This window comes from Lactobacillus panisapium (genome assembly GCF_019469265.1).
In the GTDB taxonomy this organism is placed as follows: Bacteria; Bacillota; Bacilli; order Lactobacillales; family Lactobacillaceae; genus Lactobacillus; species Lactobacillus panisapium.
In genome coordinates, this window is record NZ_CP048268.1 from 1,735,686 (window position 1) to 2,188,116 (window position 452,431).

At 38.3% G+C, this 452,431-nt stretch carries 418 protein-coding genes, 2 tRNA genes, 7 pseudogenes and 4 riboswitches (1 of these 431 running past the window's edge); of the genes and pseudogenes, 112 read left to right on the top strand and 315 right to left on the bottom strand.

The features are described from left to right. Window positions 1-93 carry the final stretch of a TrmO family methyltransferase domain-containing protein gene (locus tag GYM71_RS08235; RefSeq protein ID WP_220220098.1) on the top strand. It extends 180 nt beyond the left edge of the window, so the window shows 93 of its 273 coding nt (coding positions 181-273); its start codon lies beyond the left edge, outside the window; it ends in the stop codon at window positions 91-93. Window positions 94-799: 706 nt separating this feature from the next. On the opposite strand, the gene GYM71_RS08240 is transcribed toward GYM71_RS08235, so the two are convergent. The 10 genes and pseudogenes from GYM71_RS08240 to guaA all read right to left on the bottom strand — a co-directional run bounded on the left by GYM71_RS08240 (window position 800) and on the right by guaA (window position 9,643). Next, window positions 800-1,021, bottom strand: coding sequence for a MerR family DNA-binding transcriptional regulator (locus tag GYM71_RS08240; RefSeq protein WP_220220099.1), 222 nt, complete (start codon window positions 1,019-1,021; stop codon window positions 800-802). Window positions 1,022-1,088: 67 nt separating this feature from the next. After that, a pseudogene (locus GYM71_RS08245) lies at window positions 1,089-2,333 on the bottom strand (GIY-YIG nuclease family protein). Then, a pseudogene (locus GYM71_RS08250) lies at window positions 2,320-4,265 on the bottom strand (DEAD/DEAH box helicase). The pseudogenes GYM71_RS08245 and GYM71_RS08250 overlap by 14 nt, the downstream one beginning before the upstream one ends. Then, entirely contained in the window at window positions 4,255-5,571 is a 1,317-nt protein-coding gene (locus GYM71_RS08255) for an SMODS domain-containing nucleotidyltransferase (RefSeq protein WP_220220100.1), read from the bottom strand. The pseudogene GYM71_RS08250 and the gene GYM71_RS08255 overlap by 11 nt, the downstream one beginning before the upstream one ends. Next, window positions 5,572-6,156: a hypothetical protein gene (locus tag GYM71_RS08260; protein ID WP_220220101.1), complete on the bottom strand. Its 585-nt coding sequence runs from the start codon at window positions 6,154-6,156 to the stop codon at window positions 5,572-5,574. Window positions 6,157-6,327: 171 nt separating this feature from the next. Next, entirely contained in the window at window positions 6,328-6,504 is a 177-nt protein-coding gene (locus GYM71_RS10445; protein WP_336511390.1) for a type IIL restriction-modification enzyme MmeI, read from the bottom strand. A 155-nt stretch (window positions 6,505-6,659) separates the two neighbouring features. Then, the gene (locus tag GYM71_RS10365) at window positions 6,660-7,133 is read right to left on the bottom strand and encodes a type IIL restriction-modification enzyme MmeI (protein WP_244986811.1); all 474 of its coding nucleotides are present in this window, start codon (window positions 7,131-7,133) and stop codon (window positions 6,660-6,662) included. A gap of 34 nt (window positions 7,134-7,167) precedes the next feature. Continuing rightward, a pseudogene (locus GYM71_RS10450) lies at window positions 7,168-7,404 on the bottom strand (DNA methyltransferase). 330 nt (window positions 7,405-7,734) lie between these two features. Next, complete coding sequence (locus tag GYM71_RS10370; protein ID WP_244986812.1) at window positions 7,735-7,890, bottom strand: hypothetical protein; 156 nt, start codon at window positions 7,888-7,890, stop codon at window positions 7,735-7,737. 196 nt (window positions 7,891-8,086) lie between these two features. Then, complete coding sequence (guaA, locus tag GYM71_RS08270; protein ID WP_220220102.1) at window positions 8,087-9,643, bottom strand: glutamine-hydrolyzing GMP synthase; 1,557 nt, start codon at window positions 9,641-9,643, stop codon at window positions 8,087-8,089. 180 nt (window positions 9,644-9,823) lie between these two features. Beyond that, a riboswitch (purine riboswitch) is annotated at window positions 9,824-9,921 on the top strand. A 78-nt stretch (window positions 9,922-9,999) separates the two neighbouring features. Here guaA and GYM71_RS08275 point away from each other — a divergent pair. Then, window positions 10,000-10,578: a xanthine phosphoribosyltransferase gene (locus tag GYM71_RS08275; RefSeq protein ID WP_220220103.1), complete on the top strand. Its 579-nt coding sequence runs from the start codon at window positions 10,000-10,002 to the stop codon at window positions 10,576-10,578. Continuing rightward, on the top strand, window positions 10,578-11,897 hold the full coding sequence (locus tag GYM71_RS08280) for a nucleobase:cation symporter-2 family protein (protein WP_220220104.1): 1,320 nt from the start codon (window positions 10,578-10,580) through the stop codon (window positions 11,895-11,897). The genes GYM71_RS08275 and GYM71_RS08280 overlap by 1 nt, the downstream gene beginning before the upstream one ends. A gap of 83 nt (window positions 11,898-11,980) precedes the next feature. Here GYM71_RS08280 and GYM71_RS08285 read toward each other — a convergent pair whose 3' ends face one another. From GYM71_RS08285 to GYM71_RS08295, 3 genes are read right to left on the bottom strand one after another with little or no spacing between them, the layout of a single operon-like run. After that, window positions 11,981-12,922 carry an IS3 family transposase gene (locus GYM71_RS08285; protein ID WP_220221205.1) on the bottom strand — a complete coding sequence of 314 codons (942 nt, stop codon included), beginning with the start codon at window positions 12,920-12,922 and terminating at the stop codon, window positions 11,981-11,983. Further along, the gene (locus GYM71_RS08290; protein ID WP_336511434.1) at window positions 12,859-13,437 is read right to left on the bottom strand and encodes a helix-turn-helix domain-containing protein; all 579 of its coding nucleotides are present in this window, start codon (window positions 13,435-13,437) and stop codon (window positions 12,859-12,861) included. The genes GYM71_RS08285 and GYM71_RS08290 overlap by 64 nt, the downstream gene beginning before the upstream one ends. A 32-nt stretch (window positions 13,438-13,469) precedes the next feature. Beyond that, window positions 13,470-14,291 (bottom strand): phosphotransferase, encoded by an 822-nt coding sequence (locus GYM71_RS08295; RefSeq protein WP_244986814.1) that lies wholly within the window; start codon window positions 14,289-14,291, stop codon window positions 13,470-13,472. 288 nt (window positions 14,292-14,579) lie between these two features. Here GYM71_RS08295 and GYM71_RS08300 point away from each other — a divergent pair, with 288 nt between their 5' ends. Continuing rightward, on the top strand, window positions 14,580-15,566 hold the full coding sequence (locus tag GYM71_RS08300; protein ID WP_220220105.1) for a hypothetical protein: 987 nt from the start codon (window positions 14,580-14,582) through the stop codon (window positions 15,564-15,566). Window positions 15,567-15,648: 82 nt separating this feature from the next. On the opposite strand, the gene GYM71_RS08305 is transcribed toward GYM71_RS08300, so the two are convergent. Together GYM71_RS08305 and GYM71_RS08310 are read right to left on the bottom strand one after the other, a co-directional pair. Then, entirely contained in the window at window positions 15,649-16,122 is a 474-nt protein-coding gene (locus GYM71_RS08305) for a hypothetical protein (protein ID WP_220220106.1), read from the bottom strand. Further along, on the bottom strand, window positions 16,106-16,321 hold the full coding sequence (locus tag GYM71_RS08310) for a helix-turn-helix transcriptional regulator (RefSeq protein WP_220220107.1): 216 nt from the start codon (window positions 16,319-16,321) through the stop codon (window positions 16,106-16,108). The genes GYM71_RS08305 and GYM71_RS08310 overlap by 17 nt, the downstream gene beginning before the upstream one ends. A gap of 208 nt (window positions 16,322-16,529) precedes the next feature. On the opposite strand from GYM71_RS08310, the gene GYM71_RS08315 reads away from it, so the two are divergent. Beyond that, window positions 16,530-17,945, top strand: coding sequence for a C69 family dipeptidase (locus GYM71_RS08315; RefSeq protein WP_220220108.1), 1,416 nt, complete (start codon window positions 16,530-16,532; stop codon window positions 17,943-17,945). 319 nt (window positions 17,946-18,264) lie between these two features. Here the strand turns inward: GYM71_RS08315 and GYM71_RS08320 are convergent, their stop codons facing one another. Further along, a complete protein-coding gene (locus GYM71_RS08320) occupies window positions 18,265-18,441 on the bottom strand; it encodes a hypothetical protein (RefSeq protein ID WP_220220109.1) in 177 nt (58 codons plus the stop codon). Window positions 18,442-18,611: 170 nt separating this feature from the next. Between GYM71_RS08320 and GYM71_RS08325 the strand changes: the two genes are divergently transcribed. Then, the gene (locus GYM71_RS08325) at window positions 18,612-19,322 is read left to right on the top strand and encodes a GntR family transcriptional regulator (protein ID WP_220220110.1); all 711 of its coding nucleotides are present in this window, start codon (window positions 18,612-18,614) and stop codon (window positions 19,320-19,322) included. A gap of 154 nt (window positions 19,323-19,476) precedes the next feature. On the opposite strand, the gene tkt is transcribed toward GYM71_RS08325, so the two are convergent. From tkt to GYM71_RS08480, 31 genes and pseudogenes are all read right to left on the bottom strand, one after another. Next, on the bottom strand, window positions 19,477-21,471 hold the full coding sequence (gene tkt, locus GYM71_RS08330; protein WP_220220111.1) for a transketolase: 1,995 nt from the start codon (window positions 21,469-21,471) through the stop codon (window positions 19,477-19,479). 45 nt (window positions 21,472-21,516) lie between these two features. Then, a complete protein-coding gene (locus GYM71_RS08335; RefSeq protein ID WP_220220112.1) occupies window positions 21,517-22,884 on the bottom strand; it encodes a PTS ascorbate transporter subunit IIC in 1,368 nt (455 codons plus the stop codon). A gap of 6 nt (window positions 22,885-22,890) precedes the next feature. Continuing rightward, on the bottom strand, window positions 22,891-23,190 hold the full coding sequence (locus tag GYM71_RS08340) for a PTS sugar transporter subunit IIB (protein WP_220220113.1): 300 nt from the start codon (window positions 23,188-23,190) through the stop codon (window positions 22,891-22,893). Then, a complete protein-coding gene (locus tag GYM71_RS08345; protein WP_220220114.1) occupies window positions 23,187-25,226 on the bottom strand; it encodes a BglG family transcription antiterminator in 2,040 nt (679 codons plus the stop codon). The genes GYM71_RS08340 and GYM71_RS08345 overlap by 4 nt, the downstream gene beginning before the upstream one ends. Window positions 25,227-26,366: 1,140 nt before the next feature. Then, window positions 26,367-27,239: a fructokinase ScrK gene (scrK, locus tag GYM71_RS08350; RefSeq protein ID WP_220220115.1), complete on the bottom strand. Its 873-nt coding sequence runs from the start codon at window positions 27,237-27,239 to the stop codon at window positions 26,367-26,369. Window positions 27,240-27,370: 131 nt separating this feature from the next. Beyond that, complete coding sequence (locus tag GYM71_RS08355) at window positions 27,371-27,748, bottom strand: VOC family protein (protein ID WP_220220116.1); 378 nt, start codon at window positions 27,746-27,748, stop codon at window positions 27,371-27,373. Window positions 27,749-27,761: 13 nt separating this feature from the next. Beyond that, window positions 27,762-29,177, bottom strand: a complete 1,416-nt coding sequence (locus GYM71_RS08360) for a glycoside hydrolase family 32 protein (RefSeq protein ID WP_220220117.1) — start codon at window positions 29,175-29,177, stop codon at window positions 27,762-27,764. 14 nt (window positions 29,178-29,191) lie between these two features. Then, complete coding sequence (locus GYM71_RS08365) at window positions 29,192-29,602, bottom strand: PTS sugar transporter subunit IIA (RefSeq protein ID WP_220220118.1); 411 nt, start codon at window positions 29,600-29,602, stop codon at window positions 29,192-29,194. A 21-nt stretch (window positions 29,603-29,623) separates the two neighbouring features. Next, window positions 29,624-30,112: a PTS sugar transporter subunit IIB gene (locus tag GYM71_RS08370; protein WP_220220119.1), complete on the bottom strand. Its 489-nt coding sequence runs from the start codon at window positions 30,110-30,112 to the stop codon at window positions 29,624-29,626. 11 nt (window positions 30,113-30,123) lie between these two features. Next, window positions 30,124-30,912 (bottom strand): PTS system mannose/fructose/sorbose family transporter subunit IID, encoded by a 789-nt coding sequence (locus GYM71_RS08375; protein WP_220220120.1) that lies wholly within the window; start codon window positions 30,910-30,912, stop codon window positions 30,124-30,126. Then, a complete protein-coding gene (locus tag GYM71_RS08380; RefSeq protein ID WP_220220121.1) occupies window positions 30,905-31,678 on the bottom strand; it encodes a PTS mannose/fructose/sorbose/N-acetylgalactosamine transporter subunit IIC in 774 nt (257 codons plus the stop codon). Before GYM71_RS08380 ends, GYM71_RS08375 begins: the two co-directional genes overlap by 8 nt. Before the next feature lie 139 nt (window positions 31,679-31,817). Further along, a complete protein-coding gene (locus tag GYM71_RS08385; protein ID WP_220220122.1) occupies window positions 31,818-34,556 on the bottom strand; it encodes a sigma 54-interacting transcriptional regulator in 2,739 nt (912 codons plus the stop codon). A gap of 840 nt (window positions 34,557-35,396) precedes the next feature. Then, a pseudogene (locus GYM71_RS10455) lies at window positions 35,397-35,711 on the bottom strand (type II toxin-antitoxin system YafQ family toxin). Next, the gene (locus GYM71_RS08395) at window positions 35,701-35,979 is read right to left on the bottom strand and encodes a type II toxin-antitoxin system RelB/DinJ family antitoxin (RefSeq protein WP_220221206.1); all 279 of its coding nucleotides are present in this window, start codon (window positions 35,977-35,979) and stop codon (window positions 35,701-35,703) included. The pseudogene GYM71_RS10455 and the gene GYM71_RS08395 overlap by 11 nt, the downstream one beginning before the upstream one ends. A gap of 307 nt (window positions 35,980-36,286) precedes the next feature. Next, entirely contained in the window at window positions 36,287-36,919 is a 633-nt protein-coding gene (locus GYM71_RS08400; RefSeq protein WP_220220123.1) for a hypothetical protein, read from the bottom strand. Window positions 36,920-37,249: 330 nt separating this feature from the next. Then, a complete protein-coding gene (locus tag GYM71_RS08405) occupies window positions 37,250-38,524 on the bottom strand; it encodes a UDP-N-acetylglucosamine 1-carboxyvinyltransferase (protein ID WP_220220124.1) in 1,275 nt (424 codons plus the stop codon). Window positions 38,525-38,653: 129 nt separating this feature from the next. Then, entirely contained in the window at window positions 38,654-40,273 is a 1,620-nt protein-coding gene (locus tag GYM71_RS08410; protein ID WP_220220125.1) for a CTP synthase, read from the bottom strand. Between the two features lie 117 nt (window positions 40,274-40,390). After that, on the bottom strand, window positions 40,391-40,939 hold the full coding sequence (gene rpoE, locus GYM71_RS08415) for a DNA-directed RNA polymerase subunit delta (RefSeq protein ID WP_103752299.1): 549 nt from the start codon (window positions 40,937-40,939) through the stop codon (window positions 40,391-40,393). A 46-nt stretch (window positions 40,940-40,985) separates the two neighbouring features. Beyond that, complete coding sequence (locus GYM71_RS08420; RefSeq protein ID WP_220220126.1) at window positions 40,986-41,390, bottom strand: YwiB family protein; 405 nt, start codon at window positions 41,388-41,390, stop codon at window positions 40,986-40,988. Window positions 41,391-41,645: 255 nt separating this feature from the next. Next, on the bottom strand, window positions 41,646-42,416 hold the full coding sequence (gene accA / locus GYM71_RS08425; protein ID WP_220220127.1) for a carboxyltransferase subunit alpha: 771 nt from the start codon (window positions 42,414-42,416) through the stop codon (window positions 41,646-41,648). Continuing rightward, window positions 42,416-43,261: an acetyl-CoA carboxylase carboxyltransferase subunit beta gene (locus GYM71_RS08430; RefSeq protein ID WP_220220128.1), complete on the bottom strand. Its 846-nt coding sequence runs from the start codon at window positions 43,259-43,261 to the stop codon at window positions 42,416-42,418. Before GYM71_RS08430 ends, accA begins: the two co-directional genes overlap by 1 nt. Then, complete coding sequence (locus tag GYM71_RS08435) at window positions 43,251-44,654, bottom strand: acetyl-CoA carboxylase biotin carboxylase subunit (RefSeq protein WP_220220129.1); 1,404 nt, start codon at window positions 44,652-44,654, stop codon at window positions 43,251-43,253. The genes GYM71_RS08430 and GYM71_RS08435 overlap by 11 nt, the downstream gene beginning before the upstream one ends. Window positions 44,655-44,666: 12 nt before the next feature. Further along, on the bottom strand, window positions 44,667-45,113 hold the full coding sequence (gene fabZ, locus GYM71_RS08440) for a 3-hydroxyacyl-ACP dehydratase FabZ (protein ID WP_103752294.1): 447 nt from the start codon (window positions 45,111-45,113) through the stop codon (window positions 44,667-44,669). 13 nt (window positions 45,114-45,126) lie between these two features. Then, the gene (accB, locus tag GYM71_RS08445; protein WP_220220130.1) at window positions 45,127-45,615 is read right to left on the bottom strand and encodes an acetyl-CoA carboxylase biotin carboxyl carrier protein; all 489 of its coding nucleotides are present in this window, start codon (window positions 45,613-45,615) and stop codon (window positions 45,127-45,129) included. Next, on the bottom strand, window positions 45,616-46,848 hold the full coding sequence (gene fabF / locus GYM71_RS08450; protein WP_220220131.1) for a beta-ketoacyl-ACP synthase II: 1,233 nt from the start codon (window positions 46,846-46,848) through the stop codon (window positions 45,616-45,618). 10 nt (window positions 46,849-46,858) lie between these two features. Continuing rightward, a complete protein-coding gene (gene fabG, locus GYM71_RS08455; RefSeq protein WP_220220132.1) occupies window positions 46,859-47,593 on the bottom strand; it encodes a 3-oxoacyl-[acyl-carrier-protein] reductase in 735 nt (244 codons plus the stop codon). Further along, on the bottom strand, window positions 47,593-48,522 hold the full coding sequence (locus GYM71_RS08460; RefSeq protein ID WP_220220133.1) for an ACP S-malonyltransferase: 930 nt from the start codon (window positions 48,520-48,522) through the stop codon (window positions 47,593-47,595). Before GYM71_RS08460 ends, fabG begins: the two co-directional genes overlap by 1 nt. Window positions 48,523-48,525: 3 nt before the next feature. After that, window positions 48,526-49,479, bottom strand: coding sequence for an enoyl-[acyl-carrier-protein] reductase FabK (gene fabK, locus GYM71_RS08465; protein ID WP_220220134.1), 954 nt, complete (start codon window positions 49,477-49,479; stop codon window positions 48,526-48,528). A 3-nt stretch (window positions 49,480-49,482) separates the two neighbouring features. Further along, window positions 49,483-49,731, bottom strand: a complete 249-nt coding sequence (locus GYM71_RS08470) for an acyl carrier protein (RefSeq protein WP_103752288.1) — start codon at window positions 49,729-49,731, stop codon at window positions 49,483-49,485. Window positions 49,732-49,761: 30 nt separating this feature from the next. After that, a complete protein-coding gene (locus tag GYM71_RS08475) occupies window positions 49,762-50,733 on the bottom strand; it encodes a beta-ketoacyl-ACP synthase III (protein WP_419503948.1) in 972 nt (323 codons plus the stop codon). A 4-nt stretch (window positions 50,734-50,737) separates the two neighbouring features. Further along, window positions 50,738-51,208, bottom strand: a complete 471-nt coding sequence (locus GYM71_RS08480) for a MarR family winged helix-turn-helix transcriptional regulator (protein ID WP_174683348.1) — start codon at window positions 51,206-51,208, stop codon at window positions 50,738-50,740. Between the two features lie 364 nt (window positions 51,209-51,572). Between GYM71_RS08480 and GYM71_RS08485 the strand changes: the two genes are divergently transcribed. Beyond that, window positions 51,573-52,298 carry a biotin--[acetyl-CoA-carboxylase] ligase gene (locus tag GYM71_RS08485; protein WP_220220135.1) on the top strand — a complete coding sequence of 242 codons (726 nt, stop codon included), beginning with the start codon at window positions 51,573-51,575 and terminating at the stop codon, window positions 52,296-52,298. Between the two features lie 139 nt (window positions 52,299-52,437). Here the strand turns inward: GYM71_RS08485 and GYM71_RS08490 are convergent, their stop codons facing one another. From GYM71_RS08490 to GYM71_RS08525, 8 genes are all read right to left on the bottom strand, one after another. Next, complete coding sequence (locus GYM71_RS08490) at window positions 52,438-52,713, bottom strand: helix-turn-helix domain-containing protein (RefSeq protein ID WP_220220136.1); 276 nt, start codon at window positions 52,711-52,713, stop codon at window positions 52,438-52,440. Window position 52,714: 1 nt separating this feature from the next. Further along, window positions 52,715-52,822 carry a type II toxin-antitoxin system RelE/ParE family toxin gene (locus tag GYM71_RS10460; RefSeq protein ID WP_220220137.1) on the bottom strand — a complete coding sequence of 36 codons (108 nt, stop codon included), beginning with the start codon at window positions 52,820-52,822 and terminating at the stop codon, window positions 52,715-52,717. Between the two features lie 194 nt (window positions 52,823-53,016). After that, a complete protein-coding gene (locus GYM71_RS08500) occupies window positions 53,017-53,733 on the bottom strand; it encodes a helix-turn-helix domain-containing protein (RefSeq protein WP_220220138.1) in 717 nt (238 codons plus the stop codon). A gap of 141 nt (window positions 53,734-53,874) precedes the next feature. Continuing rightward, window positions 53,875-54,816, bottom strand: a complete 942-nt coding sequence (gene arcC, locus GYM71_RS08505; protein WP_220220139.1) for a carbamate kinase — start codon at window positions 54,814-54,816, stop codon at window positions 53,875-53,877. A gap of 14 nt (window positions 54,817-54,830) precedes the next feature. Then, window positions 54,831-56,264, bottom strand: coding sequence for an arginine-ornithine antiporter (gene arcD / locus GYM71_RS08510; RefSeq protein ID WP_220220140.1), 1,434 nt, complete (start codon window positions 56,262-56,264; stop codon window positions 54,831-54,833). Further along, on the bottom strand, window positions 56,257-57,312 hold the full coding sequence (gene argF, locus GYM71_RS08515) for an ornithine carbamoyltransferase (RefSeq protein WP_220220141.1): 1,056 nt from the start codon (window positions 57,310-57,312) through the stop codon (window positions 56,257-56,259). The genes arcD and argF overlap by 8 nt, the downstream gene beginning before the upstream one ends. Before the next feature lie 33 nt (window positions 57,313-57,345). Continuing rightward, entirely contained in the window at window positions 57,346-58,590 is a 1,245-nt protein-coding gene (gene arcA / locus GYM71_RS08520) for an arginine deiminase (RefSeq protein WP_220220142.1), read from the bottom strand. Between the two features lie 1,247 nt (window positions 58,591-59,837). Beyond that, entirely contained in the window at window positions 59,838-60,683 is an 846-nt protein-coding gene (locus GYM71_RS08525; RefSeq protein WP_220220143.1) for a helix-turn-helix domain-containing protein, read from the bottom strand. Window positions 60,684-60,881: 198 nt separating this feature from the next. Here GYM71_RS08525 and GYM71_RS08530 point away from each other — a divergent pair, with 198 nt between their 5' ends. Beyond that, a complete protein-coding gene (locus GYM71_RS08530; RefSeq protein ID WP_220220144.1) occupies window positions 60,882-62,249 on the top strand; it encodes an HD domain-containing protein in 1,368 nt (455 codons plus the stop codon). A gap of 46 nt (window positions 62,250-62,295) precedes the next feature. Here GYM71_RS08530 and GYM71_RS08535 read toward each other — a convergent pair whose 3' ends face one another. From GYM71_RS08535 to GYM71_RS08560, 6 genes are read right to left on the bottom strand one after another with little or no spacing between them, the layout of a single operon-like run. Next, complete coding sequence (locus GYM71_RS08535) at window positions 62,296-63,393, bottom strand: SIS domain-containing protein (RefSeq protein ID WP_220220145.1); 1,098 nt, start codon at window positions 63,391-63,393, stop codon at window positions 62,296-62,298. A gap of 2 nt (window positions 63,394-63,395) precedes the next feature. Further along, complete coding sequence (locus tag GYM71_RS08540; protein WP_220220146.1) at window positions 63,396-64,028, bottom strand: hypothetical protein; 633 nt, start codon at window positions 64,026-64,028, stop codon at window positions 63,396-63,398. Between the two features lie 14 nt (window positions 64,029-64,042). Continuing rightward, on the bottom strand, window positions 64,043-64,873 hold the full coding sequence (locus GYM71_RS08545; RefSeq protein WP_220220147.1) for a PTS system mannose/fructose/sorbose family transporter subunit IID: 831 nt from the start codon (window positions 64,871-64,873) through the stop codon (window positions 64,043-64,045). Further along, complete coding sequence (locus GYM71_RS08550) at window positions 64,873-65,619, bottom strand: PTS mannose/fructose/sorbose/N-acetylgalactosamine transporter subunit IIC (protein WP_220220148.1); 747 nt, start codon at window positions 65,617-65,619, stop codon at window positions 64,873-64,875. The genes GYM71_RS08545 and GYM71_RS08550 overlap by 1 nt, the downstream gene beginning before the upstream one ends. Window positions 65,620-65,639: 20 nt before the next feature. Beyond that, window positions 65,640-66,128 carry a PTS sugar transporter subunit IIB gene (locus GYM71_RS08555; protein WP_220220149.1) on the bottom strand — a complete coding sequence of 163 codons (489 nt, stop codon included), beginning with the start codon at window positions 66,126-66,128 and terminating at the stop codon, window positions 65,640-65,642. Next, a complete protein-coding gene (locus GYM71_RS08560; protein WP_220220150.1) occupies window positions 66,125-66,529 on the bottom strand; it encodes a PTS sugar transporter subunit IIA in 405 nt (134 codons plus the stop codon). The genes GYM71_RS08555 and GYM71_RS08560 overlap by 4 nt, the downstream gene beginning before the upstream one ends. Window positions 66,530-66,837: 308 nt before the next feature. Between GYM71_RS08560 and GYM71_RS08565 the strand changes: the two genes are divergently transcribed. The 3 genes from GYM71_RS08565 to GYM71_RS08575 all read left to right on the top strand — a co-directional run bounded on the left by GYM71_RS08565 (window position 66,838) and on the right by GYM71_RS08575 (window position 69,244). Then, window positions 66,838-67,551, top strand: coding sequence for a GntR family transcriptional regulator (locus GYM71_RS08565; RefSeq protein WP_220220151.1), 714 nt, complete (start codon window positions 66,838-66,840; stop codon window positions 67,549-67,551). A gap of 231 nt (window positions 67,552-67,782) precedes the next feature. Further along, on the top strand, window positions 67,783-68,517 hold the full coding sequence (locus GYM71_RS08570) for a GntR family transcriptional regulator (protein ID WP_220220152.1): 735 nt from the start codon (window positions 67,783-67,785) through the stop codon (window positions 68,515-68,517). After that, window positions 68,510-69,244 (top strand): GntR family transcriptional regulator, encoded by a 735-nt coding sequence (locus GYM71_RS08575; protein WP_220220153.1) that lies wholly within the window; start codon window positions 68,510-68,512, stop codon window positions 69,242-69,244. Before GYM71_RS08570 ends, GYM71_RS08575 begins: the two co-directional genes overlap by 8 nt. A 21-nt stretch (window positions 69,245-69,265) precedes the next feature. On the opposite strand, the gene GYM71_RS08580 is transcribed toward GYM71_RS08575, so the two are convergent. The 30 genes from GYM71_RS08580 to trpS all read right to left on the bottom strand — a co-directional run bounded on the left by GYM71_RS08580 (window position 69,266) and on the right by trpS (window position 103,848). Then, entirely contained in the window at window positions 69,266-70,432 is a 1,167-nt protein-coding gene (locus tag GYM71_RS08580) for an MDR family MFS transporter (RefSeq protein WP_220220154.1), read from the bottom strand. A gap of 90 nt (window positions 70,433-70,522) precedes the next feature. Then, complete coding sequence (locus GYM71_RS08585) at window positions 70,523-71,356, bottom strand: PTS system mannose/fructose/sorbose family transporter subunit IID (RefSeq protein ID WP_220220155.1); 834 nt, start codon at window positions 71,354-71,356, stop codon at window positions 70,523-70,525. After that, complete coding sequence (locus tag GYM71_RS08590; RefSeq protein ID WP_220220156.1) at window positions 71,346-72,149, bottom strand: PTS mannose/fructose/sorbose/N-acetylgalactosamine transporter subunit IIC; 804 nt, start codon at window positions 72,147-72,149, stop codon at window positions 71,346-71,348. The genes GYM71_RS08585 and GYM71_RS08590 overlap by 11 nt, the downstream gene beginning before the upstream one ends. 22 nt (window positions 72,150-72,171) lie before the next feature. Beyond that, complete coding sequence (locus GYM71_RS08595; protein WP_220220157.1) at window positions 72,172-72,639, bottom strand: PTS sugar transporter subunit IIB; 468 nt, start codon at window positions 72,637-72,639, stop codon at window positions 72,172-72,174. A gap of 25 nt (window positions 72,640-72,664) precedes the next feature. Then, window positions 72,665-73,084, bottom strand: coding sequence for a PTS sugar transporter subunit IIA (locus tag GYM71_RS08600; protein ID WP_220220158.1), 420 nt, complete (start codon window positions 73,082-73,084; stop codon window positions 72,665-72,667). 3 nt (window positions 73,085-73,087) lie between these two features. Further along, a complete protein-coding gene (locus tag GYM71_RS08605; protein WP_220220159.1) occupies window positions 73,088-74,152 on the bottom strand; it encodes an SIS domain-containing protein in 1,065 nt (354 codons plus the stop codon). Window positions 74,153-74,228: 76 nt separating this feature from the next. Beyond that, complete coding sequence (locus tag GYM71_RS08610) at window positions 74,229-75,257, bottom strand: SIS domain-containing protein (RefSeq protein ID WP_220220160.1); 1,029 nt, start codon at window positions 75,255-75,257, stop codon at window positions 74,229-74,231. Window positions 75,258-75,480: 223 nt separating this feature from the next. Then, entirely contained in the window at window positions 75,481-77,067 is a 1,587-nt protein-coding gene (locus GYM71_RS08615; RefSeq protein ID WP_220220161.1) for an ATP-binding cassette domain-containing protein, read from the bottom strand. Next, window positions 77,057-78,658, bottom strand: coding sequence for an ATP-binding cassette domain-containing protein (locus GYM71_RS08620; protein WP_220220162.1), 1,602 nt, complete (start codon window positions 78,656-78,658; stop codon window positions 77,057-77,059). The genes GYM71_RS08615 and GYM71_RS08620 overlap by 11 nt, the downstream gene beginning before the upstream one ends. 176 nt (window positions 78,659-78,834) lie before the next feature. Further along, complete coding sequence (locus tag GYM71_RS08625; protein ID WP_103752280.1) at window positions 78,835-79,812, bottom strand: ribose-phosphate diphosphokinase; 978 nt, start codon at window positions 79,810-79,812, stop codon at window positions 78,835-78,837. Window positions 79,813-80,117: 305 nt separating this feature from the next. Beyond that, on the bottom strand, window positions 80,118-81,017 hold the full coding sequence (gene murQ / locus GYM71_RS08630; protein WP_220220163.1) for an N-acetylmuramic acid 6-phosphate etherase: 900 nt from the start codon (window positions 81,015-81,017) through the stop codon (window positions 80,118-80,120). Window positions 81,018-81,032: 15 nt separating this feature from the next. Next, the gene (locus GYM71_RS08635) at window positions 81,033-83,003 is read right to left on the bottom strand and encodes a glucose PTS transporter subunit IIA (protein WP_220220164.1); all 1,971 of its coding nucleotides are present in this window, start codon (window positions 83,001-83,003) and stop codon (window positions 81,033-81,035) included. Between the two features lie 204 nt (window positions 83,004-83,207). Next, window positions 83,208-83,690, bottom strand: coding sequence for a cysteine hydrolase family protein (locus GYM71_RS08640; RefSeq protein ID WP_220220165.1), 483 nt, complete (start codon window positions 83,688-83,690; stop codon window positions 83,208-83,210). 243 nt (window positions 83,691-83,933) lie between these two features. Continuing rightward, window positions 83,934-84,983, bottom strand: a complete 1,050-nt coding sequence (locus GYM71_RS08645; RefSeq protein WP_220220166.1) for a DUF871 domain-containing protein — start codon at window positions 84,981-84,983, stop codon at window positions 83,934-83,936. Between the two features lie 142 nt (window positions 84,984-85,125). Further along, window positions 85,126-86,223, bottom strand: a complete 1,098-nt coding sequence (locus tag GYM71_RS08650) for a DUF871 domain-containing protein (protein WP_220220167.1) — start codon at window positions 86,221-86,223, stop codon at window positions 85,126-85,128. Between the two features lie 10 nt (window positions 86,224-86,233). Then, entirely contained in the window at window positions 86,234-87,598 is a 1,365-nt protein-coding gene (locus GYM71_RS08655) for a PTS sugar transporter subunit IIC (RefSeq protein ID WP_220220168.1), read from the bottom strand. A gap of 295 nt (window positions 87,599-87,893) precedes the next feature. Next, on the bottom strand, window positions 87,894-88,286 hold the full coding sequence (locus tag GYM71_RS08660; protein WP_220220169.1) for a nuclear transport factor 2 family protein: 393 nt from the start codon (window positions 88,284-88,286) through the stop codon (window positions 87,894-87,896). A gap of 86 nt (window positions 88,287-88,372) precedes the next feature. Then, on the bottom strand, window positions 88,373-89,923 hold the full coding sequence (locus tag GYM71_RS08665; protein WP_103752272.1) for an SLAP domain-containing protein: 1,551 nt from the start codon (window positions 89,921-89,923) through the stop codon (window positions 88,373-88,375). Window positions 89,924-90,105: 182 nt separating this feature from the next. Continuing rightward, entirely contained in the window at window positions 90,106-91,449 is a 1,344-nt protein-coding gene (locus tag GYM71_RS08670; protein ID WP_220220170.1) for an MFS transporter, read from the bottom strand. A 96-nt stretch (window positions 91,450-91,545) separates the two neighbouring features. Beyond that, on the bottom strand, window positions 91,546-92,931 hold the full coding sequence (glmU, locus tag GYM71_RS08675; protein WP_103752270.1) for a bifunctional UDP-N-acetylglucosamine diphosphorylase/glucosamine-1-phosphate N-acetyltransferase GlmU: 1,386 nt from the start codon (window positions 92,929-92,931) through the stop codon (window positions 91,546-91,548). 58 nt (window positions 92,932-92,989) lie between these two features. After that, window positions 92,990-93,820, bottom strand: coding sequence for a pur operon repressor (purR, locus tag GYM71_RS08680; protein WP_103752269.1), 831 nt, complete (start codon window positions 93,818-93,820; stop codon window positions 92,990-92,992). Between the two features lie 119 nt (window positions 93,821-93,939). Continuing rightward, window positions 93,940-94,185, bottom strand: coding sequence for a Veg family protein (locus GYM71_RS08685; protein ID WP_103752268.1), 246 nt, complete (start codon window positions 94,183-94,185; stop codon window positions 93,940-93,942). An 85-nt stretch (window positions 94,186-94,270) separates the two neighbouring features. Continuing rightward, a complete protein-coding gene (gene rsmA / locus GYM71_RS08690; RefSeq protein ID WP_220220171.1) occupies window positions 94,271-95,158 on the bottom strand; it encodes a 16S rRNA (adenine(1518)-N(6)/adenine(1519)-N(6))-dimethyltransferase RsmA in 888 nt (295 codons plus the stop codon). Beyond that, window positions 95,151-95,723, bottom strand: coding sequence for a ribonuclease M5 (gene rnmV, locus GYM71_RS08695; protein ID WP_220220172.1), 573 nt, complete (start codon window positions 95,721-95,723; stop codon window positions 95,151-95,153). The genes rsmA and rnmV overlap by 8 nt, the downstream gene beginning before the upstream one ends. Beyond that, window positions 95,710-96,477, bottom strand: coding sequence for a TatD family hydrolase (locus tag GYM71_RS08700; RefSeq protein ID WP_220220173.1), 768 nt, complete (start codon window positions 96,475-96,477; stop codon window positions 95,710-95,712). The genes rnmV and GYM71_RS08700 overlap by 14 nt, the downstream gene beginning before the upstream one ends. Continuing rightward, complete coding sequence (gene metG, locus GYM71_RS08705; protein WP_220220174.1) at window positions 96,477-98,453, bottom strand: methionine--tRNA ligase; 1,977 nt, start codon at window positions 98,451-98,453, stop codon at window positions 96,477-96,479. The genes GYM71_RS08700 and metG overlap by 1 nt, the downstream gene beginning before the upstream one ends. A gap of 297 nt (window positions 98,454-98,750) precedes the next feature. Further along, the gene (gene mgtA, locus GYM71_RS08710; protein ID WP_374106523.1) at window positions 98,751-101,444 is read right to left on the bottom strand and encodes a magnesium-translocating P-type ATPase; all 2,694 of its coding nucleotides are present in this window, start codon (window positions 101,442-101,444) and stop codon (window positions 98,751-98,753) included. An 87-nt stretch (window positions 101,445-101,531) separates the two neighbouring features. Then, window positions 101,532-101,696, bottom strand: a riboswitch (M-box (ykoK) riboswitch). Between the two features lie 63 nt (window positions 101,697-101,759). Further along, window positions 101,760-102,416, bottom strand: a complete 657-nt coding sequence (locus GYM71_RS08715; RefSeq protein WP_244986816.1) for a TPM domain-containing protein — start codon at window positions 102,414-102,416, stop codon at window positions 101,760-101,762. After that, window positions 102,346-102,825 (bottom strand): deoxycytidylate deaminase, encoded by a 480-nt coding sequence (locus GYM71_RS08720; protein ID WP_103752263.1) that lies wholly within the window; start codon window positions 102,823-102,825, stop codon window positions 102,346-102,348. The genes GYM71_RS08715 and GYM71_RS08720 overlap by 71 nt, the downstream gene beginning before the upstream one ends. A gap of 3 nt (window positions 102,826-102,828) precedes the next feature. Then, entirely contained in the window at window positions 102,829-103,848 is a 1,020-nt protein-coding gene (gene trpS / locus GYM71_RS08725) for a tryptophan--tRNA ligase (RefSeq protein WP_103752262.1), read from the bottom strand. 96 nt (window positions 103,849-103,944) lie between these two features. On the opposite strand from trpS, the gene GYM71_RS08730 reads away from it, so the two are divergent. Further along, on the top strand, window positions 103,945-104,550 hold the full coding sequence (locus GYM71_RS08730; protein WP_220220175.1) for an SOS response-associated peptidase family protein: 606 nt from the start codon (window positions 103,945-103,947) through the stop codon (window positions 104,548-104,550). A gap of 98 nt (window positions 104,551-104,648) precedes the next feature. Then, window positions 104,649-104,719 (top strand) — tRNA-Gly (locus GYM71_RS08735). A gap of 52 nt (window positions 104,720-104,771) precedes the next feature. On the opposite strand, the gene GYM71_RS08740 is transcribed toward GYM71_RS08735, so the two are convergent. The 3 genes from GYM71_RS08740 to greA all read right to left on the bottom strand — a co-directional run bounded on the left by GYM71_RS08740 (window position 104,772) and on the right by greA (window position 107,520). Beyond that, a complete protein-coding gene (locus tag GYM71_RS08740; protein WP_103752260.1) occupies window positions 104,772-105,434 on the bottom strand; it encodes a CPBP family intramembrane glutamic endopeptidase in 663 nt (220 codons plus the stop codon). Between the two features lie 230 nt (window positions 105,435-105,664). Further along, window positions 105,665-106,978 (bottom strand): Y-family DNA polymerase, encoded by a 1,314-nt coding sequence (locus GYM71_RS08745; RefSeq protein ID WP_220220176.1) that lies wholly within the window; start codon window positions 106,976-106,978, stop codon window positions 105,665-105,667. 80 nt (window positions 106,979-107,058) lie between these two features. After that, complete coding sequence (gene greA, locus GYM71_RS08750) at window positions 107,059-107,520, bottom strand: transcription elongation factor GreA (RefSeq protein WP_103752258.1); 462 nt, start codon at window positions 107,518-107,520, stop codon at window positions 107,059-107,061. A gap of 212 nt (window positions 107,521-107,732) precedes the next feature. Between greA and GYM71_RS08755 the strand changes: the two genes are divergently transcribed. Together GYM71_RS08755 and GYM71_RS08760 are read left to right on the top strand one after the other, a co-directional pair. Continuing rightward, the gene (locus tag GYM71_RS08755) at window positions 107,733-108,161 is read left to right on the top strand and encodes an Hsp20/alpha crystallin family protein (RefSeq protein WP_103752257.1); all 429 of its coding nucleotides are present in this window, start codon (window positions 107,733-107,735) and stop codon (window positions 108,159-108,161) included. 144 nt (window positions 108,162-108,305) lie between these two features. After that, window positions 108,306-109,622, top strand: a complete 1,317-nt coding sequence (locus GYM71_RS08760; RefSeq protein WP_220220177.1) for a C1 family peptidase — start codon at window positions 108,306-108,308, stop codon at window positions 109,620-109,622. A 70-nt stretch (window positions 109,623-109,692) separates the two neighbouring features. Here GYM71_RS08760 and GYM71_RS08765 read toward each other — a convergent pair whose 3' ends face one another. The 6 genes from GYM71_RS08765 to GYM71_RS08790 all read right to left on the bottom strand — a co-directional run bounded on the left by GYM71_RS08765 (window position 109,693) and on the right by GYM71_RS08790 (window position 116,636). Next, entirely contained in the window at window positions 109,693-110,631 is a 939-nt protein-coding gene (locus GYM71_RS08765) for a nucleoside hydrolase (RefSeq protein ID WP_220220178.1), read from the bottom strand. Window positions 110,632-110,640: 9 nt separating this feature from the next. After that, window positions 110,641-111,597 (bottom strand): ABC transporter permease, encoded by a 957-nt coding sequence (locus tag GYM71_RS08770; protein ID WP_103752254.1) that lies wholly within the window; start codon window positions 111,595-111,597, stop codon window positions 110,641-110,643. Next, the gene (locus GYM71_RS08775; protein WP_220220179.1) at window positions 111,597-112,742 is read right to left on the bottom strand and encodes an ABC transporter permease; all 1,146 of its coding nucleotides are present in this window, start codon (window positions 112,740-112,742) and stop codon (window positions 111,597-111,599) included. Before GYM71_RS08775 ends, GYM71_RS08770 begins: the two co-directional genes overlap by 1 nt. After that, a complete protein-coding gene (locus GYM71_RS08780; protein WP_220220180.1) occupies window positions 112,735-114,270 on the bottom strand; it encodes an ABC transporter ATP-binding protein in 1,536 nt (511 codons plus the stop codon). Before GYM71_RS08780 ends, GYM71_RS08775 begins: the two co-directional genes overlap by 8 nt. A 79-nt stretch (window positions 114,271-114,349) precedes the next feature. Continuing rightward, window positions 114,350-115,420, bottom strand: a complete 1,071-nt coding sequence (locus GYM71_RS08785; protein ID WP_103752251.1) for a BMP family lipoprotein — start codon at window positions 115,418-115,420, stop codon at window positions 114,350-114,352. Window positions 115,421-115,544: 124 nt separating this feature from the next. Next, window positions 115,545-116,636: a BMP family lipoprotein gene (locus GYM71_RS08790; protein ID WP_103752250.1), complete on the bottom strand. Its 1,092-nt coding sequence runs from the start codon at window positions 116,634-116,636 to the stop codon at window positions 115,545-115,547. 326 nt (window positions 116,637-116,962) lie between these two features. Between GYM71_RS08790 and GYM71_RS08795 the strand changes: the two genes are divergently transcribed. Continuing rightward, window positions 116,963-117,472 (top strand): methylated-DNA--[protein]-cysteine S-methyltransferase, encoded by a 510-nt coding sequence (locus GYM71_RS08795; RefSeq protein WP_336511399.1) that lies wholly within the window; start codon window positions 116,963-116,965, stop codon window positions 117,470-117,472. 5 nt (window positions 117,473-117,477) lie between these two features. Here GYM71_RS08795 and GYM71_RS08800 read toward each other — a convergent pair whose 3' ends face one another. The 15 genes from GYM71_RS08800 to GYM71_RS08870 all read right to left on the bottom strand — a co-directional run bounded on the left by GYM71_RS08800 (window position 117,478) and on the right by GYM71_RS08870 (window position 133,263). Then, window positions 117,478-118,131 carry an HD domain-containing protein gene (locus tag GYM71_RS08800; RefSeq protein ID WP_220220181.1) on the bottom strand — a complete coding sequence of 218 codons (654 nt, stop codon included), beginning with the start codon at window positions 118,129-118,131 and terminating at the stop codon, window positions 117,478-117,480. Between the two features lie 19 nt (window positions 118,132-118,150). Beyond that, a tRNA-Thr gene (locus tag GYM71_RS08805) sits at window positions 118,151-118,223 on the bottom strand. Between the two features lie 59 nt (window positions 118,224-118,282). Further along, complete coding sequence (locus tag GYM71_RS08810) at window positions 118,283-118,621, bottom strand: heavy metal-binding domain-containing protein (protein ID WP_103752923.1); 339 nt, start codon at window positions 118,619-118,621, stop codon at window positions 118,283-118,285. Between the two features lie 117 nt (window positions 118,622-118,738). Further along, the gene (locus tag GYM71_RS08815) at window positions 118,739-119,137 is read right to left on the bottom strand and encodes an NUDIX domain-containing protein (RefSeq protein WP_220220182.1); all 399 of its coding nucleotides are present in this window, start codon (window positions 119,135-119,137) and stop codon (window positions 118,739-118,741) included. 128 nt (window positions 119,138-119,265) lie between these two features. After that, window positions 119,266-120,531: a tyrosine--tRNA ligase gene (tyrS, locus tag GYM71_RS08820; RefSeq protein WP_103752925.1), complete on the bottom strand. Its 1,266-nt coding sequence runs from the start codon at window positions 120,529-120,531 to the stop codon at window positions 119,266-119,268. A gap of 270 nt (window positions 120,532-120,801) precedes the next feature. Beyond that, complete coding sequence (locus GYM71_RS08825; RefSeq protein ID WP_220220183.1) at window positions 120,802-123,777, bottom strand: LTA synthase family protein; 2,976 nt, start codon at window positions 123,775-123,777, stop codon at window positions 120,802-120,804. A gap of 40 nt (window positions 123,778-123,817) precedes the next feature. Continuing rightward, window positions 123,818-124,435 carry a glycerol-3-phosphate acyltransferase gene (locus tag GYM71_RS08830; protein ID WP_220220184.1) on the bottom strand — a complete coding sequence of 206 codons (618 nt, stop codon included), beginning with the start codon at window positions 124,433-124,435 and terminating at the stop codon, window positions 123,818-123,820. Beyond that, window positions 124,435-125,550: an LCP family protein gene (locus tag GYM71_RS08835; RefSeq protein WP_220220185.1), complete on the bottom strand. Its 1,116-nt coding sequence runs from the start codon at window positions 125,548-125,550 to the stop codon at window positions 124,435-124,437. The genes GYM71_RS08830 and GYM71_RS08835 overlap by 1 nt, the downstream gene beginning before the upstream one ends. Before the next feature lie 106 nt (window positions 125,551-125,656). After that, window positions 125,657-126,223: an aldose epimerase family protein gene (locus GYM71_RS08840; RefSeq protein WP_220220186.1), complete on the bottom strand. Its 567-nt coding sequence runs from the start codon at window positions 126,221-126,223 to the stop codon at window positions 125,657-125,659. Between the two features lie 345 nt (window positions 126,224-126,568). Then, on the bottom strand, window positions 126,569-126,856 hold the full coding sequence (locus GYM71_RS08845) for a type II toxin-antitoxin system HicB family antitoxin (RefSeq protein WP_220220187.1): 288 nt from the start codon (window positions 126,854-126,856) through the stop codon (window positions 126,569-126,571). 249 nt (window positions 126,857-127,105) lie between these two features. Continuing rightward, window positions 127,106-128,545, bottom strand: coding sequence for an MFS transporter (locus tag GYM71_RS08850; protein WP_220220188.1), 1,440 nt, complete (start codon window positions 128,543-128,545; stop codon window positions 127,106-127,108). A 361-nt stretch (window positions 128,546-128,906) separates the two neighbouring features. Next, window positions 128,907-130,961, bottom strand: a complete 2,055-nt coding sequence (locus GYM71_RS08855) for a BglG family transcription antiterminator (protein ID WP_220220189.1) — start codon at window positions 130,959-130,961, stop codon at window positions 128,907-128,909. 102 nt (window positions 130,962-131,063) lie between these two features. Beyond that, entirely contained in the window at window positions 131,064-131,354 is a 291-nt protein-coding gene (locus tag GYM71_RS08860) for a PTS sugar transporter subunit IIB (protein WP_103752936.1), read from the bottom strand. A gap of 34 nt (window positions 131,355-131,388) precedes the next feature. Continuing rightward, a complete protein-coding gene (locus GYM71_RS08865; protein WP_220220190.1) occupies window positions 131,389-132,786 on the bottom strand; it encodes a PTS galactitol transporter subunit IIC in 1,398 nt (465 codons plus the stop codon). 21 nt (window positions 132,787-132,807) lie between these two features. Further along, window positions 132,808-133,263 carry a PTS sugar transporter subunit IIA gene (locus GYM71_RS08870; protein WP_220220191.1) on the bottom strand — a complete coding sequence of 152 codons (456 nt, stop codon included), beginning with the start codon at window positions 133,261-133,263 and terminating at the stop codon, window positions 132,808-132,810. Window positions 133,264-133,644: 381 nt separating this feature from the next. Between GYM71_RS08870 and hflX the strand changes: the two genes are divergently transcribed. After that, complete coding sequence (gene hflX / locus GYM71_RS08875) at window positions 133,645-134,910, top strand: GTPase HflX (protein WP_220220192.1); 1,266 nt, start codon at window positions 133,645-133,647, stop codon at window positions 134,908-134,910. 120 nt (window positions 134,911-135,030) lie between these two features. Here the strand turns inward: hflX and GYM71_RS08880 are convergent, their stop codons facing one another. From GYM71_RS08880 to GYM71_RS08895, 4 genes are all read right to left on the bottom strand, one after another. Beyond that, the gene (locus tag GYM71_RS08880) at window positions 135,031-135,945 is read right to left on the bottom strand and encodes a C40 family peptidase (RefSeq protein ID WP_220220193.1); all 915 of its coding nucleotides are present in this window, start codon (window positions 135,943-135,945) and stop codon (window positions 135,031-135,033) included. A 167-nt stretch (window positions 135,946-136,112) separates the two neighbouring features. Beyond that, window positions 136,113-136,862, bottom strand: coding sequence for a C40 family peptidase (locus GYM71_RS08885; RefSeq protein WP_220220194.1), 750 nt, complete (start codon window positions 136,860-136,862; stop codon window positions 136,113-136,115). A gap of 226 nt (window positions 136,863-137,088) precedes the next feature. Beyond that, window positions 137,089-137,574 carry a C40 family peptidase gene (locus GYM71_RS08890; RefSeq protein WP_103752942.1) on the bottom strand — a complete coding sequence of 162 codons (486 nt, stop codon included), beginning with the start codon at window positions 137,572-137,574 and terminating at the stop codon, window positions 137,089-137,091. A gap of 180 nt (window positions 137,575-137,754) precedes the next feature. Beyond that, window positions 137,755-138,303, bottom strand: coding sequence for a guanylate kinase (locus GYM71_RS08895; protein ID WP_103752943.1), 549 nt, complete (start codon window positions 138,301-138,303; stop codon window positions 137,755-137,757). A gap of 96 nt (window positions 138,304-138,399) precedes the next feature. Between GYM71_RS08895 and GYM71_RS08900 the strand changes: the two genes are divergently transcribed. The 3 genes from GYM71_RS08900 (at window position 138,400) to GYM71_RS08910 (ending at window position 141,519) form a co-directional block, all read left to right on the top strand. Continuing rightward, window positions 138,400-138,714 (top strand): DUF2187 domain-containing protein, encoded by a 315-nt coding sequence (locus GYM71_RS08900; RefSeq protein ID WP_103752944.1) that lies wholly within the window; start codon window positions 138,400-138,402, stop codon window positions 138,712-138,714. Window positions 138,715-138,820: 106 nt separating this feature from the next. Further along, window positions 138,821-140,338, top strand: a complete 1,518-nt coding sequence (locus GYM71_RS08905) for an O-antigen ligase family protein (protein WP_220220195.1) — start codon at window positions 138,821-138,823, stop codon at window positions 140,336-140,338. Window positions 140,339-140,544: 206 nt separating this feature from the next. Next, entirely contained in the window at window positions 140,545-141,519 is a 975-nt protein-coding gene (locus GYM71_RS08910; protein ID WP_220220196.1) for a DUF3644 domain-containing protein, read from the top strand. 348 nt (window positions 141,520-141,867) lie between these two features. Here the strand turns inward: GYM71_RS08910 and GYM71_RS08915 are convergent, their stop codons facing one another. Together GYM71_RS08915 and GYM71_RS08920 are read right to left on the bottom strand one after the other, a co-directional pair. Beyond that, entirely contained in the window at window positions 141,868-142,488 is a 621-nt protein-coding gene (locus GYM71_RS08915; protein WP_220220197.1) for an LVIS_2131 family protein, read from the bottom strand. A gap of 90 nt (window positions 142,489-142,578) precedes the next feature. After that, complete coding sequence (locus tag GYM71_RS08920) at window positions 142,579-143,154, bottom strand: hypothetical protein (protein WP_220220198.1); 576 nt, start codon at window positions 143,152-143,154, stop codon at window positions 142,579-142,581. Between the two features lie 358 nt (window positions 143,155-143,512). Between GYM71_RS08920 and GYM71_RS08925 the strand changes: the two genes are divergently transcribed. Beyond that, window positions 143,513-145,090: a multicopper oxidase family protein gene (locus GYM71_RS08925; protein WP_103752949.1), complete on the top strand. Its 1,578-nt coding sequence runs from the start codon at window positions 143,513-143,515 to the stop codon at window positions 145,088-145,090. Window positions 145,091-145,250: 160 nt separating this feature from the next. Then, a complete protein-coding gene (locus GYM71_RS08930) occupies window positions 145,251-145,955 on the top strand; it encodes a C39 family peptidase (protein WP_220220199.1) in 705 nt (234 codons plus the stop codon). A gap of 209 nt (window positions 145,956-146,164) precedes the next feature. Here GYM71_RS08930 and GYM71_RS08935 read toward each other — a convergent pair whose 3' ends face one another. The 5 genes from GYM71_RS08935 to GYM71_RS08955 all read right to left on the bottom strand — a co-directional run bounded on the left by GYM71_RS08935 (window position 146,165) and on the right by GYM71_RS08955 (window position 150,665). Continuing rightward, window positions 146,165-146,641, bottom strand: coding sequence for a threonine/serine exporter family protein (locus GYM71_RS08935; RefSeq protein ID WP_103752951.1), 477 nt, complete (start codon window positions 146,639-146,641; stop codon window positions 146,165-146,167). 1 nt (window position 146,642) lies between these two features. After that, window positions 146,643-147,419 (bottom strand): threonine/serine exporter family protein, encoded by a 777-nt coding sequence (locus GYM71_RS08940; RefSeq protein ID WP_103752952.1) that lies wholly within the window; start codon window positions 147,417-147,419, stop codon window positions 146,643-146,645. Between the two features lie 7 nt (window positions 147,420-147,426). After that, entirely contained in the window at window positions 147,427-148,974 is a 1,548-nt protein-coding gene (locus GYM71_RS08945; RefSeq protein ID WP_103752953.1) for an ABC-F family ATP-binding cassette domain-containing protein, read from the bottom strand. A 118-nt stretch (window positions 148,975-149,092) separates the two neighbouring features. Then, window positions 149,093-149,452 carry a hypothetical protein gene (locus tag GYM71_RS08950; RefSeq protein ID WP_220220200.1) on the bottom strand — a complete coding sequence of 120 codons (360 nt, stop codon included), beginning with the start codon at window positions 149,450-149,452 and terminating at the stop codon, window positions 149,093-149,095. Between the two features lie 28 nt (window positions 149,453-149,480). Continuing rightward, window positions 149,481-150,665: an LCP family glycopolymer transferase gene (locus GYM71_RS08955; RefSeq protein ID WP_220220201.1), complete on the bottom strand. Its 1,185-nt coding sequence runs from the start codon at window positions 150,663-150,665 to the stop codon at window positions 149,481-149,483. 153 nt (window positions 150,666-150,818) lie between these two features. Here GYM71_RS08955 and pepF point away from each other — a divergent pair, with 153 nt between their 5' ends. Beyond that, window positions 150,819-152,624, top strand: coding sequence for an oligoendopeptidase F (gene pepF / locus GYM71_RS08960; protein ID WP_220220202.1), 1,806 nt, complete (start codon window positions 150,819-150,821; stop codon window positions 152,622-152,624). Window positions 152,625-152,729: 105 nt separating this feature from the next. On the opposite strand, the gene GYM71_RS08965 is transcribed toward pepF, so the two are convergent. The 17 genes from GYM71_RS08965 to GYM71_RS09045 all read right to left on the bottom strand — a co-directional run bounded on the left by GYM71_RS08965 (window position 152,730) and on the right by GYM71_RS09045 (window position 171,315). Continuing rightward, the gene (locus GYM71_RS08965; protein ID WP_220220203.1) at window positions 152,730-153,872 is read right to left on the bottom strand and encodes an ArgE/DapE family deacylase; all 1,143 of its coding nucleotides are present in this window, start codon (window positions 153,870-153,872) and stop codon (window positions 152,730-152,732) included. A gap of 15 nt (window positions 153,873-153,887) precedes the next feature. Further along, entirely contained in the window at window positions 153,888-154,637 is a 750-nt protein-coding gene (locus GYM71_RS08970; protein ID WP_220220204.1) for an amino acid ABC transporter ATP-binding protein, read from the bottom strand. Further along, the gene (locus GYM71_RS08975; RefSeq protein WP_220220205.1) at window positions 154,630-156,126 is read right to left on the bottom strand and encodes an ABC transporter substrate-binding protein/permease; all 1,497 of its coding nucleotides are present in this window, start codon (window positions 156,124-156,126) and stop codon (window positions 154,630-154,632) included. The genes GYM71_RS08970 and GYM71_RS08975 overlap by 8 nt, the downstream gene beginning before the upstream one ends. A gap of 177 nt (window positions 156,127-156,303) precedes the next feature. Then, the gene (locus tag GYM71_RS08980; protein ID WP_103752960.1) at window positions 156,304-157,539 is read right to left on the bottom strand and encodes a lactate oxidase; all 1,236 of its coding nucleotides are present in this window, start codon (window positions 157,537-157,539) and stop codon (window positions 156,304-156,306) included. A gap of 166 nt (window positions 157,540-157,705) precedes the next feature. After that, window positions 157,706-158,503, bottom strand: coding sequence for a metal ABC transporter permease (locus tag GYM71_RS08985; RefSeq protein WP_103752961.1), 798 nt, complete (start codon window positions 158,501-158,503; stop codon window positions 157,706-157,708). Next, the gene (locus GYM71_RS08990; protein WP_220221210.1) at window positions 158,503-159,123 is read right to left on the bottom strand and encodes a metal ABC transporter ATP-binding protein; all 621 of its coding nucleotides are present in this window, start codon (window positions 159,121-159,123) and stop codon (window positions 158,503-158,505) included. Before GYM71_RS08990 ends, GYM71_RS08985 begins: the two co-directional genes overlap by 1 nt. A gap of 53 nt (window positions 159,124-159,176) precedes the next feature. Continuing rightward, window positions 159,177-160,319 (bottom strand): SLAP domain-containing protein, encoded by a 1,143-nt coding sequence (locus GYM71_RS08995; protein ID WP_220220206.1) that lies wholly within the window; start codon window positions 160,317-160,319, stop codon window positions 159,177-159,179. 19 nt (window positions 160,320-160,338) lie between these two features. Then, window positions 160,339-161,226 carry a metal ABC transporter solute-binding protein, Zn/Mn family gene (locus tag GYM71_RS09000; protein WP_220220207.1) on the bottom strand — a complete coding sequence of 296 codons (888 nt, stop codon included), beginning with the start codon at window positions 161,224-161,226 and terminating at the stop codon, window positions 160,339-160,341. A gap of 288 nt (window positions 161,227-161,514) precedes the next feature. Further along, entirely contained in the window at window positions 161,515-162,240 is a 726-nt protein-coding gene (locus tag GYM71_RS09005) for an LrgB family protein (RefSeq protein WP_220220208.1), read from the bottom strand. Beyond that, complete coding sequence (locus GYM71_RS09010) at window positions 162,240-162,683, bottom strand: CidA/LrgA family protein (protein WP_220220209.1); 444 nt, start codon at window positions 162,681-162,683, stop codon at window positions 162,240-162,242. The genes GYM71_RS09005 and GYM71_RS09010 overlap by 1 nt, the downstream gene beginning before the upstream one ends. A gap of 156 nt (window positions 162,684-162,839) precedes the next feature. Continuing rightward, on the bottom strand, window positions 162,840-163,574 hold the full coding sequence (locus tag GYM71_RS09015; RefSeq protein WP_220220210.1) for a LytTR family transcriptional regulator DNA-binding domain-containing protein: 735 nt from the start codon (window positions 163,572-163,574) through the stop codon (window positions 162,840-162,842). A gap of 18 nt (window positions 163,575-163,592) precedes the next feature. Next, entirely contained in the window at window positions 163,593-165,284 is a 1,692-nt protein-coding gene (locus GYM71_RS09020) for a LytS/YhcK type 5TM receptor domain-containing protein (protein WP_419503953.1), read from the bottom strand. Between the two features lie 290 nt (window positions 165,285-165,574). Then, window positions 165,575-167,536 carry a PTS fructose transporter subunit IIABC gene (locus GYM71_RS09025; RefSeq protein ID WP_220220212.1) on the bottom strand — a complete coding sequence of 654 codons (1,962 nt, stop codon included), beginning with the start codon at window positions 167,534-167,536 and terminating at the stop codon, window positions 165,575-165,577. A 15-nt stretch (window positions 167,537-167,551) separates the two neighbouring features. After that, window positions 167,552-168,466 carry a 1-phosphofructokinase gene (pfkB, locus tag GYM71_RS09030; RefSeq protein WP_103752969.1) on the bottom strand — a complete coding sequence of 305 codons (915 nt, stop codon included), beginning with the start codon at window positions 168,464-168,466 and terminating at the stop codon, window positions 167,552-167,554. Next, window positions 168,467-169,222 (bottom strand): DeoR/GlpR family DNA-binding transcription regulator, encoded by a 756-nt coding sequence (locus tag GYM71_RS09035; RefSeq protein ID WP_220220213.1) that lies wholly within the window; start codon window positions 169,220-169,222, stop codon window positions 168,467-168,469. 188 nt (window positions 169,223-169,410) lie between these two features. Continuing rightward, window positions 169,411-170,814, bottom strand: coding sequence for an MDR family MFS transporter (locus GYM71_RS09040; RefSeq protein WP_220220214.1), 1,404 nt, complete (start codon window positions 170,812-170,814; stop codon window positions 169,411-169,413). 48 nt (window positions 170,815-170,862) lie between these two features. After that, window positions 170,863-171,315, bottom strand: a complete 453-nt coding sequence (locus GYM71_RS09045) for a MarR family winged helix-turn-helix transcriptional regulator (protein WP_220220215.1) — start codon at window positions 171,313-171,315, stop codon at window positions 170,863-170,865. 174 nt (window positions 171,316-171,489) lie between these two features. On the opposite strand from GYM71_RS09045, the gene GYM71_RS09050 reads away from it, so the two are divergent. Next, the gene (locus GYM71_RS09050) at window positions 171,490-172,836 is read left to right on the top strand and encodes a threonine/serine exporter family protein (protein WP_220220216.1); all 1,347 of its coding nucleotides are present in this window, start codon (window positions 171,490-171,492) and stop codon (window positions 172,834-172,836) included. Window positions 172,837-173,130: 294 nt separating this feature from the next. Here the strand turns inward: GYM71_RS09050 and GYM71_RS09055 are convergent, their stop codons facing one another. From GYM71_RS09055 to GYM71_RS09100, 10 genes are all read right to left on the bottom strand, one after another. After that, complete coding sequence (locus GYM71_RS09055) at window positions 173,131-174,576, bottom strand: vinyl phenol reductase (protein ID WP_220220217.1); 1,446 nt, start codon at window positions 174,574-174,576, stop codon at window positions 173,131-173,133. 66 nt (window positions 174,577-174,642) lie between these two features. After that, window positions 174,643-176,508, bottom strand: a complete 1,866-nt coding sequence (locus GYM71_RS09060; protein ID WP_220220218.1) for an FAD-dependent oxidoreductase — start codon at window positions 176,506-176,508, stop codon at window positions 174,643-174,645. 30 nt (window positions 176,509-176,538) lie between these two features. Beyond that, window positions 176,539-177,765, bottom strand: a complete 1,227-nt coding sequence (locus tag GYM71_RS09065) for an MFS transporter (RefSeq protein WP_220220219.1) — start codon at window positions 177,763-177,765, stop codon at window positions 176,539-176,541. A gap of 30 nt (window positions 177,766-177,795) precedes the next feature. Beyond that, a complete protein-coding gene (locus GYM71_RS09070; RefSeq protein WP_103752978.1) occupies window positions 177,796-179,280 on the bottom strand; it encodes an FAD-dependent oxidoreductase in 1,485 nt (494 codons plus the stop codon). 207 nt (window positions 179,281-179,487) lie between these two features. Next, the gene (locus GYM71_RS09075; RefSeq protein WP_220220220.1) at window positions 179,488-180,396 is read right to left on the bottom strand and encodes a LysR family transcriptional regulator; all 909 of its coding nucleotides are present in this window, start codon (window positions 180,394-180,396) and stop codon (window positions 179,488-179,490) included. Window positions 180,397-180,540: 144 nt separating this feature from the next. Further along, window positions 180,541-182,346: an FAD-binding protein gene (locus GYM71_RS09080; RefSeq protein ID WP_220220221.1), complete on the bottom strand. Its 1,806-nt coding sequence runs from the start codon at window positions 182,344-182,346 to the stop codon at window positions 180,541-180,543. 158 nt (window positions 182,347-182,504) lie between these two features. Further along, window positions 182,505-185,060 (bottom strand): MucBP domain-containing protein, encoded by a 2,556-nt coding sequence (locus GYM71_RS09085; protein ID WP_220220222.1) that lies wholly within the window; start codon window positions 185,058-185,060, stop codon window positions 182,505-182,507. A gap of 232 nt (window positions 185,061-185,292) precedes the next feature. Continuing rightward, window positions 185,293-185,610 carry a carboxymuconolactone decarboxylase family protein gene (locus tag GYM71_RS09090; protein WP_220220223.1) on the bottom strand — a complete coding sequence of 106 codons (318 nt, stop codon included), beginning with the start codon at window positions 185,608-185,610 and terminating at the stop codon, window positions 185,293-185,295. Window positions 185,611-185,613: 3 nt separating this feature from the next. Then, window positions 185,614-186,027: a cupin domain-containing protein gene (locus GYM71_RS09095; protein ID WP_103752983.1), complete on the bottom strand. Its 414-nt coding sequence runs from the start codon at window positions 186,025-186,027 to the stop codon at window positions 185,614-185,616. After that, window positions 186,020-186,457 (bottom strand): MerR family transcriptional regulator, encoded by a 438-nt coding sequence (locus tag GYM71_RS09100; protein WP_244986817.1) that lies wholly within the window; start codon window positions 186,455-186,457, stop codon window positions 186,020-186,022. The genes GYM71_RS09095 and GYM71_RS09100 overlap by 8 nt, the downstream gene beginning before the upstream one ends. A gap of 353 nt (window positions 186,458-186,810) precedes the next feature. Here GYM71_RS09100 and GYM71_RS09105 point away from each other — a divergent pair, with 353 nt between their 5' ends. The 3 genes and pseudogenes from GYM71_RS09105 to GYM71_RS09115 all read left to right on the top strand — a co-directional run. Beyond that, window positions 186,811-187,467: a TetR/AcrR family transcriptional regulator gene (locus tag GYM71_RS09105; RefSeq protein WP_228706360.1), complete on the top strand. Its 657-nt coding sequence runs from the start codon at window positions 186,811-186,813 to the stop codon at window positions 187,465-187,467. Between the two features lie 5 nt (window positions 187,468-187,472). Beyond that, window positions 187,473-189,287: a translation elongation factor 4 gene (lepA, locus tag GYM71_RS09110; protein WP_220220225.1), complete on the top strand. Its 1,815-nt coding sequence runs from the start codon at window positions 187,473-187,475 to the stop codon at window positions 189,285-189,287. Window positions 189,288-189,378: 91 nt separating this feature from the next. Further along, window positions 189,379-189,783 (top strand): annotated as a pseudogene (locus GYM71_RS09115) (transposase); the annotation flags it as partial. A 202-nt stretch (window positions 189,784-189,985) separates the two neighbouring features. Here GYM71_RS09115 and GYM71_RS09120 read toward each other — a convergent pair. Further along, on the bottom strand, window positions 189,986-192,820 hold the full coding sequence (locus tag GYM71_RS09120; RefSeq protein ID WP_220220226.1) for an SLAP domain-containing protein: 2,835 nt from the start codon (window positions 192,818-192,820) through the stop codon (window positions 189,986-189,988). Window positions 192,821-193,467: 647 nt separating this feature from the next. After that, the gene (locus GYM71_RS09125; protein WP_220220227.1) at window positions 193,468-193,635 is read right to left on the bottom strand and encodes a hypothetical protein; all 168 of its coding nucleotides are present in this window, start codon (window positions 193,633-193,635) and stop codon (window positions 193,468-193,470) included. 111 nt (window positions 193,636-193,746) lie between these two features. Between GYM71_RS09125 and GYM71_RS10510 the strand changes: the two genes are divergently transcribed. Then, window positions 193,747-193,929, top strand: a complete 183-nt coding sequence (locus GYM71_RS10510) for an AraC family transcriptional regulator (protein WP_220220228.1) — start codon at window positions 193,747-193,749, stop codon at window positions 193,927-193,929. Between the two features lie 146 nt (window positions 193,930-194,075). On the opposite strand, the gene GYM71_RS09135 is transcribed toward GYM71_RS10510, so the two are convergent. Further along, a complete protein-coding gene (locus GYM71_RS09135) occupies window positions 194,076-197,747 on the bottom strand; it encodes a DUF1542 domain-containing protein (RefSeq protein WP_220220229.1) in 3,672 nt (1,223 codons plus the stop codon). 426 nt (window positions 197,748-198,173) lie between these two features. Continuing rightward, window positions 198,174-198,866 (bottom strand): 2,3-diphosphoglycerate-dependent phosphoglycerate mutase, encoded by a 693-nt coding sequence (locus GYM71_RS09140; RefSeq protein WP_103752988.1) that lies wholly within the window; start codon window positions 198,864-198,866, stop codon window positions 198,174-198,176. 157 nt (window positions 198,867-199,023) lie between these two features. On the opposite strand from GYM71_RS09140, the gene GYM71_RS09145 reads away from it, so the two are divergent. The 4 genes from GYM71_RS09145 to GYM71_RS09160 all read left to right on the top strand — a co-directional run bounded on the left by GYM71_RS09145 (window position 199,024) and on the right by GYM71_RS09160 (window position 202,597). Continuing rightward, complete coding sequence (locus GYM71_RS09145) at window positions 199,024-199,827, top strand: hypothetical protein (protein WP_220220230.1); 804 nt, start codon at window positions 199,024-199,026, stop codon at window positions 199,825-199,827. Window positions 199,828-199,954: 127 nt separating this feature from the next. Next, a complete protein-coding gene (locus GYM71_RS09150; protein ID WP_220220231.1) occupies window positions 199,955-200,737 on the top strand; it encodes a DUF6612 family protein in 783 nt (260 codons plus the stop codon). 71 nt (window positions 200,738-200,808) lie between these two features. Next, on the top strand, window positions 200,809-201,600 hold the full coding sequence (locus tag GYM71_RS09155; protein ID WP_220220232.1) for a hypothetical protein: 792 nt from the start codon (window positions 200,809-200,811) through the stop codon (window positions 201,598-201,600). 28 nt (window positions 201,601-201,628) lie between these two features. After that, a complete protein-coding gene (locus GYM71_RS09160) occupies window positions 201,629-202,597 on the top strand; it encodes a Gfo/Idh/MocA family protein (RefSeq protein WP_220220233.1) in 969 nt (322 codons plus the stop codon). 80 nt (window positions 202,598-202,677) lie between these two features. Here the strand turns inward: GYM71_RS09160 and GYM71_RS09165 are convergent, their stop codons facing one another. From GYM71_RS09165 to GYM71_RS09200, 8 genes are all read right to left on the bottom strand, one after another. Next, complete coding sequence (locus tag GYM71_RS09165; RefSeq protein WP_220220234.1) at window positions 202,678-204,507, bottom strand: cation:proton antiporter family protein; 1,830 nt, start codon at window positions 204,505-204,507, stop codon at window positions 202,678-202,680. A 149-nt stretch (window positions 204,508-204,656) separates the two neighbouring features. Then, the gene (locus GYM71_RS09170; RefSeq protein WP_220220235.1) at window positions 204,657-205,784 is read right to left on the bottom strand and encodes an SLAP domain-containing protein; all 1,128 of its coding nucleotides are present in this window, start codon (window positions 205,782-205,784) and stop codon (window positions 204,657-204,659) included. Between the two features lie 40 nt (window positions 205,785-205,824). Beyond that, on the bottom strand, window positions 205,825-207,051 hold the full coding sequence (locus GYM71_RS09175) for an SLAP domain-containing protein (RefSeq protein WP_220220236.1): 1,227 nt from the start codon (window positions 207,049-207,051) through the stop codon (window positions 205,825-205,827). Between the two features lie 121 nt (window positions 207,052-207,172). Next, window positions 207,173-207,664 carry a sigma-70 RNA polymerase sigma factor region 4 domain-containing protein gene (locus GYM71_RS09180; RefSeq protein WP_220220237.1) on the bottom strand — a complete coding sequence of 164 codons (492 nt, stop codon included), beginning with the start codon at window positions 207,662-207,664 and terminating at the stop codon, window positions 207,173-207,175. A gap of 232 nt (window positions 207,665-207,896) precedes the next feature. Beyond that, window positions 207,897-208,733, bottom strand: a complete 837-nt coding sequence (locus GYM71_RS09185) for a hypothetical protein (protein WP_220220238.1) — start codon at window positions 208,731-208,733, stop codon at window positions 207,897-207,899. Window positions 208,734-208,862: 129 nt separating this feature from the next. Then, entirely contained in the window at window positions 208,863-210,635 is a 1,773-nt protein-coding gene (locus GYM71_RS10380; protein ID WP_244986818.1) for an SLAP domain-containing protein, read from the bottom strand. A gap of 468 nt (window positions 210,636-211,103) precedes the next feature. Next, window positions 211,104-211,388, bottom strand: coding sequence for a DUF2922 domain-containing protein (locus GYM71_RS09195; protein WP_220220239.1), 285 nt, complete (start codon window positions 211,386-211,388; stop codon window positions 211,104-211,106). A 51-nt stretch (window positions 211,389-211,439) separates the two neighbouring features. Continuing rightward, window positions 211,440-211,664, bottom strand: coding sequence for a DUF1659 domain-containing protein (locus GYM71_RS09200; protein ID WP_220220240.1), 225 nt, complete (start codon window positions 211,662-211,664; stop codon window positions 211,440-211,442). Window positions 211,665-211,877: 213 nt separating this feature from the next. Between GYM71_RS09200 and GYM71_RS09205 the strand changes: the two genes are divergently transcribed. The 3 genes from GYM71_RS09205 to GYM71_RS09215 all read left to right on the top strand — a co-directional run bounded on the left by GYM71_RS09205 (window position 211,878) and on the right by GYM71_RS09215 (window position 215,640). Further along, entirely contained in the window at window positions 211,878-212,762 is an 885-nt protein-coding gene (locus GYM71_RS09205) for a hypothetical protein (protein WP_220220241.1), read from the top strand. Between the two features lie 293 nt (window positions 212,763-213,055). Further along, on the top strand, window positions 213,056-213,490 hold the full coding sequence (locus GYM71_RS09210) for a hypothetical protein (RefSeq protein WP_220220242.1): 435 nt from the start codon (window positions 213,056-213,058) through the stop codon (window positions 213,488-213,490). Window positions 213,491-213,603: 113 nt separating this feature from the next. After that, window positions 213,604-215,640 carry a KUP/HAK/KT family potassium transporter gene (locus GYM71_RS09215; RefSeq protein WP_220220243.1) on the top strand — a complete coding sequence of 679 codons (2,037 nt, stop codon included), beginning with the start codon at window positions 213,604-213,606 and terminating at the stop codon, window positions 215,638-215,640. A gap of 118 nt (window positions 215,641-215,758) precedes the next feature. Here GYM71_RS09215 and GYM71_RS09220 read toward each other — a convergent pair whose 3' ends face one another. The 12 genes from GYM71_RS09220 to GYM71_RS09275 form a co-directional block, all read right to left on the bottom strand. Continuing rightward, on the bottom strand, window positions 215,759-217,690 hold the full coding sequence (locus GYM71_RS09220; protein ID WP_220220244.1) for a P-loop NTPase fold protein: 1,932 nt from the start codon (window positions 217,688-217,690) through the stop codon (window positions 215,759-215,761). Between the two features lie 143 nt (window positions 217,691-217,833). Continuing rightward, entirely contained in the window at window positions 217,834-219,783 is a 1,950-nt protein-coding gene (locus GYM71_RS09225; protein WP_220220245.1) for a M13 family metallopeptidase, read from the bottom strand. A 94-nt stretch (window positions 219,784-219,877) separates the two neighbouring features. Beyond that, complete coding sequence (locus GYM71_RS09230) at window positions 219,878-221,098, bottom strand: MDR family MFS transporter (protein ID WP_220220246.1); 1,221 nt, start codon at window positions 221,096-221,098, stop codon at window positions 219,878-219,880. Between the two features lie 234 nt (window positions 221,099-221,332). Then, a complete protein-coding gene (locus GYM71_RS09235) occupies window positions 221,333-222,097 on the bottom strand; it encodes an ABC transporter permease (protein WP_220220247.1) in 765 nt (254 codons plus the stop codon). A gap of 15 nt (window positions 222,098-222,112) precedes the next feature. Further along, a complete protein-coding gene (locus tag GYM71_RS09240) occupies window positions 222,113-222,871 on the bottom strand; it encodes an ABC transporter permease (protein WP_220220248.1) in 759 nt (252 codons plus the stop codon). 5 nt (window positions 222,872-222,876) lie between these two features. Then, window positions 222,877-223,749 (bottom strand): ABC transporter ATP-binding protein, encoded by an 873-nt coding sequence (locus GYM71_RS09245; RefSeq protein WP_220221212.1) that lies wholly within the window; start codon window positions 223,747-223,749, stop codon window positions 222,877-222,879. Between the two features lie 469 nt (window positions 223,750-224,218). Continuing rightward, window positions 224,219-225,046, bottom strand: coding sequence for a hypothetical protein (locus GYM71_RS09250; RefSeq protein WP_220220249.1), 828 nt, complete (start codon window positions 225,044-225,046; stop codon window positions 224,219-224,221). Between the two features lie 19 nt (window positions 225,047-225,065). Then, window positions 225,066-226,001 carry an SLAP domain-containing protein gene (locus tag GYM71_RS09255; RefSeq protein WP_220220250.1) on the bottom strand — a complete coding sequence of 312 codons (936 nt, stop codon included), beginning with the start codon at window positions 225,999-226,001 and terminating at the stop codon, window positions 225,066-225,068. A gap of 261 nt (window positions 226,002-226,262) precedes the next feature. Further along, entirely contained in the window at window positions 226,263-227,525 is a 1,263-nt protein-coding gene (locus tag GYM71_RS09260) for a carboxylate--amine ligase (RefSeq protein ID WP_103753010.1), read from the bottom strand. Between the two features lie 19 nt (window positions 227,526-227,544). Further along, the gene (gene asnB / locus GYM71_RS09265) at window positions 227,545-229,494 is read right to left on the bottom strand and encodes an asparagine synthase (glutamine-hydrolyzing) (RefSeq protein ID WP_220220251.1); all 1,950 of its coding nucleotides are present in this window, start codon (window positions 229,492-229,494) and stop codon (window positions 227,545-227,547) included. Between the two features lie 109 nt (window positions 229,495-229,603). Then, window positions 229,604-231,001, bottom strand: a complete 1,398-nt coding sequence (locus GYM71_RS09270; protein ID WP_220221213.1) for a metallophosphoesterase — start codon at window positions 230,999-231,001, stop codon at window positions 229,604-229,606. Window positions 231,002-231,054: 53 nt separating this feature from the next. Next, window positions 231,055-231,540, bottom strand: a complete 486-nt coding sequence (locus GYM71_RS09275) for a hypothetical protein (protein ID WP_220220252.1) — start codon at window positions 231,538-231,540, stop codon at window positions 231,055-231,057. A 219-nt stretch (window positions 231,541-231,759) separates the two neighbouring features. Here GYM71_RS09275 and GYM71_RS09280 point away from each other — a divergent pair, with 219 nt between their 5' ends. Then, window positions 231,760-232,326, top strand: a complete 567-nt coding sequence (locus tag GYM71_RS09280) for a DNA-3-methyladenine glycosylase I (RefSeq protein WP_220220253.1) — start codon at window positions 231,760-231,762, stop codon at window positions 232,324-232,326. Window positions 232,327-232,379: 53 nt separating this feature from the next. Here GYM71_RS09280 and GYM71_RS09285 read toward each other — a convergent pair whose 3' ends face one another. The 11 genes from GYM71_RS09285 to GYM71_RS09335 form a co-directional block, all read right to left on the bottom strand. Then, window positions 232,380-233,165 (bottom strand): hypothetical protein, encoded by a 786-nt coding sequence (locus GYM71_RS09285; RefSeq protein ID WP_220220254.1) that lies wholly within the window; start codon window positions 233,163-233,165, stop codon window positions 232,380-232,382. Window positions 233,166-233,174: 9 nt separating this feature from the next. After that, complete coding sequence (locus GYM71_RS09290) at window positions 233,175-233,705, bottom strand: hypothetical protein (protein WP_220220255.1); 531 nt, start codon at window positions 233,703-233,705, stop codon at window positions 233,175-233,177. After that, window positions 233,695-234,330 (bottom strand): ATP-binding cassette domain-containing protein, encoded by a 636-nt coding sequence (locus GYM71_RS09295; protein WP_220220256.1) that lies wholly within the window; start codon window positions 234,328-234,330, stop codon window positions 233,695-233,697. The genes GYM71_RS09290 and GYM71_RS09295 overlap by 11 nt, the downstream gene beginning before the upstream one ends. An 11-nt stretch (window positions 234,331-234,341) precedes the next feature. Next, a complete protein-coding gene (locus GYM71_RS09300; protein ID WP_220220257.1) occupies window positions 234,342-235,046 on the bottom strand; it encodes a hypothetical protein in 705 nt (234 codons plus the stop codon). Beyond that, a complete protein-coding gene (locus GYM71_RS09305) occupies window positions 235,043-235,726 on the bottom strand; it encodes a hypothetical protein (RefSeq protein ID WP_220220258.1) in 684 nt (227 codons plus the stop codon). Before GYM71_RS09305 ends, GYM71_RS09300 begins: the two co-directional genes overlap by 4 nt. 336 nt (window positions 235,727-236,062) lie before the next feature. Beyond that, window positions 236,063-236,875 (bottom strand): phosphonate ABC transporter, permease protein PhnE, encoded by an 813-nt coding sequence (phnE, locus tag GYM71_RS09310; protein WP_103753021.1) that lies wholly within the window; start codon window positions 236,873-236,875, stop codon window positions 236,063-236,065. Then, window positions 236,875-237,678, bottom strand: a complete 804-nt coding sequence (gene phnE / locus GYM71_RS09315; protein WP_103753022.1) for a phosphonate ABC transporter, permease protein PhnE — start codon at window positions 237,676-237,678, stop codon at window positions 236,875-236,877. Before phnE (GYM71_RS09315) ends, phnE (GYM71_RS09310) begins: the two co-directional genes overlap by 1 nt. Next, window positions 237,671-238,444: a phosphonate ABC transporter ATP-binding protein gene (gene phnC, locus GYM71_RS09320; protein WP_103753023.1), complete on the bottom strand. Its 774-nt coding sequence runs from the start codon at window positions 238,442-238,444 to the stop codon at window positions 237,671-237,673. The genes phnE (GYM71_RS09315) and phnC overlap by 8 nt, the downstream gene beginning before the upstream one ends. An 18-nt stretch (window positions 238,445-238,462) precedes the next feature. Then, complete coding sequence (locus GYM71_RS09325; RefSeq protein WP_103753024.1) at window positions 238,463-239,392, bottom strand: phosphate/phosphite/phosphonate ABC transporter substrate-binding protein; 930 nt, start codon at window positions 239,390-239,392, stop codon at window positions 238,463-238,465. A 315-nt stretch (window positions 239,393-239,707) separates the two neighbouring features. Continuing rightward, window positions 239,708-240,637, bottom strand: a complete 930-nt coding sequence (locus tag GYM71_RS09330) for a phosphate/phosphite/phosphonate ABC transporter substrate-binding protein (protein ID WP_220221214.1) — start codon at window positions 240,635-240,637, stop codon at window positions 239,708-239,710. Window positions 240,638-241,140: 503 nt separating this feature from the next. Next, window positions 241,141-241,608 carry a universal stress protein gene (locus tag GYM71_RS09335; RefSeq protein WP_220220259.1) on the bottom strand — a complete coding sequence of 156 codons (468 nt, stop codon included), beginning with the start codon at window positions 241,606-241,608 and terminating at the stop codon, window positions 241,141-241,143. 150 nt (window positions 241,609-241,758) lie between these two features. Between GYM71_RS09335 and GYM71_RS09340 the strand changes: the two genes are divergently transcribed. Together GYM71_RS09340 and GYM71_RS09345 are read left to right on the top strand one after the other, a co-directional pair. Beyond that, window positions 241,759-242,559, top strand: a complete 801-nt coding sequence (locus tag GYM71_RS09340; RefSeq protein ID WP_220220260.1) for a tyrosine-protein phosphatase — start codon at window positions 241,759-241,761, stop codon at window positions 242,557-242,559. A gap of 21 nt (window positions 242,560-242,580) precedes the next feature. Next, window positions 242,581-243,057, top strand: coding sequence for a nucleoside 2-deoxyribosyltransferase (locus GYM71_RS09345; RefSeq protein ID WP_103753028.1), 477 nt, complete (start codon window positions 242,581-242,583; stop codon window positions 243,055-243,057). Between the two features lie 72 nt (window positions 243,058-243,129). Here the strand turns inward: GYM71_RS09345 and GYM71_RS09350 are convergent, their stop codons facing one another. After that, on the bottom strand, window positions 243,130-244,506 hold the full coding sequence (locus GYM71_RS09350) for an MFS transporter (RefSeq protein ID WP_220220261.1): 1,377 nt from the start codon (window positions 244,504-244,506) through the stop codon (window positions 243,130-243,132). 213 nt (window positions 244,507-244,719) lie between these two features. Here GYM71_RS09350 and GYM71_RS09355 point away from each other — a divergent pair, with 213 nt between their 5' ends. The 3 genes from GYM71_RS09355 to GYM71_RS09365 are packed head-to-tail and all read left to right on the top strand — an operon-like array spanning window position 244,720 to window position 246,757. Then, the gene (locus tag GYM71_RS09355) at window positions 244,720-245,280 is read left to right on the top strand and encodes an SLAP domain-containing protein (RefSeq protein WP_220220262.1); all 561 of its coding nucleotides are present in this window, start codon (window positions 244,720-244,722) and stop codon (window positions 245,278-245,280) included. Window positions 245,281-245,327: 47 nt separating this feature from the next. After that, window positions 245,328-246,059, top strand: a complete 732-nt coding sequence (locus GYM71_RS09360) for an SLAP domain-containing protein (RefSeq protein WP_220220263.1) — start codon at window positions 245,328-245,330, stop codon at window positions 246,057-246,059. Next, window positions 246,056-246,757 (top strand): hypothetical protein, encoded by a 702-nt coding sequence (locus tag GYM71_RS09365; RefSeq protein WP_220220264.1) that lies wholly within the window; start codon window positions 246,056-246,058, stop codon window positions 246,755-246,757. Before GYM71_RS09360 ends, GYM71_RS09365 begins: the two co-directional genes overlap by 4 nt. A gap of 253 nt (window positions 246,758-247,010) precedes the next feature. On the opposite strand, the gene GYM71_RS09370 is transcribed toward GYM71_RS09365, so the two are convergent. The 12 genes from GYM71_RS09370 to GYM71_RS09425 all read right to left on the bottom strand — a co-directional run bounded on the left by GYM71_RS09370 (window position 247,011) and on the right by GYM71_RS09425 (window position 261,474). After that, complete coding sequence (locus GYM71_RS09370) at window positions 247,011-247,673, bottom strand: type 1 glutamine amidotransferase (protein WP_220220265.1); 663 nt, start codon at window positions 247,671-247,673, stop codon at window positions 247,011-247,013. A 191-nt stretch (window positions 247,674-247,864) separates the two neighbouring features. Continuing rightward, window positions 247,865-248,746, bottom strand: coding sequence for a DUF4097 family beta strand repeat-containing protein (locus GYM71_RS09375; protein WP_220220266.1), 882 nt, complete (start codon window positions 248,744-248,746; stop codon window positions 247,865-247,867). 51 nt (window positions 248,747-248,797) lie between these two features. Next, on the bottom strand, window positions 248,798-249,670 hold the full coding sequence (locus GYM71_RS09380; protein ID WP_220220267.1) for a DUF4097 family beta strand repeat-containing protein: 873 nt from the start codon (window positions 249,668-249,670) through the stop codon (window positions 248,798-248,800). Between the two features lie 131 nt (window positions 249,671-249,801). After that, the gene (locus GYM71_RS09385) at window positions 249,802-250,764 is read right to left on the bottom strand and encodes a serine hydrolase domain-containing protein (RefSeq protein WP_220220268.1); all 963 of its coding nucleotides are present in this window, start codon (window positions 250,762-250,764) and stop codon (window positions 249,802-249,804) included. Continuing rightward, window positions 250,764-252,056 (bottom strand): D-alanyl-lipoteichoic acid biosynthesis protein DltD, encoded by a 1,293-nt coding sequence (gene dltD, locus GYM71_RS09390; RefSeq protein WP_220220269.1) that lies wholly within the window; start codon window positions 252,054-252,056, stop codon window positions 250,764-250,766. The genes GYM71_RS09385 and dltD (GYM71_RS09390) overlap by 1 nt, the downstream gene beginning before the upstream one ends. Beyond that, window positions 252,049-252,288 (bottom strand): D-alanine--poly(phosphoribitol) ligase subunit DltC, encoded by a 240-nt coding sequence (gene dltC / locus GYM71_RS09395; RefSeq protein ID WP_103752597.1) that lies wholly within the window; start codon window positions 252,286-252,288, stop codon window positions 252,049-252,051. Before dltC (GYM71_RS09395) ends, dltD (GYM71_RS09390) begins: the two co-directional genes overlap by 8 nt. Window positions 252,289-252,325: 37 nt before the next feature. Further along, window positions 252,326-253,552: a D-alanyl-lipoteichoic acid biosynthesis protein DltB gene (gene dltB, locus GYM71_RS09400; RefSeq protein ID WP_336511435.1), complete on the bottom strand. Its 1,227-nt coding sequence runs from the start codon at window positions 253,550-253,552 to the stop codon at window positions 252,326-252,328. A gap of 11 nt (window positions 253,553-253,563) precedes the next feature. Then, window positions 253,564-255,078 (bottom strand): D-alanine--poly(phosphoribitol) ligase subunit DltA, encoded by a 1,515-nt coding sequence (gene dltA, locus GYM71_RS09405; protein ID WP_220220270.1) that lies wholly within the window; start codon window positions 255,076-255,078, stop codon window positions 253,564-253,566. Window positions 255,079-255,090: 12 nt separating this feature from the next. Beyond that, a complete protein-coding gene (locus GYM71_RS09410; protein WP_220220271.1) occupies window positions 255,091-255,243 on the bottom strand; it encodes a teichoic acid D-Ala incorporation-associated protein DltX in 153 nt (50 codons plus the stop codon). Between the two features lie 756 nt (window positions 255,244-255,999). Further along, a complete protein-coding gene (gene lanKC / locus GYM71_RS09415) occupies window positions 256,000-258,630 on the bottom strand; it encodes a class III lanthionine synthetase LanKC (protein WP_220220272.1) in 2,631 nt (876 codons plus the stop codon). Continuing rightward, a complete protein-coding gene (locus GYM71_RS09420; protein ID WP_220220273.1) occupies window positions 258,602-260,359 on the bottom strand; it encodes an ABC transporter ATP-binding protein in 1,758 nt (585 codons plus the stop codon). Before GYM71_RS09420 ends, lanKC begins: the two co-directional genes overlap by 29 nt. Window positions 260,360-260,622: 263 nt before the next feature. Then, the gene (locus GYM71_RS09425; RefSeq protein WP_220220274.1) at window positions 260,623-261,474 is read right to left on the bottom strand and encodes an Rgg/GadR/MutR family transcriptional regulator; all 852 of its coding nucleotides are present in this window, start codon (window positions 261,472-261,474) and stop codon (window positions 260,623-260,625) included. Between the two features lie 369 nt (window positions 261,475-261,843). On the opposite strand from GYM71_RS09425, the gene GYM71_RS09430 reads away from it, so the two are divergent. Next, on the top strand, window positions 261,844-262,368 hold the full coding sequence (locus GYM71_RS09430; protein ID WP_220220275.1) for a helix-turn-helix domain-containing protein: 525 nt from the start codon (window positions 261,844-261,846) through the stop codon (window positions 262,366-262,368). Further along, window positions 262,365-263,246, top strand: a complete 882-nt coding sequence (locus tag GYM71_RS09435) for an IS3 family transposase (protein ID WP_244986856.1) — start codon at window positions 262,365-262,367, stop codon at window positions 263,244-263,246. The genes GYM71_RS09430 and GYM71_RS09435 overlap by 4 nt, the downstream gene beginning before the upstream one ends. Window positions 263,247-264,528: 1,282 nt before the next feature. Here the strand turns inward: GYM71_RS09435 and GYM71_RS09440 are convergent. Both GYM71_RS09440 and GYM71_RS09445 read right to left on the bottom strand, forming a co-directional pair. Next, window positions 264,529-264,843 carry a phage holin, LLH family gene (locus GYM71_RS09440; RefSeq protein ID WP_220220276.1) on the bottom strand — a complete coding sequence of 105 codons (315 nt, stop codon included), beginning with the start codon at window positions 264,841-264,843 and terminating at the stop codon, window positions 264,529-264,531. Then, window positions 264,836-265,099, bottom strand: a complete 264-nt coding sequence (locus GYM71_RS09445; RefSeq protein WP_220220277.1) for a hypothetical protein — start codon at window positions 265,097-265,099, stop codon at window positions 264,836-264,838. The genes GYM71_RS09440 and GYM71_RS09445 overlap by 8 nt, the downstream gene beginning before the upstream one ends. Before the next feature lie 301 nt (window positions 265,100-265,400). Between GYM71_RS09445 and GYM71_RS09450 the strand changes: the two genes are divergently transcribed. The 3 genes from GYM71_RS09450 to GYM71_RS09460 all read left to right on the top strand — a co-directional run bounded on the left by GYM71_RS09450 (window position 265,401) and on the right by GYM71_RS09460 (window position 269,190). Beyond that, window positions 265,401-266,126 (top strand): helveticin J family class III bacteriocin, encoded by a 726-nt coding sequence (locus GYM71_RS09450; protein ID WP_220220278.1) that lies wholly within the window; start codon window positions 265,401-265,403, stop codon window positions 266,124-266,126. 361 nt (window positions 266,127-266,487) lie between these two features. Continuing rightward, on the top strand, window positions 266,488-267,969 hold the full coding sequence (locus tag GYM71_RS09455; RefSeq protein ID WP_220220279.1) for an SLAP domain-containing protein: 1,482 nt from the start codon (window positions 266,488-266,490) through the stop codon (window positions 267,967-267,969). Between the two features lie 258 nt (window positions 267,970-268,227). Further along, the gene (locus GYM71_RS09460; protein ID WP_272876718.1) at window positions 268,228-269,190 is read left to right on the top strand and encodes a helveticin J family class III bacteriocin; all 963 of its coding nucleotides are present in this window, start codon (window positions 268,228-268,230) and stop codon (window positions 269,188-269,190) included. Between the two features lie 516 nt (window positions 269,191-269,706). Here the strand turns inward: GYM71_RS09460 and GYM71_RS10385 are convergent. The 10 genes and pseudogenes from GYM71_RS10385 to GYM71_RS09505 all read right to left on the bottom strand — a co-directional run. Next, window positions 269,707-270,052: pseudogene (locus tag GYM71_RS10385) on the bottom strand (SLAP domain-containing protein); the annotation flags it as partial. A 108-nt stretch (window positions 270,053-270,160) separates the two neighbouring features. After that, the gene (locus GYM71_RS09465) at window positions 270,161-270,502 is read right to left on the bottom strand and encodes a hypothetical protein (protein ID WP_220220280.1); all 342 of its coding nucleotides are present in this window, start codon (window positions 270,500-270,502) and stop codon (window positions 270,161-270,163) included. Window positions 270,503-271,297: 795 nt separating this feature from the next. Next, window positions 271,298-271,555 (bottom strand): AbrB/MazE/SpoVT family DNA-binding domain-containing protein, encoded by a 258-nt coding sequence (locus GYM71_RS09470; RefSeq protein WP_220220281.1) that lies wholly within the window; start codon window positions 271,553-271,555, stop codon window positions 271,298-271,300. 266 nt (window positions 271,556-271,821) lie between these two features. Then, the gene (locus tag GYM71_RS09475; protein ID WP_220220282.1) at window positions 271,822-272,085 is read right to left on the bottom strand and encodes a Txe/YoeB family addiction module toxin; all 264 of its coding nucleotides are present in this window, start codon (window positions 272,083-272,085) and stop codon (window positions 271,822-271,824) included. Between the two features lie 2 nt (window positions 272,086-272,087). Then, window positions 272,088-272,363, bottom strand: a complete 276-nt coding sequence (locus GYM71_RS09480; protein WP_220220283.1) for a type II toxin-antitoxin system RelB/DinJ family antitoxin — start codon at window positions 272,361-272,363, stop codon at window positions 272,088-272,090. A 187-nt stretch (window positions 272,364-272,550) separates the two neighbouring features. Then, window positions 272,551-273,090 (bottom strand): 6-phospho-3-hexuloisomerase, encoded by a 540-nt coding sequence (hxlB, locus tag GYM71_RS09485; RefSeq protein ID WP_244986820.1) that lies wholly within the window; start codon window positions 273,088-273,090, stop codon window positions 272,551-272,553. Continuing rightward, window positions 273,087-273,557 carry a PTS sugar transporter subunit IIA gene (locus GYM71_RS09490; RefSeq protein ID WP_220220284.1) on the bottom strand — a complete coding sequence of 157 codons (471 nt, stop codon included), beginning with the start codon at window positions 273,555-273,557 and terminating at the stop codon, window positions 273,087-273,089. Before GYM71_RS09490 ends, hxlB begins: the two co-directional genes overlap by 4 nt. A 10-nt stretch (window positions 273,558-273,567) precedes the next feature. Then, window positions 273,568-273,852, bottom strand: coding sequence for a PTS sugar transporter subunit IIB (locus GYM71_RS09495; protein ID WP_220220285.1), 285 nt, complete (start codon window positions 273,850-273,852; stop codon window positions 273,568-273,570). 32 nt (window positions 273,853-273,884) lie between these two features. Then, window positions 273,885-275,255, bottom strand: a complete 1,371-nt coding sequence (locus GYM71_RS09500) for a PTS galactitol transporter subunit IIC (RefSeq protein ID WP_220220286.1) — start codon at window positions 275,253-275,255, stop codon at window positions 273,885-273,887. A gap of 5 nt (window positions 275,256-275,260) precedes the next feature. Beyond that, window positions 275,261-275,788: an RpiB/LacA/LacB family sugar-phosphate isomerase gene (locus GYM71_RS09505; RefSeq protein WP_220220287.1), complete on the bottom strand. Its 528-nt coding sequence runs from the start codon at window positions 275,786-275,788 to the stop codon at window positions 275,261-275,263. Window positions 275,789-276,016: 228 nt separating this feature from the next. Here GYM71_RS09505 and GYM71_RS09510 point away from each other — a divergent pair, with 228 nt between their 5' ends. Further along, window positions 276,017-276,772, top strand: coding sequence for a DeoR/GlpR family DNA-binding transcription regulator (locus GYM71_RS09510; RefSeq protein ID WP_220220288.1), 756 nt, complete (start codon window positions 276,017-276,019; stop codon window positions 276,770-276,772). Window positions 276,773-276,865: 93 nt separating this feature from the next. Here the strand turns inward: GYM71_RS09510 and nagA are convergent, their stop codons facing one another. Beyond that, entirely contained in the window at window positions 276,866-278,026 is a 1,161-nt protein-coding gene (gene nagA, locus GYM71_RS09515) for an N-acetylglucosamine-6-phosphate deacetylase (protein WP_103752507.1), read from the bottom strand. Between the two features lie 154 nt (window positions 278,027-278,180). Between nagA and GYM71_RS09520 the strand changes: the two genes are divergently transcribed. Beyond that, on the top strand, window positions 278,181-281,174 hold the full coding sequence (locus tag GYM71_RS09520) for a TIM-barrel domain-containing protein (protein WP_244986821.1): 2,994 nt from the start codon (window positions 278,181-278,183) through the stop codon (window positions 281,172-281,174). Between the two features lie 245 nt (window positions 281,175-281,419). Here the strand turns inward: GYM71_RS09520 and GYM71_RS09525 are convergent, their stop codons facing one another. From GYM71_RS09525 to GYM71_RS09560, 8 genes are all read right to left on the bottom strand, one after another. Next, window positions 281,420-281,686, bottom strand: coding sequence for a type II toxin-antitoxin system RelB/DinJ family antitoxin (locus GYM71_RS09525; RefSeq protein ID WP_220220289.1), 267 nt, complete (start codon window positions 281,684-281,686; stop codon window positions 281,420-281,422). A 310-nt stretch (window positions 281,687-281,996) separates the two neighbouring features. Next, on the bottom strand, window positions 281,997-282,245 hold the full coding sequence (locus GYM71_RS09530) for a hypothetical protein (RefSeq protein ID WP_220220290.1): 249 nt from the start codon (window positions 282,243-282,245) through the stop codon (window positions 281,997-281,999). Window positions 282,246-282,375: 130 nt separating this feature from the next. Then, window positions 282,376-282,858, bottom strand: coding sequence for a PTS sugar transporter subunit IIA (locus GYM71_RS09535; RefSeq protein ID WP_220220291.1), 483 nt, complete (start codon window positions 282,856-282,858; stop codon window positions 282,376-282,378). Between the two features lie 13 nt (window positions 282,859-282,871). Beyond that, complete coding sequence (locus GYM71_RS09540) at window positions 282,872-283,363, bottom strand: hypothetical protein (RefSeq protein ID WP_220220292.1); 492 nt, start codon at window positions 283,361-283,363, stop codon at window positions 282,872-282,874. After that, window positions 283,353-284,144: a MurR/RpiR family transcriptional regulator gene (locus GYM71_RS09545; RefSeq protein WP_220220293.1), complete on the bottom strand. Its 792-nt coding sequence runs from the start codon at window positions 284,142-284,144 to the stop codon at window positions 283,353-283,355. Before GYM71_RS09545 ends, GYM71_RS09540 begins: the two co-directional genes overlap by 11 nt. Before the next feature lie 85 nt (window positions 284,145-284,229). Then, a complete protein-coding gene (locus GYM71_RS09550; RefSeq protein ID WP_220220294.1) occupies window positions 284,230-285,849 on the bottom strand; it encodes an alpha-glucoside-specific PTS transporter subunit IIBC in 1,620 nt (539 codons plus the stop codon). Between the two features lie 22 nt (window positions 285,850-285,871). Continuing rightward, window positions 285,872-287,215 (bottom strand): family 4 glycosyl hydrolase, encoded by a 1,344-nt coding sequence (locus tag GYM71_RS09555; protein ID WP_220220295.1) that lies wholly within the window; start codon window positions 287,213-287,215, stop codon window positions 285,872-285,874. A gap of 335 nt (window positions 287,216-287,550) precedes the next feature. After that, entirely contained in the window at window positions 287,551-288,483 is a 933-nt protein-coding gene (locus GYM71_RS09560; RefSeq protein ID WP_220220296.1) for a cytochrome C5, read from the bottom strand. 145 nt (window positions 288,484-288,628) lie between these two features. Here GYM71_RS09560 and GYM71_RS09565 point away from each other — a divergent pair, with 145 nt between their 5' ends. Further along, the gene (locus GYM71_RS09565) at window positions 288,629-289,867 is read left to right on the top strand and encodes an MFS transporter (RefSeq protein ID WP_103752514.1); all 1,239 of its coding nucleotides are present in this window, start codon (window positions 288,629-288,631) and stop codon (window positions 289,865-289,867) included. Window positions 289,868-289,971: 104 nt separating this feature from the next. On the opposite strand, the gene GYM71_RS09570 is transcribed toward GYM71_RS09565, so the two are convergent. Next, complete coding sequence (locus GYM71_RS09570) at window positions 289,972-291,201, bottom strand: MFS transporter (RefSeq protein ID WP_220220297.1); 1,230 nt, start codon at window positions 291,199-291,201, stop codon at window positions 289,972-289,974. 109 nt (window positions 291,202-291,310) lie between these two features. Between GYM71_RS09570 and GYM71_RS09575 the strand changes: the two genes are divergently transcribed. Beyond that, window positions 291,311-292,162: a helix-turn-helix domain-containing protein gene (locus GYM71_RS09575; protein ID WP_220220298.1), complete on the top strand. Its 852-nt coding sequence runs from the start codon at window positions 291,311-291,313 to the stop codon at window positions 292,160-292,162. A 65-nt stretch (window positions 292,163-292,227) separates the two neighbouring features. Here GYM71_RS09575 and GYM71_RS09580 read toward each other — a convergent pair whose 3' ends face one another. The 4 genes from GYM71_RS09580 to GYM71_RS09595 all read right to left on the bottom strand — a co-directional run bounded on the left by GYM71_RS09580 (window position 292,228) and on the right by GYM71_RS09595 (window position 297,547). After that, window positions 292,228-293,049: a histidine phosphatase family protein gene (locus tag GYM71_RS09580; protein WP_244986822.1), complete on the bottom strand. Its 822-nt coding sequence runs from the start codon at window positions 293,047-293,049 to the stop codon at window positions 292,228-292,230. Window positions 293,050-293,068: 19 nt separating this feature from the next. Next, window positions 293,069-294,514, bottom strand: coding sequence for a glycoside hydrolase family 1 protein (locus tag GYM71_RS09585; protein ID WP_220220299.1), 1,446 nt, complete (start codon window positions 294,512-294,514; stop codon window positions 293,069-293,071). A 25-nt stretch (window positions 294,515-294,539) separates the two neighbouring features. Continuing rightward, complete coding sequence (locus tag GYM71_RS09590) at window positions 294,540-296,516, bottom strand: beta-glucoside-specific PTS transporter subunit IIABC (protein ID WP_220220300.1); 1,977 nt, start codon at window positions 296,514-296,516, stop codon at window positions 294,540-294,542. A 137-nt stretch (window positions 296,517-296,653) separates the two neighbouring features. Then, window positions 296,654-297,547, bottom strand: coding sequence for a PRD domain-containing protein (locus tag GYM71_RS09595; protein ID WP_220220301.1), 894 nt, complete (start codon window positions 297,545-297,547; stop codon window positions 296,654-296,656). Window positions 297,548-297,808: 261 nt separating this feature from the next. Here GYM71_RS09595 and GYM71_RS09600 point away from each other — a divergent pair, with 261 nt between their 5' ends. The 7 genes from GYM71_RS09600 to GYM71_RS09630 all read left to right on the top strand — a co-directional run bounded on the left by GYM71_RS09600 (window position 297,809) and on the right by GYM71_RS09630 (window position 309,471). Continuing rightward, complete coding sequence (locus tag GYM71_RS09600) at window positions 297,809-298,759, top strand: class A sortase (RefSeq protein WP_220220302.1); 951 nt, start codon at window positions 297,809-297,811, stop codon at window positions 298,757-298,759. A 529-nt stretch (window positions 298,760-299,288) separates the two neighbouring features. Continuing rightward, on the top strand, window positions 299,289-300,155 hold the full coding sequence (locus tag GYM71_RS09605) for a MucBP domain-containing protein (RefSeq protein ID WP_220220303.1): 867 nt from the start codon (window positions 299,289-299,291) through the stop codon (window positions 300,153-300,155). A 669-nt stretch (window positions 300,156-300,824) separates the two neighbouring features. Further along, window positions 300,825-301,688 (top strand): MucBP domain-containing protein, encoded by an 864-nt coding sequence (locus tag GYM71_RS09610; RefSeq protein ID WP_220220304.1) that lies wholly within the window; start codon window positions 300,825-300,827, stop codon window positions 301,686-301,688. A 510-nt stretch (window positions 301,689-302,198) separates the two neighbouring features. Beyond that, window positions 302,199-304,349, top strand: coding sequence for a MucBP domain-containing protein (locus GYM71_RS09615; protein ID WP_220220305.1), 2,151 nt, complete (start codon window positions 302,199-302,201; stop codon window positions 304,347-304,349). Window positions 304,350-304,433: 84 nt separating this feature from the next. After that, the gene (locus tag GYM71_RS09620) at window positions 304,434-306,551 is read left to right on the top strand and encodes a MucBP domain-containing protein (protein WP_220220306.1); all 2,118 of its coding nucleotides are present in this window, start codon (window positions 304,434-304,436) and stop codon (window positions 306,549-306,551) included. Window positions 306,552-306,690: 139 nt separating this feature from the next. Further along, window positions 306,691-307,764: a P1 family peptidase gene (locus GYM71_RS09625; protein ID WP_220220307.1), complete on the top strand. Its 1,074-nt coding sequence runs from the start codon at window positions 306,691-306,693 to the stop codon at window positions 307,762-307,764. Between the two features lie 90 nt (window positions 307,765-307,854). Further along, window positions 307,855-309,471, top strand: a complete 1,617-nt coding sequence (locus tag GYM71_RS09630) for a glycoside hydrolase family 13 protein (protein ID WP_220220308.1) — start codon at window positions 307,855-307,857, stop codon at window positions 309,469-309,471. A gap of 73 nt (window positions 309,472-309,544) precedes the next feature. Here the strand turns inward: GYM71_RS09630 and GYM71_RS09635 are convergent, their stop codons facing one another. From GYM71_RS09635 to GYM71_RS09675, 9 genes are all read right to left on the bottom strand, one after another. Further along, complete coding sequence (locus GYM71_RS09635; protein WP_220220309.1) at window positions 309,545-310,045, bottom strand: O-acetyl-ADP-ribose deacetylase; 501 nt, start codon at window positions 310,043-310,045, stop codon at window positions 309,545-309,547. 105 nt (window positions 310,046-310,150) lie between these two features. Then, window positions 310,151-311,008 (bottom strand): sugar ABC transporter permease, encoded by an 858-nt coding sequence (locus GYM71_RS09640; RefSeq protein WP_220220310.1) that lies wholly within the window; start codon window positions 311,006-311,008, stop codon window positions 310,151-310,153. 2 nt (window positions 311,009-311,010) lie between these two features. After that, window positions 311,011-312,369 carry a carbohydrate ABC transporter permease gene (locus tag GYM71_RS09645; protein ID WP_220220311.1) on the bottom strand — a complete coding sequence of 453 codons (1,359 nt, stop codon included), beginning with the start codon at window positions 312,367-312,369 and terminating at the stop codon, window positions 311,011-311,013. Window positions 312,370-312,435: 66 nt separating this feature from the next. Continuing rightward, window positions 312,436-313,656 carry an extracellular solute-binding protein gene (locus GYM71_RS09650; RefSeq protein ID WP_220220312.1) on the bottom strand — a complete coding sequence of 407 codons (1,221 nt, stop codon included), beginning with the start codon at window positions 313,654-313,656 and terminating at the stop codon, window positions 312,436-312,438. 72 nt (window positions 313,657-313,728) lie between these two features. After that, window positions 313,729-314,835, bottom strand: a complete 1,107-nt coding sequence (locus tag GYM71_RS09655; protein ID WP_220220313.1) for an ABC transporter ATP-binding protein — start codon at window positions 314,833-314,835, stop codon at window positions 313,729-313,731. 21 nt (window positions 314,836-314,856) lie between these two features. Beyond that, window positions 314,857-315,519, bottom strand: a complete 663-nt coding sequence (gene pgmB / locus GYM71_RS09660) for a beta-phosphoglucomutase (protein ID WP_220220314.1) — start codon at window positions 315,517-315,519, stop codon at window positions 314,857-314,859. Further along, window positions 315,504-317,777, bottom strand: a complete 2,274-nt coding sequence (locus GYM71_RS09665) for a glycoside hydrolase family 65 protein (RefSeq protein ID WP_220220315.1) — start codon at window positions 317,775-317,777, stop codon at window positions 315,504-315,506. Before GYM71_RS09665 ends, pgmB begins: the two co-directional genes overlap by 16 nt. Window positions 317,778-317,920: 143 nt before the next feature. Then, window positions 317,921-319,636: a glycoside hydrolase family 13 protein gene (locus tag GYM71_RS09670; RefSeq protein WP_220220316.1), complete on the bottom strand. Its 1,716-nt coding sequence runs from the start codon at window positions 319,634-319,636 to the stop codon at window positions 317,921-317,923. A 13-nt stretch (window positions 319,637-319,649) separates the two neighbouring features. Next, window positions 319,650-321,302: an alpha-glucosidase gene (locus tag GYM71_RS09675; RefSeq protein ID WP_220220317.1), complete on the bottom strand. Its 1,653-nt coding sequence runs from the start codon at window positions 321,300-321,302 to the stop codon at window positions 319,650-319,652. Window positions 321,303-321,503: 201 nt separating this feature from the next. Between GYM71_RS09675 and GYM71_RS09680 the strand changes: the two genes are divergently transcribed. After that, on the top strand, window positions 321,504-322,622 hold the full coding sequence (locus GYM71_RS09680) for an NAD(P)-dependent alcohol dehydrogenase (RefSeq protein WP_220220318.1): 1,119 nt from the start codon (window positions 321,504-321,506) through the stop codon (window positions 322,620-322,622). Window positions 322,623-322,763: 141 nt separating this feature from the next. On the opposite strand, the gene GYM71_RS09685 is transcribed toward GYM71_RS09680, so the two are convergent. The 9 genes from GYM71_RS09685 to glpK form a co-directional block, all read right to left on the bottom strand. Further along, complete coding sequence (locus tag GYM71_RS09685; protein ID WP_220220319.1) at window positions 322,764-323,264, bottom strand: hypothetical protein; 501 nt, start codon at window positions 323,262-323,264, stop codon at window positions 322,764-322,766. Continuing rightward, window positions 323,257-323,856 carry an ATP-binding cassette domain-containing protein gene (locus tag GYM71_RS09690; protein ID WP_220220320.1) on the bottom strand — a complete coding sequence of 200 codons (600 nt, stop codon included), beginning with the start codon at window positions 323,854-323,856 and terminating at the stop codon, window positions 323,257-323,259. The genes GYM71_RS09685 and GYM71_RS09690 overlap by 8 nt, the downstream gene beginning before the upstream one ends. 12 nt (window positions 323,857-323,868) lie before the next feature. After that, window positions 323,869-324,405 (bottom strand): hypothetical protein, encoded by a 537-nt coding sequence (locus tag GYM71_RS09695; protein ID WP_220220321.1) that lies wholly within the window; start codon window positions 324,403-324,405, stop codon window positions 323,869-323,871. Between the two features lie 50 nt (window positions 324,406-324,455). Beyond that, on the bottom strand, window positions 324,456-325,283 hold the full coding sequence (locus GYM71_RS09700; RefSeq protein ID WP_220220322.1) for a hypothetical protein: 828 nt from the start codon (window positions 325,281-325,283) through the stop codon (window positions 324,456-324,458). A gap of 223 nt (window positions 325,284-325,506) precedes the next feature. After that, the gene (locus GYM71_RS10435) at window positions 325,507-325,635 is read right to left on the bottom strand and encodes a hypothetical protein (RefSeq protein WP_272876719.1); all 129 of its coding nucleotides are present in this window, start codon (window positions 325,633-325,635) and stop codon (window positions 325,507-325,509) included. A gap of 40 nt (window positions 325,636-325,675) precedes the next feature. Beyond that, window positions 325,676-326,578: a helix-turn-helix domain-containing protein gene (locus GYM71_RS09705; protein WP_220220323.1), complete on the bottom strand. Its 903-nt coding sequence runs from the start codon at window positions 326,576-326,578 to the stop codon at window positions 325,676-325,678. Between the two features lie 176 nt (window positions 326,579-326,754). Continuing rightward, on the bottom strand, window positions 326,755-327,705 hold the full coding sequence (locus GYM71_RS09710; protein ID WP_220220324.1) for a LacI family DNA-binding transcriptional regulator: 951 nt from the start codon (window positions 327,703-327,705) through the stop codon (window positions 326,755-326,757). Between the two features lie 12 nt (window positions 327,706-327,717). Then, complete coding sequence (locus tag GYM71_RS09715) at window positions 327,718-328,491, bottom strand: tyrosine-protein phosphatase (RefSeq protein WP_103752538.1); 774 nt, start codon at window positions 328,489-328,491, stop codon at window positions 327,718-327,720. Between the two features lie 32 nt (window positions 328,492-328,523). Continuing rightward, a complete protein-coding gene (gene glpK / locus GYM71_RS09720) occupies window positions 328,524-330,026 on the bottom strand; it encodes a glycerol kinase GlpK (protein ID WP_220220325.1) in 1,503 nt (500 codons plus the stop codon). Between the two features lie 139 nt (window positions 330,027-330,165). Between glpK and thiD (GYM71_RS09725) the strand changes: the two genes are divergently transcribed. From thiD (GYM71_RS09725) to GYM71_RS09760, 8 genes are all read left to right on the top strand, one after another. Beyond that, on the top strand, window positions 330,166-330,978 hold the full coding sequence (thiD, locus tag GYM71_RS09725) for a bifunctional hydroxymethylpyrimidine kinase/phosphomethylpyrimidine kinase (RefSeq protein WP_410476861.1): 813 nt from the start codon (window positions 330,166-330,168) through the stop codon (window positions 330,976-330,978). A gap of 229 nt (window positions 330,979-331,207) precedes the next feature. Continuing rightward, a complete protein-coding gene (locus GYM71_RS09730) occupies window positions 331,208-331,897 on the top strand; it encodes a type 1 glutamine amidotransferase (protein ID WP_220220326.1) in 690 nt (229 codons plus the stop codon). Between the two features lie 48 nt (window positions 331,898-331,945). Then, the gene (locus tag GYM71_RS09735) at window positions 331,946-332,920 is read left to right on the top strand and encodes a LacI family DNA-binding transcriptional regulator (protein WP_220220327.1); all 975 of its coding nucleotides are present in this window, start codon (window positions 331,946-331,948) and stop codon (window positions 332,918-332,920) included. Window positions 332,921-333,082: 162 nt separating this feature from the next. Further along, window positions 333,083-333,391 (top strand): PTS sugar transporter subunit IIB, encoded by a 309-nt coding sequence (locus tag GYM71_RS09740; protein WP_220220328.1) that lies wholly within the window; start codon window positions 333,083-333,085, stop codon window positions 333,389-333,391. Beyond that, entirely contained in the window at window positions 333,391-334,686 is a 1,296-nt protein-coding gene (locus tag GYM71_RS09745; RefSeq protein ID WP_220220329.1) for a PTS sugar transporter subunit IIC, read from the top strand. Before GYM71_RS09740 ends, GYM71_RS09745 begins: the two co-directional genes overlap by 1 nt. Further along, window positions 334,652-335,746 carry a DUF871 domain-containing protein gene (locus tag GYM71_RS09750; RefSeq protein ID WP_220220330.1) on the top strand — a complete coding sequence of 365 codons (1,095 nt, stop codon included), beginning with the start codon at window positions 334,652-334,654 and terminating at the stop codon, window positions 335,744-335,746. The genes GYM71_RS09745 and GYM71_RS09750 overlap by 35 nt, the downstream gene beginning before the upstream one ends. 12 nt (window positions 335,747-335,758) lie before the next feature. Then, window positions 335,759-336,094: a PTS sugar transporter subunit IIA gene (locus tag GYM71_RS09755; protein ID WP_220220331.1), complete on the top strand. Its 336-nt coding sequence runs from the start codon at window positions 335,759-335,761 to the stop codon at window positions 336,092-336,094. A 64-nt stretch (window positions 336,095-336,158) separates the two neighbouring features. Then, complete coding sequence (locus tag GYM71_RS09760; RefSeq protein WP_220220332.1) at window positions 336,159-337,388, top strand: alpha-L-fucosidase; 1,230 nt, start codon at window positions 336,159-336,161, stop codon at window positions 337,386-337,388. A gap of 124 nt (window positions 337,389-337,512) precedes the next feature. On the opposite strand, the gene tenA is transcribed toward GYM71_RS09760, so the two are convergent. After that, window positions 337,513-338,175: a thiaminase II gene (gene tenA / locus GYM71_RS09765; RefSeq protein ID WP_220220333.1), complete on the bottom strand. Its 663-nt coding sequence runs from the start codon at window positions 338,173-338,175 to the stop codon at window positions 337,513-337,515. 127 nt (window positions 338,176-338,302) lie between these two features. Beyond that, window positions 338,303-338,404, top strand: a riboswitch (TPP riboswitch). 74 nt (window positions 338,405-338,478) lie between these two features. Between tenA and thiM the strand changes: the two genes are divergently transcribed. From thiM to thiE, 3 genes are read left to right on the top strand one after another with little or no spacing between them, the layout of a single operon-like run. After that, window positions 338,479-339,267 carry a hydroxyethylthiazole kinase gene (thiM, locus tag GYM71_RS09770; RefSeq protein ID WP_220220334.1) on the top strand — a complete coding sequence of 263 codons (789 nt, stop codon included), beginning with the start codon at window positions 338,479-338,481 and terminating at the stop codon, window positions 339,265-339,267. 14 nt (window positions 339,268-339,281) lie between these two features. Beyond that, complete coding sequence (gene thiD, locus GYM71_RS09775; protein ID WP_220220335.1) at window positions 339,282-340,091, top strand: bifunctional hydroxymethylpyrimidine kinase/phosphomethylpyrimidine kinase; 810 nt, start codon at window positions 339,282-339,284, stop codon at window positions 340,089-340,091. A 6-nt stretch (window positions 340,092-340,097) separates the two neighbouring features. Then, window positions 340,098-340,757: a thiamine phosphate synthase gene (gene thiE / locus GYM71_RS09780; RefSeq protein WP_419503954.1), complete on the top strand. Its 660-nt coding sequence runs from the start codon at window positions 340,098-340,100 to the stop codon at window positions 340,755-340,757. A 114-nt stretch (window positions 340,758-340,871) separates the two neighbouring features. On the opposite strand, the gene GYM71_RS09785 is transcribed toward thiE, so the two are convergent. The 6 genes from GYM71_RS09785 to GYM71_RS09810 form a co-directional block, all read right to left on the bottom strand. Beyond that, window positions 340,872-341,201 carry a hypothetical protein gene (locus GYM71_RS09785; RefSeq protein ID WP_220220337.1) on the bottom strand — a complete coding sequence of 110 codons (330 nt, stop codon included), beginning with the start codon at window positions 341,199-341,201 and terminating at the stop codon, window positions 340,872-340,874. A gap of 56 nt (window positions 341,202-341,257) precedes the next feature. Then, entirely contained in the window at window positions 341,258-341,716 is a 459-nt protein-coding gene (locus GYM71_RS09790; RefSeq protein ID WP_220220338.1) for a hypothetical protein, read from the bottom strand. A gap of 14 nt (window positions 341,717-341,730) precedes the next feature. After that, window positions 341,731-342,492 (bottom strand): LiaF transmembrane domain-containing protein, encoded by a 762-nt coding sequence (locus GYM71_RS09795; RefSeq protein WP_103752552.1) that lies wholly within the window; start codon window positions 342,490-342,492, stop codon window positions 341,731-341,733. Next, window positions 342,492-342,947, bottom strand: a complete 456-nt coding sequence (locus tag GYM71_RS09800) for a LytTR family DNA-binding domain-containing protein (protein ID WP_103752553.1) — start codon at window positions 342,945-342,947, stop codon at window positions 342,492-342,494. The genes GYM71_RS09795 and GYM71_RS09800 overlap by 1 nt, the downstream gene beginning before the upstream one ends. 188 nt (window positions 342,948-343,135) lie before the next feature. Further along, the gene (purB, locus tag GYM71_RS09805; RefSeq protein ID WP_220220339.1) at window positions 343,136-344,431 is read right to left on the bottom strand and encodes an adenylosuccinate lyase; all 1,296 of its coding nucleotides are present in this window, start codon (window positions 344,429-344,431) and stop codon (window positions 343,136-343,138) included. Window positions 344,432-344,434: 3 nt separating this feature from the next. Then, a complete protein-coding gene (locus tag GYM71_RS09810; protein WP_220220340.1) occupies window positions 344,435-345,724 on the bottom strand; it encodes an adenylosuccinate synthase in 1,290 nt (429 codons plus the stop codon). A gap of 197 nt (window positions 345,725-345,921) precedes the next feature. On the opposite strand from GYM71_RS09810, the gene GYM71_RS09815 reads away from it, so the two are divergent. The 3 genes from GYM71_RS09815 (at window position 345,922) to GYM71_RS09825 (ending at window position 347,873) form a co-directional block, all read left to right on the top strand. Continuing rightward, window positions 345,922-346,914, top strand: coding sequence for a GMP reductase (locus GYM71_RS09815; protein WP_103752556.1), 993 nt, complete (start codon window positions 345,922-345,924; stop codon window positions 346,912-346,914). Between the two features lie 293 nt (window positions 346,915-347,207). Then, window positions 347,208-347,660, top strand: a complete 453-nt coding sequence (locus GYM71_RS09820) for an AraC family transcriptional regulator (protein ID WP_220221221.1) — start codon at window positions 347,208-347,210, stop codon at window positions 347,658-347,660. Between the two features lie 24 nt (window positions 347,661-347,684). Then, window positions 347,685-347,873: a cysteine-rich KTR domain-containing protein gene (locus GYM71_RS09825; protein ID WP_220220341.1), complete on the top strand. Its 189-nt coding sequence runs from the start codon at window positions 347,685-347,687 to the stop codon at window positions 347,871-347,873. A 242-nt stretch (window positions 347,874-348,115) separates the two neighbouring features. Here GYM71_RS09825 and GYM71_RS09830 read toward each other — a convergent pair whose 3' ends face one another. The 8 genes from GYM71_RS09830 to GYM71_RS09865 form a co-directional block, all read right to left on the bottom strand. Continuing rightward, the gene (locus tag GYM71_RS09830; protein WP_220220342.1) at window positions 348,116-349,240 is read right to left on the bottom strand and encodes a glycoside hydrolase family 172 protein; all 1,125 of its coding nucleotides are present in this window, start codon (window positions 349,238-349,240) and stop codon (window positions 348,116-348,118) included. 9 nt (window positions 349,241-349,249) lie between these two features. Then, window positions 349,250-349,651 (bottom strand): PTS sugar transporter subunit IIA, encoded by a 402-nt coding sequence (locus tag GYM71_RS09835; protein ID WP_220220343.1) that lies wholly within the window; start codon window positions 349,649-349,651, stop codon window positions 349,250-349,252. A gap of 9 nt (window positions 349,652-349,660) precedes the next feature. Further along, window positions 349,661-350,479: a PTS system mannose/fructose/sorbose family transporter subunit IID gene (locus GYM71_RS09840; protein ID WP_220220344.1), complete on the bottom strand. Its 819-nt coding sequence runs from the start codon at window positions 350,477-350,479 to the stop codon at window positions 349,661-349,663. Between the two features lies 1 nt (window position 350,480). Next, complete coding sequence (locus GYM71_RS09845) at window positions 350,481-351,269, bottom strand: PTS mannose/fructose/sorbose/N-acetylgalactosamine transporter subunit IIC (protein WP_220220345.1); 789 nt, start codon at window positions 351,267-351,269, stop codon at window positions 350,481-350,483. A 5-nt stretch (window positions 351,270-351,274) separates the two neighbouring features. Further along, window positions 351,275-351,766 carry a PTS sugar transporter subunit IIB gene (locus tag GYM71_RS09850; RefSeq protein WP_220220346.1) on the bottom strand — a complete coding sequence of 164 codons (492 nt, stop codon included), beginning with the start codon at window positions 351,764-351,766 and terminating at the stop codon, window positions 351,275-351,277. A gap of 181 nt (window positions 351,767-351,947) precedes the next feature. Continuing rightward, the gene (locus GYM71_RS09855; RefSeq protein ID WP_220220347.1) at window positions 351,948-354,680 is read right to left on the bottom strand and encodes a sigma 54-interacting transcriptional regulator; all 2,733 of its coding nucleotides are present in this window, start codon (window positions 354,678-354,680) and stop codon (window positions 351,948-351,950) included. 201 nt (window positions 354,681-354,881) lie between these two features. Further along, window positions 354,882-356,363: an FAD-dependent oxidoreductase gene (locus GYM71_RS09860; RefSeq protein WP_220220348.1), complete on the bottom strand. Its 1,482-nt coding sequence runs from the start codon at window positions 356,361-356,363 to the stop codon at window positions 354,882-354,884. Window positions 356,364-356,372: 9 nt separating this feature from the next. Next, window positions 356,373-357,626, bottom strand: a complete 1,254-nt coding sequence (locus GYM71_RS09865) for an MFS transporter (RefSeq protein WP_220220349.1) — start codon at window positions 357,624-357,626, stop codon at window positions 356,373-356,375. Window positions 357,627-357,751: 125 nt separating this feature from the next. On the opposite strand from GYM71_RS09865, the gene GYM71_RS09870 reads away from it, so the two are divergent. Next, window positions 357,752-358,669 (top strand): LysR family transcriptional regulator, encoded by a 918-nt coding sequence (locus GYM71_RS09870; protein WP_220220350.1) that lies wholly within the window; start codon window positions 357,752-357,754, stop codon window positions 358,667-358,669. Between the two features lie 90 nt (window positions 358,670-358,759). Here GYM71_RS09870 and GYM71_RS09875 read toward each other — a convergent pair whose 3' ends face one another. From GYM71_RS09875 to lysA, 7 genes are read right to left on the bottom strand one after another with little or no spacing between them, the layout of a single operon-like run. Then, window positions 358,760-359,824 (bottom strand): aspartate-semialdehyde dehydrogenase, encoded by a 1,065-nt coding sequence (locus GYM71_RS09875; RefSeq protein ID WP_220220351.1) that lies wholly within the window; start codon window positions 359,822-359,824, stop codon window positions 358,760-358,762. Further along, window positions 359,821-361,011, bottom strand: a complete 1,191-nt coding sequence (locus tag GYM71_RS09880; protein ID WP_220220352.1) for an aminotransferase class I/II-fold pyridoxal phosphate-dependent enzyme — start codon at window positions 361,009-361,011, stop codon at window positions 359,821-359,823. The genes GYM71_RS09875 and GYM71_RS09880 overlap by 4 nt, the downstream gene beginning before the upstream one ends. 18 nt (window positions 361,012-361,029) lie before the next feature. Then, window positions 361,030-361,791, bottom strand: a complete 762-nt coding sequence (gene dapB / locus GYM71_RS09885; protein WP_220221222.1) for a 4-hydroxy-tetrahydrodipicolinate reductase — start codon at window positions 361,789-361,791, stop codon at window positions 361,030-361,032. Beyond that, complete coding sequence (gene dapA, locus GYM71_RS09890) at window positions 361,791-362,714, bottom strand: 4-hydroxy-tetrahydrodipicolinate synthase (protein ID WP_244986823.1); 924 nt, start codon at window positions 362,712-362,714, stop codon at window positions 361,791-361,793. Before dapA ends, dapB begins: the two co-directional genes overlap by 1 nt. A 22-nt stretch (window positions 362,715-362,736) precedes the next feature. Further along, entirely contained in the window at window positions 362,737-363,876 is a 1,140-nt protein-coding gene (locus GYM71_RS09895; RefSeq protein ID WP_220220353.1) for an N-acetyldiaminopimelate deacetylase, read from the bottom strand. Between the two features lie 4 nt (window positions 363,877-363,880). Continuing rightward, on the bottom strand, window positions 363,881-364,591 hold the full coding sequence (gene dapD / locus GYM71_RS09900; RefSeq protein ID WP_103752563.1) for a 2,3,4,5-tetrahydropyridine-2,6-dicarboxylate N-acetyltransferase: 711 nt from the start codon (window positions 364,589-364,591) through the stop codon (window positions 363,881-363,883). A gap of 12 nt (window positions 364,592-364,603) precedes the next feature. Further along, the gene (gene lysA, locus GYM71_RS09905) at window positions 364,604-365,911 is read right to left on the bottom strand and encodes a diaminopimelate decarboxylase (RefSeq protein WP_220220354.1); all 1,308 of its coding nucleotides are present in this window, start codon (window positions 365,909-365,911) and stop codon (window positions 364,604-364,606) included. Window positions 365,912-366,013: 102 nt separating this feature from the next. After that, window positions 366,014-366,191, bottom strand: a riboswitch (Lysine riboswitch). A gap of 167 nt (window positions 366,192-366,358) precedes the next feature. On the opposite strand from lysA, the gene GYM71_RS09910 reads away from it, so the two are divergent. The 6 genes from GYM71_RS09910 (at window position 366,359) to GYM71_RS09935 (ending at window position 372,990) form a co-directional block, all read left to right on the top strand. Then, window positions 366,359-367,711, top strand: a complete 1,353-nt coding sequence (locus GYM71_RS09910; RefSeq protein WP_220220355.1) for an aspartate kinase — start codon at window positions 366,359-366,361, stop codon at window positions 367,709-367,711. Window positions 367,712-367,732: 21 nt separating this feature from the next. Continuing rightward, complete coding sequence (gene dapF / locus GYM71_RS09915) at window positions 367,733-368,716, top strand: diaminopimelate epimerase (RefSeq protein ID WP_220220356.1); 984 nt, start codon at window positions 367,733-367,735, stop codon at window positions 368,714-368,716. A 154-nt stretch (window positions 368,717-368,870) separates the two neighbouring features. Then, complete coding sequence (locus GYM71_RS10390) at window positions 368,871-369,707, top strand: hypothetical protein (RefSeq protein WP_244986824.1); 837 nt, start codon at window positions 368,871-368,873, stop codon at window positions 369,705-369,707. A gap of 174 nt (window positions 369,708-369,881) precedes the next feature. Beyond that, window positions 369,882-370,778: an alpha/beta hydrolase gene (locus tag GYM71_RS09925; RefSeq protein ID WP_220220357.1), complete on the top strand. Its 897-nt coding sequence runs from the start codon at window positions 369,882-369,884 to the stop codon at window positions 370,776-370,778. Between the two features lie 78 nt (window positions 370,779-370,856). Further along, on the top strand, window positions 370,857-371,732 hold the full coding sequence (locus GYM71_RS09930) for an AraC family transcriptional regulator (RefSeq protein ID WP_220220358.1): 876 nt from the start codon (window positions 370,857-370,859) through the stop codon (window positions 371,730-371,732). A gap of 76 nt (window positions 371,733-371,808) precedes the next feature. Beyond that, on the top strand, window positions 371,809-372,990 hold the full coding sequence (locus tag GYM71_RS09935) for an MFS transporter (protein WP_103752568.1): 1,182 nt from the start codon (window positions 371,809-371,811) through the stop codon (window positions 372,988-372,990). A gap of 122 nt (window positions 372,991-373,112) precedes the next feature. Here GYM71_RS09935 and GYM71_RS09940 read toward each other — a convergent pair whose 3' ends face one another. The 6 genes from GYM71_RS09940 to GYM71_RS09965 all read right to left on the bottom strand — a co-directional run bounded on the left by GYM71_RS09940 (window position 373,113) and on the right by GYM71_RS09965 (window position 378,169). Next, a complete protein-coding gene (locus GYM71_RS09940; RefSeq protein WP_103752569.1) occupies window positions 373,113-374,513 on the bottom strand; it encodes an APC family permease in 1,401 nt (466 codons plus the stop codon). Between the two features lie 12 nt (window positions 374,514-374,525). Further along, entirely contained in the window at window positions 374,526-375,254 is a 729-nt protein-coding gene (locus GYM71_RS09945) for a gamma-glutamyl-gamma-aminobutyrate hydrolase family protein (RefSeq protein WP_220220359.1), read from the bottom strand. Between the two features lie 479 nt (window positions 375,255-375,733). After that, window positions 375,734-376,165, bottom strand: coding sequence for an ASCH domain-containing protein (locus GYM71_RS09950; RefSeq protein WP_220220360.1), 432 nt, complete (start codon window positions 376,163-376,165; stop codon window positions 375,734-375,736). Then, entirely contained in the window at window positions 376,165-376,557 is a 393-nt protein-coding gene (locus GYM71_RS09955) for a cytidine deaminase family protein (protein WP_220220361.1), read from the bottom strand. Before GYM71_RS09955 ends, GYM71_RS09950 begins: the two co-directional genes overlap by 1 nt. Before the next feature lie 24 nt (window positions 376,558-376,581). Next, window positions 376,582-377,067, bottom strand: coding sequence for a GNAT family N-acetyltransferase (locus tag GYM71_RS09960; RefSeq protein ID WP_220220362.1), 486 nt, complete (start codon window positions 377,065-377,067; stop codon window positions 376,582-376,584). Between the two features lie 211 nt (window positions 377,068-377,278). Further along, complete coding sequence (locus tag GYM71_RS09965) at window positions 377,279-378,169, bottom strand: SDR family oxidoreductase (protein WP_103752574.1); 891 nt, start codon at window positions 378,167-378,169, stop codon at window positions 377,279-377,281. A gap of 193 nt (window positions 378,170-378,362) precedes the next feature. Here GYM71_RS09965 and GYM71_RS09970 point away from each other — a divergent pair, with 193 nt between their 5' ends. Beyond that, the gene (locus GYM71_RS09970; protein WP_220221225.1) at window positions 378,363-378,692 is read left to right on the top strand and encodes a DUF805 domain-containing protein; all 330 of its coding nucleotides are present in this window, start codon (window positions 378,363-378,365) and stop codon (window positions 378,690-378,692) included. Between the two features lie 106 nt (window positions 378,693-378,798). Here the strand turns inward: GYM71_RS09970 and GYM71_RS09975 are convergent, their stop codons facing one another. Next, window positions 378,799-379,239 (bottom strand): MerR family transcriptional regulator, encoded by a 441-nt coding sequence (locus GYM71_RS09975; RefSeq protein WP_164715390.1) that lies wholly within the window; start codon window positions 379,237-379,239, stop codon window positions 378,799-378,801. 166 nt (window positions 379,240-379,405) lie between these two features. Here GYM71_RS09975 and GYM71_RS09980 point away from each other — a divergent pair, with 166 nt between their 5' ends. The 5 genes from GYM71_RS09980 to GYM71_RS10000 all read left to right on the top strand — a co-directional run bounded on the left by GYM71_RS09980 (window position 379,406) and on the right by GYM71_RS10000 (window position 383,034). After that, the gene (locus GYM71_RS09980; RefSeq protein ID WP_220220363.1) at window positions 379,406-380,050 is read left to right on the top strand and encodes an NAD(P)H-binding protein; all 645 of its coding nucleotides are present in this window, start codon (window positions 379,406-379,408) and stop codon (window positions 380,048-380,050) included. Between the two features lie 13 nt (window positions 380,051-380,063). Next, on the top strand, window positions 380,064-381,104 hold the full coding sequence (locus GYM71_RS09985) for a zinc-dependent alcohol dehydrogenase family protein (RefSeq protein ID WP_220220364.1): 1,041 nt from the start codon (window positions 380,064-380,066) through the stop codon (window positions 381,102-381,104). A 51-nt stretch (window positions 381,105-381,155) separates the two neighbouring features. Beyond that, a complete protein-coding gene (locus tag GYM71_RS09990; protein ID WP_272876725.1) occupies window positions 381,156-381,563 on the top strand; it encodes a flavodoxin family protein in 408 nt (135 codons plus the stop codon). Window positions 381,564-381,620: 57 nt separating this feature from the next. Continuing rightward, window positions 381,621-382,241: a flavodoxin family protein gene (locus GYM71_RS09995; RefSeq protein WP_220220365.1), complete on the top strand. Its 621-nt coding sequence runs from the start codon at window positions 381,621-381,623 to the stop codon at window positions 382,239-382,241. Between the two features lie 241 nt (window positions 382,242-382,482). Continuing rightward, window positions 382,483-383,034, top strand: a complete 552-nt coding sequence (locus GYM71_RS10000; RefSeq protein WP_220220366.1) for a hypothetical protein — start codon at window positions 382,483-382,485, stop codon at window positions 383,032-383,034. A gap of 245 nt (window positions 383,035-383,279) precedes the next feature. Here the strand turns inward: GYM71_RS10000 and GYM71_RS10005 are convergent, their stop codons facing one another. From GYM71_RS10005 to GYM71_RS10015, 3 genes are all read right to left on the bottom strand, one after another. Beyond that, window positions 383,280-384,467, bottom strand: a complete 1,188-nt coding sequence (locus tag GYM71_RS10005; protein ID WP_220221227.1) for a MalY/PatB family protein — start codon at window positions 384,465-384,467, stop codon at window positions 383,280-383,282. 2 nt (window positions 384,468-384,469) lie between these two features. After that, window positions 384,470-385,360, bottom strand: a complete 891-nt coding sequence (locus GYM71_RS10010) for a DUF3737 family protein (protein WP_220220367.1) — start codon at window positions 385,358-385,360, stop codon at window positions 384,470-384,472. Window positions 385,361-385,582: 222 nt separating this feature from the next. After that, the gene (locus GYM71_RS10015) at window positions 385,583-385,882 is read right to left on the bottom strand and encodes a nucleoside triphosphate pyrophosphohydrolase (RefSeq protein ID WP_220220368.1); all 300 of its coding nucleotides are present in this window, start codon (window positions 385,880-385,882) and stop codon (window positions 385,583-385,585) included. Between the two features lie 143 nt (window positions 385,883-386,025). Here GYM71_RS10015 and GYM71_RS10020 point away from each other — a divergent pair, with 143 nt between their 5' ends. From GYM71_RS10020 to GYM71_RS10035, 4 genes are all read left to right on the top strand, one after another. Further along, window positions 386,026-386,367 (top strand): PadR family transcriptional regulator, encoded by a 342-nt coding sequence (locus GYM71_RS10020; RefSeq protein WP_220220369.1) that lies wholly within the window; start codon window positions 386,026-386,028, stop codon window positions 386,365-386,367. Beyond that, entirely contained in the window at window positions 386,348-386,887 is a 540-nt protein-coding gene (locus GYM71_RS10025; protein ID WP_220220370.1) for a DUF2812 domain-containing protein, read from the top strand. The genes GYM71_RS10020 and GYM71_RS10025 overlap by 20 nt, the downstream gene beginning before the upstream one ends. Before the next feature lie 87 nt (window positions 386,888-386,974). Continuing rightward, on the top strand, window positions 386,975-387,157 hold the full coding sequence (locus tag GYM71_RS10030) for a hypothetical protein (RefSeq protein WP_220220371.1): 183 nt from the start codon (window positions 386,975-386,977) through the stop codon (window positions 387,155-387,157). A gap of 279 nt (window positions 387,158-387,436) precedes the next feature. Continuing rightward, window positions 387,437-388,039, top strand: a complete 603-nt coding sequence (locus GYM71_RS10035; RefSeq protein ID WP_220220372.1) for a hypothetical protein — start codon at window positions 387,437-387,439, stop codon at window positions 388,037-388,039. A gap of 44 nt (window positions 388,040-388,083) precedes the next feature. On the opposite strand, the gene GYM71_RS10040 is transcribed toward GYM71_RS10035, so the two are convergent. The 8 genes from GYM71_RS10040 to GYM71_RS10075 form a co-directional block, all read right to left on the bottom strand. Beyond that, the gene (locus GYM71_RS10040; RefSeq protein ID WP_220220373.1) at window positions 388,084-388,941 is read right to left on the bottom strand and encodes a PRD domain-containing protein; all 858 of its coding nucleotides are present in this window, start codon (window positions 388,939-388,941) and stop codon (window positions 388,084-388,086) included. Between the two features lie 11 nt (window positions 388,942-388,952). Continuing rightward, window positions 388,953-389,369, bottom strand: coding sequence for a PTS sugar transporter subunit IIA (locus GYM71_RS10045; RefSeq protein WP_220220374.1), 417 nt, complete (start codon window positions 389,367-389,369; stop codon window positions 388,953-388,955). 1 nt (window position 389,370) lies between these two features. Beyond that, on the bottom strand, window positions 389,371-390,189 hold the full coding sequence (locus GYM71_RS10050; protein WP_220220375.1) for a PTS system mannose/fructose/sorbose family transporter subunit IID: 819 nt from the start codon (window positions 390,187-390,189) through the stop codon (window positions 389,371-389,373). Then, the gene (locus tag GYM71_RS10055) at window positions 390,182-390,979 is read right to left on the bottom strand and encodes a PTS mannose/fructose/sorbose/N-acetylgalactosamine transporter subunit IIC (protein WP_220220376.1); all 798 of its coding nucleotides are present in this window, start codon (window positions 390,977-390,979) and stop codon (window positions 390,182-390,184) included. The genes GYM71_RS10050 and GYM71_RS10055 overlap by 8 nt, the downstream gene beginning before the upstream one ends. Window positions 390,980-390,981: 2 nt before the next feature. Beyond that, entirely contained in the window at window positions 390,982-391,476 is a 495-nt protein-coding gene (locus GYM71_RS10060) for a PTS sugar transporter subunit IIB (RefSeq protein WP_220220377.1), read from the bottom strand. 175 nt (window positions 391,477-391,651) lie between these two features. Then, window positions 391,652-392,734: an alpha/beta hydrolase gene (locus GYM71_RS10065; protein ID WP_220220378.1), complete on the bottom strand. Its 1,083-nt coding sequence runs from the start codon at window positions 392,732-392,734 to the stop codon at window positions 391,652-391,654. Window positions 392,735-392,897: 163 nt separating this feature from the next. Continuing rightward, window positions 392,898-393,851, bottom strand: a complete 954-nt coding sequence (locus GYM71_RS10070) for a 1-phosphofructokinase family hexose kinase (RefSeq protein ID WP_220220379.1) — start codon at window positions 393,849-393,851, stop codon at window positions 392,898-392,900. Window positions 393,852-393,873: 22 nt separating this feature from the next. Then, window positions 393,874-394,617: a DeoR/GlpR family DNA-binding transcription regulator gene (locus GYM71_RS10075; protein WP_336511409.1), complete on the bottom strand. Its 744-nt coding sequence runs from the start codon at window positions 394,615-394,617 to the stop codon at window positions 393,874-393,876. A 165-nt stretch (window positions 394,618-394,782) separates the two neighbouring features. Between GYM71_RS10075 and GYM71_RS10080 the strand changes: the two genes are divergently transcribed. The 4 genes from GYM71_RS10080 to GYM71_RS10095 all read left to right on the top strand — a co-directional run bounded on the left by GYM71_RS10080 (window position 394,783) and on the right by GYM71_RS10095 (window position 397,920). Continuing rightward, on the top strand, window positions 394,783-395,241 hold the full coding sequence (locus tag GYM71_RS10080; RefSeq protein WP_220220380.1) for a PTS sugar transporter subunit IIA: 459 nt from the start codon (window positions 394,783-394,785) through the stop codon (window positions 395,239-395,241). Beyond that, a complete protein-coding gene (locus tag GYM71_RS10085; protein WP_220220381.1) occupies window positions 395,238-395,558 on the top strand; it encodes a PTS sugar transporter subunit IIB in 321 nt (106 codons plus the stop codon). The genes GYM71_RS10080 and GYM71_RS10085 overlap by 4 nt, the downstream gene beginning before the upstream one ends. Before the next feature lie 25 nt (window positions 395,559-395,583). Continuing rightward, window positions 395,584-396,936 carry a PTS galactitol transporter subunit IIC gene (locus GYM71_RS10090; protein WP_220220382.1) on the top strand — a complete coding sequence of 451 codons (1,353 nt, stop codon included), beginning with the start codon at window positions 395,584-395,586 and terminating at the stop codon, window positions 396,934-396,936. Window positions 396,937-397,149: 213 nt separating this feature from the next. Further along, complete coding sequence (locus GYM71_RS10095; protein WP_220220383.1) at window positions 397,150-397,920, top strand: class II aldolase/adducin family protein; 771 nt, start codon at window positions 397,150-397,152, stop codon at window positions 397,918-397,920. Window positions 397,921-398,035: 115 nt separating this feature from the next. Here the strand turns inward: GYM71_RS10095 and GYM71_RS10100 are convergent. The 6 genes and pseudogenes from GYM71_RS10100 to GYM71_RS10125 all read right to left on the bottom strand — a co-directional run bounded on the left by GYM71_RS10100 (window position 398,036) and on the right by GYM71_RS10125 (window position 408,333). After that, window positions 398,036-399,716: pseudogene (locus GYM71_RS10100) on the bottom strand (IS1182 family transposase). Between the two features lie 207 nt (window positions 399,717-399,923). Further along, the gene (locus GYM71_RS10105) at window positions 399,924-400,946 is read right to left on the bottom strand and encodes a branched-chain amino acid aminotransferase (RefSeq protein WP_220220384.1); all 1,023 of its coding nucleotides are present in this window, start codon (window positions 400,944-400,946) and stop codon (window positions 399,924-399,926) included. A gap of 345 nt (window positions 400,947-401,291) precedes the next feature. Beyond that, a complete protein-coding gene (locus GYM71_RS10110; RefSeq protein ID WP_220220385.1) occupies window positions 401,292-403,394 on the bottom strand; it encodes an ATP-dependent Clp protease ATP-binding subunit in 2,103 nt (700 codons plus the stop codon). A 220-nt stretch (window positions 403,395-403,614) separates the two neighbouring features. Continuing rightward, window positions 403,615-406,146: an ATP-binding cassette domain-containing protein gene (locus tag GYM71_RS10115; protein WP_220220386.1), complete on the bottom strand. Its 2,532-nt coding sequence runs from the start codon at window positions 406,144-406,146 to the stop codon at window positions 403,615-403,617. Then, on the bottom strand, window positions 406,143-407,033 hold the full coding sequence (locus GYM71_RS10120; protein WP_220220387.1) for an alpha/beta hydrolase: 891 nt from the start codon (window positions 407,031-407,033) through the stop codon (window positions 406,143-406,145). Before GYM71_RS10120 ends, GYM71_RS10115 begins: the two co-directional genes overlap by 4 nt. Then, on the bottom strand, window positions 407,011-408,333 hold the full coding sequence (locus GYM71_RS10125) for a PTS sugar transporter subunit IIC (RefSeq protein ID WP_220220388.1): 1,323 nt from the start codon (window positions 408,331-408,333) through the stop codon (window positions 407,011-407,013). Before GYM71_RS10125 ends, GYM71_RS10120 begins: the two co-directional genes overlap by 23 nt. Before the next feature lie 156 nt (window positions 408,334-408,489). On the opposite strand from GYM71_RS10125, the gene GYM71_RS10130 reads away from it, so the two are divergent. Next, window positions 408,490-408,717, top strand: coding sequence for a hypothetical protein (locus GYM71_RS10130; RefSeq protein ID WP_103752593.1), 228 nt, complete (start codon window positions 408,490-408,492; stop codon window positions 408,715-408,717). 72 nt (window positions 408,718-408,789) lie between these two features. Here the strand turns inward: GYM71_RS10130 and GYM71_RS10135 are convergent, their stop codons facing one another. The 8 genes from GYM71_RS10135 to GYM71_RS10170 all read right to left on the bottom strand — a co-directional run bounded on the left by GYM71_RS10135 (window position 408,790) and on the right by GYM71_RS10170 (window position 415,618). Next, window positions 408,790-409,491, bottom strand: a complete 702-nt coding sequence (locus GYM71_RS10135) for a DUF975 family protein (RefSeq protein ID WP_336511410.1) — start codon at window positions 409,489-409,491, stop codon at window positions 408,790-408,792. A 255-nt stretch (window positions 409,492-409,746) separates the two neighbouring features. Next, window positions 409,747-410,703 (bottom strand): serine hydrolase domain-containing protein, encoded by a 957-nt coding sequence (locus tag GYM71_RS10140; RefSeq protein WP_220220389.1) that lies wholly within the window; start codon window positions 410,701-410,703, stop codon window positions 409,747-409,749. After that, on the bottom strand, window positions 410,703-411,995 hold the full coding sequence (gene dltD, locus GYM71_RS10145; protein ID WP_220220390.1) for a D-alanyl-lipoteichoic acid biosynthesis protein DltD: 1,293 nt from the start codon (window positions 411,993-411,995) through the stop codon (window positions 410,703-410,705). The genes GYM71_RS10140 and dltD (GYM71_RS10145) overlap by 1 nt, the downstream gene beginning before the upstream one ends. Further along, window positions 411,988-412,227: a D-alanine--poly(phosphoribitol) ligase subunit DltC gene (dltC, locus tag GYM71_RS10150; protein WP_103752597.1), complete on the bottom strand. Its 240-nt coding sequence runs from the start codon at window positions 412,225-412,227 to the stop codon at window positions 411,988-411,990. Before dltC (GYM71_RS10150) ends, dltD (GYM71_RS10145) begins: the two co-directional genes overlap by 8 nt. Before the next feature lie 37 nt (window positions 412,228-412,264). Next, a complete protein-coding gene (gene dltB / locus GYM71_RS10155; protein ID WP_336511435.1) occupies window positions 412,265-413,491 on the bottom strand; it encodes a D-alanyl-lipoteichoic acid biosynthesis protein DltB in 1,227 nt (408 codons plus the stop codon). 11 nt (window positions 413,492-413,502) lie between these two features. Next, window positions 413,503-415,017, bottom strand: coding sequence for a D-alanine--poly(phosphoribitol) ligase subunit DltA (gene dltA / locus GYM71_RS10160; RefSeq protein ID WP_220220391.1), 1,515 nt, complete (start codon window positions 415,015-415,017; stop codon window positions 413,503-413,505). 12 nt (window positions 415,018-415,029) lie between these two features. After that, window positions 415,030-415,182, bottom strand: a complete 153-nt coding sequence (locus GYM71_RS10165) for a teichoic acid D-Ala incorporation-associated protein DltX (RefSeq protein WP_220221230.1) — start codon at window positions 415,180-415,182, stop codon at window positions 415,030-415,032. Between the two features lie 118 nt (window positions 415,183-415,300). Beyond that, window positions 415,301-415,618: a hypothetical protein gene (locus GYM71_RS10170; protein WP_103752601.1), complete on the bottom strand. Its 318-nt coding sequence runs from the start codon at window positions 415,616-415,618 to the stop codon at window positions 415,301-415,303. A 565-nt stretch (window positions 415,619-416,183) separates the two neighbouring features. Between GYM71_RS10170 and cbpB the strand changes: the two genes are divergently transcribed. The 3 genes from cbpB (at window position 416,184) to GYM71_RS10185 (ending at window position 419,654) form a co-directional block, all read left to right on the top strand. Further along, complete coding sequence (cbpB, locus tag GYM71_RS10175) at window positions 416,184-416,672, top strand: cyclic-di-AMP-binding protein CbpB (protein ID WP_220220392.1); 489 nt, start codon at window positions 416,184-416,186, stop codon at window positions 416,670-416,672. Between the two features lie 297 nt (window positions 416,673-416,969). Continuing rightward, the gene (locus GYM71_RS10180) at window positions 416,970-417,551 is read left to right on the top strand and encodes a hypothetical protein (RefSeq protein WP_220220393.1); all 582 of its coding nucleotides are present in this window, start codon (window positions 416,970-416,972) and stop codon (window positions 417,549-417,551) included. A gap of 231 nt (window positions 417,552-417,782) precedes the next feature. Then, window positions 417,783-419,654 carry a heavy metal translocating P-type ATPase gene (locus tag GYM71_RS10185; RefSeq protein ID WP_220220394.1) on the top strand — a complete coding sequence of 624 codons (1,872 nt, stop codon included), beginning with the start codon at window positions 417,783-417,785 and terminating at the stop codon, window positions 419,652-419,654. 127 nt (window positions 419,655-419,781) lie between these two features. Here the strand turns inward: GYM71_RS10185 and GYM71_RS10190 are convergent, their stop codons facing one another. Then, entirely contained in the window at window positions 419,782-420,459 is a 678-nt protein-coding gene (locus tag GYM71_RS10190; protein ID WP_220220395.1) for a CPBP family intramembrane glutamic endopeptidase, read from the bottom strand. 250 nt (window positions 420,460-420,709) lie between these two features. Here GYM71_RS10190 and GYM71_RS10195 point away from each other — a divergent pair, with 250 nt between their 5' ends. From GYM71_RS10195 to GYM71_RS10245, 11 genes are all read left to right on the top strand, one after another. Beyond that, a complete protein-coding gene (locus GYM71_RS10195; RefSeq protein ID WP_374106542.1) occupies window positions 420,710-421,801 on the top strand; it encodes a YdcF family protein in 1,092 nt (363 codons plus the stop codon). A 207-nt stretch (window positions 421,802-422,008) separates the two neighbouring features. Continuing rightward, window positions 422,009-424,354, top strand: a complete 2,346-nt coding sequence (locus tag GYM71_RS10200) for an ABC transporter ATP-binding protein/permease (protein WP_220220397.1) — start codon at window positions 422,009-422,011, stop codon at window positions 424,352-424,354. Between the two features lie 167 nt (window positions 424,355-424,521). Beyond that, window positions 424,522-425,247 (top strand): glucosamine-6-phosphate deaminase, encoded by a 726-nt coding sequence (locus tag GYM71_RS10205; RefSeq protein WP_220220398.1) that lies wholly within the window; start codon window positions 424,522-424,524, stop codon window positions 425,245-425,247. 158 nt (window positions 425,248-425,405) lie between these two features. Next, entirely contained in the window at window positions 425,406-425,960 is a 555-nt protein-coding gene (amaP, locus tag GYM71_RS10210) for an alkaline shock response membrane anchor protein AmaP (RefSeq protein ID WP_103752609.1), read from the top strand. Window positions 425,961-425,971: 11 nt separating this feature from the next. Beyond that, window positions 425,972-426,154 (top strand): DUF2273 domain-containing protein, encoded by a 183-nt coding sequence (locus GYM71_RS10215; RefSeq protein WP_103752610.1) that lies wholly within the window; start codon window positions 425,972-425,974, stop codon window positions 426,152-426,154. A 16-nt stretch (window positions 426,155-426,170) separates the two neighbouring features. Next, window positions 426,171-426,695, top strand: coding sequence for an Asp23/Gls24 family envelope stress response protein (locus GYM71_RS10220; RefSeq protein ID WP_103752611.1), 525 nt, complete (start codon window positions 426,171-426,173; stop codon window positions 426,693-426,695). A gap of 488 nt (window positions 426,696-427,183) precedes the next feature. After that, window positions 427,184-427,834 (top strand): deoxynucleoside kinase, encoded by a 651-nt coding sequence (locus GYM71_RS10225; RefSeq protein ID WP_103752612.1) that lies wholly within the window; start codon window positions 427,184-427,186, stop codon window positions 427,832-427,834. A 12-nt stretch (window positions 427,835-427,846) separates the two neighbouring features. Further along, complete coding sequence (locus GYM71_RS10230) at window positions 427,847-428,533, top strand: deoxynucleoside kinase (protein WP_103752613.1); 687 nt, start codon at window positions 427,847-427,849, stop codon at window positions 428,531-428,533. A gap of 226 nt (window positions 428,534-428,759) precedes the next feature. Next, window positions 428,760-429,401 (top strand): amino acid ABC transporter permease, encoded by a 642-nt coding sequence (locus GYM71_RS10235; RefSeq protein WP_103752614.1) that lies wholly within the window; start codon window positions 428,760-428,762, stop codon window positions 429,399-429,401. A 15-nt stretch (window positions 429,402-429,416) separates the two neighbouring features. After that, window positions 429,417-430,082, top strand: a complete 666-nt coding sequence (locus tag GYM71_RS10240; RefSeq protein WP_220220399.1) for an amino acid ABC transporter ATP-binding protein — start codon at window positions 429,417-429,419, stop codon at window positions 430,080-430,082. Beyond that, a complete protein-coding gene (locus tag GYM71_RS10245) occupies window positions 430,072-430,920 on the top strand; it encodes an amino acid ABC transporter substrate-binding protein (RefSeq protein WP_220220400.1) in 849 nt (282 codons plus the stop codon). Before GYM71_RS10240 ends, GYM71_RS10245 begins: the two co-directional genes overlap by 11 nt. 5 nt (window positions 430,921-430,925) lie before the next feature. Here GYM71_RS10245 and GYM71_RS10250 read toward each other — a convergent pair whose 3' ends face one another. After that, complete coding sequence (locus GYM71_RS10250) at window positions 430,926-431,720, bottom strand: Cof-type HAD-IIB family hydrolase (RefSeq protein ID WP_220220401.1); 795 nt, start codon at window positions 431,718-431,720, stop codon at window positions 430,926-430,928. A 229-nt stretch (window positions 431,721-431,949) separates the two neighbouring features. Between GYM71_RS10250 and GYM71_RS10255 the strand changes: the two genes are divergently transcribed. From GYM71_RS10255 to GYM71_RS10270, 4 genes are all read left to right on the top strand, one after another. Next, the gene (locus tag GYM71_RS10255) at window positions 431,950-433,257 is read left to right on the top strand and encodes an NCS2 family permease (protein ID WP_220220402.1); all 1,308 of its coding nucleotides are present in this window, start codon (window positions 431,950-431,952) and stop codon (window positions 433,255-433,257) included. A gap of 65 nt (window positions 433,258-433,322) precedes the next feature. Next, window positions 433,323-434,777: a DASS family sodium-coupled anion symporter gene (locus tag GYM71_RS10260; protein ID WP_103752619.1), complete on the top strand. Its 1,455-nt coding sequence runs from the start codon at window positions 433,323-433,325 to the stop codon at window positions 434,775-434,777. Window positions 434,778-434,899: 122 nt separating this feature from the next. Next, window positions 434,900-436,210: an NCS2 family permease gene (locus tag GYM71_RS10265; RefSeq protein ID WP_220220403.1), complete on the top strand. Its 1,311-nt coding sequence runs from the start codon at window positions 434,900-434,902 to the stop codon at window positions 436,208-436,210. A 210-nt stretch (window positions 436,211-436,420) separates the two neighbouring features. After that, window positions 436,421-437,755: an MFS transporter gene (locus tag GYM71_RS10270; protein WP_220220404.1), complete on the top strand. Its 1,335-nt coding sequence runs from the start codon at window positions 436,421-436,423 to the stop codon at window positions 437,753-437,755. A gap of 73 nt (window positions 437,756-437,828) precedes the next feature. Here the strand turns inward: GYM71_RS10270 and GYM71_RS10275 are convergent, their stop codons facing one another. The 14 genes from GYM71_RS10275 to GYM71_RS10340 form a co-directional block, all read right to left on the bottom strand. Next, window positions 437,829-439,385, bottom strand: a complete 1,557-nt coding sequence (locus GYM71_RS10275; protein ID WP_220220405.1) for a ClC family H(+)/Cl(-) exchange transporter — start codon at window positions 439,383-439,385, stop codon at window positions 437,829-437,831. Window positions 439,386-439,477: 92 nt separating this feature from the next. Continuing rightward, window positions 439,478-440,863, bottom strand: coding sequence for an NADP-dependent phosphogluconate dehydrogenase (gene gndA, locus GYM71_RS10280; protein WP_220220406.1), 1,386 nt, complete (start codon window positions 440,861-440,863; stop codon window positions 439,478-439,480). Between the two features lie 106 nt (window positions 440,864-440,969). Further along, complete coding sequence (gene spxB, locus GYM71_RS10285) at window positions 440,970-442,784, bottom strand: pyruvate oxidase (RefSeq protein ID WP_220220407.1); 1,815 nt, start codon at window positions 442,782-442,784, stop codon at window positions 440,970-440,972. Window positions 442,785-443,049: 265 nt separating this feature from the next. Then, window positions 443,050-444,948: a tRNA uridine-5-carboxymethylaminomethyl(34) synthesis enzyme MnmG gene (gene mnmG, locus GYM71_RS10290; RefSeq protein WP_103752625.1), complete on the bottom strand. Its 1,899-nt coding sequence runs from the start codon at window positions 444,946-444,948 to the stop codon at window positions 443,050-443,052. A gap of 10 nt (window positions 444,949-444,958) precedes the next feature. Next, window positions 444,959-446,344 (bottom strand): tRNA uridine-5-carboxymethylaminomethyl(34) synthesis GTPase MnmE, encoded by a 1,386-nt coding sequence (gene mnmE, locus GYM71_RS10295; protein ID WP_220220408.1) that lies wholly within the window; start codon window positions 446,342-446,344, stop codon window positions 444,959-444,961. Between the two features lie 99 nt (window positions 446,345-446,443). Continuing rightward, the gene (locus GYM71_RS10300; protein ID WP_220220409.1) at window positions 446,444-447,310 is read right to left on the bottom strand and encodes a membrane protein insertase YidC; all 867 of its coding nucleotides are present in this window, start codon (window positions 447,308-447,310) and stop codon (window positions 446,444-446,446) included. A 1-nt stretch (window position 447,311) separates the two neighbouring features. Then, window positions 447,312-447,680, bottom strand: coding sequence for a ribonuclease P protein component (gene rnpA / locus GYM71_RS10305; protein ID WP_103752628.1), 369 nt, complete (start codon window positions 447,678-447,680; stop codon window positions 447,312-447,314). A 51-nt stretch (window positions 447,681-447,731) separates the two neighbouring features. Then, the gene (rpmH, locus tag GYM71_RS10310) at window positions 447,732-447,872 is read right to left on the bottom strand and encodes a 50S ribosomal protein L34 (RefSeq protein ID WP_003549412.1); all 141 of its coding nucleotides are present in this window, start codon (window positions 447,870-447,872) and stop codon (window positions 447,732-447,734) included. 285 nt (window positions 447,873-448,157) lie between these two features. Continuing rightward, window positions 448,158-448,442 carry a hypothetical protein gene (locus GYM71_RS10315; RefSeq protein ID WP_220220410.1) on the bottom strand — a complete coding sequence of 95 codons (285 nt, stop codon included), beginning with the start codon at window positions 448,440-448,442 and terminating at the stop codon, window positions 448,158-448,160. Between the two features lie 118 nt (window positions 448,443-448,560). After that, on the bottom strand, window positions 448,561-449,586 hold the full coding sequence (locus tag GYM71_RS10320; protein WP_220220411.1) for a tyrosine-protein phosphatase: 1,026 nt from the start codon (window positions 449,584-449,586) through the stop codon (window positions 448,561-448,563). A 13-nt stretch (window positions 449,587-449,599) separates the two neighbouring features. After that, window positions 449,600-450,886 carry a PTS sugar transporter subunit IIC gene (locus GYM71_RS10325; RefSeq protein ID WP_220220412.1) on the bottom strand — a complete coding sequence of 429 codons (1,287 nt, stop codon included), beginning with the start codon at window positions 450,884-450,886 and terminating at the stop codon, window positions 449,600-449,602. Next, a complete protein-coding gene (locus GYM71_RS10330; protein WP_220220413.1) occupies window positions 450,870-451,196 on the bottom strand; it encodes a PTS sugar transporter subunit IIB in 327 nt (108 codons plus the stop codon). Before GYM71_RS10330 ends, GYM71_RS10325 begins: the two co-directional genes overlap by 17 nt. 5 nt (window positions 451,197-451,201) lie before the next feature. Next, entirely contained in the window at window positions 451,202-451,507 is a 306-nt protein-coding gene (locus tag GYM71_RS10335) for a PTS lactose/cellobiose transporter subunit IIA (protein WP_220220414.1), read from the bottom strand. A 117-nt stretch (window positions 451,508-451,624) separates the two neighbouring features. Then, a complete protein-coding gene (locus GYM71_RS10340) occupies window positions 451,625-452,368 on the bottom strand; it encodes a MurR/RpiR family transcriptional regulator (protein WP_220220415.1) in 744 nt (247 codons plus the stop codon). Between the last annotated feature and the right edge of the window lie 63 nt (window positions 452,369-452,431).

Below are 452,431 nucleotides of genomic sequence, written 5' to 3' on the forward strand. Positions count from 1 at the left end.
AAACCATATTATCCGAATTCTGATAAAGTTAAGCATCCGACTGTTCCCGACTGGTGTAGTCACTGGTCAGATAATGCCGAAGATTCAGCTTAATTTGACTGGGATAGTGAAATGAATATGTAAATTAAAACCCTAAAGATTTAGTTATTACGTCAGACAAAAAAGTATTATAGGTGTCACCTATAATACTTTTTATTTGTTTTCAACTTTAGATAGCGGTAATTGAAGTTACGTTAAATATTTTTCGGAATTGTCGGTGTGACGATTATCTATAATCGTGATCTGTCTAGCTGTATTGCCTAAAGTGTATTCTGTTCGTTTAGAAAGCTAATTTACAAACAAAGCTTGCGCCTTTTCGATATTTTGATATGACCATACACCATCATAGAAGCCATTACTGGAGCTTCTTCTAAAAGTCAAAAATGCCTGTCTGAACTAATTTAGCAGAACTTTTTACAATATAGAAAACTTCGATATCTATTTTTCCTTCTTGATAATTATCACAATAATAGATAGCTAGCTGGTTATATCTAGTTTTATCTAAGGGCAAGTGTTTTCCTTGCACGTATGAATCCAATTCATCTCCAAGCTTGCCATCTTCAGAATACTTTGCAATCTTTTTTCCTAAGGGAAATAACAGGTAGCTGGGAAACTGGTTTAAAAATCACATTATAGTGGATTTCAATATCATCTTCTTCGGTAATTGCTATAGCTTCTTGTAGTTTCTGAGCACGCTTTTGCCCTTCCTCAATAACATTATAAGTGTCTGCTAGTCGAGCTTTCATATTATCAACAAGAGTTACTTTATCCCAGTGTTGAATAATTTCTTTGATTTCAGCAACACTAAATCCAAATTACGTAACATGACTTTTTTACGTAAAGCGGGCAACTGCTTTATCGAATAAAAGCGATGCCTCGTATAAGGATCAACCCGCTCGAGTTTTAAAAGTCCTACTTTATCGTAATACCTAAGCATTCTTACGGAAACCTGTGCTAGTTTAACAAAATCACCAATTTTCACCCAATCACCTCTTGAAAAGATTAATAGGTCAAATTGATCCATACTATTTTATAATTTCTTAAGATTTTTATTTTGCCATTTGTAACTTACTCATAATTTCATTGATAATATTATTAATGGTCTCAAAATCTACTACAAACCATTCTCTAGGATGAATAGTCCTTCCATTGCCAGCCTTAATATCTACGTCTAAGCAATACTGAGCTAATGCATGATGCAGAGCCGTTTCTAAAGTCTCTGGATTCAGGTTTATGACTTGATATTCCGCCACAACTTTAACAGGACCATACAGGTAAGTTGATTCATTTTCTGCATTGGCAATTCTTCTTTCAACAGTTCCAGAAGTGAATCCAACTTTATACAAAGGATGATCCTCTTGAATTCTCCTTATGTCTACATTATTACTAAGTGACTTTAATACATAAATATAGCCAGTTATCTGATCATCTTTACCAAATTCAAATTTATCATCTGGTTCAGTAACTATTTTTCCACCACCACCATGTTGTTTAGATCCATATAAGGATGCTATTAAGCCATTTCTTAAAGGAAAATTCTCTGTTCCATTATCATTCATAAATAACGTGTAAACGCGCATCAGTATCAGTATCAGTATCAGTATCAGTATCACTACGATTATTGCTCTTAAACTCTGCTCCGATAGATTCAATATACATTAGTTGACCCTTTAAAACATAGAATCCATGTAATTTAAGCTTATTATTGCCATATATTACTAAATGACGCTTGCCAGAAGTTAATTCAGCTTGCACCTGCTTAAATAGTGGACAATATTTATTGAAGTCATCCATTGCTTTTCTCTTGGATTTATTTTTGGCAGCATTTTCTTGAGATTTTTTATAGGCATTGAGTGAACCGGTATCAAATAATTTAGAATTTAAGGATTGGCCAGAATTATCAAATAAAGCTGAATCATCATTTAAAATATCATCAAGAGAATTAAAGGCCTTTTTTCTTGACTAACTTTTCCTTTCAAAGAAACATTTTGATTTTCTGTCTTTAACAGCTCTAATTCATCATAGGGTTTAAGCAATTCTATTCTTTCTGGATCCTCACGAATTCCCTTTAACCTGCTAGCTAATTTTCTTTCACCTAGTCTACTAAGATCAGTGGTCTTTTCAGGTTCGTTGCCATTATGCTCTTTTACCCAATTTTCAATTTCTTTAAATTTTTCAACTTCTGGGTCATAAGTTACCTGTTTTTTCTTGGGTCTGACTAATAACTCATTAGCGGCTGGGTCGTTAAAAATATCATCCAGTGAACGAATTGGACGCGAATTATCTATTCTCATTTCTTCTAGCCCTCATATAGCTTAATTTAGCTAATGCATAAGCCATCCTAACTTCCTCTTTATTGTCAGAATTTTTATCTGGTCTACGCCCTGTCTTTTCTACAAAGGCCTTAGCATTCATAAATAATTGTATCAATTCTTCATCAGAGAAGTCATATTTCTTCGCATCGATGGAACGTTCAATAATTCTAAGAGTGCTACTATCAATATTTTGCGACATTACATCATATGCCCTTTGGAATGGATTAATTGACTCAATCAAGTTAATATTCAATTTATTAACATCAATAAATTTGTCTCCCATCTTGAGAATTTCGTTTGTATTGCCTTCTTGATCAACTGAAGAATCAACCTTAGCTTGACGTAATACAGTGTCAGCTACAACATATTGACTAACTTGTTCTACTTCATCATTGGTCAAATCTGGGTAACGAGTCATAACCACTTTGGGAATTAATTCTTTATTCATTAGCAGCAGTACCATTTTTTACATCATTATCTTGTAAAATAGCTGCTTTGAGATCAGGTAAATCATTTTCAATAATACTTTGAGCTCTTCTAGTAGTTGGCTCTTTTAAGCCTTTTATTAAAATATCTGCATCCCCAGAAGGAGTATCAGACTTATGATTTCTTCTCTTTAAATGAATTTCAGGAGCTAGTACTTGTTCCATTAAGAGGGATGCAGTAATAGCTTTTAATATCTGGTTAACTGCGTACTGAACTGCATCATCTTTGGCATCAGGTTGTTCAATCATATTGGTAAACTGTGCATGTGTTTTATTAGAACTATCACGAGTTACACGACCAATAATTTGTACAATAATTTGTACAATTTCAGTCAATGAATGACGATAGCCAATAGTTAAAGCTTGCTCAGCCCACGGCCAGTCAAAGCCCTCTTTAGCCAAATTAAGAGCTACAATAATATCTAAGTCATCCGCACTACTGATATTTCTCAAGTATTCTTGAACCTTTTCTCGTCCATCTTCATTAACAAGATCAGCAACTTTTAATAATTTACCAGTCTGCCTACTTTTAATTCTATAAATACCAGTTTCATCATCTCTATCAACCAGAGTACCAATTGCATCAAAGATAGTATCGACCTCATTGTATTTATCCTTAGTTGATTCACTAGAATTGACACTTGGAATATGGATAATTGTCTTCTTAGTTGTATCAATTGCATCTGGTAAAGCATCTAAATATGAGCCTTGATAAAATTTATAGTCAATACCAAAAGACTTCAAATACTGGTAACCATCAAGTTGCTCATAGTAAGTATAGGTGACCTTATCAAATAATTGTTCATCTTCTGGGGAAAGAATCGGCTCTGAATCCCCTCTAAAGTAAGAACCAGTCATAGCCATAATATGGGCAGAAGAATTATGCATGATGTTCTTTAAGGCAGTACCTAAAACAGAACTATCATTAGATGAAACATGGTGAAATTCATCAATAGCAACCATTACATCATCAAAGACATGATCATCCATAATTTTTTCATAGGCAAATCTCAAAGTAGAATGAGTACATATTACGATTTTACCTTCTAAAGAGCTAAGAAAATCAACTAATTTTTGTATCTTACTTTCATCTCCACCAGGAAGAGTTAAATCGTATTTAGGATCTACCACCCAATCTTCATAAAAGCCATATTTAACTAATTCAGTATTCTTAAATGATCTACCAATTGTTCTCTCAGGAACTGCTACAATAACTTTTTTTAATACCTTGATTAGCTAACTTATCCAAAGCAACAAACATTAAAGCACGTAATTTACCTGAAGCCGGTAGAGCCTTTACTAAAAGATATTGCGCATTGCGGTGTTGATAAACACGCGCCTGCATTTCACGCATTCCCAATTCGTCGGTATTAGTACTTTTACCAGTTTGATGGTAATTTACTTCAACTACATTTTTATCTTGCATCTCCGTATTCACCTATTGGAACAATTATCTTATTACGAGCAATAACCACATCATTATCAACTATGTAACATTCAACGTAATGCTTCATACTCTTATACTTAGTATCCTCTCTATGTATACTTTTTCCTTTAAATATTTGCCCTCTTAATTGTCTCTTTTCCTCTGCTTCTAAGCCAAAGTTTCTTACTTTCCAATAATATTTCAAATTACTTTGATTAATATTAGTTGGTAAATCTAAGTTATCAACCTTAAATAGTAAATGTTTATTCTTAAAAATAGTACCTAATTTAGAATATAGATAATATTGTATAGGATGATCCCGAAAACCATCTTGCGAAACTATACATTCAATATCAAAACTTCCTTTAATATCAATGGCTGAAAAATATGTTGACGCAAATTTTTCAGTAGTATGTGATACAGAATCATTTGCATATTGTTTGAATTGATAACCAAATATTTCTGAAAAAAATTTCAAGACTTCTGAATCGTTATCAGAATTAATTTCGTTTAATTTATCTAATGCTTTTCTAGCCTCTTTTATAAATTTGTTACTACCATGATTACCAATTTGTTGATTACTTCCTAAGGCATGCCAGTATTTCTGATCTTGGTTTTGGTTACTTAAGAACTCAAATATTTTCTTTAATACGAATGGATAATTAGAATATAAATTATTTTCTAAAACATCATTATTATCTACATAAAATCTATCTATTAATGTATCTATTAATAAACCGTTAAACACAAAACCGTTATGATTTTTCCACACTCTAATCATCCGTGCACAATCTATAAAAGTGCCACAAGTAGCATCATTATCATCAGTACACTTCTGTTTTTCAGGTCTAGGATTTGTAGTTTTCCATTTTCCTCCGTCGTTAGTATCAGCATATTGAAATGAACCATCATTATTTTCAAAGCCAGGGATAACCTCAATTAATCCATTATTGAAAGTAACATCAATTACTTGGCCATCTGCATTTATTTGAGTTCTAGGATATCTTTCTTTAATACATTCCTTTACTTCCTGCAGAAGATCACTTTGCCCATTACCAGAATGATTATTAAATCTGTGATAAACATTCCAAGGAAGCATAAACAAAACATCAAAATCACTCACTTTATTAGTAGCAGTATGTCGTCCCACAGAGCCAACAAATAATCTATGATTATGAGAGTCATCAGAATCATAATACTTTTTATTAATTTTTTTAGTAATTTCTGCTATTCTTGATTGCCAATCTTTACTTTCAACCATTTTTATTGAATTACAAAAATTATCAAAGACTGTATTTATGCTCAACTAATTCTCCTTTGAAAACTGTCTAATATCTGGTGGTAAAAGTTGATTCTTATTCTCCCAATTATTACTAGCATGCGCATCTTTTATTTCTTTTTCCGCTTTATGAACAACTCTAAGAGGGACAGATGGTAAGCCAGATTGAACTTCTTTTATTCTATTTAGAATACTTTTATATTGCACTTGCCAACCTTTTAAATCACTTTCAGAGGCATTTTCACTAAATTTGATTTCTCGTGCTAAATTGGTTAATAAAATTGATTTTTCCCAAAAATCTTCTTTTGCTTCAAATAAATTCACTTGATCCTTGACAATATTAAATTGATTAGAAATAACTTCTAACGCAGTAAATATTAAAGCACCTATAATTGCAATATATTTTGCTTGACTACTATTCGAATCAAATAAAGTTGCCACAGTCCCTGATGTTAATACAGCGGATATTGCTTTAAACCACTTAATAAACATTGAATATTTAGCCAACCTATCATAATTTTTGGCTGTTATTTTTTGTGTCCATCTTACACTAAGAAGCAAATCAATAACATCATTAAATAAAATCTTTCTTTGTAAATTATAATTAATCATTACACTCTCTCACCTTCTCACTATACATATCTAATAGTATAGCTAAACATTCATTGTCATCTTTAAATCCAATGATCTATATGTTCGATCTACTACTTCATTAAGCTCTTGATGAACCTTTAGCAATCTTACTTAGAACATTTTTCAGCGAGCGGAGAACCGTATAATTCGCTAAAGTTCCCACTCTTCTTCACGAACACCAAGAATGTTTAAAGATATATGCTCAATCTCATTTTGCTTTCCCTTTGACATAGGAGGTATAAGAAATGTATTAAAGCATAAATAATTAGAGCATCTCAGATGGGTCTTTAATTTTCCTTCTACAGCTTTTATCTGCGTCATATGCATTCATATTCCGAATAAATAAATGGCGCATTATATATATCGAAATTAGGTACAGCAATGATAGCTTTGACACTCACATAACCCATAGGAATGTAATCTCTACTACCATAAGAGTCTTGCGGAATAAATAAAGCAGGCGAATCTTTACTTTAAATTACTTAAAACTTATATGAAATATTTGTCAAAGATTTATCTTTCCATTGCATCCCCGCAAACTTAACTTGCTCAACTTTCTTTGCAATAAATTGATTGTATTGATCGTAAATTTGTTTTTCAGGCACCCAAATACAATACTCTTTAATGCCATTTATAATTTTTTCATTAACATATAAACGAATAATCACTTTTAATCTTGGGTTCTTATTGAATTCATTCCTATATTCATTAGCTGATAGAATAGATCCACCTTTCCAATCAATTAGACTTGATTCTCTTAAAGCTAAGTATTTAAAAAATAATGGTTTATTTGACGAGCTAATAATTACATCATGACTATCAGTTAAATAAGCATCAATGTGTTTTATTTTTCTAAATGACTTACCTGTAAAAATTGTTTTATTGATTGCCTTATTAACTCCAGCTAATCCAATAATTATATCATATACATTTGCCCTAGTGTTATTCCTCCACAAAAAGGATATATATGCAAAATCAATATTTACTTTATCAATTCAATACTTTGGGCCATAATCTTTGTACTTGCTCACCCTGTACAATAAAATTTGTTGATATAAAAATAAATTTTGCATTTGTATATATAATATAATTAAATGCACAAACAAACTACCCTGCAACATAATCTAGTTTCTTTACCAGATTTTTATCATCGAAAGCTTTTACTAGATCTGCTTTTTTAACATCATTTTGATTTCTAGATCCTAAGTATAGCGGATTACCAAACACTCATCATCTATCTTATGAGGTAATATCTCCTCCCAATCAAGTCTCAAAGCATTGCCACAAACAAATAGAATAAAACTATAATTAAGAATAGGGTCAGGCCCTTTCTTGTGACATTAGGATTATCCTTAACAATCACAACATACAATTTAGTAATCTTTCAAAGGGGATGCTCAATGTATCATCCATTTTAGTATCATATGCTAGAACTTCTTTGAAGTTAGTCACAAAGATATAGCGTGGCTTAATGGCTTAGTGCCTAATTCATCTACCTCAACTTTAACATCTGTAAATAACTGCATTAAATCTTTATCAGTCTGCTTATAATAAAGTTTATTTCTTCAAGTAAACTTCACCATCAACATCAGACAGATTATTAATTCCTTTTCCTAATTTAGTAATTGTTGCTTTAGCGATGTCATACACTCCTAAGAAATCATAAATAAAGTTACTGTAATCTCTCTTATCATCAATTTCTGTAATTGCCATTTTAAGAACCTCAAATCTTTATTTCCTAATATTAATTATCATTTTTTATTTCTTAACTCAGTATATTTGGTACGAAAAAGCCCTTAGATCTATCTAAGAGCTTCTTGTTTTGGCATACTTTCATGTCACCTTTTTAAATAGTTTTTATTCTTACTAAATGCTGTAAATCAAGTTTTCCTCATCAACTAACATTGTCTTATTCCCATTCAATCGTTGATGGTGGCTTACTCGTGACATCGTAGACTACACGGTTGACGTTATCAACTTCGTTGATGATCCTGGTCGAAACTTTTTGTAAAACATCCCACGGCAGACGGGCAAAGTCCGCGGTCATGCCGTCAATTGAGGTGACTGCCCGGATACCGATGGTGAAATCGTAAGTTCGGCCGTCACCCATGACGCCAACTGACTTGATGCCGGGTAAAACGGTGAAGTATTGCCAAACTTTTTCTTGCAAACCGGCCTTTTTGATTTCATCACGTAAAATTGCGTCACTGTCGCGCACAAGTTTCAACTTATCTTCAGTAACTTCACCAAGAACGCGAATTCCAAGTCCTGGACCAGGAAACGGCTGACGCCAAACTAGATCATGTGGAATGCCCAGCTTTTCACCAAGCTCACGCACTTCGTCTTTGAACAGCTTACGCAACGGCTCAATCAGCTTAAAATGCATGTCTTTTGGTAAACCACCAACATTATGATGGGATTTAATTGTTTGTGCGGTATTGGTGCCACTTTCGATCACGTCAGTGTAAAGTGTGCCCTGAGCTAGGAAGTCAACATCGTGCATTTTTTGTGCTTCTTCATTGAAAACTTCAATGAATTCATTACCGATAATCTTCCGTTTTCGTTCGGGATCAGTAACGCCTTTTAGTTTGGCTAAAAAGCGGTCCTGTGCATTGACCCGAATAATATTAACCCCAAGGTCACGATTCAAGGCTGCCATGACTTCGTCGCCCTCGTTTTTGCGCAGCATTCCGTGATCAACAAAAATTGCGGTCAACTGGTTACCAATTGCTTTATGCAATAGTGTAGCAGTGACGCTGGAATCTACACCGCCGGATAAACCTAAAATAACTTTCTTGTTCCCCACTGTTTGCCGAATCTCAGCAATCTGCAGGTCAATAAAGTCCGTCATGGACCAGTCAGCTTTGGCACCACAAACCTTGAAGGCAAAATTACGCAGGATATCAAGACCATATTCAGTATTGCGCACTTCCGCGTGAAACTGAATGCCATAAAGTTTAGCTTGATCATTAGCAATCGAAGCAATCGGACAATTTTTACTTGAGGCTACCACCTTGAAACCCGCAGGAGCTTGTTTAACCAAGTCGCCGTGACTCATCCAGACATACTCATCTTTGGGTAAGCCACTGAACAAGACCGAATTGGCATCTTCAATAGCGATATCAGCACGGCCATATTCTGAGTTAGCGGCTTTTTCCACATCGCCATCTAAGTAATATGACATTAGTTGCATGCCATAACAAATTCCTAAAATCGGAATACCAAGTTCAAAAATCTGCGGATCAACTTTCAAAGCATTTTCATCATAAATGCTATTTGGGCCACCGGAAAAAATAATTCCTTTGGGATTAATTTCTTTAATCTTAGCTATGCTGATGTCGTGCGGCAAGAGCTCAGAATAAACCCCAAAATCACGTAAACGTCTGGTAATTAACTGGTTATATTGACTACCAAAATCCAAAACAATAATTTCATCAAAATCATGAAGATTCTTTTTTACTGCCATCCGAGCTCCTTTTCTACCAAAACAAGAATTTGATTAAACTGTACTAAGAATTTCCCTTGCGGTCAACCACTTTTTAAGAGAAAAAGTGGCAATAAAAAAGGCCAGTTATAGAAATAAAAAATATTATTTACCACCTAAAATCTCATCTTGCACAACTTAATTTACTTTGTTAGAATGCAGTCATCAAGTCAATATTAAATCTGTATATTGCCGTAATAAGGTCGGCAGTTTCTACTCAGAACCATAAATTCTGAACTATGGATTAAGAGCAATTATTGCAGTTTCTTACTGCTGTAAGGGCCTTTTTTACCATAGTTTGGTAGAAAAGGCCCATTTATTTTTTCAAGGAGGAAATTGTGAAGTTATTAGAAGACCGCATTCGTCGTGATAGTGAAGTTTTGCCTGGGAATGTCCTAAAAATCAACTCTTTTTTAAACCACCAGGTAGATCCAGAACTAATGATGGCTGTTGGACAAGAATTTGCCCGGCTTTTTCAAGATAGTGGCGTAACCAAGGTTCTAACTTGCGAAGCTTCTGGCATCGCACCAGGCGTAATGGCTGCTTATGAATTGCATGTGCCCATGGTTTTTGCCCGTAAGAAAAAGCCAGCTACGCTGAACGACGCGGTCTACTGGGCTGATGTTTATTCATACACCAAAAAAGTAACCAACCAAATCTGCGTTGAGCAAAAATTTCTCCATGAAGATGACAATCTGCTGATTATCGACGACTTTTTAGCCAATGGTGAAGCAGTCAAGGGTATGATAAATATCGCTAAGCAAGCACAAGCCAATATTGCTGGCATCGGTATTGTTGTTGCTAAAAATTTCCAAGGAGGCAGTGCTTGGATTAAAGAGCATGGCTACCGTCTGGAAGCTCTCGCCAATATTGCAAGTCTTAGAGACAACCAAGTACATTTTATGGGTGAAGAATAATGGCACAAAAAGAAGTTAGTCAACAAAAAGCGGCGGTTCTAGGGTTACAACATTTATTGGCGATGTATTCTGGAGCAGTTGCAGTTCCACTACTAATCGGCTCGGCACTAAAATTTAACGCTGAACAAATGACCTACTTGGTTTCCATTGATATCTTCATGTGCGGACTCGCCACCTTATTGCAGCTTGTGCGCAATAAATATTTTGGCATTGGTTTTCCCGTCATCTTAGGCTGTGCTATCCAAGCAGTTGCACCCTTGCAGATGATTGGGCAGAAGTTTTCAATTAACGACATGTACGGGGCAATTATCGTTGCCGGTATTTTCGTAATTCTTATTTCTGGTCTTTTTGCCAAAATCAAAAAGTTCTTTCCGCCAGTTGTCACTGGAACATTAATTACGACGATTGGCCTAACCTTGATCCCAGTAGCTATCCAAAATATGGGCGGTGGCGATGCTACTGCCAAGAATTTTGGTAGTGGGCAAAATTTGTTTTTAGCCTTTTGCACAATGTTTATCATTTTGGCATTAGAGATTTGGACAAAAGGGTTCTTACATTCAATCTCAGTTTTAATCGGGTTAATCGCCGGCACAATTATTGCTTCTTTGATGGGACTAGTTTCCTTCCAGCCAGTAATTGATGCCTCATGGTTTCATTTATCCCAGCTGTTTTACTTCGGCATTCCTAAATTTGAATGGTCTTCCAGCCTAACAATGATCATTATTGCGCTTGTTTCAATGATCGAATCGACCGGAGTTTTCTTTGCCACTGGTGATTTACTTGGCCACAATATAACAGAAGATGATCTCAAAAAAGGCTACAGAGCCGAAGGATTGGCCCAAATTTTCGGTGGTTTGTTTAACGCCTTTCCCTATACCACCTTTTCTCAAAATGTTGGACTGTTACAACTCTCAGGAATCAAGACCAAGCGGCCAATTTACTGGGCAGCCGGCTTACTAATGGCAATGGGGCTTTTACCCAAAATCGGTGCCCTGGTAACAATTATTCCAACTCCAGTACTTGGCGGCGCAATGCTAGTTATGTTTACGATGATTGCCGTTCAAGGAATTAAGACATTGACCAAAGTCGATTTAAGCGATAATAACAACATTTTAATTATTGCCATATCCGTTGGCCTAGGCTTAGGTGTAACCATTTACCCTCAGTTCTTTAAAAACTTGCCGGCTACGGTGCAACTCTTTTTGAGTAATGGGATTGTGATTACTAGTTTATCTGCCACAATCTTAAATTTACTACTTAAAGGAGGTGAAAAACGACAACACACAACAACGAAAACTCAAACTGCAAATATCTCGTAAACCAAACATTTTCCCTTAAATATGATTTGTTTACGCAAAAACATCTTCGACATGAAGCTAACCCCTAAAACTGGACGTTAGTTTTATATCATTTTACTTAAGGCTTGATTCCGATATTGAATCGGAGTTAAGCCTTTTAGTTTGTGCCGAATTCTATCTTCATTGTAATAACTTATCCATTCTTTCATCGCCTTAACCAATTGTTTCTTAGTATCAAAGTGATGTGTAAAATAATTCATTTCAACTTTCATAATGTGAAAGAAACTTTCCATAGCTGCATTATCATGACATGTAGCTCTTCGTGACATGCTTTGAAATACTTTATGTTTTCGTAAAGCATGTCGATATGGATTAGATTGATATTGAATTCCTTGATCACTATGGATTGTCATTCGATAATTTAATAGCTTTGGTCTTGCAGTAAACACTCCCTCTAATCCTTCTAGAACATATCTTGTTAATGGACGATCGGTGATCGTATAACTAAAAATTTCACCGCTGAATAAGTCCTTAAATGGCGATAAATATACTCGATCACGGATAGTCATGTTCCCATATCTAAATTCACTAATATCAGTTACGACCTTTTGATGTGGTCTATCAGTCTTAAACTTTTGATGGAACCGATTCTTAGCTTTCTTATTTTGTGGACCCTTTGAAGAATCATATTTACCGGCTCTCAGATTATATTTATTAGCTCCTAAATTGTTCTCACGCATTAAGCGTTGAACACGTTTATGATTAACCATTAGGTGATAAGTCATCCTCAGAGTATCAGTTACAGGCCAGTATCCATAACTGGCATGATGCTTCTTTATCATTTTGATAATTGAAACAAGTGCTTTATCACTGATCAGTTTCTTTTTTGGATGAGGATGGTACTCGAATGTACTTTTAGACAAACTTGTGTAGGGTAATATTTCTTTTAATTTAAAGCCAAATTCTTGCCTTAGTTCATTAACTATAGATCTTTCTTCGTCCGATGTCCGCGTTTCTGAACTAAGGCATCTAGTTTTTTTAGATATTCATTTTCTACATGTAATGCACGATTCTCTAAACGTAGACGTTCAAGTTCAGTTAACTCTTGAGAAGTATATTTATGCTTCTTTGCTTTAATTTTCTTTTTATGCATTAATGGTCGTCCTTGCTTAATAAATAAAGCATCAACACCGCCTTCATTTAATTTTCTTTGCCAATTCGCAATAGTGGAATGTTGTTTAATATTAAAATGATTGGCAGTAATTTGATAGCTGGCACTATGTTCTTTTCTCCAGTTTAAGACTTCTAATTTAAATTGACCACTATATCTTGTCTTAGAAAAGCTTTTTTCCAGGCCTCTGTTACCATACTGTTGATAATTATTGATCCAACCATCAATAGATCTACGTGATGTGATATGTAATTTCTCTTGAATTTCTTTTGTACTAAATCCTCTTTGATACAAATCTACTGCTTCTAATTTTGTTTTTAGTAAATATTTAGAATAAGAAAACCCCCGAATTGGAAACTTTGTCCAATTCCGGGGGTTAACTTCAACAATGCGAAGGTGTTTTTTTACTTAAAAAAATGGGGCTAATCCCTAGGAATCAATGCGATTAGCTCAGGAATTGAACTATTTGTTTCATTAATAGGTGAGCTGCTGCCCGATGAATTCATTCGTTTTAAAAAGAGTTCTACCGTATCAAGCATCTTTTCACCAACACGTTGAAAAGGAGGATCAGAAATTTTGGCGGTATAGCTCATAATGCCTATAGCAGTAAGCAAAAGTAAAAATACCTGCGTGCTAGGACTTGCCATTACCGTCTCACCCGAAGATTTATAACCATTAATAAAAGAAGTAATCAGCTCTTTGTTTAAGCCAAAATCTTGGTAAAGCAGTTTGATAAAGTCTTGGTAATTCACGCCCATTCGTGCACGTTCAAAATCAATCAGATTCGGTTTACCGTTAATTATTTTGTAATTACGAACACCTACATCACCATGAAGAACAGTAGTTGAATAGTGAAGTAAATCTGATTCAATAGTAGGTTGCAATGAAGAAAGGTCCCGTAAGAGCAACTGCAACCGCGTTTTAATGGTTGATTCCTGCAGCTGCGCAATATCGTGCTTAGCTTTTGCAAACAAATTATTATTAGGATAAATTCCCGCAAATGGTTTTTCCTTCTGGTGAAATTCAGCTAGCTTGACTCCCATTACATAAGCCAGTTTGACAGTTACCGGCAGCTTTAAGTCAATTGGAGCTAAATCTTTCATCACTAAAACATACAATTGCTGTGCAGCGGTAATCGTAAGACTAGTTAGAACTCGGTGTGGGTATAGCTGCCGATTGACCGCCTTTTCGGTAATAAACTTGTTTTTCTGTGGAAATACTTTAACAAATACTTGTTGCTGCAATTTTTTACTATAACCAACAAATGTACTATTAATGATTGATGCGTAATTTGACTTAGCTCAGCCTCTAATTTGGCTTGAATTATCTGTTTTGCTTTCATAATATCACCCTGAATCGTAAATTATTTTTTCATTTAGGCAAATTTTGGTACATACAAGACTTATTTTGCTAAGCTATTCTATAATGAGATTTAAATATACTTATAAGCATAATTTAGTAAAATTAATCTGATTAGTTTTATAATACAAGTGAAAAGGTATTGCTATTTAGCCAAATGAAAGGAAGTTAAGATGGATAAAAAAGAGGTTACAGGAATGCGCATTATCATGGCCATTATTTTTACCCTAACTACCACCCTATTAGTTTTTGCACTGAATAATACGACTATTATCATGGCCGCGCAAGTATCTGACGGCAATTTTAGTGAATTAGCACCGCATGAGCATGAACTTGAGCAAGCAAAAACGGACTTACAAACTAACCAAAAAAAGGACACTATTAATCATTTGTTAGCGCAACATACAAAGTACCAAAAGCAATTAAAAAAAGTGCGTCATAAAATAGCAGCCCTTAAGGCCAACCTGGCAAGGGTTAAAACCGAAACTAATGATACGGGTAAGAAACAAATCGCTACTTTACAAAAGAAACTGCGCACGACTAACAAGCAGTTCAAACGGATCCATCATCAACTTCATTTATTGCAAAAACAAATTAGAAATACTAATCAAATAAAGCAAGCTGCTGCTAATTCGTCCCAGGACTTACTTGACAGATATAGTGCCGCAAATACTGAGAAACAAGCTGAAGCAGATATGCCTCATCTAGCTCAAGAAAGCCAGCCTTATCAGCAAGGCTTTGCCGCTAATCAAAAAGCCACTAATGACAGCAGCCCTCTTCGCGCCGTTAACTTATCGCCTGCCACTTCTAAAACAGTTCAAGCACAAAATTCTCAATCTAATGCGCCAGAGAATACCAATGACCTAGCTAGTCCTAGCGAGCAAGTTCAAGCTGAAAAGCCTAACTCTGATTCTGACGGCAAAAATGCCAAGCTGCATAAAGCACCAATCCAGGCAATGGCTACAATTAGGGAGAAAGATCAGCATTTTGAACCGACCATTAATAAGCAATACACACTTACTTATGGCAGCAAATTACCGCAGACCGGCAGCAATCTAATTGAGAAAACTAAATTAACCACAATTGGATTAATTTTTCTTTTTATCAGTTTCATTTTATCTGGTAGTGCACAACTTAAAAAATTAAAGTTTAATCATTAAAAACAGACTTTTACCTAAATAGCTAAATTAGTAAACCTGAAAGACAAGTTTCAGGTTTTTTATTGGGTCAAAAAGCTAACTGTTAGCGGTCCATATAGCAATAAGCAAAGGCATAGGCCCACTCATTAACTAAGATCGTGATTGTAATTAGCAGAATACCTAAGACATTAGCCGAAACAGGCAGAACAATTTTTTGTGAAGGCAATTTATTAATCACCGTTAATAGGGCTAATAGCACAACCAGTAATACTGCAGTCATCCGATTCGCGATATAATGCGCGCGCAGCATCAAACTCCATTCACGCTCATCATTATGAGACATATCAATCGGATAACCATCGCTTTTCCAATCCAGAATTTTTACCTGTTTGCTTTTGTACTTTGCCTGTCTCACGCCTAGGATGACCAAGCATAAACTAAAGAGCACAATCATTATCAATTGGTCAGAAATAGAGATATTACTTAAGCAGGCCTCCAAAACAAATAAAGCCAAAACGAAAGTTTCGATTGCAGCACTCACAATAATGTTCTTTTTTGTGTTAATCATCTTTTTCATTTTCTTTTTCTCCCGGACAAAACAATTCATCGACCGTCACGCCTAAAATCTTAGCCAGTTTAAAGGCCAAACCTAGGGACGGATCATACTTATCATTTTCAATTGCATTAATCGTTTGCCGCGTTACATTTGCTGCCTGCGCAAGTAGGGCCTGTGAATAGCGCTGCTGTTTGCGCAGCTTGGCAATTTTATTTTTCACGTTTCTTCTCCTTGTCAAACTAATTTGACACTTTTAGTAAAACATGTTTGACATCAATTAGCAAGTAGGTAAAGCAGCCTTTTGGATAAGAAAACTTTAGCCTAGTCGGGTGAATGAATAATTTAGGCTTAAGATTACGTATTTCTTTGCCAACTCACTACTTTTTTTAATACAATATAGGTTAAGTAAATTTGAAAGGACAGATTAAATGAAAAAAGCTGAATGTACGACAATTCTTGTCGGTAAAAATGCTTCAATTGATGGCTCAGCAATGATTGCCAGAAGTGAAGATGGCGGACGCGAAATTATCCCTGAGGGCTTCGAACTAGTTACTCCTGAAAAACAACCTAAGCACTATGAAAGTGTCATCAGTCACCAAAAAATTGATGATGAGGATTTAGCTGAAACTCCTATGCGTTATACCAGCGCACCGGATGTTTCTGGTGAAAGTGGTATTTGGGCAGCAGCCGGAATCAACTCCGATAACATTGCAATGACCGCGACTGAAACAATTACAACAAATTCCCGCATTCAAGGAATTGATCCACTAGTTAGTGAAGGCGGACTGGGCGAAGAAGATTTTGTTACCCTAACCTTACCTTATATCCATAGCGCACTTGACGGTGTTAAGCGTGTCGGCTACTTGCTAGAAAAATATGGTACCTACGAAATGAACGGGATGGCTTTTGCTGATCACGATGAAATTTGGTACCTTGAAACAATTGGTGGCCATCACTGGATCGCACGCCGAATTCCTGATGATGCATATGTTGTTGCTCCTAACCGCTTAAACATTGATGAATTCCACTTTGGTCAAGACGGTTTTATGGCTGACGACAAACTTGAGAGTCTAATTGACGAGTACCATTTAAACCCTGACCGTGAAGGCTACAACATGCGTCACATCTTTGGTAGTTCTACCATCAAGGACGCACATTACAACAACCCACGTGCTTGGTTTGTTCACAATTATTTTGATCCTGAGTTTGGCGGCAAGCCTAGCGATCAAGATCAACCATTCATTTGCCATGCTAACCGCAAGATCAGTATCGAGGACATTTGCTTTGTTGAAAGTTCACACTACCAAGATACCCCATTTGATCCATATGGCGACCAAGGTACTCCTGAACAAAAGAAAACTTACCGGCCAATTGCCTTGAACCGTAACTTTGAAACACATATTTTACAAGTTAGAAACGATGTAGCAGAAGAAATTGCTGGTGTGCAATGGCTTTGCTTTGGTCCAAATACCTTTAACAGTTTTGTCCCATTCTACACCAACGTTAATGACACACCTGCTAGCTTCCAAACTGGTCCTAAGTTTGACTTGAACAAGATTTTCTGGTTAAACAAGCTGACTGCTCAACTTGGTGACACTAACTTTAAAGTTTACGGCGAATTAGAAAATGATTTTGAGCAAAAATCATTGGCTCAATGCCACTTCATTCAACATGAAACTGATAAAAAAGTTGCTGGTCTTTCAGGTAAAGCAGTCGAAGATGCCCTAACCGAAGCTAACCAAAAGATGGCCGACCAAGTATACAACAATACAATTGAACTGCTCGGCAACATGGTTAACGAAGGACACAACTTAGCTACGTTGAAGTTTGATTTATTGGATTAATCTTTTTAATTAAAACTGATACTCACTGAAAAACAAAACGCTCTCTAGCGGTTACCTAACCGTTAAAGAGCGTTTTTTACTTTTCCATTTCTTCAATTAACATAGTTACTAATACATATTTATCAAGGCTTTCATCAAAAAACTAACTATCAGTTTTTAGTGCAATCTATTATGGAGGAAAGATCAATTCGTTTTTCCACAGCTGCTAAATAAGTTCTCTTTTTTATCTAATAAACTAAAGCAAAAAATACACGATATCACCAAAAAAGTAATATCGTGTATCTAGTTTTACCCAACTTTGAAGAATAATTTTATGACATTAGTGGATTCTTTCACCACAGCCAAATGACCCTGGTTGCTTAATGGTTTTAGCTGCCGCAATAGCAGCCTTATTCAGGGCTCTTTGGCAAGTCTGTTCAGAAAGATTCCGAAGGCAACTATTCTCAGTAAGTAAATAAGTCACTAAATTAGCAAAGAAAGTGTCACCGGCTCCCATTGTGTCAACCGGATGTGAGTGCAGTTTAAACTTGATACAGAGGTCAATTAATCGTACACTTAATACTTAATTATCAGCAAATTTAAGATTTAAAACTGCATACTAGATTAATCTAAAATCTACTAGTACAAAATATTGACTATTTTCGCTCAAATTAGGTGGATTCATTAATGATATATAAAGAAGTTAAAGAAAAAATATTTGATCAATATATCAAAAAAGCAAGCCAATCTGAACTAATTCCAGCAGAACGTAGCTTATCGGAACAGTTTCAAGTCAGCCGACCAACTATTCGAAAAGCACTAACTTCGCTTGAACAGGATGGATTAATTACCAAAAACTATGGCCGTGGGTATGTTATTAATCAAAAGCCTGCTACCACAGATAAATATATTGATCACGAATTAAGCACATTCATTGGATTTTATGAGGATGCTGAGCACCAGCAAAAGCCCACTTCTTCCAAAGTTTTGCAACAGTCGGTTGAATATGCCGATGAAGATGTGGCTAAAAAACTTAATTTACAAAAAGGCGATCCTATTTTCGTTCTTTCACGAGTTAGGTACATTAAAGAAAAACCGATGTGCATTGCTACATCATATATTCCTCTAAAATTTGATAATGAGCTAGTTAAGGAAGACTTTAGTAAAAAATCACTTTTCACTGTCCTTAAAGAAAACGGGCTTCAATTATCTAAAGCTAAACGAACAATTGAGGTTGTTAAAGTAACATCTTTAGACCACCTTTACTTGGACATTTCGAAAAATGAACCTATTCTAAAATTCACAAGTATCGGCTATACGAGTAAAAATATTCCCTTTGAATACGAGGTATCTAGATATCCTGCTTACAAGGTAAAATTTGAAAGTACTGTTTGCTAGCAAGATAGTTGATGTAAAGTTTCCTTAATAAAAAGACAAAATTAATCTTTTTAATTTGAACTGAAACTCATTGAAAAACAAAATAAGCTGCAGAATTCATTTTTACATGAACTCTGCAGCTTATTTTTATATTGTCATCTATGCATTGTTAACATCAATCTGTTTTTTCGCAAATCTTTAAGTAAGTTTGAACCAGGTTAGCTACGGTGAAGCCAGACTTCTTAATTAGTTCATCACCGTCACCACTTTCACCAAAATGATCAATGCCAATGACCGCACCATCCAAACCAGTGAATTGAGCCCAATCATAAGTCGATGCCATTTCAACTGCTACCCGTTTTCTAATTGCATTTGGCAAGACTTTTTCTTGGTAGGACTGATCTTGCTTTAAAAATAGTTCAAAGCTCGGGAGCGAAACTACTCGTACATTGTGGTTTTTCTTAGCTAGTTCTTGTTGTGCTTGCAATGCCAATGTTATCTCTGAACCTGTTGCCAGTAAAATTCCTTCAGGATCACCGTTTGGTGCTTCTGCCAGGATATAGCCGCCCTTTGGCACGCCTTCTTTTACTTGTTCTTGATAAGCCGTTAAGGTTGGTAAGTTCTGTCTACCCAAAATAAAGGCAACGGGATTATTACTCTGATTAAGCGCATCTTGCCAAGCATAAATGGTTTCCAAATAGTCTGCGGGACGGTAAACAATTAAGTTAGGCATTGCCCGCAGGCCCTCGAGCTGTTCGATTGGCTGGTGTGTAGGACCGTCAGGACCTAGTGAAATTGAATCATGCCCAAATAAGAAAATCGACGGGACTTTCATTAGTGATGCGAGCCGCAATGCATTTTTCATATAATCAGAAAAAATAAAGAAGGTATTGCCAAACACACGGGAGCCACCATAAAGAGTGATGCCGTTAATAGCAGTTGCTTCCGCAAATTCCCTGATACCGAAATACAGGTTGTTATTGGCATATGAATCTGGCTGGAAACCTTGATCATTGTCAAAATAAGTTTTATCCGAACTGCCTAAATCAGCTGAACCACCCCAAAAGTTTAGGTCAGATTTGCCTGTTAGTTGGATCGCGGTGTGAATTGCATCCCTTGTCGATGAAGAAGCCGGAATTGGCGCCTCATCTGACTGAAAAGCAAGTTTAACATTATTATTAATGTTCTTAATCAACTTGCCACCTAATTTGGGATACTGTTCCGTATATTCCTGCAGCATCTTGGTCCACTCTGAATGCTTCTTCTTTCCAGCAGTCTTGCTCTTTTCAAAAACTTCGTAAGAACTTGCCGGCACTTCAAATGGTCCGAAATGGTAATCTAATTTTTCTTTGGTTTCCTTGACCTGCTCTTCATCTAAAACGGCACCGTGCACGACGTGATTATTAGCTAGTGGTGACCCGTAACCAATAACGGTGCTGACCTCAATTAAAGTTGGCCGCGTCTGCTCATCTTGTGCCACCTTAATAGCAGCATCAATTTGCGTCAGATCATTACCATCAGCCACTTTCAGGTAATTCCAACCATATGCGTTAAACCGCTCAGCTACATTATCATCACATTCCTGACTCATCTTGGCATCCATCGTGTTTTGATTTGAATCATATAACACAATTAGGTTATTTAACCGCAAATGGCCTGCCAAACTTGCCGTTTCGTGACTAACTCCTTCCATTAAGTCGCCGTCGCCGACAATCGCATACACACGATTATTGATTATCGGATAATTGGGCTGATTATAAATGGCACTTAAATGCTTTTCCGCCATTGCCATACCAACAGCCATTCCTAGTCCTTGTCCTAACGGACCAGTCGCAGCATCCACACCTGGAGTGGTAATTTCAGGATGCCCTGGCGTCTTACTGCCAAGAGTCCGAAACTGCTTTAGGTCTGAAATTGATAAATCAAAACCTGCTAAATGCAAAGTCGCATATAACATAGCTGATGCATGGCCACCTGATAAAACAAAACGATCGCGGTTAAACCAATGTGGATCAGCTACATCAAATTGCATGTTCTGGTAAATTGTATAAATCAATGGTGCCGCACTTAGTGCCATTCCGGTGTGACCAGAATTGGCATGGTGAATCTCATCGATACTTAGAGCCCGAATTGTCTTAACGGCTAAATTATCTTTTTCTGTATATTTCATTTTTTCTCCTTATGATATGTTTGCCATCATAATAGGCAAACTGAATTAATTAGCCTTTTTAGCAGACTTTTTTTGCTTGTGGTCAAAAATAATGGACACGATAAAGAAAACAACTAATGCAGCTACAAGTGCCACGATAATTAATGTTCTACCGCCAAGAAGGCCACTATAACCAACATAAGAGCCAACAATTCCGAAGTCTGCGTCCGCATAACTGGCGGTACCAAGACCTAAGTGACCTAAAACCGGAATTAAAATAATTGGTACAAAAGAAATCAGTAAACCATGAACAAAGGAACCGATGACACAACCTCGACGTCCACCCACTGAGTTGCCGATGACGCCAGCAGCGCCACCACACATGAAGTGGGCAACAACACCAGGGATAACAATTGTCATATGTAAAACGACCATTAATAATGTAGCAACGAGACCACCGACAAAGCTGGCAAAGAAACCAATGATGACGGCATTCGGTGCAAAAGTAAACAAGATTGGGATATCTAGCCCTGCTTTAGCATTAGGTACTAATTTACTGGAAATACCCTTAAAAGCCGGAATTAATTCATTCAAAATCATTCTTACGCCAGCAAGCATAATATATACACCAGCTGAAAAAGAACCAGATTCAATCAGTGCAAAAATTAGGTAGTTGATGCCGCCACTTAATTTTTCAACATAAACAGGGCCAGCAAAAATAGCAATAATCAGGTAAGCAACCGCCATGGTAACGGTGACGGCAATTGTGTTATCGCGCAGGAAAGATACCTTTTTAGAAACATGCATGTCCTCAGTTGACTTTGATGAATCACCGACAACTTTTGCTACCAAACCAGCAATTAAATAGCCGAAGTCACCCGTATGCGCAATCGCAATTTCATCACTTTTAGTGACATTTTTGACAAACGGCTGAATTAATGCCGGCATAATCGTGTCGAATAAGCCCAAGAATGTGCCGCCAACGATGATGGATGGAACTTCAGTAAAGCCGGCAACAGCTAGCAAAACGGCTAACATACATGACATGTTGATCATAACGTGGCCAGAAAGGTAAATGTATTTAAAATGGGATATTCTGGCTAAAAGGACGTTGACAATCATGGCAACTAACAGAATCATCGCCGTTGCGCTGCCATATTTCGTTAATGCTGTTGCTGTGAAAGCTTCATTATTCGGAACAACGCCTTGAACATGAAAGGCGTGCATAAACATTTTGCCGAATGGAGTTAAAGAATCGGTAATTACCCCAGATCCCCCGGTTAACACCAGAAAACCAACGAAGGTTTTCAAACCACCAGAAATTACTTCGGTTGAATCCTTTTTTTGCAGGATCAACCCCAGAACGGCTACTAGACCAACTAAAATTGATGGTGTTCTAGCAATACTTAAAAAGAAATTTAACACTTCATTCATTAGTCATCACTTTTCACTTTCTTTATCTACACTAGCCAAATATTGTTGAATCTTGGTTTTTAATTCATCTTTGTCAATAATGCTGTCAAGCTGAGTGACATGATCAGCTCCGACAACATTAGCCACAGCATCATACATGTCACGTCCGACAAAGAAATGATCCGCTACACTCGGATTGAGTCCCGATAAATCGATATGAGTAGTTTCAACATCCGGTCTGCCTAACTGTTTCAATACTTCCTGCATATTCATGTCCACCATGAAAGATGAACCAACCCCAGTACTACAACATGCTCCTAACTTCATTTTTCGCCTTTCTCAATTAATTCTTCAATTTCTCTAGCCGTTTTCGCATTCATTATCTGAGCCACTTCTTTCTTATTGCCTAGTATCTTGGCAAGTTCAGAAAGTGCCCTTAAATGCGAGGTTGCGTCACTTGCCGCCAGCACAATAATCAGCCTGATTTGATGATCAGCATCGACTAAATCAATATCGTGATCTAGCAGCAATAACGCCATCCCCAATTTATTCACTCCTTGATTAGGACGCGCGTGGGCAAGTGCTATTTCTGTCCCAATATTGATATACGGGCCATTTTCTTTCACGTTGTTAATCATTGCATCAATGTAACGACGTTCAATATTGCCTTTGGCAAGTAACGGCTGTGCGCATAACCGAATCGCATCTTCCCACGTGATTTTTTGGTTATGACTAAAACTAATCTGATCTTCTGTTAATACTTCACTTAACAATGGTCCTGTCCTTTTTGTCTTTTCCTCATGTTTTCTTTTACCGATTAAAACCTGTCTGATGCCTTTTTTAAGTTCTTCCTCGTTCAATATCTGCGTATTGTCGTAGATGGTTTCCATCAGCGCCTTATATTCTGTTTGCAAACTTTCTGCATTGGTAATTCCGTTAAGCTGAAAAAAATGATCAATATTTTCAAAGTCTTTACCAGTCAGTACGGTATTAACCTTTAGCCACGGGACCGCTACGCGGCTCAGAGCAATATTCGTAATTACAACCCTTTCGGGCAATGCATTATTTTTTAATTCTGAGGGAGCAAGTGGCATGCTAAAGTTTACGTACGGATATTGCTCCACCATTTGAGTCATTAAAAACCCGGCCGAGCCATTGCTCCCAGAACTGACTAAAAGGACTTCGGGGGCCTGTTCCTGCTTACGCGCAATTTGCGAAGCAAAGTAAACCGATACTAGCCCCACTTCATAATCATTTAAACTTGCCCCAATAAACCGCTCAAACGGGTGAATGCTCATTTTGGTGTAAATATAAATATCAGGATAATTTTCCTTAATTAGGTCAAAATCACTGTTTTGATACTGTTGCCGATATTTGACTCGGAAAAAAGTAGTGGCCAAATGAACAACAAGATCTTGATGCAGCTTGTTTTCATCTTTAAAGGAACAGTCCGCTAAGTTCTTAAAGGCCTTAATAATGGCCCAAACAATTTGGCCAATTTCATCATTAATTCCGTCTTTAGGCAGCTTTCTTTTTTGTCCACCCAATAAAACTGACGTCAGATAGTCTTGTTCAAATTCATCAAAATGATCGCCTAACAGTAGCGTTAAAAAAGATCTGGCAAATTGATACTCTGGCCCACTCTTAATCTTTTTTGCTAAGGGATAAATAGCATTGTCCTTGGCCCTTTTTTCATTAAAAATCCGCTGCAAAGTTAAGGCGTAAAAGTATTCAAAAGGATTGATAAATTCTTCAGAATAGATAATATTATTCGCACTTTCAAATGAATTCAGCCACTGACTAATCAAACTACGCAGTTCTGTAATTTCACTGGTGTCATATAGCTTAGCAAGGTCATGGTGAGCATATAGCCAAGCAAAAAGAAACTGGCGAATTTTTACCTCTGATCCACTTAAAAAATGGCCATCATAATTGGAAATAATCGTAATGTCATACGATCTCATTCTATGTTTGAGATTTTCGATATCTTTTAAAACTGTTTGCTTGCTTACTTCACACCTTTCACAAACTTTCTGCACGCTAAATTGGCCCTTAAGATAAAGTCCAATAAATTCTAAATACTGCCGCTCCTTTGCACTATATTGATTATGATTTAGGCCTGCTTGACATTGTTGAATTTGCCTTTTACTGTCTTCGCTTAAGTAATAACCTTGGCCATAAACATTACGCGTGCCCTCAATATTGACCGCTTTAAGCTTTTGGTTTATTTGACTTAAATTCTTGTAAACACTCCTTTCCGAAATAGCAACTTTTTCAGACATATCGCTGATTGTCATGAAATATTTAACTCTTACAAGGAGATCAATAATCTTTAGCTGACTCTGGTTAAATTTCATTTTCATCAATGTTGCCTCCTTGTTGTTTTTATTATGGATAAATCGCTTCCACGAAAAAAGTTAACTAAGTTCAGTACAAAAACTGAACTACAAAAAAGCATGAAGTACGAAACTTCATGCTTTTTAATTATCCTATTAATCTATTTGTATAATCAAATTGGCTTATTTTGATATTGATAAACAAAACTTTTTCATTATAATAATAGTATATTTAGAAAAAAGCTATTATTTATTAAATAGGGAGAATAAAAATGGAAAAGTGTACTTTGCAATGTTTAAAGAAATGTTTTTCAAGTATAATAGCGTTATTATCTGTATGTTTATTCTTGTTTTTGTCATGTCTTAATCCATCTGATGAAGTAATTAAAAATTTACTAGATTTTGTCAGAATCATTATTTTTATAAACCTTATGTTATGGATTCAAAAATTAGTTTTCATAGGTATCAAAAAAAATCGCTTTAAGTATACGATGATTTGGGACTTTGGCATAAGTATAATTCTAGTTTCGATAAATATTTATGTAATTTCATCTATGTTCTTAGATAAGCCCCAAGCTTCAATTTTCGATAATTTAATAATATATATGTCAGTTTTATTCCTTGTATGGATTTGGTTTTTCCATTCATGCTATAAAGAATGCAAGGTGGCCATTAGCAAAGATAATAAAGGACATATACTATTTTTTACAAAGCTGATTAGAACAATCCTGGTCGCAATCGCATCTTTTTTACTTATTCAAACAAATATTATTACTAACTTAAGTTTTAATAGCTACGAAGAAATGTCATTGATATCTTTGTTACACTGTCCAAGCTTTCAAAAAGATTTTTTTTATGCTATCGCCTATGTTTTTAATTGTATTGCGGCCTCATTTTATCCAATGATAGATATGTTGGTGTACACTATTCAAGTAACCCATAGTACGCAGAAGATTATGAGATATTAGATTGATAGGCCTTTGCTCGTCATAATTGCTAAACCAATTAAAAATTAATCAAAAATAACCACTTTAGCTAAAGCCAGCTAGTGGTTATTTTTTTAGCAATCTTAGATTTGTCACGGAAGTTCGGCTTCAGTAAGTCTTTACTTTTTCCAAGCAAAAAAGGCTCAAGTAAGAAACTCAAGCCTTTAAATGTTCCTCTAAATTATTCTCTCAATAGCCGCTTAGCTAAGGCAAAATCACCAACTGTTGCCGAACCATTATTATCAATTGCAGGTAAAACAATGTATTCTTCAAGTTTAGGAACATGAACGTAGTTATTCAACAACTTAGCAAAATCACGCCGAACCTTTTGCAAGAATGCTTCACTGGTTACCCCGCCGCCAAAAACAATTTTGTCAGGGCGCAAAATCAGTGTTACTTGAAGAGCAGCTTGCGCAACGTAATAGCTCATAATATCCCAAACAGGGTCAGATAACGGGACATCCTTTCCTGGCTTGTTCAGACGCGCTTCAAATGTGGGACCTGATACTAAACCTTCTAAGCAATCTTGGTGAAACGGGCAAACGCCAGCAAAAGCAAGATCATCTGGATGACGCTTTAATTTAACGTGACCCATTTCTGGATGGCCTAAAGAACCGACTAGTTTGCCATTAATAATGGCACCCCCACCAACACCCGTTCCGATAGTATAGTAGACCAGTGAATCAATGTCGTCGTTTGACAACAATGACATCACGTATTCACCGTAAGCAGAACCATTAACATCAGTTGTGAAATACATTGGTACTTTAAGGGATTTTTGCAAGAAACCGACAAAGTCAGTATTACTCCATCCAGCTTTTGGTGTATCAGTAATAAAGCCATAATTGGGCGCGGTCTTGCGGACTTCAATCGGACCAAATGATGCAATCCCGATCGCATCTACCGGAAATTTTTTAAAGTAATCAACCGTCTTCTGCAATGTTTCGGAAGGCGTTGTGGTCAAAAAGGTAGTTTCATCTTTAATCTGATAATTTTCATTGCCGATGGCACACACGAATTTAGTACCGCCAGCTTCAATTGATCCTAATAACATTTAGTTTTCCTTTCAATTTTAATTGAATATCTTTACTTAATTAAGTGTACAGCGAAAAGCATAATAACTCGATAGCTTTTACTAAATGTCCACTAAAAATTAATATTAATTGCTATTATTAAGCGCTATTATTACAATCGCTGACAGACTTCAAAGATTTCTTTATTTGGACCATAAAAATTAAAATATTTAATACCATTTTCCCAATACGGCAAGCTTTGGATGCCGTTCTCAACAAATTCAACATCTAACTTTTGCACTTGCGCAAATGCTGCAGCAATATCGTCCGTATCTAAAGCAATATGATTAATCGCCCCAACTTTTCCCGGAGCTTCTGCTGGCGATTCCCAGCTTTCAATCATTAATGAACCTAATTGATAAAAACCGACTTGGCTACCATTATTATCTTCGGTATTCACTAACTTAAATCCTAATGACTGATAAAAATTCTTGCTTTGTTCAAACTTTTTCGTTGGAACACCAATATGCTGTAAACCATTAAAAATCATTTTTTACCTCAATTTATTTTCTCGTATTTGCTTCTTGCCAATCTTGATAATATTTTATTTTTGAAACTAAAATCTGACCTTCTGTGACAAAAAAGCTTAACTCTCGACCAAGCTTATTATACATCCGAGCACTCAACGCCACATTATTAATATATAAAATAATAATACTGTCATCTACAATCAGCTTCAGGTCATATGTCTTACCTTTAATTAGGGGAAGTGGTCTCTCTAAGCCAGTAGCAAAATATGAGGGCCAAGGATAGTTAGGCGTACAAGTAAATTTAAGTATATTTTCTAGTCCATATGCCTGGTATTGGTAGCCTGCTCTAGTTTCTTCATTAACATATGCTTTGACGCCAAAAGACTTAGTATCTTGTAAAATCGTAATTTGGGCTTCAAGTAAAAATTGGTCAGGAAGATTTTTAATTATGGTTTCTTCCTTTTTCCCATCATTACAACTAAGCCTGATTTGAGGCAGTGGTCGACTTTCAGCAAAATTAGCAGTAATTGTTTCTGGAAGATCTACTCCTAAAGTCTTATCAGGCCGTTGAATAATCTGGTGAGGCACAAATGCACCACCCCAATCCCAATTACCTAAGTCCTGCTCATTTTCTTTAGTTGCTACCCAGCCGGTTAAAAAGCGCCCAACTTGATTGTTACCGACCGTTCTTGCGGCATAATAGGCTTTGCCATCAAAAAATTCATCACTAAGGGAATGCCATTGATTGAATAACCCATCACTAACGCGATATTTGGTCCGTTTATCTTCAGAATATTCAGAAAAAATTAGGTACCAGGTATGATTAAGTTCAAATAAGTCTGGCATTTCAATCATGTTAAACTCATTCGGTACCCAAAAGTCACCCTTAAAATGCCAATTATGTAAATCTTCTGATTCAAAATAAACCAGGCGCCCTGTTGGCTTCTTTTTATCTCCCGGCAGTCGTGCACCTAACACAAGAACATAACACTGGCGCTGCTTTGAATAAACAATAACTGGATCACGCCAATCATTATGATCATAGCCTTTTTGCGGAGCCAAGCTAGTTTGCTTGCCTTCTTTTTGCCAATGAAGTAAATCTTGACTAGTTGCTGACATCAGAATTTCAGAAGTCTTTTTAGCTAATTTTGCCTGCCGATTATGTCCGGTATAAAATGCAATTTGTTCATTTTTGCCTTGGGTTACACTTCCAGCATAGATAAACTGATCGGCAGCATCATGTTTACCTTTAGGTAAAACCTCACCATGATCCTGATAACTAACAAAATCTTTTGTCGTAACCAATGACCAGCCAAATGGATCAGTCAACGGCTTAGGATTGCGAGTATCACGCTGGTGAAAAAGGTAAAAGGTCTGGTCTTTTTCATTAAAAAATGGCATGCAATCGCCAAACCAATATCCTTCTGGTTGATAAAATATTTTTTGCATATTAAATTCTTTCTTTATTCATCTTCTGCATTTTTTCTGTCTTGTGCTTTAAACATGGTCAGAGGAGTTAATTGTTGCAGCTTTTCAACCACTTGATCTAGTGACTGGTTCTGCATCCGCAAGTTTAACGCTTCAATTAAAACCGGTAAGCTAACGCCACCGAACAAGAAAAAGTCACTGCTGTATTTATTGCTTCTTTTTGCAAACTCATTAAACGGGGTTCCGCCAGCCAAATCGCATAAAACAAGTACCGACTGGTTAGCTGTTGTCGCTAATAACTGATCTACCTTATTACCAAAACTAACGACTCCCTGATCTTTAAGACCAAGTGCTTCAATTTGGTTTAAGTGGCCAAAAAGCGATTGTAAGACATTTAAAAATTCTTCTGCTAATTGACCATGTGTTGCAATAATAATATTGAACATAAAATCATAATCCTTCTACTATTAAAGGTAATCTTTTAAATAAACTGTTGGACTCTGTGGTGTCGGAATAACCGTTACTTCCACACCACGGTCCAATAATTGCTTAAAGGCAGTTATTTCTTCTTGAGTAACATTAATTGATGGCCTAATGCGGGTTGTTCCGGGGCGAGCCGCCAAGTTGCCTACATTTACTTTTGTGATAGGCAAGCCGTTATCAAGCAAGTAATTCACATCAACTGGTGAAACACAAATCAGCAATACGCGTTGCCCTTCATAACGACCACTTTTAATATTCGACACCGCTTTTTCTCTACCCAAAATTGAGGTGCTAACGTTAGCCGGAGCAGCCAGACGAACAACACTTTTCCGCATATCGTCATTCATAATTGCATCATTAATTACCATTATTCTTGTTGCGTTAAGCCGACCACTCCACTGCGTAGCCACCTGCCCGTGAATCATTCGATCATCAATTCTTACGTGAATAATTCCTGCCATCTTCTCTGTCATTACTTTTTCTCCTATGCCAAAATATGTAGTGCATTTAATGCGATTGATACTACTAATACAATTAAAATCACATAAACTGGTTTAACCTTTTTTCCTAATAAATAGTAAATTACACCAACAACTGCTGCTGGCAACAATCCAGGCATTATTTGATCCAAAATACTGTTACCAGTCATCGTTAACTTACCCTGTTTAAACGTAAAGGCTAAATTGACCTTAACCATTGTTGCAGCCAATGCTCCAACTACCATTAAGCCAAGTACAGATGCGGCATTGGTTAATGCTTTTAACGTTGTATTAATTGAAGAAAGCATTTTGGTTCCTGAGCGATAACCAGCAGTGAATAGCGGATAGGCAGTTAGCCGAATTAAAATAGACGCAATTATCCACAAAATGCAGCCAAATGGATTACCGTGCAAGGCCATGTTAGCTGCAATTGCACCAAAGATTGTCCATGGAATCGTAACAAATAAGCTATCACCAATTCCGGCAAGCGGTCCCATTAACCCAGTTTTTAAGGCACTAACTGCCTCAAGTGAAGCCGTTTTACCATTTTCTTCCATTCCAACATCAACGCCCATAATAAATGGTGCCGTGTACGGAGTAGTATTAAAAAACTGTAGTTGTGTGGTAATGGCTGTCTTTTTACCAGCTGGGTCATCACGATAATTTTCTTCGATGAAAGGCAACATGGCATAGGTATAACCCAAACCTTCATATTTCTCATAATTTAGCGAAGTTGCACCAAACACAATCCACCGATTCATCACTTTGCGATATATCTTTTTCATTTTACTCATCTTCGTTTGCCCCTCCGTTCACAGCATTTGTTGTTCCTTCACTAGTTTTAGTCTGGTTTTGATATAACAGTAGGGCAATTGCAAAACCAATCAATGAAATTCCAATAATTGGCATCTTGAGGTAAATTGCCAGTACAAATCCAAAGATAATGTATGAAAAATAATCTCTAGTCGGCAGGTACTGTAATAACATGCCAATTCCGACTGCTGGTAAAATTCCGGCCGCGGTTTTAAGACCGCCTGATAACCAAGCAGGAATATAATTTATAAAACTGCCCACAATCTTTGGTCCCAAGATAACAGTTAATAAAACCGGAATTCCTGAAACAAAACTTGTAAATAACGTAGCCAAATATTGCATCCAATTAATCATTTGATAATTTTCTTGCTCCGCAAATTTTTCTGCCCGCTGTTGACAGAAAATATTGGCAGACCATTTTAAAACATCAACTTGAACAATTAATAGTGCAATAGGAATCGCTAGTGCAATCCCAATTGCAGCTTTTTGATGCGTTGCAATCGTTAGATATGTTCCAATTAATGCGGCTGTTTGGTAATCAGGTACCGAAGCTCCCCCAAAACTGGTAATTCCTAGCGTCATCAGTTGCAATGTACCACCTATATAGAGCCCGGTCTCAGCATCCCCCATAATTAGGCCAGTGATAAAACCAGCAACAACTGGTTGCGAAATGCCTAATTTTGGTCCTTCTTTATCGAAGTTAATAATAAAGCCGTAGATTACGACTAAAATGTTACGTAATAGCATCTTCTTCTCCTTCTTTTGTAATGGTCCAAATATCTTTTACTTGGACTAATTTGCCCTCTACCGTTTTATTAGCAAATACCATGCCAAGATTGGGAAGAAAAAAGCATGCTAATCAGCAAATACTAACTAACATGCTATTTTATTGGTGGTTAAAAATTATTTGGTCAATATAAATTAACTCAGACACCGGAATTTTCACATTATAATTGTCAATAATCACACTAAAAGCAGCTTTGATAATTTTAAGATCTGTTGCATATTTGTGTGCATACGTCTTGGCATATTCGGGATCAAGGTCATTTTTCTCCTTTCTGATTAGTCGTTCAATTAAGTAGCTAATGTGCACGTATAAGGTGAATTTTTTCTGATTAGATAAAGATATTGAAAAGCGCCGCTCAAGTTCCTGTAAAAAAATAGTAATGTTTTCAATCACTTTAGGTGCATCAAGGATAGTCACCATATTAATCGTACGTTCAAGAGAAAAATTCTTAACCAAATTATTCATAATGAGTTTAATCTCTGGCACCGTGAAAGACTTAGTCAGCCATTTTTGCAGCTTAGCAGTCCCCTTATCAGACAATATTTTTTCAAGGTGAATAAAATCTAGCCCCGGAATTTCTGGGTTTTCCGTACCGACAATGCCGATAACATCATACATTTTATTAACCACTTTTATCTTATGTGGATCCTTTAAAGCTTGGTAATCATACGGAATAATCTTGATTTTACTACTGCTTGGCATACAACGCTCTAATAGCCGCGCCACATGAGTCGCCGTACCAATTCCTGAATAGCAAGTAGTCAGAATTACTTGTTGACGCCGCTTAGCTGGATAGGTTAGCTTAATTTCTATCTTGCTTTTTTGTTGTGCTAACTGGCCAATTTCGCGAAAACTGCGTTTTTGTAAAATGCTTTCGCCAACTGTTAAAGCTAGTGATGTCGAAACGTTATTGATCAACAACAGCGGTGCATCAAGCTGGCGGGGAAATAGTTTTTCAATTTCTTGTAATGAACCCATGTCAACTAAGATAATTAGGCCATGACTGACATCATTATTTTCACTGTAATCAATTATTTTATTAGCAATCTGTTGTGTACTAACATTAATTGGCATATCAAAAGCATCAAGAGTATGGGCATTTAAAAGTCGGTTGACCACATTGGCGATACTGCCAGCCGTCGCGTAACCATGAGCCAATACGATTGCCTTTATTAGCCCAGTTTTAGTAATAATTTCGAGCTTATTGAGATAAATTGATAAGAAAATATAGTCAACTTCGTTTAATTCAATTTCTAAATTATTTTTGATTAATAGCAGCAGTTTGCCGACATAAGCATAAACTTCAGGATAGCGCTGGCGCACTTCCTGATATAAACTGTGCAACGCATTTTTTTGCCTAACCTCATCGATATTCCACTGAATTTTTTGGCGCTCAAAGAGATAATAACTAATTGCATAAATGGCATTGCCACTTACCTGCAATTGATAAGCATTTTGTAACTGCTCAAAAAGATGCTTAAGGCGTTCAATTACATAGGACAATAAGGGAAGCTGCTTACTGGCATTTTTTTCAAATAATAAAGTATCGAATAGTTGGTAGACAATTTGCTTCAGCTTGGATTCACAGTTTGGCAAATGATTATTACTTTGTTCATAGGTCGTTAACAAGCGCTCTAGACTATGAAGAAAAATTTTCTTTTCAGGAAAACTGCGGGCAATCAGATCGGCTGGTTCAGTTTCATCAGTAATCTGCAGTGGTTTTTTAGCAGACAGATATGATTCTGTTTTACTTCTCATTAAAACGTCAACCGGTAAATTATAAGCTGTCAGTGTCAGTTTATTCGCCTTTTTGGCATCGGCATTAGCACGGGCAATTGTTAATTTGACGGCATTTTTCAAGTCGCCAATATTTCCGACAGGAAGATAATTGGCCAGCATTTCAAGCACCTGATCACTAACAATAATTGGTTTTGCAATCTCACGCTGCTCATTACAAAGTAAGGTATAAATTAAATTCAGTCTTTCTTCCCGACTTCGCTGACTTAGTGGCGGCAAACTAATCTTAACCGGTATTCGACGCATAAAAGTAGTTAAAAAGTTATTTTCTACTTCCTCAGTAGTCGCAAAGCACAAACGGACACTTACCCTTTTACCGTGACTTGTTTCACCGACTGGATAAACTAGTCCTTGATCAAGATAAGTAAACAATTTCTCCTGCCCTTTTGGTCCCAGACGATGAACTTCATCTAAAAATAAAATGCCACCGTTTGCTTCAACAAACGCCCCGTCATGATCTTGATCTGCACCTGTGAATGCACCCTTCTTATACCCAAATAAGTTGCTAGTAAGCAATTCCGGATTATCAGCATATTGAGCACAATTAACCGTAACAAATGGTGCAGTTGTCTTAATTAATTTATTCGTCCGACAAAACCGATTGATTAACCCAACTAAATAACTTTTACCAGTGCCGCTTTCACCTGTAATAAGCAATGGTAGTCCGTTATTAGGATATAAAACAGCAGCCCGAACACGTTCGACACTTTCTTTTAGACTAGGATTTATTTGCGCAAAACTTTTTAAAATATCTTGGTTGTTATTTTCTTGTTCTAACTGAGCAACTGTTGCATAAGTATCTTTTTTTAACGCATAATTGCTTTTTTCAAACTGGGCTCTGTGAATAAAACGCACTGGGCGTGTTTGAACCTTTACTAATTTATGCTCATTTGTTAATTGGTTTAAATAAAGGCTGACAGTATTGCGCTTTGCATTAAGTGCTTGAGCAATACCGCCAGCCGTAAATCGCTTGTCAAGATGATCTAAATCAAGCGTCTTAGTTTGCTTTTTAAGATAAGCCAGTACATCATTTTTTAGCATAATCTCCTCAACTTCTCTGCCCTTTCATTTTCAAGATAAATCGCTTTCAAAGGACATTTTACCGCAATTCTTTCTACAAATAGTGCGTGTTCTACTGTGAAAGAAAGCGATAAACAAAACTTAGATGATAAAAGCCACAGATATTAAGTAAGAACACGTTTGCTCAATTTAAATAAAAATTTCAGCTTTTTTTACTGTGAAAAATGACATACTAGTGTGAACTAAAAAAAGCCTCGAAAATGGTTTTCAAGACTTAGATTAATTAACTATTTTTAGCTTTTCTATTAGTTCTTTCTCGGAATAGTTTAGTAAATAGATATAGCAGAACATCAGTAATAACTGCGGCCAATGGAAACAAACTAATGTTTCCAATTAAACGACTGTAGTACATGGATAAGCGTGGCGTCAACGGAAAGAGAATTGCTCTGGCAGGAAGAAACCACGGAATAGCCATTAAAATTATAAAAAGAACCTGAATCTTTTTTGATAAGGCCGCAAAATTTAGGGGAAAGTGATCGCTATTTTTATATTTGAGCACATAATACAATATTCCGATTATCCCATATGTCATTGTTAAGTTGCTGATAATGTCCATTAAGTCACGATTCACAATGATAATTCCTTTCTTTCATCTCTGACTTAAAAATAAGCTCAGCTAATAATTAATTTCATTCTAGAAGTTATGCCCTATTTTTGCAAGCGCTTTAAAAAATAATTATATTTATTACTAAGTAGCTTTTCGCCTTTTTACCTGATTATTGGGATCGCAAATAATAAAAAACGAATAAAAGAACGCATCTCTTATTCGTTGTTGATTTTATGATTACTAATTGCAAAGTATTACTCAAGTCGTGACTTAATTATCCAAATCGTCATTAGGTCAGCTACCAATACCAAAACTAATTCATCATGTTCTAAGTGATAAATAACAATCCAGTTATCATAAGCTTTACCATAATTTCCACATCTTGCTGGGTGGAATTCACGCTAGCCGCTCCATTTTCCTTTTAAAGCATGATCCTTAATCTGCATTAAAATTCTGTTATCTTGCTCAATCACCGCTTCTAAGCATAGCTTTAATAACGAGATCGGGTAATGCTTCTTAGCTAACTTTTTTAGTTGACGTTCAAATGACGTTGTTTGTTTAATTTTCATCTAACTGATCAACCAAGTCATCAAAATCAGCTAATGAACCAATCGTTTTTACTTGCCCAGTTTCGGCTTCTTTTTTGGCAGCTAATGCCTCTGGCGAATCCAAAAAACTAATCAAACGAACTTCGTTATTTGCCGCTTTAACCAAAGATAATCGCATATATTCAGAAATAGTTAAGCCTTGCTTGGCTAAATTACGTTTAGCTCGCTCACTAATATCAGATGTGACCCGTGTTGACACAGTTTTATTTTTGATAATGCTTGTGCTCATCATATTTTCCTCTTATTGTTTACCATGGTATTACACTATTATATAATGCTTTTTAGCTTTCTACAACTAAACAAATTTTAGCTCATAGATTAGAAGATGCATTGATGTGTATTATAAAAAAGATATGGAGACTAAAGATGTCAATACTACTCACATATTCAGTAACTGTGCCTACCTTTAAGGCTCTAGTAACAGTTGATGCAGACGAATTTTGCTGGAACCATCCTAAAACTGTTTGCAAAAAATGATACAGCTCCAAAGTATTTGGTAGGCCTAGAACAAAAGTACTACGCTTTAAATTAGGAGTTTAATTATCCAAATCGTCATTAGGCCAGCTACCAATCAAAAGATCCGGTGTTTCAGCCATTGTACCATATTTAATAAATTCCTTTAGCTGCTTGATTGAGGTTAACGCAATCTGCTTGTTTTTCCCTGTTAATCCAGTGGCAATTTGCTCAACCTGCTTAAGCAGTTCAGCTGTCGGCCGTTGGTCGCCTCTAGCATCCATTACCCGTAATTCTGCTTTAATTAGTGGCTGAAGTTCTTTTATTTTTGAGTTGTGATTTAAGATACCATTAATGTATATCGTATTGCCCTTGTACTTGCCATTCTTCGACACTAAGTCAACAGATACACTATTATGAATCTTATTAACACGTTTAACCTTAAAAAGTATCTGATTTTTAACAATCTTTTTAAGCGTTTTTTGCCGATAAGGTTTTCCTGATTGATGATAGAGCGCCCCTTTTACAGCATTCGGCAATTCAAAGACATAGCCAGCTTTTGCTAACTTTGCAGTCCATTTTTTCGCTGTTGAATATGGTGCCTTGACCGTAGTTGCTGCAGCTACATCGCTTGCTGGTAAAATTGTTGAATTAGCAATCCCACAAAGTGCTGTAAGCACAGCAAGTTTAGTTACTTTTTTTATTCCTATCTTCATTTTTTATTTCTCCAATTATTACCAAAAATACTTTTCCCTAAGCAAAATTTATTTTTTCTTAGTTCGATGAGCACCAAGACTGTTCAGAATACGTCAATAAAGTTAATATTGATTATGAATATAATACTACAAATATATTAAAAAGCCAGTTGCTTAATTTAAGCAAGCACTAAGAGACAGACTAAATAGTTTTCAATTAAAGGACTGGGTTGAAGATCTTTTTGATTAGCTCGGGCAAAGAAAAAGCACCAAGCTATCTTAATAGCTTGATGCCTAAATTATCTGTTCTATCTGCTTTCCCATTTGGAAGATTTGACAGAGCGCATTTTTTTATTTATCTGGTACATCTTGAATTGTCACATCAGCGCCGAGCAAACGCAGTTTTTCCTGAACCCGGTCATAACCACGCAAGATATTGCCAGCATTATTAATAATAGTTTCACCGTGGGCCATTAGGCCGGCAATCATTAAACAAGCACCGGCCCGAATCTCACCAGCGGAAACTGTTGCACCATGCAATTTAGAAGTTGGGTGCACTAGGATGATATCATCTTCAACTTTGATGTCAGCTCCCATTTTCCGCAACTGCTCAATATGGCCAACCCGCTTAGGGTAAATACGATCAATTATTACCCCTTCGCCAGTCTTAGCGGTAAGTAAAAGTGGCGTGACCGGTTGCTGCAGATCGGTTGCAAAACCAGGATAAGCACCTGTTTTGATCTGTGTCATTTTTAAATCACCGGCAGGATAAACATACAGGGAATCCTCATCAGCATCAATCACAACACCCATTTCCTCTACTTTTGCTAAATAAGAATCTAGGTGTTCCTCAATAATGTTGTGAATACAAATGCCATTACCAATGCAGCCAGCAAGTGAAATATAAGTTCCAGCCTCAATTCGATCCGGAATAATTGTATGTGGGGCTCTGGCCTCCAGCTTTTCTACGCCCTCAATTCTGATTGAGTCGGTCCCAGCACCACGAATCGTTGCTCCCATGTTGTTAAGAAAAGTCGCAAGATCAATTATTTCCGGCTCTTTAGCAGCATTTTCAATGACTGTTTGCCCTTGTGCCGTAACTGAAGCCATAATAATGTTCATCGTCGCACCAACGGACGGCATCTCTAAGTGGATAGTCGCTCCCTTTAGACCGGTCGCGGGAGCCGTAATTGTTATTTGATCATTTTCATTTGTGACACATGCGCCTAAGGCTTCAAAGCCTTTAATGTGTTGGTCAATGGGGCGGGGTCCAATATCATCCCCACCAGGGAAGCCCACAACAGCCTTACCAAACCGGCCAAGAAGAGCACCCATAAAATAATATGAAGCACGCAAGCTCTTGATTTTACCGCTTGGCAATGGGCTCATCTTAATGTTCTCGGGATCAATATGCAAAGTGGTTTTCTGAAAATCACTTTTAACATCCATTTCATTTAACAAGTCCATTAAGTTGTCGACATCAGCAATCCTCGGAACGCCTTCCAAAGTTACCGGTGTACGCGACAAAATTGATGCCGGAATCAGTGCTACAGTGGAATTCTTTGCACCACCAATCCAGACATCACCCTGTAGGGGCTTTCCACCATGAATTATCATTTGCTTCATTGGCGAAAAAATCCTTTTCTATTTCGATTAGTCATAATAATGTTAAAGGAATTTAACAGAAAAAACAAGAGAAGACTTCTGTCCTCCCTGCTTAAAAATTAAGATTTTTGTATTATTCAACTACACGCATTACAATTTCTGTTCTGGTAATCCACAAGCTGCACCAATAAATGCCTTATATAAGCCTTCTGGTCTTTGTGGTCTACTCAAAAATTCAGGGTGATATTGCGCAGCAACGAAGAATTTGTTCTTAGTTATTTCAATTACTTCAACTAAGTGATTATCTGGGGAAACACCAGAGAAAGTCATACCGGCTTTTTCAAATGCTTCACGGTATTCATTGTTGAATTCGTAACGGTGACGGTGACGCTCTTGGATAACTTCTTGGTTACCATAAGCAGCAGCAGTCTTAGTTCCAGGCTTTAAGGCAGTTGGGTATAAGCCAAGACGCAAAGTACCACCGATGTTTTCTTCATCCCGTTTATCTGCCATGATATCAATTACATTATGAGTTGTTTCAGGATCTGCTTCGATTGAGTTAGCATCACGATAGCCTAGGACATCACGAGCAAATTCAACCGTTGCCATTTGCATTCCTAAGCAAACACCTAAGAATGGAATGTCATTTTCCCGTGCATACTTGATCGCGGTGATCATGCCTTCTAAACCACGCGTACCAAAGCCACCAGGAACGATTAATCCATCTGAGCCCTTCATAAAGTCAGCAATATTATCTTCAGTAATATCCTCTGCTTGCACCTTATTAATTTCAACATTGGTGTTGTATGAATAACCAGCGTGCTTCAAGGCATCAGTAACTGAAATGTAGGCATCTTCAAGTTCTACGTATTTTCCAACCAAAGTAATCTTAGTCTTGTACTTCAGGTTCTTAACCCGCTCATCAAGCCGAATCCATTCTGCCATGTCAGCTTCCTTTTTCGGACTTTGCAGGTGTAAGAAGTCACAAACCTTTTGGTCCATGCCTTGCTCTTGGAATGCCAGTGGCAAGTCAAAGAGTGATGGTGCGTTGATGGATTCAATAATCCGGTCAACCGGAACATCAGTAAAGTTAGAAATCTTGTCCTTATGTTCTTGGTCAATTGGCATTTCTGCCCGTAAAACCAACATGTTAGGCTGAATACCAATACTACGGAGTTCGGCTACTGAGTGCTGTGTTGGTTTAGTCTTCATTTCTTGGGCAGCGTGCAGGTAAGGTACCAATGTACAGTGAATGTACATCACGTTTTCTTCCCCAACTTCGCGCCGCATTTGTCTAATTGCTTCCATAAATGGGGTCGACTCGATATCACCGACCGTACCACCAATTTCAGAAATAACCACATCAGAATCAGTCGTCAGCCCTGCCCGCATGATTTTTTGCTTAATCATGTCCGTGATGTGCGGAATAACCTGAACAGTAGCTCCGTGATAATCACCACGACGTTCTTTTTCTAATACTTCTTTGTAAATTTTCCCAGTTGTTACGTTCGAATATTTACTTGTCCGTACGTCAACAATCCGCTCATAGTGACCTAAATCAAGGTCCGCTTCAGTACCATCATCAGTGACAAAAACCTCGCCGTGTTGGTAAGGATTCATTGTACCTGGATCAATATTGATGTAGGGATCGAACTTTTGCATAGTTACCTTTAAGCCCCGATTCTTTAACAACCGGCCGAGACTTGAAGCAGTGATTCCTTTACCCAGAGAAGAAACAACACCGCCAGTAACGAAGATATATTTTGTCATTAGCCAAACTCCTTTTGCAAAAAATAAAAAATAAAAAAAGCTCCCTTGCGGGAGCATAAACGCACATAGGGTGCCCAAGTAAAATACTATCATTTTCAGACATGAAGTCAAGAAAAATTATTCATCTTCATCGTCATCATCATTTAATTCAGATAATTGACCTTCGATACCGTCAGGCAAGTCCTCATCATCTTCGTCATCCGTATCAACGAAATCGTCATCTTCGCCAAAGTCGTCAGCATCGTCATCAGCGGTAGCATCAAGATCTTCATCTTCTGGATCATCATTATCGTAATCGATAATATCATCGCTACCAGTAGCACTTGCTAAGAAAGCATTGACCTTCTTATGGTGAGCACGGGTATCTTCTTCATCCTCATCTTCAGGGTGGTTGACTTCTTCGTCAACTGACTCATAAGGAAACCATGAGCGCAAAGCCCAAACATTTTCACCCATTGAAATGAACTCACCATTAGTGTTCAAGTCAGTGTAAAATTGGGGTAAACGCTCCCGAATTTCCTCGTCGCTCTCACCCAAGTACTTTTGTACTTCATTAACAATATCGGCAAAAGCCATTCTCTTATTGTTATCTTCCAAAATTGCGCGAGCAACTTCAATCATTGATAATTCATTACGATTTTTGTCTTTAAAGTCGTTTAATCCCACAATTGCATTCCTCTCTTTTAACAATCCTTCTTATTTTACTAGGCGTTTAAGTAAAAATCAACGTGACGGTATAATTTCCTACTAAGTATAGACCACTAAAGAGGTCATATTCAATGTGAAGTTCCCTAGATCCATCAATTTTAGGGAAAAATTTAATTATTTTAGCCCTACTAGTTAAATCCATCTGATAACCTTGGGCTACGTAATGACATTCCTTTTTCTGGCCCACACTAAAATGGAGTTGGGAATAATCACTGGCAGAATCACCACGTCTAATGATCACATCATTTTCTTTAATTAAAAGCTTAACGGGCACTTCGCCGTCTTCCAGATAAGAGACACGGGTAATCCCATTATGCTCGGTTAATTCTCCAGTACCAGACTTGCGAAAAGTTTCGCTTTCCTTTTCTTGTTTAATTGTACTAGTAAACGCAATCTTTACTTTAGTCATGACTTAACTTAAATTCCTCATCTTAACTAAAAGCTGGCACCAGCAACTCGGTTTGTTAAATAAAAAAAGCTAACCATCTAGATTAGCTAAAATCTTACAGTCAAACTGGCCAACTTAAAAGTTTTTAATCGAGCAGAAGTCGACTGCTTATTATCATTATTATAAAGTAAAAAGCCGATTTTCGCCAGTAAAGCAAACCCTAGTTGCAATCAACTTAGTGCAATTATGGCCCTTGCTAGCATAATTGAAGCAAACTCAAAATTGCCGAAAGCGGGCCTTACGCTTAGTCAGCAACTCATTAACTGACACTTTAGCAAAAGCGGTAATTTTCTGCGCAAGCAATTGCCGCAATTTAACCGCATCTTGAGCTAACACATCTTCAGGTAAAACACGTTCAATTACACCGTGTTCTTTCAGCCACTGCGGCTCAATATGCATTAATTCGGCGGCTTGACTAGCTAGTTTACCATCTTTCCACATAATTGAGGCAAAGCCTTCTGGCGACAAGACGGTGTACATACTGTGATCAAGCATCCAAATTTCGTCACTGCAGGCCAAAGCAAGCGCGCCACCGGAGCCAGCCTCACCCACAATAACGGTTAATAGCGGCACCTTAAGCTGAAGCATCTCACTAATGCTTTGGGCAATGACTTGCCCCTGGCCACTTTTTTCAGCGTCAGCTCCTGGGTATGCTCCGGGTGTATTTAATAATGTAATCACTGGAATATTCAAACTAGCCGCAGTTTTCATTATTCGGTTAGCTTTACGGTAACCACACGGTAGCGGGCTACCAAAGTTCGTCGCTAACCGTTTGTCCAGTTCTTGCCCCTTATTTGTTGCAATAACGGCAACACTGCGGTCGTTAATTGTCGCAAAGCCAGCAATAATTGCGGCGTCGTCACCGGTTGCCCTGTCACCATGCATTTCGAAAAAATCAGGAAAGAGCTGTTTTACCAGTTTGTTCATGTCAGTTTTGCTATCACTGCGGGCACCATTCATGATGGCAGTAATTTCGTCATTTGCCATTAGCTCGCTCCCTCCCACTTTTTAGCGGCAAAAATTGCCAATAGTTGTTCTAGGCATTCTTTCTGTTCAGTTCGGGGCACGATGGCATCAATAAAGCCGTTAGCAAATGCATTTTCAGCACTTTGAAAATTTGGTGGCAATTTTTTATTAATTGTCTGTTCAATTACCCGCCGACCAGCAAAGCCAATTAAGGCATGGGGTTCGGCAAGAATAACATCACCTTGAGAGGCAAAACTGGCAGTTACCCCGCCAGTTGTCGGATCCATCATGACTACAATATAAACGAGTCCTGCTTCGCGGTGCTGGTTGACTGCCTGAGAAATCTTGGCCATTTGCATTAACGACGTAATTCCTTCCTGCATCCTAGCCCCACCAGAAGCCGTCAACATGATGACCGGTAGTTTTTCCGCGGTTGCCCGCTCAAACATTTTCGTAATCCGCTCACCCGTGGCACTTCCTAAACTTCCCATGATAAAATCAGGATCCATAATGCCAAGAGCCGTTTCATAGTCACCAATTTTTGCTTGTCCAGTTAAAACGGCATCCTTAAGCTTAGTTTTGGTCTGCATTTGCTTAATTTTGGCTTGATATTGGGGAAAAGCCAGCGGATTAGTTGTTGCAATTGTTTCATCCCATTCGCTAAACTCTTTGGTCAGCATTTTAAGCCTTGTTCTGGCAGTTACCCTGAAGCCGTAGCCGCAGTTAGGACACAACCGGTATTTGCCCAATTTGCGAAAATAAAATTTGGTCTTACACTGCGGACAAATCCGAAAAATTCCCTGTGGTACATTTTCCTGGTAGTTGGCTAATGCGTGGTGAGGATGCTTAGAGAACTTAATTGCCATCTGTCACAGCCTCCTTAGCGCCAATTTTTTCTTTTTCCTGCTTAATATAATAGGGTAAAAACTGTTGATCAATGTAGGTGGTCAAGTAGTTACCACTTTGAAAAGCCGAATCGGTTAATAACGCCACTAAAAAGTCGCGGTTAGTTTTCAGACCCGTGATTGAAAACTCACTCAGGGCGTCTAATAAGCGTCTGATAGCCAGCGAACGATTATCGGCATGAGCGATAATTTTAATAATCATGGAATCATAAAAAGGTGAGACTTGATCCCCACTGTTGACACCACTCTCAATTCTGATACCTAAGCCGCTGGGCAAAGACATCTGCTTGATTTTACCGGCTTGCGGACGAAAATGGTGAAGTGGATCTTCGGCATTAATTCGGGCTTCGATGGCGGCACCATGCAGGTGGACATCATCTTGGGTAATACTTAAATCATCCCCGGCAGCAATATGAAGCTGTTCTTTGACAAGATCAATTTGTGCAACTTCTTCAGTAATCGAGTGCTCGACTTGAATACGCGTATTCATTTCCATAAAGTAAAAATGATGTGCTGGATCCATTAAGAACTCAATTGTTCCCACATTTTCATAGTGAATAGCCTTAATTGCCTTGGACGTAATCTTTTGCAAGTATTGCCGTTCTTGGTCATTAATCTGTGAACAAGGCGTTTCTTCAAGCACTTTTTGCTGATTACGCTGCATCGAGCAGTCACGCTCAGGCAAAGCCACAACGTGGCCTGCTTGATCTGCAATAATCTGCACCTCAATATGCTTGGCTGGTGAAATGATTTTTTCAAGGTACATCGAATCATCACCAAAAGAAAGTTTTGCTTCTTCTTGGGCCTGACTGAATGCTTGTGGCAAATCCTCGGGACGCTTAACCTTCCTGATTCCTTTTCCGCCACCACCAGCAACGGCCTTAAGCATTACCGGAAAACCAACTTTATTAGCTACAGTTAGGGCTTGGGCCGCATCCTTAACGGGACCAGTGCTGCCAGGAATAACGGGAACTCCATGTTGCCGCATTGTTTCCCGCGCGTTGGCTTTATTTCCCATAAGCGAAATGGTCTTGGCCTGCGGTCCAATAAAAACCAGGTGACATTCAGCACACATCTGGGCAAATTCCGAACTTTCAGATAAAAAGCCATAGCCGGGATGAATAGCTTGTGCTCCGGTTAAAAGAGCCGCACTAATAATGTTTTGCATATTTAAATATGATTGTGCCGGCTGAGGCTGACCAATGCAGACTGCCTCGTCCGCTTCTTTGACGTGCTGGGAGTCTTTATCGGCAGTTGAGTACACTGCCACCGCAGTAATATCTAACTCATGTAAAGCATGAATGATGCGAACTGCGATTTCTCCCCTATTAGCGATTAATACTTTACTAAACATGTTTATCCTACTTTACTGTATGGCAAAAATTAATTCAGCTGTGCATGCCACTTTACCATTAACGGTCGCCTTAGCTAGTCCTATTCCGGCTGAGCCACGCAATTTATCCAGTTCAACTGTTAAATCTAGGGTGTCGCCCGGTTTAACCATAGCCCGAAAACGGGCATTTTTTATTCCGCCAAAATAAACGGTTTTACCAGTAAACTCCGGCATGGTTAGCAAGGCAACTGCTCCAGTCTGCGCTAAAGCCTCGGTAATTAATACACCGGGCATGACGGGGTTACCGGGGAAATGACCCTGAAAATAGCTTTCATTAATGGTTGTGTTCTTGCGCGCATGGGCATATTCTCCCGGACGATAATCAAGCACTTGATCAATCAAGAGCATTGGGTAGCGGTGAGGCAAAATTTGCTGAATTTCCTGGCTTGATAAGGTTTGCTTAGTTTCTTTTTCACTCATCATTTGCACTCCTTTAATCAGGAATAATCGTCATCAATGGTTGATCGTACTCAACCACTTCTTCATTAGCCACCAAGATTTCAGTAATTGTTCCACTGCTAGTGCTTTTGATCTCAGTCATCATTTTCATCGCTTCAATCAAGCAAACAACTTCGCCCTTTTGAACATGATCGCCAACTTTTTTATATTGCGGTTTATCGGGACTTGGCTGCAAATAGACGATGCCGACCAGTGGCGCCTTAACTTGCACTGTATTAGCTTTTACCTCAGTAGCTTGTTTAGCAGATTCAGGGACAGCCTTGGCTGAAGCTGTCGGCAGTGCGGGGCTGGCTTGCTCCTGCTGCTTAGCAGCTTCTTCACCTGTGCCGGTTACCTGAACCGGCTGGTCAGCAATGTCTCGTTTATCAATTAAAATATGGCCACCTTCAAAATCCAACTCAAGCTTTTGAATTTCACTTTGATCAATTTGTGCGATTAATTCTTGAATTTCCGCAAATTTCATCTAATCACCCCATCTTTTCATTGCAATTACCCCGTTATGACCACCAAAGCCAAACGAATTACTTAAGGCGTAATCAACCTGCTGGTGGCAATTATTTTTAGTAACCAAATTGATTGCACACTGCGGATCTTGCTGCTTGAGCCCCACATTAACTGGTAATTGACCAGAATTAAGGGCCAAAATGGTGGCAATAGCTTCAACAGCACCAGCAGCTCCTAGCAAGTGACCGGTCATGCTCTTGGTACTTGAAACGAGGACATTGCTATCCGCTCCAAAGACCTGGTTAATTGCCTTTGCTTCAGCTATATCATTAGCCTTTGTACTTGTACCATGAGCATTAATATAGCCGACCTGTTCTGGTGCAATTTTACCTTCCGTAAGCGCCAACTTCATTGCGCGGGCCGCTTGCGTACCAGCAGGATCAGGCGATGTAATATGGTAAGCATCAGAACTGACTCCGTAACCAACAATCTCGCCCCATATTTTAGCGCCCCTTTTTTGCGCATGTTCCAGTGACTCAAGGATGATTGAACCAGCACCCTCACCCATCACAAAGCCAGAGCGGTCCTGATCAAACGGGATACTGGCTCTTTGGGGATCTGTTGCTGTTGCCAAAGTTGTAATTGCCGCAAAACCGGCAATGCCGCTTTCATTAATTGCTGATTCCGATCCGCCGGTAATCATGACATCAGCATGTCCATCCTTTATTTGCCGAAAGGCTTCGCCAATTGCATTTGTAGCTGAGCTGCAGGCCGTAACAATTGTTGTACTGATTGCTTGTGCGTTGTATTTAATTGAAATGTTGCCAGCGGCCATATTTGCAATCGCCGTTGGGATAAACATCGGTGAAACCCGGTCAAGACCTTTATCATGCCACTTGATTACCTGTTCTTGAATCGTAGTCAAGCCGCCAATGCCACTACCCCAAATAACGCCCAGACGTTCACTATTGGTATTTGCTTCATTAATACCAGCTTGCTGAATGGCTTCGGCCGTTGCATACATCGCATATTGCGTAAACCGATCCATCCGCCTCGTATCTTTTTTAGCTAAATACTTCAGAGGATCGAAATCCTTCAATTGTCCAGCTAAGGTTACGCCAGTAGAACTGGCATCAAAATAGGAAATAGGCGCAAAACCGACTTGCTGCTTGTTTAAACCTGCTTGAAAGCTGGCTAAATCATTACCAATGGGAGTTAGAGCTCCCATTCCCGTAACTACTACTCTTGTCATAGCCTCTCCTTTACTGCATGGTTAAACCGCCATCGACGGTAATTGTTTGGCCGGTTATATAATCACTTTGAGCTAAGAAAATAGCCGCCTGCGCCACTTCTTCCACTTGGCCTAGACGCTTAAGTGGAATCTGGTCAATTATCTGCTGCTCTAATTTAGAACTAAGATTTTGGGTCATCTGAGTAGCAATCATTCCAGGTGCAATCGCGTTGCACCGCAAGTTACGCATGGCAACTTCTTTTGCAACAGACTTGGTTAAGCCGATTACTCCTGCCTTACTGGCGGCATAATTTGCTTGCCCAATATTACCGGTCAACCCAATTACACTTGCCAGATTGATAAAACAACCACTGCGCTGCTTATACATTGGTCTGACTGCTTGTCTGATAACATTAAACGTACCAATCAGATTAGTATCAATCACGCTTTGAAAATCTTCTTCTGACATTCGGTTCAACAAGCCATCCTTGACAATTCCGGCATTATTAACCACGACATCTAACTGATTAAATTGGGCATAAATCTGGGCAATCATTTCTTTGACAGCAGAGACATCCGTTATATCGGCGCTAAGATCAATTACATCATTACCATATTTTTTTAGTTCTGTAATGATTGCTGGTGCTACCGGTTTACGCGCATTTAAAACAATCTTGGCATGATTTTGCGCAAAAGCTTGTGCGATAGCCAGACCAATGCCGCGTGAGCTGCCTGTTATCAAAACAACTTTATCTTTTAAATCCATTATTTCATTGCCTCCAATGCACTAACTGCAGCTTGCATGTCAGCACAACTATCCGTGCGGTAAGTTGGCACACCAACAACCACTTTACGGGCAAAAGACAGTAAAGTTTGACCGGGACCAAGCTCGACTACCGCGGTTAATTTATCTTGGTGCTGCATTAATGTCTTAGCAAAATAAGTTGAACTCACTAGCTGATTAGTTAAATTTGTCGTCAAATTCGCGGGCGTAAATTCTGTTTGCGTCGTTGTACTGTATACCGGAAAGCGCCCTTTTTGCCAGTTAACTTGCCTTAATTCGGCATTAAGATCTGACTGAATCGACTGCATTAACGGAGTGTGAAAAGCTCCGCTAACCCGCAGCGGCACTACCCGCGCACCCTGAGCAGTTAACTCACTACATGCCTTGGTGACAGGCTTTTCCGCCCCGCCAATTACCACTTGCTTTGGGGTATTAACGTTAGCAATGCCGATTTCTCCTAAATCTTGGACAGTTGCTAAAACCGTCTTAATTTTAGGTAGCGAACTTTTCATCACGGCCACCATCACACCAGGATGTTGCTTGCTTGCTTTTCCCATTAGTTCGCCGCGTTTTTGGATAAGCCGCAAAGCTGAAACAAAATCAATGTTATGCGCACTCGCAAGTGCACTGTATTCGCCTAAACTAAGACCAATGCCAAAAGCAGGTATATCTACGCTATCCTGCAATACTTGGTTAAGTGCATAACTCACTGCTAAGATAGCTGGCTGTGCATATTCAGTTGCCGCCAATCGCTGTGCTTGTTCCTGATCATAAAGTAGATCAGGTAAGTCAAACTGCAAAATATTGCTGGCCTGATCAATCAACTGACGATAATGCGGTACTGATTGATATAAATCTAGCGTAAGCCCGGTTTTTTGTGCTCCTTGTCCACTAAATAGTAATCCAATCATTGCTTAACGACCGCCAGTCAATAGTTTTTCTGCTTGTTCAGCTACTTCAGCCAAAATCTCCGCAGCTGGTTGTTCTTCATGCACCATGCCGGAAATTTCACCGGCCATAAATGAACCGGTATCCGGATCCCCGTCGATGACTGCCCGGCGCAAACTGCCGCTTCCCATCTCTTCTAATTTGGCAAAATCGGGCTCAGGCTGCAATGCTTCTTCTTTTTCCAGCTTGATATAGTCCTTTGCCATCTTGTTTTTCAAAACGCGCGAAGGATGACCGGCATATTCGCCGGTTACCATCGTACTGGCATCTTTAGCACGCAAGACAGCTTTTTTATAATTCGGATGAATCTTTGATTCTTTCGCAACTAAAAAGCGGGTACCCATTTGAACACCTTGTGCACCTAACATAAATGCAGCTGCAAGACCGCGGCCATCACCAATACCACCAGCAGCAATTACCGGAATTTCCACGGCATCTACCACTTGTGGAACCAGCGCCATCGTTGTCAATTTACCAATATGACCGCCGGATTCCATCCCTTCCGCAATGACAGCATCAGCACCAATGCGCTCCATCATTCGCGCAAGTGCTACTGAACCGACAACAGGAATTACCTTAATCTGTGCTTTTTTAAATTCGGATAAATACTTGGAAGGATTGCCGGCACCAGTAGTGACAACGGCAACTTTGTCCTTATTGGCTAAGATTACGTCAACCACATCATCGGCATATGGTGATAGCAACATGACATTGACTCCAAAAGGACGGTCAGTTAACGACTTTGCCCGCTCGATTTCTGCCGCTACAACATCGCCTGGTGCATTGCCGGCACCAATAATTCCTAGGCCACCAGCACTGGAAACACTGGCAGCCAACTTACCATCAGCAACCCAAGCCATTCCGCCTTGAAAGATTGGATAGTTAAGTCCCAAACTTTTCATTAATGGACTTAATTCCATGAGTTAACCCTCTTTCGCAGCTAGCTGTTTTTGCACAAAATCAACCAAATCTTGAACGGTCTGAATACCATCTTCACTTTCAATCTTGATGTCAAACTCGTCTTCCAATTCATTAATTACTTCAAAAACATCCAGACTATCGGCATTTAAGTCATCCTTGATATTTGCTTGCGGCGTCACTGCAGCATCGCTTTCTCCGGTTTGGGCAACAATAATTTCTTTTACCTTTTCAAAAATTTCTTGTTCTGTCATCTTGTATACTTCCTTTGTTAATTTCTTTAGTTAAAAAATCAGTGCAATGCTGGCAACCGTCAGACCGCCACCAAAGCCGCTTAAAATTAATTTCTGGCCGGGTTGAATATCACCCGATGTTACAAATTCGTCTAGCAAAATTGCCACACTAGCCGCCGAAGTGTTGCCGTAACGGGCAACATTATTCAAAAACTTAGCCACTGGCTCATTAAGATGTTTGGCAATTACGGTTAAGATGCGGCCATTGGCCTGATGCAAAAGATACCAATCAACATCATCTTTTTGCCAATTAGCCTGCGTTAATACCCGGTTAATTGAGCTTGGCACTTCATGTGTAGCGAAGGTATAAACATCGCGGCCCTGCATTTCCAAATAGTGCTTATGCTGATCAGTATTATCTTGGCTAAAGGCGGAAACAGTCGGCTGATAGCCGGCCGTTAGAATCGCCGCCTGTTCACCAAATGCACGCAAATCTTCAGCAATAATTCCCGCGGTGGCGGCATCTTTTTCCACAAGTACGCCACCACTACCATCGCCAAACAGCACGGCAGTAGAGCGATCTTGCCAGTCAACTAACTTGGTTAAAACTTCTGCACCAATGACCAGCCCCCTGTGATAAGGACCAGCAAGCAACTTATCCGCAACGGCCAAGGCGTAAATAAACCCAGAGCAGGCGGAATTAAGGTCAAAAGCTAAAGCATGTTGGGCATGAATCTTTCCTTGCACTATTGCAGCTGTCGAGGGAGTTAAAAAATCCGGTGACATTGTAGCCACAATGATAAAATCAATTTGATCAGCAGCAACAGCCGCTTTTTTTAGTAAACTTTGCGCCACCTTAACAGCTAAAGCTGAAGTCTGCTCACCGTGAGAAACATGGCGCTGTTTAATACCAGTGCGGGATGAAATCCATTCATCAGAAGTGTCCATTATCTCTGCCAAGTCATCATTTGAGACAACTTGGGGTGGTACATAGCTGGCTGTTTGCGTAATTTTTAACCCCATCAGGTTAATGCCCCTTCTTGTTATCAATATGCGGTGGAAATTCGAGAAAAGCCCTTAGATTAAGCAGAGCCCGTTCAATAATGGCTATCTGCTCTTCATCAAAACCTTCGATAAATTTCTTAACCATGTGTCGGTGAAACGAGTCGTGTGCTCGGTAAATCAAACGACCGCGATTGGTTAATCCTAGGCGAATAATTCTGCGATCATCTTCACCGTGAATCCGAATAACATAGCCTTTGCGTACCAGCTTATTAACCATTGTTGATAATGAACCGGCAGTAACCATTAATTCACTAGCAACTTGCGAGCTTGTCTTATGCTCATACATAGAAATGACATCAATTGCATGCAGTTCCCTAATTGAAATGTCTTTAAATTCGCTCTTACGTAATTCACGTTCTTCTACACGCATGATATCGGAATAAACCGTTGTTAACAGGCTATTAATTCTTTTCAAATCTGTTTCCAATAGCATCACCCCTTAGTTAATAGTTATTACTAAATTGCGACTTTCGATTCTTTCATACTAATCAAAAAAGCAGCTAGTCTCCGCGTTTTGACTCGTAAAATTGAACAACTTAAAAATTAAAAGCGACAATTATCATCTTCCCTATTTACTTTGTACTTCAAAATAAATTATGAAAGTATGATATTGTATTAAGTGAAAAAAGTCAAATAAATATTGTATTTTGCGCTTTTTAGGTTAAAATCTTAATAATTTAAGTCAATTTTTAATCTTAAAATACTTTGATAATCAAACTATTATTTTTAAATGAGGTAATATCAGCAAAATGTGTAATGAACAAACTAGTACTGCCGTAAAAAAAGAGAGCCTTAAAATGTTGCTAGCAGATTTGCCATTGCAAATCAATTGGTGGCAAACATGCAAATCGACTAATTTAGCTGCTAAAGAAGATTTCTTAGCAAATGGTTATGACGGTCCCAAACTGTTTGGCAGTGACGTGCAGACTGGTGGTTATGGCAAAAATGCTCGCCCCTTCATCTCAAATCAAGGGGGAATCTACCTATCACTAGTAATTAAAGTGCCGCAACTTACCGGGCAAAATCAGGGCCTGTTAACCACTGGCATTGCTTGGCAGCTTTACGAAACCATTAAACAAGAATTACAGATAGAAACAGAGCTTAAATGGGTTAATGATCTTTTCTGGCAGGGCAAAAAAATAGCGGGCATTCTGGTTGAATGTCCCGCTCCACACGTTGCCATTATTGGTATTGGCTGCAACCTTTTTCAAACTCATCTAAGCGAAGAGTTACCCGGTGCGACTAATTTGCTTACTGCCCAGCCGACCACTGAAAAAACTTGTCATTTAATCAGTAATTTAATCCACCACCTATTTTCTTTTATCCCCAATTTTATCCACAGCGATTTCCTCCCCCAATATAAAAAACATATGATGCTTTTAAACAAAAAAGTTACCCTCCAATTGGGTCAAACCACCATTCAAGGACGCGCAGTTGACCTAACACCTATGGGTAACTTAATTTTGGAAACTGAAACAGGCAGTCGGTCATTTAATGCTGGCGAAATTACTAGAATCCGCTAAAAAATGACCTACTTTTTAAAAATTAATCTGCCGGTTTAACCATTAATAAATTGATGCCACCTAATAAAATTAAGATGACACAAACAGTAATCAGCTCTTGCTAAATATTGATTTTCTATTCTACCTTTCAGTTAATTTATCAAACTAATACCAGCTTGATTTTTCTGTGGGCAGCATTAGCAATCTCGCTTAATAATCCCACGCTAACATTCATTGAACCTGATTCGATACGGCTGATTGTTGCTTGCGACTTACCAACATAGCTAGCAAATTCTTTTTGCGTCATATTAAGATCATCCCGCATTTTGCGAACTATTACTCCAGCATTTAAATTAAAATCTTCTTGCGCAAATCCTTTGGCTAGCTTAGGATTCTGTTCAATTCTTTTTTCAATGTAATTATCAATAAAGCTCATACTATTTCACCCCATATTTTTGTTCATAAAGCTTTCTGCGCAGCAGTGCTTTGTCTAATTCTTTCTTAGGCATTTTTTGTGATTTCTTTTTGAAACCGTGTGTTATCACTTTTTATTATTGGAACTGAATTTGAAACTTTTTATGCAATATAGCATATCTGCTATATTACGGCAAACAAAAAAATTGTCTTTACTTATTTATTTTTAGCACTTAAAAAGCACATACCCGCTACTTTCAGGTATGTGCTTCTTATTTTCTTAAGGAGATTTTTACATAACAAATTGACTTATAGATAGTAATTACTAATCGAGACTAACTGAGATTGTCCGATCTCGTGGCAACATATCATCAGAAAAGCTTTGTAATTCTGTTTCCAAAATGCCGAGATTTTCGGTTTTTTCTTTTAGATAAGCAACTGTCAGAGGTAATAAATCGATTCCTACTTTAGGATTTAACTGAGTAGCCTGTCTGATTTTTTCAAGGCGATACTCAATTGTTTTGGGGTGAACCATCAAAATATGGGCAAGTGAAGACAATGTAGCCTGCTTTTTAGTATATAGCCATAAAGTTAGTTGCGTATCTTCATCTAACTGGCTTAATTTTTTCCTGACATCAGGATAGTCCAGTGAAGAATGAACGATACTATACATATTGGCTACTTCATCGTAGTGAACAATTGAATCAAATTTATTACTTAACAATAAGGCAAAAAGTGCCTCTTTAATACTCCCAGATAGGTCGAAATGTCGTTTACCTATACCAACACTGGTTTCTTTGGGTAAACTAGTTAAAAATTTACTTTCTTGCTTAGGCCGCATTACATAAACCCGATTGTTCTTGTCAAGATCAAACGCTAAACGCCATTCGGGCAAGTTGGTAACAGAAGAAACAACCATAGCAAGATATTTCACATCCAAATCAACTCCATTCATTTTTGCGCGGCCATCAAATCCATTGTTTGCGACAGGAACATCGTAGTCAGATACATATAGCCATTCATGCATAAACTTATCAAGCATATCTTATTCTCCTATTGTATATTTAGATTTGTATAAATAAAACTTATACTATAATAATTTAATCCATTAGACTTGCTAATTACAAATAGGCCACTATATAACTCTTATAACATCTTTAAATTTATACATGTTTATGAAACTTTAGTCTGGCAAAATAATTGTTCCGTCACCATTTTTGAGGTACGAAGAGATATTGTCTAGTGAGGTAATAACAGCCGGTTTATTCGACTTTTCAACAAATGAAATCGCAGCTTCTACTTTAGGTTTCATCGATCCAGGTGCAAATTGATTTTCACTAAGAAATTGTTTCATTTCTGCAACCTTAACCTGATGCAAATCTCTTTGTGATGGCTTGTGATAGTTTATTGCAACATATTTCACTGCGGTCAAAATAATCAATTGATCGGCATCTACTAGCTCAGCCAGTTTAGCCGCAGAAAAGTCCTTGTCAATAACCGCTTCAACACCGCGAATTTCCTCACCAGATTTAATAACGGGAACACCACCGCCACCAGCAGCAATTAGTGTCATGCCCTTTTCTACCAGCGACTTGATCGCATCAGCTTCCATAATACTTAATGGTTTTGGTGAAGGAACTACCCGTCTAAATCCGCGACCAGCATCTTCGACAAGCTGCCAATCCGGATGTTCCTTTTTTACTTCATTAACTTCATTTTCTTGGTAAAAAACTCCGATTGGTTTTGACGGATTCTGAAAAGCTTTATCGTGTTCATCAACCACTGTTCTAGTCAGCATCGTCATAATTTTTACCGGTAATTGACGTTCATCAGCTTTCATATCAAGTGCGTTGGCAAGCCACAGTCCAATTTCACCCTGCGTCATTGCGCCTACTGTATCAAGAGGCATCGCAGGATTACTTTCTGAACTACCCGCAAGTTCCTGCAATAACAAATTGCCAACTTGTGGACCATTTCCATGAGTAATTACTAACTGAATATCGCCCTGAGCGATAAAGTCAGTTAAATAATTAGCTGTTCTCAATAATGCGGCTTGCTGCGCTTGTGCTGATGGATCATCAGTCAGGATGGCATTTCCACCCAAAGCAACAACAATTCTTTTCATATTAACTCCAATTTTTATATCTTCAATTTACCCAGTGCCAAAGCAGCGATTGCCCCGATTGCTAATACGGCAATAATAACCATAAATAGCCATTCGAGTTTGCCGACACTGTTACCCGTTTCTTTACGTGCCTTGTAGTACAGGACAAAGCCTATTACATAAGCAATAGTGCATAGCCACAAGAATTGCAGTCCCGCAAAAATCATGCTAAGAACTTCAAAAACTAAGGCAATTAAGCCGGGAATAATGACCTTTAATTCCTTTTGTTGCAAACCGAGTTTCAATTGATAAGCACCAACCAAGGCATAGCAAACAGCGATAGCAGATGTACATAAAGAGTATGCAAAGTTATATGCTTGATCAGTAAATAAAAGGGTTATTAGAAAGAGTTGAATTAATATTTCGGTTAGCCATAAGGAATTGGCAGGGGCACGATGTTTATTCAGCTTGCCAAACCATTTGGGCAAAAGTCCTTGTTCCGCCATCAGTGACGTCGCTTCAACTGGTAGCATTGTCCAAGAAAGCCATGCACCTAAAATCGAAATAATTAAACCAATTGCAATGAAGGCCCCACCAATTGGTCCAGTCATTTCTTTAAATAAGTAAAGTAATACTGGGTGCCGCATTGTTTGCAATTTACTTAGTGGCAAATAACCATAAGGTAAGATTGAAACTACGACATAGATACTTAAGAGTGAAATCAATCCGATGATTGTTGCCTTACCAGCATCTGATTTTTTCTTTGCCCGGGCAGCCATTGTTGTTGCCCCTTCAATACCGACAAAGACCCACATCATAACCATCATACAGCCCTTGATTTGCTCGAAAATACCCGAACCGGTTGCCTTTGAATATGTCACGCTTCCCTGAAGATTGGTGGACATATTAGCCCAAAAGTGGCTAGTAAAAACGCCGGCCTTGAAGTTGATGATTGCGATCACAATGAAAGCAAAAATTGGAATCATTTTAGTAACGGTTACGATTGCGTTAATGATTGCAGCAGATTCAATTCCCCGGGTAACCAAGATTGTCAATGCCCACGAAATTAGTGAAGCAAAGATAATTGCACTAACACTATTACCCGATTTTAATGAAGGGAAAAAGTAACCAAACGATGACATGAGCATTGTGGCAAAAGCAACATTGCCTAGCCAAGCTGAAAGCCAGTAGCCCCAGCCTGAAATAAAGCCAACAAAGTCACCAAATCCGGCACGAGCATAGTCTGATACACCAGTTAATTCAGGTTTATTCAAAACTAAATGATTTAAACACAGTGCCAGCATCAAAATTCCAATTCCCGTAATCACCCAAGCAATTAATGCTGCTCCTGGAGTAGCTGCTTGAGCTAGTGTTGACGGTAAATCGAAAATTCCTGACCCAATTGCGGAACTAACAACTAAGGCAACTAGGGCCGGCAGGGCAATACCATTTTCTTTGGAATCAGCCATCATTTTCTCCTGCTTGTTCAAGTTCAGGTACAGCTGGAATGAATAAATTACCTAACGTAGCAGCCATAATCGCTTTAATTGAGTGCTTGCGGTTTTCTGCTTCTTCGAATTGACGGGCATACTCGCTTCTGAATACCTCATCAGTAACTTCCATTTCGGTAATACCGTATTGTTTCTTAACGTCCTCACCATATTCTGTATTAGTATCGTGGAAAGCAGGCAAACAATGCATAAAGATAAGTTGGTCCTTTGGCGTGCCTGTCTTCTTCATCATTTCCATGTTGACTTGATATGGCTTCAATAATTTAACCCGATTTTCCCAATCAGATTCGCCCATTGAAACCCACACATCGGTGTAGATAACATTGGCGCCTTTGACACCTTCATCAATATCAGCAGTAATCAATAATTGCGCACCAGATTCAGCCGCAAACTTATTAGCTAAATCAACCACTTCTTGAGCTGGGTGGAGTTCTTCCGGAGCAACAATATGAATGTTGACACCAAGCATGGCACCAGTAACTAATAACGAATTAGCCATATTGTTGCGACCATCACCAACAAATGAAAGAGTCAAACCACGTAAATGACCAAAGTTTTCTTTAACGGTCATAAAGTCGGCAATCATTTGTGTTGGGTGCCACTGATCAGTTAAGCCGTTCCAAACAGGTACACCTGAATATTTGGCTAAAGCTTCAACATCAGATTGCTTGAATCCTCTGAACTCAATTCCGTCAAACATTTTTCCTAAAACAATCGCTGTATCTTCAACGGATTCTTTTTTACCTAATTGAATGTCGTTTGCACCCAAATATTCTGGATGTGCGCCTAATTCAATGGCCGCAGTGGTGAAAGCTGAACGTGTTCTGGTGGATGTTTTTTCAAATAATAATGCAATGTTCTTGCCTTCCAAATAGCGGTGCGGAATATTATTGTGCTGCAATGTCTTTAAATGAAGACCAAAATCGACTAAATATTGAATTTCACCTGGGGTAAAATCTTTTTCCGCTAATAATGAACGACCTTGAAATACTGAGTTAATTGCCATTGATAAACCTCTTTACTCTCTTTTTTGAATTAGTTATAAATCTTCACGCCATAATGGTTGTGACATACAACGAGGGCCGCCACGACCGCGTGATAATTCGCTTGAAATAACTTCGTGAACCAGAATGTCATGCTTTCTCAGCATTTCGTTGCTGACATAATTACGGTTGTAGGTAACTACTTCACCCGGAGCAATTGTCAGCGTGTTTGAACCGTCATTCCATTGCTCACGCGGAGCCACAATGTCATCACCGTTACCAGTTAAAATCAGATCTAGTTCTGATAAATGCAAAACTTGTTTCAGAGTTTCGCCCAAGTCGGTGTGATGTTCCATTCTTACTTCACCGTTATCACCAGGTGTCAAAACAAAAATATTCATTTTGCCAGCTTCGTCCATGATGCCTGGGAAAACAGTAAATTGATCTGTGTTAACCATCGTGAAGACCGTATCTAGGTGCATCATTGCATGATTATGTGGAATCTCAATTGCCACTACGGTATCGAAGTGACTATCTTTATTGGTAAAGAGTTCTTTAGCTAAGCCTTCTACTGACTTAGATGAGGTCCGTTGGGAAACACCAATAGCCAAAACATGGTCGTTCAAGACTAGTTCGTCCCCACCTTCAATTCTAGTGGTGTGATTACGACTACGCCAAATATCTACTTTGCCAGCAAAGCGAGGATGATATTTCATCACAAATTCGGTAAACAATGATTCAGGGCGCCGAGCAGCAAATGTCATGCGGTTAATAGTAATGCCTGAACCAATTGATGCTTGTGGATCACGTGTGAAATATGCATTAGGCAGTGGATCAAGTAGGAACGGATCGCTAGCGTCGCTACCTGCTAAGTCATGAAGTGATTCGTGTTTAACATCCAAATCAACTTCATTGCGCCGAACACCGCTGTAAAGCTTTTCAACCATATCTTTAGTTTCTAAATCTGTCAGATATTCATGCAAAACATCATGCGTGGTTCCTGAGCCATAGCCGTGTTCGTCAAGATACTGTTCTAAGAACTTTTCTTTAATATCGTCATCTTCTGAGAGCGCCTCAACTGCAAGGTCATCAATATATAATGTTTCCACACCATTTTTTCTTAATGTTTCAGCAAAATAGTCATGCTCTTTCTGAGCGATTTTTAAAAAAGGAATATCGTCAAACAAAAGCCGTTCCATCGTATCTGGTGTAATATTTTCAACTTCTGCACCAGGTCTTTTTAGTAAAACCGTCTTCAATTTACCGATTTCCGAATTAACATTAATTGCCGGATTATCCATAATTGCTTCTCCTTTGTAAAGTAATGTAAAATCATAAAAAGCGCTTTCATTAATTTACGATTTAATTATCACAAAAAGCATTTATTGTTTAAACGGTGTTTTAGATAGACTTTTTTATCCAATTGGATAAATACATAAAAGCAGTGCACAAAAAAACATCCTCAATCTAAACGATTGAGGATGCTTTTTGGGGAAGAATGATTTAAATAACTATCTTTGCTAAGTTCTAGCTAAATATATGACGACTTAGCAACTAATTTCTTAGAAAGTTAGCCACTTGTTCGTCTTTAAGTTGAAATATTAATTTATGTTTTTATGGCTCAGTTACAATAACAACCAATGTTCTTAAAAAGTCCATTTTTTCTCTCCTTTACTTGTATTTGCATAGTACATCTTAATACTACTGAAATTTCTTTCCATTATTTTGTCATATTTGAAAAATAATTAAGACTAAAAAATACTCTTAATCGAATGATCAAGAGTATTTTGAGAAGAATGATTAAATAACTTTAATTTGCTTTAAGCAGGGAATACAACAACCATGTCTCTTAATAAATCCATAATTTTTCTCCTTTACTAATCATTTTATGCTTATAAATATATCTTAGTCTTACTGTAACTTTTTTCTATTATTATTTCATATTTGACAATTATATTTTGACATAAAACTAGTTATATATTTTTAACATTAAATAAAAAAACTCCTAGTCAATAACTAAGAGTTTTTTTGGGGAAGAATGATTGAATAACTATCTTTGCTAAGTTCTAGCTAAATATATTACATTTAATTAAAAATTAAATGTAACACATGAATTAATCAGTAATAATAATTGCTACAGTTCTTAAAAAACTCATATTTTCCTCCTTTGTTTAACTCTCATTGTTTATACATATATTAGTCTAATCATGTTTTTTCACTATCTATTTTTCATATTTGAAAATTATTTTTCTATAAAACAGATTATGCATATCAGATAGATTCAGATTAAATAAAAAACACCTAGTTAATAACTAAGTGTTTTTTGGGGAAGAATGATTGAATAACTTTTACTAAAGTTAAATTTGGCAAATCTTAAAAATTTGCTTCTAAGTTTTTAGATTAATTAGAACTTGTTTGATCTAAGGACAACAACAATTAAATCTCTTAATAAGTCCATGCTTTTGCCTCCTTTTTCTATACTTTTATCCAATTAATAATACCTCTTTTACTATTTAAAATAATTGTTTTGTCATATTTGAAAACGAATTTATGGTTTATTATATTTATCCACCATTTTGTTAACAAATGTTCCATATCCTGCTCTGGTAAATAAATTTCTAATTAACTTCACATCATCAAATTTTCCTTTAATTAGGCTTTCGTAATATTCAACTAATATCTTAGTGAACGCTAATTCGACGGTATTAGGTAACGCTTTTAGATATTTTATCGCTTTAACACATAGATTAGCTTTACCATTTTCGAAACACCAATTGATAAAATTCGTCATTGCAGCACTTATAGCTAATAGCAGCTTACCTTCAATTTTATCAACATCTTTATATCTTCTGATAATACTGCTAATTAAAAATGAGGCTTCATCAAAACTATATACTCTTATTGTATTAGCAATCATAGCTATCCTAATATATTCGTTTTCATCAGTATCTTCTTGAAAAATAATCTTTTTTATTTCCCTTTTTTCTTTTTCATTAAGCTTTCTTAAAGCATCCTCATCATGTGTGTTAGCAATTAACTTAGTAAGCAAAATTTCTGATTTGACAAACGGAGTCCTAGGTTTAATATTTTCTATTTCGCTAATTATATTATTTATCTCAGTATCATCATCTACATTGGCTGCCTTTACGAATTTTCTTAATAGAATGTTTACCCTTTTGTTGTTGGCATCTTCTTTAGATATGCCTGAAAAGAACTCTTGAAAGCTAATATTATGTTTCTGTAAAATTTCGATTAATTCTTCCGCACCGATATCGTGATACCCGCGCTCAACTTTTGAATAAAAAGAAACCGAAATTACTCCCGCGGCCATTTCTGTTTGAGTAAGACCCAAGTCATGCCGTAGCTGCTTCAATTTACTCCCAATATATCTCATTTTACCAATCCCTTTTTATAGTTTCATATAGATAATTATGAACATTTAGCTTAAAATATTCAAAATTATTATTTTTTTCTAATGGCTTTGTTTGTTTTAATTATCAAAAATTAACCGTAATCCCCTAAGTTTGCTATAATCAGGGTAAGTAGTAGATTTTTTCAATAGTAACTGAAATTAAATTTTTGAGGAATTTATATGCCTAAATTTCAAAGCAAAAAATTAGCTAAGGAAGTCGTCTTACGCGACCCCGTTCACGATTACATTCATATTGAGGATCAAGTAATCCTAGACATTTTAAAAACTAAAGAGTTTCAACGAATGAGACGGATTAAACAGTTGGGACCATTAGCCTACGTTTTTCCCGGCGCTACTCATACACGTTTCGAGCATAACCTAGGAGTCTATGAATTAACCCGCAAAATCTGCAACATCTTTGCTACCAAGTATCCTTCACGAGTTCCCGGCGACGGGCTATGGGATGATAATAACCGCTTATTAGTCGAGTGCGCGGGATTATTGCATGACATCGGTCATGGACCATATTCCCATACTTTTGAGCATCTTTTTGGCACGGACCACGAAAAGATTGGGCAAAAGATTATTACTGACTCTAGTACTGAAATCAATCAGGTATTGCGCAAAGTCGCACCTAATTTTCCCGATCTAGTTGCTAGTGTTATTGCCAAAACTTACCCTAACCCACAAGTCGTTAAAATGATCTCTAGCCAAGCCGATGCTGATCGGATGGATTATTTAAAGCGTGACGCCTATTTCACCGGTGTCACTTACGGCGAATTTGATCTTTCACGAATTTTGCAAGAAATCAGACCGTACAGTGGAGGAATTTGCTTCACAATGGCTGGAATGCACGCAGTTGAAGACTATATTGTCTCGCGTTATCAGATGTATCAGCAAGTCTACTTTCATCGCGTTGGCAGATCAATGGAAGTAATTCTGCAACATCTGCTGGAACGAGCCAAAATGGTTTACCAACAAGGGACATTGCGGGTGACGCCTAATCTAGCCAACTTTTTAGCCGGAAACTGGACCCTCGAAGATTATCTTAAACTAGACGATGGCGTTATGGAAAGTAACTTTTTAGAATGGACCCAGGCTAGCGACCCAATCTTAGCTGACTTAGCAAGTAGCTACTTATTCAGAAAGCCTCTGGAAAGTGTCTGCATTGATGAAGAAACCAAAAACTTGCTTCCTAAACTGAAGGATTTGATCAAGCAAGCAGGATTTGATCCACTTTATTATACCGACACTAATTCTGCCTTTGATGAGCCTTATGATGCATATAAGCCGAGCGGTAAAAATGCCAACAGCCAAATTGAAATTATGCAAAGCGACGGACAGCTGATCGAGTTGTCACAATTAAGTCCATTGGTTCGTGCACTTAATGGCACACTGCAAGGAGATGAGCGTTTCTTCTTCCCTAAAATTATGATGTCAAACAGTGCTGAACCACAGATTTTTGATCCACTTTACCAGCAATTTCAGCGCTACGTTAAAAACGGCAAATTGCGCTATTTGAGAAGACCCAAAAATAGTAAAAAATAAAAAAATGAGTTCCGAATAGAACTCATTTTTTGATAGATTATTTTATTTAGACATTCATGTGCCCAGAAATGGAAGTATCAGTTACCGGACTAACACTAGTATCAATTCCAACTTTCTCAGATAACTTAGCAGCCAGAATTTGAAAAGGCACGATGTAGAAAATTGGTGAAAGCAGTTCAGAAGTCTTTACACTCAATTTCAAATCTTTTTCGGTTGCCTTAAATTGCTCTCCAGAAATTATGAAAACATGCTTAGTATAGGCACGACGATAATAAGCACTTATCTCTTGCAACCGTTCAAACTCAGGCCCAAGATTGCCACCAATCAAGAAAATATAATTGTCTTGATTATAAGCACGCAGCGGTCCATGAAGCTGCTCTTCTTGTTCATAAGCCGTCGTTGGGCGTCCAAATGTTTCAAAAAATTTTAGCCTAGCTTCTAAAGCTGTCGGCAAATTAACGCCATAGCCAGCAATAGAGGCCTTTTGCATGTCAACTAACTCCGCTTGTTGCTTTTCATACCACTCAAGGCTTTCCTTAACTACGATTGGAAAATCATTGACTAGCTGCTGAGCTTGCGCAATTAAATTATCATACTTAGCTTTACCAATTTGCTCTGATTGATAAGCAATTTCAACAGCTAACAAATAGAACTGCAGCAAAGTTTCAGTATAACCACGTGTTTCCGGCCCAACCTGTTCTTCTTCACAAACCAAATGAACATAATGATCAGCAATTTTCGTAATGGCTGATCCCAGTTGCTCAGTAATACCTAACGTAGCATATCCGCACTGCTGTGCATGTCGCAGTGCATCACAAGTAGAAATACTATCCCCATGTTGTGATAAGCCAACCACTAGAATCTGATCATTTCTAAAATTACTGCTAGGATTAATGTTCTCCGAATAAGTAAAAACGGTTGGTTCTACTGCAACGCCTTCAACATGTAAAAGTTTAACAAACATATTGCGGATTACTCTCATGGCATTGTAAGAAGTACCTGATCCCGTAAAAATAACTTTCTTAAAATTCTTTTTTAGCCAAAAAGCAATCAGCTCCTGCCCATATTCATCCCTTTCGGCAATTGCTCGTTGCAAAACTCGTGCAGTGTCTTCAATATGTCCCATCATTGATAATTTTGTCATGTTTAAAACTCCTCCATTTTTATTGTTTGATGCGCGAGTTTACGCATCTGCATTACGTATGTCTGTTCTTGTTTTCTCAATCCGAGTATTTCAGTAGCTTTAGCCAACCTTTGATAAATAATTAGTTGTTGTTGTGGCCCACTTGCTATGGATAATTGTTGTTTTAGTTGATCTAACAGTTTTTTATCGGGTGCCAAATATACTTGATATAATTCATTTACCTCATCTTGAACTTCTTTTAGGTGACAATTTTTAAGCAAGTAATTTGCCAGTTTATCTGCCTCTTTACTACTTTTTTTATCCAAAAAGAAAATGTAACAACGCATTAAGCGAATTATTACGGCCTGCTGCGAATCCAACTTTTTATATTTGGCAATTAGCAGATTAACCATTTGCTTAATCTTATCTTCATTACCATATGCTAAATAATAATCTAGGCTTAATAGTCTGCGTGTCTTAGCCGGTAAGCAAATTAATGAAATTGGGCCATTTAAAAGCTGAAAATATTGTTTTTGTCTACCTGCCTTTTGCAGACGTAGCAATTCAGACAATAGTCTTTTTCTTAAACCTGATTCTGCCACCCAACTAAACGGTAAAGCCGCAACTAGTAAAAGCACAATCCATACTGTTTTCATTCAATTTACCTGTCTTAAAGCAACCCTAGTGCAACAGCTACAATTCCTAGGATAATTAGCCCAATCAAAATGACGGTTCCGTTGACTTTCTTTTGTAACAAGCCATAGCAGCCAAAAGTTAATAGCAATGGCAACAAATCGGGCATCAAGGAATCAAGGGTCTGTTGCAAGCCAACCTTGGTCCCACCTAATTTCATTACTAACGGTACTTTAATGATAACCATCGAGGCAATCATTGCTCCTACAACAACCAAGCCTAATATCTTAGCCGCCTCAGTTAATTTTTGTAGAGTGCCATTTTCACTTGCTTCAGCTAGAAACTTATTGCCGCCCTGATAAGCCAATTTAAAACCAAACCAACGCAAAAGTTCACTCGGAATTACATTAATTAGGAAATAAAGAATAGGCCCTAGAATGCTGCCTTTGACAGCCAAAGGGGCACCAACTCCTACTCCAATAACACGCAATGTTCCCCAAAACATGGAATCGCCAATTCCGGCGAGTGGACCCATCAAGGCAGTCTTTACCGAATTAATTGAATTGGCATCAAATTTTTCCGAATTAGCATTTTGCTCCTCCATCGCACAACTGATTCCTAGAATTAGGGGTGAAGTCGAAGTTGAGCAATTGAAAAATTCTAAATGTCGCTGAAACCCCTTCTGCATTTCCTGGTCGTTATCCCCATACAACCTTTTAATGACAGGAGTCATGGCCCATGCATACCCCAATGACATTTGACGTTCATAATTAAAGGATCCTAAGAGTTGATAATGACGCCACATAACACGGCGTAAATCCTTTTTAGTTAACTTTTTCTCTGTTTGTGTCGCTTTAGAATCAGTCATTACAATAAGTCCTCCTCATCATTTGCAGCAGGCTTAAATTCATAATAAACATAGGCAATAATTAGGCCAAAAACTGCTACTCCAATCATCGGAACTTTCAAGAAAGCAACAAGACCAAAACCTAAAAACAAAAATGGCGCATACTTTTTGTCATATGTTAACTGCATTAACATTGCTATTCCTAAAGCCGGCAATAAATTACCTGATTGGGTCAATCCATCTTGAATAACTTTAGGGATTGCTTTAACGATCAATTTAATTACTGGCGCGCCTACTAAATAGCCCACAATTATTGGAATAAATTTAGCCAAAAACAGCATTGCCGTGCCAGACCACTGACCAATTGCAATTCCTTTCCAGTTTTTTCTTGCCACCTGCCGATCAGCATAGTGAGTAAAAATAGCGTTAAAACTGCCAATTGCGATTGCAATCATCTGTGCAATCAGGGCAATTGGTATGGCTAAAGTTAATGTCGTTTGCCAATTAGTGCCGGTTTTAATTGCCAAAGCAGTTGCTAGGGCCGAACCAACGACAACATCGGGTGGCGTAGTGGTACCAATACCAACTAACCCCATCCAGACTAGCTCTAGTTGTCCACCTAATATTAGTCCAGTGGTAAAGTCTCCCATCACCAAGCCAACAAGTGGCCCAATAATAATCGGTCGATCAAGCATATGCTGGCCGCCAATACGGCTTTCCATGTAAACGCCGGCACCAATCAGTGCAACTAAAAATGCCTGTAACATTGTTTACCTCCTTTCAGACTTTATTTAGTAAAAGCCTTTTCGATTCCCGCAAAATTCAGCTTTTCTGCTGTTGGTGTTACCTGAGCAAACACTTCAACGCCTTGCTCCTGCAATTCCTTGGCACAAGCAAATTCTTCTTGGGTCATTTTTACCTGTGGTAAGACCGCTACTCCGTTTTTTTCGTGAATACCAGCAGTGCCAACATTTACTTTTGCAATCCCAGGGACTTCTTTTTTCAACTTCAGAGCATCTTCAACATTAATCGTGACTACGAAAATCTTTTTATTGGCATACTTAGGATTATTTAGAATTTGAGCGGCTGATTTTAGGTCTTTAATTCCTAACGTTACTCCAGCTGGCTTAGCTAATTTCATCGTCATTTTAGTCATTGTGTCACTAGCTGCATGATCATTAGCGACTACCAGAATATCTGGCTGCAATTGATTAGTCCAAGATACAGCAACTAAGCCATGAACTAATCGATCATCTGCACGTAATAGTGTAATCATTCCAAATCATCCTCCTTCAACAAATCATTTACGTATACGAGTTGCTTTTGAGCCTGACTAACAGCTAAACGAATCGTTTCATCTGACAATGTTTGGTCAGCATTTAACACAAGTTCTAGTACTAAGGCCAAATTAATTCCGCTAATTACTTGGCAGTGATATTTCTTAATTAAATTAACTGCTTCGCGATTTACGCTTCCTCCAGGCATATCAGTTAAAATTATTACTTGCTCATTTGGCATCTGATCTAACATTTGACTTAATTCATCAGTAAAATTAGTTTGCTCATCAACGTAAGCATTAATAAATTGCACATTATTAACTGAGCTATCAAAGAACTTGAGTGAACTCTGATACCCGTTTGCTAAATAACTATGGGTAGCTATGATAAATTGGCTCATTGATTACCTTCCTTTCAGTAAGTTCGATTTTTTAAGTAAAATGTTAGCGCCAACATTAAAACTAGCTTAAATATACTACTGTATATACATTTATGCAAGGGTATTTTTTGCATTTATTGGTACAAATTCCTTTTATCATGCATTTTAACCAGTATTAATTATTAATGTAATATTTTTATATTTATTGGTATATACATTTTATTAAATAGCAATAAAACTTTTTTGCTTAAATGTCATTCCATTATTTATAATTAAAGTAACGTTTATTGCAAAAATAAAATTCCAAACCATTAATTAAGGACAAACAAGTGAAAGCTAAATATCAAAAAGTAGAAGATTTTTTTATTGAAAAAATCAATAAGGGCATACTTAAAGCCGGAGATAAGTTGCCACCTGAAATTACAATCAGCGCAAAATATGGCTATAGTCGAATGACCGTCAACAAGGCAATGAAGGACTTAGAGAAACAAGGCTATGTTACACGTATTGCTGGTCGCGGCACTTTTGTCAAAGAAAAAAGTGTTTTACGCCTATTAACTGATAACATCAGTTTTAGCGACATCATTAAACAGCAACGAATGACTCCAGGATCCACGCTTATTTCATACAATTTATTACCCAGTAGCAAAGTTCCTTCGGCAACTGAATTTGAAACGCCAATTAATAAATTTCACCATACTGTAAGACTGCGCACTGGTGATGATAAGCCGATTGCAATTACGGAAGACTACTTGAATGCGGATTTAATCACTAATATTGACTTCAACCTTCTAACAACCTCACTTTATTCCTATTTAAAGAAGCTAAAGTTACCAGTTATTCAGAACTTTGTTGAAATTAAGGCAGTAAGAGCAACTAAAGAGCAACAGAAGGCCTTAAATTTAGACGTCGATTTTTTATTAATGACGCTTGCTAATGCAGATACAATCACTGCCAGTAATCAACGTGTCCCTCTTGGCGTGTTTGTTTCTTATTACAATCCCGATTTTTATACTTATCGTTTCAATGAAGCACAACAATAAAATTAATTACTAAAATACTCAGCCTTACCTTAAAAGGAAAACTGAGTATTTTTACTATAATTGAAAAAAATGGATAAAAATATTTTTACTATTTATATTGACAGTTACTTATTTATCAAGGTTTACGCTAGAGCTTCTAGAGGATATTTGGTAAACTTGTGTTTAGTAAAATTTGAACATTTCATGTTTTTCATCAAGATAAAATCAGATTTATCTTAAGGAGTTGCCATTTTGTCAGCTATCAGAAAAGAAGAATTAGTAGCAAAAGATATTCAATATAAAATCGACCAGGGATTAATCAGCAGTGGACAAAAGCTGTCAGAACGCTGTATTGCCAAAGAATATGCCATTTCTCGCGGAACAGCGAGAACAGCGTTGCAAAGATTAGAAAAAGAAGGGTTGATTAAATCTAAACAAGCTGTTGGCTACTTCATCAATCAACCCAAAAAAGAACCATTATTAAACTTTATTAATTATTTTTCTGATAAGTTTGCCGCTCTTTCGATGCCCAATGAGGCTCAAACCATTAATATTCTTTCCACCAAATTAATTGATACTGACAAAGAATTGTCCGAAAAGTTAAAGGTAGTTTTAGGAACCATCTTCTTATTAGTGTCGCTGCAAATATTAGAAACTGATGCCAACAATTACACACTTTGTCATGTTTTTATTCCGGCGAAAAAATCTTCTACTGTTAATGAAGAACAGATTATGGCTTTAATTAAAAGGCAGCTACAATTAGCAATTGATGCCGAAGTAACTATGAACCTTAGCTTTGCTGATGATAACACAGCAAGCTTCCTGCATGTGCCTAATCACAATCCGCTATTAACTACAAGCACAATTTTTAAGGACAAAAATAATCAAACATGTTTATTTTTAGAACAGTCCAGTGATGCCAATCACGCCGTTAGCATCATGCCGTCAGAAATTATTAGCAGAAAGCTTGGTACATTTAATGAATAAATTAGCTTATAAGACACCGCTATATGAGCAAATTGAACACATTCTTTACGAAAAAATTCAAACACAAGAATATCTTCCTGGGCAAAAAATTCCGAGCGAACGAGAACTGGCCGAGCATTATAAGATTAGTCGAACTACCACTAAACACGCCATCAATTCTCTCGTTGAGCAAGGTTTATTAACACGTAAATTGGGCAAAGGCACTTTTGTAGTTTCTGGTATCGACCAACGCTTTAACATTTCCTTTCAAAATTCACGTTCATTAACAAATTCACTTTCTTCAAGCGGAATCAGTATTGCAAATAAGCAAATCAAATTTTTTACTAATATCGACTCTGCTTTTTTACGGCAAAAGCTGTGCCTAGCAAATGACGAGCCTGTGTTCGGCATGCAGCGGCTCAAGTTGCACTGTGGCAAGCCCTTTGCCCTTGAAAACTCGTTTGTTCCTGGAGCTTTATTTACCGATTTTTATCAAATCGATTTTAATAATATCGGCTTATACGACTACATGGAAAGTAAAGGTCATAACTTGGAAAATTACCAAGTTTACCAGCAAATTGAAACTTTGATGCCTGAAGAAGCCAAACTATTAAATGTTGCAGAAGATTCATATGTTATCAAGTCTTGCTACTCTAGTGCCGATCAGAACCAGCAAATAATCGAGTATACCGAAAGTTATGTAAAAGCCAATAAGGGCATTATTCAATACCATTTAAATTTCAAATAAATTATGAAAAAGACTTCTTAATCAAGTCGTCTTTTTTAGTAACGGCAATGAAAATACTAGTTCTGCCCCAAGCACCATAAGTCCACAAACTAGAAAAAGTACTTCATAGTTAGAATTATCAATGATTAGTGCACCAAAAACGGGCCCGATTGCTTTTCCAAGTGCGCTAAAGACCTGTACTTTGCCCTGATAATACCCAGTTAGATTAGTCGGCGCAGCAAGGTCAACGAAGCTGGCTACACCAGGAAATAGAAGGATTTCTCCAAGTGTTAGCAAGCACATAGATAGTAAATAAAGCAAGTAATTATGTTTAAACGGTAATAATAAAATGACAAAGGAATTTACTAGCAGTAACGCCCCTAAATTAAGCCTGCCACGAAGATGTTTGAGCAACCAATCATCAAAAAAAGTGACTAGGGGCTGAAAAACAACAATCAAGACCGCATTGAGTGTCCATAATAAACTATATTTTTTCACTGGAAAGCCAAGTTCAACCATATAAGCTGATAAGTTGCTCTGCCATTGTTCATACACTAGCCAACAAACCAGTGTCAAAAACAAGACTCCCAAAATTTGCGATGTCATTTTCCCCTTGTGCCCTGTAAAATTACGCTTATTCTCAGTAACCGAGCGGGCAACATTATATTTTTTATAAGCTACAAGTAAAAATAATATTTGAATGCTAGTTGTAAGCGCAAAAACATAACCAATGCCTAACGGTAAAATGTAACCAACCGTTAAGGTACCAAATACAAGACCAAAATTAGCTGCAAAATACAGCAAGTTAAAAACATAGCTTGACCGCCTATTTTTTACCCGTGTTGCCAACGAATTCTCGCAGGTTACCGAAATGCCATTGGCAAAGCCAGAAAGGATTAGCAAGATGGCATAAAACGGCCAAGTATGCAGGAAAATCAGTCCACCAAGTGCAAAAATATTTAAGCTAATACCGAGTAAAATAGCATAATACGGTTGCCACTGATCAAATAATTTTCCTCCAATTAAACTTCCGAGCATTGTGGCAAATTGGTTAAAAAAGAGAACCAGCGAAGCAATAACTAAGCTTTTGTGTAAAGTTTCGTGAAGATAAATCGTATTTAACGGCCAAATAAAGCTCATTGCTGTGTTCGTAATCAAAACACCTACCAGAAGCCATTTAAGTGAAACAGTTTGTTTTTGATTAGTCATTTTTCACCTCTTTAATTAGCTAACCGAAAGAAAAAGAAATGAGTAGTTACGGCACTCATTTCTTTTCGCTAATTTAATAAATTGACTTAGCTATACGCCTAGAACATTAAAGTAGGCGCCAGCAATGCTGACAATGAGGACAATCAGCATAATTAACAACGGATTCATTTTCTTTTTTAACATCCAATACATGATGCCAAAAAGCGCAAGAGTTGCTAGTCCTGGGGCTATTCCGTCAAGTAAATTTTGAATTGTTTGTGCGCCCTTACCTGAACCAATTTTTGTCACAAAATTAACTTTAGACATGCTCATCGTCATGCCACCAACAACCATGATGCCCATGATTGAAGCATATTCCATTACCTTATCCATAATGCCCGATTGCTTTAGCTTATCGATCACGTTAGAACCTAAGCCGTAGCCCAAAAAGGTCATAATATAACGAATAATAAAATGCGGGACATCAAAGATTAACAGAAATAGAATTGGGCCTAAAATATTGCCTTGCAGCGCTAAGGAAGTACCTACACCTGTGGCAAGTATACGTAAAGTGCCCCAGAAAAAGGCATCCCCGACACCGGATAATGGTCCCATCATGGCCAGTTTGACCGCTGAAATTGATTCCGTGTCAAAATTTGGGTCACTTGCATTCAACTCTTCCATTGCCGTTGCAATTCCTTCGGGCAAAGTAATGATATAAGGAGTAACATTGTAAACTTCCAAATTACGAGTCAAAGCTGCGGATAAATCTTCTTTTTTCGGATAAAGCTTTTTTAAAATTGGGATCATCGCATAAGTGTAACCAACATTCATCATTCGTTCATAATTCCATAAATGTTCGGTAGGAATGCTGCGCCAAAAAACTTTTTGTAAATCCTTTTTAGTTATTTTGCCTTTATATTGAGGCTGAATTTTAAAACTCATCGAACCCATCTCCTTGTTCTTCACTCGAAGTTGTTGAACTAGTTGCTACCTTCGTAGAATTGCCATTTCTCTTTTCAATAAAGATATACATAACAATAATGATTAATGCTGCAAACAAAGCCACTCCCGTAGTTGAAAGATTGCCGTAGGCAACCATAAAGAAACCGATGAAAAAGAACACAGCGACTTTTTTATTCATAATCATCTGGGCGAGCATGGCAAATCCCAAAGCTGGTAATAGGCCAGAAGCAATTGTCATCCCAGTTGTAATAAATTTTGGCATGTTGCTTAATAGGGTAGTTACCGCACTTTGACCAAAATAAAAGGCTGTCGGAACAATAATTAAACCAGGCAACTTGCCAACATAACCACCGATGATCATGTTACGTGCAATTGCCCGTGTATTTGCATCTTGAGCATTTTTATCAATCCGGTGAACAAAGATTAGTTTTAACGGTTGGCCAATAGCCGTTTCTAAAGCCAAAACAATTGTGGCGATTGGAATTCCTAATGTTAAAGCGGCCGCAGAATTTGCGTGTGCTTGGATAGCTAATGCCGTGCCTAGGATTGTTCCGGAAACCATATCAGGTGGAATGTAAGCTCCAATTGAAACCGAACCAACCATTGCTAATTCCATGGCACCACCCATAATAATTCCATCTTTCAAATCTCCTAAGACTAGTCCGGTCAGCATCCCCATGACCAATGGGCGCTGAATCAAGCTAGTACCAGTAAAAGCATCACTGTAGCCAATTAAGGCTACAAGAAAAATCAAAAATGTTTTTAAAATCATCTAGAACATCTCCTTTGTCGCTCTAAATTACATTCTTTGCTTCAATCCTATTTTCAGTCGGTACCATCTGAATAAAGACATCAACTCCTGCATCAATTAGTTCCTCAATTGTTTGTCTTTCATCGTTATTGATGTAAATACTATTACTTATTTTTTCTTTTCCCTTTGCAAATGAAATATTGCCTAAGTTAACCTGCTTAATGTTAAAGGTGCGTGCTAATTTTGCCGCAATCTCAACCGTCTCACAGATAACAAACAAAGTGTAATTATCAGTCTTGCCACTTTTAATGACATCTATTGCTCCCTGCGTATCCTTGACTACCACATTAACGCCGCTCGGTTTTGCCAAAGCAAGCATCTGCAGCCGTAATTTATCGTGCTTCAAAGTATCGCTGACCAATAAAAGAGCGTCTGCACCAAGCGTACCGGTCCATGAAACTGCTACTTGTCCATGTAATAGCCGGTAATCAACCCGTATCATTTTAATCATTCAAAACATCTCCTTTAACTGCTAACTAAAAGTCATCGCTAATTGTTTCTGTCTCAGTCTTAATTGTTTGATTAATATCCTGAATACCGTTTTTTGCTTCCCGAATTGTCTTTGCAATCGTTGCTTCTAAGTCTTGTTCATTTGAAAGTAAAAGTTGGACTACCATTGGTAAATTGACACCAGCAATTAACTGTAAATTTTTATGGGTTGGGATCATCTTTGCCAAAGCCGTATTGACACTACCTCCGACAATATCAGTCAGTACTACGACTGGCTCAGTAGGATGTTTTTGTAAAAAGGTGGCAATTTCATGTTCATAATCAACTTGCTCTTTAGTATAAGCTGCAATCGCATGCAGGTTTTCTTGTGGTCCCATAATGAACTCGGCCGTCTTTTTGACGCCAATTGCCATTTGTTCATGTGTGCAAATTATTACCTGAACCATTCTCTACCTCCCCTGTTTGTCATAGTTTTTGGTTGGAATCATATTCATAAATTTAGTCGCCAGTGGATGCGCATCTTCTCTGTTTAAAGCAGGCATCATGCTGGCCACTATTATTTGGAAAAATGGAATTGTTGCCAATGAGCACAAACTATTAATTGCAGGTAGCTTGATGTTAATTACATTAGGCTGAACTTTGTCAGAATTATATGTAATAAGGTAATGCCGCGCAGTGACAGCAGCCAAACTGGTATTAATGGCAGCAATTCTAGGACTTGCCTGCGGATTATCAATTAGAAAAATGCTATATTGCGGACTTAATTGAATATCGGGTCCATGCATAAACTCTTCAATCTCGTAATGTAATGTCGGTATTTTTAGTGTTTCTTGAAACTTCAAAGCTGCTTCGCGAGCAACACCAAGATTCATATTATTACCACAAATAAAAGTTGGGCCCATTTGTGCTAATTCCATAAAATGATCGTTAACAAATTCAAGAGCAGTATTGATTGTTTTAGTCATAATTTTAGGCAGCTGTAACAGGTCATCATCGCTGTCAATCGGCCTTTGTTCTCTTTGCGCAACTTCGTTTGCAAATAAGACCAGATACATCACCAAGGTAGAAAGCCCCACTGTGACGTACCCCACAGTTTCCTTACCAACACCATAATCAATCACGATGTCGGCCTTTTGTGCCACCTCACTGTGTGTATTTCCTGTTAAAGCAATGGTTCGACCATTTCGCTCATTAACGAACTTCATTGCATGCAAAATATTAGTTGAAGCCCCACTTTGAGAAACAAAGAAGGTAAAATTTTTCATGTTTTTACTAGTTCTGGTTAATTCAAACAGTTCTGGCGTAACGACCTCAACTGAACGAGCTAACCGCATTTTTAAGTAAGGTTTAGACATCATTACCGCGTTAAAAGATGACCCCGATGCCACTATGGTAACGCTTCCATTTTTCTGTTTAAAAAAAAGATTGACTAATGGAGAAACTAAACTGTTCTTATCAGCTATATTCTCTTTTAATTTAGCTGGTGTCACTTTCACATAATCAAGCATTTCCATGATTAATACTCCTAATCTAGCTTAATAAAGTAAACGGGATACATTGTATCCCGCCCTCTGCCAATCACCAGTAAAATTAGTACTCGAATTGACGATAATATCTTCTGTAGTTTTTATTGTGCTTTGTGTAAACCTGATAATGATTGGTTAACCGATCAGTTAACAGTGAATTTACAATCCATGGAATTACTAGTGGACGAAATTCGTCATCAACACTCAGACTGTATTCCTTCGTGTCAATCACATAATGTTCTGCGCCAATCTTTTCACAAAAACGTTGCACCCGAACATCTTGCTTTCTAAATTCATCTTCACCTTCAACGATAAAGACCGGTACACCTTTTTCGACCAGTTCAAGTGTTCCGTGGAAAAACTTGGCACTAGTAATTGGACGAGTCCTAATCCATTGCATTTCTTCAAGAAGACATTCAGCAAATAATTCGGTTTCTCCCCAAAGTGCGCCAGAACCTGTAAAAATCGTGTATGGTGCCTGATAACATTTTTGAGCAATCTTATCGGCTTTAGGTTCAAACTTTTTACGAATTGCCAATAAATCCTTAAATACGCCTTTTAGTTGATCAGCAAATTTTGGGTATCCTGCGAAATCACCGTGCTTGTATAGTAAGCGATAAATTAACATTGCTTCTGCCATGTAATAATTTTGCCCTGACCCGGTAGAGCCATTAACTTCAATAACATTTGGTGCTAGCCCACCAAGCTCACCGCTTTTTTTCGTAAATGCAATTAAGCGAATATTAGCTTTAATCAACCATTTAGCAGCTTCAATAATTTCGGGCGTGTTTCCGCTATCGCTTGCCGTTATTACAATTGAGTCTTGGGTTAAGTCGCGTGGATGCACACTATTCAAGTCGGCAGCATTAATGCACTTAACCGGTAAAGCAGACATTCTGTTAGCTGCATAAGCAAACTGGTACAATTCGAACTCAGTTCCACCAATGCCCATTAAGTAAATATTTTTATAACCTTCAGTCGATAACTTGTCCGCCAGCGCCTCAATTTCAGGCCGCTTTGAATAGACAAAATCGCCATCGGCAAGGTATCCATCTTGATTAAAATCGATTAATTCTACTTTTTCAGTTTCCATTTTGACCTCCCAAAATTAAATTAAATTTCAAAATTGGATTCTTTTGAATCCCTATTTCAATTTTAAGTATACCAGTTGCTCTGATTAATTCAACAGCTTTTTTTAAATCGCTTACACTTTTTTAGATTCTGTGAGATTTACTTGGTGTAAATAGACTTTAACTAATAAAAAGACCACCTTTTGCATAAAGATAAAAGGTGGTCACTATTTTGATTTAGTTTACTTATTCATTCAACTTGGTAAGGTGGATTTCACGGTCGAATAACTGTTTCATCTGGGCATTGAAATTGTGGGCAATAAACAACACCGTTGCCGATGTATTGGTCACTTCACGCAAAATTGCCATTGTCGCTTTTTGGTCAATTGCACTTGTGCCCTCATCAATCAGGATAATTTTACTCTGATGGACTAAAGCACGAACCAGTACAATTTTCTGTCTTTGTCCACCGGAAATATTTAGCTTATTCAAATCAATTCGTTCATTCAATCCCTGATCAAATTTGGCAATGTCGCTGTCCAAGTGTACTTTTGCCACTAAACTTGGTAGCCGGACTTGTAACTTTTTATTAAACATTGTCATGTTATCAGCAATGCTGACGGGAAAAAGCACGGGATCTTGTGGAATGTAACCGATTTGACTCATATCAGGGTTAATTATTTTGCCATTTTGATCTTTAAACACTATTTCACCCGTATTTGGCTTAATTTGCTTTAAAATCAACTTGAATAATGTCGTCTTACCGGAACCGGAATCACCAGTAAATAAGATTTTCTCACCTGGCTGAATAGCAATATCTGGAAAGAACAGATTTTCACCGTTAGGAAACTGCAAGCTGAGATTGTGGGTACTAAATGCAGCTGGTGTAGCATTTCCTAGCTCCGGTTGTGGCAGAAGGCGACAAGTTGCCTCAATCTCCGTATTCAATTTCTGTGCGCCCTTTATTTGCCCATACGCATCAACCATCTTGCTAATCGCAAAGTTCATGTAGTACTCACAGTTAGACGCTGCCACAATTACGCCAAAAGCTACTTTCCCATTTAAAAATAAGAAACCGGCAAGAAGAAACAACATCAAAGAAAAGATCACTTCAATTAGACTATTAATACTTGATAGCAATTGCGTGAAACCAGTTTGCTTCACATTGGCATCTTCTAATTTTTTGGCCGCTTTAGCCGTCACCTTAAATAATTTTTCACCTGCTAAATAACGTCTAATTTCGTCTAATCCGTTAAGCCACTTATTCAAACAATCAAGATATTGCTGGTTGCTAGTCGAAATCTGCATTGTTGCTTTTTGTAACGGTTTAGCAATTAGTTTCGGTACCAACAGCGAAACAAGCGTCATTGCAATAATTGTTATTAGTAAGCTCCAATGAATTGTAATTAATAAGATAAAAACAAGCACTAGTGTGACTAGACCAGAAACAAAGCCAATAAAAGCTTCCAGATAATTTTCGTTATTTTGCACTAAATCATTAGTCAAGCGATTTTGTACTTGCGCTACCGGATGATCTTGACCATCTAAGTAATAATGGTCAGTAATTTGTTCACGTAAAGCAACATTGTACTGTTGCTCTTGCTTGATAATTAAATAGGAATTTAGGCCCTGAACTAGGTAGTTAAACAAAGCTAAACCAAATTCGATTGCAATAATGCTAAAGCAGGTTCGGGGATCATTATTTTTTAATGCTGTCGTTTCAATAATTAATAGTTGAGTATCAAAAATCATGGAGGCAAATATGAAGACAACGTTAATCATTATCCCAATAAATCTTACCGGATTTATTCTAAAAAATGCTCTAATCGTCATTGTTATTAGCCCCCTTACTGTTGGTAGTTAAATGAATTTGTCTGTCAAACTGCGCGATTAATTCGGGGCTAAAGTTATGTGCAATCATTAAAATCGTTGCGTTTGTCTTGAGTAATTCACTAATAATTTGTTTTGTACCCTGACGATCTATTGCACTAGTAGCCTCATCTAGCAGCAAGAATTTGGTCTCGTGAATTTCTGCGCGTGCTAACACCACTTTCTGTCTTTGCCCGCCAGACAAATTAGGTTGATCTAAGTCAATAACGGTGTTAGCTCGAGCCGGAAACTTAGCTAAATCTGGGGCCAGCTGCACTTTTTGCAAAACTTGTTTTAGTTTACCGTTAAGCTGCTGATTAAACATCGTAATATTATTCGCAATGGTTGTGGGGAAAAGACTAGCATCCTGCGCGATATACCCAACTTGGGCATTTTGCGGTTTAATTAACTGCTGATTAGTCGCTTTGAACATAACTGAGCCTGCACTTGGCTTAATTTGGTTCAGTAAAACTTTAAATAAAGTAGACTTGCCCGTTCCCGAGTCACCCGTTAACAAAACTTTTTCTCCAGGTTTAATTTCAAAATCTGGATAAGTTAGTTTTTCACCATTTGCATACGTAACAACCAAATTATGGCTTTGGACAGCATCAACAATAACTCGTTTATTAGTTATTTTGACTGGTTGAACTAGTGTGGCAACTTGTTTACGCAATTCTGCAGTCGATTTTATTTTAGTAATCGCAGTTATAACTTGCCAAAGTCCATTAAAAATTATTGAAACAAAGCCAAGACTTGTTAGCCAATCTCCGATTGTAATCTGCTGCGAAAAATATAAAATAGAACACCAGAAACAAATACCCACTTGACCAATTGAATTGCCAATACCATTAATAATTTGTGCTTCACCACTAATTTTTCCCTGGGTGATATTCGCATCGGCCAAAGCCTGACTTTTTTGCTTAACTGCTTGCTTCAAGGTCTTTTTGGACTGGTAGCGGCGAAGTTCACCCAAGCCGGAAAACCAATTACTAATTGTATTCAAAAATGTTGAATTCGTTTTGGCTACAATCGCGGAAGCTCGGGCCAATCTTTTCTCCAGAATCTTAGGTAACAGCAGAACAATGATCGTAATTAAAATCGTGGCAATTACAATTGACCAGTGCAATGTCAAGATGGCGGTAATAGCTAATATAACTCTTAGAATCGTGCTCCAAATGTCAATCCATGGTTTAGCATAGTTATCGGTTAAAATCTTTAAATTATTGCCTAGTTGGTTCGCCATTTCAGCTACATTGACCGATTTTTGGCCGTAATAATGCTTCATCATGTGTGTTCGAATTTGATGAAGATAATTTTGAATTTGCTGATTAAAAAGATATGTTCCTAGAGGCAATAGAAAAAAGGTAAATAGTCCCATAATAGCTATAATTACGAGCCACATGACCGCACTAGTCCAAGCTTTTTTGGTTAAATTATCGGTTGCAAATTTGATTAAATAATTATTGAGCGTTTCTGCAATGGCATACAAAACATAAGCAAGCAAGATAAGCATCCCACGCGGAATATTTGACTTAAACAATTCTTTTATTGACATGGCTTCCTCCTTTATTTCTTATGCTTTTAGTTAAACTTAAGCTTTTTATCATGTAAATAAAGAATGAGTAAGCGGTCAAATAGGCTTATTAAGTGGCCAAATTTTCCACACAAAAAAAGACTCACTTTGTAAGCAAGTCTTTTTCTGTGTGTTATATATTAAATATATATATTAAATTATATATTTTGCTTATTTTCTTGGTACCTAGTATTGAACAATGGACTAAGCGGTTCATTCTTTTGAATACACTTAATCGCATCTCCAATAAGTGGACCGACTGAAACAAGTAAAGTCTTATCCAACTTCTTCTCGGCAGGTTGGTTAATTGAGTCTGTTAATACTAAATTTTTAATCGGAGAATCATTCAGTCTCTTAATTGCTGGGCCAGACAATACAGCGTGAGTGGCACTAGCATAGACTTCAGTTGCACCCGCATCAATTAATGCTTGTGCTGCTAAAGTAATTGTTCCAGCAGTATCAATCATATCATCGATAATGATTGCTCTTTTGCCTTTAACATCACCAATAATATTCATAACTTCAGCGACATTGGCACGTGGGCGACGTTTATCCACAATCGCAATTGACGTACCCAAAAATTCTGCTAACTTTCTAGCACGGGTAACGCCACCATGATCAGGCGACACAACTACAGCATTTTTTTCTAAGTGATTACTTAAGAAATAATCTGCAAGTAGTGGTGCACCCATCAAATTATCCACAGGAATATCGAAGAAACCTTGAATTTGTGGTGCATGCAAGTCAAGTGACAATACTCTAGTTGCGCCAGCTTCTTGTAGCATATCTGCTACTAGCTTGGCGGTAATTGGTTCACGTGGACGTGTTTTACGGTCTTGGCGAGCATAGCCGTAATAGGGAATCACAATATTAATCGTCTGTGCACTTGCACGGCGGACGGCATCAATCATGATTAACAATTCCATCAAATTGTCATTGACTGGAACACTGGTTGACTGAATCAAATATACGTCTTTGCCTCGGACAGATTCGTCAATATTAATTTGAATCTCGCCATCGCTAAAGCGCTGCACACTGGATTCACTTAGTGGAATACCAACGCGATCAGCAATCTTTTGCGCTAACGGCACATTCGAATTAAGGGCAAACAACATCATATTGTCTTTATAAGACATAATTTCCTCCGTATAATATTTGTCTACAACTTATTATTTTACCAAAAGTTGCCGAAAAAAAGTTAATAACCATATTTATTATTCAACTTTAACCAGCGACATTCAAGCCCTTAGGGCTAATTATTCAGGAAAAATGGCATTTTTTTCTAGCTTAGCATAGCTTTTTAAACTAAAAACTTAACAACTTAGTCATTTTATCGCTTTATCACTTAACTTAAACACTTCAAGAAAGCATGTCATAAATTACGCTAATTAAACCAGAAAAACCTTGAATCACATTATTAATGCTACCAAGGTTTAATTCATTATTTATTCGCCTGCAAAACCGCGGCAACATTACCGTGTGCTTTTGCCAGTAAATCCCTAGCATCTGCCTTTGACCTACCAGTTTCAATCATAATAATTGCTACAGAAACATCATTTGCGCTATTGTGTAAAGCCGTCATTGCTTCACTAGTAGAAACACCGGTTGTTGTGCTAATAATGCGGCATGCACGGTCAATTAGCTTGGCATTAGTCGGCTGAACGCCAATCATGACGTTTTGGTAAACCTTCCCCTGCTTAATCATCACACCGGTGGAAATCATATTTAAAATCATTTTTTGTGCGGTACCAGCCTTCATTCGTGTCGAGCCCGTGATAACTTCTGGGCCAACAACAGCTTCAATACCAATTTCTGCATGTGAGCTGATTACGGCATTCGGAACACAAGCAATTGCAATCGTTAACGCACCAACCTCGTTAGCAAAATCAAGGCTGCCAACTACATAAGGCGTTCGGCCACTCGCTGCTAAACCTATCACCGTGTCTTTTGCAGATAAATGAAGTTGACGCAAATCTTGCTGACCGAGCTCAAGGTCATCTTCTGCTCCCTCAACCGCCTGTAGCATTGCCTGTTTACCGCCTGCAATTAAGCCAACTGCCCGCTCTGGCTTAATGCCATAGGTCGGGACTAGCTCAGCTGCATCAAGTACTCCCAGCCGGCCACTGGTGCCTGCACCAATATAAATTAGACGGCCGCCTTGCTGATACCGTTTAGCTGCAGCGTCAATTGCTCGCGCAATTTGTTGATCCTGCTGGCCAACAGCTGCAGCAACTTTTTGATCTTCATGATTGATTGTACGAACCATCTCAAACGTTGACATCGAATCGATGTTCATCGTGTTGGGATTGCGTTCTTCGGTAATTAAATCTTTAATGTTCATTAATTCTTCTCATTTTTATTTGGTTTTAACTGTTACAGCATCTTGGTTAATTTCTACTTGACCAGCAGCAAGCGGCGTAATTTGAGCAACATCTTCCATATTAGTAATGATTGTCATTACATCTGTTGGCTTACCTGCAGCTTTAAGAGCAGCAAGATCAACTTTTGCAATAATGTCTCCGCGTTTAACGTGTTGACCGCTGGCAACCTCAATTGAAAATGGTGCACCCTCTAATTCAACCGTGTCTATGCCAAAATGTAGCACTAATTCTAATGGGCCGGTTGCTGACTCCATCGTAATTGCATGCTTGGTATCCATAATTGTTAATATCCGACCATCAACAGGCGCAATAATGGTACCTTCATTAGGAATAACAGCGAAGCCGTCTCCAAGCATTTTTTTAGAAAAAACATCATCTGGAACTGCCGTTAGGCTTTCAATCTGACCACTTACGGGACTGGCCAATGTAATTTCTGTTGCAGCCGCAGACTCTGCTGGCTCTGCAGTACCAGCTACTAATGAGCCATCTTCATTTTTAGCTACCATTGCGCTCTTGGGAACACCCCAAAGGTAGGTAAGAACAAAACCACCAAGATAAGCTGCTAATAAGCCAAAACAGTAAATCAACGCCTTGTTATTAGCAATCAACGGAATTAACGCAATGCCTGAGGTGCCGATAGCAATTGATCCGACATTACCAAAGGCTCCCAGAACGGCACCACCAATTCCGCCGCCAAGGCAAGCAGTTATAAATGGCCGACCGAGTGGTAGCGAAACACCGTAAATAAGCGGTTCGCCAACACCCAAAATGCCGACTGGCAAGGCTCCCTTAATTAGTTTAGTGAGTTCTTTATTTTTCCGGCATTTAACCCACAATGCAATCGCCGTACCAACTTGGCCAGCTCCAGCCATTGCTAAAATTGGCAAAAGCGGTGTATAGCCCATTTTTTGAATCATTTGCAGGTGAATTGGCGTCAGAATCTGGTGTAACCCAAACAGAACCATTGGTAAAAAGGCGGTACCTAAGATAAAACCAGCAACTGGCCCACCAACATGCAGGATCCAATTTATGCCACCGACTAGTGAATTTGATACCCAACCGGCAAATGGCATAATTAGAAAAATGGTAACTAATCCCATAATTAATAAAGTTAAAAATGGTGTAAAAATTAAATCTAGTGATTCTCCCATGTGATCATGGAAAAATTTTTCAACATAAGACATGAGCCAGACGCTAAGTAAGACGCCGATGATCCCGCCTTGACCCGCTGCAAGAGGCAACTTGTCAAAAATATTGGGAATGGTCATTGGTGCAACTACTCCGGGCAAATAAACAATCCCGCCAATAATTCCACCTAGTCCAGGAGTGGCGCCAAATTCTTTGGCCGCATTAATACCGACGTAAATATTTAGGTAAATAAAAAGCCCGTTGGCAATAACGCCAAGAACAGTAACCCCTAGGTTCCAACTAAGCGGAAGCATCTTGGCTGTCATCATATTACGTAAGATTCCAGCTACACCAGAAATCAGTCCCGCACCAACAAATGCTGGAATTAGTGGAACAAAAATAGCTGAAATATGCTCCAATGCACTGCGCCACCAAGTATTTTTTAAACTAGCCTTTTGGGCAGTGTGAACGCTAGCAGCCTTTTGCATAACCGCTGTTTTATTTTCGTCATATGAACTAGTCGAATTTTGCTCAAGATTTTCCGGAAAAGGATCATTTTCTTGAACACCAGCAGCCTTAACCATCGACTGTGCTACCTTGGTATTAACACCTGGACCAACAACTATCTCTAGTGTCTCCCCAGCAACAACGCCGATAACTCCAGGAACTTGCTTTAGTTTTTCAAGATCGACTCGATCTGGATCTTTAAGTGCTATTCTGATTCTAGTCATACAATGGTAAAGCGATTTAACGTTAGCGATTCCGCCAATCTGCTCGTAAATTTGCCTACCCATTTCATCATATTTGTCTGAGCTCATTTTTCCCTCCTATTTAAAATACAAGCTAAGTATATTATTAAATAGACCAATTTTCAATTGTTACCGCTCAATCAATTGATGTTGACTTTTATTTCTTTTTATTTTATGGCTATACCAATATATCAAAATTACTTATATTATTGCCATAACGTAAAAAAACTGCAGCTAACGCACTTAAACGTTCCTGCAGTTTTATTAATTTTACTATTTAACTAATAAAAATTCGTCAGTCGTCAGCCGATGTGCACCAAGCTTAGTTAACAAGTGGTTATAATGCTCACGGATTGGCTTTACAACTGAATCGTGGTTATATGAAATTAGCGTGATCGAGTACTTTTCGTCCAATGCACTCTGAACAGTTGCCTTCAAACAAGTTTGACTCATTAATCCAACCACAAAGATATTCTTTGGTCTCATTTCATGAATTCGCTGAACAAGGTTTGATTGAGTAAAGGCACTCGCAAATTTTTTAGTATAAACAGGGGCTGAATCTGCTACTTCCAATTGAGGAGACAAGCTACCATGATTTTCCTGTTTAATGTAAAAAATAGGTTCATTACTTTTTTCAAAGGTTTTAATAATACGATTAATTTGATTAATCCTTCTTGTTTGTCCGGCTTTTCCTCCCCAGAATGGCTTTGATTGCTCTTGAACATCAACAACTAACAATAAATTATCGGCTGACATAGTTAACCTCTCGCTTGATGAAAAATAAATAAGATCTAAAACTTTTATGTATACTATATATGCATATACAAACTTAAAGTTCATCGATTCAGCAACTTTTCTCTGAATCTGCTTTCATTATAACGCGATAATGCCAACTTTCAATATAATCATTATTACAATTAAGAAAAATTGTAATAAATTGGTAATAATCGCTCTATGACGGTCTTTTGAACAAATTGTAATTTCTATTTTTTTAGAATTTTATTTTGCTGCCGTAAAAATTAGCTCTTGCCCCGCTTCAACTTGATCAAGTAAAGCCAAATCGGCCGAAACGACATTAGCAATCACATTAACGCGCTCATCAGCTGGCAGGTCACGCTTGGTTATTTGCAATTCACCTTGATAGCGTAAGTAACGTTCATTATCACATGTCAGACTTCCCTTGGGACGTGGCTTTGGACTCGCTTGCGCGTTCACATCAAATAACTGCCTTTTTCTACCTTCCACTAAGCGCACAACATCGCGGGCAGCATCAGGACGATTATGCCATTCATTCGTCAATAATTCAGGCACTTCCCGATCCAAGTGTAAAGTAAGGGCATTTTTCTTTGTATAATTAGTGAAACTAGCAATTGTGGTCGCCTTTAAAGCGGCATCCCCAATAAACACATGATCACAGCCTAACTTTTGCAATTCCAGCGTTGCTGCCAACGGATTTTCATTGCGGTGCTTTTCTAAAGTTGGCAAACCTGCATGAATAGGTCCGCGCCGACAACTATCCCCAGCAACAAAAGCAACTGTCTTCAGATTTGCCTGGTGCAACCATTCATTCTTTTCTTTAAGCCATGAGCTAGCAAGCCCAGTCTCAGGTCGTGGATAAAAATTGTGCCATGCCTGCAAATGATCAAAATTAGCACCGTGAACGCGCAAAGCAGCTAGTTCATCTTCGCTAATTGTACTTGCATTCAAGGCAATCGGCATTTCTTTTGATAGCCTTGCGATTGTATTAACATTCACACCAGCGTCGATGCGCAATCCCGATAAATTCAGCTGACTAAGCTGCGCCACGTCGTTAATTGCTACTCCTAATCGTTCTAAGCCTTCTCGCGAAACATCGGCAATAATTGCTGTTTCCAAGTTCTGACACCATTTAGTCAGTTCATGCAGACGTTTTAAAACTTGCGCGGGATCATCTTCCGGAATATTTAAGGATGTAAAAACTGTGGTTAAGCCAGCATTGCGCATTGCAAGTAGATAATTATAGTCTTCAGCCGTTAAATCATGATTAAGATATATTGAAAAGCCCAACATGTCTTTTTGCTCTCCCATTTCTATTATTAAAGTGAAAACACTTACAAATAATATTATACTATTTTAATTCACTAATTGATTATAAAACAAAAAGTCGTGATTTTTTTCACGACTCTTCATTTATCCATATTTAATTTGTATATTAGTTCTCTTGAAGGTTAAAAGTACTCCAAGGTTCTACCAAATCGAGCAGGTCTAAATCATCTGCTCTTAGGTGTCCGACTAAGTTTCGTCTACCATCATTTTCAAATGGGGTTAAGACAATTTGTAATTCACCTTTATAACGTGGGTATTGCTCGTTAACAACAACGATGTCCCCACATTCAAAAGTGGTCTTTTGATTGTTATGGGCAGGAATATCTTCCTTGGCATAAACAACACGTGGTTTAGTATCTCGCAACAAAAATTCCGATGCATCTCCGCGGTATAAGTGCGGTTCTTTCAAGCAAATTGTGCGTTCAATTGGCAAAACATCACTTTCAAATTCTATTCCTAAAACTGGAAATGGACTATTAAAAGCCTTGGAAGCTGCTGCCAATTCTTCTTCACTAGCAAAAGCATTACCGATAATAATATCGTCAATCATTTTACTTAAGCGTAAATGTGTGACTTGACTAGCAATATTGCGCAAACGGTCACTTTCCATTGTTGGCAAGCCTTCATGAACAGGCCATGGACCAAACTTAGCATTTTTAGAAGAAATGAACGCAGCGGTATGCAACCCGTATTCACGGTACTTGAACGAATAATCCATAAAGATATCTTCGCTCAGTCCCGTATATTCCTGAGGATAGAAGTTGTGACAACCAATTAGGTTATCAGGCTCTGGGTCATAGGACATAATACTGTCAAGGTAATTTGTACCACGACTCATATTTAGTTCAATTTTCAGACCATATGGATTATGCGTCATTGCCGCTTCTTCCATTCCGCTGAAGCCTTCATCTAACCGAAGACCCCAGACGCCTAAATCATGGAAGAAAACCAAGTTGTTGTAATCAATCTTTAATTCCTTAAATAATCCTGGGTTGATATCAACTACGGTCGTAAAGCCTAACTTATTAGCATAAGCAATATCTTGCTTTAATTTAGCAAGCAGGTCTTCGCCATCAGCACTCTTTAATTGCAGAAGTGAGGTGAAAATTCTGCGATAGCCATATTTGTAGGCTAAATCCATATATTTCTTATCCTGTTCAAATGTGCTCTGCTCAGGATAAAGTGATATACCTAACTGTTTCATATTTTTCTCCTTAGGCTTTATTAACTTTATTTGGATCGACATTGTTTGAAGCAATGACGAATGGGACGTAGATTAAGAAGCCAACTACCATATTAACAATTTGTAATACTAGTGAACGCCAATCAAAGGTTGCCAAAATAGCATTTAAAAATGGTGGCATTGACCAAACAGATTGTGCTCTAACTGGGTTAACCCATCCTAAGCTCAAGGCACCGTATGCAATGGAAACCATAACCATTGGTGCAAGTACAAATGGAATTAAGTAAATTGGGTTCAAAACAACTGGAATACCAAACATTGTTGGCTCGTTAATATTGAAGAAACCTGGAATAATTGAAAGCTTGGCCACAGCACGCTCATCTTCACGTTTAGAGAAGACTAAGATAGCAAGTAGCAAAAGTAATGTGGCACCTGCTCCTCCGATCCAAACATAAAGGTCAAAGTCTGTTCTAGTCCAAAGGTAAGGTAATGGCTTTCCTTTTGAACTAGCATTAACATTAGCAACTAAAGCGGTCATCCAAATACTTTCGGTAACTGGTGCCAAAACATTGGTGCCGTGAATACCGAAGAACCAGAATAATTGAACTAAGAACGTAATCAGTAAGACTGACCAGTACCCTTGTCCGATCTTCATCAATGGCTCTTGAATTGTTTGTGAGATAAAGTCAATAACTGTTGTACCATTAAGGCTAAACAGATAGTCGATAATACCAACAACATATAAACCGGCAATAGCTGGAATAATACCAGTAAAGGCATTTGCAACTGCAGGAGGTACACTATCAGGCATCTTAATTGTAATGTGTTTCTTCATTAAGAAGATGTAGATTGCAACAGCAATACCACCCATAATCATAACAGTGAAGAAGCCATAAGCGCCAAAGTATTTATTAAAGTTGAAGTAACCCCAAGCACTAACATTTTTACCAGCAACAGCTGCGCCAGCATCAGTTAAGCTCTTGATATCACCTTTAGTCAAAGCATTCTTTAAGTCTAAAGAAAAACTTTGTGGCAATCCCATGATAAAGGTACCTAAAGTAACCAAACCACCGGCAATAGGCTCAGCCTTGTATTGTACACACATGTGATAACCAAACGTAAAGGCAAACAGTAAACCTAAAATAGCTGTCGAACCTGTCCATACAGTAGCGTTAATGTTAATTAACCACTGCATTGAGTTAACAAAGCCCATCCAGCCAAATTTAGTAGGCATATCTCTAACTAAAGCATTAAGAACATTAGCAATAGATCCAGCCAATACTAACGGCATAATGGAAATAAACGCGTCACGCAAAGCTACAAGCCAGCGAATTGACCCAATCTTGGCTGCGACTGGGACGACATGCTTATTTAACCAATTTATTAAAGCATTCATAATAATTCTCCTTACTATATTTCTACTCCAACTGAATTATAACACATAATTTGGAAACGCTTTAGTATTTTTGGGCAGAAATCCGCGTGGCCGTAGCGCTGACGGCATTGGTATACACCAAAGTAAGCTCTTAATCACGGTGTATTTATTGATTATCATTAATAATGGTATATACCAAAAAACTTTTAAAAAAATACCATAAATAAAATTACAAAGAAAGCTTTTTCAGCGTTTGTATAGCAAAAAGCATCCCTCTTCCATAATCGAATTTATTTTAGGGATGCTCTTTTCTTTGTTATTTAATTTGATAAGGTCGATAAGTTTTGTGTTCAGTTGAATATTCCACTACCCTTTTGATCTTTAGTCCAGAAAAATCGATCAGGGACACACCATCAAAACAATATTCCTTTTCCTCTCTTGCTTGGAAAAACCACGTAACAACAAATTGACCCGAGGTGGTTTGTTCGATCTTAAAAATTGTCCACTTTAAGACCGTCTGTTTCTGGGCCGCCACTTTAATATATGCTTTAAGTTCAGCTAGATCTTGGTAAGTAGCCCCGTAACACTCACGGTAGAACATGTCTTGTTCAAACCATTGATCTAGCTTGGAAAAATCTTTCTTAACCCAGGAATCAAAATAATCTCTGATAATTTGCTCCTTTGCATTCACAATCTGCTCTTTAGTCATAACGCATATCCTTTTTTATTTACTACTGCAATTTACCTTAGAAAAAAGGCGGCACCTATTCGGCGTCGCCTTCTATTTTTACGTGACTACTTGTTAGTAGTTGCGTAATCAGAAATGTTCAAAACTTGTTGGAACCCATTTGCACTAGTAATTGTTAAAACTGTATTGTTGTTACTAAACTGAATAGCACTCTTGTCTACCCCATTAACAGTTGCAATTAATTGCACAATTTGGTCAGCTTCAGTACTAGTTAAGTTCTTTAAATCAGCAACTACAACTTTTTTACCGTTAAGAGCTGCTTTTGCAGTATTAATTTTACTTACCGCATCATTAACTTGCGCAATAGTTGAACCAGCAGAATTAATTTGGTTACCAGTGGTAATTGCAGCATCGTAAGCATCGCGAAGTGACTTAGCTGACAGCTTGTAAGCGTCACTTGCCTTAACCGTTGCATCTTGGTTTAAAAGATCTTGCAAAGCCTTCTTATCGGAGGCAGCAGCATTTACAGTGGCGTTTTTAGCTGATTCCGGTGTATTAACTGGAGTCAGTTTTTGACCACTGATTGTGCTGACATCGTCTTCTTTAATGAAGCCATTCTTATCGCTTTGCAGCTTGTAGAATAAGACAGCCTTATTTTCGGCTTCAACCCAAATATAACGCAGTTCGCTTACCCGAGCAGTGTGACCCTTAGCAAACGTCTTGGTAGTTTGAAGAACACCTTTATCGTTGTAAACATTAGCATCACGAGCAAGAGTTACAAGAGTAGAGTTAGGATCTTGTTCTGGCTTAGAATTTGCTGGTTTTAATTGCTTACCGGTAATTACACCTACATTATTCTTCTTAACCCATTGATCAGTACCAGGATAATTGCTATCGCTAATCCGGTAGTATAATTTACTTCCGATGTATTGCAATTTATCAACTTGAATTTGTTGACCAGTTCTAAGCAATTTCTTAGTTGAATGGCCTTCACCATCATAGATGTAGGCATTGTGGCTCAAAGTAATAACAGTTGGGTCATTTTGATTGTCACTTGGTGTGTTATCAGTATCAGCAGGCTTTAACTTACCAGAAAGCTTGCCAACATTAGCTGCCTTGATAAATTGATTATCTTGACCACTAATTCTGTAGTACAGCTTTTTGCCAATATGAATTGATTGGTCAAAGCTTACGGTTTGACCCTTCTTGATCTTCTTTTTATTGGTCTTACCCTTAGCATCATAGATATAAGCATTGTGCTTAATCTTGCCTGTTACAGCTGTATTTGCTGCTGGAGTTGTTTTACCAACTTTCTTGCCGTCAACATAGCCAACGTTAGCAGCTTTTACAAAAGCACCATTACCAATGTCATAGTAGTCCTTGCCAGAAATTGTAACCTTTGAACGGTAATTCAAGGTAATGCCCTTAACAATCTTAGTATTCTTGGCACTGCCCATGTAAGTCTTCAGGCGCTTTCCATCCTTGTCATAAACATATGCATTACGACTTAACTTAATTGTGCCTTTTTTCGAAGTTTTCTTCTTAGCAGTTGCCTTTTTGGCAGCTTGTACAGTTACAGCTTGACTAGTACTTATTACTGGACTAACACCAATCAGTGCAGCAGTCGATACCATCATTAACTTATGACTTAGTTTCATCTATTTATCTACCTCGTTTTAAAAAACAATCTCAATACAGTAATTGTATACTAAAAAAGAGATTTTATAAATCAAGTTGGTAATAACTTAACTTTTCTTAATACTCTTAATTAAATACTAAAAACAAAAGTTATTGCGCCAATTTTTGTAATAATTATACTTTACTTTGCTAAAAGAACAAACTATTCAGCAGCTTTTTTACGCATTTGCCGCTCACTAATTGCAGTATAAAGCAAAAACAGCACTGCTACTATTGATGCACCGTAAAGCACGGTATTGCTGGCAATCCAGCCAAAATGATCAACTAAAATACCAATTAATGCTGTCGCCAATGTCTCGCCAAAAATGTACTGGAAAAAGCCCATAAATCCCGTCGAAGCACCAACGGCAAACTTTGGCACAACTTCATTGATCATTAAGCCAACAAGCGTCAGCGGGGCATAAATCAAGTTACCCATAATAATTAGGGCAATGATAATTACAGTATGATTGCTACTGAAAAAGTAGCAGGTTAAACAAAGCAGCATTCCAATTACACAGACAATTGAAACTGTGGCCCGCCGACCCTTTAAAGCGTCAGAAATTGCACCAATGATAATCACGCCTGGCACAGAAGCCAATTCAAAAATACCAATTACCCATTTGGCTGCTGCTGGATCAAAACCCTTATTTTGAACCAAATAAGAAGGAATCCAGCTTTGAATACCATAGCGTACAAGGTATAAAGACATTGATGTTAAGGTTACCGCCCAAACAAGCTTATTTTTCAGAATGTATTTAATAAAAATTTGCGTGATGCTTAAATCTGTTTGATCTGAGGTAGAAACTTGACCATTATCAAGGATGACTTTGTCACCGGTATAAGTTGAAATATCTGGCAAGCCCACTACCTTTGGCCGATCAGCTCCTAATAGCAAGATCAAGATGCAAATTATGAATGAAATAACCGAGGCGGTGTAGAAAACTGCGGGAATCGAGCCAGAAAAAAGAAAGACCGCCAGTTGTACGATGGCAACGCAGATAAATGAACCGGCATTGTGGGCAGAAGACCAGATAGAATACATTGTGCCCCGCATTCTTGGCCCCCACCAAAGCTGAATCATTTTTTGACAAGCCGCTGCACCCATTCCTTGGGTTACGGCCATTAAAAACATTAAGAGCATCATTAAATATAAGTTTTTGGTTGAGCCCAAGAAAATATTTAATACTGCCGACAAAAACAGGCCTGCCATCAGGTAGCGGTTGGAATCGCATTTATCAGCAAAAACGCCCATGAATAACTTAGCCACACCGTAGCCGATGCCAAAGCAGGATAAAATCAAGCCAATGTTAGCCGTGGAAAAATGATAGGCCTTCATAATATCATTTTGCTCGGTTGTAAATACTAGACGAATAATGTAATAACCAATGTAGCCAATACAAGTTGCGAGCAGCACGCCAAATTGCCGCCACTTATACGTACTTGCAACCTTTTCAGGTGGCACAATTTTCTGTGAGTCAGGTTGTTTTAAGATCCATTTAAACATTTTTTCACTCCCTTTTTATTCATGATAGCACTTTCTTAGAAATTTTAAAAAACTAAAAAAGCTTTAGCAATTTTGCTAAAGCTTTAACTATTATAGTTATTTCCAATTTGGATCATCGGCCAACGGTAATTTGTGCCAATAATCTGCTTTGTTAACTTGACGACCGCGAGCAATCGCCATGTCGTACTTGTTAACATCCTTAGTAATCGTTGAATCCGCAGCTACAAAAGCGTGATCAGCAATATTTACTGGCGCAATCAAAGTTGAACCTGAGCCGATAAATGCTCGGTCACCAACATTAATATGGTCTTTTTTAACACCATCGTAATTGGCAAAAATCGTACCGCAGCCAACATTAATGTCTTTACCTAAAGTTGCGTCGCCAACATATGTTAAATGACCAACCTTCGAGTTTTCACCAATTTCAGCATTTTTAATTTCCACAAAGTTGCCAATGTGTGCTCCCTTGCAAATAAGTGAATTTGGTCGTAAATGAGAATTTGGTCCGATATCAGTATGAGCAGCCATTTCCGAATTCTCAATCGTTGATGAAGTTACAGTAACATGATCGCCAATCTTAGAATCAATGATTCTTGAACCAGAAGTAATTAGACAGTCACTGCCAATTTCTGAATTGCCCTTGATAACCACATTACCTTCAATGACAGTATCACAAGCGATTTTAACATCTGCATCAATATAAGCAGTATCCGGATCAATAAACGTTACACCGTTTTCCATGTGCATTTGATTAATCCGCTTTTGCATAATTTTAGTAGCTTGAGCCAGCGCAATCCGATCGTTGACACCAATACTTTCACTAAAGTCACGCATCCTGTAGGCACCAATTCTTTGGCCGGCATTACGCAAGATTTCCAAGACATCAGTCAGGTAGTATTCACCCTGAGCATTCTGATTATTGACATGCTTTAATGCATCAAAAAGTAGTTTATTGTCAAAACAAAAAACGCCAGTGTTAATCTCCTTGATCTTTAAATCTTCGGGGCTACCATCTTTTTGCTCAACAATTCGCAGCACGTTATCTTGATCATCACGGATAATTCGTCCATAGCCATAAGGATCAGGAGCCTGAGCTGTTAAAACTGTAGCTGCATTACCCTTGTTCTGATGGTAATCAAATAATTTTTGGAAGGTTTCACTGGTAAAAAGCGGAGTATCTCCCGTAATTACCAGAGTAGCGCCATCTTTATCAGCCAGTTCTTTTTCGGCAGTTAAAACGGCGTCACCAGTACCCAACTGCTTTTTCTGTAAAGCGAATTCGGATTTGCCAGCAAGCACTTTTTCAACTTCCTGAGCACCATTACCAACGACCGTCACAATTTTGTCAGGCTTAATCGCTTGGGCTGCTTGAACAACGTGTTCAACCATTGATTTACCACATACTTGGTGCAAGACTTTGTAAAGGCGGGACTTCATCCTTGTACCTTTACCAGCTGCAAGAACAACTACAAACTTTTTCATTACTTTTAGCCTCTTTTATTCTCAGATTAATTCTTTATTTTTTAGTATAACATTTATCCTAAAAGCGGTTAAAGTCCGTATGTGCTATAAGCGTGCCCGGTTCGGCCAGGATTACTTTCTTTTTACCGTCAACACGCTTTATTTTAACTAAAGAAAGATGCCCTTCTATTAGTTTTTCATCTTCAAAATCGGCTTCACATAGTACACAAACACCAGCAATATTACTGTTAAATTCTCTAACTAGTTGCTGCATTCCAGTTAGCGTACCACCAGCCATCATAAAGTCATCGACTAATAAAACATTTGAGTTTTCTTTCAAAACCCTTGTTGGCAACTCCATTTTAGACACGCGATCAAGAGAAGAAGAAATATAATTAACCGAAACGGTGGCCCCTTCTGTCACCTTCGAGCGTTTACGCGCAATAATAAACGGAACGTTCAAATAACGAGCGACAGCCTGAGCAAGTGAAATCCCTTTAGTTTCAATTGTCATCACCACATCTATATCGGCATAAGCGTAACGCGTTGCAATCAGCTTGCCAATTTTTTCAAGGTCTTGGGGATTGCCCAGAATATCAGAAAGATAAACAAAGCCTCCAGCTAAAATACGTTCTGGATCCTCAATTCGCGTTGCCAAATCCTGCAGGTAATGTTGCGCATGCTTTTTACCCCAAAATGGAACATAGCGGACACCACCAGCAGCACCTGCTACAGTTTCTAAGATTCCATCCTGGTTATCAGCTAAAGTATGCTTTAAAATTGCCAAGTCTTCAGAAATGGATGATTTAGCGGCACCATAGCGTTTGGCAAAAAACGGTAATGGAATTAAGTCGTGTGGTCGCTCCATTAAATATTTAGTCATGTCAACTAATCGCTCTGAACGTTTCATAAAATCTCCTCCCCAATGTTTGTTTTTTACATGTTTCTACTATACACTGAACCACAAAAAAAGACACTAACATTTTTCAATGTTAATGCCAAAAAATTATTTTTTCACCCTAACTTGATTTATTCAGCTGAATCATCAAATTTTAATGTAATATTTTTGGTTAACAAATCCGTGTAACTGTAAGAAACATGTTCAAAGTTATTTTGATCTTGGTCTAAATCGACTACAAAAACTGCTGGAAATGTTTCCTTTAATACACCGCGTCTCTTGGTAACCTTCTTACGTCCTGCTCTTGCAACAACAGTTAAAGAATCTCCTAAATGTGAATCTAATTTCTGCTTTATGGTAGTAATAGATGTTGGCACTGATAACAACTCCTTTAGGAGCCTATTTTACCACAATATTATTATTTTTTCAATTCTTTTTAAGAGCAGCCCAAGATCGCTTTCATCAATCAGCAGCCGGGATTTCCTTTGCCAATTGAATAAATTGGGCAATTTGTAATTGTTCGGGCCTGATGCGCGGTTCTACTCCAATAGCGGCAATAATTCGGGCACGTTCGTCACTATCAGATACCAAATTTTTCAAGTTATTGTTTAAAGTCTTTCGTCTTTGAGCAAAACACATTTTTACTACCCAGTTAAAGTGTTTAACATCGCCAACATCTGGCTTATCTGCTAAAGGCTTAAGCACTACAACGCAGGAATCAACCTTCGGACGTGGAATAAACGAACTGCTTTTAACAGTTAAAGCATTCCGAACACTCATCTGCGTTTGAACAGCAATTGTTAGTGGTCCGTACTCCTTGCTATTGGGCTGAGCGCCAAGACGCTCGGCTACTTCCTGCTGCATCATTAAGGTTAAACTAGTGAAGTTTAAGTCTGATTGATTTAAAAAGAAAATAATTGGAGTTGTTATATAGTACGGTAAATTTGCGACTACTTTGACTGGTTTATTCATATCAAAAAAGCCACTTAGATCCTTAGCAAAATCTGCTTTCAAAATATCTTTTAATAACAGTTTGAAACGGTCCTGCAACAATGCACCATTAACTTTGGCTGGTAACTCATTATGCAAAATTTCAGGCAAGCTCTCGTCAACTTCATAAGCAAAAACTTTCGCGCCTGCTAACAATAATTGCTCCGTCAACGAACCAATGCCTGGTCCAATTTCAATTACTTGGTCATCAGGTTTTATTTCAGCCGCTTGAACAATGCCCTGAATAGCATCTAAATCAACCAGAAAGTTTTGACCAAGATTTTTCTTTGCATGGACGAAATAACGGTTAATAATTGCTTGAGTCCTGACAAACGAGCCAATTGGAATTTCATTATTCATTTTTTGCCTCCTCAACTGCCTGCTCAAGTTCAGCAAGTGTCACACCAAAGGTATGCAGCCTTTTATAAAACTGCTTGGCATTGCCATAGCCAACCCGCAATTTTATGCCGACTTGCTCTCGTAATTTGCGAGAATCTACACCACTGGACAGTCCCAGCCTTTGGTAATCGCTTTTAGTTAAGTCACTTGGTAAAGCTTGGCTTTCATGTAAGTCCTGCAAGGCTTTCACGAGTGCTTGTTTTGAAGCATGCTCTACCCCCAATGAACTACCGCGACCATGCTTAGTCGGTTCTCCTTCTTTGCGCGTGATAAACGCCTGCTTGGCATTAGGGACAGCTTCTGTCACTAACCGCCGAATTCGTTCACCGTTGAGATCCGGGTCAGTTAACACAATAATTTCACGATTTTTAGCTAATTCCTTCAGTTCTGTTAAAACCGCCTCCGGAACATCTGAACCGTTGGTTTCAATTGTTTCGATCCCAGGAAAAAATTGGTTTAAGCGAATCGTATCATCTTTGCCCTCAACGACCACAACAGCATTAAATTGTTTTTTATTTAAGACCATAAACCCTCATTGTATTTGTGTACGTGGCTTCTGCAACTTCTTCTAACGAAATATTTTTAAGCTGCGCAATTGCTTTTGCTACATAGTAGACATTACCCGGCTCGTTTTGACGGCCACGGTAAGGCTTAGGCGTTAGAAATGGTGCATCGGTTTCTACTAGCAAACGGTCGAGCGGCGTATTTTTGGCCGCCTCATGAACCTCGGTTGCCTTGGTAAACGAAACAACACCCGAATATGAGAAACAAACATTCAAGTCTAAAAATTTTGCTAGCCACGATGAATTGCCGTTAAAGCTATGGAGAACTGCACCGTATTCCAGATTGCTATTTTTTAAAATATCATAACAATCAGCAAACGCATCCCTTGTATGGATATCTACGGGCTTCTTCAATTCGTGGGCAACCTCAATCTGGCGAGCAAACACTTCACGCTGCTTTTGGCGCGGTGATTCATCCCAATAATAATCAAGACCGATTTCTCCCATTGCAACAACACCAGGTATTTGCAGCTGCTCAATTAATTGGTCTTCAGCTTCTTGATTGTAATCCTTAGCTACATCGGGGCAGTACCCCACCATTGCATACACTTGGCTAAAGCGCTGACTGAGGTCAATCGCACGCTTATTAAAATCCGGATCTTGCCCGACGCAAATTAGTTTAGTTACACCTAACTTTTGTGCACGATCAAGGTAAAATTCTTCTTTTCCCCGAAAGGGTTCATCCTGCAAATGCGTATGGTTATCAATTAATTCCATTAAGCTAAATCTGCCCCAATTTCATGTTCATCGCCAACTAGTGCCAATTTGACTTGACCATTCTTTTCGCTTGAAAGCAGCATTCCTTGGCTCAGATGACCTAACATCTTGCGTGGCTTTAAATTAGTCACAGCCAAAACTTTTTTACCTAATAATTCACTTGCATTAGGGTAATATTTCCGAATGCCGCTCAGAATTTGCCGCTCATCACCATTACCAAAATCCAATTGGAATTGCAGCAATTTGCTTGAACCTTGAACTGGCTCAACTGCTAAAATTTTACCAACTTGGATCTTAACTTTATCAAAATCATCAATCGTGATTTCAGGTCCTTGTTCTTTTTCACTCCGGCTTTGCTTTTTTGGCTTAGCCTTTGCCATTTCATCTTGAATATACTTAATTTCCTCTTCAGGCTTTAAGCGTGGATAAATTGGTTCTGGCTTTTCTGTAACTTGGACATTCCAGTCAAAATCGCCAAAGTGAAGCTTCTTTTGGTCCTCATTATTCCAGTCCAGACCAAGTTGCTTAAACATTTCTACTGGTGTTCTAGTCATAATTGGCGCAATTAATAACGCAATAATCCGCAAGCTTTCAGCCAGATTGGTCATTACACGCGCCAAATCGTCCTTTTTACCTTCTTTATTCAAGGCCCAAGGCATCGTTTCATCAATATATTTATTAGCGCGACTAACTAGTTGCCAGATATCTTCAATGGCTTGAGTGAAGTGAAGTGTATCCATTTTCTTCAGATAATCAGTGATTACGTTGTTAGCAACTTTAATTAGATCTTGACCTAATTCATCTTGCTCTGATGCAATTGGACTAACTTTGCCGTCTTGATACTGATTAATCATAGATACCGTTCTGTTTAATAAGTTGCCTAAATCATTAGCTAAATCATAGTTAACTCTCTCAACGAAATCTTCTGGAGTAAAGACACCATCTGCACCAAATGGCAATGCGCGCATTAAGTAGTAGCGCAAAGCGTCAACACCATAACGGTTAATGATTGATTCTGGGTAAACGGCATTGCCCTTAGACTTGGACATTTTACCGTCTTTCATCAATACCCAACCATGACCAATAATGTGCTTTGGTAGTGGCAATCCTAATGCCATCAACATAATTGGCCAGTAGATTGTATGGAAGCGAACAATCTCTTTACCTACAAGGTGAACATCAGCAGGCCAGTATTTCTTAAATAAAGAATCGTCATCAGAGCCATACCCTAATGCAGTAATATAGTTGGACAACGCGTCAATCCAAACATAAACCACGTGCTTAGGATCACTTGGCACAGGAATTCCCCAAGAAACAGTTGTCCGCGTGACGGAAAGATCTTCAAGGCCTGGTTTAATAAAGTTATTAACCATTTCCTTTTCACGTGAATGAGGCAAAATGAAATCAGGATGATCTTGATAATACTGGTAAAGTCGATCAGCGTACTTGCTCATCTTGAAGAAATATGATGGCTCTTTAACTAATTGCACTTCATGGCCTGATGGTGCCTTACCACCAATTACATTGCCGGTGTCATCTTTATAGACTTCGGCCAATTGCGATTCTGTAAAGTATTCTTCATCTTCAACTGAATACCAGCCAGTGTATTCACCAAGATAAATATCACCCTGCTTTAAAAGCTGTTCAAAAATCTTTTGAACACCCTTAACATGCTCTTCGTCAGTAGTTCGAATAAATTTGTCATATGAGATATCCAGGCTTTTCCATAACTTTTTGTATGTTTTAACCATCTTGTCGACAAACTCTTGGGGTTTAATACCTTGTTTTTCAGCTTTTTGTTCAATTTTTAAGCCGTGTTCATCGGTACCAGTTAAAAAGAAAGTATCGTAACCCTGACTACGCTTGTAGCGTGCCATTACATCAGCCGCAATTGTTGTGTATGCATTACCAATTGTTAGACGACCAGACGGATAGTAGATTGGGGTTGTAATATAAAAAGTTTTTTTATCAGCCATGTTCATTTTCTCCTTAAGATTCGTTTAATTTCATTATATTATACTACATCAATAAAAAAGAGAATTCCTTACGGAGTTCTCTTTTTTACTATTTCATAACGTAATTTGCTTAAAATAGCCTGCTTTTTTCCCTTTTGCTTAGGACTTGGTCCTAACAAGCTCGCTGCGCTTGGAAGACACAACTTTAAGAAATAACCTGAAAATTCTTTAATCAAAAAGTGTGTTTCTTTACCACTAAGACATAGGACTAAATATTAAATTCCCTGTAACTAAAGGGCTTTTTAGGCAGGTATAGCCTTAAATTAAAAACTTTTCGTTTTTAAGGTAGAAGTGCTTAACAATCGTTGTTAACAGGATGTAAAGAACAAGAATTGCCAAAACTACCCAAATAAAGCTGACGGGCATTTTGCCAAAGCCCAATTTATTTGCAAGAAATGAAAACGGAATTAGTGTCCCAATGACGCCGGCGCCAAAAGTTGCTAGCGTTACGCCAGGTGCAGCATGTTGACCAATAAACGGCAAGCGTGGGTCCCGCAATGCATGAATAACCATTTCTTGCGTCCACAGTGATTCAATGAACCAACCAGTGTGGAACAATGCAATAAAGGCAGCTTGCTGTGCTGGATTAAGTGTTTGATAGCTGCCACCAACAAGGTGTGGACAAATCACAAAGAAGAGTAAGCCAAAAGTCAAAATATCAAATATTGATGATGTTGGTCCAAAATAAAACATAAATTTAGGCAATTTTTTCGTCGACCAACTACGCGGCTCACTTAAAAATTCATTTGACATGTCATCAAATGGTAACGACAAGCAGCTTGTGCCGTAAAGCAAATCTAAAACTAGTAACTGTAATGGCAACATTGGCAAAAATGGCAAGAATGACGAAGCCACCATGATTGATAAAATATTACCGAAATTGGAAGATAAAGTTATCTTAATGTATTTCATCGTATTGCCAAATACTTTGCGCCCGATTCTTACTCCGGTTTCCAGCACATTTAAGTCTTTATGCAGCAAAATAATATCAGCGGATTCCTTAGCGATATCCACCGCAGTATCCACAGAAATCGATACATCAGCGGCCTTCATTGCTGGCGCGTCATTGATACCGTCTCCCATATAACCGACGGTATGACCATTTTGCTTGAGCAAGTTAATAATATTGGTTTTATCTTCTGGCGATAACTTAACAAAGATATTGCATTCTTCTACCATTTTAGCTAATTCTTCCGGCTTTTTGCCTTCTAAATCAGCACCGGAATAAACCGTGTCGACATTGAGCCCAACTTGCAGGCCCACAGTTCTTGTAACGGCTTCATTATCACCAGTTAAAATCTTAACGGTGATCCCATCCTTTTTAAGTCTAGCCAAAGCATCTTTAGCACTTTCCTTAGGTGGATCAAGGAATGCTAAGAAACCACAAAGGATTAAGTCGCTTTCATCTTTGACCGAGAATTCGCCTACTGGAGCAGGATTACGCTTGTAAGCAAGCATAATTACCCGTAAGCCGTCATCATTCATGTCATTGACTTTTGCCATTACTTTCTGCTTGCGTTCAGGTGTTAATGGCAAAATCTGTCCGTCAACCTCGATCTTAGTGGAAACAGCAATCATTTCCTCGGACGCACCTTTAGTAACAAGTAGGTGTTCGCCGTGCTCACGGTCAGAATTTTCCACAACAACGCTCATTCTTCTACGAGAGAAGTCAAATGGAATCTCATCAATTTTGTTATAATCACGCTGAATTTCATTGATATCAAGCTCATCACCAGCAGCTTCAATGATGGCTTTATCAATTAGATTTTTCATCCCCGTTTGGTAGTAAGAATTGAGGTAACCCAGTTCCAAAATAGTGGAATTTTCGTGTAAATTTAAGTCATAATGCCGCTCCAAAACAACTTTGTCCTGCGTCAAAGTTCCAGTTTTATCCGTACATAGGATATCAGCTGAACCGAAGTTTTGGATTGAATTCATCTTTTTGACGATTGTGCCCTTTTTCGACATTTCGATTGAACCCTTAACAAGGTTAGTCGTCACAATAACGGGCAGCATCTCTGGCGTTAAACCAACAGCGGTTGCAATTGAGAAAATCAGTGCGTTAACCCAATCACCCTTAGTCAAACCGTTAATAATAAAAACAAGCGGAGCAATAATTGCCGTCATAATAATTAACAACTTGGAGACATTTTTAATCCCGACATCAAAGGCAGTATTTTTAACATCGTGGTGTGAAATATCATGAGCAAGCTTACCAAACATGGTTCGTTCGCCCGTCGCAAACACGACACCCAAACCTGAACCCGAAACGATTGTCGTCCCCTCATAAAGAATATTAGGGTAATCCAGGTAGTCACGGTCAGCCCCAATCTTGGGCTTTTTAGTCGCAATTTTCTCAACCGGATTAGATTCACCGTTAAGAGAACTTGAGGAGCAAAAGAGGTCTTTGCTTGAAAGCAGCCGCATATCTGCTGGCACCATATCACCAGCAGCCAGACGAATGACGTCTCCTACTACAACTTCACTGGTATCAATTTCCTGGTCTTTACCGTCTCTGATAATGTCAGTTGTTACGGAAACCATCTTCAATAATGAATCAACCGCATTTGAAGACCTGACATTTTGAATAAAACTTGTAATCCCAGAAATGAATACCATTATTAGCATAATGGCAACAGTTGTTAAATCTTTTTCACCAGCTGGAACAAAGATGTAATCCGTAAATAGCGACAGGGTCGCTAAGACCAGCAGTACTAATGTAAACGGCGTAATAAATGCTTCCGCTAAGAAACGTAACTTAGAATTATGCTTATTGGACGCAATCGTATTTGCCCCATATTCCGCGCGATTTTTTTCTGCCTGCCTTGTGGATAAACCATTACTGCTAGCATGCAGTCTTGCTAAGGTCTCTGATCTGCCTTCATTAGCAATTGCTTTGACCAATGCTAGATCTTTGTTGCTGGTTGTCTCACTTGGTTTTCTCAGCATCATTCTCACTCTCCCTTTTTCCAAAAACGCAAACAAACTAAAAAGGGACCCACCTAAGCTGCCGCTGGTGACCCCCTTTTAAACAAGGTATCATTATACTCGTCGTTCAGTTTTAACACTACGCAACGTAAGCCTATAGCTAGCTATCTGGTTACCGCCTTATGTCGACGGAAACTATTTAACTCGTTGGCATCTCTGGATGTTTCCGGGCGATAGCATATGTTCACGTAGGAGTCTCACCTAACAGTTTATTTGTTTACTTATTTAATTTGCATTGTGAGTGTAATACAAAACTGCGCATTAAGTCAACCTTTTTACTTATTTTTTCAAATGCAGGTTATTTCTAAAGAAGTACATTAAGCCGCCAATTACTATAACTAGACAAAGCGCAATTGGTAAGGCAAGTCGACGCGGATGTGACAGTTGAGCACGCTCTTCACTTGAAAGATCATATTTATCTAACGCGTACTGGTAGCGCTGATCAATCGTGGTCGCACAGGCACGAAAGACAAAACGCAATCCACGGTTAAATTCTTTTTTGTTATTACTTCGCAATTGGTTAGACTGCGAGCGGATAATCGTTCCCCTAACATCAGCCGTAAAAGCACCGTGCAAATCTTTACTTGAATAGATCTGCACATTACGTTTCTTATTGGCACTACCTACAACAATAAAAACTGTCCGCTTATATTTGTTTAACTTTTTGGGTGTTAAATGGTCAACCCGATTGACCGTTTTTACAATGATTACTGGTTGCTCGCTTGTCTGCAGGTAGCGATCATTTTTTTCCTTAATCAGCTTACTCGTTTTCTTTTCTAATAAATGCCCATTATCGTGAACATATGGGTTAGAAAAAGCAGTCATCGTGAAAAAAATGCCCAGTAAAGCTGTTAGCAAGGTCAGCTTAGTTCTCAGCTTCCTCCAATTTATGTGCCAATTGCTCCACATATTTACGGTCAATTTTAATTTGTTCATAAGGAACCCCACAATCTTTAAATAGTGCAATTGCCAGCGGACTATCATGATAATCAAAATAATAATTGATTCGTTTAATACCCGCTTGAACAAGAGCCTTAGCACAATTATAGCAAGGAAAGTGTGTTACATAAATTTCTGTGTTATCAGTTGAAACACCATTGCGCGCACATTGAATCAGTGAATTCATCTCGGAATGAATCGTTCTTACGCAGTGCCCATCAACGAGCTGGTGACCGACATCATCGCAATGGGGCTCGCCGGTAACCGAACCGTTATAACCCGTCCCGATAATCCGATTATCCTTGACCAAAACACTGCCAACAAGAGCACGGTCACAAGTTGAGCGCTGGGCAATTACCAGTGCCTGCATCATAAAATACTGCTTCCAAGGAATCCGGTTGTGCATTTTTTACCTCTTAAAGTAATTCAAACCGATTGCATCACGAACTTCATCCAAAGTCTGATTGGCAACCTCATTAGCTTTTTTCGAGCCTTCGATCAGCATTTCGTAAACTTCATCCTGATTTTGCTCGTAGCGTGCGCGACGCTGACGAATTGGCTCCAACTCATTTTCTAAGACGGTATTTAAATAGCGCTTAATTTTAACGTCACCCAAGCCGCCTTTTTGGTATTCTTCCTTCAATTCTGCTACTTTATTCTTGTCAGGATCAAAAATATCAAGATAAGTAAACACAGTATTGCCTTCTACCTTACCTGGATCTTCGACATGAATATGATCAGGATCAGTATACATCGACATCACTTTTTTCTGAACTGTTGCAGCGTCATCCGATAAATAAATTGCATTACCCAAAGATTTCGACATTTTTGCATTGCCGTCCAGCCCTGGCAACCGACCCTGGCCTTTTTCTGGGAAGTAACCTTCCGGTTCAACCAAAACATTGCAGTGATATACCCGATTAAAGGTGCGGACAATTTCTCGTGCCTGTTCAAGCATTGGTTCTTGGTCGTCTCCCACCGGTACAAGTGTTGCTTTAAAAGCAGTTATATCGGCTGCTTGTGAAACTGGATAATTCAAAAATCCGACTGGAATTGAATCGTTAAAGCCTTTTTGCTTAATTTCGGCCTTAACTGTTGGGTTGCGTTCTAGGCGACTAACAGTCACTAAGTCCATATAATAAGCAGTAAGCTCGAATAAGGCGGAAATCTGAGACTGAACAAAAATAGTTGAAATTTCAGGATTAATCCCCACAGCCAGATAATCTAGGGCAACTTGGATTAGACTAGCCCGAATTTTTTCAGGATCACGAGCGTTATCAGTTAACGCCTGCGTATCGGCAATCATAATATACGGATGATACTCACCTGAATTTTGTAGCAGCACGCGGTTTTTCAACGAACCAATATAATGACCTACGTGCAACTTTCCCGTTGGGCGGTCACCTGTAAGGATAACTTTTTTATTCATTGTCTTTAACCTTTCCTAAAAATAAAACCTGCTTTAATGTGATAATTACAGTTAATTCTACCAAAAATTAAGCAATGATTAAATATGGAGGATAAAATGTGCAATCAATTTCAACTGCCAAGTTTGGCAGATACCAAAAAGTATTTAGTTAGTGACCTTCATTTACCTTTAGAAGAACCATCATTTGACTTTCCTGAAAACTGTAGCGTTTTTCCTAAAGGGATTGCGCCAGTGCTGCTTTATCAAGATAATCGCTTGGAGCTGGTTCCTAAAACCTGGGGTTATCCCAGTCCATTTGACCACAAAAAGGTTGTTTTTAACGCTCGCATTGAGCGCTTCTTCGAAAAAAAGCGGTCGATGTGGGATTCTTCCTTTGCTAAGTCAAGGTGCATCATCATTGCTAATCAGTTCTTCGAATCTGGGCGTAAAACTTACACTGCCACCAACAAACATCAGTATCACGAACGGTTTACCTTTCATAATCCAGATGAACCATTAACTTTAATCGCCGGGATTTATCAAAATGATTATTTTTCAATGGCAACTACTAAGCCAAATTCTGTTATGGCACCGGTACATGACCGCATGCCGCTAATTATCGCACCTAGTGAACTGCGCCAGTGGCTTTTTCAGGACTTTTCTAGCTTAGTCGATCGCAAGCAAATAAGCTTAACTTCCGCCAAAGTCCCCAACCGAAAGTAAATTTTGCTTACCTAACTACACTTAAAGCTAACTTCTTGCATTAGACCAAAAACAAAGCTTGGTTTTACCGCTAAAAAATGGTAAACTTATTCAGTAATGCGGGTATAGTTTAATGGTAGAACGTTAGCTTCCCAAGCTGAAGATGCGGGTTCGATTCACGCTATCCGCTTAGATTAAAAGGCAATGATTTAAACATCATTGCCTTTTTTGTTGTTCATAAATTAGGTCATAATTAGTAAAATAACGCCATTTAATGCCGCTAAATAGACCGGCATCCACATTGTTTGCGTATATAAGTACGACCAAGCAAAAATTGCCCCAAATAGTGCATTAACCACCAGCAAGGGGACAGAGCTTTGCCAGTTAAGCAGACTAAATAAGATACCAGAAGTAATAATTCCTAAAATGGCTGTTGCCACCGTATTACTACGGAAAGCATAATTAAATAAAAAGCCGGTTGTCAAAAATTCCTGCAAAATTGGCAAAACCAAGCCAACTGCTACCACTAGGAACCAATAGGTCGCGACAGATTCATGCTGCAAATAAGCAATTTGAAAACCATAGAATTTAATTTTGCCATAAGACTGCAACCAGGCAGTACAAATTCGCAAGGCGGTCACAACTATCGTTAAGCTGATAATCAGACCAAAATTGCTAAGCCAGGAGCCAGAAAAACTTCGGTCAAAAAAGCGCTGTTCACGGTTAAACCGATAAATAAAAAATAGTAATATCATCAAAGAAATTGTTGCAAATAAAATCAGATCCCAGATATGGATTGGCGAATTTTTAGCAACTAACTTGATTACGCCAGCAACCATTAAATAACCAATAAAATAAACGATGTAGCGTATAAGGTTGCCCTCTCTTGATGCTGGTGTATTCACTAAAATTACCTCTATCCTATATGTACCTTACAAATTCCATATTATAGCAAAAAAAGCTAATTTTATGAAACGCCAGCTTAGATTTTTCAGTTTGCTTTTTATTGTTAGCATCTTGCACTCAAACCAAGCCTAAGTGCTTATTTTAAAAAGGATTTTTCTCGGCAATACTGAATAAGCGCAAATGCTTTTGGTAACAGTCAGTTAAGCGATACATGGCTACTTTATCACAATTATTCGTACGCGTTTCCGCCATTATGACCACCCACTAGGCTGCTACGTCTTATTGCCGTAGCGCCTTCCATTAGACTGGAGGCTTTAACCAAACTTTTAAAGCCATATTTTCGCCTTATTTGGTCAATCGTTTCATCAATTTTACGTTTCTTTATTTGGGTAGAAGGCTGCATAAAAAAGGTTAATTGCTGACAAGTATCCGGAATGAGCCTGCTGCAGCTGACTCCCAGCGCCCGAACTGTTTCACCACGCCAATTTTTGCGAAACAAAGCAAGTATTTCTTGTACGAGTAAATCATTGTCATTAGTCGGTGAAATTTTCCGCTGAACATTGAAGCCCGTTCGATTGCCTGTCGGTTTATACTGCGAAAAGCCAACATACAAGCTAACGCATTGGGTTTGAAGTTTATGCGCACGAATTCTGGCAGCAACTTGCTCACCAATTTCACGCAAAACAATTTCGAGTTCACGCTGATTAGTATAATCCTTGGTTAAAATTTGCGAGTTACCATAATTTTTCATTTTTGGAAAAAACTTTTCGCTAATAATACTGCGATCAACACCCCAGCTCATTGCAAATAATTGTTCACCAATTACGCCAAATTCTTTCTTCAAAATCGCGGGATCGGTATGTGCTAATTCATACATATTATTGATATGCAAACGCCGCAGATGATGGGCTGTTCTTTTGCCAATTCCCCAGACTTCTTCCATATCAGTAATTCGCCAAATTGTATCGGGAACATCAATATAATGCCAATAGTCAATCATTGAATGGCGGTGCTTAGCAGAAATATCCATTGCTAGTTTGGCAAGAAGCGGATTTTCACCAATTCCGCAGGTAGTGTATAGGCCCAATTTATCCCTAATCTCACACTGAATTTTACGTGCGACTAAATAGGGATCATCCCCAAACAAATGCCAAGATTTAGTCATATCAATCATGCTTTCATCAATTGAATACGCATGAATATCTTCATCCGCCGCATATTCACGAAATATATCCAGCACTTGCATGCTGCGCTTAATATATAAATTCATATGCGGATCAACCAGCAATAAATCAGGTGCATCTTTTTTAGTGGGCAAATCGCGCACACGCATCACGTTAGTTAAACCATACTTTGCTTTTGCTAAAGGAGAAGCCGCCATAATTAACCCTGAACCATACTTGCTATCAGGCTGATGGGACACCACTGCCAGCACAGCCTTCATGGGATTAAGTCCTAGTTCTAGCGCCTCACAGCTTGCAAAAAATGACTTATTATCAATCATAAACACTACGCGGTGGGGTTCATAACGATAATCATACATTTTTTCCACTCCTTGTTACAAACCTTTGTTCGTTTAAAGTTAATTATACAAACGCTAGTTCGATTAATCAAGTGCAAAATTTAGTCAATTGCCATAATAGTAACGTGATATTCTCCCGCAGGCGCCATTACGCTAACTGTCGTATTCACCTCTTTTTTCATTATTGCTTGCCCAAGAGGTGAATCAAACGCAACCTTTCCGTCGGCAATATCGGCTTCCATCCGGCCAACTACTTTATACTTCTCTGTTTCGTCATCATCATCAAATTTAAGTGTGACTGTCTTACCAAGGTCAACCTTCCCATCAGCGGTTTTATCAACAACATCAGCATATTTTAGTTGTTTTTCTAAGTACCGCACGCGGCTTTGTAAGTGACCCAGATCACGCTTAGCCTCAGTGTATTCAGTATTTTCCGACAAGTCACCCAGTGCCCGGGCCTCTTGCAAAATCTTAATTCTGCGCGGACGATCCTTTTTCAATTCAGCAATTTCGTTCTTAATTTTTTGGTAACCTTCCGGCGTCATTTTCTGATAATAAACCAATATTTTTACTCCTTTTGTTTGTTAGAAAAATTTTTTCCACAAGCTATTATTACTGCCACAACAGTTTTCAGCTTTTATTTTTAGCACTCGAAAATAAAGAGTGCTAAATGCTTTAATTTTAATTTTCTAGGTACTATAATAATAACTGTAATGAGGAAATAGCAAACACCTCATTACAAAACTTAATTAAATTTGAAAGGAAGCTTTTTACTATGGCAAATGATATGATGAATCGGCACAATGACTTATTTGATGCGATGAACGATTGGTTTGATCTTCCAAGAAAATTTTTTGACGATGGCGATATGGCCAAATTAATGCAATCAGACGTTGTTGAAAATGATAAAGAATACATTATCAAAGTAGACATGCCTGGAATGGATAAAAATGATATTAACTTAAACTACAATAACGGCATTTTGAGCGTATCAGGCTCTAGAAAATCATTCAAAGACCTATCTAATGATAAGAATAATAGTCTTATTCACCGTGAAAGAAGCGAAGGTCACATTTCTCGCAGCTTCAGATTACCAAATGTGGTTGCAAGTGAGATCCATGCAAAGTATGATAATGGTGTATTGACTATTACTTTACCAAAACAAAGTTCTGGTCAAAGTGATAATTCAATTCAAATTGATTAACTTATTTAATAAAGATTGCAAGAAGTTCAAGATAAGTTGCCAATACAAATAATTCTCTAAAACGAGTTCAGCTATTGAACCCGTTTTTCTTTTGGCTTAAAATATAAAGTAATTTAAAATTAGATTAAAAAAGGAGAATTATTAATGGGACACAAAATTACTGTTCAAGAGCTTGAAAAGTTTGCGAACAATTTTAATGACAACCCCAAAAATCAGGTTGTTGCCCGTGCTGCTCAAAAAAGCGGCGTTTCGATGGCAGCTTATAACGAGCGGGTTCAAAATGAACTAACACGTGTTTTTTCAACAGAATTAGATACTGAAAATGTTACTAACCAACTTCATTCAGGCCGCTGTTGGGAATTTGCCACTCTGAACATACTACGTCATCAATTTGGTAAAAAATATCACTGCAAGAATTTTACTTTTTCACAAAGTTATAATTTTTTCTGGGACAAAATTGAACGTGCCAACACTTTTTATGACAACATTTTGGCTACCGCTGATGAAAAATTAAATTCACGTACGGTTGAAGCCATCTTAGGCGGAGCCGGCGAAGATGGCGGACATTTTCATATGGGTGCTGCTTTAATCGAAAAATATGGTGTCGTTCCGTCATACGCCATGCCTGAAAGTTTCAACGCCAATAACACTGATGCGTTTGGCAAGACTTTAGGCGATAAATTGAGAAAAGATGCATTAGTATTGCGGGAATTGAAGCAAGCAGGCAAAGACAAAGAAGTCGAGCAAGCACGCGAGCAATTTTTAAGTGAAGTCTACCAGATGACGGCAATTGCAGTCGGTGAGCCACCAAAGAAATTTGACCTTGAATACCGCGATGATGACAAGAAGTACCACTTGGACAAAGACTTGACACCACTTGAATTTTTACACAAGTACATGGGCGAGGTTGACTTTAATGATTACGTTGTTTTAACTAACGCTCCTGATCGTGAATATAACAAGTTGTACGGCATTCCATTTGCTGATAACGTTGGCGGCGTCTGCAGAATTAAGTTCTTGAATGTACCGATGGAATACTTAGAAACTTACGCTGTTAACCAGTTAAAAGATGGTGAAGCTGTTTGGTTTGGTAATGATGTCCTTGTTCAAAGCGACCGTAAGCAAGGATATCTTGACAGCGATTTGTACAAGTACAGTGACTTATACGGCGTCGATCTCAGCATGTCAAAAGCTGACCGTCTACGGACCGGTTCAGGTTACGCCAGTCATGCAATGGTATTAGTTGGTGTCGATGAAGATAAAGGCCAAATTCGCCAGTGGAAAGTCGAAAACTCCTGGGGCGAAAAGAACGGTGACAAAGGCTTCTTCGTTATGAACGACAAATGGTTTAAAGAATATGTTTATGAAGTAGTTGTCCACAAAAAGTACCTAACTTCTGAACAAGTTGCCTTAGCCGAAGGTCCAGTAACTGACCTGCCAGCATGGGATTCAATCGCCTAAGCCTAAATTTAAATAACTTAAAAGACGAAACTCGTTAAACGAATTTCGTCTTTTTTTGTCATTATCAAACTTATTCTGCCCGCATCAGAATTTCGTCAAATTTCTTGAAAAACAGCTTTTTATCAGCTTTAGTTACTAAGGTAATCTCGCGACCGTTAGGATCATCTTCCATTCGCCCGGCTGCAGTTCCGGTTGTAACTACCTTAACCCGCCTTTTTTCTGAAGCTAAAACTACTTCAGGATAAAGAGCACTAATTGCCGTTAAAACATCCCAGAAGTAGAGTTGCATCGTTTGAATTGGCGGATTAACGAGGAGACTATAAGCCTGCCCCACTAAATCAATTGCAGGATACTTGCGTAAACTTGCCCAGTGCATCTTCAATTCGTCCGTCAAAGGCAACTCTTCACTACTTTCAAGGCCGATAACTTCCATTGCAATATTTGACTTAAGAACGCGTTCGACCGCAAACGGATCCCAAAAAGCATTCCATTCTTGGGTACCATCAGCGTTAACTTGAACCACATTGCCGTGACCATCAAGCGAGCCACCCATCCAGTAAAGCTTGGCAATTTTATTTTCAATCGCTGGGGCGGCATCAAGTGCACGTGCCAAGTCGGTCAACGGGCCCGTCATTACCAGCGTCACTGGTTTTCGGGCATTTTCCAGTTTAGTTACGATATCAAGATGAGCTGGTTGATCAGCTTCTTTAGTCATCATCTTGCCGGCCTCATTTAATAGCGGCAAAGAGTTAAAAGAATAGGACGCTGTTCGCCAATCGGCCGGGAATTGATTGACCGCACGAGAATTAGACTTTGCTATCGCTAATTGGTCTCCCCTTAAATTAAACCGATCCGTCATTTTGCGGCAAACTTCCACAGACGGGTCAATATAACCGTCGGCATCAATTGCACTGACGCCAAGCAACTTAATATCGGGTGCGAGTAAGAAAAGCAAATACGACACTAGATCGTCGATATTACCATCATGATTAAAATAAATTTCTTTCATTTGTTCTCCTTATTTTGACTTAATATAATTTTGTCCGTCTGCTGCGGGTGCAACTGATTTACCAAAGAATAATACCAAAATGACAATCGTAATTACATACGGTGCAATTTGCATATAAACTGATGGGATATGATTGAAAAATGGCAGCTGGTTACCAATAATACTAATACTTTGCGCAAAGCCAAAGAATAATGATGCCAGCATTGCTCCAAGCGGATTCCATTTACCAAAAATCATTGCGGCTAACGCCATAAAACCTTGTCCCACAATAGTTGAAATGGAAAAATTACCAGAAATGGCCTGTGCAAAAACTGCCCCACCAATTCCTCCTAAGAAACCGGAAATAAGAACGCCCGCATATCTCATGGCGTAAACGTTAATTCCCATTGTATCAGCTGCTTGGGGATTCTCACCACAAGAACGTAAACGCAAACCAAAACGGGTTTTATATAAAATCCACCATAACAAAATAGAAACAATAATTGCCAGCCAAGCAGGTGCAGAAGTGTTTTTAAAGAAAATTGGTCCAATTACTGGAATATTGGCCAAGCCAGGAAAGCTGAAATAGCCAAAACTTTGCGTAATGTTTTCGGTTTGACCTTTATCATAAATCGCTTTAACGAGAAAGACGCCGAGTGGTGGAGCCATCAAGTTCAAAACCGTCCCACTAATGACATGATCCGCATGGAAGTTAATTGTTGCTACCGCATGAAGCAGTGAAAATACTAAACCGACTATTCCACCAACAATTAACCCTAGCCAAGGGGTGGCTTTGCCAAAGGTGGATGCAAAAGTCAGGTTAAAGACTACTGAGGCAAAAGCGCCCATGGTCATAATTCCTTCAAGGCCAACGTTTGTAATCCCAGAATTTTCACTGTAAACGCCACCTAGTGAAGTAAAGATTAGCGGCGTTGAGTAAACGAAGGTGGAAGACACCAATAAAGATAAAATGGTAAGCAAATTCATTAGTTTCGTCCTCCTTCAGTGCTGGTTGCACTTGGTGCCTGATCCTGAGTAGTAGCTATCTTTTCTTCTTGCTGCGAGTCACTAGCAGTTACCCGCTTATTTTTAAAGAGCAAGCCAATCACATATTGAATCGCCACAAAGAAGATAATTGCTGCAATCACAATCGAAACTATTTCATAAGGAATCCCGGCAATCGTCTGCATCCCCAAACCACCAATTTTTAAAATCGAAAATAAAATTGCTGCTAACAGGATGCCAATGGCTGTTCCACCACCCAGTAAGGCAACAGAAAGACCGTCCCAACCGATATCCAAGCTAGTTGTCTGGGTAAAGTAATTTTGATATGTTCCTAATCCCTGAACAACACCGCCTAAGCCGGCAAAGCCACCGGATAAAAGCATTGAATACAAAATATTTTTCTTCGTCGACATTCCGGCATAACGGCTGGCAAATGGGTTAGCACCGACCGACCGAATTTCAAAGCCGGTGGTTGTCTTTTTCATTAAGTACCAGTAAATGAACACACCAATAATAGCTAAGAAAATTCCCGCATTAATCCGCGAATCGCCAAACATCGAGCTGAGCCAGTCAATTTTTAAACTACCATTAGCAGCAATTGTTTTAGTTGTGTCAGTATCAATTCTCATCGTTTTCGGCATAATCTGCTGCATTAAATACTGGCAAGAATAAAGCACAATATAGTTCAACATAATCGTAGTAATCACTTCGTTGGTCCCAAACTGGGCCCGCAGCCAGCCGGCAATTCCGGCAACTAATGCACCGGCAGCAATCCCGGCAATAATTGCAAGTGGCAGCAATAATGCCTTAGGCATATTAGGATTAGCAAGCACCACCCAAATTGAAGTTAGCCAGCCAGCTTGTGCCTGTCCGGGTAACCCAATATTGAAAAAGCCGGCGCTAGAGGCAATGGCAAAACCAATAGCCGTAAAAATCAGCGGTGTAGCTTCACGAATAGTTTCACCGATTCCATTCATATTGCCCAGAGCACTCGAAAACATTGACGCATATGCTTCAAACGGATTATAGCTCCATATAAGCATAATTAAAGCACCAACTAAAAAGCCGGCGAGAATTGAAATAATTGGTACTAAGATTTTTTTAGTTTTGGGATTTACTTTAAGCAAGAGCGTTGCCTTCTTTCTTGATACCCGTCATTAACAAGCCTAATTCTTCATCACTGGTTGTTTCGGGTTTTACTTCACCGGAAATCTTACCGTCATGAAGAACAATAATTCGATCAGACAACTGCATAATTTCATCTAGTTCATAGGAAATTAATAAAATTGCTTTACCCTTAGCCCGTTCAAGGAGCAGCTGTTTATGAATATACTCAATTGCACCAACATCAAGTCCACGCGTTGGTTGAAAGGCAATAATTAAATCGCTGTTAAGGTTCAGTTCACGTGCAATGATTACTTTTTGCTGGTTACCACCGGATAGGTCACTGACTGGCAGATTGCTGCCTGTAGTCCGGATATCAAACTTCTTAATCAACTGATTAGCATGCTGATGAATAGCATCATAATGCATTAAATGATGGCTAGAGTATGGCTCACGGTAATAATTTTGCAATGCCAAATTATCAGAAATTGAAAATGGCAAAATCAAGCCGTATTTTTGCCGATCAGAAGGAATATAGGAAACGCCCTTTTCAGTAATCTTGCGGACCTTTTGGTTAGTCATGTCTTCGTCATTAATCATAACCTTGCCTGAATCAACGTGCTGCATGCCAGTTAACGCCCGAGCTAATTCGTCTTGACCGTTGCCATCAATTCCTGCAACTCCTAAAATTTCACCTGCACGCAAGTTAAAAGATAAGCCCTTAAGCGTTAAAATGCCTTGCTTATTTTTTACCTTTAAATCGCTAACTTTAAGCGTTGTTTTACCTAGCTTGGCTTCAGGTTTATCCAGTCGCATATCAACATGACGGCCAACCATTAACTCAGCCAAACGATTATTAGATACATCTGCTACTTTAAACGTACCCACACTTTTACCAGCACGGATAACCGTAACCCGATCAGCAGCCCGCTTAATCTCTTCCAGCTTGTGCGTAATCAAGATGATTGACTTTCCTTCTTTGGCCAATTCTTGCAAGATCTGAATAAACTCGGTTATTTCTTGCGGGGTTAAAACAGCAGTGGGTTCATCAAAAATCATAATATCAGCGCCGCGATAAAGGACCTTCAATATTTCTACTCTCTGCTGCTGGGCAACTGTTATTTCGCCCACTTTTTTATTTGGATCAACATTTAAATTATACCGAGCAGATAACTCCTCAATCTGCTTTTGGGCTTTTTTGAAATCAAGTTTCGGGCCCTTAGTCGTTTCGTGGCCTAAAATAATATTTTCCAAAACCGTAAATGAATTCATCAACATAAAATGCTGGTGAACCATGCCTATTCCTAGATCCTTAGCTACAGTCGGATTTTTGACTGCTACTTTTTGCCCGCGAACAATGATTTCACCAGAAGTTGGCATGAGCAGTCCTGACAAAATGCTCATCAAAGTTGACTTTCCCGCACCATTTTCACCAAGAAGGGCTAAAATCTCACCTTTTTGCAAAGTAAGGTTAATATCATTATTAGCCTTAAAGCCGTTAAAGTCTTTGACTATATGCCGCATCTCAATTACATTAGTCGTATTTTTCATTTCAATTATTAATTTCCTTTTGTAAAAAACTCTTTGCATATTAATACACAAAGAGTTCTTAAAAACATTTAACTAACTGCTAATTTTGCGCAACTTTAATTTTGCCAGCAATAATTTCTGTTCTCGCCTTTTGGACTGCTGCCCAAGCTTTAGGCGAAAGGTTCCCCTTAGTGACGGAAACACCGTTACCCTTTAACGAGTAAACTAAATGCTTGCCACCCGGGAACTTGCCTTTAACAGCGTCATCAGCTAAAGATTTAGTGACAACATTTAAGCCCTTCAGCACTGAAGTTAAAGTAAAGTTAGCTTTTTTACCATCTTTTGCCTTATATTCGCCCATGTTTTGCTGGTCAACGTCAACACCAACAACCCAGACTTTTTGATCAGCTAGACGTGTTTGGTTATGTGCTTTTGCTTCTTGGAAAACACCATTTCCGGCAGAGCCAGCAGCTTGGAAAATCACATCACATTTATCTGCATACATCGATTGCGCCATTGATTTAGCCTTATCAGTCGAAGTAAAGTTGCCAACATATTGGGAACTGACAGTAATTTTCTTGTGCATTGCCTTAGCCGCGTCTTCAACGCCTTGCTTAAAGCCGCTTTCAAATGAGCCAATAATCGCTGACTTGGCACCACCAATAAAACCAACCTTGTTAGTCTTAGTGGAGTACGCTGCAGCAACTCCGCCTAAATATGAAGACTGGTTACTCATAAAAGTTACAGAAGCAACATTCTTCTGACCAGTAATCACATCATCAACAATTACAAAGTTTTTCTTCGGGTTCTTTTTAGCAGCCGCGCTGACAGAGTCCTTTAACAAATAACCGATACCAAAAATTGTCTTATAGCCTGACTTAGCAGCTTGATTAAAGTTAGGCGTGTAGTCAGTGGCACTATTTGACTGAAAATATTGATAGCCACTGCCTTTTTGCAAGTTGTGCTCTTTACCGTAAGCTTTAAAGCCTTCCCAAGCAGCCTGATTAAAAGACTGGTCGTTGATACCATTACTATCTGTAATTAAAGCAATACTGTCCTTTTTACTTTGCGCGGTTGAATTCTGTTTTTTACCAGAACAACCACTCACCAGCAACGTAAATGACGCAGCAAGTGCTCCTAAAGACAAAAGCTTCGTAAATTTCTTACCCATAATTTTTCTTACCCTCCACAAAATACGAACTTTTCATTAACTACTTTATTATAAAATACGTATAATTTCAAGAATAAGATGTAATATAAAGGGCTTAAAAAACTATAGTTATGTTAAAGGCGAACTATTTAGCAGGGTGAATTGGCACTTTAATCTTACCAGCAATAATTTCGCTGCGTGCCTTCCGCGAATAGTTCCATGCAGTGTCATTGATATGACCACGCATAATGGAAACACCATTTGTATCAAGGCCGTAAACTAGTTGCTTACCACCAGGGAACTTACCGTTATATGCACGGTTGGCAATATCATGAGTAGCTACATTTACGCCTGTAATGACGGAAGTTAGGACAAAATTATCTTTTTTACCGTCCTTAGTCTTGTAGTTGCCGAGATATGATTGGTCAACATCAACACCGATAACCCAAACTTTTTTATCTGCAGCACGGTTCTGGTTAATAGCTTTTGCTTCTTGGAAAAGACCATTTCCGGCTAATCCCGAAGCATGGAAGACAATATCCGCTTTTTTAGCGTACATTGATTGGGCAATTGCTTTTTCTTTATCAGCACTAGTAAAGTTGCCAACATATTGATTTAACAGGGTAATTTTCTTATGGAGCTTTTTGGCTTGGTCATTCACACCTTTAGTAAAACCAGCGTCGAAGAGGTCAATAATATCACTGTGTGCACCACCGATAAAACCAATTACATTAGTCTTAGTTTGGGTAGCGGCAGCAACACCGGCTAAATAAGAAGCTTGTTCACTCTTGAAGTTTGCAGAAGCAACGTTCTTTTGACCCTTAACCACGTCATCAACAATAACGAAGTTTTTCTTGGGATCCTTTTTGGCAGCTGCGCTAACAGCATCTTTTAGACTATAACCAATACCAAAAATGGTTTGATAACCGGCCTTACTTGCCTGGTCAAAATTTGGTTCGAAGTCTGCTGCACTGCTTGATTGGAAGTACTGGTATCCATTACGGCCACGCTTGATGTTATGTTCTTTGCCGTATGCCTTAAAGCCGCGCCAAGCTGACTGATTAAATGAATTGTCATTAACACCAGCAGTATCAGTAATCAGCGCGATTGAATGCTTAGCATTATTGGTAGAGTTACCACTACCGCCCTGTTTTTTGCCAGAACAAGCCGTCAGGGCAATCCCCGCTGTAACTGCCACCGTTGCAAGTGAAAAAATCTTCTTAATATTCGTCCTCATCTTTTGACCTCCTGTTTATTTACATTACCTAAAATATCAATATTTAGTAGCTATGTCAAAAGAACAGCACAACATAGAGTGTTGATATCATGCGGTTTATATTTGGTATAGACCAGAATGTAAGCTTAATGCTATCTATTTTTGTATGCAACAAGCACAAAAACAAAATTTTTTTGATTTTACGAATTTATGTAAAGTTATCCTGATAGGAATCTCCTTTTTCTCGCTATTAAAGTAAGAACTTTTGGGCTAAAATAAGCTTAAATATCAGCAATAAAAAAGAGCCACGATTGACGTGGTTCTCTAAAAATTAACGGTTAAATTTTATGAACAAGATTTTACACAAAGCAACCTATCAGTCGCCTCTTGGCGAAATGATCCTTTTAAGTAGTGATCAGTACTTACTCGGTCTATGGTTTAATGACCAAAAATTTTTCGGCGCAAACTATCAGCTAGAACAAGCAGATGAAAAAATAGTGCGGCCACTTAAGCTGACATTACAGTGGCTAACCGAATATTTCTCCGGGCAACAGCCCGATCCATTCGCGGTTCCAATCAAACCAGAGGTAACACTTTTTCGTGAGCAAGTTTTTCAGGAATTACAAAAAGTTCCTTACGGACAAACTACAACTTACAAAGAGTTATCTGACCAGTTGCAAAAACAGGAATCGAAAAAGATTAACAAGGCACGGGCAATCGGCGGAGCTGTTGGTCACAATCCTATTACCCTGATTATTCCTTGCCACCGGGTTATCGGCCAGGATGGCTCATTAATTGGATATGCTGGCGGAATTGAGCGCAAACAAGCCCTATTACAAATGGAGCAGGCGCTGTAGCACTTTTAAACATCCCATTCCGCCATAAATTCTTTAACAAAAGCACGCATGAATTCTGTTCTTCTGTGTGCTTCTTTTTTACCACCAGCGGTATTCATCAAATCTTCAAGTTGGAATAACTTTTCGTAAAAATGATTGATCGTTGTTTCCGTATGTTCACGATATTGATCGTGACTGACCAACTTCTGGGGCTTAATTTCAGGGTCATAAATTGCATTTCCATGAGCACCACCATAGGTAAAAGCACGGGCAATTCCCATAGCTCCTAAGCTTTCAATTCGGTCCGCATCCTGAACATATTCACCAGAAACCGGCAATTGGTAATGATGCTCAATATTTTGGGAGAAAGACATATGCTGAATCGTAAACAAAATATCCTGGACTTCTAATTCAGTAAAACCAGCCTGGGGTAATAGCTGTTTAATTTGCGCGATAACCGCCTCAGGGTCCGCACAGATCTTTTCGTCAATCGTATCGTGCAAATACCCTCCTGCTTTAATAATTGCCACCATGCGGCTATTAGGTCGTGCATCTGGGTTATCCTGCAAATACATTTGACTAGCTAAATTGGCAACTCGCCGGCCATGATAAAAATCATGCCCGGTTTTTTCATCTTTTAATTGCTGTTTAACAAAACTGGTAATCTTATCTAAATCCAACTTTATCTTCCTTTCACTAAGCCGCTTCCCAGATTTGAACTGAGGACCTCCTCCTTACCACGGCGGTGCTCTACCTCCTGAGCTAAAGCGGCAAGAATATTTTATCAAAAAAATATCCACCTTGTCCGGTGGATATCTCCGCAGTAATTAATTATTCTGCACTTGAGCGAAATTTCACTGCTGTTCCATAGGCAACAACTGATTGCATGTCACCACCAATTGTACCAGAATCAAAGCGCATCATCACAATTGCGTCAGCACCTTTTTCTACAGCTTCTTGCCGCAAGCGCTCTAAAGCTTGTTCACGTGACTTTTGCAACATTTGTGTATAGCTGCGGATTTCTCCACCAACCATTGACTTTAAACCTGCACCGAAGTCTTTAATCATATTTTTAGACTGGGTCGTTAAACCAAATACTTCACCGATAACCTCGTATTCCTTACCAGGTATATTTTCAGTTGTTGTAACTAATATTTCATCATTACTCATAGGTGAGCCTCCTTTATTAGGGCCTTTTAGTCAATAAGTTTATATTGCTAAAACCAAATTATGAATTAACAGATAGTAACATGTCAATCATAAATCCAAAAATAATAAAACAAATATTTACAGTCGATATTTAATCACTGCCAGAATCTTGTTGCTTAATGCGGGTGGCATCAAGTTGATTTTTAACAGTTCAGACAAAGTAACCCAAGCCGGTCGATAAACATTTGTACTAGTTGACCGCTCTTTTTCTTCGCCGCTAATGTCAGGCACAGCTTTTTGCCGATAATCGGTTAAAAAGAAGTATTCATCATCGATCACAAACAGTTGCCGTAATTGTGCTGGCGTTAACTCTATTTGTAATTCTTCATTAATTTCTCTAATGGCAGTTTCTCGTGGCGTTTCACTCCTTTTTGCACCGCCGCCAGGGACTACCCAATAATTTCGCTGCTTTTTTTGCCGGTGAATTAATAAAATTGCCGTCAAATCAGGATTATAAATGATTACCCTAGCGCGCATTGCCTATCATCCCCTCAAAAATTAGTTAATTCTATTTTAAACCACTTAATGCCTTCACCCCATCATTTTGCCAAAAATAAAAACGACCCACTTTGTAAAATGCAGTAGGTCGTTTCTTAATCGTCAAATTAGGCAGTAATATTAACTAAGGTGTACTTTTTCTTCCCTTTACGGACAATAACGTATTTACCAGAGAAGGCCTTTTCCGGATCAACTACAAAATCAACAGATTGTTGCCGGTCACCATTAATATAAATTGCACCGTTAGTAACATCTTCACGTGCTTGCCGCTTAGATGGTTCAATCTTTGTCTCAACTAGGAAGTCAACAATGTTCTTTGCACTAGCATCTGCTTCAGCCGTAGGGGCACTCTTAAGTCCCTGTTCAATTTGCTTAACGGTCAAGTCCTTGATATCACCAGAAAATAGTGCATCAGTGATCATTTCTGCTTCTTGCAAGCCCTCTTGTCCATGAACAAATTTAGTTACTTCCCGAGCTAAAGTCTTCTGTGCAGTCCGTTTCCATGGCTCATTCTTAACTTGTTCTGCCAGCTCATCAATTTCTTCGTGACTGAGGAAAGTGAAGTATTTCAGGTATTTAACAACGTCACGGTCATCTTGGTTTATCCAGAATTGGTAGAACTCATATGGGCTGGTCTTTTCCGGATCAAGCCAAACAGCACCACCGGCTGATTTACCAAATTTAGTTCCATCAGCTTTTAGCATCAACGGAATGGTCAAACCAAATGCTTGGCGATCAGAACCCAGCAATTTATGAATCAAGTCAATTCCTGCCGTAATGTTGCCCCATTGGTCACTACCACCAATTTGCATTTGAACACCGTGTTCTTTATTCAATTGGTAAAAATCAATGGCCTGCAAAATTTGGTATGAAAATTCAGTAAATGAAATACCGTTTTCTAACCGATTGGCTACAACATCCTTACTTAACATGTTGTTTACTTGGAAATGTTTCCCATATTCACGCAAAAATTCGATCAGACTCAGTTTATCCAGCCATTCAGCATTGTTAACAATTTCAAAGTTCTCGGTCCCAAACAGTTTTTCCATTTGTCTGGTTAAAGCCAATTCATTCTGGTGAAGTTTTTCTGCACTAAGCAATACTCGTTCAGAGCTTCTACCAGATGGATCACCAATTGTACCTGTTCCGCCACCGATAACAATAACTGGGTGGTAGCCTGCAAGTTGAAATCTCTTCAAAATCATAAAAGGAATTAAGTGACCAATATGAAGTGAGTCACCTGTCGGATCTGTACCACAATATAAGGCTAAATCATCGTGCTTTTCAAGATATTCAGCCAAACCCTTTTCATCAGTTTGCTGGTTAATTGCGCCGCGCCATTTTAAGTCCTCTAAGATATCAAAATTCGCCATCATTTTCCTCCAATAAAAAATCCCTAGATTCTAAATCGAATCTAGGGACGACTAAATTACTTTTTCATAGCCGTGGTACCACCCACGTTTGCGTTCAAATAAACGCCTTAACTTGGTCTTTAAAGAAACCACCCTGTTATTTGTATTTCGCTTTCTTCGACCTGTCTAGCTCACACCAGCCGCTAGTTCTCTGTCCGCTGAATCGAAGTGCTACTTAAATTGATTATAAATGATCATACTCATTTTTATTTAATAAGTCAATATCCGTTTTTACTTGTAGAATCCTTTAATTCCCAAACCATAAGCCTTACCAGCAGTCATATCATACTGAATAGTCTCATAGTCGGACAATAATTCTTGTTGCTTCTTAGTGAGATATTTTGGATCAATTACTTGACCCTTGCGACCAATTAACTCATAACCCTTATCGCCATCAAAGTTAATGGTAATTGCAGGCAGTTTCTTATGAACCTCAGTTAAGAGTGCTTGGTATGGCGTTACCTTTGAATCAGTTTGTTCCAACATCATTGCAATAAAGTCACTGGAACTGACAAAGTTATTCGCCTTCCGTGGCAATCTCGTCTTAGCACCGTGTTCACGCGCATATTTATTTGAGTAAATAAAGTAGCGAGTTGAGTGCATTTGTACCGGATATTTCGCGGTATAACTTTGTGAAATAATGCTTGGGTAGTGGTCACCATAGAAGACCAAGGTAATCGGCTTCTTAATTTTATCAATCTGACCGATAAATTGTTTAACCGCCTTATCAGTGTATTGCGTCCCCTTGACATATGTTGCCATCTGTTCACGGACAGCAGGGGTGTTAAACAAATCACCGGAAATCTTGCCCATGTATTCGTTATGCGGATACCAATTGTTATAAGGCATGTGGTTCTGAATTGAAATCAGGTTAATAAACTGGCCGCCCTTACGTGAATTAATTTGGTGTAAACCATTTGCATACGTTGTAAAGTCGGAATTATAACCACTCTTGCCCAGTTTCTTTTGGTCAATAATCTTATATTTAGAACCGGCATAAACAAACTTATCGAACTTAAAGCGGCGATAATCTTCACGTCTTGAATAGTATGTACCAATAAATGGGTGAACAGCAGATTTGTAATCAAAGTTCATCCCAATTGTTGGGTAAAAGTCATAATTTGGCACAACCTGAACATATGGTGTCAAAGTTGATTTAAATAGACCCATATTCAGTCCGGTTAATGTCTCCCATTCCATGTTGGCAGTACCACCACCGTAGCCAGCACTAAGCATCGTACCATATGAAGAACGTGACTTCATTGATTCAATAAATTTAACTGGATTTGGAGCGGAACGCTCAAATTTGATTGTTGGGAAGGTATTTGGATCAACAAAACTTTCACTCAAGTTAAAGACAATTGTTTGCTTTTGCAAATCATTCTTGCGGTTTTTGTTAATCCTATTTGCTACCTTAGAATACTTGTCATTTAGCTGCTTGATTGTTGAAGCAGAATAGCCTGTTGCAGGCTGATCCATAATCTGCAAATCAATGTAGTTCAAGAAGTTTAAGACTGGCCCATTAACCTGAATATCCCGCTCAGGATTCCTAAATTTCTGCCGGTTATCAAATCCACGGTTAATGTGGTAAATAACCCCACCATCATGGTTAAAACGAAGTGGCGTCATGAATAAGAGCAAACTAATCAGTGCCCAAATCCCACGCTTTTTCCATGAACCATGTTTTTTGATTGTAAATTTAAGTTCTAAGAAGACATCAAGCGCGATGACAATGACAATGGCTATCAAAATGACGATAACCAGCTTCTTGCCGACCATCGGCAAAAGTGTCTTCCAGTTAACGATTTCACTAATTTCAGTTGGGTAAATAGGTTCCCCGCGAAGAAGAAGCTTAATCTTATTCGCAATTGCCCAACCAATCGCAATTAAGCTGACAAGCATATTGGAAGTCCAATACCTAGTCGTAATAAAGTAAAAAATGGAGAACAAGGCATCTAAAAAGATCGTTGTCAAAATGATGGCAAAGAACTTCGTGCCTAGCAAGTAGACAATCGCATTAATAGTTGCAGCAGTACTGATTTGAATCCGCAGATTGTCTGACTCAATTAGAAACGAGCCAAAACTCAGGATATAAAACCAGGCCCACGTTAACAAGTTAACCCGGTTTCTAATAATAAAGCGGGTAAATATTTGCCAACCCTTTTCACAGATCTTGGCTAAACTGGATTCGTGGTTTAAATAATCAATTACTTTTGCACAAGGCTTTAGCTTAAATAAGTACCGCTCCAGTAACTGATCCCAAATAATCGCAATAATAACCATGAGAACAATCATGATTAACTTGTTAATCATAGATGAGCCAGTGAAACGGAAAGCATTCATAAACCGATTAGAAATCGGTGCGTCCATCAACATGATTACGGGTATGAAGTAACGCATTTGCTTTTCACTGAAAGTCATGATTACTTTCTTGAAAAGCAGAAAGGCAGCAACTACCAGTAAAAACATAAATGGCGAAGACGGATTGTTTAAAAATTCCCGATTCCAATCACCACCACCGTTGCCGGAAATGATTTGTGACCAATAAACGGCATCAAAACCAGAAACGCCGATTACTACAACAAAAAACGAAACTAAGCCACTTAATAGTGCAAGGACTAAAACCTTACCCTTAATTTCAACGTTGGCTAGGAACATCCCCCAAGCAAAAAATAAGATGAGGTATAGTCCATACAGTGAATACTGGAATGTCAAATTCCCCGCACTCAAAGCAAAGCCTAGCAAGGTTAGAATACTTAAAACTAAGAGATTCTGCTTTTCTGTTAATTTGTGTTGTAAATCATAAAGACGTGGTTGCACCAGCATACTGAAAAACAGACCCGCAAATAAAACGGAAGTGCTAGTGATAATTGGAAATAGCATCCCAAACACACGCCACATATTAAAGCGACCAGGCACCTTAATGAAGAAAAGAATGTAATAAACAATTAGCGTGACAATTGCCATCAGCCAATACTTAAAGCTTTCGCTCACGCTTTGCTTTTTCTTGCTATAAACAGCACCAAAGACCATTGGTACAATCATGATCGTTGCGTTGTGCAGCATATTCGGCATAAAGCGAACAAACGAATAATGTGCACGGGCAGCAATTCCCTTCAAGCTGTACATCTGGATCAGCATGAAAAGTGTAGCTGCTAGCAGACAAACAATCTGCACAACTTTTAACGTTTTTTTATTTTTATTCATGTTTCTAGTATCTGTCCTCACTAAAAAATGATGCTATCAATTATTGCACTTTTATCCCCAATTTTTTCTTAATTGAGTATAAAACATCAACTTTTTTGCCTTTACCCGTAAAAAAGTCAACTAGATCATGCCTAAACTTAAAGGTCATGATTAGTGTAATGAATAATAATACGATGCCGGCTTCCTTAACTTGAGTTAATTCATAAAGGCTGAATAATAAAATAAAAACTAGCGGCGGAAGCGTCAGATTTTTTAAAACAATCATTAGTATTAGCGCAATCAGTAGCGTTACAGCTGCAGCCCGAACATCATAGATTGCTGCAAACCAAACAGCTACAGTCACGCCTTTACCGCCCTGAAAATGATCCCAAAAAGGAAAACAGTGGCCTAAAACTAATCCAAGACCTGCATATACGAGTGCAATTCTTTCTGCTAAAAGATGGTGTACAAGCAGCAAACAAATAACAGTTTTGGCAATATCGCCAATGCAGGTAATTATACCCCATTTTTTACCAAAAACAGCACCAACATTTGCAGTTCCCGGGTTACCCGAACCAACTTTGGTGGGATCCTGATGCAAGCCCAGCCGACAAACTAAGACGGCGAATAGCAAGCAACCAAAAGCATACCCAATTAGAGTGGCCCACAATCGTGGCATTAATTTTCACCTTCTTCCTGTTGATCCTGCTGATTCATATAATCTTTGTAGATATTATAATCTTGCGTTGCAGGATTGGTAAAATCAAAGCCATGACGTTTGTTGCGTTTATTTTGGTAAGTTTCATTGTTATTGACTGTCATCGGCTTAAGCCCTAATTCGGCGCGTAAATAATTCGAAACGCGTTGCAATTCAGCAGTCGATTGTACCTGGTAAGAGGCACCATCAATTGTAGCATTATGCCCGTGTAAATAGTCATTTTTGACATTCTTAGTCGAACCACGGTAATTAAAGGCAATCTGCTTTAAAGCATCAAAAGGCAAGTTCGTTTTTACATTACCCGAAATAGACGTTAAAACAGAGTCTAGCTGCGGCAACGTATTTAAAGAAACTGCCTTATTAATTAAAGTCGTGATAACTTGGCGCTGCCGCTTTTGCCGGCCGTAATCTCCTTCAGGGTCATCATAACGCATCCTTGAATACGCTAAGGCACCGCCTCCGCCCATATGAGTTAACTGGCCTTTCTTAAAAATATAGCCACCATACTCAAAGCTAAGTGTTGGCCGAACATTAATCCCGCCAACATAGCGAATTAGGCGCATGATTCCCTTCATGTTAACCAGTGCATAGTATTTAATGGGAACATTAACTAATTCCGAAACACTATTCATAGCCATTTTGGCACCACCAATAGGATAAGCAGCATTGATTTTTTCAATCTCAAACTGCTCTGCACCAGCCATTTGCGCCATTGTATCACGCGGAACAGACATTAATGTGTACCGCTTTTTTTGCGGATTAACAACTGCGATGATGATTGTATCCGTATTGCCAATTTTTTCCTTACGATCAAGCGCGCCCGTATCAGTCCCCATCAGTAAGACAGCGAACTTCTTTTTACCATCAAATTCGCCCTTTTTAATTTGGACGTGATTATTGCTGTCATAGGTATTATCAACTGCGTTCTTTGTTCGAAGATAAACATAAGACGAGTAGCAGACAGCAGCAATTAAAGCCAGACCGATGAAAAACTCTAAAATATGCCGTCTTTTTTTGTAATTTCGTTTATTCACTTCAACCCGCGTCTTTGCCGGGTGGTTATCGTTGTGATCCATATTTTCTTTTATTTACCCAATTTTTACATACAATGAGTACATTATAGCAAAAAAAACAAACCGCTGTCGGTTTGTCTATAATATCTTATTAAAATCATTAATTTATTTAACTTAATGTAAGAGTTAGTGTTAACTCCACGTCACTATCACCGTCAAGCTTAGCTTTATCAAGCACGGCAACGATCTGCTTATTTTTAATTGCTAAGTCAAAATTAGTAGATGCAAGCTTAATTGTTACATCCTTTTTGCTTAACTCTATTTCGTTCACATTTTCACTTTCTGTCCAACCGTTGCTGATTGGCAAAGTAAATAAGACGGAAAATGGCATCTCCTTATGTGAATTGTTTTTTAAATAGTATTTAATTGCGACGCGATTGCCCTCAAGTATGTAAGACAAGATTGCTTCAAAATGATACGGAAACCTTTTATAGCTCGCACTATCATCAATCAAAGCTAAACTAACCCGTGCATCTCCTTTATCGACAACAGTCCAAGGCAAGAGCTCAGCCCAATTTTCACCTTGGTCATCACCCATAAAGGCAATCCCTAACTTCTTCTGTGAGTCGCCATCTTTGAAATAATCAATTTGATCATGTTGTGATACAAAATTAACTAATTGTGCATCCTTTTCATCAACAGCAGCACGCAGAATAGAACTTTCTATTGTTTGCATAGCTTACTCCAAACTTTCTCCCTCATAGAAAATAGCACGTAAATGGCACTTATGTCAATTCAGGCACGAAAGCCAACAATTTTCTAGCGAAAACAAATATTAAGAAAATTTAATTGATAGAAGATTATACTATAAAATCACTTAATAATGGAAGAAAAAAGAAAATAACCGCTAATCGTTGACTTGGCACCATTTTTTACAACCTATTTTTTAAAGAAAATAGCCTAAATTATTAGCAAAAATCACTTTAATATACTATAATATGTTTGTTCCCGAGAATTATAATTAGTTTTTGGAACAAGTTAATAAAAAGGGCACCCCAATAATTTGGGGTGCTTTTTTTAGCTAAATTTCATAATTAATTCGATCACGTGAGGCCTCAGTTAAATCAGCTGAAACTGGAGCAATAAAAGAACCATCATCAGGAAGATGAATCTCGCTTTCTTTACTGCATTTTGGTAATTCAACTTTATTATACAACCTGCTAGCTAAGGTATCGGCAGCCATTTTCATTGACTCGCGCAAACCTTCGCCTTCAGTAATTCCACCTTTAACATCAGGAAAATTAATTACATAAACATCATTTCCTAAGGGCTTAAAAATAGCTGGATAAGTTACAATTCTATGGCTCATCTACCAAACCTCCTCAATCTCGCTTGGTTTATTTTTACCTATATACCATCATATACCTAAAATAGTGCTTAGAAGAAATAATTATGAAAAAATTATTGTTTATCTTATTTTTCGTTAGATATTTTCCATTTTGTTAACTAGGCGAATACCAGCCACTTCGGACACTAATTTTTAAATCGAACGCAAAAAATGTTGCTGCATTTCTGCACCAACATTTTTTCTTTAGCATATTTTTAATAAAAAAAGCAATTACTTTTGTGCGTCTTTTTTAAATAAGCGCCAACCACTTAAAATAACAGTTATGAGGCAAATAATCATTGAAATCATGAAGACAACATGCATGCCGTAAATGAAAATTTCTGGTTGTTTAGGCAAATATGCGGTAACCCGTGCACCCTTAGCATGACTCATTGCAGCAAATAAAATCGTCGTTGCACTTGAAATACCAATTACCATTCCCAAATTACGTGAAAGGGAGTTAATACTGCCGGCAACACCGAGGTCTTTTTGTTCAACAGAGCTCATTACCAAAGAATTGTTCGGTGAACTAAAGATACCACTACCAAGCCCCATAATAGCGATGCTCACAATGAACAGCCAAATGGATGAGTGCAGATTGCACAGACTGTAACCGATCTGACTGATTAGGAGTAGTACTAACCCAATGAAGGTAATTAATTTTGGTCCAATCTTGTCAGAAAGCGTACCGGCAACTGGTGCGGCAAAAAGTTGAACTACTGGTAAAATCATCAAAATTACGCCTGCTTGGCTCGGTGCCAAATGAAGGGCATTTTCAAGATAAAATGGCGTAACAACATTAAAGAAGAAGTTCGTGATAAAGATTAATAATGCACACAACAAGCTGACTGAAAAATCAGGATTTTTAAACAGGTTGAATTGCAACAACGGATTAGTTGTATGATTTTCAACATAAACAAACCAAACAAAACTAGCTATACCAACGATTAACATGACTAAAACAGACATTGCGGTAAAGCCAAGTTGCTGACCTAAGAATACGCCGCCAAACAAGGTAACCATCCCCAAGGCAAAGCTGAATGAACCAGTTTTATCAAGCGGTGCATTAGTAAAGGTAATGTCTTTTGGTAGGTAAATTGCACCAATAATAGCAGCAATAATACCGACTGGAACATTTAGCCAGAAAATATATGACCATGAAAGATGGCTTAAAATTAATCCGCCAAGGCCAGGTCCGGCAATCGAACCCAAAGCCACAAATGAACCAATAGTTCCTAGTGCCTTCCCGCGTTCAGTTGATGGGAAAATTTCGGTGATAATCCCATTATTAGTTGCCATCGTCATTGCAGCACCAAACGCTTGCAATGCCCGGGCAGCCAGCAAAAAGACTAGATTAATCCTTAAACCTGATAACAGTGAACCAGCAATAAAGAAAATTGCTCCCAACCGGAAAATTTTGATTTTTCCGTGAAGATCACTCAGTTTGCCAAAGAACAGAATAAAACTGCAGACTACTATTAGGTATAAGGAAACAACCCATTCCGACTGACTCATTGGAATATGCAGGTCATTACTAATTACCGGTAATGCGATATTAACAATTGTTCCGTCTAACGTTGACATAAAGGTAAATAACCCAACTGCCACCAATATCCACCATCTATTTTTTTGCACCTTTTGGTTAGTTTGGTAACTCAAAGTTTGTGTCATTCTTACCAATCCTCTCAATTTCAAATTTAGTTAGGTACCTTAATGATTTAAATTATACACTTTTTTTCTTAGGTGCCAAGAAAAAATACGGCCACATTATATGATGTGACCGCTTACTTTTATAAGTATCTGTTAAAGCCTTGAGGCTGTAAGTAATTCAGACCATTATTATTTTAAATTTTGTCCAAAAAATGGTAAATAAATTTAGCTCATTTACACTTAGCCGGTATTAGGTTGCAGTTTTTGACCCAAAGAGTTGTCGACTGGTAGAAATTTACCGATTAGGTTAAAAATAGCTGGGAGTAATGCTAAATTTGCCAGTTAAAAAGCGCTCATTTTGCAATGAACGCTTTTTAATTATTTAGTAAAACGATAATAAGAATTGGCGCACTTCCTGCGGTGACTTAGCCTTCAATAGACGATTAATGTTTTCCTGGTTTCTTACAATGTCTACAAGTTGTTCAAGTGCTTTTTCGTGCTCTTTTTCTTTTCCCGGTGAAAGGACAAACATGCATGTTACCCAGGCAGATTCCCCACGTGAACAAATTTCTAATGGCTGATCGAGTAAGATTAATGACAAGCCAACTTTCTTATTACTATTACTTGGGGCTGCGTGGGCCAAAAAAATGTTATTGGCAATCAACATATACGGACCATAACGATTAATCAATTGAACAATTTTTTCAAAATAAAATTGGTCGATGATTTCGTCTTGTTCAAGTAAATTACACCCCCATTTTAAAACCGTCTGCCATTTGAGTTGATCTTTTTTCCGCAAAACTTTAATGTGTTTAGCCGGTAAAAGATTGCTCAGCGTAGGCAAGTCTGCTTTATTATTTTTTTGTAAACCCGGAAAAATAAATTTATCCAAGCTAAGCCGTAAGCCCTTTTCATCTTTTACATCTGCATATTCATTAATAATGGAAACCAAGCTGTTTACTGCGCTAGCATTATGCTCAAGTTTACGTGGTACTTCCTGGCGCAAAAAACTGTCAATAATTGTCTGGTCATGCTTAGTTAAAACGGCTTTGACCTTTACGGCTGGAATGGGATATTTGCCCTTAGGCAAAATCGTGGTACTAATAATCAGTTTGGCCTGATAATTATGTTGGAAAATTTTAGCCAAATCGCGAATTTCTAGCGGTAAAGAAAACTTGATTAGCGGATAAGTTTTACTAAGCTCGTGGTATAGCATCGCTGACGTCCCAATCCCGCTCGAGCAAACCACTAAAACTTCGGCGAGCAATGCCCGTTTTAACTTATCACTTTCCGTAAATTCCCGGTATTCCCGATTATTGACCGAACCAAAATAAAGACAAATCAAGGCAACTTCTTCACTAGGTAATTTTTTCTGTAAATAATGCTCTAACGGAGCACAAGCAATTGCCGTAAATTTGATTAACACGGGATACTGCCACTTAATCTCATCAACCTCACTGGAAGAAAACGGAATACCGAATTTTACCCGGAAAAAGGTTGCATAGAGATGATTACACAAAGTCTTAGTAAACACGCGGTACGAAATTTGCTGTTCAGTTAATTGTTCGTAGCGAAAGATTATTTCCTGAGCAATATTATTAATATCGTGGTACAAATTTTTATTAATACAATCAACTTCTGTTGCCTGGGAGCACAAGAAAATTTTACTGAGAAAAACAATTTCTCCTTTTAACTCCTTATTGCCACCAAGTTTACCAAGTAATTTGGTACAGGTAGGCAACACATCTTTAGTATTTTGAGCTATCCACTGCCAGTTTTCACTTCTATCAATAGTTTGATTGTGCGTAATCCGCCACTTAGTAAACAACAACAGGTACGTTAGTTGCTGCAGCGAATTTTCAGAAAAGCTCATATGCAGTTGTTGCTGCGCCTTGATAACCAATTCCTTGGCTTGAGAAAATGAATAGTTTAAACGATTGATAAAAGCATAAACGAGTTTGTCTTGTCGCAATAATAATTCATAAACTGTCAGCCGAATAGAGTTTTCATCACTAATAATACGGTGTCCTAAACGCGAACTACCGATTTTTAGTGCCGGAAAATGCCGTTTGAGAGCCTTAAAGTCCTTAATAATGGTATTGCGAGAGCAATGAAACATCTTAGCTAATTGATTAATTGACAGGTAATGCTCTTGATCCAGCAGTAACAAAATTATCTCAGTTTGCCGCTCATGCGCATTTAAAATAGTTTCATGACCCATCTGCGGCGATGACACCTTCGCAATTTTTTGCGTAAGACTTTTCTTAGTCCGGTCAGTTAGTTTATAGCCGTAACGCGGAATATTAACTACTTGATCTAATTTTTGCGCTTGAAGCTGCTGATTAATTGTTTTCAACCAATTAAAAGCTGTCCGTCGTGAGATTTTAAAAGTGGTTAAGATTTCTTTCAAACTGACAAACCCAGGTGCCTTTGCCAAATAGTTTAATAACTCCCGAGCTCTTGTTAAACTGGCAAAATTGCTTGCCGTCACATTAATCACCCTTTAAATGCAGTAGTATAAGAATTTAACAGCCTTGAATTATAAATCTAACTTATCAATTACTTCATCAATAACTTGGTCAATCCCAATATTGGTTAAAAGCGGCAAACCATTAATGACGGGAATTTTAACCGCATCATTATCATATTGCGTCGTCGTAATAACTAAATCGTAGTCCCCAGCTAATGATTCAATCTGAGCCACAGAAGATTGCCCTAAAGTATATTCATCTTGCGCTATTCCCCTGTTAGCTAGTTCTTCTTGCAGCTTATTCATTGCTGATGTGCTAGTAACAACACCAGCTCCACATGCAACTAAAATCTTTTTCATCTGTTTTCTCCTTTATCACTATTTATAATTAAAACTATTTCTTGTTTTGGTTAGCAGCTGCTGCCTTTTCTTCTGCAGTAATCTTTTTACGATTCCACCAGCATAAGCCAATAATTAGCACAATCCCAATTGCATACGCCGCAATTTTATAAGGTGCGATTTGAACAATTAACCAAGGATATGGGTTAGAACCATAATCAATACTTGAAATGAGGGATGAACCCTTTGGGATGGCAAAGTGGGCTGCACGGGCACACTTGGTTATTAATGGTGCCAAATTAGTCCCGATCCAAAGACCAATAATGACATTAATGGCCCCGATAATAAATGATCTAAAGAAATCTCCATGGGTGATTGAAACTATCAGTGGAAACATGAAGACAAAGCCGACCAATCCAATCGTTGGTAGAAACTGGTTGCCTGGCAAAATAAAGGCGAACAACAATGCTACTGGAATCATTAAAGTGGCACAGGCTAAGACGACTGGACTACCAATTCCGACAGCAGTGTCCATTCCAATGTAAATCTTTCTTTTACCGGCAAATTTTTTCTGGGTAAATGACTGAATTGCATCAGATACGGGAACAACTCCTTGCAAAAGCAAGGCAGCCATCTTTGGTGTAATAATCATCACCGCTGACAAAGTAACGCCCATTAACATAATTTTGCCCAACTTAGTTGCAATGGTCATCCCTGGAATAAAGCCATAAGCAAGAATGCCAATGATAATGCCGATAGCAAAACCCAGCAATGTAGGTTCACCCCATGAGCCAAATTTCTTATTGAAATCCTTGGCATCCATATGGATTTTATTGATACCCGGAATCTTATCAATTAACCAGTTAAAAACAACTGCAATTGGCACAAACGAACCAGCATAGCCGTGGGGAATGGAAATTCCCGGTAAGCCCAAGTATTTTTCCGATAATGGTGCAGTTCTGTCAGCAGTTACCATGATTACAATCATATTAACACTGGCTAAAAATAGACTAAGTACAATATCTTTGGTTAAGGCATAAACTAACGAGCCACTAAAGGCAAAATGCCAAAAATCCCAGATATCCACGTCAATGGTTGACGTAGTTTTCGTTACCAACATCAGAATGTTAATGGCAATTCCCAAGGGAATCATACTAACACCAACCGCGGTGCCGTATGCAATCGCTGAGGCTGATGGCCAACCGACATCAATTACCTGCAAGTTCAAATGCATTACTTGAATCATGTTTTTAATCGCAGGATTCATTACATCGGTCAAAATTGAAACGGTGGCGTTCAGACCGATAAAGCCAATGCCGACCATCAAACCACCACGTAACGCTTTAGTAAAAGGCACTCGCACGCAAAGTCCAAAGATTAACATAATTATTGGAATTAGGACCGTAGGCCCTAAGCCAACAATGTACATAATGAAATCAATTACCGGTTTCATAAATAATTCCTCCCAATCTTCTTACTTAATATATTCAGATACAGCTTCGTATAGTTTCTGCTGATCCGTCATTTTCTCTAACCGCTGTAAAAGTTCTTGGTCTTGAAACAATGCCATTAATTTTTGCAGTATTTTAACCTGACTATGCGGATTTTTTAGCGCCAGCATAACAATAATCTGAACATTGACCGTTTCGGCAGTAACCGCCATATTATGAAAGGCTACCGGTCTTGCCAGCGTCGCAAACGTAATTGCCGCCTCTTTAACATACTGAACATCAGTATGGGGAATCGCAACTGCAATCTTGCCACTTGGCAGACCTGTTGGATGAATCTGCTCGCGCTTAAGAACTGCTTGCTCGAAATCGACCTTAACCTTTCCTTGTTTTTTTAGCTGACCCGCCAGAAAATGAAGGGCTTCAGTAGCATTATTTACTTTAAGATGCGCAAAAACTAAATCTGAACTTAAAAGTTCCATTAATTCACCTCCATTCTTTAGGTCATTTCACCGTTAATTTAATCATTACCACTTTTCCGTGATAAGTCTCTGGTGCCAGTAAAATTCGGTGCAACTAATGCACTAGCAAAAGTTGGTGATAAATTACGTGCTTTTCTCAGACTATATTCAGACCATATTTAGAATAAATTTCGCCAAAATAAAAAATCACATCTAATTGATATGATTTTTCCCTATTATATTTATACTTGTTGCTAACCGTCTTTTTGGTAAAGTTGCACTTTTGTATTACAATTAAGCTAACCTAATTTACATAAAGGAGATCGTGATCATGAGGATTATTACAAGCAAAATCGCTAGATAAATTGTCACTAAAAGATTTAAACATAAAAAGAGGACTACATGATCGATAACACACCTCATAAAACCAAAGCTTATATTGCTGGCGTTAACTTAAATGACCCTAATTTTGATTACTATCTGGCTGAACTGGCTAACTTAGCAGAAGCAGCCAATATGGAAGTAGTTGGCCAATCACGGCAAAACCTGGAACATGTTGTTGCTGGCACCTACTTTGGTCTCGGTAAAATAAACGAAATTAAGGATATGGCCCGGAGCTTAAGGGCGAAAGTTCTTATTTTAAATGATGAATTAACTCCCGTCCAAATCCGTAATTTAGAAAAAATGACTAAGTTGCGGATTATTGATCGGACAGAATTAATCTTGGAGATCTTTTCAAGTCGGGCGCGAACCAAACAAGCTAAATTGCAAGTTCAGCTTGCAAGGCTAGAATACGAATTGCCACGTCTGCATCCATCAGAAAATAACCTTGACCAGCAACGCGGCGGTGGCTTTGCTAACCGTGGTGCCGGTGAATCAAAACTAGAATTAAACCGGCGGACAATCGGGAAGCAAATTGCCGTCATTAAAAAAGAGCTGAAGGAAATTGCGGGACAAGAAGAAATTAAGGCCAAAAGACGGAATCAAAACCATATTCCCAAGGTTGCCCTAGTTGGCTATACTAATGCCGGTAAATCAACGACGATGAACGGCTTACTAGCAGAATATACCAAGGAAAACGGCGAAAAGCAGGTTTTTGTTAAGGACATGCTTTTTGCAACCTTGGACACCAATGTCAGACGGATTGAGCTAAACAATAATTTTAGCTTTATCCTATCCGATACAGTCGGTTTTATTTCTAAATTGCCTCATAATCTGATTGAATCATTTAAGGCTACTTTACAAGAAGTTAAGGATGCCGATCTGCTAATTAACGTAGTTGATGCGTCAGATCCAAATATGATTCAAATGATTCGTACTACGCAAAATGTTCTAACTGAGATTGGCGTTAAAAATACTCCGATGATTACGGCTTACAATAAAGCAGATAAGTCTGAACGTCATTATCCGCAAATTGAAGGCAGCGGAATTTTATATTCAGCTATTGATCCAGAATCAATTAAATTGCTGGCCAATTTAATTACTAAACGAGTTTTTGCCAATTACCAACAAGTTAACTTGCTCTTGCCGTTATCGGCTGGCAAGCCGCTGGCCGACTTGCACGAAAATGCTCAAATTATTGCCGAGAATTATCGCGCAGACGGTGTTCATATTACCGCCAGACTAGCACCAGAAAAACAGCAACAGTTTCAAAATTATATAATCTAACTAAAAAAGGCTTTATTCTCAATTACTGCAAACAGTCATAATTAAGAAATAAAGTCTTTTTGTTTTTATATTTAACTAGTTAAAAATAGACTGCTCATTATCGTCAGTCTTTTTTATTTATTATTGAATTACACGCTTAGCAATGCACGGATAAAAGTAAGAACTAAGCGTTTGTAACACTACTCCCGTATCTGGCGTTGAGGCGTGGATATATTGATTATTGCCAATATAAATACCAACATGATACGGTGCATCAACTGAGCCCCAGTATAATAGGTCACCTGGCTGTAACTGATCCATGGCAACGGTCGTTCCAACCTTAACTTGATCAGTTGTCACACGTGGCAATTGAACACCTGCAACCTTGTTATAAATTGACTGGACCAGGCCCGAGCAATCATAATTATCAGGGCCATTACCACCCCAGGCATAACCTTTGCCCAATTGCGACTTAGCCAAATTAACAACGGCTTGCGCACGTTGAGCTGCACTACCTGTTGCGGCTGGGACTGTTGCAGTTGGCAACTTGCTTGGAGCCGGTTTTGGTGTCTTGTTATTACTTGTGGCACTAACTGGCTTAGGCGTTTCCTGCTTATTCGGTTTTGGTTTTGCGGCCTGAGCCTGATTCATTGGTTGCTTCTTTTGCTTTTTAACTTTCTTGGCCTTTTTCTTTGGCTTTGCGGCTATCTGCTCGGTTGCACCCTGATTGGCTGATTCTTCATCATCCAAATCCTCGGTATAGCGTGCCTCGATCCATTCGTTGTCGCCAATTTTATACCAAAGTTTACCCTTTTTATCGACTGCAGTTTCAGCAACATTCCACTTGCTCTTATTTTTAGCACGGAAATTAATCAGCTGGCCGCCTTGATAATTTGTCCAAATTTTTACCTCTTTACCTGGTAAATAGTTTATTTGAACACGTTTGACCGGAGCTTTTAGTGTTGCCGCATCTACCGTTTTTTGTGGTGCCACCACGGCAACGCCCGTTAACGTGAGAGCTGCCGCAAGACCCATTTTCAAAAAATTACGCTTCATCAAATTCAATCTCCTTTTGGTAGCTAGATGTGGTCATTAATTAGTACTCCACTTTATTTTAGACGCTTAAATTTATTTATCAAGTTACATCCATTAAAATAGGAATAAAAAAACACCTAGATAAATTTCTAAGTGCTTTTGCTTTAGTTATTTAATATTTTCTGCAACTAGTTGAGAACACGTTTGGCAACTGAAGGATAAAAATATGAACTAATACTGTCTTTAACAACACCTTGTGCAGGGGTTGCAGCATGAACATATTGATTATCGCCCACGTAAATGCCTACATGATAAGGAGAAGATGCAGAACCCCAGAACAATAAATCACCTGGTTTTAAGTTCTTAAGGGAAACAGTCTTTCCTTGTTTAATTTGTGAGTAAGTGGTGCGGGAAATTTCCTTACCGGCAGCCTTGCTGAAGACATATTGTGCTAAGCCTGAGCAATCAAATCCATTAGGCGTATTACCACCCCATGCATAAGCCTTGCCGACTTCTGCGTTAGCCAAATTAACAACTTTAGCAGCTTGTTTTGAAGAAGATGTAACATTTTTGCCGACCATACCTGCTTGGCTTGCTTTTTTAGCAGCATTGTCATCATTTGCATCTACCGTGTAACGGGCCTGAATCCATTGATTTTCACCAATTTCATACCAAGTTTTGCCCTTTGCATCAATTGCTGAACTGATAACATCAACAACTTCACCATGCTTAATTCTATTTCCTGTGAAGCTAGGATTATTATAATTGTCCCAAATGTTGATACCATAGCCAGGAACATAATTAATTTTAACTTTAGTAGTTGCAGCTGCAACTTGGTGAGCCGTGGAATTTGAATTAGTAGCGTTTGCAACCCCTAAGCCAGTAATGGTTAAAGCAGCTGCAGCAGTAAATTTTACCAAATTACTCTTAATCTTCAAAATCAAATTCCTCCCGTGTTACATCTTCAATAGTATTTACACATTTTTTATCTCATGATCTCTACATCACAAGTTTAATTTTACTCGTGTTATATTACAAAAATGTTACAGAAGTGATACCAGAAAATAAAAAAAAGCCCTTCCAGAACTGGCGTTTCTATATGGGACCTCTTAATGACTGTTTTACGTGTAAAAAGAAAATTAGTTGAGTTTAAGTAGAGAATAATTATTCAAGCACGCGCTTAGCGGCTGAAGGATAAAAGTAAGTACTGATTGATTGTTTTAACACACCTTGATCGGGAGTTGCGGCGTGAACATATTGATTACCACCGACATAAATACCAACGTGATATGGAGATGTAGCTGATCCCCAGAAAAGAAGATCACCCTTTTTCAATTTCTTCATTGAAACTCTTTTACCAAGTGTAACTTGTGAAAAAGTAGTACGTGGTAAAACTGTTCCACCCGCTGTTTTATAAACATATTGAACCAAGCCAGAGCAATCAAAAGCCGAAGGACCATTTGCACCATAAACGTAACCTTTGCCTACTTGCTTTTTAGCTAACTTAACAACAGCATTACGCTTCTTGGTTACTGAACTGGCATCAACATCAGTTGTAGTAGCTGCTGTAACTGTGGTTACAGTGGCAGCGCCAGTAAAAAATAATGATATAAATGCAACTAACTTGATTAAACTATGTCTGTGTCTCAAAACTAATCTCTTTCTCCTTATCAATATTTCTTTTTACTTTGACGAGCACAATTTTTTTGATTGCACTCAATTTGTACCTGACAATCTATATAGTACTCATCAAATGTTACACATTCATGTCAAATGAGCTACAAAACGTTAAGAATTTTTTTAAAAACACAGTCCAACCAGTAATAATGTTTAAGCGCTTAACAAACTACTTACGATATCATCAAGCTTTTTCTCGGTTTCATTCCAATTATCATTCACTATAATATGTGCATCTGCCTTTAGTTTTTCTGGTAAAGTATTCAATTCGCTACCACTCAAGCGCTCCGCAATCTTGGCGGGATCATCACCTCTTTTTATCAGCCGATCCTTAAGCTCTTTTTTCGAACTAGTCGTTACATATAAGAAATATACCTGCTGATTGATGGCTTTTAGATAAGAGGCTGCACCCTTGATATCAACAATTAATGACACTAACTGGTGCTTTTCCCACGCTTCTTCCAGTGCCTCTTTACTTGAGCCATACTGATAAGAACCATATTTGACATGCTCAAAGAAATGCAGCTTGTTAAAACTGGCATCACTTTCAAAATGGTAAGAGGTGTCTGGACTTTCTCCTTGGCGGATTGGTCTAGTAGTATGGGTCAAAACCCGCGGAATGTTGAACTTTTTGGTTAAATATTCAGAAATTGTTGTCTTACCAGCACCACTGGGGCCAGCAATTAAAATTAATTTTTGCAAAATCCAGGCTTCCTTTACTTGAAAACAGTTTACTTTTATAATAATATCTTTCTATTATAATTAAACACGGGGAAGAGAGGAAGTAAAAAACTAACCATGAAGAAAACTGAAGTAAAAATAGATGACATTCTTAGCGCAAAATCAGAAGAAGAACTTACTAAACCATTTCTAGGTAAAGTAGAAAAAATTTACGAAAATTCTGCCCTGTTGAAGATCATTGACTTTGATGAAGCTGACGAAACAGCTGTTAGCGACTTAAATGAAAAAATTGTTGTTAACTTCAAGAACTTGAAGGCCGCACCTAAACGTAAGATTAAGGAAATTCAAGCTAAGGCTAAAAGTGATGTCAAAGTGGAGAAAATTGCCAAAGCAAAAAAGACCACTGATGACGCTGACAAAGAATCCAAGTAAAAAGTTATTTTTTAAAAAGCAGTGAATAAAATTCACCGCTCTTTTTTTTTGCTTGGTTTTTGCCTAAAATTAAACTAATATCAATAATCATTAATGGAGAAAACAAGTGAAAGAAAAAGCAAGAACCATCTTATTCTGGTTTATTTTAATCCAACCTTTTTTAGACTTATATTGGTTTTATCATGGTACCCTGGCAACTATTTTGCCATTTACATTACCAACTATTATTCGCATTCTAGTAGTTGGTGTCCTGATTTGTCTCTTTTTCAGCCAGAAACAGTCCTGGAAAAAGTTGACAACCAAAAAATGGCTACTAGTTTATTTAGTCTTATTAACCATCTATTCAGCGCTACATTTAATTCATGTTCGTAATTTTACGAGTGTTAATCCCACTAACTACGGCTACTCAAGTAGTGGTGAACTCTTTTACTTAATTCGGATGGTTTTACCGTTAATCGTTCTCTTTTTAACTACTGAGCTCGATTTTGGTGAAAAACAGTTGCGCCAGGTAATTGAAGGCGTCTCTGGATTGTTTTCGGGGACAATCGTCGTGTCCAACCTATTTGTAATTTCACTCAAATCTTACGAAACGGGAACAATCAGTGCTAATATCTTTGCCTGGGTTTTTAATCCGAATATTGGCTACTCGCACATGGCTTCCAAGGGCTTTTTCAACTTTACCAATATGATTTCGGCCGTTTTATTCATGCTTGTCCCGCTAATGGTCTATTATTTATTCACTAACTTTAACTGGTTAACTATTACTCTTAATGTTGTCCAAGCATTGGCAATGATTGAAATAGGAACAAAAGTTGCCGCAATTGGCCTTTTAGGCGGCATCTTTATTAGTTTAGTACTATTTATTTTCCATAAATACGTGATTAAAGACGTGCAAAAAGGTGGTCGGCCGTTTTTGGTAGCCGGCTTAATTATGCTGGGCTCACTAGCAATTCTACCTTTTGGGCCAGCTATTCAGCGCTATAATTACGAAATTTATTTAGCCAAGCAATCTGATCACGACCTGAGTTCAGAAAAGCGGGAGTTAGCAGCGGGACTGAAGAAATATCCTACTGGTAAAAAGCGGGAAGACTTCTTACGTGCTTTTATTAAGCACAACTACCAAGCTTACGCCTTAAATCCCAAATTTGTTTTTCACAGTTACCCATATCAATACGATCCTGAATTTTGGTTAAAAATTATTAATCAGCCCGGGCAAGTCCGCATGGAGAACCGCTATCTTGAAAAGGCAATGCTTAATCAGGTGGTCAAAACTAACAATAATCGGCTGGATAAATATTTCGGCATTTCGTATACGCGCGAAAACAATATTTTTAACTTAGAGCGTGATTTCTCGGCACAGATTTATTCTCTTGGCTTCATTGGAATGATCTTGTTTGTGGGACCTTATCTTGCCACAATTTTATACGGGGCTTATAAGTGGCTACGTTTTAAATATGCCCGAACCTACTTAGTCAGTTCGCTTCTTGCATCCAGTTGTTTTATCCTATTGGCAGCTTTTTCATCTGGCAATGTCATCGACTTTTTAACTGCAAGCTTGATTCTCGCCTTTATTCAAGGCAATTTATTAATTCAGGTACGAAAACCAAAACAAAAATATCTTTAATACCATAATTAGGCAGATTACAATAATAAGACTTTTGCTATTTTTAACTTTAATTAGTTTTAAACAGCCCGAATGGTCGACTTACCTTATTTCAAACTCAATATTGCGCTTTCAAATTAGATATATTAAATTTAATTTAGCATGTTATTTTTAATTACTGCTACTTCTAATATTTATATAAAGATTTGGAGGAGAAACAAGCTAATATGGAAGATATAACTAAGAGAATGGTCGACAAAAGTATAGAAGCTTTCATTATGGGAATAGAAATATATAATAAACCAACAATTAAATATCGAATTGAAGGGTTTAGCTTTTTCATCTGTAATGCTTGGGAATTAATGCTTAAAGCTAGAATGCTAAAGCAACAGAAAAGTATTTATTATAAAGATAAATCTGATCGCACCCTCAGTCTAAATGAAGTCTTAAAACAAGTTTATCCTGACAAAAATACCAAGATAAGACTAAATCTTGAGAAAATAATCGAATTAAGAAACATTAGCACTCATTACATCACAGAAGATTATGAGGTTAAATATGCTCCTCTTTTTCAGGCTTGCGTTCTAAACTTTATCAAACAAATTATGCGTTTTCACAAAGTTGATATAACTAAATATATTTCCCAGAACTTCTTAACAATCGCTACCAGTTATGAACCATTAACAAATGGTCAAATAAGATTAAAATATCCACCTGAAATTGCAGAGAAATTCATTCAGAAGGGAAATGAAATTGATGTTTTAAGTAAAGAGTATAATTCTGATAAGTTTTCAATTGATGTTAAGCAAAGCCTTCACATTACAAAAAGAAAATCTGAAGCAGATTTCACTATTGCAATTGATAAAAACTCAAAAAATCATGCATCTATCATTAAGGATTTTAAAGATCCGTCAGATACACATAAGTACTCATATAAAAGTGTAATTACTGCAGTACAAGAAAGATTAAAAAAAGAAAAAATAGTATTATCATATGAAAAGGGATTTAATTCCTATGTTTTAAATTTAGTGATTGATTTTTATCATATAAAAATCGATAAGAAATATGCATATCAGCACGTAATCGGAAATCAGCATAGCTACACATACTCAGAACAATTTATCGAATTCATAGTAAACGAGATTAAAAAAGATCCTAAAAATTATGTAGCTAGTCTTAAAAAAGGCAATAAAAAAAGATAACCCCAGGCACATAGGAATGCTCAATGCGCTTTTCGTGCATCTACCCCATTTCGGGACCCAGCGTTCATCCTTCACAAGTTATCTATGTTATGTTTATCCTAAATCTATTTATTGAAAAAGTAAACATTTTTGTAACAGCTTAAACAATTTTAATAAAAAATTATTTCTGATAAACCAAAGAGTATCTTGAATCACAAGATACTCTTTTAATTTAAAACTTTAAATTAAGTTTCGTAACACTGTTCAGTATTAACAATAAAATTAAGTGTTGCAGACTAGCCATTTATTTTATTCCTTAGAGCTAGATGACCATTTAAACTGTGCAGGTCCAATTGTCGTTCTTTAAGCTTATTTTTCTTTGATGAACGAAGCATCTGGAATTCGAATTAAATAATATTGCGTAGCTGTGTGACCAGCATGCAGGCCAAGCCCGTTTTGCCAAACCTTTTTATACGTCGCCGTATAAGTTGCAACATAAGCACGCTGATATTTACGGTCCATTTTCTTAAGCTGGCTCTTTTGGTATGGTATCCGCGAAGCATTTAAGTCTAACGGACTTTTACCATATGCCACTGTAGCAAAGTCACTCGAAACTTGCGCCTTGCGCCCAGCACGATAATAGGTATAAGTTTGCGTACTAATTTTTTTCTTCTTTGAATTAATCGTCACATAACTTGAATTACCCGAACCCGTATTCATTACTAACGGTTGATACGTAATTTTTGAGCTAATCACGCTTTTATCCTCTAAGTCCGGGTTATCAAGCATTGTCTTATTAAAGAGCCAAACAATGCCGACTAAAAAAACTGCTACTTCGAGCAGATCAATCAAAAAATTAGTCCAGCTAAACTTCTGGTGCTTCTTAATAATCATCGTAATCCGACGCTTACGAATATTTTGAATAATAAAAATGAAATATAAAATGGCAATAACCCACAATAAGATGCCCAGTAGATTCCAGCTAAACATAACTTCCTCCTGTAATAGTCTTCATTATATTGTAAAAAGCCCTGCTTGAATAGTGCAAAAAAGGTTAATTGCTTATTAAAAGTAATGTGCTTACTTTTTTGCTTTAGCTTTAGTCGTCGTCTTTTTGACCGTTTTTTTGGCGGCTACTTTTTTAGTTGTCGTCTTTTTAGCGGCCGGCTTTTTAGTCTTCGCTACAGGTTCAGGCTTCTTGTATTCACGCACCTGGCTTAATTTTGCCATAATTGCTTCTACCAGTTTATCAATTACCTCATCTTCATTTTGAGTAATTTCCTCTTCATTTGCAATTTGATCAATGCGAAAATTAGAGGCATTCAAAAACTCCGACTGCGTTTCAAAGTAAACAAATACCGGATAGTCTTTTTCTTCCTCAAAGAAATTGGCAATTTTTTTATAATTGCTGTATGGCAAGTTGATAATATTGTTTTCTAAGACGAACGTGACCGGTCTTTGCCCCGTCACTTCAAGTGCAACATGGCTTAAGGAATTATGCTTGATCGCTGCCGCAGTTTCTTTAATCATTTTAGTCGCCAGGCTTTTAACCTTGGTCTTGGACTTGCTAATATCTGCGTATTTGACAGTTTCTAAATCCTGTAAGTAGTCCTGTTGTTCAATTTTAGTAGTTAAATCAGTTAAGTTAATCTTCAAAATAAAAAAATCCTTTTATAAATTAGTTATCAGTCTTCTATACGATACTCAAATTCAGCGCCAAAAACAATTTATTTTTATTTCTTTTAAAATTATTTTTAAAGAACATTCGTTTTAAAAAAACAGGTGTTAAGGTAATCCGAATTGTCCGTTTTTACTAAAACATACTTGTTTTATCGACTTTGTGAAGTGATATAAAATAACAAAAATGCCCCTAAATTTGTCAAAAAGCACAATATTTAATTATCAATACGAAAACATCATTATAGCCACTTTACAAGCGTTTTCACAAAGAATAGAATGACATTGAAACTAAAAAATTTTTTACTAAATTTTTCAAACTGAAAGGTAGACAAATATGTCAGATAAAGTTTACACAGATTATTTCTATAACTCAGATGATTTTGATAAAAATCATGGTATGGGCTATAAAGAACTTCACATCCCTGAAGGCGTTGAAGCTCAACCATTAATTGTTCCACCAGTCCTAGAGCCCGATAAACAAGAATACAACGATGTTTGGTACACCATTGAATCTCAAGAAGGCGACTTCCAATTTTTACCTGGGAAAAAGACTCATACTTGGGGCTACAACTTCCCTGTTTTAGGTAAGACGATGGTCTTGACCAAGGGTCAACATGTTCACGTAACTTTGAAGAACAGCTTGCCTGAATTAACTACTTACCACTGGCATGGTATGGAAGTTTCAGGTCCTGGTAACGATGGTGCTTGTCACTCACCTGTATACCCAGGAGAAGAAAAGCACATTGACTTCACAGTTCATCAACCAGCTGCTCTTACTTGGCTTCACGCTCACCCATGTCCATCAACTGCTGCACAAGTTTGGATGGGACTCGCAATGGGTGTTGTTGTAACTGATGCCAACGAAGCACAATTACCAATTCCTAAGACTTATGGTAAAGATGAATTCCCAATCATTTTGCAAGACCGGATTTTCCACGAAGATAACCAATTTGATTACAAGGCAGATTACAATGCAATGGGTATCTTTGGTGACACACCAGTTATTAACGGTGTTGTTCGTCCTTACGTAGATGTTACTACCCAAAAAGTTCGGTTGATTTTCTTAGGTGGATCTAACCGGCGTGAATGGCGTCTGCACTTCAGCGACGACTTGGTTATGACTCAAATCGGTGGGGATGATTCATTCTTAGAGCATCCAGTTAAGATGACTAAGGTTTTAATCGGACCAGGTGAGCGTCAACAAGTTGTGGTTGACTTCAGTAACTACAAGGAAGGCGACGTTGTTAACCTTTACACTGATGACTTTAAGTTGGTTGAATTCAGAATTCACAAGTATGAAAAAGATGACAGTGTAATTCCTGACACCTTATTCAAACCATATGATCCTGTTGTTAACCCTAATTCACCAGTTCCTCACGTAACAATGGACAACCACAACATGATTAACGGCAAGCTATTCTCCATGCAAAGAATTGACATGAAGCAAGAGTTAATGACCGCTGAATACTGGGATGTAACTAACACTAATGATAAGGTTAACGGTATGCTCCACCCATTCCATATTCACGGTGCACACTTCCTTGTTGTTTCACGTAACGGTAAGGACCCATATCCAAACGAGCAAGGTGTCTACAAAGATACTGTTGAAGTTGCCCCACAAGAAACTGTTCGTTTGAAGGTTTACTTCCAAAACACAGGTGTGTTCATGTACCACTGCCACATTATCGAACACGAAGATGCTGGTATGATGGCGCAAATCCAAATCGTTGATCCTAAGGATCCAGACAAGAAGTATGACTTAATGGACATGGAAACTTTGACTAAGGCATTTGCTGAAGAAAAAGGTATTCCAATGGACGAAGTATACTGCCCAGGAATGGATGTTGAAGGTATGGACGTTAAGGGTGAAGATCACTCAATGGACGCACTTTCCGGCGCTAGCCACCATTAATTAAAACTTAAACTTAAACAAAGTAAAAAATCGCTCAAGTAAGAGCGGTTTTTTCTTTTACCTGCTTTAGCTTAAGCAAATCACTAAAAATCAGTTAAATTTAGAGACATTGTGAAAAACAGCTTTGCTTTTATTCTATAGCCTATGTTTAAATAGCATTATGAAAAAGAATAGAAGCAAGAACCTAGTGTTCCTGTTGCTCGGCGTATTTCTTTTAGGATTAGCCTTTGCAGTCTTTAACTCAAATGATTTCAAGGACAAATACGACTGGGTAACATTAAAGTCAACCCAAAAATTGGATGTACCACTAGAAAATCAGTATCCTGAGTTGCCTAACGGCTGTGAAGTTACTTCCTTGTCAATGCTGCTGCAATATTATGGCATCAAAGTAACTAAACTTGATCTATCAGAAAATATTAAGCATGTTGCTTCTTTTTCCAGCGACGGACAGTTTCGGGGTAATCCCCATGTGGGGTTTGTTGGTTATATGAGCCAAGCAAACGCCGGCTGGTGTGTTTATAACGAGCCACTTGAACAAGTAGCCCGCAAATACACTAACCGCATTCAGAATTTCTCAGGACACGACTTCATCCAAGTCATGAAATTGGTATCTGATGGTCATCCGGTTTTGATTATCACAACACTCAAGTTCAATCATGTCAACGACATGCAAACTTGGCAGACGAAAGAAGGAGAAGTAAACGTCACTCCTTCATCACATGCCTGCGTAATTACTGGTTACAGCAAGAAAAAACACCAAGTTCTGGTTAACGACCCATTTGGTCATAAAAACAAAGTGGTTTCTTGGCACAACCTGGAGAGAAGCTATAATCAGCAAGGTAAACAGGCGCTATATCTTAATTAAGTCAGCTATTTTACAAGATAGCGGCTTTTTTAGTGCGCAAAAAAAGCAGATTCACTTAAGAATCTGCTTTTTCCAAATCGAGGCTCGTTAAAAAACAAGTGACTACTTCTGTTCACATCAGGTTAGTCAACAGCCAACACTTCCCGTGTCTGCCAGCTAAGGCGGACGTCCTCATCCAAATACGCATCTCGCGTTTTTGTCGACTCGTATTACTTATTATACGTACTTTTATTCTGCTTGTAAAATTTTTTTATTCTGAAAAAGATTTCTACAAACATGCTTGATAGTAACATCCCTAAGGCGATTGAGCCTGTAACGATAATCACACGTAAAGCCGAGTCACTTGCCCCGTTAATATTACCGGCGGTTAACTCACGCACAGCCTGGTATGCGGGAACTCCCGGTACTAAAGGGACAATGGCCGGGATATAAAAGACAGTTGCCGGACACTTTTTTATTCGGGCAAAGACAATTCCTAAAATGCCAATCGCAAATGAACCCAGCAGATTAGACAATAGCCGGCCCATTGAGGCCTCCATCGCTAACCAGTAAATAATCCAGCTAATGACCCCACTAATTCCCGCCAGATTAAGCACGCGGCGCGGAACATTAATAGTTAGGGCAAAGCCTGCTGAGGCAAGATAGGCAAAAATGATGTTAATAATTAATTCTAACCAAAATGGCATTTTATGCTCCTAAAAACTTCAAAATAATCCCAACGCCGCCGCCAAGGGCAAAGGCGGTTAACATTGCTTCACAAATCTTGCCCATTCCTGATAACAAGTCGCCCTTAAACAAGTCACGCAAGGCATTAGTTAATGCTAAGCCTGGGACCAATGGCATCAAAGCCCCGGTAAGAATATTATCAATAATCATTGCGGGAAAGAGACGAACTAGCCCCACCGTGACAATCGTCATAATCATTGCTGCCACCAATTCAGCTAAATATTTGACTTTCGTAAAGCGTTTAAAATAATAAAACGAAACAAAACCGATAGCACCAACTACTGCCGCAGCCGGAAAATCAACCCAATCATAGTTGTCCATAAACATTACCATTAGCGTTGCACTTAAAATGCCGGCGCCAATTGTTTGTAACCATAATGGAAAAACTGGAAACCCACCGTGAGCGATTTTAAATACTTGGCTTTTAACTTGGCGTAAGGTAATTTCACGCGCTGCAAAAGCCCGTGACAGCGAATTAATCCGATCAACCAACTCTAGGTTAATATTCCGCTCATGAACCAAAATGCTTTGGCAATAGTTGCCGTGATCGATGCTCATAAAGATCCCTGTTGGCATTACAAACACCCGCGGATCCGGCTCGCCAGCGCTTTTAGCAATGCGCACCATCGTGTCTTCGACCCGGTACATCTCACTGCCGCCTTCAATCATTAACTGGCCTGCTGTCAGGCAAGTATCAAGCAATTCTTGGTAAAATAATTTATCTTTCTGTCCAGGCATAATTTCCTCAAAGTTTATTCATTGTCTCAATATCAATTGTTTTATCAACCCAGTCACCTTGGAAAAAGTCGCGCTCGTGGCTAACGATAATTACGCTGCCGGGAAACTTAACAATTGCTTGCCGCAACGCATCTTTTGAATCACGGTCAAGGTGATTGGTTGGCTCATCAAGAAAGAGTAAATTGGCCGGCTCAAACTGCATTTTAGCCAATTTCACTTTTTCCTGTTCGCCCCCGGATAATTTTTTCAAAGGACTCATCGCCTGCTGGGCGGTCACACCCAACCGAGCCAAGGCGCCACGCAGTTCCTTAGGCTTAATGCGTTCAAAGATTTCTTGCAAGTATTGCAGCGGCGTCATATTTTGGTTAGGCCAAGCTAAGTCCTGCTTAAAGTAGGCAATTTTGGCGGTTTCAGATAAAGCAAATGTCCCAAAAATCGGTTCAATCTGTCCCAGCAATGTTTTTAGCAAAGTCGTTTTACCAATGCCGTTAAAACCAGTAATTGCCACTTTTTCATTGCCACCAACCGAGAAATTAAAGGCTTCTTTTACCAAAGCGTGGTCATATCCGATTACCAAGTCTTGCGTCTGCAATAACAAGTTGGCAGCCGTTGCCACATAAGGAAATTCAAAATGCGGTTTGTGATTGCCCTTAGGTGGAGCTAAAACATCCATTCTGGCAAGTTGCCGCTCACGTGACTTAGCACTCTTAGAGCGCGTTCCCGCCTTATTTTTCCGAATATATGCTTCTTCCTTAGCAATCTTGCGTTGCTGATTAGTGTAAGCCTTCAGATAAGTTTCTCGATTGGCTTCTTTTTGCCGCATTGCCTGCTTAAGAGTTCCAGTATAACGGGTAATTGTGCCAACATCAATATCAATAATACAGTTCGCTATTTTGCCCAAGAAATCATAGTCATGACTAACTACTATAAAAGCGCCGGTAAAGTCATTTAGGTAACCGACCAGCCAGTCAATATGGGAAACATCCAAATAGTTAGTTGGCTCATCCAGCAGCAATACATCAGGACTTTGTAATAATAATTTGGCTAAAATAATTTTTGATCTTTGTCCACCGGACAATTGGCTGACGTCATGGTCATAACCCAATTCTGCTAGCCCCAGTCCCGAGGCAACTCGTTCAATTTCCGTATCTATGCCGTAAAAGTTATTCTCTTCCAGGTATGTTTGCAATTTCCCCGCCCTTTCGAGCAGTTCTGCGTCGCCCTTTTCCGCATATTGATTGTAAAGGGCGCTTAACTCATGTTCTTTTTGGTATAGCGGTGCAAATGCTGTCCGCAGAAATTCACGAATCGTAACACCTGGAGCTAACTTAGCGTATTGGTCAAGGTAACCTACTGTTACCCGATTTTGCCATTTTACTTGACCTTCATCCGGTAACATCTCACCAGTCAAAATCTTAATTAAGGTTGATTTACCAACCCCATTTTGACCAGTGACTCCCATATGATCTTCCTTATTAAGAACAAAATTGCCATTCTCATACAAAGTTTTATCCACGAAACTTTGTCCTAAATTCTTAACTTGCAGTAAACTCATTTTACATCTCCCTCAAATTAATTATCTGTCTGCCAGTATCCAAGCAAGTTGCCTTTTTGCTCATCATCCTAAATTGCTAATGCGCGCAATCAAAAAGGCGGGCGTTTTGCCCACCTTTTTACTTTCTTTCTTGTTCATATTTTTGCAAGGCTTCCAATATTTTAGGCCAATAACGCTTAGGCAAAATTAATTGCAATTTATCGTGATAAATTGGAAAATCACTTGCTTTCATTCCGGTAATTTCAGCCAAATCTTGATCAGATAACTTATATTCACGCGCAATCCGTTTAATTTCAACAGAAGCGAGCCCCCGAAACCATGAAAGAGCAAAGAAAAATAAGGCAAAAACACTAGCGGCCAAAATAGCGGCCGGTAAAGTCCAGTGAAATGTGCGCAAGCAAATAGCCGACGCGGCAATAAAGGCAACAAGTGCTGAAATTACGCCATAAATAACTGCGAATACTGATTGCCCACGCATATTTTTTTGCCTCCTTTGCTATCAATAACTACTGACCAGTTGAATTGTCATCACTGGTATCCGTTCCAGTTGAATTATTTTCTGATTCATCTGTCACGACTGAATGATAAATTTGGTAATTAGTAAAGGGATTAGGATCCTTCCACTTAATATTATTATTCTGCTCATTTAACTTATTGAGCTTAGTTTCATCATTATCCAATACTTTCTTTTCCAAGTCAAGATTGGTCCGGATTTTGTCAGATGCCTTCTGCAGTTCCGCGGTCGAAACGACTTGGATCGATGATCCATTAATCCACGCATCGTGTCCTTGAATATAACCGCTATCGATATTTTGCGAACAGCCACGATATGTCAATGCCAAAGCCAACATATCATTGAATGTCAGGTTGGTCCGAACATACTTGGTAAAGATTTTTACTAAATTACGGTAATTAGCAATTGAATCAACCGAGATTGCTTTGTGGACAACCGCGTTAATTACTTGCCGCTGACGCATTTGCCGCCCATAATCTCCGCGGGGATCATCGTGACGCATCCGAACATAAGCAACTGCATGCCGACCATTTAAATGCTGTTTTCCCTTATGAAAATCACACCAGTCATAAGAAAAGTCAAACGGTACGTTAACATCGACACCGCCAACAGCATTAACGAGACTTTTGAGTGCCTTCATATTCACTTCGACATAATAATTAATCGGAACATCCAGTAATGCGGAAACAGTTCGCATCGACGCCTTGCTTCCGCCTATTCCATAGGCAGAATTGACCCGAAACATGTTGTACTTATCTCCCGGATCGCCTAGAATATTAGCCAAGGTATCACGCGGAATCGAGGTCATTGTTGCCTTATTTTTACCAGGATTAGCGGTAGCCAAAATTAACGTATCTGAATTTCCCCTATCATGACGACCCTCAAGTCCTTGATCAACGCCAAGAATTAAAATTGAAATTGGTTTTCTCTGGGCAATTAACGCAGAAGTAGCAGAATTGCCACTTTGACCATCAATTGCACTGTGTAAAGCGAAATACATGTGAGCAGCCCATGCCAGGCCGCAGCTTACGCATAAAACGAGTACAATACCGCAAACTCGGGCAAAAAGATTGCCTTTTAGTGCCCCAGTCGGAGCCGCTAAAACATGATTACGGTGAAGATTAAGGGAAGAGCGCTTTTTACGGTAATCTTCTCTCCGTTTTGAATTTGGTTCCATACCTTGATTCAATTCCTTCCATAATTATCCATGTTTATTTGTATCACTTTCAAACTTGAATTAGAATATTAACAAATATAATTAATAATATCTTATTTTTTAGTTTTTAGCATAATTATTATTAAGCATATAAAAATAAAAGGAGAACTGTTAATGGCTATTCCCAAAAGAAATGAAGTCCCTGAAGAACTAAAGTGGGATCTAACCCGGATCTTTAAAACGGATAAAGACTGGGAAATCGCATACAATCAAGTTAAAAATGATGTTCAGAGTCTAAGTAATTTAAAGGAAAAATTCACTGAATCAGGGCATAAATTATATGAAGGTTTAAACAAGATTTTGACTGTTAGTCGGAATTTAGAAAAGGTTTATGTCTATGCAACCATGTCTAGCGATATCGACACCAGTAATGCCCACTATCTCGGATATGTGGCCCAAGTGCAGGCACTTACCAGTCAGTTCGAAGCGGCCATTGCTTTCCTCAATCCCGCAATTCTCCAAGTTCCCGAAGAAAAAATGGCACAGTTTAAGAGTGAAGAGCCACGACTAAATGACTACGCCCACATGCTGGAACAGATCACACGTAAAAGGCCGCACACGCTATCAGCCCAGGAAGAACGACTAATTGCCGATGCTGGCGATGCACTGAGTACTTCCGAAAACACCTATAATGTGTTAACCAATTCCGACATGGAATACGGTTATGTACAAAATGAAGATGGCGAAATGGTGCAATTGTCCGACGGCCTCTATTCCCTACTCATTCAGTCCCAAGACCGGGAAGTTCGTCAAAACGCTTTTGATGTTATGTATGCAACTTATGATCAATTTAAAAACTCACTTGCTTCTACCCTTTCTGGTGAAGTTAAGGAACATAACTATAACGCGCGGGTTCACCACTATGATTCGGCTAAAAATGCTGCATTAGATGAAAATGGTATCCCCACAATTGTGTATGATACTTTAATTACTGAGGTTGACCAACACCTTGATTTACTACACGAATACGTAAATTTGCGAAAGCAAATCTTGGGCTTAAACGACTTACAAATGTGGGACATGTATGTTCCTTTAACCGGTAAGCCATCATTGAGCTATACTTTTGCGGAAGCCAAGAAGGAAGCTAAAAAAGCTTTGCGCCCTCTTGGTGAAGACTATTTGAAGCAAGTCGATTACATCTTTAATAATCGGGTAATTGACGTAGTTGAATCACAGAATAAGGCAACAGGAGCATATTCCGGTGGCTCTTATGATACAGATGCTTATGAGCTACTCAATTGGGAAAATAATGTTGACTCCCTCTATACGCTAGTACACGAAACTGGTCACTCTGTCCACAGCATGTACACAAGACAGACACAGCCATACGTTTATGGTGATTACCCAATTTTTGTTGCCGAAATTGCCTCTACAACTAACGAAAACATTTTAACTGAATATTTCTTAGATCATATCACTGATCCCAAGACACGGGCATTTGTCCTTAATTATTACCTTGATTCATTTAAAGGTACGTTATACCGGCAAACGCAGTTTGCAGAATTTGAGCAATTTATTCATGAAATGGATGCCAAGGGCGAACCTTTGACAGCTGACCAGTTAGATGACTTTTATGGTGAACTAAATCAGCGCTATTACGGGGACGCGGTAGAACCAGGTGGTGAAATTGCCAAAGAATGGGCACGGATTCCGCACTTCTACTATAACTTCTACGTTTACCAATATGCTACGGGTTTTGCGGCTGCTACTGCTCTTGCCAATAACGTGGTTCACGGCAGCAGCGACCAAAAAGAGGCCTACCTCAATTTCTTAAAATCCGGTTCAAGCGATTACCCGGTCGAAATTATGAAACGGGCGGGCGTTGACATGACTAAGCCTGACTATCTGGAAGAAGCTTTCACAACTTTTGCACAACGCTTAACTGAATTTAAAACAATTGTGACAAAAAATCTTAAATAACCCTTGAAATTTTGCCATGTAAATAATATAACAAATATGGAAATAAAATTTCTCACATCAAAAAACCACTTCTTTGAATAAGAAGTGGTTTTTCTATAGTTAAAATTATTGGTATTCGGTCCAAAAGCGTTTGGCTAAAGCTTGGTATAATTGACATCCCAATAAATAGTCATCTACTGCAACATATTCATTTGGTTGATGATCGGTTGTCCCCGCTGCTGGTCCTAAAATAATGATTGGAAAAGTGCCAGCTTGAATATATTCAGATGAATCCGTTGCACCTGTTCCCGCCGTATACTCGCACGGCAAATTAAATTCTTGGTTAACAACCTGTTTGGCTAATCTTGCCAGTTTCGTATTTTCTTGGTTAGGCAGCGGCACTTCAGGAAAGCTATAGCTAATTTCTAGCTGCGCACCCTGCTCATTTAATTGCGCTACAATCTGTTCTAATTCTTGGTATATCTGCTCATTAGGATAAACCGGTGTTGTCCTGATATTGCCTGAAAGCCAAGCATGATCAGGAACCGAGTTAATCTGACTGCCACCTTGAATCTGACTGATTACATGGGTCAAAGAGCCCAAGACTGGATCCTTTTTTGTATGACTAGCCATTAAGTCCTGTGCCTTTTGGGCAAAAGCAATCAGCGGCATAATCGCATTTTGACCTTTTTCTGGTGTCGATGAATGGACACAAACTCCCTTTGAAGTCACGTAATAATCGATTACGCCTTTATGAGTTACCCGGATATTAAAGTGCGAGGGTTCACCAACAATTAGGCCAACTAAATCTTTAGCATAGCCTTCTTTGACTAATTGCGCTGCCCCGTATTCGCCGGTTTCCTCCCCAACAGAAGCTAATAAGCGAATTCGGCCAGGCAGTTCTTGCCCACTGTCTAACAAATCAAGCATTGCAACCACCATTGCCGCAAGGCCGGATTTCATATCGCTTGCGCCCCGACCATAGAGCTTGCCATCTTTAATTGTCGCTTCAAACGGCGGAAACTGCCAATTTGCCAAATCACCAGCTGACACAACATCCTCATGCCCGGAAAAGCCGAGCAATGGACCATGATTTCCCATTGTCACAACTAAATTGTCTCGTCCGGGTGCATAAGTGACACGTTCAATGTTAACAGGATAATTTTTAAATAAGTTCGTCAGATAATCAGCAACTAGACTTTCATGATCATTGGCCGAATCAATCGCGATTAAATCGCTCAGAATTCTAAGTGCACGTTTTTTATCCACAATTTTATCCTCTTTTTATGCTTCTAGTACTTTTGCCAAAAATTCCTGCGCCCGCTTGGTCTTTGGTTGGGCAAAAAATTCTTGTGGTGCCGCCTTTTCTTGTACATAGCCGTCTGCCATGAACCAAACTTCATCGGCAACGTTTTTGGCAAAGCCCATCTCGTGAGTGACCACCACCATGGTCATCCCTTTTTGCGCTAAATCTTGCATTACTTTCAATACTTCGCCGACCATTTCTGGATCAAGAGCCGAAGTTGGTTCATCAAACAGCATCACTTCTGGATCCATAGCTAATGCCCGTGCAATCGCCACCCGCTGCTGCTGACCACCAGATAAGCTTGCTGGAAATGCTTCAGCTTTATCTTCCAGCCCAACTTGTTTGAGCAGTTCAATGCCCTTAGCCGTTGCTTCCTCATCGCTAAGCTTTTTGACTTTCATTGGCGCCAATTTGATATTTTCAATAATATTCATATGTGGAAATAAGTTGAATTGTTGAAAAACCATTCCCATTTTTTCACGTAAAGTATCTAGTTGATCCTCACTTAAGGCGGTTAGTTCCTGCCCGTTAAACAGTACTTTGCCGGAAGTCGGCTCGTCTAAAAGATTAAGACAGCGCAAAAAGGTACTTTTTCCCGCACCACTTGGACCAACCAAGCAGATCACCTGGCCATCATCAACTTCTGCGTTGATATCCTTTAAAACTTCATTATGACCGAATGTCTTTTTCAAATGTTCTACTTCAATAACTGGGGCCTTGTTAGTCATGATTCATTTTCCTTTCAAATACTTTCATCAAGCTGGACAGGCCAAAGGTGATGATAAAGTACAAAATCATTGTAATTACTAATGGCATGACTCCACGATAGGTATCAGCCTGAACAATTCTTGACTGGTAAATCAGGTCTTTAACACCAATAACAGAAACAATTGAACTTTCCTTAATCAAGGAAACGAACTCGTTTCCCAGAGCAGGCCAAATATTTTTCATAGCCTGCGGCATAATTACATAGCGCATCGTTGCCGAGCGTGACAGTCCTAATGAACGTGAGGCTTCTGTCTGTCCTGTCGCAATTGAATTTATTCCTGACCGAATAACTTCCGCAACGTAAGCCGCCGAGTTCAGTGAAACAGCAATGATTCCTGACAAAAGTGCCGGAATATTGACTACTAAACCTAGGCCAAAATAGATAAAGAGCAGTTGGACCATTAAAGGCGTTCCCCGCACAAATTCAATATATGCCGTTGCAATTGAATGAGCAATTTCATTATGGCTTAACCGCATTAAAGCCAAAATTGCTCCTAGTAAAAAGCCAAAAATGACTGAGATTGCTGAAATAAACAGGGTATAGCCAACACCAGCAATAAAGAAGTCTTTATATGCCCACATTGAGTTCGAAGCCTTAGCCTCTTTTTTAGTTTTTCCACCTGCTAGGTATTTACCGGCTTTTGGTAAATAAACCTTGTTAATCAAATCCTTCTTTTTAATCTCAGCAATCGATTTATTTGCCGCTTTGACTAAACTTGTAGCACCTTTATGAAAAGCTACGGCAGAACCATCAGAAGTTATCTTTAATCCTGAAGGAATCGCCATGATGCCATCCGTATTTTTGGCAAAAGCAGCTGCAGTGGCGGTATCAACTGCCACCGCATCGAACTTATTGGTTTTCAAAGCTAAGATAAGATCACTGTCTTTATCCATCGTTTTCAGTTTGGTCTGTTTTGCTTGCTCCTTAATCAGAGTTGCCTGCAAACTGCCAGTCTGAGCACCGATTGCCTTGCCTTTAAAAGAACGGAAGTCATGGTACTTATCTTTATCAGCCTTTCTAATCAGTAAATCTTGTCCACTTCTGTAATAAGCCGTACTAAAATCTACACTCTGAGCCCGCTTAGGTGTTGCGGTCATCCCAGAAATGACCATATCGATCTTGCCAGTTTCCAGGGCAACAAGTAAGGAATCAAAATCCATTGTCCGAACAACTAATTTGACCCCTAAATCGTGGGCAATTTTCTGCCCAACCTCAATGTCCATCCCGACTACCTTAGACTTGCCATTAATATTTTTGACAAATTCATAGGGAGGAAAGTCTGGACTGGTTCCCATAACCAGCTCGCCCTTATTTTTTACTTTTTTCAGGTAAGTATCCGTTATTTTAGTGGTTTGAGTGTCTTTGGCAGCTACTGTTTTTTGTGGCACCAAGGCCAACAACATGAACGCTGCGAGGACTATTTCAAGCCATTTCCACGCCTTTTTCATAACTTTTCCTCCATTATCAGCTTTTACATTATAGCAATTATAATAATATAAATATTAAATTACAACGTCATATTTGACTTTTTTTCTCATTTTTGGTAATCAAAATAAAAAATGTTCTGCTTACTAACCTTGTTAGATCGTAAATGCAGAACATTTTCGTTAATAATATTTAAAATTCTATTCTTGAGAAGCACCAGAAACAGCATCGGTTGCTGAATCCTCTTCTTTTAGCTGATTATCATTAGTTACAGGATATGGGGTAATCCTTGATGGATCAGTATTTGACTTCAAGTTATCAGCAGTATAGTTGAAATGCGTCAACCGGGCATGCTTAATATCTGCAATCGTCTTGCAACCAGTCAATTGCATATCAATTAACAATTCCTGGTTAAGCTGTTCAATCACTGATTGAACGCCCTTTGCACCGCCAAGTGCCAAGCCGTATAGATATGGGCGACCAATTCCGACCAAATCAGCACCAAGGGCTAAAGCCTTGAAGACATGCGAACCGCGCCGTACACCTGAATCAAAGATGATTGGTACACGGTGGTCAACTGCCTTAGCAATTTCTGGCAACATGTCGATTGTTGCTGGACCACAGTCAATTTCACGGCCACCATGATTAGTTACGTAAATTCCGTCAGCACCGGCACCCATTGCTAAGAAGGCATCTTCAGCACAAACAACACCTTTAACAAAGACAGGCAAGCCTGACATTTCCTTAATCCGCTTAATATCTTCTGGGCCAATCTTTTGTGCCGAAGAAGCATACATTTGCGCAACAGTTTGACCTTCACCCTTTGCGCCTTGATAGCGAGTAAAGAAATCTAGTGGAACTGGATAAGCAAATTTAGTTCTTAAGTTAGCTTCACGAAAACCGGAAACAAGAGCATCAACAGTTAATAAAATACCAGAATAACCAGCTTTTTTAACTGCATCAAAGACCATCTTATTGAAATCCCAGTCCTTACTTAAGTAAAGTTGGAAAAATCTTGGTGCATTGGGAGCTGCAGCCGCAATATCTTCAACACTCTTGTTTGCATAAGTACTTGATGTAAATAAAGCACCAGCCGCAGCCGCACCCTTTTGTGTAGCAACTTCAGCATCCTTATGTGCAATACCGTGGCAAGCTATTGGTGAAATCATTACTGGCGTTTTAAGCTTCATTCCCATAAATTCGGTATCAAGTTGCGGACTATCCATGTTAGTCAACGCACGAGGCACAATTTGGAAATGATTAAACGCAGCAGTATTATTACGCCATGTCCACTCATTCTCCGAGCCAGAGGCAATATAATAATAAGCTCCCTCTGGCATGACTTCTTTTGCACGCTCCTCAAGTTCATCGAGGTTAATCATGTTTATTGCTTCGTCCCGATCACTTTGAGGAAATCCATTATAATATGATGTCATTGATAAGACTCCTTTGTTTCAAAACTATCTCCTTCTATTATACATGCAAATGCTTACAATAGTTAGTGAATTTCAAAAAAGAATGTTATTTTATTGTGCCTTTCACCCAGCTATTTTTTCACAAACAAAAAAAGAAACCTGCTTGCGCAAATTTCTTTTTACTATTTTATAGGCTGCGTCTAATTAAATGTATGAAGTAAGTAACAAGATAAATTACAACCTCAATTACGGCAATGAAAAAGGTAACTGGTAAATTGGTAATAAAACCAAGATATAACCCTAGCCACACACCAACAAGAGCAAAGAAGACAGACCAGGCAATCATTGCGCCAACTGTCTTACCCAGGTAATTAGCCGTAGCTGGTGGCAAAGTCAGTAGAATAAAAACTAATAATGAGCCAACAATTTGTGCACCAATTGATACAGACATTGCTAAGGCAATTAAAAATACCAGACTAACCCAGCCAGTTTTAACCCCATGCGCCAGTGCCCCAATATGATCAAATGAATCAAAATTAAGCTGCTTTTGCATACCGAAAATCATTAATAACACAATGATGGATAAAATAACCAGTTGAACTACGCCACGCTTATCAACACCGATTATGCTGCCAAACAAAATATTAGTAGCATAATTACTATTGGCACCGGAAATGGCCAAGAATAATACCCCTAGCCCCGTGAACAAGGCAGAAATCGCACTAATTGACGATTCTTTTTGCTCACTGTGCAGTGATAATTCACCAACACTGATTGAACCAAGAAGGGTAAATAATAACATGCCCCATAACGGTCCAATCCCGCACCAGACAGCAAAGGCTGCTCCGGCAAAGCCGATTTCTGATAAGGTATGCGCTAAAAAGCTAAAGTTGCGGGCAACCACATAAACACCTACGGTACCACAGGTAATCGCAATAAAAGTACTAGCCAAGAAGGCATTGCGCATAAAGTCATATGCAAACATTATTCATAGGCCTCCTTGAAATTCGCCATTTCCCCCTGCTCAATTTTTTGGTGGTTCAAATACAGGTAGTCCTGCATATATTTTTCCGCCAACGGGATATCATGCGTTACAAATAAAACCGTTATTTTGTGTTTTTCATTTAAGTGCTTAATCAACCGCATGAGTTCATCCTTAGCCACTGGATCTAAGCTGGCAGTAGCCTCATCCAAAATAATTACATTTGGACTATCAAGAAGCGCTTGGGCTAGATAAGCACGCTGCTTTTGCCCGCCTGAAGCTTCACCCATCCGCGTATTCCTAATATCGTATAAGTTTGTCTCCTGCAGCTGGGCTTTAATAATTTTCTTTACCTTGCCCGTCTTAATTAAAGGTGCATTTAAACCAATAAAAGCGGCAATTGATAGCGGGTATTCCGCATCAATATTACGAAACTGGGGAACATAGCCTAAGCGAACACCATCCGCAAATTCAAATGAACCGCTTGACGGTACCAGCATTTTCATTAAAACATTGATTAACGTTGTCTTACCAGTACCATTGGGACCTAAGAGCGCAGTCATCGATCCTTTTTTTAGTTTAAAATTCAAATTTTCAAAAACGGTCTTTTTGTCAAATCTCATTGAGAGATTATTAACTGTTAAAATATCAGACAAATTGCACCTCTGAAACTTTTTTATTTAAAATTGCCAACCTTAGCAAATTGCCCATTATCGATAATATAGTACTTGCGTCCATGAATCTTGACGCGCCCGCCATAAGTTCTAACATAATTGCCCCGCAGTAACTTATCCGTGCCAATGCGGATACCATCTTCGTCATAGATATAAGCATTATGCTTTAAGAGCCTCAAGCTGCCTTCAACATTAGTTGCGACAACATACTGATTAGTGCCAACTTGTAAGTACTTTCTGCCATTAATATACTTCGTGCCATAAATCGTTAACTTAATGCCAGCCTTCTTAGTTGCCTGCTTAGTTTTGGCACCGTTTTGATCGTAAATCAAAGCGTTATGCATTAACAATTTAGTTCCAACTGGCTTAGGTAGTGCGGGAGCTGTTGGTGCAGTTGGCTTAGGCTTGGTTGGCTGCGGCGCAACCGGTGTAGGAGCTGGAGTTACGCTACCTGCTGAGCCATTATCATAATAGTACTTGATGAGGTCAAAAAAGTCATCCATAGAGTAGCCCCATTTAGCAAAATAGCCATCGGGATCGCCATGGTCAGTTCCACCCAAAAATTGAGAAACTGCGCGGTGAGACCAAACAGTTCCCTTGCCATCATGGACGGCATTATCTGGTACCAAGTTATATTTACGCATCACTTGTGCAACGTAAATTGCGTCATTATTAACACTTTTGGCGAAGTCGGAAAGATTATTTTCTTCACATAATTCTACTTGGAAAAAGCGGTTGTTAGCCTGCGGACCAGCGCCCCAAACGCCATAATCAGTTGATGTCATTTGAATAACGCCAGTCTTGTCAACGAAAGCATGAACATACGAATAAATATTCATCCATTCGCGGTTAAAATAAATTGCCTCATTATAGGCTGAAGCACCGGGCGTCGCTGTCTCGTGAATAACAACACCTTCAGGTTTACCATTACGATAATTAATTTTATTTTGCGCTTGAAAATCGTTAAATGGTATTCCCTTTTGCTGCAACATTTGGTTGAGGTAAGTTATGCCTCCGTAACTATTTTGCTTTGCCATATCATTAATTGAACTGGCATGAACTGCTACTGGCTCAGTTGCAACTGCAGTGACAGTTGGAACTGTTATTCCTGCAGCAAAAGCTAAAGCCGCAATTATTTTCCTCATTTTTCTTTCCTCGTAATAACTATTTTTTGGCTACAGCAGCCAATTTTTGATAATTTTCAGTCATCCATTCAAGGTAAGTTGTCTTAGAAGGAATTGTTTCCCGGACATAGAGAACAGGAATATCCTGCTCTTTAGCCAACTTGATAAAACTGTTAACAGTTGAACTAGAAGTCTGTGAATTAGCAACAAAGAAAGCAATCTTGCGCTGCTTAATTCCTTCTGACATTGCCCGGACAGTTGCAGGACTTGGATCCGTATTATTCTGAATTGCTTGTTCAAATTCTTGATCGGCAACTTTTAAGTGAGCGGCTTCTAATGCGTAATCAAACACAGGTTCACTAACATAAACTGGTTTGCTATTTTTACCATCTATTTGAGAAGCCGATTTTTGAATATGAGCTATTTTACGCAAATACTTTTGCCCGTTATCACGGTAATAGCTTGCATGACGTGGATCTTTTTTACTGAGCTTTCTAACTAAGTAATTAACATACTTTGTTGGCATAGTCAAATCAAACCAGATGTGCGGATTAGCGCCCTTTTTCAAATTCATTAGGTCTTCACCCACAAGCACCGGTTCTTTATCAACCGAAGAAGCAAGTTTATTCATCCAGCCATCATAACCTAATCCGTTAGCGACAACAATGTCAGCATTTGATAATGCTTTGGCATCGTTAGTTGTTGGCTCAAAGTCGTGTGGATCAGCATTGGCGTTTTTAATAATTGCCTGTGCCGTACCATATTTTCCCACCACATTTTGAGCAATATCAGCATAAACGTTGGTCGTGGTCATGATCGAAATTTTACTACTCTTTTGCGGTTTTTGCGTGCAAGCACTAAGCAGTAGGAGAACCAGACCAATTAAAGCCGTACCTGTAAAAATTTTCCTTAATTTAGCAAATGTCATTATTGTTGTCATTCCTTTTCTATTTTATTTTTTTAATAACATAAATTGGACCGTCGCAGCAATAAAAGTTACTTACAATTAATAACCATTATACACTAAACAGAGACCGATATTAAAGTAGTGCATTACAACAATTACGCTACAATTTGATTACTTTTTGAATGCAAAAGCATCTTTTTGTCCGCCTGATATTTATATAACGTGAATAGAGCAAACTAAAAAGCGTGCAGGAATTCCCGCACGCCTTTAGTGTAAGTAAACGTATAAACAAATCTTCTAATTCTAAAACTATAATCCAATCATGTGCGAAAAGATTGGAACCAACAAATTATCAACTAAAGCAGTTGCTACAACGGCGACGGCCGCCATTGCTCCCTGAATTGATCCTAGTTGCAAGGCAAAAGCAGAGCCAACCGTGTGGCCTGCAGTTCCTAGCCCTAAGCCTGTTCCTAACGGATCACTGTTTAGTTTGAACCAGTCCACTAATTGTTTGCCAAGGGCATAAATTACAACCGCATTGATAATACATGCCATGGCGGTTACTGAAGCATTGCCCCCGATTGAAGAAGTGAGTGGCATTGCAACAGCAGTAGTAGCGGATTGGCTGAGCATTGATCTAATACCAACCTTATCAAGTCCAACTGCCTTAGACACTAAAGTAATTAGTACCATTGAAATAAAAGTACCAACGATTAAGCCCAATAAAATGACGAGCCAATTTTTCTTAACAACATCATTACGTTTATACAATGGTACAGCGAAAGCAATTGTGGCCGGTGTAATAAACCAAAAAATGATGTCGCCACCTGGTTTATAGGCTTTAGCATAAACTGTCGCAGTCGTGACATTAAAATACTTACCCAGAATAACCAAAACGGCAATTCCCAAAACCATGCTGACAAAAAGTGGCTGAAAGAGGAAAAATCCCTTGGATTTTTTGAATAACCATTGTCCAATCAAGAAAAGGACCAATGATAGGAAAACGCCAAATAATGGGTTTGCAATATATTTCACTATTTAACACCTCCTACTTTCTTATGATCAACAATACTAGTTTGATTGCTAGTAATCTTATGAACAGCCCAGCTAAAAAAAAGTGTTGTATAAGCAACGACAACCAGCAGAATAATTGTTGAAGCAATAATTACAATTACTAATTGCACTCCTTGCGTTTCCATTATCTTCAGATTAGCTGCTAGTGAAATTCCTGACGGAACAAACATAAAACCAATCAGCGAAATCAACGCACTTCCAAACGAGTCAACCCATTCAACTTTAATAAGATGAAAGGTTAGCAAGAGATAGAGTAAAACTAACCCAATGACTGGCGTTGGCACTGGAAATGATTTTGGCATTAAATCAGATATTATCTGGGATGCAAATAATATTGCTGCATAAATAAACATCTGAACCAAAATCGGCGCTGACTTTGTTTTTTCTGCTTTTCCCTTCTTCATAAGCCATTTCCTTTCTCATTACATCTTTGATTGCCTTCAGTAACTACCTTAACGGAAAAATATTATCTTGAAAGCGATTTAACGGCGAACTGCAAAAAAAGACTTGTGAACTGCACCTAGCAACTTTCACAAGTCCTATTTTTTAATTTTTTCTTTTTACATCCCCAGCCGCTCATTCAGATCTTTGCGGTAAGAGCGGCCAACTTGGATTCGATCACCGTTACTCATAATTAACAGCAAAGTATGGTTAAACCAAGGCTGAACTTCTTTAATATCTTCAATATTGACTACAGCACTACGGTGAACCTGCATAAAACGTGGATCCGTCAGCCGCTTAGCAATCCACGCTAAGGTCTTTTTAGTTTGGTATTTTTGCTTATTAGTTGCGATTGTTAAAACGCCATTATCAATTCTAGCGGAAATAACATCTAGCTTTTTGATTACGGCATTTCGGTCTTCTAGTTCGATGCTTAAAACCTCACGGTCGGTTTTAGCTTGAACCGACTTAGTAGCCTGCACATTTAAGATATTAACCACCTTGGCTAATGCCTGGTCAATCCGCTTTTGTTCAAACGGTTTTAAAACATAATCCAATGCGCCAACATCAAAGGCCTTAACTGCATATTCATCATAGGCAGTTGCAAAAATGATGATAGGCGAATATGTAAGCTGCTTTAATTCTTCAGCTAGTTCAAAACCGTTTTCCTCATTGAGCGAAATGTCGAGAAACATTAAGTCGATCTGATGCTTTAACAGAATTCCTTGCGCTTCTTTAATGTCTTCAGCCTGATAAAGTTTGATTGCCCGCCCCTGCATGGCCGGGCTTTTTTTAATTAAATACGCTAATTCATTTCTTGCTAGTGGTTCATCATCAACAACTAAAATCTTCATCTTAGTTTCCCCTCTTTATTAATTTGCTTTTTTGGCTAACTTTAACGGAATTGTCGTCTTAAATGTTGTGCCATTTGCACCAGTTAACACCTTTAACTGACTAGATGTTCCGTATAAATTGATTAAGCGCTTATTTAAATTATAAAGTGCCAGTCCACTCCCCTTTGATTCGCTGATTGGTTCTTGACCTAGCCTGCTTAAAATCTGCGGATCAATTCCGCTACCATTGTCACTAACGCTGATTGCAAGATTTGCACCCTTTCTGCTCAGATTGACCGTAATCTGATTACCGGTCTTACGCCCTTTAAAAGCATGCCGAATCGCATTTTCAATAAAAATTTGGAGACAAAAAGACGGCAGCAAAGTTTCATTTGGAACTTCGATCTGGTAGTCAACTGTAAATTTATTAGGAAAGCGCAGGCTTTCTATCTTAGTATATGCTTCTACGTGCTGCTTTTCCTGCTCAAGCGTAACCTCTTTAGCCTGGCCGTTCTTTAAACTAGACCGAAAAAATGTACTTAATTCCATTAAAGCATCGTGAGCCTGATCAACGTCGACCCGCATTAAGGCAACAATTGTATTAACCGCATTGAAGAAAAAATGGGGATTAATCTGAACTTGTAGCGCCCTAATTTCTGCTTCGTTGAGTAGCGCGGTCTGCTGCTCGGTAATTCCGATTGCCAATTGACCGGAAAAAATCATGGCAAGACCACGCACTAAATTTTCTTCAACTACGGTCATCTCTCTTCCCTCACAAAAATATAGTTTTAAGGCACCAATTGTTTTCTTATTAACTTGAAGAGGACACACAATTGCCGATGTTAAGGGACAGCCTTTGTGCGGACAGCCAATTTCTTCTTTAGAATGAGCCAGTTTTTCCTTGCCCGTCGCAATTACCGTTTTTGACATATCAGTAATAACTGGTTCGCCAGCAATATGATGGTCCTGGCCGGCACCAACATGAGCTAAGACGTTAACTCTATCTGTTAAACCCACGGCATCAAACTTCGTATATTTTTTGATAATGTGACAAACATGAGCGGCCGAATTAAGATCCAAGCCGTGTCTAAAATAGGGCAGAGTTTTATTGGTTAATTCCAGAACATCCTTTGTCTGCACTGCCCGCAATTGCCGTTCATTTGATAAATAAGTTTTTAAAATCTCAATAAACAAGCTGGAACCAATTGTGTTTAACAAAATCATCGGAATAAAGATCAGTTTAATTAAGCCAAAGCCGTGAAAAGCAAAGATAAAGGCCATTTGAATTAGTTCCGCGAACAATGATAAAACGGCAACCCAAAATGATGACGGATAAAGACTATTCTTTTTTACCCTATCTCCCAGAACCCCAATAAGATAACCAATCAGAACTGAACTAGCAATGTAAAAATAATCGGAAAAGCCACCAAAGATAACCCGGTGCAACCCGCCAACAAGCCCCACTAGCATGCCAACATAGGGACCTGCAGTTAAGCTAGCAGTGGTAATAACCAGCATTCGGGTGTTAGCAATCGAATCGGTCTGCGGCAAGCCAGTAATTATTAGCGGCGTAACAATTTCTTTTGAGCTGGAAATTTCCACTCCGGTTAAGTTGGCAATAACAACAAATAAGGAAAAAATTACGAATAACCAAATCTGCGACTTTAGTGTTCTTTTTTCAATTAAGTTTCTGAAAAAGCGCATATTAACCAGCATGAAAGCAAGAATCATGATTATTCCTAGTCTTTCCGCCAGCAAAATGAATAAATTAAACACGATATTCTCCGTCCCACTAATATATTGAACTATCCCCTTTTTAACACTTTAGTATTACATACAATCTAGTTTAACTTAGAGAAATCGGATTCAACTGCTAAAATTGGCAGGTTAAATGGCAAAAATGCGGGGTTAAATTAACACTTTTATTTATTAAGCGGCGGTTAATTAATGGCACTAATTTTGCTAGCACACAAAAAACGCCACCTATTAAAGTGACGTTTTTAAACGAATTGGTAAATTAATTAATTTTCGGTTTTAATTGCTTTTTTCCATAAGCCCAAGATCACTCCGGCCACAATTGAACCAACAATCGTAGCTACAAAGTAGAGCAAAATGTGGTTAGCAAGTGGTGATACCCAAAGACCACCGTGAGGTGCGGGAACACCGATGCGCCAGAAGCCAACTAAAGCTCCACCGACTGCTGAACCGATGATACATGATGGGATGACGTGACCGGCATCAGCGGCAGCAAATGGAATCGCACCTTCGGTAATGAATGAGAAACCTAGAATCCAGTTAGTAATTCCGGCACGGCGCTCATCTTCAGTGTACTTGTTCTTGAAGAAAGTAGTTGCAATTGCAGTAGCAAATGGTGGTACCATTCCGCCGACCATAACTGCAGCCATCATTACGGCAGCAACCGTTGAATGAGGGTCATTGGCAAACGCACCTGAAGCAAAGACATAAGCAGCCTTGTTGAAAGGTCCACCCATATCGATTGACATCATCGCAGCCAAGATAGTGGTCAAAACAACTAAGTTGCCAGTACCCATTTGGTTTAAAAAGTTAGTAATTGCAAAGTTAATTGTACTGAAGATTGGGTTAACAATGTAGTACATAATCAGTGCAATCAGTAGCAAACTCAGAATTGGGTAAATAAGCATTGGCTTCATACCCTCAAGTGATTTTGGCAACTTAGCAAACAATTTCTTCAAGCCAACTACCAAGTAACCGGCAATGAAACCTGATGCAAGACCACCAAGGAAACCAGCTGGTGACTTAGCGTTAGTTAAGACATTAGCTACGTAAGCACCACCATAGGCACCACTATAAACAGTTGCCATAAAACCACCGACGAAACCTGGCATTAAAGCAGGTAAGTCGCCGATTGATTCAGCAATGTAACCTGAAAGAATTGGCACCATGAAGGCAAAGGCCATGTTTCCGGCATTGTTGAGGAAAATGAAGGCAGGTGACTTTGGTCCGCCAGCATAGTTTTCCACAATGAAGGAAATAGCCATCAAAATACCACCACCGATAACAAACGGCAACATGTGAGAAACACCATTCATTAGGTTTTGGTAAATTGAACCCCAGAAGCCCTTCTTAGAGTCATCGGATTCTTGTGCAGCTTGACCATCGGAATGGTAAACACTAGCCTTTGAATCAAGGATAGTTTCAACTAATTCGTCAGGTTTATTAATACCGTCAACAACAGGACGGCTAATCAATGGCTTACCGTCAAAACGGGGCATGTCAACTTTCTTATCAGAGGCAATGATAACACCCTTTGCCCGCTTAATTTCGTCAGCGGTCAACTTGTCCTTAACGCCTTCGGAACCATTAGTTTCAATTCGAACATCAGCACCTTGTGCTTTACCGGCCTTAATGATTGCTTCTTGTGCCATGTAAGTGTGGGCAATCCCATTAATACATGCAGTAACCCCAACAATTAACGGCTTGTCTGCATCACCGGTATTACTTGCACTAGCGGCTTGTTCTTTTTCGGCTTTTTTATCAGCATCGCTTTTTTGTTCAGCATCTTCAAATAGCTTGATTACTTCTTCAGGTGATTGGGCATTCTTTAATGCTGCAACCAAATCTGGGTTAATCAATAAGCCTGATAGCTTAGCCAAAGCTTGCAAGTGAGTATTATCAGCACCATCTGGTGCGGTAATCATAAAGAACAAATAAACTGGTTGGCCATCAAGTGAATTGTAATCAATTCCTTGTTCACTTTTGGCAAAAAGGACACGAGCCTTATTAATTGCCTTGTTACGAGCGTGTGGCATTGCAATGCCATCGCCAATACCAGTTGTTGATTCATTTTCACGTGCCCAAATCGATTTGATGAATTCATCTTCATCATTAACAATCCCGGTCTTGACTTCCAAATCAGCCATTTCCTTGATTGCATCTTCTTTGTTTGTCGCTTTAAGCGACATAATCATCGATTCAGGAGCTAAAATATCTTTAATTTGCATTTGAATTCTCCTTCATTACGAAATTTCTTCCACGTTAATTTGTGGTAAGACCGCTTCTATCTGGCTCATGACCGCAATATCCTTGGTAAAGGCTGTAGCAGCACCACAGGCCATTCCGATCCGGAAACTTTCAACCGGATCCTTAGTTTTAACATAAGTTCCGACAAAGCCCGCGATCATTGAATCACCCGCACCAACGGAATTAACAGCAGTTCCAACTGCACCTTTGGCGTGGTAGAAGTGATCTTGAGTAATCAAGTAGCCGCCCTTGCCAGCCATTGAAACCATGACATTTTGTGCACCCATGTCGAGTAACTTATGAGCACATTCAAGCATATCTTGATCAGATGAAAAAGTCGTGTCAAATAAATCGGCAAGTTCGTGGTGATTTGGCTTGATTACTAATGGCTTGTAGTTAAGCGTATCAAGTAGAGCCTGACCAGTTGTGTCAATTACAAATTCTGCACCCGCATTTTTAATTTCAGGTAATAATTCTTGGTAAAAATCAACTGAGAGACTAGGTGCCAAAGAACCACTTAAGACAACAATGTCGCCTTTTTGTAAATCACTTAAGCGTGACTTAAAAGCCGTAATTTCTTGATCAGTAATGTTAGGTCCAGCAGCATTAATTTCTGTTTCAGCTTGGGCATGTACCTTAACGTTAACCCGCGTATCATCAGAAATAGTGACAAAGTCATTGACAATGCGGCGCTGATTTAATTGCCGTACCAATTCTTTGCCAGTAAAGCCACCAACAAAGCCCCAAGCAGTATTATCAATTTTTAACTGGTTAAGAATTTGCGAGACGTTAATTCCCTTACCTCCAGCTAAAAATGAACAATTATTGCTACGGTTGACACTGCCGCTTTCCACCTTTTCTAATTGGATGACATAATCCAAAGCAGGGTTAACAGTAACCGTATATATCATCTATTTGGCCTCCTTCAAATCTACTTTAGCAGGTAAAGTATTTTTATGTTGCGTGTTTAACACGGTCGTAATCACGGTAATATTTTTAGCATTGCCAAAAATGGCAAAATTGCGTTCACCAATTTTAGAAGCATCAGTTAGAACATAAGTATGATCTGACCGAGCAATTTCCATTTTCTTGATTGCCGCTTCTTCGGGATCCGGTGTGGTTAGATTGCCTAGACGATCAATCCCATTGGTGCCGATAAAACAAGCCGCAAAATTCATGTTCTGCAGCTGCTGAAGTGCGGATTCGCCCACAACCGCGTGAGTATCCTCCTTGATCTTGCCGCCTAAAAGCATGGTACTAATGCCGTGCCCAACAGCACTAAGCGCTGTTTCAATCCCATTAGTGACAATTGTGACTCCCGGAACTTCTGCGAGAAACGGCACCATTTCATAGCTGGTTGTTCCCGCATCGATAAATAGGTAATCATTTTCGTGCACATAATGCTTGACCGCGTACCGGGCAATGCGAACTTTATCATCGTGATTCATTGTGAAGCGAATATGCTGCGAAACATCGTGAGCAAAATTTTTCACTGATTGTGCCCCGCCATGAACGCGTTTGACTAAACCCTTTTTTTCGAGCTGAATCAAATCTCGACGAATCGTTGATTCTGAGGTCGCTGTCAATTCCGAAAGATCGCAGACCCGACATAATTCATGCTGGTTAATGTAGTTCTCGATTAATTTTCGGCGCTTTTGCGTTAGCATACTTTCCCTTCACCTCCTTGGGTAATTTTATGCGCGTTTCTCGCTAAAAGCAATCATTTTTGCTCAAAAAAATTCATTTTCATGCAAAAGTGAGCAATTATGAGTAATTTAGTCGCTTGCAATGAAAAAATGCTGTAGCGGTTTCAACCACTCAGCATTTTTAGCTTAACTATCAGATTTTTTATAACTTACTTATGTTCTTCCTTAACCGACGGTAAAAAGAATGAACAGCAAAAGCCAATAATTGCAAAAACTAGCATTAAGATAAAGCCTAAATGATAGCCGTTTGCCAGTTGCGCTGCCTTAGTTCCAGTCATATTCTTTGCTCCCAAAGTTACAACTAGCATTGCTAAAGCCGTACCAAGCGATCCCCCAATTTGTCTAATTGTCGAGGAAGCTGCATTGGCATGAGCCGTTAAATCAGCTTGCACTTCATTAATTCCAGCAGTAAAAGTAGTCATCATGGTAAACGAAATACCGACCATGCGCATTGCATAACACAAACTAATTAAAAACAGGCTCGTTTGAGCATTAAAGATTAGCATTGGTAACGTACCGCATAATAGCATGACAAAGCCGAATAAAGATAACCGTTTAATTCCGTATTTATCATATAAAGTACCAGAAATCGGATTACAAATTATCATAATTAGTGCCCCGGGCATCATTACTAGTCCCGAAGTTAGCGCGGTTTCCGCACGCGTTGTTTGAAGATAAAGCGGTAAAACCAACTCAATTCCAACCATTGCGATATTACTGATGGTGCTAAGCAAGGTACATAAGTTAAAACGCCGATTTTTAAAAACGCGAATATCAAGCAGTGGCTCTGCCATATGTAATTGCCGGTGACAAAATAGGCAAATAATGATTATCCCAATGACAAAAACCAAGATTAACGGCAGCGTAATTTTACCAGTATTACCAATTTCTGATAAAGCATATAGAAGCAGACCAAAACCCAGAATTGATTCTAAAAACGAAATACCATCAGTTGAATCTAAATGCGCTGTTATAATGTTTTGTATCGTAAAAAGTCCAAAAACCATCACGGTTGCACTAGTAACGCTCAATATAACAAACAACATTTGCCATTCGGCATATTTTAAAATTAAACCCGAAATTGTCGGTCCCACCGCCGGGCCAAAGCCAACGACAAAGCCGGTGATACCCATCGCTAATCCACGCTTTTCCGGTGGAAACATCAGCAAAATTACGTTTTGAATAAACGGCATTAAGCCTCCGGCAGCTACGGCTTCAATAATTCGTCCGGTCAATAATACATAAAAGTTTGGGGCGAATATACAAATAACCGAACCGATACAAAAGATTCCCATCATGGTTAAGAAATTTTGCTTTAAACTAAAAGACGCAAAAATCCACGCCGAGATTGGAATCATTAATCCGACCACAAGTAAATATGCAGTAGTGAGCCATTGCGCTGTTGCTTGACTTACCCCAAATGAATTCATGATTGATGGCAGGGCATTATTTAAAAAAGTTTCTGCTAATAAAGCAACAAACGCTCCAAAAAGCAGTACTATCATCATTACTGCTCGTTTATGACCAGAAATGCTTTTTACCTCTTTTTCCATTATTTTCTCCTTTTAGATAGCATGCTACACTTTTTATAAAAATAACAATTAAAAATTACCAATAATTACATTTAAAATATGTCCCAATTGTTTAACGTCTGCATCAGATAAACCAGCAACAATCCGCTTATTGACCTTATCCATAATTTCATGAATTGCAGTAATGTTGTCATCAAGCAAAGCAAAACCTTTAGCACTTAATGTCAAAACAATTTGCCGTTGATCATTTTTTAAGTGGGAAGTAGCAATCAAATTATTGTCTTCAAGACGCTTAACGATTCCACGAATCGTTGGGTGGCTTAAGACAAAAGTATCCGCTATTTCTTTTTGGGTAATCGTCCTACCCTTTGAATCATATAAAAATACTAATAATGAGATTTGCGCACCAGTTAAAGAATATTTTTTAAACATTTCTGCAAACCGATTGTTCAATTCTTTCTCAATTACGGTATTGGCTATTTTAATTTTGGGACCTAGCTGGTTTAAAAAGTGATCAGACATTGTGCCTTTCCTTTCTTAGTTGTTAATTATGTAGTATACTACATAATTTTCTAATTTGGTAACTTTTTCTTCGATTCTTAGTTCTAAAGATGAATAGAACACGACCCCTTTTTCAAGTATGGTAAAATAGAAACACTGTGTTTTAGATTTCAAAGAGAGGCAATATCACAAATAATGGACGAAAACGAACCACAACATCATATCTCGTCTCATCATCATATGAAAATTCACTGGAAAGAATTTTTCAAGAGTCCAGACGATACCCTAATTGGGGACACTACGCTAGTAGAAAAAGGGTCACTTGTTGGCAGAGTAGGAATAATGCTTTTAGAATGCGGAACTGGGGCCTGGCGCGTACGTGATTCAATGAATACCATAGCGCGGGCACTAGACATTACTTGTTCTGCTGATATTGGTTTATTAACCATCAGTTATACTTGCTTCGATGTCGATAACAAGTCTTATTCACAAACTTTATCACTGCCAACTACCGGCGTTAACATGAATAAGCTGAATAAAATGGAAGATTTTGTTCGCCGCTTTGAAACAGAAAATGAATACTGGACAATTGGTGCGGTTCATCATGAACTTAATCAAATTGAAACGCATACCAAAAGTTACTCATTAACAATTGCTGCCCTAAGCGCGGGACTTGCCTGTGCCAGCTTTATTTTCTTATTAGGTGGCGGTTTACCAGAAATGATTTGTACCTTTTTTGGCGCTGCCATCGGGAATTACTTCCGCGGCGTAATGGGTAAGCACAAGGTTACTTTAGTGGCCAAAATTGCTGTTGGTGTAGCTATTTCTTGTGCTATTTACTTCTTTTGCTTCCGACTGGGAGAAAAGTTCTTAGGCTGGAATTATCATCATGCATACGGCTATATCGGGTCAATGCTTTACGTTATTCCCGGTTTTCCATTTATTACCTCTGGGCTCGACATGTCAAAACTGGATATGCGGTCAGGACTAGAACGTCTTTCTTATGCTGTCTTAACCATTTTGATTGCAACAATGGTTGGCTGGGGCGTGGCAACTACACTGAGTTTAAAACCTGGCTCAATTCCTGAACTCACACTAAATCCAGTAACGTTAACAGTCTTACGGTTAATTGCTAGCTTTTGCGGTGTTTACGGCTTTTCAATTATGTTTAATGCTAAGCCATCAATGGCAACAGTGGCAGCACTTATCGGAGCTTTTGCCAACACCTTACGATTGGGCTTAGCCGAATTTAACCATGTTCCTGCCCCTCTTGCGGCTTTTATTGGCTCGCTTTTAGCTGGCTTAGTGGCCAGCTTTGTTCGTGATAAAGTTGGCTTTCCGCGAATTGCAATCACGGTTCCGGCAATTGTCATTATGGTACCGGGACTTTACATGTACCGCGCTGTTTTCAATTTCGGTGTAACCAACATTAACATTGGTGCTTACTGGATAATGAACGCGTTGATGATTATTACTGCTTTGCCAATTGGACTTTTAACTGCTCGAATTTTAACTGATCCAAAATGGCGTCATGCAGATTAAACACTACCAAGCGGTACTTATTACTAGGCAAATTAGTAAAGTCTAAATTAAGTACTAAAGCAGTCTGGCCTGTGGTATAATTTTGGTACATTGTTTTTGGTCTCCGTTCTATTTGAAGTTGGATAATTAAATAATAACAAGACCAAGAAAGAATGTATACAGAAAAAACGTTGAACTAGTAAGTTCAACGTTTTTTTAATAGTCTAAGAAAATAGTTTCTTCCCAGACTCTTTTGATAAATTTAATGAAAGTGGTTTTCTAATTTTTATATAATCAATCAAACTGCTATGTTTTTTACTGCTTATTGGCAATTGCTTTAATCGCATTGCGGCCCGAAAAGATACAGTAACCTGCATGAGTACCAGGGACATTAACGCCGTAGGTATCACCGTACAAAACGGCTGATCCGTCACTACCAATTGCGTAAAGGCCACTAATTGGTCTACCCTTAGTATCCAAAACTTCATTATTGGTATTTACACGTAAGCCGTCACCAGTTGTATAGGCACCAACGCCTAGTTCAATGGCATAAAATGGGCCATCCCCATCAACTGGAAGCATGTATTTGGCTGGCTTATGGAAATCGGTATCCTCGCCATTAGCGGCCATTTCATTATAGTGCTTCACATAAGCTGGTAAGTTAGGGGTATCAATCTCTTTAGCTAATTCTTCAATTGTTGCAGCTTTATGCAAGTACTTGCGACCATCTTTTTCAGCTTGTTCAATGTCTTCTCGCAGACTTGGGTAACGGTCTTCAGGTACAAATGGTTTCATTGATCTTGGATATGACTTATCGGTGAAGTCATCTAAGATTTTCTGACTGAAAATACAAAAGACACGCTCTTGGCGATTCATCGAATTGCCTTCATTAGCCCAGTTGACGACTGCTGCACTTTCATCAACAAAGCGTTCACCGATTTCATTAACCCACATTTGTGGTTGATCACAGACAGAACTCCAAATGGCTGTACCCCATAGTTTAAATGAGGGAACCGAATCATCTTTTAATTGGCCACCAAACATCATTGACATTCCGGTAAAGAATTGTTTAGCGCCAAGATTCCAGGCAAGACATAAACCATCACCGGTACTTTTACCTGAGTTGACAGGAATTACATTATCCGGATTTTGATGAGGAGTGTGTTCCATCAATTCCAAGTTATTCAGATAGCCGCCACTTGCCAAAACAACGTTGTTAGCAACTACAATCTCGTCAGTATCATCTTCAACGTTCGTCAAAGTTACGTTATAAGTTTGATCTTCATTTTGCTTAAGATCCGTTACACGCGTTAAAGTAATAATTTCAACGCCCTTAGACTTCGCATATGGCTCTAGACCTGAATGAATTGCATCGTGGCCCTTGCCCTTGAACAGATGCCAGGTTCTTGCACCTGAACCTAGGCTGGCAACCATCGCAATCTCAGCACCCCGTTTCTCAAGCCAAGAAACGTTTTTACCCGCATTGGCAATATATTTTTGCCACATTTTGCCATCTGCTTTGTAATGCGAATAAGTTAACTCTTCTTTTAGCAATTCTTCTTGATCAATTTCCGCATGATCCTTTTTTTGTAATTCAGAATCTGCCGCAAAAACACCTTCAACATAGTTTCCTGTACCACCAGTGGTCTTACCTTTTTCGACAAGCAAGGTCTTTAAGTTATTATCGGCAGCTTCAGCGGCCGCAGCAAAACCGGCAAGACCAGCACCAACAATTACAACATCATACTTCTTCTCAGCCATGATTTTTCTCCTTTGACCAAAAAGGCACATACAAATTTTCGGCAAATCTGTACATGCTTTTTTAAACTATTTACCCTCTTTAGCAGTTTCAGCTGCATCGATTCCGGCTAGGCGTCCTGAAATGTAAGCAAAACCTAAAGTTCCACCTTCAAAATCAACATACGCCTTACCATACATTCCGGAAGCATCAGCACCCGCTACATAAAGATTAGGAACAGGCTCGCCACTTGGTGCTAGAGCATGCATCTTTTCATCAATTGTAGCACCACCGAGAGTTCCAAGGTTACGTGCAATATACTTAACTGCGTAAAATGGGCCATTTTCAACAGGAATCATTCGCTTGGTATCGGAGAAGAATAATTCATCTTCACCCTTTTTCTTCGCAGCATTATATTGATCAACGGACTTTTGCAAATTCTCCGGATTGACGCCCATTTTTTCTGCAAGTTCCGCAATTGTGTCACCAATAAAGACAACATCAGTTGAACTTAGCTTGTTTAATAATGAAGTAAAGTCCGTCTTTTCATGTTCGTGCTTGATACTTTCCTCAGTGTCAGTTGGGAAATTGAATTCCATATAGAACTGGCGCTTGTTCTTCCACTTGCCATAATGGTCTTCAATTGCAACCATGCCGCCTTCTTTAATCTTATCAAGCATGGCCTGATCAAAGATGACATATTCAGTCTGCTTAGGCTGCTCGGACAGCTCAGCTCCATGAACCGCAAAGTCCAATGCGTGAGTTTCACTGGCATAACGTTGGCCACGGTTATTGACCCGGAGGTTTGGAAAATCGGCCAAAGCGTTAACTGGCATCCAGTTAGGACCAACTAATTTTACCATTGCACCAATGTCTTCATTACTGAAAGTTTGCCAGAAATAATGCGTTGAACCATTAATATGGTGCGCAGTACCAGCATCCCAGGCCATGTTTAGACCATCACCGGTGTTTTGTAAAACTTGTCCTTGGGTGCTAACATCACCCAAGTATTCTTTACGCATTTGCGGATTACCGCCGAAACCGCCTGTAGCGATAATCACTTTTTTAGCATTGACATGAAGCTCTTTATCATCACCCTGTGCAATTAAACCGATGACTTTACCATCAGCATCCTGCAAGAGCTTTTGCCCAGCAAAACCAAAATACATTTGCCCGCCAATTGACTTAAACTTCTCAATCAACTTGGTAACAGCCTTAGTTCCGCCTTCTTGATAGCCATGAAGAGTAGCTGGCATACCAATGTGATCAAAACTACCACCGGTTCCGGCATCAACCAATTTCATGATTGCGCCGTTTTCATTCAGCCAGTCGACAGTTTTGCCTGATTCATCAATGATGCGGCGAACAAGAATTGAATTCATATAGCCTTGTGAAGCATCCATATATTCATCATAGAGCCACTTCTTTGATACAACTGCATTTTGCTCTTTTTGTTGTTGGCTATCGCCGGCAAACATCCCGCCGGCAAAAGTACTGGCACCAAGTGGCGAGATTGTTTTTTCAATTAAAGCAACACGAGCGCCGTGCTGGCGTGCTGCTAAAGCGGCGGCGGCGCCTGCTCCACCAGCACCAACAACTGCAACATCAACGTCAATTACTTCTTGTGTTTCCGTTTGACTTTGCGCACTGTTTTCTTTTAAAGCAGCAAAGTCAACTGCTGCCTTATTCAAGGCCTCTTTAACGCCCTCAATAATGCCGCGTGAAGTTTCCGAAGCACCGGAAACGACGTCAACGTCGGCTGATTGATGATCAACAATCTTTTGAGCCATCTTGTGAAAAGCATTGTCGGCAAGGCTATCAGGAGCATATTGATCTAATGGCTTAACGCTAACAATCTTGTCCTCATCAACTTCTACTTCAAGGTTGATTTGACTCTCCTTACCCTGACCGGAACCGGTGTATTTCCCCGGCTTATCAGTAATCTTTTTTGCCATGATAAAATTCCTTTCTAATTATCAAGCTAGTTATCTTTGATTATTGCGTTGACGTGCAATATTAGGGTCTGGCAAAATTGCCAAAACAATGACTTGAACCACGAAGACGATTCCTTGAATGATGAAGGTTAAGGCATAGTTTCTACCAGCAATAGCAGAAATAATAAATGGAATAAAGAATGACAAGAGTAGTGAAACTGTTCCAACAAGTCCACCTGCACTACCAGCATTCTTTGGGCCGATTTCAGGGAATGTAATTGGCATCGCTTGCATAATCGGGCCAGTCATAGCGCCGAAGACACCACCGAGAATCAAGGCAATTGTTAATGGCATTCCAAGTGGAATATACCAAGTAACTGCCATCAATAAGCCGCCAAGAATCGTAATTAAAATCATTACTGGCTTACCTTTTTTAGCTTTATTGATAATAGATGGACCAAATAGTGAACCGCATAAACTACCAATTGTGGCAACTGCGGCAACCGCACCGGCTTGTGCTGGTGTCATTCCTCTTGCGGCAAAGGCTTGTGGCAAAATACCGGAGAAGGCTTCACTGGCACCCATTCCAAAACCAACAGCCAAAGCAACATACCAAGTTTTCTTACTTTTTGCTGCAGCTTCAAAGAACTTTAATGACGACTCAGATTTACCTTGCTCTACTTGTGGTTGTGGTATTTCTTCACCTTGAGGGGTGTCTTTAACAAAAATCATCCAGCAAACAGCTAAAATCAAAAGCACTGTTGATGAAAAGATATATGCCTGTTTAACAGATGGAAACAGCGAACTAGTAGCTTGAGAGAGCATAATACCAACGCTGGCTGAGGCAAAGAAAACACCCATCGCCATATTAGTATCCTGCTTAAACCAAGTACCAAAGATTTTCAGCGTATTAGCATTTAGGAGTGCCATATAAACACCGAAAAGCAACAAAGTTATAAACATTGTGAAAAAGTTATTGGCAATTAAGCGGCCGTAAGCACCAATTACAGAAATAACTAATCCAATTGAAACAATTTTCTTAGCACCAAACTTATCTGCAAGTGAACCTGCAGGAATACTCAAGAAAACTGCAATTAGCATTGGTGCCATCAGCAAAATTTGAAACTGAGCTGGCGCAATATGCAAAGCTGGCATAATTTGTACAGCCAAAGCAGAAATCTGAAATTGAATATAACTACTAATGGCATCAAGCAAAGCGGCTATTGCCAGAATTACCCACCGGTAGCTAGAAAGCTTAGGTAATTGTTTTTCTTCCATGATTCTTAATCTCCTTTTATTAAATAAAAACTAATTTTCCGCAGCGTATTGACCTGCTAAACGACCAAAGGTCTGAGCGTGACTGCAAGTTAAACCTGGAACTCTGTCTGGATAGCTGCCCCAGAAGAAACCACCACTTGCATTACCAGCAGCATAAAGATGTGGAATCGGGTCACCATTTTTATCAATAACTTCCATTTTGGTATTGATCCGCAGACCATCAAGTGTTGCGAGAAGACGTCCACCCATAATGACACCATAGTAAGGTGCTTTATCAACTGGGAATAGTCTGAATTTTTCTTTACCGAAGTCGGTATCAACACCGTTTGCACACATTTCGTTATAGCGTTTAACCGTGCTGACCAACTTGTCTGCTGGTAATTGCAATTTTTCAGCCAATTCTTCAAGCGTATCGGCTTTTTGGACCATACCGTCATCAATTCGACGTTGAATCTCAGCCTTATTTTCTTCAGTATTGTAAATACCTGGCCAATTGAGCCGTGAACAACCTTGAGTTCTAAATTGGTCCAAGTGATCCATTGTGTCTTCTGACCAAATTTGGGCTTCTAAGTAACCAGGTTGTTTAGCCATTGCGTTGATATCGAATTGGTAAGGAACACTTTCATTGCCAAAGCGCTCACCCTTCAGGTTGACTTTAAGCAATGGATAAGCACCCATCCAGAAATAGCCAGGACCCTTAAAGTCAATCTCATAATGATCTTCGGCCTTCGTTCCAACAGGAACGGCACCACGATCAAAAATGATTTCTGCTGGTTCTTCATCCCTTGCTGCCCCAACTTTTAGACCAGCTAGAATACCTGAACCATCATCCCGAGGGCCATCTGAATAAACATTCTTCTTATAGCCAAGTGGATCCCACTTCTTCATCAATTCGACATTAGCACCATAGCCACCGGTACAAATGATGACACCTTTATTTGCATGATATTCAGTCTTTGCGCCTGAATCACGGTCACTAGTAATGACACCAGTTACAGCACCACTATCATCGGTAATTAATTCTTCTAGCTTGGTATTATATTTAAGTGTTACGCCAAGTTCCTTAACCTTATCGATCATCCAATCACCATAATGAGCCCAGCCGTTTTCTGGGGTGGCAATTGCTAGTTCAGTATTAAAGGCAGTGTTAACAATTGATTCATAGTAAGCATCTTTTTGTGGTCTTAAAACTCCGCCATTTGGCTTTAAGATATTGTCTTCAAGCCAGTTAGCTGTTTCATCAGCGTGGTTAGCCCAAGTCCATAAAAGTCGTTCATCAACATTGTCTTGGAAGAATAAAGTTAAGAAGTTCATCAACTTAGCTTTGTCTACTTTGATTCCGGCTCTTCTTTGAGCATTACTATCAAGTGCTGCAAAGAAAGAACGGTAAAGAAACTGTGAGCTTCCTTGCTTATCAATCAAGAGAACTTTAGCTCCTTTTTCAGCAGCTGCACAAGCTGCCATACCACCAGCGTTACTTGCGCCAGCGATAATAACATCATAAGTATTTTCCATTTTTTATCCCTCACTTCTTAATGCAAATCCTTTAATCGCTTTCATAATACTATTTATCTAGTGAATTTCTGCACCAATATTAGAATTCAAGATTACTAAATGGAATAGAGAACATTCTTGTTATGCTTTAATAATCAAAAAAATGCTTGTGCAATAAGCGCTTAGGCTTACTATACAAGCATTTTTAAATAACTATCTATATGCGTATTATTTATTATTTTTTTGGGTGTATTCCTTTACGGACATCTTGAGCGTGTCTAATACTTCATCAAGAACTGACTTATTGGAAAAAGATTCCATGTAGGCAATACCATAAGGCGAAATATCATGATAATCAATTGGCACATAAGTAATGCCAGCAGATTGCGAGTCAGCGATAAAATTGGGTAAAATGCCGTAGCCCCACCCACCACGAACATAAATATCCATTGCCAAAAAGTCTTGGACAAACTTGATATGTTCCATACCCAAATTGTTAATTAGCGCCGTCTGAAAATTTAGCTGAACATTCAGGGAGCTATTGGGATCTAGCAAAAAAATGTTTTGATTTCTTAAATCGGCAACTGCTATCTTGTCTTTTTTAGCAAGCGGCGAATCATCAGGACACGCAACCACGACTCTACCGGTAATTAGGGGCTCAAACCTGACATCATCAACAACATCAACGTCTTCACGCGCAATTGCACAAATATCTACGTGGTGATTCAATAATTCACCAATTGAGTTATTAAGTACAAAAACAAATTGCACGTTCAGGTTACTGCCTGACTTACGCAATTTGCGCAAGAAAATAGGTAAAATTTTTTGTTCTAAGGGCGTATCACAAACACCAATCCGCAAAAGCGTCTCGGGATTATTCTTTTGGCTTTGTAAATAAGCCACCGTATAGTCCATATCATCAACAACATTTCGGGCCACACGGTAAAAATATTTACCGGCATTAGTCAATGAAATGCGGTGATGGGCCCGGTTAATCAGGGTAACACCGATTGTATTTTCTAAATCCTTAATGTTTTTAGAAACAGCCGATTGGGAAAAATTCAACCGCTCAGCGGCAATTGTAAAACTGGAGTTGTCAACTGCTTTAATGAAGCAACGTAATTGGGTAAAGTTCATTTTCTTATCCTATTCAATTATCCTCTGTTTTTTTAACTTATCTACCCAAATTATACTACTGATACATATATAAATAGTATTTTTTCCTAAAAACAATTGGGCACAAAAAAAGGAACTAGTTCGCGCTAATTCCTTTTTTGTTATTTATTGATCAATCTTATCTAAGGCATCGTTAACCGCAGCTTTTAATCCGCGACAGGTGCTCGATGCGCCCGAGACGGCATCGACATCAACCTTGTTTTCCTTAACCATTTCGGCTGGCATGGTTTTAATCGCCTTTAGACCATAATCTTCTGATTCGGCCTGCTTGAGAACCTCAATGTTTTGTAAATTCTTTTGCTTATCGGCAGTGACCCGAACAACGATTTCGCCACCCATGCCGCCATTGGACCTACCAATGTATTGATCCTTGCCAGTTGGATAGTCTTCATGCTCAAGGTCTGAATTCAAGTGGACATCGTGTGCTGATGCACCACTAGCAGCATCAACCGTCACATCATCTTTAGCTTTGGCTGCATTTTCACCGGCAATTTTACCCCAAATCAAACATTCGGCTAAGTTGTTACCACCTTGATACTGGTTAGCACAAATACCGCCAAATTCACCGGCAGAATATAGGTGCGGAATGGCCTTGCCCTTAGTATCGAGAACTTCGGCTTCCTTATTTCTTCTCGCACCACCTTGCGTGTTTAGCATTGTCTGTTCCATGCGCACGGCATAAAGCGGACCTGCAGTAAATGCCCGCAAAGTCTTTGGGTCACGGCGAAATTCAGGATCATTGCCTGCTTGGCATGCCTGGTTAAAGCGAGCAAGTGTATCTTCCAAGGTGGCTTTTGCAACACCAATCTTTTCTGCTAGCTCGCCAATCGTTGCGGCCTCAATAACATTATCTGTATACGGCTGATAGTTGCCAATAATTGGATCTTGGTCTAATTCAGCTTTTTTAGCTTTATCAAAAATCAAATAAGGGTGTTCTTGGTTGAGCGGCACTTTCCACTGACCATGGTTCTTAATGTGACCGTGACGATTCTCTTCCGCTTCGTTAAAGTATCTGGTACCGTCATCACCCACAACAAACGAACTGCCATGAGCAACTACTTCATTTTGCTTACCCAGCATTAGGCGGCCACGCTCACCTTTTGGTACGGCAAATGCCATCCCGTGCAGCAAACCTAATGATTCATAGTTGTATAAATGCCAGAAATCAGCGCCAACTTGCTGAGCCATCTTGATGCCATCCCCCTTATTGTACAAGGTGCCAAGAGGGGCTAGTTTTTTAGCGCCAATAAAATCTTCAATCATTGTTTGGTTATTTTCAAAGCCGCCGGTACACATTACCACACCGGTCTTGGCTTGCACTTTAAGCAGCTGATGCTTGCGCTCAATCAAGACGCCTTCAATCTTGCGACTGACTGGATCCTGAATTAATTCCTTAGCCGGGGTCTCATACATCACATCAATTTGATCTTGGCGCTTAACGACCTCTTCTTTTAAAATTTTCCAAAGTGCAGCGTCAAACCATGACTCACGTACGGTAGTAAAATCATATGAAGTCGAACCTGGAAATTCTGGGAATTCCTCAAACGCATAGCGGGCTTCAGGGGCATAATTTTTAGCGCTGCAAGGTTTTACGCCTAAATATTTAGTAACATAATTAGGAATATCCACCATTCCTGCAACATAGGTATCGATCATCTCTTCATCAAGTGACATCGGTGCCGTCAGACTCTGATAATATTTTTTTAATTCATTAAAATCATTACCCGTACCAATTAACTGGGCCGAATAACGGGTATTGCCACCTTCATGACCTTCAGGTGCAACATCGACAAGCAGTACTTTTGCACCATTATCAGCGGCAAAGCGTGCAGCTGTTGCTCCAGCACCGCCAAAACCTAGTACAACAACATCATAATTGGCATCCCACTTGATGTCTTTTTGATAAATCATGATTGATTCCTTCTTTACTATGTAATCACTTTCATTAAATTAATAAGTTAATTTTATCACAAATATCTTTTTAGCAACCTTACTATTTAAAAAATCGTCCGTTTTTTAAACGAACGATTTTACTCAATTAAATATTAAAACTAGGAGATCATTACTTGTTAGAAGTTGGCCTTTTTAACAAGTCTATTTTTGCCAATAAGATAGAATAATTTGCCATGTCTCTTAACAGCTGCTCCGTAAGTTCGACAAGCTTGATGACGCTTTAAAAGTTTGATTTTTTTACCAGCTTGATTAAACACATAAGCATTATGACGTAATTTACGCACAACGCCATCAATATTAGTAGCCCTCACATATTCATTATTAGCCAGCACATAATACTTACGGTTATTAATAAGCTTCGTTCCATAGGTATTAATCACTGTACCTTGTCCCAGCCATCCAGCTATTCTTTTTTCTTTTTCATTATAAATATATGAATTATGCATAACCGCCTTGCTAACAGGAAGTTTGATTTTGGCATCATTTGAGTCACTGCTATTGTCTTTGCCAGTGGTTGTGCTTGGAGCCGCAATGATCACTGTTCCGCCGCCTTGACCCCCAGCAGTACTATTGGCACTGGCATCTTTGGCGTAAACATAAACTACGTCTTGCTTTTGATTCGTAAAAGTACCTGAGGCATTAGCCGGTGTAGTCTTGAGCTGGTAACCATTAATGACCAACGGATAACTCTGATACTGCGTTCCGATAATGCCACCCAAAATGACATCTGTGGCAACTGGCTTGCCCTTCTCATCTTGATAGTGGACCGTTACGTTAGCAACTGACAGCGGGTTTCTAGTATAGACGTAAATAAGAGTTTGTTCTTTATTAGTAAATTGACCCGTGGAATTTTCTGGTGCAGTTTTTAAACTATAACCTTCAATTGGAATTGCGGTACTGCTATAGGAATCATTAATATAACCCGTTAAGACAATATCGGAGTGAATTGAGTGACCAGCTTCATCTTGATAGCGCACAATCACATTGCCTGCTTTGACCGGATCTTTGGTATAAATATAAATCACTGTTTGCTCATGATCGGTAAATATCCCGGTAGCATTTTCTGGCGTTGTTTTAAGCGTATAACCATCAATTTTAACAGCTACACTAGTATATGTTGTGCCACCTTCACCTGTCAGGACTACGTCTTGGGCAATTTGTTTTCCTTGGACATCCTGATATTTAACGGTAACCGGTTTAGCGGTAGAGAGATAAATATAGTCAACATTGATATCATCGCCATTATAAGTTCCCTCACTGTTTTCTGGTATATTTGTTTCATCTAATTGATAATAAGGAATGTCTTTGGCCTTAGTACTGTAATTTGTCCCTACACGACCGTATATTGTGTCTGCTGGTGAAATTTCTTTGCCTGCTTGGTTATGATAGGTAATTTTTAAAGTGGCAAAACGGACATAAGTATCTGCATCCTTAGTACCATCATAATTATCCTGTAAATCTTGCGATGACCAACTCTTATTTCCTTGTGGCAGATCTATTGTCCCATTTTCGCCGACATTGCGCCAAGTACCTGGCAATTCAATATTCGCAGTTACAAGATAATTTTTGTGACCTAGCTTTAGCGTAACTAAGTTGCTTAAGCCAGCCAGCATATTTGCCCGATATCTGCCTTGAGCGTTCATAACCTTACTCATATCAAAATTGCTGATGTCCAAATCTGTTAAACTATAGCAGCTAACAAATACCCCAGAAAAGTCTTGAACGTTTGAAGTATTAAAATTATTCACATTAATTGTTTTCAATTTTTGACAATAACCAAACATATTAGCCATTGTCATTACCTGGGCAGTATTAAAATGGCTTACGTCAAGTTGGGTTAAACTGTTATCTTGTGAAAACATCATCGACATATCCCTAACTTGGGCGGTATCAAAATGACTCAAGTCTAAACTGGTTAAAGATGAACAGGAATCAAACATTGAAGACATCGTGATTACTTGAGCAGTATTAAAATGACTTAAGTCTAAACTAGTTAAAGCTCGACAATTTTTAAACATTGAAGACATATCACTTACATTAGAAGTATCTATATTGCCAAAAGTAATATTAGTTAGCGACTTACAATTTTCAAACAGCGAAGCCATTGATTTCAGCTGAGAAGTATCTAAATTGCTTAAATCGATACTAGTTGCATTAGTAAAGAAGTTAAATAGGTTCGTAGTATCACCGCTTACCTTCAAGGGAGCGGCTATTTTAATTGTTTTAGTGTTGCTAGAAACAAGGCTAGAAAGATATTCATTTGGATCATAAACAAGTTTGGCTTCTCCACCAAGAATGGTGGCCGTTTTACTATTGTCATCATATTGCCAGGAAAGACCATGCCATTTAAAACTAGTAGCAAATGGTTGCGCACTATCTTGCGGCTTAATCTCGCTATCGTCAGTACTTAAAGGCTGTTTAGCTTCATTAGCGGTAGTACTTTTGTCCTTTACGGCCGTATTTTCGCCCGCAGTCACCGGGACCAGCTTAGCTTTTTTCTGTTTTTGCACTTTATCTTTAGACTGTTTTTGCACTATTACTTTAGGTGAATTTACAGCAGCGTCTACTTTTTCCGGAATAGCAGCAAATAAGCAGAACAAAGCTAGACTTAATAAAATTATTCCTAAGGATGGCGCCTTTTTCCAATCTACAACTTTATCTTTATTATTCATTTTCGGGCTTCCTATATACACGAATAGTATTTTATTAATAGTAATATATTAACTTCAATTTCATTTTAGCATGTGCGGAATTTATTTGATTAAATATGCACTAATCATCTTGGTTATCAACTATTTTTATTGTAATTAATTGATTTTATCCACAAAAAATGCACTGCTTGAATCAATAAAACCAAGCAATGCATTAAAAAGTAGCTATTCTAGTTATGAATAATCGTGTTTTTTATTCGCCGTAAATGTCTTTAGCCAAATCAAAAGCTGACCAGGCCTTAGGCCAACCACAATAAAAGGCCAAGTGGGTAATTAATTCAACCATTTCTTCTTTGGTTACCCCATTAGTTTTTGCCATTGACATATGTGCCTTTAACTGGGGATACAAACCCTGAGCCATTAAGGCAGCACACGTAATCAAACTGCGGTCACGAGCCGACATTTGCTCCTCGCGTGACCAAACTTCGCCAAATAATACGTCATCATTTAATTCCGCAAATTTAGGAGCAAATTTACCTAAATTGTCACGACCTGCTGTTTGCTTTTTCATTTTTTAATCCTCCAATTGTTCATAATCTTCATCTGTCACTGGTTCAAGCCATTCTGGTGTTCCCGCAGTTATTGCCAAGTGTGCAAACCAACTATTCTTGGTTGCACCATGCCAATGCTTAACACCATCATGAACAACCACAACATCTCCCGGATGCAATTTGCGGGCCGGCTGGCCTTCTTCTTGATACCAGCCTTCACCGGCCGTAGCTAACAAAATTTGAAAACCGTTATTGTGCTTGTGCCAGTTATTGCGACACCCTGGTTCAAAGCTGACATTAGCTACACCAACATTAAGGTCTGGATCATTCACCAAATTTTGCAAATAGCTTTGACCAATGAAGTATTTTTGAAAGGCTTCATTCTTGTCGCCCAGTGCAAAAAGACCATTTTTAACTTCTTGCTCATGATTATCCATTTTGATTCTTCTCCTTTATTTTTGCTAAATATGCCGCAAAGGTTTCACTTGCGGCAATCTGATGACTTTGCTTGCCCTCGTACCAAGCAATTTTATGCTTTAATACCTTTAAATTATTTTGTAGTTCATTAACCTGCTGTTCGGCGTTCTGCTGGACTCTTTTTAATAGAGCTAAACGTTCCGGAATTGTTTGATCTCCCTGAGCGCGCAGCGCAATGTATTGTTTTAATTCACTAATTGTCATGCCCGTACCTTTGAGGTGCAACAAAAAAAGCAGCCAATCCCGATCAGCCTCGGTATAAAAGCGTTGTCCTTGGCAGTCACGCTGCGGTACCAGCAGGCCCTCACTTTCATAATACCGAAGGGTGGCGGAAGAAAGACCTACCATTTTACTAAATTCACCGATGTGGTACTTTTTTTCATTAGTCATTAATTCATCCATCTTTGGTTAACCATTTGTTAATTACTTCAATACTAAATTTATTCAGGTCGAAGACATTTACATAGAAAATACTAACGCCAAGCAGATATTGCTGTTTGCCAGCTACACTGAAATAGCGGCCTTTCTCACAACTGCTATTGACAGTGCACGCAGTTAAAACAAAATAGCCATGCAAGCGAGTTAAAAATGATTATTTTTCAATCATTTTTTAGCTCTTAATAATTACAATAAGCCTTAAAGTGCACTTTAAGTCAAGCGTTTTCTTAGCAAATTGTAACTTGCACAAAAGAGAAAACATTTGTAAAATGACCGGTGGTCATTATTGAAAAAAGGAGAATATGATGCATGTCTTAACGCCAGCAGAAAAACTAGCAAAAAAGCAGCTAATTGCGGCATCTGCAAGCAAGCTGTTCCAAAAACATAACTTTAATGCCATTTCAATGGCGCAAATTGCCCGTGAATCTGGTGTTGCCAAGGGCACACTGTTTAACTACTTCAAGACAAAAGAAAATATCTTCATGTACCTGCTTCTTTCAGGCTACCAAGACTATTTACAAGAAGTTCTCAAGCGCTGGCAAGAAAAGCCCGGATTAACTACATGGAACGAGTTAACCACTTTTTTAACAACTGAAAATCACTTGTTGATTCACCAAAAAGCGGATTTATTGCGGCTAAACGCTCTTCGGGGACCAATTTTAGAAGCAGCTGCTGATCGTGAGCAGACCCTGCTTGGCCGCCAAAAATTGTATCAAATTAACCGCGACCTAGGGCGTGCAATTGCATCCCGAATACCCGAATTATCCGTCAAAGATGCTAGTCACCTTTTTGTCATTCAAAGTGCCATCATTAGTGGCTTGATGAACATGATGAACCTCGATGAATTTAATCACGATCAATTACCGGTCGACTTCAAAGTTTTTCAAATTGATCTGGAAACAGAAGCAAATCAGTTATTAAAGTTTTATTTACAGGGATTGCAACAAGAACTGGAGGATTAACTTAAATGAAAACTGCAAATATTAGAAACTTTGCGATTATTGCCCATATTGACCACGGTAAATCTACTTTGGCTGATCGCATTATGGAACAAACAGAAACGGTTAGTGAACGTGAACTTAGTGCGCAGCTTTTGGATAGCATGGAAGTTGAACAGGCACATGGAGTAACCGTTAAATCACGCTCTGTCCGCAATTTTTACCATGGTGATGATGGTCAAGAATATGAATACAACCTAATTGATACGCCAGGCCATGTTGATTTTTCCTACGAAGTTTCAAAGAGCTTGGCGGCTACCGATGGTGCAATTTTACTAGTAGATGCAACCCAAGGAGTGCAGGCACAAACGATTGCCAACCTTCGACTGGCTGTTAAACACAAACTCACAATTATTCCCGTCATTAATAAGATCGATAGTGCTTCAGCCGATATTGCAGCTACCGAAGCACAATTGCGGGCACTTCGACCAGAATTTAAAGATACCGAGATCTTAAAAATTTCTGCTAAAACCGGACAAAATGTTCACCAAGTTCTTGAGGCTATTTATCAGCGAATTCCCGCACCAGCTGAAGGCAATGACCAAGCACTAAAAGCTTTAGTTTTTGATTCCCAATACGATCCTTACCAAGGTATTATTGCGGAAATTAGGCTGATTGCGGGTCAGTTGCAAGCGGGACAAAAATTATTGCTGATGAATGAAAATAGCACATTCACTGCCCAGACTGTCGGAATCTATCGTCCTAACATGCAAGCAGTTAAAACCCTAAAAACTGGTGAAGTAGGCTATTTGGTTACTGGACTCAAGGACATCAATGCCATTCAGGTGGGCGAAACCATCACAGACTTTGAGCATCCCACCCAAGAGGCCTTACCTAACTTTCAACCACCACAGTCAATGGTTTATGCGGGGCTTTATCCTAAAGAGGGAACAAGTTATGAAGCACTAAAGCAAGCTATTAGTAAATTAGCTCTTAACGATGCAGCTTTTCATTACACGCCAGAGCAGTCAGAAGCCCTAGATGCGGGATTTCGTTGCGGTTTTTTAGGAATTTTCCATTTACAGATCATCCAAGAACGGTTGCATGATGAATATAATGTTGAGGTCTTGACCACCGCTCCCAACGCTACTTACCACGTTTACCTCAAAGAGCCCGATGCCAGAAAAGAGTATTTAACCATTACAAATCCGGCCAAGTTTCCCGACTTTGCGAAAATTGATTACGTCACTGAGTCTTACGTTAAAGCCGTAATAACAACTCCCAATGACTATTTAGGTGCGGTTATGAAGTTATGTGAACAGCATTTTGGTGAAATGGTGGATTTAGATAATCAACAGGAACTAGTCACACTTACCTATAAGTTGCCTGTTTCCGAAATCGCCTATAACTTTTTCAACAGCCTTAAGTCAATTACGCATGGTTATGCTACCTTGGATACTGAATTTCTTGACTTTGAACTAGTTGACGTAGTCAAAATTCAGATTCAAATCAATTACGCTCCGGTAGATGCATTGGATATCTTGGTTCCACGACAAAATGCTGCCCAAATAGCACATAAACTAGTGGAAAAATTAAAGTACACCGTTCCGCGAAGACTTTACCCAATGCCTGTGCAAGCAATTGTGGAAAACAAAGCAATTGCCAGAGTTGACGTTCCGCCCTTGCGTAAAAATGCAGCAGTTAACGGTGAAAAGCGCAGCATTTCCAAAAAGCAACAACTATTGCGCAGACAAAGTTTGAACAAACGACAAGCAGCCCGCAGTGATATTAAACTTCCTCAAAGCGTATTTGACGCAGTGTTAAATTTAGATTCAGAAAATTAAAAAAACGCCAAAATAACTGGCATAGTTTTTACCAAGCTATGAGTCAACAAAAATAATCATTGCCAAAATTTTGGCATAATATTTGTTCAAAGAAGCAGATGAGTTTCAGCTAAATGCGGCCAAAACTGCTCTAGCTAAAACGCCCAGCGGGCGCCAGCGCCAGCTCAATTACAATCCCACCTGGCAGTACTTCAAAGCCCAGGTCCAAGCAGCTCTTCAAAGTAAAACCGGCAAACGGATTTATGGTCAACGCAAGATTGATGTAGAACCGGTCTTTGGCCATTTGAAGAACGTATTTGGCATGCGCCGGGTCCACCTAAGAGGACAAGCAAAAGTTGAAAATGATCTAGGATTAATGTTAATGACCATGAATTTGAAAAAATATTGGCAAAGGAGTGGTCCTAATAGTCAACTTTGGCGGGCAGAAAGAAGCAAAAAGCAACTAAAACACTTTTTTCAGTGTTTTGGCTGCTTCTTTTTTTGCTTAAAGAGCTAGTTTCTTCCCAGACTCTTTTTCTCGTCTAAAATAATAAACTGTTTTAAAACAATTTATTTTGCTTGAAAATACTGCAACAAAAAAAGCACTAGGCCAAAATGGCCTAGTGCTAGATATCAAACTCTCTTAGTAATACTTGATATTAAAATTATTTTTACTAATTCGAATTTTTAAAACAGAATTACTTCTTAATTCATTAGATTTAATTGCATACAGTGATAACGGAGTTTTGAGCTAGTAAAAGATCGTTTGTAGTTGTAGCATCGTGAACGTCACCGCTAGTACCGTCTTTTTGGTCACCTAAAGCTGCCTTAACTACTGCATCAATCTGGGCAAGTTTCTCTTCCTTATCAGAATCAGTTAGCACCCCGTCATTCTTAATTTTATCCTTAGCTGCTTTAACTGCATTATTAATTAAGTCAACAGTATATGCTTGTTGCTTAGCAAATGGTACTGCATCGTTAAGAGCACTTTGGAAATCTGCCTCTGCCTTGTCAAGCTCTGCTTGCGATTTAGCACTTGTAATTGCATCTTTAGCTGTTTTAGCAGCTTTAGTAATTTTAGCTGGTGCTGCCGTCTTAGCGTCACCATCGTCCATCTTGGCAACAGACTTAGAAGCAAAGTCTGACACTTGACTTACTAATTCACTCGAAGCTAATTTCTTTCCTTCTAATTTACATGCCTTAGTAACTTGGTCTTTAATGGTATTAATTTCATCTTCTGACATCGCATCATGGATATCACCAGTTAAACCATCTTTTTGTTCGCCCAATGCATTCTTAACGATAGCATTAATTCTATCAACAGCTGCTTGTTTATTTTCTGTTGATGCAGGCGTGTCAGTAACTGCCTGAATTGCGTTGTCAGCTGCTTGGTTAATTTCCTTAATAGCTCCATCCTTCTGCTCTTTTAATGAACTATCAGTCTGCCGTGCTTTGCAAGTAGCTAAAACCATATTTACGGCTGTATAAATGTCACTCGTTGTTTTGGCATCATGAACATCACCGCTAGTGCCATCTTGCTTTTCACCTAAAGCCACTTTAACAACAGCGTCAATTTCAGAAAGTGCCTCATCCTTTTCATCTTTTGATAGAGTAGTATTATTATTGATTGCTGTCTTAGCGTCTTCAGCTGCTTTTTTAATTGTATCAACAGCATATTCTTGCTGCTTAGCAAATGGTACTGCATCGTTAAGTGCATTTTGGAAATCAGCTTCTGCTTTGTCAAGATCAGCTTGCGATTTAGCACTTGCAATTGCGTCTTTAGCTGTTTTAGCAGCTTTAGTAATTTTATCTGGTGCTGCCGTCTTAGCATCACCATCGTCCATCTTTGTAGCGGATTTAGAAGCAAAGTCTGACACTTGGCTTACAAGTTCACTAGAAGTCAATTTATCTTCTTCTAATTTACATGCATTGATAGCCTTATTCTTAATTACGATAACTTCACTTCCAGATTTGGCATCATGGATATCACCTGTTGAGCCATCTTTTTGCTCACCCAATGCATTCTTAACAATAGCATTAATTCTATCGATAGCTGCTTGTTTATTTTCTGCTGATGCAGGCGTGTCTTTAACTGCTTGAATTGCATCATCAGCTGCTTGGTTAATTTCTTTGATAGCTGCTTCTTGTTGTTTCTTTAGTAGTGAGTCACTAATTTGTTTTGCTCTGCAAGTAGCTAAGACAGTGTTTACGGCTGTATAAATATCACTCGTTGTTGTGGCATCATGAACATCACCACTAGTGCCGTCTTTCTTTTCACCTAAAGCTAATTTAACAACAGTGTCAATTTCAGAAAGTGTTGCATTCTTTTCATCTTCTGACATCCAGTCATCGTTATTAATTTCGTCTTTAGCTGTTTTGACCGCATTATTAATTGTGTCAATAGCATATTCTTGCTGCTTAGCAAATGGTACTGCATCATTAAGGGCATTTTGGAAATCAGCTTCTGCCTTATCAAGATCAGCTTGCGATTTAGCACTTGTAATTGCGTCTTTAGCATCTTTTACAGCTTTAGCAATTTTATCTGGTGCTGCCGTCTTAGCGTCACCGTCATCCATCTTGGCTACGGCCTTGGTTACAAAATCGCCCTCCTGTTTTGCTAAGTCATTTGAAACTATTTGGTTTCCAACTAATTCACATTTTGCTGTCGCTTCATCCTTGGCCTTCTTAACGTCAGCTACAGTTTTAGCATCATTAATTGAGCCACTCTTACCATCTTTTTGCTCACCTAAAGCGGCCTTAACAATTTCGTCAATTTGTTTGGTGGCAGTATTTTTTTCATTATCCGTTAATGGACTACTCTTAACTAAGTTAACAGCATCATCTTGTGCCTTTTTGATGTCTTCGACAGCTTGATCTTTAGCTGCTTTTACATAATCTATCGTTGGAACGCTTGGACCTGTTGAGCTTGAGCCACCAGTACTAGGTACACTGGTTGAATTAGAATTATTAGCTGAAGCTGTGTTATTACCTGAATCAGGTTTATCAGTTGGAGTTGTATTATTTTCGTTTGGCTTTTCAACCTCATTATTAACGGCTGGTTTCTTCTTAGCCAAAGTACTTGCTTTAATATAACCTAACCTAGTTGAGTAGTACTTCTTACCCTTGATGGTTACCGCTGCACCATAAATTGTTACTTTTTGCCCTTTAACAATCTTGCTGTTCTTTATAACTTTACCTTTACGAGTGTATAAAACTGTCTTCTTAGCTGCTTTGCGTTTTTTACCATCAACATTTACAGCCTTGATATATTGATTCTTGCCAATTTTATAGTAAACTTTGCCCTTTACGGTCTTCTTGTTTGAAACTCTGACTTTTTTACCTACTTTAAGAACCGTACTGGTCTTGACCATTTTCTTGCCTTTTAGTCTATAAATAGCAGAATTAGCACCAATTACCTTGGTCTTTTTAGCAGCACTAACCTCAACAGGCATATTATTCAAAACATTATTAGGCATCTGACCTAGCCCAACCGTTAATAATGCTGCTCCTGATACCGAAACAATTAATTTTTTATACAAATTGTTTTTATTCATTTTTTAATCCCTTCATTCATAATTTTATTACACACTTGCTTTTAACTACTATTACTAAAAGTATTCAAATTAATCATAGTACTAAGTCTCTAGTTATTTAATACTATATATAAATATAAATTTAAAATTAATAAATATGTAAAAAGTAAGTAATTTACAAATATATAGATTGTAATATAAACTAATAAATTTGGTCTTACTCTATCCGGCTCACTTCTAATATGTTATTTATATTAAAGTAACTAATTTAAAATATTTTTGTGCTTAATTTTAAAAAATGGCAACAAGGTAACGCACCTAGATAAAAGCAAAACTAACCCAAGCAAAAAAGCCAATTTAGGATCTTTTCTAAAATGACTTTTTTATCTTAGTTATTGAAAAATTTAAGCTTAACTGGTCCAAGTAATCCTGCAGTTCCAAGAGCACTAAATTGAGTTTCTGGATCTTAAATTTTAGTAGCAAGATTATTAATTACTTCTACTGTGATTTTATTTTGATCTAATTTTAAAAAGGGTGTAACATCGAAGCTTTGATTTTGCTTAATTGTTTTTTCTTACTGTTTTGTTATTTATACTAAACTGAGCAATTTCACCCAATTGTCCTAAATTAATCACAATTTTTGAAGATAAGGATTTTAAATTAATTACTTATGTATAAATAGTTTTACCAGCATAATTTTCTAGATCCCAATGATCAATTTCTTTTTCCGCAAGCTTTTTTAAATGATTAATTCCTCTTACCATCATGTGATTGGCAAGATATTTCACTAATGGCAATCCTTCTGCCCAGCCATATGCACCAAAAAGTTCTACCATTGACTGTCTATTCTTAGAAGCATCTAATTGTGCATTTGAATTAGCTAAATCGGCTAAGCCATGACATTTAAGCATTGGTTTTAGAGAAAAAATTAAAATAATATCAATTACATGTTATTAAGTTCGGATCTTCCTATTCAGGAAATTCTTGATAACGTAAATGTTTCTAATTCAACTTATTTTTATCAAAAGTTTAAGAAAAAAGAGAATTGTACGCCAACCGAATATCGTCATTATTATAAAAAAATTCGTTCTACGAATGATGCAGATTTAAATTGGCTACTCAAAGAATAAGCTCTACCTAGTACACAGTTCTGAGCATACAAAAAGCACTAGGCCAAAATGGCCTAGTGCTAGATATCAAGTTCTCTTAGCAATACTTGATATTAAAATTATTTTTACTAATTCGAATTTTTAAAACAGAATTACTTCTTAATTCATTAGATTTGATTGCATACAGTGATAACGGAGTTTTGAGCTAGTAAAAGATCGTTTGTAGTTGTAGCATCGTGAACGTCACCGCTAGTACCGTCTTTTTGGTCGCCCAAAGCTGCCTTAACTACAGCATCAATCTGGGCAAGTTTCTCTTTTTTATCAGAATCAGTTAGTAACCCATCATTATTAATCTTATCCTTAGCTGTCTTAACTGCATTATTAATTGAATCAACAGTATATGCTTGTTGCTTAGCAAATGGTACTGCATCGTTAAGTGCATTTTGGAAATCTGTCTCTGCCTTGTCAAGCTCTGCTTGCGATTTAGCACTTGTAATTGCATCTTTAGCTGTTTTAGCAGCTTTAGCAATTTTATCTGGTGCTGCCGTCTTAGCGTCACCATCGTCCATCTTGGCAACAGACTTAGAAGCAAAGTCTGACACTTGACTTACTAATTCACTCGAAGCTAATTTCTTTCCTTCAAATTTACATGCCTTAGTAACTTGTTCTTTAATGGTATTAATTTCATCTTCTGACATCGCATCATGGATATCACCAGTTAAACCATCTTTTTGTTCGCCCAATGCATTCTTAACGATAGCATTAATTCTATCAACAGCTGCTCGCTTATTTTCTGTTGATGCAGGCGTGTCAGTAACTGCCTGAATTGCGTCGTCAGCTGCTTGGTTAATTTCCTTAATAGCTCCATCCTTCTGCTCTTTTAATGAACTATCAGTCTGCCGTGCTTTGCAAGTAGCTAAAACCATATTTACTGATGAGAGAATGTCACTCGTTGTTTTGGCATCATAAATATTATGGCTAACATTATCACCATCATTAGTATCGTCTTTATGGGCAACTAAAGCTGCGTTAGAAACAGCGTCAATTTCAGAAAGTGCCTCATCCTTTTCATCTTTTGATAAAGTGGTATCGTTATTGATTGCTGCCTTAGCATCTGTAACTGCACTATTGATTGTGTCCTTAGCATATTCTTGCTGCTTAGCAAATGGTACTACATCGTTAAGTGCATTTTGGAAATCGGTTTCTGCCTTGTCAAGATCAGCTTGCGATTTAGCACTTGCAATTGCGTCATTAGCAGCTTTTACTGCTTTAGCAATTTTATCTGGTGCTACCGTCTTAGCGTCACCGTCATCCATTTTGGCTACGGCATCCTTTACAAAATCGCCTTCCTGTTTTACCAAGTCATTCGAAACTATCTGGTTTCCAACTAATTCACATTTTGCTTTTGTTTCGTCTACGACCTTTTTAACGTCAGCTACAGTTTTAGTATCATTAATTGCGCCGCTCTTACCATCTTTTTGCTCACCTAAAGCGGCCTTAACAATATCTTCAATTTGATTGACGGCTGTTTGCTTTTCATCATCCGTTAATGGACTACTCTTGATTGAGTTAACAACATCATCTTGGGTTTCTTTAATTTCTTTGACAGCTGTATCCTTAGCATCTTGCAGACTCTTATCAGATTCATCTTTTGCATCTTTTACTGCTTTGTTAATTGCGGAAGTTGCTGCATTCTCAGCTGTTGTAACATCATCAATAGTTTTAGCAGCATTAACTGCACCAGTCTTTTCGTCGGTTGCATCTTTTACTGCTTTATCAATATCTTCTTTAGCCTTACTTTGTTGCTCATCTGTTAAGTTCTTATTGCCAGCAATTTTGTCTTGAGCTTCTTTAGCTGCATCTTTGATCTTACCAACAGCTTTATCCTTAGCATCTTGTAAATTCTTATCAGCTGTTGCGTCTGTATCTTTTACTGTGTTGTTAATTGCATCAGTCGCATTATTCTCAGCTGTTGTAACATCATCGGTAGTTTTAGCAGCGTTAACTGTACCAGTCTTTTCATCGGTTGCTTTATCTACTAATTCAGTAATCTTATCAATCGCTATTTTTTGTTGCTCTTCTGTTAAGTTCTTATTACCAGCAATTTTGTCTTGGGCTTCTTTAGCCATATCTTTGATCTTACCAACAGCTTTATTCTTAGCATCTAGCAAATTCTTATTAGCTTCATCATTTGCTTTATTTACTGCGTCGTTAATTGCATTAGTCGCAGCATTCTCGGCTTTTGTAACGTCATCAGCAGTTTTAGCAGCGTTAACTGTACCAGTCTTTTCATCGGTTGCATCTTTTACTGCTTTATCAATATCTTCTTTAGCCTTATCCTGTTGGGCCTTTGCCAAGTTCTTATTATCATCAATTTTGTTTTTGGCTTCTGTAGCTTTAGCATTAATGCTTTCGATAGCTGCTTCTTGCTTCTTCTTTAGTGAGTCACTAATTTGTTTTGCTCTGCAAGTAGCTAAGACAGTGTTCATGGCTGTGAAAATATCACTCGTTGTTGTGGCATCATGAACATCACCACTAGTGCCGTCTTTCTTTTCACCTAAAGCTAATTTAACAACAGTGTCAATTTCAGAAAGTGTTGCATTCTTTTCATCTTCTGACATCCAGTCATCGTTATTAATTTCGTCTTTAGCTGTTTTGACCGCATTATTAATTGTGTCAATAGCATATTCTTGCTGCTTAGCAAATGGTACTGCATCATTAAGGGCATTTTGGAAATCAGCTTCTGCCTTATCAAGATCAGCTTGCGATTTAGCACTTGTAATTGCGTCTTTAGCATCTTTTACAGCTTTAGCAATTTTATCTGGTGCTGCCGTCTTAGCGTCACCGTCATCCATCTTGGCTACGGCCTTGGTTACAAAATCGCCCTCCTGTTTTGCTAAGTCATTTGAAACTATTTGGTTTCCAACTAATTCACATTTTGCTGTCGCTTCATCCTTGGCCTTCTTAACGTCAGCTACAGTTTTAGCATCATTAATTGAGCCACTCTTACCATCTTTTTGCTCACCTAAAGCGGCCTTAACAATATCTTCAATTTGATTGATGGCTGTTTGCTTTTCATCATCTGTTAGTGGACTACTCTTAACTAAGTTAACAGCATCATCTTGTGCCTTTTTAATGTCTTTGACAGCATCATCCTTAGCTGGTTGCAAAGCAGGATCTACTGTTGGAACGCTTGGACTTGTTGAGCTTGAGCCACCAGTACTAGGTACACTGGTTGAATTAGAATTATTAGTTGAAGCTGTATTATTACCTGAATCAGGTTTATCAGTTGGGGTTGTAGTGTTTTCGTTTGGCTTTTCGACATCATTATTATCAATTGCCGGCTCCTTCTTAGCCAAAGCACTTGCTTTAATATAACCTAACTTAGTTGAGTAATACTTCTTACCCTTGATGGTTACTGCTGCACCATAAATTGTTACTTTTTGACCTTTAGCGATTTTACTGCTCTTTATAGCTTTACCTTTACGAGTATATAAAACTGTCTTTTTAGCGGTGTTACGGCTCTTGCCATCAACATTTACAGCCTTGATATATTGGTTCTTGCCAATTTTATAGTAAACTTTGCCTTTGACAGTCTTCTTGCTTGAAACACTGACCTTTTTGCCCACTTTAAGAACAGTACCGGTCTTGACCATTTTCTTGCCTTTTAGTCTATAAATAGCAGAATTGGCACCAATTACCTTACTCTTTTTAGCGGCACTAACCTGAACAGGCGTATTATTTAACACGTTATTAGGCATCTGACTAAGCCCAACCGTTAATAATGCTGCACCCGATAGCGAAACAATTACTTTTTTATACGAATTGTTTTTATTCATTTTTTAAACCTTTCACTCATATTTTTATTACACACTTGCTTTTAACTACTGTTACTAAAAGCATTTTCATTAATCATAATGCTAAAACTCAATCTTCGGAACACTATATACAAAAAAAAAAAAAAATAATATAGTTTTAAAAAACAGGTAAATAATAATCAAGATATTGTTCTTAGGTTAAAATTGATTAATCCAGTTGGTATTATTGAACCCAACCCACAATTAATTCATTAATCAAGATTAAAGTAATTTATATAATATATTTAAATATTATAATATTACGCGTAAAAAGATGCAGACTTAAAAAGTTTTTAGGAAGTCACTAAAAGGCCAAGAACATAGGTACCGGTAAAACCAATTCAAGCAAAAAAGCCATTTTAGAATTTCTTCCAAAATGACTTTTTGTTTTAGTTATTAAACTTTAAATTAATCGTCTAACTTTTCTTTGTTAGTTACGTTTAATTTTTCATCGAAGGTGTAAACCACTGGTTCACCAGTCTTCATTTCCAAGTTCATGATGTCAGCATCAGAAATGTTTTCAATGTACTTGGTTAAAGCACGAAGTGAGTTACCGTGAGCAGCAATAATGACATTCTTTCCAGCTAATAAGTCTGGAGCAATGTGATCTTCCCAGAATGGCATAACTCTTTCAAGACAAACCTTAAGGTTTTCTGTCCGTGGGATGATGTTCGGGTCAAGATCTGCATAACGACGGTCATGTACTTGACTAAATTCTGAATCATCTTCAATTTTTGGTGGCAAAACATCGTATGAACGACGCCAAATGTGAACTTGTTCGTCACCATATTTGTCAGCAGTTGCCTTCTTGTTCAAACCTTGCAAACCACCGTAATGACGTTCATTTAATCTCCAAGACTTAGTTTCTGGAACCCAGAGTTGGTCGCTTTCTTCCAAAGCGAAGTGCAAAGTCTTAATCGCACGAGTTAAAACTGAGGTATAAGCTTGGTCAAATTTAAGACCGTGTTCCTTAATTAACTTACCTGCATTCTTTGCTTCTTCAACACCTTTTTCTGACAAGTCAACATCAATCCAACCAGTGAACTTGTTTTCAAGGTTCCATTCACTTTGTCCGTGACGGATTAAAACTAATTTCGACATGAAATATCTCCTTTGCAAATTAAAAGCTTCACTTACTATTTTACACATTTAGATTTTGTTTTCATAGGGTTTAAGATTAAAAATCATTTTTTTAATCTTTATTTTACGATACAATAGATAATATTATGACTATAAGGAAAGTGAATATCTAACCAAAATGAAATTTAAAAAATTATTGCTAAGTATGGGCGTTGTAGCGGCACTAATTTCCGGTGGTTGCTCTAAACAAAAAAAGCAAGCTGAACCTATTTTAACCAAAACCCAGGTGATTAAAAAAGCTCAGAAAACTTTTAAAAGTGGTCAAGCTAAGCAAGTTGTTAACCTTAGAACTGACACTTCCAGTCAAGTTGTAGCTTCAAACTTTACTTTCGGTGGCGACCCAACAGTTTTTCATTTAAATTATCAGACTGAAAATAATCAAAGCAAAAAGAATTCCCACAGCATGGATGAGTGGATCAGCAATACGGGAAATCTATATATCAACGGTCAAAGTACTTGGTATAAAGCAGAAGTTGCGAAAACAACTGGTCACACGTATGCCGACTTGCTTGATGCCATTCTTAATAACGAAATGTTAATGGATCCACCTTCTAAGCTCATTAACGCATATCAAATGAAGCGAAGCGGCAGAACCTACACGTTAACAGCTAAGATTACTGATAAAGAAGTAATGAAAGCAGCCGTTGCTCCTATTTTTCAAACCAATACCCAGAGCCAGCAACAACAGAAAATTTACAATAAATTGGCTAAGGCAGGTAAATTCCAAGACATGACCGTTAAGCTTGTAGTTAAAGGTAATAAACTTGCTACCTTCAAGTACAATGTCAACTTAAAGATTGGTAAGCTGATGAGATTAAGTGCCGGTCAAAGCTATGCTAATATTGGCAGCCGTGATTTTCTCAAGTTGCCATCAAACGCTCTAGATGCTAAGCCTTTACCCAAAGCAAATAAGAAAAAATAATTAAGTACCAAGCATTATTTCACTATGAAATAATGCTTTTTTAGTAAAACTTAAAACAATAAAATTAAATATAGAGTAAAATAGTCCTTAAAATAAAATTAAGTAAGATTAAAAAAGGAGTACTCCGATGAAAACCAAAAAGATGATCTCTTCGATATTACTGACTTTTACACTATTTGCCGGTGGTCTAAGTCAAGCTCAACCGGTCGCCGCCGCTATGACCAAAAAGCAGGCAGTCGCAATCATAAAAGACAATAATAATAAGCAAGACAGCGGTAAATTGCATTCAACCACGACCACTTTACTTAAAAAGGACAAAGCAACAGTAACAATTGACGCCTATTTTAACAATACCAGCCAGTTAGTAAACGAAACTGGAACGATTAAAGATGGTAGGCATAAAGACAAGGTAAGTATCTGGGTCGACGGTAAGAATAACCGCCTTTACAACTTTAATAAGAATAAATGGGAATATGAAACAGTGCCAGATGATTATCAAACGCTGCTTAATGACCTTACGGGGCAAAAGCCACTTGTCAAACTAACAAAGTCAATTTTTAAAAATTTAGAGAAGAACGGTAAATTAACACATAAAAAGGGCGTCTACCAATTAACCGGCTCGATTAATGGCCAAAAATATGTCAAGCCAGTTATGCAAGTCATCTTGAAAAACGAAATTAAAAACACAGATATCAAATCTTTCGCTAAGAACGTGAAGATTGGCAAGATCAAGCTAAACTTTACTTTAACCGATCAAAAAGTAGTAAGTGCACAAAGCAAGACCACCGCTAAGCTTAAGAAAGGCCCGACAATCAAGATCAGCGAAACTTTTAGTCACTTTAACGAATACGGTAATTTAGCTTTGCCAGATGATGTTAAAAATGCTGTCCCGGTTAAAACTGACAAGTAGCTTATTAGCATATGCCACTAAGTTTTGACCTTAAAAGCAATCTTTAGCAGTTTTTTATAAGGAGAAATAAAATGAAAGTTAAAAAAATTATTACCAGTATTTTACTAAGCTTTAGTTTATTGGCCGGTGGCATTACCCAAGCCAAACCTGTTGCGGCAGCTTTAGATAAACAACAGGCCATCGACATCATTAAGCAAAATAACCAGACCAACGGTCAGCTTGATTTTACGGTATCTATCAAGCCCCACCTAAAAAAAGGTAAAAAGATTAACGTTACAGCATTTAGCCTTACAGGTGGCTTCAACCAAAATGTAGCCCACATGAGTGGTTATGCTCCGACTGCTAAAGCTGGCAAGTCGAAAAAGATTGAAGTTTGGGCAGATGGAAAAGAAAATCGCCTCTATACATATCTTGGCGATCAATGGGAATACCAGCCTCTCAATAGCAGTCAAAATGACCAATTGACAAGTAGCATTGCTAAGACCATCAACGTTGACCAATTACTCCAAAAAGGTAAATTCAGTCAGAAAAATGGTACTTATACTTTAAAAACGGCGCTTAACGGCAAGCAAGCTTACAAAACTGGACTTAAAATAGCTCGCACAGCTAGCGGCGTGAAGTTTAGCAAAAAAGAACTAAGATACTTGAACAAGCATACTAAGTTAGGCACAATTTACGCTACCTATCGCCTGCAAGATGATCATCTGATCGACTCGAAGTCAAGCGCCAAATATGTCATAATTAAAGTGGCAACAGTCAAAATAACGTTTAAGGTTAGCCATTTGGGTGAATACGCTAATTTGGCCGTACCAGATGACGTTAAGAAAGCAGCTAAACCTGCTGACGTTGACGCAAATAAGTAATTATTTTTATCATGTGGGAGCTAATATTATGAAACTTGGGATTATCGGCAGTGGCAATATTGTTCATGACTTTTTAACGACAGCGGATAAGATTGAGAACCTAGAATTAGCAGCAATTTCAACTACTAAACGAAGTCAGGCAATCGCACGCGATCTAGCTAAACAATACGGCATCAAGGAAGTTTTTGCGGATAATAATCTTTTATTCCGCGACCCCAACGTCGATACCGTGTATGTAGCTGTGCCTAACTCGCTTCACTACGAAGTGGTTAAGCAAGCAATTGAGAATGGCAAAAATGTCATTTGTGAGAAGCCTTACGTGTCAACAGTGGCTGAGGCTAAGGAACTCAAAAAGATTGCTGATGAACACAACGTAATCATTGTCGAGGCAATCACCAATATTCATTTAGGCAACTTCCAGGCGATCAAAAAGGCACTTAAAAAAATTGCCCCAATTCATATTATTGCGTTAAATTATACCCAATATTCCAGCCGCTATGATGACTTCTTAAAAGGCAAAATCGCTCCTGTCTTTGATCCTGCTAAGGATGGCGGGACGTTAATGGATCTGAATATCTACAACATTCATTTAGCCGTTGGCCTTTTTGGCAAACCCCAAGCGGTTCAATATTACCCGGTAATGCAAAAAGGGATTGATACATCCGGTATTCTCGTGATGACGTACAGCGACAAGCAGGCTACCCTAATTGCCTCTAAGGATTGCTACACTAACCCGCGGTCTTTTATTGAAGGTGAAAACGGAACGATCTATTTTGATGGTTCAACTGGTGTACTCGCTAACTTCACCGTTGACAATCGGGGTGGCGATACCGATAAGTTTAACTTTAATCAATACGAGCACCGGATGGCCAGCGAATTTGCGGCTTTCGTAGATATTATTGACCATCGTGATGTGGCAGAAGCTAATAAGCTGTATGACCACAGCATGGCAGTAATGGATGTTTTAGCCCAAGCTAAAGCATCAGTTAAAAACTAAACACTGACACTAACATGTCCAAGTAAAATAACCACCTTGAAGCGTGCAAGCTTTCAAGATGGTTATTTTTGCTTTTTAATTTATTTGCGACCGATTACCTTGCGCACCCGGTCAGCTGCCTGTGATTTGGCCGAAAAAATCAGTTCATCGCCTTCTTCAATAACTGAATAACCATGCGGAACAAGCCATTCTTGCCCGCGGTGAATGCGATCGACCGTGATATCATGTGCCACATCCCAGTCAGCTAATTGCCGTCCCGTATAATGAGTGTTGCGCACTACTACTGAATATAGTGCATTCTTGGTATCAGTTAAAACCCGGTAAACAGCAGGTGACTCAATTAATGCACGTAATAAAGCTGCACTGACGTTGCCGAGATTAAAAATTTCGATTCCTTTTTCCGCCAATTGCGCCGCTTCCTCATTTGCCATTCGCTTCTGACAAACAATGATTCGCTTAAAGTCGCCTTTTTGCCGTGCTAATTTAGCTAAGCGCAAGTTTTCCTTATCTGACATTAATGCTGCAACAAAAATATTGCCGTTAAATGCACCATTTTGTTCTAGTTCAGCTTCAGTTAGTTCGGGTAATAAATCCAAACTGGGAACACGACTTTTATACAGATTATAGTCTTCCTCATCACTAGTCATCATCTTGACCGAGTACCATTTATCATGTAAATCAAGTAAAACTGGTACGGTCAGAGCGGTTGCCCCGACAAGCACCACTTTTTCTTTAATCCGGTCTTCAGGCTGCAATTTAAAAATCGCATTGAAGATCACGGGGCAAAAGATGCAGACAATAACCGCTGCCAGAATAAAGACATCAGATTGCAGCGAGGTAATGACCCGCAACTTACGTGCTACTGCCAAGGTAGGCAAAACAATCGTAATTGTCGTTGCACTAAGGACACCGCCAGCTAACCCATTACGATAGCCAAACTTTTTAGCATAAATTAAAACGACCGGTAACTTGGCAATCAACAAGAAGACGACTAAGACGGGCAGTAATGTTAATGACCGGGGATGCGCCAGAAGAGACCGTAAATTGAGCTTAACCCCCGTCATAATAAAGAAAATGGGAATAAAGAAACCATAGCCGATTGATGTTAGCTTATCTTTAGTCTCATGACTTGGCTCTAACAATTTCATCACTATCCCCGCCAAGAAGGCACCCAAAATATTTTCCACGCCCACTTTTTCAGCCACCGTCACAAGCGCAAAAATCAGAAAGAATGCCAGTCGAATATCTAGCTGCGTCGTATTTTTAGTAACGTCATTGAACCAAAGGTATAGCCGTTTCGAACGCCAGAGTAAAACAATCGCAGCCATGAACAGTAGAATGATCAGCCACAGCTGCTTGGTGTTGCCGCCGTTGACAGCGGCATAAATGGTTAAGAGCATCAAAGGAATTACTTCGCCTAAAACTGCTGTTAGTAAAATTGTCTGCCCGATTGGTCGGCGCAAAATATCTTTTTCCTTTAGTGTAGCAATCACCACGCCTAAAGCAATGGTCATAAAAATAATTGCCGCCAGTGCAACATCATTAAATAAACCAAACCACTTTAATAACCAACCTAAGAAGACGGCCACCACGCTAATACTTAAAAATGAGCCAACCGCAATCCGCATTGGATTAACTGCTTGCTTATTTTTCTTTTTGCCCTGATGTGGTTTTAATAAGTTAAAATCGATTTCCATGCCGGACAAAAAGATTAACAGAATCACGCCTAGGTTCGATAAAAAGGATAAATCATGTGTCACTCCGACCACATTGAAGCCACTAGCTCCTAAAAGGATCCCCACGATAATTTCCGCAATTGCAGTCGGCACCGCGTTAACCCTTAATTTAGCCATTAACAGCGGCACAATTAACGCAAATAAGATAACGAGAAATAAAGATAACTGAGCCATGCAAAGTTGCCCTCCTTAAACACTGTGAAGATTATACTCGATAACACCTGTAATTAAAAGCACTGCTTCTACCATTATCTTAGACTGATCATTATTTTTTTGCATAAAAAAAGTTCATGATCCAAGATCATGAACTTAATCTATTTTAATTAGAAATTGGCTACTTTAACAAAGCGGGTAGCACTAATTGGGTAATACATGGAGCCGTTGATGTTAACCCGGCCACCATAAGTCCGCACTTTTGCACCGCGCAGCAGCTTGGAATTATCCGCCCGAAGACCGGTAGTGTCATAAATATAAGCATTATGTGACAATACCCGTTCAGTACCCAGAATGTTACTTGCAACGACATATTGATTTTCACCAATCTGCAAGTACTTTCTGCCGTTAATTACCTTTTCTTGCGCAACGGTCACGTCCGTTCCAGCAGTCTTTAATTCCGCATTAGTACGATTGCCTTGTTCATCGTAAACATAAGCATCGTGCATCAAAGTCTTCTTCCCTGTTGGTGCTTGCGAAACATTGTCACCAGCGGTTGAATCGCTAGCTGAAGTATCAGTTGGGGCCTCTGCTGCAGTATCTCCTGCTTGCAAATTATAGTAATACTTGAGCAAAGCAAAGAAGTCATTCATGGAATAGCCCCACTTAGCGAAGTAACCATCAGGGTCAGTGTGATTGGTTCCGCCTAAAAAGCGTGAAACGGCGTGGTGTGACCAGATCGTTCCCTGGCCAGTATTGGAGGCATTAACCGGCGTAATGCCATAACGATGAAGCAACTTAGCAGCATAAATAGCATCATTGCTGACACTTTTAGCAAAATTTGCCCGCGTATTTTCTTCACATAGTTCAATTTGAATAAAACGGTTGTTGGCAACAGCACCAGCACCCCAGACACCATAATTTGGCGTCATCATTTGGATAACTTGCTTGCTGTCGACAAAGGCGTGGACATATGAGTACATGTTCATCCATTCACGGTTAAAGTAAATGGCTTCATTGTAAGCAGAAGCATTCGGTGTTGCGGTCTCATGAATTACGATTCCTTCTGGCTTACCCTTTCTGTACCGAATAATGTTGCCGTTAGCATAAAACTTATTGTACCTAATATTGGCTGTTTGCAGCATTTTATACAAGTAAGTTTCGCCAACATAGCTATTTTGCTTGGCAATTGAATTGATTGAAGCCGCCTCAACTGCACGCGGCTGATTAATATTAACAACAGGAGCAACTAAACCTACTCCGATAGCAATAGTAGTTATTAGTTTCTTGATCTTCATTGCTAAACGTTCATTCCTCATTTCTATTTGTTAAAAACTATTATTCAACTTTAAAGTTAGCTTTTTTAATGTATTGGTGAATGCCAATGCGGTAATATTTCTTACCATAAATGTTAATCGCAGCACCATAAGTTGCTACTGATTTATTCTTCTTCATGACCTTCTTATTGTCACGGTTGCCGTAATCATTATAAACAAAGGCATTCTTCTTCAAAGTTCTAAAGGTACCATCAATATTGCCACACGCAATATATTGATCTTCGCCAATACGGTAATATTTCTTACCATTGATTGTTTTGGTGCCGTAAGTGGCAATTACCTTTCCTTCGTCACCTGACTTAAGAGCCTTCATACCCTTGACGCGCTTGCCTTTATCATTATAGACAAATGAGTTATGCATCAAAGTCTTGTTAACTTTCTCATCGCCCTTAGGAGCCTGTGAAGCTGGTGGCAATGCACTGCCTGCATCTAGTAAAGTGTCGTTAACCCAGCCCTTACCAGAAATGTACATCCGCTTTCTGCCGTTATAAAAGGTAATTGTCTTAGTAACAGTGACGGCATCGCCCTTGTTAACAGAGTCAGTCTTCGCAGAAACTGAGTGGTCAGTTGGCCAGGCATAAGTTGCGCCTGATTTTTTAACCACATAAGACTTCGAAGCGTTGGAAATCTTCGGGTCATACTGTGTCAAATTGCTGGAGGTTATTCTAGTGTTTAAAATTGTATTGTAATTATTAGCTGTTGCGTAGGTACCTGTCAGGGCCTTAGTTGCATCAGTATAGGAAGCGGCATTCTCAAGCCACGCACCTTGATAACGGTCGGGTTGCCAAGAAACACCATTACGCAATTTATTACCATTATCATCAAATGACTCCTGGTAATTGTTGTACTTTCTAAATTTAGCAACCACGTAGTAGCTCTTGCCATTCTTATCTTCTTCACGCGTCTTAGCGGAATAAACAGCACCCGGCCACTTATCATCAGCTTTCATGCCAAAGAGATTATTGGCATTAACCGCTAAGCCTGATTGACCCCAATTTGATTCAACGATTGCCTGAGCAATCATCACAGATGGGTACAAGCCATACTTCTTAGCGACCTTTTGTGCCTGGCTAACAGCAGTATTTAAAAAAGTTGTCTCACTCACTGTCGCTGCTGAAACCTTCTCAGCCCGCGCTGGCGAAGCGGCAATTAAGTTGTTGGTAACCGGAATAACAGCCGATGCAGCAAGAACTGCAGCTGAAAAACCAGTGATAAGTCTTCTTTTCATAAAAATAATTTCCTCCTTAATCGACATCTTTATTGTAACGAGCAATTGCCTGATAAACAATAGATGCTGTTTATTTGTAGTCAAAAAGTAATATAGACAGACATTTGTTACAAGTAGTAATTTAACGTTCCAAAATTACCCGCAGATTTTGTAAAAGGTTCTTCTTAACGCGCTGTAATTGAACGCGGCTGACCTTCAGCTCGCTAGCCAACTGGCTAACTGGTTTTTGCAATAGTAAATGCTGCACAAAAATCTGCTGTTCTAAAGCTGACATTTTGGTAACCTCTTTTTGTAACGTAATTAGGTTATCCCAATGACTGATTTGACTAATTTCTTGTCTAGTTACGAGACTTGTCTGTTGTTCATTATGTCGCTTATCTTGGCGCAATAAGTCAACCGTATGCCAGAGAACTTTCCGAAAGCTAAGGCGATCGACCTCTTTACGCGGCAAATTAACCTGTTCGGTTAATATTTGCGCATAAATTAATAGTCCTTCTTGCAGAAAGTCTTCATAGTTAGTATAGTCCTGTCTGACGTGAGCACACTTAATGGCGCCTCTAACTAATTTTTGATTTTCCCATGCTGTAATAAATGCTTGATGATTGATTTTCATTGTTGTGACCTTTTCCTTTATTGTGAGTGTCACAAGCGCTTGTGCATGTTTAGATTAGCAATTTAGGCGCAAAATAAAAAAGCTAATAAAAGGGATCATCAGGGTTAGTATAATAGCGAACTTATTAAACTAATATAATTATTTTTATTTTAATGTAAGCGTATTCTTAAGCTGGGTAATGGCTGAAAAAAGATGAAAAAAAAGCCCAAATCAACTTAGATTCGGGTTCTTCTTAATAAAGCGTATCTGGTCTCTGGCTTATTTGCCGAATAATACGGTGAGATTCAACCAGTTCAGGAAACTCATAAAAATTAGCCAAATAATGACCATAACGTTGTTGTTTCTTATCTAGTAAATTCGCCAAGATATGTTTCAAGGAAAGGTTAGTCAATGGCTCGTGGGGATGAAAGTATTCTGGCTGATCAATTAACGACTTTCCTTTAGTTGCCATCACGTGCCAACCCAAAATACGTTCCAAATGAACAGATGCGAGCTGATAAAGAGCATGATTATAAAATAATCCGTTAACAATTTGCTCACGAATATAACGACTGCAATTGTCAAAAGCAAAAATGTAATCAGAATCACCATAGGAAACGGTCTTAAAAGCAACAGCCGACAGGTTAAGAGGTTGAAAAGCTACCATCTGATGTAAGGCAACCCAATCAATATTGCCTGAATTGTAGCTTCGAGTAGAAAAGTAAGCCAACCGGCCCGTTGCAATCGTATTATGATTTTTTAGGTTAATCTTACGGGCAAACTCCCGCTGAAATTCTAACCCAGCTAATAAGCATTCCTTACTAAAGGAAGTGAAAAGTGATCGGGTGCTGTTATAGCTGAGAATAATGCCAGCCTGATTATCAAAGATGACGCTTTTATACTTTCCAAGCAAAGGCTTTTGCTGAAAGTCATAAAGTGCCAAAGTTTTTTGATTGATCGAATAATGCTCATCTTCGACAAGATAATCATTTAAGACCTGATCATGACCGACTTTCTGCCGCAGGATAGCTTTTGACCAGACACGGTATTCTTGACCTTGCGGGAGGTTGTAATGCTCACATTCTTTCATTGCTAGTTTCCTTTTCTATTGGCTTTAATATATATGATTATACCTTAAAAGTTATCGCTTTCATAGAAAAGCAAACAAAAAACGGAAGCGACATAGTCGTTTCCGTTTCCTGTAATTAACTAATGAGAATTAGTTAAAGTTAGCAACCTTAACGTATTGCTTGCTTGGGCCACCGATACGGTAGTAAGCCTTACCATTCTTGAATGTGTAAGGTGAGCCGTAAGTAGTTACCTTAGCACCCTTGCGTAATACACGGCTGTCAGCACGTTTCTTGCTGGTCTTGTATACGTAAGCGTTGTGAGATAAAGTACGAACAGTACCATCAATGTTGTCAGCCATTACGTATTGGTTGTCACCAATTTGGTATACCAAGCTACCATCAGCAAGCTTAGTAGTTGCGCCAAGAACGTCAACCTTAGTGTAAGCTGCTAAAGTCTTAGTACCAACACGCTTGTGGTCCTTGTCGTAGATGTAAGCATTGTGCATAACAGTCTTAGAAGTCTTTTCAGCAGGCTTGAATGAACCGTCAACATACTTAGTTTCTACGTAAAGGTTTGAGTCAGCACTGTTAATACGAGTGTATGACTTGTCGCCAACCTTGATTGCGTCACCAAAGACAGCAATTTGGTCACCGTTCTTAACAGTAGTCTTAGTGTCAGTTACGTTGTTACCTTCAATCTTGTAAACTGGAACATCACCATCTGATTGAACAGTCTTGTAAGTAGCACCCTTAACACCAACAGTTAATTGGAATGTAACTCTGGTAGTCTTACCATCAGCATTAGTTGCACTTACAGTAACTGGGTACTTACCAGCAACCTTAGTGTTAACCTTACTAATATCTACAGATGTAGCAAGAGGAGTTGCATCTAAGCCACTAACTTTTGCAGAGAAGTCAGCCTTGATAGCATCAACATTTACTACGCCATTAACTGGAACATAGTTCCAACTAGCATCTCCAACTTCAACAGTTTGATTTGGACCAAACTTGCCCGCACCATTCTTGAATGAAATCGTTGGATAAGTAATGTCACCCGTAGTTGATTCTGGGTTAACAGTAATTGCAAAAGTTCCAGTCTTACCATTATTTGCAAGTAAGTTTGCAGTAAAAGTAAATGGTGCAGCTGGTTTTGCAAAACTGTCATCAGCATTTACAGTAACACCTGCTGCTTGAAGACCAGCCTTAATATCACCAGTAAGGTCTTTCCAGTCACCTTTAGCTGAAGTATCAGAATTTCCAGCTGTTGTATTTACACCATATTTTGTAGTAATAGCATCTTTAATAGCTGATACAGTGTAAATACCATTAAGGTCTACTGAACCTGAGGTAGCTACTGGATTAGTTGGCTTAGACTTATCTACAACATATGGGGCACCTTGCTTAGCCGTTTTTGATACTGTAATACCATCATCACTTATTAAAGAATCAAAGTATGCATAACCATTATTAGAAGTTGTGACTTCAGTACCATTAATAGTGTACTTAGTATTTGGAGTCAAGCCCTTAATTGAAAAGCCTTTAACTACAACGTAATATGTAACACCATCTGCAAAAGTAGCTGCTGCCGAAGCATTTGATTTCAATACCTTTTTACCACCAGTAGTATCAAATTGATCTGCAGCGTAGACTTGACTAGTACTATTAGTAAGATCTACTTCACCATTATCTGATTGTACAGTAGCCTTTAAAGCAGATACACTATTTCCAGCTACAATGGCACCAGGGTTGTTCAAAAGAACTTTTACTCCAAAAGTAGTGCTTGAAGTTGTATTAGTAGTTCCAGGCTTAATAGTAACATCACCTGTTGCGGCAAATGCAGTTGATACACTAGTTGCAGCAACTGGTGCAACGGCTAATAATGCAGCTGCAGCAGCACTAACAATTCTTAAATTTTTCTTCATGTGGTCTTTCCTCCTTGTGTATATACAAAATAGTAATAGGCTATAGGTTCAGTCGGATTGAGCCTACATTGTTACAACATCCTTCAAGCCGAATTCATAAGTTTATAACTCTTATGAGGTAGCTTTCAGGCTGAAGAACGCGCATGCGTACAGGCAATCGAACCTGAAGCATAGCTATTACTTACCACATTTCATATTGTACCTACCTTTGTCTCAAATTGCAAGGCGCGGAGTTATTTTACACACTTTTGTAATAAACGCTTACAGCTTCACGTTAAAAATGTAATTTTTTTCATGATTGCTAAACACTAATACATCAATTAATTGGGGGCTTTTGAACTTCAATAAAGTCAAATAACTTGTTTTATACAACAAAAATTTTACAAAATAATAACAAAAAGAAAAAGTCACCTCGCGATGACTTTTCATTAAACTTGCTTATGCTAATTAAATAGCTGCTTAATTTTACTAATGATTCGCTCTAATACTTCCGCCAGCTGCAGACTGCTTAGATTCAGCTGCAGAATTATCGAACAAGTTAGTAACAACTCGTTCAACATATGAAGCAGACTGAGGAACCTGATAGAGATCCACCCCCTCTTTTGCAAAAGCATCTGCTTGCGCAATTGTCGTCATTGCTGTCTTAACTGTCTCTGAATCAAGATCATCTGCCACATTTTGCACGGTTAAGTTAACCTTTTTAGCTTTGCCGTTTAAAAATACTAATTGTAAGGTCTTTGTTCTGGTTACCATCTTAACTATTTTCCTCTTCTTTCCTATATATAGATATCTCTTCGACTGACTTTAGTTACCTTCTTCAATTAATGGAATTGCTTGTTTCTGAATCAGTGTTGCCGCTATTAGGTCATCCCCTTGCAAGATTGCCAGTGCATCCCCCACCTTGGCAAGCCCCGCAGCAGAGGCACCTTTTTTCAGATTACGAAAAATTCGCGACTTGGTTTTTTCTTTACCATATTTAGGATTGTAAAAACTATATTGGATTGATTGGTCTAGTAATTCGAAACTCATTATCAGTAGCCTTTCTTAGTTAACTCTAAAACTTGCTGTAAGCTATCCGCGCGCTAGATGTCTTACACTATTACTAACGAATTGAAACGCCAAAGTGTAACAAATTTACTAAAAAAGTTGTTTCTAACGCCTTAAAAACGTGCATCAGTAGTCAAAATACCCTAAACCATCTATAATTAGTATGAATATTAATAAGGAGGACAAATTCCGATTATGAAAAAATCTACGATTTGGACGATTGTTGCAGTAGTAATTATTGCTATCGGTGGTGGCGTCTTTTACGCAACCCAAAAATCCAATAGCAATCAAGTTGATGCTTCATATAACAGTGCAATGCAGCAAGGTAAAGATGCAGTTGCTGATAAGAATTATTCCAAGGCAAGCAGCGCCTTTGATAAAGCACTTGGCATTAAGAAAACTGCCCAGGCTAAAGCCTATAAGAGCCAAGCAGATAATATGCTTTCGGCAATTAGCGCAACTAAAGATGGCAAGTACGATGATGCACTGACTAACGTCAATAATGTAGTTACTGCAAATAATGGCTACGCTACCTTAACTAAACAGGGGCGCAAATTAAAAACTACTATTAAAGATGTGCAAGATAACTACGAAAACGAGATCAAGCCGATTTTTGATAATGCCAAGCAAGCTGAAGATGGTAAGCAATATCTGCAGGCAATTGACCAATACCAAAGGGTGTTAGATTTGCCTTACATCAACGGTCAATACTATGCCAAATACAAGAAGCAGGCTAAAAAGGGTGTTGATAAGAATAAGAAGCTTGCCGACGAAAATGATAATGGTGCGGGTGCTTTAACGAGAAGTTATCGCTCAAGTTCAAACTCAAACTCAGCAAAGCAAAATCAAGATACTGGTAATGCCGGCAAGACCGGTGAAGGTGCTGTGGGCGACCATAAAGTTCACGGTAAGACGGTTACTAACAATCAAATTAGCCAATTGCGTAAAAGAGTAACCAAACTTGGTTATGACGGAATGTCGTTTAGTCCCCAAGATTTGATCGACCTTTACCGCAAATCTGGCCGCAGTAAACCATCTAAGATTACTAAATCTGATGTCGCAGATTACCTTAAACCGTAATCACCAATCATGTAGCTTTCCTCAAAAAATTAATAAGTTGGTGCTTTAACTAGCACTTACATAGCTTAATTTAAAAATCGTCCGTTGCCATAACTGGCTGGACGATTTTTATTTGAACAAACCGGCCCCACTTTAATTGGTGCTACAAAAGATGCTATAATTTTCCTAGCTAAACGAGCAAAAAGATTTACTATTTATGTACAAATCGTTACAATAGTTGCTTTTACAGCCTAAACTCTGTAAAATGACTATTGACTTTCACGTTTCCTATTTTTATTAAAGGAGTGTCTGCTTTGACTGAAAAAGAAAATAATATCAAAGAGCAAGATAATGAACAAGAACAAGAAAATGAAGACCTCAAGGTTGTCATGCCAGATGCTGAATGGACAACGATGCCCGATGAAGAATTTGACGAACAACCAGACTATTTGAAGGTTTTCACTGACTTCTATATTGCTAAATTTAATCAACGCGACTTGGAAATCATGAACATGTATGACGTCAATTCAAACATGGTTGACATTAACCACTACGTGATTGATAACATTAATTTTGGTCGTAGAGAATTAGTTAAACACGCTCTGCAATACCATGCAAGTAACTTCCAGAGTATTGTTGATGAGATTGTTAAGCAGGACAATGTTGAGCCTGAAAAGATGACCTCATACAAAGACTGGGATAACTGGTATGAAGATCGGCGTGATAATATTTCTACTTCTTTATCATAATTTACTTGTACTATTATTAAAAAAAGAACAAAATAGATACTTAAAAGAGAATGCCAATTGACATTCTTTTTTACTTTAAAATATTAATAAATCTATGGGAGTACGAGATTACTATGAATCAGAAAAAGAAACGGATTTCGGCAGCTGGTCTGCTAATCACGATCGGAATCGTTTACGGGGATATCGGAACTAGTCCACTCTACGTAATGAAGTCAATCGTGAACGGTAACGGCGGAATAGCTAACGTTAACCGTGAATTGATTTTGGGTTCAATTTCTTTAATTTTTTGGACAGTCACATTGCTGACGACTGTCAAGTACGTGCTGATTGCGTTAAGAGCAACCAACCGTGGTGAAGGCGGGATCTTCGCCCTGTATGCTTTAGTTCGTAAACGAGCTAAATGGCTGGTAATGCCGGCATTAATCGGAGGAGCCGCACTGCTGGCTGACGGAACGCTAACCCCAGCCGTGACGGTTACGACCTCAATCGAGGGGTTGAAAAACATGCGTTTTGGTTCTAGCATCCCGGTGCCCAACCAAAATTCCGTCATCATTATTACAATCGCAATTTTGCTGGTACTATTTTCGATTCAGATGCTCGGAACTAGCAGCATTGGAAAAGCTTTTGGACCAATTATGTTTGTCTGGTTCACCTTCTTAGGGATAATCGGCGTCTTGAATATGGCCAATGACTGGTCAATTCTTGAAGCCCTTAACCCAGTTTGGGCAATCAAGATTTTATTTAGCCCAGCTAACAAGGCTGGTATTTTTATCCTCGGTTCTATTTTCCTGGCAACAACTGGTGCCGAAGCCCTATATTCCGATGTTGGTCATGTCGGCAAGGGCAATATTCGTGGCTCATGGCCATATGTTTTTCTTTGCCTGTCATTAAACTATCTTGGCCAAGGCGTCTGGATTTTACAAAATCCGCACTACCAAGCTCACGGCACTGAACTCAATCCGTTCTTTGAAGCTGTTCCAAGTAGTCTGCGGTTATTCGCGATTATTTTGGCAACAATTGCGGCGATCATAGCATCGCAAGCCTTAATCACTGGTTCATTCACGCTTGTTTCCGAAGCCAGTGGACTGAAGTTTTTGCCACGGATGAAAATTAATTATCCAACAACCGAGCACGGTCAGATTTATATTCCATCTGTTAACAAGATGATCTGTGTGGCAACAATTGCTATTGTTATCTTCTTCAGAACCTCAGAACATATGGAAGCGGCCTATGGTCTTTCCATCACGGTCACAATGCTGATGACTACTTTGCTCTTATTCGAGTATCTGGGTTCTAAAAACAGACCGCTATTATTACGCCTGTGCTTTTTAGTAGTTTTCGGCTTTATTGAAGGCATGTTCCTTGTCTCCAGCTTAACCAAGTTCATGCACGGCGGTTATGTTACCGTCTTAATTGCAGGCTTTATCGGTGTTATTATGTTTATCTGGTACTTTGGTAACCGGGTTCGCGATAAGCATGAAGGAGCAAGCACTTATGTCCGGTTAGATGAATATACTGACATGCTGACAGACTTAAGTCACGATGATGATTACCCGACTTATGCAACTAACTTAGTCTACATGGCGAAAGTTAAGTACAATAAGTTCATTAAGCGCGAAATTCTTTATTCAATTTTGGATAAACGACCCAAACGTGCTGCTGCTTACTGGTTCGTTTCCGTCAACATTACGAATGAGCCATTTACGGCCAAATATGCGGTTAACACTTATGGCACTAAAAACGTCATCAACGTTCAACTTTTCTTAGGTTTTAAAAAGCAAACCAGTGTTAACGTCTACTTAAGGCAGATTGTGCAGGATCTGATTAAAGACGGCACAATCGAGGCGCAGCCACAAGAATACACAACCACTCCTGGACGCAAAGTGGGCGATTTCTCATTTGTCATCGTTAATGAGGTTGTTAGTCCGCTCACTAAACTCAAGGGCTTTGAAAAATGGATTTTGAAGGCACGCATTTGGCTGCAAAATCTTTCATCCAACCCTGCCTCATGGTTTGGCCTTGAATTCACCGATACGGTAGTCGAACAAGTACCGTTAATCCTAGGTCGACCAAAGAAAAACCTACATATTAGACGAGTTGCCCCACGCGACTACTCTCATTTAAAAGACCAAGAAATTGATAATAGCTAAATTGAAAAGGACTAGAGATTAACTTCTCCAGTCCTTTTTATGTATCTTCGATAATTTAGGCGTTAATGTCTGAACTTACAAATGCAAGTTTTATTAGTTTAGATATAAAACAACTAGTCTATATCTCCAAAGAACCATTTTCAATAACAGAGCGACAGCGCTTATAAACATGTTTATAATATTCCTTGCCCTTATACATAAAGTTTAATTTTTCAAATTGAGATAAATCACCAATTTTTACCTGTGAAGCAAATTCAATAGGATGCTCCAAATATATTCCCCAAAAGCATGCATAGTTCACGTCATTTAAATTTTCAATTATTTTTACCTTTGAACTTATCGATGGAAAGACTTGCTGGTAAACCTTATAATAAACTATATGTTTATAATTGAAACCTAACTCGTAAATCAGTGCTTCATAGTCAAATTTATTCTGACCAAAGTTTTGCTCTTCTTCTGTATTTCTTACTAAATCTTTAAAATAAGTTTGAGCATAAGAGTCATAGGTAAATTTCTCAAAATTAGATCTTTCAATTAATGTCCTAAATATATGTAGTTTGTTACCCGAAGATATTTTTTGCTTTTGCTTTACTTGTATTTCATTAAAAACTTTTTCGAACTGCAAAATGATATATTTGTATTCATCTTCATCAGAATTGCTTTTTTCATCGTAAAGCTGTGCTACTCTTCTTTGTAGCACCTCTCTCAATAAATTATTCGGTCCTCTGTAGGATGAAGAGGCAGTTGATTCAATAGCCGCTTTTGCCATAATCGAATAGTCTTGTAAATAAGGCTCATTTTTATTATCCTCAAGGAAGTATCCAAATTCTCGAGAAGACTCACTATTTTCATAATTGAAAAGCTTGACCAATTTACTTTCATCCTTTGAAAATTCTTTCAATTCTGCAATAGAATGATTAGTTGCTATATCATCAATAAAATAAATGGTTGGAATTTTCTCAAATGACATTCCAGAAAATTCAGGTAATTGAGGAGTTATTAAAATTCTCTTTATTAATTCATCGATTCTATTGTTTTGAGAGCCTTTTTTAGGGTTGGCAATGATTTCTTTATAATTGCCTAACAACATATCATATTTTTCACTTTCAAATAAATAAAGATAAATAATATATAATTCTTGATTAATTATAATCTTATCAAGCTTTTTTCTGGAAATTAATTGATTTTCCACATAACTTAAGTACTTATTTGCATCCCTTGGTGTCCTTTTTTCTTTTTCAAACAACTCAGCTATATCTGTAAAATCAAAGTCCCTAGTATATTTATCACTGGCAGACTTGATATTTGGTTTATCTAGATACTCAACTTTTTCTTTTATTTTATCATTTACCATTTTTGCAATATTTTCAGATTGTAGCTGTATAGGAAGCCCTATTTTCATATCAATTATCTTACTTAGATATCCACTATTATTCTTAGCAATTTTATTCCAATCTCCAACGAAGATTATTCTAATTTTGCCTTTAATCTGATTAAAAAACAGATAAAGCTCTTCTTGTGTTTCTATATCTAGTCTATCGAAATCATCAACTATCAAAACACTTGGACGTTTTTTACGTTTTAAAACAGCTTTATCTATCCATAAGAGGAATCTATTTATATCAAAAAATTTATTTTGATAAAATGTGATCAACGTTGTAATAAGCGTGGAAAGAACCAATATTACTGTTATTTTTCTAGAGCTTGCTATTGATGGAGCAATCGTATATGTCGATACAGTAGTTGCTGCTACAACAGCTATGATTATTAAAAAAGCATACACAGCAGTTTTTACCCAATATGAATTAGGAAAAATTGATTCATATAATTTTTGTCCAAAAGAAGCTTTATTTTTTGGTTCCCACAATTTAAAATATACAAATTTCAAGTTTTTTCCTGTTGCTTTTTCCACTTCTTTCAAATACTCCGTTTTACCGCTACCCCATTTTCCTTGAAGAAAATACGTTTTGGGCTCTTCTTTAAGTTCTTTAGCAAAAGCTCTTGCAACATCACTGGTATCTATTTTATCTATTTTCCATTTTTCACCCATATTATCCTCTTTAGTTAACCAAACATATTTTTATATTATGTTTAATTCTACTACATTAGATTTGAATATCTGATTCACATTCTGTAAAAGCTATAAGCAAAAAGCACCTCCCCTTGTCAGAGAAGTGCTTCTTTTTATATTAATTACCAAATATGAACACGTTTATCAGGATCAAGCCACATACCGTCTTCAGGCTTAACGTCAAAGACTTTGTAAAATTCATCCTGACATTGTGATTGTACATTAGCACGTAATGGACCCGGCGCATGCACATCAACGGCAGTTTGACTCTTAATTGCCTCAATCATTTGCTTGTTGGCCCAAATCCGGGCAAAGTTTTCAAACAACTTCTTAAGATCATCATTTTCATTCTTAGCTGCTTCAACTGCGGCGGTTAAGCCACCTTGATCGGCGATATTTTCCGAAACGACTTGCTTACCATTAATGGTAACAGGTCCATATTGAATGCCATCGAACAAATCGATCTCAGCTTGAGTACGCTTCTTGAATTCAGCGTAATCCTCATCAGTCCACCAATTCTTCATGTTGCCGATCTCATCAAATTTTGCACCATTGTTGTCAAAGGCGTGAGAAACTTCGTGAGCAATCACAGTACCAATACCACCAAAGTTAGTAGCACGGTCTTGCTTCAGGTCATAAAATGGTGCTTGTAAGATAGCTGCAGGGAAAGTTAGGTCGTTTCTAGTAGGATCATAACAAGCATTAACCAAGTTGCCCGGCATTGCCCAGATTGAACGATCAACTTCTTTATGTAGCTGTTCAATATTGTACTTTTGCTCTTCCAAGGCAAATGCACGTTCGTTTGAGTAAAGACTGCCACCCTTGCTTGCTGGAATAACCTTCAAGCGGTTGTAAATTTCTTCAACCTTATCTGGATAACCAATCTTTAGTTCCAAAGCTTCAACTTTAGTAACGGCTTGTTTCCTAGTTGCTTCAGATAACCAATCATTATTACGTAGACGATCCTTATAAACCGTTAGCATCCGGTCAATCATGTCTTCTACGTCTTTTTTGGCATCCTCACCAAAGTAAGTCTTACCATAGTAAACGCCAACCACTTCACTGAAAGTATCATTAGCAATATGGTATGCCTGCTTTTCACCATTAGTCAGCTTTGGTTGACCTGATAATGCTTGACTAAATGGAAATGCAGCTTCACGGAATTCTTGCGATAATGTTGACGCAACATCGTTAATAAAGTTGACAATCATCCAGCCTTTAATTTCGGCGAAATTATCTTCATTTACTAATTCAGCAAAGTGATCCAAGTAACGAGGCTCTTGAACAATGATTTGTTCAGGCTCTTCACCAATAATTTCTTTTAGATAATAAGAAATCTGGAATTTACCAAATTTAGCCTTAAAGTCGGCAATACTCATTGGGTTGTAGCAAGCTGGGTAATCTGCCCATTCTTCTGAGGACTTAACTACCTTTGCAAGTTTAGCGTCGTATTTAATCGCATTTTCTGCGTATTTCTCTGCCTTCTTGGTAGACATTCCCGCCATTTCCAGCAACTTAACTGATTGTTTTTGCAAAATAGCAAGCAAACTTGCGGCATCATCAGTTTGGTAAGTTGTAGTGTCAGGTAGGAAAGTACCAGGACCAGAAAAGTTTAAGCCGTTAATTTTCGCATTTTTTAAATCTGGTTCAACATCAAAAACAAATGGCAATGATGCAAAAGTTGAAAGATCCGGTGCATTGAGGTTGAAATCAGAGAAATCCTTGATACTATCAAGCAAGGCTAAGTCAGACTCAATTGGTTCAGCACCATCACTGTTACGCTTATCAAAATCACATGCAAGTTGATAAAGTTTGACTGCTTCATCCAAGTTAGGTACATCTGGTACCTCTTTTTTACCAGAAGCAAAATCAGCAAAATCTTTCATCAAGAGCTTTTCAACGTTCACCTCAATACCGTCAAAAGCTGCCATTCGTGAGCGATCTTCAGGAATTTTAGTTTTTTCAATCCATTCTGAGTTAACGGCTAAATAAAGGTTGTCTTGTGGTCTTGTGCCAACCTTAGGTTCAATGATGTTGCCGCCACCGCCGCGAACTGCAAAAAATTTATTCATCAAAAGAGTCCTTCCTTTTTTTCAAAATTAAAATTAGACTAAATTAATATTATCATTTTAAGCAAGCAGCAGATATTAAAAAGCCTTTACAAAATTACTTAAAAAGTTTGATATATTTACGTAGTTTTGCATGAAGTGGGATTAATAACAGAACCATTAAGAAGATCCCCGTAGCAGCAATGATAAAGAATGGGATATATCCAGCTCGATCAATAACCATTCCGCCAAATAGCGGACCAAAGGCCTGACCAATGCCACGAGCGACATTGATTTCTCCTTGATACTTACCCTTACTGCTCATTGGTGACAAATCATTAATGTATGCTGGAACAGCTGGAAAAGCAGTTGCTTCGCCTAATGTTAGAATCACCATCGACAATGCAAAATGGGCAAAATCACGGGCAAAAATAAGCGTTGCAAATGAGATTGCAAACATTGTTGTGCCAAAAATAATTTGTTGGAATAAATTTTTAAACAGATGAGGGAATCTAGCCAGAATAACCTGCACTGTGACAATGATTGCGCCGTTTAGCGTCCATAACAAACTGTATAAATGGAACGGGATCCCTAATGACACCATATAAACAGAAAGGTTGGATTCCCAGTTCATATACATCAGCCACGTTACCGCTAAGGAAATAAGAAAACCAATCATTAGCATCATATTATGCTTAGGCATTGGCTCCGCTTTAGGCTTCTCACCAGTGTTTTTGCTCTTAGCTACACGCTCTTTATGAAAATTAATAACTGGGCGGTAGTGAATCGCCGCGTTAATGCAGGCAATTGCAAATAATGATGCGGCTAGTAAGAATAAGAACTCAATTGAAAAGTCATAAAGATAGCCAACAAGTAAGGTTCCTGTTACTGTACCCACATTTTGGGCAAAGTAAATTAAGTTAAAGACATAGCGACCAGGATAATTGCGCAAACTTGTTGCAATTGAGTTAATCATTGTGCCGTTCCAGCCGCTGACAAAACCCGTGATAATTAGCCAAATCCAATATGCTGGCCAGCCGTGGAAAAAGGCCATAAAAAATAAGACTAGTGCATCAGTTCCCAGACCAGCAACAATTAGTGGATATGGATTACAGCGATCATATAAACGTCCAGCTGTAAAAGAGCCTAGTACGTTACTTGCACAATTGCAAAATAATACCAGTCCAATTACTGATAGACTGATGTGCAATTGCTTATTTAGATAGACCGAAGTGAGAGGCCAAACAAAGCTCGACCCAATCCATGTTGCTAGCTCTCCTACTAGCAGCCAGCGTAACTTAACTTCTGTTTCATTATTTGATCCATGTTTAAGTTTCATTTATTCAGTCCTTTCTATAGTTGAATTCCATTAACCAGTTTAACAAGTTGCGCGCCAAAAGAACACCCCGAGTTTACTTTAATACTAACGCGAAAAGCTTAACGACTTTTTTAAGCGCACAAAAAAAGATGATACTCAGTTCAGAGCCAAGATCATCTTTTGGGGTCTGCTTTTAATAAAAATTAACTTTTTCAAGATATGCTTCTAAAACAAGCAGCTTCAAACAATTAAATGCTAGAAGCGCTTTTTCCGGAAAATTAGATAGCCAATGATAAAAAAGATCATGATGTAAATTATTGATCCAAGCAAAATTTGCGGGTTATTCAAATGCGTTGTTAATACATACATACTGTAATTGGCATATTGTCTAGTCAAGTCAATCATGTTAAAGGGATTCCACTTCATCACTTGAATTAGCATATGTCTGTTCATTAAACTGGCAGAAATGCTCTGTCCCATAAATGTAACTAACAAGCTGACTGTAATGACAATCGCATTGTTATTAATTATGCAAGACAGCAGGAAGACAATCGTAATAATTAACATTGTTGAGATTAGGTCAATTGCAGAAGTCGCAAGCATGTTAATCCAAACCGGTTGATGATAGAGATAAATCGTATTCCAATCTACATTGTATCTAAAGATTGTGTAACGCAAAACAATGGTATAAAAAATAGCTAGAACATGAAGAAAAATATCGTAAATAAATATTGCAAGATATTTTGATAAATAAACTTCAATCTTATTCGCTGATTTGTACAAAAGCGTCAAGATAGCATTATTTTGAAATTCCATCGAAAAGCTAGTTGCACCAACAATGACCAAGATAAACATGATAAAGTCAGAGGAGTCAAAGGTTAGTGTTAATAACAACTTTTTAACTTCATCACTTAAAGAAAAGCCTGTAAAAATCATCAGAAACAATAACAAGATGGCCGAAATCCAGGTGATTTTACGATGAGTCAATTTATATAGTTCTTGTTTAATACTATAAGCCATTTTAAAACCTCTTTCCTAAACGCGCCGGTTTTTAAATAAATAATAACCAAGTACTGCAAAGATCAACCCATAAGCGATATTGGCAATAATTAGTTCACTATCTAGCAAGTGCGAAGTTGACATCAAGGACGTCCTTGTCAGTTGCTGTGATATAAAAATCATGCTCAGGGGATTCCATTTGATAATTCTTACTGCACTGGGAAAAGCCTGCATCAGTGCACTTGAAAAATCTGCGCCAAAAAATGCTAAAACGATCCCGATGCAGACTACTACCGCGTTATTTCTGGTTAACATGCACAGCATAAAAGATAAACCGGTAATAAAAAAGGAGTAAATGACTGCCCCCAGCATATTAGTCAAAAGGTCAATAATTAATGAATGCCCGTCAACAGTGGTAATCCAGTCATATTTATGGCCAATAAAAAGAAAACTAAACAAAAAAGTAAGAAGAATTGCCGCTAAAGCAAGAACAATACTGTAAAAGAAAATGACCAAAAACTTAGCTAAGTAAATCTTTAATTTACTTGAGCTTTTATACATCATCATCATAATCATTCTGTTCTTATATTCCATCGCAAAAAAGGCCGAACCAACTGTAATTATAATTAGCGGGATCCATTCAATTGCATCAAAGCCATAGATTAAGAACCTGCGATCTAAAGCCTTACTGGTCAAAATGTTATATAGCATGGCACATAGCAGCACTAACAAACCATAAAGGGAAATTTTTTCATGATTAAACTTATAAACTTCTTCTTTCAAACTTTTACCCATGATGTTTAGCCCCTTTCTTTGTCCAAGATGTTAACAACAATTTGTTCAAAGTTAGCTTCGATTGGGGCCATTTCTTCTAAGTGAATCCGGTGTTCAAACAGCTCATCTTGAATTTGGAAAATATCTTGGCTGTTAACAGTTAAGTAGTCATCTTGCGGAGAATAGGCAATACTATTATTTTGCAGGATGCGCATTGCTGCCTCATTATTTTCGGTAATTACCTTATACTTTCTCCGGCTAATTTCATTAAACTTTTCAATTTCTTGGTTAACAATAATTTTGCCAGAACTAATTAAAATGACTTTAGTCATTACCTTTTGCAGCTCACTTAAAACGTGACTAGAAATCAAAAATGCTGTGCCTTGATCCGCATACTGCTTGATAAGTTTACGCACGCCAATTGTGGCTTCAATATCTAGGCCATTCATTGGTTCATCTAAAATAACTAGTTTAGGATGATTGAGCAATGCGATTGCAATGCCCAGTTTCTGTTTCATACCCAAAGAATAGCCTTTTGACTTGTTATTAATGTATGAGTTCATTCCTAGAACAGATACGATGCTGTCCAAGTCTTCTTTTTCTCTGGCATATAATTCGAGATTTTGGTGACCTGTCAAAAAAGGATAAATTGCTGGGTGTTCAATCAAAGCCCCTACACTACTTAGCGCCTGATGGTTATTTTCAGTTACGCTTTTTTCGTCCATTATGATCGCACCGGTAAACTTCATTAGCCCTAAAATGGTTTTCATGAGCGTAGTTTTACCTGCTCCATTAGGACCAATTAGTCCTACAATTTCGCCAGCCCTGATACTAAAGGACGCATCGTGAACGATCTTGGTCTTTCCGATATAAGTATTGACATTTTCAAGATTGAGGATTGTCTTAGATTCTATTTTCATAATCATGGTCACTTTCTAAAAAGAAACTCCAGCTTTTAAATATTAAGTATCAAATAGTGTAATATTTATGTATTACACTATTACATTACCACAAAACAGACTACTGCTGCAAGTACTCTTTTAGTGGCAAAAAGACGTTAAATAAAAAAAAGCCATCTGACTTCATTAACACAATTGAAGCCAGATAGCCTATTTTTAAGTTAAACCATAGTTACTAAGTCCTGTAAAAACTTATCTTTTTACATACTTACTTGTTTTTTCACCAGCAATTCGTCCTATCTAGAGAAAAATGGTTAAAGAGATTTCTTTCTTTTTTACCTAGAGGGGAAATTTACGTCTAAAACACTGATATTACTACGCAATATATTGTTATTTAAGTTTTCCTACTTTCCAATAAAAATCAGTTATTCTTAATGACAGATTAATACATGATAGCCTTTAATACGATTTATTTCTTTTGACTTTTAACTATAATTATATATTTATAAATCAACAGAAAGCCAAAAACTAAAAGTAAAATAAAATCTATCCAGCAAGTACTGCTCCATATATCGTTAGCAATCTTTTGTTGCCTAATTTTTTTCTTTGCAAGTTTATTATGTGCTTTAATTTTAGAAATATTTGAAGATGAGTTTGGGATCATGTTATAAATAATACTGTTAAGCGCATTAAAAAAGTTATTTGAAAACTTATCAGAATTATTCATCCAATATAAATTAGCTTCTTTAAGTGCTTTGACTTCATTCCATTTTAAATTTAATGATGGCCTATAAATACTAAATCTTTGATTATAAGTATTGAAGCAGATTATTTTATCCACTGGAACAGCCAATTTTTCATTTATTTTGTCGTATCCATGTTTCATCTCAAACATTAATTCATCACTATTGTCAGCATAAAATTCATATAGATATAAAGCATCAGGACTATTTGTTTGAAAAGTATACGGCCTAAACTTTTTCAACTTTCCTTTAGTCTTAACCGGTTTATTGGGATCAAGATACTCGTAATTATAGTCAGATAACAGTAATTTTGTATTTACACAGGCATCTACAGCATTATAATCCTTATTTTTAATCTTTTCATTAAAATCTTCGTCCAAAAAATAATCAACTGAGTTTGAGTCTTTATCAATTATTACAGTTTCGATAGGTTTTGTTTCTAATTTTATCGCTGTCATAAATCCTGTAACAAAAATTATTACTAAACAAAGTATTCCAATTAAAGCTATTTTCCAAAAGCTCCAACGTTCTATTTCTCTCTTAAGATTTTTCATTTATCAAGTTCTCAAAAAATTAATTTATAAAAGCTGATTTTTTAACATAGTGACCGCCTTTAACAGTATAGTATATTTTTTCCTTTAAGCCTACAAAAGGAATACCATAAGTTGTTAGCCATTTATTCTTTTTAACTTTTTTAAATTTCGAGCCATCCATACCCATTATATAAGTATTCCGTTTAAGTTTCCTTGATTTTCCCTTGACATTTACAGAGGGAATATATTTATTTTTTGCAATTTCAATAAAGCCTCTCCCATTAGAAACAGTAGAATAAAACATATGTACTGTTGATCCCTTTTTTAACAATTTTTTTGAAGGAAAAAAAGCTGCATATTTATCGTTAGGAATATAAACATATGAATTTTTTCGAAGAGTTATTGTGTCATCACCATATTCTGCGATTTCATTCAATTCATAAATCAGTATATCAATTGAATCATCGGCAGATTTAAATGAAGTTAGAACTTGCTCAAAATTTTTAACTATATCGCGATTTTCATTTAGATTACTCATTAGATAGTTATTTACTTCGTTAAATTTTTCAAGATATATCTCTTGATTGTTTTGATTAAGTATACCATCTAATGTATTGACATCAGAGCAATAATTATCAATTGCTGCTAGTAACTTGCTGCCTTTTATATATGCTTTATTTGAAGCATCAAGTCCATTAACACTCAATTGACTAGCCATTCGGTTATAATAAATATCACTAACTTCACTTATATATGGTACGTAATCTTTTACAAGCCCCTGGGCGTTTTCAGTAGCTTGTGATGCCTTATCACGCAAGTTTTTAAAATTCTCTTGGCTTGATTTTGGTAGTTTATTAACATAATCAATAGTTTCCTGCGATACTTCAGATGCATATACTGTATGCACAATACTCGTTAAGCTGACAATAAAAGTTATACCAGTCAATAGTTTGATTAACGTTTTTCTTTTATCCATTTATATTCTCCAAAGTCATTAACTCTCTATATATTAAAGTATTTACTCTTAATAAGATTGATTATATCGGCTAAAACTATTATTGACAAGCTTCTTTCTTTATCACTTTTTGTTAACTAGTCGGATATCTTCTACATTTTGTTGTCAAAAATGGCTTTACTTAATTGTATTTAAAAGTATTAATAGAAACTAAAAGAACTGACTCTGCAAAATAACAGAAATCAGTTCTTGGTATTAAATAAATATTAGTCAAGTTCCAACTTATTTATCAAAAAATTGCCCTTTATTAACTTGGTAGTATTTCTTGTAACGACCATAGTAATTATGAAACATGTATTTCATCAACAGCCAACGCTTAAAGTTGCGGTCTTTGTCATAAAAGACAGTCGTTCCGCATCGACCCTCATGAATCAATTCTTCCGCTAAATTCTTGGCTTCGTTGTCGCGCGCGTATTCCTTAAAGACTTTAACCGGAATTCCTAGCCAAAGGACATGCTTTGACTTTAACTTATTGCCATAGACCGTTTCCTTGTTTTTCAAGTTGTCATAGACATAGTCATCAACATACCACTTAGCTAAATTGTAGCCATTTAGGGTAACGTAGAAACTTGATCGTCCTTGACGCAAGTTGATTTCAAAGAACTTGTATTTACCATCCCGCGTATCGTACTTAATATCAAAGTTAGCCATTCCAGTATAATTCAATTTTTCCAAAAAGGCTTCGACTTGCTCGTAAAGCTTTTCATTGTATTCTGGCAAAATCGCCATGTAGTTCCCGATGGATTGCGGCGTTGGGTCTTCTAAAAGCGGGTGACCCATGCACATCATTTTCACGTGATGATCTTTATCAACATAAGCGTTTAAAACGCGCATATTGGAGTCATCACCTGGAATAAAGTCTTGCGCAATTAAATCGGCTTGATAGCCGTTGCCGTAGATTTTACCAACAATATCACTCATCTCAGTTTCATTGTGAATGGTAAAGGCCTTTTTCCGGCCTTCAAAATGAACATCTAGCCAAGATACAGGATCTTCCGGTTTTAATTCGATTGGATAATCAAAGGGGAATTCCAAGTAATTACCAGCCTTAAAGTCAGCCATCGTAATGATCTTTGTTTTTGGATATGGCAAGCCATATTCTTCCGCAATCTTGTAAAAACCTTCTTTTGAAATCAGTTTTTGCAAAAGATCGTACTTAATATATGGAACAACGAAAACTTGTTTTAGTTCATCTTGGTGCTTTGATAGTAGTTCGGCATAGCCATCCCCACAAGCAATCAAAATTACCGGTTCATCGTGATCTTGGTAAATTTTCATTTGCTCCCGCATTACTTCAATGAAGGTCGGGTCTTCGCTAAAGCCGTGGTGCAATTCAACGTTAACGATCTTGGAATAACGCGTAGGCGCTAATTGTGTATCAGCCAGTGCCTTAACACTAATGCCGTATGCTTCGTTAAAAGACCTGGCCATGCCATAAACATTGATATCACTGCCAAGTAAGATAGGTGTAAAATCTTGTTTCATTTGAAAAATCTACTCCCAATTAAACTAATTTTCCTTGTTCAATTAAGCTGGCTACTTCCGGCTGAACGTGTTGGTATTTCTTGACCGTTTCTTCGTAATCAACAAAGAATAATTTATACCAAACAAGGAATGTATAAATGGTCCAAATCTGACGGCGGTGTGAACCATCACCTTGATAGTTATCATCTAGCAACTGCAAAATCTTATCTTGCTCGAAAATGTCCTTAACAAATTCTTCGCTGAATAATTCCCGCACTTGCTTGTAAAAACGTGGTTCTTGCAGCCATTCTTTAATTGGTGTTGGGAAACCAAGTTTTGGCCTTTTAGCCCATTCATCTGGCAAAACTTTTTCTGAAGCTTTACGTAAAGCATATTTAGTATCATGCTTATTAACTAAATAATCCGTTGGAATCGAATTAGCCCGTTCCGCAATCTTCTTATCAAGATACGGGACACGTAATTCCAAAGAATGTGCCATTGAAATCTTGTCGGCCTTTTGCTCAATGTCATTAAGCATAAAGTGATGCAAGTCGATGTACTGCATTTGCCGCACATTATCAAGGTCTTTAACTTTCTTAAAGTCACTTTGGTAAATGCCATTTACCGTTAGCTTATTGCGATATGATGGCTTCAAAATGCTATTGGCATCTTCTGAAGTAAAAATCGTCGGGTAATCCATATCATAAATCACGGATTGACCCACATAGAATTCACTCGGTTCCGCCAAATTAGTGTAGAGGTGAACCTTGCCAGGGAAGTTAGGCATCTTCTTAATCTTGTGCGCTAATTTAACCCGACTCTTCTTCGGCAACTTCTTACACTGCGAAGTAAAAGCCTTAATAACGCTGTTATGCGTGTGCATGCCGTAGTTGACATAGCCGGCAAACAATTCATCCGCACCTTCCCCAGAAAGTGCAACCGTGACATGCTTACGGGCCATTTTACACAGATACCACAGTGGAATAATTGACGGATTGGCATCAGGCTCATCCATGTGATACTGCATTTCCGCAAAATCATGCATGGCTTCATCGGCTTTTACCTTATCCGAGAAAAATTTCCACCCCTTCATGTCAGCCAGTGCCTTAGCCTTAGAGGCCTCATCGTAGGTGGCATCATCAAAAGAAATTGAAAAAACGTCGTCTGGATTCAAGATACTTGTAATGTAACTTGAATCAACCCCTTCAGATAAGAAAGCACCAACAGGAACGTCAGCATTATGATAGAGCTTAACTGTTTCTTGCAAGTCCTCATTGATCTTATTGACGGTTTCTTCAAAGCTAAGCGTGTTAGCCTTATATTCCGCATCCCAATACTGGTGCGTCTTCATTTCACCATCTTTATATTCAAACCAATGACCAGCAGGGAAACGGTAAATTCCCTTAAAGAAAGTTTCTGTTAAATCATTATATTGGTTCATTAAGTATGGCTTAACAGCTTCAATGTTAAGGCGTCTCTTAAAGCCTGGAAAAGCGAGAAAGCTCTTGATTTCTGAACCAATCATTAAATGGCCGTTTTCATTGCTATAGTATAGCGGCTTGATTCCAAAGAAATCGCGCGCACCATACAATGTCTGGGTATTATCATCCCAGATGGCAAAAGCAAACATGCCACGAACCCGTTTGAGCAAGCCATCCATGCCCCACTCTTCAAAGCCATGAAGAAGTACTTCTGTATCAGATTTAGTGGTAAAAGTATGACCGGCCGCAATCAATTCTTTTCTTAACGGCTTAAAGTTATAGATTTCACCATTAAAAATAATTGCCCGCGTTTTGTCTTCATTATAAATCGGTTGACTACCGCCACGTAAGTCAATAATTGACAGACGCCGAAAGCCTAAAGCGACTTTATCATTGGTATAGAAACCATCTGAATCAGGACCACGATGCTTAATTGCCGCCATCATCTTGCCGATAGCAGCTTGTTTATCATTTATTTCTGGATTATAAAATGCGACAATTCCGCACATAGCTTATCTTTCCTTAATATTTGTTTATTCGTTTAATTTATGTTTTTAGTTTAACTTTCTTATTATAGGCTAAAAGCCGGGCAAAAACCAAATTGCCCGTCTTTTTTAATTAAATATAAAAAATTCTTCTCTTGCTGGCAGCGCCGTAACCAAAGACCTGAATAAAATGCCGATCAGAGTCAATATTGACAATATAACCTGCGAATTCGGTTTGATGATCAATTTGCCGCTTCCAGTTCTTATTGTACTTAGTCGTTAAAACATGGTTAGGGCCCATTAACGCCGAGCAATTAAACAAAATATATTGAATACCATTAATCCTAAACTGGTCTTCAACATGCCGATGACCGCAAAAGTAAGCAATAATGCGGGCATTTTTGACATTTGTAAAGTCAAAATCGTTTGCCAAGCGAAATTCTGGCGGAATACCACGGCTTGAATGCATTTGCCCTTTTTCGCCCTGATTAAAGGCAACAAGCAATTCATGAAGTGAACGCCCATTATACTTCAAAGCATTCGAGCCCTTGCGGTTGATTGGATTACCATGACTCATGAAGACAATGTTTTTGTTGGAAGATTGCTGCAGAATCTCAATGATTTCCTCAATCTGATCTTCCCTAATTGCTAACGTAATCTTTGCATCGTAGCGCTTTTGACCTTGTGCATTTAAAATATACGGCAAATCCGAAGTATTGACGGAAATAAAGCGAACATTATCTACATCAAAGTAACAGACACCGTGCTGGCGTGAAATATAATGCACGCCCTTTTGACCGTACATTGCTGGCCACATGATTTTTTCAAATTCATTTTCGGGAAAAGACGCCTTTAAATCATGACGCTCATCGTACTTATCGTTTTCATCATGATTGCCCTTAATCATCAAGTAAGGGACCTTATCCGACTTAAATGAGTTGCGCAGCTTGATTAATTCACTTTCACCTAAAAAACCGGTGTCGGAACCATCAATCCAGTCACCAAGATGGACTTTTAAATCTAACAGGCCTGAATCGTCCAAGTAAGAAAATTCATTAACGTGCGTTAAACCATTCCAGCCATAAAAGTCCGTACTATTGCGGTCTTTATAATGCGTATCGGTGATCACACTAACGTTAACCGAATTTTTTCCGGCCCGAATATGGCCTTTGACACGCTTAAGAAATTCGTCTAGGTATTCTTCAACGATAAACCGGCGACCGGTCTTACGGCTAACAAAAGCGCGGTAACGCTCAAGTTCAGGGCTGAATTCACGAACATATTCCGGTGCCAAGTTAGCAGTCTTTTCTAAACTGAGCGCTTGGTGCAAAACTTCGTCTTCATCCTTATAGACAGTCAGGTTATACGGTTGATTATTAGGCGTATGCTGCTCGCCATCAACGTGATATTCCCCTACCGTCAAGTAATCCTGCATCGGATCAAGCGGAACATTTTTTTCACTAAATAAGTGGTGCAGCTTAGCCCCACTAGCACGATCAAATAAACCTATTGCATACTTAAAAACACTCATCATCTTGCCTCAACCCAAAGAAAAAAGCTGGGCACCTGCCGCAGCTCCAAAAATTATGCGTTGCTTGCCAATGCGTGGGCTGCTAAACCGATTGACAAAACTGCATCTTTAGACAATACTTCTTGTAACACTTTAGGTGCAATTGCTTGAACCGCACCAATTACCTTTAAACTATAAATTACTACATGTAAATCAACTGACTCATTATAAAAATCGTCTTCGTAAGGATCCTCATGATTATATGTCAGATTGATTTGATCCTTATTAGCATAACCATCCACATGATTAGTTAAAATCCGATCGTGTAAGTCAGTCAACTTATCTGACAAGTCAATCAAAGTTAGTTTATGATCACTCTCAGCTTCATAGTACTGATCTTCCGTCATTTCAAAGTAATCTTTAATCGGATTATGCAATACATGCAGGTTATCAATTGCTTGATAAACAGCCTCTGCGTCAAAATCTGTTTCTTTATTTAAAATACTTTCTTGATTTTCGGCCAAGTTATCGGCCAGAGTCACTGTATCTAACTTTTCCATGGTATCCTCCTAAAGTTTAGTCTATATTATACCAAAAAAACTAGTATTGCACTTTTCAGGAACAAAATTTTTATTCTTTTACAGCCGAATTCAGCAACAAACAAAGAAAATTGTCAGCTAAGCAAATATTGCACCATTTTTTAACTAAAAAAAGGAAAAGGTCAATTTTTGCGTAATTAGTCATAACAAGAAAATTTTTTAATTAAAGGAGAAACTAACATGCAAGAAAAAGAACGTTGTCCTTGGAGCAGTTCCACCGATTCCTTAATGGAGCAATATCATGACCATGAATGGGGTAAACTCAATTTAGATGAGTCCTACTTATACGAAATGCTGACATTAGAATTATTTCAATCTGGACTTAATTGGTCAGTCATCCTACATAAACGGGAAAACTTTCGCCGTGATTTTCACAATTTTATCCCAGCGGAAGTCGCTCAAATGGATGAAAACGACATTAATGATTTAATGCAGGATAGTTCCATTGTCCGTAATAGACAAAAGATTACGGCAGCAATTAAGAATGCCCGGGCGATCTTGATTATCGATGCCACGTACGGTAATTTTGCCCATTATCTGCAGACTTTTTGTAAAACACCGATTGTGCACCATCCGCTAACACAAGAAGATGTCCCTAGCACAAATAAAATTGCGCAAAAAATGGCCAAGCAAATGAAAAAAGATGGTTTTTCTTTTGTCGGACCCGTAATTTTATACTCATTCTTACAAGCAGTTGGTCTGATCAATGACCATCTGGAAAATTGCCCGTTTAAATATCACGGATAATTAGCTCAAACTAGCATTTTTTGGAAATTTCAGCCAAATTCAAAAAGTTTCTTTTATAAACTTACCAGCCGTTTTTTATCAATTTGAAACATTACTAAGCAGTACAGTATGAGTAACAAAGTTACAATACCAGTGACTAATAAGCTAACATTTGCAGTTGGAGCAGTTTCATGTAAAAAATCTGCGGGTGCATAGCTAACAAGATTAGGTAATTTAATAAAGGCATTTAGTAATAACAGGACAATTTGTAAAATTAAGCTTGAACACATTGCCAAAAACCTATTTTTTATCCATAAAGAAGTGACTACACCAAAAATAGCAAACAGACCGCCCCAAAAGCTGGCAAAGATAATTGATAACAAAGCGTGCAATAACGGATGAGAATAATAAAGTGCGACAAACATCGTATTGATATTAATTACCAAAATATTTTTATTAAGCAAGTTGTCAGGCCTTATGTTAGGTAAAACCATGAACCATGAGCATAAATTAATTAGTAACGGAATAGCAGTAACAATAAAACCCGTGATAAATGCAATACTGACATATTGGCGTAATACCCGATTGAGCGGTTCATTGAGCTTAAACTTGGATAGCAAACCGCTTTGATAATCGTCTTTTAATAAAGTACTTGCAGGTATGCTGGCCAATAGCGGCAACAAAATAAAAAAGGCAATTGGTGCAAAACTAAAGGAATCAATTCCTAACCAGCGTGTGTATGGCGAATCTTCAGGTGGAATTGTTTTAAGCGGAAAAAATTGTAATCCACTAATAATTACTGCCAGCACTAAAGCAAAAAAGAACCAGCGCTTTTCAAGACGTGACCATAAGAATTTCATAGTTTCTCCTTATTCTAAAAGTAATGAATATTTTACAAAGTGATTTTTAACAGGAACTAAAAAGCTGAAACGCAGTTTTTGTTCCCGCAACTCATAAGAACTGCGAGGAATTGTGAAATATATTGTGTAAGGCTGCTTATAAAGTTTCTTAGTAAGAGCCTTACTTGGATCAACTCGGCGCTGATTATGATCATAAATATTATTACTTTGGTTACTAATCCCATAAGGATTATTCAAGAACATATTTGTTAGAAAATCTTGATTATTTTTCTTCATCCCATAATTAGGCTGGCCATTTTGTTTAATTGAAAGTTGAATTGTTGCCTTGACTTCCCGCCCAGTTTTCTGGACCTCAGCTTTGTGAATAATAAAACTAGTGTGATATGCATGCACCCATTCTTTTTTGTGAAAGACGACTTCCTGCGTGACACCGTTCTGTCTTAGACGGGCGTTAACCCGCTGATAACGGTAAAAGCCAGCGCAGCCAACTAATACTGCAACAAGTATTGCCAAACACCATAATAACTTTTTATTTTTCATCGTTAATGGTTCCTTCTTTAACGTAGAGCTGATGGGTTGCAACTTGACTGATAAAATCGCGGTCGTGTGAAGCGATAACAAAGGTGGAGCCATTTTCGCGATACTGCTTAATTAGCTTGCTCAATTTCGCAATACTTTCAGTATCAAGCGCATTGGTAGGCTCGTCTAAAACTATCAGCGGATAACTACCCAAAAACGCTTGGGCTATTCCCAGTTTCTGTTTCATACCTAGCGAAAATTTCTTAACTTTTTGTTTGGGAAATCTTGCCAGGTCAAAGTAGTCCAACAAATCTTCGATTTGTTTATTTGAAATATTGGGGTCTAGCTTTGCAAGTAATTCTAAATTTTTAGTTGCAGTAAAGTCCTCAATTAAACTAGGATTTTCAATTAAAATGCCTGCTTTAACGGGGTAAGGGTCCTCTGTTCTTACTGGTTGATTATCGACAGTAACTGTTCCTGAGACCTTGATTAAACCTAAAATGGTTTTCAGTACTAAAGTTTTACCAGAACCATTGATTCCTTCTAGGGTGGTAATACTCTTTTGCTCAATATTAGCATTGACATCATGTAAAAGCGGCCGTTTTTTAACAGTTTTGCTTACTTGTTTTAGCTCAATAAAACTCATTTGTTTTCTCCTTAATCTAAATTGATCCAGTGGTTAGAAAATAAATACAAAATAGTAACTACAATAATGGTACATAGCATTGATATTATGTTCGCGTTACCTACTCGCAAAATCATGAGACTGTTCAGTGGATTCAGCGGCCATGATGTATAAGCAGTAATAATTAACAAAACTAGTGGAATAACAATGCCAAGTGGTGCGTTATAGCGGCTGATAACTGCCTGAAGCACTAATAATAAAAATGTTCCCCAAAAATTGACGATAAATAATAGAAGCAGAGCTTGCAGCCCGTGAAAAGCACCAATGCTTAGTTCCTGTAAATTAAATATCTTAGTACATAGGATCATTAATAGTTCTGCCGATGCCGTGAAAACGACAGCTATTACCCCAATTAATTCAAGATTGACAGTTAGAAAATTAATTAATGAGTACTGTTGCCCACGTAATTGGACTCCTCTTACGTGCCAAAGCTCCTGAAAGCTATTTAACACAATTAAAAGTGGCGTAATGAAATAAATAAGCCAAGAAACAGGCAAAGATTTAATTAAATAGTCGGTTCCACGAAACCAAGCTAAATAAAGTGAAAAATGTGGGTTAGCCCTAAATAATGCAGATTGAACAATAATCAAAAGACCAATTAGTACTCCCCAAAACAGAAAGCGATACCGAATTATCTGCCATAAATACAAAAGTTGATCCCAAAATAAATGTTTCATAAAATATCCTTTTTAGCTATGACCAAATTTAATACGGCACCTAGTAGCAAGATTAGTCCCACTAAAACGATTGAAGATAAAAAGATCATAATCCCTAAGTCTGGTTTAACAAAATCATAGAATAGCGATGGCTTACCATTAACGTTTAACAGGAAAGTCAGACTATTAATACCAAAAATCACAACAAAAGTTATTAATTTTTTGTTTGAAAGCAAATAAGTTGTGGCTGTTAAGTAGCCAAAAGATAGTAAAACCAAACACAAGTAAATCATGCGCATTAAGATTCCGGGCCAAGACTTAGCAAAAACGGCTAAATAACCACTGGCGATCATCATCGGAATAATGGCGATTAGCCAAATGAATACCATAATTACAATGGGAATTAAAATACGATAAATAGTTTGCAGGATAAAAACTTTTCGTGTTTGGCAGCATAATGCATCAGCTATGCGATACTTTAACGTACTTAAAAGCACAATTGTAAAAGTCGGAATTATTCCTAAAAAAATATTATATCTTTGAAAAACGGACTGGATTAATCCGGCTTCAGACGGAACAGTAGATTTTAAAAATGAAAATGCGGCTAGTACAAGGCCAACAACTACTAAGGCAAAAAGAGAATAGTTTTTTAAAAAAGCACGGTTGAGAATTGTTTGTTGCCTAATGACATTACGCTGCAATTATTTGTCTCCTTTTTTAATAAGATTATGAGTCATTGTGAGTATAATTAAACAAAATTAATAATTCTTACTATTTCCTCTTATAATACTCCACATTTGCTTTATTACATATGTAAAAATTAAATTTTTAGCTTTTAATGACTAATTATTTTATATATTCAATATAGCTTATATATTATTTCTAACTATATAAAAGAAGATAGCTTGCAGATAAAAACAGACTAGCTTAGTTATTAGGCTGATCTGTTTACCTTGCTTTGCTAATTTGGCCAAAATAAAAACCCCGAAGTTAGCACAACTTCAGGGTTTACATTATTTTATTTACTTATTTATTTTTTAGACCAATTTCTTCCGGATCCAACCTGAAATCCAGTCAATAACGATTACCATGATAATGATTCCCAATAGGATAATTCCTACACGATTCCATTGACGATACTGCAAAGCAATAATCAATGGGTACCCAATACCACCAGCACCAACTAAACCAAGGATTGAAGCCGAACGAATTGAGACGTCAAAACGATATAAGGTGTTAGAAATTAGGGCAGGCAGCAAGTTAGGCAATGTGGCAAACATGACAATATTAGTCTTTGAGCCTCCAGCTGCAGTTACGGCTTCATTAGGTCCATCGTCGAGATTTTCGATTGCTTCAGAAAAGAGCTTGGCCAGCATCCCCACTGAGTGGAAACCTAAAGCCAGCACTCCGGCCGCAGATCCTGGGCCGACAGCCTTAATAAACATTAAAGCCAAAACAATTTCTGGAAATGACCGAATAATTGCCAAGACAATCTTGCCAGTCCGCGACACGTACCACTTTTTATGCTTGGTATGTGCTGCCCAAAAGGCAAACGGTAAAGAAATGATGGCTGAAATGAATGTTCCTAAAAAGGCAATACAGACTGTTTCCCACAGCTGTGAAACAAGGTCCTCGCCTGTCCCGTTATAAACATAAGACCAATCGGGGTGAAAAATACCGGCAAAAATAGCACCGGCTATCTGCCCAGCTGTTTCTTTAATTCCGCCAAAGTCAATTCCCGTACATGACCAGATGATTAACACAACGGTAATGATTGCCACGCCCCAGTGCAGCAAACGTTTTTTCATATCAACTGGTTTAGGAGGTAATTTTTTCATTGAAGTATCCATTATTTCATCAACGCCTCCCGCGATTTAGACGAAACGTAATCAATTAAGACAACTACCAAAATAATTACGATAATAATTGTTCCTGTCTTCGGGTAGTCGAAAACCTGCAGAGTTTCTTGCAAGTATAGTCCGATACCGCCGGCACCAATATAACCTAAAACAGTCGAAGCACGAACGTTAATTTCAAAGGCATATAAGCAATATGAAATAAAGTACGTCATTACTTGGGGTAAAACCGCAAAGAAAATAATTTGCAGCTTGTTGGCACCCACAGCCGTCAGCGCTTCAATTGGACCAGGATCAATTGTTTCAATTGCTTCGTAAAAAAGCTTGACCACAATCCCAAAAGTACAAATTGCTAAGGCTAAAATACCGGCAACCGGCCCGATTCCGACAATGGCAACAAAGATTGCACCTAATAACAGATCTGGTACGGTTCTGATAATATTCATGATTATCCGCAAAATACCGGTAACTGCCTTGTTTTTCACGATATTCCGTGCAATAAGCAAAGAATAGATAAAAGCAATGGCAGAGCCAATAACTGTTCCCAAGATAGCCATTTTAATGGTTTCTAATAACAGTGGAATAACTGCGCCTAAGTACGACCAATTCGGATGCAGCATTTGCAGAAAAATATCTGCGAACTGACTAAAATTGCTAAACAGCGCACCTAAACTGGTTTTAGTAACCTTAGTTGAGACAATCAGACCAACAATAAAGAGCAGCAGCCAAAATAAGTTTAAAATTTTGAATTTTTTCTTTGGCAAAGCCATTAAATTATCTTGATCTGCCTTACTCATCTTGATCACCACCGCTGTAAATTTGATCAAACGTTGCTTCAGACGTCTCACTCATCTTGCCATCATAAATGATCTCACCCGCACGTACGCCAATTACCCGCTTACCAAATTCACGTGCTAATTGAACGCTGTGCAAGTTAATTACAACTGTCATGCCGTGTTTTTCGTTTAGCATCTTAAGATCTTGCATTACGCGGCGTGAAGTTTGCGGATCAAGTGAAGCCGTAGGCTCATCGGCTAAGATAATATCTGGGTCCTGAGTCAACACCCGGGCAATTGCAACTCTTTGTTGCTGCCCACCGGATAATTCATCAGCCCGCGAATATACCTTGTCAGCCAAGTCGACCTGTTTAAGTGCATCATAGGCACGCTCTTTATCTTCTTGCGTGAATAGATTCAAGGTACTCTTCCAAGTTGGATAATACCCCACACGACCAGTCAGGACGTTCCGCAAGACACTCGAACGCTTAACCAGATTAAAGCTCTGAAAGATCATTCCAATATTGCGGCGGAGCATCCGCAATTCTTTACCTTTGGCTTGGGTAATTGATTCACCGTTAATTAAAATATCACCTGCAGTAATATCAATTAACCGGTTAATTGAGCGCAAAAGTGTTGATTTACCAGCACCTGATAGCCCAACAATAACGACAAATTCACCTTTATTGATAGTTAAATTGACGTCTTTTAAACCAACAACATCTTTGCCATAGACTTTTTTAACGTTTTTTAATTCAATTATTGGCTTAACTGCAGAATCTGCCATTATAAACTTCCTTTACCTTTATTTTTTAGTTGATTCGATAATCTTTTCGTATTTACGAACAACATTAAAGTCGCTGTCCTTGCTGGTAACGTAGCCTTCGTGAGTATAAATACTTTCGATAATCTTTCTACCTTTTTTCGACTTACCTATATCAATAAATGCATTGGCTAACTTCTTACGGAAAGACTTAGACATGCTTGGCACAACAGAAATTGTGTCATTTGGAATTGGCTTAGTGAAGTAAATTGGCACAACTTGGCTCATGATCTTTGGGTTGTCCTTCTTAACAATTGTCCGTGCATCTTCGAAAACAAAGGCAGCATCAGTATCACCATTAAGAACGTTTAACACAGACTGATCTTGACCAGTAACAGTTACTAACTTGCAGCTCTTCTTAACATCAAGACCCTTTTCCTTCAATTCAGCGATTGGGTAAACATAACCAGCTGAAGAAGTTGGGCTTTGGATGGAGATTGATTTACCCTTTAAGTCTTTCCATGACTTGATGTTAGAGCCTTTTTTAACTAGAATTTCTGCACGATAAGTGTTAACTAAATTCTTAGTTGGACGACCACCTGGCTGCTTAACACCATATCTTTGTGCTTGAAGCAAGACATCGGCAGCACCTTGTTTATGAGCTAAAACATAGCCATTTGGTGGCAGAAAACCAACATCAACTTTCTTTGACTTCATTGCTTCTACAACCGTATTGTAATCAGTTGACATTGAAACATGAACTGGAATACCTAAACGATCGGATAACATCTTTTCAAGTGGCTTAGCACGAGATTCCAGCTCAGTTGCAGCTTGACTAGGCACAAATTGAACATTTAATTCTTTTGGCGTGCCACTGCTATTTTCGCTTTTGCTTTTACCTGAACAAGCAGTCGCCATAACTGCTACTAATAAAACAGCAGCGCCAGCTAACAATTTTCTAAATTTTTTCATCATGCCCTCCCAGACATAAAAAAAGACTTAATCTAATAACACTAACGTGAAATTATCTTTAAGTCTTTTAATACATTATTAATTAAGAAACGAACAATACCCTCTTTTGCAAGGGAACGAAAAGAGTAACTAACAAAAATACCAATGCACGCTGCGCGCAATTCATACTTTTGCATGTTTTCTCACTCTCCCTTCGCCAGTCCGTAATTATTCTTACAAATAATATCAGAAATGTTTTGTTTAGAAAAGTAATTTGTTGGAAAACTTTCTTTTTTACAAAAAAGAATGACTATTTCTTAACAATTACCGACCAGATTATTTTTTGGTTGATGCAACAATCTTATTGTATTGCCGGATAATATCATAGTCGCTGTCCTTAGCGTAGGTATAGCCTTCCTGATTGTAGACACTCTCAATAATCTTTTTACCTTCTTTAGATTTAGCAATTGAAATAAATGCCTTAGCAAGTTTCTTTTGGAAAGCCTTTGGCAGACTAGGAATTACTGAAATAGTATCATTCGGGATTTTTTGTGAGAAGTAAATTGGCACGACTTGACTCATAATCTTAGGTTCATCGCTTTTGACGTTGTTACGGGCATCTTCAAAGACAAAAGCAGCATCAGTATCACCGTTTAACACGTTCAAGACGCCTTGATCAGCTCCTTTAACGGAGACAATCTTACAACTCTTGGTGACATCAAGCCCCTTCTTCTTCAATTCAGCAACTGGGAACACGTAACCGGAATCTGAAGTAATGTCTTGAACGGAAATCGATTTACCTTTCAAATCTTTCCAACTCTTAATTGATGAGCCCTTTTTAACGACAATTTCACTGCGATAATAATTTACCAGTTTTTTAGTGGCTACACCACCTGGCTGCTTAATGCCATAACGAACAGATTGCAATAATAAGTCAGCTGCACCCTGCTTATGGGCCATAATATAAGCATCTGATGGTAAGAAACCAACATCGACTTTCTTAGATTTCATCGCTTCAACTAAACCATTGTAGTCGGTCGACATTGAAACATGAACCGGAATACCGAGGCGTTTTGACAATAATTTTTCCATTGGCTTAGCCCGTGCTTCAAGCTTGTTAGCAGCAACACTGGGCACAAATTGAACATTCAATGACTTGGGCGTGGCATCGGTTTTCGAACTTGTTTTATTACTCGAACAAGCCGTTATACCAAAGGTTAATAATAGCAAGCAAGTTGCTAACAGAAACTTCTTGATTTTGGATATTTTCATTTTTTGACTCCTAAAAAATTTGACCTATTTTTTTGCTACTAAATGTCGCAGATTAGTCCCAAGGTCTTTTACTGGGCAATTAACCTGAACACTGAATAATTGACAGCCACTTATATGTAGTAACTTTAAGATCTCATCTTCTTTCTTAACTGCGACAAAAACTAACTAAAATAAAAGGACAAAATGTAACCAAAATTACATTTTGTCCCAATTAAAATAATTATGAGCAAAACAAACAACTAAAATTCTGCTTACGGACAAAGATGGCTGTAAAAAGTTCCTAGCTATTACTTTTTTAAAGTTCATCATCTTCAACCTTCCTTTAGCAAAATTTACGTTCATTTCATGAAAATAATAGCATAAATATTCGCAATAGTGTAATAAAATACCGGTAATCTTTTCATCAAGCCTTTATTATAATGCTAATAACGAACATAATTAGCAATGATTTGTAACAGACAAAAAAGGCATCTGGCTTAACCCAGATGCCTCTAATTTTATTTTATTGGTTTATTATCAATATCAGTTCTAACGATTAAAACATCAGCTAAAGCATGTTGGTTTACATACTCAGTTACCGATCCCATTAGCATACGTTCAACGGCATTTAAGCCTGTTGCTCCCATAATAATTAGATTATCGTGGTGATCCTTAACAAAATCATAGGAGATAATCGCTTTTGGACTACCATAGCGAATGTGATAGTCGATATCGTCAAAGTTTAAATTATCATGAGCCCAATCTTTGAGACTCTTTAAATATTTTTCTGCATCTTGGGTCATTTGATAAACAGTGTCACCTGTAATCAGTGTGTCCTGCATTTCACCCAAGAATTGCCTCGTATCAATTACATTTAACACATCAACATGAGCATTTTCTGTTATGGCAATTTTAACCGCTTTATCAAAGGATCTTTCAGCTGACTCTGAACCATCAACTGGAACTAAAATCTTGTCTTGTTTCATACTTATGTCCTCACCCTTTAGAAAATACAATTTTCTTCTCAATCCATTTTAACATAATTTTGCAAACAGCTACTTTTTTTCTAATTGTTTGCGCCAGCGTTTATTGCTAAAATGGTATTTAAATGTCACAAGATAAGGGTGGATAATTCAATGACCATAAATTTAGCAAATCAGCTACTTGATATTAAGAACGGCCGCAATTTTCGTGAATTAGGCGGCTACCAAACTAAGGATGGCAAAACCATCAAAAAGCACAAACTGCTTAGAACTGCCAATCTAGCAACACTTAGCGAACAAGACTTGAAGTTTTTACAAGATTACGGTGTCAAGTATATCGTCGACTTCAGGAGTAAAGAAGAAGTAGAAAAAGAACCTGATCGTGTTCCGACCGGTGCTACTTATGACTTCGATCCTGTCTTTAGTGAAGATTTAACCGATTCATCCAAGGGTATCAACGAGATTTTAAGCGAAAAAGAAGAAGATCCTAAAGCAGGCTACAACCACATGTTTCTTGCATATGATGACATGATTAAGAGCGAGTCGGCGCAAAAAGCTTACCGCAATTTCTTTGATATTTTATTGGCAAATGACGAGGAAGGCAAAAGCGTAATTTTCCACTGTACTGCCGGCAAAGACCGAACTGGATTCGCTGCACTACTTGCTTTATCTGCTTTAGGTGTCCCACTGGAAACAATTAAGCAAGACTACATGTTTACTAATGAAGCTACGAAAGACTTTGTGCAAGACTTTTTACAAAAAGCCAAGGCAGAAGGCGCTAATGAAACTAGCTTGAGCATTTTACACGATTTACAAACTGTTTATCCACAATACATCGATCACGTTATTGATACATTAAATAAAAATTATGGTGGCGTAGAAAACTACTTAAGTGATATGATGAAATTGACTGATGACGAGATCAGTAAATTACGTAAAATTTATCTTAGTTAATTAAAGACAAAGGAGAAAATGATGGGAAAAGCGAAAACCGTTTACTTTGGTGCTGGCTGGTTCAACGATAAGCAAAACAAGGCTTACAATGATGCAATGAAAGCATTAGAAGCTAATCCAACCATCGACCTTGAAAACAGTTATGTTCCTTTGGATAATCAATACAAGGGAATTGATGTCGGCAAACATCCAGAATACTTACACGATCGCGAATGGGCAACTGCTACTTACCGGGGCGATTTAACTGGAATCAAGGCTAGCGACATCATGATTGGCGTTTACTTACCAGATGAAGAAGATGTTGGCTTAGGGATGGAATTAGGCTATGCCATGTCACAAGGCAAGTACGTTGTTTTAGTCATCCCTGACGAGGATTACGGTAAGCCAATCAACTTAATGAGCTGGGGCGTTTGCGATAACGCTGTTAAGATGAGTGAATTAAAAGACTTTGACTTCGATAAGGCACGATTCAACTTCTACGATGGTGCTGTTTACTAAATTTAATAATTAAAAAAAGTTCTGCTAATAGTTGCAGAGCTTTTTTTGTCCAATTTTTTGTAATCTCAAATATTAGTCTTTAGCTACCCGCTTTAAAAATGCTTCCGCTAATATGCAGCACAAGATTATTAAACCAATAACCAATAAGACGACTAAATTTAGTTTTAACCCATTTAGAGTGCCAAGTTCTTGGCTGGGTACCCTAGCTTGCGCCCATCCAAGCAATGATGCTGCCAATGCTGTTCCAATCGCACCAGAATATGACTGTGCCGTCATATAAAGAACATTGCCATCATTAGTTGAAGCAGAACTTAATTGTTCCAAGCTAAGTGTCATTATATTACTGTAGCTTAGCCCTAGCCCCAGCATAAAAATAATATAAATGGCTACTAAGCTTATCACGCTTGGCCTAACCACTTGTGCAACTAAAAAAGTAGCGGCGATAATGCCTACGCCAATTATGATTGGTAAACGCGGATTGGCCTTGTCGTAGATAACACCGGCAATTGCTGAAACAAGGGCATCGACAATTGCAGCTGGCAAAATCAATAACCCCGCAGTTGCAGTTGACTGTTTAAAGGCCATCTGTAAAACATTAGGAATTAAAAATGACATGCTTAACGACATCAATTGCAATAAGAAAAAGGCCGTTAAAAATAAGTCAAAATGTTTTCTCTTAAATAGCGTCATGTCTAAAAGCGCATGAGGCTTTTTTCTTTCAAGATAAACAAACAGACCGCCGCTGCTAAGTGCCAAAAGTGTCAAGATCAGCTGAAGTAAAATTTTATTATGACTGGTAAAACCTAAAATTAAAAATAAGGTAGAAACCAAAAAGATTGCTAAAGTTGCCGCCCCCTGATAATCAAAGGGAATCTTTTGCGGCTTAACAGTCTGGCTGATGCTAGTTTCACCCAGCAACCATGTAGCAATAATTACCGGAATAATAAAGGCAAACAGCGCTTGCCACGGCAAATAGTTGACTACAATCCCACCGTAAACTGGACCAACGGCTGGCGCAAAAGCAATTACCAATGTTCCGATACCCATGAAAGTACCGACTTTTTTCTTGGAGGCTTGTTCCAAAATAATTGAAAACATTAGGGGCAAACTAATCCCATTAGCTACACCTTGCAATAGTCGGCCACACAAAAGCAGTGTGAAGTTATTAGCTACTGCAGCACAAATTGTTCCTAGAAGAAAGCTGAATACTGCAGCACGAAAAAGACCGACAGCACGGAATCTTTTTCGTAAATATGAGCCAAAAGGAACAATCACCGTTGAAACAAGCATATACCCTGTCGTTAACCACTGAATTGTTGCTGGTCCCAGATGAAATTCCATCATTAGCTGGGGAAATGCAATGTTTAGTGCTGTTTCAATGACAATTCCCAAGAAGCTAAGAATGCCAATCGCAAAGATTGATCTAATAAGTCTGTGATTTTGATTCATTGAATTCTCCTTCAGCTATTGCAATAATATGGACCATTTTTTAGTATCATAGCATAAAGCGTCCAATTAATTTATCAATCAAGAACGCACCATCTGATTCAAATTGCTCAATAAGCTGGCTTTCTTATTAGATTTTAATCGCAAGATAAGTGATTTTTTGAGAAATTAACGAGCTATAATTAAGACAAAGGGATGAGAGGGATGAGTTGCATAATGAATAAAAAAATAATTAGTCATTTATTAATTGCTGCTTTCGTGATTGGCGCAACCACTATTTTCAATGGGCAGATTAATACAGATTATGCTGCTAGCAATCATTTCGTTACTAAAACAATTATGCATACAGCACAAATTTATACAAAAACCGGCCAAAAAACGACGCAAAAATATTATCCTTATAGCAAAGTTAAGGTCAGTAAAATACCAGTAAAACTCAGTCCCCAAAACCGCACTCCATATTATAAAGTCAAAAACAAGAATCAATATCTTAAGGCAAGTAACATTGATGGTGTCATCCGCCAAGTTTGCAAGAATACATTTGTCTATGCCACTAGCTCAAAAAAGGTAAAAACTAGGCCAATTAAAAAAGGCACAGAAGTGCTCACTTATGGCAATCCATTCAAGTTCAAAAATGGTCAATTATATTACCGCATCGGTGGCCCTGCTAAACAGTACATTAAAGCTAGTGCTTTAGGCCAAACAACTGGTTCTAGTTCAGCCGCAGCAATCGCTAGCGAAAGAAAAGGTTCTAAAAAGGTTCTAAAAAGGTTCTAAAAAGGTTCTAAATGTGAAAATCTTATTTCTATTTCTGAGGTGATTATATGAATTTAAATAAAAAAATTATTTTTGGTTCAATTGCAAGTTTTCTTGCCCTTAGTCCAATTGTGCCTGCGGTACTAACCCCTAGCCCTACTGTACAGGCAGCCAAAGCTACTACTTTTAAGCTTAATCATAATTCTTATGTATATAATGCACATGGCAAACGCACATATTACCAAGGCAAGAAAACTTTAAAAATGGGTGCAACCGTTAACGGGACAAATAAAATTTCTACTATTAAAGGCAGTAATTATTATCCTTTGACTGGTGGTACTTATATTAAAGCGGCTAATGTAGGCGCCATTAATAACCAAATACAGCCAGGTAACTTAGAATTAAACTATAATTCTTATGTTTACGATAAAGATGGCAAACGCTTGACTAAGTTTCGTGGCCGTAAAAGCAACACTCACCTGCTGAAAGGAACGCCAGTCAAATATTCTGGAACAGTTGAAAAGACCGATCGCGACAGCAAGCAGTACTTTTTACTAGACGATGATAACTATAATCAGTCTTGGCTGCCATATGAGAAGATTGGTACTAAGTACTATTATAATATCGGCGATGGCGGCTACATTAATGCGGCCAATGTCGAAAGAATTGATAATAAGCCGCTCTATACTGCCGAGGCAACTGTAACAATTGATGCACCTGATAAGTTTATAGTCGGTTATGGAAAAGAAAAAGTGATGGTAAAGCCGGGCCAAAAAGTTAAAGTAGACCCGTTTCCTTGATACAGTATGATCCCTCGACAGTTGTTTGTTTTCGCCTGAGTGGAACTAAAACTGGCTTTTTTGCTAAAAAAATCGCAAAAAAGCAGCCGCGGCAAAAACTACTAACCTATACATTTTATGATTATATTTTAAATACTGATAATATAGACGTTTATGATATTAATGGTCAAGTGCGAACTAATTTAGGTGAAACTTTTGACACGGGCGATAAAATCCCAGTCGATGAGGAACTTTATATTTGGCAACCAAAGGAAAATAAGGCTGAACTATTCTATCATATAGCAAGAAATGGTGATACGTTTGATTCAGTTCAGTATGGCAAAATAACGGAGGATTATCGAAGCTATATCAAAGTAACAGGAACTAGCCATATTTCTGGTCCCCAACTGACTCCAATTAATACAGCAGAAGAAGCCAAAGCAGACGCTAAAGTGGCTACAAAGGCTGATAAGACAGATTTACAGAAACTAATTGATCAGGATAAAGTTGTTAAGGCTAATGAAAATTACCAAAAAAACGGGTCTAAGTTCTATGATAGGGCAATAAAAAATGCTAACGAAATTAATGATTCAGATACTGCCAGCATTGCGGAAGTAAAACAAGCCGCCAGATTGTTAAAGCAACAACTGGAAGAGGTATTTTTACCAATTGATCAGTTAGGTTTTAATTGGACATTTGAAGATGCAATGCCAATATAAAAATTTGCTTAATCAAATAATCTAAGAAAGAATATTGACAAAGAAGTTGGCCTTATAGTCAACTTTTGTGGTCACAAAAAAGTAAGAAGCAGACAAAACTATTTTTTCAATGTTTTGCCTGCTTCTATTTTGTTTAAGCAAGTAAATTTATGTGATCCATGTCAAAAATGTAATTATCAATCTTTGGTAATTTAACAGTTGGGGGAAACTAACAGAACAGTTATATATCCGGGTCGCCATTAAAGCCTATGCTTTAAGCTAAATAGTCCAAGATACTGAACATTGCTGCTTCATTTGCTGGCGGGATCGGCGCCGAGATAATCTGCTCTGCTGTTTGCTGAAAGACCGAACCTGAAAGGTATTGGGCATCATTGACCACAATTTCTTTCAAGTTATCTTCTTCGGGCTCTAAGTGAAATTGCAGGCCCACTGCCTGCTTACCAAGAACAAAACCCTGATTTTGTAAATTATCATTAGAAAACAAAATCTTGGCTTCCTGCGGAATTTCAAACATTTCTTCATGCCAGTGTAAAACCGTCAATTCATGTGGCAAGCCTTTAATCATATCAGTTTGCACCGTAACTGGCCCCCAGCCCACTTCTTTAACTGGGGCCTTTTTAACTTGATAACCTAAAGTTTTGACAATTTGCTGCGCTCCATAACAGATACCCAAAATGGGAACGTTTTTGGCCAACAACTTTTTAATTAATTGCCGCTCTTGCTTAATCCAAGGCAAGTCATCATTAGGGCTCATTGGTCCGCCTAAAATTACCAGAAAATCTGTTTCTTCTGCCGTGGGCAAAATTCCAAACTGGTAGGGATGATAAACATAAAATTCATGGTGATGCAAATGAGCCCACTTTTGAATCGATCCCGGGCCTTCATTTGGTGTGTGCTGCAAAACATTAACAATCATTGTAACCTCCCCATAATTTTCAAAAGATTACTTTATACTTTACCGCTATTTACAACTTTTTGCATGAATTGCTTAATCTCAATAGATAAAGTTGCTTAGACTTTATTCGTAGCAATTATATTATTACTAAAAACCCCATAACTAGCGCTTCTAACTAATTATGGGGTTTATTATTACCTTAGTCTCTAAAACTATTTAATCTTAATATAACCATTTTTATTAGTGACTTTAAGTAGAGGCTTATTCTTCAAAATCTTGGAGTAATGCTTCGAATATGACCGATTATTTACTTTGATTTTCCTCTTTAATTTTGTTGACAACTTATAACTCATCTTATGCGCATTGGTCATACTAAAATCGCCATTAATCAGACTAAATGAGCTGTCACCAGTCATTACTGAGTTGCTAATCTTGACATCACCATATTTACAATTTCCTTTTTTACCTAATGCCGCATTAATCATAAATTGACTATTAGTTATAATAACATCACCAACATCCAAGCTAACCGTACCATTTTCTACTAAAGAATTATTTATTTTTAAATCACCATATTTTTGGTTTAAATGAACATTCTTAGAATCCACGCGGTTCATAACAACATCACCGTATTGTGCCTTGAGATCAATATATGGGATGGCTAAGTCATTAAAACTAAGGTCGCTCAAGTTACATGTTCCTGAAATCTTTTCGATAGTATTCCTATCAGGTACAGTTACTGTAACTAAGTAGCCACCATAATTATGATGCTTAACTGGCTTATCATAAATAGTTAGTTGATTATTATCAACTGTAACTTTCGTATCCGTAATACGAGATTTAAGCTTCCCACTAACTGTGACATGAAAATCTTCGCCTACAATAAATTTTAGACTTGAGCGATCAGTATCAAGTTTAACTTGGTCGAATGCTGCCGTTTTAAAGGTTTTACTAACTTCTTGGTTAGTAGGTGCCTTTTGAGAATCTACCTTAGCATTAGTATTTTGAAAATTCAAGGCTCTTGTAACTGGAATGCCACTAATTAATATTAAAATAATTCCTATTAAAGATATTATTTGAGATCTTTTCTTCATAATTATTCCTCCTATCTATTCACATTAACTATTTTGTTGAAAGTCTGCTATCTAATCGAAAATATGGATGTCGCCTTTATTAGTTTTAACAGTAAACATTGGTTTGTTACTGATAGTTCGCTCAAAGTGATTCGAGTGTAATTTACCAAAAAATTTAATTTTATTTTTCTTATTACAAGATAGATTGTAGCCAATCTTTGGTGAATCGTACATAGTAAGGTCTCCCTCGTGCAGAGCGAATGAACTATTCCCCAGCACCTTCGATCCTTCAATATCAACATCATATACATCAGAATACTTTGCATTCATTTGAAACTTGCAAGTATCAATTACCGTATTACCAGTATCTGAAGTTAAAGTTGAGTTATTAATAGTTGAATCAGTAGCAGAAAAATTTCCCGACACTTGACGTAGTTTAAGCTGGTTAGTTTTAATTTTATACAGTCTAACGTCACCATAAATAGCTGCTAGCTGAATATTATTAAGGTTTAATTTATGAAGTTTAATATCACTGCCATAGCTGTAGCCTGTGACGCTTTGCAAGGCATCACTATTGGGCACAGTCACGCTGACATTGTATCTGCCTTTACTGATTGAGTGTGAGCTAGAAATAGTAAGACTTTTATTATTAACGGTAGCTTTTATTTTTTTTGCATCTGGCCCGGTAGCCTTAACCTGAAAACTTTTTCCCGTTGAAACTTTAAGGTTGATAAATCTTTTATTTAGACGAGCTTTATTAATATTAACGTTAATTTTTTCAAAAGCAGGAACATTAAAGACTTTAGTAGTCCTACCCTTCTTTTTTACGTAGGTAATTTTAGTTTGATCTGCTTTAGCATTTTGCTTATTACTTACTTTTATACCAATAAATATTAAAGCAATTATGACGAATAGCGAAATACACAATTTACTGATTTTTTTCATCTTTATCTCCCTACTTTCAACATTCCTCTTATTATGAATAATAAATAAAATAATAATTGAAAAAATAAGAAGTTCTGTATACTGAACAAATTTCCTATTATTTTTTAACTTAATGAATCAGTTATTCACATTTAAAAGCTAGATATTTTTTTAGCAAATAATTCAACTATTAATTTATCAATTCGATCTTTCAAAACCGCAAATTCGCCCTTCCGCGTCTTATTGGCCTGAATAATAATCATGGTCTTCGCCGTCTTCGTGCTGCGCATGAAGGTGTAGTAGCCTTCTCCTGCCCCATTAGCCGTCTTTAGCCCTAAACTGGCGTCGTTATAAAAACCACCATTATAATAAGCTGGCGGACGCGCCCGGTAGAGCTCTCGCCGGCTCTTTTTACTGAGCAGGCTGCCGGCCAGGATATAATTCATTACCTTGGCTAAATCATGATTTGACATCACGACTGACCCGGCACCTAATTCATCATGCGCGGCTTGCAGCGCCTTTTTGTGCTTGACCACATCATAGCGGCCGCCGCGGTAAATCATGCCCGGTACCAAGCGGCTGGCAATAATCTTGCCCGGCTTGGACCATAAAAACTCCGTCTGTTTTAACTGCAGCGGCTCAACGTATGTTGCCCGGAAAAGCTGCTCATAGCTTTGACCGGTTACCTGCGTCATTATGCCGCACAAGTATACATAATTAAGCGAGCTGTAATACCATTTGCCCAACATCTTCGGCTTAAACACCGTCTTTTTCACATCGCAGGCCAGATTATCCCGGTCAGAGACAAAGTGCCGCCGGCCTAACCGCGCTCCTGGTTTTAACTGCAGCCCAGCCGTCATTGCCAATAAATTTTCAATCGTAATCTTTTTCGCACCCGGTATTGCCGGATAGAACCGCGCTAAGCGCTCATGCAAGCTCAGCTTGCCCTCCTGCACTAGCTTCATGACCATGGCGGCGGTCATTGACTTTTGGACGGAATTAATTAAATAACTAGTGTCAGTAGTATTATTGCTAGCATAATCAAGCAAAACTTTGCCTTTGCTAATAACTAAAACTGAACCCTTGATCCCTAAGGCATCAATTCGCTGGCGCACTATTTTACTTTTAAACGATTGTTTTGCGGCTTTTGCTTAGCTGCGACTTCATAGCGGGCTTTTTGCCACTTCTTGGTATAGAAGTAGTTATGGATGTTGTAGTTGTAGCGGTTATCGGGCTGCGCCATGAACGGCTTAACCGCCTGGTCGACTGCCACCCAGCCGCGCCAGCCCAAGTGAATCGTATCTTCCATGAAGTACTGCTCGCCGCCCCGCTTTGACAAGTCGGTAACCTGGTCAAAACCTTGGCTGCGCAGCTGGTACTTAATTTTAGCGACTGCCTGCTGGTACATCGTCTGCGATAAGCCGGTATAGTCCGCCCACTTTTGGTTAATTGGCGGAATGATGAACAAGACATTGGTGTGCTGCTTGGCAAACTGGTGCAACATCAGCTCAAAATCGCTGTATTCGACCGACTTGGTATAATCAAAGTTTTTCTGACTGTCCTTTAATTTAGCCAGATTGCGCTTATTCAGCCGCATCTTAAAGAAGCGGTTGTTAATCCCAAACTCATTGGAATTAGTATGAATTGCCGCTTGCTGGCTGGCAACTCGGTCCAGTGCCTTGGCCGAGTCAGTTGCTGGCAGCAGCTTGGCCTGACCATTTATTTTGGGCAGGCGGTCGCGCAATTGGAAGGTACTGAAAAACTTGTCCTCATTGTTAAGCATGCGCCGCTGATTTTCGAGGTAGAAACGCTGCACGCTTGACAAGGGCTGGCCGCTGGCTGCTTTTTTCATGCCGGCTTTGACCACGCCCTTGACTTCCGGCATTGCCAAGAAGCGCTGGGCGGCGTAGCGGCTGGCGCGGCTGCTTTTCTTGAGGTCTAACAAGAAGTTGCAGGCCTGCAGCGGTGAATAATACAGTGCAAACGCATCCGGGTTTTGCCCCATTTTCGTAAACCATTGCGGTGACACAATCACGACGGCTTTTTTATTTTTTAGCTGCTTGGCCGTTCCCTGCATGCCCAAAAATTGGGCTAGCGACTGGCTGCCCGGCCCGCCTAGTAAAAACGGCCGGTAATTGCGGTGATATTTTTGGGCCAACACGCTGGGGTGCAGCGGATCAAGCCGGGACAACTCGCTAGAGCCGTAAAAGGGCACGTAGTCGTCCTTAAAGGCATCCTGCTTCATCAAGGAACCCTTAAAAACCGTGGTCGTCTGCGAATTGGCCGCCTGATAAATAGCGTCCTGCGAAAAGGTCCGCTCCCAAGGCAACAAAAAAATTACCAGCAATAAGATAAAAGCGCAAAGAACTGGGCCAAAGATTTGCCACAGCCGGCGTTTGTTACTCATTTTTTAAACTTTCCACCTTTGCCACAATCTTGCTGGGCGTATTCCATTCGTTCCGGTCAAATTCGGAAACCGGCACATCGATCGCAAATTTTTCCTGCAGGTTCAATAACATCTGCACGCTGGCCATGGAGTCCATTAGCCCGTTGGCAAAAATATCTTCATCCATCTTGCCGGCTAAGTCTTCTCCGGTTAAATCTTGTAAAATTGCTAAAACTTCTTCTTTAATATCCATGATTAAACCTCTTAAATAATTCTATTGCCTGTTTAAGCTACTTCCAGCCAAACCAGAGCTGGCTGAGAAAACCTGAAAAAATCAGGAAACTGAAACAAACGACGTTAAAGGTGACGAAAATTGCCAGCCACTTGGTGTACTTGTTAGCCGGCAGCTTGTCCTTATGCTTCTTTTTAAACCTGAGCCAGCAGTCATTAATAATGATGGCGCAAGCATGGAACAAGCCGTAAACAATGTAATACCAGCTTAGCCCGTGCCAAAAGCCCATCACTAAAAACAAGAGCAGGTAGGCCGCCTGCGACAGGCGCACCGGGTTTTTAAACAGCTTTTTCTTCATTGCGAAGAAGGTAAACCGCATGTAGATGTAATCCCTAAACCAAAACGACAGCGTCATGTGCCACCGGTTCCAGAATTCCTTGATATTCTGCGAAATAAACGGCTTGTTAAAGTTCATTGGCGTGTGAATGCCCATGAAGTAGGAAATTGCCACGGCAAACAATGAATAGCCCGCAAAATCAAAGAACAGGTACATGCTGTAACAGTACATGTAAGCCAGCAGCCACCACGATAATTTCAGGCCGCCGTTAGCGGTACCGGCAATTAAAGCTGCCCGCTCAATTTTAGGCAGCCAGTAAGTGCCAAAGAACCAGCCCAAGATAAATTTATACAAAAAACCTTGGAACAAGTAACGCGTAGCTAAGCCTAAATCCGTCAGATAAGCTGCCCGTTTAGGGGCAGCATCGCATTCTTTGGCAAAGCGCCGGTAACGGTCGATGGGCCCCGAAGAAATCGTCGGGAAAAACAGCAAAAAGCGCAAGTAAGTGACCAAGTCAATTTCCTTAATCGCCCCGTCGCGGACTTCCATGATGACCTGCACGGTTTTGAAAGTGATGTACGAAATCCCCAGAAAGGCCAAGACCCCCGGTATTTTAGCCTGGGGAAAGGCCGTTTGGACTTTTACCAAAATCAGGGGCACAATCGCTAGGAAAACCGCTAGGTAAAAGACCCACGTTTTGTTAGCCCAGTTTTTACGATAATACAGGTAACAATAAGTCAGCAGCAGCTCAAGCAATAAGTATATTAGCAGGCTGACGCCCTGCTGCCACTTATCCCCGTCAAAAATTAGGAAGAGAAAGACCAGCGAAAAAGCTATTTCATATAACTTAAAGCGGTGGCCATAATACAGACCCAAAATAATTGGTATTAAGCCAATCATTAGGAAAACAAAGTAGTGTGGATTCCCATAAGGCTGCATATTAATCAAATTAAAATGCACTACTCGTTAACCTCCTTAATAACGGCCTTGATGTCAACCTTGCCGTTTTGCGAAATCGGTAATTGGTCCCGGTAGACAAATCGCTGCGGAATCATGTACGGCATCAGGTTCTGGGCCAGATCAGCCCGAATCAGCTGCGTAATTTCGTCTTCGCTATAGCGCTTTTTGACGCCGTCTTTTAGTTCGATTTCCGCCACAATTTGCTTGACCGTGTGGTCGCTGCCATATTTAGGCGCAGCCACGCCGTGGGCAACAAACTTATTTTTACCTAAATAATAGTTGATTTCTTCTAATTCGATCCGGTAGCCGTTGAATTTGATTTGGAAATCAATCCGGCCCCGGTAAAAGAGCAAGTCGCCATCAAAGAACCCTTCATCGCCGGAGCGATGGCTCGGGTACTGCTCGGACGGCGCTTGGAAGAAAGCCTTCGCCGTTTTTTCCGGGTTATTAAGGTAACCCTTGGAAGTGCTCGGCCCGGTAATGATAATCTCGCCTTGCCCCGGCTGATCGCCCTTAGTTTTGTCAATCGTGATTTGGGTATCTTCTTTTACCCGCCCGATTGGCAGGCGGTCATAGTTAGCTAAGACTTCCGGCGTAATTTCCACCTGTGTCACCGCCACCGTGGTTTCGGTGGGGCCATAGGTGTTGAAAATCTTGGCCTGCGGGAACTTCTTTTGGAGCAGCTCCGCCTCATTATGCGGCAATTCCTCGCCGCAAAAGAGAAAGTGCGTCAAATCCGGATGATGTTCGCCCGTAAAGGTCTTGTCCAAAAAGCACATCTGGGCAAATGACGGCGTCGACACCCAAACGTTAAACTGCAATTGCGGCAGCGTTTGGAAAAGCTGCGCAAAGTTTTCCGTCACGTCGTGTGGCAGAACGACCAGCTTGCCTGCTCCCACTAAAGCGGGGTACAAGCTCATGACCGACAGGTCAAACGAATACGGCGCTTGGGCCAGAAAACTAGGGTGGGCTGGCAAAGCAAAGTCGCTCATCTCCCAGTTGACAAAACTCAAGAGGTTGTTGTGACTGATCTGCACGCCCTTGGGCTTGCCGCTGGTGCCCGAAGTAAAGATAATGTAGAAATTATCATCGCCCTGAACAAAATTGGCCGGATCAACTGCGCTGGTCTCATTACCCACCTCTTCGGGGCGGATAACCTGCAAGTCAGGTAAAGCAATTGCCGGCAGCTCTTCAATCGCAATGATTGCTTCGGCTGCAGCTACTTCTTGAATCAGCACAATTCTTTCGGCATTCGAATAACTGGCAATCGGGATATAGGCGTGACCGGCTTTAACACAGCCAAGAAAGCTGGCAATCATGTCAAAAGTTTGCCCGCCCCAGATCATAATCGGGCTGCCCGGACTGAGATTAAGGCCCATAATGTAGCCAGCCCAAGCATCGGAACGCTTTTTCAAGTCGCCGTAAGTGTTAGTTTGGCCCAGAAAGTCATAGGCAATCCGGTCTGGCTCAGCCAGCGCAATCTGATCAATTTTCTTGATAATATTTTTAATCATTGTTGTACCACCTTAAAATTCATTGTAAATAAAGTGAACCGAGGTTAGGCCGCTATATTGATACAAATAGATTAATGCTATTAAAATAGCGCAATAAATAATTGTCGTGAGAATAAACTTGCCAACACGTTTAGCACGTGAAGGAGTTTGATCTTTTTTAACCATATTCTTCATATCTCTTTCAACTATACTATACATTAAGCAATATATATAAGGAACTATACTATTTACTATATAATATACTACAGCAAAGAGTAAAAATTCAAATTATTTCTTGATGCTTGATCCCATTAAAGGTCATTATCCTTTGTAGCTTAGCACTTTCACAGAAAAAGCCCACATTTATTCAGTATAATGAACAAGTCATAAGTTGATATATATAATTTCCTACAGAATACCCAATCAAATAAGATAGATGTAACAATACTTTTGGAACCTACTAAATTTAGTAAAAGGTAACTAGGGATTTTTAATTTTAATTTTGTAACATTGATATATAATATAGAAAAATGCTAAGAAAAAAATTCTTAGCATTTTCTAGCATTTTTTAATTATTAGAGCTCTTTTTTATTAAAAAGAGCTTTTTTATTATCTACACTTTGTGCTCTTGTGGCTCTTGTGGATACTTGAGCAGTAATTGCTTTGACCACTCTTACGAATTAACATTGAACTGTCAAATGAAGGATCTTGTTTTTGTAAGTCTAAAATTGGATTTTCCATATTTTTCACCCCCTTTCCCTATAAAAACTTTTAACATATGTTATCTACATTTTGTACTCTTGTGGCTCTTATGAATACTTGAGCAGTAATTACTTTGACCACTCTTACGCATTAACATTGAACTGTCAAATGAAGGATCTTGTTTTTGCAAGTCTAAAATTGGATTTTCCATGTTTTTTCACCTCCTTTCTGTGAATGTAGCTAGAATATATTGGCATCGACTGGTAATGGTAAAAATGCATAGCTTTGCTTTTTTATAACTCCTAAAAGAGCTAAAATTATTCCGCTTGCACCAGTAGATACATCCATTGAGCACTTAAGTCCTGTAGCGCCAGGTATATAAACTTCACTAGTGCCATTTGAAAATAAATACATATTTAATCCATCCAATATATAATTCATTAAATCAGATGATGAAAAAATATTATTAACAAGAGTACCTAATACTAAAAATCCGGCATATCCTTCTAAAAGGCCTGCTTCCACTGTAGATATACAGAAAGTAGTAGATATTAAATCTTGCAAAATTTTTTTCCTTTTATTATTTAGAAAAGATTTTTTATCTTGATATATAGATATCATCACAACTGCTACCCCAGCCGCTCCATCATTTAGATATGGTATAGCTCTGTTTACTTTTCTACTAGTATCTATAATATACAAGCTACCTTCTTCATCATATTTAAGTTGGTATTTAATCACATAGTCAATAATTTCTATACCTATGCTTTTGTACTTGGTCTGCCCTGTCTTTTGTCCAACTTTATACAAAAATAAAGCTTCACCAGCTAATCCGTTGAGTAAGCCAGCATTTACATTTTTTACCGGCTTACTAGTTCTATTTAAAAAATCTTTTTCTACAATATCAGCAGCTTCATAGCATTTCTTTAGTAATTGATTGTCCTGGGTTAAGAGATAACCTGCTAAAAATGCCATACCAATTCCTGAAACTCCTGAATAAATTGAGACTCCTTGAACATTAGATAAGCTAATTTTTTTAAGTAAACTAGTGGCTTTTTCTTTTTCACCTAAATCATAAAGAACTGAACAAATTCCAGCTAAGCCATCAAATAATCCATATGAATTTTCTTTACTAAAATCCATCGAAGAGATTATCGCACAATTTTCACTAAGCCAATTGTCAAAATCATTCACAATTTCATCTGGTATACCGCCTGAGCGAATTAACGTCATTATTCCACCAAAAGCACCATAACTTATAGCATACCTAGACACATTGTCCCGATATTGCTTAATGTCACCTTTGATTAGTCCTTTGCTTTGAAAATCAAGGTTATTAACTATACCTTGTCTTAAATGATTAACAAAAGCTTGAGCTGTTTTTTTAGATAATTTCTCATTAGGAATCTTTAAAAACTCTTTTATAAATAACGGTGAACCATCAACATTTGTATATTTAGAAATCTCAAGTTTAATGTTTTCTAAAAATTCAACAATCTCATCTCCAAAAATAGTTTTTATTCTTTCATAATAAATTTCTTCAATTTTCGGGGACAAACTACTATTAGCAGTTTCAATAGGCATTAGTAAATATAAAGCTATTTTACCAACAGCATACCAATCTGCTTCACCATAAGTATCTGCGTTATTAGAAACAAAACCCAGAGTCATTATACCCGGTTCATATTTTGTATTAGGATTTTGAGCTGCTTCAAAATCAATTAATGTTATTTTTTGTTCCTTCTCTGAGAAAATAACATTAGAAGGTTGTAAATCTCCGATTGCAACCCCCTCTGCATGAATTGACTTAATTGCCTTTAAAAGCTCACTTATTATAAACTTTATATTAGTTATATATTTTTGAAGCTCTTTTTTACTAGTCTTTGCTATATTAAATGGAAACTTTATCGCAATAAAATCATCTAAATTCATTCCCTTAATAAAGTTTTCTTCCAAGTAATTATGCTTCCAGGCAGTAAAGTAATTATTTACATTAACAACAAAGGGATTGTCTTTTAAACTATCTAAGACTCTATATTCATGTAATACTCTATAAAATCCATCAGTTTCTTTAGAATCTAGCCCAGCTTCAGGACGACCCTCTTTTAATATACAGGTTCTGTTATTAATTGATGCTTTATATACCCCACCAGCATCGCTAAAAGAAATTGCATTGACAATTTTATATTTCTTTAATTCCTTATATTCAGAAATCGGAACCGCTTTATTGTTTTCTTGAATCTTCATTGGTTCTTTCACAAATTCAGGCAGGTAATAATAAGGAACCCTTTTGTCAGGAATTAGCTTTCCACTAGGATCTTTAATAGCATCAACTTTTTTCCCATCTTTAATCATGGTCATTTCTTTAAAACCACCATATCTGAAGAAAACGTTGCCGTTTTTCCACTGTTTATCGTTCAAAATATACGGTCCATTATTATAGAACTTAGTCAGCTCATGCAAATCATCCAATAATTTAATAAATATTTTTGTATCATGCGGATAAACAGTTATAAATTTTCCAGATGATGCTCTGTTCGCATTCTTGGAATTCCTATCAATTAATTTATCTATAGTAGGGATAAATTTGAATGAGATATTATTATTAATAAGATATTTCGAAACAGCATAGAGTTCTTCTTGAGCTTCCATTGGAACTGCAGTTATATGTATTTTCCATCCCTGATCAGGTGAATTTTGTTCATTTTTATTTAACATATATATCCAATCAGCATCAATTGTATATATCCAATCATCGGATGAAAAACTAGCAATTGATAATCTATCTTCCGGCTTATCAATTCTATTAGGTTCAGAATAAAACAATTCTTTATTATTAACACTATAATCCAGGTAACGATCGTCCAACATTTTTACTTTCCTTTCCAGAAATATTAGTTTTTAAAAACTGCTCTTTCACAAAATTCCTATATTTCGGTACACTTCGCAATAATTGTTCATGCGTTCCTGAAGCTGCAATTGTTTTATTATCTAAAAAATATATCTTGTCAGAATCAATGATAGTCGACAATCTATGAGCTATTGCGATAATTGTTTTACCTTTCATAACTTCTTTTAAAGCCAAGGAAACTTTTTTTTCTGAATCTGCATCAAGATTTGAAGTGGCTTCATCTAAAATTAAGAAATCAGGATCTTTTAAGTAGGCCCTTGCTATCTGTAACCTTTGTCTCTGACCACCTGATAGCTTTAACCCTTGCTCTCCAACTATTTCATGAACTCCTCTCCTTAAACTAGATAAAAATGTTGATAAGTTAGCTATCTTTATAGCATTATTAATTTCATCATTTGAAGGCAGATTTTTAAGTCCAAATACTAGATTGTCATAAATAGTACCAGAAATAATATAATTTTCTTGTGAAACCACACCGAACATTGAACGCCATTGACTTAAATCAATTTTCTTACTATCAATACCATTCAACATAATTGAACCAGCATTAGGATTATATAATCTGGTTATTAGATTAACCAAAGTAGTTTTACCAGCACCAGAAGAGCCAACTATTGCAATTTTCTTCTTTGCTGGGAAGTCAACATTAACCTTCTCTAAAACCATTTTTTTGTCATATGAAAAGCATAGATTTCTAACTGATAAACTGTATGGTTTACTTATTTTAAGCTTAGAAGAGCCAACAATATATTTCTCTGGTTTTTCATGCAGAATCTCAATTATTTTTGCTACTGCACCTTTAGTTTGCTTATAATTAGTATAAAAATCGGCTATTGTATTTATTGGACCGATTACTTGATAAAAATAAATTAAAAAAGAGGTTAGTGATCCAATAGTTAAGGTGCTTTGCTGTACTCGATATCCTCCATAAAGTAAGACAGAAACTATTAAGACAAAAGAAACCAAGCTCTGAATGGGTGAAATAACTGCATAAACTGCCTCATTTTTAACTGATAGTTTATAAAGAAGCCGTAGTTTCTTACCAAACTTCACAAGAACATTTTCTTCCGCCTCACTCAATTTCACAGCTCTGATGTTTCTTAAGCTTTCTGTCACTATTCCAGTCAAGTCACTCAAACTTTTTTGAGATTTAACAGTTAATTTTTCCTCATAGTTACCAAGGGGAATGGTAATTAAGGCATCCAATGGGAATATTAAGAAAATAAGTAATGATAATTTCCAATCTAATAAAAACAGCACAATAAATGTTCCGATCGTAGTTATTAGACTTGTAATAAATTCTGGGACAACCCCGGTAATAAAATTTTTAACTAAGACTGAATCATTAATTACTCTACTAGAAAGTTGCCCACTTTCTTGATTATCAAAGAAAGGAATCGGTAAATGTATTAAATGTGTTTGCAATAAGTTCCTTATATCAGCTATTTGTCTTTCTCCTTCTCTGCTAATCAAAAAGTTACCCATTGCACTTATAACTGTTTGTAAAACTAAAATTGTAACTAATTTAGATAAAAAAGATAAAGATAATGTTGATTTAAAAATATTCTTCAAATCAATAATATTCTTAATATAAAGGGGAACTATTACTCCTAAAACACTGCTGATAATTGATAAAAATAATCCAACCCAAAAAAATTTTTTAAGTCTTATCAGTCTGATAACTTTCAAATTGCTTTTAAAAATGATATTCTACCCCCTTTTATATAAAAAATCGTATTAGTAAAAGTTGATTCATTAACGATATTTTTACTATATTGAAGAATATCATTATCATAAAAAAGACTTTGAACTTATTCAGAATAGTGAACAAATTCAAAATCTTTTTTGACCATTATTTATATAAAAAAACAAAATTATTTTGTTCAGTAGAGCGAATTAATTTATTTTTTTAAAGCTTTCAATTGTAATATGACCGTAGTTTAGCATACTAGCTAGCGATTATAGGATTGTTTCAATTGAGAAAAAGTATTTTGTAGGGATAGCTTAAGTTGATGGAAATTTAAATAGTCTAACATCGGGAAAAAAGCTTCATTAATTCTTGAATCATCTTTAGTTTTTATAAATAAAATTAATTCATCAAGGAATTTTAGTCGAATTTTTTCATAGGCGAAATTATCACTCAGTTTTAAAGCTTTTAACTCTGAATATAGTTCTTGTGCATAGTGGAAATCAGTATAGAGTAATAAAGAATTAGCATTAATTAAAGTCGCTATCGCAGCATGTTGCCACTGATAATCATTGTCATTTTCCTGATATTTGACTAAAAGTGAATGTGCAAATCCAAAAACGCGCTTTCCCGGTAAAAGGAAAAGAGTATTGCCAAAGTTAAACAAATCTTCGTAATACCAGTCTTCAATTTCCGAAAGTAATTCTTCTAACCTACTCAAGTCCTTAGGAGTAAACAAATTAATTTCTGTATCGGCCTTTAATAAATTACAAGCAATTGCTGCTCTTAATAGTAGTGCTCGATCATAAGGATTTTGTTGACTGCTTTTTAAATATACAGTCGCCAGTTCTTTAAGTCGTTGATCATTACCATGATAATATGTAGTAGCTATTTCTTTAAAATCAAGGTTGTCGCTTAAACTGTCCGTGACAAATTCAGATGGCTTAATTCGCATGCGTTCAAGCATTGCAATCACTTTTTCAAAAGACATATTGGCCTGCCCTTTTTCCCAATAATATAAAGAAGACTTAGAAGTAATATCACGAGAAGCTGTATCTAAACTTATCCCTTTTTGTTTTCTTATTTGTTTAAATTTTTTACCAAATTTATTATTCACGGAGGTACCTCAGATGAAAAAGCACAAATTAATGAATTTTATTTTGCCATTTGTTTTTGGAAGTATAGTGGAATTAATTCCATTAAGTTTTATCGAACTAATTAATGCTATGCTTAAATATATTAATTAATTATATTTTATCACTAATATTTTTTATATATACAAGTGAAATGATATAATGGTAAGTCAACTAAATAGAAAAAGGACGGTAGATAAAATTAGTAATATCTGTAACGTACCAAAAAACATGAGATCATCAACTAATCTATCGATTTACGAGCATATTATAAAAGTTGTAAAAGAAAAAAATCTGGAAAATTGAAGTTAACCCCCGGAATTGGACAAAGATTCCAATTCGGGGGTTTTCTTATGTCTAAATATTTACTAAAAACAAAATTAGAAGCAGTAGATTTGTATCAAAGAGGATTTAGTACAAAAGAAATTCAAGAGAAATTACATATCACATCACGTAAATCTATTGATGGTTGGATCAATAATTATCAACAGTATGGTAACAGAGGCCTGGAAAAAAGCTTTTCTAAGACAAGATATAGTGGTCAATTTAAATTAGAAGTCTTAAACTGGAGAAAAGAACATAGTGCCAGCTATCAAATTACTGCCAATCATTTTAATATTAAACAACATTCCACTATTGCGAATTGGCAAAGAAAATTAAATGAAGGCGGTGTTGATGCTTTATTTATTAAGCAAGGACGACCATTAATGCATAAAAAGAAAATTAAAGCAAAGAAGCATAAATATACTTCTCAAGAGTTAACTGAACTTGAACGTCTACGTTTAGAGAATCGTGCATTACATGTAGAAAATGAATATCTAAAAAAACTAGATGCCTTAGTTCAGAAACGCGGACATCGGACGAAGAAAGATCTATAGTTAATGAACTAAGGCAAGAATTTGGCTTTAAATTAAAAGAAATATTACCCTACACAAGTTTGTCTAAAAGTACATTCGAGTACCATCCTCATCCAAAAAAGAAGCTGATCAGTGATAAAGCACTTGTTTCAATTATCAAAATGATAAAGAAGCATCATGCTAGTTATGGATACTGGCCTGTAACTGATACTCTGAGGATGACTTATCACTTAATGGTTAATCATAAACGTGTTCAACGCTTAATGCGTGAGAACAATTTAGGAGCTAATAAATATAATCTGAGAGCCGGTAAATATGATTCTTCAAAGGGTCCACAAAATAAGAAAGCTAAGAATCGGTTCCATCAAAAGTTTAAGACTGATAGACCATATCAAAAGGTCGTAACTGATATTAGTGAATTTAGATATGGGAAAATGACTATCCGTGATCGTGTATATTTATCGCCATTTAAGGACTTATTCAGCGGTGAAATTATCAGTTATACAATCACCGATCGTCCATTAACAAGATATGTTCTAGAAGGATTAGAGGGAGTGTTTACTGCAAGACCAAAGCTATTAAATTATCGAATGACAATCCATAGTGATCAAGGAATTCAATATCAATCTAATCCATATCGACATGCTTTACGAAAACATAAAGTATTTCAAAGCATGTCACGAAGAGCTACATGTCATGATAATGCAGCTATGGAAAGTTTCTTTCACATTATGAAAGTTGAAATGAATTATTTTACACATCACTTTGATACTAAGAAACAATTGGTTAAGGCGATGAAAGAATGGATAAGTTATTACAATGAAGATAGAATTCGGCACAAACTAAAAGGCTTAACTCCGATTCAATATCGGAATCAAGCCTTAAGTAAAATGATATAAAACTAACGTCCAGTTTTAGGGGTTAGCTTCAAAATATTTTTCCAGATTTTTTCTATAATTAATTAACTAAGTCTCTTCAGTCAAAGATGTCGATAGATTATTTATCAGATAAATATGCTGCCGTTAAAGTGGTAATTAAGCCTAACTTATACCAAGAAAGCAATAAGACTCACTACTCATGTAAAAGCTAACCGAAACAGCTCAACCAATTCTATACTTGAACTAAGACTTTAAGTTCTGCCACTACAACAATCAAGCTAAACCAATACAATTAAACATTAGTTAAAGTATTACGCACAATAACAATTACCATAATAATCCTCAGAAAGAAACTATCTTCAAACGAATTGAAATTAATTCTCTGAAAAACGCGGAAAATACAGAAAGTTTGCACTCATTAGTTTAACATCAAACAAGTTAGTGGCCACTAACTTGATTAAACATCAGAATAGTGCAATAGGTCTATTTAATAATAAAGTATCCAGATTCTATAATTACATTTCCATTCTAAAGAGGTTAAGTTCAAGAATTAGGCTACTTATTTTAAACGATTTCATAAAAAATTTACATTAATTTTGAATTATCCACATGGAAACTTTTTTCCAATATTCAGCCAAAACTAATTTTTTGTTTTATTACAAATTACAAACTTAGTCCTCATATGCCTATTCTTCAATCTTAGTAATTTTCGAATTTTTTAGAACATTAAATTTTTACAGCTTGAAATTAAAAATATTTTATGTCGGCAATATATTTATAACATAAAAAAGAAGGACTAAATTTATCAGTCCTTCTTCTAAAGCACAAAGCTATATTATAAAGTAACAACATCTTTATTTAACAGTTAGTTTTTCCAGTGAACTTCTTAAATTAATATAATTAGTCATATAACCTTTATTTACATGCATGGTAAGCTAGTTTTTTAAACTTCATTTTCAGGAAATAGTTCTAGTCCAACTTTTTATATTAAGATGAAACTAATTTATTATAGAAGTTATCCGGATAAACCACTTATAGTTTCATAAGCATTTCCCCTTCTTACAATTATAAAAATAGTATTTGGAACAAGTTAATTCGACTTCGAAGTCATCTTTAATATACCATATATTCCAGTTTTTGCAAACTTATGTTCGGCAATTATGGAAATTATTTAATTAGCCACTTGTGTAATAAACAAAAATTAAATTATCATCAAGTATAACAACCAAATATAGACCAAAAATGCCTAATTCAAGCAAAGCACCTCAAGATGACCTTTAATGAAACTTTAGTCGATATAATATTAATTTGTTTTTTTATTTTCATTATAAGCATGTTGAATTAAACCGGAAGCTAAACTTTTATCCAAAGGTGCATTTAGTCTATCTGCCTGCCTAACAAGTTTATTAACTGCGGTAGTTTTCTTTTCTATTCCATTTTTTTCTGTCTTAGTTTCTTCTTGTTCAACTATTACTTGTGCAATTTTGTACCAAACATCAAGTTTTTCGGCTAAAGAACTATTATGGATTTGGATATATGGGTATATACCCACAAATGCAAAGGCTAAAATAACAACTAGTATCCCTAACATCATTATGAAATTCTTTATACTAATCATTTTTATTAATCTCCTTTCTTTCAATATCAGTATTCATAAGTTTTAATTTTCTAATTTCCTCCTTTAACATATCTATCTCGTCTTCATCTTCACGGTACTTTTCATGATAGTACTTTATATCGTTATATAGCCTTTTCCTCTCAGTTTCATCAGCTTCAAATTTTGACATTATTCGCCAGTAATAAAGACCAATTACTATTGAAATGAGACCACCAAATGCGGTAAAAGTTAGTAGCAATAATATATCTCTATTCATTTTATAAAACTCTTTTTATATTTTAAGCATAATAAAAACATTCTAAATGTAATCAATTATATATTTAAAATCTTTTTATTTTTAAATCTTTTTATTTTTTAAGTTACTTCTTTATAAGCTTTGTACTTATTACTAATATAGCATTATTTTGCGGTTTTTACCAAACATACGTTCTTAAATATTTTTATAATATTTTTTGAACATCTGTTTGCATACGTGACAAGGATGTGTTATATTAACCTTGATATCGATATCAATATATTAACTTGTTTTTAATTGACTTCTGAAAGGGAGAAATATCATGAGTAATGCATTAATTATTCCGAAATATAGCATAAGCAAATCCTTATATAGTAAATCTTTTACTAAAGGGCTTAATGCTACCAACTTTAATGAATACGATTCACAAATTATTTTAAGTGAACTAATAAATTTAAATTATGCAGGAGATTTCAAATTATCTGAAACCAATATAACTGAGTCTCGAATAACAATTGCACCTGATTACGGAACTTTTTTATTATTAATCATAGATAGTAGAGGTAACGCTTACTTTATTTTATATGATCTAAATGAATTTAATGATTTGTTGGATCAAAGTAGCAATAACTTTCTTAGTCTTAAAGAAATAGACTATTTAAGTGAATTTAAGATAACTGACTTTAAAAATATTGTTGGCTCTTTTCAAGGATTTGGTATTGATAATGATCTAAATATATATATTTCTAGCGAATATCCACCTACAGTAAAAAGTTATTTTTCTCATGATAGAAAGATAATAAAAATATCCTGGAATCGAAATGAACCAAGTGACTGGAGAATTCTAGACTTATCTAGCGATAATGCTTTGGATCATGAACATTGCACTACTGAATTTAAAAATATTCAGGTCATACATGAAAATGATCTTTTTCTAACAGTTGCCTATTATAAACTTAAAATTGATGAAAAATTGAATAGATTTGTTGAACAAATTTGTAACGGGGTGTTTGAAATTAAATGGTATACAAATGCAGACATTTTTTAACTTACTTATTTAATTAAATATAATGACTAAAAAGTAATTCATAAAATATTTTTTATTTCCTTAGGACTAATTTTCAAAATTCAATTGGCATTAGTCCTTTTTTATACATTAATCTTAAAATTTAAGCTAATTTATATTTTCTTATTCCGTTATCTACTTAATTATCCGGCTAACTACTATTTATTCTTATAATACAAGTTATGTTAATAAAAATCCCTGATTTTAACTTGGCGTTTGCAGATTTTATTGCTCAAAAGATCCATACAAAATATGTTTTAATTCTATTTATCATTTTTAATAATCTTATTTCTTGCATTGGTGTATAATGTTCCCAAGTAAACGATTATATTGAGGTGATTTTATGAATCTAAATAAAAAAATAGTGTTCGGTTCAGTCGCAAGTATTTTAGCGCTGGGCTCAGTAGTACCGATAATTCAAAGTTCAAATCTATCAACTGTATCTGCTAAATCAGCAACTATTACTTTAAATCATAATTCCTACATTTACAGCTCTAATGGCAAGCGTACTTATTTTAATGGTAAAAAGACCTTAAAAACAGGTACGGTTGTAAATTCAAACGGAAAGATTTCAACTATTAATGGTAAGAATTATTATTCCATTACTAACAATGCTTATATTAAAGCTAGCAATGTAGGGATGATTGATGATCAAGTCCAAAAAGGCAATTTGCAGTTAAATTATAATTCATTTGTCTACGACAAAAACGGCAAGCGTTTATCTACATACCGTGGGAGTAAATCTAATACCCATATCAAAAAAGGCACTCCTTTAAAATATGCCACTTCTATTGAGCCTGTTGATCGAAATAGTAAACATTTTTATCTTTTAAATGACGATGGTTACAATCAATCTTGGCTACCATATGAAAAAATCGGTAATAAATATTACTACAATATTGGTGCTGGAGGCTATATCAATGCTTCGAATGTAGATAAAATTGACAATAAGCCCCTATACACTACTGAAACTTCTGTTACAATTGAAAACTCAAATATTAAGCAGCCATTTACGATTGGTACTGGCAAAGACAAAACAGAAATACAGAATGGTAAGACTTACAACGTTGACAGGATTACAGGTGTAACCGCTGATCCATCTAGTCTTACAGAATATCGTATCAGCGGTACTACCGATGCCTTTATTAGTTCTAACCTTGTCAAAACTAGGCCTCGTCAAAGATTAGAAATATATACGTATGCCACATATGTAAGTTTTAATAAAGCTACAGGTACATATGACGCACACGGAAAGGCCCTACATATTGAAGGTACCCATTCTACTTTTAATAAAAATGATAAATATCCGGTTGAGGATTTAACATACATTTGGATTCCTGAAGAAAATAAGGCTGAACTATTTTACTTACTACAATATTCTTGGACTAAAAATGGTATCAAAAATAGTATACCGGGTAACTTTGTGAATGAGAGTTATCAAGGACTTATCTACGTTAAAGCATCTGATGTAAATTACTGTTCTGGACCTTATCTGAAACCAGATAATTCTCCTGAGCAGGCAAAAGCAGATGCTAACGTGGCCAAGGAAGCTGATAAAAAAGAGCTTCAAAACTTAATTAGTCAAGAAAATACGATAGTTGCCTATAAGAAGGATAATGTTATCAGATTTTGTGACGTATATTATAGCTATGCCTTAAAATTTGCTAAGAGCATAAATGACTCAAATACTGCAAGTATAGCAGAAGTTAAAAAAGCCACTTCATTATTATCTACAGCTCAAAAAGCAGTAATTAATAGTACTCCTGAACAAGACCAAATAGATAATATTTTGATAAATACTAATCCCTATCTTTATATAAAATAGAATAGCAATAATCAAAGCTAATACAGTTTAAAGCTTCATTTCGATACTTAATCGGAATGAAGCTTTTTAGTTTAGTCTTGTATATAACATTTACTACTCAATGGCATTTTGATAAGTCTTTCAAATTTTGATGTATACATTTTTTATTTTCATCGAACATCAGTTTGCTTTTTGCGAACATATGTGCTATATTAATCATGATCTCGAGATCATATTAACTTGTTTCTATCAATTATTTTTCGAAAGGACTATATAATTATGAGTAAAAAATCTTACGCATCAACTACATTGATGTACACATTAGATGAATATAACAATGGACTATATCAAAATGTCGTTCAGAAAGGAAATGTTGGATCAAAATACTGTTATGCACTTCAACTACATGGCGGTAAAAATGGCTCAAATTACGTTTTTAGAACGCCTATACAAGCAGACATGAATTTTAATAAAAATTGTGTTCTAATATTATCTGGAACAGCATGTGGACACACACAAACCTTTGAATATTCTGGTCAGTCTGGTGCTTGGTTCATTGGTACTAAAGGAAAGTTTTCAGATGCTGATTCAAAAAAATATAAATGGGCTTCTCAAATAGCTCGTGTCCAAATTCCTGGCGGATCATTTTCTTCCAACACGCAGTTACCCAGATTTTCTTGCTTAAATCGAGCCGGTGATGGTACTAAAATTGATGGATCTACTTTTGCTGGTACTGATTTATATCGTTCAGAAGCAGCAGTTTCTCCAGACTATAGTAAGTTTTTATTAGCAACTATTGATACTAATGGAAATGGTTACTTCTATTTATATGATTTAGACGAAATTAACCAAGCGCTAAACGATGCAGGAACTACTGATGTTGATATTGGAACTATTCCATGTCTAGAATCATTTGCCATCCCTAGCATAACCAATGAATATAATTCCATTGGATCAATTCAGGGTTACGATTTAGATAATTACAATAATATTTATATTTCAAGTCAGTATTCTGGGAAGTCTAACCGTAATATTTATAAAATTCCATGGGGAGCAAGTGATCAATCACAATGGGATCAAATCTCTCTAACCAGTGAATCGGCTTTAGATACATCAGGTTATTACACTGAATTAGAGAGCGTCCAAGTCCTCAGTGAAAACGATCTTTATTTGACTGTGGCTTACCACCGAAATTCCGATAACGCCACAACAAGAAATCGTATTTTTGAAGTACAATGGTAAGTATAATTTGTTCTTTAAGATATCGGAATAACAATAATTACTATAATTAGCTCTTTAGCATTTGAATATATTTAGCTCTATATGATAGAAAGAAAGATTGAAAACTTCAATCTTTCTTTTTTATTACCAAAATGTTCTAATGATATAAAGTAATCAAATACTACTTTGTATTAAAGCATTTTACTAGTTTCATTTTATATGTGACATCTAACTTGGATTACTTTGAACTTGAATTAATAAATTTCGCAAGTTCTAAACTCTTATTTAGTTGAATCAAATCACAAGTAACTTCTTTAATTTTAATATTCAAAATTAAGACTTGATTTCGATATTCAATCGGAACGACTTTAGGATTTTCTCTCAATTTACTTCATTATAAATTAATAATTAAAATCGTTTATATTGTCTCCCCCTACATTACATCTTTATGTTAAGGAAAATGCGGTTTAAAACCTTTCAGTCAAAAAATGTTTAGCATTTCTCATAGACTCTTTAGACTTTATTTTTGTTTATCGCCTAATTTGTTTTATCCTGGTGGGCTTGCTTTTCTGCATCTTGGGCAGTATTGCTCGGCTTTAACTTAATCCCGTAAACGAACTTTACTTCGCTACTTTTAACATAAGCATCGCCAACATCAATTTTTTCGCTAACATCCGGCTGAGTAGCATAGAATGGATGACCTTTAAGGTGATAGATAGAATAATTCTGCCTTATTTTCAGCAGGTACCCAAAGATATAGCAGCTTATCTACTTTAATGAATCCACCCTGTTTTCTGATTCTTTGACCGTGATGGTCTTGCATAGTGCCGTCTGCATTATAAACATCTACGTCTTTAGTAAACTTGATGTACGAAAAAGTCTCAAAGCCTTTTAACTCTTGAGACTTACTGCAAATTTAACAAACAGTAATGTCGTGAAATACATGTCCCTCAAATATTTTGTGGTTAACTTACAACCCATTTCTTATAAATTAATTTTCCAAAAGGCTAACGTCGCGTACGCTAATTTTAAAAATTGGCTTTACATCGTAATTTACAACACAGTGCTTATGATTAATTATTCCATCATATTCAAGTATATTACCAGTACTTTGATTCTCACTAGTTATCTTAAAATGCCTGTCTTTACTTTTTTTCAATACATCATATGTTTTCTGATCATATGAATAATACCCAAGACTGCGTTCATTTTTAAAAGCGTTATAGGCTATTGTTTCCAAAGAAAAATGATATAAGTTGATACCCATATTTAGGATAAAATAAAATACAATAGCAGCTACAATAAATTTTTCAATCCGCTTAAAGAAATCCACGATTATTTCCTCATAATGCCATAATAATTTTGATTATAACTATATTCTACATCAGTTAAATCTTTATCCAAATCTTCCTGTACTTGCTTTCTGTGCTTAAACTATAATATTTTTAACAATAGTAAAACCCTCTAAATTTCTTTTTATTTTCAATCTAGGGGGCTTACATTATAAATTTATAGTCCATTAAGAAACTGTAAATGCTTCTTGTAAAGACAATGTGTAGATTTTCGCTTTATGGAGGAAAAGTAGCAAACGATAATATTAAAACTAGATATTTTGAAAAATTGAAGGATCTAACAAACTAAAATACACGGCTCCAATTAAATATCGAAGTCGTGCGTTAGTTCTTGCTTAATAATAAAGTGTCTATTTTTTAGTTGCAATTCAATTTCAGGGTTTTAGTTTAGGATAAGCAATATTTTGACAAAATTAACGCTTATCTAAAATTTGATATGCTCTAGATAGTAAGTTATCCAAATCTTTGTCACTAACATGGCCAACAATTCTACCATGTCGACCGAAAAAATCATAATTAGGCATGAAAAAAGTAATTATACTACCAGATACTCCACTATTAATGTCAGCAAAATGATAGTATAGCTCACCCTTATCTTTATTAAGGCCATGTGAGAGAGGCATACAGATAACTAATTCCGTTTTTTGATTATATTGCATTATTTGATATAACTATTACTGGTCTCTGAATATTGCCTGATTGGAAACTATGCCCACCTTCTTCTCATCCTGCATGAGGTTCAGCATCTATCCAAATAATATCTCCTTGTTTGGGCGCTACCACGATATGTTCTCCTTACCAACCTGCATTGTATCAGGATTGCCTACTTTTTCAATTTCTTTTTTAAAGTCAATATCATCATATTCCCCATTAAACCACGGATTAGAGCCAATAGCCTTATAGATTAAAGTGCCATTATTTTCTTGGGTCAATTCAAATCGTTGACCCAGTTTAACATCTGCCTTACTCGGAATCGTGAGAACAGCAGAATTACCAACTTTTTTAACAACAAAGCTACCTAATTTCTTTTCCATTAATATCATCTCATTAGTTCATTTTATTATAGGTATACACGATTTCTAAAAAGATTGCAATTATATCTTTACAAAGTCTAAGCAATATATTATTAGCAATTATTTAACATAATTTAATAGATGTTATAGTAATTTTACACAAGATTATTTAAACATCTCTCTAATTTAATTATGATATTATATGCTTTGTTAGGTATTATATTTTTTATCTTAAATTATCTCTAATTATATATTGATACTTTTCGTGATCTAAAAGTTATCATGGTCTAATCGTTTTCTTCATAATGTGTTTTACAAGCTACAATAATTAAATGACCTTTTTTTGTAGTATAAACTAAACGATCTTGATTGTTAATTCTCCTTGACCAACCATTCTGATACTTCAAACGCTCCGGCTTGCCCAACCCATTTGCTAAACCATCCCGCTGGATTGATTTAATTAACTTATTTATTCGCTTTAAGGGCTTTCGATCTTGACTTTGCCATGAAAGATATTCATCCCATGCCTTATCTAAAAATTCAACTGACATAATTAATTTTCATTATCTAACAGCTGATGGGAATGCACATCACGATAACTTTCAACCTCTTTAAAACGCTTATTAAGTTCAGTTTGATTTGTTTCACTATAAAATGGATCTTTGACATCAAAGGGTAATCCACCTTCAGATATACTCTTTTTGATAAAAATATTAACTGCTGTGGAAAGGTTCAGACCTAAACTATCAAACAATTCAGCTGCTCGCTTTTTATCAGATGAACTTACCTTAATTGAAATAGAAACTTTCTTTTTTACAGTATCTGACATCACTAATCACCTCATAGAGTTTGTATCACACAGTGCATACATTGTATAGTCATTAGATTACTATCAACAGGGAAGCAATTCAATACTTACTAAAAAGTAATATAAAAATCCTCCAAATTGGGCTACAATTCGGAGGATAATTTTTAACTATTAGGTCAAAATCTTAGAAAGTCTTTTAAATAAATTCTTATTCGATGTCTGCATGATTTTTACGCATTGAAGTTTCATCTATACCAGTAATTTTCATCAATTTAAGCGAAATTGCATCAAATAATAATAATGACATCTGTTCAAATAATGAACCCATTGGTTGCAGAGAAGTAGTTTGTGAAACTTTAGATTGCGCAGCAATCTTAACTACTGTATCTGCTACCTTAGCCAAGGGAGAATGCACATCAGTAGTAATTATTACTACCTTAACGCCATTACTAACAGCAACTTTAGCTTGTGCTAACAATTGCATTGAGCATCCCGAAGCTGAATTAATTATTAACAAATCGCCCGGTTGAGTGTGGGGCTCACTAATCTCACCAACCACACTAATAGTGAAACCTAATTGCATCAACCGATTAGCAAACGCTCGAATCATTAATCCTGAGCGGCCCGCACCAGAAAGATAAATGCGCTTAGCATTACGGATTAACCGGATCAATTCACTAACTTCCTTACTAGCTAAAGGATCCGGAACATGTGCTAACTCATCTAAAATTACTGCTAACTCACTCAATTTGTCATTTCCTTTCCTGTCAATTTATCCGTTAAATTAGCAGCTAAATTAGCTAATGGTAGATTAGCCAAATCGTGGATAAATTCTTCTGATTGGAATAACTTCATTAAATTGCGAAGCATTGTCAGATGCTGCTCACCTTTAGCCAAAGCCAAGTTAAACAAAAACTTACATTCAACCTGCTTTTTAGCATCTTCCATTAGTCCGAAACTTACAGGCTGAATTAAGCGAACAAAGCTAATACTACTTTTTTTAACTAAATTTGAATCACCATGTGGAATCGCAATGCCTGTCCCATCAGCCAGCCTGAGGCCAGTGGGAAATTGCTTTTCACGATCAATACAAGCTTGTGAAAAAGCTGGGGTAATTGCATCTTTTTTCAGCATTGCCTGACCAGCAAATTTGATCGCTTCCTGATAAGTTAAAATATCTGGGGTTCCTTCATTTACAAAAATCTCAATGTTCATTGCATGCCCTTTATTTAGTTAATTCATCTTTAATTTGCTCTAAAACTTCGTCTTCATTTATCCCAGTTAACAATGCTGATCCAACAATTACTGGCGTTTTTACGCCTGGACGATCAAGCTTGGTTGAAGAAACGATTAAATCCTTACTATTAAAAGTATCATCCGTACAGTCCATGAGTGAAGCTTTATCAAGTTCTGCCTGTACTCCCTGTTCATCTAAATAATCTTTTAATCCGGCCAACATAATTGATGATGAGGCAATGCCATTACCACACACTACTAAAACTTTTTTCATTTTTATTCCTCTTTTCGTTATCTTATTACCTATTAATTAGCGGTAGAATTATCAATTTCAATTTGTTTTCGTTCCCGCTTTTTTAGCCAGTAACCGAATAAAATTACGATGGCTGCAACTGCTAAATAACCAAAAATTCCTACGTGTGAAACTGCAGCAAATAATCCAGTTAAAGGATTTGCTGATGGGTTTAATGACGAATACATTACGCCCTTTTTTGCACCAGCACCAAATTGCTGAAATACCTGGTTTGTAGCTGGTGTCATCCAGGAAGCAATATATAATCCTCCACCAAACAAGAATACAGAAGCAAGCCAAGTTCTAATAATATTGCCTTTAAAGACTGGAACCATTGCGGCAATAAAGAAAACAAATTGGGATAAATCACCCATTGGCATAACTTTGTTACCTGGAAGAATAACTGCTAAAATCACAATAATTGGAATCAGTAATAAAGCAGGTGCAATTACCGCTGGATTACCAATAATTAAAGCAGTATCCATTCCGACAGTGATTTCACGATCTGGAAAACGTTTGACCATTTTTTTACGAACAGCATTGGATAAAGGAACTAATCCTTCCATCATAATCGAAGTCATCTTCGGCAGTAATAGCATTACAGCTGCTAAGTACATCCCTAATTGCAGGCTGCTAATAATTGCATGGTATGGATTGCTCCAACTATAACCAACTAGTCCCAAGCAAACCCCAATTAAAAAACCAACCATTGTCGGATCACCGAAAATACCAAATTTTTTCTGTATACTTTCAGCCGTAGCATTCCAGTGACGGACACCAGGAATGTGATCAAAAAGCCAGTTAAACGGGTACGCAAAGAATAAATAAGTATTAGCAACAGGGTGCGAAATTGAGACCCCTTTTGGCAAATTGTAAAATTCATTATTATTTTTGGCACCCAAATCGGCTCCAATTAAGGCAATCATGTGAAAGATTGCTGCAGTCAATACACCATAGAGAAAATTGCCTGAATAGGCATAGACAATTGCACCCATTGATGCGTTTTGGTGTAAGTTGAAAACATCCACATTAACACAATCTGTTAGTCGCAAAACTAACATAATTATATTAGTGGCAACACAAAGTGGAATGATAATGGCACCCATACTAGAGCCAAATCCCATTACTGCTGTTGCGGCACCACCAACATCAATTGCAGATAGCGAGGAGCCAGTCTTAGCTGATAAGCCCTTGATTGCTGGTTGCATCTTTTCGAGCATGAATGTTACTACCATGCTTAAAGCGATAAAACCAATCCCAACTTTCATTGCTGATTGGGTCGATTCTGCCCAAGACCGCCCAAGCAGTTTCATTAATAGTAAGAAAATTACGGGAATAAAAATAAAATTCCCAATATCATTAATAAACTGAGTAATAATCGCCATCAGAATCAAGCCTCACAATCGTCTTCAAAACCCATATTCCATGCTACAAAATCCGGTTTAGACAATAGCCGATTATCATCAGCTTTCGCTTCCAATAGGTTCTTTTTTGAATTTTCACGAGCAGTTCTAAAATCAAACGGCTCATCCAAAAAGGCATCCAGAATCATTTCATGGTAAGGTAAACCATTAACTCTCATCCCTAAGCCAATAATTTGAACGTTGTTACTAAGCCGCGCCCGTTTAGCTGAATACGGGTTAGTTACGGCAGTTGCTCTAATTCCCCAATGCTTATTGGCTTGCATTGTAAATCCAATACCTGTCCCGCAAATATAAATTCCTAAGCGACATTGATCTCGCTGAATTACTTCAGCCATTTCATCTGCTAATTTAGCATAAGTGTTTTTGCCATCTTGAGGTACTTTAACAGGATCAAAAACTATTTCATATCCCTTAGTATTCACTAAGTAATCCTTCAGTTCCTCTTTTCGGGTAAACCCAATATCATCACAAGCAATTGCAATTTTCTTTTTCATCTAATCATCCTTTCACAAAACCAACTAAATAATCCGCTTTCATTGATTAAAACCAATTATAAACTTTGTTTTTATTGTTTTCAATTGCTTTTTTATTGTTTTTTAGTCAAAAAACCAATTTTAAAATTGGTAATAGTTTGTAGTTATGGCTTAAACTACTTTTTAATTATTAGTGAACAGCTTTTTAGTGGTATCATAATTACATGTTTAATAAATCGAGGTAAAATCATGAAGTTAATGGCCGATCGCCGCAATAATATCTTGGAAGAAGTCTTAAAAAAAGGGACTGTTTCCGTCCATGACTTAGCGCAAAAATTTGGCGTTTCTTATGAGACAATTCGGAAGGATTTAACTTATTTAGAAAGCCAAAAGCTGATCATCAAAGGTCATGGTGGAGCAACTTCAATTCAAAATAACGTTGAAAACCCCTTTAATGTTCGTTCAGAAGAAAATATCGAGTTAAAACAACAATTGGCACAATCTGCTATGTCCTTAATTCCAAATGGAGCAACTGTTATGCTAGGAACAGGCAGTACAGTACTGGAACTAGCTAAACTGCTAATTATGCGTGATGATTTAAAAATATTCACCAACTCTTTGCCTGTTGCCACTTATCTATTAAGTTCAAACAGTGAGTGTTATTTACTTGGTGGTAAATTGCGCTCAAAGAGTTCCTCTGTTTACGGCGGTTGGACAGAGAGTCTGCTTAAGCAAATTCAAGTTAGCATTTGCTTTTTAGGATCTGATGGTTTTTATAATTTTGCGGGCCCAACCAGTCCATCATATTCAGATGCTTCAATTGATGCCGTGATCTTGCAGCAAGCACGGAAAAAATATATCTTAGCCGATAAGACTAAGTTCAAACGCACTAGTCTCTATCAAATCACCCAGTGGAGTAATATCACTGGCTTAGTTACCAATAAAAATGCCGAAGAAGATCTGTTAGCTAAAGTTAAACAGCAAACGGTAGTAATCACAGCCTAACGATTACACTGTTTAAATTAATTTGAACACCAAAAAACCCCTAATTAGCACTTCTAATTAGGGGTTTACTTTTAATTATTTAAATGAATTAAATTACTTTTTTGCCTGATAGCGTGACTTACCGTTCAAGTAAGTTTCGCTCAATGTCATATCAGGGTTCAAAACGATAAAGTCAGCAGGCTTATCAGGAGCAATTGAACCACATTTATCTAAGATATTTGCGCTTTTAGCTGGTACATATGACGCCATCATAATTGCTTCTTCTGGGGTAGCAGCATTCCAGTCAACCACATTCTTAATAGCGACATTTAACTGCAAGATACTACCGGCAAGGTTATCGCCGTCCTTAAGACGGGCCATGCCATCTTTGACGTAAACTGGCAATTCACCAAGCATATAGTCACCATCTGGCATCATTCCCGCTTCCATACAGTCAGTGATTAAACAAATATGTTCTGCACCCTTAATCTTAATTAATGACCGAACCAATTCTTTTTTCACGTGGTGCCCATCACAAATCAATTCATCAGTAACATTATGCAAGTCCATTGCTGCATTTGAAATTGATGAGTCATGGTGTGACGGATCAGGCATGCCATTGAAAGTGTGCGTAAACATGGTTGCACCTGCTTCAACACCAGCTTTAGCTTGTGCGTAAGTTGCACTTGAATGGCCCAAGGAAACGACAACGCCCTCTTTAACAACAGTACGAATGAATTCCTTCGCACCCTTTCTTTCAGGTGCAAGGGAAATTTTGTTAAGTAAACCTTCTGATTGATCACGCCAGTCATTAAATTGCTTAATGCTTGGATCTAGCAAGTACTTCGGGTTCTCAGCACCAGCATGTTCTGCAGTAAAGTATGGACCTTCAAAGTGCAGCCCCTGAATCTTAGCACCAGTTTCTTCACCCTTACGGGCACCGAACATTTGACAAATTCTAGTTAAAGTATTTTCGTCCGCAGTATAAGTAGTAGGCAACCAGCTAGTAACGCCTGAGCGCAAAAAGCCTTCAGACAAACGGTTAATGCCATCCCATTCGCTTACCATTACATCTTCTTTTAAAGAACCGTGAACATGCGTATCAACCAATCCGGGTGCAATCCATTTACCAGGATAATCAACAATCTTACCTGTTGGGGTTTCGTTTTCAGGGTAGTAAAAACCAAACTTGCCATCATCTTGAACTTCAAGGTAACCGCCATCTTCAGTTACATTTTCAAGAAAAAACTTGTCAGCATGAATATAATACGTCATAATTTTTGCCTTTCACTTAAAAACTCGAACTTTGTCTTTATAAGTCCATTTTAGCTTAATGCACTGGTCATTACCAGTTGAATTACAAATAGTACGGAAAGTTTTGTTTTTTTAGTTATAATAGGTATAGGTAGACTATATAGGAAGCAAAATCATGATACAAGACACGCAAATAAATAGACATCAATTAGGGGCATTGACCGGTGCAAGTAAGTGCGATAACTATTATGAGTTGCACTTTGCAACTGGTGAAGTGGCGCACTTCTACATTTTGGCCGATGGAATTTTTCGTCTAATCCTTGATCCCGAACAAAATTTCACTGAACAGCCAGCTTCATTTATTCAGCTAGCTAAATTTGATAACAATGCTTTTGAGCGTTCACAGGTACGGGCAACTAACGACTCATTAATTATTCACTCGGGTAATTACCAAGTTATTTTTTGGCAAAAGCCGGCTATTATGAGTATCTTCGATGAAACTTTGCACCGAACGAGAATGTCGCAATCTAGCCCATTAGAGCTTGGTACTGAGCAAACTAGCGAATTTTTAGTCCAAAATAAAAACGAATTTTACTTTGGTGGCGGTTTACAAAACGGCTATTTTAGTCACAAGGGCCGGAAAATTCAAATTAAGCATGACCAGATCACAGGCGACGGCGGGGTTGTCACGCAAGTACCATTCTTCTGGTCCAACGCAGGCTATGGTGAATTACGTAATACTGTTCAAAGCGGTACATATGATTTTGGGCAGAAAAATCACAGCGTCACTACGTTGACACACCAAGATCAACTTTTTGACAATTTTTACCTGGTGGGCAACACCCCGCAGGAACTTCTTGCTAAATTTTATCAGCTAACCGGAAAACCCGTCCTATTGCCTAAATATATGCTTGGCTTAGGACATCTAGGCAATTTTTGTACCACTCTTTGGCAGCCTAGTGCAGCATCAGTTCGCAACGCAACAAAAATTAACAATAATTTTTATCTACGGACGCGCAATGAAAATTCTGCCTCGGGAAAAGCATCACTTAACGGTGAAGAAAATTATCACTTTTCAGCAAGGGCAATGATTGACCGTTATAAAGCCATGCACATCCCATTAAGCTGGTTTGTACCCAATTACGGCGTTCAAGCAACTAATGAGCAAGCTCTCGCCTTTTTTAACGATTATGCGTTAAATCAGGGCGTTCATCCCGGCTTATGGCATGAAGAAGACGCAACTTTACCAGCAAAAACTGCCTTTACTTACAGTAATAACCCCAACTTAACTGCTTCGGATACTGAGAAGCTGAAAACAGAACTGCAACGTAAGCGGCCACTGGTCTTAAGTAACTCCGGCTTTGCCGGCATGCAAAAAGACGCCGCCATAATCTATGGTGATGTTGGGGGTAATTGGGAGAGTATCGCCACTCAAGTTGCCGGTTTAGTAGGTTCTAATTTATCAGGACAACCACTTGCTGGAGCGGCAGTTGACGGCCTTTTAGGCGGTGGCAATGCGCAAATTAATGTTCGCGACTTCGAATGGAAAGCATTCACACCCCTTCTTTTCAACATTGATGACCAAGGTGATTTTAGCAAGACACCGTTTGCTTACAATCGTAAAATTACGGAAATTAACCGCGCCTATTTGCAGTTGCACAGCCGTCTGAAAAATTATTTATACACGCTTAATGCACAGGCACGCGAAGGCAATCTTATCTTGCAGCCACTATTTATTGCTTTTCCAGATGAACGGACTAATTACACCGAACAATTCGGTACCGAGTTCATGCTAGGCAACAATTTGTTAATTGCACCTATTACTAATGGCCGCGAAGATGAAGAAGGCAATTCCCGCAAAGACAATTTATACCTGCCGGGTAAGCACACGATGTGGATTGATCTTTTTACCGGCGAAAAATATGCTGGTGGTCGTGTTTACAATAACTTAACCTACCCAACCTGGCATTTGCCAGTCTTTGTCCGTGGTGGCAGTATCTTTGATTTTGGCAAGCGTGACTATGTCATTTATCCGCAAGGAAACAGCCAGGCAGAAATTTACGACGATGATGGCTTAACCGATTTTGAACATAACTATTGCAAGACTCAGGTTACCAGCAAGCTTGATGAGGAAAAGTTGACAGTTACTATTAATCCGGTTAAAGGCGAATACCCTGATCTGGAAGCAGAGCAAGCAACCAATTTAACTTTATTATGCGATTCTTATCCTGATAATGTTATTGTTAAAATAAATGACCAAATTGTTCCGCTCCAAGTCTACGGCTCGCTTGATGCCTTTAACCTAGCACACGAAGGGATTTTTTATAATACTAACTATTCCTTAGCTGAATTTGATCAATATCATGACCAAAAGCAAAAGGCCCTCCAAATTAAGCTTGCTAGCCGTGAAATTGCAACTACCAAAATTGAAGTGACGGTGCGTAACTTTACTTACAGCAGCAAAGTCATGGTTCATTCAATTACCAGTGGGATTATTCCCTCACCGAAACTTCCTTCAGTTGATTCCAGCAAAATCACAGCTCATTCATTTGAACTCGCTTGGTCGCAAGCTGACGAAGTTCAAGTTGAAATTAACAATATCCTGTACGAAGGAATTAAGGGTAATAGTTTTACGTTCCATGAACTGACGCCTAATACCCGCTATATCATCCGAATGCGCTATGTTGTGGGCAATCGCGTATCAGAATGGTCTGATCTTTTCGGCGTAATTACTAAGCACGCAGCCGAGGACTATGCAATTCAGGAGATTACCGTTTCCAGCAACTGCGATAGCAAGCCGCACCATCCACTCGCATACTTGACCGACCTCAAGATGGCCAGTGAATGGCAAACTGAGCAGAGTATTGCGCCTGATAAGCCTCTGGAATTAACTTTTACCTTTAATGATATTGAAAAGTTAAGTCGGATGACTTTTGTTCCCCGTAACATTGATCACGAAGGCGACCCAACAGATATCAGTCTTGCTGTTTCAACTGATGGTGAAAATTACAACTTGTATGCCGAGCACCTAAAATGGCGAGCCGACAGTAAAAATAAAGTAGTTGGCTTACGTGATGTGCGGGCAAAGGCCGTTCGTCTCACCATTTATCAAAGCTCAGGACCTTTGGTTGCTGCGCGTGAAATCATTTTTTTCAGAGCTAAACGATAACTAAATAGCGGTAAAACAAAAAGAAGAGTCTGAGTAGAAACTAGCTCTTTGAATAAAGAAACAGGCAAAACACTTTTTTCAGTGTTTTGCCTGTTTTTTACTTATAGATAATTTATTTAAACAATTCACTATGCGTACCTATTCCAGACTGAATGCCATTTTGAGTCCTGTCTTCGTTTCTTTAGCTGTTTTTTAAATACTTTAGTATATTTGATTGTTTTCATCATTTATCTCGCAAGCTCCAGCTATTCATCCGAGTTGAGCATTTCTTCTAATTCTTCAAAACTATGAGCCTCTGGCAGCTTCTTTTTCCCAGCTAAATCATCGGTCACTTTTTGTAAAGAGTCGCTTAGCTCTTGGTTAGGAAAAGAATAGTATTTAGGTAACCCATTGTTAGCTACAGTAGTAACTATCATTCGAACAAATTCAGAAATAGTCAAACCATGATTAGCAAGTACTGCTTTTGCCTTATTTTTAGTTGCTGAATCAATTCTAGCTTCAATTCTATCCATATTTACCACCTCATTGTTACTGTACGCCAAAAGTCGTACAAAAGTCATTATATAGTTTTAATCAATGATATTAAGAAGCGCCACTTTTTTAATTTAGCAGTTCTAGAGAACTAATTTCTACTTATGAGATACTTAGTCATTCAACATATTTATTACAGAAAAAATCACATGAATCAAGGTAGAAAAATTAAAAGCTGTAATCAAGAAAAAGCAGAAAAAACACTAAAAAATGTTTTTCCCGCTTTATTTTAGTTTAAAGAGCTAGTTTCTTGCCAAACTCTTCTTTTTTGTCTCTAAAAACTTAGTAAGCTTAAAACCAGGTAGTCGAAGATAAAGCAATATCGTCATTTTTATCTGGCTGATTTAACTTAGTAAGCAGGTCAATGCCCTCCTTAGATAGCGTCATGCTTCGAGCAAGCTCACTTAATTTGATTAATAACCTGCTTCGTACCTGATACTCATTTTCATGTTGCTTTAATTGCGAAATTGCGGCAGTAATTAAAGCTTGTTCATTTTTCTTGGGTAAGTTCTGCTTTTCTAATAACTTCAGTAAATTCATTTTTACTACCATCTTTTCGATACCTAATAACATAGTATTTTAGGACTAGTTTGCCCTAATCATAGCAGTTTTAATTTTAATATATAACCAAAATTCTATCATGATTTCAAGCTAATGATTCATCAAAAAATTAACTCTTGAACTTAATCGTTTGAATTTCTTGTCCGTGTTCGACTTCACCAGGTGAAATTGGTGAAATAGAATCAATAATATCCATATTAGTATAAACAATAATCACCGTATCATCATAATTTGCTCCAGTAATTGCCGCTGTGTCCATCTCAGCCAGCGGGGCACCTTGTTTAACTGAATCACCCTCTTGGACAAAGACATTAAAAGGTTCTCCCTTTAATTCAACCGTATCAATCCCCAAATGAACCAATATTTCCAAATTATTCTTTGCCGTGATTCCGATAGCGTGCTTGGTGGGAAAAACAGTAGTAATTTTACCTGCAATTGGAGCATAAATTTTCCCATCTGTTGGCTTAATCGCAAAGCCGTCTCCTAACATTTTAGTCGAAAACACTTCATCCTTGACTTCTGTGAGTGGCAACAATTCACCGTCTGCCGCCGCACTTACCGTAAAATCTTTCTTTTTAAATAAATTAAACATTTGTTATCACCTTTTACTTCTTACTACTTAACCAAATGGTCAAAATTAAACACAAGCCAAATATAAGCAGAAAAATTACTGAAGCTCCCCGAATCAGTTTATTATTACTCTGCTCTTTCTGGTTTATACCATTTGTGCGAACAAGTCCACCCATAGCCAATAATACGCAAATAAAATTGCCCGCCATGACTTGACCAATTGCCTGGTACAGCATAAAAAAGCGGTAAGTAGGTAAATCGGCTAAAATTTTTTCCTTATTTAGCCACAAATAATAGCCAAAGATAAAGTTGATAATCATCATAACCATGTCAACCGCAATTATCGGAGTTGCCGTTAAGATCGCGGCTAAACTTTGTGCAGTTAAACTGGCTTCATAAGTAACAAAGCCGGCAAAAAATAGCGGTATGATAATTAAAGCAGCAATATAAGTGTTTAAAATTTTGCCGGTATCTAAATGTGCTCTATCTAAAAGTCTAATAACAAAATTGTTCGTTTTACTTATCATTTTGTTCACTTTTTTCTTTCCGCCAAATATCAAACTTATTTACCAAAAAATCAACTAATGAATAAGCCATAATAAATGAGGCGTTTTTAGTAGTAGTAAATTTAATTGTAGGATAGTAAAAATTATAATCAGAAAGCGAAGCAAGTTCGTTCTGCTTTAAGTCCGTGAAAGAAACGTAACGTAACTTATTATTAACTAATTCAAACTTCGTTAGTTCGTCATTAATTTCTTTATTATCGCCTGTGTATGAAATAATAAACAGCATATCCCCTTTTTGCGCAATTTTACCCACCATTTCCAACTCGCTAATCGCGGCAGGCAGTACAATCGAAGAAATACCAAAAAGTAACAATTCATGCGATAAATAATTGGATAACATTTGCTGAATCCAGCCTGTTGAATAAATATAAACGTTACTAGCATTGCTTAGCTCAGTATAAAATTTGGCTAAATCAAGCGAGTCAAAGTATTTACGTAAATTCTCAGTTTCTTTTTCCAGATCTGCTCCAAAGTTATTGGCAAAGTTCATTTTATTGTTATTCTGCTCATTTTCTAAGCAAACCTCATTTAAATAAAATTTTAATTCGGTATAGCCACTTAGACCAAGATGCTTACACAAACGAAAAATTGCCGATCTCGAAACATACAATTTTTCTGCTAATTCGGAAAGACTCAAGTTCTTACACAATTTAGCATTGTCTAGAACAAATTGAATGATCCGTATTTCAGAATCATTCAACTTGCTACTATTTTGATAAATTAGGGATTTTAATTTTGACATTAATACGCTCCATATAAAATAGTTACTAATTCATTATACTTAACTTTTAATTATAAAAGCGCTTTAAAGTCATTGAGCTTTAATCCTAATTAAGATCGTTTTTCATTAATTCTTGCATAGCTTCAAGAACTTGAGCAACATCTAGCCCCACAATAACTTGGATGGCTTTGCCATGATGCACAACGTTGATTGCTTTCGCCTCTTTAAACTGGTCATCGGAACCCATTTTAGTGGGATCCTTGACCGATACTCGCAAGCGGGTCGCACAAGAACTTAATTCAGTAATATTTGCGGAACCGCCTAGCAAGTCGAGAAAGGCCGTAGCCCTAGTAATGTAGGGATCACTTTCCACCGCATTATCTGAAGTTTGAGCCTGCTGTTTGGCCTTTTTAGCTTGATATTCTTTCTTATTTAACAAATGAACATCTTCGTCGTCTTCTTCTCGGCCGGGAGTAATATAATTAAACTTTTCAATCATAATCTTAAAAACAAAGAATGTGATAACGGCAAAAACAATACCGACAAGAAACTCAACCAAATAGGTTTGCCAGTGATTATTCCATAACGGAATCCAATTTTCTGCGGCAATATCAATTGCACCGCCAGTCATGTTACCTACGACACCGAGACTAAACATAATCGTATTCATTGTCGCTGAAAGTAAAGAATAAATAATCCATAATACTGGTGCAGCAAAGAGATAAGTAAAATCAATTGGCTCTGTGATACCTGCAAGAAATGAAGTTAAAGCGGCTGGTATTAGCAATGCCGAAGTTTGCTTTTTCTTATTCTTTTTGGCAGTAGCATAAAATGCTAAACAAATGACTGGTGCAAGAAAGATTTTTTCATTGCCATATAATTGGAAGCCTAATTGCGGAGCCAATTGTTTCAGTGGATGAGTGCTTAAAGCAAATTGCGTTAGGTGCTTTAACCAATAAGGCTGCAGTCCCCCAGCAACAACTGCAGGTCCAAACTGAAATGGAATATAGACAAGATGGTGTAGCCCAGTAGGAATCAAAACCCGGTTTAAAAAGTTGTAAATCCAAATACCAACAACACCGCTATTTACAATAAAATGCTGCATCCCCGTAATGCCTAACTGTACTTTCGGCCAACCCCAGCAAGTTAAAAGTGCTAATGGGATCATGACAAAGAAGCCAAGAATATAGACATATGTTGAGCCTTGAAAAGTACCAAGCCATTCCGGTAATTTTTTATCAAAATAGCGGTTGTGCAGCCAAATTACAATTCCGGCTACAATTAAGGCACCAATAATACTGGTATCGAGCGTTTTAATTCCCGCTATTTCTGTCAAACCATGGTTGGTGGAATTCTCCACAATCTGAATCTTGTTAAAATTCGGAATGCCAAAGCTTGCTCCCCAGTGACTTAAGATAGCACCGACAAAATAGTTATAGGTTAGATAGGTAATTACCGCCTCCATAGCGGCTCTTCCTTGCGATTTATTAGCAAGGCCTATCGGTAATCCAACTACGAATAATAATGCCTCTTGCTTGAATACCGTCCACCCACCGGCGTTAATTGTATCCCAAACTGAATTCCACGTAGTTCCTGGGTTTGCCAAAGAGCCAAAAACGGCTTGATTGGTAAATAAACTGCCTAAAGCGACCACGATTCCCGCAAATGAGAATAGCAGCACCGGAACAAACATGGCAGCACCAAATTTTTGGAATTTCTGCATCATAAGCAATCATCCCCCCTAACAATTATTTAAGTTCTGGCCAGTATGGCTTATTTACCGGAATCATGTCATCAAGAATTTTCTTTGCGATTGCGGCATCTGGAACTGTCTTATTCAGTGCAAAAGCTTGCCACATCTTGTTATAGGAATGTTGCTCATAAGCATCAACCACTAATTTTTCACAAGTTTGCTGTTCCATCATCATTCCGCGTTCAAATTCACCAGCATTTCCTGTTGCCATCGGCTGAACACCATCAGCACCAAACCAGCACGGTACTTCAACCACCGAGTCAGGATCAATATTAGCAATTGCACCATTATTAGGAATGTTAGCAAAGAATTTTTCGTGCGTATTATAGGCAATTGCATGGCAAATATCGACAATATAATTAGAATGTTCAATACTTGCTTCCCAAATGTTGCCTTTGGCAGTACCAGCCTGCACAATACGCGCACATTCATCGAAGACGATTTTTTGCCGATACTCCCGGATCTCATCGGTTCTAGTGTGGTGCGGGTCAGCGTTGGCAACCTCGTATTGTGGGAAATAATAATATTGCAAGTAAGTGTTAGGCAAAGCCTCTGGATCAAGTGCATAACAGTCTTTGGCTTTTTTGTAAGTTTCTGCCCAACTCTTTTCGGTTTCCTGATCAAATTGACCACCAATCCAATAACCATTTTGAGCAATGTGGTCCCTTAATTTTGGCATCAAGTCCTGGCCAGTCTTTTTATCACGAACCTCTTTCCACCAGCCGAAGTGGTTAAGGCCGTAATAATTAACATCTAGGTCATGATAATCGTTTAAGCCACAAATCTGAGCCATTCTCGTCATCAAGGCAACCGGCATATCACAAATATTGATTACTTTTGCGTGTGGCCGCAGGCGTCGACATGCTTCTGCAACAATGGCAATGGTATTAGAATAATTAATCATCCAGGCATTTGGTGAATACTTTTCCATCCAGTCGATAATTTCAATGATGGCTGGAATTGAACGCAGGCCATAAGCCATCCCGCCGGGTCCGGTAGTTTCTTGTCCATTAACCCCGTATCTTAACGGAATTTTTTCATCAAGTTCCCTCATATGGTATTTACCGACCCGAATTGAGCCCATTACGAAATCGACATCAGTAAATGCTTCTTCAGGATCAGTGGTATACGAAAATTCTATTTGCGGTGCGCGTTCTTTCATAATAATTGCGCAAGCATCACCAATTTTCTTTTGTCTTTCTTCATCGTTATCATAAAATTTCAGCTTTCTGAGTGGAAAACGATCCTCATTAGCAATTAAGCTTAAGACAAAGCCGGGTGTAAAAGTGCTACCCCCACCGGCAATTACGACAGAATAACGTTTATCAGTTGCAGACATTGTTTTCTCCTTTTTTAATCAAATTGCCCAATTTGAGCTGTCTTCATAAGCTAGCTTATTTATATTTATATCAGATTTTGCTCATTTTGTATCCGCTTTCTGAAAAAGCGAATAAGTATTTCATAACTTGAAATAAGCGTTTCGCGCGCTGAAATATATTTCAAAAAGAATTATCCCAAGATCCAGTTGTACTAAAAAAGCACTGTAGTTACTCACCTACAGTGCTTTTAAAATGATTTTTAAAGTTAAAGTTTTTAACTGGCAAAAACAATTTTTCTATTACTTTAAAGCCAAAATTATTATTAACGAGCCAGTTAAAAATGATTAAATCTTGGTCACTCAAACCGGTCTTTCTTAATTACACGATAAATGGAAATGACCAACACTAAGATTGCACAGAGCATGGCAACGTATGCCATAGGACCAACACTAATTGCAGCTTGTGCTTGCTGACTAGCCATTCGGTTTTCCACCGCGTATTCCACAATCCATTTACGCAATAACCGTGGAGTCAAAATAAAAGTTACGGTAGCAATGACTGATGCGACTAGTGCCGTATTTCGTGAATAAGGCTCACGGAAAAACTGTGCCATGACGCAGAATGCTGGTGCTATCATCAACACAAGAACCCAAATAATAATCAATCTGCCGGCGCTGCTATTCATCATTTGCGCACTATTAGTCGCATAGCGGTACTTGCCCCAAAGCTGTCCCCCAGTAAAAGTATTGAGCAAGCTAAGAATATATGAGCCTTGTTGCCCATAAACACCGCCACGATTCGATAAAACGCCTTGGATAACCTGTAAGCCATCGGTAGAGCCTGCTTCTGGGAAATTAACAGTGACAACTTTTTTCATATAAGTTGCTAAAAACATGAGAATAGAGCCACCGAATTGCAGTGCACGCAGCATATTAAGCTTTCTGGAAGCCTTCATTTTAAATTCCAAGCTGAGAACACGATCTGGGTGATGGCTATGACCGATGATGAAAATGCCGACAGCCACTATTATTGCTAATAACAGTAACAACCACCATAATTTAGCCATCACAAAAAAGATGGCTAATACAACAATCGCCACTGCAACATAAGGTCGATCAGAAAAGATTTCCCAAAAGTTTAGTTTAAGGTGACGGTAATCAGCACGCGTTGATCCAGCCGGATTTTCTTTAACGGGCCTTTGGGTAGCAGCAGGACTAACCGTTTCATCATTTTCACTCGCATACTTTTTGCGATATTCACGTCTGGTCATATGTGAATCCTGACTCATACAGCACCCTCCCTTTCAGAAACAATATCCTATCACGTTTTGGAGCTAAGTTTACCTTTTTTTGCAAATTCTTAGCAATTTTATTGTGCTAGAATAAAAAAGATAATGTTTTTGTTAAAAATTCAAACGGAAAGATGAGGATACTTTGAAAAGTTCAGATAAGTTGCCAGCTGGATGGCACAAAGCCTTTTATACCCTATGGCTAGGTTGTTTCATTACGGGAATGGGTTACTCAATGACAATGCCCTTTATTTCACTGTTTATTGCCGACCTTGGTCATTATAGTCAATTACAAATCAGTCTTTACTCAGGCTTGGCCTTTGCGATGACATTTATTGCCCAGGCAATAGTTTCACCTTATTGGGGCAATTTAGCTGACCGTAAGGGCCGCAAATTGATGTGTATGCGTGCTTCAGGCGTAATGGCTCTGACCATCACAGCTACTGGGTTTGCTCCCAATGCAATTTACATCATTGTCATGCGGTTTATTCAGGGAGCTTTTTCTGGCTACATTAATAATGCTACCGCATTGATTGCTGGTGAAACTCCTCATCAAAAAAGCGGCTGGGTTATGAGCCAAATGATGACCGCCGGAACTGCTGGCAACCTAGTTGGACCTTTACTTGGCGGGGTTTTGTCTAACTTCTTTGGTAACTGGCTTGGCGGAGCCTGGGGATACCGGATTCCCTTCTTCATCACTGGATTCTTAATGGTGTTAGTCTTCTTTGGCTCAACTTTCTTAGTTCACGAAAAATTCACCCCAGTTTCGCGTGAAGAAATGAAACCAATGAAAGAAATTATGCATACTTTGCCTAATGTTAAGTTAATTATTGCGATGTTTGCAACAACGCTGTTAGTTCAAGCCGCCAACATGTCAATTGACCCGATTGTTTCACTTTACGTCAAATCAATGATGCCCAACAGTAAAAATATTGCCTTTGTTGCTGGTGTCGTTGCTGCAACACCGGGGCTTGGTACGTTGATTGCCGCTTCCAAAATCGGCCACAAAATGGACGAAATTGGTCCGCTAAAGATTCTTCGCGTTGGGCTAATTGTTGGCGCCATCCTCTTTGTTCCAATGGCACTCACACATTCACCGTGGGTATTAGCTGGATTGCGCTTTTTGCTGGGAATTGCCAGTGCCGCAATGCTGCCGGCAGCGCAGACGGTTTTAACTCTTAACACGCCACCAGAAAGCTTTGGTCGCATTTTCAGTTACAACCAGTCCTTTCAGGCGGTCGGATCAGTCTTTGGTTCACTAATGGGGTCAACCATATCCGGAGTATTTAATTATGCGACTGTCTTTTGGACTACTGGCCTAACTTTATTGATAAACTTTATTTTGATTATCTTCTTTAGTTTTCACCAACCCAAACGGCAGTAGACAATAACTATTAAAAAAGCAAATAAAAACTAAAGGACTAGTTCGAGCTATTAGCTTAGAACTAGTCCTTTTAGCTTGTTCTTAAATTCAGTAAAAAACCGGACTTAATTTTCTTTGGTTTTAATCATAACCACAACCGTAATACTGAAAACTATAATACTGGTAATCAGCATCCCTATCAGCGCAACGTTAGCATTTGATGCCGCTGAAATACTAGTAAACAGGATTGTCATTAATGGTGTAATCACTAACAAAATTGTATTTAACAGGCCAACTGATGATGACAAAATCTTGCGGTCAACCGTTGCAACCAGCCACTGCGTTAACTTCGGACTAGCTGTTCCTACAAAAAAGCCTAATAAGGCATAAGTAACTAAACAAAAAATTATTTGTTTACTCATCGTGGAAACGAGAACGCAGGCTGCAGAGAATAAAGCCAGTAAGACGATCACATAGACCGAAACCTTTTTGAAAATCATTGTTCCGACAATACTACCTAAAGCGGAGCCCACCGCTGCTGCCGCGCCAATAACTGCAATTGTGAAAGTATAGGTGCCAATGACCATTATACTTTTATTGCCGGCAACGACAATCGATAATATTGGCTCAATTGTACTCAAGATACCATTCATTAAGGCAATAACCATCACGGTAGTTAACAGGCCACTCGCCTTTTTAACCTGGCGAAAAGACAAGGCAAGCGTACTTAAAAAGCTCTGCTCATCAACATCTTGATTAATTGCTGCATCCTTATTTTTACGGGCAATCGACAAATAAATTAGGCCAGCAGCAATGAAAGTTAAGCCGTTAATAACTGCTAGAGTTGAATAAGACATGAACAATAACAGGCCTGAGCCGACAAACTGGGCAATGGTCGTAATCACCTGGGAAACGCCGCTTGTAAAACCCGTTGCCTTGGCAACTTGGTCTTCTTCCACTAAATCAACTATTAAAGGTGTGGACAGTCCGCTTGAGTATGTTCCGGCTGTATCAGAAATGAAGTTAATAACGATAACCATCATTACCAGATTCCAACCGGCAATATTTTGACTAAAAAGAAAACCAACTAATAAATAGAGTGCCCCCCTAATCATTGCAAGCCAAACAATCTTTTCGTATTTGTTATGCGTCCGATCGGCAAGATAGCCCCCGACACTTGAAAGCAGTCTAGGTACCGACTCGGAAATGGCAATCAGTGAAAGAGCTAATGAGTAATTTTTTAACTTACTAGCATAAGTCATCAAGGCTAAGTAAAAAAGAATATCGCCAGCACTTGATAGGATACTAGCGATTGAAAATCGGCGATAATATTTATTTTTGAAAAATATGTCCATGAATTAATTTACTCCCTCTATTTATTTACTGATAACATAATTATATTTGTGTTAAAATTTTAAATAGTGAAAGTGTCATATATGAAACTAATTTTTCGGAGAAATTTTAATGACTATTGGAAGCTTACTACGGCAATATCGACAAGAAGCAGGTAAGACGCAGCGGGCATGGATCGGTGATATTGTTAGCCCCTCGTTTTATTCTAAAATTGAGAAGAATACTACTAGGATTTCTGCTCAGGATTTGATTGAAATACTGCGCTTTAACCATATTGATCTTGCTAGTTTTTTTAGCAAATTAGATTACCGGTCAAAATCTGAAGATGAACTCAAGAAAAACGTAATTTCAAAATCAATTGATGCCTATTATAAGTTCGATATCGACCAGCTCTCCGCTATTAAAGATGCCATCGCCAAAAGTGCTGTGCATAACAAAGAAGACCTGATTCTTAAGCTTAACACCTTAATTTATACTGCAAACAGTTCACCTGAAAAACTCAGTTTAAAAGAAAAGCAGCAGTTGAAAAATAAGTTCTACAATGAAGATAATTTGGACCAAGAATCCCTAAAAAATTTCTGCAATTACATGTATTTTTTTGACTTTACCAGTAATTTAACGATTACAAAAAAGATTTTCAAAAAATTCAGTAGAAGCAATGATGAAAAGATTCAATTTTTAGTTCTCGGTATTTTAATTAACATGATTGGTATCAGCATTAAGCATCAATCTTATGAAAATGCCACACAAATGATCAAAATGTCGAAGAAAGTGCCTACTAAACCCAGTACATGTTTTAGTAAAATGGTGCTCTTCTTACTGGAAAATTTAATTAGTTATCACTATGAGCCACTACAAGTTTATCTTGATAATTGTGAAATGCAGGTTAAGCAGCTTTCCTTAATCGGAATGGAAAAATTCAGTCAGCACTGTCAAAAACTGATCGATGAAAATACCAACTAACCGCTAATTTGGGGTTAAAAAAAAGCGTGATTTAAAATCACGCTTTTTCTAATATTAGCTAAACTCTATTTTTGGCCAGCATTGTAATACTTCAAACTGCCGATTTCGCCGACTAAGTTAAATTTACCCTTTTGGTAAACTAATTTAGTAACTGAGTCATTCGCAAGGCCAGTCCCTTGAAAAGCAGGATAGTTTTGCGTCGACAAGAAGAGATTAATTGCCATCCCAGAGCTCACAACTAAGACGTTTCCGCCTTTGTGTTGACTTTTTGCAATTTTCGTCAATACCGCCGTCATTCGCTTTTGAACAGCTTCAGTACTTTCCGCACGGTATTGTGCTGGTAAGCTGGTATTTAACTTATTTTCCTGGTCTAAGGCATAATAACCGTCTTGCATCTTATTTTGAAATAGTTTGCCAGTCTTAGCTTGAAAATCAGCAATACTATCATAACCAAAGTATTGGGCAATTTCTGGTACATTCTGCGCAACATCAGGGCGGCCTTCATAACTACCGTAGTTACATTCACGCAAACGCCAATCAATTTTTAGTTTAACTTTTTGATTGCCAGAGTATTTTAAGGCTCCTTGCGCAGTCTTTTCCTGTCTTGTTAAGTCACCGGAATAAGCCGCTTTAAACTTAATTCCTTTCAGCCCTTTACCAAGATACTCGGCACCCTTTACACCATTATCAGTTAGAGTATAATCGCTCCAGCCTTGAGCAAGGTGCATCACATTAGCAGTAGTTTCGCCATGACGGGTCAAATAAATCGTCACCGGTTTATTATTACTTTTTGCCTCGGCTTGATTAGTGCCAATTGTGACTGCTCCGATAAGACTTGCTAATGCTAGCAAGAATTTTGTCACACGCCGTTTCATTTTCTTACTCACTCCAAGTTATTCCCTAAATTTAGGCTAAATCGCCACCATTAGTTTCAATAACTTTCTTGTACCAGTCGAATGACTTCTTCTTGTAACGGTTGAAGGTACCCTTACCCTCATCGTCTTCATCAACGTAGATAAAGCCATAACGCTTAGACATTTCACCAGTTGAGGCACTAACTAAATCAATGCAGCCCCATGGAGTGTAACCCATTACGTCTGCACCATCATCAATGGCTTCTGAAATGGCTTCAATGTGTTCACGCAGGTAGTCAATGCGGTAATCATCAGCAACATAGTGATTTTCATCAGGTTGATCAATGGCACCTAAACCATTTTCAACGATAAATAATGGCTTTTCATAACGATCAGATAATTCGTTAAGTGCAATTCTTAAACCAGTTGGGTCAATTTGCCAACCCCAGTCACTTGATTTCAAGAATGGATTCTTAACGCCACCCATCAAGTTACCGTTAGTTGTTTCTTGATTTTCGTGAGTAACATCAACAACAGATGACATGTAGTAGCTAAAGCCAATGTAATCAACCGGGTATTTAGCTAGCAAGTCAAGTTCTTCATCGCTGTAGTCAATGTCGCTTAATTTAACGCCTTGACGAGCTAATAAGCTCTTCGTGTATGCTGGGTAATGGCCCCGAACTTGTACATCAGCGCAGAAGAAATTGTTTGCTTGATTTTCTTGCAGTGTAGCAATTTGATTCTTTGGATCTGAATCATAGCTATAAGTTGTTGCATAAAGAATCATGCAACCAATCTTCATGTCAGGATTTAATTCATGACCGATTTTAACAGCTTTAGCACTGGCAACGAATTGGTTGTGCCATGATTGGTAAACATTCTTCTTGTCAAGAGCACCGTTACTTACAGTCAAGCCTTGGCTCATGATTGGGAAGTGAGCAGCACTGTTAATTTCGTTGAAAGTCATCCAGTACTTAACTTTGTCCTTGTAGCGAGTTAATACAGTTCTAGCAAAACGTTCATAGAAGTCGATCAACTTCTTGTTCTTCCAGCTACCGTATTCAGTAATCAAGTGCAAAGGAAGCTCATAGTGTGAAATCGTAATTACAGGTTCAATATTGTGCTTTAAGCACTCATCAATTACCCCATCGTAGAACTTAAGTCCCTCTTCATTTGGCTCTTCTTCGTCACCGTTAGGGAAAATACGTGACCAAGCGATTGAGAAACGGTAGCATTTGAAGCCCATTTCCGCAAATAGTTCAATATCTTCCTTATAGTGGTGATAGTGATCGATTCCAATGTGGTTAGGATAAACGTATTTAGGATCGATTTTGAAATCAAAATCTGGTGAAGCAATAATCTTCATCCGTTCTTTACCACCAGGCAAAACGTCAGGAAGAGACAAGCCCTTGCCTCCTTCTTGATACGCACCTTCGAGTTGGTTAGCCGCTGTGGCGCCACCCCATAAAAAGCCTTTAGGGAAATTGTTTGTATTCATGTGTATACTCCTCTTTCTCGCCCGATTATTCTAAGTCTAGCAGCTGATCACCGATTGATACTTCGCCACTAGCAACAACATTAACTTCGTGGTAATTGTTAGTATTTGTCACAATTACCGGAGTTGTAACTTCATATCCAGCCTTCTTAATAGCTGCCAAGTCAAACTCAATGAGTGGATCGCCCGCTTTAACAGATTGATCCTTCTCAACTAATATTTTAAAGCCTTCACCATCTAATTCAACCGTATCCATACCAATATGGATCATTACTTCAGCACCCTTAGCTGATCTTAAACCAATTGCATGGCCTGTTGGGAAAGTCATGGCAACTTCACAGTCAAATGGTGCACATACTTTACCTTCTTTTGGTTCAATTGCAACACCTTGACCCATTGAGCCGCTGGAGAAAACTTCATCTTTAACATCTTTTAACGCAACGATTGTTCCGTTTAATGGCGCAACTAATTTTTCAGGTTCATTGTAAGTAGCTTCAGCTGGTTTAGCAGTAGTTGCAGTTTCTGCAGTAGCATCTGCGGAATCTGCACCTTCTGCAGCATTCGCATTAGCCAAAGCAACTTGTTCATCAAGTGTTTCGTCAACAGTCTTGCGGCCAAAGATCATTTGCAGTGCAAAACCAAGTACAGTTGCTACAGCCATAGCAATGATTAAGCCATAAACGGCACCATCAACACCATTTTTACCAATAGCATCAGGAATTGAGAAGATTCCCATTCCGGCCATAATGTAAACCTTAGTACCGAAGAATCCGATTAAACCACCACCGATTGCGGAAGCAATACAACTGATGATAAATGGTTTTTTACGTGGTAATGTCACACCATAGATTGCTGGTTCAGTAACACCAAAGATTCCGGAAACGAATGCAGGAATCGCAATACTACGAGTTTTTTCATTCTTAGTTTGGAAAATAATAGCTAAAACAACACCGGTTTGAGCAAATGATGCAGCAAGTGATAAACCTAAGATTGGGTCATAACCCATGGCTGCAATATTGGTCATCATAACGGCAACAAAGCCCCAGTGAACACCAAAGATAACAAATACTTGCCAGAAAGCACCCATCAAGATACCAGCTAAGATTGGGCTGAAGTTGTATACAGCACTAACAATTGCGGCAATCGCATTACCAAGCCAAGTAGCCACTGGCCCAATAATTAAGAAGGTAATTGGAACTGTAATTAGTAAGATTGCGAATGGTACCAAGAAAGTCTTAACAACATCTGGAATTACCTTCCGTGCAACCTTTTGGACCTTTGAAGCAAACCAAACTGATAGGATAATCGGAATAACTGATGAAGTGTAGTTCATCGAAATTACCGGAATTCCTAAGAAAGTCATATGAACTGGTGCTTGCAGGATAGTGCCCTTAAAGACTGTAAATAAAGCAGTCTTGCTACCAGCCATTGCTACAATTGTTGGGTAGCAAAGAGATGCACCGATGGTTGCACCAATATATCCGTCCATGCCAAATTTTTTGGCTGCTGAAATTCCTAGAATAACTGGTAAGAAGTAGAATAAACTGTCACCAATTGCATTTAGGATAATGTAGGTACCATTGGTTGCGGAAAGCCAACCGAATGCCAAGAACATGGCGTTGAAACCTTTGATCATTCCAGCAGCACACATTGGCCCTAAAATTGGGTTGAAAATACCAGAAATCAGATCAATGAACCGATCCGCAATGCTCATGTTGCTTGTGTCCACATAATCATCAGGAACTGAGCCACCATCACCGAAACCGCCAATTTTAATTAGGGTATCGTAAACATCAGCAACGTTATTACCAATAACAACTTGGTATTGACCACCAGACTTAACTAATGACAAGACACCATCAGTTGCCTTCATTTTTTCATCGTTTGCCTTTGAAGCATCCTTTAACTTAAAGCGCAAACGTGTTGTACAATGCACCACGCTGGCTACATTATCTTTACCACCAACATTGGCGATAATTTCACGACTTAATTCTTCGTAAGCCATCTTTTCCTCCAAAAATCACAAAACCCGGGGACTTAAAGAAGACCTCTTGCAAACATTCAATTAAGGATGAAACAAGGAAGTTTTCTTTATGTTCTCGGGTTAATGCCTGTAAAACAGTAACACACCGTTTAAACTAATTATTTTTCATCGGCTGGAATTTGCTTTGCTTCCGAATCAGTACCATCTTTTTGTCTATGCGTTACCCGCCAGACATGGAGCGTCAGATAGACCTCATCATCAGGTTGCAATTTCCAACCAGCCTGTTTAGATAAATAAGTGCCGATTTTTAAAACCGTCTCGTATGCTTTCTTGTACTTGACCTTCATTAATTCGAGCAATGAATTATCAAGTTCGCTGCCGCTATCTTCATCACCAATTTCATACAGGTGCCGCACCATGAACGAACGTAAATGCGTCATAAACCGATTGAAATTAAATGATTCCGGATCAAGCTGCATCCCGTACTGATATTCAATGATTTCAATTACACCATGAATTAACTTGGTGATTTTGATTGTATCTTGAAGCTTAGTTTGATCAGAACTAGCATTGATAAAGTGATAGGTCAGATAAACAACTTCTGAATTGGGAAAGGTTAGCTTAGTCTTTTCCTGAAGCAGCTTCAGCGCATCTTTCGCAGCTGAATATTCTTTAGGAAATAACTTCTTTAATTCCCATCCCACAGTACCTTGGCCTAATTCAAAGCCTTCATCGGTTCTTTTAAGCATAAAATCGATGTGATCAGCTAAAACCAAGTACTGATAATCAGTAAAATTAACGCTTAGTCTCTTTGAAACAAGATTGATTACATCAGTTGTCAGAGATAAAGTACGTTTATCAATATCCCTAACACTGTCAATCATCTTGATATTCTTTTCGACAGCAACAAAACGACGAGTAATTTTTGTTTCATCAATTGGATCATTGGGCTTTTTCCCAAAACCAATTCCGTTTCCAATTACTACCCAATCAACACCAGATTCATCCGACACTAAAGCAGCATTGTTGTTAAAATTTTTAATAAATTTCACTCAGCAAACTCCTCTTTTCAATAAAAAAACCTATGAGCAACACTAAAGCCTTGTTGTTCATAGGTTAATGCCTGATCGAATCAGTAACACACTTATTTACTCTTAAGATTATAAAACAGTGTTAAAGCGATTTCAATAGTTATTTGAAGATTTTTTATCAGTGTTTCTAGTTATTTCTCAAATAATTAGGCATTTTACCAATTTATCATTAAAATAAGAGGTAATTTGAATAACTTTCGCAAAATCAGAGGACAAATAGCAATGGCAACTAAAAAGCAAAATTTAACCACCAAGCAAAAAATCGGGTCTACAATCCAGGTTCTATTTATAGGTATACTTTTTTACTTAGGGGTAACACTTATTTTCTTCGGTTCTGGTTTCGGTGACTCCTACCTTGTCCAGCAAAACGCAGAGCAAGCTTCTTCAGGATTAACACCTAAAAAAGCAGATCAAAATAAGCACCGAAAAACAACTTATGACGCTAGTAAGACCAAGTCAATTAGTACAACGCGGATTTTAAGGTCAAAGAAAATTAAGGCTTATGCTATTGGGCGAATTTCGCTTCCAGCCGTTAACATTCACAATCCGCTGTTTGCCGGATATGGCAGTGAAAACCAAAACTTGGAATACGGCGTTGTTACTTGCCTCCCGGATCGTGTAATGGGCGGAGCTAATAACTATGTTCTGGCAGGACATTATATGGGCGCATATGGCCCTGCTGTATTAGACAATTTACACTTGGCAAAACGGGGTGACTTAATCTATGTGACCGATCTTCATCACATTTATGCTTACGAAGTTAAAAGAATTTCTTTTGCAATTAAACCAACACAAGTTGAAGTCGAAAACAACATAAAGGATAGAAGTATGATTACCTTAATTACATGCTCAGACTTTAACACTTCGAAATACGGGTATGGGCAGCACCGCACAGTTGTGCAGGGTGATTTAATCAGCAAAATTAAGGCAACCAACAAGAATTTATCTGCGACTGAATTAACTGCTAATTTTTCTGCAAAAAAAGGCCAAAAAAAGGTCGCTTTACCAACCAAAAAGGGACGGCATACTATTAAAAAGAGCCAACAAATTCGCGCGAAAGCTCAGCCTAAGTTTTTCCAAAACATGACTCTTATTAAAGCTGCCATTATTATTTTTAACGTTATCTTCTTTCTAATTATTGTCTGGCGTCTAGTTAAAATTTGGCGCTCATAACTAGAGCGTAACACTAATTTAATTCGCTCATTATTAAGTCGTAATTGGCACTATTTTTGCCAGTTACGGCTTTTTTGCTTAGGTTTGCTTTTTGTGATAAAAAATCGTCTTTAATTTGTAGTGCACCAAATAACTACATAATTATTAAAATCAATAATGCTAAATAAGGTATAAGTCATTTTTAAATACCGGTAAATACACCGATTGAATTAAGAAAGTCAATTTGATGCGATAGCAAAAATATACGTTATTAAATTATTAATTATTAATAACAAAATTACAAATTTTGGTAAAACTAAGTTATGTTATCGCTCTACTCCTAAAGCCTTTCTAAAATTAAATATTATTAAAATAACAAATATCAATATTAAAATGCTATTTCTGCGCATTATGTTATGCTACACATCAAGCTATACATATGGTATGATTAGTGCGGAGAAATTCCTAAGGTTATAAAAGTATCTTATGTTATGTTTTTTAGATTATAGTTATATATTTTTAGAAATTATAAGCGTAGAGGGGGAGAATAATGAATAAATTTGTCAGCAAACATCCCACTGCTGGGAAAATTTTATTTAGTGCTATTACAATGACTTCTTTGGGTCTAATGTGTGCTAATGCCAAATCCGCTAAAGCCGCTACTTTATCATCTACAAGTCACTTATTGGCTAAAAAAGATAAATTGAAAAAAGCGGTTAAAAAAGTAGCAAGCAAATCATTTTCAGACATTGCTACTAGTGGACGTTCTTCAAGTAGTGCTGCCGTTGTAGCAAGCGCATCACAAAATCAAGAATCAGTGGGTTCAACTATTAATAATCAAATAACAATTCATTACGTAGACACAAAAGGTAATGTAATTGCTCCAGACAAAGTTATCAGCGGTAATGTTGGTGAAAAATATACTACTTCACCAAGAGAATTTACCGACTATGTGCTAGATTCACAACCTAAAAATGCAACCGGCACTTTTAGCAATGATAAGCAAAACGTAACTTATGTTTATCACAAGATGACCCCTGCTGAAGCTGCTAAACAAGCGGAGCATTTTCCAGGAGATGGAAATGATGTAGTTGGGATTGGCATTGACGAAAGCGGAGCTGGCGTAATTGCCGATGATGTCGCTGCCGGCAAGCATGCTCCCCATAAAAAGGGACACAAAAAGCATCGGGCAGCGAGTAAGGCTAAAAAGGCGATTCAAAAAATCAAAGTAAGTAATCATACTCGTGCTTTTGGCGTAAATTCACCCTCCTCTACTCAAAAAAATAGTAGTTCAGTGCAAGAATTACCTCATACGGGCACTAATGATCACTCCAAAGCAATCGCAATGGGGCTTGGATCGGTTGCAATAATTGGAAGTCTTGCTGGGGGCTGGTATACCCGCAAGAAAATCATGTAGCCTTACGCTATACTAATACCACTTTTCAAAACTATCTTAAAACGAACTAATTAATGCACGTACATTCAATGAAAAATTGAGTGTACGTGTTTTTTTGCCTATTTTTTCTTCAACTACGAGGTAATTTGGCTAAATTTGCCTCCAGAAAAAATTTTTTAAAATAACTTTTGTTTTTATTCGTTAAAATAATTAGGTATTAGACAAAATTAACCAAAATTTCAATTACTTTTTCCATTTATCTATATGTGAACATAAATTGCGTCACAATCTCGAACTATATTTTATATAAATAACACTTCTACTAATTAAATTAACAGTTTCACAAAGTCTACAAAATGAAAATTCGTATTTTCCGCTTTGCTGAGCCTTATTAAGGATAACGCCAATATTGTTTTCACTTGTAAAGTAAGATAAATAAGTTTTATAGTGAATGCGTTTCATAAAAAAACAATTTAGATCAACAGGCAGTGGTATATACCGCTATTACCAGCAATTCGTTAAACTTTTAATAACATAAGCTATTTATGTTAAATAAATAATTATAATTTTCTGTTAGTTTATACTATACTTTTGGTCATAAAAATGCTAAAATGAATTCATCATAAAGTTAATTTATATGACAAGTGTTTCTTGATTATTCGAAAGAAATAGAGAAGTAAAGTATATAAAATGAATAACAAAATAACTAAATATCAACAAACGGGAAAATTACTACTTAGTGCTGTTGCGATTGCAACTTTAGGTGTATCTTCAATTAACGTGACTTCCGTTAAAGCTGATACTGCAGCTCCAAGTCACTTAAAAGCTAAAAAGTCCTTAGGTCCGACTGCATCAAAAACTTTTGTTTTAAAAGCTGCTCCTGAAGACTTTGCCGTTTCAAAGGCTGCTAGCACCGCTTCTGCTGGTACGAAAAAGAAAAAAGCCAATAAAAAAGGTCCCAAAACAGCCTCCAAAACCTTTGTTTTAGAAGCTGCTCCTGAAGATTTTGCTGCTTCAACTGTCTCCTCTGCTCCTGGTAATGTTGTTGTGCATTACCGTGACAGTATCGGTAAAACCTTGGCACCTGACCAATTTTTAAAAGGTAAAGTGGGTGCTAACTATACTGCAACTGCACAAAATATCGCAGGCTATATTCTAACTACTAAGCCAAGTAATGAAACTGGCATCTTCACCGATAAATTGCAAAATGTAACTTATGTCTATGACATTGACGGCGCAATTGTTGATGGTGATGCAATTGGTATCGGTCTTGCCGAAGCTGGTGCTGGAGTTAAAGTTGATCCAGAAACAAAAGTAAGTAAGACTGCTGCAGCTATTGGTAAAAAAGTAGCTAAGTCTGCTCCTGTTGCAAACTTTAAGGGTAAGAATGCAACGCAAAAAGCAGCTGTAATTGCAGGTAACGATTCAGAACATCGTTTGCCACAAACTGGTGCAGACAACAGTTCACATGCGGAAGCGTTAGGACTGGGATTCCTATCAATATTTGGAGGTTTGATAGGTGCATGGTTCAGTCGAAAGGGAAAAACTGAATAGGTAGCCAGTATATTTTTATGATATTGATGGAGTAAAAAAATTAACTAAACAAAATATCTTATTAACAACTGGCTGCTTAGTTTTCTTTTTTACATAGCTTCCTTAAGACTAGATGAAAGATTTTATTCTACGTTCTACACTAGGATACTCATCCATGAATTCAAAAAGCGATTTATCACTAAGATAGATCGCTTTTTTTATGCACAAAAAAGCTAGTTAATCTATAATTGTAAATTTACTTAAATTAACTATATGTATTATATTATCAATATAATTAATGTACAATTCAATAAAACGTATACCTTTTGTATAAAAACAGGATTAATTCTGATTATTGTTATTTAAAATAGCAAATCACCTTAAGACTAGTTCAACAGTATTAAGCGTTTCTTTGTGATTTTAAAAACAAATAGTTTGATGCTATAAATTATTTTTATTTTTAATATTGATTTCGCTTATATGCAAATATATAATGCTCATTAAATATAAACTAAATATGAGGTACATTATATGAAAAAGTCAAATAATTTGTACGGTCAAAAAGGCAAAGTCTTGTTCACAAGTGCTGCTGCCATCGCACTCAGCCTTGTTGCTGCTAATCCCGATAAAGTTAGCGCTGCAACACAACCTACTAATCAAGCTGCTAAAAAGACCGTTAATATAGCTAAAAAACGAGTTACCAAGAAAGCTGCTATTCAACCCACAACTTTAACTACAGAAAATTATTCTGAAGCTGTGCCGAACGATTCTTCTAATGAGGAAGAAAATAGTCTTGCCACCGACAAAAATGAAGTTGATTCTAGTAGCGACCTTTCAGCTACAGAACCTAATGATACGCCCGCTAAGATTGAAAAACGCGACAGTGCTCCTGCAGAAAGAACTGTTTCGGGGCAAGTCCATGGTCTTAACTTAAGCTATAACCAAGATACTGATGAGTTATCAATCAATGGTGGTTCTGTTACAGCAAGAATTGTTACTAGCGATGGAAGAAATACTAGCGGAATTAGCAAGTGGATAATCACTGGTAATGATGGAACAAATATTCCTCTCGCAAAAACTAAAAAAATAAGTATTACTGCCAAAACCCAGTTGAGTAACAGTGCTCCTGAGAGTCTGTTCAGCAATTTCACAGAATTAACCGAGATTACTGGTCTGAATCTGCTCGATACTTCCCAAGCAACCAATATGTCAAACATGTTTGCCAATTGTTCCAACCTCACCAGCCTTGATTTATCCAGCTTAGATACTTCAAATGTTGTATACATGGACGGCATGTTTTATGGTTGCTCTGGCCTTAAGCAAATTAATTTGAAAGGCTTTAATACTGAGAAAGTAACCAGTATGCTTAGTATGTTTGAAGGTGACTCTTCGTTATCAACCATCAATTTATCTGATTTTAAGACACCAAAGTTGGAAAGTACTCAATCAATGTTTACAGGATGCAAGGGATTAACTGAATTTACCTTTCCTTCTATCACTCCTAATCTAATGGGTGTAGGAGAAATGTTTAATGGTTGCACTAGTCTCAAAAAACTAGACATTAGTAGAATTGATCTAGTTACTCAGAAACTTTACGGCAACAATAGCTGTCTTGGCATGATATCCAACTTAACGAGCTTGAATACATTAGTTCTTGGTAAAAAAACAGCACTTTCTAACTTTTGGTATGACTCATTTCATGGTGATGATGGATTTAATTGTGGATTTGATAACGAAGGACCTTGGCAACAAGTTGATGCTACTCACGGTGGAACCATCAATAATCCAAAGGGCCAAAAGAATTTATCAAATACAGACATCATGGACATTTACCAATTTTTTGGATATCGGGACAGTGATGCAAATCCGCACACACACGAGAAAACTAAAGATTTTCCAGAAGATACTTATGTCCGCCTTGGTGAACCAATTACTTTGCAACACGTTGACGAAAGTGGCAAAGCTATCCCCGGCGTTGAAGATACTAAATTCTATGGTCCAATCGGTGACGACTACACTCTTTCACCAGACCAAGTTCCCGGCTATACCCTTAAGGCTGGACAAGATCCGTTTACGGGAACTTATGGTACAGGCAGATCTGTAACTGCTATTTATATCAAGAACCCTACAGCTCCGACTCCTGTAACCCCTACTCCAGTCCAAGCTGCTGATGTAACTGTCCATTATCAAGATGAAAATGGTAAAACCATTGCCCCTGATGAAGTACTTAAAGGTAATGTTGGCGATGGCTACATTTCAATGGCCAAGACCGTTTCTGGTTATACGTTAAAGGCCCGTCCAGACAATGCTACTGGCTTCTTTTCTGCTAGTCCGCAGTCAGTAACCTACGTTTATGCTCAAGAAGGTACTGCCGGCGCAGCTGAAATTGCCTCAAACGGTAAAGGTAAGAACAGTAAAAATGGCAAGAATGGTAAAACCTTAAACAATAAACCAACTGCTAAAGGTAAAACCAATTCACACCTCGGTCTTGTACCAACTGGCGTGACCAAACAAACCTCTTCCGCTAGTTCCTCCCAAGCTAGCGCGGCGGACAGTTCTGACCCTGGTCACCTACCGCAAACAGGTACTGATAAAAAGACGCAAATTGCCGTCATTTCGGCTGGTGCGGCATTATTGCTCAGCAGCTTAGCAGGCATTTGGTTTAGTCGCAAGAAAAACTAAAGTTTTGGAAAATTACCATAATAATTAAATGGAACGTCAACTTTATCTAAACTTACATAATATAAATTATCTATGAGGTACTTCATGAAAAAGCCAAATAATCTAACACACACGAAAGGCAAAGTCTTGTTCACAAGTGCTGCTGCCATCGCACTCAGCCTTGTTGCTGCTAATCCCGATAAAGTTAGCGCTGCAACACAACCTACTAATCAAGCTGCTAAAAAGACCGTTAATATAGCTAAAAAACGAGTTACAAAGAAAGCTGCTATTCAACCAACAACTTTAACTACAGAAAATTCTTCTGAGGCTGTGCCGAACGATTCTTCTAATGAGGAAGAAAATAGTCCTGCCACCGACAAAAATGAAGTTGATTCTAGTAGCGACCTTTCAGCTACAGAACCTAATGATACGCCCACTAAACGCGACAGTGCTCCTGCAGAAAGAACTGTTTCGGGGCAAGTCCATGGTCTTAACTTAAGCTATAACCAAGATACTGATGAGTTATCAATCAATGGTGGTTCTTATGACACTCAGCAATATGTGAATGATGTCCTTGCTACGTGGAAAATCGCTGGCAGCGATGTTTCACTTGCAAAAGCTAAAAAAATAAAAATTACAGCTGCAACTAAACTGAGCGGTAACGCTACAAGCGGATTTTTCAGTAATTTTGCGGAATTAACTGAGATTACTGGTCTAAAGCTGCTCGATACTTCGGAAGCTATTTATATGGGTAGTATGTTTGCCAATTGCCCTAAGTTAACTAGCCTTGATCTCTCCAGCTTAGATACTTCAAATGTTGTATACATGGACGGCATGTTTTATGGTTGCTCTAGCCTTAAGCAAATTAATTTGAAAGGCTTTAATACTGAGAAAGTAACCAGCATGTCTACTATGTTTTATGGTTGCTCTTCGTTATCAACCATTGATTTGTCTAGCTTTAAGACACCGGTGTTGGAAAGCATTCCATCAATGTTTGAAGGGTGCACGGGATTAACCGAATTTACCTTTCCCTCTACTACTCCTAAATTAGCTTATACTGCCCGTTTGTTTTACGGTTGTACTAACCTAAGAAAGCTTGATCTGAGTTATTTTGACTTAGTGTCCTCGAAATTAGCTAAAGGTGATAACTGTGTTGATCATATGCTCGGGGGTCTATCTAACCTCAGTACTTTAGTTCTTGGCCCTAAATCAGCGTTAGCAGCATTTGCTGGCCTTACTCATTATACTGACGAACAATGGGAGCAAATGAGTGAAAACTTCGCATTTGATAAAGCAGTTAAAGAACCTTGGCAACAAGTTGATGCTGCTCACGGTGGCACTATTTTTAATCCCAAAGGTAAGCAAAAATTATCACCCCTAGACTTGTTAAAAACTTATTATTATGATTATGAAGCAACAAACACAGAAGATCTTCCTACCGATACTTATGTCCGTCTAAGTGAACCAATTACTTTGCACCACGTTGATGAAAGTGGCAAACCTATCCCTGGTATTGATGATACTAAATTCTGTGGTCCAATTGGTGACAGCTATAATCTTAGTGCAGACCAAATTCCTGGCTATAACCTTGTGGGCGGTGATAAAACTTTTTCCGGCAACTATAATACGTCCCGTGAAGTTACTGCTGTTTATGCGAAAATTCCTGCATCTACTGCAGCTGTTACTACCCCAGTCCAAGCCGCTGATGTAACTGTCCATTACCAAGATGAAAATGGTAAAACCATTGCGCCTGATGAAGTACTTAAAGGTAATGTTGGCGATGGCTACATTTCAATGGCCAAGACCGTTTCTGGCTATACGTTAAAGGCCCGTCCAGACAATGCTACCGGTTTCTTTTCTGCTAGCCCACAATCAGTAACCTATGTTTATGCTCAAGAAGGTACTGCTAGTGCGGCTGAAATTGCCGCAAACGGTAAAGGTAAAAGTAAGAACAGTAAAAATGGCAAGAATGGTAAAACCCCAAGCAGTAAACCAACTGCTAAAGGTAAAACCAATTCACACCTCGGTCTTGTACCAACTGGCGTAACCCAACAAACCTCTTCCGCTAGTTCCTCCCAAGCTAGCACGGCAAGCAGTTCTGACCCTAGCCATCTACCGCAAACAGGTACTGACAAAAAGACGCAAATTGCCGTCATTTCAGCAGGTGCGGCATTATTGCTCAGCAGCTTAGCAGGCATTTGGTTTAGTCGCAAGAAAAACTAAATATTAAACTAAGAAAGCCAATTTCTATGACGAATTTGGCTTTTTTCTTTTCTCATATAAATTTTAAAGTCTTTCATTAATTTAACCTTAAGCTTAAAATAAGATATTAATTACAATTTATAGTATTAAAGGAGATACCATGGGACTTAACAAACCACTTTTATTTGCGCTTAGTGATGCACCGACCGGACAGCGAAATCTAATTACCGATGTGGCTGGCGTGACCGTTGGCCATAAAACAATTGTTACTGATCGTTTGCAAACAGGTGTAACCGTCATCAAGCCTTGCCAGGATAATATTTTTCGTGAAAAAATGCCGGCAGCTGCGCATGTTATCAACGGCTTTGGTAAAAGCACTGGTTTAGTTCAGATAGAAGAACTGGGTACAATTGAAACACCGCTAGTCTTAACTAATACTCTAAGTGTCGGAACCGCCACTACTGCTTTAGTGAAAAGAATGCTTGCTGAAAATCCAGAAATCGGCCTGACAACGGGTAGTGTTAATCCGATAGTAATGGAATGCAATGACAGTAGTATTAATCATATTCGCGATTTAGGCGTTACTGAAGAAGACGTTAACGAGGCCTTTGCGGCTGCTTCGTCTGAATTTGCTGAAGGTGGCGTAGGCGCTGGTACTGGAATGCGCTGCTATGAACTTAAAGGCGGTATCGGTTCTGCTTCACGCAAAATTAAAATTGATGACCAGACTTTCACAATGGGCGCTTTAGTCATGTCTAATTTTGGCCTCAGCACCGACTTAAATATTTACGGCCGAGCAATTGGCAAAAAGATTGTTGATAATAAAGATAGTAAAGAAAAAGGTAGTATTATCACGATTATTGCAACGGATATTCCATTTAATTCGCGTCAATTAAAAAGAATCGCTAAACGTTCTAGTATCGGCATTACTCGCAGCGGTTCATTTAGTGGCAATGGCAGTGGCGAAATTACACTAGCCTTTTCAACTGCAAACCGGATTAGTCATTTTCCTGAACATGAATTGAGTTCGATTCAAGCAATTACTGATGATAAGATTGACCGCTACTTCAGAATTACTGTCGATATTGTTAATGAAGCTATCCTAAGCTCACTAGCTCATGGCAAAACCACGCCAGACCGTGATGGTAAACCGCTATTAGGCTTAAAAGATGCACTTGCTCAATTAGGTAACGATCAAGATGCGCTAGCTTTGCGCAATGAATTAGGGCTTTAATTAGATACCGGTAACAAAATCTACTGAAGCTGCACCATGTTATAATTTTACTAGCATCTCAAGTTAACGCTTACAAGTGGGAGGAAAAATATGACACCTTGGTGGAAAAACGCAGTTATCTATCAAATTTACCCTAAATCATTCCAAGACAGCAATGGTGACGGTATTGGCGACCTAAACGGGATTATTAACCGCCTAGATTATTTACAAAAATTGGGAATTGATGCCATCTGGCTCTCACCCATTTATCAGTCACCTGGCGTTGATAACGGTTATGATATTTCTGACTATCAGGCCATTGACCCGCAATATGGGACCATGGCGGATTTAGACAGGCTGATTGCAGAAGCCAAAAAAAGAAATATCCGCATTATTATGGATCTCGTGGTTAACCATACCTCTGATCAACACCAATGGTTTATCGAAGCACGGAAAAGTAAAAATAATCCTAAGCGTGATTTTTACATTTGGCGTGATCCTATCAATAGGCACGAGCCTAATGACTTAACTTCTAATTTCTCTGGTTCTGCGTGGCAATATGATCAGACAACTGGCCAATACTACCTCCACTTTTTTGCTCCTGAGCAGCCTGACTTAAATTGGCAAAATCCTGAATTACGACAAAAAATTTATGAGATGATGACTTTTTGGCTTGATAAGGGCATTGGCGGTTTTCGCATGGATGTAATTGAGCTAATTGGTAAAGAGCCTGATCGCAAGATTGGCGCAAACGGACCAAAATTGCATCCCTACTTGCAAGAAATGAACCAGAAAGTATTAGCCAATCGTGATATCATGACCGTTGGCGAAACATGGAGCGCCGATTTAGAAACAGTTACTAAGTATTCAGATCCAGCACGGCATGAGCTTTCAATGGTCTTTCAGTTTGAGGATCAGCAAGTTGACCAGCAGCCAGGCAAAGAAAAGTGGGATCTTGCCCCCTATCGACCAGCTGCTCTTAAAAAGATTTTGCTTAAATGGCAAACGCAGCTAGACTACCGCCATGCTTGGAATAGTCTTTTTTGGGAAAATCATGATCTTCCCCGTGTCATCTCGCGCTGGGGCAGCGACACTACTTATCGCGTGCAATCAGCGAAGATGTTCGCAATTGCCCTCCATTTAATGCGCGGCACACCTTATATTTATAATGGTGAAGAAATTGGGATGACTAATTATCCGGTTAAAGATATCACTGAAGTTGCAGACCTTGAAAGCATCAATATGTATCATGACCGACTTCAAAAGGGCTATTCTAAACAAGAGCTCCTTAAGGCAATTAATGCCAAAGGTCGCGATAACGCTCGGCGGCCAATGCAATGGTCGGATCGGCTGCAAGCCGGTTTTACCAGTGGTGAGCCTTGGCTTAAAGTTAATCCCAATTACCAGCAAATTAATGTTCAAGCCGCTTTAGCTGATCCTAATTCTATTTTTTACACTTACCAAAAACTAATTCGTTTGCGCCATGAAAACGAAATTGTTGTTACGGGCTCATTTAAGCCGCTAACAACTTCTGCTGATGTCTTAGCATATTACCGCGAATTAGGCGATCAGCGCTGGCTAATTGTCGCTAATCTTAGTGAAAATAAAGCGCAATTTACTGCACCAGATCAGCTTAAACAGGTTTTACTCAGTAACTATTGCGCTCCGCAAACTTTACAGGCACTTACCTTAAAGCCATATGAAGCCTTTGCTGCAATTGTTAACTAAGTTAAATAAAAACTCGTGAACTTGATAAAAACCGTCTACTAGTTAGCGGACGGATGAGCATTCACGAGTTTTTTTATTTGGCTAGTTCTTTTTGATAAAGCTGAAATGTTGCGTTGTCAAAAGCACACATCGTAACTTCCATCTTAGCTGAAGGATTTTGCTTTAACCAGTCTTTTACTGCTGCAAATGCAATTTCAGCCGCCCTTTTTGCAGGAAAACCGTAAGCACCAGTTGAAATAGCCGGAAAGGCAATACTGTGTAAGTTATTCTGCTTGGCTAAAGATAGCGAATTAAGGTAACAAGCGCGTAAAAGCTGGCTATCGGTAGATGAACCTGAATAAACCGGGCCAACTGTATGAATCACATGCTTAGCAGGCAGGCGATAGCCCCGGGTAATTTTTGCTTGACCGGTCTCACAACCGTGAAGTTCGCGACATTCCTGAAGTAAGTCGGGGCCAGCTGCTTGATGAATTGCGCCATCAACACCAAGACCGCCAAGAAGTGAATTATTGGCAGCATTAACAATTGCATCTACGACTAATTTGGTTATATCTCCCTGAATAATTTTAATCATTAGCTCACCTTCTTTTTTAGTTATATTTTACCGCAATTAAAAATCTTGGACGTAAACAAAAAAGTGCGACTGCTTATGGTCGCACTTTGAACTTTTTGCCGTAAATTAACCTTTTTCGGCACCGGCGGTAATGCCATTAACATAAAATTTTTGCATGAAGATAAACAAAATTGTAATTGGAATAGCAATAATAACACAGCCAGCGACAAATTCCGCAAAGAACTGGGTCGCATTGCCCTTGGTATTATGCACCATGTTGTACAAACCATAGGCAATTGTATATGTTTTGGGATTCCCCGAAGTCGATAAGATAATGCCAGAGAAAATGAAGTCAGTCCACGGAGCAATAAATGCCGTCAAAGCGGTGTAGACAATCATTGGTTTTGCTAAAGGTAAATCAACGTTAGTAAAAATCTGCCACTTAGTTGCCCCATCAATTTCAGCTGCTTCATCAATTGAAAACGGCACCGTATCGAAGAAGCCCTTGGCAACATAGAATCCTAGTCCGGCACCACCGACATAAACTAGCAATAATCCGCCCAGATTGAGCATGTTGAGTCCCTTTAAAATATAGTAAAGAGCAATCATTGACATGAACCCGGGAAACATTCCCAAAATAAGGGCAATTTGCATAAACGGTTTACGAAACGAAAAGCGCAACCGCGATAAGACATATGCCACTGAAATAGTTAAAAAGGTTGAAATAATCATTGATAAAATTGAGATGATCAACGTATTAATAATCCAATTAACTAATGGATACTGGGAATTGGTAAAAATACCAATATAATTATCAAACGTGAACTTATCTGGCCAAAAAGTCGAAACAAAGCCAGTATCATTGTATGAGAAACTCGCTAAAATAATCCAAATGATTGGTAAAATCCAGACAATTGCCAAGATAATTAATAAAAGATAACGGAAAAATAGCGAAAGGCGTTTTTGATTTTGATAAGATTTCATCTTTAGCCCTCCTTAAAAGCATTGGTATGACGATAGGCCAGCAGCGAAAAGACGGCACTAATGATAAAGATTAAAATACCTAAAACTGCCGAGGCATTGTAGCGCTGCTCTTGACCAAATGTCAGATTGTACAGCCAAGTTACCAGCAAGTCCGTTGAACCTGCCCCGTTATAGCGATTATTCATTGGTGCACCACCAGTTAGCAGGTAAATGACATTAAAGTTATTAATATTGCCGATAAATTGCTGAATTAAGGAAGGAGCCATCACGAAGAGAATCTGCGGAAAAGTAATTGATTTAAAAATCTGCATTGCGTTAGCACCGTCCATTTTAGCAGCCTCAATTTGATCTGTCGGCAGGTTTTGAATAATAGCAGTGGATACTAACATTGAAACTGGAATACCAATCCACATGTTAACGATAATAACCGTAATCCGCGCTACTAAGGGCGAAGCCTGACTATCAATGAAATGAATTGGGTGAGCTATCATGCCAATATTCATCAAGATATTATTGAGCGCACCCTGATAATCAAGAAATTGTGCCATCATCAGTAAAGAAACAAATTGTGGCACAGCCCAAACAATTACAAAAATTGTCCGCCAAAAGCCTTTATGCTTAATGCCCTTTGATTCAATTAACAGCGCCAATAAAACGCCAAAGAAGAAAGTCGTCGCTGTAGCGGCTATTGCCCAGACAATTGTCCAGCCTAAAACTGGGAAAAAGGTACCGGATAAGTCCCCGCTAATCACACTTCCAAAAGCCTGGAAACCAGTCCAAGAAAAAGCAATGGGATGCTGCCGGTCATAGTTCGTAAAAGCCATTGAAATCATAAAGATTGTTGGCAAAATAGTAAAACACAGAATTCCTAAAATAGGAAAAGCCATTAACGTATCGTGCAACCGGGAATCAAACAAACTTGCTAGCTCTTCTTTATTACTTAAAATGTGTTTGCCATCACGACTCAAGACGTAATTCTTTCTGGTCGAGCGCAAGTTAACGATATAAAGATAAATCATTGCAATACAGATAATGACAGCAAGAAGGCCAAATAACAGAATTAACACCGAATTTGACGGCTGCTTAGTGATATAAACGCCTTGGGCACTATCATAAACCACTTTTTTGGTTTTATTTTCTCCCAGAGTAGTCAGCATACTAATTGCCGATATTCCGCTAAAAATAAACCAGATAATAAATGCAACTTCTGCTAATAACAGTGTTAAGCCCTTAACCCACTGCTTATTCTCAAGGGCATTGCTGCCCATAATAAAGAAGGACAATTTGGTTGCAATACTGCCTTTAGACCAAACCTCACGAAAAGTTGCCTTAACAGCAGCATGCTTTTTCTTTTTAAACATAATTTCTCCTCTTCCTGAGCAAAAAGGTTGGACGCTGCCTGCCCAACCTTTAGTGCTTAAGATTAACTATTTCTTTTCAGAAGCCTTGGCCAATTTAGCAAGTTGAGCCTTGTATTGTGCTGGTTTAACTTTGCCATCATAAGCACCGTTAACTAGAGGAGGAACATCATTCCAGAAGACTGACATTTGTGGTAATTTTGGCATCAAGACTGAGTTGCCTGGTTTAGACATTTCAATTACCGCATCAGCCACTGAATCCTTCTTCACAGCTGGATCGTTAATTGCTTCTTTAAGAACTGGAATTTGCCCAGCTTCCTTATGAGCGATTAATTGTGCTTTCTTATTTGTGATGTAAGCAGCCAATTCTGAAGCAGCTTTTGGATTCTTAGTGTGAGCATTAACTGCAAAACCTTCGATTCCAAGGAATGCCTGCATTTGAACTGACTTACCGCCAACTTCAATCATTGGATACTTCGCAACCGCAAAGTTCTTGCCTAGAATTTTCTTGATATTGGCAGCATTCCAAGGACCATCTAAAATAGCTTGCGCATTACCCTTCTTCAATTGGTTTAATGCGTTTGAAGTCTGCATTACGCCCTTGTTATTTCTTTGTTCAGCGTACCATTTCAGTGCATTAACACCCTTTTGTGAATTAAACGTTGAGCCCTTTAAATCTTCACCGCTGTCACCATACAACTTTGTACCAGCTGAGAAGAAGACTGGCCACATAACATAAGCGTTAGTAAAGTCCGTTGCAACAACACCTTTAGAAGTTAAGGTTTTCCAATTTTTGACATCATTAGCAGATAACTTAGACTTATCGTAATAAATTGTCTGTGCCTGTTGTGCGTATGGATAGGCATAAATTTTTCCTTTCCAGGTTACTCCCTTAGCAGCAACGGCAATGTAATTAGCCTTAATATTGCTGGTATCTTTTGGTGAGAGCGGGTTAATGTAACCTGAGTCTGCCATTTGTCCTAATTGGTCGTTAGGTGCTTCAAAAACATCGGCAGCTTTTGATGGGTCCTTGCCGACATCAGTTTTGGCATTAGCTGAACCAGTTGGATTTTGCGTAACGCGAACAGTGATATTTTTATGCGATTTAGTAAAATCACTAGCAATTTTCTTATAATATGACACTTGATTAGTATCAACCCAGAGCGTCAATTTCGTATTTTGGCTGCTATTTCCGCTTGCTGATTTTGAATCATTATTTGAGCAAGCTGCAAGAGACATTGCCGCTAAAATTGCTGTACTACCTAATGCTACTTTCTTCCAAATTTTCATGTTATTTACCTCCTAATTTAAAACAACATGCTTTTTTATTTTCAGTTCCCATTTGGCAACTGAATTTATTCCCTAATTAACAATTGCCAGCGTGGTGTCTTGATCAAAAAAGTGGGCCTTGTTGAGGTCAAATCCCATCTTGACTTGATCACCGGGTTGGTAAAGATCCCGCGCATTAATATTGGCAACGAATTCCGTATTAGCAACTTTTTGGTAAAGCTGAATTGTTGCCCCTAGTAATTCGGACACAACGACCGTCGAATTAACCACTGCGTTCGGCCAAGTTTCGAGAAACGCTTCTTCAGCGTGAATATCTTCAGGTCTAATGCCCAAAATCAAATCACGGTCGTTATAGCCCTTCTTTTCGAGCAATTTTGCTTTCCCCTCAGGTATTCCCATGTCAATGCCGCGATTATCAGTCACACGCCCATTATGATAATGGACATTAAAGAAATTCATCTGGGGCGAACCGATAAAGCCTGCTACGAATTGATTAACGGGATGGTTATATACTTCTTGCGGGGAACCAATTTGCTCAACTTTACCAACCGACATTACAACTACACGGTCAGCTAAAGTCATCGCCTCTGTTTGATCGTGCGTGACGTAAATGGTTGTTGTACCTAAGTCCTGATGCAGCTTGGCAATTTCGGCCCGCATTGATACCCGCAATTTTGCATCCAGGTTGGATAAAGGCTCATCCATTAAAAAGATGGGTGCATCCCGCACGATTGCTCTACCTAAAGCTACCCGCTGTCTTTGACCGCCAGATAGCTCAGCTGGTTTTTTATCCAAGTATTCTTTCAGGTTCAAAATTTCAGCTGCATGTTGCACTCGCTGATCAATTTCGCTTTTCTTATAATGACGCAGCTTTAGCCCAAAGGCCATATTGTCGTAAATTGTCATGTGCGGATAAAGCGCGTAGTTTTGAAATACCATTGCAATATGGCGGTCCTTTGGCGCTACATCGTTCATTACCTGATGATCAATCTCGAGTGTGCCTTTGCTGATATCTTCCAATCCGGCAATCATCCTCAAAGTAGTCGATTTACCACAACCAGAAGGCCCAACAAAGACGATAAATTCCTTATCTTTGATATGTAAATCAAAGTCCTTCACAGAATACTGGTCATTACCCTCATATTTTTTGCATAGATGGTTTAAATCAACTTCAACCATTCTTTTTACCTACCTTCTTAACTAGCTGTTTATATAAGCAGCCACGATCTTATCTAACTGCAAGTCTTTGGTTGAAGCGACAAGATAGTCGGCCTCTTTCAACACGGTGCGGTCGCCAATACCAACGGCAAATTGCCCGGCCGCTTTAATTGCAGCAACCCCAGCTGCGGCATCTTCAAAACTGATCACTTCACTCGCCTTTAAGTGCAAAAGTTGTTGCGCCTTTTGATAGATTTCCGGATCTGGCTTGCCCTTGTTAACTGTTGCCGCATCGACAATGCCAGCAAACTTACTGGCAATCTTCAATTTGTGCAATATTTTAGGCGCATTTTTCGAAGCCGAAGCAATGCACATTTTTAAATTGGCCTCTTGTGCATCCGCAAGTAGTTGCGGAATGCCAGGTAAAATGTCTTTCGGCGTCATCGTATCTACTTGCTGTAAGAACTTCTCGTTCTTAGCTGCCGCAAACTGCTTCTTCTGCTGCTCAGTATACTCATTAGTTTGATGACCATATTGCAAGATTAAATCTAGGGAATCCATGCGAGAAATTCCTCGTAACGAGTTCAGTTGCTCGTTTGTCAGTCTAATTCCTAATTCTTTAGCTAAATCATTCCAAGCGGCTAAATGAAACTTCGCTGAATCTGTCAAAACGCCGTCTAAATCAAAAATCAAACCTTTAAGCATGCCACTTCACCTTCTTTCAATTCAACCTGTTGGTCTTTAACCATGACTGTAAGCTGCTTACCACTAATCAAATCAAGCTTAACTTCATCATGGCTAACGGCTACTTTAATTAAACGATTACGGTAGTTAAGTTTGAAACTATAATTCTGCCAGTTATCGGGAACGAACGGATTGAACTTTAGCTGCTCTTTGTCATAACGCATTCCCGCAAAGCCTTGAACAATTGCAAGCCATGAACCGCTCATTGAAGTTATATGTAGTCCATCGGTAGTATCATTATTGTAGTTATCAAGGTCTAACCTGGCTGTTCGTTCATAAAGAGCAACCGATTGTTTCTTTTTACCTAATTCAGCCGCTAAAATTGAGTGAACACAAGGCGAAAGAGAACTCTCATGAACGGTGAGTGGTTCATAAAAATCAAAGTTGCGCTCCTTTTCTTCTTTAGTAAAGCGATCATCCAAATAGTAGATTCCCTGCAAGACATCTGCTTGCTTGATAAACGGTGAACGAAGGATTTTATCCCAAGACCAATGCTGGTTAATTGGACGTTCAGTTGCCGGAATTTCCTTTGCTGGCTGCAAATCTTTGTCTAAAAAGTCATCTTGCTGTAAAAAGATGCCGCGTTCATGATCTTCCGGCAAATACATATTAGCAATAATGTCCTGCCAGTTAGCTTTTTCCTGTTCACTAACGTGAACTCTCTTTTGGGCTGCGGGATCAGCTAGGGGCAGGCGCTCTAAGGTGTATTGCAAAACCCATTGCGCCATCAGGTTAGTAAACCAGTTATTGTTGACATTATTCTCATACTCATTCGGCCCGGTTACACCGTGCATGACATACTTTTGCCGCCATTTTGAATAGTGAACCCGATCTGCCCAAAAACGTGCTGTTTCAACTAAAACATCCATTCCCTCGTTTTTAACATAAGACTCATCCCCGGTATAACTGGTATAACGCTTAATTGCAAATGCAATATCAGCATTACGGTGAATTTCTTCAAAGGTAATTTCCCATTCATTGTGGCATTCAAGACCGTTAAAGGTCACCATTGGGAAAAGCGCACCCTTTAACCCAAGATCTTTAGCATTCTGATAGGCTCCTGCCAGTTGATCGTGCCGATATTGAAGCAGTGCCCTCGTCACGTTTGGCTTAGCCACGCATAAATACATCGGGAAGATAAAGGCTTCAGTATCCCAGTAAGTCGCACCACCATACTTTTCGCCGGTAAAACCCTTGGGACCAACATTGAGTCGTTTATCTTCGCCATAGTAAGTCATAAACAACTGTAAAATATTGAACCTAATTCCCTGCTGGGCCAAATCATTACCGGTGATTACCACGTCACTTTTTTCCCACCGTCTTTGCCAGATAGCGGTATGCTCAGCTAGATTTTCGGCAAAGCTCTTGGCCTGCAAGCGTGTCATCAATTCGGCGGCTTTTTGAGCTTGCATTTCTGGCTCAACATCGCGACTAGTAACAACAATTACGTCTTTTTCAAGGTTATAGCGATCACCGGAATTGAGGTCAACCGTTAACTTTTCACTGAGCCCAGCTTTAGTTGTTGTGACCATTCCTTTGACAAAATGATTGTTATGCCGCAATCCCTGCTTTAAGAGAACTGTAAATTGCGGAACTCCATATGGATTGGGGATTGTTTTAACCTGAATCGTGCGCTGATCGCTATCTTCACCGCAGCTTTGCCAAAAATGCTCATTGTAGTTGCTGTCTTCATTAGTAACCGTGCCATCCAGCGTTGCTGTAAAGGTAATTTTGGCTTTTCCCGTTAAGACTGTCGCCACAACGTTAATCAGTGCCGCTTCTTTTTGTTTAATATGTAAAAAACGTTGAAATTCAAACCTAACCGTGGTTGTTGTTCCCAAATAAGTAAAGCTCCGCGTCAAGAGGCCTTGATGCATATCCAGTGAAAAAGAAAAATCTTTGATCTTGCTGGTTGCTAGATCCAGCTTTTCGCCGTTAATATTAATGCCGATGCCAATAAAACTGGGGGCATTGATGGACTTGCCAAAGTACTTGGGATAACCATTTTTCCACCAGCCCACTCGTGTCTTATCCGGAAACCAAACTCCAGCCAAGTAGGTTCCTTGCAAGCTATCGCCTGAATAACCCTCTTCAAAATTACCGCGCATCCCCATGTAATCATTACCAATTGACGTAATGCTTTCCTGCAGACGTTTATCTGCCGGATTAAACTCATGCGTAGTAACTTGCCAAGGATTAATCTCAAAAATCCGTTTCATCTGCTTATCTCCTCTTGTGCGGTTTTGTTTACGCTTTCATTATTCGCCAAAATGGAGCATCTTTGCAATCCAAAATCCTCTGTTAACGGTATCAAAATAATTATGAAAAAAGCAGCAGGCTTTCTTTGCCTGCTGCTTAGATATTATTCAACTTCAATTGCAATTCCCTTGGGCTTTAACAATCCATTGGCAAAGTTTTGCTGTAAGATTGCTTGCCCCGTAAGTGCGACATCTTTGGTAGTTGTGTTGAAATATGCCGTAATTTTGACGTCTTTTGTCCGAACAACTTTAATTAAGCCGGTTGCAGTAACAGTTAAAGATATTTCACCTTGGCCCAAGGTATCTGCGTATTTTTTCCGAAAGGCAATTAATTGCTGTACTTGCTGCCAAACTGCACTATTTTTCTTACTCCAATCCATCGGCTTACGGCAATCTGGATCATTTCCGCCAGTCATGCCCATTTCGGTGCCGTAATAAATACACGGACTGCCAGTCTGCATAAACATAAAGGTTAACGCCTGCAAGGCCAATTCTTGATCACCTTGTGCCAGCGTTAAAATTCGGGCGGTATCGTGAGAATCTAGCATATTCATCATGGCTTGGTTAGTGCTATCGCGATACAGCATTAACTGATCAGTTAGCGCCGCAACCAATGCTTGCGCCGTTTTTGTTTTCTTAAAAAAGTGCTCCTCAATCTGCAAAGTATACGGATAATTCATTACAGCAGTGAACTCGTCGCCATTTAGCCATGGTCTAGCGCTGTGCCAGATTTCACCAACAATGTAAAAATCCGGCTTAATAGCGGTCAGAGCAGCATGAAATCTGCGCCAAAAATGATGATCAACTTCATTTGCCACGTCAAGCCGCCAAGCATCAATGTCGAAATATTTTACCCAGTAAGTGGCAATTTCTAAGAGAAAATCCTGCACTGCCGGGTTGGCGGTATTAAGTTTAGGCATGCTTGGTTCAAAGGCAAAAGTATCATAATTGGGCATTGCTTTTTGACCAGTTTGATTTGGGTTAACCGGAAATTGATTAATGTGAAACCAGTCAGCAAATTTTGATTTCGCACCGTTTTTAACTACATCTTGCCACTGCAATGATTGACTCCCTAGGTGATTAAAAACGGCATCAAGCATCACGCGCATCCCCCGCTTATGTGCCTGCTCAACTAGCTCGGCAAAAAGCTGTTTGTCACCAAAAGCAGGATCAATTTCTAAATAGTCAATTGTGTCGTATTTATGATTGGAACTTGCCTTAAAAATGGGACAAAGATATAATCCTGTAACGCCCAATTCTTGCAAATAATCTAAATGGTCGATGATTCCCTGCAAATCGCCGCCATAATAATCTTCTCTTCCGGGATGATCACTAGGCTGCCATTTTTTCGTTCCCTGCGGGTCGTTATAAGTATCCCCGTTAGCAAAACGTTCCGGGAAAATTTGGTACCAAACCGTCTGCTTTACCCATTGAGGTACCGTTGTCATGTCAATTGTGTGCAAATAGGGTAATTTAAAATAGCTACTGTCAGCGTTCAGATTTTGCGAATTAAAGCTGCTAATCCCGCGATCGCCGACGATAACATGGCTGTCGTCTTTACCAATGACTTCAAACGTATACTTAAGGCGCCGGTAAGGGGCCTTTAAAGTTACACCCCAGTGATCACTCACTTGTCCGTGACCCAGTAATTTTAAGTCCGCTTTTTTATCTGTCTTAGTATCCAGATAATTATCGGTATAATGAACAACTACCTTGGCAACATCATTTTTTGCGCTATGAAACCGGATCCGAACGTGGTGCGGACTTATAACAAAGCAATCTTCACTTTCTGTTCGGTGCTTTAAGGCTGCTAATTGCATCTTTTATTCTCCTTTATTTACTTAAAACAACACCAGAATATGGCATCAGCACTAACTCGCCATCAGCCAAATAATATTTCCCTGCAGTTAATTCTTCATGGTGATAAGCACGCGGAATTCTTATTCTTGTTTTTTGACTACTTAATGAAACAGCAACAAGCGCACTACTATTGCCCAGATCACGCTGATAGACATAACTGTCTTGACCCGTTTCCCGTAAATAAAAGCGGCCAGCCTGAAATAATTTTCTTTTCTTCAACGCAATCAGTTGACGATAAAAATTGAAGATACTGTCCGGGTCTACTACTTCAGAACAAGCATCAACCTTAACCATTTTTTGGCCATCAAGCCACGGCTTTGTGGATGAAAAGCCATCGTGCGGTTCATCAGTCCACGGCATTACTCCCCGAGCAGGCAATTTATGCGTTGCACTGACCATTTTTAATGCTTCTTGCTCACTTATTCCCATGCTCTTTGCTTGGGCAATAAATTGGGTAACCGTTTCGTCGGCAAACTCCTTGTCTGAAGTAAAAAGCAAATTTTGTAAACCCAGTTCTTCGCCATAATAAATAATCGGAATACCGCGCTGCAAATACATCAGCATTGCTAGGCTTTGGATCTGAATTCTGGTATGCGCCAAACGAGTTGCCATTCTTGGCATATCATGGTTATTCCAGTAAAGAGTCGGTAACGAAATCTCTGCCAGGGTTTGCTGCCAGATAGCTTGCGTCTGCTTGAAGATTTGCCAGTCAAGCTCTTTTGGCTGATATTGCGCTGGTAAACGCGGATTAATTTTGCTCTCATCATCCGTGAAATAGCGAAAAGTGATCACGCTATCTAGCAAGCTATTTTTCTTACTTGTATAATCGGCTGCTAAGTTCACGTTTGCACTTGCTGCTTCGCCCAAGAGCAAGGCGTCAGGAAAGTCACGCTTTATTTGCTGACAAAATGGTTGCAGCCACTCTTGCACTTGGGGCAAGTTAGCAAAAAACGGTTCAGCAATAACTGGTTCAGCATCATTTGGTGCCGGAAAATTTTGACGCAAGTCAGCCTTGGCGATATGAATAAATGCATCTAACCGAAGACCGTCAATTCCTTTAGCCAGCCAATATTCAGCAACTTGGATCATTTCCTGTCTGAGTGCCGGATTTGCCCAGTTTAAATCGGGCATGTGTTTATCAAACAAGTGAAAATATGACTGACCGCTATTTTTCGGGTCACTCTCCCAGACACTACCGCCAAAGAAGCTGCCCCAATTATTTGGCCGCTTGTTGTTACTACCCGCGAAAAGATAATAATTGCGGTACTTGCTTTTTGGATTATTAATCGCCTTTTGAAACCAAGGATGTTGATCGGAAGTGTGATTAAGTACCAAATCGAGGATAATTTTAATTTTTTCTTGATGCAGCTGCTTAATTAACTGCTCAAAATCTGCCATTGTTCCCATTGCAGGATCAATCGCAAAGTAATCTGCCACGTCATAGCCATTATCAACTTGGGGTGAAACAAAGATTGGATTGAGCCACACCGCGTTAATCCCCAGCTTTTTCAAATAAGGAATACGTTGTCTAATCCCATTCAGATCGCCAATCCCATCACCATTACTATCTTGAAAAGATTTAGGATAAATTTGATAAATTATTGCGTTATCATACCAATGCGTCATTTGCTTAATCCTCCAGCTGTAGTTTAGCGAAGAACTGCGGTTAGTTACAAGACAGTAGTGAATGTTACCGGTATCAAAAAATGGTTTTAGGTGGTAATTAACTATCTGCATATATTTTTTGGGCAAAGTATTGCATTTAAATGTTAAAAAGCTCACAATAACTTTGAAACTATTAAAAAATTATAAGAGGAGGAAATTTTGATGAAGATTAAAGCAGCTGTCGTTCAAAAAATGGGTAGCCAATTCGAAATTGAAGATGATATCGATTTACACGAAGTTGGCCCAACCGATTTGCAAATCCATATGGTTGCTACCGGTATTTGTCACTCAGATGAAGCCTTGCGCAAGGGTGATTCCAGTGTTGGTTATCCCGTAATTTTAGGCCATGAAGGCGCTGGAATTGTTGAAAAGGTCGGCAATCAAGTTAAAAACTTCAAAGTTGGCGATCACGTAATTTTGTCGTTTTATGCGGACGGAATTTGTGATAATTGTCTCAAAGGTATTCCTACTCAATGTCGCCACTACAGTGACTATAACTTATCAGGCGTCCGGGCTGATGGTGAAGATCATTTTCAAAAAAATGGTAAACGAATTTGTGACATGTTTAACCAATCGTCCTTTACCACTACTACCGTAGTTGATCAGCGCAATGCAGTTAAAGTTGATAACAGCGTTGACTTACGTAAGGCCGGTCCTCTTGGCTGTGGTTATGTTACAGGTTCTGGAACCGTCTTTAATACTTTGCAACCTAAACCTGGCGATACAATTGCTGTCTTTGGTACGGGCGCTGTTGGTCTTGCTGCCATGATGGCCGGCTCAATTAGTGGCTGCACTAAGGTAATTGCAGTTGATGTTGTTCCTGAACGGTTAGAATTAGCTAAAAAATTAGGGGCAACAGCAGCAATTAACAGCAAGACAGATGACCCAGTTGCTAAAATAAAAGAGCTTACTAATGGCTATGGTGTTGACTGGACCGTTGATACTACAGGAATTAGCGGTGTAATCAAGAATGCGGTTGATGCCTTAGCACAAGGCGGCACCTGCGCGGCAATTGCAGTTACTGCTCAAAATCTCACTGTTTCTACCTGGAATGATCTATGTGTCGATGATAAAAAAGTTGTCGGCGTCAACATGGGGGACGCAATTCCACAAGTTGACATTCCACGACTGCTTGAATTTTATCAATTAGGTAAATTCCCATTTGACGAAACCGAAAAGTTCTACAAGTTTGAAGACATTAATCAAGCAAATGCCGATTCAATTTCTGGTAAGACGATTAAGCCTGTATTAATTATCGATCCAGATTACCAACCAGAATAGCTAATCTGTCATATGACAATACTAAAAAACGTTGAGAAAAAACTCTCAACGTTTTTTGGTTTAGTCTGAAAGATCGCTTTCTCCTCAAATCGAAATTCATGCATAAACCAAACAAGATGCGGATCAGATCGATTTTTCAAACTATAAATTCAAACTAAATATTAAAGTACGTAATCCCAATAAGAGCAAGAAGACTAATACATTCTGTTTAACTACTGACAAGCGATATGTCATAACAAACACTAATACTAACCAGGCTATTATCATTACCAACAATATTAATACTGAACTAATAAGATTACTGATATCAAAAGCAGTTAAGTGGACTATGACAAATAAAAGTAAATACGAATATTCTTTAGGAGCTAAGCCCCTTATTAAAGCCTGCAGCTTGGGTTTACGCACAATAATAAAAGACTCGATTGAATTTCTTTCCATTCGGGGCAGGATAATCGTGACATAATCAAAAACAAAATTATTAGCACTTATTAACGCCAGTTTCATTGGACTTCTAATCCAACCAAAACTTGCCTGCACCAATTGAGGTAACTTTAAATATACCGTATTCCAATTTTGCCTAGCCAGCAAAATGATTAACGCAGAAATAACGGCATAAATAGTGAAAGAATATTTTTTATTCATTAAGCAAAATTCCATTTTGTAGTGTTAAGCCCTGATCATAGTTAATCTCGTCAATTTGATCATGACTAGCAATGATTACTGTTTTATTTTCCTGTTTCAGTCGATTTAGGAGGGTCAAAAATTGCCCAATGCTTTCTTGGTCAATACCGCGTGTGGGCTCATCAAGTAATATTATGTTTTGCTCCTCCATTACCGCTTGAATAATACCTACCTTTTGACGCATACCTACCGAATATTTAGCGATAGCTTGGGAATCATCTGGATCAAGCTCAAATTGTTGTAATAAATTTCTTACCCGCTTTTCATTATAACGATGATTGAGGTTAGCTAGAAAATGCAAGTTTGTCATGGCAGATTCATATTCTAAAAAACTAGGATTTTCAATTAGTGCCCCTATGACATCACCATGATCTAGCTCTACTTTTCCACTATCCGCTTCTAACAGACCAGTAACAATTTTAAAAATCGTCGATTTACCTGAACCATTAATTCCCGAGATATGAATTAGTTGGCCCGGTTTAGCAATCATAGATACGTTTTTTAAAACCGATTTACGACCAAATGATTTTTTAATTCCTGTAATTTTTAACATTTTGATCCTTCCTTAAAAGCCGCCGTATATATGGTGTATAGCACGATAAAGCTCATCATACATGGGACTATAATTTATTAAAAGTTTCTTCTCAATATAGTAGTGATATACCAAATCTAGGATAATCACTAGAGCCAAGAATAAATATGGGTAGCGTGAATTATAAGCCCCCACCAATAGCCAAAACAAAAATAATAGGACAGCTATATGGAGTACTATCAGTGCTATACCCAATAACGGATTGCCATACTTAAATAAAGGATGATCTGAAAAGAAATACGGTACAAACAAGGCTACTAAAAATAGTATGCAATAAACGGTAGCCAAACTTAACAAGCGAATAATCATAAGATTAGTCTTTTGCCGCACACCAACAAGTAAATTAATTCGGCGAAAAGTGAGCACTTGACTATAGAACAGCGCCAAAATAGCTGGTTGCAAATATAAAGAAATTAAGTGTGCGTTAAGAAAAGCATTAGGCAATTCCATAGTATTGGGATCATTTCTTAGTAACAGTTCAAAACTTCCTGCTAGTCCAAACAGAATCATTATGAGCCCAATTAATATGATACGGCGGTGTATTCGTTTATATTGCAAAGTCAACCCTGCTTTCTTTTTCTTCTATACCATATTTTGATTAAGCTCGCAGCAATTACTAAATAGATAATGGCCGCAATGAAAAAAGCTACCAGAGAATTTATTGGTGGTAGTTGCCCAGCAAAAGTATATTGTCCCGGCGCAGTTAAGGTATAAAAAAACCAGGAAAATGCGAAGGTGCGCCAGATTAGGCTATTCATATTTCCTAAAACGGCTAATAGTACCAAAGCTAGTCCCAAAACTGGTCCAAGAATCAGATAAAGCGCATTCTTACGAACAAAAAGTCCCACACTAAAAACTAGCACTGCAAAGACTCCCCAACCAATAGCCGCTAAAATAATGTATAAAATTAAATCAAATAATTCATTAGGCGAAAAATACCCTGGTCTATATCCCTGAGCTAATTTTCTAGGGATAGTTTTAAAGACGAAAGGATAGTAAAACCAATTAATTAATCCTATTTGATATAGATTAGTTATTAGAGAAACGCTCATAGCGCCGAAAAAAGTGGTAACAACACCTTTTTTCAAAAAGGATTTATAACCAATTCTTTGTTGAACAGCACTAAACATATTATTATTTTTTAAGTAAATGAAAAGACCCGAGCCTAAAGTTGGCGCTAATGCCATCATAATAACAGCTGCAATAATATTTTCATCAACTCCTTTGGGTTGTAATGCAAAGAAGAGATTTATAGAAACATCAGATACTCTGTTACCTGATGGAAGAATTCCTTGGTAGTCTCTAATACCAGCAAAAGCTCCCCAAGTAATCAGTGATAAATAAAATATCATAGTCACAACAGAAAAAATTTTTGTTCGTTTTAACATTATTATTCCTTTTTACTATATGTGGTTATATGGTTTTAATTTAGTATTCATTAAAGCAATATATTCCAATAAAATTAAAAAAAAGGGGAGAATAACCCCCCTTTCTAGATTCAGTTATCTCTAAGATAATATTACGCAATTACTTTGTATCAGCACTAAAGTGGAGTTTAGGTGTAGCTTCACCATTAAATGGAGCATAATTACCATTTTTTTAAAATCGGACTTAGTATCTTTGCTCCCAAGTGCAGCCGCCATATACTTTCACATTGTCAGTGTTAGTAGTTGCTTCTGTATCATTATCTATTCCTGTAGCAGCGGTTACTACCCCAAAAATATTTTTAATCCATGCCACTTGATAATCTTAGTTTACAACAGGAAAAATTGATTTTTTCCTACTTTTCCCAAATTTGAGAATCAAATTCTATATTTTTATAGAGTTTTGTTAATATCATTATATTGTTTTCTAAATGATATTTGAGGTCTTTCATTTCCAGATAATCTAACACATTGTAAAGGGCTTTTAATTCTGCTGTCTCATCTTCCTCAATAAATTTGATTGCAGAATCTAAAAAACTAATTTCAATTTTTTCTAGTGAGTCATAATCAGAAAAAATCAGTGATTTTACCTCAAATAAGATTTTTTTGGCATAGATAATATTTTTTCTTATTAATGCATTTGTCGTTTCAAGCAGTGCTTGTAATACTATATGGCGAAAACTGCTCTGTTCAAGACTTTCTTGTTTTGCATAGTCAAGTAAATCATAAGCAAACATATAAGCTTCTTTTCCCTTTAAAAGCATTACGATATTTTTAAAGAAGAAAATATTTTTATAGTTCCAATAATCATTTTCAGCAATGATATTAGAAAAATACAATCTGAGTTTTACTTGTACACGCTTTGGACAAATGCTTTTATTTGTGTGTTTTTTATAGAGGTCACATGCAACTGCCGCCTTAAAGAAAACTTTTTCATTTAACGGATCTAATTTACAAGATTTCAAAGCATCAAGCGCATATTTCTTCAAAAGAGAAGTTTGTCCACGAACAAAAGCACTCTGAATCGCTTTAATATTTACTCCTAAATAAGAAGCCTTACTATTTTCTATAAATTCAACCGGATATATGTTATTTTGATCAAGTAGTTTTAGAACATTTCCCCAAGATAGATTATCGTAGCCTAATTCCCAGCGTGCTAGGCTTGATTTTGAAATTACTCCAGTAGAAGCTTTAACCAAGCTTAAGCGTTTAAGCTTTCTGATGCGTCTGAACTTCTTTCCATAAGTCTCATCTCTCATCAATGTACCTCACTGTTAGTTCATATTTAACGAATTGCTTTATAAGATATATATTAGCGTATATACAAAATCATTGCCATCATTTATAACAATTTTGTAATTTTCTAATAATTTTATACTGAATAAAAAATAGCTAAAAGTATTAATGCACCTTTAGCTACTTTATTTTTTAATTTTTACCTCGTTGACTGCCTGCGAATCAACTTAGGCTTAAGCATTGCCTCCCCTTGGGGTGAGCCGTCCTGCTCAATTTTTTGTAACAGCATCTTAGCCAATAATTCACCCATCGCAAAAATTGGTTGCTTGACCGTTGTTAATTTTAAATTTGAAACCTGATCTAAAAAGACCCCATCATAGCCGATTACGCCAAAATCTTCGGGTACCTTGGCCCCTTCGTTCAGTAGTTGGCGTACAACACCAATTGCAATCCGATCGCTGGCACAAACAAAGCAAGTATCGTGATGGAACTTACCTAAATTTTCCTTGATTATTTTCTGGGCCGCATGGCTATGATTAGGTATCCTGTATATTTGCGGAATCAATTTATTTTGCTGTAATGTGTTAACATAGCCTGTTTCACGTGAAACTTCAAACGGCTCCCGGACATCGATACCAATAAAGATAACATTGCGATATAAACGCGATAAGGCATATTTAGTAGCAATTTCGCCACCGAGCTGATTATTGTTATCAACAAAATCAAAACCGCGGTGATTTTCACCAAAAAGAACGAACGGCTTAGCTAGTTCGTCAAACAAACTATAATCAGATGACCGCGCGCCAGTAATTAAGTAACCATCAAAATTACCTTCTTTGATTTGCTTGCGATCAGTGACTAGCTGAATAGCGTATTGCTTTTTAGATAAACCTTGAGCAATACCGAAAAGCAGGTTCATGTAATAGGGCTCAGTTGTATCAATATCTTCAAGCGTAACGAACTTAACGACATTAGTCCGGTTATTTACTAGGGCTTGTGCAACATAATTCGGTTGGTAATTTAATTCCTGCATGGCCTGTTCAACTAATTCACGTAATTCATCTGTCACTTGTTCGGGGTGATTAATGACTCGCGAAACCGTCATCTTTGAAACATTGGCCTTTTTAGCGACATCAAGCAAAGTTACCACTGATTTATGCCCCTATTCTAAATACATTTGCCTTAATCTTGCCAAGTCGGCATCATTAAAGCCCAATTCTTTTTTAAAAAAGGTATCAAAGTCGCCCCAGCCACCACGGACAGTCTCGGTAATGCCACGAATAGCGATCCCTTCGCCTTTGGTTACATTCATTTTGGCAACCATCTGTGAAATTTCGTCATTGCTTGGCAATTGGCGTGAAACGGCGAAGTCATATAATTTGTTAGTTAATAAATAGTCACGGGCAATTGTATCGTCATCAACACCTAGTGCCATTAAAATCAAAGCAGAAACCATCCCCGTTCTGTCCTTACCGGCACTGCAATGATAAACAAGAGCTTCGTTAGCAGGCATTGCTAGTAATTCACTAAAAATGCGAGCAAACATCTTACGACTATGCTCACTAAGCAAAGTCTGTTGGTAAATTTGACCAATAAAATTATTGCTTAAATCCGGAATATGATGAAGAAAACGATAAATTTTGTGACCATTGGGTCGGTCCTCAGGGTTTTCTGAATAAACCGGTAAATCAAGATAATGAACATTTGGCCATGCTTTGTCCGGTGAAGAATGTTTTTCGTATTGTGAACGTAAATCACAATCAATTGTGACATGCAATTCCGTCAGTTTTTCTTGATCAGCTTCCGTTAGGGTACTAAGTGAATCGGAGCGATAAATTTTATTCCACTTTATCTTTTGGCCATTTTGATTTTGGTAGCCACCAACATCCCTAAAATTTAACGGACCATCTAATTTAACAATTCGATCATGTGCCAATTTTCTCACCTCACACTACTGTATTCGCACTTTTATTCGCCGTGAGCAAATACTTGGGTTGCCTTGACCGCACGCTTCCAGCCTTGATACAGATGCTCACGTTCTTTTTGTCCCATTTTGCTCTCAAAAGTCTTGCCTACAACAAAAATATCTTTCAGTTCGTCAACATCTTTCCAATAGCCTACTGCCAAGCCTGCTAAAAATGCAGCTCCCATTGAAGTCGTTTCAAGCGTCTTTGATCGTTCAATTTTAGTACCCAATATATCAGCTTGGAATTGCAGTAAGTAATCATTATTTGATGCCCCACCGTCCACACGTAATGTTGGGATCTGTATTCCAGAATCAATTTGCATGGTGTCAACTACATCACGAGTCTGGTAAGCAAGTGACTGCAAAGTTGCCTTGATTAAATCATTGTTACTTGTTCCACGTGTAACGCCAAAAACTGCACCCCTAGCTTCGGAATCCCAGTAAGGCGCGCCTAGTCCCGTGAAGGCAGGTACAACGTAAACCTCATTTTCTGATTTGGACGCACGTGCCGCCTTTTCGGATTCCGCCGCCGTTTTGATCATCTTCATTGAGTCACGCAACCACTGGATTGCACTGCCAGAAACAAAGATTGAGCCTTCTAAAGCATAGTTAATTTTGCCATCAATCCCATAAGCAATCGTTGTTAACAGGTTGTTATCAGACTCTGTGGGTTCTTCTCCTGTATTCATAACAATGAATGAACCTGTGCCGTAGGTATTTTTAACCATCCCTTTTTTCAGGGCCAATTGACCAACAAGGGCGGCCTGCTGGTCACCAGCAATCCCACAGATGGGTACCTTGCCGCCGAAAAAGGTGTAAGACTTAGTGTAGCCGTAGATTTCTGAATTCGATCTTACTTCAGGCAACATCTTTTTCGGAATATTGAGCAACTCAAGAATGTCATCATCCCATTTTAGGTCATGGATATTATAAAGCATGGTTCTTGAGGCATTCGTGTAATCGGTAACGTGAACTTCGCCATCAGTTAATTTCCACAAAAGCCAAGTATCAATTGTGCCAAAGAGCAAATCACCCTTTTCGGCTTTTTCTTGCGCACCTTCAACATGATCTAAAATCCAGCGAATTTTAGTTGCACTAAAATAAGGGTCAATAATTAAGCCCGTTTTCTTATGGATCATTGAACTATAACCGTCAGCTTTAAGTCTTTCAGCTAATTCAGTAGTTTGTCGCGATTGCCAAACAATTGCATTGTAAATCGGTTTACCGGTTTTTTTATCCCAGATTACCGTGGTTTCACGTTGATTAGTAATGCCAATGCCCTTGATTTGTTCCGGACGAATACCTGAATTAATAATCGCATTAGCAATTGTGGTTTGAACAGCATGCCAAATTTCCTCAGCCTTGTGTTCAACCCAGCCAGGCTGGGGAAAATATTGGGGAAACTCTTTTTGCGAGGACGAAACTTTATGCCCCTCGTGATCAAAAATCATTGCGCGTGTTGATGTGGTACCTTCATCAATTGCCATAATGTAATTTTTTAACATAATGTATCCTTCCTTAAGAAAGCGGTTCACTATAATTTTACTATTTGACCCTATTTTTACAAGAAATAATTATAGCATTACCCTTATTTTAAGTTATACTGTGAACATAAAGTTTCGATTAAAATGAGGATCCATAATAATGAAAAAAGAAATTATCACTTTAACTATCGCTGGCAATGATAGCGATGGCAGCGCTGGAATGACAGCCGACCTGCATTCGTTTTATGCCAGACAGGTGTACGGTATGGGGCTCTTAACGGCTGCTGTTGCTGGCAACACTACCGGTATTTACGCACAAGAAGTAATGCCAGTGTCATTTATTCAAAAGCAATTTGACGTCCTAAATGACGACTTTAAAATTGCCGCTTTAAAGACGGGAATGCTAGCTAATAAAGAAGTCATCGCCTGTGTAGCTGCCAATTTGCGCAAATACGATATGGGCAAAATTGTGCTTGATCCCGTAATTATGACCAAGCACGGGGACACGCTCTTGGATGATGATGCTTACCAAGCTTTTTTAGACGACTTAATGCCGCTTGCTGATATTATTACGCCCAACTTTTATGAACAACAAAAGTTAACTGGCATGCAACTAGATACTAAGGAAGAAATTCACCGCGGCGCCGAAAAATTGCAGAAGATGGGTGCTAAAAACGTCTTGATGAAGGGCCGACACGATAATGCTGCTCAAAGCGAAGTAACTGATATTCTCTTGGCTGAAGATGGTCAATTCTACGAATTTACTAAGCCATTTATCAACACAGAAAGAATTAACGGAACTGGTGACACTTTATCCGCAGTTATTGCCGCCGAACTGGCTAAAGGCAGGTCAATTATTGCCAGTGTCCAAACGGCCAAAGACTTCACCTACGAAGCAATTGCCCACCCAATTGAAGTTGGCTCTAAGTATGGCCCGATTAATCACTTTGCGGCGCAGGAAGATACGAAATAATTACATAATTTCGGCAATTACATTACTAATTAGTACAAAATTGTTCTGCTTTATTTTGACAATTCACACGGTCAGAATTTTAGTGGAACAATTTTTTCTTAAACAATTAATCTTTTAACGTGTTTGCTTATTTTATGTAAGTTTTTTTAAAAACGAGGAAAATAATTATCTTTTGCCCCTACTGCGCCTTTAAGATATACTTTAACAAGATAGTAGGAGCTGATGCACAATGGCAAGCAAGACAATTAAAATTGCATACTTATATGAAGATTTAATGAATACCTATGGTGATTCCGGTGATGTCAAAATCATTCGGTTTTTACTTAAAAAACAGGGCTATTCTACTCAAATAGACAATATTTCCTTAGGTGATAAGTTCGATGCTTTTGACTATGACTTTGTCTTTTTTGGTGGTGGACAAGACTTCGAACAAACCGTGATTGCCAAAGACCTTCCACGTCATAAAGAAACTTTGACAAAGTATATTAATGACGGCAAACCAATGCTGGGCGTTTGTGGTGGCTATCAACTGGTTGGAACGTATTATAAGACCAACTCAGGCGTTACCATCAAAGGACTAGATATCTTGCCTTTCCATACCGTATTTAAAGCTGATAAACGGATGATTGGCGATACCCGCTACATGAGTGAGTGGGGTGAAGTCAGAGCCTTTGAAAATCACTCGGGACAAACTTATTTTGACGATCCCGATAAATTGCATCCTTTGGGCACAATGATTGAAGGCTACGGCAACAACCCACAAGATCACGTTGAAGGTCTGCGCTACCGCAATTTTATCGGAACCTACTCTCATGGCCCAATTTTAAAAAATCTTAACGTGGCAAATGCTATCGTTAAGATGATTTTAGAATGGCACGATGAGCGCATGAAAAAAGCAGCGGCTGATAAGGCGGTATAATCGTTTTTAACGCTCATTAATTTAAGAAAATTCAGGCAGGTGATATTTGTGGCAACGGCAAAAGATGTCGCGGCACTAGCTGGTGTGTCAATTGGTTCAGTTTCGAATTATCTCAATGGCAGGCATCAAAGAAAAGCAACAGCTGAAAAAATCAAAACAGCGATGACGCAATTGGATTATCATCAAAACATTATTGCCAGTGGACTGAAGAAAAACAAAACCATGTCAATTGGGATTGTTATCAATCAGTTAACTGACTTTTTTTCTATGTCAATCGTTTCCGCTATCGAAGCTTATGTTGAAAAGTTCGGCTACAGCATCATTGTGTGCGATTATCATGATGATAAAAAGCGCTTGGAACAAAAGATTGATTTTTTACTAAAACGCTCAATTGACGCAATTATTGTTTTTCACCAAGATCAATCAACGCCAATGCTTGAAAAAATTGCTAATAGCAACATCCCGATTGTTGCTATCGATGCCCCCATTAATGGTCTTAAGACTGATGTTGTAGTCGTCAATAATTACGACTCTTCTAAAGCGGGCGTAAATTATTTGCTTAAGAAGGGCTACCGTCATATTGGCATTATCACCGGCTCATCTGAAAACTATATTGCGCAAAAAAGGCAGCAAGGTTATGAAGATGCCTTAAAAGAAAATGGTCTCACTGTAAAAAATAGTTATATTTGGTCGGGCGATTATACCATCAAGTCCGGATATGAAGGCTTTAACAGGCTGATTAAGCAAAATCCAGATCTCGATGCCATTTTTATCATTAATTACTACATGTCTTTAGGTGCCATTAAGGCCTACCGGGAAAAAAATCACCAGCCAAACATTGAGTTTCTTGTCTATGATCATTTCTTCGTAAATGATCTTTTCTTTCCAGAAATCAGTTCAATTGAACAGCCTGTAAAACAGATTGGAACCACTGCTGGCAAACTGGTAATTGCCAAACTAACCAACCCTGCCGAAACAAGTTGTCAAACAGTTTACTGCCGTAACATTTTCCACCAAATGTAGAAAGCGCTTGCTTTTTTATCAACATGAGAATATAATTTAGCCTGAATTTGAAATGATTCATTTTTTAAAGAAGTACAGACTGCTTACTTTAAAAAGGCGGACTTTTTAGATTTTTTATTTTTTAGCTAAACTTGAACCGATTCAAGTTAAGGAGGAAAGATTATGAATATTTTATTAGCCTGTGGTGGCGGTATGAGCTCATCTATTTTGGCAACTGCTTTAACTAAAGAAGCTGCTAAAAACCAGCAAAATTGGCACGTTCACGAAACCAGCATTGACAAGGTAGCTGATGACCTGAACGAAGGCGACTACCAATTGATTTTGCTAGCACCCCAAGTTTCTTTTAAAAAGAAGGACTTTGAAGAAGAAGCCGAGCAAAAACATGCCAAATTTATTTTAATTCCAATGACGATGTACAACCCAGCTAAAGTAGATAAATTGTATGAACTAATTATCAAGGAGACAAAATAATGAACTTCGATACAGTTTCTGCAAAAATGGGCCAAATAGCTAACAATCGCTATTTAACCGCTATTAGAGACGGAATGTCGGTTATTATTCCGGTATCAATTATTGGCTCATTTTTCACTATTTTACTGAACTTGCCAATTGATGCTTGGAAGAATTTTATTCAGCCATATGCCGCAATGTTATCCGTACCGATGTATTATTCCATCAACTTGATGGCAATTTACTGTGTATTCTCGATAACTTCACATTTAGCTAAATACTATAAGATTGACCCAATCTCAACTAGTGTCTTAGCTGAAATGTCTTTCTTTATTCTAGCAATTGAACCAATTGTACTAGATAAGGCTAAAGCTGGCATGGCTCCTGGCACTTATATGTCAATTAGCAATATGGGTGCTCAAGGACTGTTTACTGCCATTTTATGTGCTATTTTCACCGTTGAAATTGTGCGCTTTTTCACCGAGCACAACTTGGTAATTAAAATGCCTGACGGTGTGCCTGCAGCAGTTGGTAAATCTTTCAGTGCCCTGCTACCAGGAATCTTAATTATTGTGATTTCGTTTGTGCTAAAAGAACTCTGCAACTTAGACATCAATAAGATTTTGATCTGGATTTTCTCACCGATTGGCTACTTTGGTCGTGACACATTCTTATCAGCAATCGTGCCCGTTCTTTTAATTACCATTATCTGGTTGTTCGGGGTTCACGGAATGGTTATTGCTACACCAATTCTCTATCCTTACTGGTATGCCAACTTAAATGCCAATGTTACCGCTGTTGCTCATGGTCACGCTCCAGTTCACTTCATGACCGAACAATTTTTCCAATGGTTTGTTTGGGTTGGTGGTGCTGGTGCTACTCTTTCACTGGCAATCCTGTTATTAGTTTTAGGAAAATCTAAATTTAGTAAAACAATGGGTGCTGTCACTATCGTGCCCGCTATTTTCAATATCAATGAACCCCTGATTTTTGGTATTCCAATCATCATGAACCCGTATTTTGCCATTCCATTTGTCTTAGCGCCAACCGCAATGGCAGCTGTAACCTACGTAGCAATGAAGCTGCACTTAGTGGCTTATACAACAGCCGTTGCGCCTTGGACGCTGCCCGGACCAATCGGTGCTTGGATGGCAACCGGCTTTGACTGGCGCGCAATCGTTTTATGTCTTGTTAACATTCTGATTTCTCTCATTATCTATTACCCATTCTTCAAAATGTTTGACAACAACCAAGTAAAATTAGAGAAAGAGGCTCAGGAAAATGAAGGGGATCTCAGTTTATCCGAACAAAACTAAAGTCGATGACTGTCTTGAATACATTGATCGTGCTGCTCAACTTGGCTACCAAAGGCTTTTTACAAGCTTATTAGAGCTAAATGATGACAAAGAAATGGTCTTACAAAAGTTTAAAACCGTTTTAAGCTATGCCCATGAAAAAGGGATGTGGGTCAGCTTAGATGTTAATCCGGGCCTTTTTACAAACTTAAACATTAGTTACAATGACCTGTCTTTTTTTAAAAAACTAGGTGCCGACATCGTACGATTAGATTCAAATTTCGATGGTATGCCAGAGTCAATTATGACTTATAATTCCGAGAACTTAACGATTGAGGTCAATATTAGCAACGATACTGGTAATATTGCGAATATTCTCACCTACCGACCGCTTAAGGACAAAATCATCGGTTGTCATAATTTTTATCCGCAACGATACACGGGACTAGATACAGATTATTTTTTAAAGACTACGCGGAAATATCATGACCTAGGTTTGCGGACAGCCGCTTTTATCTCATCAAATCATGGTGCAATTGGACCGCATCCCTATAATGCTGGTTTACCAACGTTAGAAATCCATCGCGGTTTACCCCTTGAAAAACAGGCGCAGTATTTAATTAATACCCAGCTAATTGATGACATTATTATTGGGAATGCATTTGCCAGTGATGACGAATTAGTTAAAGTGGCCAACTTGGAGGCAAAAATACCACAGTTTTTTGTCAAGTTTGCCCCTAACGCAACCACTTTAGAAAAAGAAATTGTCTTAGCCAATTTGCACTTTAACCGGGGAGATATCAATAGCTATGCGATTCGTTCGACCTTCGTTAAGCTGAAATATAATAAACGCGACATACCGGTCAATAACCCTGTCAACACTTTGACCCGGGGAATGATTACAATTGGCAATAATGACTTTGACCAGTACAAGGGCGAGCTTAACATTGTCAAGCAGGATATGGACAACCACGACCACCGCAAAAACGTTGTTGCGCAAATTGTCCCTAGTGATTTGCAGTTTATTGCCTTCATTCAGCCATGGGACAAATTTAAGTTTATTGATGTAGATAATTATTAAAGAAAGGCCGCTATGGAAGGTTTAGAAGAAATTAGTTTTGAAATTATTAGTCATTCGGGGCAAGCAAAAGCAGAAATTATGGAGGCAGTTACCTGCTCTAAGTCTGACGCTAAAGACCCTGAGCCATTGCTGAAAGACGCCAAAGAAGAACTAAAGCAGGCGCAAAACTTGCACTTAAAGGTTTTAGCTGATTTTGCTAAAACTGGTAATAACAAAATTGACCCGTTATATATGCATGCTGAAGATCAAATGATTACAGCAGAAAGTTTTTTAGACTTTGCCACCGAGTTGATTAAGACCAACCAAGAATTGGTCAAATTGCGGCAAGAAGTAGCTAAAAAACAGTAATTTTTCGTTTAAGTTAGTAGCAATTGACCAGATGATAATATAAGCAATTGAAAGTATATAGATAATGAAGATAGAAACAAAAATAAGCAATTTTGAAAAGATGGGGATTGGCCTCTTCGTCCATTGGGGACTCTACTCTAAATTTGCCAAGGGCGAATGGTCACAGAACATCTTAAATATTCCGACCTATCAGGCGGCGTTTAATGAATTCAACCCAAAAGAAGAAAATATTCGCAGCTTAGTTAGACTAGCTAAGAAGTGCGGCTTTAAGTATATTGTTCTTACTGCCAAACATCATGATGGCTTTTACCTCTTTGATACCAAGAATATTAATAACTTTGACAGCGTCCATACCCCATTTCACAAAGATGTTATCAAAATTTTTACCGATGAATGTCACCGGCAAAAGATTGCTCCCTTTATCTATTACGCTACTTATGATTGGAATAACGTTAAGTACCGCGACGACTTTAACGGCTATTTAGCCGAAATGCGTCAACTAATTAAACTTTTATGCACTAATTACGGCGAAATTGGTGGTTTCTGGTTCGATGGTAATTGGGATAAGCCACATGCAGATTGGCAAGAAGATTTGCTTTACCAAGAAATCCGGCAATTACAACCTAATGCCATTATTACCAATAATACCGGACTAGAAAAACAAGGCGTAACGGAAGGGCGAGAAGTTGACGTATTAACATTTGAGCGTGGTAATCCAACTGCAATTAAGCATGTTCAAAACCAACGCTATTTAGCCGCTGAAACTTCGCTAACACTCAATAAACACTGGGGCAATGCCCAAAATGACCTTAATTATCTTTCTGGGCACCAGTTAATTGAGCAAATTTGCCGGACGCGCATGGTCGGCGCTAACCTATTAATTAATGTTGGACCAGAATTTGATGGTTCACTGAATATCCACTGTCGTTCACTAATCGAACTAGTTGGTCAATGGATGGCTATCAACCATGAAGCAATTTACCATACCAATAATTATGAGCATTCAACCTACTCCACTATTTCTAATGACCATGATTTTATTAAAGGTAATTACTTATTTGTTGATGACCTAGGAAATATTGGCAACAGCAACGTCGTTCTAGGTGGCGAACAGGCACGTGAATTAGTTTTCACTAATTTTGCAAAACAAAAAATTGACCATATCGCTTGGCTAGACAACCAAAAGCCATTAGCATTTAAACAAGATCAAGCAGCTAACACACTTAAAATTGCAGCTGATGGCTTTGAATATGGCACTAATTTAGTCGAGCGCGTGGCCAAAATCTATTATTAAAAACTCTCTTACTATATTTTTCGTTCAAATCAAGCACTAATTATTATGCGCTCTCCAAGCTTAGCTTTGCTATTCGTAGTGAAGCTAGGCTTTTTTAATTAAAAAAATTCTTTAAGGCAGAAAACTATTGCCACTGCTCTTGCTCATACGCCATTTGCCAAAACCGGCATTCATAATAGCTGCTACGCACAAAGGCTTTCTGCATCTGCCCACGCTCTCGTTCTGAAGCTTGCGCAGCTAAGTCATTGGTCAACTTTAACATGCGACTAACATTGACGTCATACCAGTCGCTATCATAGGTCTCAATCCATTTCTGGTAAAGTGCAACCGGTGAACCCGTTTGCGCCAATGCTTGACCAATTTCCTGGTAAAGCCAGTAGCAAGGCAAAATGGCACAGACACAAGGTGCAAGACCATCTTTTTCAAGCGTTTTAAACAGATGATTGACATAGGCATACGCCGTTGGTGCTGCGTCAGTTTCTTTAATTTCATTGGATGTGACTTTTAATTCCGCTAAAAAATGCTGTTGCATCGTTATTTCACATTCTTGCAAATCTTGGGCACCTGCCAGCAAGAATCGTTGCACTTCTTGACTAGTAGTTTTCTTTGCCATTAGCCGGTGAATTTTGCTAAATTCAGCTAAATAGTACCTGTCTTGCAATAAGTAAAACCGAAAAGTAGCCAATGGCAATTGGCCACTTTGCAGTTCTTTAACAAAGGGCTGCTCCATGCTTTTTTCCCACAAATCCTTTGCCGCATAACGCAATTGTGCTGTAAATTCAGTCATTATTATCTCCCTCGCCCAATTAATAGTTGCGTGTTTTTTAGTAGTTAGTTTACCTTAGTCGAGTCACTGCAGCAATTCGGTTAAATTAGTTATTGTCTTGCCCAGCAAAAGTCGCTATAATTGAAACCGATAACACGAGGGGTGCCTTTTTGAAGGCTGAGATGGCGAATAGCCAGACCCTTTGAACCTGTAAGCTAATTCTTGCGTAGGAACGTGTCAAAATCCACTTATGCTTTGACACAAATATGTCAAAGCTTTTTTATTGACCTAAAATCGGCGCAGGAGATTTTTAAAGGAGAGATTATGAAACTAGATCTGTTAGCTAAATTACGTGAAACTAATCCAATTGTCCTTAATGCCGCCAATTTTGTGACCGTTCAAGATGTCGCTAACGGCTTAAATGCGCTGGGTGCCTCGCCCATCATGAGTAAGGAAATTGCTGAGGTCGAAGAAATGGTTCAGATGGCATCAAGCATTGCCATCAACCTCGGGACTTTGACTAAATTGCAAATTATGCAAATGAAAGAAATGGGGCTACTTGCCGCGCAAGCTCAGAAACCGATTGTCCTTGATCCCGTTGCCGTTGGCGCAGTCAATTACCGCCTGCAAACCGCACAAAAATTGCTAGAAGCTTTCCCAGCTACAATCATTCGTGGCAACGCTGGTGAAATTGCCGCTTTAGGTGGTTTTGCCTGGAATGCCAAAGGTATTGATGCGGGTTCAGGCAGTGGCGATCTTGACGAAATTACGCGTAAAACCGCGCAAAAATTGCATTGTACAATTATTGCCAGTGGCGTAACAGACACAATTAGCGATGGCCAAAATATCGCTCATGTTTACAATGGTACCCCGCTATTTCAGGCACACGTTGGTTCAGGTGACATGCTCTCAAGCATTGTTGCCGCCTTTGCGGCCGTCTGCGATAATTCTTTTGAAGCTGCGCAAACAGCTTGCCTAGTTTTTGCAGCTACTGGAGAATTGCTCGTTAATGATCATCCTGAAGTAGGCCCTGGCACATTTAGCATGTATTTGATGGATTATTTAGCTAAAGTCAAAGAAACCGAGATTACAGCTATTGCTAAATTTGATTAAGGAGGTTAGCAATAATGACAGAAGAACTAAATTCATTTCCCCAAGTTTTGACCATTGCTGGGACTGATTCCGGTGGTGGAGCCGGAATTATGGCGGATCTAAAAACTTTTCAGATGCAACATGTTTTTGGGACAGCGGTGGTTGTAGCTGTGACTGCCCAAAATACGCTCGGAGTCCAAGACTCGTTTTTATTACCACTTGAAATGGTCGATGCCCAATTTGCGTCATTAGCCTCAGACTTTAAGATTAAGGCTTGTAAAACGGGGATGTTGGGAGATGCAGCGCACGTCCATCAAGTAGCTCTTAATCTGCAAAAATATGACTTTGGTCCGGTAACCATCGACCCAGTTATGGTGGCTAAAGGCGGTGCGCCTCTTCTTAGCCAAGATGCTATTGCCACCGTTAAAAATGAGCTATTGCCGCTAGCTAACCTCATTACGCCTAACTTGCCTGAAGCAGAAGCTCTTACCGGAATTAAGGCTACTAGTGAACAAGAATATCCCCAATTAGCACGAAGCTTGCAAAAAATGGGTGTAGAAAACGTGCTTATTAAAGGCGGACATTCTAACGCTGAAGTTGTGCGCGATTACGCTTTATTAGCAGATGGCACCGACTTTTGGGTTAGCAGTCCACGGACGCACACTAACAGGACTCACGGTACTGGTGATACTCTTGCAGCCGCCATTACTGCTCAATTAGCTCTGGGCCATACTCTCAGTGAAGCAATTAAAATCGGCAAACAGTATGTCACCAAGGCGATTGAACAAACGATTCAGGTTGGTCACGGTCATGGACCACTTAATCATTGGGTTAAGGTAGATTAGGAGGAGATTATGGCTCAATTTAACGCAACACAATTAACCGCATATTTCGTCTGCGGGACACAAGACTTGCCAGCCGGAAAGACTTTACCTAAATTAGTCGAAGAAGCTTTAGAAGCAGGTATCACTGCTTATCAGTTTCGTGATAAAGGACCAAAGTCAACGTTAAACGAAGATGACCGCTTACCAATGGCAAAAGAGCTTCATGAACTTTGCCAAAAATACCATGTTCCTTTCTTCGTTGATGATGATGTCAAACTTGCCCAAAAGGTTGGTGCCGAAGGAATTCATGTTGGACAAGACGATGAAGATATTTCCCGGGTAATAAAAGATGTGCAAGGAAAAATGATTGTCGGTTATTCTTGTTCAACAAGTGCTGAAATAAGTCTTGCGGATCATATTAGCGGAATTGATTATTACGGTAGTGGTCCCATCTTTGCTACTCAGTCTAAAGATGATGCTGATCCAGAAATTGGAATTGCTGGACTGACAAAATTGGTCCAACAAACTGACCGTCCAATTGTTGCAATTGGGGGTATTACAGAAAAAGATTTAACCCAAATTGCGGGTACTAAAGCTGCCGGCGCCGCTGTTATTTCAATGATTGCACAAAGCAGTAATATTGCAGAAACTGTGGCCGCAATGCTAAACACTAATTGGCAGCATTAAAACTGCCCGCTATTTTAAGCACACAAAAACTCCGTTTATTAGCGGAGTTTTTTATTGATTTAATTTTAAATAATTAACTACTGTCTCATATTACTTTAGCCCTAATATTCTTATTTACACATTTTTTAAATAAGTTTCATAGACCGGACACAGTTCAAAGGCATAATTACGGTAAGTTCTTGTTGCCAACTTATCTGTTGAGTCAAATTCACCAGTTAAAGTCTGATATCTTGCTTGCGCCCAGCTTAATTGCCGTTGTTGTAAAAAATCTAGTAGTTCTGGTTTTACTGCTCCCATCCAGCCCCACGTTAATTCATGCGGATGATCTTCAAAGGTAAAACAGTAGGCAATAAGCTGATTTTTTACTCTTAAAACTAGTGGCGCCTCTAGCAACTGATCGGCATAAATAACTTCTTGCCACTTTTCTAAAGAAAGATCAGCCACTGGGTTAGCCCGGTGATTTTCTTGGTAATCGGCATAACTTTGTCGCGTTAATTCCGCTAATTGTTCTGGACATTTTTTAAAGCGGTCAGACTTAAGAGCTCAAAATCACTTGCAATTTTAATAGCTTTGGTCTGATCTAAAGCTATCGCTAAGGACATTTTCGGCATAACCGTCGTTCTAATTAAGTTAAAGCCATTGTCCTTGGCCAGAGTATTAAAGACTAGTTGCGGAGCATAATCATAAGTAATTAGGGCTTTCTTTTGCTTTTTGCGAGCAACTTGCTCTAGTTCTTCGATCATTTGCTGAAAGAACCGTTCTTGTTCAGCTAAGGCTACTTGAGGTGAAAGATAAGCAGCAAAATTAAGAGCAGTCGGATGAAAGTCGTTAATCCAATAGATGCTGGTCCCAATCGTTTTTCCCGCTAAAAAGTAATTTTGTTGATGTTGGGAAAATTTACCCATCATTTCTTTAATCATACGATCAGCGGCCACGTTTTTAAGTAGGTCTTTGCTCATTTTGATAACTCTCATTAAACATAATTAATCGTCACTTCACCAAATTTGCTTGATCCCTGCAAAAGCACTTTAGGACCACCGCCGGTAGAAGTACCATTGATTTCAACTTCACCAAAAACAGCTGCTAAATGATCTTCTATTCGCCAAGATAATGGCAGATAAATTACTACTTCACTCATTGAAGCATTCAGATTAATGACCACCGTATCACCAGCGACCTTAGCAGAATCAAGATAAACATTAGTTTCACCTAAAGTAGAATTAATCGTCACACTTTCTAAATTTTGTGAATGAACGTAACGTGAGACCTCAGATAAACGCTGATTAATGACAATATTGCGGTCGTTTTCATCCCTACTTCTAGAAGAAAAGTTATTACCTGTCGTTTTAAACTCACCATCTTCCCAGATTTGGTCATATTTATTTTGGTGATGATTAATGCGAAATAGCGTATCACGACGCCAACCTTTAGCAAAAATCAGGCATAAGCCAACATATACCAAACATGCGGCCAGTAATAAGGTCCACGGGACAATTTTAGTAATATGAAGCGGCCCAGCATAAACAATTAGTAAAAATGTTACTGAAAAAACCATTCCAAAAATGCTTTTACCAGCAATGCTATTAATCAGTAAAATGCCAAAAACGGCTGTCCAAAAAATTGTTCCTAAGCCTAAATGAAATGATAAAAGGTGCATTTGGTTCATAACAATATAGACTGCTGCAGCAACTAACCCAATGCCCCAAAGTATTTCCTTAATTTTTTGTTTTCTCATTATGATGACCTTCTCTCGTTTAATCGATCACTTAAACTGTGATAATAGCGGCGCGATACATAGACGGTTTTATATGAATCCCGAAAGTGAACCTGACAATTTGAAATTGACCTTGTTAACGCATAGATCTGTTTTAAATTTAAAATTGTTGATTTTGAAATCCTCATAAATTGGCTGCTCAACAAATTTTCTAATTCATAAAGTTTGTAATTGACAGTAAAAGCTTCCGTTTTCGTATGCGCGATTACCTGCCGCCCCTCAGTTTCAAAAAACAAAATATCCGCTAGATTTACATAATAGGTTAATTCATCTTTATGACACTCAAGCTGATCAGGTCGTCCATCCAATTCTTGCAATTGGCGATAAATTTGTTCCACTTCGGGGGACAATTCCCGTGCATGAATGGTCACTGACGGTTCTTCTTGTTCTGGGTCAAGCTCAATTTTCACCTTCAAGATTCTCACCTGCCTTTCATCTGATATTTTTATTAAACGCTAATTAATTTTTAAAAGCCAGTTTATTTTCTCAAGTGGTCACTTTTTTTGCTTAAGTGGTTAAACAAAAAGAGTTAAACTGCCGGACGCAAAAAGCACTCATACTGCTAGTAAGAGCTAACACGATGAGTGCAAAGATTTAACCTACTTTATTCTAAACCGACTTTTTTAAAAATATCGTCAACGTGGCGCAAGTGATAGTGGTAATCAAAAGCATCCGCAACATCATCTTCTGAAAGATAATTCATAATTTTACTGTTCTCAACTAATTTTCTAAATGAAATTCCTTCATTCCAAGATTTAGTTGTCAGCTGTTGCACCATATCATATGCGTCTTCACGAGAAAGCCCTGCTTCATCGATTAGTTTAAGCAGCAGTCTTTGTGAATAAATTAAGCCATAAGTTTTATCCATATTCTTGAGCATGGTTTCGGGGAAAACATCAAGATTGGTCAAAATTCGGTTAAACCGATTTAACATATAATCAATGCCAATCGTGGTATCAGGCAAAATAATTCGTTCGGCACTTGAATGCGAAATATCGCGTTCGTGCCAAAGAGTGACATCCTCATACGCCGTTACAATGTGTCCACGCAAAACCCGCGCCATTCCGCACAGATTTTCTGAACCAATTGGATTGCGTTTATGCGGCATCGCGGATGAACCCTTTTGACCCGCACGGAAATGCTCTTCAACTTCATGAATTTCCGACCGTTGCAAGCTGCGAATCTCTGTTGCCCAATTTTCAATGCTAGTGGCAATTAAGGCTAGTGTAGCAATGTATTCTGCGTGCAAATCGCGGGGCAAAATTTGACTTGTAATCGGCTGTTGAGTCAGCCCAAGCTGTTGAAGCACACTAGTTTCAATTTCTGGTGGCACATTCGCAAAAGTACCAACCGCACCAGAAATTTTACCGGATTCTACGCCTTTAGCAGCATGTTCAAAGCGATCAATATCGCGGTTGATTTCTGCATACCAGCGAGCCAGTTTTAAACCAAAAGTAGTAGGTTCAGCTTGCACACCATGCGTGCGACCCATTTCAACGGTATTTTTGTATTTACGCGCTTTTTCTGCAATCGTCTTTTTCAATTCCTGCAAGTCTTGCCTAATGATTTCATCGGCTTGTTTGAGAATATAACCTTGGGCAGTATCAACAACATCAGTTGAAGTCAGGCCAAAGTGAACCCACTTTTTCTCCGGGCCAAGGCTTTCAGAAACCGTTCTAGTAAATGCGACAACATCATGATGCGTTACTTGTTCGAGCTCAGCCACTCTTTCGGCTGTAAAACGAGCATTTTGCGCAATTTTGGCAGCATCTTCTCGTGGCACTTCGCCGATTTCGCTCCAAGCATTTGTCGCAGCAATCTCAACTTTTAGCCAAGCCGCATATTTATTTTCATCTGACCATATTTTGCCCATTTCAGGGCGAGTGTATCGTTCTAACATCAATTACATTTCCCAAGGATTACGTAAAACAATTGTTTGTTCACGTTCTGGTCCAACCGAAACGGTTACCAGCGGAACGCCAACTAACTCAGCAACACGGTTTAAGAATTTTTGCGCATTTTCAGGCAAATCTTCCCAGGTTTTGGCATTAGTAATATCTTCTTGCCATGCAGGTAATTCTTCGTAAACCGGCTTGCAGCGCTCCAATTCTTTTAGACTGGCTGGATAGTAATCGATTTCTTGGCCATCTAGTTCATATGCGGTCGCAATCTTAATCGTGTCAAAACCACTGAAGATATCAAGCAAGTTCAGGCTTAAGCCGTTAATGCCAGCAACTCGTTTAGCATGACGCAATGCAACGGAGTCAAACCAGCCAACCCGACGTGGTCGACCGGTAACTGTGCCGTATTCATGAGCAGTTTCACGGATGCGGTCGCCAGTCTCATCAAGAAGTTCTGTTGGGAATGGACCAGCACCAACACGAGTAGTGTAAGCCTTGCAAACACCGATTACAGTGTTTAGTCGGTTAGCGCCAATCCCAATTCCGCTGGCAATTCCACCTGAAATTGTATTTGATGAAGTTACAAATGGGTATGTTCCTTCATCTAAGTCGAGCATAATTCCCTGTGCACCTTCAAACAATACTTTTTCATCGTTATCTAACGCATCATTAACTAATACAGAAGTATCAGTTACGTATTTTTTCATTTTTTGGCCGTATTCATAGTACTTGTTGAAGATTTCGTCATAATCAAGTTCAGGCTTACCATAAATTTTAGTAAATAATTCGTTTTTAGCAGCTAAATTAGCGCGTAATTTTTCTGCAAATGTATCTTTTTCAAGTAAATCACAAACTCTGATACCAATTCTTGAAGCCTTATCCATGTAAGTTGGTCCAATACCATTTTTGGTTGTGCCAATTTTATTTGCACCTTTTGCTTCTTCTTGATACTCGTCTTGCTTAATATGATAAGGCATGATGACATGAGCACGGTTGGAAATTCGTAATTTGCTGGTATCAATCCCATTTTTTTCAAGGTTTTCGAGTTCACCTAATAAAACCTCTGGGTTAATTACTACACCATTACCGATAACTGCTCCTTTAGCAGATGCGAAAATACCGGATGGAATTAAGCGCATCTTAAAAGTTTGATTATCGATTTCAATTGTGTGCCCAGCATTATTACCACCGTTGGAACGAACGGAGTAAGCTGCTTCCTTACTCAAAAAATCGGTTATTTTACCTTTTCCTTCGTCGCCCCATTGGCTACCAACAACTGTAACTGCTGTCATTTTCCTTCACCTCATTAAAAATCTACAAATATCACGTAAATAGTCTAGCAATTTAAGCTATCATAGTCAAATTTAAATGCGAATTATTCCGACTAATCTATTTTAGATAGTTCGATTTTTATATTGACAAAAATATGCTTTTTGATTATAGTAACTTGGTTTGGAAAAGAGATATTTAAATAGGAGCCGATTTACTTATGAGTAATTATTTTAGTGTAGAAGCCTTTGATTACGATGATATTCAACTTGTTCCTAACAAAGGAATCATCAAAAGCCGTCATGATGCGGATACTAGTGTTAAGTTTGGAAACCGAACATTTAAAATCCCGGTTGTTCCAGCTAACATGGAGAGCGTCATTAATGACGAGTTGGCTATTTGGCTTGCGCAAAACGGCTATTACTATGTAATGCACCGCTTTCAACCTGAAAAGCGGCTCGATTTCATCAAAATGATGCATGAAAAAGGCCTTTTTGCTTCAATTTCTGTCGGTATTAAAAAGGACGAATATAACTTTATTGATCAATTAGCAGCTGAAAAAATCGTTCCCGAATACATTACGATTGATGTTGCACACGGCCATTCCGTCTATGTCATTGACATGATTAAATACATTAAAGAAAAATTACCAGATACTTTCTTAACCGCGGGAAACATTGCCACCCCAGAAGCTGTTCGTGAACTAGAAAACGCTGGTGCTGATGCTACCAAAGTTGGTGTTGGTCCTGGACGTGCATGTATTACGAAACTTAAAACCGGTTTTGGTACTGGTGGCTGGCAGCTAGCTGCTCTTAGAATGTGCAGTAAAGTTGCCAGCAAGCCACTAATCGCTGATGGCGGTATCCGTTATAACGGCGATATAGCAAAATCTGTTCGCTTTGGTGCAACAATGGTCATGATTGGTTCAATGCTAGCTGGCCACGAAGAATCCCCAGGTAACGTTATTAAGATTGACGGTAAAACCTACAAGCAATATTGGGGCTCCGCATCTGAAGTTCAAAAAGGAGCCTACCGCAACGTTGAGGGTAAACAAATGCTTGTACCATATCGGGGCTCAATTGCCGATACTTTGACCGAAATGCAGGAAGACTTGCAATCTTCTATCTCTTATGCCGGTGGTAAAACGCTTAGTTCAATTAAGCTTGTTGATTATGTTATCGTTAAAAACACCATTATGAGCGGTGATAAATAATTGCTATTTTATCCAGATAAGTAATTTGTTATAGCATTAATTAACTATTTCCGTTAAAATAATGAATATCCCAGTGCGGTTAGGTAGCAGCACTGGGATTTTTTGTTTTAGCTAATAATTAAACCTTAAAAAATCACTATTTGAGCCATAATCTAGCAGATCTTTGAATGTCATAACAATAACCAAACAATAATATATTTTAAAATTTTTCTTGAAAATCATTTTAATTGCCCTTACGATTGGTTTTGTCAAAGCTTGATAAGATATTTTGATGTAGGAGGTTCAAAGCATTGATGAAAGAAAAATTTAGCGGTATTGAAGAATTTAAGGATATTGAAATCGCATATATGCGGAGAACGGGTGCTTATGGCCCGGGAAATAATCAATTAATGGATGATTTCAAAGCGCACTTAAAAGAGCATAACTTACTCACAGACAATAGCACCATACTTGGGATAGCAATGGATGATCCAATCCAAACGCCACCAGAAAAGCAAAGATATGATGTAGGCATTATTATCACCGATGGCGAAAAAAAGATTGATTTACCTACTCGTAAGATTCCTGACGGACGTTACGCAATCTTTGAAGTTGCTCATACCGTTGGGGGAGTATCACATTTTTGGGAAAACATTCAAAATTTAACGAGTGATTTACCAGTAGATAACACTAAACCAATAATTGAGCGGTATGCTTCTTCAAAAGTTTCAGCACACTTATGCGAATTTTGTGTTCCTGTGAGATAAATTAATGAAAAAGGTAAGTTATTAATGGAAAAACAATCATGGGTATTATGTCCTACTTGCAATAGCAAGACCCGAATTAAGGTACGTGAAGATACGGAGCTATTAAGGTTTCCACTATTCTGTCCCAAGTGTAGACACGAAAATCTAATTAATCTAAAACATGGAATTATTACAGTTATTAAAGAGCCAGACGCGAAGACGCAGACCCAATAATTTGTAGGAATTACTCTTACAGATTATTGGCTCTTTAATTTTTGCATGTGATATTTAATTGATTTCACACTAAGTTGCCAAAGATTGTTACCAGATACTAGCCTAGCAATTCATTAAAAAATAATAAGGCCCCGAAGTTAGAACAACTTCGGGGCTTTTATTATGACTAAATTAAGATCTTAAATCTTTGACACAACTATCAAACCGTATTCATAGAATCGGGGCTCTATTATACCAATGCCTTATCTTGGCAGTCTGTCTGCTCTTGCTAAAAATGGCCGAAATGGGCTGTGGGGCTCCGTTTGGTACCAATAGGCAACCGTCGAAATATCATCTGAGCGCTCATATAAGCCAATATCATCATTGCCAATATCCTGAAAAGTTACTTTTAACCGGTTGGAAAAAGCGATGGGATCTGACAAGTGCCAGCGGTACAAGCCATGCTGGGGCAGTCCATCATTGCCACAAGCATGAACAGAATTAGGATCGGGTTTTCCAGCGCTGAACAGGTCACGGGTGTGATCCTGCGTTTCATGGAATGGATAGCCCTGAAACGCCGTAGAATAAGTGTAAGTTTGTGGCAATTGACCGTATTCCTGCTTTTGAAAGGCCCACGCACCACCAAAATAATCCTCTGCGCCGGTTGAGGTAACAGTCGGGAACTGCTCATCATCGTCTAGGTAAAATTTAAACTCACCTTCACCCCACCAATATCTTTGCAATGCACAAATCGCCATGTAAGTACCAACATAATAACCTTGGCCTTGAACACCATCAATCAAGGTATAATCACGCCCTTTTTTAACCGGATCTTCCCGATTCCAGAAAGCATGAAAGTATAACAATTCAGGATCTTCCTGGGGCTTTTCAACATAATTAATCGTGTAGAAGAAATGCTTGATAAAACCAGGATGCTCGTTAGTGATTGTGATTTTAGCATGGTGATTAAAGGGCATTTTAAAGTAGGAATTCATTCCTCCAAATGGATTGACGACAATTGGTACCGAATTAACCAAGCACCGACTGGCAAAACCATTACAAAAGAAGTCGCCCAGCGGAACCTCAACTGACGGGTTTTCTTCATTATCCCAGTACATTCTTAGAACCAAATCCCGTAAAACAAAGCTACCCTTAGTCGTTTTATCCGTTACGGTAAACCACATGTGCCTAATTTCACCGGGGCCCTGAATATCGGCCAAAGTAACGGTTTCGCCTTGGTCAAGCGAAATATCAGCGCTACCCTTTCTTTGCGGGCCCAATTTTCCCGTGGCCATTGCAGCCCTTCCTGGCTCGCCAGTTTTGTTTTCAGCCGAAATTGTCCTGCTTTTTTCATTTTTAAAATGTAATACGTCATCTAAAGTACTCATTATGCTTACCTATTCATCGTTATCATCATTAGTGTCTGTTATTGTTACTTGAAAAAGCTGCTGTCTTGCAGCCGCAATCATTTGGTCAAGATCAATTGGCTGCTTATTTTTAACCGCCAAGGCTAATTCAAGTGTGAAGGGCAAATTGATGCCCGTAATCACGTGAATATTATTTGCTAAAAACTGGCTAACAACTTGATTCACACTGCCAAAGCCCAAGTCCGTTAATAAATAGAACTCATCATCTGGATTAAGCAAAACACTTATTTGCGCTTTTAATTCCTCTGTTCCCTCATTATGCATATAGGCACAGACAGATGTCACAATTTCTTGGTCACCCGTCAGACCGGCAAGCGTTTCTTGGTAGCCACGTGCCAACTTATAATGAGTGATTACAATTATTTTTTTCATAAACATTCCCTATTTCAAAAACCCGAAAGCCGCACCAAACATTGCAATAACAATGAATAATAGAATTACCCAAGTCATGCTTAGCTTTTTCGATTTTAAAAGTTTGTATGCCAATAAAACTAATAAAGCAGGAATCATTTGCGGCAGAATTTTATCAAGCATCGGCTGAATCTGCATTGAAACCTTGCCAAACTGAAATTTTAATGGTGAAGTAACGGAAATAACCGAGCCAATTAGGGCGCCAACCACAGTAATTCCCAAAACTGAAGCTGCTTCCGTTAAATAATTGATTTTATCGCCATATTCAGTGATAATCTTTGAACCTTGACGATAACCAAATTCAAAACAATGCATCCGTAAGAAAAAGATTACTGCAATTAAAATTCCCCAAAGCAAAATGCCAAACGGATTATTTTGTAGTGCCATGTAAGCAGCAATCGAACCCATGATAGTCGGAATCATTGTCATTAAAAGTGAGTCACCAATTCCTGCTAAAGGACCCATTGTCCCCACTTTAAAATCATTGATGGCACTTTTTGCTGCCAGTCCCTGCTTTTCCTCCATGGCAACACATGCACCAAGAACAATTGCGGCTAACCAAGGTTGGGTATTATAGTATTGAAAATGATTGTCGAGTGCTTCAACGTAGTCGTCATCGTTACGATAAATTTTTCGTAAAATCGGTGACAAGGCATATGCAACAGAGGCCCCTTGCTGAGTTTCATAGTTAAAGGTTTCAACACTCATTAACCAGCGGTAATTTGCCTTGTGCAGATCCTTTTTAGTTACGATTGGCCCGTATATTTTCTGGTCATTTTTCTTTGTCATCTTATTCGTCCTCTCCTATGCCAGCAGTATTTACTGCACTAGCAGCTGCTCTATTTTGTCCTTCTTTTTCAGCCTGCTTATACGTTGCAAACGCAGCCGCAAAGCCAATAATTGCTGCACCAATAATCGGTACTTTCAAAAAGGCGGCTAAGAAGAAGCCAATTAACAAATAATTAACCAGTTTTCCCGTAGGCATATAATTTAGCAGCATTGCAATTCCAACTGCTGGTAACATTTCACCGGCAATTGTTAAACCGCTCATAAACCATTTGGGCATTACCTGTAAAATAAAGTTTACTGCCGATTGACCTAAAGTTACTGCAATAAAAACGGGAATGGCAGCCGATAAACCAAAGAACAACGGTCCAAGCCAAGTTACGGCGGTCATTTTTTTAAACTGATGCGCATCCGCATAGCTTTTAGCTTTTTTAGCAACAAAGCCATTTAGGATTTTAACAATGACATCTAATTGGACACCCAGCATCCCAACTGGTAATCCAATTGCTAACCCAGCACTTTTACCCATCGACACACCAAATGCGGTCGCAATAATTGCGGTTGTCCCATAATCTGGAACTGATGAGCCACCAAAGCCAGCAACACCCAATGACATTAATTGAACCGTTCCACCAACTAGTAAGCCGGTCTGAATATCACCCATGATAATGCCCGTGAAAAGGCCCCAAAATACTGGATAGTTAACAAAAAGCATTGGGATACCGTAATAATCAACGTGCTTAATGAATGCAAGAAGTGTTAAAAGAATAATTTGTAATATTGTAAAGTGCATTTTAGTTATCTCGCTCTACTTTCTAAAAATTCTTTGGTCACATTAACTTCTTTGTCTGCCGGAACATATTGCGACACTAGTTCTACTCCAGCATCTAAAAGTGCTTCATAGTCGGCAACTTCATCCTTATCAGCAAAGGCTCTTTTGGATAACTCAATGCCATTTTCACGTGCAGTTGTCCCACCAATAATTAACTTAGTAATTTTTACGCCACTATTAACTAAGTCTAAAAAGGTTTTTGGTTCTTTTGCCAAAACTAAGAGTTTTTCTGGATCATATTTACCGCTCTTAAAATTAGTTAAGGCCTTTTCTTCCGTAATAATCGAAATCGCATTACCCGCTGGCCGAGCCATTTTCATTGTTGCCTTGCTGATCGGGTCATTTGCAGTGGCATCATCGATGACCATTACTCGATTTGAGCCCGATTCTGGTGCCCACTGCGTAACAATAATTCCATGTAGTAAGCGGTTGTCAATTCTGGCTAACACAACACTCATTTTTCTTCCTCCTTAAAAGCAACTAGCTTTTTTACTTGTTTCACTTACCTATTAGCAATTTTTATGCCAAGTTAGTGTCCAAAAAACAGCAATTGAATAACTTCTGCGTGTTATCAAGCTATTTTTTATTAATTACCACAATTGCAACTGTCATTTTTGCCACTAAGCAAATAGCAATAGTCTACTGTCTAAGCTTAATTTTATTGCCCGAATTAAAAATTAATTCGTAAATATAGGCAATTTCCGTTAGTGGTATTTTAATGTTGTATATTTCCTCAAGTGGAGCAAATGAGCTGTGAATGACCGCCATTCCCTGGCGCTTTTTTGGGCTATCGTGAAAATTACGTGGGCTATTCTCAAGTGATTGGTTCCGAATAATTCGTTCAATCATGCAACTGACATGGACATATAGCGCCATAACAATTTGGTTTGGCAAGCGCGGTGTCAAATAATTATTTAGGTGCCCAACGCACTGGCTAATATTTTTAATTACCGCCTTAGTATCCAAAATGGTTAGCGAGTTGATTACCCGTTCAATACTAAAGTTTTTTAAGACGGCATCATTGAAATTATCCAGGTCTTGGCTCGTGAGGTCATTTTTTAGAGCTTCTTTTAAAACGTTTAGCTTAGAGCCGTTTACCAGCTGGTCAATCGAGATAAAGGGGATATTCTGATAATTAGGATTAGCGGTGCCAATAATTGTTAAAATATTATACTTGCGCTTGAGCACATCTTCCTGATCATCAATTTTTAAAGCATCATATGAATACGCCTTAATCATTACCTTAGTCTTAGCCGGTAAGCTTTCTTTGATCATGTCTTTAATCTTAATTGCTGTACCTACACCTGTCGTGCAACAAACGATGATTACGTCTTGTTTAATCATTTTGGGAAAAATCGTCCGGTAATCATTATGAATATTTTGGTTCATATTCTGCGCCATTGCTTCAATTGGGCGTCGCTTCTTTAAGTAATCAGCCGCAAACAGTGCTAACTGCGTTGATACATTATTAAAAATTACAATTGGAAAGCTAATGTCTAGTTCTAGTAACTCGGGAATTTTTTCAAGTGAGCCCATGTCGGCCATCAGCACTAAACCATTATTGACATGCCGCACTCGGATGTAGTCAGCCACCTTTTGTGCAATAGCCGCTGGTTCAATATCAATAGGCATATCAAAAGAGTCAAGCAGAGGCTCGCCCATAATTTTATTAACTGCATCTGCGATGCTGCTTGCAGTTGAATAGCCATGCGCTAAGAGAATGCAGTGAACAATGTCGGTGCTTTTTTCGCGTTGGATATTTTCAAGATAAAGCGTCAAAAACAGGCGGTCAACTTCATCAGTATAAAGATTCAAAAGATTGTTAACCGTATCCAAAATCAGCTGCACGACTGGCTTAACGTAAGTAGTTTCATTTAGTTTAGCCACAATCTCGTCCGCCATCTTGCCTTCCGCAACGGAAATAGGCCAAGATTTTTCTTGACGAAAATAAAAATAGGAGGAGATTGCCACAATAATATTGCCATTAAATTCATTTGTTTGATCATTTTGCAAGTAGCCGACTTTTTGATCGAGTGTCTTTTTAATTAGGGCTAGTGGCAATTCACCAATTTTTAAATCATCTTTTTTAAAAATCAAATAGTCACACAAAGAATTAATGGCCTCAATCGCTTTTGCCTTAAATGATGAAAACTTTTCTTGGCGGTACAATAGAAAAATTTTTTGGATAGTTTTTTGAATATAATTTAACCGTTGCGGACTACCCAAAAAGGAACTGACTTTACTATCCGGCTTAATTAACAAATCACTTTTATTTGCGGGTAAAACTACTCCTTCATCCAGATTGGCTAATAGTAATTCCTGTGGTAAATCGGCAAGTTTGATATTAACTTGTGTCGCTTGTGGATTTTTTTCTAAGCTACTTGCGACAGAAAGAAGCACGTCATTTTTTAACTGGCCAATATTGTTGGCAAAACTGGCACTCGTGAGTGCTAAAAACGCCTGACTGTTAATGCTAATGGCTTTATTAATCTTTTTGGCATGCTCAATATAAAAATAGATGATTAGGGCCCGAATTTCGCTAGTAGTTCGCTTTTTTAGCGGCGGCATGGTAATTTGAACCGGCATTCGCCGAATAAAAGTTACCAAAAAACTGCTTTTAATTTCTTCGGTTGTTGCGCAGACTAGGCGGACATTAACCTTTTTATTTTTACCAGCAGCGCCCAATGGAGAAATCATGCCAGTATCAAGGTAAGAAAACAGCTTTTCCTGCCCCTTGGCATCGAGTCGATGAACTTCATCCAAAAAAAGCATCCCACCATCTGCTTGATCGAATAACCCCGCGTGATCTTGCTCAGCTCCGGTAAAAGCGCCTTTAACATAGCCAAATAAAGTACTAGTCAACAGTTCCGGATTATCGGCATATTCAGCACAATTGAAACTGATGAATTTACTATCAGGTGCAAGATAGTTTTCTGCCACACAATAATCAAAGTATTTTTTTGCCAGATAGCTTTTACCCGTCCCAGTCTGACCATTAATTAAAACTGGCAAACTACCAGGATACGAAGCAGCAGCTTTGAGCTTTTTTATCTGGCTGTACAGCGATTTATCATTACCAATAACGGTTGCAAAAACATCTTCGCCTTTTAAGTGCTGCAAAGTAGCCAAACTATCATATTCGCTAGCCAGTTCACGGCCTGCTTCTTGTTCCGCCTTCTTTTTAGCAAGAAAAATCGCCGGACGTGTATTAACTTTAATTAGCTTGTTTTCTTTGACCAGCTCGTTTAAATAATGACTGACCGTATTGCGTTTAAGCGCTAATTTATCAGCCAATTCTTGGGTTGACAGATAATGATCCTTTTCTTGGCTATCTTGCTCAATTAACGACAGTAATTTTTCTTTTACACTCATGCCAATTCCCTCATCACATAACTTTATGACTATGTTAGCGATTTTATGTAAACGGTTCAAGCAGAATTAAGTTGTCCAAGCTCGGCTATTCTATCAATTCGGCAGTGCTGCACAAAGCAGCAAAATCACTTGAACACAAAAAAGCAAGCACCGAAGATTTCTTTTCTGCTTGCTTTTTAACTATTAATAAAAATAATGCATTTAGTTAGCCGCCTGCTGACCAGCTAGTCTGCCAAATGTCTGAGCATGACTAGCCGTTAAACCAGGCACATGATCCGGATATGAGCCCCAGAAAAAGCCCCCACTAGCATTACCTGCCGCATATAGATGCGGAATGACCTGTCCCTGTGTATTCAAGACTTGCATTTTAGTGTTAATTCTAAGACCATCCAAAGTAGCCAATAAGCGTCCGCCATAGATAGCACCATAATAAGCACCAGTCTTAATTGGCACCAGTCTGAAATCTTCTTTACCAAATTGGGTATCTTGGCCTTGCTCGCACATTTGATTATAACTGGCAACACTATTTTGCACATTTTCAACTGGCAAATGCAGTTTTTGCGCTAATTCTGCAATTGAGTTAGCTTTTTGAATAAAGCCTTCTTTTACCCGGTTATTAATTTCTTCTTTATTCTCGTCAGTATTATAAAAACCGGGCCAATTAAGTCGAGCACAACCTAAGGTATGAAACTGTTTTAAATTATTCATCGTTGCATCATCCCACAGAGCTACTTGCAAGTAGCCTGGTTGCTTAGTGGCCCGATTCATGTCAAATTCATAGGGCGCACTTTCATTACCAACACGTTCACCATTTAAGTTTAGTTTTAACAGCGGATAACTGCCTAGCCAAAAGTAACCAACATCTTCCCATGATTTCACATAATAATCATTTGTATTAGTGCCAACCGGTACAGCTCCCCGGTCAAAAATAATTTCAGCAGGTTCTTCATCGCGCCAAGCACCAATTTCTACTGCCGCAAGCTGACCCGAACCATCATCACGCGGACTATCAGAATAAACATTTTTCTTTAAGCCTAATGGATTCCATTTTTGCATTAAAGCTTCGTTTGAGCCATATCCACCCGTACAAATGATTACGCCTTTTTTAGCCCTTAATTCAAGCACTTCTGAAGTTGCCATCTTCTTAGCAATTAGTCCGGTAACCACACCGTTTTCCGTAATTAAATGTTCAAGCTTAGTTTGCCACAAAAAATCTGCACCTAATTCTTGGGCTTTTTCAATGACCCAATTTCCGTAAAAAATATCTTCATGCTGCTTATTAGTAACATCATGTTCAGTTGGAAAGGCCGTGTTAATTAAAGTTTGGTAATGTGCATCTTTTTGCGCATAAAGATGTGCACCATGAGGTTTTAGAACATTATCTTCAAGCCAGTCAACCGTAGCGGCACTATTATTAACCCAGGTCCACAAAAGCTTTTGATCAACATTATCCTGCGCAAAAGCACATAAATAGTTAATTAACTGGTACTTATCAATGTCAATTCCAGCTTTTTTCTGGGCCTTAGTCCCAACAGCAGCAAGCGACAAGCGGTATAAATAGTGGGTACTTTTCATCTTATCAATCACTAAGACTTTGGCACCTTTTTCGGCAGCTGCACACGCGGCCATCCCGCCAGAATTACTTGCTCCAATAACGATCACATCATATTCATTTACTTTCATTTTCTTCTCCTACTTTGTTAAACGGCTAGCCCGGTTTTCGCCAATAATAACGGCCAATAACACAACTACTTCACAAATTGCGACGATGCCAACAACGATATTCCAGTTATGGGTCGCATCGGCGATATTGCTCAAAACCGGTGTGGCAAAAGCACTGACCACGTAAGTTAGCGAGCTAGCATACGAATAACCCGCATCAAAATTTTTACCTAATATGTCTTTGGCAAAAACTTGTTCACCCGAACCCATCACAACCGAAATAGCATCTGCCGGCACGGCTGCAACAAGTGCTAATGACGCTAATCTAGCTTGATTAGCAACGATCATCAAAACGGGGGCTAAAATTGCTAAAAACAGCCACCAAGGTAATGCTTTTCTGCCGCCAAAGCGATCAGTCGTTATACCAAATAAAGGTGTCAAAATAAGATCCGCAACGGTAATAATTGTTGCGATTGCGCCGCCAGTTCCTGCACCGAAACCGACTGCTTCCGCAAATGACGGCCAAAGTGAGGTAATGTTGCCCGCAAATTCATTAAAACAAAAGAAAATTAAAACTAGGACAAAGGAAAGTGAAAAAATCACTTTACTCGTGCCTGAATTATTGCTCTTTTCTGCACCATCACCTTCAGCAGAATTAGTTAGTTCAGCTTGCGAAGACACTCCATAAGGCAAAAGGCCAATCTTAGCTGGTTCTACCTTGGTTAAAAAGGCACATGGTAAGCCAATAACTAGCATAATAATGGCCAAAATAATAAATGCTCTGCGCCAGCCATTTGCCTGGATTATCTGTGAGGAAACTGGGGTAATAATTGCTAAAAAGATGGTGTTAAAAAAGGCACCTGCAGTAAAGGCAAAGTTCTTTTTCTTCACAAACCAATTATTAATCACTACACCTTGAACAACATAACCACTAAACCCGCAACAAATACCAACAATTGCAGCTAAAAGATAGAACGCAATGACATTTGTTGCTGTTGAAAATAACCAAGTCGCTGCTGCTGATACGATAATAGCCCCTATCAAGATCAGTGAAACATTAACTTGGTGGATAAACTTGCCAACAAGCGTAGTCCCAATCGCCATTGCTAGGATTAAGACCGTGTAGTAATAAGAAACTGACCCTAATTTGCCGCCACCAATTGAATTGGCTAATGGCGTCAAAAAGAGTCCCATTACTTGGGTAAAAACACCGGCGACAACCCCACACAACAAGCCAGTTGTGACAATCATCAACCACGGATAAATTTTTTGCTTTTTCTTCATCAACTCTGCTCCTTTTTTGCTTTATTCAAATTTATGGTAGCATTGAGTTAAGCACTTTCAGCAGACATTAAAGAAATCAGCTTTGCCAAATTGGCAAAGCTCATACATAACTTTTGGTAATTAAAATGAATACTAACCAAATAAAGTATTTTTTATCGCTTGTTCGAACAAAAAATATTACCCAAACGGCTAATCAGATGTTTGTTTCTCCTTCAACCGTTTCTAAGAATATTCATAAATTAGAAACATTCCTAGGAACCAAGTTGATTAAGCCAGGTCGCCGCGGAATTGAACTAACCACAAGTGGTGAATTTTTTTACGTCAAGGCAAAAAGGATCTACCAAGACATTGATGATACCGTAACTGATATTAAAAACAGCAATTTAAAAGCTTTAGAGCCAATTACCATTGCTTTTACTGGTTCATTATTTGAAATTGAGTTTTTATCCCAATTTATTCAAAATCTAGATGAAAAACTGCAGCCAAGAATTAACCTGGAAATTTTCGATCCTAATGACGGTAACGGAATTTCAACCGCATTAATTCAGGGTAAGTATGACTTCGTCTTATACCAAAAAGACTTTTTTATTGATAAAAAAGAAATAACTTTTAAGCCGGTATTTGCCACGGGCTTATCCGTTATTACGTCAAAGAAAAATCTTTTAAGCCAAAAAAGGGCGATTAGTATTAAAGATCTTTTTAAGCAAAACGTTTATATTTGGAATTCGGTTCCACCCCTCCCTTTAATCAATCACTTTAAGTTTGAACTGTCACTGAAATATCCCGAATTTAACTTTAAGAGTATCAGCGATGAGGTTGTTTTAGAAATTCTTTGTGCAAGTAACCGCTGTGTGGGAATCATCCCTAGCATTCTTTACGATAAGGTTAACGAAAATCTCAATTTTATTTTGCTAGATTATAAATTGGCATTTGAGAACGGTATCGCCTACCGAAAGGGTTACGAAAAAAAGGCTTATTTTAAACCAGTTTTTCACACCCTTAAAAATGCGGAACTAACAGAAAAGGCCAAATGGATTGATTAAGGGATTTTTTACGCACAATACACAATAAAAAACGGCGAGAAAAAATTCTCACCGTTTTTAATTACCCAATTTTTGGTTTAACCAGAATTATTAATCTTGGGGCACCCGAACCAAATTATCGCGCACCAAGCACTCAGCAATTTCAACCGTGTTGCTGGCAGCACCACGTAACAAGTTATCGGCCACTACCCACATGTGGAACGCTCCGGCGTTTTCTTCATCGGCACGGATTCGACCCACAAAGGTTTCACGCTTGCCCGCTGCTTGTAGTGGCTGCGGATAAAGCTGCTTTGACGGGTCATCTTGTAAAACTAAGCCCGCTGTTTGCGTAATTATTTGCTGAATTGCCTTAACGCTTGCAGCATGATCTTTCACAACAAAATAGACAGTTTCACCATGACCAATTTCAACCGGAACCCTGACACAAGTTGCGGTAACTTTAATTTGACTGGAGTCCTGGTCATTAAACAAAATTTTCTTGGTTTCATGAATCATTTTCCATTCTTCGTGAGTGTAACCGTCATTTTCAAAGACATCAATCTGGGGTAGCAAATTAAAGGCCAAAGGATAGTGCTTGCGATCAGCCCCGGTTGGCAAAATTTGGGCTTGGGGCTGTTGCCCATTCAATAAGTCTTGAGCCTGCTGCAGCATTTCATCCCAAGCAGCTTTTCCAGCACCGGACACCGCCTGATAAGTTGAAACAATTATCTGGCTTAAGCCAAAACGCTGAAAAATAGGATACAACGCAGCTACCATTTGAATAGTTGAACAATTGGGATTGGCAATGATGCCATGATGATGGGCTAATTGCTCATCGTTTACTCCAGGAATAATTAGTGGTACGTCATCGTCCATCCTGAATGCACTTGTATTATCGACGCAAACCGCACCGCGCTTAACCGCTTCTGGCAATAATTTTTGAGAAACTGCACCACCGGCTGAAGATAAAACCAAATCAACCCCGGTAAATGATTCAGGCGTAGCCTCTTCGACGGTGATTTCACGTCCCTTGAACTGCAATTTTTTCCCGGCGGAACGCTTTGAAGCCAGTAGTTTAACTTGTTTAACCGGAATATTCGCCTGTTCAAGCTCACTAATTAAACGCTGACCAACCGCACCGGTTGCTCCTAGTATTGCAACGACGTATTCTCTCATTTGTTATCATCCTTTGTTACTAAAAAATTCTTAATTCTGTTTACGGCCTCATGTAAGTCTGCATCACTAGCAGCATAAGAAAAGCGGACATGTCCCTCTCCTCCGGGACCAAATGCACTGCCGGGGGTACCGCCGACTTTAGCTTGCCGCGCTAAGTCAAGTGCAAATTTTTCATCGTCTGTCCCGTATTCAGCCGGAATTTGGGTAAAAACATAAAATGCCCCCTCGCTGGTCATCGTCTTTAAGCCCAAATCATTAAGAGCTTTAACCAGGTAGTCACGCCTTTTTTGATAAATTGGGCGCGCCTGTGCTGGATCATAATCGCCATGTTCTAGCGCTTCTGCAGCCGCTGCCTGGGCCGGATTAGACGGAGCTGTCACTAAAAAAGCATGCATTTTAGCAATTGGACTGATCAAATTAGCCGGACCCGCAATATAGCCGATGCGGTAGCCTGTCATCGCGTGTGACTTAGATAAGCCATTAATTAAGAGGGTACGGTCGGGCAAATAACGGGCAATGGAAGTATGCTTAATGCCATAAGTCAGTTCACCATAAATCTCATCAGAAATTACATATAAGTGATTTTCTGCAATAATCGGGGCCAGCTGAGCCAAAACGCTGCTAGAACATTCGCGACCGGTAGGATTGGTCGGATAATTGAGCAAAATTGCTTTGGCATGAGGATGCTGCCGTAATGTGTCTTTCAAGGCTTCCGGCGTCAGAACGAAATCGGTTTTAGCGGTATTAATTGGCACCAATTTTGCTTTAGTAAATTGAATTAGCGGAAAATATAAGGCATAAGATGGGGTCGGCACAATAATTTCATCCCCTGGCTGAAACAACGCCAGCATCGCGCAAGCAATCGCTTCTGTCGCACCAACCGTAACAATGACTTCAGTTTCGGGATCATAAGACAAATTTTGTTTGCGTTTTAAATAGGCGCTTATTGCTCGACGCAATTTTGGAGTACCCTTTTGGGCCGAATAATGGGAATCATTATCTAAAATGCTTTGAACAGCTGCTTGTTTAACGTGTTCAGGTGTATTTAAATCTGGTTCTCCTAAAGTTAATTTAATTAAACCCGGAATATCATCAACTTTTTGGGCAAACGCACGAATCCCTGAAGGTGGTATTTCGGCCAAGGGCGTGGCAGTTATTGCAGTTAAATCAGCAGCTAAATGAGGCATTTTAATTACTCCTTTTCTTTATAAGATTTTATCTAAACCAACAATTAATTCATCCAGATCCATGATTTTAGCTAATGCTACTTTTACTCCTTGCATGAACGAGGAGCGGTCAAAAGAATCTTGCCTAATGGTCAGGGCTTCGCCTGGTCCACCAAATAAAACTTGTTCATGAGCAACATAGCCCGGTAAGCGAACCGCATGAACGGGAACGCCAGCACAATTGGCACCACGCGCTGGATTATCGTCGCAGCTATCAGCTTGGGGCTGCTTTTTGCGGCTTTGGGCAATTAATTTAGCAGTGGCGCTTGCCGTACCGGATGGTGCGTCAAGTTTATCGGCATGATGCATCTCAATAACTTCTGCATCCGGAAAATACTGAGCTGCTTCTTGAGCAAATTTCATTAATAAAACGGCCGATAGTCCAAAGTTAGGAACAATAATTCCACCCATTTTTTGTTTACGCGCAATTTCTTGTAATTGTTTTATTTGTTCATCACTTAATCCGCTAGTACCAATGATTGGGCGCATATGATGCTCCAAGGCAAACTTCGTATTAGCGTAAACGGCACTTGGAGTAGTAAAGTCAATCCAAACATCCGCACTAAGATTAATATCTGCTAGTTGCGTAAAGCGAGCTACCGAAGCACTCACTTCACCACTAGTCGTTGCATCTGGTGCCAAAACGCCAACTAATTCACAGTCAGGTAGTTGCGCAATTAAGTGGGCAACCTTTTTTCCCATTGAACCTGTTGCACCAGCAAGTAAAATTTTTTTCATGATTAATTCACTCCTAATTCTTTAGGCAAGCGGTTAAACAAAGCCGTTTCATTTAAGCCTAGATGACAGGCTAACTGTTGTTTTTCTTCCTTATTTAAAGTAACGATTGGCAACCGGCATCCCCCGGCAGCTAATCCTTGTGCATTCAAGACCGCTTTTACCGGTGACGGTGACGGATACATAAATAAAGCCTGCATTTTAGGCACTAATTGTCGTTGCAGCTTACCGGCGCGAGCAATATTGCCCCGAGCTAATTCATCATACATTTGCCGCATAACTTGGCCGTAAATGTGGGAGGCAACTGAAATTACGCCATGTGCTCCAAGCATCTTGGCAGCTAAAGCCTGCACGTCCTCACCCGTATAAATTAAAAAGTCATCTGCAGTGTGCTCGATAATATACTCTAAATCTTCCAGTTCCGTGCATTGCTTGACACCGGCAATTTGCGGATTTTGTGCTAATTCCACAATTGTTTCTTTTGCAATCGTAATTCCTGTTCTGCCGGGAATGTTATAAATCATTAGCGGAATTTGCGCCTTTTTGGCTACAGCCTCAAAATGGGCCTTAATGCCACGCTGGTTAGGCTTGTTGTAATAAGGTGCAACCACTAAAGCTAAATCAATTCCAGGAATTTGACTGACCTCTGCAGTAAATTCCGCGGTTTGTGCCGTGTTATTGCTACCCGTGCCGGCGATGACTGGTACACGGTTATTAACTATCTGTGCAAATTTGGTGTAAAGCTGAATTTTTTCATCATGGGTCATTGTGGCTGTCTCACCAGTTGTGCCGCCAATGACAAATCCCCGGCTGCCCGTTTTGAGCAAATGCTCGGTTAATTCTTCTAAGCCAGGATAATCAACCTCACCTTGTTCATTAAATGGCGTAATGATTGCTGTCATTAAGTCTGCTTGCGTAAAATCCGTCATCTTGTTCTTCCTTTCAATAGAGTTACATGTGTTGCTTAAAGAAACCGACAATTGCATCAATTCCGACTTTAATAGCTTCTTCTTGCGGACTAAAAGTTGCCGAATGAAGCTGTGAATCATCCTGCACGCCTAGCCAAAACATGCTGCCCGGAATTTTAGCTAGTAAATAGCCGAAATCTTCTCCCGTCATTGCTGGCTCCGTTTCTTGATAATTAACAGCAGAATCGTTTTTTAAATAGGTAATCAACTGAGCAGTTATCTCCGGATCATTTTCAACTGGCCAATAGCCACCCTGATTAATCTCCAATTTAACTTTTGCTTGAAAACTTTGACCTATACCGGTAGTTACTTCACGTAAACGTTGTTCAATGCGTTCAATCATCGTTTGCGTTAATCCACGAATTGTTCCTTCTAAACGTGCATGTCCAGCGATTGCGTTTCTAATCGTCCCCGCCTGGATCTTGCCAATCGTGATTACCCCACCAGCAATTGGATCAATGCTGCGGGAAATAACGGTTTGCACTTGCTCAATTAGAGCTGCCGCAGCCACAACCATGTCATTTGCCCGTTGAGGATAAGCTGCATGCCCATCTTGCCCGTATAAATCGATGTTAACTTCTGCTGCTCCGGCAAATAAAGTGCCATTGCGGCAGCCAATTGTTCCAGTAGGCAAGTCAGGGGTAACATGAAGTGCAAAAAATTCATCAGGACGCCACTGACCAGTGAAGACCCCTTGCTCGTAAGCAAGTTTGCCCCCATTTTTGCTCTCTTCTGCTGGTTGAAAAAAGAACAGCAAATTATCTTTTGGCTGGTGCTCACTAAAATAGTTAAGAACACCCAGGGCTACGGTCATATGGATGTCATGCCCACAGGCATGCATTTGACCATCATGTTTTGAAGAAAAAGGCAACCCCGTTTTTTCTGTTACCGGTAAGCCGTCAATGTCAGCGCGATAGCCAATGGTTTTAGTGGGATTGCTTCCCTTGACTCTGACTAAAATAGCAGTTGGCAATTCAGACACAGTCTTAATTTCCAAATAGTCTTGCCGAAATTGGTGGATAACTTGTAACAAGTACTTTTGCGTTTGTTTTTCTTCTAGGGCTAATTCCGGTATTTGATGTAAATCACGGCGGATTTGGATTAATTGCTCATTTGTTAGCATTGGCTTACAGCTTTCTTAAATCTTGTTCAATCTTGGTCTTACTTGTGGTTTTTTCATCCCGCTGCTTAATAATTTTAGCTGGGACACCGGCTACTACCGCATTTGCTGGCACATCAGCAGTAACAACTGCTCCGGCAGCAATAACTGCGTTATCACCAACTTGAACTCCTTCTAAGACAACGGCATTGGCGCCAACTAAAACGTTTTGGCCGATTCTAACCGGTTTAGCAGAAGCCGGTTCAACCACGCCAGCAATAACCGCGCCCGCACCAACATGAGTATTGGCACCAATAATTGCGCGCCCACCAAGGACAGCATTCATGTCGATCATGGCATTTTCACCGATTTCCGCGCCAATATTGATTACTGCTCCCATCATAATTACTGCATTAGCACCAATACTTACTTGTTGGCGAATCAACGCACCAGGTTCGATCCGGGCCGAAACATTTTTTAAATCCAATAAGGGAACGGCTGAATTGCGGCTACAATTTTCTACTTGATAATCATTGATCTTAGCCGCATTGGTTCTTAAAAATGGTACTAAATCCGCCCAGTCACCGAAAACCACCCCAACATGATCATTTACAAAGGGTCTTACTTCTACTGGCCAGTCTAATTTTGCCAGGTCACCTTTTACATAAACCTTAACTGGCGTTTTCTTGGGTGCATTGGCAATAAAATCAATTATTTCTGTCGCTGACATATTTTTCATTTGAATTCCTCACTATTCTTGATAAAAACGATCATGACTGACTAAATCTTCATTGGTTTCACGTGTAACAACTTCTTGTGCGTGACCATTTTCTGCAAACACAACAGCTGGCCGAGGCACCCGGTTATAGTTCGATGCCATGCTGTAACCATAAGCACCAGTTGCTAGCATTGCAATTACATCACCTGCTTTGGTCGCTGGCAGCGGCAGTTTTTTGATTAACAAGTCCCCTGATTCACAATAGCGCCCAGCCAAGTGGACTGTTTCGCTAGGTTGAGCAGCGGGATCACGGGCAAGAAGTGCTTCATAATCAGCTTGGTAAAGAGCCGGCCTAATATTGTCACCCATACCGCCATCTACTGCTACATAGGGCATTAATCCGGGAACATCTTTACGTGCGCCAATCGTATACAAACTGTAGCCCGCGCTACCGACGATTGAGCGACCAGGTTCAACCCAAACAGCTGGAACTTTCAGTTGATATTCTTCAGCTAACTGGCGAAGAGTTGTCACAATCTGTTCAACAAAAGTTCCTAAAGCCAATACTTGGTCTTGGGCGGTATAACGAATACCAAAGCCGCCCCCAAGATTTAAGATTTGGGGCTGATAATCATATTTTTTGGCCCATTCACGGACAAGTAGCATCAGTTTTTTAACTTCAAGCTTAAAGCCAGTCGTTTCTAAAATTTGGGAACCAATATGTGCATGAAGGCCAATTAAAGTCATCTGTTCACTAGCCTGTACTTGTAAAAAAGCCTGCTCGGCTTGCCCAGATTTGACGTCAAAGCCAAACTTACTGTCTTCTTGACCGGTCTGATCATATTCATGAGTATGTGCCGTAACGCCGGGGGTAATTCTTAACATGACCTGAATATGACTTTTAGTATCAGCAAGAACTTCCTCAAGAAGTTTAATTTCATGAAAGTTATCCAGAATAATTACGCCAACATGATTTTGCACCGCCATTAAAAGTTCTGCCCTAGTTTTGTTATTTCCGTGAAAACTGATTTTGCTACTTGGAAAGCCAGCTTTAAGGGCGGTAAACAATTCACCGCCTGAAACGACATCAATATGGCCGTGTTCTTGATTGACCACCTGATACATCGCAATGGTGGCAAAAGCTTTGCTAGCGTAACTGATTGCATAATCGATGTGCTGTTTGGTAAAGGCTTGCTGCAAAGCCCGAAACTGTTGCCGAATTTGAGTAACATCGTAAACTACAAGCGGCGTGCCGTATTCACGGGCTAAATCTAGTGCATCAACCCCACCGATCGTTAAGTGTCCTTGATCATTAGTCTCGTAATAATCATCTGCTGGCATCTGGTAACCCTCCGTTTTCTTGAATAAAAAAGGACTCTTTTGTGTGCGCTTAGCATACAAAAGAGTCCTTCAAAAATTAAAATTAATTATTATCTGGTTCAATTTTGACGAGCGCTCCGCAAATTATTAACTTGCGACAGTCCGTAATCTCTTAAATTACGTCCCAGCCAATTAATTACCGCAATAATTAACGCTTCGGCAACCGCCCCTTTCACTGGTTTCTTAGTTTTTGCAGAAACTCCACCAGCTACTCTTGTTGGTCGCGACCTCTTCGATTAATAAAAATCTTATTATTAATCATAGCCGATGTCAACATTTTTTCATAAATAATTCACTTGCCTAATTTAAATACGCGCTAAATCGCCTTTTCGGTTGCAGATTAAAATTAAAATGTTAAAATGCGTTACTATCAAACTTAAAATAATTTAATCAAGCAGGTGATCGAGAATGAAAGTTGTTAAATTTGGTGGTAGTTCTCTGGCAAACGGAGAACAATTTCAAAAAGTGCTTAATATTATAAATGCTGATCCAACCAGAAAAGTAATTGTTACTTCAGCACCAGGAAAAAGATTTGAGCAGGATACCAAGGTGACTGACTTATTAATTGACTATGCTAAAAAAACGATCAAGCACCAAGACTGTGCCGTAATCGTTCAACAAATTTGGGCCAGATATAGCGAAATTGCACAATTTTTTGACTTAAGTCCGGACACAATTGCACCTTTACACCAGGAATTGTGCGACTTACCCACAATTTCGTATCCAGACAATGATTTTCTCATGGCTGCATTTAAAGCCCACGGTGAAAAGCTCAACGCTCAGCTGCTAGCCCTTCTTTTACAACAAAAAAATTTTCCGGCGCGCTTTCTCGATCCCCAAGAAGCCGGCTTTTTAGTCAGCAATGTCGCTAATGATGCTCAAGTTCTGGAAGAAACCTACCAAAATCTCTCTCGCTGGCGCGACATACCTGAAATTCTTGTTGTTCCGGGATTTTACGGTGTTACCCCAACTGGCAGCATTGCAACCTTTTCACGGGGTGGTTCAGATATCACCGGCGCAATTTGGGCCCGAGGAACTGCTGCCGACTTGTACGAGAATTTTACTGATGTTAATGCCATTTATGCTGCTGATCCAAGAATTGTGACCAAGCCGCACCCAATCAAAATCATGACCTACCGAGAATTACGGGAATTATCTTATGCCGGGTTTTCGGTTTTCCATGATGAGGCACTAATTCCGGCGATTCAAGGTCAGGTATATATCAACGTGAAAAATACTAACCACCCTGAGCTTCCGGGTACGCTAATTGTTCCCGAAAAGAATTTTCATCCCAAAAATATTATTACCGGTGTCGCAAGTTCCAATCACTTTGCCGCTTTATACTTACATCGATATTTACTTAATAAAGAAACTGGTTTTACGTTAAAACTACTAAAAATATTTTACCAGTTTAATATCTCATATGAGCATATGCCATCTGGAATTGACGACTTAACCGTTATTTTTGACAAACGCCAGTTTACTGAAAAACTGCGCCAACAAATGTGTGCCGAGATTAAGCGAGTTCTCCAGCCTGATCAATTAGAATGGATTGATGATTATGCCATCATCATGGTTGTCGGCGAAGGCATGCGTAACAAAATCGGTGCCATGCAAAACATCACTACCCCACTGGCCCAAAGGCACGTTGCAATTCATATGATTAATCAAGGGGCTTCCCGTATTTCAATAATGCTGGGAACTAAAAAAGAGGATGCGGCTGCCGCCGTTACCCAGATTTACCACCAATTTTTCAAATAATTTTCAAGGGAGTTCAAACAAATGGTTTACATGCAAAAAGTTCATGGTTCGCAGAACACTTTTTTCTTACTCGATCAAACACAGTTAAAGCAGACACTTTCACAAGCAGAATTAGTTCGGCTGGCAAAGCAATTGACCAATGCCAAAACGGGCCTATTGGGTGGAGCAGATGGTCTTTTGGTAGTCAGTTCATCAAGCCACCAAAATGTTCTTGGAAAAATGCAGGTTATTAACGCAGATGGGTCGATTGCCTCCATGTGCGGTAATGGTCTTAGGACCGTTGGGCGCTATTTAGCCGAAAAATATCACCAAAATTCGTTTAAAGTTGAGACCCAGCAAGCGGATCTCAAGGTGAGTGTTGAACCCGACTGGGCAGAGAGCGTCAAAGCGATTAGTGTTGAAATCAGCCCCGTCAGCTTTGCCAAGCAGGATCTACCTTTTGCACAGTTGAATTGCAGTAAGCTCATTAATCAAGAAGTACCCGCTTTTGCCCCGGGCCTAAAGTTTACTGCTGTGGCTGTCCCCAACCCGCATTTAATCAGCATTGTTTCTGCGGAAGTTTTAGCCAGTTCCTTATTAGAAAAACTCGGCACCAAGCTCAATCAACCGAATCCATATTTTCCCGATGGCGTGAATGTCAGCTTTGCCCAAGTGATTGATTCACGGCACCTCTTTGTCCGTACTTTTGAGCGTGGGGTTGGTTTTACTAATGCTTGTGGCACGGGAATGTCGGCCGCCAGTTTGGTATTTGCACTAACGCACCAGCAGGAAAAAGGTTTTAATCACTTACTCACCGTTTCCAATCCAGGCGGCTTCGTTCAAACTAGAGTACACCAGCAAGAAAATCATTATTGGATTGAGCTCATCGGTAACGCTACCGTCACACATAATATCAATGCTGACGAAAGTTTATTTCACCAGGATTTGCCGGACTTCAGTCTTTTTCAAGTTGAGCAGACCTCAGAAAATGCGGCATATCAAGCCTTTATTTCAAATAATAAATAGTAAGCAAGCTTGCCCTTAAATTGGCAATTTTGTATTTATATAATAATGTTTTACTTAAAAATATGGCTCGGCAAAAATAAGTAATTCAGTTAATCATAATCTGGTAAAATAAGTTGAATTATTTTTAGATTTTGATCAAGAAAGTTGTATAAAAATGAAAAAGAAAGCATTAAAGCTAATATTACCCGCCATCCTCGTTTTGCTTAGTTGTGGAAAGCTTGCGGGCACACCTAAAGTCCAAGCAGCGGTCACAACTGCCAACATTTCTGCTATGTCGCCGAGTAAAAACGCAGCCAATTTCATGGATTTTATTGCCAAAAAGAAATCACTGACATCTGCGCAGAAAAATGAGGCCAAAAAAGCAGCTAAGTTGCTTAGAACAGGTAAGCTTGGCGCTACAGCGGCTCCTTCTTGGTTTACTACAACTGTCAAATTTGGTAGTCCTGATGATGCAACTAGTGCGGCTAATATTGCTGCATCCCTTCCCAACTTGACTAGTCTTAACCAAAAAAGGGCTAAGCTTGGTGAGAAGCGGCTAAAGATTTCTCTTATTTCAACCGCAATCTCAATGATTGATAGTGACTACCAAAAGCGTGGCGGACTCGCACATCCGCAATACTATCATTATGCTGGTAACCTAGAAAATCTAGCTGCTGGTGGTAATCCAGTTACTATGTGGCTGGGTGAAAAAGCAAACTGGAAGTGGGATGTTAAGAAAACGCCGAATCTTGCTCGCTATCAATTTGCACCCAATTGGAGCAATAAGAAATACACGCACGCAGTTCTAGGAACAAATGGTTACAAAACCGCTGGACATTATACTAATGTCGTTAACAAAAATCATCGGGTGATGGGAATGGCTCACATGACGCAAAGCCCTGACTATGGCTATGTTGATGCCTACAATGCCACAAATAAAGGAACCAAGAGCGCCATTACACTAACTAAATATCGCGCCTTAGTAAAAGAATGGTTAGCTAAAAAAGGATAAAAGCTTTTTAAAGCAATGAACAAAAGTCTGCCAGATTTGGTAGGCTTTTTTACTAACATTAATTTTAAAAAGGCCTTATCTGCCAGTTTGAGGTGCTTTTCTGGACTTTCTTTTTCTTTTTGATGAAGTACAATGTTTTTAGTAAAGCGATTACATATAAAAGGAGTGCTAGATATGGCAGAACCAGATTATCAAAAATTAGTCAATGATATGCGTAAAGAATTTAAGGAGGGTGATGACAAGCGTGACGCAGGCTTGCCGACCCACATTCCCGAAGTGGAGCGTTTCGATAATATTCCTTATGGCAAAGATCCTAAATATCAGATATTAGATGTTTATTTACCAAGTAAGCGCACCGAGGCTAAATTACCTGTCATCGTCAATATTCACGGGGGCGGCTGGGTTTATGGCACCAAAGAAACATATCAATTTTACTGTATGGCACTGGCTAAAGAGGGTTTTGCCGTTGTAAATGCAAATTATCGGTTAGCTCCTGATGTTGTTTATCCAGGTGAACTTGATGATGTTAATCGCGTTTTTCATTGGGTAGCAGACACTGCTAATGCCCAAAAATACCAGTTTGACCTTGATAACGTCTTCATCGTCGGCGATAGTGCTGGCGGTCAAATGGGAGAACAAATTTTAGCAATTTATACCAATGAGAATTACCGCAAATACTTTGGCTATGCGTTACCACAACTAACAATTAAGGCGGCTGCACTTAATTGTGGTGCTTATTTCTTAACGGAAATCAATTCAATCGCAGGAGCACCAGAAGCATATTTTCGGCCAGAAATTCGCTTAACTGAACATGAGCAGCTAAACGTTGAACAATTTTTAACAAAAGACTTGCCGCCAATTTACCTAATGACTTGTACGGATGACTTTTTACGCGACAATGCCTATATGCTTTCGGGTTACTTACATGCTAAGGGCATCTTCCATGAAATTCACTTTTACGGTGATGCTGAGCACCGCCGCGAGCACGTTTTCCATGTGAACCAAAGAGACGATCTAGCTAAAAAATGTAACTTAGATGAATTAAACTTTTTCCGTAAGTATTTAAATTAGAATTTCATCTCGTTGTAAAATAATGGTTGAACTAACAAGGTAGTTCAATCATTTTTTTGACTAAAGGAGGAGTTTCTAGTGCCTGATAAACACGAACTGGTCCAGTTAGATAAACTACCGCTATACATTGAAATTCACCAGCAAAACAATGAGTCAGACGTGGCGCCGCATTGGCACCAAAGTATAGAACTCAGTTTTACCATGCGTGGTCAAATTGCTCACTTTATTATTAACGGTGTCGATCATCATACACATCCAGGCGAGATCTTAGTGATAAATTCCCAAGTTGTTCACAGCGTCCGAAGCAGTACATCCTCTTGCTCGGACTTGATGCTTACCATGCTTTTTCCTTATTCACTGGTTTTACAAGTATTTCCTGAAATGGATCAATATATGATTGACCTTAAACCACTAGCCGAATTATCAGTGGAACAAATCGCTCAATATCACCACTTACAAGCTCTACTTAGCCGGATTACCGAGACAAAGTTAGCTAATGACAGCGAATTTCAAAACTTGGAACTAACAATTCTGAGCTATCAGGTGTTAGAAATTTTACTTAAGTATTTTTTACGGACTCGCGACAATAATAGCCAGCTATCAAGCAATCTATTAATTACTGGGCACTTAAGGCGAGCATTAGATTTCATTCAGGATCATTATCAAGAACCATTTTCATTGCAGGATATTGCAGATAGCTGCCATTTAGCACGACAATATTTACAACGAATTTTTCGGCAAAACATGGGCATTACTTTGGGTAAATATATTAGAAATTATCGTGCTCAACGTGCCTATCAAGAATTATGCGGTACTTCTCACACGCTAACAGCCGTTGCCATGAATAACGGCTTTAGTGGTGTCAGATCTTTGAATCGGGCGATGGTCGCTAATTATGGGCAGACCGGTATGCAAATTCGCAAAGGTTCCTCAGCGCCAGATTCAGGCGACTGAAAGCGTTATTTCAAATGGAAAAAGCAAGTATAATATTAACGAAAACGATTTATAGCTGAAGAAATGAGGAGCTAGTATGAAAAAAGTTAATCCAAAATCTGGATTGTTCAAAGTTGCCTTATTATCAATTTCTTTATTATTGATGATAGCGCCACAAATTTCATCGGTACTGCCATTAATGTACTCATCATTCCCAGATGTCTCACGTGCAGCCGTTGAAACTTTAAGTACTATTCCAAATATTGGAATAGTTGTTGGCTTAGTATTAAGCCCATTTTTAATCAAATTATTGGGTACCAAAACAACCGTAATTACGGGTCTTATTATTGCACTTCTAGCCGGAACTTATCCGATGTATGCTACTGGCTATACCCTAATTTTGGTATCACGTTTCTTACTGGGTGCTGGAATTGGTCTATTTAATTCCCTTGCAGTTAGCTTATTATCCAAATTCTATGCGGGCGATGAACTATCAACAATGCTGGGTTTCCAAAATTCAATGGGTAGTGTAGGAGCAGCTATTTTTTCATTTTGTGTCGGCATATTAGCAGTTAATGGCTGGCACGCAACCTTCGCTATTTACCTAGCAGCTTTGCCTATTCTACTGTTGTTCGGCTTTGTGGTTAAATTACCTGATCAACAACAAACTGATAGTACTGACCAATCAGCTAACCGGGAAGAAAACAAAATTAATGCCAGCGTGATTGAAATCGCCATCGTTATGTTCTTTATGTATGTTTTCTTTATGCCAATGTCTTTCAAACTACCGCAATTGGCAACAAGCCAGAAAATTGCAAATGTTAGCCAAATCGCTTTCGTTTCAAGTGTAGTTACACTTATTGGAATTCCTGTAGGCATGTGCTACGGCTTTTTGAAAAAGAAACTGCATGATTTGATTCTGCCGATCGGTTTGTTTTTACAAGTTGCCGGCTTGCTTGCAATTGCATATGCTGTTAACTTGCCAATGTTATTTGTAGCCGTTATCGTCTTAGGTGCTGGCTTTGGCCTATCAGTTCCTTATATTTTTAACTGGCTGGATGAAGCAGCCCCGAAAAATTCCGTTAACTTTGCTACAACAATTACCCTAGTATTAGTAAACATTGGCTGTGCTGTTTCACCAACTATCATTAACTGGCTTGGTGCCACTTTGGGTTCAGGTACTCCACGTTCTGACATGACAATGGCTGGAATTGGAATGGCAATTTTGTTCTGCTACAGTATTGTGCACTACTTCCAAATTAAAAAACAGCATAAATAAAGCAAAAAACGACATTCTTGTTAGAATGTCGTTTTTAGTTACACATTTACTATGATTATGAACATAAAAACCGTGAGTTAAAGATTTAACTTTAATTGACGGTTTGTTTTTTACTCAAATAATTACTGCTTATTTTTTTGCCACCGTGAAAACCAAAACATCAACAATGGCAAAATGATAAAGCCAAACACCATCATGAATATCGCGTACCAATTGACACCAACGACTTTGCCATTTTCAATAATGCCAAATTGTGCTTGCCAATTGTACTTCACTAATAGAAAAATGACTAAAGCAATCGATAAAAGCGGTACGATGATGTCTGTCCAAATGTTCTTTGGCGCTGGCAAAATTGGTTCCTTGTTCTTACCAAAGTAAAAACAAATGACCGCTAGGGGCACAATCATAAAGCCTAGAAACCGCACCATTGCACTCAGTGTAATCAAATTTACCATATTATATTGAAAAGCAAGTGGAACTAAGATTGCTAAAGCCTCAGAAATAAAGAAGGTTCTAACAGGAAAGTTTCTTTTGGTTCTTTTCGTGAGTGAAGAAGGCAACTGATTTTCACGCGCCATCGCTTCTAAAATCCGGGGTGCATTAAAGCTTGAGGCCACATTGATGCCCAGCATTGATACTAATGCTCCTACCAAGATTACATCGCGCAAGATTTCATTATTAAAAATTGCACTGATTGCTACTACCTGTTTAGTCGTCATCAATGCTTTCGGATTTAGCATCAAAGCAACAGCCACTACCCCAATATAAATTGCAGCAATAATAAAAATTGCCAGCGGAATAGCCTTAGGCAGGTTCTTTTCTGGCTCCTGCATATCATCAGACCCAGAAGCCACCGATTCAAAACCGGTAAAAGCGTAAAAAGCAGAAACAACAGCCATCACAAAACCTGTGGTTGTCAGTGTCGGAACAATTCTGTGGCCATTTTGCGTGATTTGGTCAACCATTGTTAAGTTGTGTGACGCCCCCGTCGTAATCAAAAGTACTACGCCAGCGACAATAATTAGCACTAATGCAAACAGCTTTCCTGCTGTCGCGAGGTTCATTACCAACTTGACAAATTTTTGACCAAATAAGTTAATCACTGAAATTATTAACATTAAAACCAAAAAGCCAATGGTTACATTTAATACGCTGTCTGGATTACCACCGAAGATAGAAATCGTTGACTTAATCACACCTACTGCCATTACTCCCCAAGCAACACTAGCGGAAAAATAGCGCAGAATGCCGACATAAAAGCCAACATTTTCACCAAAAGCAGCCTTTGTGTACGCATACGAAGCACCAGACTTAGTCACATATTTGGCCGCAGCCGAAAATGAAATGGCCAAAATCGCCGCAAAAATTGCTGCAATTAAGTAAACAATCAAAGACTTGCTGCCTGCCTGAGTAACAACACTTCCGGGAGTTAAAAAAATACCGGAACCAATAATTGAGTTAATTGCTAAAAGTACAATCGACCAAAAGCCTAACTTGTCATTTGCCTTCTCATTTGTGTTCATAATTATCTTCTTTTACTTTGCATTCTCAATAACGAACTTAAACAAATTATTTTGGAATTTAGTATCTGGATTTTTGTGAAGCATTTCTGGATGCCATTGAACAGCCAAAACATTGCCAGCCTTGTTTTCCAAGCCCTCAATAACACCATCACTTGCATGGGCAACTTCAATTAAGTCCGGTGCGACCTTATTAATTAGCTGATGATGGAAAGAATTTACCATAAATTCTGTCTTGCCTAATGTTTGAGCAAGTACACTTCCCTCTTTTACTTTCATTCCATGCGTTGGCAAATCTGGCGTATGCTGTTGATCATGCTTGAGCGTCTGTTCTTTGCGGTAAGCCACATCTTGATACAGGCTGCCACCATGAGCAACATTAATAATTTGCGCACCCCGACAGATTCCCAACACCGGCTTACCCATTTCTTCGGCCAACTTTAAAAGAAGCATATCAAAATGATCACGGGCGGGCCAAATTTCACCAATATTAGGCTTGAGTTCTTCACCGTATAGGTGCGGATCGACATCATGCCCACCAGATAAAATCAACCCTTGAACATGTTCCATTTGTGCTTTAACTACATCATCATTGCCAGTAAACGGAATAACATATGGCACACCACCATTTTGAACCACTGAATCAACGTAATCTTCATTAATATAGCTACGGCGATACCCGAGAAAAAGGCCCTCAGTATCAATCATTTCCGAGCCAGCAATTCCAATAATCGGTTTTGTCATTTTCTTCTCCTACTTTTTTAACTCTAATTTTCTATTTTTATTATAGCAATAAATTTAAGTTTAAAGGGAAAATCTGTTTGCCAATTGGTTTAGCCTATTAACGTTAATAATTAGTTGCCTTCATCTTAAAGCTATTATTTTCACTTGAGTTAATATTTCCTGGGAAATATTAACCGCGAATTTGGTTAGCAGATAGTAGGTTAGAGTTAAAGTCTTAACTCTTGAGTGTCCTTATTAAAAATTGGTTTAGCCAATTTTTCCGTTTTATACTAAGCACCTACTTTTTATTAAAGAAAAACACTGCTAATTAGATTACCTACAATCTAATTGGCAGTGGATAAAAAGCAGTATTAAATAAAATAAGTTTCAGGTAAAATTCAGTCCTTAAGTTCAGAGCTATTAGCAAAATACTGTATCAACGGCACTAGTCTGTTAGCAACAGTTTTCGCCCACTTTTTAACTTTATTTCATTTCAAAGTTTATTCAACTTTTTCAAAAACCTCACAAACCATTGGCGCTTGCGGATAAAAAACGCGTTTTTTACTTTCATATTCTTTCTTGAAAAAATCATCGTGAATTTGTCGCCAATTTTTGTAGGTACCATCGCCTTCATGATAAGCATGTTCAGCGGAAATCTGATTGTAGGGGACAATCTCCACAACTTTTTCACGAACCACGCAAACTGGTTTACCAGCCTCATCAAGAATAACACTCAATTCCCCCACTTGAGGCAATGGCCTATCTTCGTAAAATTCATAAGCAAAGGTAGTCGCAGTTTTGATACCACGGTTGACTTTATCAGCTAAACCGTTTTTGTCTGTACCAAATGACCAAGCATCAAACTTGGTACTCTCATCCCAATTATGCTTTTGACAAAAATTACGCCAAAATTCTTTTACTTCTTGTTTCATTATAACCACCATTCTGGCGTCAATTCGCTCATTTTTACTACCCTATCATGCCGATAATCCATCATTACTTCAACATTCTGGTAATCTTTTTCCATCAACTGGACGATAAATTCACGGCATGCTCCGCATGGCGCGCCATTTTTGCCATTTGACATTAGGGCTAAGACACGGGACACCTTCGTTTCGCCCTGCGTAATCATGTTAAAAAGAGCATTTCGTTCAGCACATACTCCAAGACCACATGCCGTATCAACGCAAACTCCTGTATAAATTTTTCCTGACTCACTTAAAACAGCTGCAGCTACCCCGCCAGCTTCCATATGTTCGCCAATTTGATGAAACCTCTGCACTTGGCTAGCAGCTTCATACATTTTTTGCCATTGCTGATCCATTATTGTAATTCTTTCAAAATATTCTTATTTCTTTATTTCTTTTGCCATTAAAATAAAGCGATAAATACCGCCATTAGAAGCCTCGTCTTCTGACCCAGTAATGCGATAGCCTGCTCGTTGGTAAACTTTTTGCGCCCGCTTATTGAATTCAGCAACCGATAAAATAATTTTATGGTACTTTCCGATTTGCTTCACATAGTCTTCAATCATTTGCATTAACTTTATGCCAAGGCCATGTCCCGTTAACTCCGGCGCCATTCCTAGTCCAACTTCAACCTGACCATTCCTATCTTCAATCGGATCTAAACAAAAGAAGGCTGTCAGCTGGCCATCATCTGCCAAAACTTCAAAGTAATGTTTTCGCAATTCAGGCGTAATAATTTCATCGTAATCTTCCTGGTCATTTTCCATATCATAAAAGGAATATTCACCATCATAATGCCATTTAGTAGCAATTATTTCTGCATTTTTTTGCGATAATTGCTGAATTTGGCTAAAAACTATTTTCATTTTAAAAAATCTTTCAATTATAGTAATAAAATAAGGTTTAAGATAAGTTAATTATACTATAGAATTTTGCTTAAATATAGATAAGATCTTAATTGGTTTATTTTAATAATCAATCGTTTTTTTCATTAAACTGGAAAATTGTAAAAATTAGACATGCAAAAACGCTTCTGCCTGCATTACAAGTAGAAGCGTTTTTTAGTAATAATATCTTTTACAAATTAATTCCTTGTCCACCAGTTGCACCATATACTTGACCAGTAACATAACTAGCCAAATTGGATGCTAAGAAGATATAAATAGGAGCTAATTCATCAGGTTGACCTGCTCTATCGAGTGGCTCTTCATGACCAAAGCTAGGTACACCAGATTTTGGCTGACCACCACAAACTTGTAATGGTGTCCAAATAGGACCAGGAGCAACACTGTTAACCCGAATTCCCTTTGAAGCAAGTTCTTGTGCAAGGTTAATTGAAAAGTTAGCAATCGCTGCCTTGGTGGAAGCATAATCCAATAAAATTGGCGTTGGCCGGAATCCTTGAACTGAAGTAGAAGTTAAAATGACACTACCTGGTTTCATATGTGGAACTGCAGCCTTTGTCATTTCAAACATCGAAATAATATTAACTTCAAAAGTATCATGGACGCTATCAAGGGACAGTTCTTCTAAACTGTCAGAGTGTTGCTGGATGGCAGCATTCATAACCAATAATTCCAAGCTACCAAATTCTTTTACAGCATCATTAACAACACGTTCAGCTTCACCGCGTTTACGTAAATCTGCTGGAAGCAAAACTGCCTTGCGACCGGCCTTTTCGATCAACTCGGCAACTTCTTTGGCATCTTCTTCCTCATCTGGCAAGAATGAAATAGCAACATCAGCGCCTTCTTTAGCAAAACCAATTGCTACCGCACGACCAATTCCGGAATCGCCGCCAGTTACTAGAGCGTGGCGCCCAATTAGTAATTCATGACCTTCATAATCAGCCATATCACCATCAGGTTTAGGATCCATCTTGCTTTGAAGTCCAGGGTAGTCTTGTGATTGCTCTGAAAATTCTTCATTGCGGTAGCGAGTTAACGGGTTTGATAAATTATTATCCATACTATGATCTCCCTTCTTAAAAATCCACCTTCAATTTACAGCGTTTGCATACGCAAAACAAAATATATGCTTACAATATTTAACAAATCATATTCTTTGATGTATTAAATTTTTTGTTTTATGATGGTGTTGATAATACTGTAGTCAAGGAGGCTATACCTATGATTATACGTATAAGAAATTTTGGAAAAATATTTTCAACTTTTCTGGGGTTGCAAGTTTGGGTGAATATTGGATTCCCGTAATTATTAACACACTTCTAGGATTTGTTTTAACCTGGATTGTGCAAACAATTTTAGGTCATTCCATTGAAGATATTTATACTTGGGGTGACTGGAGTGCTAAGACAGGTTCACTAGTTATTAGTTTTATTGTTTGGCTTGCCACTTTATCACTAAGCATTCGGCGTTTACATGATACTAACCGCACGGGTTGGTGGATTTTAATTAATATCCTGCCGTTTATCGGCCAGATCTGGTTTGTGATATTAATGCTCTGGCCTTCACTTCCAAATAATTATTAATAAAAAACGACTCAAATTAAATGTACGTAATTGACACAGTTAATTTGGGTCGTTTTTATTTATTAAAGATTGTCTTTATCAAGTGCAAACTTACTTTAATGGTGAGTTATTGCACTTTTTCTTTTCCAGCCAAAATTCCTTCTAACCATTTTTTGCGGTCATCGCGGCAAACATCTAAGCTCTGCTCTTTAATTGCTTCATCATAAAAATTAATTTTGCGATCTATTATTTTCATTGATTTTTTTAAAGCAGCGATCTCTTCCGTTACCTTTTGTCGTTGCTGCAGAAACATTGCTTTTCGCTGCTCAGCCGTATCAATACCCTCTCCAACTAGCTTTAGGTATTTTTTGATTTCTTTTAGTGGCATACCGGTTTGTTTCAGGCAAATAATGGTATTGATAGTAATTAAGTCGCTGGCTTCAAATTCACGAACACCACTTTTATTTCGCTTTACAAAGTTGAGTAAACCAATTTTCTCATAATAGCGCAAAGTGTAAGTACTAACTCCGAGCAAATCACTTACATCCTTGATTTGGTATTTTTTCATCATGTTCTCCTGCCACTATTTACCAATCATAATTAACTTACTAAAAATAACTACTTTATCTTTAATATTAACACTTTCTATCAACTAATAAACTAGCAAAAAAATTTGACTTAGAGTTGCTCGAAGGCAATATACTTTGTATTAATTAGAAAAAGAGGTGTTTTCAATGAAATTATTAATTTTAGCAGCAAACGGTCAAATAGCACGTTTAGTTGAAAATCGTCTTTTAACTGAGCCAGAATTCCAAGATATCAATTTGACGGTTGGCTTGCGCAACGCCCAAAGACTGGCAAATTTAAAACCTAAGGTAAAAGTAATGGAAGTTGACTTAACTAATGCTAACGAAGTAAATGATGCCGTCAACGGCCAAGACATGGTTTTTGTAGCAGTAGTTGATCATACCGCGGGCAATGTTATTACTAAAAATGTAATTAGTGCCATGAAAAATAACCATGTTTCACGTGTAATATTTACTAATATTTTGGGCATTTACAATGAAGTTGGCGGCGAATTTGGTCGGTGGAATCACGAATACACATTGCCCGGTTTGCAAACTGCAATTAATTCGGATAAGCTGCTTGCCGAGTCCGGCCTGCAGTATACTACCCTGCGTTTGCCATGGCTCAATGATCGAAATGAAATTAAATATACCATTACTACTCATGATGAACCGTATGTAGGTGTTTCGGGTTCTCGTCAAAGCATTGCAGACGCTATTTTAAAAATAATTCGGGACCCAAATCTCTACGTTAACGATAGTATTGGCATTGCTGATCCAGCAACCCAAGGTGAAGATCGACCAGTATATTAAGGAGAAAATCAAAGTGAAAGCAGGAACATTTATTAAACCAGGCAAAGTAGAATTAAAAGACTACCCGATGCCAGAATTAAAATTAGAAAATGATGCAATTATCAAAATCGTCCGCTCTTGTGTCTGTGGCTCAGACTTGTGGTGGTTCCGTGGCATATCGCAGCGCAAGGCAAATTCGACTACCGGACACGAAGCAATTGGTATTGTTGAGCAAGTTGGTGCTGAAGTAACTCAAGTTAAACCCGGCGATTTTGTTATCGCCCCTTTTACGCACGGATGTGGACATTGTGCCGCATGCTTAGCAGGGTTTGATGGTAATTGTTTTAATCAGGGAAACGAAATTAACGGTGGTTACCAAGGAGAATACCTCAAGTTTCACAATGCTAATTGGGCCCTAGTAAAAATCCCCGGCAAGCCTTCTGATTATACTGCTGAGCAGCTAAATGACTTTTTAGCATTAGCAGATGTCATGGCTACTGGCTACCATGCAGCTGCTAGCGCAGAAGTAAAAACTGGCGACACAACAGTCGTTTTCGGTGATGGTGCAGTTGGCTTATGCGGTGTAATCGCAGCTAAACTACGTGGTGCAAAACGAATCATTGCCATGAGTAGGCACCAAGATCGGCAAAAATTAGCTGTTGAATTTGGTGCAACTGATATTGTGCCAGAGCGTGGTGACGAGGCTGTCAAGCGGGTATTAGAGCTAACTAACGGTAATGGCGCCGATTCGGTTTTAGAATGCGTTGGTACAAAACAGTCAATTCAAACTGCACTGCAAGTTGGTCGTCCTGGCGCAATTGTTGGCCGTGTAGGTGTGCCTCAGAACCCAGCAATTGATACAACCGCTTTATTCTGGAAAAATATTGGTTTGCGTGGTGGTATTGCCCCCGTTACTACTTATGACCGCGATATTCTGCTTGATGCGGTTTTAAGCGGTAAAATTCATCCCGGTAGAGTTTTTACCAAGAGTTTTAAATTGGCACAAATCCAAGAAGCCTATGAAGCAATGGATCAACGTGAAGCAATTAAATCTTTATTAATCGTTAACCAATAAGTTAATTACTCTTATTTTGGAAGGGAAGTAATTAAAATTAACATCGTTTTTATTAACGCTAGTCAAAACCGTTCAGGAACTACTAGTCGCATGGGTCAAAATTATTTAAATGGCCGAAAATACCAGCAAATCAATCTTGTTGATTATAAAATCTACCAAATTAATCAAAGCTATTCTGACGACCAATTTGACGAGGTTTTTGCAAAATTACAACAAGCTGATTGGATTATTCTCGGTACCCCAGCCTATTGGCACTATATGAGCGGCTATCTAAAAACATTCATTGAAAGAATCGGTCAAAGCAAAGATTTTAATACTTTAGCCGGTAAAAAAATTTCTGTTTTTATCCAAGGGACTGATCCAACAGATGCCATTAAGCCAGTAACTGATGTTATCGCCCGTTTTGCCTCTGTTGCCAACATGAACTTTGTTGATATTCAAGAACAATTTATTAATTAAAAACGTGAATAGAATGTTTCACGTAAAACAATTTGACACTATTAGGAGGTAAGAAAAATGAATAAGAAGTTTAATCTGCTGAAAAAACTGGCAATTTTTTTAGCAATCATTGGCCTAGTAGCAGGAACAGCCGTAATCACAACACGCTTAAATTCTGATTCTAGTTCTGTTACGGCCAAATCCAAAGCAAAAAAGAAATTTGTTAAGCCGCGCCAAACTAATCAAGGTGCCAGACGGGTATTTATTAACGCTAGTCAAAATAAAGATGGTAATACGGCCAATCTTGCCAAAAAACTATTTGGAAGCAGCTCATACAAACAAATTAATTTAGTCGATTACCGCATTCCCCAAATCGGCCAAGGAGATGGCGACTTCCCTAAAGTATGGAACCAATTAAAAGGTGCCGATGTTATCGTTATCGGAACTCCTGTTTATTGGTCAAATATGTCGGGCTATTTAAAAACTTTTATTGACCACCTAAACATCAATAATGACCTTAAAGGCAGTGATTTATACGTTATTGTCCAAGGAGCTGACAGTAACCAAACTTTGGCTATTAATTCAACTTATGGAACACTAAACCGTGTTTCTAAAAGATTTGGTCTGAATTTTGTTGGTATCGCACAGACAAACTCACAGGCAAATACTTTACACAATAAGATGATTGGCAAAAAATAATTTGATAACGATTACACATAACTAAAACGCATCCCTTGTGTAACAACGTTTATCTCAGTCACAATAGTTCTTATAACTGCTGTGACTTTTTGTTTTAACACTTTTTTATTCACTCTTAAATAAGCTAATTAATTATAATAAGATGTTATAAAAACTAAATGTACCGCCACAATTTTTCTGAGCGTATCAAACCAATCTCTATTATGCCCTTGCTATAATGAGGTAACAGGAGGTGTATTTTATGCACATTGAAAAATACTTCGTTAATTGGTCACAAACTTTATTACGCGCCAAACCAACACAGCAAATATTAAAACAAATTGGCCAAACAACCAGTCATATGCCAAAAATATGGCAGGAATTGCACACCAAAAATTATTCTTGGACTCAGGCTGGATTGGAGCAAGTGCAGAACTTATTGCAATACTGTGCGGGCCACAGCAAAAAGGTTCAAGTGCAATTAAAGCAACTCTCTCATGAAGCCAGTGCCCAGTTAATCCCCGTTTTTAAAAACCAAAATTTCTTAAAAATTTTAGCAGACAAAATGAAACTGCCGCCGCAAACTGTTAAAACAATCCAAAATCTGCTAAATAAGTTTACTAACAATGGTAGTCCCTTCTCACCCGCAAGCTTGTTGATAATCGTGTTATTCATTGCCATGGGTGCGCAAGTACCGCTGCTTTTCAAAGGATCATTTAGCGGTAAAAAAGTCTTAGTGACTGTCACTACCATTTTAGATTATGTTGCAACGGCACTACAATTGGCTCAACATTTTCAAAAAAATAAAAATTAAGGAAATCGGTCATTACGACTGAGAATTTAAAAGCACCTCTACTTTTTTAAAATCAAACAAAGGCACTTGTAACGGCTCAATAGTAGATTAGAAGCCAAAAAGTGAAACATGATTCCGGTAATTTACCAGAGTCATGTATTTTTTTGCAAAAAAACTTTCTAGTCATGCAAAAACCCCATAATTAATTATGGGGCTTAACTTCATTATAAATACTTCGTTAGAGCAGTTTAATTAGTGGGTTAACATTATTTGCTGGATTTTTTATTACTTTGATATTTCTTTATGCCATCACTTAAGCGCTGCAAACCGTCTTGAACCATTGCTAGTGGACAAGCCAAGTTAATCCGCAAAAAGTCAGCGCCATTACCACGATAAATATTCCCTGGTGAAACAATTAGTCCAGTTTCCTGGCGTAAGAACTGCGCTAATTCTGCTGAATTATGACTAACTTGTTGAACATCAAGCCACATTAAATACGTGGCATCTCCCGTAATTACCTTAAGCTCAGGTAGATTTTTGGCAATAAAATTAGTGGCATAGGTGAAATTATCGTTAAGCTGAGCGATTAAAGCTTGGCGCCAGCTCTGCCCCTCAGTATAGGCGGCAATAGTACCTGGAATTGCAAGTAAATTTGGCTCAGCCAATTCATCGCTATTAAGACCCCGATTAACAATTTCACGTAAATTATCATTAGGGATAATCACAGTCGCTGCATGAAGTGCTGCAACGTTAAAAGTTTTACTAGGAGAAACTAGCGAAATAATGTTTTCACGTGAAACACCATTAACAGCAAACGCCGGTGTATAATCTTTGCCAGTTCTGATTAGATCGCCATGGATTTCATCTGACAAAAGTACCACGTGATGCTTAAGACATAAATCTGCTATTTTTTGAACTTCTTGCTTTGTCCAGACCTTGCCAATCGGATTATGCGGATTACAAAAAATCATTAGCGTTGTTAATGGTAATGCCAGCTTTTGCTCAAGGTCCTGCCAATCAATCTGATAATTTTCACCAGTAAAATGCAAATCACTTGCTAGAACGTGACGACCATTGTTTTCAATCGAATTGTAAAAGACATTATAAACCGGTTCTTGTACTAAGATATTATCGCCTAGGTGGCTAACACGACGTACAATTGAAGAAATAGCGGGCACAACGCCAGTTGTAAAAATCATCCAATCAGGATCAGGGCGGTGGCTGTGCTCTTTATCATACCAATCTGCAACGGCATTGAAATAAGCAGCACCAGGCCATTCATAGCCAAATGCTTTTAAGTTAATTTTTTCCTTCATCGCTGCAATAATTTCCGGAGCGGTTTGAAAATCCATATCAGCCAAAGACATTGGTAGTTCTCCTGGCTCAACATCCCACTTAATAGAATCCGTCTTGCTTCTGTCCGGTGCATTGGTAAAATCGTAATTTGTTTGCATATTCATTCCTTTGGTTTCTGATTTTGATCTGAACGAGCTACTTTTACTTCAATCTTAGCACAGTTTATTTTAGTCTTCGCAGGATTTATTTTAGCCGGATCCATAATCAATTTACCTATGCATGGCGCAGCTATTTTACCAGAAATTGGGTTTTTTACACTATCGATTTTAGTCACAATATCCGCATCAAGGTTAGAAACATATTCAAAGGCTAAATCAGTATGAGTCAGACTTACATTCGTCAAGACCAAATTGTCGATATAATTTAGTCCCTGACTGCTTTGAATTTTACAGTTAATAAATTTGACGTTTTTACTATTCCAGGCTAGATATTCACCATCAATAGTTGAATCATAGACCGTTACGTTTTCACAATTCCAAAAAGCATCCTTAGAAATAAAAGTCGAATTGTGAACCTCAATGTTTTTGGCACCATCAAAAACGTAATTGCCTACTACACTAACATTATCTAAATAAATGTCACTGCTGTCTTTGCCGAAATAGTCCCCGTTAATTTGACTATTAGTGACTTTAATTTTTCGGCACGTCCACATCGTTTCTTCAGCATTGGCAAAGTGCACACGGTCAAGAACAATTTTTTCAGAACGCCGAAACAATTTAGGAGCTTGCATAGCTGAATTATAAATTGAGATATTTTTGGTATACCAAATACCACTGCGAGCCATCGTTTCAAAAACCGTGTTTTCAACCCTAATATCATTGTCATACCATAAAGGATATTTCCATTTAAAAACGGAATTCTTTAGTTTAATCCCTTTTGCTTCTTTAAGCGGCGATTCGCCATGACCAAAAGTAACATTTTCTATTTCACTGTTACTCAAGCCAAAAAGAATTCTTTCACCCTCAAAATAGTGGTCTCTAATATTATTCATTACTGCTTCTTTCCTAAGTCTTAAAGTTACTAATCTTATACTGCTATTATTTATCAAAATAGTAAAAATTAAAAATACTTATTATTAAGGCTTTTCAATTACTATTAGTTATCACAACTTAAGTACGGATTAGAAATTTATTTCCTAGGAAATAGGGAGATAGATTGTGACTTAATTATCGAGCAACTTTAATTAGCATTGTAAATACGCAAACTATCACACTTAGTTTTTAGTTTCCATTTCAATAAATTCAGTAAAGCCACCCTTTTCAGCTCGTTTTTGACCAACTATTTTTAGAAATTCCTCTTGGCTAACACCCTTAAACTCCAAATAGGCCCTGATAACTTCATAAACATCACCTAGCTCTTCAATCAAATTAGTCCCACTTGTTGCGTTGACAACTTCTCCAGTTTCTTCAATCAATTTTTTCTTTAGAGCTGGTTCAATTTCACTTTGTGTAAGATGACGATAATTAGCATCTTTAGCAAATTCAGGTATTTTATCTCTAACTAATTTTTTCATATTTATTCACCCTCTTATTAAAATCATTATACTATTTAGTTAGTTTAGTTTTACATCTTTTTATTGACATATATATCGGGCCACGATATATTTAATATATCGACATCCGATATACTTTATCTGGAGAAAGAGCATCACTCACAATGAACAAACAACAAAATGCTTTAACTGAAGCATACTATTACATATTATTGTCTCTATTTAAGCCGCTTCATGGCTATGGCATTATGAAAAAGATAGCAACAATGACTAATGGTCGTATCAACATAGCCGCTGGTACATTATATGGCGCACTTAGCAAGTTAGAACAGTACCAATGGATTAGTGCTTTGCCAACTAGCAGCTCTGAACAAAGAAAGCAGTATATTATTACTGACAAAGGAAAGGACGTTATTTTAGCTGAATTTAAGCGACTAAAAGAATTAGTCAAAAATGGACATTTGATAATTGAGGGAGAAAACCAAAATGGAAAAGAAACGAATTAGGTGGTTTTTACCAAGCAAATACCATCAAGAAGAAGATCGGCTTAATAGAATGGCAGAACAAGGCTGGCAACTGAAAAAAGTCTCTGGTCTAATTTACACTTTTACTGATACCGAGCCTGCTTACACTTACCGTCTAGATTTTAAGGCAAAACTATCAAAGAGCAAACGTCAAGACTACTATAGTTTCTTAGCAGATACCGGAATTGAAAAAATTGGTCAGAGGGGTAAGTGGACATACTTTCGCAAACTCAAGTCAGAAGGTGCATTTGATCTCTATTCAGATCAAAAATCCAAGTTACAGTTTTTGTTTCGCATCTCTAATCACCTGTCAAACCTGTTCATAATACCCCTTTTTCTTTTTACCGTATTTATTTCAGAAATTATTAGCGGGATTACTGATCAGCCTGCATTAATTGGAGCGATTGCCTGTTGTATAATTTTCTTTGTCTTTGATTTCTGTCTGATCATCCAAATAATAGAGCTAAAAATTCAGAGAGATCAAATAAAGCAGAAAGGATAAGAGTGACAAAGTCCTAATTTCAACTTAATAGGGCTTAGTCATATTAAAATAGAGATTCAATTCAAAGCAATATTACGAAAACACCAATTGTTAGCCACTGAATTTGATGATGCTCAATCACAATTACTAGCTAGTCGATGCGGACGTGATCTGTTAATTGGAGATATTATTAATGTCGGGACTGGTTGGTTTTCTGACAAATCAATTTCAGCTGATACCAGTTTTCAAGAACTGCTAATTGCTAATTTAAAACTGATTAAGCAAAAATAATGTTCTCACTGAAATATAAAACTATTAGTGGTCCACAAAAAGCGATCAAACTTTTACCAGATGTTAAAGTTTGATCACTTTATTTTTTATTACTAATATTCGTTCTATTACCCGGGAAATAACCACTTCGCTCTACTTAATTAGCCTGCTTCAAGGATCGTTTCTTGCTATAATCAGTCTAAAGGGCCACATTCTTATCCTAATATAGCCTTAACTGCAGAAGCAGGAATAAAGACATGGTTGTCATGAGTAATTGCAACCACGTAGAAGGGACAGCAAATGAATAGCGATCAACTAAAAGTAATACCTATTAATACCAAAGCTAAACTAGTTTCTATCAACCATGAGCCTACACTTTGCGTAATCAAAGCACAAAAGCTCTACGAGTTTGACAAAAACACTTATGCCAAATTAGCCGGGTGTGACTTTCATAACGGTACAATTGAAGTACAGGTACTTAGCCAACTTTTGCCAGATGCTCCAGATTTTGCTCGCGGTTTTATCGGCTTAGCATTTCGTATTAATGAAGATGATTCAGCATTTGAATCTTTTTACATTAGACCTACTAATGGTCAAACAACCGATCCGGTAAGAAAGCAGCATGCAGTCCAATATTTTTCCTACCCCAAATATAACTTTGAATATTTCCGCACTCATCACATTACAGACTTTGAAGGACCAGCAAATATTGCTCTTAACCAATGGATTGATTTACGTGCAGAAATAAAGGATGAAACTGGTAAATTTTATCTTAATGACCGTCTTGTTTTGAAAGTCGATCATTTAAAAAACGGTGCATCACCTCGGGGAACTATTGGTTTCTTTGTTGATATTGGCACCAAAGGTTTCTTCAAAAATTTGCAGATTACGCCAGCTGATTAAGTTATTCTAGCAATTATTTTTGCTTGGTCTGACTATCTTTTGTACTATTCATCATCAGAACTATTTTCAATTTGTTTTAAATGAATAACTAAGTATAAACGCTCACTGCTATTTAGCTGATACTTCATTTCTTGGTAAAAATAGTCCTGCAGTTTTTTTAGAGTCCCCTTTAATTCAGGAAACTGCTTCAGAAATGCGGCCAAAATTGTTTGATTATCAGCTGAAGTTACAGGAAGATAATCCTGATTATTTTGTATTTGCGTAATTAAAAATCTTAAATGAACCGTTAGGCGCTCAAGTGTTGTTGGCTGCTCTGGATAGCCTAAGTCTGCTATTATGATTTGAAGAACTTTACTTAAATGCAAACTCGTGGCATTTTCACTTAACTGCTGTTTTTCATTGATGGGCGTTATTTCATTTTCCACAAAATGAATTGCAATTAATCCCGCTTCACCGGATGGCAAATTAACGTTAAAAGTTGAGTTAATCCAGTTAACACTTTCAAGTGCTTCACTATACTCCAAAGGATACACATTTTTCACGCTGACCAAGGAAGAAACATCATTTCTTTTATTTCTTTTAACGGCAAAATAAATATGGTCTGCCAAGCTAATAATTAAAAACTGATTGAAAGTCGTATTGAGCTTTTTCTCGGCATGATCAACAATATTTTTAGAAACGGCTAAATATTCCAGCGGTACATTTTCTAGTAAACTCGATAACGAATTAAGCCATTCAGGGTCCTTGATATTTTTAATAAAAGTCTGAACCCCCTTAGTCTTAACAACTTCATCCCCTGGCTGTTTCTTAAAACCGATGCCATTACCAAAAAGTATTGCCTGTTCATGTTTTTCATCATCGACCAAAACAACGTTATTATTAAAGACTTTAATAATCTTCATACTCACATTCCTTATTCATCATCAGCTTCATTTTCGCTTGCATAATCATTCATATAAATCATTTGTTCTTTAGCCTCATTAACTAATGCGGCTATTTTTTTAGCAGAAAGGTGGTCGCTGGGATCCAGTACAATTGACAATGCCAATGCTAAATTAGCGCCAGTAATAACGTTTATCCTTGGATTTTTGATTAATTGGGTACAATTTTGATTAACACTGCCACCCAATAAATCGGTAAGGAGAAAAATCTGTTCTTGTGGTTCAAATGTAGCAATCAAATTGGTTAATTCTTTAATTGGAAAATTATTTTTGCCATTACGATAAGCACAAATATAGTGCAAATTGGGTATATCGCCAGCAAAAAAATTAATTGTATCGGCCATTCCCTGAGCCATCGTTTTGTGAGAAATAATTACTATTTGTTTCATATCAAGCCTTAAATATTCCTAATGCTGCGCCGACCATTGCAATAACAATTACCATTAAAATTAGGGTGGTCATTTTTCGCCCCTTTTTCAGCATCCAGTACAGCAAGCCAGTTAATAATACCGGCAGTAGTCCCGGCATAATTTGATCTAAAATTTGTTGACCCGTAAGTGAGACACCTGCCTGACTAAATTTCAAAGCTAATTTAAAATTCACTGTCGAAGGTACTATAGCGCCAATGACCGCGATTCCTAATACTGATACGGCATCAGTTAAAGCAGCAAGCTGATCACTCATATTGGTCATTAAAGATGCACCTGAGTCATAGCCAAGTTGGTAAAGAAATGAACGTAAAAAGAAAAATAATACATAAACGGCAAAGTAAATCCACATGCCGATACTATTGCCATGCTTTCCCATCGAAGCAGCAATTGCGCCTAAAACCGTTGGGAATAATACCCAAATTAAGGCATCACCAATTCCCGAAAAAGGCCCCATCAAGGCAGTTTTTAAATCCTGAACAGCTTGCAATGATTTGGTTTTACCTTTTTCTTCTACGGCCAAGGTTGCACCAGTAATAATGGGCGACATCCATGGATTACAATTATAAAATTTAAATTGATTATCGATTGAAGCTTGTAAGCCATCTGGATCGCCACGATAAATTTTACTGAGCGCTGGAAACAACTCCCAAACCAAGGTTGCTGCAAAGCCACTATCATAGTTATATGTACTAATAGCAAGGTAGTGTCGTCTCATTGCCCGCCAAATATCTTTTTTCGTTAGAATTCTGCTGTCTTGTTTTGCCGTGGTATTATTCATCTTCCATATCCTCCTGAGTTAAACCAGTAGCACTTGCTGCAGCACTAGTTTGATTTGTTTTATTTGAATAATTCATAAATGTTGGGATGGCGCCAGCAACGCCAATTAAGGCTACCCCTAAGACAGGCATTTTTAAATAGGCAGATAAAGCAAAACCAACTAATAGCCAATAGCCATACTTTTTTAATGGCATGTATGATAACAGCATAGCCATTCCAACTGCTGGTAGCATTCCTCCGGCAACATTTAAGCCAACCGTAAACCAGGTAGGCATCAAGTTCAAAATGCTATTAACAACTGTTTTTCCAAATAACACTGCAATAAAAACGGGAACAGCTGATTCAAGTGGCATTAAAGCCGTCATTACCGGAATTAACATTCTCATTTTGCGATATTGCCGGTTATTGGCTAATTCGTGCGCTTTATTGGTAATAAATGAATTGAGAATTTTAAGTAAAACATCCAGTTGTATGCAAAGCATTCCTACGGGTACACCTAGTGCCAAACCGGCTGCCATTCCTTTACCAGTTCCGATTGCTACAGCAGTTGAAATCATTGCACTAACAGCATAATCCGGTGCAGAACTACCACCTAACGCCGCTACTCCTAATGACATTAACTGGATCGTTGCACCAACAACTAATCCCATTTGAAAATCGCCTAAAATCGCACCAACTATACATGACCAAAACATATAATTCATTGGTACAATTTGCGTTGTTTCAAAATCTAGTCTCTGAAGATAAGCTAAAATTGTAACCAAAATTACTTGTCCAATTGTGAAACCCATTGTTAAGCACCCGCTTTTCTATTTTTCAAAATTTTAGCAACGTCAACACTTTCATCTTGCGGAACATATTTAGAAATCACTTTACAGCCCGCATCTAAAATGGCCTGGTAAGTTTCTATTTGATTCGGCTTGATATAGGCCCTATTCGTTACTTTAAGTGCTTCAGTGTAAGTTAACGTTCCGCCTAACACGAGCTCTTTGATATCCTCGCCTTGCTCAAGTAATGCCAAGAAAACATCAGGTGTCTGAGAGACGATAAAAACTTTCTGCCGGTCATATTTATGCGCCTTAAAATTAGTTAATGCCGTTTGTTTAGAAATTATGGATACAGCCATGCCAGACGGCCTGCCTAATTTCATCGCTTGCTTTTTTTGTAAATCATTAGCTACATCATCATCAATTACCATTACGCGCGTAGCGTTAGCGTTGGGTGCCCAACTAGTTGCCACAATCCCATGAAGTAATCGGTTATCAATTCGTGCTCCTACTATTGACATTTTTTCCTCCTAAAAAATAAGAGACCAAAACAAAGACTCTTAATACCACCAGTAAAAGTGCATTAATCGTCAATATCTTGGTCTCGCCAGTTTTTAAACTGTTACGATCCTATATTAATTTGTTGTTATTTTTGCGCTTGTAATTTATCTAGCCAAAATTCATCTATGAGCTTTATTATTTCTTGCCCTCATCTTGAAGAATTCGAGCTATCTCTAAACACATATCCTCTGCTTGAGGTTCAGTACCAAAAAAGTTCAGCGTACCATGATCACAGCCTAAATACTTAATAACATTTACATCTATTTGATGCTGTAAAGCCTTTTTGATAAATTCCTCAGCAACTAATGTAATCAAATCATATTGGTTAAGAATAAACGTTAGCGGCGGAATTTTAGTCCAATTTCTAATATTAAACAAGTTAACTATTTCATCACGCGGATCAATCTGATGATGCAAATAGTTTTCTTCAAAACTAGTCAATGAATTAAGCATTCGCTGTACTCGATTCTTCACATATTTTTCGTCTTCCGCACATACAGCAAACTTTTGCCAATCATAATATGGTGCCATATCGTTATCAATTGCTGGATACAGTTCTATTACCCGGGAAATAATTGAGCTATCTTTCAGTATGACAATGCATGAATTAATCAGTCCACTTCCGGCACTATCGCCCGCTAGCACCATCTTCGGATTTGTAGAACCAAGCTCAGCGTGATTTTCTTTTACCCAGTTAATAATGCCGAGCACATCTTCAATTGCTGCTGGATAAGGATTTTCTGGAGCTAATCTATAGTGCGGGAAAACCACTGTTGTCTGGGCCTGTTCGGCAATATATTTCATTTGCTTACCAAACTCTTCAACTTTTCCTGTCATATATGCTCCGCCATGTAAGTAAATCAAAACAGGATTTTTAGCGATAATATTTACTGGCTGATAAATAAAAGTATCAATATAATGGTCATTATTTATCTCAATTAGACTTTCTTTTTCCAGCACCTCACTTGTCGTTAAGTCATAAGTGATGTTTTCTGGACGATTACGGTCAAAATTTAATGAAAACGGCTTGCTGCCAACACCTTCACTCATTTTTTGTTTGATAATCTGCTTGACATGAGGATCAAGAATATCTAATCGTGGCTTTCCCCTCTGCCCTGGCACGACTTTAACGATTTCTTGCACACCATTAATTACCTGGCTTAATGAATTAGTCTGCAATTCATTGACTAATGATTTTGAATATTGTCTTTGCGTCATTTGAACACTCCTTTTTGCATAAAAAAAACCGAAAAAGCATACAAATTTGTATACTTCTTCGGTTTCGCCAGTTTCTAAGCTGTTACGATCCTAACTAATTATGTTTTTATCCTAGCATATTTTTCAATATTTGGAAAGCGCTTCCTAAAAATATTTTTATTCTCTAATTATCCAATTTCGTTATGGCAATTGTGTTCATTATCGCGAGTACCTGTTCGCGCTTAACAAATCCGGTTTTTGTTTCCATTGCATTGGCTGTACCCGCCGCAATTGCTAAGCTAATCGCTTGCTTAAAGTCATATTTCCGATCAAGCGCGTATAATAATCCGCCAACAACGGAATCCCCTGATCCTTCGGTATTAGCTACTTCCACAGGCTTAAAATTAACTCGGTAAAAGTCATCATGATGTTTAACCAAAGCACCCCGATCACCCAGCGAAATGATGATATTAGCGATTTTATTAAGACTGCTAGCCCTTATTTCTCGCTTCAATTTCTGACAATCACGCGTTACTGGTGCTGCTAGTAGTTCAGCTGCTTCTTGCTCATTGGGTTTAATAAAATCTGGCAAAGCGGTACTTTGTAGCACCTCAGTCAATGCCTGGCCAGACGTATCCAGCACGATTTTTACTTGTGGTGCGAGCCTGCGAATACTGGTAATGATTTTAGAATAAATATGCTGCATATTAGTTGGTGGAACACTACCATTCAGAGAAATAGCTGTCACGTTGTGCTTGACAATTAGTGAGGACAAAGATGCAAGCAAATTATCCATGCTACTTAGTGCAAGTCGATCGCCTTGTTCATTAATTTCGGTTTTTTCACCATTATTTTGAATAATCGTGTAACAATTACGGGTATTGCCTTTAGTAGTGATGAACTTGCAGGTATAACGGTCATTTTTGGCCTGATCTAAAATATATTGGCCATTTGGACCAGCCAAAAAACCGGTGGCGATAGTTTCGGCGCCAAGACATGCTGCCACACGAGCAGCATTAATGCCCTTGCCACCAACCATTTTCTTCACCAACTGCACCCGATTTAACTCACCTATTTCTAAATGATCAAGTTGGTACAGACGATCAACGGACGGATTAATTGTAACTGTGATATCCATTTCTCTTCCTATTCTGATGTAACTAGTAAATAACTTTAGTATATTGCGAATATTTCTTGATCTCTTCTTTACTAATTTTGCTATCAGTCGCTAGAAAATCGAATTGATCAAGCTTTTGAAATGTGATGATATCTGAATGATTTAATTTAGTATGATCGGCAACAATCAAAGACTTTTCGGCATGTTCCATTGCAATATTTTGAATATTGCCTTCAGGGATTGTACTTGTAGTAACGCTATTGCCATTAATACCATTAGTTGAACAAATTGCGTAGTCAAAATTTAAGCCGTCAAAAATGTTCTCAGCTTTTTCACCGAGAAATTCTTCAGTATTACGGTGCAGCTCGCCACCCGTTAGAAATAAGCGGCAATCACTTTTATTGATTTCATTAAAGGCTACTAAACTATTGGTTACAAAAGTTAGATTTTTCGTAACTAATAATGGTACTGCCTGCAACAGAGTTGTTCCTGCACCCAAATAAATTGTTGAATTGTTAGCAATTTGCTTCGCTAGCAACTTCGCAATTTCCTTTTTTTCATCAATATTTTTTTGCAACTTCTCATTAGTAGTTGATTCTGCTTGGTAGTTGCTTTTTGCGCCACCATAAATTCGGGTAATATCCCCCGATTCTTCCAATCTCTTTAAATCACGTCTGATAGTCATGGAAGAAACTTGTAAGTTCTTCGCAATATCAACCGTTGTCATAAAGCCGGTTTTACGTAAAAGATTGTTTATGGCTGTTAATCTTTTTTCTTGTAAACTCAAAAAAATCACTTCTTTTATTCAATTTTACCATCACACCAGAAGTATATCAAACATTGTTCAACATTTAAAGTTCATCTATGTTAAAGTTTGTTAAATTTAGGTTGACAATGTTCAACTAGCGTATTATATTGAAAACGTATTCAAAAGTGAAAGGAGGAGAAATTTTTGTTTTACCAAGATTTAATTGACTTAAATATTGCGGTTGATACTGAAGAACAGCTATTTGACTTAGTTGGAACTAGAGTTATCAGTCAAGATTTTGCCAATCTAGGCTATATTGCTAATTTAGAAAAAAGAGAGTTAGCATACCCTACCGGTTTAAAATTTGCCGATATTGCCTTGGCACTGCCACATGTTGATCCGCAATACGTTAAGCGACCATTTATTTATCTTGCTCGCACTATTAGTTCCTTAAAACTTAAGCAAATGGGTGACGGCTCTGACATATCTGCCCAGAACTTTTTGTTTTTAGGTCTTAAAAATGGCGAAAAACAGCCTGAATTGCTAGCCAAAATTATTGCAGCGTTTCAAGATCAGAACTTTGTTGAACAGTTTCAAAAAACAAAGGATTCACAAAATATGCTTCAGCTCGTTGAAGCGAAATTTAGGGGGTTATCAAAATGAAAACAATTTTAGTTTGTTGTGGTACGGGAGTAGCAACCAGCCCGCAAGTCGCTAATAAGATTAATGATTTCTTAGCAGAACAAGGGTTGGATCACCTGGCAAAAGCCACTCCTGAGCCAATCGGTGAAGCAAAAACCACAATTGAGAATGATGATAATGTCATTATCTATGTGGGCATTGCCCCCGCAGATGGTGACCTGCAAGAAGTTCTTGATGCTAATCATGTTGTGGGCATGGTCGGTTTACCTTGGCTAACTGGCATGGATCAGGACAATGCCAATCAAAAAGTAGCTGATATCGTCAAGCAGGCGGAATAGCATTTCATCATTGGAGGTGAATTTAATGGATTGGAATGGAATAGTCCAAGGGATATTGAGCGTTGGTGCCCAGGTTTTAATTCCGATTTTAATTATGATCTTAGGGCTAATTTTTGGAATGAAACCCTCTAAAGCTATCCTTTCCGGACTCTATTTAGGAACCGGATTTATTGGTATGTCAATGGCGATCAACCAGTTGACTGAAACCGTTAGTCCTGCTGCAAAGGCTCTGGCCAAATATACTGGCATCAATTTACCGGCAGTTGACTTTGGTTGGACAGGTGCAGCTGCAATTACTTGGAGTTGGACCCTAGCCTTTTTGTTTTTCGTCGTAGAAATCGTGGTTAATTTAGTCATGATTTTTACCAAAATGACTAATACAATGAACGCCGACATGTGGAATGTTTGGGGTATCGCACTGACAGCTTACATGGTTTACCAAATTTCTGGCAGTTTAATCTGGGGCTTTATCTGTGGGGCCATCCAAGTTGTTATTTGCTTAAAATTGGGCGATATGTGGAGTAAAGAAATTGCCAATATGCTTGGGTATGAGGGTGTTACCGTAACCCACATTGAGGCATTTAAAGCAATTATTATGTCCCCGATTAACAAATTGATGGACTACATCCCCATTTTTAACCGTGAATGGGATGCAACATCGTTAAAACGTAAGATTGGTGTCTTTAGTGAACCAGTAACAATGGGCGCCATTATTGGCCTAGTGTTGGCACTAGCTGGACGCTACAGTATCGGCGATGCCCTTAATCTTGCGGTCACCGTCGGAGCTGTTATGGCGATTTTCCCAGTGATGGCCAAGTTCTTTATGGATGCTCTAACACCATTTGGAACTACTATGAGTAATTTTATGAAAAAACACGTTAAAGGAAGAACATTCGTTATTGGATTAGATTGGCCAATCTTAGGGCAGAGTACCGAATTATGGGTAACCATGGTGCTAATGATCCCAATTTCAATTATTTATGCGGCTATTTTGCCAGGTAACAAGATTTTACCAATTGCAGGTGTAATTAATTATTGTATTGGCGTTGGCGGCTTACTACTGACTGGTGGCAATCTCTTACGAATGATGGTTCTCGGCATTATTTACGAACCAATCTTTTTGTACGGTGCATCATATTTTGCTGATATTTTTACTAAATTAGCGAAATCAAGTACTTCAATTAAAGTTCCAGCAGGTGCCCAAGTTTCTTGGAGCTCAATCGAAGCACCGGAATTAAGATTTTTAATGGCTTGGGTAGGTCGTGGTAATATCTGGGCGATTGTTGGTTTAATTGCCCTTCTGGCACTTTTCTGGCTCCTTTACCGGTCATTTAAAAAGAACCCGATTCCGGCATTGAAATATAGCAAGTTAAAGTAATGGTGTAAAAATGGTAAAAAGCAAATTTTTTTGGACCTGCTTATCCTTTTTAGCCTTTAGCTTATTCTTTTTGGCAATTTTTTCCCATCAATATTGGTTAAACATTTTCGTAATTGGTTTAGGGATGCTAATCGATAAGAAAGGAAGTGGTATTCTTTTTTCTAAAAAACACAGAGTCACTACAACAAAAGATAATTAGAAAGGAAGAATTTGATGCAATATCCAGCAGGCAGAATACCATTTGAATATGAACGCGAGGATTTGGCCAAGGTCGTTCGTGAGGTAATGGAACGGCGCGATACCAATATTGTTGGTGGAAATATCAGTATTAAAGTGCAGGACGAAACCGGCAAAAACTATTATGTGATGACGCCAACTATGATGTCAGAAGCATACATGGGTTACCTAACGGCCGACCAAATTTTAGTCATTGAACCGCATACGCGCAAAGTTATTTCTGGCAACGGTAATGTTACACGTGAAATAAATATGCACGAAGCCATCTATGATACCAATCCCGAGATTAAGTGTGTTTTTCACTCCCATGCTGATCAGTGCATGTTTTGGGGAACAAGCGGGTTAAATATGCCGAATGTCACTGAGGCAACACAAAAATTACAAGAAATTAGAACCCTTACGTGGCATCCCATGTGTACGGAAGAATTAGCCCAATATGTCGCCGGTGAAATCAAAAAACTAGGCAAAAAGGCGTTACGTAACGGTTTTATCCTTAATTCTCACGGTACCCTCTTTACTTCTGGCGGCAAGGACATGGATCCCTTAACTGCTCTGCACAAATCTTTGGCTGATGTTGATATTACCGAATATAATGCCAAGGTTGCTTACAAGCAAACCGTTTTTCAGCAAATCGGCGTCTTAGACGGATATTATTCGGAAGATACCAAGATTGGCACTTGGGAAGATGTTAAAGCGGGTAAAGCTCTTTATAATCGGAAAAAAGGGCAAAATAAAAAAGGCGACTAACTAGTGCCCCTTTTATCAAATATAACTACTTTGAAGATATAACAAATTTCACGCAAATGCAACTTTAATCGCAGATTATTAGTTGATATCCCGTAAAAATTGGTTATTCTTCCACTTAAAAAGAGTCTGGGAAGAAACTAGCTCTTTAAGCAAAAAAAGAAGCAGCCAAAACACTGAAAAAAGTGTTTTAGTTGCTTTTTGCTTCTTTCTGCCCGCCAAAGTTGACTATTAGGACCACTCCTTTGCCAATATTTTTTCAAATTCATGGTCATTAACATTAATCCTAGATCATTTTCAACTTTTGCTTGTCCTCTTAGGTGGACCCGGCGCATGCCAAATACGTTCTTCAAATGGCCAAAGACCGGTTCTACATCAATCTTGCGTTGACCATAAATCCGTTTGCCGGTTTTACTTTGAAGAGCTGCTTGGACCTGGGCTTTGAAGTACTGCCAGGTGGGATTGTAATTGAGCTGGCGCTGGCGCCCGCTGGGCGTTTTAGCTAGAGCAGTTTTGGCCGCATTTAGCTGAAACTCATCTGCTTCATAGACTTTAAACTGACGGGTAAAGCCGTAACGGTCGTGTCTAGTCGAGTAGTGTTTAAAGTTGAAGCGCACGCCCTGATGGTCTAAGTAATAATCCTCGGTTTCATCATAATACCAGTTGTCTAGCTTAGTCGGGTCATGACGATACTTGCGCTTCTGTTCCTTTTCATAAGTAGTGTAAGGAATTAAAAATTGCTTGCCAAAGTGGTCGGTTAGCTCAGCGTAGTTATACTCGCTGCCGTAGCCCGCATCAGCGACAATTGTATCAAAGTCGCCTAAAACGGCCAGCTGCTCAAGAAAAGGTACCAAGGTTCTGGTGTCAGTTGAGTTAGGATACAGGGCATAATCAATAACATACTGATTGCTGGTCGCAACCTGCAGATTGTAGCCCGGCTTTAGCTGCCCGTTAAGCATCGGGTCTTCCTTCATGCGCATAAAGGTGGCATCGTGGTCAGTCTTAGAGAAGCTATTGCGACCCTTAAAAAGCGCTTGGTATTCTTCGTACTTCTGGGCACGCGGCTGATAGTCGCGTCGGATTCGGTGAAACAGCTTTTTTAAGCGCCGCCGTTTTTGCTTCTGCTTAGATCCGCCGGGAATTGCTTTCGGCTCATTGGCAATCGCTTGGTCCAGTCGCTCGACTTCTGCTGCAACTTCATTGGCCAGCTGGTTTAGCCCCTGACTGCTCTGCACTTCTTCGGCTGCCATGGCCTTAACCACTTCTTCCTCCACTAATTCTTGGTAGAGTGCCAATGCTTCATCCTGCAATTTAGCTTGGAAGCGGTCAACGGCCTTGCGCCAAACAAAGGAATACTTGTTGGCATCAGCTTCAACCTTGGTACCGTCAATAAAAAGGGCATGCTCATAAACCAGGCCCTCTTCTTGAAGTAGGTGGTTAAAGTAAAGGAAGCACTTTTTAATCAGCTGGTTGGCGTGCTTGCTGGCACGAAAGTTATTAATCGTGTGATAGGACATGGTCTGCTGGTCAGCCAAATACATCATAGGCAGATTTTCAGTTAGCATCTGGGCAATCTTGCGCCCGGAAAAGACCTTGCGGCTATAGGCAAAAAGCAAGATTTTAAGCATCCGGGCCGGATGGTAGGCTGGACGGCCAGTAGCAGAAGACTTACCCTCAAGCACAGCTAGGGGAATAGAGTCAACAAACTGACTAATGGCATGAACGAGGTGATTTTGCGGAATAGTAAAGTCTAAATTAAGTACTAAAGCAGTCTGGCCTGTGGTATAATTTTGGTACATTGTTTTTGGTCTCCGTTCTATTTGAAGTTGGATAATTAAATAATAACAAGACCAAGAAAGAATGTATACAGAAAAAACGTTGAACCAGTAAGTTCAACGTTTTTTTTTAATGGTCTAAGAAAATAGTTTCTTCCCAGACTCTTTTTTTGCAGCTATTGTAAATATAATTAGGAGATGTAGTTGATTTACCATAGCCTGCTAATAAGATTAATCCAGTGTTTGTACCCAGCCCTCTGGGCCCTTCTTTTTACCGTATTGAATATCAACTAATTCATTGTACAGTTTAGTTGTCACCGGACCAGTTTCCGTTTCACTGTAAATAACATGCTTTTTACCATTATAGGTAATGGAGCCCACCGGCGAAATAACAGCTGCGGTACCCATTGCACCAGCTTCCTTCATCTTAAAAGCTTCTTCCAAGGTAATCTGACGCTCAACCGGATTTAATCCCTGCTCCTTAGCAAGCTCTAACAAGGACCGTTTGGTAATTGAAATTAAAATCGATTTTGACTTAGGGGTAACAAATTGCCCTTCTTGGGTAATGCCATAAAAGTTGGCGCCACCAAACTCATCAACATATTTATGTTCACGTGGATCAAGATACAAACAATCGGCATAGCCATTCTTATGCGCCTCAACCGACGGCAATAAACTGCTGGCATAGTTACCTGAGGTTTTAGCTTGACCAGTTCCCGCATAGGCAGCACGGTCATAATCGCTGACAATATAGTCGGCTGGGTTCAAGCCCTTGATATAAGCCCCTACCGGAACGGCAAAAATCCGAAAAACGTATTCATCGGCAGCTTGAACACCCAAAACATTTGAGGTACCAACCATGAATGGACGTAAATAAAGAGTTGCGCCACTATCATATGGTGGCACAAATTCTTCATTCGCATGCACCACTTGCTTTACTGCCTCTACAAACCGGTCTTCAGGAAATGGTGGCATTGCCAAGCGCTGAGCTGACAAAGTAAAACGATGAGCGTTTTGATCTGGGCGAAACAAGTTGATTTTACCGTCCTCACGCCGGTAGGCTTTCAAACCTTCAAAAATCTCTTGGCCATAGTGCAGTACTTCTGCCCCTTCGGAAAGGGTAATGGTTGAATCCTCAACCAACTTTCCTTCTTGCCATTCGCCGTCTTTATATTTAGCTTCATAGCGATATGGTAAATCGCGATAAACGAAGCCTAAATTTTTCCAATCAAGATCTTCTACTCGTTGTTTCATAACAATCCACCCTTTATTACTCCTTATGTTACATAAACTAATAATAAATTATTAGCTTTTTAATTAATAGTTAATTGTTAACTAATTTAGACCATAAATTTAATGATGTCAATCCTTTATTGCACAAATTACCAAAATATCTTTTTGGCAAAAAAATAGTTAACTCTGCTTGAGTGTCACACGTGAAACAAGTAGCTCAATCAGTAGTTATATTAGGATAAAAGGCAAATAACCATTGGGCAGGAAAAAATTTACTACTTCAAATTTAGACAAAAAAAGACTAGCTCCCGCGAAATAGCGGAAACTAGTCTTCAATTACTGTTTAGCAATTAGCCTAATTTTCAATTAGTCCTTATTTTCTTTAGTTTCAGATTTAGTTTTATCGGTCTTATCAGCTTTTGGTGTAATAGTTAAAACTGCATCACCATTTAAGTAAACATGCTGGTCATCTGCAGTAAACTTAACTTCTTTGGTGTCAGGCTCCTTCATTAGCAATTTTGCAATTGGAGTTTCCAAATCTTGCTCAACTACCCGACGTAGTGGCCGTGCACCAAATTTCTTATCGTAGCCTTTTTCTGCCAAGTAAGCTTTTGCTTCAGGGGAAATTTCTACTTTCACATCCCTCTTAGCTAAGACATGTGACATCTTCTTTAAGTAAATATCAATGATCTTAGTCATATCTTCTTCGGTCAGTGAATTGAACGGTACGATTGCATCAAGCCGGTTCAAAAACTCTGGTCTGAAGTAAGCTTCTAAGGCTTTGATCATTTTATCATGGTCCACCTTACCATCCTTGAGTAAGTTATCAGAATACCCAGCATTTGAAGTCATGATCAATATTGTATCTTTAAATGAAACAGTTCTACCTTGGGCATCGGTTAAGCGACCATCATCCATAATTTGTAATAATGCGTTAAAGACTTGTGGATTAGCTTTTTCAATTTCGTCAAACAAAATCAAGCTATATGGTTGATGCCGTACTTTTTCAGTTAATTGTCCACCTTCACCGTAGCCAACATAGCCTGGTGCTGAACCAATCAGTTTATTAACTGCCATTTGGTCTTGGTACTCGGACATATCAAGTCTAATCAGGTGATTTTCACCGCCGAACAATTGAATTGCCAATTGTTTAGCCAGCTCAGTTTTACCAACACCAGTTGGACCAGTCAGTAGGAATGACCCAGTTGGACGATTGTTATCCTTGAATACTTGCTTACGGGCAATTGCATCAGTAATCACGTCAATTGCATTATCCTGATCAATAACGGCCTTCTTTAATTTAGCAGCTAAATCAAGGTTCTTTTGTCCCTCACTGGCATGAAGTTCGCTCATTGGAATCTTAGTTTTTGCTTCAATTAAAGCATAGATGTCTTGGTCGGTTACGCGTGGAGTTGCAGCATCATCAACGTGATCAGCTTTTTCACGTAACTCCTCAATCTTCTTCTTCAAATCACTAGCTTTGTTGTAGTCCTCATTTTTAGCGGCCTCTTCTTTTTCCTTTTCAAGACTAGCAATTCTCTTTTTAATTGATGCTTCATCACTAGGAATAGTGTCAAGACCCTTCTTAGCACCAGCTTCGTCCATTAAGTCAATTGCCTTATCTGGCAAATAGCGACCCTGAATGTAGCGTTGTGATAATTCAACGGCTAAGCGTAAAGCACTGTCACTGTATTTAACGTGGTGATAGTCTTCATACTTTTTCTTTAAACCCTCTAAAATTTTAACCGTTACATCAGCGGATGGCTCTGGAACTTGTACTGGCTGGAAACGACGTGCCAAAGCAGCATCATTTTCAATTCGACGGTATTCTCCTGTTGTCGTTGCACCGATTAAGTTCAAGTCACCACTAGCCAGAGCTGGTTTCAAAATGTTAGCAGCATCGCCACTATTATTTTCAGAATCAGTTGAACCTGCACCAACAATGTTATGAATTTCATCAATGAATAAGATGATGTTTGGATTCTTTTTAGCTTCATCAATTACCTTCTTCAGGCGCTCTTCGAAACTACCACGAAGGCTAGAACCCGCAACCATATCATTAATGTTAATTGCAATAATATGCTTATCTTTCATCTTGTCAGGAACATCACCTGAAGCAATTTTTTGTGCTAAGCCCTCAACAATCGCGGTTTTACCAACACCTGCAGGTCCGACTAAAACCGGATTATTCTTTTTACGTCTGCTTAAAATTTCAATTACTTCTTGGATTTGTTCATCACGACCAATTACAGGATCGTATTTATTGTTTTTAGCTTGCTCGACTAAGTCAACGCCAATTGGTTTTTCCTTTTTTGGTTGACCAGGCATTTGACCGTTCTGGTTCATGCCTTGTGGAGAAATATTCATGCTCGAATAGTGAACTGGAATCGAGCCATTATCATCATTGTTAAAGAAAGAATTATTTAATTCGTTAAATAGATTGTCAAATTCGTTATCAAAATATGCCATACATATACACCCCTTTAATAGGTTTAAATTTGGTAATTAGCACTCGACGTTGTCGACTGCTAACTGCTTACATATAATATTGTAGCAGGTTATCCACAGAATGCAACCCTTTTTGCTTACTTTTCCACATTTTTTTGCTTAACTTGTGAATTTTCCCCTTTTAACTAAAAAAGCCTTGATAAATCAACTTTATTGTTGTTATCAAGGTTTAATAATTATGCTATTTTTGATATAAATTCATGTGTTCAGCCAAATATTTGGCGGTTAAACTATCCTTTTTGTGCGATATATCCACAGGCTGCCCACATGCAACAATTTTTCCTCCCTGCAATCCACCGCGTGGACCCATGTCAATCATATAATCACTATTAGCCATAATATCCAGATCATGAGTAATCGTAATAATCGTTGCCTTCTGCTTCAGTAATTTTTGAAAAACAGCTAGCAAGGTCCTAACATCGTGTGGATGAAGACCAACTGTTGGCTCATCAAAGACAAAGAGACTGCCTTTTTGCCGCCGGTGGAGATGACTAGTCAATTTTAGCCGCTGTGCTTCTCCGCCTGACAACGCAGGTGTTGATTCACCTAAATGCAGGTATCCTAGCCCCATATCATGCAAAGTGGTAATTGTTTTTTCAATCTTAGGCTCATCCCTAAATAACTGTTCTTTCAAAGCATCGTCAACCGAATAATCAAGCACGTCTGCAATACTCAGTCCATGCCATTTTACACGCAAGACGTCTTGGTTAAACCGGTGGCCACCACAAACCGAACAAGTCTCAACCATATCGGGCAAATACTGAATATCAAGTGAAATTGCTCCGGTACCACCACATGCCGGACAGGCACCTTCTTTATTATTGTAGGAAAAATGCGCTGCCTTATACTTTAGCTTTTGAGCTAACGGCTGGCGGGCAAATAATTTGCGCAAATTATCCATAATATCAGTATAAGTAGCAACCGTAGAACGCTGATTTTTGCCAACCGGCGAGGAATCAACGCTAATAACGTTTTTGATTCCACCGCTAGTCAAATCTTTTACCCAGCTTGGACCATCTACCTGTTTTTCTTGCGCATTTAATGCGGGAATGAGCGAATCAAGAATTAACGTTGTTTTGCCTGCTCCAGAAAAACCCGTAACTGCAGTCAACCGCCCAACCGGAATTTGCGTGTGAACATTTTGTAAATTAAAGCGGCCTTTGACAGTAAACTTAATTGTGCCTTCACTAAAAAGCTTCTTTGCATCCACCTGTGGCCGCACATAAAGCGGAGCTGTTCCTTTTAAATACGGACCAATTAGGGATTCTGGTTTCTGCGCAATTTCTTTTGGCGAACCTTCAGCAATTATCTGGCCACCCTGCGAACCTGAACCCGGACCAATTTCAACAATCCAGTCAGCAGCACTTATAATTGAAGTTTCATGATCAACGACGACTAATGAATTGCCTTGATTGACCAGTTCGTGAAAAACCTCAATTAACCCAGCAACATTATCTGGGTGCAGTCCCACAGATGGTTCATCCAGCACATAAAGTACTCCTGTAGTTTCTGTCCGCAAGGTGCGCCCCAATTGAATTCGCTGCAATTCACCAGTTGAAAGACTATTAGCCTGACGAGCTAAACTCAAGTAATCTAACCCTAATTTTAGTAGGGGCTTAACCTGATGCAGCAATTCACCCGTCAGATTTTGCGCTAAAGCTTGCATATCATCTGGCAGCCAGGCTGCGATTTCTTTCATATAATCATCAAGTTCACCGAGCGTAAGTTGTTCTGCCTCAACAATATTTTTTCCAGCTACCAATTGACTCCAGCGACTTGGGTCAATCCGGTGCCCATGACAGCGCGGGCAGGTTTTAAAACGGTAAAAAGAGTTAATCCGTTCCAGTCCACGCTCTGATTTCGTAGTTTTGCGTGAATTGGCCACAGCATTATAGGCATTTTCATATAAGGCATCGAGATGATAAACTCGGCCCGTTGAAGTAGGCAAATCCACCGGCACCTTACGTTCCTTGCCGTGTAAAACAATTTCCTTTTCTGCTTTAGTCAAGTCTTTGTACGGTACGTCTGTCCGAACACCAAGTTCACGGGCGATGCGCCACATCCAATTGCGACCCGGAATCTGCCAGGTCGCCATGGCACCATTTTCTAGAGTTAATTCTTCGTTAGCAATAATCTTACTATCATCAATTTGTTCTACTGTTCCTAAACCTTGGCATTTTTTACATGCGCCATCGGAATTAAAGGCAAAATCTTCTGCACTAAAAGCATAGAATTGTTCGCCACAAGTTGGGCAAGTGAGACGCCCCATTGCCTCACCGGTTAAATCCATCGCTTCAGCAATCTTGATTGTTGGCGCCATCCGGTGGCCATTGGGACAAACTGGCGAACCTAACCGGGAAAAAATTAGCCGTAAAACATTGAAAACTTCTGTTACCGTGCCAACGGTTGACCGGACGCCTGGAATACTCGGCCGCTGGCGCAAGGCTAATGCCGAAGGGATGTGCTTTACCTCATCGACTTGTGCCCGCCCGACCTGACTTATTCGCCTTTTAGTGTAAGCCGCCAGCGAATCAAGGTAGCGCCGGGCACCTTCAGAATACAGAATGCCCATTGCCAAACTAGATTTACCCGAACCACTTAAACCTGATATTGCCACAAATCGGTGCAATGGAATGGCCACATTGATATTTTTTAAATTGTTGACCCTGCCACCAATAACTTCGATTTTAGTCGGCTGTTCTTGATATTTCATGTATTACGATCCTTTCTTCTTGGTTTCAGCTGTTTTCCCGGCTTAACTGGTCGATCTGGTTTTCTCAATAAGTATTCCCGAATTGCCTGGATAACCTGCTTATTTTGCGGTAAATCCGAGTGGTCGGCTTTCTCGCCGGTTACGGTCATCGCTGTATAAGACTTTACCTGATTTTGAAAAATAAACTTACCCGCAGCAACGCTTGTTTCTGGTACAATGCCGTCTGATTCGTAGCTTTTGCCACCAGATAACGAATAAACCTTAAGGTTTTTAGGCAAAGCGGAACGCTTTTTAATAAAATCAGCTAACATTTGTGTGCGATTCTTGATATTGCTCTCAGTAAAATTATACGGCGTCCCCAATGTCATTAGCCGCTTCATTTTTGTGTCACTTGCATACTGTGCATAATAATGCTCCAGCCAATATGTCCAAATCAAGCCACCGTTTGAATGACCGAAGGCCTTAAAATTATTAAACTTGTAATTTTGCATTAATGAGTCAAACGCAATATCCAACCAATAGGCTTGTTTCTTAATATTGGCATACCCATCCTTATTATTAGCAAAACCAATAATGATGATCGGTTCTAAATCATTTTTCCCAATTGAACCACTGTATGACAGCTTTGCTTCACGTGAAACAGTAACTTTGAGCACACTATGCTGATTCATGGTTGTTTTATTCAGTTGGTCAATCAAATCATTAAAGCGCTCGGTCGTTGCACTCGATCCCGGCACCATGATTACCGGTGAAAGCAGTGAGCGGCTGCGTTCGGCTCGGGCTTTATTATCCCTTTTCATCCAAAAATAACTGGGGATGGCGAGGACAACCATGAGTGTAATTAACAAAGTCAACCATTTTAAATTAGGATTTTTGTGCAAACGCATTGCTGCTGCCCCCTTTACTCAACTTCAGTTTTAATTCTACTCTTTCATTTATCCTGATAAACGGCCACATTAAGCATAAATCCAGGGCGAAAAGCACCATCACAAACAAAAGAGCCGTCCAGTTGCCGTTAGTGCCAAAAAATGAAATCAATAGTCCCGGAGTTCCCTTTAAAATAGGATATACACAAACAGGAATAATCCGCAATGTGATTGCACCTGCGGCTAAAGTCATGTTAATTAATGGAATTAAAATACTTGGTAAAATAAAAACAGGATTAAGAATAATTGGCAGGCCAGCCGCAAAGCCTAAACTTGACCCAAAAGCTGCTGGGATTAAATTAAGCCGTGCAATTGCGCCGATTTCCTTGTTTCCGTGCCGCAGTAACAGTAAAACAATCACCGCTAAAATGACACTCGCGCCGCCCATCGTACCGTAAGCCTTAATTAACGAGCTACCTAAGTACTTGTAGGGCACATTCCACGAACTACCGTGCTGAAACGCATATGTCAGATTCTCAGCAGTGTAAGCATTATTTACCGTGCCAGCAAAAGCATGTAAAGGGTAGCCGATCCCCAACCAGTTTAGAAAAGTTACTATTAATGATAAGAATAAGACTTCTAACAGGTTGTTCGTGGTTTGCAGCCGGCTGACCAATTCGTTAAAACTAGCAGAATTGAGTAATTTGATTTGTAATTCATAAATAATAATCCCGAGCACCACTCCCAAAGCGAGTGAAACAAAAAAGGGCAACACTGCGTCCCAAGCACGATGCTGAATCCACTTTGTGCTTTCATTTTCTACTGGCACATAATTTTTTCCTAGTAAATGAAACACCTGTCCAACACAAAAACCAACAATTAATGCACTAAAAACAGCATTAATTTGCAACAGGCTAATTGTGAATGATACTTGATTGCTGTGGCCGCTGTTAGAGGCATATGAACAAAAGAGCATAATTAAAACGGAAGTCATTCCTGACATTGTTGAATCTTTATGGTAGATTCTAGCGGTATAGCGCGCCATAAAATAGCTGGCATAAACGCCAAATACCCCAAACGTTATTTCAATCATGCCGCGACAAACAAATGAACCCGCATACCAAATATGATCAGACATGATTTTATCAAGACTAAAAATGTTATAAATCAGGCCATCTGGAGAAAAGACCAAATCATTTAGCAGATTGAAAAAAGCACCAATAACAGCAATTGGCATTAGCATCACTAAGGTTCTTTGCGCCGCCCGCAAAAAAGTCCATTGCCTAATTCGCAAAACAGACTTTGTAAGTATATTTAACATTGTTTAAGCCCTTACTTTATACAGTATTTGGAATAAAATACTACTCCAATTATTCACTACCAGCAATTTTTTTATTTGAAATATAATTTTATTCCTTTCTGGCCGCCCTGATACGTGAAAATGTTATAATAGAAGCGGTTATTGGAAGGTGGGAAAATGAGCAGGAAAAAAATTGAACTGAATGAAAAAGTAGAAAAACTGGCAGAAAAGTATCTCCAACTAACTAGAACTGATTTAGATGACCTAACCAATACTGCTTTAAAGGCTTATCTTATTGATCATTTAAATTCCAACCAAATTAAAGAAGCGCTAAAAGATACTGATGACATAAGCTCCGAATATACCGGAAAATTGTTTAATATTGATGATTTAAACAAATTTTAGCTAAACATTTAAACAAACTGAAAAGGACAGGCTGCTTAATGAGCCTGTCCTTTATTTTGTTTATTTATTAAATTATTGTCTAAATTGGTTACCGGCCAAATTACGGTAAAAGTTTGCTTTGGTCGTCTGTTTATACGGAATAAGCCAAATCAAACCGATTCCTAGAGTAAGCCCTGCAAGAATTGTCCACCCAATGAAACTGAGATCAAGTACAAATAATTCCCACTTGTGTCCGTTCATCAGCCGCCTACTTTCTGTAATACCGGTAGTTGCATGAACTTCATGACCACTGGCAACCAGATCACTGACAATGTACGGCGTTAAGGCATAAGAATAAGACTTAATAAAGCCGGGAATAATGAGTAAACATGTCCACAAAATTTGAAAAATATAGCTTAAAATGTAATTCAATAGTTCCGGAACAAATCGATTATCGGTAAAAACGGAAAAGATCGAGCGCCAAAAATTAAATTTGCGACCTTCAGTAAAAGCTAAAAAGGTAATAGCCATGCTCAGCATAAAGAAGCCGCTGAGAAATTCACTTCCACTATTGCTCAGTATGCTTCCAGCCCAGATTGCTGGGTTAAAGACTGATTCTGGGTGGCTACTTCCCATCACCTCATTCATATCATTCAATGTTTTAAGTATAGTATTAATACTTGGTCCAAATAAAGTAGCAATTATTATTACAAGCACTAGGCTAACGCAAGCTGCCCAGATCCAATTACCATGCAGCTGACTTTTAGCTTCAGCTTTTAATTCAGCTCTTGTCATATTGATCTCCTTTATATACTCCTATTTAAATACATACTACTATTTTAAAGTACATAAATGCAAAGAAAATACAAAAAGCCTAGTCCCACCAACAATCGGAACTAAGCTCACACAGTGTTTGTGCCACCATTACTGACCACATATAGAAATTTACATTTTCGCTACCGGAGAAAATGAGTTCTTTCCCTATGGCGGCACAACAAAATTTTAGCATGCAATTAACTAAAAAACAAGGTACAACCAATTATATTTTCACTACTTACCATGTTTCTTCAATAACTGCAACATAATTTTATCAATTCGATCTTTCAAAACCGCAAATTCGCCCTTCCGCGTCTTATTGGCCTGAATAATAATCATGGTCTTCGCCGTCTTCGTGCTGCGCATGAAGGTGTAGTAGCCTTCTCCTGCCCCATTAGCCGTCTTTAGCCCTAAACTGGCGTCGTTATAAAAACCACCATTATAATAATATGGCGGACGCGCCCGGTAGAGTTCTCGCCGGCTCTTTTTACTGAGCAGGCTGCCAGCCAGAATATAATTCATTACCTTGGCTAAATCATGATTTGACATCACGACTGACCCGGCACCCAATTCATCATGCGCGGCTTGCAGCGCCTTTTTGTGCTTGACTACATCATAGCGCCCGCCGCGGTAAATCATGCCCGGTACCAAGCGGCTGGCAATAATCTTGCCCGGCTTGGACCATAAAAACTCCGTCTGTTTTAACTGCAGCGGCTCAACGTATGTTGCCCGGAAAAGCTGCTCATAGCTTTGACCGGTTACCTGCGTCATTATGCCGCATAAGTATACATAATTAAGCGAGCTGTAATACCATTTGCCCAACATCTTCGGCTTAAACACCGTCTTTTTCACATCGCAGGCTAGATTATCCTGGTCAGAGACAAAGTGCCGCCGGCCTAACCGCGCTCCTGGTTTTAACTGCAGCCCAGCCGTCATTGCCAATAAATTTTCAATCGTAATCTTTTTCGCACCCGGTATTGCCGGATAGAACCGCGCTAAGCGCTCATGCAAGCTCAGCTTGCCCTCCTGCACTAGCTTCATGACCATGGCGGCGGTCATTGACTTTTGGACGGAATTAATTAAATAACTAGTGTCAGTAGTATTATTGCTAGCATAATCAAGCAAAACTTTGCCTTTGCTAATAACTAAAACTGAACCCTTGATCCCTAAGGCATCAATTCGCTGGCGCACTATTTTACTTTTAAACGATTGTTTTGCGGCTTTTGCTTAGCTGCGACTTCATAGCGGGCTTTTTGCCACTTCTTGGTATAGAAGTAGTTATGGATGTTGTAGTTGTAGCGGTTATCGGGCTGCGCCATGAACGGCTTAACCGCCTGGTCGACTGCCACCCAGCCGCGCCAGCCCAAATGAATCGTATCTTCCATGAAGTACTGCTCACCGCCCCGCTTTGACAAGTCGGTAACCTGGTCAAAGCCTTGGCTGCGCAGCTGGTACTTAATTTTAGCGACTGCCTGCTGGTACATCGTCTGCGATAAGCCGGTATAGTCCGCCCACTTTTGGTTAATTGGCGGAATGATGAACAAGACATTGGTGTGCTGCTTGGCAAACTGGTGCAACATCAGCTCAAAATCGCTGTATTCGACCGACTTGGTATAATCAAAGTTTTTCTGACTGTCCTTTAATTTAGCCAGATTGCGCTTATTCAGCCGCATCTTAAAGAAGCGGTTGTTAATCCCAAACTCATTGGAATTAGTATGAATTGCCGCTTGCTGGCTGGCAACTCGGTCCAGTGCCTTGGCCGAGTCAGTTGCTGGCAGCAGCTTGGCCTGACCATTTATTTTGGGCAGGCGGTCGCGCAATTGGAAGGTACTGAAAAACTTGTCCTCATTGTTAAGCATGCGCCGCTGATTTTCGAGGTAGAAACGCTGCACGCTTGACAAGGGCTGGCCGCTGGCTGCTTTTTTCATGCCGGCTTTGACCATGCCCTTGACTTCCGGCATTGCCAAGAAGCGCTTAGCGGCATAGCGGCTGGCGCGGCTGCTTTTCTTGAGGTCTAACAAGAAGTTGCAGGCCTGCAGCGGTGAATAATACAGCGCAAACGCATCCGGGTTTTGCCCCATTTTCGTAAACCATTGCGGTGACACAATCACGACGGCTTTTTTGTTTTTTAGCTGCTTGGCCGTTCCCTGCATGCCCAAAAATTGGGCTAGCGACTGGCTGCCCGGCCCGCCTAGTAAAAACGGCCGGTAATTGCGGTGATATTTTTGGGCCAACACGCTGGGGTGCAGCGGATCAAGCCGGGACAACTCGCTAGAGCCGTAAAAGGGCACGTAGTCGTCCTTAAAGGCATCCTGCTTCATCAAGGAACCCTTAAAAACCGTGGTCGTCTGCGAATTGGCCGCCTGATAAATAGCGTCCTGCGAAAAGGTCCGCTCCCAAGGCAACAAAAAAATCACCAGCAATAAGATAAAAGCGCAAAGAACTGGGCCAAAGATTTGCCACAGCCGGCGTTTGTTACTCATTTTTTAAACTTTCCACCTTTGCCACAATCTTGCTGGGCGTATTCCATTCGTTCCGGTCAAATTCGGAAACCGGCACATCGATCGCAAATTTTTCCTGCAGGTTCAATAACATCTGCACGCTGGCCATGGAGTCCATTAGCCCGTTGGCAAAAATATCTTCATCCATCTTGCCGGCTAAGTCTTCTCCGGTTAAATCTTGTAAAATTGCTAAAACTTCTTCTTTAATATCCATGATTAAACCTCTTAAATAATTCTATTGCCTGTTTAAGCTACTTCCAGCCAAACCAGAGCTGGCTGAGAAAACCTGAAAAAATCAGGAAACTGAAACAAACGACGTTAAAGGTGACGAAAATTGCCAGCCACTTGGTGTACTTGTTAGCCGGCAGCTTGTCCTTATGCTTCTTTTTAAACCTGAGCCAGCAGTCATTAATAATGATGGCGCAAGCATGGAACAAGCCGTAAACAATGTAATACCAGCTTAGCCCGTGCCAAAAGCCCATCACTAAAAACAAGAGCAGGTAGGCCGCCTGCGACAGGCGCACCGGGTTTTTAAACAGCTTTTTCTTCATTGCGAAGAAGGTAAACCGCATGTAGATGTAATCCCTAAACCAAAACGACAGCGTCATGTGCCACCGGTTCCAGAATTCCTTGATATTCTGCGAAATAAACGGCTTGTTAAAGTTCATTGGCGTGTGAATGCCCATGAAGTAGGAAATTGCCACGGCAAACAATGAATAGCCCGCAAAATCAAAGAACAGGTACATGCTGTAACAGTACATGTAAGCCAGCAGCCACCACGATAATTTCAGGCCGCCGTTAGCGGTACCGGCAATTAAAGCTGCCCGCTCAATTTTAGGCAGCCAGTAAGTGCCAAAGAACCAGCCCAAGATAAATTTATACAAAAAACCTTGGAACAAGTAACGCGTAGCTAAGCCTAAATCCGTCAGATAAGCTGCCCGTTTAGGGGCAGCATCGCATTCTTTGGCAAAGCGCCGGTAACGGTCGATGGGCCCCGAAGAAATCGTCGGGAAAAACAGCAAAAAGCGCAAGTAAGTGACCAAGTCAATTTCCTTAATCGCCCCGTCGCGGACTTCCATGATGACCTGCACGGTTTTGAAAGTGATGTACGAAATCCCCAGAAAGGCCAAGACCCCCGGTATTTTAGCCTGGGGAAAGGCCGTTTGGACTTTTACCAAAATCAGGGGCACAATCGCTAGGAAAACCGCTAGGTAAAAGACCCACGTTTTGTTAGCCCAGTTTTTACGATAATACAGGTAACAATAAGTCAGCAGCAGCTCAAGCAATAAGTATATTAGCAGGCTGACGCCCTGCTGCCACTTATCCCCGTCAAAAATTAGGAAGAGAAAGACCAGCGAAAAAGCTATTTCATATAACTTAAAGCGGTGGCCATAATACAGACCCAAAATAATTGGTATTAAGCCAATCATTAGGAAAACAAAGTAGTGTGGATTCCCATAAGGCTGCATATTAATCAAATTAAAATGCACTACTCGTTAACCTCCTTAATAACGGCCTTGATGTCAACCTTGCCGTTTTGCGAAATCGGTAATTGGTCCCGGTAGACAAATCGCTGCGGAATCATGTACGGCATCAGGTTCTGGGCCAGATCAGCCCGAATCAGCTGCGTAATTTCGTCTTCGCTATAGCGCTTTTTGACGCCGTCTTTTAGTTCGATTTCCGCCACAATTTGCTTGACCGTGTGGTCGCTGCCATATTTAGGCGCAGCCACGCCGTGGGCAACAAACTTATTTTTACCTAAATAATAGTTGATTTCTTCTAATTCGATCCGGTAGCCGTTGAATTTGATTTGGAAATCAATCCGGCCCCGGTAAAAGAGCAAGTCGCCATCAAAGAACCCCTCATCGCCGGAGCGATGGCTCGGGTACTGCTCGGACGGCGCTTGGAAGAAAGCCTTCGCCGTTTTTTCCGGGTTATTGAGGTAGCCCTTGGAAGTGCTCGGCCCGGTAATGATAATCTCGCCTTGCCCCGGCTGATCGCCCTTAGTTTTGTCAATCGTGATTTGGGTATCTTCTTTTACCCGCCCGATTGGCAGGCGGTCATAGTTAGCTAAGACTTCTGGCGTAATTTCCACCTGTGTCACCGCCACCGTAGTTTCGGTGGGGCCATAGGTGTTGAAAATCTTGGCTTGCGGGAACTTCTTTTGGAGCAGCTCCGCCTCATTATGCGGCAATTCCTCGCCGCAAAAGAGAAAGTGCGTCAGGTCCGGATGATGCTCGCCCGTAAAGGTCTTGTCCAAAAAGCACATCTGGGCAAATGACGGCGTCGACACCCAAACGTTAAACTGCAATTGCGGCAGCGTTTGGAAAAGCTGCGCAAAGTTTTTCGTCACGTCATGCGGCAGAACAACCAGCTTGCCTGCTCCCACTAAAGCCGGGTACAAGCTCATGACCGACAGGTCAAACGAATACGGCGCTTGGGCCAGAAAACTAGGGTGTGCTGGCAAAGCAAAGTCGCTCATCTCCCAGTTGACAAAACTCAAGAGGTTGTTGTGACTGATCTGCACGCCCTTGGGCTTGCCGCTGGTGCCCGAAGTAAAGATAATGTAGAAATTATCATCGCCCTGAACAAAATTGGCCGGATCAACCGCGCTGGTCTCATTACCCACCTCTTCGGGGCGGATAACCTGCAAGTCAGGTAAAGCAATTGCTGGCAGCTCTTCAATCGCAATGATTGCTTCGGCTGCAGCTACTTCTTGAATCAGCACAATTCTTTCGGCATTCGAATAGCTGGCAATCGGGATATAGGCGTGACCGGCTTTAACACAGCCAAGAAAGCTGGCAATCATGTCAAAAGTTTGCCCGCCCCAGATCATAATCGGGCTGCCCGGACTGAGATTAAGGCCCATAATGTAGCCAGCCCAAGCATCGGAACGCTTTTTCAAGTCGCCGTAAGTGTTAGTTTGGCCCAGAAAGTCATAGGCAATCCGGTCTGGCTCAGCCAGCGCAATCTGATCAATTTTCTTGATAATATTTTTAATCATTGTTGTACCACCTTAAAATTCATTGTAAATAAAGTGAACCGAGGTTAGGCCGCTATATTGATACAAATAGATTAATGCTATTAAAATAGCGCCATAAATAATTGTCGTGAGAATAAACTTGCCAACACGCTTAGCACGTGAAGCAGTTTGATCTTTTTTAACCATATTCTTCATATCTCTTTCAATATCAACAAATATACTATCGAACATAGTACTACTGTTCCTGATTAACCAAAGATTTTTTGCTATTCTTTTACCAAATTTAAATATTTTATTAACAATTTCAAAGTTTCTCCAGCTTACGGCTGGCACTATAAGCGAAATAAAGCGGTATCAAAATAATAAATGGCATAAAAAGAAACGAAAATACCATCAGTATTAAAATTTTTTCTGGCTTATGCCACATTTCACTTTCAGCGGTTGTTAAAACAAAAACAGCAAAGATAACTATAGTAGCTATTTCCAATAAACAGATGATTGCTAAATCTTTTGCGCCTACCATTCGATAAACAAATAGCCACATTGATGCTGGCAATAAACAAAACCACCCAGAAAAACGAAGCCAAAAAGTTATTTTTTTCCGAAATTTTTCTTGTTCCATTTTTCTCCTTACATTCAAAAAACCTTGATATAAAAACAATATCTCTAATTATATCAATGTAGTCTTTAACAGACAATTTTTTCATTATTCAAAAATTTACTTTATTTTAGCTTTCGTCATACTTTTTTCACATTTACTTTGTATACTAAGGTTGTGACATGATATGAGACAGTCTTATATCATGTCACACTCAACTTTTTGTTTTTCATTCATACTCCTCCAAGTATAAATAATGAAAAAACCGAAATGACTTTAAGGGTCATTTTCATATCTATCCCTTTCGACTCACGTGTATTACGTGGGTTTTTCTATGCCTTTAAAACTTCTAAAGGAATTCTTTACACTTTTATAAGGGATTTTCTAACTTTACTTCAGAATTAACGTTTATTATTACTAACTGTAGTAAGCGAAAAAGCTTGCTACATACTCCCACTTTTTATTTCATTCATTCTTACTCCTTCAAAGTAGATGAAAACTAACAAGGCTCGCAAATGTTGCGAGCCTTTTTCCTTTGTTATAGGATAAGCATATTGATGTATACACTTACAAATGAAAGGTCCATTAGATGTTTTCCCCCTCCATTCAACACTTATTAGAAGAAAAATCTGGTTCATTTATCATTCCGGCTACAAGAATAGCATTTGTTGAAGATGATAATCCCCTTTACCATGCCTTTTTAATTTTGACGAAAGTCAAATATTCGAAAATTCCTGTACTCGACCGTAAAAGTCGTGTCGTTGGTCTACTTAGTCTAGCCATGATTACTGATAAAATGATGACAACTGACAGCATTACACTTGAGCCATTAAATCAACTAAAAGTGCGCGACGTTATGCAAACCGAGTTTGATAAAATCAACTTTGCGCAGACGACTTTGGAAACTCAGCTGCATTTACTAGTTGATAACGCGTTTTTACCAGTAATCGATGATTATGGTGTCTTCCAAGGGTTACTAACAAGACGTGAGTGGATCAAAGCATTTAACTACGTGGCTCATAATTTTGAGCAAAAGTACGAAGTTCTGCCCAAAAAAATAACAATAAATAAAAAATAACATCTGTTATTACTTTTTTACCACTTTTTTTAAGAGCATTTTTTAACGATTGACTGAAATATGTACTATAATGACCTTAATGGGAATATATTATTACTACCGCTTGTCTATATTTTATGTATATTAGTATACTGTTTGTCGTCATATCTCTTGATATGCATTTTTAAATATATACTAAAACATAATTAGTTGCAGCAAAAAGTTGGCACTTAGCGTTTAATAATTAAATTAATTTAGTTGGAACAAAAAGAAAGCAGGATTTTTTCCTTTTTATTAGTCAGAATGGAAGATACTAAGATGACAAATAAAACAATTTCTGAGCAATTAACATTTTTAGTCCAAGCGATTATTAAAGATTGGACATATCCTGGGGGACAGGAATTAACTTTAAAGCAGCGGCAAGATTTAGTTGCTCAATTAAAAAAGATTGCCCATGATTCAGATGATTTAAATGAAGCTAGAGTAATTACTGATGCTTTTTATAAAGATAAAGTCGTTAAACATTTCAGGTCAATGGATACAAACTTTTCATGGATTTTTGAAATTTTACAGCATGAATTAGTTTCGGCGAGTCGGTTGCAAAAGTTGCTACTAGATTTGGCTCGTGAAGAACACTTTTCAGATGAAGGAATTAAAAAAATCAATCATTATTTTGCGGAATCGTCTGATCATGGCGACAACGACAACTTTATTACTTTGTCTTCGTCAGATGTCATTGACTCAATAAGCCGTGCTAAGACATTTCAAGTTGATCATACTGCCGAAAAAGATGATGATACTAAAACACCGGTGTCGGAAAAGGCGCAAGTCAATAATGATACGGATGTAGGCGAACCTAAAGGTCACGCAGACAATATCATCAATTTAAAAGATTATTGAAGAAAACGAAAGTTAAGTCATTTAGTACCGTTAGCTCTGTTTCCATTCAAATTTATTTGGACGGTAACTTTCACTAGAGCAGAGTATGTTAGATTTAACTTTCTTTTTTTTGCATTTTTTAGCTTGACTAAAATTTTTGATCTAATTTAGACTTATTCTAATTAAAATAAGTAATTTAGTGTTAAAATTGGAAGCAAATAATTTTATTTTAGTCACTGGAGGAAACAGACAATGAGTTTAAGACGGCAATGGAAGTTTATTCTTGTACTGGTAATTGGTGCAATTGGCCTTATTTGCCAATTTGGCTTTCACACCAAAAGCTTGTTTCAAATCGGTAACTTGCAGTTTCCGATTCAAGCAATATTAATTGATGTTGTGGGCATCATGATGACAATTTCATTATTAGGTGAAATTGTCAGTGATTTTAAATCTGGCCGTTACGGCGTTGACATCCTGGCAGTTATCGCAGTTATTTCAACTATTTTAATTGGCGATATCTGGGCAGAATGGATGATTCTAGTCATGATGACTGGTGGACAAACATTGGAGGATTATGCCACCGGCCAAGCCGACAAAGAATTAAGATCACTTCTCAGTAATTCACCCACAATCGCTAATAAAATAGTTAACAGCGAGTTAGTGTCAGTTAAAGTAGAAGATTTAAACATTAACGATCACGTTTTGATTAAACCGGGCGAACAGGTTCCGGTAGACGGAAAAGTGGTCAGCGGAGAATCAAGTTTCGACCAGTCCTCGTTAACTGGCGAATCCGTGCCAGTGCACAAAAATATTGGTGATGAATTAATGTCTGGCTCAATTAATGGTAGCGTAGCGGTGGAAATGGTTGTCACAAAGAAGGCGAGCGATTCTGAGTACCAAACTATTGTTTCATTAGTTGAATCATCACAAGCCAAACCGGCAAAATTTGTTAAAATGGCTGATCGCTACGCTGTTCCCTTTACTATCATTTCCCTAGTAATCGGAATTGCCGCCTGGATTCATTCAGGTAATCCAATTAATTTCGCCGAAGTTATGGTAGTCGCTTCCCCTTGCCCGCTTTTAATTGCTGCACCGGTGGCTCTTGTTTCGGGCATGAGTTCAATGTCAAAACATCATATTATTGTTAAATCCGGTCCAACACTTGAAAAATTGGCTACGGCCAAGACCTTTGCTTTTGATAAAACTGGTACTTTAACTGAAAACCAATTGGTAATCGATGAGATTGTGCCTGCCAAAGGAACTTCTTTTAGCCAAGAACTACTATTAAGCTATGCTACAAGTGTTGAACAACAATCCAGCCATATTATTGCCAACTCTCTAGTTGATGTGACTGATAAAAAATTATTGAAACCTGCTACCGATATTAAGGAAACAACCAGCCAGGGAATCAGTGGGATCGTTGAAAATCACTTAGTTAAAGTGGGTAAAATGAGCTTTGTGACTGAAGAAAAAGCAGCTTCATCAGTTAACTCAACGGCAATTTATATCTCAGTTGATAACCAGTACGCTGGTTACATTACTTTTAAAGATCAGGTACGACCAGAAAGCCAGCAAACTATTGCTCGGTTAAAGCGGCAAAGTGGGGCTCACATCATGATGTTAACGGGTGACCACCAGGATGTAGCTGAAAAAATTGGTAAAACAGTTGGCGTGAACGATATTCGTTATAATTTATTACCTGCACAAAAAATTGAAGCAATTAAACAAGTGCCAAAAGAAAAGCGTCCAGTTGTCATGACTGGTGACGGCATCAATGATGCGCCAAGTTTAACTGCTGCTGATGTTGGTATCGCCATGGGTGCTAAGGGGGCTTCTGCCGCTAGTGAAAGTGCTGATGCAATCATCATGGTTAATGATTTATCTAAAATTAATGATGCTGTAGCAATTTCTAAGCATACAATGAAGGTAGCAAATGTTGATGTTTTAACTGCTATTACCATCGTGGTTATCATCGAATTAATCGCCTTTACCGGAGTTGTTCCAGCTTTCTGGGGGGCAATTTTACAAGAAGTTGTTGATATGATTTCCATCAGCTTGGCTCTTTTAGCAAAAACTACCCCGAAAAATCCAGCCCAAACAGGTATCGTAGAACCACAAAAATAATTTACCTACAAAAAGAACCTTGTAAACCATTTGGTGTTCAAGGTTCTTTTTTTCTATTACAAAATAGTGTTGTTACACATGAAACCATCTTGTTATTCTTTAGTCATCTACCCTAATCAAAAGCAACTTATATAAAGCCTAACGAGTTAAACAGCACATGAGTAATAACCGAATATCGCAAATCCTTTGTTTGTATATAAACCCAGGCCAAAATGCACCCCAAAAGCCAATAGATCAAAATAAATTTGGTTAAGCCAGGATCATGTGCAAAGCCAAAAACAAAGCCGCTGGCCAATATCCCGACCCATTTATTGAAATTAGTATTATCAGAGAAAAACATATTAAAGAATAGTCCACGAAAGATCGTTTCTTCAAAAACTGGCGCAATAACCGTAATCATCGGGATATAAAAACTACCGGCGTGTTTTGAAATGGCATTAAGATCAGCTTGATTAGTTGAAGTAGTATTAACCCCAATATGAAGGATTAGTATCAATGCGATTTCTGATAAAAGCATTACAAATGCAGCTACCACAGCGAGCAATACTCTATTAGTTGACCAATGCGGTTTTTCGTTAAACTGCCAATCATTTTTTCTATTCAGCTGCCCACGGTAATATTGCAATAAAATAAAAAGGATTACTAAGGTTACTATGAGTGTTAATGCTAAATAAATACCAGTATTCAGATGATAATTTTTAATTATTTTATTCGAAAAAAAATAAAATTGTTCAACTACTCCGTACATGACAAAGGCTAAAATGATGACAATTATATTTCCCAGGAAATAAATGGTTTTTTTCATTTTTACTTTTCCTTTAAAGTAACAGCCAATAAGTTAGATGATTTATTTATTATGGACGTTATTATCTCCGCGTGCAAGTTTCAAGTGGTAATTACCCGTCGGCGCTAATTATTCCCCAGGAAATAATTAGCTTTATCAAAGATAACCACTTTTATAAAGCTATTTCTATTTAATCTGTGCAGGCTTTATTTGCTATTACTTTTCTCTTCTTTCTACTATAATAGAATTAGTCTTACTACTGACGGAGGAAATTATGAACAATCTTTTTCAATTTTTCAGCCAAAATAGGCCATTTATTTATTTGTCACTAATAATGTTGGCGTCTTTTCTTGTTTTCTTAATTTCTTGGCTAAAGGAACCACGTAGATTACTAAACGGGATTCTTTTTACAGTTTTTCTGTTAATGTTTGGCATCTGGCTAACCGTAGCAATTTTATCTACTAGTTTAAGGCCGCTAATTCTGTCCTATGAAATACTACTAGTTCTTTTCATTGGTGCAATTACCCTTATTGTCACTTTTTCTTGGCTATTCTTTCTATGGAATGCCTATTTTGTTTGGAAACGAGAAACGCACACTCTGTCAAATCTCTTAACCCTATTTATCGGTATTGCCATTCTGGTCTCCTGGATTGTAGCTTTAGTTGGTCCGTTTAATAACTTTCCTTCCTGGGCAAAAACACTGCTATACACACCAATAGCTATCATTGATTATCTTTTGTTTGTGGCTTATAATTTTTTGGTTAATTTAACGCTTTACCAAATTGTTCCGCGACAATATAATCAGGATTACCTAATTGTTCTCGGTGCTGGTTTAGCCAAGGGTAATACTGTTACTCCTTTATTAGCAAGTCGTATCAATCGTGCTATCCAGTATGCGCAAAAGCAAGTTGCTAAAGGGCGCAAAATGCCTAAATTAATTATGTCTGGGGGCAAAGGTGGCGACGAACAAATTTCTGAAGCCGAAGCAATGTCCCAATATGCTGTTGGCCGTGGAATCAAATCCGATTACATTATTTTAGAGACCCAATCTAAAAACACTTTTCAAAATATGAAGTATTCCGCAGCAGCTGCTTTTAATGACTTCGGTAGTAAAAATTATCGTGCTAAATTTTTCAGTAATAACTATCACATCTTTCGGGCAGCATTATTCGCTAAAAAAGCTGGGCTTAATGCCAATGGTGTGGGAGCCTATACCAGATTTTACTTTCTTCCCAACGCTATAGTAAGAGAATTCGCAGCTATCCTTGTGCTTAACAAAAAGCGTCATCTTATTATTACTTTGTTAATTATTGTTTTCTTTATTATTTATGCCCTTTTGCAATTAACCGGGCTCGCACATTAATCTCGAATTCAACTTTAAGTCCAAAGCATATTTCTAAGAAATATGCTTTTTGTTTTATAAAAACAATTTTTAATTAGCTATTTTATTGCAACAAAGTTAATATATTCTAAACATTAGTAACTAACTTTAGATTTACTTACTTATAAATGTTAAACTGCTCTTTATAATTATTTAATCAAATAATCAAAAGGAAAAGGAAAACAGCAAATGCTTCAATTAAAGAACTTACGCAAGTCTTATCATGTTGGCGACTCTGTGACGCATGCCTTGGATGATGTGTCCATTTCATTTCGAAACCAGGAATTTGTGGCAATACTTGGTCCTAGTGGATCGGGTAAAACGACGATGCTAAACGTTATTGGCGGCCTTGACCGCTATGATAGTGGCGACTTGATTATTAATGGCAAATCAACTAAAAATTTTAAGGAAACCGATTGGGACGCATATCGTAACAATTCCGTCGGCTTTGTTTTTCAGAATTATAATTTAATTTCACACTTATCAATTATCGCAAACGTTGAGTTGGGAATGAACCTATCTGGCGTTCCTGCATCTGAAAGACGCAAACGTGCGATTGACGCCTTAACAGAAGTTGGATTAAAAGATCACATCTCAAAAAATCCTAACCAGTTATCTGGTGGTCAAATGCAGCGGGTCGCAATTGCACGTGCACTTGCCAACGATCCTGATATTCTTTTGTGTGACGAGCCCACCGGTGCTTTAGATACCGAAACCTCGGTGCAAATCATGAAGCTAATCAAAAAATTGTCGAAAGACCGACTTGTTGTCATGGTTACTCACAATTCTGACCTAGCTAAAGAGTATGCTTCGCGAATCGTTAATTTTCAAGATGGCAAAATTCTAAATGACTCCAATCCATTTACACCTGACAATGAGAAAGATACGTTTAATTTAAAACGGACAAAAATGTCTTATTGGAATGCTATCAAACTAAGCTTTACCAATATCATGACTAAAAAAGGGCGAACTACTTTAACTGCGTTTGCCTCTAGTATTGGAATTATCTCAATTGCTATCGTCTTGGCGCTGTCCAATGGTTTTCAAAAACAAATTGATACCACAATGAGCAAGGCTTTGGCCAAGTATCCGGTAACGATTACGAAGACTGCAACTGATCTTAATAGTATTAGAGATCGTGACACTGCTAACAAAAATGTTAAAAATCGGGGTTATATTACCGCTAAACAGGACAGACTACAAAAATCTTCCCATGAAAACAAAATTACGCGCGAATACATTAATTATGTGAAAAAAATCAACCCCAAATATGCCAATAATATTTCTTATCAAGTTGGCGTCAGCCTTAATCTGATTGGTAATAATAATGGGCAGATCAAACCCGTTCAGTTTTCACCCCTTCCAGCTGGAACAGCTGCTTCACAAGCATACGAACAGATGCAATCCCAAGCTGCTAGTGTATCCTTTATGGGATCATCAGTTTTCCCAACCTCGCTTGATCAAAGCAAAGGAAACTTCCTTAAAGATAACTACCAACTTCTCTCGGGTACATGGCCTAGCAAGGCAACCGATTTAGTTATGGTAGTGGATAATAAAAATTCGCTTAATCTTAATGTCTTGAAGAATCTTGGCATTAAAATTAAGTCCGGTGAAAAACTAGACTATCACAAGCTAATCGGCAAGGAATTCAAGGTAGTTTCTAACAATAATTATTATCAGGAATTGCCAACTGGCATGTTTGTTCCTAAAAAGCCTGATAAGACAATGTATGATAATAGCAAAATCAAATTACGTCTTGTCAGCGTGATTCGCCCAAAGAATGAAGATTCAATGGCCCTACTTTCTGAAGGTATTGTCTACAGCGATAAATTAGCTGTTAAAATTATTGATGAGAATCAAAACTCTGCTATCGTCAAAGCTCAGAAAAAGACTTCTCGCAACGTCATGACTGGGCAAAATATGAATGCCACTGTTAAGAAGCAAATGATGCAATCCATCGGGGGCTCTGCTCTTCCTGCAGGGATTATGATCTACCCTAATGATTTTGATTCTAAAGACAAGGTTTTAGATTACCTTGATAAGTGGAATAAGGGTAAAAAGAAGAAAGATCAGATTCTGTACACTGATATGTCGAGCGCGGTTACTTCCATGACTGGTGGTTTACTCAGCGGAATTACAACTGTGCTAGTCGCCTTTGCAGCAATTTCGCTTGTAACTTCGATGATTATGATTGGGATTTTAACTTACACATCAGTACTAGAACGAACCAAAGAAATCGGTATTTTAAAGGCCCTTGGAGCAAGAAAGAAAGACATTACCCGTGTGTTTGATGCTGAAACATTTATCTTAGGAATTTTTTCAGGTGTATTAGGTATCGTCATTGCCCAATTGCTTATTTTCCCGATTAATAGCGTCTTATATTCTATGACCGATCTTGCAAATGTCGCACAACTTAATCCAGTTCACGCGCTAATCTTAATAGTTATTTCTACTATTTTAACCGTGTTAGGTGGACACTTACCTGCACGAATGGCAGCTAAGAAAGACGCAGCGATTGCTTTAAGAAGTGAATAAAAGCGTTAAAAGCAATTATTATGTTACATGTGAAACATGCTTCCATAATACTTGCTTTTTGTTTGCCAAAAATTTTTGAATAATAGTTATGTTTCTTTTTTTAGCTAGTTGACAGATTGGTATATGCCAATTTATAATTAGCATTAAGATATTTTGGAGGCATAATTATGAAAATCATCGTTACAGACAGTAAAGAAAATGGCAGCACTGAAGGTTTCAAGCTTTTTGAAAAAAGCATTAACAATGGTGCTAAGGTAATCGGCTTAGCAACTGGCTCTACCCCAGTAGATCTATATCAAGAATGGACTGAAAGCAATCTTGATAACTCTGATTTGATCAGTATTAACCTTGACGAATATGTTGGCTTAACTTCTGACAATGATCAAAGCTATCATTACTTCATGCAAAAAAACTTGTTTGCAAAGAAGCCTTTTAAAAAGTCATACATTCCTGATGGAATAAAAGCAATTAATGATCCACAAGGTGCATCTGATGATTACAACCAAATTATCGCTGAAAATCCAATCGACATTCAGCTTCTAGGTTTAGGTCAAAACGGTCATATTGCTTTTAACGAACCAGGAACACCTTTTGATTCGGTAACTCATGAAGTTAAATTGACTGAAAATACCATTCAAGCCAATTCACGTTTCTTCAGTAAGATTGAAGACGTGCCAAAATCTGCAATTTGTATGGGGATTGCAAATATCATGGCAGCAAAAGAGATTGTCATTATGGCCTTTGGTGAAAACAAAGCGGATGCTGTTAAGAAGATGGTTGAAGGCCCTGTAACCGAAGATGTACCTGCTTCAATTTTGCAAAAACATGATAATGTAACACTTATTGTCGATAATGCTGCTGCAAGTAAGCTTAGTGCTAGTGCGAAGAATTAGATAATAAAATAACAAAGATAGAAAAAAGATGCATTAATGCATCTTTTTTTGTGTCCTAAAACAGTAAATCCTAAGCAGATATAAATTGGTGCATATCGCTAGGCTAACAAAATAATCCGTATTATGATTAAGTTGAATCATGAGAGGATGGTGATAAGTTGAAGCGAAGTAAAAAGTGGTTACTGGTAGTGTTAATGATTTTATTATTACCCTTGCCAATTTACTTTCTATGGGAAACTAGTGGTTTTTGGCAAAAGTATTTAAAGATTAAACTACCCAGTATGGGGACACTGAATCCAGTACTAGAATGGTATTTAATCGTTGTCAGCGCTGTTGTCCTTTTAGTTTTAATTATTAGTTTATTAGTTGTCCTATTTTGGCCTGTTCAAAGGTACTTTATTTTGATTCACAAGCATGACGGACAAGTCAAAGTTACTAGCAAAGCAATTAATGGCTACGTCATGAATTCATTGGCAGATTTGCCTTTTATTAATAAAGTCAAGGTTGATTCAAAACTCACTAATCATAAGATCAACATCAAAATTAGTGGTAATCTTGGGCGCGGTGAAAATGTTAGTGCCCTTCTCGAAAATTACTTAGAAGAGTTAAAGAACAACCTTAACCGGTTATTGGGAATTGAACAGAAGCCAAAGATCAAAATCAAATTTGTTAATTATCAAAACCCCGATAAACCAGAGACGCGCGTTCAATAAAGGAGGCTGAAATGAACGAAATTTTACAAAAACACCTCCCAGAAATATGCGGTGCTGTAATCGGCTTGTTACTAGCATTTTGTTTTTTGGGACTAGGATTTTTTAAAACTATTTTTGTAGTCGTAATGTTAGTAGTTGGTTTTTTAGTCGGACACTATTGGCCCCTGCTGAAAAGTCTTGTAAGTAAACAATAATTGAAAGGAACTTAATATGGTACAAAATAATAATCAAAGTAGTGCAAACAACTCAAGCAGCTCAAAGCAAGAAATTAAGGGCGACTTAAAGTATGACGAAAAAGTCATTCAAAAGATTATTGGTATTGCCCTCTCCGATGTTAAAGGTTTATTGGATGTTAACGGCGGCTTTTTCTCAAACTTAGCTGACAAGATTGTTAACAACGATGATGTTACCAATGGTGTTAATGTTGAAGTTGGTAAAAAGCAAGTAGCAGTTGATATCGAAATTATTGCTGAATACGGTGTTGAAATTCCTAAACTTTATGATGAAATCAGACAAAAGATTTACGACAAGGTTAAGGAAATGACGGGCTTAGATACGGTTGAAGTTAATGTCACCGTTGTTGATATTAAGACTAAAGAAGAACACGAAAAAGATTCAGTCAGTCTGCAAGATCGGATTACCGGTGCAACACAAGATGCCAAGGATAAGATTGGCGAACAAAAAGATAAGGTTGAAGACAAAGTCGAAGATAAAAAAGAAGACCGCGTTAAATAATCATCCTTTAGCAGGATAAGTTTTAAAAAGTGAAGTAGTACACTTAAATGCTACGTCACTTTTTTGGTTTCACGTGAAACGAAGTACTTTTTATCAAAGCAAAATAGCACAAAAGCCGTCTAATTTAGCTGGATTTTTTATGTAGCAATAACTAAATCTACCGCCATTAACAACTAAGATAACCTCTTAAATTTTATACCAGTTATTGCATAAAAATATTGCCAGCTTATTACTGTTTAAAAACAAAATAATATACCAAAAATTGACGACTGTTTTTTTAGCACTGCTCAGTTACTTTGTTTCACGTGAAACAATAACTATTGATCTAAATATTGAAAAATATTTGGCTCTACTCAGTAATTTTTTTAACTATTTTATACAAAATCACTTGACTTTTTAGTGGCAATTTCAATTAACTTTTTACTTGTATGCCACTATATCTCGTATTAAACTAGATAAGAATCTATATATTGTATTTAAGAAAGAACGTGATTCAAGTTATTGTTTTAAGCGGGCCAATTGGAGCCGGTAAATCCAGTTTAACCAGTATTTTAGCCGAACATTTAGGTACTCAGGCCTTTTATGAGGGAGTTGATAATAATCCAGTTCTTCCTTTATATTACAAGGACATGAAGCGGTACACTTTTTTACTTAATATCTACTTGCTCAACCATCGGTTAGCTCAAATTAATCAGGCAGTCAGAGAAAAAAATAGCGTTTCCGATCGTTCAATTTATGAAGATGCTCTCTTTTTCCAGATGAACGCTGAAAGTAAGGTTGCCGACCCTACTGAATTTAAAATTTATGACAGTCTGCTTGAAAATATGATGGAGGATACTCCTGGAAATCCAAGCAAAAAGCCTGACTTATTAATTTACATTCGCGTATCTTTAGACACAATGTTAAAACGCATTGAAAAACGTGGCCGTTCTTATGAGCAAATTAGTACTGATCCTAGTCTGAAAGATTACTACGCACGTTTAATTCGCTACTATGAACCATGGTATGAAAACTATGATGCATCTGCCAAAATAGCAATTGACGGTGATCGGTATGATTTCATCGGCAACGAAGACGCTAAAAAAGAAGTTTTGAACCAGATTGATAATAAATTGCGTGAAATCGGCAATTTGAAATAAAGAAGGAACGTGATGACAGTTATTGTTTTAAGTGGCCCAATTGGAGCCGGTAAATCCAGTCTAACCAGTATTTTAGCTAAATATTTAGGAACTAAGCCTTTCTATGAAAGTGTTGACGACAATCCTGTCTTGCCACTTTTTTATGCTGACCCTAAGAAATATGCATTTTTACTGCAAGTCTTTTTCCTAAATACACGCTTTCGTAGTATCAAAGATGCGCTAACCGATGATAACAATGTGCTTGATCGTTCCATCTATGAAGATGCACTCTTTTTCCAAATGAACGCAGATATTGGCCGCGCAACTACTGAAGAAGTTGACACTTATTATGAGCTTTTGAATAATATGATGAATGAGCTAAAGCATATGCCAAAGAAAAATCCTGACTTGCTTGTTCACATTAATGTTTCTTATGACACAATGCTCAAACGAATTCAAAAGCGTGGCCGACCATACGAACAGCTCAGTTATGACGCAACGCTTGAGGATTATTACAAACGGCTCTTACGTTATTACAAGCCATGGTACGAAAACTATGACTACTCGCCAAAAATGGAAATAAATGGCGATGAACTTGACTTTATGACGGATGAGCACGCTCGCGAAGTTGTTTTAGAGCAAATTGTTGCTAAATTAAAGGAAATGGGCAAGTTGCCTGAATCATGGGATAAGTCAACGAAAATTGAAATTGATGCCTAAAGATCTAATCGCTTTTCTACTTAAAAGTTAGAGAAGCGATTTTTTTTGCCATTTTGCAATGATAGTGCTTAATTAAGCGATATCATTTAAAAAGTCTACAGTCACATGCTTTATCAGAAAAAAACTGTGGTATGCTTGTTCTATGTAACTTTTTCAGGTAATTTTAATTTCACCTAGAATTCAACTAACTCAGCTGAGTTGTACGGCTGCTACAAAGGAGAACACAATGAACTATATTATCTCAATCATGCCTTCTCTATTTTCTGGCGCAAAAATGACGCTAATCCTCTTTATATGGACACTAGTTATCTCTATTCCTCTTGGCATCATTGTCAGCTTAGGCTTAGTCTCACACTTTAAACCATTACGCCTAGTCTTGAAATTTTATATATGGATTATGCGGGGAACGCCGCTGTTATTACAATTAATTTTTATTTTTTACGGTTTGCCAATTATTGGTATCATTTTTCAGAGATATAATGCTGCCCTTTTTGCATTTGTTTTAAACTATACCGCGTATTTTGCCGAAATTTTTCGGGGTGGTTTTCAATCTGTTCCAGCTGGGCAATATGAGAGTGCGCACGTATTGCAATTAACATACTGGCAGACTCTGCGACATATTATTATTCCGCAAGTAAGCAAAATTGTTATTCCGTCAATTGGTAACGAGGTAATTAATCTGGTAAAAGATACCTCATTAGTGTACGTTATCGGCTTAGGCGAACTGTTACGAGCTGGGAATGTGGCAACTGCACGTGACGTAACCCTTGTTCCATTGGTCTTAGTAGGCATAATTTACTTATTAATGACAGGAATTGCTTCATTTGTATTGAAAAAGATTGAACATAATTACTCTAAATGGAAATAGAGAAAAGGAACTATCATGCTTGAATTAAGAGATATTACCAAAAAATTTGGTTCCCGTGTCATCCTAAACAAATTAAACTTGACTATTCCAAACGGACAGATTTTAGCAATTGTTGGCCATTCCGGTGCAGGAAAAACAACCTTATTGCGCTGCTTAAGCGGTCTTGAAAAAATTGACTCCGGTCACTTCTTCTGGAATAAGCATGAATTTGATCCAGCCGTTCCTAACCAAAAGAGTCAAATTATTGGTGTCGTCTTTCAAAATTACGAATTATTTCCTAATTTGACCGTTAAAGACAACATTACTTTGGCACCTATATTAGTCCGCAAAGAAGACCGTAAATTAGCAGAGCAAAAAGCACAAAAATTGTTGGAGCAGCTTGACCTGATCGGTAAAGATTCACTTTACCCCTACCAACTTTCAGGCGGTCAGCAGCAACGGGTTGCTATTGCCCGCGCTCTTGCAATGGCTCCAAGGATTTTATGCTATGACGAACCAACATCTGCTCTAGACCCTGCTTTACGTACAAAAGTCGGCGAAATAATCCTTCAGTTAAAACAAGATCATGGTATGACTCAGATCATTGTTACTCATGACATGGATTTTGCCAATCAAGTTGCTGATCGTATTTTTACAGTCAAGGCTTTGGATAACGGAGAAAGCTATGAAAATGAAGACTAAACGATTTCCAGCCCTCATAATTCTAGTTTTAGCACTAGTAATGTTATCTGGGTGCAGTGGCATTTCTTTAAATAAACGAGCTAACACGGTCGATAATTGGTCTCATATTAAGCAACGAGGCTATGTTATTGTCGGTGTTGACGATACATTTGTGCCAATGGATTTCCAACAAAAAAACGGTCGGTTAACGGGTTATGATGTCGATTTGGCAAATGCTGTCTTTAAGTTATACGGCTTAAAGGTCAGTTTTCAAACAATTGACTGGTCAATGAATACAACTGAGCTGCGCAACGGTACAATTGATTTAATTTGGAATGGTTTTAGTAAAACACCGGCAAGAAAGAAAAAAGTAAGGTTTAGCAAAACCTATTTATATAGTAGTCAAGTTTTAGTTGCACTACGCCGAAATAAAATCTTTAAGCCAGCTGATATGAAACAACAAACACTCGGAGTGCAATCTGGATCATCTGGTTACAACGATGTCATGAATTATCCCCGTGTTTTTATTAACAGAATTAAAGGACACGATCCAATTCTCTACGATTCCTTCACCAATGCCTTTATTGATCTAAATGCTGGTCGTATTCAAGGTCTATTAATAGATAGCACCTACGCAAATTATTATATTTCACACGAGAAAAAACCAGAATTATTTTCTGAAGTCGACAGTCCTTTCCCCAAAGAAGAATTTGCGGTTGGAATGCGGAAAAGCGATACAACTTTATGCCGAAAAGTCAATGCAGGTCTAGAAGAGCTCGCACGAAATGGTACTTTAGACCGAATCAACCATAAATGGTTTGGCAACAAAGCACAATCACCTTTATTAAAAGCCAAGTAATATATCTATTCTAACCGATCAAGCACTTCTGCTATCCCATCATGATTGTTATCAGATGTTACATCAGTAAAATGGCGTTTTAAGTCCGTAGGTGCGTTCCCCATTATGATTGGGTGACCAACAGCTTTTAGCATTGGCTCATCATTATAATTATCGCCAAAAGCCCAGCAATTTTTTAAATCAACATTGAACTCCTCGGCTAGTATTTTAACGCCCTCACCTTTAGAAACGTCTTTAACCATTATTTCTAATAAATTAGGTGCAGATTTCACTATTACAAGCTCTGGATACTTACTGCTTAACTCCTTTTGTTCTTCAGTCAGCTGTTCAGGATTTCCTAGTAACAGCACTTTATGAACACCTTTAAGCTCTTGAATTTGCGTAATTGAGCTTGTTTTAGCCTTGACCTTTACGATTTGTTCTTCTTGCTTTATTAAATCACTATTATTTCCTGGGGAATAATACCAATCATAGCCACTATATACACTCCACGTAGTTTGATTTTGCTTTTCTTCGACATAAGTGCAGATTTCTGCTGCCTGCTTTGCTGTCATATATTTCGAACATAATGTCCGTCCCATTTCGTCTAATACGAGTGCACCATTATAAGCAATCATTGGGCAAGTTTTCATAATTTGTCCCGCTGCTGTCATAATTGCTTGGGGCATTCTAGCCGATACCGGTATAAAAACATTGCCATTAATAATTTGTCGCCGGATTGCTTCTTTAGTTTTTGCAGTTACCTCTAATTTAGAATTGATTAATGTTCCATCAATATCTGAAAATAGCAGTTTTGCCATATTTTTTGCCTCTTTATAATTTAGCTGACTTAGTTACATTTACTAATTTTACCGGTATTTGAATTACTGGGTCAATCTATGCCAAAGCTAAATTTGTTCGAAAATCTTTCCTATATTGTCATTTTTGCTTACTATAATTCGCATTTGCAATTATCTACTCGCGTGATACACTATAATAGTTGTTAGTTTATAATAAAAACACGAACATTATTTTTGTAGGAGAGATTAGATGAATTTTATCAAGAGCTATTTTCAGCTCGACAAATACAAGACTAGTGTCAAGGTGGAATTTCTAGCCGGTTTGACTACTTTTATCAGTATGTCATATATCTTATTTGTTAATCCTAGTGTCCTAGGAGCTAGTGGGATGGACAAAGGAGCAGTTTTCACTGCAACTGCGTTAGCAAGTGCATTGGGAACAGCCTTAATGGGAATAGTTGCCAATTATCCAATTGGTGAGGCTCCCGCTCTCGGAATCAATGCTTTCTTTGCCTATACAGTTTGTATCGGGATGCATGTTTCATGGGAAACAGCACTTGCAGCTGTTTTCGTTGCTTCAATTATCTTTATCCTGATTACGATGTTTAAATTAAGAGAAAAAATCATTAATGCTATTCCAGCAGATTTAAAATTTGCAATTTCTTCCGGAATTGGCCTCTTTATTGCTTTTTTGGGCATGCAAGACGGTGGCATTATTGTTGCTAATAAATCCACATTAGTTGGTCTAGGTTCTCTTCATGATCCTGCAGTTTGGATTACTATTTTTGGTCTGTTAGTAACAGTTATCCTGATGATTTTAAACGTTCCTGGTGCAATTTTCATCGGAATGGTATTAGCTGCTTTGTTTGGTGTAGCCACAGGGCAAATTGCTCTGCCAACCAAAATTATTTCAGTGGCACCAAGCATTGCGCCAACTTTTGGTCAAGCTGTCTTTCACGTTAAAGACATCAACTCACTTCAAATGTGGGTCGTAGTCTTAACCTTCTTATTAGTTACCTTCTTTGATACTGCTGGGACATTAATTGGTTTGGCTCAACAAGCTGGTTTTATGAAAAATAATAAAATGCCACGTGTCGGCAAAGCTTTGGCATCTGATTCCACTGCAATGATGGCCGGTTCTGTTTTAGGAACTTCCCCCGTCGGTGCGTTCGTAGAATCAAGTGCTGGGATTGCCGTTGGTGGTCGAACAGGTTTAACGGCTGTCTTTGTCGCTATCTTCTTCTTAATTTCAATGATTTTTAGTCCGCTATTAGGTCTGTTTAATACGCATGTTACAGCTCCAGCACTAATTATCGTTGGCGTTTTAATGGCACAAAATACTGCCCACATTCACTGGGACAAGATGGAAATTGCCGTTCCTGCTTTCTTAATCTTAATCGGTATGCCATTAACTTACTCTATTTCAGATGGGCTAGCCTTAGGCTTAATTACCTATCCAATTTGTATGCTTGCAGCTAAAAGAGGTAAGGAAATTACCCCAATGATGTGGGTACTATTCGTAGTCTTCATTATTTTTCTGGCGGTCTTAAACTTCTAAATTTGAAATATGATAAAATAAATATGTTAATTTATTATATTTTGCAATAGATTGAAAGAAGCGTCATGAAGACATTAGAAAAAATAGATTACCGGAAATTTATCTTTCCGCTTTTGTTCGGACTGGTTTTCTGGTTCACAACACCAATACGACCAGCTGGTGTGACAGTGCAAGCCTGGCATATGCTAGCAATTTTCATTGCAACAATTGTTGGCTGTATTACATTGCCAATTGCAATCAGTGGGGTTACCTTAATCGGCTTCACATTAACCATCTGCCTTGGCTTAGTACCACTTGCAGATAAAGTAGTTAACGGCAAATTGGTTGAAAAAGGGGCTATTAACGCCTTCTCCAATACCTCTGCCTGGTTAATTGTAATGGCATTTATGATTTCAAGGGGAATCGTCAAAACCGGTTTGGGTCAAAGAATCGCTTTTTACTTCGTAAAGTGGTTTGGCCACAAGTCATTAGGCTTAGGCTATGCTATCGGAGCAATTGATTTAATCGTTTCGCCGGCAACTCCTTCTAATGGTGCCAGAGCCGGTGGTGTGGTTTATCCATTAATTGAGTCATTAGCAGAAACTTATGGTTCTAAACCTAACGATCCATCAAGAAGAAAAATGGGCGCGTATTTGATTTTTACTGAGTTTCAAGTAAACGTCATCACTTCGTCCCTGTTTATGACTGCCTGCGCACCGAACTTAATTGCAGTCGCTTTAGCCGGTAAAGCTGGCGTAACACTAAGCTGGATGCCTTGGCTTACTGCAAGTATCGTTCCCGCAGCGATTTGTTTACTCGTAGTTCCTTATTTTGTTTACAAAATTTATCCGCCTGAGATTAAGGAAACACCTAATGCAAAGGAATGGGCTACTAGTAAACTTGCTGAGATGGGTAAGTTAACCTTGCCTGAGAAAATGATGGCTATTATCTTCGTAGTCACGTTAGCGCTATGGATGCTTTCAAGTACTTTAGGAATTGACGCAACTTTAATTGCCTTTATTTCTGTTGTTCTCTTATTGTTAACTGGCGTATTGACACCAAAAGATATTCTAAGTGAAACAGGAGCATGGAATATTTTAATTTGGCTGTCTATCTTAGTATTTATGGCAGAGAAACTAACTCAATTCGGCTTTATCGGTTGGATTTCAACTAGTATTTCTAGCAGCATGAAGGGCGTTAGTTGGTTAACAACTTTAATTATTTTGGCATTAGTACTGTTTTACACGCACTACTTATTTGCTAGTGCAACAGCTCACAACTCAGCAATGTTCTTGCCATTATTAACTGTTGCAATTGCTGCTGGTGCTCCAAAAGTAATGGCTGCACAATTCTTAGCATTATTCTCAGCAATTATGGGATCAACTACACATTACTCTAGTGCTGCTTCCTCTGTTTTAGCTTCTACCGGCTATGTTAAACAAAGTGAATGGTGGAAAATGAGTTTTATTTTCGGTATCTTTTATATTTTGGTCTATGGCATTATTGGCCTAGGCTGGATGAAAGTAATCGGAATGTGGTAATTAAAAAAGCAAGTCTGAAAGGGCTTGCTTTTTTATTTCCCGGGAAATAGTAATTCAAACTGGACTGTGTGTGCTACACTAGTTTAGATAGTTCATTTATAATTAATTTTTTTGGAGGAAAAATGACGACACTAGATAAAGTCTTTCATTTAAACGATGCTCATACCACTGTCAAACGTGAGTTAATTGCTGCATTAACCACTTTTGTCAGTCTCTCCTACATCCTTTTTGTTAACCCTAATATTTTACATGCAGCTGACATTGACAAGGGGGCTGCCTTCACTGTCACGGCAGTTTCCATTGCAATTGGTTGTTTTATCATGGGCCTAGTTGCCAATTATCCTATTGCACTAGCTCCCACACTCGGAAGTGCAGCATTTTTTGCATATAATGTTTGTGGTGGCATGCATATCAATTGGCAAACTGCACTAGCTGCTGTTTTGGTAGCTTCAGTCCTATTTATTTTAATTACGATTTTAAAGCTACGTGAAAAAGTGGTCGATGCTATTCCGCAAGATTTAAAATATGCTATTTCAGCCGGTATCGGTCTCTTCATCGCCTTTATTGGTTTGCAAAATGGTAAATTAATTGTCAATAGCGACTCAAACCTCGTTACTTTAGGCAAATTTAACTCTCCTGCCGTTTGGATCACTCTTTTTGGTTTAACGTTAACAGTTATTTTAATGGCAATGAATGTTCCCGGCTCAATTTTTATCGGGATGGTTGTTACGGCTATTTTTGGTATTGTTATTGGCCAAGTGGCGGTACCAAAAGCTATTGTTTCAGCAGCGCCAAGTATCGCACCTACATTTGGTCAAGCCGTCTTTCACTTAAAAGATATTAATACGCCGCAATTATTTATGGTAGTTCTAACCTTTTTATTAGTCACTTTCTTTGATACCGCCGGCACACTGATTGGTATGACCGAACAAGCTGGGATGGTTGATAAAAATGGTAAAATACCTCGTATTGGTAAAGCCTTTGTTTCTGACTCCCTAGCCATGGTTGAAGGAGCGGTTTTAGGTACTGCTCCCCTTGGAACCTCAGTGGAATCAAGTGCTGGGATTGCTATGGGCGGACGGACTGGTTTAACCGCAGTATTTGTAGGTATTTTCTTTTTAATCAGTATGATTTTTAGTCCTTTACTTGCAGTGATTCCAACTACAGTTACCGCTCCCGCTTTAATTATTGTCGGCGTGTTAATGGCGGGCAATTTAAAGAAAATTAACTGGGACAAATTTGAAATTGCCTTTCCGGCATTTCTCACTGTAATTGGTATGCCTCTGACATACAGCATTTCTGATGGTTTGGCACTAGGAATGATTGCTTACCCAATTACAATGCTCGCTTCTAAACAAGCCAAAAAAGTCTCACCGATGATGTACGCATTATTTATCGTCTTTGTCATCTTCTTTTTAGTGACAAATATGTAATCTTTTATAAGCAAAAAATACCACTTCCAACCAAGTGGTATTTTTTTATTTTGATGGTTTGCTAGCAAACCTGTGGGTATACAAAAATTGGACCTAGTAATTTAAAGACGTTTTGCAAGAAATCGAAATCTTTGTTATGTTATTATATAATAGCTTTGGCGTAAATAAAGGAGATGCAACAAATAGCCCACGATTTAAGCCTTTCGGACTATGATTATGTTAAATAAAAAACATAAAATTAAACAAGATTATAAAAAAGCACCGCTTTCTAAAGTACATTTGCGCGTCATGTTGGCAATTGCTTTAGGACAATTTACCTGTGGCTTTTCACTTGGAATAACTGGAATGGCAATGAATAATGCCAGTAATTATATCGCAATTAGTGATTTATGGACTGGACTAATTGGTGCCGGTGGTTTAATTGGCTTATCAAGTAGTGCTTTTATTGGCCGTTTGTCCGATAAGATTGGGCGCTGTGAACTGTTAATGAGCAACATGTATGTGTTGGCAATTTTATCATTACTTCACCTCACAACTACTAATCTTACCTGGACCTTTCTTATTCGAATTGGCATTGGTTTAATGATGGCAATCGACTATACAGCCGGTAATGCCCTACTGACCGAATGGTTACCTAAAGGAGAAGACAGTAAAAGGCAGAGTCATCTCTTGATTTATTGGGTTCTTGGCTTTATTGCTTCATATCTTACTGGAACCCTCGTAAACGGTTTTGGAGCTCGTACTTGGCAGATCATTTTAGCAGCTGGGGCTGTTCCGGCTACTATTACTGCACTATTTCGGACAATTTTTCCCTTACCGCCATCACCAGGTTGGCTTGCTAATAAAGGTAAAATAAAAATTGCTAATCGAGTAATTGGTAAGATATTAGGACACAAATGGGGCATTTCCAGGCATTTTAAGCGTCCGAAGGATAATGGTTCAAGTTCCTGGACTATTTTATTCAGTAAAAAATATCTACGAAGAACTATGGTTGGCGGAATCTTTTATGCCTGTCAGACTTTCGCTTTCTTTGGTATCAGTATATTTTTACCAATTTTGCTAAATGGCATGAACATAAGCAACCCACGTGTTTCAGGAAATTTATACAATATTAGTATGCTGTTAGGAATTTTTCTGGGAATCTTTCTTTTCAATCATCTCAGTCGGCGCGTATTCTTAATTAGTAACTTTTTGTTATCGACATTTTTAATCGGCCTACTAGCACTGCTGCCAAATGCGCCATCTTCATTTAAGCTTCTACTATTCTCAATTTTCTCAATTATTTTGTCATCGGGTCTGGTTTTAGATTATCCATATCCAACCGAGTTGTTTGACGATAGTGTCCAGGCTAGTGGTGTGGGCACGTGCATTACTATTAGCCGCATTGGTGCCGCAGCTGGAACCTTCTTACTTCCAGTTTTGACCGATGTTGGTGGCGTCAATTTGGCAATGCTTGTTTGCGCCTGCGTATTATTCGCCGCCTTTCTTGTCTGTTTAATTTGGGCACCAGAAACTGCACCACAATATTTAAAAAAGAACAAATAAAAAAAGCATGCTGCACTTGCTTTGATTGATATCGTTTTGAAATTGAAATCAACGCAATTAACAGCGTGCTTTTTTAGCCATCATACTTAATCCCTTGGAGTTGCCGCATTTGACTATAAACTCGGCCCCGTTGGTTTGAATCTAGTGCCAGGATCAATGAGTCTCCCGGCTTAATCACGGATTGGCCATTAGGAACGATATAATTACCATCATGATAGATTGCTTTAACCAAGGTATCTTCTGGCCACTTAACTTGGGCAATTGTTTTTTCAGCAAGTTGACTGTCCTCATAGACGGGAACAGTTAGCTGATCCTCCTTACCCGATTTTTGAATAGTAACAGATGCGCCTTGTTCGGCCATTTTTTGGGCTAATATTCCGTATATTGGCTTACCACCTAACAGTTCATCTGTAAGTAAAGCAATAAACGCAACGACTGCAAGCGGCATTAAGTGCAGAAGCGATCCTACCATTTCCGTAATCAGCATTATCGCTGTAAATGGTGCCCGAATTACCGCAGCAAAATAGCCAGCCATCGCAAAAATTATTAAGTTAATTACTAACTTGGCGGGCAAAAGATGAAGCTGAACCATCATTAGACCATAACAGGCACCAATTAAAGCACCCATGGTTAAGACGGGTAAAAAGATTCCACTTGGCAAGCCAGAGTCATATGAAATGATCGAAAATACTATTCTAATGACAAAATAAAGTACAAGTAGTTTTACCATTTGCCAATTATTAATTTTAATCATCTTTGGTAACGCCAAAATTAAGCGATTGCCTGGTCCAGTTATCAGTGGCCAAAAATAGGCAATTGGAATTAAAATTACTAGCGGAATAAGACCATATAACCAGTTAGGCAGAATTTTGATTTTGGCATAAAATTCTTTTCCCTTAAATAAACCGGCTTTGTACAGATGCCCTAAGAGACCTAAGAGCAGTCCCAATACCAATAGGTGTCCGTATAATTGAACCGGAAAGGTATGCCGATAAACTAAAGATAATGCCGGTTTTTGACCAAAGAAATTCGATACGACATAATCCGAAACCAAGGCCCCAGCTAGTGCATTAAGTCCTACACGAGGTGAAAAGTTGTGAAAAACTTCTTCTAATACAAATAAGGCTCCACTAAGTGGTGCACCAAATGCGGCTGCCAGTCCACTTGCGGCACCCGTTGATAGCAATACGCGCTCGTTTGTTTTAGCCTCTTTAGAGGCTTTTGCCATCCCTTGACCGATAGTTGACCCGATCTGAAGTGAAGGCCCCTCAGGCCCCAAAAATAGGCCCGTACTAATGACTAGAATGCCGCCAATCACTTTCCGCCACAAAATCGGCCACCAACTAAGTTGCAATTTACCTGCAAGCTGTAATTTTACTTCAGGAATCCCAGATCCCCCAACGTGGGGATATTGCTTAACAAAATAGCCCGCAATCAAGCCAACTGCAGCTAAGCCGATAACAATTGGTAAGAACCATAACCAACTTTGATGAGCCAGATGAAACAACATTAGCCATAAGCTAGACATTTGCTCTATTCCAAACCGGAAAAAGCCAACAACTATTCCACTGCAGAGGCCGACTAGCATTGCCTCTAGCAGCAGCTTAATCTGAATTCTATTATTTTTCATTTCGCACCCACTTTGAACTAGTTTCATCACAGCAAAAAACCAGTCAAAAACTAATTTTAACTGGTTTTTGTTTTGTTACACGTGTAACAGAATTATTTTTCTTCGTACCACTCAGTATGGTAAACTCCATCACGATCATTTCTGAAGTAAGTATGTGCGCCAAAGTAATCACGTTGACCTTGAATTAAATTAGCTGGCAGACTTGGATTAAAAATTGACTCCAAATAGTTAAGTGAGGCACTTAAAGTTGGTGTAGGAATCCCGGCCTTGGTTGCAAGCTCAAGCACTTTACGCAATGCTGGGGTATTCTTCTCCATCAAGTCCTTAAAGTAAGGATCTTGGAACATATTGTCAAGCTTCTTGCCATCAGCAAAAGCTTTTTCAATATCTTTTAACATCGATGAGCGAATAATGCAGCCAGCTTCCCAAGATTGAGCAATTGCAGGATAACGCAATTCCCAATGGTAAGCATCAGCAGCCATTTTTAATTGCTGGAAGCCCTGCGCATATGCAACAGCTTGGCTCAACTGCAATGCTTTTCCAAGGTTTTCGATTAAATCATCCGGAACTTCACCAGTCCAATTAATTTCTTTACCTTCACGCGTAGTAGCCTTTGACATAAACCGGCTGATAACTGCTTCAGCTATTACACTAATTGGAACACCTAAATGAACTCCATCTTCTAGCATCCAGTTACCAGTTCCCTTATATGAAGCAACGTTTAAAATATGATCAATTACATGATCTGGGGTCAAATCATCTTTTTGCTTCAATACTTCAGAGGTTATCTCACTAAGATAGGCCTTAACTATGCCTTGATTCCAGTCAGCAAAAATTGCGGACATTTCATCATTAGATTTTCCTGCTACTTTACGTAAGATATCGTAAACTTCGGAAAACTCTTGCATGATACCATACTCAATTCCGTTATGTACCATTTTAACGTAATGACCACTGCCTTCAGGACCAATGAAGCTGACACATGGCTGGCCATCATCATTTTTAGCAGCAATTGCTTCTAAAATAGGGGCAACTTCCTTGTAAGCTTCTTCATCACCGCCTGGCATCAATGCTGGACCATTTAAAGCTCCCTCTTCACCGCCTGAAACACCCATGCCAATAAAATGAATGCCATGCTCTTTCATTTCGTGAAAACGCCTATTAGTATCATGGAAGTTTGAATTTCCACCATCAAGTAAAATATCGCCTTTATCAAGTAATGGTAATAGCTTATGTAAAGTTTCATCAACTGGCTTGCCGGCCATAATTTGAATCAAAATCTTACGTGGCTTCTCTAGAGAATTGACAAATTCTTCCCAAGTATAAGTTGGTTTTAATTTATCATCCTGATATTTGGCAAAAGCATCGACTTCTTTTTTATCAATACTAAAGCCTGAAACGGAGAAGCCACTATTTCTAACATTTAAAGCAAGGTTCTTGCCCATTACGGATAAGCCAATGATTCCGAATTGTTGCATATTTAATCCTCCATCGTACAATTTCATACTCTATTATTATACTTGTACGGTAGCAAAAAAGCGAAACTTTCAAAAAGTTTCGCTTTTCCATTTCTAATAATATTTATTAGTGTGCTGAAGCACCTGAAGTTGTGTCAGGCTCTTCTTCTTCTGGTTCAGGTTCTTCTTCTTCAGCTTCTGAAGCACCTGAAGCAGCATCTTCAACTACACCATATTTATCAGCAAAGTAACTGAATGGCTTCAAATCTTCAGCTTGATACTTCTTAACGAATTCAGGATCATCAAGTGAGTTCAATTCAGTTGAGTAAGGCATGTCATGAGTGAACTTGATGTCGATTAACATTGGTCCATCCATTTGCTTGAATTCCTTAACTGCGTCTTCGAATTCCTTCTTAGTACGTACAGTTACACCCTTAACGTTCATACCTTCAGCAACTTGTGCCCATTCGTTGTTTGGCAAAATAACACCTGATAATGGTTGGTGTGATTCATCAACTTGTTCAGCTTCAATGTAGCCTAAAGTATCATTAGTGAAGACAACGTTCAAAATGTGCATGTTGTAACGAGCTTCAGTCAATAATTCTTGACTCATCATTGCGAAACCACCGTCACCACCTAAGTTCCAAACTTCACGGTCTGGGTGAACTGTAGCAGCAGCGATAGCAGCTGGTGAACCAAAGCCCATAGTTGCGTACAAACCTGAAGTTGCCCAAGTTTGTTCATCGTGCAAGTTGATTAAACGTTGGAAGTCAATGTTGATGTTACCAACATCAATAGCATATTGTGCATTGTCATCAGCGTATTTGTTAATGATGTCAAAGATTGGTTCACGGCGAACTGGCATTTCGTCTGAGTCAACAAAGCTGTTCTCCCAGTCTTCCCAGTTCTTACGGTCTGCAATAGCAGCCTTGTAAAGTGGAGATTCTTCACGGGCTTCACCGGCATCGATGATTGCTTGCAAAGTCTTAGCACCGTCTGCCAAAATTGGAACATCAACTGCGTGACGCTTGCCCAATTTTTCTGAATCAACATCAATTTGAACAACCTTGGCCTTAGGATCAAAGAAGAATACTGAGAATGGTGAGTCGTTACCAACCCAGATAACAGCATCTGCGTGCATTTGAATATCATCACTAGGCTTTGGAGCAACACGGCCAATTGAACCCATGTATGCTGGGCACTTGTCTTCAACAACACCCTTAGCCATAACTGATGACATCAATGGAGTCTTGAATTTTTCAGCGAATTTTTCTAAGACATCGCCGTGACCCTTCATACCTAAACCAAAGTAAACAACTGGATTCTTAGCTTCCTCAAGAATCTTAACAGCTGCATCGATTTCTTCTTTCTTAGGAGCTGCATAGTTAGGAATAGCTTGCATTGAATTGTAAGTTACTCTGAAGTTGTCGTTAATCTTTTCCCAACCAAAGTCTTTAGGAAGGATTAATACAGCTGGGCCCTTCTTAGCATAAGCTTGACGAAGAGCTTCATCCATCATTGCAGGAATTTGATCTGCACGCTTGATTTGGTGGTTCCAAACAGCTACAGCATCAAACCAAGGCTTTTCATCGAAAGCTTGGAAGAAGTCGATATCTTGACGACTAGTTGGAACGTTAGCAATAATTGCTACCATTGGAACCTTGTCGTACTTAGCATCGTATAAACCGTTCATCAAGTGAACAGCACCAGGACCAGCAGAACCAAAACATACACCAGCTTTACCAGTGAACTTGTATTCAGCTGAAGCAGCCAAAGCACCGGCCTCTTCGTGCCGTACTTCGATATACTTTAACTTGCCCTTGAAGTCGTGGATAGCATTCATTGTTGAGTCGAATGAACCACCTGGGAAACCATAAATATGATCAATATGCCAGTCCAATAAAACTTGGAGCATAGCATTTGCGCCATTAATTTTTGCCATTTTTAAAGTGCATCTCCTTAAATACATTTACTTACATACTGTATTAAAACATATAATTTCACAATTTCAAGTGAGTAAAATTATTGGTTGGACAGATATGTAAGCGCTTTGTAAAAATATTATTTTCACAAACTTATATCAATAAATAAACACTTTAAGATAAGAGCAATAATTATATTTGTGATTATCTGATCATTAACGTTTATTTTGTGTCTTTTTTGAATTATTTATTTTCAGAAAAAGAATTTTAAATTTTTTCTAAAAGTTACTTTTTGATTTTAGCATAACGACCATTTTGAACATAAACACTCAAAATCGCCATATCGGCTGGATTTACCCCAGAGATCCGTTCAGCTTGTGCGATCGTCTCCGGTCTAATCTTCTCAAATTTTTCCCGTGCTTCCGTTGCTAAGCCTTCAATTGCTTGGTAATCAATATCAGCTGGTATTTTTTTGGCTTCTTGGCGGTGCAAACGATTAATTTGTTGCTGTTCCTTCTTAATATAGCCGGCATACTTAACATTAATTTCAATCTGCTCCTTAACGTAGCGCTCAGTTGAAATTGTTTCGCCCGTCAGTTTTTCAATATCATCAACTTTAACTCGTGGCCGACGTAAGAATACATCTGCTTTTACACCAGCTTTAAGCTTATCTTCACCAATACTTGCAAGATATGCCTGCACTTTTTCATCGGGATGAATAGTAATTGTCTTTACAGCATTTTCGGCTTGCTTGATTTGCTCTTTTTTAGCCAAAAACTTCGAGTAGCGCTCTTCCGAAATCAAACCAAGTTGATAACCATAATCCGTTAAACGTAAGTCAGCATTGTCATGACGCAAAATCAGCCGGTATTCCGCCCGTGAAGTCAGCAATCTATATGGCTCTTCTGTTCCCTTCGTTACTAAATCATCAATTAAAACGCCAATATATGCCTCATCGCGACCTAAAGTAAAGCCAGGTCGATTGGAAGCACGTAAAGCTGCATTAATACCAGCAATTAGGCCTTGTCCCGCAGCTTCTTCGTAACCAGAAGTACCGTTCATTTGCCCAGCAGTAAACAGATTCTTAATGTTTTTAGTCTCCAAGGTATGCTTTAACTGCCAAGGATCAATTACGTCATACTCAATTGCATAACCCGGACGCATCAATTCGGCATCTTCTAATCCTGCAACCGTGTGTAGCATTTTTAATTGAATTTCTTCGGGCATTGAAGTTGAAAAATCGCCAACATAAACTTCCTTGGTATTTTTACCTTCCGGTTCAAGAAAAATTTGGTGGCGCGGCTTATCAGCAAAGCGCACTACCTTTGTCTCAATTGATGGACAGTAACGCGGACCCACACCTTTAATCTCACCTGAAAACATTGGTGAGCGGGTTAGATTTTCGTTAATAATTTTGTGTGTTCTTTTATTAGTGTACGTCATCCAGCAAGAAACTTGCTCTTTTAGATAGTCCTCATCTTTACTTTCAAAGGAAAAATGACGTGGTATCTGATCGCCTGGCTCCTCTTCCGTTTTAGAGTAGTCAATCGTATTACTATTGACGCGTGGCGGCGTCCCGGTTTTAAAACGACGTAATTTAAAACCCAGTTTTTCCAGATTCTCAGAAAGTTTAATTGCCGGAATAGTATTGTTAGGGCCTGAGGAATAATTTAATTCACCAATATAAATGCGACCACGAGCCGAAGTTCCTGTAGTTAACACAACACTTTTGGCATGATACCTGGCACCCGTATTAGTAATTAGTCCTTTACATACACCGTCTTCAACTATTAGTTCATCAACGGTTGCCTGACGCAATGTCAAATTAGGTGTTTCTTCGATTACGCTCTTCATCTGCTCATGATATTGCCACTTATCAGCTTGCGCACGGAGAGCTTGAACAGCGGGACCTTTACCCGTATTGAGCATTCTCATTTGAATATAAGTTGCATCAATGTTTTTACCCATTTGACCACCAAGGGCATCAATTTCACGTACTACTGTCCCTTTCGCTGGACCACCAACCGAAGGGTTACAAGGCATAAACGCAACCATATCTAAACTAATTGTTAATAGCAGCGTCTTTTGGCCCATTCTGGCGCTAGCTAAGGCAGCTTCACTACCTGCATGACCTGCACCAACGACGATTACGTCATAATCGTTTGAGTCATAATTTTTAATCATTCTTTTACACCTATTTTCCTAAACAGAATTGACTAAATAGTTGATTAACAAGTTCATCTGGACTACTTTCACCAGTAATTTCGCCTAGAGTATCCCAAGCACCATTGAAATCAATTTGTGCAATGTCAATTGGCACCTCAGTTTCTAACGCAGCAATGACATCCTGCAACTGCTTTTTGGCCTTTTCAAGTAGTCCTACTTGTCTTTGATTAGTTACCATTACTTGATCGTTTGAATTTTCAATACCGTTAAAGAATAAATCTTTAATTGCTTCTTTTAACTGATTCAAATTCTTTCTCTGCAAAATAGAAGTCGGAATTACTTCGCTGTTAGTTAACTCTTTCATTTCAGCAGCTGATACTTTTTGACCCAAATCGGTTTTATTTAAGATAACAATTCTCTTTTTGTTTGCCGTTGCCGCAATTAATTCGCGATCTTCTGGATCTAGCTCCTTACTTGAATCAAACAAGAGTAAAACCAAATCAGCCTGATCCAAAGCCTTTCTTGATCGTTCCACGCCAATTTTTTCAACTTTATTTTCAGTGTGCCGAATACCAGCTGTATCAATCAATTTTAATGGTACCCCTTCAACCGAAACGTATTCTTCAAGCGTGTCTCGCGTTGTACCAGCGATATCCGTTACAATTGCCGTATCGCTTTTAGTTAAATAATTGAGCAGCGATGACTTACCAACGTTGGGTTGACCAATAATTGCAGTCGCTAGACCGTTACGTAACGCCGTTCCCTCGGCAGCAGTCTTAAGCAGACCATCAATTTTACCAATAACTGATTGCGAAACCCTAGTCATTTGCTCAGATGTCACTTTATCAGCATCATATTCAGGATAATCAATATTAACTTCAACATTTGCAAGAGTATCTAAAATCTCTTGGCGCATTGCCTGAATTTTTGCTAATAATCCACCTTCAAGCTGATTTTCGGCAACCTGCCTTGCACGATCGGTTTTAGCGCGAACAATATCCATTACGCTTTCAGCTTGGGTTAAATCAATTCGCCCATTAACAAATGCCCGTTTAGTAAACTCTCCTGGCTCAGCCATGCGCGCACCGTTTCTTAGCAAAAGCTGTAAAATGCGATTGGTGACAACAATTCCGCCGTGACAATTAATTTCCACAATGTCTTCGCGCGTAAAAGTCTTTGGCGCCAGCATAACGGAGACCATTACTTCGTCAATTATTTGCTTATTTTCGGGGTCAACAATGTGCCCATAATGAATAGTATGACTAGGAGCTTTAGTTAAGTCTTTTCCTTTAAAAACCCGGTTGGCGATTTTAACTGCATCTTCACCAGACAATCTGACAATTGAAATACCACCTTCACCGATCGGCGTTGAAATTGCTGCTATCGTATCAAATTCAGTCAAAGTTTGTGCCATGATTTCTCCTTTTCAATAAAAAAAGCGCATTATACCACCATGAATAATAATCATGATGGATAAAGCACTTTGACTACTTTATCTAAAAATTACTTTAGATTAATGTTTACGTTTTAATCGTTTATAAGTCTTCCGTAGTTGCCGCTTACGTTCGCGTTCAGCTTCAGCCTTAGCTTCTTGTTCATGCCGATATTTAATCGGATTCTGCAAGATAAAGGTTTGAACCACTTGGAAGAGGTTAGAAATTACCCAGTACAAAACAATTGCTGATTGGAAGTAGATACCCATTATACCGACCATTACGGACATTCCGTAAGTCATAATCTTAGTCGAAAAGTTTTGTGATTCTTTCGGCGTTGATAATTGACTAATGTAAGTCGATAAGAACGTTAAGATCATCGACAAAATCGGCATAATAAAGTATGGATCCGGCTCACCTAAGTCCATCCACAAAAAATGGCCAGTCTGTAATTGTGGCGTCTGCCAAATCGCACCATACAAAGCATACATAACAGGCAGCTGAATAATCAGTGGCAAACAACCTGCGTACGGATTAATGCCAGCTTCTTTATAGAGCTTATTAGTTTCTTGTGAAAGCAGCGTTCGCGATTCTGTATCATTACCTGGATATTTTTTGCGCAATGCATCAATTTCAGGCTGAATCCCTTGCATTTTAGTTGTACTCTTAATCTGCAATGCACTAAGTGGATACAAGATTAACCGTACAATAACGGTAAAGACAATAATTGCCCAACCGTAACTGTTGTTCATTATCTTCGCAAGCCATAACAGGAACGTTGACATGTAATAAATTACCCAACGATCCCACCAGTTACCACTAGTATGTGAAACAGGAGCTGGCTTAGCATTTGAAGCAGCACATCCAGTTAGTACAACGGCAACTGCCATCACTGCTAATAGCACAAGTACACGTTTGACATTCTTTTTAGTTAAAATGTCTTTCACTCTAATCTTCCTCAACTTTTTCAGGTATTTCTTCTATAATATTAGCCAAAAAGAGCGCATGAAGCAAATTCTTCCGGACTTCTGCCATCCTAAAATTTCGTACATACGGTCTAGCAATTACCAAAAAATCAATCTGTGTATCAATTGCAGGCTTATTTTCAGTAAGAACTGCTCGAATATAACGTTTGAGGCGATTACGTACAACCGCGGTATGTCCGACCTTTTTGCCAACTGAAATTCCAACCCGAAAATGAGTATTCTCGGGTTTAGCTATTTTATAGATGACAAACGCCCGATTTGCTACTGAATTACCAGATTTAAAAACTCGCTGAAAATCATTTTCAGTTTTAACTCGATAAGACTTTCTCAAAACGTTTCATTCCACTCTTTGATATTAAAAAAACCACTGGGATTCAGTGGTTTAAGCAGATAAGACTTTTCTACCCTTTGCACGGCGTCTAGCCAAAACCTTACGGCCATTTGATGTGCTCATACGCTTCATAAAGCCATGAACGCGTGAACGGTGACGCTTTTTAGGTTGGTAAGTTCTTTTAGTTGTCATTAAACTACACCTCCATTTTTAATATGCTAACTGCACAATTTAATATCTAGGATACCATGATTAAAATAAAAAACCAAGCGAAAACGAAAAAAATGCGAATTTACTACCTAAATATATGTTCTTAGCCCCAAAAGATTCTAACACATGTCTTTAGAATGCTTGATCAGCTTTATATTCTTTATTTTTAGCAAATCTACTCTAGAGCAGATTTTTGTTTCATAATTGAAGATAATTCGGTAATTTTGCCACTTTTATTATACTCTAGTAAAAATTCTTGCTATCTTTTTACTTTCCATTCAAATCTTCTTGATGAATTTCAATTGATGGATAATGACCTAATGACGGCAAAAAGGTATCTAATGGGCAACTATAAACCATGTAGTAATCCCCTTCTTCTTTATTAGCATTATATTCAGTGATCTTCTGCTCAGCCTTTTTGGGATCCTTAGTAAGGTAGACTACACTGACAACACCGACTTTTTCCTGAGCAACATTTTCAACGCATCCCTTAAGAATCACTTTAAGGTTACCATCGTCTTTTAACGCCATTTTGATATAATCATCGTTCATTGGCTAAAATCTCCTTTATTTTTTCAGTAATTGCGTGAAAATATTTAGTTCTATTTTACTATTTTTCATGTGAAACAAAAAGTGGTTCTCACCTTCATGGTAGAATCACTTATCATTATTACTCTAAATATATTTTTCTCAAGGCAGTGACTTCTTCATGAGTAACCTTAAGTTCATTCTTGAAATAAGCGTCAATGCTGCCAGAAAGATTAATCATTTCAGCAAAAGAGGCCTCTAAATATTCCGATCGGGTATCAAGCATCGAATACAAGTAAGCAAGTACATTTTGATCATCTGTTTCGTGCGCATATTGCGCCATTCGATGCTGGTTGCGTTTCTTACGTAGCGTCTTAGTCAGCATATAATCACTTATAATCGTATCCATATCAACACCAAGCAGATACAAAATGATTGCTACACCGTAGCCTGTCCGATCTTTACCGCCACGGCAATGCTGATCTAGCGGAACGTTTTCTTGCTCTAGCAAAACATCTAATAATTTGCGATAAATCCGTTTATTCTCATCAAGCCGGACAAAATCTCTACTTTGATTAATCATCGTCTTGCCCGAATTATCTAAACGAACATTTTGATCTACTTCTCGCTGAACTAATTGGCGAACTTTTTCATGTGTACTGCCAGCCTTGGCCGCCAGAACTGCTCTTTGCGCGTCAGGAACTAGGTGAAAAGTTTGCTGCAATGCTTGCCAGTTCTGATTTGGCTGAGCCAAATATTCGGCTGGACTGCGATAATCAACCACCGTTTTTAGTCCAATTAAGTCCAAAACCCGCTTATCATTTTCAGTAAGCCGGTGCAAATGATCAGAGCGAAATAATTTCCCCCACCTGATCCTTTTTCCATCTGCACCAAGATATCCGCCTAAATCACGAAAGTTATTGGTCCCCTCAAGAGGAACTACTCTAGTTGCCCAAATTATTTCATTATCTTCGTCTCTAAGTAGAAAATATGGTCGCGCGTACTTAGTTACTTTTATTTCAATAGAGTTTTCTGATGTTGTCAGCAAAAACTCGCTAACAACTTTATCGGGCTGTGGCAATAAATAAATGCTAGTCTCCTTAGCATTACTCCATTTTAATTTGTACTCATCCCTACCCAAATATTTGACGTTAACATTTGCAATCATAAATCCTCCACTATTATTTGGTTTCTTCAGTTTTGGCTGCTTCTTGCGCACAGCATTGTTTATCAATCATTCTCATAAATGGATACCAGATAGCAAGTAAAATCACGAGTTGAACAACGTGCCAGATGACCATTCGCCATCCACCCAGAAGGAATGCCCGGAAAAATTCAGGAGTTCCGGCAGTCTGAACTGGGATGCCATTAGGACGTGGAATAAGTCCAATATAAGTAGCCAAATACGTTGCGGCTACACTAATTGTTCCGCCCATCGTTAGTGGAATGAAGGCTAACGGATTTAATACCATTGGAATGCCGAATTTAAATGGCTCGCTTATGCCAAAGAAGGCAGGAATAAATCCGACTTTTCCCAAAGAGCGCAACCGTTCACTCTTAGAGCGAATACATAAAATTGCATATGCTAAAGCTCTCGGGCCTTTTTGGTTAGTAATAAAAGTCATCGTCACAATATACGGCAATGCGGTTCCCGCTTTAAATGCATTTAAATTAGCAACATCAAATGGATAAAACAGGGTATATAGTACTGCTGTCGTAGCCATTGTTCCATGAATTCCAAAAAACCAGCAAAATTCGGCAAAAAACACGAGGACTAAAGCAGCAAATGGACTTGATCCTAAACCTTGCAAAGGTACTTGAATTAGCGTCATGATCATATCATCTACATTATGATACGGCGTTAATGTAAATAAGAAATTAACAATCGCATAAATAATAGTAATTAAGAAAATCGGCAACATTGACGCGAATGTTTTTGATACAAATTCTGGTACACTATCAGGCATTTTAATCACTAAATATTTATTATTAGCAAATAACGCAAACAGCCTCGTAGCAGTCAGCGCTACTACCATGGCGACCAACATCCCTTGTGAGCCAATATAATTCATATCAAGGCCAATAAATTTACCTTTTTGTTCAATCATCGGTGTTACCAGTAAAAAGGCAACAAGCGATGAAATAATTGCCATAAATTTATCAACTTTAAGTTCAGCAGCTAAACTATTGGCTAATGAAACAACAACATAAATTGATAAGATATCGGTAGTAACTGCCGTAATGATATTAAAAATATTTTTTATTCCAGTTTGTGTAATAAAGCTTTGATACGGGCCAATATTTAAACTAAAAAAGATAGACGAAAATGAGCCGACCATCAAAACAGGCAAGATAGCCATCATCCCGCCGGCAATGGCAGAGACATATTTATTACGCTGAAATTTTCCCATTCCTGTTTGAATTTTGTCACGCCACTGTGCTAGCTTGGCCTTATTTGCGCTCGCCATTAGCTTTTTTCTCCCCTTCCAAAACTTCTAGAGCATCATTAAGAACTTTTTCACCATTCATCATGCCGTAATCCATCTGGTCAATGACTCTGATCGGAATCGAAAATTCTTTCTCAAGTTCTGGTTTAATATGCCCCACTTGTGGCCCAAGCAAGATAATATCGAGGTCCGTATAATTATTAAGCGCAGATTCCGCAACGGCATTGATGTCAGCGTCAACCTTCTTTTTCTTAGCCGCTTTCTTCATCTGAGTCACCAACATGCTTGTAGAAAAACCACCTGCACAAGCTAACATTATTTTATAAGTCATTTTTACTAATTCCTTTCTTTTAAAATAGCAATAAGTTCTTTTGCCAAATCATTGACAGTCATCGCATTCATCAGGTGATCTTGTGCATGTACCATCAATAAGGAAGGCCTTTCTGCACTGCCATTAATTTCTTTTTGCAATAATTTAGTTTGTAAGTTATGCGCCGCAAGTAGGTCATCATGCGCTTTTTTTAGCAATTTTTCGCTTGCCTGATAATCTTGCGAGCGTGCCTTACGAATTGCTGCAATACTTTCAGACCAAGCACTTCCTCCCTGCGAAATTAACTGCATAATAATTTGTTCTTGCTCCATCAATAAAGCCTCCTTCACTTGAGCTACAAGCGCTATTATAAGCGCTTACATTTTGGGGATGGCTTTTTTTGGAAAAGTACACTATAAATCAGCTGATAAATAAAAAAACGTGTAATATTACACGTCTTTGATTTCCTTATTTAATCTTTTTGCATATCGCTTGAATAGCTCATTCATAACTAATAATACGGGTACTTTATCAGTAACATTATAATCATCGATTCGCTTGTCGGGCGAATAACAAAAAAGGCGTTCATCTGCCAATTTTGCCAACGGATTAACTGATAGATTGGTTAGAGTTATCAAGCAATTACCATGGCTCTTAATTTCCCGCGCTAGCTTCAATAATGGCTTTTTATTGCCAGATAAGCTAATTAGAAAAAAGAGATCACTACTTTCGTGGCCAATAATATGAGTTAAGTCACTAGGATAGTCATAAAAAAAGGACTTGTAATCAAGAGCATAAAAATTGCCAACGATTAGCCTGGTAACATATGCAGTTTGCCCCATTGAATAAAAATTAATCTTTTTCGCACTTAGCAATTTATCTAACACGCGTTCCCATGGCATTTGACTAATTAGTTCCAGGTTTTTCTGTAATTCTTTTGCGCCATAATCACCAACCTTTTGGTTATCTATGGTTTCATTCTTGATCGAGCTCTTTAAATCGGCGAACCCAGTGTAGCCTAATTTATGGCAAAGCCGCGTAATTGTATTTGGATATGTGTAAAATCGTCGCGCCAAGTAAGTGATTTTTAAGTCACCGATATCCTTTTTATTAGCCGCAAAATACTGCACGATCCTATCTTCTAAATCCGTAAAATTAATTGATTGACTGATAACTCGCTCTTCAAAAGTCATACTTTTCCCTCTTTACTAAAAAAATTTGTTGAGGCCATTGTACTTTTAGACTTTACGAAGTTA

Excerpts from the sequence above, each read along its gene's own strand:
- dltA (WP_220220391.1), bottom strand. The coding sequence starts at position 415,017 with ATGATTAAAAATATTATCAAGAAAATTGATCAGATTGCGCTGGCTGAG.
- GYM71_RS09795 (WP_103752552.1), bottom strand. The coding sequence starts at position 342,492 with ATGAGAAAACAAAAAATTAAGGAAATACTTTGGGGCATTGGGTTAGTT.
- dapF (WP_220220356.1), top strand. The coding sequence starts at position 367,733 with ATGGTTTACATGCAAAAAGTTCATGGTTCGCAGAACACTTTTTTCTTA.
- GYM71_RS10240 (WP_220220399.1), top strand. The coding sequence starts at position 429,417 with ATGCTTGAATTAAGAGATATTACCAAAAAATTTGGTTCCCGTGTCATC.
- GYM71_RS10370 (WP_244986812.1), bottom strand. The coding sequence starts at position 7,890 with ATGGCAATTACAGAAATTGATGATAAGAGAGATTACAGTAACTTTATT.
- GYM71_RS09570 (WP_220220297.1), bottom strand. The coding sequence starts at position 291,201 with ATGGACATATTTTTCAAAAATAAATATTATCGCCGATTTTCAATCGCT.
- GYM71_RS08910 (WP_220220196.1), top strand. The coding sequence starts at position 140,545 with ATGGAAGATATAACTAAGAGAATGGTCGACAAAAGTATAGAAGCTTTC.
- GYM71_RS08345 (WP_220220114.1), bottom strand. The coding sequence starts at position 25,226 with ATGAAAATGAAATTTAACCAGAGTCAGCTAAAGATTATTGATCTCCTT.
- lepA (WP_220220225.1), top strand. The coding sequence starts at position 187,473 with ATGAAAACTGCAAATATTAGAAACTTTGCGATTATTGCCCATATTGAC.
- GYM71_RS09255 (WP_220220250.1), bottom strand. The coding sequence starts at position 226,001 with ATGGATAAAAGAAAAACGTTAATCAAACTATTGACTGGTATAACTTTT.
- GYM71_RS09935 (WP_103752568.1), top strand. The coding sequence starts at position 371,809 with ATGAAAAAAGTTAATCCAAAATCTGGATTGTTCAAAGTTGCCTTATTA.
- GYM71_RS10065 (WP_220220378.1), bottom strand. The coding sequence starts at position 392,734 with ATGACGCAAAGACAATATTCAAAATCATTAGTCAATGAATTGCAGACT.
- GYM71_RS08980 (WP_103752960.1), bottom strand. The coding sequence starts at position 157,539 with ATGACATCATATTATAATGGATTTCCTCAAAGTGATCGGGACGAAGCA.
- GYM71_RS10255 (WP_220220402.1), top strand. The coding sequence starts at position 431,950 with ATGAATTTTATCAAGAGCTATTTTCAGCTCGACAAATACAAGACTAGT.
- GYM71_RS10115 (WP_220220386.1), bottom strand. The coding sequence starts at position 406,146 with ATGAAATATCAAGAACAGCCGACTAAAATCGAAGTTATTGGTGGCAGG.
- GYM71_RS09150 (WP_220220231.1), top strand. The coding sequence starts at position 199,955 with ATGAAAACCAAAAAGATGATCTCTTCGATATTACTGACTTTTACACTA.
- GYM71_RS10190 (WP_220220395.1), bottom strand. The coding sequence starts at position 420,459 with ATGAAAAAAACCATTTATTTCCTGGGAAATATAATTGTCATCATTTTA.
- GYM71_RS09545 (WP_220220293.1), bottom strand. The coding sequence starts at position 284,144 with ATGTCAAAATTAAAATCCCTAATTTATCAAAATAGTAGCAAGTTGAAT.
- GYM71_RS10330 (WP_220220413.1), bottom strand. The coding sequence starts at position 451,196 with ATGACTTATAAAATAATGTTAGCTTGTGCAGGTGGTTTTTCTACAAGC.
- phnE (WP_103753021.1), bottom strand. The coding sequence starts at position 236,875 with ATGGATACTTCAATGAAAAAATTACCTCCTAAACCAGTTGATATGAAA.
- pepF (WP_220220202.1), top strand. The coding sequence starts at position 150,819 with ATGGCTATTCCCAAAAGAAATGAAGTCCCTGAAGAACTAAAGTGGGAT.
- GYM71_RS09240 (WP_220220248.1), bottom strand. The coding sequence starts at position 222,871 with ATGGGTAAAAGTTTGAAAGAAGAAGTTTATAAGTTTAATCATGAAAAA.
- GYM71_RS10130 (WP_103752593.1), top strand. The coding sequence starts at position 408,490 with ATGAGCAGGAAAAAAATTGAACTGAATGAAAAAGTAGAAAAACTGGCA.
- GYM71_RS08760 (WP_220220177.1), top strand. The coding sequence starts at position 108,306 with ATGGGACACAAAATTACTGTTCAAGAGCTTGAAAAGTTTGCGAACAAT.
- GYM71_RS09095 (WP_103752983.1), bottom strand. The coding sequence starts at position 186,027 with ATGGATAATCATGAGCAAGAAGTTAAAAATGGTCTTTTTGCACTGGGC.
- dapD (WP_103752563.1), bottom strand. The coding sequence starts at position 364,591 with ATGAAAAATATGTCAGCGACAGAAATAATTGATTTTATTGCCAATGCA.
- GYM71_RS10110 (WP_220220385.1), bottom strand. The coding sequence starts at position 403,394 with ATGGCATATTTTGATAACGAATTTGACAATCTATTTAACGAATTAAAT.
- GYM71_RS08605 (WP_220220159.1), bottom strand. The coding sequence starts at position 74,152 with ATGGAAATGCTTGATTATGTGAAAGTGACACCAGCTAAATTAAAAGAG.
- GYM71_RS09820 (WP_220221221.1), top strand. The coding sequence starts at position 347,208 with ATGAAAGAAAAATTTAGCGGTATTGAAGAATTTAAGGATATTGAAATC.
- GYM71_RS09355 (WP_220220262.1), top strand. The coding sequence starts at position 244,720 with ATGAATAAAAAAATAATTAGTCATTTATTAATTGCTGCTTTCGTGATT.
- GYM71_RS08970 (WP_220220204.1), bottom strand. The coding sequence starts at position 154,637 with ATGACTAACAAGGCCCCAGTTATTGAAGTAGAACATTTGAAAAAGACA.
- rpmH (WP_003549412.1), bottom strand. The coding sequence starts at position 447,872 with ATGACAACTAAAAGAACTTACCAACCTAAAAAGCGTCACCGTTCACGC.
- GYM71_RS09555 (WP_220220295.1), bottom strand. The coding sequence starts at position 287,215 with ATGTCTGCAACTGATAAACGTTATTCTGTCGTAATTGCCGGTGGGGGT.
- GYM71_RS09760 (WP_220220332.1), top strand. The coding sequence starts at position 336,159 with ATGAAGATAGAAACAAAAATAAGCAATTTTGAAAAGATGGGGATTGGC.
- GYM71_RS09910 (WP_220220355.1), top strand. The coding sequence starts at position 366,359 with ATGAAAGTTGTTAAATTTGGTGGTAGTTCTCTGGCAAACGGAGAACAA.
- GYM71_RS10340 (WP_220220415.1), bottom strand. The coding sequence starts at position 452,368 with ATGACTTTTGAAGAGCGAGTTATCAGTCAATCAATTAATTTTACGGAT.
- GYM71_RS10005 (WP_220221227.1), bottom strand. The coding sequence starts at position 384,467 with ATGCAAACAAATTACGATTTTACCAATGCACCGGACAGAAGCAAGACG.
- guaA (WP_220220102.1), bottom strand. The coding sequence starts at position 9,643 with ATGGCAGTAAAAAAGAATCTTCATGATTTTGATGAAATTATTGTTTTG.
- GYM71_RS08305 (WP_220220106.1), bottom strand. The coding sequence starts at position 16,122 with ATGAAAAAGATGATTAACACAAAAAAGAACATTATTGTGAGTGCTGCA.
- GYM71_RS08670 (WP_220220170.1), bottom strand. The coding sequence starts at position 91,449 with ATGTTTAAATGGATCTTAAAACAACCTGACTCACAGAAAATTGTGCCA.
- GYM71_RS08485 (WP_220220135.1), top strand. The coding sequence starts at position 51,573 with ATGTTGCTAGCAGATTTGCCATTGCAAATCAATTGGTGGCAAACATGC.
- GYM71_RS09665 (WP_220220315.1), bottom strand. The coding sequence starts at position 317,777 with ATGAAACGGATTTTTGAGATTAATCCTTGGCAAGTTACTACGCATGAG.
- GYM71_RS09325 (WP_103753024.1), bottom strand. The coding sequence starts at position 239,392 with ATGAAAAAATTTAGAAAATTGTTAGCTGGCGCTGCTGTTTTATTAGTA.
- GYM71_RS08945 (WP_103752953.1), bottom strand. The coding sequence starts at position 148,974 with ATGAGTTTACTGCAAGTTAAGAATTTAGGACAAAGTTTCGTGGATAAA.
- GYM71_RS08985 (WP_103752961.1), bottom strand. The coding sequence starts at position 158,503 with ATGTTTGCATATGACTTTATGCGCAATGCCTTCTTGGCTAGTACTTTT.
- scrK (WP_220220115.1), bottom strand. The coding sequence starts at position 27,239 with ATGTTATTAGGATCAATTGAAGCTGGCGGTACTAAATTCGTGTGTGCC.
- GYM71_RS08840 (WP_220220186.1), bottom strand. The coding sequence starts at position 126,223 with ATGCAAACAATAGAAAGTTCTATTCTGCGTGCTGCTGTTGATGAAAAG.
- GYM71_RS09445 (WP_220220277.1), bottom strand. The coding sequence starts at position 265,099 with ATGAATAGAGATATATTATTGCTACTAACTTTTACCGCATTTGGTGGT.
- GYM71_RS10325 (WP_220220412.1), bottom strand. The coding sequence starts at position 450,886 with ATGGCGAGCGCAAATAAGGCCAAGCTAGCACAGTGGCGTGACAAAATT.
- rsmA (WP_220220171.1), bottom strand. The coding sequence starts at position 95,158 with ATGAATAATGAAATTCCAATTGGCTCGTTTGTCAGGACTCAAGCAATT.
- glpK (WP_220220325.1), bottom strand. The coding sequence starts at position 330,026 with ATGTTAAAAAATTACATTATGGCAATTGATGAAGGTACCACATCAACA.
- GYM71_RS10095 (WP_220220383.1), top strand. The coding sequence starts at position 397,150 with ATGCAATATCCAGCAGGCAGAATACCATTTGAATATGAACGCGAGGAT.
- GYM71_RS09225 (WP_220220245.1), bottom strand. The coding sequence starts at position 219,783 with ATGAATAAATTTTTTGCAGTTCGCGGCGGTGGCGGCAACATCATTGAA.
- thiD (WP_410476861.1), top strand. The coding sequence starts at position 330,166 with ATGAAAAAAGAAATTATCACTTTAACTATCGCTGGCAATGATAGCGAT.
- GYM71_RS08665 (WP_103752272.1), bottom strand. The coding sequence starts at position 89,923 with ATGAAACTAAGTCATAAGTTAATGATGGTATCGACTGCTGCACTGATT.
- GYM71_RS08540 (WP_220220146.1), bottom strand. The coding sequence starts at position 64,028 with ATGAAAACAGTATGGATTGTGCTTTTACTAGTTGCGGCTTTACCGTTT.
- cbpB (WP_220220392.1), top strand. The coding sequence starts at position 416,184 with ATGTTTTCCCCCTCCATTCAACACTTATTAGAAGAAAAATCTGGTTCA.
- GYM71_RS08600 (WP_220220158.1), bottom strand. The coding sequence starts at position 73,084 with ATGGTTCAGGTAATAATTTGCACACATGAACAAATGGCAATTGGCGTC.
- arcA (WP_220220142.1), bottom strand. The coding sequence starts at position 58,590 with ATGGATAATCCGGCAATTAATGTTAATTCGGAAATCGGTAAATTGAAG.
- GYM71_RS09035 (WP_220220213.1), bottom strand. The coding sequence starts at position 169,222 with ATGCTAACGCAAAAGCGCCGAAAATTAATCGAGAACTACATTAACCAG.
- accA (WP_220220127.1), bottom strand. The coding sequence starts at position 42,416 with ATGGCAAATGACGAAATTACTGCCATCATGAATGGTGCCCGCAGTGAT.
- GYM71_RS09165 (WP_220220234.1), bottom strand. The coding sequence starts at position 204,507 with ATGGCTCAGTTATCTTTATTTCTCGTTATCTTATTTGCGTTAATTGTG.
- GYM71_RS08435 (WP_220220129.1), bottom strand. The coding sequence starts at position 44,654 with ATGTTTAGTAAAGTATTAATCGCTAATAGGGGAGAAATCGCAGTTCGC.
- GYM71_RS10170 (WP_103752601.1), bottom strand. The coding sequence starts at position 415,618 with ATGGAACAAGAAAAATTTCGGAAAAAAATAACTTTTTGGCTTCGTTTT.
- GYM71_RS08395 (WP_220221206.1), bottom strand. The coding sequence starts at position 35,979 with ATGAGCACAAGCATTATCAAAAATAAAACTGTGTCAACACGGGTCACA.
- GYM71_RS08900 (WP_103752944.1), top strand. The coding sequence starts at position 138,400 with ATGAAGAAAACTGAAGTAAAAATAGATGACATTCTTAGCGCAAAATCA.
- GYM71_RS10205 (WP_220220398.1), top strand. The coding sequence starts at position 424,522 with ATGAAAATCATCGTTACAGACAGTAAAGAAAATGGCAGCACTGAAGGT.
- arcD (WP_220220140.1), bottom strand. The coding sequence starts at position 56,264 with ATGGCTGATTCCAAAGAAAATGGTATTGCCCTGCCGGCCCTAGTTGCC.
- GYM71_RS09085 (WP_220220222.1), bottom strand. The coding sequence starts at position 185,060 with ATGAATAATAAAGATAAAGTTGTAGATTGGAAAAAGGCGCCATCCTTA.
- GYM71_RS10035 (WP_220220372.1), top strand. The coding sequence starts at position 387,437 with ATGAATAGCGATCAACTAAAAGTAATACCTATTAATACCAAAGCTAAA.
- spxB (WP_220220407.1), bottom strand. The coding sequence starts at position 442,784 with ATGGCAAAAATTAATGGCGCAAATGCTATGCTCCAAGTTTTATTGGAC.
- GYM71_RS09975 (WP_164715390.1), bottom strand. The coding sequence starts at position 379,239 with ATGAAAAAATACCAAATCAAGGATGTAAGTGATTTGCTCGGAGTTAGT.
- GYM71_RS09815 (WP_103752556.1), top strand. The coding sequence starts at position 345,922 with ATGAGTAATTATTTTAGTGTAGAAGCCTTTGATTACGATGATATTCAA.
- GYM71_RS09020 (WP_419503953.1), bottom strand. The coding sequence starts at position 165,284 with ATGATTCTTGCTTTCATGCTGGTTAATATGCGCTTTTTCAGAAACTTA.
- dltA (WP_220220270.1), bottom strand. The coding sequence starts at position 255,078 with ATGATTAAAAATATTATCAAGAAAATTGATCAGATTGCGCTGGCTGAG.
- GYM71_RS08755 (WP_103752257.1), top strand. The coding sequence starts at position 107,733 with ATGGCAAATGATATGATGAATCGGCACAATGACTTATTTGATGCGATG.
- GYM71_RS08595 (WP_220220157.1), bottom strand. The coding sequence starts at position 72,639 with ATGATTAAAATGATACGGGTTGATTACCGGCTATTACATGGACAAGTA.
- GYM71_RS09645 (WP_220220311.1), bottom strand. The coding sequence starts at position 312,369 with ATGTTTAAAAAGAAAAAGCATGCTGCTGTTAAGGCAACTTTTCGTGAG.
- rnmV (WP_220220172.1), bottom strand. The coding sequence starts at position 95,723 with ATGGTCTTAAATAAAAAACAATTTAATGCTGTTGTGGTCGTTGAGGGC.
- GYM71_RS09450 (WP_220220278.1), top strand. The coding sequence starts at position 265,401 with ATGAGTAATGCATTAATTATTCCGAAATATAGCATAAGCAAATCCTTA.
- GYM71_RS08420 (WP_220220126.1), bottom strand. The coding sequence starts at position 41,390 with ATGACTAAAGTAAAGATTGCGTTTACTAGTACAATTAAACAAGAAAAG.
- GYM71_RS09300 (WP_220220257.1), bottom strand. The coding sequence starts at position 235,046 with ATGAAACATTTATTTTGGGATCAACTTTTGTATTTATGGCAGATAATT.
- GYM71_RS09585 (WP_220220299.1), bottom strand. The coding sequence starts at position 294,514 with ATGAATACAAACAATTTCCCTAAAGGCTTTTTATGGGGTGGCGCCACA.
- GYM71_RS09950 (WP_220220360.1), bottom strand. The coding sequence starts at position 376,165 with ATGAAACAAGAAGTAAAAGAATTTTGGCGTAATTTTTGTCAAAAGCAT.
- murQ (WP_220220163.1), bottom strand. The coding sequence starts at position 81,017 with ATGAACATTAAAGATTTAATTACCGAAGAACGCAATCCCAACACGATG.
- GYM71_RS08615 (WP_220220161.1), bottom strand. The coding sequence starts at position 77,067 with ATGACGATTAGAGCATTTTTTAGAATAAATCCGGTAAGATTTATTGGG.
- GYM71_RS08830 (WP_220220184.1), bottom strand. The coding sequence starts at position 124,435 with ATGCCACGATTGTGGGCCACTCTAATTGGGTATGCTTTTGGTTGCTTG.
- GYM71_RS09680 (WP_220220318.1), top strand. The coding sequence starts at position 321,504 with ATGAAGATTAAAGCAGCTGTCGTTCAAAAAATGGGTAGCCAATTCGAA.
- GYM71_RS09610 (WP_220220304.1), top strand. The coding sequence starts at position 300,825 with ATGAATAACAAAATAACTAAATATCAACAAACGGGAAAATTACTACTT.
- GYM71_RS08315 (WP_220220108.1), top strand. The coding sequence starts at position 16,530 with ATGAAAAAAGCTGAATGTACGACAATTCTTGTCGGTAAAAATGCTTCA.
- GYM71_RS09685 (WP_220220319.1), bottom strand. The coding sequence starts at position 323,264 with ATGAATAAAAAATATTCTTTCACTATTTATGCCGTTATTTCTGCGTTA.
- GYM71_RS10050 (WP_220220375.1), bottom strand. The coding sequence starts at position 390,189 with ATGAATAATACCACGGCAAAACAAGACAGCAGAATTCTAACGAAAAAA.
- GYM71_RS08340 (WP_220220113.1), bottom strand. The coding sequence starts at position 23,190 with ATGAAGTTAGGAGCATGTTGTAGTACTGGGGTTGGTTCATCTTTCATG.
- GYM71_RS09205 (WP_220220241.1), top strand. The coding sequence starts at position 211,878 with ATGAAAAAATCTACGATTTGGACGATTGTTGCAGTAGTAATTATTGCT.
- lysA (WP_220220354.1), bottom strand. The coding sequence starts at position 365,911 with ATGCCAGCAGATGATTATTACGAGACTAATGATCAAGGACACTTAACG.
- GYM71_RS09535 (WP_220220291.1), bottom strand. The coding sequence starts at position 282,858 with ATGTTTAATTTATTTAAAAAGAAAGATTTTACGGTAAGTGCGGCGGCA.
- GYM71_RS10270 (WP_220220404.1), top strand. The coding sequence starts at position 436,421 with ATGATTATGTTAAATAAAAAACATAAAATTAAACAAGATTATAAAAAA.
- GYM71_RS09160 (WP_220220233.1), top strand. The coding sequence starts at position 201,629 with ATGAAACTTGGGATTATCGGCAGTGGCAATATTGTTCATGACTTTTTA.
- GYM71_RS10275 (WP_220220405.1), bottom strand. The coding sequence starts at position 439,385 with ATGAAAAATAATAGAATTCAGATTAAGCTGCTGCTAGAGGCAATGCTA.
- purR (WP_103752269.1), bottom strand. The coding sequence starts at position 93,820 with ATGAAACGTTCAGAGCGATTAGTTGACATGACTAAATATTTAATGGAG.
- gndA (WP_220220406.1), bottom strand. The coding sequence starts at position 440,863 with ATGCAACAATTCGGAATCATTGGCTTATCCGTAATGGGCAAGAACCTT.
- GYM71_RS09640 (WP_220220310.1), bottom strand. The coding sequence starts at position 311,008 with ATGAAATCTTATCAAAATCAAAAACGCCTTTCGCTATTTTTCCGTTAT.
- GYM71_RS10165 (WP_220221230.1), bottom strand. The coding sequence starts at position 415,182 with ATGGTTAAAAAAGATCAAACTGCTTCACGTGCTAAGCGTGTTGGCAAG.
- GYM71_RS10185 (WP_220220394.1), top strand. The coding sequence starts at position 417,783 with ATGAGTTTAAGACGGCAATGGAAGTTTATTCTTGTACTGGTAATTGGT.
- GYM71_RS09090 (WP_220220223.1), bottom strand. The coding sequence starts at position 185,610 with ATGAAAAAGCAAACAGCAGGTCGTGACAATTTAGGTAAATTTGCTCCT.
- GYM71_RS09810 (WP_220220340.1), bottom strand. The coding sequence starts at position 345,724 with ATGACAGCAGTTACAGTTGTTGGTAGCCAATGGGGCGACGAAGGAAAA.
- GYM71_RS08580 (WP_220220154.1), bottom strand. The coding sequence starts at position 70,432 with ATGACTAATCAAAAACAAACTGTTTCACTTAAATGGCTTCTGGTAGGT.
- GYM71_RS09475 (WP_220220282.1), bottom strand. The coding sequence starts at position 272,085 with ATGTCAGTTGAATTTTTAGATAAGGCATGGGATGAATATCTTTCATGG.
- GYM71_RS10380 (WP_244986818.1), bottom strand. The coding sequence starts at position 210,635 with ATGAAGAAAAATTTAAGAATTGTTAGTGCTGCTGCAGCTGCATTATTA.
- GYM71_RS10315 (WP_220220410.1), bottom strand. The coding sequence starts at position 448,442 with ATGAACGATGATTATATCAAAATGGCGTTAAAAGACGATGGTAACCTT.
- GYM71_RS08730 (WP_220220175.1), top strand. The coding sequence starts at position 103,945 with ATGTGCAATCAATTTCAACTGCCAAGTTTGGCAGATACCAAAAAGTAT.
- tkt (WP_220220111.1), bottom strand. The coding sequence starts at position 21,471 with ATGAAATATACAGAAAAAGATAATTTAGCCGTTAAGACAATTCGGGCT.
- GYM71_RS09875 (WP_220220351.1), bottom strand. The coding sequence starts at position 359,824 with ATGAGAGAATACGTCGTTGCAATACTAGGAGCAACCGGTGCGGTTGGT.
- GYM71_RS09750 (WP_220220330.1), top strand. The coding sequence starts at position 334,652 with ATGAAGGGGATCTCAGTTTATCCGAACAAAACTAAAGTCGATGACTGT.
- GYM71_RS09040 (WP_220220214.1), bottom strand. The coding sequence starts at position 170,814 with ATGGAAAAAGAGGTAAAAAGCATTTCTGGTCATAAACGAGCAGTAATG.
- GYM71_RS10180 (WP_220220393.1), top strand. The coding sequence starts at position 416,970 with ATGACAAATAAAACAATTTCTGAGCAATTAACATTTTTAGTCCAAGCG.
- GYM71_RS08635 (WP_220220164.1), bottom strand. The coding sequence starts at position 83,003 with ATGAGCTCAGACAAATATGATGAAATGGGTAGGCAAATTTACGAGCAG.
- GYM71_RS09840 (WP_220220344.1), bottom strand. The coding sequence starts at position 350,479 with ATGACAAAGAAAAATGACCAGAAAATATACGGGCCAATCGTAACTAAA.
- GYM71_RS09845 (WP_220220345.1), bottom strand. The coding sequence starts at position 351,269 with ATGCACTTTACAATATTACAAATTATTCTTTTAACACTTCTTGCATTC.
- GYM71_RS08770 (WP_103752254.1), bottom strand. The coding sequence starts at position 111,597 with ATGAATTTGCTTACCATTTTATCTTTATTGGTGTCTTCCACCTTCGTT.
- GYM71_RS09340 (WP_220220260.1), top strand. The coding sequence starts at position 241,759 with ATGACCATAAATTTAGCAAATCAGCTACTTGATATTAAGAACGGCCGC.
- GYM71_RS08995 (WP_220220206.1), bottom strand. The coding sequence starts at position 160,319 with ATGAGGAAAATAATTGCGGCTTTAGCTTTTGCTGCAGGAATAACAGTT.
- GYM71_RS08780 (WP_220220180.1), bottom strand. The coding sequence starts at position 114,270 with ATGAAAAATACGACTAATGTAATTGAGATGCGGCATATAGTCAAAGAC.
- GYM71_RS09540 (WP_220220292.1), bottom strand. The coding sequence starts at position 283,363 with ATGATAAGTAAAACGAACAATTTTGTTATTAGACTTTTAGATAGAGCA.
- GYM71_RS08545 (WP_220220147.1), bottom strand. The coding sequence starts at position 64,873 with ATGACTGATTCTAAAGCGACACAAACAGAGAAAAAGTTAACTAAAAAG.
- GYM71_RS09120 (WP_220220226.1), bottom strand. The coding sequence starts at position 192,820 with ATGAATAAAAACAATTTGTATAAAAAATTAATTGTTTCGGTATCAGGA.
- GYM71_RS10055 (WP_220220376.1), bottom strand. The coding sequence starts at position 390,979 with ATGGGTTTCACAATTGGACAAGTAATTTTGGTTACAATTTTAGCTTAT.
- GYM71_RS09380 (WP_220220267.1), bottom strand. The coding sequence starts at position 249,670 with ATGAAAAAAATCAGTAAATTGTGTATTTCGCTATTCGTCATAATTGCT.
- GYM71_RS09830 (WP_220220342.1), bottom strand. The coding sequence starts at position 349,240 with ATGAGTACTTTAGATGACGTATTACATTTTAAAAATGAAAAAAGCAGG.
- GYM71_RS09370 (WP_220220265.1), bottom strand. The coding sequence starts at position 247,673 with ATGATTGTTAATGTTTTGCAGCACACACCAAATGAAGGCCCGGGATCG.
- GYM71_RS10070 (WP_220220379.1), bottom strand. The coding sequence starts at position 393,851 with ATGGATATCACAGTTACAATTAATCCGTCCGTTGATCGTCTGTACCAA.
- GYM71_RS08940 (WP_103752952.1), bottom strand. The coding sequence starts at position 147,419 with ATGCCTGGACAGAAAGATAAATTATTTTACCAAGAATTGCTTGATACT.
- GYM71_RS09655 (WP_220220313.1), bottom strand. The coding sequence starts at position 314,835 with ATGGTTGAAGTTGATTTAAACCATCTATGCAAAAAATATGAGGGTAAT.
- phnC (WP_103753023.1), bottom strand. The coding sequence starts at position 238,444 with ATGGCAGATTCTGCAGTTAAGCCAATAATTGAATTAAAAAACGTTAAA.
- GYM71_RS09050 (WP_220220216.1), top strand. The coding sequence starts at position 171,490 with ATGGACGAAAACGAACCACAACATCATATCTCGTCTCATCATCATATG.
- GYM71_RS09440 (WP_220220276.1), bottom strand. The coding sequence starts at position 264,843 with ATGATTAGTATAAAGAATTTCATAATGATGTTAGGGATACTAGTTGTT.
- GYM71_RS09925 (WP_220220357.1), top strand. The coding sequence starts at position 369,882 with ATGGCAGAACCAGATTATCAAAAATTAGTCAATGATATGCGTAAAGAA.
- GYM71_RS09835 (WP_220220343.1), bottom strand. The coding sequence starts at position 349,651 with ATGAAAAAAATAATTGTAATCACTCATTATAAGTTGGCACGTGGCTAC.
- GYM71_RS09865 (WP_220220349.1), bottom strand. The coding sequence starts at position 357,626 with ATGAAGAAAAAGCAAAAAATTTATCCGTGGTTGATGATTGTCACAACT.
- GYM71_RS09675 (WP_220220317.1), bottom strand. The coding sequence starts at position 321,302 with ATGACGCATTGGTATGATAACGCAATAATTTATCAAATTTATCCTAAA.
- GYM71_RS09755 (WP_220220331.1), top strand. The coding sequence starts at position 335,759 with ATGGAAGGTTTAGAAGAAATTAGTTTTGAAATTATTAGTCATTCGGGG.
- GYM71_RS09945 (WP_220220359.1), bottom strand. The coding sequence starts at position 375,254 with ATGACAAAACCGATTATTGGAATTGCTGGCTCGGAAATGATTGATACT.
- GYM71_RS08645 (WP_220220166.1), bottom strand. The coding sequence starts at position 84,983 with ATGTTGGGCTTTTCAATATATCTTAATCATGATTTAACGGCTGAAGAC.
- GYM71_RS08880 (WP_220220193.1), bottom strand. The coding sequence starts at position 135,945 with ATGAAGCGTAATTTTTTGAAAATGGGTCTTGCGGCAGCTCTCACGTTA.
- GYM71_RS10335 (WP_220220414.1), bottom strand. The coding sequence starts at position 451,507 with ATGGAGCAAGAACAAATTATTATGCAGTTAATTTCGCAGGGAGGAAGT.
- GYM71_RS09880 (WP_220220352.1), bottom strand. The coding sequence starts at position 361,011 with ATGCCTCATTTAGCTGCTGATTTAACTGCAATAACTGCCACGCCCTTG.
- GYM71_RS08490 (WP_220220136.1), bottom strand. The coding sequence starts at position 52,713 with ATGAGCTTTATTGATAATTACATTGAAAAAAGAATTGAACAGAATCCT.
- GYM71_RS08825 (WP_220220183.1), bottom strand. The coding sequence starts at position 123,777 with ATGAATAAAAATAAAAAAACGTTAAAAGTTGTGCAGATTGTTTGTCTG.
- GYM71_RS08360 (WP_220220117.1), bottom strand. The coding sequence starts at position 29,177 with ATGCAAAAAATATTTTATCAACCAGAAGGATATTGGTTTGGCGATTGC.
- GYM71_RS09670 (WP_220220316.1), bottom strand. The coding sequence starts at position 319,636 with ATGCAATTAGCAGCCTTAAAGCACCGAACAGAAAGTGAAGATTGCTTT.
- GYM71_RS08405 (WP_220220124.1), bottom strand. The coding sequence starts at position 38,524 with ATGAAGCAAATGATAATTCATGGTGGAAAGCCCCTACAGGGTGATGTC.
- GYM71_RS08815 (WP_220220182.1), bottom strand. The coding sequence starts at position 119,137 with ATGCGCGCTAGGGTAATCATTTATAATCCTGATTTGACGGCAATTTTA.
- GYM71_RS09995 (WP_220220365.1), top strand. The coding sequence starts at position 381,621 with ATGAATAAGAAGTTTAATCTGCTGAAAAAACTGGCAATTTTTTTAGCA.
- GYM71_RS08410 (WP_220220125.1), bottom strand. The coding sequence starts at position 40,273 with ATGACAAAATATATCTTCGTTACTGGCGGTGTTGTTTCTTCTCTGGGT.
- lanKC (WP_220220272.1), bottom strand. The coding sequence starts at position 258,630 with ATGTTGGACGATCGTTACCTGGATTATAGTGTTAATAATAAAGAATTG.
- GYM71_RS09605 (WP_220220303.1), top strand. The coding sequence starts at position 299,289 with ATGAATAAATTTGTCAGCAAACATCCCACTGCTGGGAAAATTTTATTT.
- GYM71_RS08765 (WP_220220178.1), bottom strand. The coding sequence starts at position 110,631 with ATGAAAGAAATTTATTTTAATCATGATGGTAATATCGACGATCTAGTG.
- GYM71_RS08355 (WP_220220116.1), bottom strand. The coding sequence starts at position 27,748 with ATGATTTTTAATGGTTTACAGCATATTGGTGTTCCAACGAAAAAGTTT.
- GYM71_RS09455 (WP_220220279.1), top strand. The coding sequence starts at position 266,488 with ATGAATCTAAATAAAAAAATAGTGTTCGGTTCAGTCGCAAGTATTTTA.
- GYM71_RS09345 (WP_103753028.1), top strand. The coding sequence starts at position 242,581 with ATGGGAAAAGCGAAAACCGTTTACTTTGGTGCTGGCTGGTTCAACGAT.
- GYM71_RS10245 (WP_220220400.1), top strand. The coding sequence starts at position 430,072 with ATGAAGACTAAACGATTTCCAGCCCTCATAATTCTAGTTTTAGCACTA.
- GYM71_RS08790 (WP_103752250.1), bottom strand. The coding sequence starts at position 116,636 with ATGAGGACGAATATTAAGAAGATTTTTTCACTTGCAACGGTGGCAGTT.
- GYM71_RS09575 (WP_220220298.1), top strand. The coding sequence starts at position 291,311 with ATGACTATTGGAAGCTTACTACGGCAATATCGACAAGAAGCAGGTAAG.
- GYM71_RS09620 (WP_220220306.1), top strand. The coding sequence starts at position 304,434 with ATGAAAAAGCCAAATAATCTAACACACACGAAAGGCAAAGTCTTGTTC.
- GYM71_RS08535 (WP_220220145.1), bottom strand. The coding sequence starts at position 63,393 with ATGACAAAATTATCAATGATGGGACATATTGAAGACACTGCACGAGTT.
- GYM71_RS08550 (WP_220220148.1), bottom strand. The coding sequence starts at position 65,619 with ATGTTACAGGCATTTTTAGTTGCACTGATTGGTGCCGGCGTTTACATG.
- mnmG (WP_103752625.1), bottom strand. The coding sequence starts at position 444,948 with ATGATTAAAAATTATGACTCAAACGATTATGACGTAATCGTCGTTGGT.
- GYM71_RS08380 (WP_220220121.1), bottom strand. The coding sequence starts at position 31,678 with ATGCTATTACGTAACATTTTAGTCGTAATCTACGGCTTTATTATTAAC.
- GYM71_RS10045 (WP_220220374.1), bottom strand. The coding sequence starts at position 389,369 with ATGAAACAAATAGTAATTATTTCTCACAAAACGATGGCTCAGGGAATG.
- GYM71_RS09275 (WP_220220252.1), bottom strand. The coding sequence starts at position 231,540 with ATGGAAAAGTTAGATACAGTGACTCTGGCCGATAACTTGGCCGAAAAT.
- GYM71_RS09105 (WP_228706360.1), top strand. The coding sequence starts at position 186,811 with ATGCATGTCTTAACGCCAGCAGAAAAACTAGCAAAAAAGCAGCTAATT.
- GYM71_RS09100 (WP_244986817.1), bottom strand. The coding sequence starts at position 186,457 with ATGACTAATGAAAAAAAGTACCACATCGGTGAATTTAGTAAAATGGTA.
- GYM71_RS09550 (WP_220220294.1), bottom strand. The coding sequence starts at position 285,849 with ATGATGCAGAAATTCCAAAAATTTGGTGCTGCCATGTTTGTTCCGGTG.
- purB (WP_220220339.1), bottom strand. The coding sequence starts at position 344,431 with ATGTTAGAACGATACACTCGCCCTGAAATGGGCAAAATATGGTCAGAT.
- GYM71_RS09730 (WP_220220326.1), top strand. The coding sequence starts at position 331,208 with ATGGCAAGCAAGACAATTAAAATTGCATACTTATATGAAGATTTAATG.
- GYM71_RS09080 (WP_220220221.1), bottom strand. The coding sequence starts at position 182,346 with ATGATTTATCAAAAAGACATCAAGTGGGATGCCAATTATGATGTTGTT.
- mnmE (WP_220220408.1), bottom strand. The coding sequence starts at position 446,344 with ATGGCACAAACTTTGACTGAATTTGATACGATAGCAGCAATTTCAACG.
- GYM71_RS08975 (WP_220220205.1), bottom strand. The coding sequence starts at position 156,126 with ATGAAAAAGGCGTGGAAATGGCTTGAAATAGTCCTCGCAGCGTTCATG.
- GYM71_RS10235 (WP_103752614.1), top strand. The coding sequence starts at position 428,760 with ATGAACTATATTATCTCAATCATGCCTTCTCTATTTTCTGGCGCAAAA.
- GYM71_RS09530 (WP_220220290.1), bottom strand. The coding sequence starts at position 282,245 with ATGAATTTACTGAAGTTATTAGAAAAGCAGAACTTACCCAAGAAAAAT.
- GYM71_RS09960 (WP_220220362.1), bottom strand. The coding sequence starts at position 377,067 with ATGAAAATAGTTTTTAGCCAAATTCAGCAATTATCGCAAAAAAATGCA.
- GYM71_RS10215 (WP_103752610.1), top strand. The coding sequence starts at position 425,972 with ATGAACGAAATTTTACAAAAACACCTCCCAGAAATATGCGGTGCTGTA.
- GYM71_RS09505 (WP_220220287.1), bottom strand. The coding sequence starts at position 275,788 with ATGAAAAAGAAAATTGCAATTGCTTGTGATGATATTGGGTTTACCCGA.
- GYM71_RS09375 (WP_220220266.1), bottom strand. The coding sequence starts at position 248,746 with ATGAAGAAAAGATCTCAAATAATATCTTTAATAGGAATTATTTTAATA.
- GYM71_RS09650 (WP_220220312.1), bottom strand. The coding sequence starts at position 313,656 with ATGAAAATTTGGAAGAAAGTAGCATTAGGTAGTACAGCAATTTTAGCG.
- metG (WP_220220174.1), bottom strand. The coding sequence starts at position 98,453 with ATGGCTGATAAAAAAACTTTTTATATTACAACCCCAATCTACTATCCG.
- GYM71_RS09625 (WP_220220307.1), top strand. The coding sequence starts at position 306,691 with ATGGGACTTAACAAACCACTTTTATTTGCGCTTAGTGATGCACCGACC.
- GYM71_RS09490 (WP_220220284.1), bottom strand. The coding sequence starts at position 273,557 with ATGAACATTGAGATTTTTGTAAATGAAGGAACCCCAGATATTTTAACT.
- GYM71_RS08990 (WP_220221210.1), bottom strand. The coding sequence starts at position 159,123 with ATGAGATTTGACAAAAAGACCGTTTTTGAAAATTTGAATTTTAAACTA.
- GYM71_RS10265 (WP_220220403.1), top strand. The coding sequence starts at position 434,900 with ATGACGACACTAGATAAAGTCTTTCATTTAAACGATGCTCATACCACT.
- GYM71_RS09230 (WP_220220246.1), bottom strand. The coding sequence starts at position 221,098 with ATGAAACTTAAACATGGATCAAATAATGAAACAGAAGTTAAGTTACGC.
- GYM71_RS08575 (WP_220220153.1), top strand. The coding sequence starts at position 68,510 with ATGAATAAATTAGCTTATAAGACACCGCTATATGAGCAAATTGAACAC.
- GYM71_RS10510 (WP_220220228.1), top strand. The coding sequence starts at position 193,747 with ATGTTATTAAGTTCGGATCTTCCTATTCAGGAAATTCTTGATAACGTA.
- GYM71_RS08560 (WP_220220150.1), bottom strand. The coding sequence starts at position 66,529 with ATGAGCCAATTTATCATAGCTACCCATAGTTATTTAGCAAACGGGTAT.
- GYM71_RS08475 (WP_419503948.1), bottom strand. The coding sequence starts at position 50,733 with ATGGGGTTAAAAATTACGCAAACAGCCAGCTATGTACCACCCCAAGTT.
- GYM71_RS09430 (WP_220220275.1), top strand. The coding sequence starts at position 261,844 with ATGTCTAAATATTTACTAAAAACAAAATTAGAAGCAGTAGATTTGTAT.
- GYM71_RS08915 (WP_220220197.1), bottom strand. The coding sequence starts at position 142,488 with ATGTTTAGCTGGAATCTACTGGGCATCTTATTGTGGGTTATTGCCATT.
- GYM71_RS09705 (WP_220220323.1), bottom strand. The coding sequence starts at position 326,578 with ATGAGAGATGAGACTTATGGAAAGAAGTTCAGACGCATCAGAAAGCTT.
- GYM71_RS09460 (WP_272876718.1), top strand. The coding sequence starts at position 268,228 with ATGAGTAAAAAATCTTACGCATCAACTACATTGATGTACACATTAGAT.
- GYM71_RS08375 (WP_220220120.1), bottom strand. The coding sequence starts at position 30,912 with ATGAGTAAAATGAAAAAGATATATCGCAAAGTGATGAATCGGTGGATT.
- nagA (WP_103752507.1), bottom strand. The coding sequence starts at position 278,026 with ATGACGTATTATATTCATGCTGACAAGTTTTTTCTTGAAAATGTAACT.
- GYM71_RS09410 (WP_220220271.1), bottom strand. The coding sequence starts at position 255,243 with ATGGTTAAAAAAGATCAAACTCCTTCACGTGCTAAACGTGTTGGCAAG.
- GYM71_RS08280 (WP_220220104.1), top strand. The coding sequence starts at position 10,578 with ATGGCACAAAAAGAAGTTAGTCAACAAAAAGCGGCGGTTCTAGGGTTA.
- GYM71_RS08320 (WP_220220109.1), bottom strand. The coding sequence starts at position 18,441 with ATGGGAGCCGGTGACACTTTCTTTGCTAATTTAGTGACTTATTTACTT.
- GYM71_RS09790 (WP_220220338.1), bottom strand. The coding sequence starts at position 341,716 with ATGAGCAAAGACCTACTTAAAAACGTGGCCGCTGATCGTATGATTAAA.
- GYM71_RS10025 (WP_220220370.1), top strand. The coding sequence starts at position 386,348 with ATGGAAAAGAAACGAATTAGGTGGTTTTTACCAAGCAAATACCATCAA.
- GYM71_RS08745 (WP_220220176.1), bottom strand. The coding sequence starts at position 106,978 with ATGTATGATTATCGTTATGAACCCCACCGCGTAGTGTTTATGATTGAT.
- GYM71_RS10135 (WP_336511410.1), bottom strand. The coding sequence starts at position 409,491 with ATGACAAGAGCTGAATTAAAAGCTGAAGCTAAAAGTCAGCTGCATGGT.
- thiD (WP_220220335.1), top strand. The coding sequence starts at position 339,282 with ATGACAGAAGAACTAAATTCATTTCCCCAAGTTTTGACCATTGCTGGG.
- GYM71_RS09825 (WP_220220341.1), top strand. The coding sequence starts at position 347,685 with ATGGAAAAACAATCATGGGTATTATGTCCTACTTGCAATAGCAAGACC.
- GYM71_RS09065 (WP_220220219.1), bottom strand. The coding sequence starts at position 177,765 with ATGGAAGAAAAACAATTACCTAAGCTTTCTAGCTACCGGTGGGTAATT.
- GYM71_RS09520 (WP_244986821.1), top strand. The coding sequence starts at position 278,181 with ATGATACAAGACACGCAAATAAATAGACATCAATTAGGGGCATTGACC.
- dltD (WP_220220269.1), bottom strand. The coding sequence starts at position 252,056 with ATGAGTAACAAACGCCGGCTGTGGCAAATCTTTGGCCCAGTTCTTTGC.
- GYM71_RS09285 (WP_220220254.1), bottom strand. The coding sequence starts at position 233,165 with ATGAAATTCTTATGGTCACGTCTTGAAAAGCGCTGGTTCTTTTTTGCT.
- GYM71_RS10200 (WP_220220397.1), top strand. The coding sequence starts at position 422,009 with ATGCTTCAATTAAAGAACTTACGCAAGTCTTATCATGTTGGCGACTCT.
- GYM71_RS08365 (WP_220220118.1), bottom strand. The coding sequence starts at position 29,602 with ATGTTCAATATTATTATTGCAACACATGGTCAATTAGCAGAAGAATTT.
- GYM71_RS09250 (WP_220220249.1), bottom strand. The coding sequence starts at position 225,046 with ATGAAAAATCTTAAGAGAGAAATAGAACGTTGGAGCTTTTGGAAAATA.
- tenA (WP_220220333.1), bottom strand. The coding sequence starts at position 338,175 with ATGACTGAATTTACAGCACAATTGCGTTATGCGGCAAAGGATTTGTGG.
- GYM71_RS08500 (WP_220220138.1), bottom strand. The coding sequence starts at position 53,733 with ATGCTTGATAAGTTTATGCATGAATGGCTATATGTATCTGACTACGAT.
- GYM71_RS08955 (WP_220220201.1), bottom strand. The coding sequence starts at position 150,665 with ATGGAACCAAATTCAAAACGGAGAGAAGATTACCGTAAAAAGCGCTCT.
- GYM71_RS09965 (WP_103752574.1), bottom strand. The coding sequence starts at position 378,169 with ATGGATAATAATTTATCAAACCCGTTAACTCGCTACCGCAATGAAGAA.
- GYM71_RS08720 (WP_103752263.1), bottom strand. The coding sequence starts at position 102,825 with ATGCACAACCGGATTCCTTGGAAGCAGTATTTTATGATGCAGGCACTG.
- GYM71_RS09235 (WP_220220247.1), bottom strand. The coding sequence starts at position 222,097 with ATGGCTTATAGTATTAAACAAGAACTATATAAATTGACTCATCGTAAA.
- GYM71_RS10010 (WP_220220367.1), bottom strand. The coding sequence starts at position 385,360 with ATGAATAATATTAGAGACCACTATTTTGAGGGTGAAAGAATTCTTTTT.
- GYM71_RS09000 (WP_220220207.1), bottom strand. The coding sequence starts at position 161,226 with ATGACATTTGCTAAATTAAGGAAAATTTTTACAGGTACGGCTTTAATT.
- GYM71_RS08335 (WP_220220112.1), bottom strand. The coding sequence starts at position 22,884 with ATGAATGAAGTGTTAAATTTCTTTTTAAGTATTGCTAGAACACCATCA.
- pfkB (WP_103752969.1), bottom strand. The coding sequence starts at position 168,466 with ATGATATATACGGTTACTGTTAACCCTGCTTTGGATTATGTCATCCAA.
- GYM71_RS08845 (WP_220220187.1), bottom strand. The coding sequence starts at position 126,856 with ATGAGCCATAGAATTGTAACTTATCCAGCTATTTTTAAGCCCTTAGGA.
- GYM71_RS08655 (WP_220220168.1), bottom strand. The coding sequence starts at position 87,598 with ATGAATGCTTTAATAAATTGGTTAAATAAGCATGTCGTCCCAGTCGCA.
- GYM71_RS08300 (WP_220220105.1), top strand. The coding sequence starts at position 14,580 with ATGGATAAAAAAGAGGTTACAGGAATGCGCATTATCATGGCCATTATT.
- dltC (WP_103752597.1), bottom strand. The coding sequence starts at position 252,288 with ATGGATATTAAAGAAGAAGTTTTAGCAATTTTACAAGATTTAACCGGA.
- GYM71_RS08860 (WP_103752936.1), bottom strand. The coding sequence starts at position 131,354 with ATGAAAAAGATTTTAGTTGCATGTGGAGCTGGTGTTGTTACTAGCACA.
- GYM71_RS10090 (WP_220220382.1), top strand. The coding sequence starts at position 395,584 with ATGGATTGGAATGGAATAGTCCAAGGGATATTGAGCGTTGGTGCCCAG.
- GYM71_RS08625 (WP_103752280.1), bottom strand. The coding sequence starts at position 79,812 with ATGTCTTATAAAGACAATATGATGTTGTTTGCCCTTAATTCGAATGTG.
- GYM71_RS08865 (WP_220220190.1), bottom strand. The coding sequence starts at position 132,786 with ATGAAACCGGTAATTGATTTCATTATGTACATTGTTGGCTTAGGGCCT.
- GYM71_RS09895 (WP_220220353.1), bottom strand. The coding sequence starts at position 363,876 with ATGCTAACAAATGAGCAATTAATCCAAATCCGCCGTGATTTACATCAA.
- GYM71_RS09860 (WP_220220348.1), bottom strand. The coding sequence starts at position 356,363 with ATGAAAGTAAATGAATATGATGTGATCGTTATTGGAGCAAGTAATTCT.
- GYM71_RS09125 (WP_220220227.1), bottom strand. The coding sequence starts at position 193,635 with ATGGTAGAACTTTTTGGTGCATATGGCTGGGCAGAAGGATTGCCATTA.
- GYM71_RS08430 (WP_220220128.1), bottom strand. The coding sequence starts at position 43,261 with ATGGCAATTAAGTTCTCTAAGCATCCTCACCACGCATTAGCCAACTAC.
- GYM71_RS09145 (WP_220220230.1), top strand. The coding sequence starts at position 199,024 with ATGAAATTTAAAAAATTATTGCTAAGTATGGGCGTTGTAGCGGCACTA.
- GYM71_RS08925 (WP_103752949.1), top strand. The coding sequence starts at position 143,513 with ATGTCAGATAAAGTTTACACAGATTATTTCTATAACTCAGATGATTTT.
- GYM71_RS09940 (WP_103752569.1), bottom strand. The coding sequence starts at position 374,513 with ATGAACACAAATGAGAAGGCAAATGACAAGTTAGGCTTTTGGTCGATT.
- GYM71_RS09055 (WP_220220217.1), bottom strand. The coding sequence starts at position 174,576 with ATGGCTGAGAAGAAGTATGATGTTGTAATTGTTGGTGCTGGTCTTGCC.
- GYM71_RS09600 (WP_220220302.1), top strand. The coding sequence starts at position 297,809 with ATGGCAACTAAAAAGCAAAATTTAACCACCAAGCAAAAAATCGGGTCT.
- GYM71_RS08400 (WP_220220123.1), bottom strand. The coding sequence starts at position 36,919 with ATGAAGATAGGAATAAAAAAAGTAACTAAACTTGCTGTGCTTACAGCA.
- GYM71_RS09500 (WP_220220286.1), bottom strand. The coding sequence starts at position 275,255 with ATGGCGATTATTACTCAGTTTATTAATGATATTGGGAATTTTATTTTT.
- GYM71_RS08480 (WP_174683348.1), bottom strand. The coding sequence starts at position 51,208 with ATGCTATTGGAAACAGATTTGAAAAGAATTAATAGCCTGTTAACAACG.
- phnE (WP_103753022.1), bottom strand. The coding sequence starts at position 237,678 with ATGAGTAAGGCAGATCAAGATAATTTAATGGCTTTGCCAAAGAAAAAA.
- GYM71_RS09495 (WP_220220285.1), bottom strand. The coding sequence starts at position 273,852 with ATGAAAAAAGTTTTAGTAGTGTGTGGTAATGGCATTGCCTCATCATCA.
- GYM71_RS08640 (WP_220220165.1), bottom strand. The coding sequence starts at position 83,690 with ATGTCAGCCGATAATTTATTGTTAGTTGTTGATGTTCAAGAGCAATCA.
- GYM71_RS08460 (WP_220220133.1), bottom strand. The coding sequence starts at position 48,522 with ATGATTGGATTACTATTTAGTGGACAAGGAGCACAAAAAACCGGGCTT.
- GYM71_RS09075 (WP_220220220.1), bottom strand. The coding sequence starts at position 180,396 with ATGAACTTTACCCAATTACGTTGCTTCATTAAAGCAGTTGACAACTCC.
- mgtA (WP_374106523.1), bottom strand. The coding sequence starts at position 101,444 with ATGATGCTGAGAAAACCAAGTGAGACAACCAGCAACAAAGATCTAGCA.
- dltD (WP_220220390.1), bottom strand. The coding sequence starts at position 411,995 with ATGAGTAACAAACGCCGGCTGTGGCAAATCTTTGGCCCAGTTCTTTGC.
- GYM71_RS09470 (WP_220220281.1), bottom strand. The coding sequence starts at position 271,555 with ATGGAAAAGAAATTAGGTAGCTTTGTTGTTAAAAAAGTTGGTAATTCT.
- GYM71_RS08660 (WP_220220169.1), bottom strand. The coding sequence starts at position 88,286 with ATGACTAAAGAGCAGATTGTGAATGCAAAGGAGCAAATTATCAGAGAT.
- GYM71_RS09290 (WP_220220255.1), bottom strand. The coding sequence starts at position 233,705 with ATGAAAAATAAAAAGTTATTATGGTGTTTGGCAATACTTGTTGCAGTA.
- GYM71_RS10120 (WP_220220387.1), bottom strand. The coding sequence starts at position 407,033 with ATGCGTTTGCACAAAAATCCTAATTTAAAATGGTTGACTTTGTTAATT.
- GYM71_RS09135 (WP_220220229.1), bottom strand. The coding sequence starts at position 197,747 with ATGAATAAAAACAATTCGTATAAAAAAGTAATTGTTTCGCTATCGGGT.
- GYM71_RS10000 (WP_220220366.1), top strand. The coding sequence starts at position 382,483 with ATGCACATTGAAAAATACTTCGTTAATTGGTCACAAACTTTATTACGC.
- GYM71_RS08700 (WP_220220173.1), bottom strand. The coding sequence starts at position 96,477 with ATGGAATTAATTGATAACCATACGCATTTGCAGGATGAACCCTTTCGG.
- GYM71_RS10260 (WP_103752619.1), top strand. The coding sequence starts at position 433,323 with ATGAAGACATTAGAAAAAATAGATTACCGGAAATTTATCTTTCCGCTT.
- GYM71_RS09745 (WP_220220329.1), top strand. The coding sequence starts at position 333,391 with ATGAACTTCGATACAGTTTCTGCAAAAATGGGCCAAATAGCTAACAAT.
- glmU (WP_103752270.1), bottom strand. The coding sequence starts at position 92,931 with ATGAAAAAGTTTGTAGTTGTTCTTGCAGCTGGTAAAGGTACAAGGATG.
- GYM71_RS09060 (WP_220220218.1), bottom strand. The coding sequence starts at position 176,508 with ATGGCAAAAAAGATTACTGATAAGCCGGGGAAATACACCGGTTCCGGT.
- GYM71_RS09170 (WP_220220235.1), bottom strand. The coding sequence starts at position 205,784 with ATGAAGATCAAGAAACTAATAACTACTATTGCTATCGGAGTAGGTTTA.
- fabK (WP_220220134.1), bottom strand. The coding sequence starts at position 49,479 with ATGGAATTAAGTCCATTAATGAAAAGTTTGGGACTTAACTATCCAATC.
- GYM71_RS09010 (WP_220220209.1), bottom strand. The coding sequence starts at position 162,683 with ATGAAGAAGGGAAAAGCAGAAAAAACAAAGTCAGCGCCGATTTTGGTT.
- GYM71_RS09590 (WP_220220300.1), bottom strand. The coding sequence starts at position 296,516 with ATGGCTTACGAAGAATTAAGTCGTGAAATTATCGCCAATGTTGGTGGT.
- GYM71_RS09510 (WP_220220288.1), top strand. The coding sequence starts at position 276,017 with ATGAAGTTAATGGCCGATCGCCGCAATAATATCTTGGAAGAAGTCTTA.
- GYM71_RS09630 (WP_220220308.1), top strand. The coding sequence starts at position 307,855 with ATGACACCTTGGTGGAAAAACGCAGTTATCTATCAAATTTACCCTAAA.
- GYM71_RS09280 (WP_220220253.1), top strand. The coding sequence starts at position 231,760 with ATGCAAGAAAAAGAACGTTGTCCTTGGAGCAGTTCCACCGATTCCTTA.
- dltC (WP_103752597.1), bottom strand. The coding sequence starts at position 412,227 with ATGGATATTAAAGAAGAAGTTTTAGCAATTTTACAAGATTTAACCGGA.
- GYM71_RS09175 (WP_220220236.1), bottom strand. The coding sequence starts at position 207,051 with ATGAAAAGAAGACTTATCACTGGTTTTTCAGCTGCAGTTCTTGCTGCA.
- GYM71_RS08870 (WP_220220191.1), bottom strand. The coding sequence starts at position 133,263 with ATGGAACTTTTAAGTTCAGATTTAGTTTTTGCGCATCTTAAAGTAAAT.
- GYM71_RS09855 (WP_220220347.1), bottom strand. The coding sequence starts at position 354,680 with ATGAGTGTAAAAGAAAAATTACTGTCGTTAATTGAGCAAGATAGCCAA.
- GYM71_RS08650 (WP_220220167.1), bottom strand. The coding sequence starts at position 86,223 with ATGAAACAGTTAGGTATATCACTTTATCCTGAGCAGAGCACATTTGAA.
- GYM71_RS09350 (WP_220220261.1), bottom strand. The coding sequence starts at position 244,506 with ATGAATCAAAATCACAGACTTATTAGATCAATCTTTGCGATTGGCATT.
- GYM71_RS08930 (WP_220220199.1), top strand. The coding sequence starts at position 145,251 with ATGAAAAAGAATAGAAGCAAGAACCTAGTGTTCCTGTTGCTCGGCGTA.
- GYM71_RS09700 (WP_220220322.1), bottom strand. The coding sequence starts at position 325,283 with ATGTTAAAACGAACAAAAATTTTTTCTGTTGTGACTATGATATTTTAT.
- GYM71_RS09690 (WP_220220320.1), bottom strand. The coding sequence starts at position 323,856 with ATGTTAAAAATTACAGGAATTAAAAAATCATTTGGTCGTAAATCGGTT.
- GYM71_RS09220 (WP_220220244.1), bottom strand. The coding sequence starts at position 217,690 with ATGGGTGAAAAATGGAAAATAGATAAAATAGATACCAGTGATGTTGCA.
- GYM71_RS10250 (WP_220220401.1), bottom strand. The coding sequence starts at position 431,720 with ATGGCAAAACTGCTATTTTCAGATATTGATGGAACATTAATCAATTCT.
- GYM71_RS09045 (WP_220220215.1), bottom strand. The coding sequence starts at position 171,315 with ATGTCTGATCACTTTTTAAACCAGCTAGGTCCCAAAATTAAAATAGCC.
- GYM71_RS08795 (WP_336511399.1), top strand. The coding sequence starts at position 116,963 with ATGAACAAGATTTTACACAAAGCAACCTATCAGTCGCCTCTTGGCGAA.
- GYM71_RS08935 (WP_103752951.1), bottom strand. The coding sequence starts at position 146,641 with ATGCCATTTTGGTTAGAATTAATTATTAACATCATTTTTGCCTATCTT.
- GYM71_RS10060 (WP_220220377.1), bottom strand. The coding sequence starts at position 391,476 with ATGTCAATAGTAGGAGCACGAATTGATAACCGATTACTTCATGGGATT.
- GYM71_RS09260 (WP_103753010.1), bottom strand. The coding sequence starts at position 227,525 with ATGAAACAAGATTTTACACCTATCTTACTTGGCAGTGATATCAATGTT.
- GYM71_RS08950 (WP_220220200.1), bottom strand. The coding sequence starts at position 149,452 with ATGCGTGGGCAATCAGTATTCGCAGTTATTTATGGCGTAATTTCAGCA.
- fabG (WP_220220132.1), bottom strand. The coding sequence starts at position 47,593 with ATGGATTTAAAAGATAAAGTTGTTTTGATAACAGGCAGCTCACGCGGC.
- hflX (WP_220220192.1), top strand. The coding sequence starts at position 133,645 with ATGATCGATAACACACCTCATAAAACCAAAGCTTATATTGCTGGCGTT.
- GYM71_RS09635 (WP_220220309.1), bottom strand. The coding sequence starts at position 310,045 with ATGATTAAAATTATTCAGGGAGATATAACCAAATTAGTCGTAGATGCA.
- fabZ (WP_103752294.1), bottom strand. The coding sequence starts at position 45,113 with ATGAGTGAAAAAGAAACTAAGCAAACCTTATCAAGCCAGGAAATTCAG.
- GYM71_RS09195 (WP_220220239.1), bottom strand. The coding sequence starts at position 211,388 with ATGGTAACCAGAACAAAGACCTTACAATTAGTATTTTTAAACGGCAAA.
- GYM71_RS08810 (WP_103752923.1), bottom strand. The coding sequence starts at position 118,621 with ATGAGTAATGATGAAATATTAGTTACAACAACTGAAAATATACCTGGT.
- GYM71_RS09980 (WP_220220363.1), top strand. The coding sequence starts at position 379,406 with ATGAAATTATTAATTTTAGCAGCAAACGGTCAAATAGCACGTTTAGTT.
- GYM71_RS09295 (WP_220220256.1), bottom strand. The coding sequence starts at position 234,330 with ATGAGTTTTATTGAGCTAAAACAAGTAAGCAAAACTGTTAAAAAACGG.
- GYM71_RS08470 (WP_103752288.1), bottom strand. The coding sequence starts at position 49,731 with ATGACAGAACAAGAAATTTTTGAAAAGGTAAAAGAAATTATTGTTGCC.
- GYM71_RS10445 (WP_336511390.1), bottom strand. The coding sequence starts at position 6,504 with ATGCATATGACGCAGATAAAAGCTGTAGAAGGAAAATTAAAGACCCAT.
- GYM71_RS09015 (WP_220220210.1), bottom strand. The coding sequence starts at position 163,574 with ATGAAGATTTTAGTTGTTGATGATGAACCACTAGCAAGAAATGAATTA.
- GYM71_RS10220 (WP_103752611.1), top strand. The coding sequence starts at position 426,171 with ATGGTACAAAATAATAATCAAAGTAGTGCAAACAACTCAAGCAGCTCA.
- GYM71_RS08590 (WP_220220156.1), bottom strand. The coding sequence starts at position 72,149 with ATGATTTTAAAAACATTTTTGATTTTTCTTGTAGCCTTAATTGGCTAC.
- GYM71_RS09955 (WP_220220361.1), bottom strand. The coding sequence starts at position 376,557 with ATGGATCAGCAATGGCAAAAAATGTATGAAGCTGCTAGCCAAGTGCAG.
- dapA (WP_244986823.1), bottom strand. The coding sequence starts at position 362,714 with ATGACGGATTTTACGCAAGCAGACTTAATGACAGCAATCATTACGCCA.
- GYM71_RS08610 (WP_220220160.1), bottom strand. The coding sequence starts at position 75,257 with ATGGAAACTGAAAAAGTAGAATTAATCGATTTTAATCAAGATGGATAC.
- GYM71_RS09695 (WP_220220321.1), bottom strand. The coding sequence starts at position 324,405 with ATGATTCTGTTTGGACTAGCAGGAAGTTTTGAACTGTTACTAAGAAAT.
- GYM71_RS09070 (WP_103752978.1), bottom strand. The coding sequence starts at position 179,280 with ATGGAAAATACTTATGATGTTATTATCGCTGGCGCAAGTAACGCTGGT.
- GYM71_RS08585 (WP_220220155.1), bottom strand. The coding sequence starts at position 71,356 with ATGAGTTTTAAAATTCAGCCTCAATATAAAGGCAAAATAACTAAAAAG.
- accB (WP_220220130.1), bottom strand. The coding sequence starts at position 45,615 with ATGAAATTTGCGGAAATTCAAGAATTAATCGCACAAATTGATCAAAGT.
- GYM71_RS08260 (WP_220220101.1), bottom strand. The coding sequence starts at position 6,156 with ATGATTAATTATAATTTACAAAGAAAGATTTTATTTAATGATGTTATT.
- thiM (WP_220220334.1), top strand. The coding sequence starts at position 338,479 with ATGAAACTAGATCTGTTAGCTAAATTACGTGAAACTAATCCAATTGTC.
- GYM71_RS09480 (WP_220220283.1), bottom strand. The coding sequence starts at position 272,363 with ATGTCAGATACTGTAAAAAAGAAAGTTTCTATTTCAATTAAGGTAAGT.
- GYM71_RS10015 (WP_220220368.1), bottom strand. The coding sequence starts at position 385,882 with ATGAAAAAATTAGTTAGAGATAAAATACCTGAATTTGCTAAAGATGCT.
- GYM71_RS08715 (WP_244986816.1), bottom strand. The coding sequence starts at position 102,416 with ATGAACAAATTAAAATTGACCGTAAATATGTGGAGCAATTGGCACATA.
- GYM71_RS09335 (WP_220220259.1), bottom strand. The coding sequence starts at position 241,608 with ATGAAACAAGACAAGATTTTAGTTCCAGTTGATGGTTCAGAGTCAGCT.
- GYM71_RS09200 (WP_220220240.1), bottom strand. The coding sequence starts at position 211,664 with ATGAGTTTCGAATTACTAGACCAATCAATCCAATATAGTTTTTACAAT.
- trpS (WP_103752262.1), bottom strand. The coding sequence starts at position 103,848 with ATGAATAAAAAAGTTATCCTTACAGGTGACCGCCCAACGGGAAAGTTG.
- GYM71_RS10020 (WP_220220369.1), top strand. The coding sequence starts at position 386,026 with ATGAACAAACAACAAAATGCTTTAACTGAAGCATACTATTACATATTA.
- GYM71_RS08325 (WP_220220110.1), top strand. The coding sequence starts at position 18,612 with ATGATATATAAAGAAGTTAAAGAAAAAATATTTGATCAATATATCAAA.
- GYM71_RS10390 (WP_244986824.1), top strand. The coding sequence starts at position 368,871 with ATGAAAAAGAAAGCATTAAAGCTAATATTACCCGCCATCCTCGTTTTG.
- GYM71_RS09870 (WP_220220350.1), top strand. The coding sequence starts at position 357,752 with ATGAATACTAACCAAATAAAGTATTTTTTATCGCTTGTTCGAACAAAA.
- GYM71_RS09525 (WP_220220289.1), bottom strand. The coding sequence starts at position 281,686 with ATGGATAGAATTGAAGCTAGAATTGATTCAGCAACTAAAAATAAGGCA.
- GYM71_RS09850 (WP_220220346.1), bottom strand. The coding sequence starts at position 351,766 with ATGAGTGTTGTGTTAGCCAGAATTGACAACCGCTTACTACATGGAATT.
- GYM71_RS09155 (WP_220220232.1), top strand. The coding sequence starts at position 200,809 with ATGAAAGTTAAAAAAATTATTACCAGTATTTTACTAAGCTTTAGTTTA.
- GYM71_RS10040 (WP_220220373.1), bottom strand. The coding sequence starts at position 388,941 with ATGAAGATTATTAAAGTCTTTAATAATAACGTTGTTTTGGTCGATGAT.
- GYM71_RS10125 (WP_220220388.1), bottom strand. The coding sequence starts at position 408,333 with ATGTTAAATATACTTACAAAGTCTGTTTTGCGAATTAGGCAATGGACT.
- GYM71_RS08370 (WP_220220119.1), bottom strand. The coding sequence starts at position 30,112 with ATGACAGAGAAGATGGCAGGAATTATTCACGTAAGAATTGATGATCGA.
- GYM71_RS08620 (WP_220220162.1), bottom strand. The coding sequence starts at position 78,658 with ATGTCAATAAAAGAATTGTTTAAGTCAAATATTCCGCGTGGGATGCTT.
- GYM71_RS09180 (WP_220220237.1), bottom strand. The coding sequence starts at position 207,664 with ATGAAAATCAATCATCAAGCATTTATTACAGCATGGGAAAATCAAAAA.
- GYM71_RS09560 (WP_220220296.1), bottom strand. The coding sequence starts at position 288,483 with ATGAGTCAGGATTCACATATGACCAGACGTGAATATCGCAAAAAGTAT.
- GYM71_RS09140 (WP_103752988.1), bottom strand. The coding sequence starts at position 198,866 with ATGTCGAAATTAGTTTTAATCCGTCACGGACAAAGTGAATGGAACCTT.
- GYM71_RS10105 (WP_220220384.1), bottom strand. The coding sequence starts at position 400,946 with ATGAAACAACGAGTAGAAGATCTTGATTGGAAAAATTTAGGCTTCGTT.
- GYM71_RS08850 (WP_220220188.1), bottom strand. The coding sequence starts at position 128,545 with ATGACACAAACTTTGAGTTACCAAACTAACCAAAAGGTGCAAAAAAAT.
- arcC (WP_220220139.1), bottom strand. The coding sequence starts at position 54,816 with ATGAAAAGAATTGTTGTTGCTTTGGGTGGAAATGCCATCCTGACTGAT.
- GYM71_RS08525 (WP_220220143.1), bottom strand. The coding sequence starts at position 60,683 with ATGAGATATATTGGGAGTAAATTGAAGCAGCTACGGCATGACTTGGGT.
- tyrS (WP_103752925.1), bottom strand. The coding sequence starts at position 120,531 with ATGGCGAATTTTGATATCTTAGAGGACTTAAAATGGCGCGGCGCAATT.
- GYM71_RS09215 (WP_220220243.1), top strand. The coding sequence starts at position 213,604 with ATGAATCAGAAAAAGAAACGGATTTCGGCAGCTGGTCTGCTAATCACG.
- GYM71_RS08835 (WP_220220185.1), bottom strand. The coding sequence starts at position 125,550 with ATGGATCACAACGATAACCACCCGGCAAAGACGCGGGTTGAAGTGAAT.
- argF (WP_220220141.1), bottom strand. The coding sequence starts at position 57,312 with ATGGCAATTAACTCAGTATTTCAAGGTCGTTCATTATTAGCGGAAAAA.
- GYM71_RS09615 (WP_220220305.1), top strand. The coding sequence starts at position 302,199 with ATGAAAAAGTCAAATAATTTGTACGGTCAAAAAGGCAAAGTCTTGTTC.
- GYM71_RS08555 (WP_220220149.1), bottom strand. The coding sequence starts at position 66,128 with ATGATTACACTATTACGTGCAGATGATCGATTAGTTCATGGCTTAGTT.
- GYM71_RS09270 (WP_220221213.1), bottom strand. The coding sequence starts at position 231,001 with ATGAGTGTTTTTAAGTATGCAATAGGTTTATTTGATCGTGCTAGTGGG.
- GYM71_RS10230 (WP_103752613.1), top strand. The coding sequence starts at position 427,847 with ATGACAGTTATTGTTTTAAGTGGCCCAATTGGAGCCGGTAAATCCAGT.
- GYM71_RS09360 (WP_220220263.1), top strand. The coding sequence starts at position 245,328 with ATGAATTTAAATAAAAAAATTATTTTTGGTTCAATTGCAAGTTTTCTT.
- GYM71_RS09185 (WP_220220238.1), bottom strand. The coding sequence starts at position 208,733 with ATGAAAGAATGTGAGCATTACAACCTCCCGCAAGGTCAAGAATACCGT.
- GYM71_RS08785 (WP_103752251.1), bottom strand. The coding sequence starts at position 115,420 with ATGGGTAAGAAATTTACGAAGCTTTTGTCTTTAGGAGCACTTGCTGCG.
- GYM71_RS08385 (WP_220220122.1), bottom strand. The coding sequence starts at position 34,556 with ATGCTAAAAAATGATGTACTGGCTTATCTTAAAAAGCAAACTAAGACG.
- GYM71_RS10320 (WP_220220411.1), bottom strand. The coding sequence starts at position 449,586 with ATGATTGCAAATGTTAACGTCAAATATTTGGGTAGGGATGAGTACAAA.
- pgmB (WP_220220314.1), bottom strand. The coding sequence starts at position 315,519 with ATGCTTAAAGGTTTGATTTTTGATTTAGACGGCGTTTTGACAGATTCA.
- fabF (WP_220220131.1), bottom strand. The coding sequence starts at position 46,848 with ATGACAAGAGTAGTAGTTACGGGAATGGGAGCTCTAACTCCCATTGGT.
- asnB (WP_220220251.1), bottom strand. The coding sequence starts at position 229,494 with ATGTGCGGAATTGTCGCATTTTATAATCCAGAAATAAATGATAAACAA.
- GYM71_RS10085 (WP_220220381.1), top strand. The coding sequence starts at position 395,238 with ATGAAAACAATTTTAGTTTGTTGTGGTACGGGAGTAGCAACCAGCCCG.
- GYM71_RS08530 (WP_220220144.1), top strand. The coding sequence starts at position 60,882 with ATGCCTAAATTTCAAAGCAAAAAATTAGCTAAGGAAGTCGTCTTACGC.
- GYM71_RS09025 (WP_220220212.1), bottom strand. The coding sequence starts at position 167,536 with ATGCAAATTAAAGATATTTTAGCTCCTGAATCGATGATTATGTCGCTT.
- GYM71_RS09740 (WP_220220328.1), top strand. The coding sequence starts at position 333,083 with ATGAATATTTTATTAGCCTGTGGTGGCGGTATGAGCTCATCTATTTTG.